415 protein-coding genes, 8 tRNA genes, 5 pseudogenes and 2 riboswitches are annotated in these 456,359 nt (G+C 71.5%); of the genes and pseudogenes, 190 read left to right on the top strand and 238 right to left on the bottom strand.

Annotation, left to right across the window (positions count from 1 at the left end; translation table 11 throughout):
• Positions 1–203: 203 nt before the first annotated feature.
• A complete protein-coding gene (locus tag ACFQGL_RS09115; protein WP_377508407.1) occupies positions 204–1,244 on the bottom strand; it encodes an App1 family protein in 1,041 nt (346 codons plus the stop codon).
• A gap of 117 nt (positions 1,245–1,361) precedes the next feature.
• Between ACFQGL_RS09115 and ACFQGL_RS09110 the strand changes: the two genes are divergently transcribed.
• The 4 genes from ACFQGL_RS09110 to ACFQGL_RS09095 all read left to right on the top strand — a co-directional run bounded on the left by ACFQGL_RS09110 (position 1,362) and on the right by ACFQGL_RS09095 (position 5,646).
• Positions 1,362–2,987 (top strand): ArnT family glycosyltransferase, encoded by a 1,626-nt coding sequence (locus ACFQGL_RS09110; RefSeq protein WP_377508404.1) that lies wholly within the window; start codon positions 1,362–1,364, stop codon positions 2,985–2,987.
• 56 nt (positions 2,988–3,043) lie between these two features.
• On the top strand, positions 3,044–3,841 hold the full coding sequence (gene yaaA / locus ACFQGL_RS09105; RefSeq protein WP_377508304.1) for a peroxide stress protein YaaA: 798 nt from the start codon (positions 3,044–3,046) through the stop codon (positions 3,839–3,841).
• 99 nt (positions 3,842–3,940) lie between these two features.
• Positions 3,941–4,609, top strand: coding sequence for a hypothetical protein (locus tag ACFQGL_RS09100; protein ID WP_377508301.1), 669 nt, complete (start codon positions 3,941–3,943; stop codon positions 4,607–4,609).
• Positions 4,610–4,680: 71 nt separating this feature from the next.
• Positions 4,681–5,646, top strand: coding sequence for a TAXI family TRAP transporter solute-binding subunit (locus ACFQGL_RS09095; RefSeq protein WP_377508299.1), 966 nt, complete (start codon positions 4,681–4,683; stop codon positions 5,644–5,646).
• An 11-nt stretch (positions 5,647–5,657) separates the two neighbouring features.
• Here the strand turns inward: ACFQGL_RS09095 and ACFQGL_RS09090 are convergent, their stop codons facing one another.
• The 3 genes from ACFQGL_RS09090 to ACFQGL_RS09080 form a co-directional block, all read right to left on the bottom strand.
• Entirely contained in the window at positions 5,658–7,109 is a 1,452-nt protein-coding gene (locus ACFQGL_RS09090) for a sensor histidine kinase (RefSeq protein ID WP_377508296.1), read from the bottom strand.
• 9 nt (positions 7,110–7,118) lie between these two features.
• Positions 7,119–7,775 (bottom strand): response regulator transcription factor, encoded by a 657-nt coding sequence (locus tag ACFQGL_RS09085; RefSeq protein WP_377508293.1) that lies wholly within the window; start codon positions 7,773–7,775, stop codon positions 7,119–7,121.
• An 86-nt stretch (positions 7,776–7,861) separates the two neighbouring features.
• Entirely contained in the window at positions 7,862–8,173 is a 312-nt protein-coding gene (locus tag ACFQGL_RS09080; protein WP_377508290.1) for a hypothetical protein, read from the bottom strand.
• A gap of 102 nt (positions 8,174–8,275) precedes the next feature.
• Between ACFQGL_RS09080 and ACFQGL_RS09075 the strand changes: the two genes are divergently transcribed.
• Positions 8,276–8,614 carry a DUF952 domain-containing protein gene (locus ACFQGL_RS09075; protein WP_377508287.1) on the top strand — a complete coding sequence of 113 codons (339 nt, stop codon included), beginning with the start codon at positions 8,276–8,278 and terminating at the stop codon, positions 8,612–8,614.
• Between the two features lie 55 nt (positions 8,615–8,669).
• On the opposite strand, the gene ACFQGL_RS09070 is transcribed toward ACFQGL_RS09075, so the two are convergent.
• The 3 genes from ACFQGL_RS09070 to ACFQGL_RS09060 form a co-directional block, all read right to left on the bottom strand.
• Positions 8,670–10,427: a CDP-glycerol glycerophosphotransferase family protein gene (locus tag ACFQGL_RS09070; RefSeq protein WP_377508284.1), complete on the bottom strand. Its 1,758-nt coding sequence runs from the start codon at positions 10,425–10,427 to the stop codon at positions 8,670–8,672.
• Positions 10,428–10,634: 207 nt separating this feature from the next.
• Positions 10,635–12,647 (bottom strand): DUF6077 domain-containing protein, encoded by a 2,013-nt coding sequence (locus ACFQGL_RS09065; RefSeq protein WP_377508281.1) that lies wholly within the window; start codon positions 12,645–12,647, stop codon positions 10,635–10,637.
• Positions 12,648–12,919: 272 nt separating this feature from the next.
• Complete coding sequence (locus ACFQGL_RS09060; protein WP_377508401.1) at positions 12,920–13,519, bottom strand: TetR/AcrR family transcriptional regulator; 600 nt, start codon at positions 13,517–13,519, stop codon at positions 12,920–12,922.
• A 217-nt stretch (positions 13,520–13,736) separates the two neighbouring features.
• Here ACFQGL_RS09060 and ACFQGL_RS09055 point away from each other — a divergent pair, with 217 nt between their 5' ends.
• The 4 genes from ACFQGL_RS09055 (at position 13,737) to ACFQGL_RS09040 (ending at position 18,801) form a co-directional block, all read left to right on the top strand.
• Complete coding sequence (locus ACFQGL_RS09055; RefSeq protein ID WP_377508278.1) at positions 13,737–14,630, top strand: ABC transporter permease; 894 nt, start codon at positions 13,737–13,739, stop codon at positions 14,628–14,630.
• On the top strand, positions 14,623–15,441 hold the full coding sequence (locus tag ACFQGL_RS09050) for an ABC transporter ATP-binding protein (protein WP_377508275.1): 819 nt from the start codon (positions 14,623–14,625) through the stop codon (positions 15,439–15,441). The genes ACFQGL_RS09055 and ACFQGL_RS09050 overlap by 8 nt, the downstream gene beginning before the upstream one ends.
• Before the next feature lie 146 nt (positions 15,442–15,587).
• The gene (locus ACFQGL_RS09045) at positions 15,588–17,105 is read left to right on the top strand and encodes a D-ribitol-5-phosphate cytidylyltransferase (RefSeq protein WP_377508272.1); all 1,518 of its coding nucleotides are present in this window, start codon (positions 15,588–15,590) and stop codon (positions 17,103–17,105) included.
• Positions 17,106–17,130: 25 nt separating this feature from the next.
• Positions 17,131–18,801 (top strand): CDP-glycerol glycerophosphotransferase family protein, encoded by a 1,671-nt coding sequence (locus ACFQGL_RS09040; protein ID WP_377508269.1) that lies wholly within the window; start codon positions 17,131–17,133, stop codon positions 18,799–18,801.
• A gap of 4 nt (positions 18,802–18,805) precedes the next feature.
• Here the strand turns inward: ACFQGL_RS09040 and ACFQGL_RS09035 are convergent, their stop codons facing one another.
• On the bottom strand, positions 18,806–19,552 hold the full coding sequence (locus ACFQGL_RS09035) for an alpha/beta fold hydrolase (RefSeq protein WP_377508266.1): 747 nt from the start codon (positions 19,550–19,552) through the stop codon (positions 18,806–18,808).
• A 137-nt stretch (positions 19,553–19,689) separates the two neighbouring features.
• On the opposite strand from ACFQGL_RS09035, the gene ACFQGL_RS09030 reads away from it, so the two are divergent.
• Positions 19,690–20,739 (top strand): hypothetical protein, encoded by a 1,050-nt coding sequence (locus tag ACFQGL_RS09030; protein WP_377508264.1) that lies wholly within the window; start codon positions 19,690–19,692, stop codon positions 20,737–20,739.
• Positions 20,740–20,809: 70 nt separating this feature from the next.
• Here the strand turns inward: ACFQGL_RS09030 and ACFQGL_RS09025 are convergent, their stop codons facing one another.
• From ACFQGL_RS09025 to ACFQGL_RS09010, 4 genes are all read right to left on the bottom strand, one after another.
• Positions 20,810–21,658: a C39 family peptidase gene (locus tag ACFQGL_RS09025; protein WP_377508261.1), complete on the bottom strand. Its 849-nt coding sequence runs from the start codon at positions 21,656–21,658 to the stop codon at positions 20,810–20,812.
• 231 nt (positions 21,659–21,889) lie between these two features.
• Positions 21,890–22,033: riboswitch (cyclic di-AMP (ydaO/yuaA leader) on the bottom strand.
• Between the two features lie 285 nt (positions 22,034–22,318).
• Complete coding sequence (locus ACFQGL_RS09020) at positions 22,319–23,098, bottom strand: hypothetical protein (RefSeq protein ID WP_377508258.1); 780 nt, start codon at positions 23,096–23,098, stop codon at positions 22,319–22,321.
• Positions 23,099–23,238: 140 nt separating this feature from the next.
• Positions 23,239–23,718 carry a hypothetical protein gene (locus tag ACFQGL_RS09015; protein ID WP_377508256.1) on the bottom strand — a complete coding sequence of 160 codons (480 nt, stop codon included), beginning with the start codon at positions 23,716–23,718 and terminating at the stop codon, positions 23,239–23,241.
• A gap of 91 nt (positions 23,719–23,809) precedes the next feature.
• A complete protein-coding gene (locus ACFQGL_RS09010; RefSeq protein WP_377508253.1) occupies positions 23,810–25,033 on the bottom strand; it encodes an acyltransferase family protein in 1,224 nt (407 codons plus the stop codon).
• A 254-nt stretch (positions 25,034–25,287) separates the two neighbouring features.
• Between ACFQGL_RS09010 and ACFQGL_RS09005 the strand changes: the two genes are divergently transcribed.
• Both ACFQGL_RS09005 and pseI read left to right on the top strand, forming a co-directional pair.
• A complete protein-coding gene (locus tag ACFQGL_RS09005) occupies positions 25,288–26,490 on the top strand; it encodes a glycosyltransferase family 2 protein (RefSeq protein ID WP_377508250.1) in 1,203 nt (400 codons plus the stop codon).
• A gap of 133 nt (positions 26,491–26,623) precedes the next feature.
• Positions 26,624–27,676, top strand: a complete 1,053-nt coding sequence (pseI, locus tag ACFQGL_RS09000; RefSeq protein WP_377508247.1) for a pseudaminic acid synthase — start codon at positions 26,624–26,626, stop codon at positions 27,674–27,676.
• 80 nt (positions 27,677–27,756) lie between these two features.
• Here pseI and ACFQGL_RS08995 read toward each other — a convergent pair whose 3' ends face one another.
• From ACFQGL_RS08995 to ACFQGL_RS08980, 4 genes are read right to left on the bottom strand one after another with little or no spacing between them, the layout of a single operon-like run.
• Positions 27,757–28,245: a hypothetical protein gene (locus ACFQGL_RS08995; protein WP_377508244.1), complete on the bottom strand. Its 489-nt coding sequence runs from the start codon at positions 28,243–28,245 to the stop codon at positions 27,757–27,759.
• Positions 28,229–28,984, bottom strand: a complete 756-nt coding sequence (locus tag ACFQGL_RS08990; protein WP_377508241.1) for an SDR family NAD(P)-dependent oxidoreductase — start codon at positions 28,982–28,984, stop codon at positions 28,229–28,231. Before ACFQGL_RS08990 ends, ACFQGL_RS08995 begins: the two co-directional genes overlap by 17 nt.
• Positions 28,977–30,260, bottom strand: coding sequence for an AMP-binding protein (locus ACFQGL_RS08985; RefSeq protein ID WP_377508238.1), 1,284 nt, complete (start codon positions 30,258–30,260; stop codon positions 28,977–28,979). The genes ACFQGL_RS08990 and ACFQGL_RS08985 overlap by 8 nt, the downstream gene beginning before the upstream one ends.
• On the bottom strand, positions 30,257–30,508 hold the full coding sequence (locus ACFQGL_RS08980) for an acyl carrier protein (RefSeq protein WP_363752166.1): 252 nt from the start codon (positions 30,506–30,508) through the stop codon (positions 30,257–30,259). The genes ACFQGL_RS08985 and ACFQGL_RS08980 overlap by 4 nt, the downstream gene beginning before the upstream one ends.
• Before the next feature lie 73 nt (positions 30,509–30,581).
• On the opposite strand from ACFQGL_RS08980, the gene ACFQGL_RS08975 reads away from it, so the two are divergent.
• Positions 30,582–31,118 (top strand): GNAT family N-acetyltransferase, encoded by a 537-nt coding sequence (locus ACFQGL_RS08975; protein ID WP_377508234.1) that lies wholly within the window; start codon positions 30,582–30,584, stop codon positions 31,116–31,118.
• A gap of 121 nt (positions 31,119–31,239) precedes the next feature.
• On the opposite strand, the gene ACFQGL_RS08970 is transcribed toward ACFQGL_RS08975, so the two are convergent.
• Positions 31,240–32,973: a hypothetical protein gene (locus tag ACFQGL_RS08970; protein ID WP_377508231.1), complete on the bottom strand. Its 1,734-nt coding sequence runs from the start codon at positions 32,971–32,973 to the stop codon at positions 31,240–31,242.
• Positions 32,974–33,338: 365 nt separating this feature from the next.
• On the opposite strand from ACFQGL_RS08970, the gene pseB reads away from it, so the two are divergent.
• Genes pseB through ACFQGL_RS08935 form a run of 7 tightly spaced genes read left to right on the top strand, consistent with a single transcriptional unit; the run spans position 33,339 to position 40,643 of the window.
• Complete coding sequence (gene pseB / locus ACFQGL_RS08965; RefSeq protein WP_377508228.1) at positions 33,339–34,325, top strand: UDP-N-acetylglucosamine 4,6-dehydratase (inverting); 987 nt, start codon at positions 33,339–33,341, stop codon at positions 34,323–34,325.
• Positions 34,322–35,479 (top strand): DegT/DnrJ/EryC1/StrS family aminotransferase, encoded by a 1,158-nt coding sequence (locus ACFQGL_RS08960; RefSeq protein WP_377508225.1) that lies wholly within the window; start codon positions 34,322–34,324, stop codon positions 35,477–35,479. Before pseB ends, ACFQGL_RS08960 begins: the two co-directional genes overlap by 4 nt.
• A gap of 10 nt (positions 35,480–35,489) precedes the next feature.
• Positions 35,490–36,341, top strand: a complete 852-nt coding sequence (locus ACFQGL_RS08955) for a hypothetical protein (RefSeq protein ID WP_377508222.1) — start codon at positions 35,490–35,492, stop codon at positions 36,339–36,341.
• The gene (locus ACFQGL_RS08950) at positions 36,331–38,151 is read left to right on the top strand and encodes a class I SAM-dependent methyltransferase (protein WP_377508220.1); all 1,821 of its coding nucleotides are present in this window, start codon (positions 36,331–36,333) and stop codon (positions 38,149–38,151) included. Before ACFQGL_RS08955 ends, ACFQGL_RS08950 begins: the two co-directional genes overlap by 11 nt.
• Complete coding sequence (locus tag ACFQGL_RS08945) at positions 38,148–38,906, top strand: cytidylyltransferase domain-containing protein (protein WP_377508217.1); 759 nt, start codon at positions 38,148–38,150, stop codon at positions 38,904–38,906. The genes ACFQGL_RS08950 and ACFQGL_RS08945 overlap by 4 nt, the downstream gene beginning before the upstream one ends.
• Positions 38,903–39,961 carry a PseG/SpsG family protein gene (locus ACFQGL_RS08940; protein WP_377508396.1) on the top strand — a complete coding sequence of 353 codons (1,059 nt, stop codon included), beginning with the start codon at positions 38,903–38,905 and terminating at the stop codon, positions 39,959–39,961. Before ACFQGL_RS08945 ends, ACFQGL_RS08940 begins: the two co-directional genes overlap by 4 nt.
• Positions 39,962–40,007: 46 nt before the next feature.
• The gene (locus tag ACFQGL_RS08935) at positions 40,008–40,643 is read left to right on the top strand and encodes an alpha-ketoglutarate-dependent dioxygenase AlkB (protein ID WP_377508214.1); all 636 of its coding nucleotides are present in this window, start codon (positions 40,008–40,010) and stop codon (positions 40,641–40,643) included.
• 142 nt (positions 40,644–40,785) lie between these two features.
• On the opposite strand, the gene ACFQGL_RS08930 is transcribed toward ACFQGL_RS08935, so the two are convergent.
• Both ACFQGL_RS08930 and ACFQGL_RS08925 read right to left on the bottom strand, forming a co-directional pair.
• A complete protein-coding gene (locus ACFQGL_RS08930; RefSeq protein WP_377508211.1) occupies positions 40,786–43,269 on the bottom strand; it encodes a DNA gyrase/topoisomerase IV subunit A in 2,484 nt (827 codons plus the stop codon).
• A 44-nt stretch (positions 43,270–43,313) separates the two neighbouring features.
• Positions 43,314–45,371 carry a DNA gyrase/topoisomerase IV subunit B gene (locus ACFQGL_RS08925; protein ID WP_377508208.1) on the bottom strand — a complete coding sequence of 686 codons (2,058 nt, stop codon included), beginning with the start codon at positions 45,369–45,371 and terminating at the stop codon, positions 43,314–43,316.
• A 296-nt stretch (positions 45,372–45,667) separates the two neighbouring features.
• Here ACFQGL_RS08925 and ACFQGL_RS08920 point away from each other — a divergent pair, with 296 nt between their 5' ends.
• The 3 genes from ACFQGL_RS08920 to ACFQGL_RS08910 all read left to right on the top strand — a co-directional run bounded on the left by ACFQGL_RS08920 (position 45,668) and on the right by ACFQGL_RS08910 (position 48,752).
• Positions 45,668–46,360: a hypothetical protein gene (locus ACFQGL_RS08920; RefSeq protein ID WP_377508205.1), complete on the top strand. Its 693-nt coding sequence runs from the start codon at positions 45,668–45,670 to the stop codon at positions 46,358–46,360.
• 156 nt (positions 46,361–46,516) lie between these two features.
• Positions 46,517–47,773: an SGNH/GDSL hydrolase family protein gene (locus ACFQGL_RS08915; RefSeq protein WP_377508202.1), complete on the top strand. Its 1,257-nt coding sequence runs from the start codon at positions 46,517–46,519 to the stop codon at positions 47,771–47,773.
• A gap of 175 nt (positions 47,774–47,948) precedes the next feature.
• On the top strand, positions 47,949–48,752 hold the full coding sequence (locus tag ACFQGL_RS08910) for an alpha/beta hydrolase family protein (RefSeq protein WP_377508393.1): 804 nt from the start codon (positions 47,949–47,951) through the stop codon (positions 48,750–48,752).
• A 35-nt stretch (positions 48,753–48,787) separates the two neighbouring features.
• On the opposite strand, the gene ACFQGL_RS08905 is transcribed toward ACFQGL_RS08910, so the two are convergent.
• The gene (locus ACFQGL_RS08905; RefSeq protein WP_377508200.1) at positions 48,788–48,958 is read right to left on the bottom strand and encodes a hypothetical protein; all 171 of its coding nucleotides are present in this window, start codon (positions 48,956–48,958) and stop codon (positions 48,788–48,790) included.
• Between the two features lie 197 nt (positions 48,959–49,155).
• On the opposite strand from ACFQGL_RS08905, the gene ACFQGL_RS08900 reads away from it, so the two are divergent.
• Together ACFQGL_RS08900 and ACFQGL_RS08895 are read left to right on the top strand one after the other, a co-directional pair.
• Complete coding sequence (locus tag ACFQGL_RS08900; RefSeq protein ID WP_377508197.1) at positions 49,156–49,785, top strand: hypothetical protein; 630 nt, start codon at positions 49,156–49,158, stop codon at positions 49,783–49,785.
• A gap of 164 nt (positions 49,786–49,949) precedes the next feature.
• Entirely contained in the window at positions 49,950–50,321 is a 372-nt protein-coding gene (locus ACFQGL_RS08895; protein ID WP_377508194.1) for a hypothetical protein, read from the top strand.
• Positions 50,322–50,373: 52 nt separating this feature from the next.
• Here the strand turns inward: ACFQGL_RS08895 and ACFQGL_RS08890 are convergent, their stop codons facing one another.
• Positions 50,374–51,303 carry a DUF72 domain-containing protein gene (locus tag ACFQGL_RS08890; protein WP_377508191.1) on the bottom strand — a complete coding sequence of 310 codons (930 nt, stop codon included), beginning with the start codon at positions 51,301–51,303 and terminating at the stop codon, positions 50,374–50,376.
• 174 nt (positions 51,304–51,477) lie between these two features.
• Here ACFQGL_RS08890 and ACFQGL_RS08885 point away from each other — a divergent pair, with 174 nt between their 5' ends.
• Positions 51,478–51,981, top strand: a complete 504-nt coding sequence (locus ACFQGL_RS08885; protein ID WP_377508188.1) for a DinB family protein — start codon at positions 51,478–51,480, stop codon at positions 51,979–51,981.
• A gap of 33 nt (positions 51,982–52,014) precedes the next feature.
• Here the strand turns inward: ACFQGL_RS08885 and ACFQGL_RS08880 are convergent, their stop codons facing one another.
• From ACFQGL_RS08880 to ACFQGL_RS08870, 3 genes are all read right to left on the bottom strand, one after another.
• A complete protein-coding gene (locus tag ACFQGL_RS08880) occupies positions 52,015–54,096 on the bottom strand; it encodes an amylo-alpha-1,6-glucosidase (protein WP_377508185.1) in 2,082 nt (693 codons plus the stop codon).
• A complete protein-coding gene (locus tag ACFQGL_RS08875; RefSeq protein ID WP_377508182.1) occupies positions 54,093–54,482 on the bottom strand; it encodes an SCP2 sterol-binding domain-containing protein in 390 nt (129 codons plus the stop codon). The genes ACFQGL_RS08880 and ACFQGL_RS08875 overlap by 4 nt, the downstream gene beginning before the upstream one ends.
• A 435-nt stretch (positions 54,483–54,917) precedes the next feature.
• Positions 54,918–55,427, bottom strand: coding sequence for a mycothiol transferase (locus tag ACFQGL_RS08870; RefSeq protein ID WP_377508179.1), 510 nt, complete (start codon positions 55,425–55,427; stop codon positions 54,918–54,920).
• Between the two features lie 79 nt (positions 55,428–55,506).
• On the opposite strand from ACFQGL_RS08870, the gene ACFQGL_RS08865 reads away from it, so the two are divergent.
• Positions 55,507–56,022, top strand: coding sequence for a 2'-5' RNA ligase family protein (locus ACFQGL_RS08865; protein ID WP_377508176.1), 516 nt, complete (start codon positions 55,507–55,509; stop codon positions 56,020–56,022).
• Between the two features lie 207 nt (positions 56,023–56,229).
• Entirely contained in the window at positions 56,230–56,415 is a 186-nt protein-coding gene (locus ACFQGL_RS08860; protein ID WP_377508173.1) for a hypothetical protein, read from the top strand.
• Positions 56,416–56,430: 15 nt separating this feature from the next.
• On the opposite strand, the gene corA is transcribed toward ACFQGL_RS08860, so the two are convergent.
• Positions 56,431–57,561 carry a magnesium/cobalt transporter CorA gene (gene corA, locus ACFQGL_RS08855; RefSeq protein ID WP_377508171.1) on the bottom strand — a complete coding sequence of 377 codons (1,131 nt, stop codon included), beginning with the start codon at positions 57,559–57,561 and terminating at the stop codon, positions 56,431–56,433.
• Positions 57,562–57,773: 212 nt separating this feature from the next.
• On the opposite strand from corA, the gene ACFQGL_RS08850 reads away from it, so the two are divergent.
• From ACFQGL_RS08850 to ACFQGL_RS08830, 5 genes are all read left to right on the top strand, one after another.
• Positions 57,774–59,729, top strand: coding sequence for an APC family permease (locus tag ACFQGL_RS08850; protein WP_377508168.1), 1,956 nt, complete (start codon positions 57,774–57,776; stop codon positions 59,727–59,729).
• A gap of 85 nt (positions 59,730–59,814) precedes the next feature.
• Positions 59,815–59,926, top strand: a riboswitch (SAM riboswitch).
• A gap of 32 nt (positions 59,927–59,958) precedes the next feature.
• A complete protein-coding gene (locus tag ACFQGL_RS08845) occupies positions 59,959–60,099 on the top strand; it encodes a hypothetical protein (protein ID WP_377508165.1) in 141 nt (46 codons plus the stop codon).
• Between the two features lie 99 nt (positions 60,100–60,198).
• Positions 60,199–61,071 (top strand): ABC transporter substrate-binding protein, encoded by an 873-nt coding sequence (locus tag ACFQGL_RS08840; protein WP_377508162.1) that lies wholly within the window; start codon positions 60,199–60,201, stop codon positions 61,069–61,071.
• Positions 61,072–61,116: 45 nt separating this feature from the next.
• Positions 61,117–61,899: an amino acid ABC transporter permease gene (locus ACFQGL_RS08835; RefSeq protein ID WP_377508158.1), complete on the top strand. Its 783-nt coding sequence runs from the start codon at positions 61,117–61,119 to the stop codon at positions 61,897–61,899.
• Entirely contained in the window at positions 61,896–62,639 is a 744-nt protein-coding gene (locus ACFQGL_RS08830; protein ID WP_377508155.1) for an amino acid ABC transporter ATP-binding protein, read from the top strand. Before ACFQGL_RS08835 ends, ACFQGL_RS08830 begins: the two co-directional genes overlap by 4 nt.
• A 39-nt stretch (positions 62,640–62,678) precedes the next feature.
• Here ACFQGL_RS08830 and ACFQGL_RS08825 read toward each other — a convergent pair whose 3' ends face one another.
• The 3 genes from ACFQGL_RS08825 to ACFQGL_RS08815 form a co-directional block, all read right to left on the bottom strand.
• Entirely contained in the window at positions 62,679–63,986 is a 1,308-nt protein-coding gene (locus ACFQGL_RS08825; RefSeq protein ID WP_377508152.1) for a hypothetical protein, read from the bottom strand.
• An 81-nt stretch (positions 63,987–64,067) separates the two neighbouring features.
• Positions 64,068–65,636, bottom strand: a complete 1,569-nt coding sequence (locus ACFQGL_RS08820) for a Na+/H+ antiporter (protein WP_377508149.1) — start codon at positions 65,634–65,636, stop codon at positions 64,068–64,070.
• A 116-nt stretch (positions 65,637–65,752) separates the two neighbouring features.
• Positions 65,753–69,076 (bottom strand): BTAD domain-containing putative transcriptional regulator, encoded by a 3,324-nt coding sequence (locus ACFQGL_RS08815; RefSeq protein ID WP_377508146.1) that lies wholly within the window; start codon positions 69,074–69,076, stop codon positions 65,753–65,755.
• A 152-nt stretch (positions 69,077–69,228) separates the two neighbouring features.
• On the opposite strand from ACFQGL_RS08815, the gene ACFQGL_RS08810 reads away from it, so the two are divergent.
• Entirely contained in the window at positions 69,229–70,107 is an 879-nt protein-coding gene (locus tag ACFQGL_RS08810) for an alpha/beta fold hydrolase (protein ID WP_377508143.1), read from the top strand.
• Between the two features lie 134 nt (positions 70,108–70,241).
• Here the strand turns inward: ACFQGL_RS08810 and ACFQGL_RS08805 are convergent, their stop codons facing one another.
• From ACFQGL_RS08805 to ACFQGL_RS08785, 5 genes are all read right to left on the bottom strand, one after another.
• Entirely contained in the window at positions 70,242–70,856 is a 615-nt protein-coding gene (locus ACFQGL_RS08805) for a hypothetical protein (protein WP_377508140.1), read from the bottom strand.
• A gap of 82 nt (positions 70,857–70,938) precedes the next feature.
• Positions 70,939–71,706 (bottom strand): TetR/AcrR family transcriptional regulator, encoded by a 768-nt coding sequence (locus tag ACFQGL_RS08800; RefSeq protein WP_377508137.1) that lies wholly within the window; start codon positions 71,704–71,706, stop codon positions 70,939–70,941.
• A 55-nt stretch (positions 71,707–71,761) separates the two neighbouring features.
• Positions 71,762–72,139 (bottom strand): hypothetical protein, encoded by a 378-nt coding sequence (locus ACFQGL_RS08795; RefSeq protein ID WP_377508134.1) that lies wholly within the window; start codon positions 72,137–72,139, stop codon positions 71,762–71,764.
• 153 nt (positions 72,140–72,292) lie between these two features.
• Positions 72,293–73,924, bottom strand: coding sequence for an MFS transporter (locus tag ACFQGL_RS08790; protein WP_377508131.1), 1,632 nt, complete (start codon positions 73,922–73,924; stop codon positions 72,293–72,295).
• Complete coding sequence (locus tag ACFQGL_RS08785; RefSeq protein ID WP_377508128.1) at positions 73,918–74,613, bottom strand: SDR family NAD(P)-dependent oxidoreductase; 696 nt, start codon at positions 74,611–74,613, stop codon at positions 73,918–73,920. The genes ACFQGL_RS08790 and ACFQGL_RS08785 overlap by 7 nt, the downstream gene beginning before the upstream one ends.
• A 183-nt stretch (positions 74,614–74,796) precedes the next feature.
• Here ACFQGL_RS08785 and ACFQGL_RS08780 point away from each other — a divergent pair, with 183 nt between their 5' ends.
• The 3 genes from ACFQGL_RS08780 to ACFQGL_RS08770 all read left to right on the top strand — a co-directional run bounded on the left by ACFQGL_RS08780 (position 74,797) and on the right by ACFQGL_RS08770 (position 77,905).
• Positions 74,797–76,092, top strand: a complete 1,296-nt coding sequence (locus tag ACFQGL_RS08780; protein WP_377508125.1) for a sensor histidine kinase — start codon at positions 74,797–74,799, stop codon at positions 76,090–76,092.
• Positions 76,080–76,745 (top strand): response regulator transcription factor, encoded by a 666-nt coding sequence (locus tag ACFQGL_RS08775; RefSeq protein WP_377508122.1) that lies wholly within the window; start codon positions 76,080–76,082, stop codon positions 76,743–76,745. Before ACFQGL_RS08780 ends, ACFQGL_RS08775 begins: the two co-directional genes overlap by 13 nt.
• 98 nt (positions 76,746–76,843) lie before the next feature.
• Complete coding sequence (locus ACFQGL_RS08770) at positions 76,844–77,905, top strand: Gfo/Idh/MocA family oxidoreductase (RefSeq protein WP_377508119.1); 1,062 nt, start codon at positions 76,844–76,846, stop codon at positions 77,903–77,905.
• Between the two features lie 18 nt (positions 77,906–77,923).
• Here the strand turns inward: ACFQGL_RS08770 and ACFQGL_RS08765 are convergent, their stop codons facing one another.
• The 3 genes from ACFQGL_RS08765 to ACFQGL_RS08755 form a co-directional block, all read right to left on the bottom strand.
• Complete coding sequence (locus tag ACFQGL_RS08765) at positions 77,924–78,130, bottom strand: hypothetical protein (RefSeq protein WP_377508116.1); 207 nt, start codon at positions 78,128–78,130, stop codon at positions 77,924–77,926.
• 187 nt (positions 78,131–78,317) lie between these two features.
• A complete protein-coding gene (locus ACFQGL_RS08760) occupies positions 78,318–78,536 on the bottom strand; it encodes a hypothetical protein (protein ID WP_252419515.1) in 219 nt (72 codons plus the stop codon).
• A gap of 202 nt (positions 78,537–78,738) precedes the next feature.
• On the bottom strand, positions 78,739–79,833 hold the full coding sequence (locus ACFQGL_RS08755) for an NYN domain-containing protein (RefSeq protein ID WP_377508112.1): 1,095 nt from the start codon (positions 79,831–79,833) through the stop codon (positions 78,739–78,741).
• Between the two features lie 219 nt (positions 79,834–80,052).
• Between ACFQGL_RS08755 and ACFQGL_RS08750 the strand changes: the two genes are divergently transcribed.
• Complete coding sequence (locus ACFQGL_RS08750; RefSeq protein ID WP_377508109.1) at positions 80,053–82,089, top strand: glycosyl hydrolase family 28-related protein; 2,037 nt, start codon at positions 80,053–80,055, stop codon at positions 82,087–82,089.
• A 66-nt stretch (positions 82,090–82,155) separates the two neighbouring features.
• On the opposite strand, the gene ACFQGL_RS08745 is transcribed toward ACFQGL_RS08750, so the two are convergent.
• From ACFQGL_RS08745 to ACFQGL_RS08730, 4 genes are all read right to left on the bottom strand, one after another.
• Complete coding sequence (locus tag ACFQGL_RS08745) at positions 82,156–82,791, bottom strand: CG0192-related protein (RefSeq protein WP_377508106.1); 636 nt, start codon at positions 82,789–82,791, stop codon at positions 82,156–82,158.
• A 73-nt stretch (positions 82,792–82,864) separates the two neighbouring features.
• Complete coding sequence (locus tag ACFQGL_RS08740; RefSeq protein ID WP_377508103.1) at positions 82,865–83,944, bottom strand: cellulose binding domain-containing protein; 1,080 nt, start codon at positions 83,942–83,944, stop codon at positions 82,865–82,867.
• 82 nt (positions 83,945–84,026) lie between these two features.
• Positions 84,027–85,076, bottom strand: a complete 1,050-nt coding sequence (locus tag ACFQGL_RS08735) for a nitronate monooxygenase (protein WP_377508100.1) — start codon at positions 85,074–85,076, stop codon at positions 84,027–84,029.
• A gap of 71 nt (positions 85,077–85,147) precedes the next feature.
• Positions 85,148–86,254 carry a hypothetical protein gene (locus tag ACFQGL_RS08730; RefSeq protein WP_377508097.1) on the bottom strand — a complete coding sequence of 369 codons (1,107 nt, stop codon included), beginning with the start codon at positions 86,252–86,254 and terminating at the stop codon, positions 85,148–85,150.
• A gap of 156 nt (positions 86,255–86,410) precedes the next feature.
• Between ACFQGL_RS08730 and ACFQGL_RS08725 the strand changes: the two genes are divergently transcribed.
• Positions 86,411–87,376: a hypothetical protein gene (locus tag ACFQGL_RS08725; protein ID WP_377508094.1), complete on the top strand. Its 966-nt coding sequence runs from the start codon at positions 86,411–86,413 to the stop codon at positions 87,374–87,376.
• A gap of 33 nt (positions 87,377–87,409) precedes the next feature.
• On the opposite strand, the gene ACFQGL_RS08720 is transcribed toward ACFQGL_RS08725, so the two are convergent.
• Positions 87,410–88,519: an RICIN domain-containing protein gene (locus ACFQGL_RS08720; RefSeq protein WP_377508091.1), complete on the bottom strand. Its 1,110-nt coding sequence runs from the start codon at positions 88,517–88,519 to the stop codon at positions 87,410–87,412.
• A gap of 387 nt (positions 88,520–88,906) precedes the next feature.
• Between ACFQGL_RS08720 and ACFQGL_RS08715 the strand changes: the two are divergent.
• Positions 88,907–89,179: pseudogene (locus ACFQGL_RS08715) on the top strand (M64 family metallopeptidase); the annotation flags it as partial.
• Here ACFQGL_RS08715 and ACFQGL_RS08710 read toward each other — a convergent pair.
• Together ACFQGL_RS08710 and ACFQGL_RS08705 are read right to left on the bottom strand one after the other, a co-directional pair.
• Positions 89,128–89,439, bottom strand: coding sequence for a SigE family RNA polymerase sigma factor (locus ACFQGL_RS08710; protein ID WP_377508088.1), 312 nt, complete (start codon positions 89,437–89,439; stop codon positions 89,128–89,130). The pseudogene ACFQGL_RS08715 and the gene ACFQGL_RS08710 overlap by 52 nt on opposite strands.
• 103 nt (positions 89,440–89,542) lie before the next feature.
• Positions 89,543–89,827 carry a flavin reductase gene (locus tag ACFQGL_RS08705; RefSeq protein WP_377508085.1) on the bottom strand — a complete coding sequence of 95 codons (285 nt, stop codon included), beginning with the start codon at positions 89,825–89,827 and terminating at the stop codon, positions 89,543–89,545.
• A gap of 599 nt (positions 89,828–90,426) precedes the next feature.
• Here ACFQGL_RS08705 and ACFQGL_RS08700 point away from each other — a divergent pair.
• Positions 90,427–90,699: a hypothetical protein gene (locus ACFQGL_RS08700; RefSeq protein ID WP_377508083.1), complete on the top strand. Its 273-nt coding sequence runs from the start codon at positions 90,427–90,429 to the stop codon at positions 90,697–90,699.
• A 113-nt stretch (positions 90,700–90,812) separates the two neighbouring features.
• On the opposite strand, the gene ACFQGL_RS08695 is transcribed toward ACFQGL_RS08700, so the two are convergent.
• Positions 90,813–92,081 (bottom strand): Nramp family divalent metal transporter, encoded by a 1,269-nt coding sequence (locus tag ACFQGL_RS08695; protein ID WP_377508080.1) that lies wholly within the window; start codon positions 92,079–92,081, stop codon positions 90,813–90,815.
• A gap of 249 nt (positions 92,082–92,330) precedes the next feature.
• On the opposite strand from ACFQGL_RS08695, the gene ACFQGL_RS08690 reads away from it, so the two are divergent.
• From ACFQGL_RS08690 to ACFQGL_RS08680, 3 genes are read left to right on the top strand one after another with little or no spacing between them, the layout of a single operon-like run.
• The gene (locus tag ACFQGL_RS08690; protein WP_377508077.1) at positions 92,331–92,738 is read left to right on the top strand and encodes a GntR family transcriptional regulator; all 408 of its coding nucleotides are present in this window, start codon (positions 92,331–92,333) and stop codon (positions 92,736–92,738) included.
• 20 nt (positions 92,739–92,758) lie between these two features.
• Positions 92,759–93,649, top strand: a complete 891-nt coding sequence (locus ACFQGL_RS08685) for an ABC transporter ATP-binding protein (protein ID WP_377508074.1) — start codon at positions 92,759–92,761, stop codon at positions 93,647–93,649.
• A complete protein-coding gene (locus ACFQGL_RS08680) occupies positions 93,646–94,635 on the top strand; it encodes an ABC transporter permease (RefSeq protein WP_377508071.1) in 990 nt (329 codons plus the stop codon). Before ACFQGL_RS08685 ends, ACFQGL_RS08680 begins: the two co-directional genes overlap by 4 nt.
• A gap of 46 nt (positions 94,636–94,681) precedes the next feature.
• Here the strand turns inward: ACFQGL_RS08680 and ACFQGL_RS08675 are convergent, their stop codons facing one another.
• Positions 94,682–95,821 (bottom strand): DNA glycosylase AlkZ-like family protein, encoded by a 1,140-nt coding sequence (locus ACFQGL_RS08675; protein WP_377508068.1) that lies wholly within the window; start codon positions 95,819–95,821, stop codon positions 94,682–94,684.
• Between the two features lie 97 nt (positions 95,822–95,918).
• On the opposite strand from ACFQGL_RS08675, the gene ACFQGL_RS08670 reads away from it, so the two are divergent.
• A complete protein-coding gene (locus tag ACFQGL_RS08670) occupies positions 95,919–96,263 on the top strand; it encodes an avidin-fold protein (RefSeq protein WP_377508065.1) in 345 nt (114 codons plus the stop codon).
• Positions 96,264–96,269: 6 nt separating this feature from the next.
• Here the strand turns inward: ACFQGL_RS08670 and ACFQGL_RS08665 are convergent, their stop codons facing one another.
• The 5 genes from ACFQGL_RS08665 to mmsA (ACFQGL_RS08645) form a co-directional block, all read right to left on the bottom strand.
• Positions 96,270–97,718: an aldehyde dehydrogenase gene (locus ACFQGL_RS08665; RefSeq protein WP_377508062.1), complete on the bottom strand. Its 1,449-nt coding sequence runs from the start codon at positions 97,716–97,718 to the stop codon at positions 96,270–96,272.
• A gap of 114 nt (positions 97,719–97,832) precedes the next feature.
• Positions 97,833–99,095: an ROK family transcriptional regulator gene (locus tag ACFQGL_RS08660; RefSeq protein WP_377508059.1), complete on the bottom strand. Its 1,263-nt coding sequence runs from the start codon at positions 99,093–99,095 to the stop codon at positions 97,833–97,835.
• A 112-nt stretch (positions 99,096–99,207) separates the two neighbouring features.
• Entirely contained in the window at positions 99,208–100,308 is a 1,101-nt protein-coding gene (locus ACFQGL_RS08655) for a substrate-binding domain-containing protein (RefSeq protein WP_377508056.1), read from the bottom strand.
• Positions 100,309–100,359: 51 nt separating this feature from the next.
• Positions 100,360–101,658: a multiple monosaccharide ABC transporter permease gene (gene mmsB / locus ACFQGL_RS08650; RefSeq protein WP_377508053.1), complete on the bottom strand. Its 1,299-nt coding sequence runs from the start codon at positions 101,656–101,658 to the stop codon at positions 100,360–100,362.
• Positions 101,655–103,202, bottom strand: a complete 1,548-nt coding sequence (gene mmsA, locus ACFQGL_RS08645) for a multiple monosaccharide ABC transporter ATP-binding protein (protein WP_377508050.1) — start codon at positions 103,200–103,202, stop codon at positions 101,655–101,657. Before mmsA (ACFQGL_RS08645) ends, mmsB (ACFQGL_RS08650) begins: the two co-directional genes overlap by 4 nt.
• A gap of 442 nt (positions 103,203–103,644) precedes the next feature.
• On the opposite strand from mmsA (ACFQGL_RS08645), the gene ACFQGL_RS08640 reads away from it, so the two are divergent.
• Positions 103,645–104,067 carry an acyl-CoA thioesterase gene (locus ACFQGL_RS08640; RefSeq protein ID WP_377508047.1) on the top strand — a complete coding sequence of 141 codons (423 nt, stop codon included), beginning with the start codon at positions 103,645–103,647 and terminating at the stop codon, positions 104,065–104,067.
• A gap of 35 nt (positions 104,068–104,102) precedes the next feature.
• Here ACFQGL_RS08640 and ACFQGL_RS08635 read toward each other — a convergent pair whose 3' ends face one another.
• Positions 104,103–105,278, bottom strand: a complete 1,176-nt coding sequence (locus tag ACFQGL_RS08635; RefSeq protein WP_377508045.1) for a glutathione-independent formaldehyde dehydrogenase — start codon at positions 105,276–105,278, stop codon at positions 104,103–104,105.
• Between the two features lie 123 nt (positions 105,279–105,401).
• Here ACFQGL_RS08635 and ACFQGL_RS08630 point away from each other — a divergent pair, with 123 nt between their 5' ends.
• Complete coding sequence (locus tag ACFQGL_RS08630) at positions 105,402–105,986, top strand: TetR/AcrR family transcriptional regulator (protein WP_377508042.1); 585 nt, start codon at positions 105,402–105,404, stop codon at positions 105,984–105,986.
• On the top strand, positions 105,983–106,879 hold the full coding sequence (locus ACFQGL_RS08625) for an alpha/beta fold hydrolase (RefSeq protein WP_377508039.1): 897 nt from the start codon (positions 105,983–105,985) through the stop codon (positions 106,877–106,879). Before ACFQGL_RS08630 ends, ACFQGL_RS08625 begins: the two co-directional genes overlap by 4 nt.
• Here ACFQGL_RS08625 and ACFQGL_RS08620 read toward each other — a convergent pair.
• The 3 genes from ACFQGL_RS08620 to ACFQGL_RS08610 all read right to left on the bottom strand — a co-directional run bounded on the left by ACFQGL_RS08620 (position 106,842) and on the right by ACFQGL_RS08610 (position 108,362).
• On the bottom strand, positions 106,842–107,234 hold the full coding sequence (locus ACFQGL_RS08620; protein ID WP_377508036.1) for a PPOX class F420-dependent oxidoreductase: 393 nt from the start codon (positions 107,232–107,234) through the stop codon (positions 106,842–106,844). The two genes, ACFQGL_RS08625 and ACFQGL_RS08620, sit on opposite strands and share 38 nt — an antisense overlap.
• A gap of 139 nt (positions 107,235–107,373) precedes the next feature.
• On the bottom strand, positions 107,374–107,613 hold the full coding sequence (locus ACFQGL_RS08615; RefSeq protein ID WP_377508033.1) for a tautomerase family protein: 240 nt from the start codon (positions 107,611–107,613) through the stop codon (positions 107,374–107,376).
• 32 nt (positions 107,614–107,645) lie between these two features.
• Positions 107,646–108,362, bottom strand: coding sequence for an SDR family NAD(P)-dependent oxidoreductase (locus tag ACFQGL_RS08610; RefSeq protein ID WP_377508030.1), 717 nt, complete (start codon positions 108,360–108,362; stop codon positions 107,646–107,648).
• A gap of 117 nt (positions 108,363–108,479) precedes the next feature.
• On the opposite strand from ACFQGL_RS08610, the gene ACFQGL_RS08605 reads away from it, so the two are divergent.
• From ACFQGL_RS08605 to ACFQGL_RS08595, 3 genes are all read left to right on the top strand, one after another.
• Positions 108,480–109,118, top strand: coding sequence for a TetR family transcriptional regulator C-terminal domain-containing protein (locus tag ACFQGL_RS08605; protein ID WP_377508027.1), 639 nt, complete (start codon positions 108,480–108,482; stop codon positions 109,116–109,118).
• A 77-nt stretch (positions 109,119–109,195) separates the two neighbouring features.
• Positions 109,196–110,878 (top strand): ATP-binding cassette domain-containing protein, encoded by a 1,683-nt coding sequence (locus ACFQGL_RS08600; RefSeq protein ID WP_377508024.1) that lies wholly within the window; start codon positions 109,196–109,198, stop codon positions 110,876–110,878.
• Entirely contained in the window at positions 110,868–112,334 is a 1,467-nt protein-coding gene (locus tag ACFQGL_RS08595) for an aminotransferase class V-fold PLP-dependent enzyme (protein ID WP_377508021.1), read from the top strand. The genes ACFQGL_RS08600 and ACFQGL_RS08595 overlap by 11 nt, the downstream gene beginning before the upstream one ends.
• Positions 112,335–112,500: 166 nt before the next feature.
• On the opposite strand, the gene ACFQGL_RS08590 is transcribed toward ACFQGL_RS08595, so the two are convergent.
• Positions 112,501–112,899 carry a hypothetical protein gene (locus ACFQGL_RS08590; protein ID WP_377508018.1) on the bottom strand — a complete coding sequence of 133 codons (399 nt, stop codon included), beginning with the start codon at positions 112,897–112,899 and terminating at the stop codon, positions 112,501–112,503.
• Between the two features lie 150 nt (positions 112,900–113,049).
• Positions 113,050–114,579: an MFS transporter gene (locus ACFQGL_RS08585; protein WP_377508015.1), complete on the bottom strand. Its 1,530-nt coding sequence runs from the start codon at positions 114,577–114,579 to the stop codon at positions 113,050–113,052.
• 258 nt (positions 114,580–114,837) lie between these two features.
• On the opposite strand from ACFQGL_RS08585, the gene ACFQGL_RS08580 reads away from it, so the two are divergent.
• Positions 114,838–116,097 carry a family 16 glycosylhydrolase gene (locus tag ACFQGL_RS08580; RefSeq protein ID WP_377508012.1) on the top strand — a complete coding sequence of 420 codons (1,260 nt, stop codon included), beginning with the start codon at positions 114,838–114,840 and terminating at the stop codon, positions 116,095–116,097.
• Between the two features lie 68 nt (positions 116,098–116,165).
• Here the strand turns inward: ACFQGL_RS08580 and ACFQGL_RS08575 are convergent, their stop codons facing one another.
• Positions 116,166–116,441 (bottom strand): YbiU family protein, encoded by a 276-nt coding sequence (locus ACFQGL_RS08575; RefSeq protein WP_377508009.1) that lies wholly within the window; start codon positions 116,439–116,441, stop codon positions 116,166–116,168.
• Positions 116,442–116,456: 15 nt separating this feature from the next.
• On the opposite strand from ACFQGL_RS08575, the gene ACFQGL_RS08570 reads away from it, so the two are divergent.
• A complete protein-coding gene (locus tag ACFQGL_RS08570) occupies positions 116,457–117,479 on the top strand; it encodes a DUF4331 family protein (protein ID WP_377508006.1) in 1,023 nt (340 codons plus the stop codon).
• A 10-nt stretch (positions 117,480–117,489) separates the two neighbouring features.
• On the opposite strand, the gene ACFQGL_RS08565 is transcribed toward ACFQGL_RS08570, so the two are convergent.
• A complete protein-coding gene (locus ACFQGL_RS08565) occupies positions 117,490–118,443 on the bottom strand; it encodes a GNAT family N-acetyltransferase (RefSeq protein WP_377508003.1) in 954 nt (317 codons plus the stop codon).
• A 184-nt stretch (positions 118,444–118,627) separates the two neighbouring features.
• Here ACFQGL_RS08565 and ACFQGL_RS08560 point away from each other — a divergent pair, with 184 nt between their 5' ends.
• Both ACFQGL_RS08560 and ACFQGL_RS08555 read left to right on the top strand, forming a co-directional pair.
• On the top strand, positions 118,628–119,176 hold the full coding sequence (locus tag ACFQGL_RS08560) for a hypothetical protein (protein WP_377508000.1): 549 nt from the start codon (positions 118,628–118,630) through the stop codon (positions 119,174–119,176).
• A 16-nt stretch (positions 119,177–119,192) separates the two neighbouring features.
• Positions 119,193–120,197: a hypothetical protein gene (locus ACFQGL_RS08555; protein WP_377507998.1), complete on the top strand. Its 1,005-nt coding sequence runs from the start codon at positions 119,193–119,195 to the stop codon at positions 120,195–120,197.
• Positions 120,198–120,274: 77 nt separating this feature from the next.
• On the opposite strand, the gene ACFQGL_RS08550 is transcribed toward ACFQGL_RS08555, so the two are convergent.
• Positions 120,275–120,505, bottom strand: coding sequence for a DUF2188 domain-containing protein (locus tag ACFQGL_RS08550; RefSeq protein WP_377507996.1), 231 nt, complete (start codon positions 120,503–120,505; stop codon positions 120,275–120,277).
• Positions 120,506–120,578: 73 nt separating this feature from the next.
• Positions 120,579–121,229, bottom strand: coding sequence for a M23 family metallopeptidase (locus ACFQGL_RS08545; RefSeq protein ID WP_377507994.1), 651 nt, complete (start codon positions 121,227–121,229; stop codon positions 120,579–120,581).
• Between the two features lie 149 nt (positions 121,230–121,378).
• On the opposite strand from ACFQGL_RS08545, the gene ACFQGL_RS08540 reads away from it, so the two are divergent.
• Both ACFQGL_RS08540 and ACFQGL_RS08535 read left to right on the top strand, forming a co-directional pair.
• Positions 121,379–122,083, top strand: a complete 705-nt coding sequence (locus ACFQGL_RS08540) for a hypothetical protein (RefSeq protein WP_377507992.1) — start codon at positions 121,379–121,381, stop codon at positions 122,081–122,083.
• Positions 122,084–122,096: 13 nt separating this feature from the next.
• Positions 122,097–122,687: a TetR/AcrR family transcriptional regulator gene (locus ACFQGL_RS08535; protein WP_377507990.1), complete on the top strand. Its 591-nt coding sequence runs from the start codon at positions 122,097–122,099 to the stop codon at positions 122,685–122,687.
• Here ACFQGL_RS08535 and ACFQGL_RS08530 read toward each other — a convergent pair.
• The 4 genes from ACFQGL_RS08530 to ACFQGL_RS08515 all read right to left on the bottom strand — a co-directional run bounded on the left by ACFQGL_RS08530 (position 122,660) and on the right by ACFQGL_RS08515 (position 126,022).
• On the bottom strand, positions 122,660–124,027 hold the full coding sequence (locus tag ACFQGL_RS08530) for an N-acetylmuramoyl-L-alanine amidase (protein ID WP_377507988.1): 1,368 nt from the start codon (positions 124,025–124,027) through the stop codon (positions 122,660–122,662). The genes ACFQGL_RS08535 and ACFQGL_RS08530 overlap by 28 nt on opposite strands.
• A 30-nt stretch (positions 124,028–124,057) precedes the next feature.
• A complete protein-coding gene (locus ACFQGL_RS08525) occupies positions 124,058–124,924 on the bottom strand; it encodes a MauE/DoxX family redox-associated membrane protein (protein WP_377507986.1) in 867 nt (288 codons plus the stop codon).
• 72 nt (positions 124,925–124,996) lie between these two features.
• Positions 124,997–125,593 (bottom strand): cell wall protein, encoded by a 597-nt coding sequence (locus ACFQGL_RS08520; RefSeq protein WP_377507983.1) that lies wholly within the window; start codon positions 125,591–125,593, stop codon positions 124,997–124,999.
• A 15-nt stretch (positions 125,594–125,608) separates the two neighbouring features.
• Complete coding sequence (locus tag ACFQGL_RS08515; RefSeq protein ID WP_377507980.1) at positions 125,609–126,022, bottom strand: RlpA-like double-psi beta-barrel domain-containing protein; 414 nt, start codon at positions 126,020–126,022, stop codon at positions 125,609–125,611.
• A 176-nt stretch (positions 126,023–126,198) separates the two neighbouring features.
• On the opposite strand from ACFQGL_RS08515, the gene ACFQGL_RS08510 reads away from it, so the two are divergent.
• Positions 126,199–127,398, top strand: coding sequence for a low temperature requirement protein A (locus tag ACFQGL_RS08510; RefSeq protein ID WP_377507977.1), 1,200 nt, complete (start codon positions 126,199–126,201; stop codon positions 127,396–127,398).
• Between the two features lie 64 nt (positions 127,399–127,462).
• On the opposite strand, the gene ACFQGL_RS08505 is transcribed toward ACFQGL_RS08510, so the two are convergent.
• From ACFQGL_RS08505 to ACFQGL_RS08490, 4 genes are all read right to left on the bottom strand, one after another.
• The gene (locus ACFQGL_RS08505; RefSeq protein WP_377507974.1) at positions 127,463–128,779 is read right to left on the bottom strand and encodes a hypothetical protein; all 1,317 of its coding nucleotides are present in this window, start codon (positions 128,777–128,779) and stop codon (positions 127,463–127,465) included.
• 14 nt (positions 128,780–128,793) lie between these two features.
• Positions 128,794–130,320: an alkaline phosphatase D family protein gene (locus ACFQGL_RS08500; RefSeq protein ID WP_377507971.1), complete on the bottom strand. Its 1,527-nt coding sequence runs from the start codon at positions 130,318–130,320 to the stop codon at positions 128,794–128,796.
• Between the two features lie 118 nt (positions 130,321–130,438).
• A complete protein-coding gene (locus ACFQGL_RS08495; protein ID WP_377507968.1) occupies positions 130,439–131,425 on the bottom strand; it encodes a TolB family protein in 987 nt (328 codons plus the stop codon).
• Positions 131,422–132,705, bottom strand: a complete 1,284-nt coding sequence (locus tag ACFQGL_RS08490) for an MFS transporter (protein ID WP_377507965.1) — start codon at positions 132,703–132,705, stop codon at positions 131,422–131,424. Before ACFQGL_RS08490 ends, ACFQGL_RS08495 begins: the two co-directional genes overlap by 4 nt.
• Before the next feature lie 221 nt (positions 132,706–132,926).
• Between ACFQGL_RS08490 and ACFQGL_RS08485 the strand changes: the two genes are divergently transcribed.
• Positions 132,927–134,303, top strand: coding sequence for a CBM96 family carbohydrate-binding protein (locus ACFQGL_RS08485; protein ID WP_377507962.1), 1,377 nt, complete (start codon positions 132,927–132,929; stop codon positions 134,301–134,303).
• 54 nt (positions 134,304–134,357) lie between these two features.
• Here the strand turns inward: ACFQGL_RS08485 and ACFQGL_RS08480 are convergent, their stop codons facing one another.
• The 17 genes from ACFQGL_RS08480 to ACFQGL_RS08400 form a co-directional block, all read right to left on the bottom strand.
• Positions 134,358–135,347, bottom strand: coding sequence for a zinc-dependent alcohol dehydrogenase family protein (locus tag ACFQGL_RS08480; protein WP_377507959.1), 990 nt, complete (start codon positions 135,345–135,347; stop codon positions 134,358–134,360).
• The gene (locus tag ACFQGL_RS08475) at positions 135,344–136,198 is read right to left on the bottom strand and encodes a carbohydrate ABC transporter permease (RefSeq protein ID WP_377507956.1); all 855 of its coding nucleotides are present in this window, start codon (positions 136,196–136,198) and stop codon (positions 135,344–135,346) included. The genes ACFQGL_RS08480 and ACFQGL_RS08475 overlap by 4 nt, the downstream gene beginning before the upstream one ends.
• Positions 136,195–137,163 carry a carbohydrate ABC transporter permease gene (locus ACFQGL_RS08470; protein WP_377507953.1) on the bottom strand — a complete coding sequence of 323 codons (969 nt, stop codon included), beginning with the start codon at positions 137,161–137,163 and terminating at the stop codon, positions 136,195–136,197. Before ACFQGL_RS08470 ends, ACFQGL_RS08475 begins: the two co-directional genes overlap by 4 nt.
• Before the next feature lie 62 nt (positions 137,164–137,225).
• On the bottom strand, positions 137,226–138,587 hold the full coding sequence (locus ACFQGL_RS08465; protein WP_377507950.1) for an ABC transporter substrate-binding protein: 1,362 nt from the start codon (positions 138,585–138,587) through the stop codon (positions 137,226–137,228).
• A 55-nt stretch (positions 138,588–138,642) separates the two neighbouring features.
• Positions 138,643–139,404 carry a DeoR/GlpR family DNA-binding transcription regulator gene (locus ACFQGL_RS08460; protein ID WP_377507947.1) on the bottom strand — a complete coding sequence of 254 codons (762 nt, stop codon included), beginning with the start codon at positions 139,402–139,404 and terminating at the stop codon, positions 138,643–138,645.
• Positions 139,405–139,612: 208 nt separating this feature from the next.
• Entirely contained in the window at positions 139,613–140,863 is a 1,251-nt protein-coding gene (mmsB, locus tag ACFQGL_RS08455) for a multiple monosaccharide ABC transporter permease (RefSeq protein WP_377507944.1), read from the bottom strand.
• Positions 140,860–142,398 (bottom strand): multiple monosaccharide ABC transporter ATP-binding protein, encoded by a 1,539-nt coding sequence (gene mmsA / locus ACFQGL_RS08450; protein ID WP_377507941.1) that lies wholly within the window; start codon positions 142,396–142,398, stop codon positions 140,860–140,862. The genes mmsB (ACFQGL_RS08455) and mmsA (ACFQGL_RS08450) overlap by 4 nt, the downstream gene beginning before the upstream one ends.
• An 83-nt stretch (positions 142,399–142,481) precedes the next feature.
• Positions 142,482–143,624: a multiple monosaccharide ABC transporter substrate-binding protein gene (chvE, locus tag ACFQGL_RS08445; protein ID WP_377507938.1), complete on the bottom strand. Its 1,143-nt coding sequence runs from the start codon at positions 143,622–143,624 to the stop codon at positions 142,482–142,484.
• 320 nt (positions 143,625–143,944) lie between these two features.
• A complete protein-coding gene (locus ACFQGL_RS08440; RefSeq protein WP_377507935.1) occupies positions 143,945–144,934 on the bottom strand; it encodes a LacI family DNA-binding transcriptional regulator in 990 nt (329 codons plus the stop codon).
• 225 nt (positions 144,935–145,159) lie between these two features.
• On the bottom strand, positions 145,160–146,662 hold the full coding sequence (araA, locus tag ACFQGL_RS08435) for an L-arabinose isomerase (protein WP_377507932.1): 1,503 nt from the start codon (positions 146,660–146,662) through the stop codon (positions 145,160–145,162).
• Positions 146,663–146,688: 26 nt separating this feature from the next.
• On the bottom strand, positions 146,689–147,681 hold the full coding sequence (yjfF, locus tag ACFQGL_RS08430; protein ID WP_377507929.1) for a galactofuranose ABC transporter, permease protein YjfF: 993 nt from the start codon (positions 147,679–147,681) through the stop codon (positions 146,689–146,691).
• Entirely contained in the window at positions 147,678–148,748 is a 1,071-nt protein-coding gene (locus ACFQGL_RS08425) for an ABC transporter permease (protein WP_377507926.1), read from the bottom strand. The genes yjfF and ACFQGL_RS08425 overlap by 4 nt, the downstream gene beginning before the upstream one ends.
• Complete coding sequence (locus ACFQGL_RS08420; protein WP_377507923.1) at positions 148,745–150,286, bottom strand: sugar ABC transporter ATP-binding protein; 1,542 nt, start codon at positions 150,284–150,286, stop codon at positions 148,745–148,747. The genes ACFQGL_RS08425 and ACFQGL_RS08420 overlap by 4 nt, the downstream gene beginning before the upstream one ends.
• A 72-nt stretch (positions 150,287–150,358) precedes the next feature.
• On the bottom strand, positions 150,359–151,360 hold the full coding sequence (locus ACFQGL_RS08415; RefSeq protein ID WP_377507920.1) for an ABC transporter substrate-binding protein: 1,002 nt from the start codon (positions 151,358–151,360) through the stop codon (positions 150,359–150,361).
• Complete coding sequence (locus ACFQGL_RS08410; RefSeq protein WP_377507917.1) at positions 151,357–152,049, bottom strand: L-ribulose-5-phosphate 4-epimerase; 693 nt, start codon at positions 152,047–152,049, stop codon at positions 151,357–151,359. The genes ACFQGL_RS08415 and ACFQGL_RS08410 overlap by 4 nt, the downstream gene beginning before the upstream one ends.
• Complete coding sequence (gene araB, locus ACFQGL_RS08405; RefSeq protein WP_377507914.1) at positions 152,046–153,728, bottom strand: ribulokinase; 1,683 nt, start codon at positions 153,726–153,728, stop codon at positions 152,046–152,048. The genes ACFQGL_RS08410 and araB overlap by 4 nt, the downstream gene beginning before the upstream one ends.
• Before the next feature lie 180 nt (positions 153,729–153,908).
• A complete protein-coding gene (locus ACFQGL_RS08400; RefSeq protein WP_377507912.1) occupies positions 153,909–155,111 on the bottom strand; it encodes an FUSC family protein in 1,203 nt (400 codons plus the stop codon).
• Positions 155,112–155,291: 180 nt separating this feature from the next.
• Here ACFQGL_RS08400 and ACFQGL_RS08395 point away from each other — a divergent pair, with 180 nt between their 5' ends.
• From ACFQGL_RS08395 to ACFQGL_RS08385, 3 genes and pseudogenes are all read left to right on the top strand, one after another.
• Positions 155,292–157,541 (top strand): hypothetical protein, encoded by a 2,250-nt coding sequence (locus tag ACFQGL_RS08395; protein WP_377507910.1) that lies wholly within the window; start codon positions 155,292–155,294, stop codon positions 157,539–157,541.
• Positions 157,542–157,591: 50 nt separating this feature from the next.
• The gene (locus ACFQGL_RS08390; RefSeq protein ID WP_377507908.1) at positions 157,592–158,245 is read left to right on the top strand and encodes a class I SAM-dependent methyltransferase; all 654 of its coding nucleotides are present in this window, start codon (positions 157,592–157,594) and stop codon (positions 158,243–158,245) included.
• A gap of 51 nt (positions 158,246–158,296) precedes the next feature.
• Positions 158,297–159,136, top strand: a pseudogene (locus ACFQGL_RS08385) (ice-binding family protein); the annotation flags it as partial.
• A gap of 55 nt (positions 159,137–159,191) precedes the next feature.
• Here ACFQGL_RS08385 and ACFQGL_RS08380 read toward each other — a convergent pair.
• Entirely contained in the window at positions 159,192–159,668 is a 477-nt protein-coding gene (locus tag ACFQGL_RS08380; RefSeq protein WP_377508416.1) for a hypothetical protein, read from the bottom strand.
• A 343-nt stretch (positions 159,669–160,011) separates the two neighbouring features.
• Between ACFQGL_RS08380 and ACFQGL_RS08375 the strand changes: the two genes are divergently transcribed.
• The 3 genes from ACFQGL_RS08375 to ACFQGL_RS08365 are packed head-to-tail and all read left to right on the top strand — an operon-like array spanning position 160,012 to position 162,573.
• A complete protein-coding gene (locus tag ACFQGL_RS08375; RefSeq protein WP_377507906.1) occupies positions 160,012–161,358 on the top strand; it encodes a hypothetical protein in 1,347 nt (448 codons plus the stop codon).
• Complete coding sequence (locus tag ACFQGL_RS08370; RefSeq protein ID WP_377507903.1) at positions 161,355–161,963, top strand: hypothetical protein; 609 nt, start codon at positions 161,355–161,357, stop codon at positions 161,961–161,963. Before ACFQGL_RS08375 ends, ACFQGL_RS08370 begins: the two co-directional genes overlap by 4 nt.
• A 4-nt stretch (positions 161,964–161,967) precedes the next feature.
• A complete protein-coding gene (locus ACFQGL_RS08365) occupies positions 161,968–162,573 on the top strand; it encodes a hypothetical protein (protein WP_377507900.1) in 606 nt (201 codons plus the stop codon).
• Positions 162,574–162,633: 60 nt separating this feature from the next.
• Here the strand turns inward: ACFQGL_RS08365 and ACFQGL_RS08360 are convergent, their stop codons facing one another.
• From ACFQGL_RS08360 to ACFQGL_RS08350, 3 genes are all read right to left on the bottom strand, one after another.
• Positions 162,634–165,237 carry a LuxR C-terminal-related transcriptional regulator gene (locus ACFQGL_RS08360; protein WP_377507897.1) on the bottom strand — a complete coding sequence of 868 codons (2,604 nt, stop codon included), beginning with the start codon at positions 165,235–165,237 and terminating at the stop codon, positions 162,634–162,636.
• Positions 165,238–165,349: 112 nt separating this feature from the next.
• Positions 165,350–165,796 carry a Cif family virulence factor gene (locus ACFQGL_RS08355; RefSeq protein WP_377507894.1) on the bottom strand — a complete coding sequence of 149 codons (447 nt, stop codon included), beginning with the start codon at positions 165,794–165,796 and terminating at the stop codon, positions 165,350–165,352.
• Between the two features lie 48 nt (positions 165,797–165,844).
• Positions 165,845–166,411: a P-loop NTPase family protein gene (locus ACFQGL_RS08350; RefSeq protein ID WP_377507892.1), complete on the bottom strand. Its 567-nt coding sequence runs from the start codon at positions 166,409–166,411 to the stop codon at positions 165,845–165,847.
• Positions 166,412–166,574: 163 nt separating this feature from the next.
• Between ACFQGL_RS08350 and ACFQGL_RS08345 the strand changes: the two genes are divergently transcribed.
• Positions 166,575–167,738 (top strand): RNA ligase RtcB family protein, encoded by a 1,164-nt coding sequence (locus tag ACFQGL_RS08345; RefSeq protein WP_377507889.1) that lies wholly within the window; start codon positions 166,575–166,577, stop codon positions 167,736–167,738.
• Positions 167,735–168,308: pseudogene (locus tag ACFQGL_RS08340) on the top strand (peptide chain release factor-like protein). Before ACFQGL_RS08345 ends, ACFQGL_RS08340 begins: the two are co-directional and overlap by 4 nt.
• Here ACFQGL_RS08340 and ACFQGL_RS08335 read toward each other — a convergent pair.
• Positions 168,298–169,209, bottom strand: a complete 912-nt coding sequence (locus ACFQGL_RS08335) for an alpha/beta fold hydrolase (protein ID WP_377507886.1) — start codon at positions 169,207–169,209, stop codon at positions 168,298–168,300. The pseudogene ACFQGL_RS08340 and the gene ACFQGL_RS08335 overlap by 11 nt on opposite strands.
• Before the next feature lie 303 nt (positions 169,210–169,512).
• Between ACFQGL_RS08335 and ACFQGL_RS08330 the strand changes: the two genes are divergently transcribed.
• A complete protein-coding gene (locus tag ACFQGL_RS08330) occupies positions 169,513–170,961 on the top strand; it encodes an FG-GAP repeat domain-containing protein (RefSeq protein WP_377507883.1) in 1,449 nt (482 codons plus the stop codon).
• A 149-nt stretch (positions 170,962–171,110) separates the two neighbouring features.
• Here the strand turns inward: ACFQGL_RS08330 and ACFQGL_RS08325 are convergent, their stop codons facing one another.
• Both ACFQGL_RS08325 and ACFQGL_RS08320 read right to left on the bottom strand, forming a co-directional pair.
• Positions 171,111–171,491 carry an effector-associated constant component EACC1 gene (locus ACFQGL_RS08325; protein ID WP_377507880.1) on the bottom strand — a complete coding sequence of 127 codons (381 nt, stop codon included), beginning with the start codon at positions 171,489–171,491 and terminating at the stop codon, positions 171,111–171,113.
• A 245-nt stretch (positions 171,492–171,736) separates the two neighbouring features.
• Entirely contained in the window at positions 171,737–172,333 is a 597-nt protein-coding gene (locus ACFQGL_RS08320) for a hypothetical protein (RefSeq protein ID WP_377507877.1), read from the bottom strand.
• 130 nt (positions 172,334–172,463) lie between these two features.
• On the opposite strand from ACFQGL_RS08320, the gene ACFQGL_RS08315 reads away from it, so the two are divergent.
• From ACFQGL_RS08315 to ACFQGL_RS08305, 3 genes are all read left to right on the top strand, one after another.
• Complete coding sequence (locus tag ACFQGL_RS08315; RefSeq protein WP_377507874.1) at positions 172,464–173,876, top strand: hypothetical protein; 1,413 nt, start codon at positions 172,464–172,466, stop codon at positions 173,874–173,876.
• 20 nt (positions 173,877–173,896) lie between these two features.
• Positions 173,897–173,969, top strand: a tRNA-Lys gene (locus ACFQGL_RS08310).
• 10 nt (positions 173,970–173,979) lie between these two features.
• Positions 173,980–174,051, top strand: a tRNA-Pro gene (locus tag ACFQGL_RS08305).
• A gap of 60 nt (positions 174,052–174,111) precedes the next feature.
• Here ACFQGL_RS08305 and ACFQGL_RS08300 read toward each other — a convergent pair.
• From ACFQGL_RS08300 to ACFQGL_RS08290, 3 genes are all read right to left on the bottom strand, one after another.
• The gene (locus tag ACFQGL_RS08300) at positions 174,112–174,510 is read right to left on the bottom strand and encodes a DUF2267 domain-containing protein (RefSeq protein ID WP_377507871.1); all 399 of its coding nucleotides are present in this window, start codon (positions 174,508–174,510) and stop codon (positions 174,112–174,114) included.
• Positions 174,511–174,649: 139 nt separating this feature from the next.
• Positions 174,650–175,297 carry a GNAT family N-acetyltransferase gene (locus tag ACFQGL_RS08295; RefSeq protein WP_377507868.1) on the bottom strand — a complete coding sequence of 216 codons (648 nt, stop codon included), beginning with the start codon at positions 175,295–175,297 and terminating at the stop codon, positions 174,650–174,652.
• Between the two features lie 17 nt (positions 175,298–175,314).
• Positions 175,315–175,665: a DoxX family protein gene (locus tag ACFQGL_RS08290; RefSeq protein ID WP_377507865.1), complete on the bottom strand. Its 351-nt coding sequence runs from the start codon at positions 175,663–175,665 to the stop codon at positions 175,315–175,317.
• A gap of 173 nt (positions 175,666–175,838) precedes the next feature.
• On the opposite strand from ACFQGL_RS08290, the gene ACFQGL_RS08285 reads away from it, so the two are divergent.
• Both ACFQGL_RS08285 and ACFQGL_RS08280 read left to right on the top strand, forming a co-directional pair.
• Positions 175,839–176,444, top strand: a complete 606-nt coding sequence (locus ACFQGL_RS08285; protein WP_377507862.1) for a D-alanyl-D-alanine carboxypeptidase family protein — start codon at positions 175,839–175,841, stop codon at positions 176,442–176,444.
• Positions 176,441–178,423, top strand: a complete 1,983-nt coding sequence (locus ACFQGL_RS08280) for a sensor histidine kinase (protein ID WP_377507859.1) — start codon at positions 176,441–176,443, stop codon at positions 178,421–178,423. Before ACFQGL_RS08285 ends, ACFQGL_RS08280 begins: the two co-directional genes overlap by 4 nt.
• A 90-nt stretch (positions 178,424–178,513) precedes the next feature.
• On the opposite strand, the gene ACFQGL_RS08275 is transcribed toward ACFQGL_RS08280, so the two are convergent.
• Positions 178,514–181,207, bottom strand: a complete 2,694-nt coding sequence (locus tag ACFQGL_RS08275; protein ID WP_377507856.1) for a fibronectin type III domain-containing protein — start codon at positions 181,205–181,207, stop codon at positions 178,514–178,516.
• A 321-nt stretch (positions 181,208–181,528) separates the two neighbouring features.
• Between ACFQGL_RS08275 and ACFQGL_RS08270 the strand changes: the two genes are divergently transcribed.
• From ACFQGL_RS08270 to ACFQGL_RS08255, 4 genes are all read left to right on the top strand, one after another.
• Entirely contained in the window at positions 181,529–182,149 is a 621-nt protein-coding gene (locus ACFQGL_RS08270) for a GNAT family N-acetyltransferase (RefSeq protein WP_377507853.1), read from the top strand.
• 514 nt (positions 182,150–182,663) lie between these two features.
• Positions 182,664–183,374, top strand: a complete 711-nt coding sequence (locus ACFQGL_RS08265; protein ID WP_377507850.1) for a hypothetical protein — start codon at positions 182,664–182,666, stop codon at positions 183,372–183,374.
• A gap of 86 nt (positions 183,375–183,460) precedes the next feature.
• Entirely contained in the window at positions 183,461–184,396 is a 936-nt protein-coding gene (locus ACFQGL_RS08260; protein ID WP_377507848.1) for a hypothetical protein, read from the top strand.
• Between the two features lie 393 nt (positions 184,397–184,789).
• Positions 184,790–186,121, top strand: a complete 1,332-nt coding sequence (locus ACFQGL_RS08255) for a multicopper oxidase family protein (RefSeq protein ID WP_377507845.1) — start codon at positions 184,790–184,792, stop codon at positions 186,119–186,121.
• A gap of 89 nt (positions 186,122–186,210) precedes the next feature.
• Here ACFQGL_RS08255 and ACFQGL_RS08250 read toward each other — a convergent pair whose 3' ends face one another.
• The 5 genes from ACFQGL_RS08250 to ACFQGL_RS08230 form a co-directional block, all read right to left on the bottom strand.
• Positions 186,211–186,564: a DUF1330 domain-containing protein gene (locus ACFQGL_RS08250; RefSeq protein WP_377507843.1), complete on the bottom strand. Its 354-nt coding sequence runs from the start codon at positions 186,562–186,564 to the stop codon at positions 186,211–186,213.
• Between the two features lie 156 nt (positions 186,565–186,720).
• The gene (locus ACFQGL_RS08245; RefSeq protein ID WP_377507840.1) at positions 186,721–187,002 is read right to left on the bottom strand and encodes a hypothetical protein; all 282 of its coding nucleotides are present in this window, start codon (positions 187,000–187,002) and stop codon (positions 186,721–186,723) included.
• Positions 187,003–187,178: 176 nt separating this feature from the next.
• Complete coding sequence (locus ACFQGL_RS08240; RefSeq protein ID WP_377507837.1) at positions 187,179–188,105, bottom strand: Rossmann-fold NAD(P)-binding domain-containing protein; 927 nt, start codon at positions 188,103–188,105, stop codon at positions 187,179–187,181.
• Positions 188,106–188,281: 176 nt separating this feature from the next.
• Positions 188,282–188,749, bottom strand: coding sequence for a nuclear transport factor 2 family protein (locus ACFQGL_RS08235; protein ID WP_377507834.1), 468 nt, complete (start codon positions 188,747–188,749; stop codon positions 188,282–188,284).
• 29 nt (positions 188,750–188,778) lie between these two features.
• Positions 188,779–190,002: an epoxide hydrolase family protein gene (locus ACFQGL_RS08230; protein WP_377507832.1), complete on the bottom strand. Its 1,224-nt coding sequence runs from the start codon at positions 190,000–190,002 to the stop codon at positions 188,779–188,781.
• A gap of 734 nt (positions 190,003–190,736) precedes the next feature.
• Between ACFQGL_RS08230 and ACFQGL_RS08225 the strand changes: the two genes are divergently transcribed.
• The 4 genes from ACFQGL_RS08225 to ACFQGL_RS08210 all read left to right on the top strand — a co-directional run bounded on the left by ACFQGL_RS08225 (position 190,737) and on the right by ACFQGL_RS08210 (position 194,362).
• Complete coding sequence (locus ACFQGL_RS08225) at positions 190,737–191,195, top strand: nuclear transport factor 2 family protein (RefSeq protein ID WP_377507829.1); 459 nt, start codon at positions 190,737–190,739, stop codon at positions 191,193–191,195.
• Between the two features lie 32 nt (positions 191,196–191,227).
• Positions 191,228–192,463 (top strand): epoxide hydrolase family protein, encoded by a 1,236-nt coding sequence (locus ACFQGL_RS08220; RefSeq protein ID WP_377507826.1) that lies wholly within the window; start codon positions 191,228–191,230, stop codon positions 192,461–192,463.
• A 119-nt stretch (positions 192,464–192,582) separates the two neighbouring features.
• Positions 192,583–194,046, top strand: a complete 1,464-nt coding sequence (locus ACFQGL_RS08215; RefSeq protein WP_377507823.1) for an MFS transporter — start codon at positions 192,583–192,585, stop codon at positions 194,044–194,046.
• 31 nt (positions 194,047–194,077) lie between these two features.
• The gene (locus ACFQGL_RS08210; protein ID WP_377508390.1) at positions 194,078–194,362 is read left to right on the top strand and encodes a nuclear transport factor 2 family protein; all 285 of its coding nucleotides are present in this window, start codon (positions 194,078–194,080) and stop codon (positions 194,360–194,362) included.
• 9 nt (positions 194,363–194,371) lie between these two features.
• On the opposite strand, the gene ACFQGL_RS08205 is transcribed toward ACFQGL_RS08210, so the two are convergent.
• Positions 194,372–194,989, bottom strand: a complete 618-nt coding sequence (locus ACFQGL_RS08205; RefSeq protein WP_377507821.1) for an NAD(P)-dependent oxidoreductase — start codon at positions 194,987–194,989, stop codon at positions 194,372–194,374.
• A 101-nt stretch (positions 194,990–195,090) separates the two neighbouring features.
• On the opposite strand from ACFQGL_RS08205, the gene ACFQGL_RS08200 reads away from it, so the two are divergent.
• Positions 195,091–195,693, top strand: coding sequence for a TetR/AcrR family transcriptional regulator (locus ACFQGL_RS08200; protein ID WP_377507818.1), 603 nt, complete (start codon positions 195,091–195,093; stop codon positions 195,691–195,693).
• 25 nt (positions 195,694–195,718) lie between these two features.
• Here the strand turns inward: ACFQGL_RS08200 and ACFQGL_RS08195 are convergent, their stop codons facing one another.
• The 3 genes from ACFQGL_RS08195 to ACFQGL_RS08185 all read right to left on the bottom strand — a co-directional run bounded on the left by ACFQGL_RS08195 (position 195,719) and on the right by ACFQGL_RS08185 (position 197,566).
• Positions 195,719–195,973, bottom strand: coding sequence for a hypothetical protein (locus ACFQGL_RS08195; protein WP_377507815.1), 255 nt, complete (start codon positions 195,971–195,973; stop codon positions 195,719–195,721).
• A gap of 129 nt (positions 195,974–196,102) precedes the next feature.
• The gene (locus tag ACFQGL_RS08190) at positions 196,103–196,957 is read right to left on the bottom strand and encodes a PhzF family phenazine biosynthesis protein (RefSeq protein WP_377507812.1); all 855 of its coding nucleotides are present in this window, start codon (positions 196,955–196,957) and stop codon (positions 196,103–196,105) included.
• 60 nt (positions 196,958–197,017) lie between these two features.
• A complete protein-coding gene (locus ACFQGL_RS08185) occupies positions 197,018–197,566 on the bottom strand; it encodes an RNA polymerase sigma factor (protein WP_377507809.1) in 549 nt (182 codons plus the stop codon).
• Positions 197,567–197,595: 29 nt separating this feature from the next.
• On the opposite strand from ACFQGL_RS08185, the gene ACFQGL_RS08180 reads away from it, so the two are divergent.
• Positions 197,596–199,059 (top strand): serine/threonine-protein kinase, encoded by a 1,464-nt coding sequence (locus tag ACFQGL_RS08180; RefSeq protein ID WP_377508387.1) that lies wholly within the window; start codon positions 197,596–197,598, stop codon positions 199,057–199,059.
• Here the strand turns inward: ACFQGL_RS08180 and ACFQGL_RS08175 are convergent.
• Positions 199,050–199,421, bottom strand: a complete 372-nt coding sequence (locus tag ACFQGL_RS08175) for a hypothetical protein (RefSeq protein WP_377507806.1) — start codon at positions 199,419–199,421, stop codon at positions 199,050–199,052. The two genes, ACFQGL_RS08180 and ACFQGL_RS08175, sit on opposite strands and share 10 nt — an antisense overlap.
• A 502-nt stretch (positions 199,422–199,923) precedes the next feature.
• Positions 199,924–200,571: a TetR/AcrR family transcriptional regulator gene (locus ACFQGL_RS08170; protein ID WP_377507803.1), complete on the bottom strand. Its 648-nt coding sequence runs from the start codon at positions 200,569–200,571 to the stop codon at positions 199,924–199,926.
• A 50-nt stretch (positions 200,572–200,621) separates the two neighbouring features.
• On the opposite strand from ACFQGL_RS08170, the gene ACFQGL_RS08165 reads away from it, so the two are divergent.
• Positions 200,622–201,551 (top strand): NADP-dependent oxidoreductase, encoded by a 930-nt coding sequence (locus tag ACFQGL_RS08165; RefSeq protein ID WP_377507800.1) that lies wholly within the window; start codon positions 200,622–200,624, stop codon positions 201,549–201,551.
• Between the two features lie 319 nt (positions 201,552–201,870).
• Positions 201,871–202,359 (top strand): hypothetical protein, encoded by a 489-nt coding sequence (locus ACFQGL_RS08160; RefSeq protein WP_377507797.1) that lies wholly within the window; start codon positions 201,871–201,873, stop codon positions 202,357–202,359.
• 234 nt (positions 202,360–202,593) lie between these two features.
• On the opposite strand, the gene ACFQGL_RS08155 is transcribed toward ACFQGL_RS08160, so the two are convergent.
• The 3 genes from ACFQGL_RS08155 to ACFQGL_RS08145 all read right to left on the bottom strand — a co-directional run bounded on the left by ACFQGL_RS08155 (position 202,594) and on the right by ACFQGL_RS08145 (position 203,358).
• Positions 202,594–202,767, bottom strand: a complete 174-nt coding sequence (locus ACFQGL_RS08155; protein WP_377507794.1) for a hypothetical protein — start codon at positions 202,765–202,767, stop codon at positions 202,594–202,596.
• A complete protein-coding gene (locus ACFQGL_RS08150; protein ID WP_377507791.1) occupies positions 202,764–202,982 on the bottom strand; it encodes a hypothetical protein in 219 nt (72 codons plus the stop codon). The genes ACFQGL_RS08155 and ACFQGL_RS08150 overlap by 4 nt, the downstream gene beginning before the upstream one ends.
• 169 nt (positions 202,983–203,151) lie before the next feature.
• Complete coding sequence (locus ACFQGL_RS08145; RefSeq protein ID WP_377507788.1) at positions 203,152–203,358, bottom strand: hypothetical protein; 207 nt, start codon at positions 203,356–203,358, stop codon at positions 203,152–203,154.
• A gap of 202 nt (positions 203,359–203,560) precedes the next feature.
• Here ACFQGL_RS08145 and ACFQGL_RS08140 point away from each other — a divergent pair, with 202 nt between their 5' ends.
• The 4 genes from ACFQGL_RS08140 to ACFQGL_RS08125 all read left to right on the top strand — a co-directional run bounded on the left by ACFQGL_RS08140 (position 203,561) and on the right by ACFQGL_RS08125 (position 206,881).
• Entirely contained in the window at positions 203,561–204,688 is a 1,128-nt protein-coding gene (locus tag ACFQGL_RS08140; RefSeq protein WP_377507785.1) for a helix-turn-helix domain-containing protein, read from the top strand.
• Positions 204,685–205,263 carry an HD domain-containing protein gene (locus ACFQGL_RS08135; protein ID WP_377507782.1) on the top strand — a complete coding sequence of 193 codons (579 nt, stop codon included), beginning with the start codon at positions 204,685–204,687 and terminating at the stop codon, positions 205,261–205,263. Before ACFQGL_RS08140 ends, ACFQGL_RS08135 begins: the two co-directional genes overlap by 4 nt.
• Before the next feature lie 302 nt (positions 205,264–205,565).
• Complete coding sequence (locus ACFQGL_RS08130; protein ID WP_377507778.1) at positions 205,566–205,946, top strand: VOC family protein; 381 nt, start codon at positions 205,566–205,568, stop codon at positions 205,944–205,946.
• Positions 205,947–206,152: 206 nt separating this feature from the next.
• Entirely contained in the window at positions 206,153–206,881 is a 729-nt protein-coding gene (locus ACFQGL_RS08125) for a hypothetical protein (protein ID WP_377507775.1), read from the top strand.
• A gap of 426 nt (positions 206,882–207,307) precedes the next feature.
• Here ACFQGL_RS08125 and ACFQGL_RS08120 read toward each other — a convergent pair whose 3' ends face one another.
• The 3 genes from ACFQGL_RS08120 to ACFQGL_RS08110 form a co-directional block, all read right to left on the bottom strand.
• Positions 207,308–208,159 carry a hypothetical protein gene (locus tag ACFQGL_RS08120; protein ID WP_377507773.1) on the bottom strand — a complete coding sequence of 284 codons (852 nt, stop codon included), beginning with the start codon at positions 208,157–208,159 and terminating at the stop codon, positions 207,308–207,310.
• The gene (locus ACFQGL_RS08115) at positions 208,153–208,734 is read right to left on the bottom strand and encodes an RNA polymerase sigma factor (protein WP_377507770.1); all 582 of its coding nucleotides are present in this window, start codon (positions 208,732–208,734) and stop codon (positions 208,153–208,155) included. The genes ACFQGL_RS08120 and ACFQGL_RS08115 overlap by 7 nt, the downstream gene beginning before the upstream one ends.
• A 2,050-nt stretch (positions 208,735–210,784) precedes the next feature.
• On the bottom strand, positions 210,785–211,822 hold the full coding sequence (locus ACFQGL_RS08110) for an ArsR/SmtB family transcription factor (protein ID WP_377507767.1): 1,038 nt from the start codon (positions 211,820–211,822) through the stop codon (positions 210,785–210,787).
• Positions 211,823–211,890: 68 nt separating this feature from the next.
• On the opposite strand from ACFQGL_RS08110, the gene ACFQGL_RS08105 reads away from it, so the two are divergent.
• Positions 211,891–213,141, top strand: coding sequence for an MFS transporter (locus ACFQGL_RS08105; RefSeq protein ID WP_377507764.1), 1,251 nt, complete (start codon positions 211,891–211,893; stop codon positions 213,139–213,141).
• Positions 213,142–214,346: 1,205 nt separating this feature from the next.
• On the opposite strand, the gene ACFQGL_RS08100 is transcribed toward ACFQGL_RS08105, so the two are convergent.
• Positions 214,347–214,544 (bottom strand): hypothetical protein, encoded by a 198-nt coding sequence (locus ACFQGL_RS08100; RefSeq protein WP_377508413.1) that lies wholly within the window; start codon positions 214,542–214,544, stop codon positions 214,347–214,349.
• Between ACFQGL_RS08100 and ACFQGL_RS08095 the strand changes: the two are divergent.
• A pseudogene (locus tag ACFQGL_RS08095) lies at positions 214,473–214,628 on the top strand (M23 family metallopeptidase); the annotation flags it as partial. The gene ACFQGL_RS08100 and the pseudogene ACFQGL_RS08095 sit on opposite strands and share 72 nt — an antisense overlap.
• A gap of 28 nt (positions 214,629–214,656) precedes the next feature.
• On the opposite strand, the gene ACFQGL_RS08090 reads toward ACFQGL_RS08095, so the two are convergent.
• Together ACFQGL_RS08090 and ACFQGL_RS08085 are read right to left on the bottom strand one after the other, a co-directional pair.
• Positions 214,657–216,852: a GmrSD restriction endonuclease domain-containing protein gene (locus ACFQGL_RS08090; RefSeq protein WP_377507761.1), complete on the bottom strand. Its 2,196-nt coding sequence runs from the start codon at positions 216,850–216,852 to the stop codon at positions 214,657–214,659.
• A gap of 1,272 nt (positions 216,853–218,124) precedes the next feature.
• Positions 218,125–218,514, bottom strand: coding sequence for a VOC family protein (locus ACFQGL_RS08085; RefSeq protein WP_377507759.1), 390 nt, complete (start codon positions 218,512–218,514; stop codon positions 218,125–218,127).
• 89 nt (positions 218,515–218,603) lie between these two features.
• Here ACFQGL_RS08085 and ACFQGL_RS08080 point away from each other — a divergent pair, with 89 nt between their 5' ends.
• On the top strand, positions 218,604–219,374 hold the full coding sequence (locus tag ACFQGL_RS08080; protein ID WP_377507756.1) for a TetR/AcrR family transcriptional regulator: 771 nt from the start codon (positions 218,604–218,606) through the stop codon (positions 219,372–219,374).
• Between the two features lie 581 nt (positions 219,375–219,955).
• Here ACFQGL_RS08080 and ACFQGL_RS08075 read toward each other — a convergent pair.
• Positions 219,956–220,027: transfer RNA gene (locus ACFQGL_RS08075), tRNA-Val, on the bottom strand.
• 50 nt (positions 220,028–220,077) lie between these two features.
• On the bottom strand, positions 220,078–220,671 hold the full coding sequence (locus ACFQGL_RS08070; protein WP_377508384.1) for a TIGR02611 family protein: 594 nt from the start codon (positions 220,669–220,671) through the stop codon (positions 220,078–220,080).
• Positions 220,672–220,965: 294 nt separating this feature from the next.
• Here ACFQGL_RS08070 and ACFQGL_RS08065 point away from each other — a divergent pair, with 294 nt between their 5' ends.
• Positions 220,966–221,397, top strand: coding sequence for an SsgA family sporulation/cell division regulator (locus tag ACFQGL_RS08065; RefSeq protein WP_007457244.1), 432 nt, complete (start codon positions 220,966–220,968; stop codon positions 221,395–221,397).
• 115 nt (positions 221,398–221,512) lie between these two features.
• Here the strand turns inward: ACFQGL_RS08065 and ACFQGL_RS08060 are convergent, their stop codons facing one another.
• Positions 221,513–222,289: a glucose 1-dehydrogenase gene (locus ACFQGL_RS08060; protein WP_377507753.1), complete on the bottom strand. Its 777-nt coding sequence runs from the start codon at positions 222,287–222,289 to the stop codon at positions 221,513–221,515.
• 209 nt (positions 222,290–222,498) lie between these two features.
• Here ACFQGL_RS08060 and ACFQGL_RS08055 point away from each other — a divergent pair, with 209 nt between their 5' ends.
• Together ACFQGL_RS08055 and ACFQGL_RS08050 are read left to right on the top strand one after the other, a co-directional pair.
• Positions 222,499–223,494: a helix-turn-helix transcriptional regulator gene (locus ACFQGL_RS08055; RefSeq protein ID WP_377507750.1), complete on the top strand. Its 996-nt coding sequence runs from the start codon at positions 222,499–222,501 to the stop codon at positions 223,492–223,494.
• 7 nt (positions 223,495–223,501) lie between these two features.
• Positions 223,502–223,957 (top strand): RrF2 family transcriptional regulator, encoded by a 456-nt coding sequence (locus tag ACFQGL_RS08050; protein WP_377507747.1) that lies wholly within the window; start codon positions 223,502–223,504, stop codon positions 223,955–223,957.
• A 12-nt stretch (positions 223,958–223,969) separates the two neighbouring features.
• Here the strand turns inward: ACFQGL_RS08050 and ACFQGL_RS08045 are convergent, their stop codons facing one another.
• The gene (locus tag ACFQGL_RS08045) at positions 223,970–224,581 is read right to left on the bottom strand and encodes a malonic semialdehyde reductase (RefSeq protein WP_377507744.1); all 612 of its coding nucleotides are present in this window, start codon (positions 224,579–224,581) and stop codon (positions 223,970–223,972) included.
• Positions 224,582–224,946: 365 nt separating this feature from the next.
• Between ACFQGL_RS08045 and ACFQGL_RS08040 the strand changes: the two genes are divergently transcribed.
• Positions 224,947–225,126, top strand: coding sequence for a DUF4236 domain-containing protein (locus ACFQGL_RS08040; RefSeq protein WP_007457220.1), 180 nt, complete (start codon positions 224,947–224,949; stop codon positions 225,124–225,126).
• A 74-nt stretch (positions 225,127–225,200) separates the two neighbouring features.
• Here the strand turns inward: ACFQGL_RS08040 and ACFQGL_RS08035 are convergent, their stop codons facing one another.
• Entirely contained in the window at positions 225,201–226,091 is an 891-nt protein-coding gene (locus ACFQGL_RS08035; protein WP_377507741.1) for a hypothetical protein, read from the bottom strand.
• Positions 226,092–226,115: 24 nt separating this feature from the next.
• Positions 226,116–226,637 carry a VOC family protein gene (locus tag ACFQGL_RS08030; protein WP_252416419.1) on the bottom strand — a complete coding sequence of 174 codons (522 nt, stop codon included), beginning with the start codon at positions 226,635–226,637 and terminating at the stop codon, positions 226,116–226,118.
• Positions 226,638–226,686: 49 nt separating this feature from the next.
• Here ACFQGL_RS08030 and ACFQGL_RS08025 point away from each other — a divergent pair, with 49 nt between their 5' ends.
• Positions 226,687–227,148, top strand: coding sequence for a MarR family winged helix-turn-helix transcriptional regulator (locus ACFQGL_RS08025; RefSeq protein ID WP_377508381.1), 462 nt, complete (start codon positions 226,687–226,689; stop codon positions 227,146–227,148).
• Between the two features lie 68 nt (positions 227,149–227,216).
• Positions 227,217–228,833: a tetratricopeptide repeat protein gene (locus tag ACFQGL_RS08020; RefSeq protein ID WP_377507738.1), complete on the top strand. Its 1,617-nt coding sequence runs from the start codon at positions 227,217–227,219 to the stop codon at positions 228,831–228,833.
• Between the two features lie 10 nt (positions 228,834–228,843).
• On the opposite strand, the gene ACFQGL_RS08015 is transcribed toward ACFQGL_RS08020, so the two are convergent.
• Positions 228,844–230,244 (bottom strand): ATP-binding protein, encoded by a 1,401-nt coding sequence (locus ACFQGL_RS08015; RefSeq protein WP_377508378.1) that lies wholly within the window; start codon positions 230,242–230,244, stop codon positions 228,844–228,846.
• A gap of 161 nt (positions 230,245–230,405) precedes the next feature.
• Positions 230,406–231,062: a response regulator transcription factor gene (locus ACFQGL_RS08010; protein WP_377507735.1), complete on the bottom strand. Its 657-nt coding sequence runs from the start codon at positions 231,060–231,062 to the stop codon at positions 230,406–230,408.
• A gap of 99 nt (positions 231,063–231,161) precedes the next feature.
• Here ACFQGL_RS08010 and ACFQGL_RS08005 point away from each other — a divergent pair, with 99 nt between their 5' ends.
• Complete coding sequence (locus tag ACFQGL_RS08005) at positions 231,162–232,274, top strand: LolA family protein (protein WP_377507732.1); 1,113 nt, start codon at positions 231,162–231,164, stop codon at positions 232,272–232,274.
• Between the two features lie 104 nt (positions 232,275–232,378).
• Here the strand turns inward: ACFQGL_RS08005 and ACFQGL_RS08000 are convergent, their stop codons facing one another.
• Positions 232,379–233,014 carry an SGNH/GDSL hydrolase family protein gene (locus ACFQGL_RS08000; RefSeq protein WP_377507729.1) on the bottom strand — a complete coding sequence of 212 codons (636 nt, stop codon included), beginning with the start codon at positions 233,012–233,014 and terminating at the stop codon, positions 232,379–232,381.
• Positions 233,015–233,246: 232 nt separating this feature from the next.
• On the opposite strand from ACFQGL_RS08000, the gene ACFQGL_RS07995 reads away from it, so the two are divergent.
• Positions 233,247–235,466 (top strand): HelD family protein, encoded by a 2,220-nt coding sequence (locus tag ACFQGL_RS07995; RefSeq protein ID WP_377508375.1) that lies wholly within the window; start codon positions 233,247–233,249, stop codon positions 235,464–235,466.
• Between the two features lie 69 nt (positions 235,467–235,535).
• Here the strand turns inward: ACFQGL_RS07995 and ACFQGL_RS07990 are convergent, their stop codons facing one another.
• Positions 235,536–235,958, bottom strand: coding sequence for a hypothetical protein (locus ACFQGL_RS07990; RefSeq protein ID WP_377507727.1), 423 nt, complete (start codon positions 235,956–235,958; stop codon positions 235,536–235,538).
• Between the two features lie 391 nt (positions 235,959–236,349).
• Between ACFQGL_RS07990 and ACFQGL_RS07985 the strand changes: the two genes are divergently transcribed.
• Positions 236,350–236,679 (top strand): hypothetical protein, encoded by a 330-nt coding sequence (locus ACFQGL_RS07985; RefSeq protein WP_377508373.1) that lies wholly within the window; start codon positions 236,350–236,352, stop codon positions 236,677–236,679.
• Positions 236,680–236,749: 70 nt separating this feature from the next.
• Here the strand turns inward: ACFQGL_RS07985 and ACFQGL_RS07980 are convergent, their stop codons facing one another.
• From ACFQGL_RS07980 to ACFQGL_RS07965, 4 genes are all read right to left on the bottom strand, one after another.
• On the bottom strand, positions 236,750–237,709 hold the full coding sequence (locus ACFQGL_RS07980; RefSeq protein WP_377507724.1) for a sporulation protein: 960 nt from the start codon (positions 237,707–237,709) through the stop codon (positions 236,750–236,752).
• 61 nt (positions 237,710–237,770) lie between these two features.
• Positions 237,771–238,850 (bottom strand): HEAT repeat domain-containing protein, encoded by a 1,080-nt coding sequence (locus ACFQGL_RS07975; RefSeq protein WP_377507721.1) that lies wholly within the window; start codon positions 238,848–238,850, stop codon positions 237,771–237,773.
• A gap of 72 nt (positions 238,851–238,922) precedes the next feature.
• Entirely contained in the window at positions 238,923–239,144 is a 222-nt protein-coding gene (locus ACFQGL_RS07970) for a DUF397 domain-containing protein (RefSeq protein ID WP_377507718.1), read from the bottom strand.
• Positions 239,141–240,004: a helix-turn-helix domain-containing protein gene (locus ACFQGL_RS07965; protein WP_377507715.1), complete on the bottom strand. Its 864-nt coding sequence runs from the start codon at positions 240,002–240,004 to the stop codon at positions 239,141–239,143. The genes ACFQGL_RS07970 and ACFQGL_RS07965 overlap by 4 nt, the downstream gene beginning before the upstream one ends.
• A 329-nt stretch (positions 240,005–240,333) precedes the next feature.
• Between ACFQGL_RS07965 and ACFQGL_RS07960 the strand changes: the two genes are divergently transcribed.
• From ACFQGL_RS07960 to ACFQGL_RS07950, 3 genes are all read left to right on the top strand, one after another.
• Entirely contained in the window at positions 240,334–240,582 is a 249-nt protein-coding gene (locus ACFQGL_RS07960; RefSeq protein ID WP_377507712.1) for a DivIVA domain-containing protein, read from the top strand.
• Between the two features lie 98 nt (positions 240,583–240,680).
• Positions 240,681–240,905, top strand: coding sequence for a hypothetical protein (locus ACFQGL_RS07955; RefSeq protein ID WP_377508370.1), 225 nt, complete (start codon positions 240,681–240,683; stop codon positions 240,903–240,905).
• A gap of 22 nt (positions 240,906–240,927) precedes the next feature.
• On the top strand, positions 240,928–241,452 hold the full coding sequence (locus ACFQGL_RS07950; RefSeq protein ID WP_377507708.1) for a hypothetical protein: 525 nt from the start codon (positions 240,928–240,930) through the stop codon (positions 241,450–241,452).
• Here ACFQGL_RS07950 and ACFQGL_RS07945 read toward each other — a convergent pair.
• Both ACFQGL_RS07945 and ACFQGL_RS07940 read right to left on the bottom strand, forming a co-directional pair.
• Positions 241,449–242,225 (bottom strand): DeoR/GlpR family DNA-binding transcription regulator, encoded by a 777-nt coding sequence (locus ACFQGL_RS07945; RefSeq protein WP_377507705.1) that lies wholly within the window; start codon positions 242,223–242,225, stop codon positions 241,449–241,451. The genes ACFQGL_RS07950 and ACFQGL_RS07945 overlap by 4 nt on opposite strands.
• A gap of 37 nt (positions 242,226–242,262) precedes the next feature.
• Positions 242,263–244,266, bottom strand: a complete 2,004-nt coding sequence (locus ACFQGL_RS07940; RefSeq protein ID WP_377507702.1) for a beta-galactosidase — start codon at positions 244,264–244,266, stop codon at positions 242,263–242,265.
• Between the two features lie 282 nt (positions 244,267–244,548).
• Here ACFQGL_RS07940 and ACFQGL_RS07935 point away from each other — a divergent pair, with 282 nt between their 5' ends.
• The 7 genes from ACFQGL_RS07935 to ACFQGL_RS07905 all read left to right on the top strand — a co-directional run bounded on the left by ACFQGL_RS07935 (position 244,549) and on the right by ACFQGL_RS07905 (position 252,001).
• Entirely contained in the window at positions 244,549–245,877 is a 1,329-nt protein-coding gene (locus ACFQGL_RS07935; RefSeq protein ID WP_377507699.1) for an ABC transporter substrate-binding protein, read from the top strand.
• A 21-nt stretch (positions 245,878–245,898) separates the two neighbouring features.
• Positions 245,899–246,855 (top strand): carbohydrate ABC transporter permease, encoded by a 957-nt coding sequence (locus ACFQGL_RS07930; protein WP_377507696.1) that lies wholly within the window; start codon positions 245,899–245,901, stop codon positions 246,853–246,855.
• Complete coding sequence (locus tag ACFQGL_RS07925) at positions 246,852–247,766, top strand: carbohydrate ABC transporter permease (RefSeq protein WP_377507693.1); 915 nt, start codon at positions 246,852–246,854, stop codon at positions 247,764–247,766. Before ACFQGL_RS07930 ends, ACFQGL_RS07925 begins: the two co-directional genes overlap by 4 nt.
• Positions 247,763–249,901 (top strand): alpha-galactosidase, encoded by a 2,139-nt coding sequence (locus ACFQGL_RS07920; RefSeq protein WP_377507690.1) that lies wholly within the window; start codon positions 247,763–247,765, stop codon positions 249,899–249,901. The genes ACFQGL_RS07925 and ACFQGL_RS07920 overlap by 4 nt, the downstream gene beginning before the upstream one ends.
• Positions 249,902–249,996: 95 nt before the next feature.
• On the top strand, positions 249,997–250,398 hold the full coding sequence (locus ACFQGL_RS07915; RefSeq protein ID WP_377507687.1) for a YciI family protein: 402 nt from the start codon (positions 249,997–249,999) through the stop codon (positions 250,396–250,398).
• A gap of 66 nt (positions 250,399–250,464) precedes the next feature.
• Entirely contained in the window at positions 250,465–251,673 is a 1,209-nt protein-coding gene (locus ACFQGL_RS07910; RefSeq protein ID WP_377507685.1) for an RNA polymerase sigma factor, read from the top strand.
• A gap of 7 nt (positions 251,674–251,680) precedes the next feature.
• Complete coding sequence (locus tag ACFQGL_RS07905; protein ID WP_377507682.1) at positions 251,681–252,001, top strand: DMT family transporter; 321 nt, start codon at positions 251,681–251,683, stop codon at positions 251,999–252,001.
• Here the strand turns inward: ACFQGL_RS07905 and ACFQGL_RS07900 are convergent.
• From ACFQGL_RS07900 to ACFQGL_RS07890, 3 genes are all read right to left on the bottom strand, one after another.
• Complete coding sequence (locus ACFQGL_RS07900) at positions 251,973–252,242, bottom strand: hypothetical protein (protein ID WP_377507679.1); 270 nt, start codon at positions 252,240–252,242, stop codon at positions 251,973–251,975. The two genes, ACFQGL_RS07905 and ACFQGL_RS07900, sit on opposite strands and share 29 nt — an antisense overlap.
• Positions 252,243–252,343: 101 nt before the next feature.
• Positions 252,344–254,146, bottom strand: coding sequence for a trypsin-like serine protease (locus tag ACFQGL_RS07895; protein WP_377507676.1), 1,803 nt, complete (start codon positions 254,144–254,146; stop codon positions 252,344–252,346).
• 417 nt (positions 254,147–254,563) lie between these two features.
• Positions 254,564–255,895 (bottom strand): cellulase family glycosylhydrolase, encoded by a 1,332-nt coding sequence (locus ACFQGL_RS07890; RefSeq protein ID WP_377507674.1) that lies wholly within the window; start codon positions 255,893–255,895, stop codon positions 254,564–254,566.
• A 218-nt stretch (positions 255,896–256,113) separates the two neighbouring features.
• Between ACFQGL_RS07890 and ACFQGL_RS07885 the strand changes: the two genes are divergently transcribed.
• A complete protein-coding gene (locus ACFQGL_RS07885) occupies positions 256,114–257,076 on the top strand; it encodes a TIGR03557 family F420-dependent LLM class oxidoreductase (RefSeq protein ID WP_377507671.1) in 963 nt (320 codons plus the stop codon).
• Between the two features lie 182 nt (positions 257,077–257,258).
• Here ACFQGL_RS07885 and ACFQGL_RS07880 read toward each other — a convergent pair whose 3' ends face one another.
• The 8 genes from ACFQGL_RS07880 to ACFQGL_RS07845 all read right to left on the bottom strand — a co-directional run bounded on the left by ACFQGL_RS07880 (position 257,259) and on the right by ACFQGL_RS07845 (position 265,315).
• Positions 257,259–258,230, bottom strand: coding sequence for a hypothetical protein (locus ACFQGL_RS07880; RefSeq protein WP_377507668.1), 972 nt, complete (start codon positions 258,228–258,230; stop codon positions 257,259–257,261).
• A gap of 40 nt (positions 258,231–258,270) precedes the next feature.
• Positions 258,271–259,812 carry a DUF2079 domain-containing protein gene (locus ACFQGL_RS07875; protein WP_377507666.1) on the bottom strand — a complete coding sequence of 514 codons (1,542 nt, stop codon included), beginning with the start codon at positions 259,810–259,812 and terminating at the stop codon, positions 258,271–258,273.
• Positions 259,813–259,982: 170 nt separating this feature from the next.
• The gene (locus ACFQGL_RS07870) at positions 259,983–260,786 is read right to left on the bottom strand and encodes an endonuclease/exonuclease/phosphatase family protein (protein WP_377507663.1); all 804 of its coding nucleotides are present in this window, start codon (positions 260,784–260,786) and stop codon (positions 259,983–259,985) included.
• Positions 260,787–260,794: 8 nt separating this feature from the next.
• Positions 260,795–262,285 carry a phosphatase PAP2 family protein gene (locus ACFQGL_RS07865; protein WP_377507660.1) on the bottom strand — a complete coding sequence of 497 codons (1,491 nt, stop codon included), beginning with the start codon at positions 262,283–262,285 and terminating at the stop codon, positions 260,795–260,797.
• A gap of 82 nt (positions 262,286–262,367) precedes the next feature.
• Positions 262,368–263,369: a YihY/virulence factor BrkB family protein gene (locus tag ACFQGL_RS07860; protein ID WP_377507657.1), complete on the bottom strand. Its 1,002-nt coding sequence runs from the start codon at positions 263,367–263,369 to the stop codon at positions 262,368–262,370.
• A complete protein-coding gene (locus ACFQGL_RS07855) occupies positions 263,362–264,366 on the bottom strand; it encodes a diacylglycerol/lipid kinase family protein (RefSeq protein ID WP_377507654.1) in 1,005 nt (334 codons plus the stop codon). Before ACFQGL_RS07855 ends, ACFQGL_RS07860 begins: the two co-directional genes overlap by 8 nt.
• A gap of 134 nt (positions 264,367–264,500) precedes the next feature.
• Positions 264,501–265,079, bottom strand: coding sequence for a Clp protease N-terminal domain-containing protein (locus tag ACFQGL_RS07850; protein WP_377508367.1), 579 nt, complete (start codon positions 265,077–265,079; stop codon positions 264,501–264,503).
• On the bottom strand, positions 265,079–265,315 hold the full coding sequence (locus ACFQGL_RS07845; RefSeq protein WP_151488855.1) for a helix-turn-helix domain-containing protein: 237 nt from the start codon (positions 265,313–265,315) through the stop codon (positions 265,079–265,081). Before ACFQGL_RS07845 ends, ACFQGL_RS07850 begins: the two co-directional genes overlap by 1 nt.
• Positions 265,316–265,489: 174 nt before the next feature.
• On the opposite strand from ACFQGL_RS07845, the gene ACFQGL_RS07840 reads away from it, so the two are divergent.
• The 5 genes from ACFQGL_RS07840 (at position 265,490) to ACFQGL_RS07820 (ending at position 272,228) form a co-directional block, all read left to right on the top strand.
• Positions 265,490–266,350 carry a universal stress protein gene (locus ACFQGL_RS07840; protein ID WP_377507650.1) on the top strand — a complete coding sequence of 287 codons (861 nt, stop codon included), beginning with the start codon at positions 265,490–265,492 and terminating at the stop codon, positions 266,348–266,350.
• 68 nt (positions 266,351–266,418) lie between these two features.
• Positions 266,419–268,812, top strand: a complete 2,394-nt coding sequence (locus tag ACFQGL_RS07835; protein ID WP_377507647.1) for a phosphoketolase family protein — start codon at positions 266,419–266,421, stop codon at positions 268,810–268,812.
• A 10-nt stretch (positions 268,813–268,822) separates the two neighbouring features.
• Positions 268,823–269,668: a universal stress protein gene (locus ACFQGL_RS07830; protein WP_377507644.1), complete on the top strand. Its 846-nt coding sequence runs from the start codon at positions 268,823–268,825 to the stop codon at positions 269,666–269,668.
• Positions 269,669–269,725: 57 nt separating this feature from the next.
• The gene (locus ACFQGL_RS07825; RefSeq protein ID WP_377507641.1) at positions 269,726–270,454 is read left to right on the top strand and encodes a nitroreductase family protein; all 729 of its coding nucleotides are present in this window, start codon (positions 269,726–269,728) and stop codon (positions 270,452–270,454) included.
• Positions 270,455–270,551: 97 nt separating this feature from the next.
• A complete protein-coding gene (locus ACFQGL_RS07820; RefSeq protein WP_377508364.1) occupies positions 270,552–272,228 on the top strand; it encodes a sensor histidine kinase in 1,677 nt (558 codons plus the stop codon).
• 10 nt (positions 272,229–272,238) lie between these two features.
• On the opposite strand, the gene ACFQGL_RS07815 is transcribed toward ACFQGL_RS07820, so the two are convergent.
• Positions 272,239–272,877 (bottom strand): response regulator, encoded by a 639-nt coding sequence (locus ACFQGL_RS07815; RefSeq protein ID WP_089017008.1) that lies wholly within the window; start codon positions 272,875–272,877, stop codon positions 272,239–272,241.
• Between the two features lie 194 nt (positions 272,878–273,071).
• On the opposite strand from ACFQGL_RS07815, the gene ACFQGL_RS07810 reads away from it, so the two are divergent.
• Complete coding sequence (locus ACFQGL_RS07810) at positions 273,072–274,046, top strand: Acg family FMN-binding oxidoreductase (protein ID WP_377507637.1); 975 nt, start codon at positions 273,072–273,074, stop codon at positions 274,044–274,046.
• A 12-nt stretch (positions 274,047–274,058) separates the two neighbouring features.
• Here the strand turns inward: ACFQGL_RS07810 and ACFQGL_RS07805 are convergent, their stop codons facing one another.
• From ACFQGL_RS07805 to ACFQGL_RS07790, 4 genes are all read right to left on the bottom strand, one after another.
• Positions 274,059–275,069 (bottom strand): NAD-dependent epimerase/dehydratase family protein, encoded by a 1,011-nt coding sequence (locus ACFQGL_RS07805; RefSeq protein ID WP_377507634.1) that lies wholly within the window; start codon positions 275,067–275,069, stop codon positions 274,059–274,061.
• An 86-nt stretch (positions 275,070–275,155) separates the two neighbouring features.
• Positions 275,156–275,806, bottom strand: coding sequence for a TOPRIM nucleotidyl transferase/hydrolase domain-containing protein (locus tag ACFQGL_RS07800; RefSeq protein WP_377507631.1), 651 nt, complete (start codon positions 275,804–275,806; stop codon positions 275,156–275,158).
• A gap of 121 nt (positions 275,807–275,927) precedes the next feature.
• Positions 275,928–276,002, bottom strand: a tRNA-Val gene (locus ACFQGL_RS07795).
• Between the two features lie 47 nt (positions 276,003–276,049).
• Positions 276,050–276,122, bottom strand: a tRNA-Gly gene (locus ACFQGL_RS07790).
• Between the two features lie 151 nt (positions 276,123–276,273).
• Between ACFQGL_RS07790 and ACFQGL_RS07785 the strand changes: the two genes are divergently transcribed.
• Together ACFQGL_RS07785 and ACFQGL_RS07780 are read left to right on the top strand one after the other, a co-directional pair.
• Positions 276,274–276,570: a DUF6458 family protein gene (locus tag ACFQGL_RS07785; protein ID WP_377507628.1), complete on the top strand. Its 297-nt coding sequence runs from the start codon at positions 276,274–276,276 to the stop codon at positions 276,568–276,570.
• Positions 276,571–276,745: 175 nt separating this feature from the next.
• Positions 276,746–277,417: a hypothetical protein gene (locus tag ACFQGL_RS07780; protein ID WP_377507625.1), complete on the top strand. Its 672-nt coding sequence runs from the start codon at positions 276,746–276,748 to the stop codon at positions 277,415–277,417.
• On the opposite strand, the gene ACFQGL_RS07775 is transcribed toward ACFQGL_RS07780, so the two are convergent.
• From ACFQGL_RS07775 to ACFQGL_RS07765, 3 genes are all read right to left on the bottom strand, one after another.
• Positions 277,388–277,462, bottom strand: a tRNA-Val gene (locus ACFQGL_RS07775). The two genes, ACFQGL_RS07780 and ACFQGL_RS07775, sit on opposite strands and share 30 nt — an antisense overlap.
• Before the next feature lie 13 nt (positions 277,463–277,475).
• A tRNA-Cys gene (locus ACFQGL_RS07770) sits at positions 277,476–277,546 on the bottom strand.
• 34 nt (positions 277,547–277,580) lie between these two features.
• Positions 277,581–277,653: transfer RNA gene (locus ACFQGL_RS07765), tRNA-Gly, on the bottom strand.
• A gap of 398 nt (positions 277,654–278,051) precedes the next feature.
• On the opposite strand from ACFQGL_RS07765, the gene ACFQGL_RS07760 reads away from it, so the two are divergent.
• Together ACFQGL_RS07760 and ACFQGL_RS07755 are read left to right on the top strand one after the other, a co-directional pair.
• Positions 278,052–278,654, top strand: coding sequence for a TetR/AcrR family transcriptional regulator (locus ACFQGL_RS07760; RefSeq protein ID WP_377507622.1), 603 nt, complete (start codon positions 278,052–278,054; stop codon positions 278,652–278,654).
• 161 nt (positions 278,655–278,815) lie between these two features.
• Positions 278,816–279,397 (top strand): TIGR03086 family metal-binding protein, encoded by a 582-nt coding sequence (locus ACFQGL_RS07755; protein WP_377507618.1) that lies wholly within the window; start codon positions 278,816–278,818, stop codon positions 279,395–279,397.
• Positions 279,398–279,421: 24 nt separating this feature from the next.
• Here the strand turns inward: ACFQGL_RS07755 and ACFQGL_RS07750 are convergent, their stop codons facing one another.
• Complete coding sequence (locus ACFQGL_RS07750) at positions 279,422–280,561, bottom strand: alkane 1-monooxygenase (protein WP_377507615.1); 1,140 nt, start codon at positions 280,559–280,561, stop codon at positions 279,422–279,424.
• Positions 280,562–280,783: 222 nt separating this feature from the next.
• Here ACFQGL_RS07750 and ACFQGL_RS07745 point away from each other — a divergent pair, with 222 nt between their 5' ends.
• Complete coding sequence (locus ACFQGL_RS07745; protein WP_377507612.1) at positions 280,784–283,714, top strand: M36 family metallopeptidase; 2,931 nt, start codon at positions 280,784–280,786, stop codon at positions 283,712–283,714.
• 45 nt (positions 283,715–283,759) lie between these two features.
• Here the strand turns inward: ACFQGL_RS07745 and ACFQGL_RS07740 are convergent, their stop codons facing one another.
• Positions 283,760–284,644: a hypothetical protein gene (locus tag ACFQGL_RS07740; RefSeq protein ID WP_377507609.1), complete on the bottom strand. Its 885-nt coding sequence runs from the start codon at positions 284,642–284,644 to the stop codon at positions 283,760–283,762.
• 151 nt (positions 284,645–284,795) lie between these two features.
• On the opposite strand from ACFQGL_RS07740, the gene ACFQGL_RS07735 reads away from it, so the two are divergent.
• From ACFQGL_RS07735 to ACFQGL_RS07715, 5 genes are all read left to right on the top strand, one after another.
• Entirely contained in the window at positions 284,796–285,464 is a 669-nt protein-coding gene (locus tag ACFQGL_RS07735; protein WP_377507606.1) for a class I SAM-dependent methyltransferase, read from the top strand.
• Positions 285,465–285,473: 9 nt separating this feature from the next.
• Positions 285,474–286,637, top strand: a complete 1,164-nt coding sequence (locus tag ACFQGL_RS07730; protein WP_377507603.1) for a cytochrome P450 — start codon at positions 285,474–285,476, stop codon at positions 286,635–286,637.
• 41 nt (positions 286,638–286,678) lie between these two features.
• On the top strand, positions 286,679–287,542 hold the full coding sequence (locus tag ACFQGL_RS07725) for a polysaccharide deacetylase family protein (protein ID WP_377507600.1): 864 nt from the start codon (positions 286,679–286,681) through the stop codon (positions 287,540–287,542).
• Positions 287,543–287,611: 69 nt separating this feature from the next.
• Positions 287,612–288,544 (top strand): ABC transporter ATP-binding protein, encoded by a 933-nt coding sequence (locus ACFQGL_RS07720; RefSeq protein ID WP_377507597.1) that lies wholly within the window; start codon positions 287,612–287,614, stop codon positions 288,542–288,544.
• On the top strand, positions 288,541–289,335 hold the full coding sequence (locus ACFQGL_RS07715; protein ID WP_377507594.1) for an ABC transporter permease subunit: 795 nt from the start codon (positions 288,541–288,543) through the stop codon (positions 289,333–289,335). Before ACFQGL_RS07720 ends, ACFQGL_RS07715 begins: the two co-directional genes overlap by 4 nt.
• A gap of 31 nt (positions 289,336–289,366) precedes the next feature.
• On the opposite strand, the gene ACFQGL_RS07710 is transcribed toward ACFQGL_RS07715, so the two are convergent.
• Genes ACFQGL_RS07710 through ACFQGL_RS07695 form a run of 4 tightly spaced genes read right to left on the bottom strand, consistent with a single transcriptional unit; the run spans position 289,367 to position 293,507 of the window.
• A complete protein-coding gene (locus ACFQGL_RS07710; RefSeq protein ID WP_377508361.1) occupies positions 289,367–289,984 on the bottom strand; it encodes a response regulator in 618 nt (205 codons plus the stop codon).
• A 56-nt stretch (positions 289,985–290,040) separates the two neighbouring features.
• Positions 290,041–291,594 carry a sensor histidine kinase gene (locus tag ACFQGL_RS07705; protein WP_377507591.1) on the bottom strand — a complete coding sequence of 518 codons (1,554 nt, stop codon included), beginning with the start codon at positions 291,592–291,594 and terminating at the stop codon, positions 290,041–290,043.
• Between the two features lie 54 nt (positions 291,595–291,648).
• Positions 291,649–292,383 carry a dethiobiotin synthase gene (bioD, locus tag ACFQGL_RS07700; protein ID WP_377507588.1) on the bottom strand — a complete coding sequence of 245 codons (735 nt, stop codon included), beginning with the start codon at positions 292,381–292,383 and terminating at the stop codon, positions 291,649–291,651.
• Entirely contained in the window at positions 292,371–293,507 is a 1,137-nt protein-coding gene (locus ACFQGL_RS07695) for an 8-amino-7-oxononanoate synthase (RefSeq protein ID WP_377508359.1), read from the bottom strand. The genes bioD and ACFQGL_RS07695 overlap by 13 nt, the downstream gene beginning before the upstream one ends.
• Positions 293,508–293,717: 210 nt before the next feature.
• On the opposite strand from ACFQGL_RS07695, the gene bioB reads away from it, so the two are divergent.
• From bioB to ACFQGL_RS07680, 3 genes are read left to right on the top strand one after another with little or no spacing between them, the layout of a single operon-like run.
• Positions 293,718–294,713: a biotin synthase BioB gene (gene bioB / locus ACFQGL_RS07690; protein WP_377507585.1), complete on the top strand. Its 996-nt coding sequence runs from the start codon at positions 293,718–293,720 to the stop codon at positions 294,711–294,713.
• Between the two features lie 5 nt (positions 294,714–294,718).
• The gene (bsaP, locus tag ACFQGL_RS07685) at positions 294,719–294,913 is read left to right on the top strand and encodes a biotin synthase auxiliary protein BsaP (protein WP_377507583.1); all 195 of its coding nucleotides are present in this window, start codon (positions 294,719–294,721) and stop codon (positions 294,911–294,913) included.
• A 19-nt stretch (positions 294,914–294,932) separates the two neighbouring features.
• Positions 294,933–295,424 (top strand): GNAT family N-acetyltransferase, encoded by a 492-nt coding sequence (locus ACFQGL_RS07680; protein ID WP_377507580.1) that lies wholly within the window; start codon positions 294,933–294,935, stop codon positions 295,422–295,424.
• Between the two features lie 79 nt (positions 295,425–295,503).
• Here ACFQGL_RS07680 and ACFQGL_RS07675 read toward each other — a convergent pair whose 3' ends face one another.
• Positions 295,504–298,140, bottom strand: a complete 2,637-nt coding sequence (locus ACFQGL_RS07675; protein ID WP_377507577.1) for a glycoside hydrolase family 9 protein — start codon at positions 298,138–298,140, stop codon at positions 295,504–295,506.
• Positions 298,141–298,360: 220 nt separating this feature from the next.
• On the opposite strand from ACFQGL_RS07675, the gene ACFQGL_RS07670 reads away from it, so the two are divergent.
• Together ACFQGL_RS07670 and ACFQGL_RS07665 are read left to right on the top strand one after the other, a co-directional pair.
• Positions 298,361–298,885 carry an isochorismatase family protein gene (locus ACFQGL_RS07670; protein WP_377507575.1) on the top strand — a complete coding sequence of 175 codons (525 nt, stop codon included), beginning with the start codon at positions 298,361–298,363 and terminating at the stop codon, positions 298,883–298,885.
• Positions 298,886–298,934: 49 nt separating this feature from the next.
• A complete protein-coding gene (locus ACFQGL_RS07665) occupies positions 298,935–299,840 on the top strand; it encodes a quinone oxidoreductase family protein (RefSeq protein WP_377507572.1) in 906 nt (301 codons plus the stop codon).
• Between the two features lie 207 nt (positions 299,841–300,047).
• Here the strand turns inward: ACFQGL_RS07665 and ACFQGL_RS07660 are convergent, their stop codons facing one another.
• A complete protein-coding gene (locus ACFQGL_RS07660; RefSeq protein ID WP_377507569.1) occupies positions 300,048–300,533 on the bottom strand; it encodes a hypothetical protein in 486 nt (161 codons plus the stop codon).
• A 30-nt stretch (positions 300,534–300,563) separates the two neighbouring features.
• Positions 300,564–303,968: an ALF repeat-containing protein gene (locus ACFQGL_RS07655; RefSeq protein WP_377507566.1), complete on the bottom strand. Its 3,405-nt coding sequence runs from the start codon at positions 303,966–303,968 to the stop codon at positions 300,564–300,566.
• A 457-nt stretch (positions 303,969–304,425) separates the two neighbouring features.
• Between ACFQGL_RS07655 and ACFQGL_RS07650 the strand changes: the two genes are divergently transcribed.
• Positions 304,426–305,991: an aldehyde dehydrogenase family protein gene (locus ACFQGL_RS07650; protein WP_377507563.1), complete on the top strand. Its 1,566-nt coding sequence runs from the start codon at positions 304,426–304,428 to the stop codon at positions 305,989–305,991.
• 67 nt (positions 305,992–306,058) lie between these two features.
• Here the strand turns inward: ACFQGL_RS07650 and ACFQGL_RS07645 are convergent, their stop codons facing one another.
• Together ACFQGL_RS07645 and ACFQGL_RS07640 are read right to left on the bottom strand one after the other, a co-directional pair.
• Complete coding sequence (locus ACFQGL_RS07645) at positions 306,059–307,135, bottom strand: GNAT family N-acetyltransferase (protein WP_377507560.1); 1,077 nt, start codon at positions 307,133–307,135, stop codon at positions 306,059–306,061.
• An 88-nt stretch (positions 307,136–307,223) separates the two neighbouring features.
• Positions 307,224–307,931 carry an ACT domain-containing protein gene (locus ACFQGL_RS07640; RefSeq protein WP_377507557.1) on the bottom strand — a complete coding sequence of 236 codons (708 nt, stop codon included), beginning with the start codon at positions 307,929–307,931 and terminating at the stop codon, positions 307,224–307,226.
• Between the two features lie 147 nt (positions 307,932–308,078).
• Here ACFQGL_RS07640 and ACFQGL_RS07635 point away from each other — a divergent pair, with 147 nt between their 5' ends.
• Positions 308,079–309,158 (top strand): phosphotransferase family protein, encoded by a 1,080-nt coding sequence (locus tag ACFQGL_RS07635; RefSeq protein ID WP_377507554.1) that lies wholly within the window; start codon positions 308,079–308,081, stop codon positions 309,156–309,158.
• Complete coding sequence (locus ACFQGL_RS07630) at positions 309,158–310,378, top strand: acyl-CoA dehydrogenase family protein (RefSeq protein WP_377507551.1); 1,221 nt, start codon at positions 309,158–309,160, stop codon at positions 310,376–310,378. The genes ACFQGL_RS07635 and ACFQGL_RS07630 overlap by 1 nt, the downstream gene beginning before the upstream one ends.
• A 323-nt stretch (positions 310,379–310,701) precedes the next feature.
• Here ACFQGL_RS07630 and ACFQGL_RS07625 read toward each other — a convergent pair whose 3' ends face one another.
• The 6 genes from ACFQGL_RS07625 to ACFQGL_RS07600 all read right to left on the bottom strand — a co-directional run bounded on the left by ACFQGL_RS07625 (position 310,702) and on the right by ACFQGL_RS07600 (position 317,268).
• On the bottom strand, positions 310,702–311,748 hold the full coding sequence (locus tag ACFQGL_RS07625; protein WP_377507548.1) for a LacI family DNA-binding transcriptional regulator: 1,047 nt from the start codon (positions 311,746–311,748) through the stop codon (positions 310,702–310,704).
• 82 nt (positions 311,749–311,830) lie between these two features.
• Entirely contained in the window at positions 311,831–313,276 is a 1,446-nt protein-coding gene (locus ACFQGL_RS07620) for a GH1 family beta-glucosidase (protein WP_377507545.1), read from the bottom strand.
• Positions 313,273–314,115 (bottom strand): carbohydrate ABC transporter permease, encoded by an 843-nt coding sequence (locus ACFQGL_RS07615; RefSeq protein ID WP_377507542.1) that lies wholly within the window; start codon positions 314,113–314,115, stop codon positions 313,273–313,275. The genes ACFQGL_RS07620 and ACFQGL_RS07615 overlap by 4 nt, the downstream gene beginning before the upstream one ends.
• 10 nt (positions 314,116–314,125) lie before the next feature.
• The gene (locus tag ACFQGL_RS07610; protein WP_377507539.1) at positions 314,126–315,097 is read right to left on the bottom strand and encodes a carbohydrate ABC transporter permease; all 972 of its coding nucleotides are present in this window, start codon (positions 315,095–315,097) and stop codon (positions 314,126–314,128) included.
• Positions 315,098–315,218: 121 nt separating this feature from the next.
• The gene (locus ACFQGL_RS07605; protein ID WP_377507536.1) at positions 315,219–316,508 is read right to left on the bottom strand and encodes an ABC transporter substrate-binding protein; all 1,290 of its coding nucleotides are present in this window, start codon (positions 316,506–316,508) and stop codon (positions 315,219–315,221) included.
• Between the two features lie 205 nt (positions 316,509–316,713).
• On the bottom strand, positions 316,714–317,268 hold the full coding sequence (locus ACFQGL_RS07600; protein ID WP_377507533.1) for a plasmid pRiA4b ORF-3 family protein: 555 nt from the start codon (positions 317,266–317,268) through the stop codon (positions 316,714–316,716).
• Positions 317,269–317,418: 150 nt separating this feature from the next.
• Between ACFQGL_RS07600 and ACFQGL_RS07595 the strand changes: the two genes are divergently transcribed.
• The 9 genes from ACFQGL_RS07595 (at position 317,419) to ACFQGL_RS07555 (ending at position 328,000) form a co-directional block, all read left to right on the top strand.
• Complete coding sequence (locus tag ACFQGL_RS07595; RefSeq protein ID WP_377507530.1) at positions 317,419–318,165, top strand: pyrimidine reductase family protein; 747 nt, start codon at positions 317,419–317,421, stop codon at positions 318,163–318,165.
• 159 nt (positions 318,166–318,324) lie between these two features.
• Complete coding sequence (locus ACFQGL_RS07590) at positions 318,325–320,076, top strand: ATP-binding protein (protein ID WP_377507527.1); 1,752 nt, start codon at positions 318,325–318,327, stop codon at positions 320,074–320,076.
• Between the two features lie 17 nt (positions 320,077–320,093).
• Positions 320,094–321,242 (top strand): exonuclease SbcCD subunit D, encoded by a 1,149-nt coding sequence (locus ACFQGL_RS07585; protein ID WP_377507524.1) that lies wholly within the window; start codon positions 320,094–320,096, stop codon positions 321,240–321,242.
• Entirely contained in the window at positions 321,242–323,716 is a 2,475-nt protein-coding gene (locus ACFQGL_RS07580) for an AAA family ATPase (RefSeq protein WP_377507521.1), read from the top strand. The genes ACFQGL_RS07585 and ACFQGL_RS07580 overlap by 1 nt, the downstream gene beginning before the upstream one ends.
• On the top strand, positions 323,713–324,672 hold the full coding sequence (locus ACFQGL_RS07575; protein WP_377507518.1) for a hypothetical protein: 960 nt from the start codon (positions 323,713–323,715) through the stop codon (positions 324,670–324,672). The genes ACFQGL_RS07580 and ACFQGL_RS07575 overlap by 4 nt, the downstream gene beginning before the upstream one ends.
• Before the next feature lie 18 nt (positions 324,673–324,690).
• A complete protein-coding gene (locus ACFQGL_RS07570; protein WP_377507516.1) occupies positions 324,691–325,548 on the top strand; it encodes a spermidine synthase in 858 nt (285 codons plus the stop codon).
• 124 nt (positions 325,549–325,672) lie between these two features.
• Positions 325,673–326,365: a sigma-70 family RNA polymerase sigma factor gene (locus tag ACFQGL_RS07565; protein WP_377507514.1), complete on the top strand. Its 693-nt coding sequence runs from the start codon at positions 325,673–325,675 to the stop codon at positions 326,363–326,365.
• Complete coding sequence (locus ACFQGL_RS07560) at positions 326,362–327,144, top strand: anti-sigma factor family protein (RefSeq protein ID WP_377507511.1); 783 nt, start codon at positions 326,362–326,364, stop codon at positions 327,142–327,144. The genes ACFQGL_RS07565 and ACFQGL_RS07560 overlap by 4 nt, the downstream gene beginning before the upstream one ends.
• Positions 327,145–327,349: 205 nt before the next feature.
• Positions 327,350–328,000: a hypothetical protein gene (locus tag ACFQGL_RS07555; protein WP_377507508.1), complete on the top strand. Its 651-nt coding sequence runs from the start codon at positions 327,350–327,352 to the stop codon at positions 327,998–328,000.
• Between the two features lie 166 nt (positions 328,001–328,166).
• Here the strand turns inward: ACFQGL_RS07555 and ACFQGL_RS07550 are convergent, their stop codons facing one another.
• The 5 genes from ACFQGL_RS07550 to ACFQGL_RS07530 are packed head-to-tail and all read right to left on the bottom strand — an operon-like array spanning position 328,167 to position 337,703.
• Complete coding sequence (locus ACFQGL_RS07550) at positions 328,167–329,921, bottom strand: stealth family protein (protein ID WP_377507506.1); 1,755 nt, start codon at positions 329,919–329,921, stop codon at positions 328,167–328,169.
• Positions 329,922–329,946: 25 nt separating this feature from the next.
• A complete protein-coding gene (locus ACFQGL_RS07545; protein WP_377507503.1) occupies positions 329,947–332,190 on the bottom strand; it encodes a glycosyltransferase in 2,244 nt (747 codons plus the stop codon).
• A complete protein-coding gene (locus ACFQGL_RS07540) occupies positions 332,187–333,827 on the bottom strand; it encodes a stealth family protein (RefSeq protein WP_377508356.1) in 1,641 nt (546 codons plus the stop codon). The genes ACFQGL_RS07545 and ACFQGL_RS07540 overlap by 4 nt, the downstream gene beginning before the upstream one ends.
• Before the next feature lie 5 nt (positions 333,828–333,832).
• On the bottom strand, positions 333,833–335,887 hold the full coding sequence (locus tag ACFQGL_RS07535; RefSeq protein ID WP_377507500.1) for a PIG-L family deacetylase: 2,055 nt from the start codon (positions 335,885–335,887) through the stop codon (positions 333,833–333,835).
• A 1-nt stretch (position 335,888) separates the two neighbouring features.
• Complete coding sequence (locus ACFQGL_RS07530) at positions 335,889–337,703, bottom strand: stealth family protein (RefSeq protein WP_377507497.1); 1,815 nt, start codon at positions 337,701–337,703, stop codon at positions 335,889–335,891.
• A 501-nt stretch (positions 337,704–338,204) separates the two neighbouring features.
• Here ACFQGL_RS07530 and ACFQGL_RS07525 point away from each other — a divergent pair.
• Positions 338,205–339,125, top strand: a complete 921-nt coding sequence (locus ACFQGL_RS07525) for a DNA-3-methyladenine glycosylase family protein (protein ID WP_377507494.1) — start codon at positions 338,205–338,207, stop codon at positions 339,123–339,125.
• A 13-nt stretch (positions 339,126–339,138) separates the two neighbouring features.
• Here ACFQGL_RS07525 and ACFQGL_RS07520 read toward each other — a convergent pair whose 3' ends face one another.
• A complete protein-coding gene (locus ACFQGL_RS07520; RefSeq protein WP_377507492.1) occupies positions 339,139–339,642 on the bottom strand; it encodes a DUF1990 family protein in 504 nt (167 codons plus the stop codon).
• 83 nt (positions 339,643–339,725) lie between these two features.
• Between ACFQGL_RS07520 and ACFQGL_RS07515 the strand changes: the two genes are divergently transcribed.
• On the top strand, positions 339,726–340,220 hold the full coding sequence (locus ACFQGL_RS07515; RefSeq protein ID WP_377507489.1) for a GNAT family N-acetyltransferase: 495 nt from the start codon (positions 339,726–339,728) through the stop codon (positions 340,218–340,220).
• Here the strand turns inward: ACFQGL_RS07515 and ACFQGL_RS07510 are convergent.
• Positions 340,195–340,617 (bottom strand): SRPBCC family protein, encoded by a 423-nt coding sequence (locus ACFQGL_RS07510; RefSeq protein ID WP_377507486.1) that lies wholly within the window; start codon positions 340,615–340,617, stop codon positions 340,195–340,197. The genes ACFQGL_RS07515 and ACFQGL_RS07510 overlap by 26 nt on opposite strands.
• A 203-nt stretch (positions 340,618–340,820) precedes the next feature.
• Positions 340,821–341,033, bottom strand: coding sequence for a hypothetical protein (locus ACFQGL_RS07505; RefSeq protein ID WP_377507483.1), 213 nt, complete (start codon positions 341,031–341,033; stop codon positions 340,821–340,823).
• Positions 341,034–341,168: 135 nt separating this feature from the next.
• On the opposite strand from ACFQGL_RS07505, the gene ACFQGL_RS07500 reads away from it, so the two are divergent.
• Positions 341,169–342,284: an ATP-dependent DNA ligase gene (locus ACFQGL_RS07500; RefSeq protein WP_377507480.1), complete on the top strand. Its 1,116-nt coding sequence runs from the start codon at positions 341,169–341,171 to the stop codon at positions 342,282–342,284.
• Between the two features lie 58 nt (positions 342,285–342,342).
• The gene (locus ACFQGL_RS07495) at positions 342,343–343,914 is read left to right on the top strand and encodes an alpha/beta hydrolase (protein ID WP_377508353.1); all 1,572 of its coding nucleotides are present in this window, start codon (positions 342,343–342,345) and stop codon (positions 343,912–343,914) included.
• On the opposite strand, the gene ACFQGL_RS07490 is transcribed toward ACFQGL_RS07495, so the two are convergent.
• Complete coding sequence (locus tag ACFQGL_RS07490) at positions 343,841–344,356, bottom strand: potassium channel family protein (protein WP_377507477.1); 516 nt, start codon at positions 344,354–344,356, stop codon at positions 343,841–343,843. The two genes, ACFQGL_RS07495 and ACFQGL_RS07490, sit on opposite strands and share 74 nt — an antisense overlap.
• Before the next feature lie 88 nt (positions 344,357–344,444).
• On the opposite strand from ACFQGL_RS07490, the gene ACFQGL_RS07485 reads away from it, so the two are divergent.
• Positions 344,445–344,897, top strand: coding sequence for a GNAT family N-acetyltransferase (locus ACFQGL_RS07485; RefSeq protein WP_377507474.1), 453 nt, complete (start codon positions 344,445–344,447; stop codon positions 344,895–344,897).
• Positions 344,898–344,921: 24 nt separating this feature from the next.
• Here ACFQGL_RS07485 and ACFQGL_RS07480 read toward each other — a convergent pair whose 3' ends face one another.
• From ACFQGL_RS07480 to ACFQGL_RS07465, 4 genes are read right to left on the bottom strand one after another with little or no spacing between them, the layout of a single operon-like run.
• Positions 344,922–345,686 carry an ABC transporter ATP-binding protein gene (locus tag ACFQGL_RS07480; protein WP_377507471.1) on the bottom strand — a complete coding sequence of 255 codons (765 nt, stop codon included), beginning with the start codon at positions 345,684–345,686 and terminating at the stop codon, positions 344,922–344,924.
• Positions 345,683–346,678 carry an ATP-binding cassette domain-containing protein gene (locus tag ACFQGL_RS07475; protein ID WP_377507468.1) on the bottom strand — a complete coding sequence of 332 codons (996 nt, stop codon included), beginning with the start codon at positions 346,676–346,678 and terminating at the stop codon, positions 345,683–345,685. Before ACFQGL_RS07475 ends, ACFQGL_RS07480 begins: the two co-directional genes overlap by 4 nt.
• Position 346,679: 1 nt before the next feature.
• On the bottom strand, positions 346,680–349,385 hold the full coding sequence (locus ACFQGL_RS07470) for an FtsX-like permease family protein (RefSeq protein WP_377507465.1): 2,706 nt from the start codon (positions 349,383–349,385) through the stop codon (positions 346,680–346,682).
• The gene (locus ACFQGL_RS07465) at positions 349,382–352,573 is read right to left on the bottom strand and encodes an FtsX-like permease family protein (RefSeq protein WP_377507462.1); all 3,192 of its coding nucleotides are present in this window, start codon (positions 352,571–352,573) and stop codon (positions 349,382–349,384) included. Before ACFQGL_RS07465 ends, ACFQGL_RS07470 begins: the two co-directional genes overlap by 4 nt.
• 169 nt (positions 352,574–352,742) lie before the next feature.
• Between ACFQGL_RS07465 and ACFQGL_RS07460 the strand changes: the two genes are divergently transcribed.
• Together ACFQGL_RS07460 and ACFQGL_RS07455 are read left to right on the top strand one after the other, a co-directional pair.
• Positions 352,743–353,396 (top strand): hypothetical protein, encoded by a 654-nt coding sequence (locus tag ACFQGL_RS07460; RefSeq protein WP_377507459.1) that lies wholly within the window; start codon positions 352,743–352,745, stop codon positions 353,394–353,396.
• Positions 353,393–354,358, top strand: coding sequence for a nucleotidyl transferase AbiEii/AbiGii toxin family protein (locus tag ACFQGL_RS07455; RefSeq protein WP_377507456.1), 966 nt, complete (start codon positions 353,393–353,395; stop codon positions 354,356–354,358). Before ACFQGL_RS07460 ends, ACFQGL_RS07455 begins: the two co-directional genes overlap by 4 nt.
• Before the next feature lie 13 nt (positions 354,359–354,371).
• Here ACFQGL_RS07455 and ACFQGL_RS07450 read toward each other — a convergent pair whose 3' ends face one another.
• The 3 genes from ACFQGL_RS07450 to ACFQGL_RS07440 all read right to left on the bottom strand — a co-directional run bounded on the left by ACFQGL_RS07450 (position 354,372) and on the right by ACFQGL_RS07440 (position 355,628).
• A complete protein-coding gene (locus ACFQGL_RS07450) occupies positions 354,372–354,578 on the bottom strand; it encodes a helix-turn-helix domain-containing protein (protein WP_120783492.1) in 207 nt (68 codons plus the stop codon).
• Positions 354,578–355,057, bottom strand: coding sequence for a DUF2975 domain-containing protein (locus ACFQGL_RS07445; RefSeq protein WP_377507452.1), 480 nt, complete (start codon positions 355,055–355,057; stop codon positions 354,578–354,580). Before ACFQGL_RS07445 ends, ACFQGL_RS07450 begins: the two co-directional genes overlap by 1 nt.
• Positions 355,058–355,127: 70 nt before the next feature.
• The gene (locus tag ACFQGL_RS07440) at positions 355,128–355,628 is read right to left on the bottom strand and encodes a DUF7919 family protein (RefSeq protein ID WP_377507449.1); all 501 of its coding nucleotides are present in this window, start codon (positions 355,626–355,628) and stop codon (positions 355,128–355,130) included.
• A 103-nt stretch (positions 355,629–355,731) separates the two neighbouring features.
• On the opposite strand from ACFQGL_RS07440, the gene ACFQGL_RS07435 reads away from it, so the two are divergent.
• Both ACFQGL_RS07435 and ACFQGL_RS07430 read left to right on the top strand, forming a co-directional pair.
• Complete coding sequence (locus ACFQGL_RS07435; RefSeq protein WP_377507447.1) at positions 355,732–356,298, top strand: RNA polymerase sigma factor; 567 nt, start codon at positions 355,732–355,734, stop codon at positions 356,296–356,298.
• The gene (locus ACFQGL_RS07430) at positions 356,295–357,407 is read left to right on the top strand and encodes a hypothetical protein (RefSeq protein WP_377507445.1); all 1,113 of its coding nucleotides are present in this window, start codon (positions 356,295–356,297) and stop codon (positions 357,405–357,407) included. Before ACFQGL_RS07435 ends, ACFQGL_RS07430 begins: the two co-directional genes overlap by 4 nt.
• Before the next feature lie 24 nt (positions 357,408–357,431).
• On the opposite strand, the gene ACFQGL_RS07425 is transcribed toward ACFQGL_RS07430, so the two are convergent.
• The 3 genes from ACFQGL_RS07425 to ACFQGL_RS07415 form a co-directional block, all read right to left on the bottom strand.
• The gene (locus tag ACFQGL_RS07425; RefSeq protein ID WP_377507442.1) at positions 357,432–358,682 is read right to left on the bottom strand and encodes an HNH endonuclease signature motif containing protein; all 1,251 of its coding nucleotides are present in this window, start codon (positions 358,680–358,682) and stop codon (positions 357,432–357,434) included.
• A gap of 221 nt (positions 358,683–358,903) precedes the next feature.
• Positions 358,904–359,095 (bottom strand): DUF397 domain-containing protein, encoded by a 192-nt coding sequence (locus ACFQGL_RS07420; RefSeq protein ID WP_377507439.1) that lies wholly within the window; start codon positions 359,093–359,095, stop codon positions 358,904–358,906.
• The gene (locus tag ACFQGL_RS07415) at positions 359,088–359,954 is read right to left on the bottom strand and encodes a helix-turn-helix domain-containing protein (protein WP_377507436.1); all 867 of its coding nucleotides are present in this window, start codon (positions 359,952–359,954) and stop codon (positions 359,088–359,090) included. Before ACFQGL_RS07415 ends, ACFQGL_RS07420 begins: the two co-directional genes overlap by 8 nt.
• A gap of 544 nt (positions 359,955–360,498) precedes the next feature.
• Here ACFQGL_RS07415 and ACFQGL_RS07410 point away from each other — a divergent pair.
• Positions 360,499–360,681 (top strand): annotated as a pseudogene (locus ACFQGL_RS07410) (hypothetical protein); the annotation flags it as partial.
• Positions 360,682–360,915: 234 nt separating this feature from the next.
• Here ACFQGL_RS07410 and ligD read toward each other — a convergent pair.
• Complete coding sequence (ligD, locus tag ACFQGL_RS07405; RefSeq protein ID WP_377507433.1) at positions 360,916–361,953, bottom strand: non-homologous end-joining DNA ligase; 1,038 nt, start codon at positions 361,951–361,953, stop codon at positions 360,916–360,918.
• 47 nt (positions 361,954–362,000) lie between these two features.
• Here ligD and msrB point away from each other — a divergent pair, with 47 nt between their 5' ends.
• Positions 362,001–362,405, top strand: coding sequence for a peptide-methionine (R)-S-oxide reductase MsrB (gene msrB, locus ACFQGL_RS07400; RefSeq protein WP_377507430.1), 405 nt, complete (start codon positions 362,001–362,003; stop codon positions 362,403–362,405).
• 48 nt (positions 362,406–362,453) lie between these two features.
• Here msrB and ACFQGL_RS07395 read toward each other — a convergent pair whose 3' ends face one another.
• Positions 362,454–363,095, bottom strand: a complete 642-nt coding sequence (locus tag ACFQGL_RS07395; RefSeq protein ID WP_377507427.1) for a DUF305 domain-containing protein — start codon at positions 363,093–363,095, stop codon at positions 362,454–362,456.
• A gap of 62 nt (positions 363,096–363,157) precedes the next feature.
• Entirely contained in the window at positions 363,158–363,901 is a 744-nt protein-coding gene (locus ACFQGL_RS07390) for a lytic polysaccharide monooxygenase (RefSeq protein WP_377507423.1), read from the bottom strand.
• A 270-nt stretch (positions 363,902–364,171) separates the two neighbouring features.
• On the opposite strand from ACFQGL_RS07390, the gene ACFQGL_RS07385 reads away from it, so the two are divergent.
• From ACFQGL_RS07385 to ACFQGL_RS07375, 3 genes are all read left to right on the top strand, one after another.
• Entirely contained in the window at positions 364,172–364,432 is a 261-nt protein-coding gene (locus ACFQGL_RS07385) for a Prokaryotic metallothionein (RefSeq protein ID WP_377507420.1), read from the top strand.
• Positions 364,433–364,598: 166 nt separating this feature from the next.
• Positions 364,599–365,543, top strand: coding sequence for a DMT family transporter (locus ACFQGL_RS07380; protein ID WP_377507417.1), 945 nt, complete (start codon positions 364,599–364,601; stop codon positions 365,541–365,543).
• A gap of 61 nt (positions 365,544–365,604) precedes the next feature.
• Positions 365,605–366,060, top strand: coding sequence for a GNAT family N-acetyltransferase (locus ACFQGL_RS07375; RefSeq protein ID WP_377507413.1), 456 nt, complete (start codon positions 365,605–365,607; stop codon positions 366,058–366,060).
• 17 nt (positions 366,061–366,077) lie between these two features.
• On the opposite strand, the gene hemQ is transcribed toward ACFQGL_RS07375, so the two are convergent.
• From hemQ to hemE, 3 genes are read right to left on the bottom strand one after another with little or no spacing between them, the layout of a single operon-like run.
• The gene (gene hemQ, locus ACFQGL_RS07370; protein ID WP_377507410.1) at positions 366,078–366,779 is read right to left on the bottom strand and encodes a hydrogen peroxide-dependent heme synthase; all 702 of its coding nucleotides are present in this window, start codon (positions 366,777–366,779) and stop codon (positions 366,078–366,080) included.
• A complete protein-coding gene (gene hemG / locus ACFQGL_RS07365) occupies positions 366,776–368,185 on the bottom strand; it encodes a protoporphyrinogen oxidase (RefSeq protein ID WP_377507407.1) in 1,410 nt (469 codons plus the stop codon). Before hemG ends, hemQ begins: the two co-directional genes overlap by 4 nt.
• Before the next feature lie 6 nt (positions 368,186–368,191).
• Positions 368,192–369,289, bottom strand: coding sequence for a uroporphyrinogen decarboxylase (gene hemE / locus ACFQGL_RS07360; RefSeq protein WP_377507404.1), 1,098 nt, complete (start codon positions 369,287–369,289; stop codon positions 368,192–368,194).
• A gap of 230 nt (positions 369,290–369,519) precedes the next feature.
• Between hemE and ACFQGL_RS07355 the strand changes: the two genes are divergently transcribed.
• Positions 369,520–370,092: a DUF3000 domain-containing protein gene (locus ACFQGL_RS07355; protein WP_377507401.1), complete on the top strand. Its 573-nt coding sequence runs from the start codon at positions 369,520–369,522 to the stop codon at positions 370,090–370,092.
• A gap of 108 nt (positions 370,093–370,200) precedes the next feature.
• On the opposite strand, the gene ACFQGL_RS07350 is transcribed toward ACFQGL_RS07355, so the two are convergent.
• Together ACFQGL_RS07350 and ACFQGL_RS07345 are read right to left on the bottom strand one after the other, a co-directional pair.
• The gene (locus ACFQGL_RS07350; protein WP_377507398.1) at positions 370,201–371,088 is read right to left on the bottom strand and encodes a hypothetical protein; all 888 of its coding nucleotides are present in this window, start codon (positions 371,086–371,088) and stop codon (positions 370,201–370,203) included.
• A gap of 162 nt (positions 371,089–371,250) precedes the next feature.
• A complete protein-coding gene (locus tag ACFQGL_RS07345) occupies positions 371,251–372,612 on the bottom strand; it encodes a S1C family serine protease (protein ID WP_377507396.1) in 1,362 nt (453 codons plus the stop codon).
• Positions 372,613–372,823: 211 nt separating this feature from the next.
• Here ACFQGL_RS07345 and ACFQGL_RS07340 point away from each other — a divergent pair, with 211 nt between their 5' ends.
• From ACFQGL_RS07340 to ACFQGL_RS07325, 4 genes are all read left to right on the top strand, one after another.
• Positions 372,824–374,158: a ribonuclease D gene (locus ACFQGL_RS07340; protein ID WP_377507393.1), complete on the top strand. Its 1,335-nt coding sequence runs from the start codon at positions 372,824–372,826 to the stop codon at positions 374,156–374,158.
• Positions 374,159–374,346: 188 nt separating this feature from the next.
• Positions 374,347–375,570 carry a thiolase family protein gene (locus ACFQGL_RS07335; protein ID WP_377507390.1) on the top strand — a complete coding sequence of 408 codons (1,224 nt, stop codon included), beginning with the start codon at positions 374,347–374,349 and terminating at the stop codon, positions 375,568–375,570.
• Positions 375,567–377,636, top strand: a complete 2,070-nt coding sequence (locus tag ACFQGL_RS07330) for a 3-hydroxyacyl-CoA dehydrogenase NAD-binding domain-containing protein (protein WP_377507387.1) — start codon at positions 375,567–375,569, stop codon at positions 377,634–377,636. The genes ACFQGL_RS07335 and ACFQGL_RS07330 overlap by 4 nt, the downstream gene beginning before the upstream one ends.
• 173 nt (positions 377,637–377,809) lie before the next feature.
• Positions 377,810–378,613 carry a hypothetical protein gene (locus ACFQGL_RS07325; protein ID WP_377507384.1) on the top strand — a complete coding sequence of 268 codons (804 nt, stop codon included), beginning with the start codon at positions 377,810–377,812 and terminating at the stop codon, positions 378,611–378,613.
• An 87-nt stretch (positions 378,614–378,700) separates the two neighbouring features.
• On the opposite strand, the gene ACFQGL_RS07320 is transcribed toward ACFQGL_RS07325, so the two are convergent.
• From ACFQGL_RS07320 to ACFQGL_RS07310, 3 genes are all read right to left on the bottom strand, one after another.
• Positions 378,701–379,204: a levansucrase gene (locus ACFQGL_RS07320; RefSeq protein ID WP_377507381.1), complete on the bottom strand. Its 504-nt coding sequence runs from the start codon at positions 379,202–379,204 to the stop codon at positions 378,701–378,703.
• A 144-nt stretch (positions 379,205–379,348) separates the two neighbouring features.
• Positions 379,349–380,530 carry a sensor histidine kinase gene (locus ACFQGL_RS07315; RefSeq protein ID WP_377507378.1) on the bottom strand — a complete coding sequence of 394 codons (1,182 nt, stop codon included), beginning with the start codon at positions 380,528–380,530 and terminating at the stop codon, positions 379,349–379,351.
• Positions 380,527–381,195 carry a response regulator transcription factor gene (locus ACFQGL_RS07310; protein ID WP_377507375.1) on the bottom strand — a complete coding sequence of 223 codons (669 nt, stop codon included), beginning with the start codon at positions 381,193–381,195 and terminating at the stop codon, positions 380,527–380,529. Before ACFQGL_RS07310 ends, ACFQGL_RS07315 begins: the two co-directional genes overlap by 4 nt.
• A gap of 140 nt (positions 381,196–381,335) precedes the next feature.
• On the opposite strand from ACFQGL_RS07310, the gene ACFQGL_RS07305 reads away from it, so the two are divergent.
• A complete protein-coding gene (locus ACFQGL_RS07305) occupies positions 381,336–382,481 on the top strand; it encodes a peptidase C39 family protein (protein ID WP_377507372.1) in 1,146 nt (381 codons plus the stop codon).
• Here ACFQGL_RS07305 and ACFQGL_RS07300 read toward each other — a convergent pair whose 3' ends face one another.
• Both ACFQGL_RS07300 and ACFQGL_RS07295 read right to left on the bottom strand, forming a co-directional pair.
• Positions 382,482–383,768, bottom strand: coding sequence for an outer membrane protein assembly factor BamB family protein (locus ACFQGL_RS07300; protein ID WP_377507369.1), 1,287 nt, complete (start codon positions 383,766–383,768; stop codon positions 382,482–382,484).
• A complete protein-coding gene (locus tag ACFQGL_RS07295; RefSeq protein WP_377507366.1) occupies positions 383,765–385,042 on the bottom strand; it encodes an outer membrane protein assembly factor BamB family protein in 1,278 nt (425 codons plus the stop codon). Before ACFQGL_RS07295 ends, ACFQGL_RS07300 begins: the two co-directional genes overlap by 4 nt.
• Positions 385,043–385,192: 150 nt before the next feature.
• On the opposite strand from ACFQGL_RS07295, the gene ACFQGL_RS07290 reads away from it, so the two are divergent.
• Complete coding sequence (locus ACFQGL_RS07290) at positions 385,193–386,968, top strand: DUF6311 domain-containing protein (RefSeq protein ID WP_377507363.1); 1,776 nt, start codon at positions 385,193–385,195, stop codon at positions 386,966–386,968.
• Positions 386,969–387,003: 35 nt separating this feature from the next.
• On the opposite strand, the gene ACFQGL_RS07285 is transcribed toward ACFQGL_RS07290, so the two are convergent.
• Positions 387,004–388,818 (bottom strand): DUF6311 domain-containing protein, encoded by a 1,815-nt coding sequence (locus ACFQGL_RS07285; protein WP_377507359.1) that lies wholly within the window; start codon positions 388,816–388,818, stop codon positions 387,004–387,006.
• Positions 388,818–390,533, bottom strand: a complete 1,716-nt coding sequence (locus ACFQGL_RS07280; protein ID WP_377508350.1) for a DUF6311 domain-containing protein — start codon at positions 390,531–390,533, stop codon at positions 388,818–388,820. The genes ACFQGL_RS07285 and ACFQGL_RS07280 overlap by 1 nt, the downstream gene beginning before the upstream one ends.
• A 454-nt stretch (positions 390,534–390,987) precedes the next feature.
• Here ACFQGL_RS07280 and ACFQGL_RS07275 point away from each other — a divergent pair, with 454 nt between their 5' ends.
• Positions 390,988–392,181, top strand: coding sequence for a hypothetical protein (locus ACFQGL_RS07275; RefSeq protein ID WP_377508348.1), 1,194 nt, complete (start codon positions 390,988–390,990; stop codon positions 392,179–392,181).
• Positions 392,182–392,461: 280 nt separating this feature from the next.
• Here ACFQGL_RS07275 and dxs read toward each other — a convergent pair whose 3' ends face one another.
• From dxs to ACFQGL_RS07260, 3 genes are all read right to left on the bottom strand, one after another.
• Positions 392,462–394,414, bottom strand: a complete 1,953-nt coding sequence (gene dxs, locus ACFQGL_RS07270; RefSeq protein WP_377507356.1) for a 1-deoxy-D-xylulose-5-phosphate synthase — start codon at positions 394,412–394,414, stop codon at positions 392,462–392,464.
• Between the two features lie 313 nt (positions 394,415–394,727).
• On the bottom strand, positions 394,728–396,002 hold the full coding sequence (locus ACFQGL_RS07265; protein ID WP_377507353.1) for a class I SAM-dependent RNA methyltransferase: 1,275 nt from the start codon (positions 396,000–396,002) through the stop codon (positions 394,728–394,730).
• Complete coding sequence (locus ACFQGL_RS07260; RefSeq protein WP_377508345.1) at positions 395,995–398,130, bottom strand: APC family permease; 2,136 nt, start codon at positions 398,128–398,130, stop codon at positions 395,995–395,997. The genes ACFQGL_RS07265 and ACFQGL_RS07260 overlap by 8 nt, the downstream gene beginning before the upstream one ends.
• A 163-nt stretch (positions 398,131–398,293) precedes the next feature.
• Between ACFQGL_RS07260 and ACFQGL_RS07255 the strand changes: the two genes are divergently transcribed.
• Entirely contained in the window at positions 398,294–398,959 is a 666-nt protein-coding gene (locus ACFQGL_RS07255) for a potassium channel family protein (protein WP_377507350.1), read from the top strand.
• A gap of 3 nt (positions 398,960–398,962) precedes the next feature.
• Positions 398,963–399,652 carry a potassium channel family protein gene (locus ACFQGL_RS07250; protein ID WP_377507347.1) on the top strand — a complete coding sequence of 230 codons (690 nt, stop codon included), beginning with the start codon at positions 398,963–398,965 and terminating at the stop codon, positions 399,650–399,652.
• A 38-nt stretch (positions 399,653–399,690) separates the two neighbouring features.
• Here the strand turns inward: ACFQGL_RS07250 and ACFQGL_RS07245 are convergent, their stop codons facing one another.
• The 4 genes from ACFQGL_RS07245 to dut all read right to left on the bottom strand — a co-directional run bounded on the left by ACFQGL_RS07245 (position 399,691) and on the right by dut (position 402,132).
• A complete protein-coding gene (locus tag ACFQGL_RS07245) occupies positions 399,691–400,383 on the bottom strand; it encodes a DUF3159 domain-containing protein (protein ID WP_377507344.1) in 693 nt (230 codons plus the stop codon).
• Positions 400,384–400,408: 25 nt separating this feature from the next.
• Complete coding sequence (locus ACFQGL_RS07240) at positions 400,409–400,789, bottom strand: OB-fold nucleic acid binding domain-containing protein (protein ID WP_377507341.1); 381 nt, start codon at positions 400,787–400,789, stop codon at positions 400,409–400,411.
• A 115-nt stretch (positions 400,790–400,904) separates the two neighbouring features.
• Positions 400,905–401,546: a DUF3710 domain-containing protein gene (locus tag ACFQGL_RS07235; protein WP_377507339.1), complete on the bottom strand. Its 642-nt coding sequence runs from the start codon at positions 401,544–401,546 to the stop codon at positions 400,905–400,907.
• Positions 401,547–401,571: 25 nt separating this feature from the next.
• Positions 401,572–402,132 carry a dUTP diphosphatase gene (gene dut, locus ACFQGL_RS07230; RefSeq protein WP_377507336.1) on the bottom strand — a complete coding sequence of 187 codons (561 nt, stop codon included), beginning with the start codon at positions 402,130–402,132 and terminating at the stop codon, positions 401,572–401,574.
• Between the two features lie 60 nt (positions 402,133–402,192).
• Between dut and ACFQGL_RS07225 the strand changes: the two genes are divergently transcribed.
• The gene (locus ACFQGL_RS07225) at positions 402,193–402,726 is read left to right on the top strand and encodes a DUF3093 domain-containing protein (protein WP_377507333.1); all 534 of its coding nucleotides are present in this window, start codon (positions 402,193–402,195) and stop codon (positions 402,724–402,726) included.
• A gap of 102 nt (positions 402,727–402,828) precedes the next feature.
• On the opposite strand, the gene ACFQGL_RS07220 is transcribed toward ACFQGL_RS07225, so the two are convergent.
• On the bottom strand, positions 402,829–403,623 hold the full coding sequence (locus tag ACFQGL_RS07220; protein ID WP_377507330.1) for a hypothetical protein: 795 nt from the start codon (positions 403,621–403,623) through the stop codon (positions 402,829–402,831).
• 122 nt (positions 403,624–403,745) lie between these two features.
• A complete protein-coding gene (locus ACFQGL_RS07215; protein ID WP_007075406.1) occupies positions 403,746–404,042 on the bottom strand; it encodes a DUF4193 domain-containing protein in 297 nt (98 codons plus the stop codon).
• Positions 404,043–404,462: 420 nt separating this feature from the next.
• Between ACFQGL_RS07215 and ACFQGL_RS07210 the strand changes: the two genes are divergently transcribed.
• Positions 404,463–404,972 carry a LytR C-terminal domain-containing protein gene (locus ACFQGL_RS07210; RefSeq protein WP_377508342.1) on the top strand — a complete coding sequence of 170 codons (510 nt, stop codon included), beginning with the start codon at positions 404,463–404,465 and terminating at the stop codon, positions 404,970–404,972.
• Between the two features lie 61 nt (positions 404,973–405,033).
• Here ACFQGL_RS07210 and ACFQGL_RS07205 read toward each other — a convergent pair whose 3' ends face one another.
• On the bottom strand, positions 405,034–405,855 hold the full coding sequence (locus tag ACFQGL_RS07205; RefSeq protein ID WP_377507327.1) for an inositol monophosphatase family protein: 822 nt from the start codon (positions 405,853–405,855) through the stop codon (positions 405,034–405,036).
• Positions 405,856–406,144: 289 nt separating this feature from the next.
• Between ACFQGL_RS07205 and ACFQGL_RS07200 the strand changes: the two genes are divergently transcribed.
• Entirely contained in the window at positions 406,145–407,734 is a 1,590-nt protein-coding gene (locus tag ACFQGL_RS07200) for an RNA polymerase sigma factor (protein WP_377507324.1), read from the top strand.
• A 245-nt stretch (positions 407,735–407,979) separates the two neighbouring features.
• Positions 407,980–408,213 carry a DUF7455 domain-containing protein gene (locus tag ACFQGL_RS07195; protein WP_030337431.1) on the top strand — a complete coding sequence of 78 codons (234 nt, stop codon included), beginning with the start codon at positions 407,980–407,982 and terminating at the stop codon, positions 408,211–408,213.
• A 750-nt stretch (positions 408,214–408,963) separates the two neighbouring features.
• Here ACFQGL_RS07195 and ACFQGL_RS07190 read toward each other — a convergent pair.
• The 3 genes from ACFQGL_RS07190 to ACFQGL_RS07180 form a co-directional block, all read right to left on the bottom strand.
• Positions 408,964–410,697 (bottom strand): DEAD/DEAH box helicase, encoded by a 1,734-nt coding sequence (locus ACFQGL_RS07190; protein WP_377507319.1) that lies wholly within the window; start codon positions 410,695–410,697, stop codon positions 408,964–408,966.
• A gap of 179 nt (positions 410,698–410,876) precedes the next feature.
• Positions 410,877–411,539: a trimeric intracellular cation channel family protein gene (locus ACFQGL_RS07185; RefSeq protein ID WP_377507316.1), complete on the bottom strand. Its 663-nt coding sequence runs from the start codon at positions 411,537–411,539 to the stop codon at positions 410,877–410,879.
• A gap of 40 nt (positions 411,540–411,579) precedes the next feature.
• Entirely contained in the window at positions 411,580–411,798 is a 219-nt protein-coding gene (locus ACFQGL_RS07180) for a DUF3039 domain-containing protein (RefSeq protein ID WP_007456912.1), read from the bottom strand.
• A 90-nt stretch (positions 411,799–411,888) separates the two neighbouring features.
• On the opposite strand from ACFQGL_RS07180, the gene ACFQGL_RS07175 reads away from it, so the two are divergent.
• Entirely contained in the window at positions 411,889–412,824 is a 936-nt protein-coding gene (locus tag ACFQGL_RS07175; RefSeq protein WP_377507312.1) for a pseudouridine-5'-phosphate glycosidase, read from the top strand.
• Complete coding sequence (locus ACFQGL_RS07170) at positions 412,821–413,720, top strand: carbohydrate kinase family protein (protein ID WP_377507309.1); 900 nt, start codon at positions 412,821–412,823, stop codon at positions 413,718–413,720. The genes ACFQGL_RS07175 and ACFQGL_RS07170 overlap by 4 nt, the downstream gene beginning before the upstream one ends.
• 27 nt (positions 413,721–413,747) lie before the next feature.
• Here the strand turns inward: ACFQGL_RS07170 and ACFQGL_RS07165 are convergent, their stop codons facing one another.
• The gene (locus tag ACFQGL_RS07165) at positions 413,748–414,107 is read right to left on the bottom strand and encodes a DUF3099 domain-containing protein (RefSeq protein ID WP_377507306.1); all 360 of its coding nucleotides are present in this window, start codon (positions 414,105–414,107) and stop codon (positions 413,748–413,750) included.
• A gap of 104 nt (positions 414,108–414,211) precedes the next feature.
• Here ACFQGL_RS07165 and ACFQGL_RS07160 point away from each other — a divergent pair, with 104 nt between their 5' ends.
• Entirely contained in the window at positions 414,212–414,499 is a 288-nt protein-coding gene (locus ACFQGL_RS07160) for a hypothetical protein (protein WP_074318059.1), read from the top strand.
• Positions 414,500–414,512: 13 nt separating this feature from the next.
• The gene (locus tag ACFQGL_RS07155; RefSeq protein WP_377508339.1) at positions 414,513–414,824 is read left to right on the top strand and encodes a hypothetical protein; all 312 of its coding nucleotides are present in this window, start codon (positions 414,513–414,515) and stop codon (positions 414,822–414,824) included.
• Positions 414,825–414,837: 13 nt separating this feature from the next.
• On the opposite strand, the gene ACFQGL_RS07150 is transcribed toward ACFQGL_RS07155, so the two are convergent.
• Positions 414,838–415,428 (bottom strand): HhH-GPD-type base excision DNA repair protein, encoded by a 591-nt coding sequence (locus ACFQGL_RS07150; protein WP_377508336.1) that lies wholly within the window; start codon positions 415,426–415,428, stop codon positions 414,838–414,840.
• Positions 415,429–415,523: 95 nt separating this feature from the next.
• Here ACFQGL_RS07150 and ACFQGL_RS07145 point away from each other — a divergent pair, with 95 nt between their 5' ends.
• Positions 415,524–417,008 carry a DUF7782 domain-containing protein gene (locus ACFQGL_RS07145; protein ID WP_377507303.1) on the top strand — a complete coding sequence of 495 codons (1,485 nt, stop codon included), beginning with the start codon at positions 415,524–415,526 and terminating at the stop codon, positions 417,006–417,008.
• Between the two features lie 40 nt (positions 417,009–417,048).
• Complete coding sequence (gene dtd / locus ACFQGL_RS07140; protein WP_377507300.1) at positions 417,049–417,471, top strand: D-aminoacyl-tRNA deacylase; 423 nt, start codon at positions 417,049–417,051, stop codon at positions 417,469–417,471.
• Positions 417,472–417,532: 61 nt separating this feature from the next.
• Here dtd and ACFQGL_RS07135 read toward each other — a convergent pair whose 3' ends face one another.
• Positions 417,533–418,321 carry a sporulation protein gene (locus ACFQGL_RS07135; protein WP_377508333.1) on the bottom strand — a complete coding sequence of 263 codons (789 nt, stop codon included), beginning with the start codon at positions 418,319–418,321 and terminating at the stop codon, positions 417,533–417,535.
• Positions 418,322–418,551: 230 nt separating this feature from the next.
• Between ACFQGL_RS07135 and sigB the strand changes: the two genes are divergently transcribed.
• Positions 418,552–419,568: an RNA polymerase sigma factor SigB gene (sigB, locus tag ACFQGL_RS07130; RefSeq protein WP_377507297.1), complete on the top strand. Its 1,017-nt coding sequence runs from the start codon at positions 418,552–418,554 to the stop codon at positions 419,566–419,568.
• A 66-nt stretch (positions 419,569–419,634) separates the two neighbouring features.
• On the opposite strand, the gene ACFQGL_RS07125 is transcribed toward sigB, so the two are convergent.
• The 3 genes from ACFQGL_RS07125 to ACFQGL_RS07115 are packed head-to-tail and all read right to left on the bottom strand — an operon-like array spanning position 419,635 to position 424,302.
• On the bottom strand, positions 419,635–422,190 hold the full coding sequence (locus ACFQGL_RS07125; RefSeq protein ID WP_377507294.1) for a bifunctional acetate--CoA ligase family protein/GNAT family N-acetyltransferase: 2,556 nt from the start codon (positions 422,188–422,190) through the stop codon (positions 419,635–419,637).
• A 21-nt stretch (positions 422,191–422,211) separates the two neighbouring features.
• Positions 422,212–423,393, bottom strand: a complete 1,182-nt coding sequence (locus ACFQGL_RS07120; RefSeq protein WP_377507291.1) for an acetoin utilization protein AcuC — start codon at positions 423,391–423,393, stop codon at positions 422,212–422,214.
• 48 nt (positions 423,394–423,441) lie between these two features.
• Entirely contained in the window at positions 423,442–424,302 is an 861-nt protein-coding gene (locus ACFQGL_RS07115; RefSeq protein ID WP_377507288.1) for a sulfurtransferase, read from the bottom strand.
• Between the two features lie 100 nt (positions 424,303–424,402).
• On the opposite strand from ACFQGL_RS07115, the gene ACFQGL_RS07110 reads away from it, so the two are divergent.
• Positions 424,403–425,092, top strand: coding sequence for a metal-dependent transcriptional regulator (locus ACFQGL_RS07110; RefSeq protein WP_377507285.1), 690 nt, complete (start codon positions 424,403–424,405; stop codon positions 425,090–425,092).
• A 19-nt stretch (positions 425,093–425,111) separates the two neighbouring features.
• Here the strand turns inward: ACFQGL_RS07110 and ACFQGL_RS07105 are convergent, their stop codons facing one another.
• From ACFQGL_RS07105 to ACFQGL_RS07095, 3 genes are all read right to left on the bottom strand, one after another.
• Positions 425,112–425,660, bottom strand: coding sequence for a hypothetical protein (locus ACFQGL_RS07105; RefSeq protein WP_377507282.1), 549 nt, complete (start codon positions 425,658–425,660; stop codon positions 425,112–425,114).
• Between the two features lie 122 nt (positions 425,661–425,782).
• The gene (locus ACFQGL_RS07100) at positions 425,783–426,037 is read right to left on the bottom strand and encodes a DUF5522 domain-containing protein (protein ID WP_377507279.1); all 255 of its coding nucleotides are present in this window, start codon (positions 426,035–426,037) and stop codon (positions 425,783–425,785) included.
• A 49-nt stretch (positions 426,038–426,086) separates the two neighbouring features.
• Positions 426,087–427,076 (bottom strand): asparaginase, encoded by a 990-nt coding sequence (locus ACFQGL_RS07095; protein WP_377507276.1) that lies wholly within the window; start codon positions 427,074–427,076, stop codon positions 426,087–426,089.
• Between the two features lie 176 nt (positions 427,077–427,252).
• Between ACFQGL_RS07095 and ACFQGL_RS07090 the strand changes: the two genes are divergently transcribed.
• The 4 genes from ACFQGL_RS07090 to ACFQGL_RS07075 are packed head-to-tail and all read left to right on the top strand — an operon-like array spanning position 427,253 to position 430,984.
• Entirely contained in the window at positions 427,253–428,527 is a 1,275-nt protein-coding gene (locus ACFQGL_RS07090) for an MFS transporter (protein WP_377507273.1), read from the top strand.
• Positions 428,528–428,577: 50 nt separating this feature from the next.
• Positions 428,578–429,141 carry a dihydrofolate reductase family protein gene (locus tag ACFQGL_RS07085; protein WP_377507270.1) on the top strand — a complete coding sequence of 188 codons (564 nt, stop codon included), beginning with the start codon at positions 428,578–428,580 and terminating at the stop codon, positions 429,139–429,141.
• A gap of 3 nt (positions 429,142–429,144) precedes the next feature.
• A complete protein-coding gene (locus ACFQGL_RS07080; protein ID WP_377507267.1) occupies positions 429,145–429,987 on the top strand; it encodes an alpha/beta fold hydrolase in 843 nt (280 codons plus the stop codon).
• A gap of 55 nt (positions 429,988–430,042) precedes the next feature.
• Positions 430,043–430,984 (top strand): MerR family transcriptional regulator, encoded by a 942-nt coding sequence (locus ACFQGL_RS07075; RefSeq protein WP_377507264.1) that lies wholly within the window; start codon positions 430,043–430,045, stop codon positions 430,982–430,984.
• Positions 430,985–431,024: 40 nt separating this feature from the next.
• Here ACFQGL_RS07075 and ACFQGL_RS07070 read toward each other — a convergent pair whose 3' ends face one another.
• From ACFQGL_RS07070 to ACFQGL_RS07060, 3 genes are read right to left on the bottom strand one after another with little or no spacing between them, the layout of a single operon-like run.
• On the bottom strand, positions 431,025–431,960 hold the full coding sequence (locus tag ACFQGL_RS07070) for a DUF2332 domain-containing protein (protein ID WP_377507261.1): 936 nt from the start codon (positions 431,958–431,960) through the stop codon (positions 431,025–431,027).
• Between the two features lie 48 nt (positions 431,961–432,008).
• Positions 432,009–433,151 (bottom strand): NADAR family protein, encoded by a 1,143-nt coding sequence (locus ACFQGL_RS07065; protein WP_377507258.1) that lies wholly within the window; start codon positions 433,149–433,151, stop codon positions 432,009–432,011.
• 51 nt (positions 433,152–433,202) lie between these two features.
• Positions 433,203–434,045, bottom strand: a complete 843-nt coding sequence (locus tag ACFQGL_RS07060; protein WP_377507255.1) for an oxidoreductase — start codon at positions 434,043–434,045, stop codon at positions 433,203–433,205.
• Between the two features lie 181 nt (positions 434,046–434,226).
• On the opposite strand from ACFQGL_RS07060, the gene ACFQGL_RS07055 reads away from it, so the two are divergent.
• Positions 434,227–434,775, top strand: a complete 549-nt coding sequence (locus tag ACFQGL_RS07055; protein WP_377507252.1) for a TetR/AcrR family transcriptional regulator — start codon at positions 434,227–434,229, stop codon at positions 434,773–434,775.
• A gap of 273 nt (positions 434,776–435,048) precedes the next feature.
• On the top strand, positions 435,049–436,209 hold the full coding sequence (locus ACFQGL_RS07050) for a Shedu anti-phage system protein SduA domain-containing protein (protein WP_377507249.1): 1,161 nt from the start codon (positions 435,049–435,051) through the stop codon (positions 436,207–436,209).
• 291 nt (positions 436,210–436,500) lie between these two features.
• Here ACFQGL_RS07050 and ACFQGL_RS07045 read toward each other — a convergent pair whose 3' ends face one another.
• The 6 genes from ACFQGL_RS07045 to nrdR all read right to left on the bottom strand — a co-directional run bounded on the left by ACFQGL_RS07045 (position 436,501) and on the right by nrdR (position 445,583).
• On the bottom strand, positions 436,501–438,159 hold the full coding sequence (locus ACFQGL_RS07045; protein ID WP_377507246.1) for an SMP-30/gluconolactonase/LRE family protein: 1,659 nt from the start codon (positions 438,157–438,159) through the stop codon (positions 436,501–436,503).
• 118 nt (positions 438,160–438,277) lie between these two features.
• Positions 438,278–439,537 carry a hypothetical protein gene (locus ACFQGL_RS07040; protein ID WP_377507243.1) on the bottom strand — a complete coding sequence of 420 codons (1,260 nt, stop codon included), beginning with the start codon at positions 439,535–439,537 and terminating at the stop codon, positions 438,278–438,280.
• A gap of 1,001 nt (positions 439,538–440,538) precedes the next feature.
• On the bottom strand, positions 440,539–440,859 hold the full coding sequence (locus ACFQGL_RS07035) for a helix-turn-helix domain-containing protein (protein ID WP_377507240.1): 321 nt from the start codon (positions 440,857–440,859) through the stop codon (positions 440,539–440,541).
• Positions 440,856–441,944 (bottom strand): tyrosine-type recombinase/integrase, encoded by a 1,089-nt coding sequence (locus ACFQGL_RS07030; RefSeq protein WP_377507237.1) that lies wholly within the window; start codon positions 441,942–441,944, stop codon positions 440,856–440,858. The genes ACFQGL_RS07035 and ACFQGL_RS07030 overlap by 4 nt, the downstream gene beginning before the upstream one ends.
• A gap of 201 nt (positions 441,945–442,145) precedes the next feature.
• Positions 442,146–445,019 (bottom strand): vitamin B12-dependent ribonucleotide reductase, encoded by a 2,874-nt coding sequence (locus tag ACFQGL_RS07025; protein WP_377507234.1) that lies wholly within the window; start codon positions 445,017–445,019, stop codon positions 442,146–442,148.
• 60 nt (positions 445,020–445,079) lie between these two features.
• Complete coding sequence (gene nrdR, locus ACFQGL_RS07020) at positions 445,080–445,583, bottom strand: transcriptional regulator NrdR (RefSeq protein WP_109815961.1); 504 nt, start codon at positions 445,581–445,583, stop codon at positions 445,080–445,082.
• Positions 445,584–446,099: 516 nt separating this feature from the next.
• On the opposite strand from nrdR, the gene lexA reads away from it, so the two are divergent.
• A complete protein-coding gene (lexA, locus tag ACFQGL_RS07015; protein WP_377507230.1) occupies positions 446,100–446,888 on the top strand; it encodes a transcriptional repressor LexA in 789 nt (262 codons plus the stop codon).
• 68 nt (positions 446,889–446,956) lie between these two features.
• On the opposite strand, the gene ACFQGL_RS07010 is transcribed toward lexA, so the two are convergent.
• Positions 446,957–448,615 carry a hypothetical protein gene (locus ACFQGL_RS07010; protein ID WP_377507227.1) on the bottom strand — a complete coding sequence of 553 codons (1,659 nt, stop codon included), beginning with the start codon at positions 448,613–448,615 and terminating at the stop codon, positions 446,957–446,959.
• A gap of 50 nt (positions 448,616–448,665) precedes the next feature.
• Positions 448,666–450,120, bottom strand: coding sequence for a GTPase HflX (gene hflX / locus ACFQGL_RS07005; RefSeq protein ID WP_377507224.1), 1,455 nt, complete (start codon positions 450,118–450,120; stop codon positions 448,666–448,668).
• A 184-nt stretch (positions 450,121–450,304) separates the two neighbouring features.
• On the opposite strand from hflX, the gene ACFQGL_RS07000 reads away from it, so the two are divergent.
• On the top strand, positions 450,305–451,771 hold the full coding sequence (locus ACFQGL_RS07000) for an NAD-dependent malic enzyme (RefSeq protein ID WP_377507221.1): 1,467 nt from the start codon (positions 450,305–450,307) through the stop codon (positions 451,769–451,771).
• 194 nt (positions 451,772–451,965) lie between these two features.
• Here the strand turns inward: ACFQGL_RS07000 and dapF are convergent, their stop codons facing one another.
• The 3 genes from dapF to ACFQGL_RS06985 are packed head-to-tail and all read right to left on the bottom strand — an operon-like array spanning position 451,966 to position 454,533.
• Positions 451,966–452,817, bottom strand: coding sequence for a diaminopimelate epimerase (gene dapF, locus ACFQGL_RS06995; RefSeq protein ID WP_377507218.1), 852 nt, complete (start codon positions 452,815–452,817; stop codon positions 451,966–451,968).
• Between the two features lie 7 nt (positions 452,818–452,824).
• Complete coding sequence (gene miaA, locus ACFQGL_RS06990) at positions 452,825–453,769, bottom strand: tRNA (adenosine(37)-N6)-dimethylallyltransferase MiaA (protein WP_377507215.1); 945 nt, start codon at positions 453,767–453,769, stop codon at positions 452,825–452,827.
• Positions 453,766–454,533, bottom strand: coding sequence for a class III extradiol dioxygenase subunit B-like domain-containing protein (locus ACFQGL_RS06985; RefSeq protein WP_377507212.1), 768 nt, complete (start codon positions 454,531–454,533; stop codon positions 453,766–453,768). The genes miaA and ACFQGL_RS06985 overlap by 4 nt, the downstream gene beginning before the upstream one ends.
• 150 nt (positions 454,534–454,683) lie before the next feature.
• Between ACFQGL_RS06985 and ACFQGL_RS06980 the strand changes: the two genes are divergently transcribed.
• The gene (locus ACFQGL_RS06980; RefSeq protein WP_377507209.1) at positions 454,684–455,892 is read left to right on the top strand and encodes a DUF349 domain-containing protein; all 1,209 of its coding nucleotides are present in this window, start codon (positions 454,684–454,686) and stop codon (positions 455,890–455,892) included.
• The last annotated feature ends 467 nt before the right edge of the window (positions 455,893–456,359 follow it).

Genomic DNA, 456,359 nt, shown 5'->3' with positions numbered 1-456,359 from the left:
ACGCGGAGGTCGCGGAGGTCGCGGAGGTCGCGGAGGTCGCGGAGGTCGCGGAGGTCGCGGAGGTCGCGGAGGTCGCGGAGGTCGCGGAGGTCGCGGAGGTCGCGGCGACTACCCCATCCGATCACTCCTTGATCACTTTGTGCTGAGTAGTTGTGGGGAGGCTCGTGGAACTACTCAGCACAAAGTGCTCATGAGAAGCGGGGTCAGACCAGGCCGGCGTCGCGGAGGAGTTGCCACAGGCCGGCGCCGTCGGGTGCGGAGAGCCACTTCTGCCCCACCGGCCCCGAGGACGGGCGGCCGGCCGGGGCGGGCAGGGTGCCGGCCAGCACCGACTGGGTCGGGGAGAGCCGGCGGATCGCCACCCCGGCCACGTTCTCCGGGTGGGCGGCGGCGAACTCCCGGTAGATCTCCTGGTCGTGCTGACCGTCGTCGCCGACCAGTAGCCAGCGCACCTCGGGGAACTCCCGGGCCAGCCGGGCCAGCGTGGACCGCTTGTGCTCCATGCCGCTGCGGAACCAGCGGTCGGCGGTCGGGCCCCAGTCGGTGAGCAGCAGCGGCCCGGCCGGGTACAGGTGCCGGGACAGGAACCGGGTCAGCGTCGGCGCCACGTTCCACGCACCGGTGGAGAGGTAGAAGACCGGTGCGCCGGGATGGGCGGTGACCAACCGCTCGTAGAGCACCGCCATGCCGGGCACGGCGTTGCGGGCGTGTTCGTCGAGCACGAAGGTGTTCCACGCGGCGAGCAGTGGCCGGGGCAGCGCCGTCACCATCACCGTGTCGTCGATGTCGGACAGGATGCCGAACCGGACCTCCGGGTCCAGGATCCGCACCGGCGCGTCGACCGGCTCGGCGTCCGGGACGCTGAGCTGGACCGAGCCCCACCCGGGCGGCAGGTCGGCCTCGACCAGCGTGTCGACGAAGCCGCTGCGGTCGGCCTGTGTCTCGTGTCGTACGCCGCCGGCCTCGATGGTCACCGTGACGTGCTTGGCCGGCAGGGTGGTGAAGCTGCGCCAGCCGCGAACCTTGTCCAGCCGGCCCCGCTGGCGGGTGTCCGGTCGTCCCAGCAGCACCCGGCACATCACGCGTACCCAGCCCGGGGCCCCATAGCCGGTGTACGCGACGATGTTGATCCGCCAGCCGGTACGCCGCAGCCGACGCTCCACGAGCTGGTGCACGGCGTCCTCGATCCGCGCGGCCCGGTGCAGGTTCGGAACGGCCAGTTGGCCGGCGGGTGTGGGTGGCACCCGCCAACCCTGCCACACCTCGACAGCCACGGCCACGCGAGCCGACCCCTCCTGGCCCGAACGAACCCGACCGACGCGCCGTCCGTGAAACACTCCGGTCGGGACGACGACGGGGGCGTGGTCGTGTCGCATCCAGAGCAACACCGTGGGCGATGGCGTCCGCGACTCGACCGGCCGGCGCTCGTCGCGCTGCTGTTCGGGTTGGTCGGCGTCGGGTACCGGCTGGTCCTGACCTTGTCCACGGTGCCGGTGTCGAACAGCGACGAGGCCACCTTCGGGCTCGCCGCGCTGCACATCGGGCAGGGCCGGGAACGCCCGGTCTTCCTCTACGGCCAGCACTACATGGGGATGCTGGAGTCGTACCTGGCCGCGCCGCTGCTCGCGGTGACCGGCCCGAGCTGGCCGGTACTGCGGCTGCCGATGCTCGCGCTCTACGCGGTCTTTCTCTACCTGATCCACCGGCTGACCCGACGGCTCTGCACGCCCTGGTTCGCCGCCTTCGTCGTCGGACTGCTGGCACTCGGGCCGGAGCGGGTGGTCCGGGACCAGCTCACCGTCGTGGGCGGGCGGCCGGAGGTGAAGCCGGCGGTACTGCTGATGCTGCTGATCGTCGTGGGGCTGGCCGCTGGCACGGTCCGTCGCCGGTGGCTCGCCGTCGCGGCGTTCGGCCTGCTCGTCGGGCTCGCCGCCTGGTCGGACTGGCTGATCCTGCCGTACCTGGCGGTGGCCGTTCTGGCCCTGGTGTGGGCGGTACGTCGGGAACTTCTCGGCTGGTCCGGCCTGCTGCTGGTGGCGGGCTTCCTGGTCGGGGTGGCGCCGATGCTCTGGGACAACCTGCGGGCGGCACCGGGCGACGACTCGATGTCGGTGTTCCGGGAGATCAGCACCAAGGCCGGCCCGCTGCCGCCGTGGTCCGACCGGATCCGGGGCGGCCTGCTGCAGGGCGTACCGCTGGCGCACGGGCTCTGCCGGGTGGACGGCTGCGGCCGCTGGCAGCAGTGGTTCGGGCTGCTCTACCCGCTGCTGCTGGTGGCCGCCGCGGTGCTCGCGGTGCTCGCGTATCGCCGGGCCGCCCAGGGGCCGCGCGGGGAGCGGGTCCGGCCGGTCGTGCAGCTCGCGCTGGTCGTCGGCGCCGCGTTGACCCTGCTGTCGTACGTCCGCAGCCCGCTCGCCGCCACCAGCCCGCTGGACAACGCCCGCTACCTGTCGGTGCTGCAACTGTCGCTGCCGGCGGTCCTCTGGCCGCTCTGGCTGGCCGCGGTCGCCTGCTGGCGGGGCACCGTCGGCGCGCTCGGTCGGCTCACCGGAGCGCTGGCCACCGCCGTACTGGCGGCGCTGGCCGCGACCACGCTGGTGATCACCGTGCTCTTCGCGACCACCGGCACCGCGCCGTCGCGGATCGAGGAGCGCCAGGCCCGGGAGCTGGCCGCCGCGCTGCGCACCAGCGGCCCCCACCAGGTGTACGGGGACTACTGGACCTGCAACCGGCTGACCTTCAACACCGACGAGACGGTGGTCTGCGCGGTGCTCGACGGCGACCTCTCCCCGGGGCAGAACCGCTACCAGCCGTACTGGCGACAGGTCGGGCGGGCCGAGCGACCGGGTTACGTGCTGGAGGTCGACTCGCCGATGGATCGACGGCTGCGCCGGCTGCTCGCCGACCGACCGGACGCCGCACCGGTACGCGAGGTCGGCGGGTATCGCGTGTACCACCCCGACACCCCGGTGCGGCCCTGGCGGTAACGACGGGTCGTACGCTGGCCGGGCCGCGCCGCCGTCCCGCCCGTCGAGGAGACCCGATGCTCATCCTGCTGCCGCCCTCGGAGGGCAAGGCCGACGCCGGCACCGGCCGACGGTGGGACCCGGACAAGCTCGCGCTGCCCGAGCTGAACCCGGCCCGGGAGCGGGTGCTCGACGCGCTGGTGGCCCTGAGCGCGGGGCCGGACGAGGCGTCGGCTCTGGCCGCGCTCGGACTCAGCGCGGGCCAGCGCGGCGAGCTGCGCCGCAACGCCCGACTCCGGGTGGCCGCCACCGCACCGGCCGCACAGGTCTACACCGGGGTGCTCTACGAAGCGTTGGAGCTGGCCACGTTGCCGGCAGCCGCGCAGCGGACGGCCCGCCGATCGGTCCTGATCAGCTCCGGGCTGTGGGGGGCGGTCCGGCTCGCCGACCGGATCCCGCCGTACCGCTGCCCGATCGGTGCGCGGATGCCCGGCCTGGGTGCGCTGTCCGCGTACTGGCGTAGGGAGCTGGCGCCGACGCTGGACGCCGCGGCCGGCGCGGGCCCGGTGCTGGACCTGCGCTCCGGCGCGTACGCGGCCACCTGGACGCCGCGCGGGGAGTTGGCCGCCCGCACGGTGACCGTGCGCGTGCTGCACGAGCGGGAGGTGGACGGCGTGCCGGTCCGCTCGGTGGTGAGCCACTTCAACAAGGCCACCAAGGGCCGGCTGGTCCGTGACCTGCTGCTCGCCGGGGCCCGCCCGCGTGGCGCGGCGGAGCTGGTCGGAGTGCTGCGCGAGCTGAAGTACACCGTGCAGGAGCAGGACGCCCCGGCCGGGCGGCCCCGCCAGGTCGACGTGGTGGTCACCGAGCTGTAGCCGCCGCAAGATTTGCTCAAGGCTGCGCGGCACCTGTTCCGCGCGCGGGATGTACCGGTCACGGTAGAGGGACCCGACGCCGACAAGGGAGCGCCTCCGTTGGCCCGTGAACCCGCCCTGCTCGACCGGGCCCGCCGCCCGGCGACGCCACCCCCGCTGGACTGGCTGACCCTGGGCGACGCGTTCGAGGCCGCCTGCCTGCTGCGGTGCACGCCGCCGCCGACCGCCGCGCGGCCGAGCGCGGTGCTCCCGTCGCACTCCTCGGGAGTCGAGTTCAACCGGGAGGACGCCGCGCAGCGGATGCGGCAACTGCTCGCCCGGCTGGGCATCCCGGTCACCCAGGAGGTGGCCGTCGGTGGGCTGCGCCGCCGCTACGAGCTGCACCGGCTCTGGGTGCCCCGGGAGCACCGCGGCGCGTACGCCCGGATGGTGGACGCCGGCTGGCGGCAGGGGCGTCGGGAGCTGCTGGGCGGCCCGGTGCCCGGTGCCTCGCCGGCCCGCCGGCAGTGGATGTCCCGGCTGGCGGCGGCGGCCTGGCGGTCGGCGTTGCTGGCCGGCGGACGGCACGTCCGGCGGCACATCCTCGGCGTACGGCTCACCGACCGGGAGCTGGCCGCGGTGCTGATCCGCAGCGCCGCGGTGCTCGACGTACCGGCCCTGCTCCGCCCGGGCACCGGCTGTTTCCTGGTCAGCGTCGCCGACGGGCCGGACCGGCAGCGGATCCTGCACAGCGCGGCGATGGAGCCGGCACGGCGCCCGGCCTGCTGACCCGGACCCGGCCGCCGCGCCCGGTCCGAACGGGCTTGCGCGCGCCGGCCCGACGGCGCACAGTGCACCGCGTGAGTCGTAGCTCGTCCGGCCGGCCCGGCCACCGCCCGGTGGGGACGTCGGCGCTGCTGGTACTGCTGTTGGCCGCGACGGTGGGCGGCACCGCCGGCTGCCGGGACACCCCCGCCGAGCCGGTACGGATCCGGATCGCCACCGGCAGCCCCACTGCCGTCTACTACGCCTTCGGGCGGTCCCTGGCGGCCATCCTCAACCGGGAACTGCCCAACGTGCACGCCACCGTGGTGGTCACCGCGGCCTCGGCGGAGAACGTCCGGCTGGTCGGCTCGGGGGCGGCCGAGCTGGGCTTCACCCAGGCCGACGTGCTGCCCACCGCCGCGCCGGGAAACGTCGCCGTGGACGCGGTCGCCCGGGTGTACGACGACCAACTGCACCTGGTCACCACGGGCGGCGGGGCGGTCCGCGCGATCTCCGACCTGCGCGGCCGGCGGGTCTCCGTCGGCGCACCCGGATCGGGCACCGAGATCACCGCGACCCGCCTGCTGGACGTGGCCCGGCTCGGCGGCGACGGGGTACACCGGGAGCGGCTCGGTCTGGACGACTCGGTGACCGCGCTGCGGGCCGGGCGGATCGACGCGTTCTTCTTCTCCGGCGGCCTGCCGGTGCGCGGCATCCAGGAGCTGGCCGGGCAGAGCGCCACCCGGATCGTGGATCTCGGCGAGTGGACCGAGCCGCTGCGCGAGCGCTACAGCGAGGTCTACGTCTCCCGGGACATCCCCCGCTCGGTGTACGGCGTGGACCCGGTGACCACGGTGGCCGATCCGAACTACCTGATCGTCCGGGCCGACCTGCCGGAGCAGTTGGTCCGGGAGGTGACCCGGCTGCTCATGGAGCGCCGGGCCGAGCTGGGCGCCGCGCACCCGGCGGCGGGGCGGATGAGCCCCCGCTCGGCGATCGCCACCGCACCGCTGCCGCTGCACCCCGGAGCGGCATCCTGGTACCGGGCCACCAAACCCTGACGCCCGGCCCGTTACCGGACGGAGGCCGGGCCGGCGGGGGCGGGCAGCGGATCGCTGGCCGGATCACCGGCCGCCGGCCCCGTCGCCGGGACGGGTGGGGGCGACGGGAACCACAGCCCGGCGACCAGCCCGCGCTGCTCCCCCGGGCGCATGGTGAGCCGTCCGTCGGAGGCGTCCACCAGCACCGCCGCGATGGTCAGGCCGAGCCCGGCACCGTCGACGTTCTGCGCGTCCGGCGCCCGCCAGAACCGCTCGGTGGCCTGGCCGAGCTGACTCTCGGTCATGCCGGGACCGGTGTCGCGGACCTCCAGGGCCACCCCGTCGTCGCGGCGGGCCACGACGACCGTCACCGCCCCGCCGGCACCACTGAACTTCACCGCGTTGTCGATCAGCGCGTCCAGCGCCTGGTCGACGGCGGTCGGCACGGTCCGGGCGTACGCCGGGGCGTCGGTCGTGCTGAGCCGCAGCGCGACCGACCGGTGCCGGGCCAGCGGTGCCCAGGCGGCCACCCGGGACGCGGCCACCGCCGCCGCGTCCACGGTGATCCGCTCGTTCTCCTCGCGTTCGGCCCGCGCCAGGGTGAGCAGCGCGTCGAGCACCAGCGCCAGCCGGTCGGTCTCCTCCAGCGCCAGCCGGTGTTCGGAGCGCCCGTCCGGGTCGGTGAGGCTGGGGCCCAGCTCCTCCACCCGCAGCCGCAGCGCGGTGAGCGGGTTGCGTAACTGGTGGCTGGCGTGCGCGACGAACGCCCGCTGCCGGTCCATCACGTCGGAGACCACGTCGGCCATGTGGTTGAAGCTGGCCGCGAGCCGGCGCAGCTCCGGCGGCCCGAGCCGGTGCAGCACCCGGGCGCCCCGGTCACCCTCGGCGATCTCGTGGGTGACCGCGTCCAGCTCGGTGACCGGGCGGAGCACCCAGCCGGCCAGCCCGAACGCGGTGAGCACGCAGGCCAGTACGGCGAGCAGACCGGCCAGGGCGAGCAGCACCCACCAGGCGGTGACGGAGCTGCGGATCGGGCCGACCGGCGTCACGATCACCACCGCGCCGAGCACCTCGCCGCCGTCGTTGATCGGCACCGCGACCACCACCGCGCCGGCCGTCCACGGCCACACCGACTCGGGGCCGCTGCTCTGCTGGCCGGACAGCGCGACGTCCAGCGCCGTGCCGGTGCCCACGGCGGCCCGCCAGCCCGGCGAGGCGACCACGGTGTGCCGGTCCCGGTCGACGACCGCCGCGCCGATCGCGTACAGCTCGTCGTAGCTACGGAGCTCCCCCTCGAGCGGCCCCGCCCCGCCGCCGCGCAGGGCCGGACCGGCCAGCGAGGCGAACCGGGTGGCGTCGGCGAGCCGGTCGGCGCGGACCCGCTCGGTCTCGCGACTGGCCAGGGTCGCGGCCAGCGGGGTCTCCAACGCGATGAGGACGAGCACCATCAGCAGCAGGTAACTGATCACCAGTCGACGGCGCACGGCAGCCCCTCACGCCTCGCGCAGGCGGTAGCCGACTCCGCGTACGGTCTCCACCAGGCGGGCATCGCCCAGCTTGCCGCGCAGTGACCCGACGTGCACCTCGACGGTGTGCCGGTCGGCCCAGGTGGTGCCCCAGGCGTCCAGCAGGATGCGGTCGCGGGGCACCGCCACCCCGGGCTGACGGGCCAGCGAGAGCAGCACGTCGAATTCCTTACGGGTCAGCGTGACCTCGCGGCCGTCCACCGTCACCGTCCGGGCCGCCACGTCGATACGTACCGTGCCGGCCTCGATGAGATGCCGCTCCGGCGCCGCGTTCGCGGCCCGGCGCAGCACCGCCTCGATCCGGGCCTGGAGCTCCACCATCGAGAACGGCTTGACCACGTAGTCGTCCGCGCCGAGCCGCAGGCCGAGCACCCGGTCGCGTTCCTCGCCCCGCGCGGTCACCGCGATGATGCCGAGCTGGCTGCTGCGTCGCCGCAGTTCCCGGCACAGGTCGGTGCCGTCCCCATCGGGCAGGGTCAGGTCGAGCAGGACCAGGTCGCACGGGGCAGCGGAGAGCGCTGCGGCGACGGTGGCCGCGTGCTCGACCTCGTATCCGCGTCGGGTGAGCGCGGACGACAGCGCGGCGGCCACCCGACGGTCGTCCTCCACCAGCAGGATCCGCACCCATGCCCCCGTCCATCGCACCGCCGTCCTGCGAATGGTGGCAGAAGCGTGGCGCGAACGGGGGACCCGCCTGGGGTCCGGTTCGGCTAGAGGCCGAAGACGTCGTCGGCGGTGGCGTCCCGGACACCGTCGGTGAAGCCCCGGAAACCCGGGTCCTCGTGGCTGGCCGGCACGCTGGTGACGTTGACGCCGCTGGCCTGGGTGACCGCGTCCACCAGGGGCGGGTAGTCGATCTCGGCGTCGTTGAAGGCGTCGTCGTCCGCCTCGGCCAGGTTGATCACGTGCTGGACGTCATCGGACGGGGTGTCCGGGTCCTGCGCCCACTCGCCGCCGGCTCGGTAGCACTCGTCGTACAGTGCGCGCTGGCTGTCGGTCCAGTCGTCGTCGTAGCTCTCCATCGTCACCCTCCCGCGACCCTGCTCCACCTGAGCATGCCGGGCCGCGACCGACGTCGGCGGCGGTACGGCCGAAACGCCGACCGGCCCACGTAGGCTGCCAGGGTGATCTACAAGCTGCTGCCGACCGTCGAGTGGGACGACGCCCGGGCGACCGGCGAACTGGCCGGCTCGGCGGTGGACCGACAGGACGGCTTCATCCACCTCTCCGCCGCCGACCAGGTGGTGGAGACCGCCCGGCGGCACTTCGCCGGCGCGACCGGGCTGACCCTGCTGACCGTCGTCCCGGAGCGGCTGGGCGACGCGCTGCGCTGGGAGCCGTCGCGGGGTGGGCAACTCTTTCCGCACCTGTACGGCCCGCTGCCGGTGACGGCGGTGGTGGCGGCGCAGCCACTGTCGGCGGACCTCCCGGTCCCCGACGCGGTCGCCGCCCTGCTGGGCTGACACGACCGCGCCCGGCCCGACAGGTGTCGGACCGGGCGCGGATCGGCGAACACGGTCAGCGGCAGAGGCGGCCGATCTCCTCCTGGAACCGGTCCATCGGGTTGGCCTCGGCGGGGCCGAGCAGGTAGGTCTTCAATTCGCGGCGAGCCTCGGTCATCGGGTCGTCGCCGGCCCGGGTCACCGCCACGATCTTCTCCAACTCGCCGCAGTCCCCGGAGAGCAGGTACGCGGCCCGCGCCGTCGGGTAGTCCCGGCGGAACTCGTCCTCGGACAGGCCGGCCGGGTTGGCCACCACGTACGGCCGCTGGCTCTGCACGAAGTCGGAGACCACACTGGACACGTCGCTGACCAGCAGGTCGGTCTGGTTGAAGCAGTCGAACAGCGCGGGCGTACGGCCGGTGACCACCAGGTGGGCGGTCCCGTCCAGGGAGGCCGCGTCCGGGTTGCCGCCGGCGGCCCGGATGAGACCCACCACCCGCTCGTGCACCGCCAGTGCCGCCTTGGACCTCGACCCGGTGAGCGGGTGCGGCTTGTAGATCAGGCGCACCCCGGGGTTGGCGGTCAGCAGCCCCTTGACGATCCGCTCCCCCATCAGCACCAGCGAGGTGTGGTACGGGTCGTCGTCGAGCCAGCCCTCCCAGGTGGGGGCGTAGAGCACGGTGAACGGCCGGTCCACCGACTCGGCGCCGAAGGTGTGCACGCCGGCCAGCTGCGGCCGGCCGATCTCGACGATGTCCGAGTCGAGAACCCCCACCCCGGCTCGGGCGTACCGTTCACGGCCGGCCAGGCCGGCGACCCAGACCTCGTCGTACACCTTGCTGTACGGGTTGACGCTGGCCTGCTTGTCGCTGTCGCCGTGCCCGACGAAGACGTGCTTGGTGCCGGGCTCGCGGAGCATGTGGATGTTGGCGCCGACGTTCGCGGCGTAGAGCGCCGCGCGGATCCCGCCGAGTTCGAGGTTCATGAAGTCCACCCCGGCCGGTACGCAGATCACCGGCAGCCGGGTGTCGGCCAGGTCGATGAACGCCTCCCGGCTGCGCATCAGCACCACCGCGCGCTGTTGCAGGGCCTCGGTCGGCGCGAGCCACATGTTGGCCTGGTAGACGTCCTTGGCCGGGCCGGCGAAATAGAGCGCCACCTCGGGCCGGTAGGTGTCCAGCCAACGCTGCACGGCCGGCAGCAGCGGGCTCTGCCCGGCGCCCCGGCCACGCAGCCAGGTCAACGCGATGATCGCGCCCACCACACCGGTCGCGACCACCGCCACGGCGGCGGCCACGACGAACGGCGTCTCGTCGTGCTGGACCGCGGCGGCCACGGCGGCCGGCACCAGCAACAGGTTGAGCAGCGGCATCCGGTCACCGGCGACGGCGGCCGCCCAGCCCGGCGGCCGAGGGGCCGAGCGCAGCGGGCCCAACTCGATGTTGCGCACCAGGACGGAGAGCGGGTTACGACGATCGATCATGGTGGACAGCGCGCCGGCGAAGACCGAGACGACCCACACCGCGGCCGGCAGGACCAGCAGCAGGGTCAGCGACGCCCCGTCGAGCGCGACCTCCGCGGCGACCAGCAGTACGGCCGCCAGGTCCCGGGTCAGCTGCCGGTACGACAGGTGCAGGCCGACCTTCTCCAACAGCAGCTGCGACTGCGGCGACCAGCGGGCGAGGGCGAACTCGCCGATCACGGCGGCCAGCCCGGCGACGGCGAACAGACCGACCCAGCCGAAACCCCCGGCGACGAGCATGACCAGGTAGGACAGCACCAGCAGCGCGCTGCGGGCGGCAACTCCGATGCGTCCTGTCAACGTGCCGAACAAACGAGTTCGCTCCCTACGAGTTTCCTGACGGGGTGGGCCCGGTCCTGGCGCATGCGACACACCAAGTTTGCGCCCGTGGCGTGCACGCACCACAACACCGCGGCCGGCGGCCAACGTGTGTGACTGCGACCTTAACGCGAGAGGACGTGGAGGCATCGTCCGGGTATCCGAGCACCATTCCGGTCAAAACCCCTCCCCCGACCACGGTCAGAAGCCGCTCGCCAAGGGACCGGGCGGGCCGACGCGGTAGCAGATCATGCCGCCGGGCGACTTGCGGGAGGCGAACTCCACGAGCCCGAGAGCGGGTGCGGCATCGTTGGCGGCCTTGTTGGTCCTCCACAGGCACACCGTTCCCACCTGCACCCGGTGCATGGCGTTGGCGACCTCGGGAAGGTAGACCGACTCCCCGTCCGCGAACCTGGCGAGCAGCAGCCGGTCCAGCGAGAACTGCGTCTGCGGGCCGTAGTCGGTCAGGTAGAGGTCGCGGGGCAGCACCACCCGAACCTTTGTGGTGACCTGCGGGAGCGCCCGCATGACCGTCGACGGGGCGAGCAGCAGACCCTCCGGACGGTCCTGCCTCTCGATCCAGAAAGAGACGTTCTTGCGGGTCTCCAGCATCCGCCAGCTCGGCTTCATCGACTGGACCGAGTCGTCGCCCCACATCGGCTTGCCGAGGGTGAAGAAGGCGAACACCAGGACGGCGGGCAGCGCGACGGCGAGGACCCGGTTGACCCGGGCCAGACCGGGCAGGCGGATGACCGCCAGGAAGCCGACCAGCGCCGGCACCGGCAGGATCCACGGCACCCGCCAGAGCACCGCCGTCAGACCGCTCAGGTCGCCGCCGAACTTCAACAGACCCGGAACCATCAGGGCCGTCACCGCCAGCGCCGCGCCGGCGGCGAGTTGCTGCGGCACACCACGGCGGAGCACCAGGGGCGACCACCAGACGGCGAGCCCACCGATGACACCGAGGATACCGAGCCAGAGGGTGAGTTCGTAGATGGTCCGCAGGGGCAGCAGCGGGGCGTACGTCGCGGCGGCCTCCTCCACGCCGCCACGCAGGACCTGGACGAGTACGCCGGACAGCAGCGGATAGAGCGAGGCTGCCGCGAAGCACAGCACGGCGTCCCGCACCCGCCGGGTGGCGAGCAGCACCACACCGGCCGCCGCGGCGAGCAGGGGCAGGAGGATGACCGCGGTGGTGGTGTAGCCGACGCTGGCGACGGAGAGCAGCGTGAGCAGGACCAGGGCACGCCGCGAGCGGTTCTCCAGGTAGTCCGTGAGGTAGACCCAGGCCAGTGGGATCAGGGCGTGCACGAAGACGCTCTTGCCCTGGGTGAGCCGGGGCAGGTGGTAAGTGTTCAGGGCGTCGGCGTAGTAGGCCACGAGCAGGATGTACGCCACCGCCACGCCGAACGCGACCAGCGGACGCCGCGGCGCCCACCGCTGCACGAGACGCCACAGGGCGAGGATCGCGAAGACGGCCAGCACCGGCAGGACGAGGTACCAGGTCGCCGACGCGGCATGGACGTGCACGACGCGGGCCAGCGCCCCGATGAACACCTCGAAGGAGGGCAGCGGCGGGTTCGCCGAGCCGCCCGGCAGGACGCCCTCGGTGAACAGGAAGTCCCGGAACGGGATGTTGTCGCGCTCGGCCACCCAGACCGACTTGCCCACGTAGAAGACGTCGTCGAGCGACACCCGGCGGATCAGCGTGGCGAAGTACGCGGCGGCCAGGGCGACCGCGATCACGACGTACGCCTGCGCCGGCGTGGTCTTCTCCCGCACGACCGGTGCCGTGGCCGCGCCGGTCGCCGCGCCCCGGCTGGGCAGGGTCAGCCAGACGGAGATCACCGAGACCAGACCGAGCGCGGCCGCCAACCACCAGCTCAGCGAGCCGGTGCCGAAGGCCGCGAACATCGCCGCACCGACCGCGGCACCGACCGGCAGGGCATACCGACGCAGCAGCGTCGCCCGGTCGACCACGGCGGCGGGCGCCTCGGCCGGCGTGGTCGACGCATCGTCGCCGGCGCGCGGCACGGCCGTCTCCCGCCCCCGGAACCTCCAGGCCACGTACGCCGCGACCGGCAGCAGGGCGACCCAGATGAGAAAGACGACGGAGGGACGCAGGTCGAGACCGAGGTTGAGGTGGTACAGCAACGTCCAGATGGCGAAGCCGACCACCGCGGCGTCGGTGAACACGACGGGGACGGCCGCCACCGCGGCGTTGATCCGCCGGGTCAGCCCGGGGCCCCGGTCGGACCGGTCGCCATCGCCTGCCCGAGCACCCGGGCTCGCGGCGCTCCTCTGGTCGGCTGGCGCTGGCGCCACAACAGCGTCTTGGACTCTCGTCACGGGGCGTCCTTGTCGTCCGGCAGCGGATTATGGGAGAAAACTGGGTGTCTGCTCAGTGACAGCCGGGTGTCAAGGGGGCAGCTTAGCGGAGGCGGACGGCACGACCGGTCACCCGGCGGTGCGGTGTCGCCGGCCTGTCAACTGGCGACCGGCGCGGCCCGTGGGTGCGGCACGGCGTCGTCCACGCCGAGCCCAACGGCCACCGATTCGACCATTTTGTCCAGGTAGCTGTCGGTGAGTGGGAGACGGGCGATCGCGAGCCGCCAGTAGAGCGGACCGACGATGAGGTCGACCGCGGCGTCCGGGTCGGTGTCGGCCGGCAGCTCGCCGCGCTGCACGGCACGGGCCACCAGCCGACCGGCGATCTCCTGCTGCCGGGCCTGCAGCACCTGCCGCAGGCTCGCGTCGATGGTGGGATTGCGGGCGGCCTCGGCCAGCAGGTCCGGGATGATCTGCGAGGCCAGCGGGTGGCGCAGCGCGTGCGCCACGGCCTGGAACAGCAGCGCGAGGTCGCCGCGCAGGGTGCCGGTGTCCAGCACCGGCAGCTTGCCGTGCGCCGCGGCGGCGACGAGCTCCAGCACCAGGTCGAGCTTCGAGTTCCAGCGCCGGTAGATCGCCGTCTTGCTGACGCCGGCCCGGCGGGCCACCGCCTCGATGGAGAGCCGGCCGTAGCCGACCGCGGCGAGCTCCTGCATCAGCGCGCGGCGAATGGCCGTGGTGATCTCACCACGGAGCACCGCCGCGCCGGCCGGGGCCCGCCTCTTCTCGATCGTCACCAGGGACTCTTCTCGGGGTTCACGGGGACCAGAGTAGCGCAACGACGATACGGTTGCGTCCCGACGTGTTTCGGACTACTGTCCACGCAGCGACGAGGCGGCGCAGCGCGCACAGATCCCTCTAGGATTCCATCGTCTCGAGCAACCCGTCTGCACGAAAGATCGGAGCGCCATTTCCATGGCCACCACCGCGCTGGTCGACCCCGAAACGGGCCTGACCCAGGCGCAGCTGGCCGCTCGGCACGGACTACGGGTCGCCGGTGAGCGACCCAGTCTCGCCGAGTACAGCCGCCGACTGTGGGCCTACCGGCACTTCATCGCCGCGTACGCCAACGCCAAGCTCGTCGCCTCGTACAGCAATGCCAAGCTGGGTCAGCTCTGGCAGGTGCTCACACCCCTGACCAACGCCGCGGTCTACTACCTGATCTTCGGGGTGGTGCTGTCGCAGAACGACATCCCGAACTACATCGCGTACCTGACCACCGGGCTGTTCATCTTCAACTTCACCCAGAGCGCGGTGCTGGCCGGCACCCAGTCGATCAGCGGCAACCTCGGGCTGATCCGGGCACTGCACTTCCCCCGGGCCAGCCTGCCGCTGTCCACGACGATGACGCAGTTCCAGCAACTGCTGGCGTCGATGGTGGTGCTGATCGGCATCGTGCTCGTCACCGGCGAGCCGATCACCCTGAAGTGGCTGATGCTGGTGCCGGCCCTGCTGCTGCAGGCGGTGTTCAACGCCGGCGTGGTGCTGCTGGTGGCCCGGATGGGCGCCAAGGCCAGCGACCTGAAGCAGGTCATGCCGTTCGTCCTGCGCACCTGGATGTACGGCTCCGGCGTCCTCTACAACGTCAGCCTCTTCGAGAAGCTGCCCGGCTGGGCGACGACGCTGGTCCAGTACAACCCGATGCTGGTCTACATCGAGCTGGCCCGGTACGCCCTGCTGGAGCAGGCACCGCTGCTCAACGAGTCGTTGACCCGACTCTGGCTGGTGGCCGTGGGCTGGGCGCTGGTCGCCGGGATCGGTGGTTACATCTACTTCTGGCGCGGCGAACAGGAGTACGGCCGTGGTTGATTATCTGCAGGCCGCCGACGAGGCGACCGTTCCCCTGCCGGTGGCACCGGAACGGATCCCGACCGTGGTGGTGGACGACGCGCACATCATCTACCGGGTGCACCAGGGCGCCGGCGGCGGCACCACTCCGGTGGCCGCGCTACGTCGGCTGGTCAAGCGCACCTCCGCGCCGAACGTACGGGAGGTGCACGCGATCAAGGGCGTCTCGTTCACCGCGTACCGGGGCGAGGCGATCGGGCTGATCGGCACGAACGGCTCAGGGAAGTCCACCATCCTGCGGGCCATCGCCGGCCTGTTGCCGGTCAACCGGGGCGCGATCCACACCCAGGGGCAGCCCTCGCTGCTGGGCGTGAACGCGGCGCTGCTCAACGATCTCTCGGGCGAGCGCAACGTCACCCTCGGCTGCCTGGCGATGGGGATGCATCCCGACGAGGTGGCCCAGCAGGCCGCCGGGATCATCGACTTCTCCGGGATCAACGAGCGGGGTGACTTCGCCAGCCTGCCGATGCGGACCTACTCCTCCGGGATGGCCGCCCGGCTGCGCTTCTCGATCGCCGCGGCGAAGAAGCACGACGTGCTGCTGATCGACGAGGCGTTGGCGACCGGCGACAAGGGCTTCCGCAAGCGCAGCGAGCAGCGGGTGCGGGAGCTGCGCGAGGGGGCCGGGACGGTGTTCCTGGTCAGCCACCAGCTCTCCTCGGTACGGGACACCTGCGAGCGGACGATCTGGTTGGAATCCGGCGTTCTGCGGATGGACGGCCCCACGGATGAGGTCATCCGGGCATATGAGGCCTACGCGAACAGCAAGTAGAGTGCCGGCGAACCTCCGGCATCGACACGGCGCCATGGACCGCGTCGCCCGCGTTGGGGCGGCGCGGTTCGCGCGTTAAGGTTCATTCCGTCGCCGCTCGGGCGGAACCTTCCGTTCACGTATCCCTGAGAGTGAGGATCCGGCACATGACGCAGGACCAGACCACTGGCCCGGACGCCGCACCGGAGACCCCGGCACCGTGGCGTCCCTCGCGGACGGTGGCCGTGGTGCTGGCCGGCGGCACAGGGACCCGGCTGGGCCTCGGCATCCCGAAGCAGCTGCTGAAGATCGCCGGCAAGCCGATCATCGAGCACACCCTGGCGGTCTTCGAGGCAGCGCCGGAGATCGACGAGATCATCGTGCTGATGGCGACCGGGCACGTCGAGGACGCCCGGCAGATCGTCGAGAAGGCCGGCCTGCGCAAGGTCACCAAGGTGATCGAGGGCGGCGACACGCGTAACGCGACCACCCGGATCGCGCTGGACGCCGTCGGCCCGGCGGACTGCAACATCCTCTTCCACGACGCGGTACGCCCGCTGCTCAGCGGCCGGATCGTGCGCGAGTGCGTGAACGCGCTCTGGACCTACGCCGCGGTGGACGTGGCCATCCCGTCCGCCGACACGATCATCCAGTTGGACGAGAACGACTGCATCACCGACATCCCGGTCCGCTCCCGGCTGCGCCGCGGGCAGACCCCGCAGGCGTTCCGCTCCCCCACGATTCGAGAGGCGTACCGGATCGCCGAGGGTGACCCGGCGTTCGCCGCCACCGACGACTGCGGTGTGGTGCTGCGCTACCTGCCCGGCACCCCGATCAAGGTGATCGACGGCTCGGACGAGAACATCAAGGTCACCCACCCGGTCGACGTGCACCTGGCGGACAAGCTCTTCCAGCTCGCCGCTGCGCAGGCGCCCCGGCTGACCGACCACCGCAGCTACTCCGAGGAGCTGACCGGCCGCACCATCGTGGTGTTCGGCGGCAGCTACGGCATCGGCCACGAGCTGACCGAGCTGGCCCGGCGCTACGGCGCCCAGGTCTTCCCGGTCAGTCGCTCCACCACCGGCACCCACGTCGAGCGCGCCGAGGACGTCGAGGCCGCGCTGAAGGCCGCCTTCGAGGCCACCGGCCGGATCGACCACGTGGTGGTCACCGCCGGGATCCTGGAGAAGGGCGCCCTCGCCGAGATGGACGAGGCGACGATGGACCGGCTGCTCCAGGTCAACTTCGTCGGCCCGGTGACCATCGCCCGGCAGTCCCTGCCGTACCTGCAGCAGACCAAGGGCCAGCTGCTGCTCTACACCTCCAGCTCGTACACCCGGGGGCGGGCCCGCTACGCGCTCTACTCGGCCACCAAGGCCGCCCTGGTCAACCTCACCCAGGCGCTGGCCGACGAGTGGGCCGAGGTCGGCGTACGGGTCAACTGCATCAACCCGGAGCGGACCGCGACCCCGATGCGCACCCGGGCATTCGGCGAGGAGCCGGAGCACACGCTGCTCGCCGCCGAAGCCGTGGCCCAGTCGTCGCTGGACGTGCTGATCTCCGACCTGACCGGCCAGGTGATCGACGTACGCCGGGCACCCGGCGACGGGCCCACGCCGACCGTGCCGACCCAGGCCAGCCCGGGTCTGCTCGAGGCGCCGGCCGGCGCGACCTCCGCGAACTGACGCCAACGGCGGCGAACGGAGCGACATGCGTGGTGACCTGGTCCGAAAGCTGGCCGCCCGGGGCCTGAGCGCCGGCCTGGCCGTGCTGACCTTCGTCGTACTGGCGCTGACCGGTGCCACCGGTTGGGGGCTGGCGCTGGCCATCGCCGCGCTGGCCGCCGCGGCGGCGGAACGCCGGGTCCGGGCCGGCGCGGACACCGTCGCCGAGACCGCGCTGATCGGCGCGGCGATCCTGGTCGGGTACGAACGGCGGCTCGACGCCGGGTTCTCCCTGGCGTTGGCCGGCACCGCGTTGGTCCTGCTCGGGCTGGTGCTGCTGGTGGGGCCGCTGCGCACCGCCGGCAACCTGGAGATGCGGGCCGCCAACCTGCCGGTACGGTCCTGGACTCCGCTGATCGCCGACCAGCTCGGCGCGGCCCTGCTCGGGCTGCTCGCCGTGGTGACCCTGGCCGCGGCGCTGGCCCTGCCGGCCGCGGTGGCACTGGTCGCCAGTCTGCTGGTCGCCGCCGGCGCCGGGGTGGTCGCGGTGGACCTGGCCCGGCGGCGATTCCGGCCGGCCACCGAGGGTTCGGCGGTGGCCCGTGCGCTGCGACGGCAGCAGCCGGAGTTCCTGCTCTACTTCTCCGCGCCGCCCGGCTCTGAATACCAGGTCACCATGTGGCTGCCGTACCTGCGGCGGATCGGCCGGCCGTTCCTGGTCGTGGTGCGCGAGCCGGAGTTCCTGGCGCCGATCGCCGCCGCCACCGACGCCCCGGTGGTCTACTGCCCCACCCTCCGTGCCCTGGACGAGGTGCTGGTGCCGAGCCTGCGGGTGGCGTTCTACGTCAACCACGGGGCGAAGAACAGCCACTGCATCCGGTTCACCCAGCTCACCCACGTGCAGCTGCACCACGGCGACAGCGACAAGGCGCCGAGCGCCAACCCGGTGTCGGGGATCTTCGACCGGATCTTCGTGGCCGGTCCGGCGGCGATCGACCGGTACACCCGAGCCGGGGTGCGGATCCCGGCCGAGAAGTTCGTCGTGGTGGGCCGCCCGCAGGTCGAGTCGATCAAGGTGCGTCCGGAACCGGAGCACGGGTTGGCGCACCCGACGGTGCTCTACACCCCGACCTGGACCGGGCACCACGCCGACGCCGACTACTGCTCGCTGCCGGTGGCCGAGGAGCTGCTGCGGCGGCTGCTGGAGCGCGATGCCACGGTGATCCTGCGGGCGCACCCGTACACCGCGCAGAACCCGGCCTCGGCCCGGCAGCTGGGGCGACTCACCGAGCTGCTGGTCGCCGATCACGCCCGCACCGGCCGGCTGCACGTGTGCGGCACGGCGGCCCGGGAGCTGACGTTGACCGAGTGCGTCAACCGCTCCGACGCGCTGGTCTCCGACGTGTCCGGAGTGATCTCGGATTACCTCTACTCCGGCAAGCCGTACGCGGTCACCGACATGGGCGACGATGGTGCCGAGTTCACGGGGCACTTCCCGCTGGCCGCGTCGGGCTACGTGCTGCGCCGCGACATGTCGAACGTGGACGAGGTGCTGACCGCGCTCCTGGACACCGACCCGCTGGCCGCGGAGCGCTGGGCCACCCGCCGACGTTACCTGGGTGACTTCCCGGCCGACGCGTACGCCGAGGCGTTCCTGACCGCCGCCCGGCGGGAGCTGGAGCCCGCGAAGACGATGGCCGCGTCCGCGTCGGTGTAAGGGCTCAGCGGTACGCGTCCAGCAGTGCCAGCACCGCCGCCGGGTCCTCGACGTGTGCGTTGTGCCCGAGCCCCGGCAGCGTCGCGACCGGTACGCCGAACTCCTTGAGCTGCGCGTCGGTCACCATCGGGTCGTGCTCGCCGCGGGCCAGCACCACCGGCACGTCGGTCGCCGCCAGCAGTGCGGCCAGGTCGGGCTCACCGACGGCGAACGCGTTCGCGTCCATCGCCAGTCGCCACCGGCCGTCGACCTCCCGCAGCCCGGCGTCCACCACCGGATGGTCCGCCGGGATCAGGCCGGTGAGCCCGGCGACCCGCAGGTAGCGGCGGGCGGCCTCGGTACGGCTGGCGAACCAGCTCACCGGGCGGTCGGCGAGCTCGGCGGCACGAGCCAGCTCGGCGGGCGTCCAGACCGCCTTGATTCCCAGCCCGACGACCGCGTCCACCGGTGTCCCGACGGCGCGGGCGGCCAACGCCAGGCCGACCACCCCGCCCAGCGAGTGCCCGAGCACGACGATCCGGTCGTCGGCGGCCAGACCGCTCGCGATCCGCTCGGCGAACCCGCCGAAGGAGTACGACGGCAGCGGGGCCGACCAGCCGTGCCCGGCGAGGTCCGGCGCCAGCCACCGCCCGGGCCAGTGCTGCTCCAACAGTGGCGCCCAGGGCAACCAGATGTCCCCGGTCGCCCCCATCCCGTGCAGCAGCAGCAGGACGGGCCGACGGCCGGTACGGGCATCCGATTCATCCACCACGGCCGCAGTCTCCCACGGTTCGCGGGCCGGTACGAGGATCACCGACGGGGACGACGTACCGACAAAGATCCACTGTAGAGTTCGCCGCCTGGCGGGCCGATCCGGCCCGTCGGTCCCGGAGCGGAGAGGAGCCCGACATGCTCACAAGGCATCGATCAGTACTGGTGGCGGCCCTGGCGGCCGTCGCGGTCGGCACAGCGCCCGGCGCTCCGGCGCTCGCAACGGCGTCGAACGTGCCCACGCCGACCCTCGGCACCGACGCGGTCGTGGCGGCCGACCGGGTCCTGCGGGTCTACAACAACAACATCGAGAACCTGGTGCTGAACAACGCCGACGGGACGTGCACCCGGGTCTCCGGGCCGGACCACCTGACCTCGATGCTGGTGGACGACAACGGCAGCAAGGGCACTGCCGGCGTGGTGGCGCCCGACATCCTGATCGTGCAGCAGGTGCGCGGGACCGGCCAGGCCGAGGCGTACGCCGACCAACTGTCGGCCAAGTTCGGCTACCCGGCGGGCACGTACGGGGCGATCGTGGCGTGGAGTGACCCGGAGCCGTGGGGCGGCACGCACAAGTGCAGCTCCCAGTCGCTCGGTGACCTGAAAAAGAAGCAGACCAACGGGATCATCTGGAACACCAGGACGCTCAACCTCGCCGCTGGCGACGTCTCGAAGTACTGGAGCGCGGGCTGGCTCAAGCCGGGCACGGCGTACGCCAACGGAGCCGGGTGCACGCTCTACAAGCCGCCGAACAGCGACCCGGACAGCACCGACTACTACAAGTGGAAGCGGACCAGCGCCATCGCGGCCCGGTTCACCATCAAGGCGACCGGCACCAGCGTGTTCGCCGCGACCATGCACCTGCCCCAGGAGAACCGGCAGAACGCGTGTGCCGGCGACGGCGACACCGGGATCGCCAACTCCGGCATCCACCTCGGCGCGGACGCCACCAGCCTGCTGAACGCGTCCACGATCCGCATCGTGGGGATCGACGCGAACCGTACGGGCATCGCGCCGAGCACCCTGAGCGGCTACGGCATGACCGGCTACGGTTCCGCCGCCACCAGCGGCTCCAGCAAGATCGATTATCTCTTCGTGAAGGGCGGCGTGCAGCCGTCCAGCATCGGCCACACGATCAGCGGGACGAAGTCGAACCACCTCGCCCTGTACGGCTTCATCAGCTACTGACCGTACCGACACGGACGCCGCGGGCGCCGGCCCCTCGTGGGGGACGGCGCCCGCGGCGGCTACGCCCGGATCAGGCGGAGTATCCCCGAGTGGCGATCCAGTTGGCCAGATCGATCGTGGTGATCCAGTACGCCGGGTCGGCCGGGTTCGCCGAGTCGGCGATCCGCACGGTCCGCCCGTTGTCCTTGTAACCCACCACGGCGATGTAGTGCCCGCCGCCGTACGAGTGCCAGCCGCCGTCGGTGTCGGTGGCGTCGCCGACGACGTTGGCCACCACTCCGCGACCGTCGGTGATCGCCTTGACCACGTCAGCCTGGAGCCGGTCCATCTGGGCCGGGCTCGGCGAACCGGCGAACATCCGGGTCTGGTACGGGTTGCCCTTGACCTCGGCGTTGAGAACCCGGGTGGTGTCCTCGGCCGAGTTGGTGCCCATCTCGGTGGTGCCCAGCTCGGCGCCCAACTCCTCCTGGGTGCGGTCGATGCCGGTGGCGCTCAGCGCGTTGCGGGTGGCCGCCGGGCCGCAGTTGTAGTACGTGTTCTGCGCCTGGTAGTCGTAGTCGAGCACCTTGGTCGCGGGGGGCTTCGGCGGTGCCGGCTTGCGGGTCAGGTCCGGGTTGCTGGTGGCCTTGGCGGCGGGCGACGCGGCGCTGGTGGCCGGAGCGGCGGTGGTCGGCGCGGCGCTGGCCGAGGGGGACGCCACGCGTGCCTCGCTGCGGGACGCGGCGGTGTCGCTGCGCATCTCGGCGACCGTGGTCGCGGTGCGCTGGGCGGCGGGGGCGTCGTCGGTGCCGGCGAGCAGGGCGCCGGTGGTGGTCGCGATCGCGAGGGCCGCGGCGGAGGCGGCGACGATCTGGTACGGGCGCTCGGTGGCGAGGCGGCGGAGCTGACGCTGCAGGGTGTGCTTCACGGGGTCCTCCACGGATCGGGGGGAGAGCGGCGCACCGGGCGGATTCGGTATCCGGGCAGGCGCCAGCGCGCAGACCGTGGTCCGCGCGGGGTGAACCGCTCAGGGGAACGCCCGGCTCGGCCGGGCGGGAAGGGCGGCGACCCGGAGGTCAGCTCACCGTCACCGGGCGAATAAGCGGGGGCACCGCGGTGCCGTGAAGGCGGGGGAACAACCAAGGGGTGGAGAGGTGCTGCACGAGGATGGAACTCCTTCCGACACCGCCTACCGGGTTAGCTGACGGATTCGGGCGGGAAGATCGCCCTACCGCGGGCCGGTGGCTCGCGGATTCACCCCGGACTTAACTGTTGGGTCCCCGGTTCGTGGATCACGATTGAGCGGGTCGGCGCGGCGTCGCCTCTTGCGATCGGTTACCGCACCGGACGCGCCGACACTACTGGCCACTTCGAGCCCTGCCAAGCCCGCTCCACCTGCGTAAACCTGAATTGGTACGACAATTTCTGCGCGTATTGCCGCTGACGCGACTCGATGGGACAACCGGTTACGGCAGCGCCTACGGGCGATAACCGGACAGGCCGTCGACAACACCGACGTATTCGCGGGAACAATCGCGCCGATCGTGCCGCCCGCCCGATTTCCGCCGCGTGTGACCGGGCTCACCCACTGATCGGAGGATCAGCCCACCCGGGCCGGTCGCCAACGCGCCACGGCGGCCGGCCGGAACGCCGCGGTCACCACCCGGCGCACCAGCAGCGGGCTCGGCCGCGACCGCGCCACAGCCGCGTACGCCTCCTCGGCGAGGGTGCGGGCCGACTCGGCGGCCAGTTCCGCGTCCCGCCATGCCATCTGTTCCCGCTCGGCGGCGGCCAGGTAGGCGGCACGCCGGCCGTCCCGGATCGCCCGGCTCAGCAGCGCCTCCTGCTCGACCGGGTGCCGGCGGGCGTCCCAGCCGTGCCGGTGGCCGAACACGTCGCCGAGTTGCCGCATGGACAGCTCGCCGCGCCAGTGCGCCGCCATCGCGGCCTGGTGCAGGTAGCGCTCCCGGGCGGCGTACTCGGCGGGGGTACGCGGGGTACGCGGGGTGGGCAACGCGGCGGCGCCGGCGAACCGGCGGGCGGCGGTGTCCGCCTCGTCGTACTCGGCCCACGCCCGTTCCGCCTGCTCCTGGGCGGTCAGCCACTCGGTACGCCGGCGGTGGGCGGTCTGCACCGCGCCGCCCGCGGCCACGGCCACCTCCTCGGCGTACCGGCGCAGGTCGGCGGCCTCGGCGGCGGCGGACTCGGCCAGGTCCCGGGCGGTTGGCACGGCCGGGGCCGGGTCGGGAGCAGGCCGGTCCCGTTCCGGGCGGGCGACCAGCACGGCGAGCACGGTCAGCGCCAGCAGGAACAGGGCCGACCAGATGGCGGCGGCCTGCGGTACCTCGGTCAGGAACTGGTAGAAGACGACGGTCTCCATGGTCGGCACCTCGGGGAGAGAGCGATGCGATGGGGAGCCGCACCGGCCGCACGAGCCGTGGCGGGCCACGGATGGGCGGGCGGTGGGGTGCGGAGCTGTTGGGTCGACAGGCGCGGCGGCGGGAGACTCGTCCCGGGTGTTCAGCGCCGCCCTGGTGGGGCCCTGGGCGCGCGGCTGGCCGGACCGTCGACGCGGGGTAGTCGGTCGGCCCCGGCCGTACCCATCGGGGTCACGCCGGCCGGGTGGACGGGGACCGCGCTCTCGCCGCCGGGCGACGCCGGCTGCGGGTCGGTCGACCACGCGGGGCCGACCCCCTCGGCGACGCTGTCAACGGCGACCCGGACGGTGTACGTGGCAGCGTCCGCCCAGACGGTCTGCGCGGCGGCGTCAACCCGGACGGCGTGCGCGGCGGCGTCCGCCCGGACGGACCAGGACGACGGCGCGAGCTGCTCGGCGGCGAACGCCGGTGGGACCGCGGCTGGAACCGACGACGCGGTGGCGGTGGCGGGCGACGCGCCGGCACCGAGGGCGAGGGCCGCGACGACGGCGAGGCTGGTCAGCATCCGCGTCGCCCAACGCGCTACCCACCACAGCGGACAGGTGAGCGCGACCGGGAGCATCTCCACACGCTACCGCCGACACCCACCGGACGCATCGGCGCCGGGCGTGTCGGTTCGCGGCACGCCGACCGTGCTGACCAGGGTGGACGGTTCAGCGCGAGTCGGCGTACGTCGATCGCTCGCCGGCCTGGCCGACCCGGGACCCGGCCCCGGCGGCCTCGGGCACGGCGGCCTCGGGCACGGCGGCCTCGGGCACAGCGGCCTCGGGTGCGGTGCGTTGGCGGGGGACGGCCGGGCGGCGTGGGGCGAGTCGGCGCATCAGCGGGGTCTCGACGTAGCGGTGCAGCAGCCCGGCCAGGACCAGGTTCACCACCAGGAAGCCGAGCACCACGACCGGGCCGCGCCAGCCACCGAAGCCGGTACCCCAGTCCCCGGTCCAGCGCAGCACCGAGATCATCACCAGCACGTGCACGAGGTAGAAGGCGAACGAGACCTCGCCGAGCCAGATCAGTGGGCGGGACCGCCACGGCGAGCGCAGCCCCCGCACGTCAGCGTTCGCCGCGGCGGTGATCACCAGGAGGTACGCCACCGCGAGCAGGGTGGTCCACAGCTCGGCGCGAATCCACTGCACGGAGGCCACCCAGGTGGCCACGAAGATGATGCCGGCGCCGGCCAGCCCGGGGCCGCGCCACCGGCCTCGGAGCATCAGCTCGGCCGCCACCGCGCCCAGCCAGAATTCCAGTGACCGCGCCGGTGGGAAGATCTGGGTGAACCACCAGCGGCTGACCTCCGGCACCAGTTGCTGGGCCGGCCAGAGCGCGAGGATCAGCAGCGGCATCGCGACGAGCAGCGCCCAGAGCAGCGCCGGCCGGGCCCGACGGAGCAACGGCAGCACCAGCGGCAGGCAGAGGTAGAAGAAGAACTCGCAGGACAACGACCAGCTCACCGTGTTGATGCTGTAGAACCACCCGGGCCGGGGGTCCCAGGCCTGCAGCAGGAGCAGGTTCTCCAGTGCGGCGGCCGGCAGGACCGGATCGGCGAACCACCAGGCGACCAGCAGCGCCGCCGCCCACAGCACCAGGTGGTTCGGATAGATCTTGGCGACCCGCCGCCGCCAGAAGGTCCGTCGGGAGTCGCCGGGGCGGGCCGACCAGACCAGCACGAAGCCGCTGAGCACGAAGAAGAACTGCACCCCGGACAGGCCGAGGGCGAACATCTGGTCGATCACGGCCTTGTAGTCCGGCTCGGCGATGATCCGCATGGTGGCGGCGTGGAAGCCGAAGACCAGCAACGCGGCGATCCAGCGCAGCCCGGTCAACGAGGGCAGTCGGGGGGCGGCGGGCGCGGGCCGGACGGTCGAAGGGGCGCTGGTCATGCCGGGGTCCCGACGCTCCGCAGGGTCACCAGCACGTGCGTATCCTCCTCGGCGCGGCTGCGGGCTGCGCGGCGGCGAAGCCCACGACGGCCCCGAAGGGCCGCACCGGGGCACCCTACCGGGTCACTAACGGGTGAACCGGACGTGTCCGACGACCGTCGTTAACCTTCCGCTGGGCGGGAGTTCAGAGACTCCACCTTCCTCGGCCACGTCAGGTTCCGGGGCCGGCCACCCGGATCGTTGAAGGTGGCGACGTGGTCAATGAGCCGACGCACGCACCGCTGCTGAGCATCGTCGTGCCCGTGTACGGCGTCGAGGCGTACCTGTACCAGTGCCTCGAGTCGATCCGGGCCGACATTCCGGCCGGCGAGGCGGACGCGGTCGAGCTGATCGCGGTCGACGACGCCTCCCCCGACGGCTGCGGTGCCATGCTGCGCTCGTACGCCGCCGGTCGGGACGGGGTCCGCGTCGTGCACCTGAGCTCGAACGTGGGCCTGGGCCTGGCCCGCAACGCCGGCCTCGACGTGGCCACCGGCCGGTACGTCTGGTTCGTCGACAGCGACGACTGGCTGCCGCCGGGCACCATCGCGGCGGTGCTCGACCGACTGCGTCAGCACCAGCCCGACCTGCTGATGCTGGACCACCTGCGAGTGCACGAGGACGGCCGCCGCGAGATCGACGCGAGCAGCCACCTGCTGCGCGGGATCTCCGGGGTGGCCCGGTTGGCCGACCAGCCACAGCTCCTGCGCGTGCAGCACACCGCGTGGAACAAGGTGGTCCGCCGGGCCTTCCTGGACGAGCTGGAGCTGCGGTTCTACCCGGGCTGGTACGAGGACATCCCGTTCAGCCACCCCCTGTTGATCGGCGCGGAGAAGATCTCGGTGCTGGACCGGGTCTGCTACCTCTACCGGCAGGGCCGGCAGGGCGCGATCACCTCCACCCGCAGCGGCCGGCACTTCGACGCGTTCGACCAGTACGAGCGGCTGATGGACTGGGTCCGCCGGCGGCACCCGGACGAGCGGTTGCAGGCCGAGCTGTTCGAGCTGATGATCAGCCACTACCTGGTGGTGGTCGGCAACGACGACCGGTTGCACCCGCACCTGCGCCGGGCGTTCTTCCACCGGGTCGCCGAGCACTACCGCCGCTACCTGCCCACCGGTGGCTATCCCCTACCGCCGGGCGTGGGCGGGCTCAAGCACCGGCTGGTCGGGCGCGGTGACTACCTGGCGTACTCCGCGCTGCGGCAGGCGCACCGGGTCGCGGGTCGGCTGCGCCGCCCGGGTGCCGGGGGGCCGGCCGACGACGGCGCCCGGTCGGATTCGGCCGACGGGGAAGCCGATCGAGAGGCGGACACCGCCACCGCGGCGTGGAGCGGCATCGGGCCCGCCGTCGACGACGCATCATTGACGGTCTCGGCGGCTCGGCCCGACGCGCTGGCGGGGCGCCGCCTGCCGTGATCTTCCCCATCGCACACCACGCCGGGAGCCGGGTCGGTTCCCGGCGCCCTGGTTTTCCAGGTCGTCCGCCCACCGGGTGGACGACGACAGCACCACCGCACTCCGGTGCGGGCGTACCTGAGCAGAGGTCGGAATGACGGCGACAATCAAGATCGGACCGCACGCGGTCGGTGCCGGGGAGCGACCCTTCGTGGTCGCCGAGATGTCCGGCAACCACAACGGCGACCTGGACCGGGCGCTCGCCATCGTCGACGCGGTGGCCGAGAGCGGGGCGCACGCGCTCAAGCTCCAGACGTACCGGCCGGACACGATCACGATCGACGTCGACACCCCGGCGTTCCGCATCTCCAGTGGGCACGAGCTGTGGGGCGGGGAGAACCTGTACCGGCTCTACGAGCGGGCACACACCCCGTACGAGTGGCACGCCCCGATCTTCGCGCGGGCCCGTGAGCGCGGTCTGACCGTGTTCTCGTCACCGTTCGACGCGACCGCCGTGGAGCTGCTGGAGTCGCTGGACGCGCCGGCGTACAAGATCGCTTCCTCGGAGCTGGTCGACCTGCCGTTGATCCGGTTGGTGGCCAACACCGGCAAGCCCATGGTGATCTCCACCGGGATGGCGACGGCGGCCGAGATCGACGCGGCCGTGCGGACCGCCCGCGACGGTGGTGCGGCGGGCATCGTGCTGCTGGCGTGTACCGCGTCCTACCCGGCGCCGCCGGCCGACAGCAACCTGCGCCGGATCCCGGTGCTGGCCGGGGCGTTCGACGTGCCGGTCGGGCTCTCCGACCACACGCCCGGGATCGGGGTGGCGGTCGCCTCGGTGGCGTTGGGCGCCTGCTTCATCGAGAAGCACGTGACGCTGGACCGGGCCGACGGCGGCGTGGACTCGGACTTCTCACTGAACCCCGCAGAACTGGCCGCGCTGGTGGCCGAGTCGGGCCGGGCGTACGCGGCGCTGGGCGGTACCGCGATCGGCCCGACCCCGGCCGAGCGGGAGGGACTGCGGTTCCGCCGTTCGCTCTTCGTGGTCGAGGACGTGCGGGCCGGCGACCCGGTCACCGCGCAGAACGTCCGGTCCATCCGGCCGGCCGGTGGGCTGGCCCCGGTGGAGATCCACCGGGTGCTCGGCCGGACCTTCGCCACCGACGTCCCCCGTGGCACCCCACTGAGCTGGGACCTGATCTGACGACCCGCGGCCGGGGTGCACAACCGCACCCCGGCCTCCCGGCCCGCCCCGCCGCCGCTGGGGCTGACGGGACCGCGTGATCAAGGGGCGGGCGCTGGGGCGAAGCCGACGGTGACCACCAGGTCGGCCGTACGCAGGGTGCGCCAGAGAGCGGTTCCGTCGGCCGGGGTACCCAGCCCGTGCCAGCGCCACCAGGTCGCGATCGGCACGTCGGCGAGCTTGCAGCAGCACTCGGCCCGGGTCCAGCGAGCCCAGAAGTCACCCGCGCCGAAGCGCCGGGCCAACGCTGGCGGCACCGGGGCCTCGGCGCGCTCCCCGTCGATGGCCACCCGCCAACCGGGCGCCGGCGGCCCGTACCAGCCGACGCAGCGCCCGTCGTCGAGGTGGCTGCGGGTCACCGCGTCGGCCAGCTCGGCGGGCGTACCGATTCGCAGGTGCCGTTCGGCGGCGGCGAGCAGTCCCGGCACCAGACGCGGCCCGCTGGCGCCGCCCCGCGGTGTGGCAACGGCCGGGCCGGCGCCGGTGACCGGCACCGGCGCGATCGGCCGCAGATCAGATGGAGGCTGCACCGTCCACCACGATGACCTGGCCGTTGATGTTGGTCTGTTCCCGCAGCAGCATCCGGACCACCGGCACGACCTCCACCGGCTCGGTCAGGTGGCCGGTCGGGGTGCGGCGGACGATCTGGTCGAGCTGGGTCGGGCCGAGCACCGCGGACATCTCCGAGGCGAAGAAGCCGGGTGCGACCGCGTTGACCAGCATCCGGCCGCCCAGTTCACGGGCGAGCGAACGGGTCGCGGCGTCCATCCCACCCTTGGTCGCCGAGTACGCGACAAGCCCCGGGAAACCGCGCTGCGCGCAGATCGAGGTGATGTTGACGATCCGGCCGCGCAGGCCCTTGCCGAGCATCCGCCGAACCACCAGCCGGGTCAGCTGCAACGGCGCGGTCAGGTTGGTCTCGATGATCCGGGCGATGTCGTCGGTGGCGGTGTGCACGTGCAGGGAATCTTGCCCGACGGCGGCGTTGTTGACGATCCCGTCGATCGGGCCGAGGCGCTGCTCGACCTCGCGGACGAAGGCCTGGGCGGCGCTCAGGTCGGTGACGTCCACCGACCCGACGTGCACCCGGTCGGGGTGCTCGGCGGCGAGCTTCTCCAGCTCCGGGGTGACGGTACGGGCGAACGCGGCCACCCGTACGCCCTGGTCGAGCAGGTCGGTGACGATGGCCAGGCCCAAGCCCCGGGAGCCGCCGGAGACGAGGACCACGGAGCTGGGCGGGACGAGCTGGGTGTCGGCGAGGTCAGACATCGCTCTTCAGGGTCTCCTTGACGGGAATCTCGGACAGCAGGCGGATCCGGCGTGGCACCGCGTGCTCGGGCAGTCGGTCGGCGCACCAGCGGACCAGCGCGGCCTCGTCCGGAAGGCCGCCTTCGGGGCCGTCGGACGAGTCGGCGGGGGCGAGGACCACCTCGGCCACCACCATCCGGCCGAGCACCGGGGCCCGGCGGCCGGTGACCCGGGCCCAGGCGACCGCCGGGTGCCCGGTCAGCACGCCGCGAACCAGGCCGGCGGAGACCTTGCTGCCACCGACGTTGATCTCGTCGGAGTCCAGCCGGCCGGTGATCAGCACCCGGTCGTCGACGACCTGCACCCGGTCTCCGGTGCGGACCGGGCCCGCGAGCCCGGCGCCGTGGTACGGGGAGGTGACGATCAGCTCGTCGTCGCGTACGGAGAGCGTCGGCCGGCCGTCGGTCTGCCGGTCCAGCCAGTCGACCGGGAACCCGGCCCGCCCGTCGTGCACCACAATGGACGCCCCCACCTCGGAGGACGCGTAGATCCAGGAGATCCGGGCGGCGGGGAAGAGCTCCCGGAGCTGGTCCAGGATCGCCTGGTCCACCGGCTCACCGCCGAGGGTGATCTGACGCAGCGGCACCCGGGCCAGCGCGTCGGCGTCCCGGTAGAGGGTGCGACGCCAGAACGTCGGCGTACCGGACGCGGCGTCGACCCCGTGCGCGGCGGCGACCGCCGGCCAGTCGTCCAGCTCGTCCGGCTCGACGACCACCAGGTGCTGACCGGGCTGGGTCAGCGACAGGGTCACCACCTGCCACCAGGCGTACGTGCCGGGGGCGTAGGGGCAGAGCCAGGTCCGGTCGGGCTGGTCGGCCCGCACGGTGGTCAGCGTGTCGAGCGTGTGCCCGACCCGCTTGGGACGACCGGTGGAGCCGGAGGTCAGCAGCCACAGCCGGCCGGGCTCGGCGGCGCGGGGCCGGGACGACGCCTCCGGGTGCACCCCGGCCTCGTCGAGGACGGTCACGGTGAACCCGGCGTCCAGCAGCTCCCCGCGCATCGCCGCGTCGACCCGGCTCGCGCTGCTGAGCAGCAGCTCGGTGCCGTGCACGGCGTGCTGCCGTGCGGCGGCGAGCGCGTCCCCGGCGGAGTGCGCGAGCACCGCGGCGGGGTCGGGCAGAGCCGGCTGGGGCAGCGTCCGCCAGGTCAGCTCGGCACCGCCGACGACGAGCCGGTTGTCGACGCCGGCCGGCTCGGACTGCCCGGCGGCCGGGTGCCGCGGTGTCGCGACGGTCACTGGTGCTGGAGCTCGACGAGGAAGTCGAGGACGTCCCCGACGGTGGCGATGCGGCGCAGGCCGGGGGCGTCGAAGTTGAGCTCCTCCCCCGTCTCGTCCTCCACCCGCAGGGCCAGCTCGGAGAAGTCCAGGGAGCGGAAGCCGATGTCCCGCAGCTGCGCCGCGTCGTCGGCGGGCAGCTCCTTGTCCTGGTTCTTGAGCACCTGAGCCATGAGGTCGCGGATCTGCGCGCGACTCAATTCGTTCATGCGCCGGAGTCTACAACCCAGCGAATGGATATCTGATTTCCCGGTAGGCCCGGGTAAGGTGCCGGGACCGGACGTGAACACATCGGAAAGCGAGAGGCACGTGCTGCGCGAAGCGACGGCGGACGACGTTCACCTGATGTTGTCCTGGCGTAATCAGGAAACCAACCGTCAGGTCAGCAAGACCAGTCACGAAATCACCGCCGACGAGCACGCCCGGTGGTGGTCGGCGGTGCGGAACGACCCGTCCCGGCGGGTGCTGGTGTACGTCCGCGACGACCGGGCCTGCGGTGTGGTCACCTTCTTCGACCTGCGGCTGGACGGTCCCCGTACCGGCGCCTGGGGCTTCTATCTGGACGCCGACGGGCTGGCCGAGCGGGACGAGACGCTGCCCGCCTGGCTGGGGGTCATGCGGGACGCCGTCGAGTACGCCTTCGACGGTCTGCACCTGAACCGACTCGACGGGGAGGTGCTCGCCCACAACACCGTGGTGCGGCAGATGAACCGGCGTTTCCGATTCGTCGAGGGCACGCCGCGACAGGAACTGTCCGACGGTCGGGAAATCACCGTCATCCCGATTTCCCTGGACCGGGCCAACCGCCGCCAGCGCTGATTTTCGCGGCGCATTCGGCAATGGCCAAAATCCATTAACCGCCCGTGCCCCCGGTGGACATCCCCCGTTCATGAAATGTGGATGTCCACCGGGGGCACGGGACGAATCGGCACCCGGCCGGTCAGGCCCGCCGCCAGGCCGCCCAGTGCTGGCGCGCGTTGCCGCCCAGCCGGACGAAGCCGTACCTCGTGCCGTCCCAGTCGTCGGGTTGCCCGGGTGCCCAGCGGGTGAACACGACCTGCGCCGCGGCCGGCGGCTGCTCGCGGAACCACCGCACGTCCGTCCAGGTCACCTGATGGCTGAGGTTGAACCGCAGGATGTAGTGCACGCCGGTGGAAGCCCACACCCGCTCGCCGGGGCGTACCCCGAGGTCGGCCACCCGGGGAGTCGGCGCGGTGCTCGCCGCCATCGGGAGCACCAACCGCTGGTCGATGACCTGCATGGTGAACATGTTGACCACGACCAACGCGCCGAGTATCGGCAGCCGCAGCCGGGGCACCTGGACCACGGCGACGAGCAGCAGAACTGCGCCGATACCGATCAGCGACCCGACCACCGGCCGCATCTCCCGCCAACCGCCGGTGAGCGCCATCAGGTCCGGGGCACCGAAGCCGCCGTAGCGCAGTGTGTGGCCCCGACTGGCCACGTACGCGAGTCGGACGGCGATCAGCGCGCCGCCGGCGACCAGCAGGGCGACCGCGACGGCAGCCCGGCGCAGCAGAACCCGGCGCTCGGCGGTGAGCAGCACCCCGAGCCCGACCAGCAGCCAGAACGGGGCGAGCATCTGCACGTAGCGGCCGTAGATCGCGTCCAGCGGCTTCTCGGTGATGCCGGCCAGGATCACCGACGCCCCGCTGGCCACCCCGACGCTGACCACCAGCGCCACGCCCATCGTCCAGCGGGTGGCGTCGCCGCGCCGGGGGCGCCACAGCTCCTTGACCGCGGCGGCCCAGGCCACCCCGGCCATCCCGAACGTGATCACCACGAGGTACCAGAGCTGGGTGGCGACCGCCGCGCCGACCCGGACCACGCCGGGGCCGGACGCGACCGCGGCGACCGTGCCGCCGCCGGGGGTGCTGCCGAGCAGATAGACCTTGTCGCCGAGGTAGTGGATTCCGGCCTCGTTGACCAATGCCATGGCGAGCACCGGCAGCAGCGCGGCGAGCACCGCGACCGGGGTGATCCGACGGCGGAACAGCAGCAGCAGGACCAGCCCGGCATGCACCGCGACGATCACCAGGCCGCGGGAGTGCAGCAGGTGGAACGCGCCGACCAGCAGACCGGTGGTCGCGGCGGCGAGCGGACCGGGCCGTTCGATCCAGCGGTGCACGGCGAGCAGCCAGGCGACCACCAGCGGCGCCATCACCGTGTCGATCATCGCGACGCTGGAGTAGAAGGCGGTGGCCGGCAGGGTCGCCGCCACCACGGCACCGAGCAGGGCGTACGACCGGCGCAGTCCCAGCAGCCGCCGGCCGAGCAGGTACGCCAGCGGGAGCAGCGCCGAGTTCACCATCGCGTTGATCAGCTGGACCAGCCGGTAGCTGTCGGTGAAATCCCGGTCCCCGAGGAACGCCGGCGAGATCAGCATCGGGTAGCCGACCCGACGCAGCAGGTCGTTCTCGCTGCTGAACCCGCCCGGCCCGCCGGTCAGCGCGCGGGCCGTGTTCAGGTAGCTGTCCTCGTCGGTGTGCGCGATCGGCAGCACGATGTGCCGCGCCAGCCACATTCGCCAGACGACGCTGAGCACCCACCCGACGACCAGCAGCGCCGGCACCAGCCAGCGCCGGGCGGGTGCCGCCGGTGGAGTCTCGGCCGGTACGGCCGGCCGTTCCAGCACGTCACTGCCGGATGCCATCACTGCCTCCTGAACTGCCGGCCGGACCGGGCGTCCGGGGCCGGTGGGCACGCCAGACCGGCCGGTGACGCTCGGGGACGACCCGCTCGCACCGAGGTGGTGCGGCTGTCGGGTGAACGCGGGGACCGGCGGCACGCGAGACGCGGCCGGGTCGCTCGCGCGGCCACTGTAACGGCCCGATCGGGCCTGGTCAGCCCACTGCGCGGGTGAACGGAACTGTTCGCCTGCGCGGTGCCCGCCATTCACGGGAGCACAGCGCGCGGTTAACCCGGGAGCGCCGGCCCGTTAACCCGCCATGGTTAGCGTCTCACCCCGGTCGGCCGGCCGAGGGCCGCCGGTTCATCCACGAACACGGGAGCACCAAATTGAGTGAGTTGAATGGATCGTCCATTCTGATCACCGGGGGAACGGGTTCCTTCGGCAGGACCTTCCTCAAGCACATCCTCACCGAGGCCGACCCCGCCCGGGTGGTGGTGTTCTCCCGCGACGAGCTCAAGCAGTACGAGCTGCGCCAGCAGCTCGGCGACGACCCGCGGCTGCGCTGGTTCATCGGTGACATCCGGGACCGGCACCGCCTCACCCGCGCGATGCACGGCGTGGACCACGTGGTGCACGCCGCCGCGCTCAAGCAGGTGGACACGGCGGAGTACAACCCCTCCGAGTTCATCGCCACCAACATCACCGGCTCGCAGCACGTGGTCGACGCCGCGATCGAGGCCGGCGTCAAGAAGGTCATCGCGCTCTCCACCGACAAGGCGTCGAGCCCGATCAACCTGTACGGCGCGACCAAGCTGGTCGGCGACAAGCTGTTCGTCTCTGCCAACCACTACGCGGCCCACCACCCCACCCGGTTCGCCGTGGTCCGCTACGGCAACGTGGTGGGCAGCCGCGGCTCGGTGGTCCCGCTGTTCCACCGGCTGGCCGCCGAGGGCAAGAGCCTGCCGATCACCGACAAGCGGATGACCCGGTTCTGGATCACGCTGGAGCAGGCCGTCCAGTTCGTCATGGACTCGTTCGACCAGATGCAGGGTGGCGAGCTGTTCGTGCCGCGTATCCCGAGCATGCGCATCCTCGACCTGGTCGAGGCGGTGGCCCCGGCCGCCACCACGCACGAGATCGGGATCCGTCCGGGCGAGAAGCTGCACGAGGAGATGATCGCTCCGGACGACAGCCGGCGGACGCTGCGCGCCAAGGACCGTTTCATCGTCCAGCCGACCATCGCCGGCTGGGGCTACCAGCCGCCGGTCGACTGCGACCCGGTGCCGGACGGCTTCGCCTACCAGTCGGACACCAACGACGAGTGGCTCAGCGTGGAGCAGCTGCGCGAGATGCTCGGCATCACCGGCAAGTGACCGCGATGCTCCCGTACGGGCGGCAGTCCGTCACCGACGAGGACGTCGCCGCGGTGGCCGAGGCGCTGCGCAGCGACTGGCTCACCACCGGTCCGCAGGTGGACGCCTTCGAGGCCGAACTCGCCGAGTGGACCGGCGGGGCCGGCGTCACCACCGTCTCCAACGGCACCGCTGCGCTGCACGTGGCGTACGCGGCGGCCGGGGTGGGCCCGGGTGACGAGGTGGTCGTACCGCCGATGACGTTCGTGGCGACCGCCAGCAGCGCGGTCGCCCTGGGCGCGAAGGTCGTGTTCGCGGATGTCGAGGACGAGACGTTCTGCCTCGACCCGGCCGCGGCCGCCGCCGCGGTCACCTCGCGTACGAAGGTCGTGGCCGCGGTCGACTATGCCGGTCACCCGGCCGACTACGACGCGCTGCGCAAGTCGGTCGAGGGCAGCGACGCGCTGCTGCTGGCCGACGCCGCGCACTCGATCGGCGGCACGTACCACGGCCGGCCGGTCGGCTCGCTGGCCGACCTGACCACCCTCTCGTTCTTTCCCACCAAGAACCTGACCACCGCCGAGGGCGGTGCCGTCGCCGCGCTCGACCCTGCGGTGCTGAAGCGGGCCCGCCGGTTCCGTACCGTCGGCCTGGTCCGCGAGCGCGACGAACTGCGTTTCCCGGACGAGGGTGGCTGGCACCAGGAGGTGCACGAGTTCGGGCTGAACTACCGCCTCCCGGACGTGCTCTGCGCCCTGGGCCGTAGCCAGCTGCGCCGGCTCGGCGAGTTCGTCGCCCGCCGGGCCGCCCTGGTGGCCCGGTACGACGAGGCCCTCGCCGACCTGGACGGTGTGCTGACGCCGAACCGCAAGTCGTGGGCCGACCCGGCCTGGCACCTCTACCCGATCCGGGTGCTCGACGGACGTCGCCGCGAGGTGTACGACCGGATGCGCGCCGCCGGCATCGGCGTCCAGGTCAACTACATCCCGGTGCACTGGCACCCGGCCTTCGCCGACCTGGGTTACCGCCGCGGGTCCTGCCCGGTGGCCGAGTCGTTCTATGCTCAGCAGCTGTCGCTGCCGCTCTACCCGGGTCTCAGCGACACCGACCAGGACCGCGTCATCGACGCGCTGGCCGCGGCCCTGCGGGCCGGCTCGGTGCGTACCGCCGCCTGATGGGAAGCTGATGCACCACGCCAACCACTTCTATGGCCACGCGCACGTCCTGGCCCGCTACGCCGGCCTCGGCGACCGGCACCCACCGCGGATCAACGGGTACGTGCAGCACGGCTGGAACATCGGCGACGGCTTGGCCCCCGGCCACCCGTACGCCGATCGCACCCCGAGCCTGCTCTGGTCCGAGCAGACCCGCCGCCGGGCCTGGTCGGTCGGGCGGCGCAACGTGGTCGTGATCGGCGCCCCGTTCGTCTACCTGCTGGCCATGCGGCCCGAGGAGCCGCCCGTCGAGGAGCGCGAGGGCACCATCTGGTACCCGTTCCACGGCTGGGAGGGCCAGCACGTCAAGGGCGACCACCGGGAGCTGATCGCCCGTATCCGGGACACCGAGCCCGGCCCGGTCACGGTCTGCCTCTACTGGCACGAGTACGGGATGCGCCACGTCCGCCGGCTCTACGAGCGCGCCGGGTTCCGGGTGATCTGCCACGGCTACCGGGGGCACTGGTGGAAGGACACCGACCCGCAGTTCCTCGACAAGCAGCTCACCGAGCTGCGCCGGCACAAGCGGGTAGCATCCAACCGGTTGACCAGCGCGATCTTCTACGGCATCGCCGCCGGCTGTGAGCCCGCGGTCTACGGCGATCCGATGATCCTGTCCAACGAGGACCCGACGTTCGGCGGTACCGCCCGCATCCGGCGGCAGTGGCCGGAACTGCACGGTGCCGCGGTCGACCTGCCCACCGCGGTCGGGATCGCCCGCGCCGAGTTGGGCACCGACCACCGCTGCACGCCGGCCGAGCTCCGGGAGCTGCTCGGTTGGGCGAACCTCCCGGAAGAAGAAGAGGAAGCCAGTGACGACTGAGACGGCACCCGCCGGCCGGATCACCCTGCCGGGCGGCGAGATGCTGGCCTGGTCCGACCTGCCGCAGGAGCGGTTGGCCGACGGCGGCCCTCTCGCCGCGCTGGCCGCCCGGATCGTGCCGGCCGGGGCTCGGGTCCTGCTGGCCGGCCCGCACGACCCCGCGCTGCTCGACCGGCTCGCCCACGCCGAGGTGACCTGCCTGCTGCGCAGCCACCTGGACGCGGTGGCGCTGGCCCAGCGGGCCGCCCGCGTGGTGGTGGGTGGCCCCGCCGGCCTGCCCGACGACGAGACGTACGACGTGGTGATCGCTGGCGCCGGGCTGGACCCGGTGGAGTCGGTGGAGGGCACCCGGCTCGGCTGGGACGGGGTGCTGGCGCGACTGGCCGGCGCCGTACGGCCGGGTGGCGCGCTGCTGCTGCACCTGGGCAACCCCCTCGGGCTGCACCGACTGGTCTCCACCACCCCCTGGTACGCCGGCCGGGACAACTCCGCCTGGGTGATCGGCGGGGTGCTCGACCAGGCTCACCCGGCGAACCGGGACCAGTTGCGCACGCGCCTCGCCGACGCCGGGTTGCGGCCCACCACCTGCTGGGCCGAGTACCCCGCCACCGGAACCGCCACGGCGCTGCTCGACGCCGACCAGCTCGACCGGGGCGCCGGCTCCGGGCTCTTCGACGCGGTGCTGCACGGCGCCTGCGCCGGAGGCTTCACCACCGGCACGGTGCTCCAGGACCCGGCCCGGCTGGCGGTGGACGCGCTGCACGCCGGGCGGGCCGCCGACCTCGCGCCGGGCTGGCTGATGCTCGCCCACCGGCCCGACGGCGGCGAGGCCACGCCGGTCGCCGACGCGGACCTGCCGGTCGCGCTGGTGCAGACCGGGCGTACCGGGATCGGCGTACTGGAGGTGCTCGACGGTCCGTCGGGCTGGCGGTGGGGCCTCGCCGCGCCGACCGGCGCGAACGTGCCGGCCGCCGCGCCGTTCGCCAGCCGGGAGGCGGCGTACCGGGACCCCGGCGCGTTGACCGGGCCGGTGCCGTCCGGCCGGCTGCTGCGCACCCTGCTGCTCGACGCGGCGCTGCGCCGCGACCTGACGACGCTGCGCACGCTGCTGCACGGGTACGCGGGCTGGCTCGCCGACCAGGCCGACGACGACGGCCGGATCGGCGGCGCGGCAGCGCTGGCCAGCACCGACAACGTGGTGGTCGCCGACGGCCGCTACGCGGTGCTGGACCCGAGCTGGCGGGCCACCGCCGCCCTGCCCGGCGACGTGGTGCTGGCCCGCGGGCTGTGGCGCTTCGCCGCGAGCCTGCTCACCGGCGGCTACGCCCACCCCTGGTCGTCCACTCTCGACGTGGCCGGCCTGACCGTGGTGCTCGGCGGCCTCGCGGGGCACGACCTGGCTCGCGAGACCGTCGCCCAGGCGGTCGAGGCCGAGGCCGCGATCGCCGCCGCGCTGCACGGGCTGGACCCCGACGGTCGGCTCAGCCTCGCCACCGAGCTGCACGCCGTCGAACCGACCGACCCGCCGGCGGGTACGCACAGCTACCAGCAACTGCGCGAGGCATGGCTGCGCCAGCGCGAGGAGATCACCCGACTCGCCGCACTGACCAAGTGGACCGACGAGCTGCTCACCTCGCGGGAACGGGCGCTGCGCCGGGCCGAATCGAAGATCAACCTGCTCAGCGGGTCGATCAGCTACCGGGTCGGCCGGCTCGCCATCACCCCAGCCCGACTGGCCAAGCGGGGCGCCCGCGCCGCCAAGCGGCGGGCCCGCTCGGCACTCGCCCCCAAGCAGCAGGAGCAGCAGTGACCAGCCTCGACAGCCCGCCGACCCCGCCACGGATCGTCGGGATCGTGCAGGCCCGGATGGGGTCGTCCCGGCTGCCCGGCAAGGTGCTCCGCCCGCTCGCCGGACGCTCCGTCCTGGGCCGGGTGGTACGCGCGGCCCAGGACAGCGGCGTCCTCGCCGATCTGGTCGTCGCGACCAGCACGGATGCGGTCGACGACGCCGTGGTCGCCGAGTGCGAGCGGCTGGGTGTGCCGTGGCACCGGGGGCCCGTCGACGACGTGCTGGGCCGGTTCACCGGTGCCCTGGAAGCGCACCCGGGTGACGCGATCATGCGATTCACCGCCGACTGCCCGCTGCTCGACCCGGAGATCATCACGCTGGTCGCAGCGGTGTACCGGGCGGTGCCCGGGCTGGACTACGCGAGCACGTCGATCGCCCGTACCCTGCCCCGAGGGCTGGACGTGGAGATCATTCGTGCCGACGCGTTGCGCACCCTGGACCGGCTCGCCACCGGTCACCACCGGGTGCACGTGACCTCGTACGCGTACACCCACCCGGAGCTGTTCCGGGTGCTCGGGGTGACGCTCACCCCGGACCGCTCGGACCTGCGCCTGACCCTCGACACCGACCAGGACTGGGCACTGGTCCGCGCGGTGACCGACCACTTCGGCGACGTCAGCGTGCCGCTGGCCAAGCTCGCCGACTGGCTCGACGGGCAGCCCCAGCTGCGTGCGCTCAACGCCGACGTACGCCAGAAGCGCCTGGAGGAATCCTGAGCACGCTACGGGTGGGACTGCGCTGCGACGCCGGGCCCCGTCGCGGCGTCGGCCACCTGGTCCGCTGCCTCGCGCTGGCCGAGGAGTTCCTGGCCCGCGGCGCCCACGTCGCGGTGTTCGGCACGGTCGAACGGCTCGGCTGGGCCACCGCCGAGCTGGCCGCGCGGGGCATCCCCCTGCACCCGGGGCCGGAGTCACCCGCCGACCTCGTCGACGCGGCCCACCGCCACGAGCTGGACGTGCTGGTCCTGGACTCGTACGAGCTGGACCCGGCCGGCGCGGGCGCGCTGCGCGCGGCCGGGGTGCTCACCCTCGCCGTGATCGACGGGGACAGCCGGGGACAGGACGCCGACCTCTACCTCGACCAGAACTTCGGGGCGCAGACCCCGGCGCTGCCCGGACGACTGCTCGCCGGCAGCACGTACGCCCTGCTGCGGGACTCGGTGGTGACGGCCCGACCGGCGACGCCCCGGCCCGCCACGGCGGTCAGCCGGCCCCGGGTGCTGGCCTTCTTCGGCGGTACCGACGCGGTCGGCGCGGCACCGGTGCTGACCCGGGTGCTGCTCGCCACCGGCCATCCGATGGACCTCACGGTCGTCGTCGGCCGACCGGAGATCGAGGCCGAGCTGGACGAGATCACCCCCGGCCGGGGGCAGCTCGTCCGACCGGTCCCGCCCACCGGCGAGCTGCCGAAGCTGATCACCGAGGCCGACCTGGTGGTCAGCGCCGCCGGCACGTCCACCTGGGAACTCTGCTGCCTCGGCGCACCCGCCGCGCTGGTCTGCGTGGTGGACAACCAGCGCGAGTCGTACGCCCGGGTGGTGCGCCACGGGCTGGCCGTCGGCCTCGGCGAACTGCCCGAACTGACCGGCACCGGCGTCGCCGGGCGGGCCGCCCGCGCGACGGCCGCACGTACCCTGCACGGGCTGCTCAGCTCGCCGGAGCGCCGCGCGGCGCTGTCCGCGCGGGCCTGGTCGACGGTCGACGGGCAGGGCCGGGCGCGGGTCGTCGACGCGGTGCTCGACGCCGCGCGCGCCAGCGCCGTCGCCGGCTGACCCGCCTATTGGTACGGGTGTACGAAGGCGCTGCTAGGGTGGGGGCATGACGCAGGTCGCCTATCAGCCGTCGATGCTCGACCTGGCCGACGCCGGGCCGACCGTGGGGCCCCTGCCCGGCCACGTCCAGCGGCACCAGCTCACCCGTGGCGCCTGGGTCGACCACCTTCCCGGCTGGGTGCACGGCTCCGACACGGTCCTCGAAACCCTGCTCAGCGACGTTCCCTGGCGGGCCGAGCGCCGCACCATGTACGACGCCGAGGTCGACGTGCCCCGCCTGCTCTGCTGGTACGACGGCGACCGGCAACTGCCGCATCCGGTGCTCACCGCGGCACGGGCGGCGCTGACCCGGCACTACGCGCCCGAGCTGGGCGAGCCGTTCGTCACCGCGGGGATGTGCCTCTACCGCTCCGGGCGCGACAGCGTCGCCTGGCACGGCGACACCATCGGCCGCTCCGCACACAGCGACACCATCGTCGCGATCGTCTCCTTCGGCGCACCCCGGCCGCTGCTGCTGCGCCCCCGTGGCGGCGGCGACAGCCTCCGCTTCCCGGTCGGCCACGGCGACCTGATCGTCATGGGCGGCTCCTGCCAGCGCACCTGGGAACACGCCATCCCGAAGACCACCCGCCCGGTGGGACCCCGCGTGAGCGTCCAGTTCCGCCCCATCAACGTTGCCTAACCCCCGGGGACGGCCCGGTCGATCATGAAGCGACCGCTGCTCGATCCGGGATGTAGTGGCATCACGGACGCGGCGACACCACTACATCCACGATCGAGCACGATTCGGCCAGGTGGCCAGGCGGCCACCAGGGCGGGACGGGTCAGTCGCGTTCGATGAGGTGGCCTACCACGGTCGGGCCCAGCATCACGGCGAAGCCGGAGCCGTCGCGGCGTGGGTCGGCCGCCGGCAACTCGACCGGCTCACCGGTGCCGGTCGCGCCGACCGGCCGCGGCCCGACCCAGGCGACCGCCACGTCCGTCTCACCCTTGAGGAAGCGGTGCGCCCGCACGCCCGCGGTCGCCCGCCCCTTCGCCGGGTACGCCTTGAACGGGGTCACCTTGACCGTCGCCCCGGTGGAGGTGACCACCATCGGCTCACCGTGCCCCGGGTCGTCGGTGCGTACCGCGCCGAAGAAGACCACCCGCGCCCCCGCCGGCAGGTTGATGCCGGCCATGCCGCCACCCTTGAGACCCTGCGGACGGACCAGCCCACCGGCGAAGCGCAGCAGCGACGCCTCCGAGGTGACGAAGGTCAGCGTCTCGTCGCCGTCGGTCAGCCAGGTCGCCCCGACCACCTCGTCGCCGTCGCGCAGGCCGATCACCTCGAACTCGTCCGACCGTACCGGCCACTCCGGCGCACAGATCTTCACCACGCCCTGCCGGGTGCCCAGCGCCAAGCCCGGCGACCCCTCGGCCGGCCCGCCGAGCGGCGCGAGACCGACCACGGTCTCCCCCGGCTCCAACGGCACCAGCTCGGCTGCGGACATGCCGCCGCGCAGCGACACCGTGCCGGCCTGCTCGGGCAGCACCGGCAGCGGCAGTACGTCGACCTTGAAGGCCCGACCGGCACTGGTCACCAGCAACACCCGACCACGGGCCGTGGAGTGCACGATCGCGCGTACCGTGTCGTGCTTGACCCGGCCGTTGCGTCGGCGCCCCTCGGCGCTCTCCTCCGACTCGGCCGCGGTCCGGGCGACCAGGCCGGTGGCCGAGAGGATCACCTGGCACGGGTCGTCGGCGACCTCCAGCGGGCCGGCCGGCGCGGACGCGGCCAGCACCTCCTTGAGATCGCCGTCGACCAACGTGGTGCGCCGTTCGGTGGCGAACTGCTTGACCACGGCCGCCAGCTCGTCGGAGACCAGCTTTCGGAGCACCCGCTCGTCGTCGAGGATGGCGGAGAGCTCAGCGATCTCGGTACGCAGCCGGGCCTGCTCGGTCTCCAGCTCGATCCGGTCGAACTTGGTCAACCGGCGCAGTGGCGTGTCCAGGATGTAGGTGGCCTGGATGTCGGAGAGGCCGAACCGGCTCATCAGCCCGGCCTTGGCGACCTGCGCGTCGTCGCTGCCCCGGATCAGCCGGACGACCTCGTCGATGTCCAGCAGTGCGATCAGCAGACCGTCGACCAGGTGCAGCCGCTCCTCGCGCTTACGACGGCGGTACGAGGTCCGCCGGGTGACCACCTCGTACCGGTGGGCGAGGAACACCTCCAGCAGCGCCTTCAGCCCGAGGGTACGCGGCTGGCCGTCGACCAGGACCAGGTTGTTGACGCCGAAGGACTGCTCCAGAGGGGTCAACCGGTAGAGGTCGGCGAGCAGGGCCTGCGGGTTGACCCCGACCTTGCACTCGATGACCAGCCGGGTGCCGCTCTCCCGGTCGGTGAGGTCCTTGACGTCGGCGATGCCGGTCAGGCGCTTGGTCTTGTTGACCTCGTTGGTGATCGCCGCGATGACCTTCTCCGCACCGACGCCGTACGGCAGCTCGACCACGGTGATCGCCTGGCGGCCCCGGCTGCCCTCGATCGGGCCGATCTCGACCTTGCCGCGCATGCGCACCACGCCGCGCCCGGTCTCGTACGCCCGGCGCACCTCGTCCAGGCCCAGCAGCACGCCGCCGGTCGGCAGGTCGGGGCCCGGGACGAACTCCATGAGCTTGTCCAGTGTGGCGTCCGGGTGGTTGATCAGCCAGCGGGCGGCCTGGACGACCTCGCCGAGGTTGTGCGGGATCATGTTGGTGGCCATCCCGACCGCGATCCCGGACGCGCCGTTGACCAGCAGGTTGGGGAAGGCGGCCGGCAGCACGGTCGGCTGGGTCAGCGACCCGTCGTAGTTGGGCTCGACGTCGACGGTCTCCTCGCCCAGCTCACCGACCAGCAGCATGGCCTCGCGGGACATCCGCGCCTCGGTGTAGCGGGCGGCCGCCGGCCCGTCGTCCGGCGAGCCGAAGTTGCCGTGGCCGTCGATCAGCGGGACGTTGAGGGAGAAGTCCTGCGCGAGGCGGACCATCGCGTCGTAGATCGCCGTGTCGCCGTGCGGGTGGTATTTACCCATCACGTCGCCGACGACCCGGGCGGACTTCACGTGCCCGCGGTCGGGCCGGTAGCCCTGCTCGTGCATCGACCAGAGGATGCGCCGGTGCACGGGCTTGAGGCCGTCGCGGGCGTCGGGCAGGGCGCGGGAGTGGATGACCGAGAAGGCGTACTCCAGATAGGAGTCGGAGACCTCGGTGACCAGCGGATTGTCGAAGACCCGCGCGCCGGCCTGGTCGAACGAGGAGAGATCGACCTTGTTTTCCTTGCGGCGTGCCATGACTCAGCTTTCCCCTCGAACGGAACCGGTGCCCATGCCGTCGCTCATGCGTCGATCGCCTCCCGGTCGACCCGGTCGGCGGAGTCGATCAGCCAGTTGCGGCGCGGCTCGACCTTCTCGCCCATCAGCAGTTCGAGGATCCGCTCGGCGGCGTCCACGTCGTCAAGGGTGATGCGGCGGACCGCGCGGGTGGCCGGGTTCATCGTGGTGTCCCACAGCTCGTCGGCGTCCATCTCACCGAGGCCCTTGAAGCGCGGGATGGGCGTGACGATCTGCTTGCCGGCCTTCTCCAGCTTGCGGACCGTCGACTCCATCTCGGCCTGGGTGTAGGTGTAGGTGGTCTGCGGGTTGCGCCCCTTGGTGGTGATCTTGTGGAGGGGCGGCATCGCGGCGTAGAGCCGGCCGGCCTCGATCAGCGGGCGCATGTACCGGGCGAAGAGGGTGATCAGCAGCGTACGGATGTGCGCGCCGTCCACGTCGGCGTCGGCCATGATCAGTACGCGACCGTAGCGCAGCGCGGAGAGGTCGAACGTGCGCCCCGAGCCGGCGCCGAGCACCTGGACGATGGCCGCGCACTCGACATTGTCCAGAACCTGCTGGAGGTTGGCCTTCTGGACGTTGAGGATCTTGCCACGGATCGGCAGCAGCGCCTGATATTCGGAGGAGCGGGCCATTCGGCTCGTGCCGAGAGCGCTGTCACCCTCGACGATGAACAGCTCGCTGCGGTCGATGCCGGTGGCCCGACAGTCGACCAGCTTCGGCGGCATCGACGCGCCCTCCAGGGCGGTCTTGCGCCGGGCCGCGTCCTTCTGCTGCTTCTGGGTGAGCCGCACCCGGGCCGCGTCGACGATCTTCTGCAGGACCGTTCGGGCCTCGGCCTTGGTGCGCTTGTCCTCCAGCCACGCCTTGATGTGCGCCTCGACCAGGGTGTGCAGCACCTTGGTGATGCCGGTGGTGGAGAGCTCGTCCTTGGTCTGCGAGGTGAACTGCGGCTCCGGGATGCGTACGTGCACCACCGCGGTCATCCCCTCCAGGACGTCGTCCAGGGTGGGCGGCTCCTCCTTGGCCTTGAGCAGCCCACGGGTGTTGCGGACCGCGTCGGCGAGGGTGCGGACCAGTGCCCGCTCGAAGCCCTTGCGGTGGGTGCCGCCGTGCGCGTTGCGGATGGTGTTGGTGAAGCACTCGACGGTGCGCTCGTAGCCGGTGCCCCAGCGGAACGCCACCTCGACCTCGGCCCGGCGCTGCACGTTGGACTGCATGACGCCGTTGGCGTCGGCGGCGTTCTCCCGGTAGGTCCCCTCACCGGTGACCAGCAGGGTGCCGGAGACCGGCCGGTCGCCGCCCGGGGCGAGGAACTCCACCATGTCGCTGAGCCCGTTGGGGTAGTGGAACCGCTCCTCGGCGGGTGCCTCGCCGGTCAGGTCACGCAGCAGGTAGGTCACACCGGGGACCAGGAAGGCGGTGTTGCGCAGCTTCATCCGGACCGCGTCGACGTCGAGCGCCGCGCCGGTCTCGAAGTAGCGGGCGTCGTGCCACCAGCGGATCGACGTGCCGGTGCGCTGGTTGCGCTTCATCGCGCCGACCACCTGGAGCCCGGGGCCGGCGGTGAACGACGCGGTGGGCCCGTCACCGTCGAAGATCCCTGGCACGCCGTGCCGGAAGGACATCGAGTGGACCTTGCCGGCTCGGCGGACGGTCACGTCGAACCGACGGGACAGCGCGTTGACCGCGGACGCGCCGACGCCGTGCAGGCCGCCGGAGGTCTTGTAGCCGGAGCCACCGAACTTGCCGCCCGCGTGCAGCCGGGTGAGCACCAGCTCGACGCCGGAGATGCCGGACTTGGCGTGCACGTCGGTCGGGATGCCCCGGCCGTCGTCGTCGACCTGCACCGAGCCGTCGGCGTGCAGGATCACCTCGACGTGTGTGGCGTGACCGGCGACACCCTCGTCGGTGGAGTTGTCGAGGATCTCGTTGACGAGGTGACCCACGCCACGGCTGTCGGTGGAACCGATGTACATGCCGGGCCGCTTGCGGACAGCGTCCAGCCCCTCAAGGTGGGTGAGGTCATCGGCCCCGTACAGGGTGTCAGGCTCTGCGGTCAACTGGTCGTACTCCCCGGTCTCGGCGGTGTGCTGCCGCTCACCGGCGAGATCAGCCGGCGTGGCGCGCCGCAGCGAGCCTAGCCCGAGGCTAGGACAACTCCCGGAGGCCCCACGTGAACCGCCGCGCGTCGAAACCCGGACGTGAGCCAACGAACAGTTCGTCGCGGTCTCCGGGCCGGCGTCCGTCAGTGATCACGGGGTCACGCGCGGCCCGCTTCGCCGGTACGCTGACCGGCGATCGCGCCGGGCGTGGAGCCCGGTCCCGGGGCGGCAGGACCGACCGTGGGGAGGCCATCGTGCTGGGCGGTACGACTCGCGGCGCACGGGGCCTCGGCACGCCGGCTCGGCGGTGGCTGCTCGCGGGCACCCTGCTGGCCGGGCTGCTCGCCGCCGTTGCGCTGACCGCGGCGGCGGCCCCCGACGACCGGACTTTCGCCGCACTCTCGGACACGGTCCAGAGCCTGATGTCGGTCCTGACGCCGCTGTTCGGCGTCCTGCTGGTGCGCGACCTGCGCCGGGCGCCCGACGCCGTCCCGGTCCTTTCCACCGTGCTCGCGGTGGTGCTGCCGGCCGTCGTGATCGGCGTCGTCGGGGTGCTGATCTGCGCGGCGACGCTGGCGCTCACTCCGGCCGACATCGCCGACGAGCCCTGGCGGTACGCCGGGACGGTCGCGGTGGGCAGCGTGCTGGTGCAGATCGTCGCCGGTCTGGTGGGCACCGGGCTGGGCCTGCTGCTGCGCTCGCCGGTGGTCGCGTTCCTCGCCACGATCGTCCTGCCGCTGGCCCTGTTCGCGCTGCTCGGCGGCATGGACGCGCTCCGGGCCGCGCAGCCGTGGCTCACCCCGTACGGCAGTGTGCGCAACCTGCTGTCCGGCGAGATGAGCCTGCTGCGGTGGGTGCAGTGGCTCTGCGTACTGCTGATCTGGGGTGTCGGTCTGAACGCCGCCGGCGCGGCGCTGCGCGAGCGGCGCGACCAGCCCGTCCGCTAGGTTCTCGGCCGCCGCTCCGCCCGCCCGGTCGCCACCAGCGCGGGTGTGTCACTCATTGAACGATTCTGTTACGGGCCATTGACGCCCGTCGCACGTGGGTGATCTGATCGCGCTCTCAGAGAATCTTTCATCTTTCGATGGATGGATGGGGGCCAAATGCCCAGGATCCGGCGTACCGCGCTCGCCGCGGCACTCACGATCGTCACCGCCGCGTTGTCGACAGCCGTCGCGCTGCCCGCACCCGCGACGGCCGCGCTGCCCACCGCCGCGGTGGCGCTCGGCGACAGCTTCATCAGCGGCGAGGGTGCCGGGGCGTACACCCCGGTGGTCGACGTCAACGGCGTCACCCAGGGCTTCCCCGGCTGGACGGCGGCGAACAACAACGCGTACTTCTGCCACCGCTCGGCGAACGCCTCGCTGAACCAGGCCAACCTGCCGGGCATCCAGGCCCGGTTCAACCTGGCCTGCTCCGGCGGTCAGCCACACGACATCGCGACCGCCTCCGTGCAGCGGCCGAACGGCCGTACCGTGGCCTCGCAGATCGACCAGCTGCGCGCGGTCGCGCAGACCAACGACATCGACCTGGTGCTGCTCGGGCTCGGTTCCAACAACAGCTCGTTCACCTTCGGCAGTGTCGCGGAGAAGTGCGCCAACCGGTTCATCGCCGACGCCTGGACGGGCTGGTGGGAGTTCTGGGCGTACCTGAACGGGCCGGTGGAGCAGAAGCCGTGCACCGACGCCGACCTGGCCACCTCGGCGCAGCTCAGCGCCGCGACCGCGGAGACCACCGCGGCGGTACGCCAACTGCTGACCACGTTGGACCAGGTGGACGCGGACGGGCAGCACCGAATCGTGTTCCAGGACTACACCAACCCGCTGCCGCTGGACGTCAACCCGACGTACTACGAGGAGGACGGCCGCGACGACACCCGGGACAAGTTCCGTGACCTGGGCGCCGAGCGGTACGCGGCCGGCTGCCCGATCCACCGGGCCAGCCTCGCGCCGGGACACCGCTTCTCCCAGGGCCTGGGCACGCTGGTCAAGTCCACCCGGGACGCCCTGGCCGCCGAGTTCCCCGCCGCCGACCTGGTCTACCTGAACGTGCAGCAGGCGTTCAACGGCGCCCGGCTCTGCGAGTCGGCCGGCAGCCCGACCGGCGCGTTGGCCACCCCGATCCGGCTCCAGGACGGCGCGACCGGCACCTTCGTCACCAGCCTCGCCGGCAAGGACAAGATCGCCATCCAGCGGATCGCCAACACCTGCGTGAGCTACTTCCAGACCTGCCAGGAGTCGTGGCACCCGAACGCCGTCGGGCACCAGGTGCTCGGTCAGTGCCTGAGTGGCGCGGCGGCGACCGCCGCCCGTGCCGTCTCCTGCGTCCGTGCCGGAAACGGGACGATCACCGTCTCCTGAACGGCATCGTCACCGGAGGCCCCGCCACCTCGGCGGGGCCTCCGCCGTGTCCGGCCACGACGGCGCGCGGCACCGACGGCTACCCGTCGGTAACGTCGGCCCGTAAGCTGAGCCGGTGAACGGGGACCCGGAGTACGCACAGGAGTTCGTCGACGTCGACGGCGGTCGGCTCGGCATGCAGGTGTATCCGGAGCCGGCCGGGCCGGCCGGCGCCCCGGTGGTGGTGATCTGGCCGGCGATGGGGGTACGCGCCCGCTACTACCGGCCGTTCGCCGCCGCGCTGCGATCCGCCGGGCTGGCCGTGGTCGTCGCCGACCTGCGGGGCACCGGGGCGAGCACCCCCGCGCCGAGCCGCGCCGACCGGTATGGCTACTCCGAGCTGGCCAGCGACGTGGGCGACGTGCTGAGCGCGCTCAAGCCGCGGCTGGACGGGCGTACCCGGCTGCTGCTCGGGCACTCACTCGGCGGGCAGGCCGCGCTGCTGCACCTCGCCCTGCACGGCAGCGCCGCGGTGGACGGGTTGGCGCTGATCGCGGTCGGTGTCCCGCACTGGCGAAGCTACCCGGGCGCTCGCGGCCTGGGGGTGCTGCCGTACACCCAGGGGATCGCCGCCACCGCCGCGCTGCTCGGCGTCTGGCCCGGCTGGGGCTTCGGCGGCCGGCAGGCGCGCGGGGTCATCCGGGACTGGGCGTACACCGCGCGGACCGGCCGTTTCCCCCGGCTCGACGGTACGGACACCGAGGCGGCGGTACGCGCGGTGCGGACGCCGGTGCTGGCGGTCAGCGTGGACGACGACCAGTACACGCCGCACCCCACGATGGACCACCTCTGCGGAAAGCTCACCGGAGCGCAGGTGACCCGGCAGCGGTACACGGTGGCGCAGGCGGGTGCCCCGCTGGACCACTTCAGCTGGGTCCGTGCGAGCGCTCCTCTGGCGCGGCGGGTCGCCGGCTTCGCCAGCGACCTGCCGCCCCGCTGAGCCGTACCGACCGGGCGCCGAGTGGCCCGGCCGGGTCAGTCGTCCTGGTCCAGCGGCACCAACTCGTCGTCACGCTCCACCCGGATCTCGCCGTGCTTCTTGCGTGGCGCGACCTCCGCCGTGTTCTTGTGCGGGTCGTTGTCCGGGTGCATGAGCACCGGATCGGTGGTGCCGGTCTTCTCGCGGCTCTCCTCGGGCTGTGACATCCCGTTCCCCCATTCGTCAGCGTCGGTCGGGATCTACCCGCCACCGACCGGACGACTCCTGCCGTCGGCGGTCCGCCGCCATACCGGGCCTGATGTCCGCGTTGTGCCAGGTCAGCCACCGATCGGTCGGCCCGGGGCGGGTTAGCCGCCCGGGCGGCGGGTAAGCCGCAGCGCCCGACACGGCGGAAGGGGATCAGATGTCCGAACGGCATACCGCACTGCGCTCGATGCACGATCTGGGTCTGGCGGCCTGGTTCGGCGGCTCCCTCATGGGAGCGCTCGGCGTCAACAGCGCAGCGGCGAAGATCAGCGATTCGACCCAGCGGCTCCCGGTCGCCTCGGCAGGGTGGTCCCGGTGGACCCCCGTCAACGCGGCCGCGATCGGTGCACACCTGGCCGGGGCGGTCGGCGAACTCGTGACGGAGAGCCCACGGGTGGCCACCCAGTCCGGCGTCGCCAGGGTCAGCACCGTCAAGACGGCGCTGACGATCGGCGCCCTCGCGGTGACCGCCTACAGCCGATTGATCGGCATGCGGTTGCAGAAGGCGGGTGGCCCGTCGGTGAACGGGACCACCGAACCCAACCTGCAGACGCCGGCCAACGTGGCGTCCTCACAGCGGCAGATGAAGCTGCTCCAGTGGGCGATTCCGGCGCTGACCGGGACGCTGGTCGTGGTCACCGCGTACATGGGTGAGCAGCAGAAGCCGGGCCAGGTCTTCCGGGGCATCCTCGGGCGTACCGGTGGGCTCGCCAGCGCACCCAAGGCGATCGTCAAGATGGCCGGCATGAGCAACGGCAAGCGGCCGATGGCGATGGCCGGGCGCTGAGCGCTGAGCCGGCCGGAATCCCGCCGACCCTTTGACGGCGGGGTGCCGGCCGGCCCCGCGCGCCCCGGACGCACGACGGGGGTACGGCACGCGCGGCCCGGGCAGATCCGGCCCGGGGACGGCAACCGTCCGCCAGTAGCGGCGGACCGACGAGCGAGGTGGCCATGACGGCGTACGACGGACGCACTGGTGACGGCGACCGGCTGGAGCCGGAAGCGATCCAGCCGTGGGGCACCGGCGACGGCTTCGACGCCGACGCGCCCTGGGGCGCGGACGACGACTCCCCGATGGACGAGGGCAGCGAGGAGACAGCGGTGCCCGAGGGCCGGCGCGGGGAGCGCCGCGCGGGCGCACCGGCCGGACGGTCCGGCCCGGCCGGTCGACACGGCTTCGGCTCGGTGGAGCCGACCCGTACGACGATGGCCGGCCCGGGCGCACCGCCGGACCCAGCGCCCAGCGGGCGGTCGTTTCCGGACGACGCGGACGTCGGCGAATCCTCGCAGGACGCGCTGCGCACTCGGGGTCGGCGCTCCTAGCAGCACCGCTGTCTGCGCGCCAGGCGAACGGCGGCGACCGGTGCGGGAGCCGTCAGCCGGTCGATCCGGCTCGGGCCGGGACGGCTGGCCGATCGACCTCGGCCCCGATCATGGTCTCGGTGAGCACCTGCGCGAGCCGGGTGGCGTCGCGCTGCGCCTGACCGGCGCAGCAGTTGTTGAACAGCACGTGCAGGTCGTCGGTTGGGCCGGCAAGCTCGGCGAGCCGTCCCGCCCAGTGCCGTAGCTCCTGCTCGGCGTACGCGTAGCGGAACTTGTCCTGCTTGTCGCCCGCACGCCAGGCGGTGCTGTGCCCGTGGAACCGGACGATCGCCGGCTCCGCCGTGGCGGTCAGCAGCGGAGGCACCGACGAGGTGTGCCCCTGCGGCATGTCGACGCAGACCAGTGAGAGGTCGTGCGCGCGCAGCAGGGCGAGGGTGTCGGGCGTGGCCCGGCTGTCGAACCAGGAGCCGTGCCGCAGCTCCACACCGACCCGCCACGGACGGCACCGCTGTGCCAACTCGGTGATCCGGCGCTCGGCGGCGGCAGTGCGCGCCAGCCAGGGCGGGAACTGCAGCAGCACCACACCCAGTTTGCCGGCGGCCGCGATCGGGTCCAGCGCCGCCCGGAACCGGGACCACAGCTCGTCGTACGTCCGCTCCGGCAGGTCCCGGCGACGGACCCGGCTCGGGCCGCCGGCCGGGCGCAGGTCGCGGGGCAGCACCGCGACCGAGGTCGGGTGACCGGTGAAGAGGCTGAACGCCTTGACGTCGAACGTGAAGTCGGCCGGCGTCGCGTCGACCCAACCCGCGGTGACCTCCGGGGCCGGGATGGCGTAGTAGGACGTGTTCACCTCGACCAGTGGGAACCGGCCGGCGTAGAACCCGAGCCGGCCGGCCGGCGTGTTGGCCGAGCGCGGGTACCACCCGGAGCGCAGCAGCGACTGGTCGGCCCACGAGGACGTGCCCACCTTGATCACACCCATGTCGTTCAGTGGACCCCTCAAGACGAGGATCGGCAACCGCTGGCGACGTAAGGAAGGGACCCTTCCTATACCGCAGGCGTTAATAAGGTGCCCTTCCTTGGCTCGTGTCGAGCCGGGAAAGTGTCGGTGCCGCGTCCTACGCTGGCGCCGAGACCTCGACCGAAGGACGGCACCATGACCAGCACCGAGCAGCTCACCGGCGAGCGAGCCGACCTGTTGCAGACCCTGCGCAGGCACCGCGGGTTCCTGCTGCACACCGTCGACGGGCTCACCGACGAGCAGGCGGCCACCCGCACCACCGTCAGCGAGCTCTGCCTCGGCGGCCTGATCAAGCACGTGGCCGGCACCGAGCAGCGGTGGATGCTTTTCGCCGTCGGCGGCGCTGAAGCGATGGAGCGGGAGCCGATCGACTGGGTCGGTCAGTTCCGGATGGCGCCGGGCGAGACCCTGGCCGGGCTGGTCGAGCGGTTCCAGTCGGTGGCCGACGAGACCGACGAGCTGATCGCCGCTCTCGACCTGGACAGCGCGCACCCGCTGCCGGAGGCGCCCTGGTTCGAGCCGGGAGCGAGCTGGACGGTTCGCCGGGTCGTGCTGCACCTGATTGCCGAGACGTCCCAGCACGCCGGGCACGCCGACATCCTGCGCGAGGCGATCGACGGCGCCAAGACCATGGGCTGAGCCCTTCCGCGCCGGCCCGGCGAGCCGCCCGAGTCAGCGCAGACGGCTCCGGTGGCCACGGCCGGCCGATCGGTCCCGGCCGTACGCGTCGGAGTGGCCCCAGCGGCCCGGGATGTCGAGCAGTTCGATCCGCCCGAAGCCCTCGGGCAGGGCCGGGTTCACCAGCAGGTTGTCGCCGGTGGGCCGCAACCCGAGCAGGGTGCCCAGCAGCATCAGCAACGCGCCCGACGACCACGACTGCGGTCGGCCGGCCGAGGGCAGTTGGACGGGATACTTCGTCAGGCTGCGGTCGTAGCCGGCGATCAGCTCGGGCACCGCCCCGCCGAGCGTCTGCGCCATGTCGAAGATGCCGTCCGCGATCCGGGCCGCCTGCGCGTCGAAGCGGTAGTGCCGCAGGCCGGCGGCGATCAGCGCGTTGTCCGACGGCCACACCGCCCCCAGGTGCGAGCCGACCGGGTTGTACGGGCGCTGCCCGGCCGCGAAGGTGCGTACCCCCCACCCGCTGAACAGCCGCGGCCCCACCAGGTGCTCGGCGACCGCCTCGGCGTGGTCGTCGGCGACGATCCCGCTCCACAGCAGGTGCCCGATGCTGGAAGACAACGCGTCGACCGGCTCGCCGTGCGGCCCGAGCGCCACCGCGTAGTACTCCCGGTGCGGCAACCAGAAGTCCCGGTTGAACCGTTCCTTCAGCTCGGCCGCCTCGCGCTCCAGTCGGTCGGCGTACGCGGGGTCGCCCCAGAACTCCCGGGCCAGCCGGGCTCCACGCCGCTTCGCGTCGTACGCGTAGCCCTGCAACTCACAGGTGGCCCGGGGAAACTCGGGCTGCCACCCGTCGACGTCGGTGATCGCGTCCCCGGAATCCCTCCAGCTCTGGTTCACCGCGCCGCGGCGCTCGTTGCGGCGCTGGTAGCGCACGTATCCGTCGCCGGTGAGGTCGCCGAACTCGTCGATCCAGTCCAGCGCCATCCGGGCCGGGTGGCGTAGCTCGTGGACCAGGTCCGCGTCACCGGACCAGCGCTCGTACTCGTCGAGCAGCACGACGAACAGCGGGGTGGTGTCCGCCGCCCCGTAGTATAATGCGCTCGGCCGCTCACCGAACGCGGCCGACTCGCCGTAGCGGAGCTGGGCCAGGATCTTGCCGGGCTCCTCGTCGTGCTCGTCGTCGAGCTGGCCGCCCTGCAACAGCGCCAGCATCCGCAGCGTCGCGGGGGTCAGCTCCGGGGTGAACGCCAGGGTCTGCAGGCAGGTGATGATGCTGTCCCGTCCGCAGAACGCCATTGCCCACGGCAGGCCGCCGACCGGCACCCGGGCGCTGTACGCCAGCGGCACGTACCGCAGCGCCGCCAGGTCCGCGAGGCTGCCCTGGTAGGTCTCCTCCAGGCCGTCCCGTTCGGCCACCAGCTGTGGGGCCCGGTCCAGCCAGTCCGCCAAATCCTCGCGCATGTCCCGGCGTACGTGCTGCCGGTGCGACTCCAGGTCGCTGCGCAGGTCCCGGCCGCCCTCACCACGGATGGTCATGGCGACGTGCAGGTCGGTCTCCCACGTGCCCTCGGGCGCGATCCGGATCCGGAACGTCATTCCCCGCTCGTCCACGTCGGCCGGGGCGGTGCTGCGCACGGTCGTCTCGCGGACGAACCGCTCCCGCTCGTAGCGCAGCAGGAGCTGGCGACGCGCGGAGTCGGCGGTTACCTCGACGACCCGGTGTCGCGGGTTCTGGACGTCGACGGCGCTGGCGAGGTCCGCGACGTCGGCGAAGTCGTTGCCCATCTCCATCCGCACGGTGAACTCGACCGGCTGCGCCGAGTGGTTGAGCACCGTGATCCGCTCGTTGAAGCTGTCGTCGAGCGAGCGGTGCCGGATCACCGACACGTCAGCGTCGACGTAGTGGCTCGCCGTGCCAGGGACCAGGAAGAACCGGGTCTCGAAGTACGTCATGTTGTCGCGCGAGAGCGCGTTGAGCCGCTCCCCGTCCACGCTGAGCAGCCAACGGGACAGGAAGCGGGTGTCGAACGAGAAGAGGCCGACCGGATCGTCCGGGTTGACCTCCACGTCGCCCTGCGCGTCGCTGATCGCGAAGGCGTTGCCGGCGATCACGTGCACCAGTTCCTGCCTCACCGGCGCCCGTCCCGCCCGGCCAGCGCGGCCTGACCCAGCTCGCGCGGGTGGCGGGCTCCCGCCGGCCCCGGGAAGATCCGCCGCAGCAGCATCAACAGCCGCATGTTGCCCTGGACGGTCAACTCGTTGCGCAGCAGCGCCTCAGCCAGGTGTGTCTGGCCACTCGCCAACCGGTCGAAGACCTCCCGATCGGCACGAACCACCAGCTCGGCGTCGTCGGACGACCGGGTCACCTGGACGTGCTGGTCGGCGATGGTCAGATACCAGTGCTCGGTCCAGCCGTCATGGTGCGCGTCCAGCCGCATCGACCCGCTGGTCGTCTCCGGCAGGTCGGTACGCCGGCCGCCGCCGAGCCGGTCCAGGTATTCCCCCACCGTGCTGCCCATCGACCCTCCCCTGCTCCCGGGAAGGATCACCCGCGCCAGGGTGAGGCCGGCTCACCCCGACCGGGTGACGCCGACCGCACGGTGGCGAGTCGAGGCGGTGCCGGCCGGCGGCACGCGCACCGGAGAGCCACATACCTCAGAGTCATATTTATGCCTCAGAGTCATAAGGCTCAACACGAACCTGCCCGCCGACCGGGCAGCGGGTGTTGATTCCGATATGCCCGTGTCGATACGTGGTGCGCGGTGCGCCCGATGGCCAAGATCCGCGCAACTACAGGGAAAGTGCTGGCTGCGGCGAGCGGGAGGCAGCACTTTCGCTTAGCCAGCAAAACGTCACGGCCCCGGCCGTCAACCAATGGCTCGACGCCTCGGTGTTCGTCGACCAAGTGAGACCGCCGTGCCCCGACTGCCGGCCGACGCCGAAGCACCCGGTAGTCAGCGCGCCGCGAGCAGGCCTCGGACGTACGCGGCCTGGCCCGCGTGCTGCACGTCGTCGTCGACGATGCTGACCAGGCGCACCCCCAGGGTGACCGGCGGGTCCCAGGACTCGTCGACGATCTGGTCCAGATCCGCCGGCTTCAGGCCGGCCAGGAATGGCCCGGTACGCGCGGCGACCGCCTCGTAGTAGTCGAGCAGCGCCTGCGCGCTCTCCGGGAGCACCGCCGCGACCTGCTCGGGCGAATGCCCGTAACCGGTGTTGTCCGGGTCGGCGGCGAGCCCGAAGCGGTCCGCCCAGTTCCCGCTCACCCAGATCTGCTCGGCGTCGAGCAGGTCGGCGATGTGGTGGTCCTGGACGCGGGTCAGGTGCCAGACCAGCCAGCCGATCGAGTTGGCCTCCCGGCCCGGTGCCCAGCGCAGCTGCTCCGGGGTGAGCCCGTCGACCGCCGCGCGGACGAGGTCAGGCAGCCGGTCGTACGCCTCGGTCAACAGGTCACTCACGTCCACGGGGTGCGCCTCTCGGGTAGGTCTGTCAGCAGGTACCGCCGAGTCAGGGCGGTCAAACCTCGGCCGCTACCGTGATCATGTGGTCGCGGCGTTGGAGCTGTATCTGGACCCGGACGCTACCCGGCGGATCCGGGTGCTCTGGGACGCGCTGGAGGCCGAGGGCGTGCAGAGCATGCGTTCGCTGCTGGAGCAGCGACACCGCCCGCACGTGTCGCTCGCGGTCGCGCCCCGCTTCGACCCCGAGCAGGTCGCCGAGGCGCTGCGCGGGACGCTCGTGGCAGCCCCACTGCGACTCGACTTCCAACACGCCGGCCAGTTCGTCGGCCGGGTGCTGTGGCTCGGCCCGACGCCCACCCCGGAGCTGCTGGCCCACCACCGGCTGGTGCACGACCGGCTCGCCGCCGCCGGTATCGGCCTGGTCGAGCACTACCAGCCGGGGCGCTGGGTGCCGCACTGCACGCTCTCGATGCGGGTGCCGAACGTGCTGATGGCCGCCGCGGTACGCCGCTGCCTGGAGGTGTTGCCGATCTCCGCGACCGTGGTCGGCGCGGCACTCACCGACCACGCCCGGGGCATCGCCCACCCGCTGCCCTGACCGGCCGTCCCCTCGCCGGGCAGCGCGACTGGCCCGGCAACAGTCGGGAAACCGAAAACATGCGGTGCGGACGCGGCCGGCCGTGGGATGGTTCGGGGTGGATGCCGTTCCGGTAGCCGCCTACCCGCGCGCGTGGGCGGCCCGGCAGGTGGCGCGAGTGCACGCCCGCGCGCTGCCCGGGACGGCTTCGACGAGGAGGCAGTGCCCATGCAGGCTCAACGCAGACCCCCGCGGACGGAGCGGAGCCAGGCCCGGGACGACCGGACCGGTGGCGGGATGACCGGGGCGGCCACGCCGCTGACCATCTGGGCCGCGGCGGTGCTGCTCGGCCGGATCGGTGCCGACGAGGACGACGTCGAGGACGAGCGGCACATCCTGCGCGGCATCGAGTGACGTACGGCCGTACGGTCACAGCCAGCCGCGCCGCTTGAAGACCAGATAGAGGGTGCCGCAGACCAGCGCCATCAACAGCAGCGCGAACAGGTATCCGTAGCGCCAGTTCAGCTCCGGCATGTGGACGAAGTTCATGCCGTACACGGTGCCGATCAGCGTGGGCGCGAACAGGATCGCCGCCCAGGACGAGACCTTCTTCAGCTCCTCGTTCTGCGCGTAGCTGGCCGCGGTGAGACTGCGCATCTCCTCGTTCTGCTGCTGCGACACGAGGGTGGCGTTCACGGTGAGGATGTTCTGCAACAGGTGCCGGAAGCCGTCCACCCGTTCCACGACCTGGGTGAGGTGGTCGGTCACGTCGCGCAGGTAGCGGCGCAGTTCCTCGTCGGTACCGTAGCCGCCCGCGCCGGCGGCGAGCGCATCGAGGACGTTGAGCAGCGGGCGAGCGGCCCGCTGGAACTGGATCACCTCGCGGCTGAGCCCGTAGATGCGCCGGCTGGCGTTCGGGTCGCCGCCGAAGACCTCGGTCTCGATCTCGTCGATGTCGTTCTCCAGGCCGGCCACCACCGGCGCGTACCCGTCGACAACCTGATCCAGGATCGCGTACAGGACCGCCTCCGGGCCCTGCCCGAGCATCTGCGCGTCGGCCTCCATCCGCCGCCGCACCGCCGCCAGGTCCGGTGCCTCACCGTGCCGGACGGTGACCACGAAGCCGGGCCCGATGAACAGGTGCAGCTCGGAGAACTCGACCTCCTCCCGCAGGTCGTCGTAGCGGGCCGCGCGCAGCACGACGAAGAGCGTGTGGCCGTACCGTTCCAGCTTGGGCCGCTGGTGGGCGTTGATCGCGTCCTCCACCGCGAGGTCGTGCAGGCGGAACTCGCGGGCCAGCGAGGTGATCTGCTCGATGTCCGGGCGGTACAACCCGATCCACGCCATCGCGCCGTCCTGCTCCTGCAGGCAGCGGTACGTCTCGGCGAGTCCCGCCGGCGAGGCGAAGCGGTGCCCCCGGATGTAGACGGCGCTGTCCACCAGGCCGTCGGTGGGCGGGGCGGTCGGCTGCGCCGGTTCCCGCTCGTCGGCCCGGGGTTCGTGCTCGTCGAGCTGGCGGCCGAAACCGCCACCCGGGCGGAAGCGACGGCCGCCGACCATGACCCGCTCCCTCCCCCGCCGAACGTCCGCCCCGGCCGTCCCGGCCCGTCCGGACCGGTCCGGGCGGGCTCGCCGGGAGGCGCTGCTTCCCCCCTGCCTCCGGCCCGAAACCCTCCGACGCGCCGCGCGGCGGGGCCCGCAGCCGGCGGGTTCCGCGCACCGGCGGACGGACGGGCCCCGGCGGGCGGATACTCGCGGTGACCATGGGCGGGATGACGGGGGAAGCGCCGATGGAGGTCGGGGGGCGTGCCGGCCGGCTGCGGCGTTGGCTGCTCGCCGGCGATTCGGAGCAGCCGCGCGAGCAGGGCCCGGGCGGTCGGCCGCCCGAGCACCGGCACCATCCGTGGTGGAAGGTGATGTGCCTGACCGGCGTCGACTACTTCTCGACGCTGGGCTACCAGCCGGGCATCGCGGCGCTGGCCGCCGGTGCGCTCTCCCCGGTGGCCACCCTCGTGCTCGTACTGGTGACGTTGCTGGGCGCGCTGCCGGTCTATCGGCGGGTGGCGGTGGAGAGCCCGCACGGCGAGGGCTCCATCGCGATGCTGGTACGCCTGCTCAACTACTGGCAGGGCAAGCTGTTCGTGCTGGTGCTGCTCGGTTTCGCGGCCACCGACTTCATCATCACCATCACCCTCAGCGCGGCCGACGCGACCGCGCACATCGACGAGAATCCGTTCCTGCCCGGCTTGTTCAAGGGCCACGAGGTCCTGATCACGCTGCTGCTGCTGGCGCTGCTCGGCTCGGTGTTCCTCAAGGGATTCGGCGAAGCCATCGGCATCGCCGTCGTCCTGGTCGCCGTCTACCTGTCGCTGAACACGGTGGTGATCGCCGTCGCGCTGTGGCGGGTGGCGACGCATCCGAGCGCGGTCGGCGACTGGAGCACCGCGTTGACCACCGGGCACGGCAATCCGCTGCTGGTGGTCGGGCTCTCCCTGTTGGTCTTCCCGAAGCTGGCGCTGGGCCTGTCCGGCTTCGAGACCGGCGTGGCGGTGATGCCGAGCGTGCGCGGCGACCCGCAGGACTCCGAGGACCGACCGCTGGGCCGGATCCGCGGCGCCCGCCGGCTGCTCACCACCGCTGCCGTGATCATGAGCGTCTTCCTGCTGACCAGCAGCGTGACCACCACCGTGCTGATCCCGGCCGACGCGTTCGAACCGGGTGGGCCGGCGAACGGCCGGGCCCTGGCGTTCCTGGCACACGAGCACCTGGGCGGCGTGTTCGGCACGATCTACGACCTGTCGACCATCGGGATCCTCTGGTTCGCGGGGGCCTCGGCGATGGCCGGGCTGCTCAACCTCGTACCCCGTTATCTGCCTCGTTACGGGATGGCGCCGACCTGGGCGCGGGCCGTCCGGCCGCTGGTGCTGGTCTTCACCGCGGTGGCGTTCCTGATCACGGTTCTCTTCAAGGCCAGCGTGGACGCGCAGGGCGGTGCGTACGCCACCGGGGTTCTGGTGTTGATCACCTCGGCGGCGACCGCCGTGACCCTCGCGGCGCGTCGGCGGCATCAACGCGGCCGCTTCGTCGCGTTCGGGATCATCGCGGTGGTCTTCGCCTACACCACCGCCGCGAACGTGGTGGAACGTCCCGACGGTGTGAAGATCGCGGTCTGCTTCATCGCCGGGATCATCCTGGTGTCGCTGCTGTCCCGGCTGCTGCGCACCTTCGAGCTGCGGGTCGACCGGGTGCAGTTGGATCCCGAGGCGACCCGGCTGATCGACGAGCGCGCGGGCCGACGGATCCGCCTCATCGCGCACGATCCGGCCACCCGGGGGGCAGCGGAGTACCGCGACAAGCTCGCCCAGACCGTCGCGGACAACGACTTCCCGGGCGACAGCGACGTGATCTTCGTCGAGGTGACCGTCAGCGACCCGTCGGACTTCGAGACCGAACTGCTGGTACACGGCGCCGTGGCGCACGGCCGGTACCCGGTGCTCAGCCTGGCCAGTTCCTCGGTGCCGAACGCGCTGGCCGCGCTGCTGCTGGAGATCCGCGACCGGAGCCGACGCCGCCCGCACATCTACTTCGAGTGGACCGAGGGGCCCCCGGGCCGCAGCATCCTGCGCTACCTCGCGTTCGGGCAGGGCGAGAACGCCCCGGTGACCCGGGAGATCCTGCGCCGCCAGGAGCCCGATCCGGCCCGCCGCCCGCACGTGCACGCCAGCTGACTGCCGGCTGGTCGCCCGTGGCGGACGGTGAGCGTGGTCATAACGACTGGACGATCCGCCGGCCCCGGCTGCTAACCTCGGCGCAGGTCATGAGTGCCAGCGCGAAGCCCCGGCTCGCTGGCCGGCAACCCTCCTCCGCGGTGGGGTGCCCCGGGTGAAGACCAGGCACCGGCACGACGTCGGTGCAAGCGTGGCCTGGCACCCAGGTCAGCACAGACCCGGGAGACCCATGCGTATCCTCAGCACCGCCCCACCCGCCGACGCCGCGACTCTGCGCGCCGATCGGCTCCCGCCGGCACTGATCCGGCGGCGGCACGTGGACATGATGCGGGTGTGCAGCGCCGTCTGTCGCCGCCGCACCGCGCACTAGCGCACCCCTTTTCCCGAACCATTCCAGCGGTACGCCCACCGGGCGCACCGTCGGCGGCGCACGTCCGTGCCCGCCGCTGCGCAACCTTCGGAGACACCTGTGCGATTCCTTCCTGCCCTGACCCGCGCCGCTGCCCTCGGCGCGGCCACGATCCTGGCCGCCACCGCGCTCACCGGCTGCGGCGACGACAGCTCCACCGACACCGCCGGCAACCCGTACGGCCTGGCGCAGGCGGGCGTGCTGCGCGCCGGCACGCTGAGCGACGCCCCACCGAACGTGTACCTCAAGGACGGCAAGTTCACCGGCTTCGACAACGACCTGCTCGCCGCGGTGGCCGGCAAGATCGGCCTCAAGGTCGAGTTCGTCGGAACCGACTTCTCCGCGCTGCTCTCCCAGGTCAACAACCACAAGTTCGACGTCGGCAGCTCCTCGATCACCATCACCGAGGCGCGGAAGAAGACCGTCGACTTCGGCAACGGCTACGACTTCGGCTACTTCGGCCTGGACGTCCCGGCCGGCTCGCCGATCACCGGCTTCGACCAGCTCACCGGCAAGCGGGTCGTCGTGGTGCAGGGCACCGTCCAGGACGACTACGCCACCGGCAAGCAGCTCAACCCGGTCCGGGTGCCGGATTACAACGGTGCGATCAACCAGCTCAAGGCGGGTACCGCCGACGCCTGGATCGCACCGGCGGAGATCGGTGAGAAGTCGGCCGCGGACAGCGGCGGCAAGATCACCGTGGCGGCCAAGCAGCTCAGCCCGGCACCGACCGCGTACGCCGTGGCCAAGGGCAGCGACAAGCTGCGCGAGGCGCTCAACAAGGGCCTCGACGAGGTGATCGCGGACGGCACCTGGAGCAAGCTCCAGGCGCAGTACTACCCCGGCCGGCCGATCCCGGCGGACTTCAAGCCCGGCAGCGGCGCGGTGGCGCCGTCGGCCGCGCCGTCGGCGTCCGCGTCGGCCGCTTCCTGAGGCACGACCGGTGACGAGCGAGCGGGGCGGTAGGAGAGGCGACCGATGGATCCGTTGAGCACCCTGTGGGAGACCTTCTTCGACTGGGACGCGATGCGCGCGGCGCTGCCCGAGATGCTGACCGTCGGGTTGCCCAACACGCTGATCCTGGCGGTCTCCGCCGCCCTGCTCGGCTCGGTTCTGGGGCTGCTGCTGGCCGTCGCCGGCATCTCCCGCAGCCGGTGGTTGCGCTGGCCGGCGCGGGTCTACACGGACGTGTTCCGGGGGCTACCGGCCGCGGCGACGATCCTGCTGATCGGCGTCGGGCTGGCGCCGCTGGGCATGCAGGTCTGGGGACCGGACCCCTACCCGCTGGGCATCCTGGCGCTGTCGCTGATCGCGGCGGCGTACATCGGGGAGATCTTCCGCTCCGGCATCCAGTCGGTGGAGGCCGCCCAGTTGGAGGGCGCGCGGGCGCTCGGCTTCTCGTGGGCCGAGGCGATGCGGCTGGTGATCGTTCCGCAGGGCATCCGACGGGTGCTACCGGCCTGGGTGAACCAGCTCATCGCGTTGATCAAAGACTCCAGCCTGGTCTACTTCCTCGGGCTGGTGGCCAGCCAACGGGAGCTGTTCCGGATCGGGCAGGACTACGCGGCCACCACCGGCAACGAGTCCGCGCTGCTGCTGGCCGGGCTCTGCTACCTGGTGCTGACCGTGCCGCTGACGCACGCGGTCAACTGGATCGACCGACGGCTGCGGCACGGTCGGCCGGCGACCGCGCCGGCCGACGACGACGGCGACGACACCGAGTTGGCGTGGTCCGGCGCGACGGAAGGGCAACCGCGATGAGTACCGGCACGAGCACCTCGGTCAGCCTCGACGTACACGACGTGCACCTGGCCTTCGGGCCGAACCGGGTGCTGCGCGGCGTCGACCTGGCGGTCCCGCGCGGCGCGACGGCCTGCGTGATCGGGCCGTCCGGGTCGGGCAAGTCCACCCTGCTGCGCACCATCAACCGGCTGATCGAGCCAGACCGCGGCGACGTGCTGCTGGACGGGCACAGCGTGCTGCGCGACGACCCGGACGCGCTACGCCAACGCGTTGGCATGGTCTTTCAGCAGTTCAACCTCTTTCCGCACATGACCGTGCTGCGCAACGTCACCCTGGCGCTGCGCCGGCTGCGCAAGCTCGGTGAGGACGAGGCGGTGGCGATCGCCCGGGCCCAACTGGAGCTGGTCGGACTGGCCGCTAAGGCCGACGCGCGGCCGGCGCAGCTCTCCGGCGGTCAGCAACAGCGGGTGGCGATCGCCCGGGCGCTGGCGTTGCGGCCCGAGGTGATGCTCTTCGACGAGGCCACCTCGGCGCTGGACCCGGAGCTGGTCAAGGGGGTGCTCGGGGTGATGGCCGACCTGTCCTCGGCGGGTATGACCATGGTGGTGGTCACCCACGAGATGGGCTTCGCCCGGCAGGTCGCCGACACCGTCGCCTTCATGGACCGGGGTGTGGTGCTGGAGGCCGGGCCCCCGGAGGCGATCTTCGAACAGGCCACGCACCCCCGGCTGCGCCGATTTCTCGCCCAGGTGCTCTGAGTCGCACCGACGGTGCTCGACCGGCAGGCTGGCGGGTGCTCAGCCGGCCTGCCGGCGCAGGTGCTCGGCGAACGCCTTCAGATTGCCGAGCAGCAGCAGGATGGCGTTGCGGTAGGCGACCGACGCCCACAGGTGTAGTTCCTCGTCGTCGAGCCCACCGAACGCCAGCGACAGGGCCTTGCGTCGACGCCGGTCGAGCACCTTGTGCGGGCGGGCGAGGAGGTCACCCTCGCGGCGCAGGGCCTGTAGGTAGGCGGCCACGGCGTCCTCGTAGTGCCGACCGGCGACCCGCTCCAGCAGGGTGAACTCGAAGACGTTCAACGCGGCCTCGGCGTCCCAGTAGGCACTGTCGCGCACCGGCGCGCCGACCTGGTGCCGGCCCATCGCATGCCGAGCCTCGAAGAGCAGCAGCACACCCCGACCGGTGGTGCTCAACGGCCGGCGGGGCGCCGGCAGCCGCAGCGTACGCACCGGCGCCGCGCGGGTCAGGTCCACCGCGCCGCCGTACGTCGGCATCCGCTGCGCCCCCGCCGTCGGGTCCGGCACCAGACAGGCCCGCTCCTGGTAGGCCAACGGCCCGTCGCCGGTGAGCCCACGCATCGCCGCATCGTGCAGCTCGGCCAACGGCCGGTCGTCCGCGGCGTCGTCCGGCGCGAGGGTCAGGACGAGACCGTTGGCACCGGGCACCGGCACGCCCAGGGTGCAGGAGGTGCGCAGGAACGCCCACGCCGCCGCCACCTCGCGGACCCCGCTCGCCACGGCCTGGGCGTCCGCCCGCCAGTCCCGCGCGATCCGCAGCCGCTGCTGCAGGTCCGCCGTCGCGGCCCCGTCGTGCGGGTACAGCTCCCGCACCGCCCGGGGCAGCGCACCGAGGCGTACGTCCAGCAGGTCGCCGCTGGGGGCGGGCATGGCGTGCGTCGAGCAGTCGGCGTCGGTGTGCGGGTCGCCGTTGACCGCGTGGCAGTCACCGAGCCAGCTCGCTCCGCGCTGGCCGCCCGGTCGGGCGAACGCCAGGTGCGGCAGCCGACCGGTACGCAGCACCGTCTCGTACTGCGGTCGGCTGCGCATGGTCCGCAGCACGTCCAGTGGCAGCACCGGAGCCAGCGCCACCACCGCGGCCAGGATCGCGCAGTGCGGGCAGGCCGGCCCGTCGACGTCGTGGATCCGGTAGCGACGCAGATGGTCGAGGCCGGGCTGTTCCCACTGCACGCCGATGACGCCGTCGTCCTGCGCCATCAGGTAGAGGAACTCGGTCACACCGCGTTCCCGGGTGACCGCGATCAGCTCGTCGAGGAACTCCCGCACGGTGACCACCCGCGGGCCGGCATCCGTCGCCCCGGCGGTCATCGGCATCCCCCTCGCGGACCTGGCGCATCGACCGGCACCACCGTACCCGGCGGCGAGGTGCCCGACCGACCCGTGCCGCGCTCAGTCGTTGGGCCCGCGGCCCAGCAGCCGGATCTCCTCGTTGTCCAGCGCGGCCTGCAGGTCCTGCAGCACGATGTCGTCGATCTCCCGGTTGTCGCGCAGGCGGGTGACCTCCCGACGTTTGTGGGCCAGTACGCCGAGGCGTAGCTGCCGTTCGAGGCGGCGCTCCTCGGCGGTGCTCCCGCCGCCCTCGTTGACGTCCTCCAGGTGACGTTCATACTCGGCGCGCAGCCGCCGTATCGCGTCCTCCCCGGCGCCGACCTCGGCGGCGACCTGGGGCAGCATGTCCAGCCCCACCTCGGTGGCCCGCCGTCGGGCCTGCCGCAACTCGCTGGCGCGCCCGGGGTCGCCGGTCATCCCCGCCCAGCGCACCACCAGCGGCAGGGTGGTGCCCTGAATAAGCATGATCAGCACGATCACCAGCGCGGTGACGAAGACGATCAGGTCACGTTCGGCCACCGGCCTGCCCGCAGCCGCCGTCGTCGGCACCGCCAGCGCGGCGGCGAGCGAGACGGCGCCTCGGAAGCCGGACCAGCCGGCGACGGTGCCCACCCGCCAGCCGTTCGGCTGCCGGCCCAGCACCCGGCTGTGCAGCAGCTTCGCCGATTCGATGAAGAGGTAGATGAAGGCCAGCCGAGTGCCGACGACGACCACGGTGACCACCACGACGATCATCAACGCCCGGCCCGGCGAGGTGCTGGTGATGCCCCGCACGGCGCGGGGGATCTGCGAGCCGAGCAGCACGAACAGCCCGCCGTTGATCAGGAACGTGGACAGGTCCCAGAACGCGTACGCCAGCACCCGGGACCGGGCGCGGATCACCCGGGGGCCGGCGTACGCCAGCACGAGACCGGCGACCACCACCGCCAGTACGCCGCTGGCGTGCACGACCTCGGCGAGCAGGAACGCGCCGAACGGCGTCAGTACGCTCAACGCGCCCTCACGCAACGGATCATCGAGCCGCTTGCGGATCAGCACCACGATGGCGCCGACGACCAGACCGGCGAGCACACCGCCGGCGGAGGCCCCGACGAACTCCTCGCCGATGCCGAGCGGACCCGCCGATGCGTGCTCGGTGAGCAGGCCCACGGTCACCGCGAAGAGCACCAGGGCGGTGCCGTCGTTGATCAGGCTCTCCGCGTGCAGGGTGGTCAGCAGGCGCCGGGGCAGCCGTTTCGCCAGGCCGGTGACCGCGGCGGCGTCGGTCGGCGCGAGGACCGCGCCGAGCACCCAGGCGGCGGCGGGATTCACCCCGAACGCCTGCGCGGTCATCGACACGGTGACCGTGGTGAGCACCACCAGCACCACCGCGAGCAGCCCGATCGACGGCAGGTTGGCGCGGATCTCGCGCAGGCTGATGGTGAGGCTCTCCCGATAGAGGATCGCCGGCAGGAAGATCACCAGCACCAGGTCCGGCTCCAGGGTCAGCTCGGACAGCGGCGGCGCCAGCCCGAGCAGCACCCCGAACGAGATGAGCAGGACCGGCGGCGCGACCCGGTACCGGCCGCCGAGTGTGGTGCCGATCAGGACGGTGCCGCCCAGCGCCACGATCAGGACGAGCACCTCCACGGCGTACCCCCTCGATCGACGGCCGACGGTGAGCGCGCCGGTGGTTCCATCTGACCGCACCCTGCCGCCCGCGTCGCGGGGATCCGGTAAGTCGCCCCGGCCGGAAGCGCCGCCGCTCAGACCGGGGAGGCGGCGATGCGGGCGGTGACGATCCCGGCGGTACGGCGGTAGACGGCCGCCTCCTCGGCACGGCCGAGGGCGGCGGCCAGATCGGCGAGGTGCCCGGCCACCGGGCCGACGGTGAGCACCCCGCTGCCGGCGGCCAACTCGTCGGCGGCCGGCCGGAGGTCGGCGGCGACGCGTTCCATCGCAGGCCGGTCGCCCAGGACGACCGCCGCCCGCGCGGTGAGGCAGAGCCGCGCCTCCCGCAGCAGGTCGTGCGGGCCGTCCGGAAGGCTCCGCAGGGCCGCGCCGGCGGCGTCGCGCCGCCCGGCCGCGAGCAGCAGCAGCGGTCGGACCCAGGGCTCGTGCGGACCCCAGTCCAGGCTCCCCCACTCCTCGCCGGCCGGCCCGGGGATCGGGCGGTCGTCACCGTCGGCGTCGGCCAGCCGAAGGCCGAGCAGGGCGAGCGGGAGCAGCCCGTTGGCCAGGCCCGGCATCCCGTCGACGGGCAGCCGCTCGGCAGCCGCCCGGTACGCGTCCGCCGCCGCGCCGGGCTCGCCGTCGAGTGCCAGGCGCAGCGCGGCGTACCACCGGGTGAAGACGCCGACCAGCGGTAGCTCGTACCGCTGGGCGAGGCGGTCGGCGGCGCGGGCGTGGTCGTCGGCGCTGGCCCGGTCGGCCAGCGCGCAGCTGGCCTGCACCAGGACGAGGTGACCCAGCACCTCGAAGGTCACCAGTTGGTGCCGGGCGGCAAGGTCGACCAGTTCGGCCCCGAGCCGGGCCCGCTCACCGGCCAGACCGACGCGCTCGAAGGCGTGCATGAAGCGGGCGTTGAGCGCGAAGGCCAGCAGCCCGGGGTCTCCGCTCACCCGGGCGATCGTCTCGGCCTCGACCGCTGCACGACGACCGCGGTCGGTGGTGGTGCCGCGCAACTCCAGCGCGATGGTGCTCAGCAGCCGGCCACGCTGCACCGAGCCGTGCTCGTCGAGTGCGGCCAGGGCCTGCTCGGCGGCCCGGACGATCCGCCCGGACAGCTGGTCGTCGTCGTTGCGGGTCCAGATGGCGGGCACGTCGAAGCCGGCCAGCACCTCCCCGATCAGCCGGGGGTCGCCGGCGGATTCAGCCTCGGCGATCGCCTCGGTCCGACGCTGACGCGCCTCGGACAGCCGGCCCGTCACGGCCAACGCGCGGCCCAGCCCGAGCACCGCGCTCAGCCGCGCCCCTCGCTCGGTCCCGCCGGCCCGGTCGTACGCGTCGACCGCCTGCCCCCACAGACGGGCCGCCTCGTACGGATTACCGCCCCGTTCGGCCCGCTCAGCGGCGGTACGCGCGTAGGCCGCGGCCTGCCCGGCGGCGACCGGTCCGCCGGCGCGCAGCAGGTGGTACGCGAGCGCGGCGGGATCGTCGGGTCGGCGTTCCCGCAGCGCGTCGGCCACGGCGGCGTGCCAGGCCGCGCGACGCGGCGCGGACAGCTCGGCGTAGAGCGTGTCGCGGACCAGGATGTGGGTGAACCGCAACTGCCCGTCGGGCTCGGTCTGCGTGAGGAAGCCGGCCTGCAACGCGCGGTCCACGGCGTCCAGCACGGCCGTCGGGTCCCCCGCCAACGCGCCGAGCACCTCCGGGTCGAGGTCGCGGCCCAGCACGGCCGCCTGCCGCAGCACCGTCCGGGTCGACTCGGGTAGCTGCGCCAACCGGTGCCGGATGACGTCACGCACACCGGGCGGCACCGCGGCCAACGCCGCACCACCATCGCCCGCGTACAGCTGGGCCAGCTCGCGGACGAAGAACGGGTTGCCGCCGCTGCGCTGGTGGATCAGCCGCACGGTGGGTGCGGCCAGCTCGGCCCCGGCGACGGCGTACGCCAGCTCGCCGGTCGCCGACTCGGACAGGCCGGCCACGTACTCCCGGACCGGCTCCAGCCCGGCGGCCCGCGCGAGGGTCGCGGTCAGCTCGGGGCTGATCTCGGTGGCCCGGTAGGTGCCGAGCAGCAGCACCGGCCCGGTGGCCGGCTGCGGACCGGTGAGCAGGGCGATCAGCAGGTCCAGGGTGTCGCCGTCGGCGCGGTGCAGATCGTCGAGGACGAGCAGCACCGGAACCCGGTCGGCGACCGCCGTGACGAGCGATGCCACCGCGCGATGCCGACGGAACCGGGCCACCGCCGGATCGCCAGCGGCCCCGGTCTCCCCGAGCGCATCGTCGCTCCCGTCGGCCGATGCGAGCTCGGCCGGCCCGGCGAGCGCGTCGGTGATCTGCGTCCACGGCCAGGCGGCCGGTGCGCCCTCGTACTCCGGGCTGCGACCCCACGCCGTGCTCCAGCCCTCCGCGGCGAGCCGTCGGGTCAGCGCCTCGGCCAGCGCGGTCTTGCCGGCACCCGGGTCGCCGCTGAGCAGGGCGAGAGTGGGTCGGCCGTGCCGCAGTGCTGCTTCGGCGGCCCGCCGCAGCCGGTTCAGCTCCGGCTCGCGGCCGACGAACGGACGCTCCGGCGCCGGTCCCGGCCCGTCCGCTCGAACCGGGCCGGTCAGATCCGGGGCGGCGGGTTCGACCGGCCGGTTGAGGTGCGGCGCCTGGGCCAGGATGTCGGCCTCCAGCTGCCGCAGCGCGGGGCCCGGGTCCACGCCGAGCTCGGTCACCAGGACATCTCGGGCCTGGCGCAACGCGGCCAGCGCCTCACCCTGCCGGCCGGAGCGGTACCGGGCGAGCGCGAGCAGCCGCCAGGCGTCCTCCCGCAGCGGATGGCGGGCGAGTTGGGCCGGTAGGTCGGCGGCGGCCTCGTCCGGCCGCCCCAGGGCCAGCAGCGCCTCCGCCCGCCGCTCGACGGCGAGCATCCGCAGCTCGTCCAGCCGGTTGATCTCCGCGACCGCCCAGACCTCGGCGGCGCAGTCGGCGTACGCGGGCCCGCGCCAGAGCCCGAGCGCCGTGTCCAGCGCGTTCAGGGCGGGTGTGGGACGTCCCGCCGCCAGCAGCCGGCCCGCCTCGCCGACCGCCGCCTCGAACCGGCCGGCGTCCAGCGCGTCCGGGGCGACCCGCAGCACGTACCCCGGTGGCTCGGTGACCAGGAGCCCGGACGGCTGCCGGGGCGGTCGGTCGGGCTCCAGGGCCCGACGCAGGTCGGCGACGAAGGTCCGGATCGCGCCCACCGCGCCATCCGGCGGCGTTTCCCACAGGTCGTCGACGAGTCGGTCCACCGGCACCACCCGGCCCCGGGCGATCAGCAGCCGGGCCAGCACCGTGCGCTGACGGGGGCCCCCGAGTGGGACGGGCCCGCGCCCGGTCCCGGCGGTCACCGGCCCGAGTACGCCGAACGTCACCGCCACGGGTGCCGTCGGCTGCCTGGTCATGGCACCAATCTAGGCGGCCACACGGTGACGCCCCCGGTCCGCCGGCACTGATCCGACGCTGATCGCCCGCTGATCACGCAAGGGCAGGCTCGACGACGTACGACGGCCACGGGCCACCGCCCCCAGCCGACCGCTCACCAGAAAGGTTCCTCGTGGAGCCCAGGATCACCGGATTCGACTACCGGCGCGTCACCGTCGCCGACGGCGTCACGCTCAACGCCGCGGTGGCTGGTTCCGGCCGCCCGATCGTGCTGCTGCACGGCTTCCCGCAGACCCACCTCATGTGGCGGCACGTCGCGGCCGACCTGGCCGCCGACCACACGGTCATCTGCCCCGACCTGCGCGGGTACGGCGACAGCGACAAGCCCGTCGACACCGACGGCACCGGGTACGCCAAGCGCACGATGGCCGCCGACATCGTGGCGCTGGCCGGTGCGCTCGGCCACGAGCGCTTCGCGCTGGCCGGGCACGACCGGGGCGCCCTGGTCGCGTTCCGGGCCGGGCTCGACCATCCGGAGGCGATCAGTCACCTCGCCCTGCTCGACGTGCTGCCCACCCTGGACATGTGGGGCGTGCTGCACGGCAGCGCCGCCGCGGTCGCGTTCCACCTGTACCTGATGGCGCAGCCGCCCGGCCTGCCCGAGGCGCTGATCGGTGCCGACCCGGACGCCTTCTTCAGCCACTTCCTGGACGCGTGGGCCCGTGATCCGGACGCGCTGCCCACCGACGTACGGGCCGCCTACCTGCGTGCCTCCCGGGCCGCGGTCACCTCGATCGTCGCCGACTACCGGGCTTCGGCGGGGATCGACGTCGACCACGACACCGCCGACCGTTCGGCCGGTCGCCACCTGCGCATGCCGGTCAGCGTGCTCCAGCAGGACTGGGGAGCGGCGCTCGGTTACGACGCCGCCGGGCTGTGGCGGGCCTGGGCACCGGATCTGGCGCACCAGACCGTCACCTGCGGGCACTACATGGCGGAGGAGGCGCCGGCCGAGGTGGTCCGGGCGCTTCGCACCCTGCTCACCCGGTAAACGAACGGCCGCCCGTGGCCCGCGCGTCGGCAGCGGCCGGCGGGTCGGTCGGATCGGGGTGGGTCAGCGCCGGATCGGTCGCGCGGCGTCGGTCGCGCCGGGATCGTCGCGCGGGGTTGGTGGTGCCGGGGTGGTCAGCGCCGGGGGGAGCCGACGAAGGTGGCGAGGCCGGCCGCCACGAAGCCGGCCCGCTGCGCCTCCCGCAACTGCTCGTCCGGCGTACGCCGAGGCGACGACGGGAGGCCGGCGAGGCGGGTCGGCCGGACGCCATAGACGGCCAGCACCTGCGGGGCCGAGCGGGCCGCCGACGTCCACCCCTCGGGGACCTCGCCGACGCCGACCGCGAACACCTGGCCGGTCGGGTCGCTCAGGCACAGGCCGACGTCGACCGGCCGCACCGACCAACCCCGGGTGTTGCTCGGCAATGCGCTGTCGGTCCAGCGGGGCAGGCCGAGCAGCACCGCGGCCTCGACGTGCACCTCCCGGAGTCGACCGTCCGCGCCGGGCTGCACCGACTGGCCGTCCGGCTCGAACCAGGCCACCGGAGGGCCACCCGGCCGGGCGGCGGCGTCGGCGAGCCGGGGCAGACCGGGGTGGCCATCCAGGTAAACCCGCAGGTGGGCGGGCCGATCGGCACCGCCGTCGTCGGCCAGCACCAGCGTCCAGGCTTCCTCGATCAGGTCCTCGGTGGACCGTGCCGAAGCGCGTCGGCGCGGACGAGACTCGGCATTGCCTACTGACCACATCACGACAAGTAAAATATCCGACACCATGCGTGATGGTCTACCGGACGCGCCGGACCCGCTGGGCGCGCTACCACCGGCCGACGGGTCAGCCGGCCGCCGCCCGCTCGGCGATCACCACCGAGATGCCGTCGAGGACACGTTGCAGGCCGAACTCGAAGGCGTACTCCGGCCCGTACGCGGCACCGTGCTGCTGGCCGGCCGCGGTGCCGACCCGGGCGGCGGTCGGGTAGCTGTCGGCATCCATGAACCTCTCCAGCCAGGGAGCGTGCGACTGCCACCACTGGCCGTCGGTCATGCCGGTCTCCCGCTCCAGGTCGACCACCTCGGACGCGGCGCGCGCGGCGCTCTTCACGTGCCCGAGGACGAGGGTGAGCACCGCGTCCATCTCCACGTCGGTGAGCCCGATGTCGGCGACCGCGGACAGCTCGTGGTCGTACTTGGCCAGCAGATGGGGGCCGAGCACCGGACGGGTCGTCTCGGCCCGCAGCATCCACGGATGCCGCTGGTAGAGCGCGAGATTGTCCCGGGCGATCCGCTCCAGCCGGGCCCGCCAGTCTCCCGCGACGGCGGGGCGTGGCATCTCGCCGTACACCGTGTCGATCATGACGTCGACCAGCTCGGCCTTGCCCGGCACGTAGGTGTAGACCGACATGGTGCCGACGCCCAGCGCCGTACCAACCCGGCGCATGGTCAGCGCGTCCAGACCCTCGGCGTCGGCGATGGCGACGGCGGCCCGCACGATCCGGTCGACGCTGAGACCCGGCCCCGCGCTGCGGCTGGTCGGCTCCCGGGTACGCCAGAGAATGGCCAGGCTGCGAGCCGGGTCTGCGGTCGCCTTGCGCTCACTCGCCATGGTCCGGCCAGCGTAGCAACGCGGCCGTACGCCGCACCCCGCGCGCCGTGGGCGGTCAGTCGGCCACCGCGGCGATCGACCGCAGCCAGCGGTAGCCCGCGCCGAGCGTGGCCGCGAAGGCGATCACCACGGCGTACGACCAGGCGTCCCCGCCTCCGGTCAGGTCGCCGAAGCGGTGTGCCAGGAAGCCGACGAACGTGGCCATCGCCAACCCGGTCACCGCGACGACCGCGCGCAGATCGGCCACCACCGCCGCGTACGCCCCGGCGGCGACACACATCACGAGCGTCCGGGCCGGCAGTTCCGCCGGGGTGAACAGCGCTGCCGCGATCAACGCCGCGACGATCACCACCACCCAACCGAACGCCACGCTCACCCCGGTCGGCGTCGACCTGCCGACCGCCACGGTCTCCTGCCCCTGATCGACAGCCACAGCACGCCTCCGGCGAGGGCGGTGGCCCGTACCTCGGGCTCGCCACCGACCATCGCACCGCACCGGCAGGGGCTCCGGCGCGGCCTTTCACGCGTCCGCTACGCCGACGGGCGCGATTGTGACGCCGCGTTCACGCGGGCGGCCCGGACCGCATCACACGGCCTCGCGATCGTCGTTCAGCGCCGGGCCGGCGGCCGCCGGCACCAGGTGACGTATCTGGGGTTCGCCGTCGGTCAGCTGTCGGGCCCGCTCCTCGGCCTGCCAGTCCTCGCCCGTCAACCGGCCGCCGTGCTGCCGCAGGTGCTCGTCCCAGGACGGCACCAGGTACACCTCGATGAACCGGTCCGTCGTCTCGGCCGGCCGGAACAGCCCCCAGCGCATCGCGCCGGTCCGCTGGCGGGCTCCGCGCACCAGGTCCATCGCCGACAGGAACTGCTGCGCCCGCTCCGGCCGGACGGTGTACTGCACCGTGACCAGCACCGGCCCCACCCCCGGATCCGGCTCGTGCGCCAGGTGCAGCTCCGAGTAGGTGACCGGCTCCCGGTTCACCACCGCCAGCTCCGGCAGCGGCCAGATCCGACTGGTCAGGGTGCCGACCAGCATCAACGCCGCCGCCGCGAGAAACGCGGGGACCAGCCCGGCCAGGTCGGCCACCAGACCCCAGGCGAACGCGCCGACCGCCTGCCCGCCGGCGAAGAACACCTGGTAGACCGCCAGCCCCCGGGCGCGTACCCAGGCGGGCAGGTAGAGCTGCATCTCGGCGTTGACGTTGGCCAGCACGGTCACCCAGGCCAGCCCGGCAGGCAGCAGGGCGAGGAGCACCAGCGGCACCACCCGTACCGTGGCGACCACGGTCAGCGCGACGGTGAACAGCACCCCGGAGATGAACAGGAGCTGGTTGGCCGACAGCCGGTTGCGGATCACGGCCAGCAGCAGCCCGCCCGCGACGGCACCCACCCCGAGGGCGGCCAGCAGCAGCCCGTACCCACCGGAGCCGAGCCCGAGCCGCCGGTTGGCCACCAGCGGCAGCAACGCCCAGAGCGCGCTGGCCGGGATCACGAAGACCAGCGCACGGCGCAACAGCCGGCGGACGGTCGGTGAGTGCCGTACGTAGCGGCTGCCGGCACGGAGCGCGGCGGTGAACCGCTCGGGCACCTCGACCGCGCGGGCGTTGCTGGGCCGCCAACGCACCAACGCGTACGTGAAGATCAGGAACGCCACCGCGTTGAACGCGAAAACCGGGGCCACCCCGATCCGGGCGATCAGCACACCGGCCACCGCGGGCCCGACCGCCCGCGCCACGTTCACGCTGATCGAGCCGAGCGCGGACGCGGCCCGCAGTTGGTCCTGCGGCACCAGCTCCGGGATCACCGCCGCCCAGGCCGGCAGGGTCAACGCCTGCCCGACCCCGAACGCGAAGGTGAGCGTGAGCAGCAGCGCCGGCGGCATCCGGTTGGTCAGGGTGAGCAGGGTCAGCGCCAGGGCCACCGCGACCAGGAACAGCTGCACCGAGATCAGCAGGTGCCGACGGTCGAAACTGTCCGCCAGCACCCCGGCGGGCAGAGCCAGCAGCAGCACCGGCAGCAGGCTGGCGGTCTGAACCAGGGCGACCAGGGTGGAGGCGTTGGAGTGGTGGATCAGCAGCCACTGCGCGCCGACGGTCTGCATCCAGGTGCCGACGTTGGCGGCGAGCAGGGCCAGCCAGAGGTTGCGGTAGACGGCGGTACGCAGCGGCGCCCATGCCGAGGCCGGACGGTTGGCGGGTCCGGCTGCCGCCGTCACCACCGCCCGTCCGCGCGGAGCACGCGCTCGCCGGAGACGTAGAGATCGTCGGGTTCGAGCAGCAGCAGTCGGACGACCTCGGTGGCGACCTGCTCGGGCATGGCGAACACCTTGTCCAGGAACTCGGCCCCGACCCGTTCCTGCAGGCGGGTCGGCATCGGCCCCGGATGCAGCTGCATCACCTTGATCCGGTTGCTGTGCTGAGCCTCCGCCAGTGACTCGACGAGGCTGCTGCCGTAGCTCTTGGTCGCCCGGTACACCGGGATGCCGGGCCGGGGGGCCGCCAGCGCCAGCGCTCCGATGTACACCACGTTCCCGTGGCCCTGCCGGCGCAGATGCTCCAGCGCCTCGCGGAGCAGGTACGTGGTGCCCAGCACGTTGATCTCGATGGCCCGCCGGATGTGCTCCACGGCGAGGTCCGCCAGGTCTCCGCCCGCCCACATCGACGCGCAGTCGGTCACTCCGTCAATCGTCCCGTAGCGCTGCACCACCTCGGCGAACGCGTCGCGGACCTGCTCGTAGGAGGAGACATCACAGAGCGCCCCGGCGCAGCCCAGCTGGTCGGTCGTGGCGGCGACCTCGGCCGCCACGTTGCCGAACACCACGACCTGGTGCTCGTTGACCAGGAGCCGGGCCACCGCGAGGCCGAGCCCGCTGGTACCGCCGACCACCACGAAGGTTTTGGCACCCATGTTTCTCCAGCCGCCGACAGCGCAGGTCACGGCGTTTCGCGTGACGGCGCGTTCTTCCCGTTTCCGGCCGCTCCACACCCGATCCGCGCGAGCACCCACGGCGCGGGGTAGGGCTGGGCATACCCCGGGAAGTGGATCTGAACGGCTGGGTCGGCCCACACGTCGGCGATTAGCGTCTGCGGTATGAAGCCGGAACACCCCCGTCACCTCGCCGAGGCGCTGCGCCGCCGCGGCTGGCTGCTCTCCTTCTGGCCCTGGCGCGCGCTGGTCTACCTGGTCAGTACCGTGCCGATCGCCGGGGTGCTCTCCGTCGGGCTGCTCATCGTCGGCGCGCCCCTGCTGGCGGCCGTCAACGCGATGACCCTGCACGGCCGGCGGCCGGAGCTCCCTCTCGTGCTGTTCCTGGCCGTCGGCAGCCTCACCATGTTGGCGCTCGCGCCGATCGTCACGGTCCCGCTGGCGGCCGTCGAGCGCTGGCGACTCGGCCTGGTGGACAACCGTCCGCTGCCACCCCCGCCGCCGTGGCCGGGACTGGTCGCCCGCTACCGCTCCGGATCCGCCTGGCGCGAGGTGGCGTACGCCTTCTGGCTGGGCGGGTTCGTGCCGATCGCGTACTGGGTGCTGCTGCTGCTGGTGCTGCTCGACCTCGGGATGGTCACCAGCCCCTGGCTGGCCGGAGCCGCCGACCAACCCGTCGTGATCTGGCGAACGGTGCACGGCCCCGGCGAGGCCATCCCGTACGCGATCGTGGGGGTGCTGCTCATCCCGGTGCTCTGTTACGCGGCCGGGCTGCTGGCCGCCCTCCAGGGCGCCGTGGCCCGGTGGCTGCTGACCCGTCCGGCCGACGCGGCGGCGCTGCGCGAGGTCGCCCGGTCCCGGACCCGGCTGGTGAGCGCGTACGAGGCGGAACGACGGCGGATCGAACGCGACGTGCACGACGGCGCGCAGCCCCGACTGACCAGCCTCACCCTCCAGCTCGGCCTGGCCCGGCTGGACGTACCCGAGGACTCCCCCGCGGCCCGTCCCCTGGCCGTCGCCCACGACCAGGCCCGGGGCCTGATGGTGATGCTCCGGCAACTGGTGCACGGGATCCGGCCGCAGAGTCTCACCGATCTCGGCCTGGCCGGCGCGGTACGCGAGCTGGCCGACGCGGCGACCGTCCCGGTGACCGTCCGTGCCGAGATCGACGGGGAGCTGCCGGAGATCGTGGAGACCACGGCCTACTTCGTGGTGTCCGAGGCGCTCGGCAACGTGGCCCGGCACGCCGGGGCGACCCGGGCCGAGGTGCGTCTCTCCCGGTCCGGCGGGACTCTCGTGGTGGAGGTGTCCGACGACGGGCAGGGCGGCGCCGACCCGGCCCGGGGCACCGGCCTGACCGGCCTCGCCGACCGGGTCGCCGCCGTGGACGGCCGACTGCTGCTGGCCAGCCCACCCGGCGGGCCCACCCGGGTCCGGGTGGAGCTACCGTGCCGTCCGTGACCCGTGTGGTGCTCGCCGAGGACGAGGTGCTGCTGCGTGAGGGACTGGTCGCGCTGCTGACCCGCTTCGACTTCGCGGTGTGCGCCGCCGTCGGCTCCGCGCCGGAGCTGCTGGACGCGGCCCGGACGCACCAGCCGGACCTGGTGCTGACCGACATCCGGATGCCACTCGGCCGGCGGGACGACGGCCTCCGCGCCGCCGTCGCGTTGCGCGCCGAGCGGCCCCACCTCCCGGTGGTGGTACTCAGCCAGTACGTGCAGACCGGGTACGCGGCGGCGCTGCTGGACAGCGGCGACGGCCAGCGGGTGGGTTACCTGCTCAAGGACCGGGTCGCCGAGGTCACCGAGTTCGTCGACACGCTGCGCCGGGTCACCGCTGGCGGCACCGCCATCGACCCGGACGTGGTCCGGCAACTCCTGCACCGCCCACGCGACCCGCTCGCCGCCCTCTCCGTCCGGGAACGCGAGGTCCTGGCGCTGCTGGCCGAGGGCCGGTCGAACGCGTCGATCGCCGCCCGCCTGTACGTCACCGAGGCGGCGGTCGGCAAGCACGTCGGCAACATCCTGTTGAAGCTCGACCTGCCGCCCAGCGACGACACCAACCGCAGGGTGCTCGCGGTGCTCACCTATCTGCGTGCCGAACCGGCCAGCTGACCAGCACCGGGCCCGACTCGGGCGGCACCGGCCGGGGCGTAGATTCGATCAACGGGACCTTCGCCACCAGGGCACGGGCCGACAGACGGAGGTACGGCATGGCGGAGGCGCTGCGGATCGGTCTGCTGGGCTACGGGCTGGCCGGTCGGGTGTTCCACGCACCGCTGATCGCCGCGACGCCCGGCCTACGGCTGGACACCGTCCTGACCCGTGATCCGCAGCGGCGCGAGCAGGCCCGGCAGCAGTTCCCGGACGTCCGCCTGGTCGACGACGCCGACGAGCTGTGGCGTACGCCCGATGCGCTGGACCTGGTCGTGGTAGCGACGCCGAACCGGCAGCACGTGCCGATGGCCCGGGCGGCGCTTGCCGCCGGCCTGCCGGTCGTCGTGGACAAGCCGCTGGCCGTGACCTCGGCCGAGGGCCGCGCGCTGATCGACGAGGCGACCGAGCGTGGGGTGCCGCTCACGGTGTTCCAGAACCGGCGCTGGGACGGTGACTTCCGGACGGTCCGTCGGCTCGTCGACGAGGGCGAACTGGGCCGGGTGCTCCGCTTCGAGTCCCGGTTCGAGCGGTGGCGTCCGCAGATCAAGGCGGGTTGGCGGGAGAGCGACCGACCGGGCGAGGCCGGCGGCGCCCTGTACGACCTGGGTGCCCACCTCATCGACCAGGCGGTGCAGCTGTTCGGGCCGGTCGAGCGGATCTACGCGGAGGTGGACCGCCGCCGGCCGGACGCCCTGGTCGACGACGACGCGTTCGTGGCGTTGACGCATGCCAACGGGGTCCACTCGCATCTGTGGATGAGCGCGCTGACCGCGCAGCTCGGGCCGCGACTGCGGGTGCTGGGCGACCGGGCCGCCTACACCAGCTACGGGCTGGACGTGCAGGAGGCGGCACTGCACGACGGCGGCCGGCCGGATCAGCCGGGCTGGGGCGAGGTCCCACCGGAGCGGTACGGCCACCTCGGCGTCGACGGTGACCTGCGGCCGGTACGCACCGAGCCCGGCTCGTACCAGAGCTTCTACGCGCAGGTGGCGGCGGCGCTGCGGAACGGCGGGCCGATGCCGGTGGATCCGCGGGACTCGGTCGCCACCGTCGAGTTGATCGAGCTGGCGCACCGTTCGGCGGTCGAGGGCGTGGTGCTGCCGGTAACGACCGCCTGAGCGGCGTCGACGCCGCCCCTAATCGGGGTCCTGCTCGGTGGGGGCGTCGTCCGGCTCGCGGGCCTTCTGGTCGGTGTCCTGCTCGCTGGGGGCGTCGTCCGGTGCCCGGGCGTCCTCGTCGGTCAACGCGTCGTCGGGCCGGCCGGTGAGCGTACCGAGCTGGCGCTGAGCCTCCCGCACCTCTTCGTCGAGCTTACGGCGCTGCTCGTCGGGACCCTGCGACATCGGCGACCTCCATCGGGCACGAACCTGCCCGATCTGGGTACCCCGCCTGACGCGTGGGACACGGACGCCACGGAACCGCCACTTGATCAAGGAGTCGGTCGCGCCGCGGGTGGAGCTGAGCGCCGGGCCGGCCGGTTACCGCGCCGGGCTGTGCCCAGGAGCGTCGCCGGCCCGGCCCGGTGCCGGATCAGCGCTTCAGTTCGCGCCAGGAAGGGTGGGTACCGCGCCAGGCGTCGGCGAGGATGGCCGCCGAGGCCCTGCTGGGGCACTGCTGCACCCGCTCACGGCCCGACGCCCCACCAATCTGGGCGCGAACCTCCCACCCCTGCCCGTCAGTACGGATGTACACGTCCCGACGCCCGCGCGGGGTCGTGTCACCGTTCCACCAGTGCTCCTCCACCATCATTCGCCGACCGTATAGCAATTTCCCGACAAGGGGTACGGCGCAGCTGGGCCTCAACCGGGGTGATAATCGCAAATCAGACACACTTCGGACCGGCCGGTTGAGAAGGAGGAACCTCCGGGGCGATTCCTCCCCGTCCTGAGCGACCGGTCAGCGACGGATCGCCTCGGACCGCCGGCCCCGCCCGGACGCCGGAGCCCGGCGCTCACCCCTGCGCGGCGAGCAGGTAGTCGTCGGCTTCCGGGCTCCACCGCAGGTCGACCACGCCAGCGGTGGCGGCGGCCTTGCAGAACTGGAGGAAGCTGCGGTAGCCGAGCTTCTTCTCGCTGAAGTCGGGCCGGGCCCGGCGCAACTGGTTCTTCAGCCCGGACAGCGCCACCGGGTTGCCACCGCTGCCGAGATCCGCCACGACGCCACGGAGCAGACCGAAGGCCACCTCCCGGTCGCCGTGCTCGGGCAGCGAGACCTCGGGGTCGCCCTTCGCGGGCCCCTCGGCCAACTCGATCACGTTGTGCCCGGCGAGGTGGCGCAGCAGCTCGCCGAAGGTGCGGAACCCGTAGTCGGACTCGCTGAAGGTCGGGTCCTTGCGCAGCAGGGTGCGCTTGAGCCGGGAGGCGGTCACCTCGCCGCTCGCGCTGCCCTGCAACCCGGCGACCGTCTGCGCCACCTGCACGGCCAGGGCGTCCACGTCCCGGCCGGGCTCCTCGCCGGCCGGCCGCCCCTCCTCCGGCTCGGGCTCCTGCTCCCGCTCCGGCTCGGGCGGACGCTGGTCCGGCCCGGGCTGTCGCACCGGACGGCCCCGCCGTGCGCGGGTCGGCGGGATGTCCACGCCCTCCAGCCGGTCGTAGTAGAGGAACTCGTCACACGCCGGCGGAAGCAGCCCCGAGGTGGACCCCTCGACCCCGACACCGATGACCCGCTTGTTGAGCTCGCGGAGCTTGTGCACCAGCGGGGTGAAGTCGCTGTCACCGCTACAGATCACGAAGGTGGAGATGTAGTCGCGTTCGAAGGCCAGCTCGATGGCGTCCACGGCCATCTTGATGTCGGCCGCGTTCTTGCGCGAGGCGCCCATCCGCTGCGGGATCTCGATCAGCTCGACGTGCGAGCGGGTGAGCATCCGGCGGTCCTCGTCGAAGTAGGACCAGTCGGCGTACGCACGGCGCACCACCACCCGCCCCCGCTCGGCCAACGCGTCCGCGATGGGCCGGAAGTCGAAGGCCGCTCCGCCGCGGTGGTCTCGGGCCCCCAGCGCGAGGTTCTCGTAGTCCAGGAACAGGGCGATCCGGTCTTCTTGATCCACGCGGATCAGCCTACGCCCGGCTCGGACCAGGCACGGGTAGGCGACACACGCCATCTCGACACGACAGCCGTTCAGTTCTTGCGGACTGTTTGTCGTTTCTTTTCGTTGTTCGATTGGTGTCTTGCAGCTCGGTGTTCGGTGCTGCATCATGCAGATCAATGTCAGGCGTCGGGGAGCGCCCGGCGGACCTCCCACCACCACCACCGAGGAGTGTCACCGATGTTTCGGAGCATCATGCCGGCGCGGGGGCGTCCAGGCCGGACGGTCGCCATCGCAGTCACCTTCACGACCGCCCTCACCACATTGGTCTCCGGGCCCGCAATGGCCGCCGCAGGCCCACCCGCACCCGCCGGAGCGGCCCCGGTGGTGACCCGGGCCGCCCTCGACCCGGCGCTGGTCGCCGGGCGTGGCGCCGACGTCGACTTCGTCGAACAGGAGGCGGAGAACGCCCGTACCACCGGCGAGATCATCGGCCCCGACCGGTCCGCGTACACGCTGCCCGCGGAGGCCTCCGGCCGACGGGCGGTCCGACTCACCCCCGGGCAGTACGTGGAGTTCGTCCTGCCCAGCGCGGCGAACGCGATCACCGTGCGGTACAGCATCCCGGACGCGCCGCAGGGCGGCGGGATCACCGCCCCGCTGCAGGTCGGGGTCAACGGCAAGCACCTGCGCAGCATGACGCTGACCTCGCAGTACTCGTGGCTCTACAACCAGTACCCGTTCTCCAACGACCCCCAGGCCGGGCTGCTGCACCCGGACTGGTGGATCACCGAGTGCGCGTGCGTACCGTCGGCCACCACCCCGTACCCGACCATCAGTACCCCGTTCCGGCCCACCCACTTCTACGACGAGCAGCGGCTCCTGCTCGGGCGCACCTACCGGGCCGGTGACCGCGTCCGGCTGACCGCGCCGCCCGGCAGCGCCGCCGCCTGGACCGTCATCGACCTGCTCGACTCCGAGTTGGTCGCGCCGCCGCACGTCCGGCTGCTCGCGGCGAACGTGCTGGCCTTCGGCGCCGACCCCACCGGCCGGCGGGACTCCGCCGCCGCGCTGGACAAGGCCATCGCCTTCGCCAAGCGCGCCCACCTGAAGGTCTACATCCCGCCGGGCACCTACCAGGTGAACCGGCACATCATCGTCGACGACGTCACCATCGAGGGCGCCGGCAGCTGGTACACCATCATCAAGGGTCGCGAGGTCACCCTCCCGACGCCGGCACCGGACGGCTCGGTGCACACCGGCGTCGGCTTCTACGGCAAGGACGCCGCCGACGGTGGCAGCAGCAACGTGCACCTGTCCGGCTTCGCCATCGAGGGCGACGTGCGCGAGCGTATCGACACCGACCAGGTAAACGGGATCGGCGGGGCGCTGAGCAACTCGACCATCGACGGGCTCCACCTGCGGCACACCAAGGTGGGCCTCTGGTTCGACGGGCCGATGACGAACCTGCGCGTCACCAACAACATCATCGTCGACCAGATCGCGGACGCGCTGAACTTCCACATCGGTGTCACCGACTCGGTCGTCGCGCACAACTTCGTCCGCAACACCGGTGACGACGGCCTGGCGATGTGGTCGGAGACGACGGCGAACGCGCGCAACACGTTCGACCACAACACCGTTCAGTCGCCGACGCTGGCCAATGGCATCGCCATCTACGGCGGTACGGACAACACCGTCTCCAACAACCTCATCGCCGACCCGGTACGCGAGGGCAGCGGCATCCACGCCGGCTCACGCTTCGGCGCGGAGCCGTTCGCCGGGCACCTGTGGATCACCAACAACACCACCGCCCGCGCCGGCACGTACGAGCTGAACTGGAACATCGGGCTGGGAGCGATCTGGCTCTTCGCCCTGGACCGGAGCATCGACGCGCGCATCGAGGTGACCGGCGACGCGTACCTGGACAGCACCTACAACGCGATCATGCTGGTCAGCGACTGGCCGGTGAAGGATCTCTACTCGATCACCAACGTGCACTTCAAGGACATCCGGGTCGACGGCACCGGCACCTCGGTGGTCAGCGCCCGCGCGGCCGGGTCCGCCACGTTCGCCAACGTGGACGCCCGCAACGTGGGGGCCGTCGGCGTCAACAACTGCGGCTCGTTCCACTTCACTCCGGCCGGCTCGGAGTTCGCGTTGACCGACCTCGGCGGCAACGACGGCGGCTGGCTGGCGCCGTGGCTGCTGCCGAACACGATCACCTGCGACGACCGGCCGCCGGTGTCGCCGCCCCCGCCACCGGCACAGTGGTGAGTTGAGCACGGCGGGCGGCCCGACCAGTCGGGCCGCCCGCCGCCGCTTGTCGCACGAACCCGCAGGTCAGATCACTCGGGCGTACGCCAGCGGCACGGTCGTCGGCTGGCCGTCCCAGGTGCCGCCCAGGGTGGCCCCGGCGGACCCGGCAACTTCTCCGCCCGGCCGGCGCAGAACGACCAGCTCGACGGAGTCGGTGACGATGAGCGTCGGGTCCTCGTCGGACACCCGCCGCACGGCCCCGATCGCGGGCACCTCGGCATCCGCCGAGCCGGTGCCGGTGATCGTCATCGACGGCGCACGCCGTTCGTGGCGGCCGTCGACCTCGAAGTACTGCTCGGCCTGGCCGGCGTCGGCGAGGATCGCGTGGGCCAGCGCCGCCGCGTACACCGGGTCGGCGCAGCCGTCGTACACCCAGCGCGGGCCGAGCACCGAATGCTCGGTGGTGCCGACCAGCCAGTCGTCGGCGCCGTCGAGGGGCGCGGCGCGGTAGGTGAGCGGGACCTGGTGGACCGGCCCGTCGGCGACGCCGACCAGGATCGTCTCGATGCCGACCTCGCCGGCCGGATCGTCGAAGCGGTAGGCGCCCCGGCTCACCACCTCGACGCCGGCCGGCCCCTCGTACCACCCTCGGCTGGGGAGCCAGGCCGCCAGCAGCTCAAGTTTCGTGGGGCGCAGCGTCGCCCGGTGCAGCAGTGCCATGCCGGCAGCCTAGGGACGGACAACCGGCGGTCTGCCCTCGGGTCACCCGTGCCCGGTCAGGCTGTCCCGCTGGTCACAGGCCGGCGCACGGGCTGCCACCCACCGTGCAACCCTCCGGCTCCCTGGCCTTCGGCCGACTGTCGCGCACGTCGAAGCGGAACGTCTGCGACTTGCCCGCCGGCACGGCGGACCCGGTGAAGGTGATCTGCTGCCCGTCCTGCCGCCACTCGGCGTCGTCGACGTCGTCGATGCTGCTGCCCTCGGCGAGGGTAACCACCACGGTCCACGCCGCGGGTGCGGTGCCCGGGTTGTCGACCACCACCTCGCCGGTGTAGCCGAACAGTCGGGTGGAGTCGGTGTCGTAGCGGGCGACCAGGGGCGTCGGCGGTGGCGGAGCCGAGGTGGGGGTACGCGACGGCTTCGCCGACGGGGTCCGGCTGGGGCGGGCGCTCGCCGACGCGGCGGTCCGCGAGGGACGCGCCGAGGGCGTCGCCTTCGGGGTGCCGGTGGGTCCGGCGGACGTCCCGGTCCGCAGTGGCTGTGCCGCCGGGGCCGGCGGGGCGGCGTGCTTCGGCTCGCTCGACAGGGTGGCCCAGGCAACCAGCCCGCCCGCCAGCACGGCCACGGCCAGCAATCCGACCAGCACGCGGCGACGGCGGCGGGCCCGGGCCGGGCCGAAGGCGCTGATCACCGGCAGTTCGGCCGTCAGGCTGCCCTCCCCGCGACGCAGGTCGACCTGCTGGAAGGCGAGCCAGTCGAGGATGGCCGGCAACCGCACGGTCAGCGCCTGGCGGAGCTGCTGCTCGCGCAGGTCGCGCTGCTCGGCCGACCAGTAGCCGTGCGTGGTGACCTCCCGTACGACCAGCCGGCAACCCTGCTGGGTGGCGGTGATGGCACAGGTCAGCTCGGTCAGCCGGCCGGCCTCGTCGCAGCGCAGCTCGATCAGTTCCGGCACCCGCCGCTCGGTCACCTCGACCTCGACGGCGGCGTCGAAGCCGGGCAGCTCCGCCGTCTTCAGCACCAGCCGGTCCGGTACGCCCGCCACCATCTCGGCCTCGGCGAACCACCGCCCGAGCAGCTCACGATCCGTCAAAGCCAGCCAGACCCGGTCGGCCGGGTGGGACAGGTCGACCTGTGCGCCGATCTCGATCACGGCGAGACTCTAACGGGTTCGGCGTTCGCCCCGTCCCGCACGGGTTTCCCCGTCCCGGCGGGCCTGCCACCGGCGAACCCGGTCAGGCCCAGCGGGTCGAACGCTCGGCCACCGCCGCCAACGCGTTGCGCGCATCCGCGCTCAACTCGGCGACCAGCTGAACCGCCGGCAGCTCCCGGGCGAGGTGATGCGCCTGCCCGGCCCACAGGTTGGCCACCGAATCGTCCCCGTCGCGCCGGGCGGCGGCGAGCAGCGGACGGGTCAGGTGCAGCACCTGCGGGTAGCCGACCGGCGCCGCCGCGTCATGCCGACGCAGAAAGTCGTTGGCCACACCGCGCGCCCGCTTGCCGGTGTACGCCCGGGTCAGCGCGGTCGGCGCGGCGCTGGCCACCGCCGCCCGGTGCATCGGCGAGCTGCCCGCCTCCGGGCAGCGCAGAAACGCCGTGCCGAGCTGCGCGGCGGTCGCGCCGGCGGCCAGCACCGCGGCCAGCCCGGGGCCGTCGGCGATGCCGCCAGCGGCCACCAGCGGCCGGTCACAGCCGGCGGCGGCCAGCCGCAGCAGTGGCAGCAGCGCGTAGTCGTCGTCGTCCGGCATCCCGCCGCGGTGCCCACCGGCCTCGGTGCCCTGCACCACCACGGCATCCACGCCCAGCTCGGCGGCGGCCGTGGCGGCTGCCGGCCGGGTGACGGTGGCCCACACCTCGGTGCCGCGCTCGCGTAGGGCGGCCACCACGGCCGGATCGGGCAGACCGAACACGAAGGACACCACCGGCACCGGGTCCGCGAGCAGCGCGGCCAGCTTCTGCGGGTACGCGTCGTCGCCGCCGGACGGTTCGCCCAGGGTGACGCCCTGCCGCCGCGCGTGGGGGGCGAGCCGATCGGCGTACGCCCGGATGGCGGCCTCGTCGACGGCGCCGGTGCCGGGCAGGAAGACGTTGACGCCGAACGGGCGGTCGGTGCGTGCGCGGACCTCGGCGACGTCGGCTGCCAGCCGCTCGGCGTCGATCATCCCGGCGGCCAGGAAGCCCAGCCCTCCGGCGGCGGAGACGGCCGCCGCGAGCGCCGGCGTGGACGGGCCGCCGGCCATCGGGGCGGCGACGATCGGATGACGCAGCGAGGACAGCACGGACATCCGCCCATCCTGCCGCACGGCCGGAGCGCCGGTCGGCGGGTGGCGGGCCGGCGTCCACCCGGGCCGCTCGGTCACCGTCGCGCCGGACGCCGCCGACGCAGCACACCGGCCAGCCCGACCAACGCCAGCAGTAGCACTCCGCCCACGGCCGCCACCGGCCACATCCGGTCGCGCGCGGCGTCCGTGTCACCGGCCGCCGGCCGGAGCGCGGTCGACGGCGTCGGTGCCGTGGTGGTGGGCTCCGCCGGACGCGAGGTGGCGACCGTCGCTGTCGCGACGGGATAGCTCAGGATCGTTGGACGGGTACCCGGTGGCTGGTCGGCGGTCTCGGACACGGTGAGCAGCGACCGCCCGTCCCGGCTGTACGTGATCGACTCGCCCTGGGGCTCGTCCGGCAACGGGGTGACCCGCGCGGTGCCCCTGGTCAGCGCGGCGACCACGTCACCGTCGGGCACGTCGTACTCGAAGGCGTCGGCGTAGCTGCGCAGCGCCACCCGGTGCCCGTCCGGAGCGGTCGCCGCGCCGGTCACCACGCCCCGGCCGAGGAAGAAGAACGGGTTGCTGGTGTTGGTGGTCGGCAGGACCACCTCGCCGACCGGGGCCAGTGGCGTCGTCGTGGCCGGACGCAGCGCGGTGGTCGACGCGTACAGGGTGACGGTGCCGCTGCCGCCCTTGGTCACGATCAGCGGACGGCCGTCCCGGTCGAGCAGCAACGCCTCCGCGTCGTGCGGGCCGTCCGGGTACGCCAGCCGGTGCAGCACCGGCTTGTCCGCTCCCGGCGCGAGACGCCACACGGCGACCGTTCGCCGGGTGCGGTCGTTGTCGCCGGTGTCGGCGACCCAGATGGTGCCGTCCGCGCCGATCGCCAGGTCCTCGGTGTCCCGGGGTTGGGAGGGGTAGGCGACCGTCCGCACCACCGCGCAGCGTTGGTCGAGGAAGAAGATCCGGCGGCGGGACTCGTCGTCGGCACCGTCGTTGACCACCACGTACCCGGTGTCCGTGACGACCATCCCGGAGAGCTCGACGAGCCGGTCGTCGCGCACCTGGCAGACCGGCGTCCCGGCTCCCGGCGCGCCGGCCACCGCGGCACCCGGTGCCGCCGCGACAGCGAGCAGGGCGGTGAGCGCCACTCCGACGCGGAGGCACCATCCTCGGCTCATCCGCTCGCGTACCCCCATCGCCCGCCTTCCTCGTCGCAGCCGTGGTCCGGCCGCCTCGCCCATCCTGGCCGATCCGGGCCACCGGATGGTGGACATCGGCGGGGAACCGACCGCATCCTTGTCCAGATATCGTCACCCGCATCCCTGCCTGCCCCACGAACGAAAAGGACGGCAATGCCGCCGACCGACTCCTCGCTGGCCCGCCGCTGCTGGAAGCCGGTGCGCCGCCGCCTGGGCCGCCCGACCAGTTACAGCGTGGTGGCCTGGGCCGCTCTCGCGGCGGTCATCTGCGGCCTCTTCACCGGCGCGCTGGCCAGCCGTGCCGCCTGGGAGACGTCCCGGGAGCAGCCCGATCGGACCGAGGCCGAGGCGATCCTGACCGAGGTGTTCCCCGGGCACGACCTCGGTGACATCGACGTTCCACCCGCGCTCTTCGTCGTCTACGCGCACCCGCTGACCCTGCGTACCGTCAAGACGCTGCTGCTCGGCGACGGCGGCGAGTACCAGGAGAGCGCCACCGGCGCCGCCGCCTTCGGCGCGCCGCCGGTGCCCGCCGAGCAGATCGTCGCGGTCGCGCGGCAACGCCTGACCGACACCGGCTGGCGGGTGTACGACCCGCAGGTGACCGGCGGCACGACCTGCGCGGACAAGCTCTGTGCCACCCCGCTCGCGTTCACCGAGACCGCCCTGGTCGCCCGCCGCGGCGACACCATCCTCGATGCCTCGGTCTCCTCGCAGACCGCCGCCGAGGGCAGCTACCTGTCGGTCGAGCTGCACCGCGCGCCGCCGTGGGCGGTGGTCCCCGCCGGGGTGCTCGGCGTCCTGCTGGGCGCGGTGGCCGGTTGGCTGGTCTTCGGCTGGGCCAGCCGGCGCACCGAGGAGCGCCGGGTGAGCGGTACGACGAACGTCCTGTTCGGTACGACCCTGGTGCTGTGGTGGCTGCCGGTGCTGCTGGCCGCGCCACAACTGCTGAGCCACCACCTCGGTGAGCCGCACCCGGCGTGGCACCCGTTCTGGGAGTGGCTGGGCCAGCCGGCCGCGTCGCTGCTCTTCGTGGTCGGCGCGGTGTGCGCGCTGCTGGCTCTCGGGCTGGCCGCCGGGACCCGGCAGGCCCGGCCCCCGGTGGCGCTGGTCGGTTGACCCGCGCCACCGGAGACCACGGTGGACCTGTCGTTACCGCACCGACCAGCGCTGGGCGCCGGTGCCGTTGCAGGTCCAGAGCTGGACCTTGGTGCCGTTGGCGGTGCCGGAGGCCGCCACGTCCACACACTTGCCGACGCTGGTGAGCACGATCGCCCCGTCGGAGCGGAAGGTGAAGCGCTGGGCACCGGTGCCGTTGCAGGTGTAGATCTGCACCTTGGTGCCGTCGGCGCTCGCGCCACCGGCCACGTCGAGGCAGCGGTCGCCATAGACCCGCAGCTCGCCGGCGGCGGTACGGGTCCACTGCTGGTTGGCGCCACCGTGGCAGTCCCAGATGATGGTCTGGGTGCCGGCGGTGGTGCTGGCACCGTAGACGTCCAGACAGCGCCCGGAGTTCGGGTTGACCAGGCCGACCGGGGTGCCCACCGGCGGTCCGCCCAACGGGATCAGGCTGGCGGGCACCGACGTCAACGCGGCGTACCAGCGGGCCGCCATCTTGTCGTAGCCGGCGGCGTTGGGGTGCACGCCGTCGGCGAGGTCGGCGGTGGTGAGCGCCGCGTGCATGTCGACCAGGTGCACCCGGCTGCCCTTCTGCGCCACGATGCCGGGGATCGTCGCGTTGTACGCCTGCACCCGCGCCTCCCGGGTCGCGTCGGTCTCCGGGGTGATGGTGGCGACGAAGAGCTCGACCTCCGGACCGGTCGCCCTGATCTTGTCGATCAGCGCGGAGAGTCGGGCCGGCGCGTTGGCCAGGTCGTAGTTCTGGTTCACGTCGTTCGTGCCGATGTGCAGCAGCACGGTACGCGGGTTGGTGGCCTGCATCCAGGCCACGATGTTGGCGTCCAACTGGTCGATTCGCCAGCCCGAGTGACCTTCGTGGTCGTGGTCACCGAGGCTCGCCGGCCCGTTGAACCCCGAGCCGACGAAGTCGACGGTGTAGTTGCCCCCGGCCAACCGCTGCCACAGGTTGATCCGGTACCCGCCCGGCACGTTGTACCCGTCGGTGATCGAGTCGCCGAGCGGCATCACCCGTACCCCGCCGTTCGATTCGGCCTGCGCGGGTGCGACCTGGGCCAGCGCCAGCACGGCACCGAGGACGAGCCCGAAGCCGCCGGCGGCGGCTCGTCGTACGTTCCATCGCATGGTTGATCCCTCTCCTCGCGGGTGGTCCAGGGACTTCGATGGCGGTGCCGCCCGCCGACAACGGTCACCACACCTGGACCCTTCATTGATGCTTGGCGATGGAATGCGTGGTCCGGGTCGGCCGGGCACCGGTGCGAGCCGAACGCCGCGCTGGCTGCGCCGAACGGTCGCCCGGACGCCACCGGCGGTCACGGTCGTCTATCCAGGACGAGCACCGGCTGGCGAAGGGTTATGTGTCGGCCGACGCCCGGGTACGGTCCCAGATGATCGCGGTCACGGCCCGGACGACGGCGGCCCCGAGCGGGTCGGCGTCCGGTCAGCGACCGGTCAGCCGACACACCGAGGGGGCGCACGGTGCGGATCAGAGCGGGATTGTGCGTCGCGGCGATGGTCGTGGCGGGTCTGGTGGTCGGCACGCCGGCCACCGCCGCACCGGCGGAAAGCGCCACGGTGGTGCCGATCCAGGTGACCGGCGACCCGGCGACACGGTTCAACCTGGTGCTGCTCGGTGACGGCTACACCGAGGCCGACCTGCCCACGTTCCGGTCGCACGTGGACCGCCACCTCAACACCCTCTGGACGATCGAGCCGTTCAAGTCCTACCGCAGCTACTTCAACGTGTACGCCGTCGAGATCGTGTCCGCCGAATCCGGAGTGGACTGTGATCCGGGACTGTCCGCGCCGCAGCGGGACACCGCGTTGGACATGGGCTTCTGGGGCGGCTGCAACCCGGCCAGCGTGCAGCGACTGCTGTCGCCGTGCACCCGGTGCCAGTGCCGCATCAGCCGTTCCAGCGCCCCCTGCACGAGGTCCTCGCCGGCAGCACGGCTACCGGTCAGCAGCACCGCCGTCGCGAGCAGGGAACTGCCGCGTTCGGCGACGAGGGCGTCCAGACCCTCGAAGCGTCTCTTCCACCGCACGGGCTCTCCTTCCGTCGCAACCAAGGACGACGGCTCCGAGCAACAGGTTGACTGCCGCCGAGGATTTTCCGCGCGCCGGCCGTTCCACCGCCGCACCGCTTCGCTAGAACGGAAATCGTCCAGCGTTCCGGGAGCGATTGATGGCGAGGTGGCGGACCCAACCGAGGAAGCGGCCGTACATTTCGACCGGGTTGGGAGGCTGCGGGTACAGACGGCAGAGGTCGCAGGTCGCCTCAGCGAGGCAGTCAGCCACGTCGACGGCGAGCAGCTTGGGTTCGTCGGCGTACTCGGCGGCCAACTCGATCCGCGCCCGGCCGCACGGCCAGGGCTGGGCGTCCGCCGCGCAGAACCAGAATGGGCGGACCGGCGCGTGTCGCTGGCAGCTCATCGGACCTCCCGGATGTCGTCGCTTGTGCGGCACCCGACCCTGCCGAGACTTCTGCAGCCAGGACCGTGTCCGTAGGACCTACCTCACACCACACGTCATGGGCTTGTCGATCTGTAAGTGACAACAGTAAACACTTTGCCATGCCTACGTTCAGCTTGTGAAGCGACCGCGCTTGTACGGGCCTGGCGAACTGGCCGCCCTGTTCAACGTGTCGCGGCAGCGGGTTCTCCAGATCACTCGCAGGCCGGGCTTCCCCGAACCCCTCGCCCGACTAATCGGGATGAACGTCTGGGACGCGGACGAGGTAGACGAGTGGGCCCGTCATAACCGCCCGCCCCGCCCAACCGACGGTGACGAGCAGGGCTGACGAGGCAAGACTCCCTCGGTGATCGACAAATGCCGGGCGCCCTCAGCCAGTCAAGATCTGTACAACAACACGGAAAGGGTCGTCTCCGGCGCCGTGGAGGCCACTACTTCCTTGTTGTTGCGTCGGATCTTGGCAGGCCCGCCACGGGCCGGGCGCGGGGTGCGAGGCGTGTGCGGGGCGGCGGTGGGTAGGCAGTGGCCGGGCGGTGTCGTCCGCCGGGTAGGAGACTGCGATGAGCACGTATCGGGACGAGCAGAGTGATCCGCTGCCTCCGCCGGAGGCGGACGCCCTTGAGCAACGGCAGGACGCGTTCGACGTGGGGCCGCCGGACCGGGTGTCGGGTGACGTCGACCCGGAAGCCGCCGAGGCCGACCTGGCCGAGCAGGGTGCACTGCCGGCGGGCACGCTCGAAGAGGTGACGTCGGTGCCAGACGATGCCAACCCTGCCGACGCCCTCGAACAGCGCCAGGAGATCCCCGCCCGCGACGAGGGCCGCCGAACGTGACCGCGACGCCCCCGTCCGACTGAGCCGCGTCCGGCGACGGCTCAGCCAACCAAGCCGGCTCAGCCGGCCCAGCCAACCGAGCCGGCTCAGCCGGCCCAGCCAACCGAGCCGGCTCAGCCGGCGACGACCTGCCAGAGTAGGAATCCGTTCAGCATGACGACCAGGACGGCCACCAGGGATGCGGCGGCCGTGGTGAGCGGGTGGTTGACCAGGTTGCCCATCAGGTCACGGCGGCGGGTGAAGGCGACCACCGGAATCAGCGCGAACGGGATGCCGAAGCTGAGGATCACCTGCGACAGCACCAGGGCCCGGGTCGGGTCGAGGCCGATGGCGAGCACGGCCAGCGCGGGCAGCAGGGTGACCAGCCGGCGCAGCAGCAGCGGGACGCGGCGGCGGAGGAAGCCCTGCATGATGACCTCGCCGGCGTAGGTGCCGACACTGGTGGAGGCCAGCCCGGAGACCAGCAGGGCGATCGCGAAGCCGAACGCCGCCGCGGTGCCGATCGTCTGGCCGAGGCCGGCGTGCACTCCCTCCAGGCTGTCCGCGCCGACCGGACCGCCGCCGCGGAAGCTGGCCGCGGCGATGAGCAGCATGGCGAGGTTGACCGCGCCGGCCGCCGTCAGGGCCAGCAACACGTCGGTGCGCTGACCACGAAAGAGGGTACGGCGCTCGGCGTCGTTGACGGCGGGGATGCGGTCGCGGGTCAGCGCGGAGTGTACGTAGATGACGTGCGGCATGACGGTGGCGCCGAGGATGCCGGCGGCCAGCAGCACGCTGTCGGTGCCCTGGAGTCGGGGCACCAGACCGGCCACGGCCGAGCCCGGGTCCGAGCCGGCGGCGAGCAGGTTGGCGGCGAAGGCCAGCACGATGACGCCGAGCCCCACGGCGATGGCGATCTCGAAGGCGCGGAAGCCACGTGAGCGCAGGGCGAGCACGAGGAACGCGGCGGCACCGATGATGATCCCGCCGGGCAACAGCGGGATGCCGAAGAGCAGGTAGAGGGCGACGGCGCCACCGATCACCTCGGCCAGGTCGGTGGCCATCGCGACCATCTCGGCCTGCACCCACATCAGCCGGTTCACCGGCCGGGGCAGGCGCTCCCGGCACAACTCCGGCAGGCTGCGGCCGGTGGCCAGGCCCAACTTGGCGGTCAGCGTCTGCACCAGCATGGCCATCAGGTTGGCCACCACCACGACCCAGACCAGCAGGTATCCGTAGCGGGCACCGGCGGCGGAGTTGGTGGCGAAGTTGCCGGGGTCGACGTACGCGACGGCGGCGACGAAGGCCGGGCCGAGCAGGATCAGCCGGCCGCGTACCCGACCTCGGGCGCGGGCGATCTGCAACGGTGACGCCGTCGACGCCGCCAGTTCGTTGGTGACCATCGAACACCTCCCGGTCCGCACGGATCGCGTGCCCGTTCCCTTCCCCGCCGCCTGACCCGTCGGTGCCAACGTGTGGCCTGCGGGTGCCAGCACCGCGTACCGCCGAACCGGGCCTCGGCGGAAGAACCGCCACGCCGGACGCGACCGGATTTCCGGCGAATCTCCGGGTCGCGCTTGACAGCGAACGGGCTCGCGGTGAAGCTGTCTATTAGTCCTACTGTCGTAGGACAACAGGAAGGATCGTCTCGAGTGATCGAGTTTGTGCTGGACAGCCGGTCGAAGGTGAACACCTACATGCAGCTCGTGCAGCAGGTGAAACAGGCGCTGCGGGTCGGTCTGCTGGCGCCGGGCGACCAGTTGCCGAAGGTCCGGGACGTCGCGCAGTCGCTGGCGATCAACCCGAACACGGTGCTGAAGGCGTACCGGGAGCTGGAGATCGAGGGTCTGGTCGGTGGCCGACCCGGGGTGGGCACCTTCGTGCAGCGCACCCTGGCCGGCGCTTCGCTGCCCAACCAGGCCGAGCTGCGCGAGGACCTGGTCGCGTGGCTGGACCGGGCGCGGGCCGCCGGCCTCACGGCCGAGGACGTCATCGCCCTGGTGGAGACCACCTTGCGGGCCACCCTCCCGGACGACGCCCCGCAGAGAGAGCACGCATGAGCGGAACGAGAGGACAGAGGATGGACATGGTCTTGGAGGCCGACCAACTGGGCAAGCGGTACGGCAGAACCTGGGCGTTACGGGACTGTTCGCTGCACCTGCCGGCCGGCCGGATCGCGGCGCTGGTCGGGCCGAACGGTGCGGGCAAGAGCACGCTTCTGCACCTGGCCGTCGGGCTGCTCAAGCCCGACGCGGGCACGGTACGGGTGTTCGGCCGAACCCCGTACGGCGACACGGAGGGCCTGGCCGACACCGGGTTCGTCGCCCAGGACACCCCTTTGTACCGCGACTTCACCGCCGCCGAGTTGGTCATCGCCGGCGGCAAGCTGAACCGGCGGTGGGACGGAGCGCTGGCTCGCACTCGGCTGGCCCAGCTCGGCATACCGCCGGACCGGCCGGTCGGCAAACTCTCCGGCGGTCAACGGGCCCAGGTGGCGCTCGCACTGGCGCTGGCCAAGCAGCCCCGCCTGCTGCTGCTCGACGAGCCGGTCGCCAGCCTCGATCCGCTGGCCCGGCGGGAGTTCCTCCAGTCGCTGATGGGCAGCGTCGCGGACTCCGGGACCACCGTCCTGCTCTCCTCGCACCTGCTGGCCGACCTGGAGCGGGTCTGCGACTACCTGATCGTGCTCAACGCCGCCCAGGTGCAGCTCACCGGCACGGTCGAGGACCTGGTGGCCGGGCACCGGCAGCTGGTCGGCCCCCGACACGACGGCGGCCCGATCGGCGGCGTCGCCACGATCGTCCGGGCCAGCCACACCGACCGGCAGTCCACGATGCTGGTCCGCACCGACGGCCCGGTCACCGATCCCGCCTGGACGGTGCGCGAGGTCGGCCTGGAGGACGTCATCCTGGCCTACCTGGCCGAAGGCGACGCGCAGACCAGTCACAGCGAGTGGGGAGTGCCGGCATGATCTGGCTGACCTGGCGGCAACACCGCAAGCAGGCGTTCATCACCCTGCTGGGGTTCGCGGCGCTCGCCGCCCTGATGGTGCCGATCGGTCTGTCGATGCGGCACTCCTTCTCCGACCTGGGATTGACGGACTGCGCACGGCAGCTCGCCGACACCAACGCCGCCGCGACCGTCCGGGAATCCTGCGACGCGGGCTACCGCCGCTTCAGCAACCGGTACGGGAGCCTGAACCTGGTGGCCGTACTGCTGCTCACCCTGCCGGTGCTGGTCGGCCTGTTCTGGGGCGCCCCGCTGGTCGCTCGCGAGGTGGAGCACGGCACGCACCGGTTCGTCTGGACCCAGGGCATCGGCCGGACGCGCTGGGCGCTGGTGAAGTTCGGGCTGGTCGGCACGGCCACCGTGCTCGCGGCGGTTGCGTACGGGCTGGGCATGTCCTGGTGGGTCGCGCCACTGACCGACGCCGGCCAGGACGGCCGGCTCGGCCTGATCGTCTTCGATCTGCAGGGCATCGTCCCGATCGGCTACACCCTCTTCGCCGTGGCGCTCGGCATCTTCGCCGGCACCGTCTGGAAGCGGATGCTGCCGGCCATGGGCATCACCCTGGTCGGGTTCATCGGTGTGCGGGCGGCGGTGGAGGCTCTGGTTCGACCGCACTACCAGCCCGCCCGCACCAAGACCTTCCCGATCGAGGCGGCCGAGAGGCCGGAGTCGAGCCAGGGTGACTGGATCCTCTCCCAGGGCGTCCGGAATGCCGACGGCACGATGATGGCACCGAACACCCGGATCCAGTGCCCGCCGGGTGGCAAGGGGCCGAACGGCCAGGTGTGCGGCGCCGAGCTGGGCCTCCAGCCGGGCGCGTACAACTGGCAGCAGTATCAGCCCGCGGACCGGTTCTGGCTGTTCCAGAGCATCGAGACTGGCCTCTTCGTCGCCCTCGCCCTGCTCCTGCTCTATCTGGCCGTCCGGCGGGTCCGTCGGATCGCGTAGTGCCGTGACGGGTGATCGCCGGGCCGGAGGGCTCGGCGATCACCCGTCAGCGCAGGCCCTCGGCGGTCAACTTCAGCCAGGCCGCGAGGTCGTGCAGCTCGTCGTGCACGGCCCGGGTCAGCTCCGGGGTGAAGGGCACGTCCTCGTGGACGGTGTGCACCACGAGCGTGCCGCGCCGGCGGTCCGCCGTGGCGTCCACCTTGCCGACCAGCCGGTCCCCGTGCAGGATCGGCAACGCGAAGTAGCCCCACCGTCGGCTGGCCTTCGGCTTGTACATCTCCAGCACGTACTCGTACTCGAAGAGCTCCGCCAGGCGGACGCGGTCGTGCACCAGCCGGTCGAAGGGTGACAACACCGCGGTACGCCCGGTGAAGGGTTGCCCGAGCGCGGCCGGATCGACCCGCCAGACCCCCGGTACGCCCTCGACGACCGCCGGCTCACCGGCGTCGCCGACCTCGGCCGGCTCACCGGGGGTGACGATCGTCTTCGCCCGCGCGATGCCCAGCGCCCGCAGCCGTCGCTCGTTACGGGCCCTGCGCGCCTGCTCCAGGTCGACGACGGCCGTGCCGACCGGGTAGACCCGCTCGGCCACGTCCCACAGGCGCTGGCGGCCCTGGCGGCCGGCGATCGCCACCTCACCGCGCAGGACCAGGAACTCCAGCATCTGGGTGACGTTGCGGTTGTTGGTCCAGCCAGAGGACGGCCAGGGCACCGCGCAGGTGTCCGGGATGTCGCGGGAGAGCAGCGGCCCGGAACGGCCGAGCAGGTCGAGCACATCCCGACGGAACGAGTCGTTGCGGCGCAGCCACTCGCGCTGGCGCTCATGGCTGGGCCAGCCGGCCATGGCGGCGAGGTAGAGCCCCAGGTCGGCCATCGGCCGGACCATCGCCTGGTGCTCGAAGAGGGTCCGGTCCCGCTCCAGCGCCCGCTGCAACTGCGCCGGCTGGTACAACGAGCCGAGCCTGCTCCAGGCGACCAGGTCGGCGCTCGGTGCGACGGCAGCCGTCGGGTCGATCTGCAGCAGCGTCAGCTGCCGCACCACGGTCAGCAGATCGGTCGGCCGAGGGGCGGCCAGCAGCTGGGCCCGGACGGCGATCCGTCGTGCCTGCGCGCGATCGAGCTGGTGCACACCCACGCCGTCGACCATATCGGCGACCCCCGACAGGGAGTCGGTGACCGTCCGCACGAGCGTCACCATCTGCCCGGCTCGCGCCGGGAGGAGGCCCCCTTCGGTGCGGGGCACCGCCGTTCACGGGTACCGCGGCGCCGGTAGGTTCGGTGGCATGACGATCTCGTTGGACGGGCGCCGTTTCGCCGCGGTGACCGATGTGGTCGCAGGCGAGGTGGGCACGGAGACCGTGTTCGCGTACCACGAGCGGGCCGGCGAGGTCTGGGCCGAGTACGCCGGCGGGTCGATCCGGCGCGGTCGTCTCGTCGGCACCCGCGACGGCGACCGGTTGGACTTCCGGTACGTCCAGCTCAACCTCGACGGGCAGACCTCCTCCGGGCACTGCGTCTCGGAGGTGTCCGTGCTGGCCGACGGCCGGGTCCGACTGCGCGAAACCTGGTCGTGGGAGTCCCGGCCGGGCAGCGGCAGCAGCGTCGTGGAGGAGTTGCCGCTGCCCTGACCGGGCTCACCGCCGACGGGTGACGGTCTTGTACTCGAGGTACCCGCTGAGCCCGACCATGCCGTACTCCCGCCCGATACCGCTGGCCTTGTAGCCGCCGAACGGCCCGTCGAAGCTCACCGGCGAGCCGTTGATGGTCACCGTGCCGGTACGGATGCGCCGGGCCACCGCCAGCGCTCGCTCGGTGCTGGCGGACCAGACGCCACCGGACAGGCCGTACTCCGAGTCGTTGGCGATCCGGACGGCGTCGTCCTCGTCGTCGTAGCCGATGACGGTCAGGACCGGCCCGAAGATCTCCTCCTGGGCGATCCGCATGCCGTTGTCCACGTCGACGAAGAGCGTGGGCGTGACGTAGTTCCCGCGCTCCAGGCCCGCCGGAACAACCGGGCCGCCGGTGACCAGGCGGGCGCCCTCCGCGATGCCCAGCTCGATATAGGAGATCACCCGCTGCTGCTGGTCGGGGCGGATCATCGGGCCGATGAACGTGTCCGGGTCGGACGGGTCACCGACCTTCAGCGACTCCACCAGGGCGGTCAGCGCCTCGACCACCTCCTGGTAACGGCTGCGCGGAGCGAGGATGCGGGTCTGCAGGATGCAGGCCTCGCCGTTGTTGCCCAGCGCGCCGAACCGGAGCCCCTGCACCACGGCCGGCAGGTCCGCGTCGTCCAGGATCACCGCTGCGGACTTTCCGCCCAGCTCCAGGCTGACCCGCTTGAGCTGCTCACCGGCGATCGAGGCGATCCGACGGCCGGCCCGGGTGGAACCGGTGAACGCGACCTTGTCGACGTCCGGGTGCGCGACGAGATGCTCGCTTGTCTCCCGGTCGGCCGGCAGGATGCTCAGGACACCCGCGGGCAGCCCGGCCTCGGCGAACAGGTCCGCCAGCAGCATCATGCTGATCGAATTCTCCGGCGACACCTTCAGCACGACGGTGTTGCCGGCCAGCAGCGCCGGAGTGAGCTTGGCGGTGGCCGCCGAGAACGGGCTGTTCCACGGAATGACGGCGGCGACCACACCGATCGCCTCCCGCCGGACGATGGTGTCGTAGGGCACGGCCGGGTCGCTCGGCTCGACGATCTCCTCCCAGCCCAGCTCGCTGGCGGCCTTCAGATACGACGCGACCTGCCGGGTCAGGAAGGGCTGCCCCAGCTGGGTGAACCAGAGGGCGGAGCCGTTCTCCGCCGAGATCGCCGCAGCGATTTCGTCGGCCCGGGCCTCGCGCCGGGCGTTCACCCGCCGGATGATCTCCTGCCGCTGCTCGGGAGTGGTGTGCGGCCAGGGACCCTGGTCGAACGCCTCGCGGGCAGCGGCGACCGCCCGGTCGATGTCCGTGGTGGTGGCCTGGGCGACCCGGCCCAGCAGGGACTGGTCGTGGGGCGAACGGATGTCGAGCAGGTGGGGATCGGTGGGTTCGACCCAGGCTCCCCCGATGTACAGCTGGTCGCGCACGATCATCTGGTCACTTCTTCCGGTCGGGTGCCCGGGGTACGCACGCAGGCGCACCCGGAGTAACTGCTACACAAATGTAGCACTTACTCTCACCCTCGCCACGGGAGTGATACTGTCCGGCTACGCCCGGTCGGTGCCCCCGGCCCGGGCCACGACGCCGACGTTCAGCGGGTCGGCCAGCAGCTTGTCGAAGGCCAGCTCGGCGGCGCCGATCAGGACGGCGTCGCGGCCGAGCGCCGCCGCCCGCAGGCGTAGATGCGAACGGGAGTTCGGCAGCGGCATGGCGTCCAGCCGTCGGCGGACCGTGTCCGCCCCGGCGGTGAAGATGTCGCGCAGCGAGCCGCCGAACACCACGGCGTCCGGGTTGACCACATTGACCAGATTGGCCACGCCGAAGCCGAGCCAGTCGGCGACCCGCTCGACCGCTTCGCGGGCGGTCCGGTCGCCGTCCGCCGCGGCGCGCAGCACCTCGGCCACCGCCTCGCGGTCGGCGGGGTCCCGGCCGGCGTGCCGTAGCAGAGCGGCCTCGCTGATCTCGGTCTCCCAGCAGCCACGCGACCCGCACCCACATGGCAGGCCGTTCGGGTTGACCACCATGTGGCCGACCTTGCCGCTGTGCCCGCGGTGGCCGATCACCAGCCGTCCGCCGACGATGATCCCGGCGCTGATGCCGAGGTCACCGTGCAGGTAGATGAGGTCGTCGACGCCGGCGGCCACGCCTCGGACGTGCTCGGCCAGGCCCGCGATGTCGGCTAGGTCGCCGGCCACGAAACCCGGACAGGCGGTGAACTCGGCCTCCAGCGCCGCCCCGAGTGCCTCGTCGACGCTGGCGACCCGAATCGCGCCGTCCCGGCCACGGGTGGTGTCGGTGACCGCGACCGCACCACCGACCAGCAGGGTGTCGGTGGCGACGGAGCGTTCCATGTCCCGGACGAGCTCGGCGAGCGGCTTGACGGCGTCGACCGCCGACATGCCACCGGGACGGGCGACCTCACGAAGGTCGAGGATGCGCCCGCCGATGCCGACCCGGGCGGCGCGCAGCCGGTCCGCGTCGATACTCAGGGCGTGTGCGTAGACCCGGTCGGAGCGGGGGCTGACCACCAGCGAGGGGCGACCCGCGCGGCGCGCGGTGGTCGGTGCCTCCTCGGTGACCAGGCCGCTGGCGACCAGGTCGGCCGCGAGGGCGCCGATGGTGCTGCGGTTGAGGCCGAGCCGGCTGGTCAGCTGGGCTCGGGACGTTGGCCCGTGCAGGTGGACATAGCGCAGCACGGCGCCGAGGTTCTGCCGCCGGATCTCCTCCTGGCTGGCGCCAGGTAGTGCGGGCAGCGGGGATTCGGGGTCGCGGCCGACGCCGGGTGGCCTGGACCGGACGGGTGTCTTCACGGTCAGACCTCCTTCCGGATCGGTGCCGGGTGATGCAGGGGTGCCAGGACGACGATGGGTCCCGGAAGAGGAGATCCGGGACCCATCGGCGTTACCGCCTGACGCTCGGTGCTTACTTGGTGAGCGGCGCGAGCTTCGGGTCGTTGGCGTACGCCTCAGCCGCGTTCGCCTTGGTGACGGCGACCGGCGGGAGCAGGTACGTGTCGACGACCTTGCTGCCGTTGTTGTAGGACTTGGTGTCGTTCACCTGCGGGGTGTTACCGGCCTGGAGAGCCTTGACCATGTTGATGGTCTCCTTCACCAGGTTGCGGGTGTCCTTGTTGATCGTCATGTACTGCTCGCCAGCGACGATCGACTTGACCGACTCAACCTCGGAGTCCTGGCCGGTGACGATCGGGGTCGGCTTGCCAGCACCCTTGACCGAGGTCAGGATCGCGCGGGCCAGCGTGTCGTTCGGGGAGAGGACGCCGTCCAGCTCCTTGCTGCCGTAGGTCGAGGTCAGCAGCTGGTCCATACGGGCCTGCGCACCCTCGGCCTTCCAGCCCTGGATGGCGGTCTGCTTGACGTCCTTCTGGCCCGAGGCGACGACGACGGTGCCCTTGTCGATCTCCGGCTGGAGAACGCTCATGGCGCCGTTGAAGAAGACACCGGCGTTGTTGTCGTCCGGCGAGCCGGAGAACAGCTCGATGTTGTACGGACCGTTCGGCTTCTTGGCCTTCATGCCGTCCAGCAGGGCCTGGCCCTGGAGCTGGCCGACCTTGAAGTTGTCGAACGCGACGTAGTAGTCGAGGTCCGGCGTGTTGGTGATGAGCCGGTCGTACGCGATGACCTTCACGCCCTGCGCGTGGGCAGCGGCGACCTGGGTCGACAGCTGCGCGGCGTCGGTCGCGCCGATGACGATGACCTTGGCACCCGAGGTGACCATGGCGGTGATCTGGTTCTGCTGGTCGGCGACCGTGGTCGAGGCGCCCGCGTACTGCACCTGGCTCTGGAAGCCGGCCTCCTTCAGGCCGTTGCTGAACAGGTCACCGGCGAGGACCCAGTTCTCCGAGGTCTTGGCCGGCAGGGCGACACCGATCAGGGAGTTCGCCGCGAAGCCCTTGGCGTCCTTGGAGCCACCGGACTCCTCGTCGCGGCCGGAGCCGCAGCCGGCGAGGGCCAGCATGGCAGCGGCGCTGATAGCCACCACCGACGTGCCGAAGAATTTACGCATGTCAGGACTTACCTTTCTGGGGATTGAGACGGGGTGGAGAGTCGGTGGCCGTCAGCCGGACACCGCTGCCTTGGCGGGCTCGCGCTCCGCGTCCGGCGGTGGAGCGGGTGGACCGGAGTCGGCGCGGCGGAAGGGTCGCGTCAGGCTTCCGATGATGGAGAAGCGGCCCTGGCTCTTGTTGTAGACGTCGAGTGCGACGGCCAGCAGGAGGACCAGGCCCTTGATGATCTGGACCTTGTCGGTGCCCACGCCCTGGAGCTGGAGGCCGTTGTTGAGCACGGCCATGACGAGACCACCGACGATCGAGCCGCTGATGGTGCCGATGCCGCCGGAGACAGCCGCGCCGCCGATGAAGACCGCGGCGATCGCGTCCAGTTCCCAGCCGTTGCCGTCCTGCGGTCCGGAGGCCGCCGAACGGGCCACGAAGATCATGCCGGCCAGGCTGGCCAGGACGGACATGTTCATCATGACGAAGAAGTTGACCCGCTTGAGCTTCACACCGGACAGCTCGGCCGCCCGGGCGTTGCCACCCACCGCGTAGATGTGCCGGCCACCAGCCGTGTTGCGGGTGTAGAAGGAGTACGCGATGACCAGCGCCACCAGGATGAGCCCGGAGATCGGGAAGCTGGTGCCGACGCGACCACTGGCGAAGCGCAGCGCCGCGAAGGCGATCACGCCGACCATGACGGCCATCCGCAGGATCGAGATCCACATCGGGGCTGGATCGGCGTCCATCGCCCGACGGGTCTTGCGGGCCTGAAGCTCGCGCCACACCACGGCCACCGCGGCGGCCAGACCCAGCAGCAACGTCGCGTTGTTGTAGCCGGTGTCCGGCCCGAACTCGGGCAGGAACCCGGAGCCGATCTTACGGAAGCCCTCCGGCACCGGGATCGTGCTCGCGTTACCGATGAACTGGTTGCCGCCGCGGAAGAGCAGCATGCCGGCCAGGGTGACGATGAACGCCGGCACCCCGATGTAGGCCACCCAGAAGCCCTGCCAGGCGCCGATGACGGCACCGATCGCGAGGCCGAACAGGATGGCGACCGGCCAGGGCAGGTCCCACTCGGTCATCGCCTTGGCCACCAGGATGCCTGAGAAGGCAGCGATGGAGCCGACCGAGAGATCGATGTGCCCGGCGACGATCACCATGAGCATGCCGATCGCCAGGATCAGGATGTACGAGTTCTGCTGGAACAGCGCGATCAGGTTGTCCGACCGCAGCGTCAGCCCATTGGTCCAGATCTGGAAGATCAGGACGATCGCCACCAGGGTGAAGATCATCCCGAACTGGCGAGCGTTGGAGGTGGTGCCTCCGAACAGGTTCTTCTGAAGGTCCTTCAATCGGCTCATCGTGTCAGCATCTTCTTCGTCGAGGTCATCTGCTTCATGAGGGTTTCCGGGGTGGCGTCGGCCCGGGCGATCTCGCCCGTGATGGCGCCTTCGAACACGGTGTAGATGCGGTCGCAGAGCCCGATCAGCTCAGGCAGCTCCGAGGAGATGACGACGACGCCCTTCCCCTGGTCGGCGAGCCGCTGGATGATGCCGTAGATCTCGTACTTGGCACCCACGTCGATGCCGCGCGTCGGCTCGTCGAGGATCAGCAGGTCCGGGTCGGTGAACATCCACTTCGCCAGGACCACCTTCTGCTGGTTACCGCCGGAGAGCTTCGAGACGCCCTCGTCGACCGTCGGAGCCTTGGTGCGCAGCTCCTTGCGGTACGCCTCGGCCGCCTGGTACTCCTCGACCTCGCTGAGGACGCCGTGGTGCGAGATCTTGGACAGCTTGGCGGCCACCGTCGACGACTTGATGTCGTCGAGCAGGTTGAGGCCGATCGCCTTGCGGTCCTCGCTGACGTACGCCAACCCGTGGTGGATCGCGTCCGCCACGGACTTCAGCACGATCTCCTTGCCGTCCTTGATGATCGTGCCCGACTCGAACACCCCGTAGGAGCGGCCGAACACGCTCATCGCCAGCTCGGTACGGCCCGCGCCCATCAGGCCGGCGAAGCCGACGATCTCGCCGCGGCGCACCGTGAAGCTCTCGTTCTTGCAGACCTGCCGGTCGGCAGAGATCGGGTGCCGCACGTTCCAGTTCCGGACCTCGAAGAAGACGTCACCGATCTTCGGGGTGTGGTCCGGGAACCGGCTGCTCAGCTCGCGGCCGACCATGCCCCGCACGATCCGGTCCTCGTCGACACCGTCCGCCTTGACGTCCAGGGTCTCGACCGTCTTGCCGTCGCGCAGGATGGTGATCTGGTCGGCGATCGCCTCGATCTCGTTCAGCTTGTGCGAGATCATGATCGAGGTGATGCCGCGGGAGCGGAAGCCACGCAGCAGGTCCAGCAGGTGCCGGGAGTCGGCCTCGTTCAGCGCCGCGGTCGGCTCGTCCAGGATGAGCAGCTTCACGTCCTTGGCGAACGCCTTGGCGATCTCCACGAGCTGCTGCTTGCCGACCCCGATGTCCTTGATCAGGGTGTCCGGGTCCTCCTGCAGACCGACCCGGGCCATCAGGTCCAGCGCCATCCGGTTGGCGGCCTTCCAGTCGATCGCGCCCCGCTTGCGCGGCTCGTTGCCGAGGAAGATGTTCTCGGCGATCGACATGCCCGGGATCAGCGCGAGCTCCTGGTGGATGATCACGATCCCGGCGTTCTCGCTGGCGCGGATGTCGGAGAACCGACTCTCCGCGCCCTGGTAGACGATCTGACCGTCGTACGTGCCGTGTGGGTAGACCCCGCTGAGAACCTTCATCAGCGTGGACTTGCCCGCACCGTTCTCGCCGCAGATGGCATGGATCTCGCCGGCGCGAACCACCAGGTTGACGTCGGAGAGGGCCTTGACTCCGGGGAACTCCTTGGTGATGGAGCGCATCTCAAGGAGGATGGGCACGTTGCTCATCGCTCGTACCACCTCGCCAACGTCATCGTTGCCTCCGGAAGGTTTGACCTTCACTCGGTTTTGTTGTTGACGGCAACGTATTGCGGCGGGTGGGCCATCCGCAAGGCGAGGGCCTGTTGAAAATGTAACAATCCGGCAATATAGATGTAGCGCAGTGTTCGCCTGTCACGGCGGCCCCCGCGGTCACTCCCGGTCGCCGACGACCGCTCCCCCGGCCCTGGCCAGCGCGTCCAGCCGCCGGGATCGATCCCTGGCCGCTGTCGCCGAAGCCACAACCAGGCACGACCCGCTTGCCGGCCGGTGGCAGGGTAGCCGCACCGGCCGCTCGCCGCAATCGAACAGATTGATCGAGAAACCCCACGTCAGCCGTACGCGGCGACAACGCGACGGTCCGGCGCCGGCGATGTGATCCACGCCTCGGACCCCTCGCTACCCTCGGCCCATGGCAGATCCGTTCCGGGTACGCATCACCGTCCGCGGCTATGAGTTGGACACCCAGGGCCACCTGAACCAGGCCGTCTACCTCCAGTACGGCGAGCACGCCCGGTGGGAGTGCCTGCGCGCCGCCGGCATCGCCCAGAATCGGCTCCTCGCCGCCGGCGTGGGGCCGGTCGCCCTGGAGGTGACCCTGAGGTACCTGCGGGAGCTGCGCGGCGGGGACGAGGTCGACGTGTCGTGCCAGTTCGTGTGGGGCACGGGCCGGACGTTCCAGATCGAGCAGGACTACACCCGGGCGGACGGCACGCCGGTGGCACGACTGACCGGGGTGGGCGGGCTACTCGACCTGTCGGCCCGCCGGTTGGTGACCGGACCACGCGAGCGGTTCCCCGAGCTGGCCACCGACCCGGTCCCGCTCAACCTCTGAGGGACCGACCACGCGGCCAGGATCGGCTCGGCCGCCTACGGGTGCAGCACCGCCTTGATCACCCCGTCTTCGCGGCGGTCGAAGCTGCGGTACAGCTCCGGAGCGTCGGCGAGGGTGCCGTGGTGGGTGACGATCATGCTCGGTCGAGCCCGACCGGCGACGACCAGGTCACGCAGCAGCACCGTGTAGCGGCGGTCGTGGGTACGGCCGAACCGCACGGCCACGCCCTTGCTGAACAGGGCCCCCCACGGCGCGACCAGGTCCTCGTGGGCGCTCGCACCGGGGCGCGGATGCAGGTCCCTGTCCGGGTACACACCGGCGACCCCGATCGCCCCCGCGGGGTTGACCAGCCGGGCCGCGTCGGTGATGACCTGGTTGGGACGTTCCCGATCGGGGTGCTCCCGGTCCCGGGCCTGGAACCCGACCGCGTCGATGACCTTGTCGATCCCACCCAACTTCTCCTCGCCGAGCGGTAACCCGGCCCGGGCGCGGTCCGCGCGGATCTGCTCGACCGGGTCGCCGTGGCGGAAGTCGACCGGTACCGCGCCGATCTCGCCGGCCTTGTCGAGCCGGGCGTCCACGCCGTCCACGCAGTAGACCACCCGGGCGCCCCGGAGCACCGCCGAGTAGGCGCTGAGCAGGCCGATGGTGCCGGCGCCGAACACGGCCACCGTGTCACCGGCCTGCACCTGGGCGAGGGTGGCGGCGGCGTGCCAACCGGTGACGAACGCGTCGGCGAGCAGCACGAAGTCGTCCTCGTACGCGTCGCCCGGCTCGCCCGGCACGGGTACGCAGTTCGCGTCGGCCCACGGCACGCGCAGCAGATCCGCCTGGGCACCCCGGTACGGGCCCATCCCGGCGTAGCCGTACGCCGCGCCCGGCCCTTCGGCCCGAGCCCGCAGGCAGGCCGCGGAGAGCCCTCGGGCGCACATCACGCAGGTCCCGCAGAACAGGTGCGTGGGGATCACCACCCGGGTGCCGGGTCGGACGGTCTGCACCGCGCTGCCCACCTGCTGCACGACGCCCAACGGTTCGTGGCCGAGCACCAGGCCGGGGTCGGCTCCGGTCCGGCCGTCGTACATGTGCAGGTCGGTGCCGCACAGTGCGGTGGAGGTGATCCGCACGAGCGCGTCGGTCTCCGCCTCCAGCGTCGCGTCCGGCACCTCCCGGACCGCGACGGTCCGAACGTCCGCGTAGACGACGGCTCGCATCCCGACTCCCCTCCTGCGGCGGAGCAGCCGTTCTTCCCCCGCCCGGGTCGTTCATGTCAGCGGCCGACCGACGGTGCTATCTTAGGGCACCTAAGTTGTTTCCTAGTTATCCAAAGGATGGCCATGCCACGGCAGGGTCTGACCAGCGCGCGAGTCTCGGCCGCCGCGGCCGAGCTGGCGGACACCGTCGGGTTGCCGCGATTGACCGTCGCGGCGGTCGCCCGGCACTTCGGGGTCTCGGACGCCGCCCTCTACGTGCACGTGCGCAGCCGCGCCGCGTTGATCGAGCAGGTCGCGGTTCGGGCGGCGGCCGCGTTCGCCGACGAGTTGGCGCTCGCCGTGGCCGGCCGGTCCGGCAGGCAGGCCCTCGTCGGGTTCGCCGACGCCTGGCGCGCGTTCGCCGTCGCGCATCCGGGGCAGTACGCCGCGACCCAGCTGCCGCTGCCGCCCGAGATCGGCACGAGCTCGGCGGGCCATCTGCGCCTGATCGAGCTCAGCTACGCGATGCTGCGCGGCTACGGGCTCGACGAACCGGGCCTGACCGACGCGATGCGTTTCGTCCGCAGCACCCTGCACGGTTTCGCGAGCCTGGAGACCGTCGACGGGTTCGGGCACCCCCGTGACGTCGACGCGTCGTGGCACACCATCCGCGACGCGCTGCACACCACCTTGAGCAACTGGTCCACCGGCATCCTGGAGCGACGATGAGCAGCCACGATCAACACGTCACCTCGGCCGACGGCACCCGCCTGGTGGTCCGCCGGACGGGTGCCGGTGACCCGGTCGTCCTCGTACACGGCTCGGGCGGTGGGCTGCACTCCTGGGCCACCGTCGCGGAACGGCTCGCCCACGACCACGAGGTGTGGATGCCGGCCAGGCGTGGCTACGGCCCCAGCGACGTCCCACCCGGCGACAATTCGTTCACCGCCGAGACCGCCGACCTGATCGCTGTCATCGAGGCGGCGCAACGATTCTCGGGTCGGCCCGTCCATCTCGTCGGTGCCTCCTACGGAGCGACCCTGGCGCTGCACACCGCCTCGACGGATCCGCGCGCGGTGCGCTCGCTGGCCATCTTCGAGCCCCCGCTCTTCGCGGCCGGGGCCGAGATCGCACCGCTGCTCGACCGCTACCGTTCCGCCTTCGAGCGGGACGACGCTCCCGCGATGGCAGCGGCGTTGAACGACGTGACCCGGGTTCCGGCCGAGATCGTCGCGGCATTCGCGGCCGCGGCCGGCGACCGTGAGCCCGACCCGGTCGAGGCGCGGCGCTCGGCGATCGGCTGGCTGCACGATCTCGAGGCGCTCGCCGGGGACAGCACCGACCTCACCCGGTGGTCCTCGATCACCGTGCCGACCCTCCTGCTGGCCGGTGCCGACACGTGGGAGCCGATGCCGACCACGATGAACGCGCTCGCGCGAGCGATTCCCGGCGTACGGCACGTCGTCTGGCCGGGCCAGTCGCACTTCGCGACCATGACGGCACCCACCCTGGTCGCCGACACCCTGCGGCAGTTCTTCACCGAGGTCGCGGCGTCGTCGAAGGCGGATGCCGACGGCCGGCCGCTCAGCCCATCGAATGCACCCGGTCGGCCTCGATGGTGAGGATGATCCGCACCTGGTCGCGGCCACCGAACCACGGGTACGGCCCACCGAGGTAGCGCTGCGACAACTGGTCGATGTGCTCGGCGGCGCCCTCGGTGCTGACGCGCACCACCCGTCCGCGCACCTCGTGGTACGCGCCGGGCTTCTGCGGGTCCGAGATCGCCACCGCAACCCGCGGGTCCCGCCGGACGTTGCGCGTCTTCTGGTGGGTCTCCACCGTGTTGATCAAGATGTTCGTGCCGTCGGTGTCCACCCAGGTCTGGGTGAGCTGCGGCGAGCCGTCCGGCATCAGCGTCGTCACGTAGCAGGTGCTCGGCTCGCGCAGCAACGCGAGCAGGTTGTCAGGCAGATCCACGAAACAGTCCTCCTCATGGTGACCAACCCCGTGTTGATCACCGGTCAACAGTCGCACGAGTTGATCGACAGCGCTGGCCGAGCCGCCCCTCGGCGTTCGCCGGTGCGGCGGCCCGGCCGCACCGGCCGACGACCTGGGCCTACTCCGGCGCCTGGGCGCTCTGCTGTAGACGGAACTGCTCGACCGGGAGACCGCCACGGCCCCAGTTCTCGGTCTCCACCTCGTCGATCACCACGAAGGTCGACGTGAGCGGCTTGTTCAGGACGTCACGCAGCAGTTCGCTGACACCCTTGATGAGGGCCGCCTTCTCCTGCGCCGTCGCTGCGGACGCGTCGGGCGTGCTGCCCTCGCGGGTGATCTGGATGGTGACGATCGGCATCGTCTGCTCCTTCGGTACGAATTGGGCTGGGGTCAGCGACCGGCGTTCTGACCGCCGTCGACGTGCAGGATCTCGCCAGTGACGAAGGGCGCGGATTCGAGGTAGACGACCGCGTTGACCACGTCGCTGGTCTCGCCGATCCGGCCGACCGGGTGCAGGCCCGCGAGCGCCGCGTGCGTCTCGACCGGGTGCATCGGGGTCTTGATGATGCCGGGCGCCACGGCGTTCACCCGGACGCCCCGGCCCGCGTACTCGATGGCGAGGGACTTGGTCGCGGAGCTGAGGCCGCCCTTGGTCAGCGAGGCGAGTACGGACGGGACGTGCGAGCTGGGCTGGTCCACGAGGCTGGTCGTGATGGTGACGATGTGGCCCCCGCCGACGGCCAGCAGGTGTGGCAGCACACGCTGGGTGAGCTGGAAGAACCCGTTGAGGTTGACCGCGGTGAGCAGGGCGAAGTCCTCGTCGGTGTAGTCGGTGAACGGCTTGGCGACGAAGACGCCCGCGTTGTTCACCAGGCTGTCGATACGCCCGAAACGGTCAAGGGCCGCACGAACCACCCGTTCCGCCGTGTCGGCGTCGGAGATGTCGCCCCGGACGGTGACGATCTCCGGGTCGTCGGCCGCGCCGATCGAGCGCGAGGTGGCCACGACGCCGTAACCGAGCTTGCGGTACGCCTCCACGAGGTCGCCGCCGATACCCTGCGAGGCACCGGTGATCACGGCGACCTTCTGTCCCTGGCTGGTGCCCATGAGAACCACTTCCTGACTGGCCGAAGCCCTGGTGGTCGAGCCTGGACGGCTCGGCCGGAGAACCAGTAGACGACTGGTCGACAAAAAGCTAGCCGACCGGTCGTGTATCGTCAAAGCATGGGACGGACGAGTGACGCGCGGAACAAGATCCTCGACGCGGCCGCCGCACTGCTCGAGCAGCGCGGCTACTCGGCGCTGGGAGTGGCCGAGATCTGCGCGACGGCGGGCGTGCCGAAGGGCAGCTTCTACTACTTCTTCGAGTCCAAGCAGGCACTCGCCCGCACGGTGATCGACGAGCACTGGGTGACTCAGCGCCGCCAGTGGGAGCAGGTGCTCGGCAGTACGCACGACCCGTTGCGGCGGCTACGGGACCTGTTCGAGGCCACCACCGAGGTTCAGCGCGCCGGCCAGCAGCAGGCCGGTCTGGTCGTCGGCTGCCTCTTCGGCAACCTCGCCCTCGAACTCAGCAACCAGGTCGAGGAGATCCGCCGTCGGCTCCAGGAGATCTTCGAGGAGCAGATCGACCTCATCGAGCGGGTGGTCATCGAGGCGAAGGAGAGCGGCCTGGCCGGCCCGTCGGTCGACACCCGGGAGGCCGCCCGGTCCATCGTCGCCCAGATCGAGGGGCGGGTCCTGCTCGCGAAGCTGCTCAACGACCCGGCCCAACTGGAGACGCTGTGGCGCAACAGCCTGGACCTCCTCCAGGTGCCGGCGCAGGCGCGCGGCACGACACCGGCCACACCGGTCGATCGGTAGCCACCCCCCGGGAGACGTGGCATCGCCGATGCACGATATTCAGGTGGACCACCCACCGACCGGATCGGGCACCCGACATGACGACCGAGCAGACCACCTCTCCCCCGCGTACCGGCGTCGGCATCGTGGCCAGCGGCCTGAGCCGCACCATCCACAATGGTCGCCGGATCCTGGACGACATCTCGCTGACCATCCGGCCGGGCGAGGTGGTCGCCATCATCGGGGCGAGCGGCGCCGGCAAGACGACCCTGCTGGAGACGCTGGCCGGGGTACGCCGACCGGCGACGGGAACGGTGGCGTACGACGGCACCGCCGAGGTCGGAGTGATCGGTCTCGTCCCGCAGGACGACATCATCCATCGTGAGCTGCCGCTGGAACGCACGCTGCGGTACGCCGCCCAGCTCCGCCTGCCCCCGGGGACCGGGCCGGCCGACGTCACCCGGAGGGTGGCCGAGGTGCTCGCCGAACTGCGGCTGACCGAGCGGGCCGCCGTGCCGGTGGGTCGACTCAGTGGCGGTGAGCGCAAGCGCGCCAGCATCGCCGTCGAACTGCTCACCCGCCCGGGGGTGTTCTTCCTGGACGAGCCGACCTCCGGGCTGGACCCGGCGATCGCCGTCGACCTGCTCCGGGTGCTGCGCACGCTCGCCGAAGCGGGGACCACAGTGGTGCTCACCACTCACCAGATCACCGACGTGGACCGCTGCGACCGGGTCGTCGTGCTGACCCGCGAGGGCCGGTTGGCGTTCGCCGGTACGCCGACCGACGCCCGAGAGTTCTTCGGCCTTCGGTCCCTGGCGGAGGTGCACCTGCGCCTCGACGAGGAGACGGACCAGGCCGTCTGGCCCGACCGCTTCGCGGCGTACCGCGATGTTGAACCGCCGCCCCGCGCCGGCGCACCGGACGCCCCGACGCCGGAGCACCGGCCGGTCGGCCGACTGCGCCAGTGGACGGTCCTCACCGCACGCAACGCGGAGATCGTCGCCCGGAACCGGTTGACCCTGGCCATCCTGCTCGGCTCACCGCTGATGGTGCTCGGCATGTTCGCACTGCTGTTCCGCCCCGGCGCGTTCGACCCGACACGACCGAGCCCGAACGTGACCGTGATGATCCTGTTCTGGATCGCGTTCGGCGGCTTCTTCTTCGGGCTCACCTACGGCCTGCTCCAGATCTGCACCGAGCTGCCGATCCTGCACCGGGAGCGGCTGGCGGGTGTCCGGCTGGTGCCGTACCTGTTGGCGAAGGTCGCGGTGCTGCTGCCGCTGCTGGCCCTGGTGGACCTGGCCCTGCTCGGGGTGCTGCGCGGGATCGACCGCCTACCGGCGGTTGGCGGCGATGATTTCGCCGCCCTCTACGCGACGCTGCTGCTCTCCTCGGCTGCCGCGCTCGCCCTCGGCCTGCTCTGCTCGGCGGCCGTCTCGGACGCGGCCCAGGCGACCCTGATGCTGCCGATGCTCTGCTTCCCGCAGGTGCTGTTCGTCGGCGCGATCCTGCCGGTGCCGGCCATGGCGGTCGGCGGCCAGTGGCTCAGTTACGCGATGTCGAACCGGTGGGCGTTCGAGGGACTGGGGCACACCGCCGGGGTGGAACGGCTCTGGCGCGACGGTGGATCACCGCTCGGTCCGCCGCTGCTGGCCACGTACGGCGACAGTTTCTCCCGGCCGGTGTGGGTGAACTGGTTGGTGCTCGGCGGTTTCGTGCTGCTCTTCCTCGGTGCGACCTGGGCGGTGCTGGTGCGTCGGGAGTCGCGCCGTGCGGCCTGAGCCGGGCCCCGGCACCGCCCTGGCGGCGCTGCCGGGGTACGCCGACACCGCCCGGATCGACGAACTGCGCGCCACCGAGTACCGGCACCTCGACCAGGACGGCCAGGTCTACCTCGACTACGCCGGAGCCGGCGTGGCCGCGCGGGCCCAGGTGACCGCCCACCACGATCGGCTGCTCGCCGGCCTCTACAGCAACCCGCACTCGGAGAACCCGACCTCTCTGGCGGCCGGTTCGCTGGTGGAGTCGGCCCGACGCACGGTGCTCGACTTCTTCCGTGCGGACCCGGCCGAGTACGCGGTCATCTTCACCCCGAACGCGAGCGGCGCCTGCCGGGTGGTCGGCGAGGCGTACGACTTCGGCCGTGCCGCGCCCTTCGTGTTGACCTGGGACAACCACAACTCGGTCAACGGCATCCGTGAGTACGCACGGGCCGGCGGCGCACGCGTGCGTTACGTGCCGCTGACCGGGCCGGAACTGCGGGTCGCCGAGTCGGACCTGGTGACCGTGCTGGCAGCCGGCCGGGCCGGGTTGGCCGGGCGGTGGGGTCGGTCCGGCGGGCGGGGGCTGTTCGCGTACCCGGCGCAGAGCAACTTCTCCGGCGTACAGCACCCGTTGAGCTGGGTGGAGTTGGCCCACCGACACGGGTACGACGTGCTGCTCGACGCCGCTGCGTTCACTCCGACTAACCGGCTGGACCTCAGTGTCGTACGACCCGAATTCGTCTGTCTGAGCTGGTACAAGCTCTTCGGCTACCCCACCGGCGTCGGCGCGCTGCTGGCACGCCGGGACGCGATGGCCCGACTGCGCCGGCCGTGGTTCTCCGGCGGCACGATCCGCGCGGTCAGCGTTCAGGGCGACTGGCACCGGCCGATGGACGACGAGTCGGCGTTCGAGGACGGCACGCTCAACTTCCTGAGCATCCCGGACGTCGAGTTCGGGCTGCGCTGGCTCGACGCGATCGGCGTGGACCTCGTGCACACCCGGGTCGGCCTGCTCACCGAGTGGCTGCTCGGCCGGCTGACCACGCTGCGGCACCGCACCGGCCAACCCCTGGTCGAGGTGTACGGGCCGGCGACGGGCGAGGGGCGGGGCGGCACGGTCACGTTCAACCTCCGCCATCCCGACGGCGCCCTGGTCGACGAGCGGCTCGTCGCGCGGGAGTCCGCGGCGGCCGGTTTCTCCCTGCGGACCGGCTGCTTCTGCAACCCGGGCGCGGGCGAGGGCGCGTTCGGGATCACCCGGGGCCTGCTGCGCCGACGACTGCTGAGCGGGGTGGACACGATCGACCAGTACCTCAATGCGCTGCGACTGCCGACCGGCGGCGCGGTCCGCGTCTCGTTCGGTCTCGCCTCCAACGCGGCCGACGCGGAACGCTTTCTCGCCTTCACCGAGGCGACCTACCTGAACCGCGACGCCGGCACCGAATCACCGCTGCCACCCCGGCTGCGCTGCTGACGGCGCGCGGGCCGCGCCACGCGCTCCGCCGCGCGCGGGCCGCGCGCCGCCGCGCTATTTCCTGGATTTAGTGGCCTTCTGCGGTCCGAACACCACTACATCCAGGATCGAGCACGATCTTGCGACGCTCGCGGCGGGCAGCGGGCGGCGGGCGGCGGGCGGCGGGCTATCCGAGCTGGGCGACCGGTGCCGGGCGGTGCTTGATCTCCTCCATGAACGAGAACCGGGCGGTCAGCTCGGCGATCGTCAGCCCGGCCCGCCAAGCGGCGGCCAGTTGGGCCACCTGAAGAAGATCCATCGCGTCGCCCCGCGCCTGGACCTCGTCCGAGACCCGCAGGTCGATCATGAAGTAGCGGGCCTGGGAGCCCAGCCCGACGCAGACGACGCCGCGGTCGGAGTGCAGCTCGGCGCAGGTGAACCGGGCGCGTCCCTGCTCGGGGGCGGTCACCCGGCCGAGGTCGAGCTGATGCCGGGCCGCGGTCTCGATGAGCGCGGGAGCCAGACCACCCCGCTCGACCAGGTCCGGGTAGAGGCGCACACCCAGCGCCGTCGACACGTCGCTCATGACTGACTCCCACTTCCTTGTGACAGAGACCAGCAGCGCGCAGGTTACGGGGACGTTTCCGGCGAGCCTCGTCATCCTGTCCCCCGTGGACGCCCCACGGCAATAGGAAGGATCGATTCGACCTCCATCGGAGTACGAGCGCGGCCCGGCTCAGGCACCCGGTGCGGAAACCGCGACGGGTCGCCCGCTCCGCTCCGGTTCGGGGCGGGCCGGCGCGCGTACCAGCAGCAGCACGGCCGCGCCAGCGGCCAGCGCGACGATCCCGCTGAAGAGGAAGATCCGGTCCAACCCGCTGGCGTACGCGGCGCGCAGGGCGTGCTGCACGGCCGCCCGTACCGGCTCCGGGGCCTGCGCGAGCAGGCCTTGCGCGGAGCCGCCGGTGAGCCCGATGGCCGCCCTGCCCGGATCGTCGAACAGTCCGCTGTCGGCGAGCACCGAGCGGGCCCGCCCGGCGGCCACGCTGGCGAAGACCGGTACGGCGACGGCGAACCCGAGCTGGCGGAAGGTGTTCATCGCACCGTTGGCCATGCCGGCGCGCTCGGCCGGCGCGGCGGTCAACGCCGCCGAGGCGAGCACCGGGGAGGCCAGCCCCACCCCGATACCGGTGACGCTGAGTCCCGGGATCAGCGCGGTCCAGGTGGAACCCGGGCCGACCAGCATGCAGAGCAGCGTCCCGACCCCGACCAGCAGCAGCCCGACGCCGATCGAGTACTGCGGCGCGACCCGGTGCAGCAGCCGCCCACCGACGCCGGCGACGACGAACGAGACAGCGGCCAGCGGGGTCAGCACGAGTCCGGCGGCCACCGGCTCCAGGCCGAGCACGGACTGCGCCCACAACGAGACGAACATCAGATTCGCGAACGCGGACGCGGTGAGTACCGCCCCGCCCACCATCAGGGCGGTGAACGACGGCCGCCGGAACAACCTCAGGTCGATCATCGGGTCAACCCGGCGCGACTCCACCAGCAGGAAGAACGCCAGTGCCACGGCGCTGACGACGAAGGCGGCGACCGTACCCCGGTCCGTCCAGCCGTGTTCCCCGGTCCGGATGAGGCCGTAGACGAGCAGCGACACGGCGAGGGTGAAGAGGCCGGCACCGGGCAGGTCCACCCGGCCGCCGCCCGGGTTGCGGGACTCCACGATCGACCGTACGGCGATCAGTACGGCGAGTACGGCGAACGGGATGTTGACCAGGAAGATCGCCCGCCAGCCGACGTGCTCGGTGAGCACGCCGCCGAGGATCGGCCCGGCCGCGGCGGCGGCGCCGTTGACCGCGCCCCAGACGCCGAACGCCAGGGCCCGGTCCCGACCGGTGTACGTGATGCCGAGCAGGGCCGCGTTGGTGGCGTACATGGCGGCGGCGCCGACGCCCTGAACCCCCCGGGCGGCGATCAGCACGCCGGGGTCGGTCGCCAACCCGCAGCCCAGCGAGGCGATGGCGAAGAGGACCAGGCCGGCGAGGAACACCCGGCGGCGGCCGAGCAGGTCCGACACCGATCCGGCCGCCAGCAGGAGGGCTGCCAGGACCAGCACGTAGATGTCGATCGTCCACTGCAGCGCGGCGAACGAGGAGTGCAGACCGCTGGCCAGTGCCGGCATCGCGACGGTGACGATGGTCAGGTCGACCAGCAGCATGAAGGTACTGAGCGAGATCGCCACCAGGGGCAACCACTTACGCATGGACTACCGCCTCAGGACGTGTGGGTGTACCGGGAGTGAGCCTGCCCGAGGACGGCGGAGGGTAGCGGGAGGCTCGCTGAATGGCGTACGCACTGGTCAGTGCCGCGACGATCCGACGAGATCAGGCGCTGACGGCGTGTCGTCGCATTGGAAACACTCTTGACAGAAACGTCAAATATCGACATCCTTCGTTTAAGAGAGCGCTCTCCTTGATCTCCGGCGCACAGCCTCCGCCACCCCACCGCTGAGGAGCCTCCCGTGTTCACAGCCCGCCCCGCACCCCGCATCCGACCACTCGTCCTCGCGGCGGTCACGCTCATCGCCACCGCCGCGGCACTCGTCCTCCCCACGCAGCCCGACCGGGCCGAGGCCGCCATCGGGCCGATCAGCTGGCAGGACGAGTTCAACGCCCCCGCTGGCGCGGCCGTCGACCAGAGCAAGTGGCGGTTCGACATCGGCGGTGGCGGCTGGGGCAACAACGAGCGGCAGTACTACACCAACAGCACGAGCAACGCCGTGCACGACGGTCAGGGCAACCTGGTCATCACCGCGCGCCGGGACAACCCCGCCAACTACCAGTGCCACTACGGGCGCTGCGAGTACACCTCGGCGCGGTTGCTGACGGCCGCCACCTTCAGCCAGACGTACGGCCGGTTCGAGTCCCGCATCAAGATCCCGCGCGGGCAGGGCATCTGGCCGGCGTTCTGGATGCTCGGCACCGGCGGCGGATGGCCCGACGCCGGCGAGATCGACATCATGGAGAACATCGGCCGCGAGCCCAACACCGTCTACGGCACGGTGCACGGTCCCGGCTACTCCGGCTCCGGCGGCATCACCGGCAGTCGCAGCCTGGGCGGGCCGCTCGCCGACGGCTTCCACACCTACCGGGTGGACTGGGAGCCGAACGTGATCACCTGGTACCTGGACGGGGTGCAGTACCACCGGGTCGACCCGGCTCGGCTCGGCGGCAACCGGTGGGTGTTCGACCACCCCTTCTTCATGATTCTCAACGTGGCGGTCGGCGGTAACTGGCCCGGCTACCCGGACGGCTCCACCCAGTTCCCGCAGCAGATGCTCGTCGACTACGTCCGGGTGTCCAGCTACACCTCCGGCGGGGGTGGCGAGCCGCCGGCCGGCACGAGCCGGATCAGGGGAGCGCAGAGCGGACGCTGCATCGACATCCCCGGAGCCAACCCGGTCGAGGGCGCCAAGCTGCAGATCTGGGACTGCAACACCAGCGCCGCGCAGGCCTGGACCTTCGCCTCGGACGGGACCGTCCGCGCGATGGGCAAGTGCATGGACCCGGCCTGGGCCGGCACCGCCAACGGCACCGAGGTCAACCTGGTCTCCTGCAACGGCAATCCGGCCCAGCGGTTCACCCTCAACGGCGCCGGCGACCTGGTCAACCTCAGCTCGAACCGGTGCGTCGACGTACGGGACGTCAACCCCAACAACGGCGGCAAGCTGCACCTGTGGGACTGCAACGGTGCGGCCAACCAGAAGTGGTCCCGCATCTGAGCGAACCACGACCACCCGGTGGGCCGCCCGAACACTTCTCGGGCGGCCCACCGGCTGGTGCCGGGAGGTCAGTCGAGGCCGAGCCCGCGCCGTCCCGTCGGGTTCAACTCGTCGGGCTGAAAACGGTTGGGCCAGTCGCTCTCGTAGTGCTCCGCCGGGAAGTCGGTCGGGCTGGTCCCGGCCTGGAACGCCTCCCGGACGGCGACCGCGTACCGCTCGTTGCGCGGACACCACGGTGCGGCGGGGATGTACCTGACGTTGCCCCAACCCTGCTGATCCTCGGCCGATGGCGTGAGAGGTGGACAGATTGTCGCTATGTTCGGACTGACCCACAAGTCCGGCATTTCGGGAGCAAACGCATGTCGCACCACCTCGACACCCCCCTCGCCGCCCAGGGCGGCCAGCTCTACATCGACGATCTTTACGTCTTCAGCGGCGACCGCGCCACCGTCTTCGTCATGGACGTCAACAGCTCGGTGACGAAGGCCGACATCAAGCGTGGTTTCCACGCCGAGGCGCGTTACGAGTTCAAGATTCACTTCAACGGCGCGGATCAGGAGGAACTGGTCTACCGGGTGGCGTTCGGCGAGCCGGACGGCGCGGCGAAGCAGACGCTGGAGCTGTACGAGCTGACCGGAGCCGATGCCCGCGACGACAGCGCGATGGGCACCCCCGTGCTCCAAGGTCGGACCGGCGAGGTGTCCAGCGGTGGTCACGCCCGGCTCTGGGCCGGGCGGATCACCGACCCGTTCTACATCGACCTCGACCAGCTCGCGACCATCAACGGCGCGGTCAAGAACGGTTCGAAGGTGGACCACTCCGCGTGGCGGGCCGACAAGGCCAAGAACAGCTTCGCCGGCACCACCGTCGAGTCGATCGTCCTCGAGGTGTCGCACGACGAGCCGCTGCTGCGCGACGGCACCGAGATCGGCGTCTGGTGCCGCACCATGCTCGCCACCGACGCCGGGGGGTGGCGACAGATCAACCGCGCCGGGCACCCGATGATGTGGCCGATCTTCTGGCCCCACGACACCGACTTCACCGACCCGGCCAACTTCCGGCACCCCAGCAAGGACCTCCCGGAGGACGGCGAGGAGATCGCCTCGGCGGTCGCCGGGGTCGTCAAGGCGAACGGCACCGCGCCGGACCCGCAGGCGTACGGCCGGAGCGTCGCCCGGGCGATCTACCCGGACGTGCTGTCGTACCAGGTCGGAACGGCGGCCAACTACGGCTTCGCGATCCGGAACGGGCGCACCATGGCCGACAACGCGCCCGAGGTGATGTTCGCCCTGGTGCTGAACACCGCGATGACCTCCGGGCTCACCCCGGACGTGACCAGGGCGGCCCGCGCCGACACGTTCCCGTACGTCGTCCCGGCCTGACCCAGCGCCGTCAGCCGACGGGGCGGGTCAGGCTCCAGTAGCCCACGCTCGGCTGCATCCCGAAGGCCCGGTTCGCCCGCAGGATCGGTTCGTTGCCATCGTCGTTGTGGGTGGTCACGGCCCCGGCACCGGCGTCGTGCGCCGCCTTCAGGGCAGCGGCCTTCAACGCGACCGCCACGCCCCGTCCGCGCTGCTCGACGGCGACCCCGGTGTAGACGGTGTACCAGTCGCCGCTGCCCGCCTGCGGGGTGATCACGGTCAGCCCACACGGCGTCGCCTCGGGCGCGTCACGCAGTTCGGCCAGCAGCACGGTGGCGTGGTCCGGGAACATCCGGCGGGTCTGCGCGAGGTCGACCTCCTGGCCCTCGGCCCCGGGCAGCGGCAGGCCCTGCACCGTACGGCCGATGCATTCGAAGATCACCGGCTCCTCGGCCTGCATCTCGGTGAGGCGGATCCGCACGCCGGCGGCGTCGGCGGTCTGCGTGGCACGCGTGGCGAGGTCGTCGCCATGCCCGGCGAGGTCGAATCGCCAGCCGACGCTGTGCCGCGTGACCACCAGGCCGTACCGCTGCGCGAAGCGCCTCCCACCGTCGAGATCATCGCGGATCGCGCTGGTCAGCACGTGCTGCGGGCCGAGATGACGCTCGGCCCAGCCGGCCAGCTCGGCGGCGAGCGCGGTGCCGATCCCCTGCCCCCGGTCGCCCTGGGCGACGGCCACCAGCGCGGAGATCGTGCCAGGGAAGGCCGGCTCCGCGGTGAGTTTGCCCGCGCCGACGATCACGCCGGACCGCTCGGCGACGACGGCGTGGTGCAGATCGCCGGGTTCCGTGTGGGCCAACTGGTCGAGCAGTCGGTGCCGTTTGTCGCCACCCGCGGCGAGCACGAGCAGGTCGACAGCGGCGAGGACGTCGGCCGGTCGCAGTGCGCGGATGGTGGCGTTCACCGGAGCTGTGTGTGCGGTCACGTGCTCGGAAGCTACCCGGCGCAACCTCCTCACCAGCAATGATCTTCGCCACGCCCGGCTCCCGCAGCCCGGGAGTAGACCCCTCGACGGTGGTGCAATAGGGCATTTCTCCGTTCCTGCGCCTTTTGCGTGCATAGTCTCTGAACCGGAGCCCATGGGGGATTTCAATGACGAAGGAGACTTGATGCGAAGGAAACTTCTCGCCGCCGGCCTGGCCGGCGTCGCCGCAGCCGCCGCGCTCGCCGGCCCGGCCGCAGCGGACACCACGGGTGAAACGATCGTGACCCTCACCGTCAACGCCGCCGGTGGTCTCTCGATCACGGTGCCCGCCACGGCGAACATCGGAAACGGCGTCGAGGGCACGACGATCTCCGGACAACTGGGCCCGGTCACCGTCCTGGACCAGCGCGGGTCGCTGACTCCGAACTGGACCACGAGCGTCGTCTCCACCGACTTCGTCACCGGCGGCGGCACCTCCGGGGAGACGATCCCGGCCATCAACGTCCTGTACTGGTCCGGCCCCGCGACCGGGACGGCCGGCAGCGGCACCTTCACGCCGGGCCAGCCGACCGCGGCCCAGCAGACGATCATCAACGTCCCGAAGACGGCGTTCAGTCACACGGGTGGCACCGGCAACAACTTCGCGAGCTGGAACCCCACGCTGGTGGTGAACGTGCCGGACGGGACCGTCGAGGGTGTCTACACCGGGACGGTGACACATTCGGTGGTCTGAGCCGCTCGGCCGGCTGGTGCTGCTGGCCTCGGTCGCTCTCGTAGCGCTCGGGCTGTCAGCGGCACCAGCCGTTGCCGCGCGGGAGCAGCGCTACGAGCCAGGGGACGAGGCGGCCGCGATCAGCATCCGCCTGCTGGACATCCCCGCCAAGCGGGCCGAAGATCCGCGCGCCCGCGTCTATGTCATCGACCACCTCAAGCCTGGCACGACGATCAGCCGCCGGGCCGAGGTGCGCAACGACTCCCCGGAGACGCAGAAGATCGAGCTGTACGCCGGGGCCGCGTCGGTCGAGAACAACACCTTCACCGTCGCCGATGGCCGTACGGGCAACGAGCTCAGCGGTTGGACACGGCTGAAGACCGCCGCTCTGGAACTCGAGCCGGGCGAGCGGAAACCGGTCGAGGTCGAGATCGCCGTCCCGAAGAACGCGTCCAAGGGTGAGCGGTACGGTGCCATCTGGGCGCAGGTGAGCAGCGCGACGAAGCAGAGTGGCAACGTCGTGCAGGTTCACCGGGTGGGCATCCGGGTCTACCTCGACATCGGTCCCGGCGGCGACCCACCGACGGACTTCCGCATCGACGGCCTGGCCGCCGAGCGTGGCACCGGCGTGTTCCCGGTGGTGACCGCGAAGGTCACCAACACCGGCGAGCGGGCGCTGGACATGACCGGGCGCCTGTCCTTGAACAAGGGGGCGGTCCGAGCCGGGCCGTTCAAGGTCACCAACGGCGTGACGATCCTGCCAGGCCAGAGCGGTCAGGTCCGTATCGAGGTCAACCAGACCCTGCCCGCAGGAGTCTGGGACGTGCAGGTGGTGCTCGCCAGCGGCATCGTGGAACGGTCGGCGGACGGCCGCATCACCCTGCCGGTCGCGGCGCCCATGACGGTCGGGAAGTCCCCGAAGGCGGTGTGGCTGGCCTACTCGGCCGGCATCGGGGCCCTGCTGGTGCTGGTCGTCCTGGTGGGCTGGTATCTCGCCCGTCGACAGCGGACGCGCGGCACGCCGGCTCGCCGGCAGGTCTGAAGCCGTACCCGGTCAGGATTCCCGAGGGCTGCCCGGCCGCTCGCATCGAGACGGCCGGGCAGCATCGCCAACTGCCGTCAGCCCTTGATGTCCCGTGGGTCGCGGCTGCGCGGGTACGTGTCCTTGTCCCCGATCGTGCCGTCCTGCTTCTTGATCACGTGCTCGACACCACGGTCAGCCGCCATCTCGCGGCCCTGCGCCTGCGCGTCGGCCTTGGCGTCGTGCGTGCTGCTCGCCCGCTCGTTGCCTTCCGGACGCACCTTCCACTGCCCGTCCTCGTGGTAGGTGTCAATGTCGCCCTTGACCATCGTCGACTCCTCCCTGCGTCTGAACTCTGCACAGAGACTTGCCCCGAGTCGTCCCGGGCAAACACCGGTGTCCTCAGCGGACGCCCGGAGCGCAGTTGTTGCTCGCACGCCGCACGATGTGCTCGCGCTCGTCGGTGGTGATGCCCGACGGTGTTCCGTCGAACCAGGTCTCGACCTTGTCGAAGCCCCGGCGCTGCTCGTAGTGCAGGTGTGGCGCACCGGAGTTGCCGGTGCTGCCGAGCCGGCCGATCTGCTCACCCTGCGCGACCCGCTGACCGACCCGGACCAGCGGCGGTTCGAGCATGTGCAGGTACTGGGTCTCCCACTTGCCGCCGTGATCGATCTTCACCCAGTAACCGCCGCCGCGGCCGCGAGGGCCTTCCGGGTTCTCCGGCGTACGCCCGCCCAGCGACCCGTTGATGCCCGCCACGGTGACCGTGCCGGCGTACGACGCGAGCACCGGGCGCCCCCACGCCTCACCCTCGATGGGGAACAGATCGACGTCGTAGTCGTCGTGCCCGGGGTAGGTGCTGAGCTGCCACGTCTCGCCACACGCGACGGGGAGCTGGAAGAGCGGACGCGGGCCCGCCGGTCGCAGCAGCGGCACGGCGACCGAGGCGACGGCGACGACGGCCGCGACCGCGACCAGCACGAGGAGGATGCGGACGGTGCGGCTGCGGGCACGCCGGTGGGTGCGGACTCTGGTGGGGCGGCCGGTCGTCATCGCCCCGAGCATGGCAGACACCGACAACGCCTTCGCCCACCCCTCGGACACATTGCGGTCGTATTGCCAAACAGGCTAGGGTGAGGTGCAATGCAGTCGTATTGCATCCGAGTGCGGGGCGCCGCCGCGTACGAGCCTGAGGACGGACGATGACCGACACGAAGGCCCCGCCCCGGGCGAAGGTCGGCCCACTGCTGCGCCGGGCCGCCGCCGCCGAGGGTGCGATGTGGCGCAGCCTGTACGTGTGGGCACGACGCCGGCCGCTGTCGTTGGCCCCGGGCGACGACCCGTTCGGCTACCTCGGTGTGGTCAGGCCGATCCTCGGCATCTTCATCGCCCTGTCCGCCGTCGAAATCCCGATCTTCGACCTCATCGTCAGCAACGTGGTGCCGTGGCGGCCGGCCCGCTGGATCGTGCTCGTGCTCGGCGTGTGGGGCCTGCTCTGGATGCTCGGGCTCTACGCGAGCATGACGATCCACCCGCACGTGGTGGGTGACACCGGCCTGCGGGTGCGCCAGAGCGCGGGCATCGACCTCTGGATCCCGTGGACGGACGTCGAGGCGCTGCACAAGCGCTACCGCTCGCTGCCCTCCAGCAGATCCGTGCAGATCGAGCAGGAGGGGGACCGACGGGTGCTGCACATCGCGGTCGGCAGCCAGACCAGCGTCGACGTCCGGCTGCGCCGTCCGATGGTCTTCGACCTGCCGAGGGGACGGACCGAGCCGGTCGACGAGGTGCGCATCTACGCCGACGACCCGATCGGCCTCCTGCGCAGCGCACAGGGCTCCCCCGCGACCGAGACCGTCCGCCGCCCGCCGCCCTCGCCAGCGAGGTCTCCGGGTCACCCACTGTGAAACGATCGAGGCCATGCCCAAGAAGGTCGATCACCAGGAGCGACGCACGCTCATCGCGGACGCGTTGATGCGAGTCGCCGCGGATCAGGGCCTGGAGGCCGTCAGCCTCCGTCACGTGGCTGCCCAGGCCGGTGTGTCCGCCGGGATGGTTCAGCACTACTTTCGTACCAAGGACGAGATGATGGCGTTCGCGTTGAGCGTGGTCCGCGAGCGCAATCAGGTCCGGGTCACCGAGGCGGTGACGCGACTGGGCACCGACCCGGCTCCCCGACTCCTGCTACGCACGATGATCGCGGCGCTGTTGCCGCTCGACCAACGCACCCGCGACGACGGTCGGGTGGCGCTGGCGTTCCTGGCCTACACCGCGGTACGACCGGCCGCCGCGCCCAGCCTGCGCACGGGTACCGAGCAGCTGACCGGGTTCATCGCCAGTCTCCTTCCCGCACCGGACCCGGACGCCGCCGCGGCCGGCCTGCTGGCGCTCATGGAGGGGTTGGGCGTCTACCTGCTCGGCGGTCAGTACACCGCCGAGCAGGCGTTGGACGCGCTGGACGCCCACCTCGATCTGCTCTTCGGTCAGCAGCGCGGCACGCCCGGAATGTAGCCGTCGTAGCCGGTCAGCAGGAACGCGTCGGAGACGTAGCGGTTGGTGCCGATCCGGTCCCAGATGGCGCTCGTGCCGTACGGGCCGGTGACCGTGCTGCCGATGGCCTGGCAGTAGACGCCGACGGTGGCACCGTCGGCGACCGAACCGACGACCGCGTAGCCGGTGCCGGGGCCGGAGCGCACGTTCAGGCTGGACGCCTCGGTGTTCACCGTGCCGGAACCGATGCCGGTGCTGCCGTTGACCAGTTGCAGGTAGTAGGTCCAGTTCCAGTTCGGGCCCGGGTCGGTGTGGGTGGCGCCGGGCACCTCCACGTGCCCGATGATGTGCGCCCGGTCCTTGGGAATGCCGTACTTGGTGGCGAGGCTGCGGGTGAGCGCGGCGGACGCGCGGTACATCGCGTCGGTGAACCAGGCCGGATTGTCGACGTACCCCTCGTGCTCGATGCCGATCGACTCGGTGTTGTAGGTCCAGTTGCCGGCGTGCCAGGCGATGTCCTTCTCGCGGACCGACTGGGTGACGGCTCCGTCGGAGGATCGGAAGGTGTAGTGCGCGCTCACCTTGGCCGTCGGGTTCTGGAACCAGCTGATCGAGCCGGCGTACGAGCCCTGCGTCATGTGGATGACGATGCGGGTGATCGGGTGGCTACCCGGCCGGCTGGCCACGGTGTAGTTGCTCGTACTGGCCGGTGCCCAGGCGGCCGGCCCGTAGTCGGTGCTGAGCGTGCCCATCCCGCCGGGCGGGGCGACCCGTTCCAGGTCGCCTCGGCGCGGCGCGACCGGTCGGGCGGTGACCGCCGCACCGCTTCCCGCGTCGAATCCGGCGCGCAGCAGGTCGTAGACGGTGTCCCCGTAGAGCCGCGCGACCGACGGGTCGCTGGCGCCGCCGTACCGCACGACCGGCAGATACCAGCCGTTCACGTCGTCCCGCGCCGCGCCGACGAGGCCGGCCTGATCGGCGTACGAGCGCAGCACGGCGGCCGCCCCGAGGACGTTCGCGGCCGGTTCGGTACGCAGCGCGAGCGGGTTGAGCCGGGTGAGTTCGGCCGCCTCGTCCAGGGTCCGCACCTGCGGGTTGTGCGCCAGGTGCATGAGTCCGTACCCGCCTGCGGCACTCGGCGCACCACCGTGCATGTCCAGCCGGGACTCGGCGTACCCCAGCGCCACCAGTAGGTCGCGGGGTACGTCGTACCGTTCGGCGGCGCTGTCGAACGCGGCGGCCAGCGTCCCGGCCGGCGCTGCGGCGGCCGGTGTTGTGCCCACACCCTGGCCGGCGAGCGCGGCGGTCACGGCGAGCACGCCGCCGAGCAGGAGCCGACCCCGGTGGAAGGTTCGTAGCATCTGCACCACTCCTCATGACTGGACGTGCGTTCAGGCCGGGACGATGGAGAGTTGGGGACCGGTCGCCGGTGGCGTGCCGGCGAGACTCAGCAGGGTGTGACCGGTGGCGTCGTCGACCACGGCGACCCGCACCGCATCGGGTTCGCGGTCGACCAGCGGCACGGCGAACACCGCCGTCACCAACCGGCCCTGAAAACGCGCGGCGTGTCCGACGAAGCGCCAGTCGCCGTCGTCCCAGTGCTCCCGCACGTCGGAGCGCAGCAGCGGCGCCACCCGCCGGTAGGCGTCGCTGAGCTGGAGTTGCTGCACGGTGGCGAGCAGTGGCACGCCGGAGCCGCCGCGCAACGGATGGGTCAGCCGGGCTCGCAACCGGCGCAGTGGCAGCAGCCAGGAGTGGTCGAGCTCCGGGGAGAGTGCCACCACCACGGCCAGTTCGGCGAGCAGCACGGCCCCGCCGGCGACCGGGTGCCCGAGCAGGGCGGGCAGCCAGCCACCGGTGGTGAGCAGGGCCAGCCCGCTCGCCGCCGCCAGGAACCCGGCCCGGGCGAGGCTGCGGCCGGACACCGGGGTCGCGCGAGCGCTCAGGCAGCCGCAGGAGGAGGTCGGGGCGGCCCGGCGGGCGTAGCCGAGGTAGCCGAGGAAGGCGACGGCAAGCGCGGTCGCGGCCAGCGCCTCCGCGCGCAGGACGGGTGGCAGCAGGAGCAGCGCGCCGATGGTCACCTCGACGCCGCCCAGCAGCCGGTACGCGGGCAGCGCCCGCCGCTGCCCGACCAGTCCGGCGAGCGCGGACCGGTTGGCGGCCTGGGCGGCGTGCGGGCTGACGAGCTTGACGCGGGCCGACCAGATCAGCACCGCGCCCACGACCAGCGGTTGCAGCGCGGCAATCAGATTGATCACGGATTCTCCCCTCGGATGTCGTGGCGGTGACCCTCCGGACGGCGTGGCGTCGCGCCGCCCGGAGGGCTCCCGTCAGGCGGCGGCGTAGACGGTGGCGATGTCGATCTCGTTGGTGTCCGGATGCCAGGCGCCGAGCACCTGGACGTGCCGGCCGACCCGCAGCAGCGACAGGTCACTCACGGCCGGGGTGCCGTTGTAGACCGCGGCCGACCGGTCCGGTACGACGTGCGCGACGATCCGCCGGCCCTGGTGGTCGAGGTGCAGCACGTTGCGACCGACGGCGGCGATGTGCGCGTGCAGGTTGACGATGTTGACCCAGACGGAGTCCGCGGCGAGCGTGCCGTCGGGCAGGCGGACGCCGCGGGCGTAGAGCCCGTCGCCGACGGCCACCTTGTCGAACGTGGTGGGGTGCAGCTTCCAGAGGCTCGTGCCGTCGGTGATCCGGATCGAGTGCAGCACGGTGTCCGATCCGGTGACCAGCAGCATGTTGCCGGAGATCTTGCTGATCCGGCCCTCCGCGAAGTTCGGATCCGGCGCGCCCGGATCGATGATCGTGGGTTCGGCGGCGAAGGCTGCCTCCGGAGCGAGCGAGCCGAGGCCGGTGGCTCCGACAACACCGCCGAGCGCCGCGGTGGCGAGCAGTCGTCGGCGATCGATGGTCTGGTTCATCTGGCACTCTCCGTTTCAGACCGTGTCGACGGAGCAGGGCCGCAGCCCCGCGGAGAGACTGGCGATCGCGCTGTACGCGGCGGGCGTCAGATCGATGATCCGATTGCTGCCACAGGCCGAGCCGCAGCAGGTGCTCTCGCCACAGAACAGGTCGGTCTGTGGGCCGCAGTCGGCGATCGTGGTGCCAACCCGGGCCCCGTTGCACAGGTTCGTGGTGTAGTGCCGGAAGCCGCAGCCGCGTCGGCTCATCCCGGTCACTCCGCACCGGTCCGGACGGGTGATGGCCAGGCACGCGTCCGAGGTGTTCGGCCAGGCGTGCTGGTAGTTGCCCGACCGGCAGGTGCCACAGGCGCCGCCTCCGGCCGTACCGCAGGGACCCCAGGCGCTGCCGCAGCAGAACCACGACACCTCGCCTCGCAGAGCCGCCATGGGTGCCTCCTCTCTGACAGGAAGATGAAAGAGATGAATATAAATATTGACGGTGATTGTTGTGTCACAATCCATCGAAGTCAACCACCGCATCGAAAGTTTTCTACGTACACCCGCGACCGCCGGGTTGGCGCGTTGGCCGGCCCCCCCGGCGCTGACCAGGCGAAGATGAGCCGATGAGCCGCGTCCTTCGGTCCCGGCCGGTGCTGGTGCAGGAGGCGCACCGGGCGACGACCTTCGAGATCTTCTTCGACCTGGTCCTGGTCTTCGCGCTGACCCGGCTCATCGGATTCATGGCCGAATCACTCCGGCCCCTCACGCTCTACCAGGGTCTGCTGCTCCTGCTCTGGTTCTGGTACGCGTGGAGCTGCTACACCTGGCTGGGCAGCCTGGTCCGGGCGGACGTCGGTCTGGTCCGGGCCGGGATGACCGTGGCGATGGCCGCCATCTTCGTGGCCGCCCTGGTGATCCCGGACGCCTGGCAACGCGAGGGTGCGGTGGTGAACCCGGCGCTCACCCTGGCCGTCGCCTACGCCGTGGTACGGGCGTTGCACCTCGCCCTCATGCTGCACTCGTCGGTCGGCAACCCCCGGTACCGCAGGCAGGTGTGGCGCTTCGCGGTGACGACCACCCTCGCCTGGGTACCACTGCTCGTCGGTGCCGTGCTCGGCGGGACCGCGCAGACCGCGCTGTGGACCGTGGCGTTCCTCGTCGACTACGGCGGCGGCCGGATCGTCACCGCCGCCAGCTTCGGAGAGGTACGCAGCGGCACGCACTTCGCCGAACGCCACGGTCTGGTGCTGATCATCGTGCTCGGCGAGTCGCTGCTCTCCGCGGGCGCGGGTGCCACGTCGGCGACCCTCAGGTGGCCGGTGCTGATGGCGGCGGTCTTCGGCTTCGCCGCCACGACGTGTCTGTGGTGGCTCTACTTCGTGGGCGTCGCGCCGGCCGCCACCGAGGCACTGATCGCGGCACCTCGACACACGCGGCGTCGCCAGCAGTTGGCCTCGGACGCGTACACGCTGGCACACCTGCCGCTGATCGCCGGCGTGGTCTACTTCGCGCTCGGCATCCACCTGGTCCTCGCCCGGGTGTCCGGCCAGCCAGGGCCGGAACACGGCGGCGGGTCGGCGCTGGGGTGGACCGCGACGCTCGTGCTCTTCGGCGGGGTGGCCCTCTATCTCATCGGGCGGTTCCTGTTCCTACGGCTGACCGTGCACGCCTCGGCGGGTCAGCTCGTCGCGATCGGCGCGATACTCCTGCTGGTGCCCGGCGCCCGCACCCTGCCCGCGATGGCCGCGGTCGGGCTGCTCACCGCGTTCCTCGCCATGCTCGTCCTCCACGAGCGGCTGACCTGGTCCGCACGGGTGGAATGACGCGCCGAGCAAGGGCCACGCCCCGAGACCGGGACGTGGCCCTTGGACCACAGGTCCGGCGTACTCAGCCCGCCGCGGCGGCGGCCCGCGCCTTACGCTGGCGCAACTCCTCGGCGGTCATCAGCCAGCTGGAGTTCGACGCCCCGAGGCCGAGGACCACCTGGTCGAAGGTGTTTCCGTCGTTGTCGTCGGTGTAGCAGAGGCTCACCTCGCCCCAGGGCGACGAGGCGATGGCCAACTGCTCCTGCCGACCCGTCGTGGTCTGGCTGAGCGCCTGGGCCGCCAGCCGACCGGTGAACGTTCCGTCCGGGTTGAGACCCCGCGCCCAGACGTCCGGGTTGGTGCCCGTCACGGTCCACCCCACCACCACGTTGCCCTGGTCGTCGATGCCGACGCCGGGCGCGGTGGCCCCCGTACCGCCGGAGACCTGGACCTCGTCGTGCCGGGGCGTACCGGCGGCGGTGAACGAGCGCGTCCAGACGCCCCGGGTGCCGGTGTGGTCGGACTCCCAGCCGACCGTGAAGTCACCGGCGAAGGTCGCCGCCACCGAGGCGCGTTGCTGTTGGCCGCCGCTCTGCGCGTTGGCCGTCCGCCGGGACAGCACCACCGCCCCGTTCGACCGGGTCAGGCGGGTCAGCCCGATGTTGTACGAACCGTTCGCGTCGGCGTCCTCGTCCCAGACCACCAGCGCCTCGCCGGTGGCGGACACCGCCACGTCGGGGCGGTGGTGCTGGCCCGTCGTCTGCGAGGCGGTCACCTCGTACCCCTTGGTGGTGGGGGCGGTGAAACCGGCGGCCTTGACGGTCGCCGGGGCGGTGCCCTGCACGTCCTCCCAGACCACCGTGAAGCCGACCGCGGCGGTGGTGGGTGCGCCGTCCGGATCGACGGCGACCCTCGGGACGATCTGCTGCCCGGCGTCGCTGGCGTTGGCCTGCCCCGAGCCGAGCACCGCGCCGGTGGGTGACACCACGCGGTACTGGATGTTGTAGACGCCGTTGCCGTCGCCGTCGGCGGCCCAGACCACCACGGCGTTGCCCTTGTCGTCGAGCCCCACGTCCGGGCTGATGTGCCGCCAGGCGGCCCCGCTGGTGCCGCCGGTCGAAAGCTTGAGCTCGTAGGCGGACGCGCCGTCGCGGAACAGGCGCAGCCAGATCTCACTGTGCAGGTCGTCCTCGGGCGCGGTGCTGTCCCGGTCGTCCTCCCACGTGACGGCGACCTGACCGTTGCGGTTCATGGCGATCGCGGGCCGGTCCTGGTCACCGGTGGCGACGCTGTTCGCGGTGGTCCAGGTGACCGCCTCGGCGGTCATGGCCCTCGGCGCGGCGACGGCCACACCCGGAACCAGCATGGACGCGGCGAGCAGTGCGGTGAATGCAGTCATGGGTGGTTCTCCTTCTACCCGGCCTGCAGGCCGGGCTGGCCGTCGAGGATGACGAACGAGCGCACCGTGGACGCCGCGGCGCCGTGCTCGGTCACCGAGTCGACCGCGCGGAAGTCCGCGCGGACCTGGCTGCGGCCGATCGTGGTACGGACGTAGCCACGCCGGTCCGAGTAGAACTTCAGGTGCGGGTTGGTCGCCACGTTCGGGATCGTGGTGCTGCCGCTGCCGTTACCGGTCGAGCTGATCGAGGTGCACACCAGCTCGGTGCCGATGGTGGCCGAGGACGGGTTCGCGTAGTCGGCCTTGAGGTCGTTGGCCCAGGCCCGGTGCACGTCCCCGGTGAGGACCAGCGGGTTACGCACCGCACGCTGCTGCCAGCCGTTCTGGATCCGGCTGCGCGAGGCCCGGTAGCCGTCCCAGGCGTCCATGCTCGCGGCACCGGTCGAGTCGAACTGCCGGGCGAAGAAGACCTGCTGGCCGAGGATGTCCCAGGTGCCGTAGTGCTGCGCCAGCCCGTCGAGCAACCAGGATTCCTGCGCCGCACCGGTCAGTGAGCGGGAGGCCAGATCGGCGTCCCCGCAGACCTTCCAGCCGTCGCCGCACGCCTGGTCGTCGCGGAACTGTCGGGTGTCGAGCATGTGGAAGGTGGCGAGTTGTCCCCACCGGACGCGGCGGTACAGCGGGATGCTGTTGCCGCTCGGCGCGGCGGTCGGCCGCAGCGGCATGTTCTCGTAGTACGCCCGGTACGCGGCGGTGCGACGGGCGGTCCACTGCGCGGCGGTCAGCGTCGGGCTGCTGTCGGCGCGGACCATGTTGGCGTAGTTGTTCTCCACCTCGTGGTCGTCGGGGACCACCAGCCAGGGTGCCGCCGCGTGTGCGGCCTGCAGGTCCGGGTCCGACTTGTAGAGCGCGTACCGGCGGCGGTAGTCGGCCAACGACACGATCTCGGCGCCGACGTGCTGCCGTACCCCGGACGAACCGACGCCGCCCTCGTAGATGTAGTCGCCGAGGTGCAGGATCAGACCGGGGTTGTCCTCGGCCATCCGCCGGTAGGCGGTGTAGTAGCCGGCCTCGTAGTGGGCGCAGGAGGCGAAGGCCATCACCAGGTCGCGACCGAAGGTGCCCGGTGCCGGGGCGGTCCGGGTCCGCCCGACCGGGGAGATGTGGCCCTGGGCCCGGAACCGGTAGTAGTAGTCGGAGTCGGCGTTCAGGCCGCCCGCGATCACGTGCACCGAGTGCGCGTCGGCGTACCGGGCGGCAACCGAGCCGGATGCGACCAGCGAGGTGAACTGCTCGGTGGTCGACACCTGCCACTCGACGGTCACATCGGCGTTGGCCATTCCGCCCTGCCCGTCCGCGTTGAGCGGCGAGGGCGCCAGCCGGGTCCACAGAACGACGCTGTCGGGTGCCGGATCACCCGACGCGATTCCGAGTTTGAAGGGGTAGGGCACCGCGGCCCGGGCACTCTGCCAGGGTGTCACCGCGGCACCGGCGGCGGCGATTCCACTGAGGACGAATACGCGACGGCTCAGCCTTGTCATGAGCCATACCTTCGTGATCTTCAATGAACGGCGATGGGTGCGGCGTGGAATCAGACATGACGGGATGCTGTCCGCGCCAAGGCGGGCAGGTGACCTGACCCGGCGGCGGGTCGGGCGGTCAGCGCAGCGGTGCCGGGGACTCGGCGCCGGGCATCAGCAGCCGCGGCGCGGCGGGGCCGTCCGCCCGCACCGTCCACACATCGGGCTGACCATCACTCTTGCGCAGCGTGTAGGCCAGGGTCGCGTCGTCCAACCAGGCCGCCTGGTCGTCGACGCTGGCGGTCTCGGCCGTCGCGGTCACCCGCATGGTGGCCAGGTCGAGGACCGACAGGCGCCAACCCTTCGTCGGGTCGGCCCCGACGGCCTCCTTGAAGGCGATCCGGGTGCCGTCCGGCGACAGCGACGGGCACTCGACGTTCTCCTTCATCGTCTCGACGGTCCGGGCGGCGACGTCGCCCCGGACGAGGTACCGCTTGCCTCCCGTCGACATGGTCGCGTAGAAGCGGTTGTCGTCGGCCGCGAAGGTGACGCCCCAGAAGTTGACGTCGGCGTTGCGGTAGGCCCGACCGTCCCGCCGGACGGCGAACTCTTCGAGCGAGGTCACCGTGGCGCCACTGACGGTGTCGAGGATCCCGGTGCGGGTGGAGAAGCCGCTGCTCGTGTAGGAGTCGCCACCGACGAAGGTCGTCCAGGCGACCATCCGACCGGAGGCCGAGACCCGGGCCCGGTTGGGCAGGCCGGGAATAGTCAGCGAGCGCGTCGGGCGCAGCTCGGCGTCGAGCACGACCACCTGGTAGGTCCAGGGGGTGTCCGGCTTCAGGCACACACCGGTGCCGCCTGCGGCGTACACCCGGAGGCACTCCAGGCCGGACACCGTGCGCGGCCCGGCGGGGTCCGCGGTGGCGACGGAGGAGACGTACCGGTCGGTGAGGGCCAGCAGGCGTGGCCCGGCCGTCAGGGTCACCGGCTGGTCGCCTGCGGCGGTGGACGACGGGGTCCGGGTGGGCTCCGCCGCCGTGGCCGCGTAGCCGACCGCCACGGCGGCCAGCACCACGGCCGAGGCGGCCACCACGCCGAGCTTCGCTCGGGTCGACATCGCGGTCATCGGGGCACCTTCCGGGTGACGAGACGAGACGGGGAGGCCAGCAGCGGCACCGTGCCGAGGAGGACGACGGCCACGGCCACCGCGGCGGCCCGGACCGCGTTCTCCGGACCCCACAGCTGCCAGGCGAGGCCGAACAGGACCGAGGAGACGAGGTACGCCATCGCCTGCCCGCTCTGCACGAGGGCGATGCCGGTGGTCCGCACCCGAGCGGGCAGCACCGGACCGGCGAGCGCGATGAGCACACCGTCGGTGGCCGCGTAGAACCCGCCGTACAGCGCCAGCGTCAGCGCGAGCACCGGCCAGCCGTGCACCGGGCCGGACAGCAGCAGGTAGGTCGCGCCGAGGGCCAGGTAGCCGCCGATCACCACCGGCAGCCGGCCGACCCGGTCGGCGAGCACACCGAGCGGGGCGGCCAGGACCAGGTAGGCGAGGCTGGTCCCCACCGCGAGCAGCGGGAACCAGCGCAGCCCGAGGTCCTCCCGGCGCTGGAGCAGCAGATAGACGAAGCCGTCGCCGATCGTGGCCAGTCCGAGCAACGCCGCGGCCAGCACCAGCCGGCGCGCCGGGCGGTCGCGCAGCAGACCGAGCGCCTCGCGTACGGAGACCTTCGGTCCGTCCGGAGTGTCCGGCGGCCCGCCCTCGGGGCGCTCACGCACGAAGAGTACGAGGATGACGACGGCCAGGGCGGCGATGCAGAAGCTGGTGACGAAGACCGCGTCGTAGGACTGCCCGACGGCCAGCAGCACCGCCAACGCCGCCAGCGGCCCGAGGAACGCGCCGAAACTGTCCATGGCCCGGTGTACGCCGAACGCTCGCCCCAACGATTCGGGTGGGGTGGAGAGCGTGATCAGCGCGTCGCGCGGCGCGGTGCGTACGCCCTTGCCGAGCCGGTCGACGGCGATGACGGCCCCGATCACCGGCACCGATCGCCCGGCGAGCAGCAGACCGAGCTTGGCGACCGCCGAGAGCGCGTACCCGACGCCGGCGACCAGCTTGCGTCGCCGGAACCGGTCGGCGACGAAACCGCCGACGACCCGCAGCAGCGCGGTGGCGCCCGCGTGGACGCCGTCCAGCACGCCGAAGGCCACCGGGCTGAGCTGTAGGCCCAGCACCAGGTAGAGCGGCAGGACCGCGGCCACCATCTCGGCCGACACGTCGGTGATCAGACTGACCGTGCCGAGGGCGACGACGTTCCCGCTGACCAGGGCGAAGCGTCGACCGGGCCGACCGGGCGTCGGCGGGTCGGCCGAGGCCGGTCGGGAGACGCTCGACAGGTACACGCGCATCTCCTCGTGTCGGCGGCTGACGGTCAGCCATCGTCCGGACTAGTCGAGTGGGACACAACGGACTGCGGGTTGCAGTCGGGCATGCGACGCATGAACGCGGTGAAAACGTCGAGATGTTTCACTGTCAACGCGTACCGTTCATTCAGCCGTAGTCCGTCGGTTCATCGACCTTCCTACATTCCACGCGCCATACCCGCGTAGAGAAGAGGTCCTGGATGGACATTCGATTTCCCCGCCCGCCGGTGACGCTGGGAGCGGTCGCGGTGTTGGTCGCCGCCACCGCCGGCGTCGTGCTGACCGGCTCGGTCGCGGCCTCGGCGGCGAGCGTGACGTTCACGCCGGTCGCCGACACCTACGTCCAGAACGACACGGCTTCCACCAACTACGGCACGTCGACGCAGGTCGTGGTCGACAACTCCCCGGTGCGGCGCACGTTCCTGCGCTTCACGGTGAGCGGCGTCAGCGGCACGGTCTCCAGCGCGAAGCTGCGGCTGCGCACGATCAGCGGCAACAGCGGCAGCGACGCCGGCGGCACCTTCCGACGGATGTCCAACACGACCTGGTCGGAGACCGGCACCACCTGGAACAACCAGCCGACCATCGACGGGGCCACGCTCGGCACGATCGGCGCGGTCAGCGGCAACACCTGGTACGAGCTCGACGTGACGTCCGCCGTCACCGGTAACGGCACGTACAGCTTCGGCGCGACCTCCGCCAGCGGCGACGGGGCCTACTACGACACGCGCGAGAGCGGCGCGGACGCCCCGCAACTGGTGATCACGACCGACAGCACGCCGCCGCCGTCCGGGGACCCGGTCCTCGTCGGTGTCGGCGACATCGCCAACTCGGCCTCCGGTGACACCGCCACCGCCGCGCTGCTCGACGGCATCTCCGGCACGGTCTTCACCACCGGCGACAACGTCTATCCCAACGGCACCGCGTCCGAGTTCGCCAGCTACTACGCCCCGACCTGGGGCCGGCACCTGGCGCGTACCCGCCCGTCGCCGGGCAACCACGACTACAACACGTCCGGCGCCACCGGCTACTACAACTACTTCGGTACGCAGGCCGGCCCGAGCGGTCGCGGCTACTACTCGTACGACCTGGGCAACTGGCACGTCGTATCGCTGAACTCGAACATCAGCATGTCGGCCGGCTCGACCCAGGAGCAGTGGCTGCGCGCGGACCTGGCGGCCAGCAGCAAGCCGTGCACGCTGGCCTACTGGCACCACCCGCTCTACACGTCCAGCTCCAACCACGCGCCGTCGACGTCGACCCGCCCGCTCTACCAGGCGCTCTACGACTACAACGCCGACGTCGTGGTCTGGGGCCACAACCACGTGTACGAGCGGTTCGGGCCGATGAACCCGGCCGGCGCGTCCGACTCCAGCCGGGGCATGCGCAGCTTCGTCGCCGGGATGGGCGGCGCCGACCACTACAACTTCGGCACCATCCAGCCGAACAGCGAGGCGCGCAACAACTCGGCGTTCGGGGTCCTGAAGTTCACCCTGCACGCCAACACCTACGACTGGCAGTTCGTGCCGGTCGCCGGCCAGACCTACAACGACAGCGGCACCGGCAACTGCCACTGATCCACTGCGCCGCGGACGGTCCGCCTCCCCTGCCCTCGGGGAGGCGGACCGTCCCTACGGGCGGACCTGGATCTTGCGTCCGGAGCCGGCGGCGAAGCGGTCCAGCGCCTCGGGATAGCGATCCAGGCTCAGCCGGTCACTGATGAAGACCTCCGGGTCGAGCACGCCCTGCGCGAACAGATCCGCCGCGCGCTCGAAGCTGTGCAGGACGGCCATCGAGCCGGTGATGGTGATCTCCTGGTTGTAGATCCGGTACGGCTCGATGACCGCGCGGGCGGCATAGTCGGCGACACCGAACTGCAGGAACGTGCCACCCTTGCCGACCCGGCCGAGGCCGTCCTGGATCGCGACGGCGTTCCCGGTCGCGTCGACCACGAGATCCCAGCCGCGCGGCTCGTCCAGCTCGTCCGCGCTGGCTGCGGTACGGGAGACACCGAGGGTACGGGCGGTCGTCAGGCGCTCCGGGTTGATGTCCAGCACGTCGACGCTGGCCGCACCGGTGCGCTTGGCGAGTTGGAGCATCATCAGCCCCATCGTGCCGGAGCCGTAGATGAGCACGTGTGCGCCGAGCTGGGAGCGCAGCACGTCGTAGCCACGCACCGCGCAGGACAGCGGCTCGATCAGGGCGGCGTCCTCGGTGCGGACGTGCTCGGGCAGCCGTACACAGTTGGCGACCGGCGCGACCGCGTACTCGGCGGCACCGCCCGCGACCGTCACCCCGATGGCGGCCCAGCGCTCGCAGAGGTTGCTGCGGCCGAGTCGGCAGTAGTGGCACTCGTGGCAGTACAGCGAGGGGTCGACCGCGACCCGGTCCCCCACCGCCAGCTCGGTGACGTCGGTGCCGACCGCCGCCACCTCGCCGGCGAACTCGTGCCCGGGCACGACCGGCAGGGTGGGCGCGAACTCACCCTGCAGGATGTGCAGGTCGGTGCCGCAGAGTCCGCACGCGGCGACACGTACCACCACCTCACGGCGACCCGGGGTGGGATCCTCGACGGTGGTGACCTCGACCTTGCCCGGCGCGGTGATCACTGCAGCTCTCACTTGACGGCTCCCAACGACAGTCCCTGCACGAGTTTGTCCTGAGCGGCGAACCCCGCCGCGAGCACCGGCAGTGAGATGGCGGTCGCGGCGGCGCACACCTGGGCGAGGAAGAGGCCCTGGCTGGTGACGAAGCTGGTGAGGAAGACCGGTGCGGTGCCGGCCACGACGCCGGTCAGTACCCGGGCGAACAGCATCTCGTTCCAGCTGAAGATGAAGCAGATCAGCGCCGTCGCGGCGATCCCGGGGGCGGTGACCGGCAGGATGACCCGCCGCAGGATGGCGGGCAGCCGGGCGCCGTCGAGCGCGGCGGCCTCCAGGATCTCGACCGGCACCTCGGCCAGGAACGACCGCATCATCCAGACCGCGATCGGCAGGTTCATCGAGGTGTACAGGATGACCAGCAACCAGATGTTGTCCAGCAGGCCGGCCGTCTGGGCAATCAGGTAGATCGGCAGCAGCGCGGCGACCACCGGCAGCATCTTGGTGGACAGGAAGAAGAACAGCACATCCGTCCACTTGCGGACCGGCTTCACCGCGAGCGCGTACGCCGCCGGAATGGCCAGTGCGAGCACGATCAGCGTCGACACGACGCTGGCGGTGACCGAGTTGAGCATCGGCGGCCAGGGGCTGGCGCCGCTGGAGGCGCCGAAGAAGTTTCGGTACCCGTCGAGCGTCAGCGACGCGGTGAACGCGGGCGGGTTACGGGCCGCGTCCGTCTCGCTGTGCAGCGAGGTCAGCACCATCCAGCCGACCGGTGCGAAGAACAGCAGGCCGAGCAGCCAGGCGAGCAGGCCGAGCAGCGCTCCACCGCGGCTGCGTGGTCGTCGGACGGCGACAGCGGGGGCAGTCATCGCTTCGTCTCCTCCCGGAACAGGGACAGCACCACCCGCAACGCGAACGTGGCGATGATGATCGAGCCGAGCACCACGACCACCCCTGCCGCCGAGGCGCGGCCGTAGTCGTGTGCCTGGTAGAAGGTGGTGTAGATGGTGTACGGCAGGTTGGCGGTGCCGAGACCACCCGAGGTGATCGTGAAGACGGCGTCGAAGTTCTGCACGATGTAGATCGAGCCGAGCAGCGCGCCCAGTTCGAGGTAGCGGCGCAGGTGCGGCAGAGTCACGTAGCGGAAGACCTGCCAGGCCCCGGCACCGTCGACCCGCGCCGCCTCCAGCGCGTCCAGCGGTCGGCTCTGCAACCCGGCCAGCAGGATCAGCATCATGAACGGCGTCCACTGCCAGACCAGCGCGGCGACCACCGCCGGCAGCGGGAAGTTCGAGATCCAGTCCGGCTGCGGCGCGGTCACCCCGAACCAGTTCGCGACGACCGCGAGCATCCCGTTGAACAGGCCGTACTCCGGGTTGTAGAGCGCGTGTTTCCACAGCAGCGCCGCGGCGACCGGCACCACCAGGAACGGGGCGATCATCAGGGTCCGGACGACGCCACGCCCCGGGAAGGAGCGGTCCAGCAGCAGGGCCAGCCCCAGCCCGATCACCAGGCTGATGATCACAACCAGGACGGTGAGCAGGATGGTGGTCACCACCGAGCCGCGCAGCACCCGGTCCGAGGCGACCGCCGCGTAGTTGTCCAGGCCGGTGAACCGCCGCTCGTCGGGATAGAGCGAGTTCCAGTTCAGAAACGAGATGACCAGCGTCGCCACGAACGGCAACTGGGTCACCACGATCGTGAAGATCAGGGCCGGCATCAGCGGTGCCCGGCGGATCCACTGCTGCCGCTGCCACTGCCGCCGCCCGTCGGACGGGCCGCGGGCCGGTGCGGTCCCGGTCGCGGCCGCGGCACGTAGGTCAACAGCGCTCATCGCTGCCTCCACTTCTGCGGTGGTGCCGGCTCCGCCCGGCGGGACCGGCACCACCGACGGGGTCACTTGCCGCGGTACTTCTCGGCGACCTGCTCGGCCAGCCGCTGCCCGTCGGCGAGCGCCTGGTTGACCGAGGTACGGCCGGCGATGGCCGAACTGACGCCCTGCGAGACCTGCGTGCCGAGGTCGGTGAACTCCGGTATGCCGACGAACTGGATGCCGGGCGCCGGTCGGGCCTGCACGCCGGGATTGCCCGGGTCGGCGGTGGTGATGGCCTGCTCGGTCACCCGGTAGAACGCGGCCGCCGCCTGCTGGTACTGGGGGTTGGCGTACAACGACGCGCGCTTGCCGTCCGGCACCTTGGCCCAGCCGAGCTGGCTGCCGACCAACTTCTCGTACTCGGAGCTGGACGCCCAGGAGATGAACTTCCACGCGTTGTCCGCGTTCTTACTGGCCTTCTGGATGCCCCAGGCCCAGGTGTAGAGCCAACCGGAGCTGGGCGTCCTGTCGACCGGAGCCAGGGCGTAGCCGGCCTTGCCGGCGACCGGTGAGCCACTGGCCTCGATGGAGCCGGCCGCGGAGGTCGCGTCGTACCACATGGCGACCTTGCCCTGGACGAAGTTGTTCAGGCACTCGGTGAAGCCGGCCTGCGGCGCGCCGGCCTCGCCGTGCTTGCGGACGAGGTCCACATAGAAGTTGGTGGCCCGGGTGAACTCCGGCGAGTTCACCTGTGCCTGCCAGTCCTTGGTGAACCAGGTGCCACCGAAGGTGTTCACCACCGTGGTCAGCGGCGCGAAGAGCTGGCCCCAGCCGGGTTGCCCGCGCAGGCAGATGCCCTTCATGCCGGGCTGCGCCCCGTCGGCCTTGGCGGCCAGGTCGGCGACCTGCTGCCAGGTCGGCTTCTCCGGCATGGTCAGGCCCTTGGCGGCGAAGACGTCCTTGCGGTACATGAGGAACGAGGACTCGCCATAGAACGGCTCCGCGTACAGCTTGCCGTCGGCCGCCGTCAGGGAGGTGGTCATCGGCTTCAGGATGTCGGCCTGGTTGAACGCGCTGTCCTTGGCGACGTGCTCGTCCAACGGGGTCAACCAGCCGTTCTTGGCATAGAACGGCACCTCGAAGTTGCTGATGGTGGCGACGTCGTACTGGCCGGCCTGGCTGGAGAACTCCTGACTGATCTTGTCGCGGACGTCGTTCTCCGGCAGCACCGTGTAGTTGACCGTGATGCCGGTCTGCTTGGTGAAGTTGTCCGCCGTCAGCTTCTGGATGTCCAGCATCTGCGGGTTGTTGACCATGAGCACGTTGATCGTCTTTCCGCCGCCGGACCCGCCACCACCGCCGGCCCCGCTGCAGCCGGCGGCTGCCAGGACGGTGGACGTGGCCGCCAGGACGGCGATGGCGACGCGATGGGCACGATGAGGCACAACGAACCTCCCAGATGGCAGTCGGGTGATGGTGGTGTGGCGGTGGGTGCCGGAGTCAGACCCGGATGACCTGCGGCCCCAGCACGGAGTAGCGGTGCGCCTCGGCGGCACCGAGGTGCGCGTCGGTGACGATGGCTTCCAGGTCGGCGATGTCCGCGAAGCGGCAGAAACTGTTCGCGCCGAACTTGGTGTGCAGGCCCACGAAGACCCTGCGCCGGGCGGCCCGCATGGCCCGGGACTTGACGTGGGCCACGGCGGGATCGGGTGTGGTCAGGCCGTGGTCGCGACTGATCCCGTTCGCGCCGACGAAGGCCAGATCGATGACGAAGCCGGCCAGCATGTCGCCGGCCCAGTGGTCCACCGTGGCGAGCGTCCGGCCACGAACCCTGCCGCCGAGCACCAGGACGGTCATCATCGGGGCGGTGGCCAGGCCGGCGGCAGTGATCAGCGACGCGGTGATCACGGTCAACCGACGGTCCCGGGGAAGCGCCTCGGCGATCAACTGCGGGGTGAAGCCCTCGTCGATGAACACCGTCTCGGCGTCCTGAAGCAGAGCGACGGCGGCACCGGCGATCCGACGTTTGTCGTGCACCCGCCGGGTCGTACGGGCCGCCAGGCTGCTCTCGAAGCCCGCGCTCTCCACCGGGTACGCACCGCCGTGGGTACGCCGCACGAGCCCGTGTTCCTCAAGGACGCGCAGGTCCCGGCGAATGGTCTCCGGGGCCGCCGCCAACTCGACGGCCAGCTTCGCGACCAGCACCTGGCCCTCGGCGCGGACCAGCTCCAGGATTCGATGCCGGCGCTGCTGAGCCTGCATCCCGCACCTCCTCGGCTGGCACCGTTGCGTCTGCCTCCTGTCTAGCACCGGCACATCGATGTGGCGAGACTCACAGTCGCCGCACCACTGCCCGGGTTGTGCCCGGATCGGGCACGCGTTCTGGCGTTACGACCTGACATTGAGCGATTCGACGACGCGGGCAGGTGACCGAATTGGCCCGGTCACCTGCCCGCCTGCTGACCGATCTTCAGCGGCTCGTGCCGGCACGTCGCTTGTTGTAGACGTCGAAGGCCACGGCGACGAGCAGGACGAGCCCCTTCACCACCGACTGCATCGACTGGTCGACGCCCATCAACTGCATGCCGTTGCTCATGACCGCCATGATCAGGCCGCCGACCATCGCGCCCACCACGGTGCCCACCCCGCCGGTGACCGCCGCGCCACCGATGAAGGCCGCGGCGATCGCGTCCAGCTCGAACATGTTGCCGGCGGCGGGCTGGGCCCCGTTGGACCGCGACGAGTAGATGACGCCGGCCACGGCCGCCAGCAGGCCCATGTTGACGAACATCCAGAAGTTGACGGTGCGGACCTTCACCCCGGACAGCGCCGCCGCCGAGAGGTTGCCACCGATCGCGTAGACCTGGCGACCGAAGACGGTACGCCGGGTGAGCAGGCCGTAGACCAGGACGAGGACCGCGAGCACGATCAGCACGATCGGGAGCCCCCGGGCGTGCGCCAACTGCCAGGCGAAGTACATGATGACCGCGCCGACCATGACGACCCGCGCGACGAACAGCGGGAACGACTCGACGGGCTGCTGGTACCGGATACGCGCGACGCGGGTGCGGAAGACGCTCACCGCGTACCCGGCCACGGCGACCGCGCCGATGAGCAGCGTGAAGGCGTCGAAGCCCTGCCCGCCCAGCAGCCCGTTGAGGAACCCCGCGGCGACACGCTGGTATTCGGCCGGGAACGGCGACAGCGAGATGTTGTCCAGCACCCGCAGGGTGAGGCCCCGGAACAGCAGCATCCCGGCCAGCGTCACGATGAAGGCCGGAATCCCGGCGTACGCCACCCAGAAGCCGTGCCAGGCGCCCACCGCCACGCCGACGGCGAGCGCGGCCAGGATGCCGACCCACCACGGGTAGCCCTGCTGGATCACCAGGACCGCGGAGACCGCCCCGGTCAGCGCGACCACCGAGCCCACCGACAGGTCGATGTGCCCACCGATGATCAGGACGACCATGCCGATCGCGAGCACCAGGATGTACGAGTACTGCAGGACGATGTTGGTGATGTTTCCAGGGCTCAGCGACACCCCGTCGGTCAGGATCGCGAAGAGCGCCACGATGACGACCAGGGCGACGTAGATGCCGCTCTGCCGCAGATTGTTCAACACCAGGGCCCGCAGATCGCTCGTCCCGGTGTGCAGGGCGGCGGCCGGCGCGCTGTCCGGGGGCGTCCGGCGCTCCGTCGAGGGGGTCTTGATGCTGGTCATCCGACGAGCTCCTTGTCCTTGGTCATCAGCGCCATGAGGCTCTCCTGGGTCGCCTCGCCCACCGCCACGTCACCGGTGATCCGGCCGGCGGCGAGGGTGTAGATGCGGTCGCACATCCCGAGCAGCTCCGGCAGCTCGGAGGAGATGACGATCACCGCCTTACCGTCCGCCACCAGCCGATTGATGATCGTGTAGATCTCGTACTTCGCGCCGACGTCGATCCCGCGCGTCGGTTCGTCCAGGATCAGCACGTCCGGGTCGGTGTACAGCCACTTCGACAGCACGACCTTCTGCTGGTTGCCGCCGGAGAGCTTGCCGACCACCGCCATGACGCTGGGCGCCTTGATGTTCAGCTCCCGTCGGCTCGCCTCGGCGACCTTGATCTCCTCGTTGCCGTTCACCCAGCCCAGTCGGGACAACCGGTCCAGCGCGGCGGCCGAGACGTTCCGGCGGACGTCGTCGATGAGGTTCAGCCCGTACCGCTTGCGGTCCTCGGTGACGTACGCGATGCCGTTGTCGATCGCCTCGGCCACCGTGCGTGCGTTCACCTCCCGACCGTGCACGAGCAACCGGCCGGTGATGTCCCGGCCGTACGACCGGCCGAACACACTCATCGCCAGCTCGGTCCGACCCGCACCCATGAGCCCCGCGATGCCGACGACCTCACCGGCCCGTACCGACAGGCCGACGCCCTCGACCACCATCCGGTCCTGGATCGGGTGCCGGACCGTCCAGTCCTCGATCCGGAGGACCTCCTCGCCGGGGGACGACACCCGGTCCGGATAGAAGCTGTCCAGGTCCCGCCCGACCATGCCCCGGATGATCCGCTGCTGGGTCGCGTCGTCCGAGCTCATGTCGAGGGTCTCCACCGTACGGCCGTCCCGAAGGACCGTGGTCGAGTCGGCGATCGCGGTGATCTCGTTGAGTTTGTGGGAGATCATGATGCAGGTGATGCCCCGGCTCTTGAGCTGACGCAGCAGGTCGAGCAGGTGAGCCGAGTCGACGTCGTTGAGTGCGGCGGTCGGCTCGTCCAGGATGAGCAGGCGCACCTTCTTGGACAGCGCCTTGGCGATCTCCACCAGCTGCTGCTTGCCCACGCCGAGCTGGATGACCGGGGTGACCGGGTTCTCGGCCAGCCCGACCGAGGCGAGCAGCTCCGCCGCGTCGGCGTTGGCCCGGTTCCAGTCGATCAGCCCGCTGCGGCCCCGGCGTTCGTTGCCGAGGAAGATGTTCTCGGCGATCGACAGGTACGGCACCAGCGCGAGTTCCTGGTGGATGATGACGATGCCGTTGGCCTCGCTGTCACGGATGCCACGGAACTGCATCGGCTCGCCGTCGAACAGGATCTCACCGTGGTACGAGCCGGAGGGGTGTACGCCGGAGAGCACCTTCATCAGGGTGGACTTGCCGGCGCCGTTCTCGCCGCAGATGGCGTGGATCTCACCCCGGCGCACCGCGAGGGTGACATCCTCCAGCGCGGTCACCCCGGGGAAGGTCTTGGTGATGCGACGCATCTCGAGGATGGTGTCGTCCATGGTCACAGTCCTCATCGTCAGGTCCGGACGCGGGTACGCCAGGGTGCCGGGCTCGGCGGCGACCGCCGAGCCCGGCAGGCGGGTCAGTTCTTGGCCTGACCGGCGGCGACCTCTTCGGCCGTCCAGTAACCGGAGTCGATCAGGGCGGTCTTGATGTCGTCCTTGTAGACCGTCACGATCGGCAGCAGGTACGCCGGGACGACCTTCACCCCGTTGTTGTACGTCTGCGTGTCGTTGGCCTGTGGCTGCTTGTCCTGCAGGAACGCCTCGGACGCGTTCACGGCCTGCTCGGCCAGCAGGCGGGTGTCCTTGAAGACGGTGCAGGTCTGCACGCCATCGTTGATCAGTTTGACCGAGGCGATCTCGGCGTCCTGGCCGGTCACCGCCGGGAGCTTCTTACCCGCCTTGCCGTAGCCGGCGTTCTGCAGCGCGGTGATGATGCCCCGGGAGATGCCGTCGTACGGCGACAGGACCCCGTCGACCTTCGAGCCGTCGTTGTAGCTGGAGGTGAGCAGGTCCTCCATCCGCTTCTGCGCGGTCTCCTGCTGCCACCGCAGGGTCGCCACCTGCTCGATGTTGGTCTGCCGCGACTTCACCTTCAGGGTGCCGGCGTCGATGAAGGGCTTCAGCGTGTCCATGGCACCGCCGAAGAAGTACTGGGTGTTGTTGTCGTCCAACGACCCGGCGAAGAGCTCGACGTTGAACGGACCCTTCGCGGTGCCCTTCGAGCCGTCCTTGTTCAGCAGGCCGAGGCCGACCAGCAGGCCGGTGCCCTGGGCGACGCCGACCTTGTAGTTGTCGAAGCTGACATAGAAGTCGACGTTCTTGCTGCCGCGGATCAGCCGGTCGTACGCGATGACCGGGATCTTCGCGTCCGCGGCGGCCTGCAACTGACCACTGAGCGCCGTGCCGTCGATCGCCGCGATGATCAGGACGTCCGCGCCCTGGGTGATCATCTGGTCGACCTGCTGCGACTGGGTGGGGATGTCGTCGCCCGCGTACTGCAGGTCGACCTTGTAGCCCTTGGCTTCCAGCTTCTCCTTGACGGCCTTGCCGTCGGCGATCCACCGCTCCGAGGTCTGGGTCGGCATCGCGACGCCGATGGTCAGGTCGCCGGGCTTCTTGTCACTCGTGTCACCACCGCCGCCCGCACCCTCGCCACTGCACGCCGCCAGGCTCAGCGCCAACACCGCGCCGCCGAGAGCAACCAGAAATCTCCTGCCCACAGGCTTCTCCTCTCCGGACTCCCCCGCCGACCGCCGGGGCCAACTGTCACCGTTCGGGTAGTGTTAGCGCTCACATAGCCACCCGTCAACACTCTTCCGGAAATACCGGTGTCACGGTCTCGTAACGGAAGCGCTCCCAATCCGTCCGCTCAGGACGGACGCGGTGGTGATCGTGCTCGATCCAGGATGCAGTGGCCTCAAGGCCGCCGCAGGCCACTACATCCTGGATCGAGCGCGATCCGCGAAGGCGGGAGACGCGCGCGCTCTGCGAAGGCGTGCGGCGGCGCGCGCTCTGCGAAGGCGTGCGGCGGTGCGCGGGCTCAGTGCTGGGGCGGTGCGGCGACGCTGTCACGGGAGACCAGGGTCGGTGCGATGGTCTGGCGCAACGCCTCACCGGTGCCCGACTCGATCTGCGTCAGGAGCAGTTGGAGGCTGGCTCGCGCCACCGCGTCGAAGTCCGGCCGGACGGTGGTCAACGGCGGGATGAAGTATGCCGCCTCCGGCACGTCGTCGAAGCCGACCACGCTGATGTCGGCCGGCACGCGCCGACCGAACTCGTGCAACGCCCGCAGCACGCCGAGCGCGAGATGGTCGTTGGCGGTGAAGATCGCGGTCACCTCGGGCATCCGCGCGAGCATCTGCCCACACCGGTATCCCGAGGCCGCGGACCAGTCCCCCGGCATCAGCGGTGGGATCTCCGCCCCCGCGGCCACCAGCGCGTCCCGCCAGCCCTCGATCCGACCGGCGCTGTCGAACCAGTCCGACGGCCCCGACACGTGCCACACCGTGCGGTGCCCCGCGTCGAGAAGGTGCTGCGTCGCCGCCCGCGCGCCGGCCACCTGATCGACCGTCACCAGCGGCACCGGACGGCGCGGATCACCGTCGACGGTGACCAGCGGGACGTCCTTCGGCAGGTGCTCCAGCGCCTCACCGGCGGACTCGACCGGCGCGATGACGACGATGCCGGCGACCCGGTGCGACAGGTGCCGCTCGACCGCGGCCGAGATCGACCGGTGGTCGAGGTCCCGCACGCTGCCGACGCTGACCGCGAAACCCTCCGCGGCGGCGGTCTGCTCCAACGCGGCCAGCAGGGACGCCGGACCGTACAGCGTCGTGTTCTGCGCGACCACTCCGATGACCTGCGATCGGCCGGTCACCAGCGCGCGCGCCGCTCCGTTGGGCCGGTAGCCGAGCTCCGCGATCGCCGCGCGCACCCGCAACCGGGTCTGCTCACGGACGTTGGGGTGCCCGTTGAGCACCCGCGACACCGTCTGGTGGGAGACACCGGCCAGACGGGCGACATCCGTCATCGCAGGGCCGTGCACGGCCATGTCACTCCCCCCGCCCACGTACCCGAAGCCGCGGTCCGTCGACGCCGGCTGGAGCGGCCGGCCGCTCTCCCCGCTCCACCACCGCGCCGGTGCTGACCCGCCGCTGACCAGCGCTGGATGGCCGACAGTCTACGCCAGCCGATGCCCGGGACCGGCGCGCGGCCGGGCCGGCACGACGCGTGGCCACACCGCCACCGGGCATGCTCAGAAGCCGCGGGCGAGCCGGTAGTAGGCCTGGTTCCAACGGATCTCGTTGGCGAAGCGGCGGGGCTCGGTTTCGGCGTCGATGACGACGAGTTCGGTACGGCTCATCTCGGCGAGGTCGTGCAACTCCTCTACCCCCACCGCCTGCGAAAGGACGGTGTGGTGCGGCGCCCCCGCGGTGATCCACGCCTCGGCCGAGCCGGGCAGGTGCGGGCGCGGACGCCAGACCGCGCGGGCCACCGGCAGCCGGCGCAGCGGTTGCGGTGGGGACACCACCTCGACCTCGTTGGCCACCAGCCGGAACCGCTCGCCCATGTCCGCCAGCCCGAGCACCACCGCCGGACCGGGTGCGGCGTCGAACACGAGCCGCACCGGATCCTCCCGTCCACCGATGCTCAACGGGTGGATCTCCGCGGTCGGCACGTCCGCCGCGATCGTCGGGCAGACCTCGAGCATGTGGGCCCCGAGCACCACCTCCTCGCCCGGAGTGAGGTCGTAGGTGTAGTCCTCCATGAAGGACGTGCCGCCGTCGACACCGACGGCCATCGCCTTCAGCGTCCGGACCAGGACGGAGGTCTTCCAGTCGCCCTCGCCGCCGAAGCCGTAGCCGTCCGCCATCAGGCGCTGCACGGCGATGCCGGGGAGCTGCCGCAGGCCACCGAGATCCTCGAAGTTCGTGGTGAAAGCGCGGAACCCGCCGGCGTCCAGGAAGGCGCGTAGGCCGACCTCCAGGCGGGCCGCGTACCGCAGCGAGTCGTGCCGCGCACCCCCCGGCCGCAGCTCGGCGACGATCCGGTAGGTGTCGTCGTACTCCTTGACCAGGTCGTCCACCTGCGCGTCGGTGACCTCACCGACCACCTGGACCAGGTCGTTGACGCCGTAGGTGTTGACCGAGACGCCGAAGCGCAGCTCGGCCTCGACCTTGTCGCCCTCGGTCACGGCGACGTCGCGCATGTTGTCGCCGAAGCGGGCCAGGCGCAGCGACCGCATCGCCGACCAGCCGCGTGCCGCGCGAGCCCACGCACCGACGCGGGCGGTCACCCTGGGGTCGCTGACGTGCCCGGCGACGGTCTTGCGGGCCACGTTGAGCCGGGTCTGGATGAACCCGAACTCGCGGTCGCCGTGGGCGGCCTGGTTGAGGTTCATGAAGTCCATGTCGATCTCGTCCCACGGCAGCAGCACGTTGGCCTGGGTGTGCAGGTGCAGCAGCGGCGTGCGCAGAGCGTCCAGGCCGGCGATCCACATCTTCGCCGGGGAGAAGGTGTGCATCCACGCGATGACCCCGATGGCGCCCTGCGCGGCGGCGTCCCGGCAGACCTGGAGGATCTCGCCGCTGCTGGTCAGGACCGGCTTCCAGACCACCCGCGCGGGGATCTGCGGCGCGTCGTCGAGCGCGGCCGCGATCAGCCGGGACTGCTCGGCGACCTGCCGGAGAGTCTCCTCGCCGTACATGCCCTGGCTGCCGGTGAGGAACCAGATCTCGGGTTCGGTGCGTGGTGCCATGGAGTTGCCTTCCGCGAGAGGGGCGGTCACTTGTAGCGGATTCCGATGAGGCGCTGCAGGAGGATGAACGCGAAGAGCAGGCCGCCGATAACGATCTTGGTCCACCAGGAGTTGAGGCTCCCGTCGAAGGTGATGAGGGTCTGGATCACACCCAGGACCAGCACGCCGAGCACCGTGCCGAAGACGTAGCCCGAGCCGCCGGTGAGCACCGTGCCGCCGATGACGACGGCCGCGATGACGTCCAACTCCATGCCGACGCCGATCAGTGGCGCACCGGAGAGGGTGTAGAAGGACAACAGGATTCCGCCGATCGCGGAGCACAGGCCACTGATCGTGTAGACGGCGATCCGGGTACGCCCCACCGGCAGGCCCATCAGCAGCGCCGACTGCGAGTTGCCGCCGATGGCGTACACGTTGCGCCCGAGTCGGGTGTAGGCGAGCGTGTACGCCGCGACGACGACCACGACGAAGGCGATGAGCACGCTGATCGAGACGAAGTTGCCCCGGGGGTCGCCGATCCGCTCCTGCGACATGCGCGTCCAGAACCCGTCGGTGATCGGGATGGACGAGCCGGAGATGAACGTGCACATGCCGCGGGCGAAGAACATCCCGGCGAGCGTGACGATGAACGGTTGGATCTCGAAGAAGTGGATGGCGCAGCCCATCAGCAGGCCGAGTGTCGGGCCGATGGCCAGGGCGATGACCAGCACCAGCGCCGCCGGGAGGCCCTGCTGCAACAGGGCCGCCGACACCATCGCCGTCATGGCGACGACGGATCCGACCGACAGGTCGATGCCGCCGGTGAGGATCACGAAGGTCATCCCCACCGCGACGACGAGCAGGAAGCCGTTGTCGATGAAGACGTTGAAGATGACCTGCACGTTGGAGAACGCCCGGTACTGCGAGACGCCGATGCCGTACATGACCAGCAACAGGGCGAGCGTGGCCAGGACCGGCACCTGCCGCCTCGGCAGCCGGGCCGTCCACCGACGACCGGCGGTGAGCGATCCAGTGGTCATGCCGGCACCTGCTCCTTCGGCTGGTCGGGGACGGTGGTGGGCGGCGGGGCACCGGTCCGGCGGCGGCTGAACCGGGCGCGGAAGGCGGGCGCCTGGACGAGGCAGACGGCGATGACGACGACCGCTTTGAACAGCAGCGAGGTCTGCGGCGAGATGTTCATGGCGTACACCGTGGTGGTGAGGGTCTGGATGATCAGCGCGCCGAGGACGGTGCCGCTGAGGAAGAACCGACCGCCCGCGAGGGACGTGCCGCCGATGACGACCGCGAGGATGGCGTCGAGTTCCACCCAGAGACCCGCGGCGTTGCCGTCGGCACTGGAGACGTTGGCCGTCATCATGAAGCCGGCGATCGCGGCGCAGCCGGCGCTGAGCACGTACGCGAGGAAGATGACCCGGCCGGAGCGGATGCCGGCCAACCGGCTGGCCTCGGCGTTGCCACCGACCGACTCGATGATCATTCCGAGCGCGGTACGGCGGGTGAACGCGGCGACGAGCAACGCCGCCACCAGCGCGATGAGGATGGCCAGTGGCAGGGTCAGGATGTGGCCCAGCCCGATCGCCCGGTACGGCCCGGAGTTGATCGTGATGATCTGCCCCTCGGTGATGAGCTGCGCGAGCCCGCGCCCGGCCACCATCAGGATCAGCGTGGCGATGATCGGCTGGATGCCGATGACCGCGACCAGCACCCCGTTCCAGGCACCGAGCACGAGCGCGACCCCGAGCGCCATGGCCAGCGCGGTCAGCACCACGGAGAGGCTGTTCTGGTCGGGCTGTTGGCTGATGTAGAGGCAGGCCGTCGCGCCGCTGATCGCGCAGACCGAGCCGACCGACAGGTCGATGCCCCCGGTCGAGATGACGACCGTCATGCCCAGCGCCACCAGGATCAGCGGAGCGCTCAGCCGCAGGATGTCGATCGGGGTGCCGTACAGGTGCCCGTCCTTGACCTCGACGGACAGGAACCCCGGTCGGTAGATCGTGTTCGCGGCGAACATGATCACGAGGACGGCGACGGGCCAGAACAGTCGGTGACCGGTCATCGCCCGGTAACGGCCCAGCGTGGCGTTCATCGGTCTGCCTCCTCCCGGTGGGATCCGCTCGCGATGGTCTGCATGACGCGATCGGCGTCGAAGCCGTCGTCGTTGGCGAGTTGCGCGACCATCTGCCGGTCCCGCATCACGGCCACCTTGTGGCTGAGCCGGAGCACCTCCTCCAGCTCGGCGGAGATGAACAACACGGCCGTGCCGCCGTCGGACAGTTGCGTCACGAGCCTCTGGATCTCGGTCTTCGCGCCGATGTCGATGCCCCGGGTGGGTTCGTCGAGGATCAGCAGCCGTGGCTCGGTGATCAGCCACCGGGCCAGGAGCACCTTCTGTTGGTTGCCACCGGAGAGGTTGCGGACCGGCACGTCCGGGTCGGCGGGCCGGATGCTCAGGGCCTTGACGTACCTCTCGACCAGCTCGTCCTGGCGGCGGCGCGGAATGGGTCGAAGCCAGCCCCGGGCGGCCTGCATGGCGAGGATCATGTTCTCGCGGACCGACAGGTCGGCGACGATGCCCTCGGCACGGCGGTCCTCCGAGCAGAAGCCGATGCCGTGGTCGATGGCCTGCGCGGGGGTACGCAGGCCACTCGACTCGCCGTCCACCGCGACCTGCCCGCGGTCCGCCCGGTCCGCACCGAACAGGAGCCGGGCCACCTCGGTACGCCCGGAGCCCAGCAGACCGGCCAGGCCGACCACCTCCCCGGCGTGGATGGTGAGGCTGAACGGCTCGACGGCTCCCGTTCGGCCGAGGCCGGACGCCGCCACGAGCGGTGTCCCCTCCTCCCGTGCGGCCACGTCCCGCCGGGAGTGCTCCTCGATGCCCTCGAGCACGTCGAGTTCCTTGCCGATCATCTTCTCGACGAGGGTGAGCTGGGGCAGTTCGACGGTCGGGTACTCGCCGACCAGCCGGCCGTTGCGCAGCACGGTGATCCGGTCGGCGATGCCGTACGCCTGGTCCAGGAAGTGGGTCACGAACAGGATCGCGATGCCCTCGTCGCGCAGGTTGCCCATGATCCGGAACAGCTGCGCGACCTCGCCGGCGTCGAGGCTGGAGGTCGGCTCGTCCAGGATCAGCACCTGGGCCCGGATGTCGATCGCGCGGGCGATGGCGACCATCTGCTGAACGGCCAGGGAGTACGTCCCGAGCGGCGCGCTGACGTCGAGGTCGAGGTCGAGGCGGGACAGCAGCGCGCGGGCGCGGCGGCGGACCTCGCCCCAGCGGACGGCGCCGAGTCGACGGGGCTCACGCCCGATGAAGATGTTCTCCGCCACCGAGAGGTTGGCGCAGAGGTTGACCTCCTGGTAGACGGTGCTCACCCCGGCCGCGGTCGCCTGCATCGGCCCGCTGAAGGCCACCTGCGCACCATCGAGGGTGACCGCGCCCTCGTCGGTGTCGTAGACGCCGGTCAACACCTTGATCAGGGTCGACTTGCCGGCGCCGTTCTCGCCCATCAGGGCGTGCACCTCGCCGGGGAAGAGCCGGAAGTCGACGTTGTCGAGTGCCCGCACCCCGGGGAAGGACTTGCTGATCCCGGTCATCGTCAGGACCGGACGACTATCCGTCATCCCACCAGACCTCTTCTGGATTATCGGCGGCGCGACGGGGCCGCCACGCGAGCGCGGCGACCCCGGCGTCGGTCAGTACTTGCGGTTGGGCAGTGCCTCCTTGGCCTGCGCCTGCGTGAAGGTGGTCTCCTCGGTCTCGATCCGGGCCGGCACCTCCTGGCCGGCGTCGACCTTCTTGGCCAGGTCCATCAGCTGTGGGCCGAGCAGCGGGCTGCACTCGGCGATGAAGTTGAACTTGCCGTCGGCGAGGGCCTGCATGCCGTCCTTGACGGCGTCGACCGTGATGATGGTGATGTCCTTGCCGGGCACCTTGCCGGCGGCGGTGATCGCCTCGAGGGCGCCCAGGCCCATGTCGTCGTTGTGCGCGAACAGGACGTCGATCTTCGTGTTGGCCTTGAGGAACTGCTCCATGACCTGCTTACCGCCGGCCCGGGTGAAGTCGCCCGACTGGGAGGCGACGATCTTCAGGTTGGGGTTGGCGGCGATCGCCTCGGCGAAGCCCTTCTTGCGGTCGTTGGCCGGAGCCGAACCGGTGGTGCCCTGCAACTCGACGATGTTCACCGGCCCGGAGGTGGTCTTGGCGTTCGCGATCAGCCACTCCCCGGACAGGCGGCCCTCCTTCACGAAGTCCGAGCCGAGGAAGGTCTTGTAGAGCGACTTGTCGGCCGAGTCGACCGAGCGGTCGGTCAGGATGACCGGAATGCCGGCGTCCTTGGCCTCCTTGAGCACGGTGTCCCATCCGGACTCCACCACCGGCGAGAAGGCGATCACGTCGACCTTCTGCTGGATGAAGTTGCGGATCGCCTTGATCTGGTTCTCCTGCTTCTGCTGTGCGTCGTCGAACTTCAACTCGATGCCCGCGGCGGCGGCGGAATCCTTGATCGAGATGGTGTTCGCGGTACGCCAGCCGCTCTCCGCACCGACCTGGGAGAAGCCGAGCGTGAGCTTGCCGTCGTCGGCGGCGGACCCGCCGGTGTCGCTGTTGCCGCAGGCCGTCGCGCTGCTGACGAGCAGCACGGTGGCGAGGAGCGCGGCGGCGCGCCACGGAGCGGAGGGCGATCGCATCTTTCTCATCGGGTCTCCTTGGCTGGGTGTGGTTGGCCGTAGACGTTCTGGTAGCGGTGGTAGAGCGCATCGATGTCGGCCTGCGCGATCGGCGCCGGCGCGCCGAGTGCACGAGCCAGGTGCGCGGTACGGGCGACGTCCTCGCACATGACCGCGGCCTTGACGGCCGCGCGGGCGTCGCGGCCGATGGTGAACACGCCGTGGTTGCGCATCAGCACCGCGGGTGAGCGGTGCCCGGCGAGCGTGGTGACGATGCCCTTGCCGATGTCGTCGCCACCGATCAGCGCGAACGGGCCCACCGGGATCTCCCCGCCGAACTCGTCGGCCTGCGCCGTCAACTGGCAGGGGATCGGCTCCCCACGGGCCGCCCAGGCGGTGGCGTACGAGCTGTGGGTGTGCACCACCCCGCCGACCTCCGGCATGGCCCGGTAGACGTAGGCGTGGGCGGCCGTGTCGCTGGACGGCGCGAGGTCGCCCTCGACCAGGACCCCGTCGAGATCGCAGACCACCATGGTCTCGGCCGAGAGGTCGTCGTAGCCGACGCCGCTGGGCTTGATCACCATCAGCTTCTGACCGGGGACCCGCGCGGAGATGTTGCCGGCCGTCCAGGCCACCAGGCCGTAGCGGGTCAACTCGGCGTGCAGGCGGGCGACCGTCTCGCGCAGCTCGCGCACCTGTCGGGTCAGCTCGACGTTCATCCGACCGTCTCCAGCGTGGTCTCGTGGGCGGCAGCGGCGGACTCGACCGCCGCGTTCCGGATCGCGCGCAGGCGGAGCATGACGTCGTTGTCCCCGCGGCCGAAGTGGTCGTGCAGCGTCCGGTACTCGGCGTAGAGGGCGTCGTACGCGCGCGCCCGGTCGGGATCCGGTCGGTACACGGCCTCGTCGACCCGGCCCATCGCCTGCGACGCCTCGTCAATCGAGGGGTACGCGCCGGCGGCGACGGCGGCGTGGATCGCCGAGCCGAGTGCCGGCCCCTGCGCCGAGCCGATGATGCCCAGCGGCCGGTTGGTCACGTCGGCGTAGATCTGCATGAGGAACTCGTTGGAGGTGAGACCGCCGGCGACCACCAGGTCGTCCACCGCGACCCCGGCGTCGACGAACGCCTCGATGATCATCCGCGTGCCGTACGCCGTCGACTCCAGCAGTGCGCGGTAGACGTCCTGCGCACGGGTGGCCAGGGTCATTCCGACGATCAGCCCGCTGAGGTCGTGGTTGACCAGCAGCGAGCGGTTGCCGTTCCACCAGTCCAGGGCGACCAGGCCGTGCGCGCCGACGGGCTGACCCGCGGCCAACTCGGTGAGGCGTTCGTGCGAGGCGACCCCGGCCGGGGCCGCGTGCTCGACGAACCAGCCGAAGATGTCGCCCACCCCGCTCTGCCCGGCCTCGTAGCCCCAGGCGCCGGGGCTGATGCCCCCGTCGACGACGCCACACATCCCGGCCACCTCGGCGAGACTGCTGCCGTTGACCACGTGGCAGGTGGAGGTGCCCATGATCGCCACCAGCCGACCGGGTCGTACGGCCTGCGCGGCGGCCGCCGTGACGTGTGCGTCGACGTTGCCGACGGCCACCGCGATCCCCTCCGGCAGGCCGGTCCACGAAGCGGCCCGGGCGCTGAGCGTGCCGGCGCGGGCGCCGAGCGGCAGCAGCGGGCCGTCCAGCTTGCCCACGAAGTCACCGAACGCCGGGTTGAGCGCGGTCAGGAAGCTCTCCGACGGGTACCGGCCGTCCTGCCGGATGCCCTTGTAGCCGGCGGTGCACACGTTGCGCGTCTCGACGCCGCACAACTGCCAGACGATCCAGTCCGCGGCCTCGATGAAGCGCTCGGCCCGGTGGTAGACCTCGGGGTCCTCCTCAAGGATCTGCAGGCCCTTGGCGAACTGCCACTCGGCGGAGATCTTGCCCCCGTACCGACCGATCCACGGCTCGGCCCGGTCGTGGGCCAGAGCGTTGATCCGGTCGGCGTGCGGCTGGGCGGCGTGATGTTTCCACAACTTGACCCAGGAGTGTGGACGGTCGCGCAGCTCGGGCACCTCGCAGAGCGGAGTGCCGTCGGCGGACGCCGGCAGGACGGTGCAGGCGGTGAAGTCGATGCCGATGCCGACGATCGCGGCGGGGTCCACCCCGGAGGCGGACACGGCTGCCGGGACCGCATGTCGGAGCACGTCCCGGTAGTCGTCCGGATTCTGCAGGGCCCAGTCCGGTGGCAACGGGCGGCCGGTGGGAAGGGCCGAGCTGAGCACTCCGTCGTGGTACTCGTGCACCGCGGTCCCCAGTTCGACGCCATCACCGACCCGGACCACCAGGGCTCGGCCGGACAGGGTGCCGAAGTCGACACCGACGACGTAGCGGTCGCCGGCTCCGTCCACATGAGTCATGTCCACCTCCACCGTTGACGGGCTCAGTGTTAACGCTCACATCCAAGGGCGTCAAGACATCAGGGCGCAACAGATCCGTAACGTCCCGTGCGGGTGCGCGGGCGGAGCCTCGCCGCTGTCGCCGGGTCGAGGGGGTGGACACCACGACGGCGGGGATGCGGAGTGGATCAACCGAGTCGATCACCCGGAAGGAGGCTTCAACTCGCCGAAGGAGCGCCGCACCAGGCGGTTGGCGTCCTCCTGGGTCAGCCCGGCGGCCACCAACAGGTCGCTGGCCGTGGTACGGACCTGGGCGACCACGACGGCACCGGAGAAGCCCACCCCCGCCCGGTAGGCGTCGCCGGCCGCGCTGACCGCCCGCAGGGCCTGCGCCCGCGCCCGGTCCGGTTCGTCGCCGTCGGCGAACTCCCTCTTGAGCAGCCGGACGGCCTCGGCCAGGGCCGACACCGCCCTCGGCAGCTGTGCCGGAATCGGCTCACCGTCCTCGATCAGAGTCACCGCCCGGCGAATCAACGTTCCGCTGTTACGCATCGCACGCTCGATCGGCTCCGCCGCATGCGCGTACCGGCCCACCGGCCCGTGCCGCTCGTGCCAGTGCACCGGCGACAGGGTGCTGGCCTCCCGGGCACCCTGGGTCGCCTCGATGAAAGCCTTCACCTCGTCCTGGTTCTGCCGCAGTTCGTCGCGGGCGGTACGCGCTCGGCCGGCGTCACCCGCCGTCAACGCGCTGGACGTGGCGTCGAGCTGGGCGATGAGCAGGGCCAGTGCCGGCTTCGCGGCCCGGTTGAGCACTCGCAGCGGATTCAGCGGCAGCAGCACGGCGGTGACGATCAGGGCCACCGCTCCCCCCACCAGGGCATCCACGAACCGGGGGATCTCCAGGTCCCGAACGGACGGGCTGAGCGTGGCGATGAGCACCGCGGTCGCGCCGGCCTGGATCACCACCGGCGCGCTGCCGACGAGGAACAACGCCACGGCGATCGCCAGGATGACGATCAGGGAGAGCTGCCACCAGCCGGTGCCGATCAGCGTGAGCAGCAGGTCACCGATCACCACTCCGACGGTGACGCCGATGATCAGCTCGATGGTGCGGCGCAGGCGTTGGCCGACCGACGCCGCGAGGGTCGAGACCGCGGAGATCGGCGCGAACACCGGCTGCGACACGTGCAACACCTCGTGCACCACCAGCCAGGACAGCGCCGCGGCCAGGCCGGCCTGCGCGGCGAGGCCCAGGCCACCGCGTACCCGAAGCAGGCGGTCCCGCAGCGTGGCCACCGCACGATCGCGGAGCCGGGCGGCGGTTGCCGCCCGGCCGGCATGCTCACGGTCGTCCGCGCGGGTCGGCGCGCGCCCGTCCGCCTCGTGCCGACCGGCAGCGACCATGGCGACGCCTACCCAGCCCCGACCGGATCAGTCCTGCGTCCCGAAAGTCGACCCGCGTCCGGCGCGGCACCGACCGCCACGCGCGCCTACCGCAGGCAGGCGGCGGGACGGTTGGGCCTGCCCGTGCGGGGTAGACCCGGGTCTGCCATGCGGGGGGCGATGTGGGATGGATCAGCGCGGTTGAGCGGGCCGGGGACGCCCGACGACGTGGTGGAGCTCCGGGTGCACGGCATCTCCGGCGCGAGCGCCGGCCAGGTGTTGGACGTACAGCAGATCGCGCAGGTCGCGGGCGACCGCAGCGGGGGGTTCTACCGGCCCCGCCCCCGGCACTCGGACGGCCGCGACGTCACGGGCGTGACGCTGGAGGCGTACCGCTGGGGTGATCTGCCCGCCGGATCGGTGGTGCGGACGCTGTCGCTGGTGTTCCTGCTGCCGTTCATGCTGGTCAACGTGGCGATCTGGATGCGCCCGGTGAATCGTGGCTCCGAAACCGTGATCCGGTGCCTGTGCCGGGTGCTGGCCCTCACCCTCACCGCGCTGTACGTGCTCGCGGTCTGCGGCGTCGCGCTGGACCTGGTTGCCTGGAAGTGCCTGGCCTCGTCGCGCTGCCTGGCCGGACGCAGTTGGTTGTCCTGGCTGGGTGGGCAACCGCCCGGGCTGCGGATGGCGGTGCTCGCGCTGATACCGGTGGCGGCCATCGGCCTGATCTGGCGGCTCAGCACGCGCCCGGGCAGGGCGTTCAACGCGTTTCGCGCCCCCGAGGCAGGTGTCTCCGGCCATCGGCTCAGCGCGGTCGGCCAGTGGGACGCCGAGCCGCTGGTGGGTCGGCTGCGCTCCGTCCACGTCGCGGCGGCGTTCGCGACGCTGGACGTCACCCTGCTCGCCGCTCGGGCCTCGACCGGCGCCTCGGCCGGCACGATCGCGTTGGCCGTCATCGGCGGGACGCTCCTGGCCACCTGTGTGGTCCTGCTCTGTACGCCCCCACTGATCGACCGGGTCGCCACCGACCGACGGTTGGACCGGATCCCCAGCACGCTGCGGACGATCGCCATCGTCCTGACCATCGCGGTCCTGGCCCACGTCCTGACCAGCGGGCCATCCTGGGACCGGGGGGCCGCCCTGCCCGGCTACGACGCGATCCTCGCCTGGCTGTTCGTCACGCAGACGATGCTGCTGGCCGCCCTTGGGGCGACGCTGCTCTGGCGCCGGGACCGGCAGCCGGACGGTACGCCGCTCTTCGGCCTGGGAGCGCTGGTGATCGCGGCCACGGCGATCAGTCTGGCCGTCGCGTTCTCCGCCGAGCTGGTCTTCCGGGTGGCGGATTTCCTGGACCGCGACACGCCGACCGGGGAGGGCATCGCCACCGGCCCGGCGCGGGCGTACATCTGGGCGATCTTCGGCTTCTTCCGGGCCGTACTGATCACGTTGATCGTCGCGGGGCTGGCGACCCTGTTCTCCCGCCGCCGCCGGTACCGCGCCGCGGCAGCCATCGTCGCGCGCGACTACCCGGACCCCCCGGCGGAGGCCGAACCTCGGCTACGGCAGATACGGCAGGCGATCGCCCGCGCCCGGTTCACCGAGATGCTGGTACCGCTCGCCGTGGTCTACGGCTGTCTGGCGGGTGCCGCCACCGCCGGCACCACCCTCGGCCTGCTGGACCTGTTCCCGGGTGACGTGCTCGAACGGAATCTCGGGGTGCCGGCCGGCCTGGTCACCTTCGGGATCGCGTTCGGCAGCTGGGTGATCGCGGCGATCATCCTGGGCCTGATCATCGGCGGGGTGTTCGCCTACCGCACGGTCGGGTTCCGGCGGCACGTCGGGGTGCTGTGGGACCTGGGCACCTTCTGGCCCCGGGCCGCCCACCCGTTCGCACCGCCCTGCTATGCCGAACGGGCCGTGCCGGAGCTGACCCGACGTATCACCTATCTGGTCAAGAGTGGCAACGCGGTGCTGCTCACCGGGCACAGCCACGGTTCGGTCCTGCTCGCCGCCACGGTGCTCCAATTGCCGCCCCAGGTCAGCGGCCGGGTCGCGCTGCTCACCTACGGATCGCCGCTGCGCCGGCTCTACGCCCGCCTCTTCCCCGCCTACATCGACGACGAGGTGCTGCACGAGGTCGGGCGCAGGGTCGGCTGGCGCTGGGTGAACCTGTGGCGCGACACCGACGCGATCGGCGGCTGGATCTTCTCTGCCCACCGGGCAGCCGTGCCGACCACGACGGGCGGACCGGCCGCGACGGTGGACCGCCGCCTGCGAGATCCCCCGAACGTGGTGGCGCCGCCCGGCGACAGCGTCCCGGCACCGATTCAGGGACACTGGCCGTGCGAGGCCGACCAGCAGTTCACCGCGGCGGTACGCGAACTGGTGGCCCGCCTCCGCGGGCCGACGGCTCCGGCCTCCGCGCCGTGGCTGCCGGCGGGGCGGTCGTAACGGCCGGGCCGGTCGCCGCGGCGGACATCCGATCGCATCTGGAGGTCGACGTGGCTGCGGCATCCCACCCAGTCTTCGCCCGGTTCTATGAGCGACTCAGCGTCGCCATGGACCGCGCCGGCGTCGCGGAGCATCGCCGGGACCTGGTCGTCGGACTCTCCGGCCGGGTGATCGAGATCGGCGCCGGCAACGGACTCATGTTCGGACACTACCCGGCCACGGTCACCGAGGTCGTCGCGGTCGAGCCGGAACCACGCCTGCGCGCCGCCGCCGTCCGGGCGGCGCGGACCGCGCCGGTGCCGGTCACCGTCGTCGACGGCCTGGCCGAGGCACTGCCCGCCGGCGACGGCGAGTTCGACGCGGCCGTGGTCGCGCTGGTGTTGTGCACCGTGCCGGACCAACCAGGTGCCCTCACCGAGATCCACCGGGTGCTGCGCGCCGGCGGTGACCTGCGCTTCTTCGAGCACGTCGCCGCCGAGCAGCCCGGCGGCCTGCGTCGACTCCAGCGGGTGGTCGACGCGACACTGTGGCCGAAACTCTTCGCCGGCTGCCACACCGGCCGGGACACCGCCGCCGCCATCGGCGCGGCCGGGTTCGTCGTGGACGAGTTGCATCGGTTCCGGTTCCCGGCCACCAGCAACAGCCCGTCCGCACCGTGCGTCCGCGGTCGTGCGACCAGACCGGCCAGTGGACACATTCGGTAAGTCGAACTTCTTTCGCAGTACGCCGGCCGGCCGGGGCGACCCAGTGGACAGATGACCGGCGCCGACGTCGCGAAGGTTGACATACTCGCGCCGACCGTACCGCATTTGTCCCGTTTTGAACACTTAGGCCATGCCGACGTGATGTGGTGGTCTGCGCCAAGTTGGTGCTCCATCTTGGCCGTTCCAGGCAGGGCGCGACCACCAGACGCCCCTGCGAGCAGTACTCACGGAGGGTGTTCTGTGACAGCTACAGCCAAACATCGCTATCGACGGGTGGTCCTGCCAGCGCTGGGAGCCTCCGCAGCTGTCGCAGTGGCCGCCAGCTTGCTTCTCACCTCGTCCGCGGCCAGCGCGGCCGACGCGCCGGTGGGCCTGGGCACGGCAGAGACGTTCTCCGTCCTGGCCGGGGCCCAGCCCACCAACACCGGGCCGAGCTTCCTGGGCCAGAGTCTCGGGCGGTTCCCCGGAACCACCGCGACCGGCTTCGGAACGGCAACCATCGGTGGTGAGATCCACCTCGGCGACGCGGCCGCCCTCCAGGCCCAGAACGACCTGACCACCGCCTACAACGACGCCGCCGGTCGAACCCCGTTCACCGTCATCCCCTCGGAGCTGGGCGGTAACACGCTCAACCCCGGGGTGTACCGGGTGGGCGCCGCGCAGCTGACCGGGGTGTTGACGCTCAACGGCCAGGGCGACCCAGCGGCCGTCTTCATCTTCCAGATCGATTCCGCGTTGACGACAGCGTCGAGCAGCAGCGTGGTTCTGATCAACGGCGCTTCGGCCTGCAACGTCTTCTGGAAGATCGGCAGCTCGGCGACGATCGGCACCGGCACCACCATGGTGGGCACCGCCATGGCTCAGGCGTCGATCACGATGGCCACGGGTGCGACTCTCCAGGGCCGCGCGCTTGCTCGAACCGCCGCCATCACGCTCGACACCAACGTCATCTCCGCACCCTTCTGCGCGGCTCCGCCCGGTCCGCCTGGCCCAACTGGCCCGCCCGGCCCATCCGGCCCACCCGGCCCGTCCGGCCCTCCTGGCACCCCAGGTGCGCCCGGGACCCCCGGCGCACCCGGGACCCCCGGCGCACCCGGCAGCCCCGGCGCACCCGGCAGCCCCGGCGCACCCGGCAGCCCCGGCGCACCCGGCAGCCCCGGTGCCCCTGGTAGCCCCGGTGCCCCTGGTAGCCCCGGTGCCCCTGGTAGCCCCGGCGCGCCAGGCGCACCCGGCGCACCCGGCAGTCCAGGTGCGTCAGGCAGCCCCGGTGCACCAGGCGCTCCCGGCGCACCCGGCGCTCCCGGCGCACCCGGTAGTCCCGGCGCACCCGGCAGCCCCGGCGCACCAGGCGCTCCAGGCGCCCCCGGCGCTCCAGGCGCCCCTGGCGTTCCCGGCCCGCCCGGGCCGCCCGGCCCTCCCGCACCACCTGGACCGCCCGGTCCGCCCGACCACGGAAGGGACCACGAGAGCGACCAGCCAGGAACTCTGCCGGTGACCGGCAGCGGACTGGTCCCCGCCCTGACGGGTACGGGAAGTGCTCTGGTCGCCCTGGGCGTGCTCGCGTTCTTCCTCGCCCGCCGTCGAACACGTACCTCCTGAACTGAGGGCCCGGCCGGGACCTGCCGGCCGGGCCCCACAGCTCGGCCAATCGTTCTACCCTGACCGGGTCGGACGGTTCGTGCACACGGGCCACTGCGTAGTCGGGTCGAGCAACCTACGTAGTGACTACGGACGATCTGCGGCCGGCTGGCCGGTGCAATGGACGCATGACCAGCAACGAGGCCGCGAAGGCCAGCAACCCGGACAGCGCCGAGGCGATCGCCCGGCCCACCACCACCGCACCGACCACGCCGCCGCAGCGGACCACCCAGGACGACGCGCCGGCACGGGCGGACACCGCCGCGCCGATGCCGCCGCCGGTCAAGGCGCCGGACCAGAGCCGCCAGACGGAGCAGGCGCAGCGCGCCGAGGGACCACCGGCCACGGCCACTCCGGCCGCCAAGGGGGACGCCCAGGCTGCGCCGACCACCCCGACTCCCGCGCCACCGACCACGATCACGGCCGACACCGTCGCCGCCCGGGCCGTCGTGCTCGACGGCGCCCAGAACGGCCTGGTGCTCACCAACTTCAAGACCCGCGCGTACACGATCGGGATGAACGGCGACACCAGCTCGATCAGCCTGGCAAACGACAAGCGCGCCTACACCACGATCCTGGACGGGCAGAACGGCAACCTGTGGGCGGCCAACAACGTCAACAGCCGCAGCCTCAGCGCCAACCAGGTCGACCTGGACGGCCCGAACAACCACATCAAGTTCTGCCACAGCAAGACCCGCACGTACACGGTCGGCATCGACGGCGAGCACAGCTCGATGTCCTTCGCCCACCCGGACACCCGGCAGTACAAGCTGCTGCTCAACGGCACCACCGGCGACCTGTGGGCGGCCAACAACCTGAACAGCCCCAGCGTCACCGCGACCAACATGTCCGCCGCCAACACGGTCAGCTCCAAGATCGTCGCGGCGAACCAGGTGGACCTGGACGGCACCAACAACCACATCAAGTTCTGCCACAGCAAGACCCGCACGTACACGGTCGGGATCAGCGGCGACCAGAGCTCGATGTCCTTCGCCAATCCCGACACCCGGGCGTACACCGTGGTCATCGATGGTGTGCACGGTGACATCTCGCTCAGCAACGCGGATCTGGCCGAGGAGTTCGACGTCGCCGACGGTCACCTGCACGCGGCGATCCCCGGCGCGGTCCTGGTGATCGGCGAGACCGGCGCGCTGGAGCTGGCCGACAAGCCGTACGACTCGGCGGTGGCCGGTGTGGTCTCCGGAGCCGGCAGCTTCGCCCCGGCGATGGTGCTGGACCGGCGGCCGGACAGCGACCAGCGTCGGCCGCTGGCCCTGGCCGGCAAGGTGTACTGCCTGGTCGACGCGGCCCACGGCGCGGTGCGCCCCGGCGACCTGTTGACCACCTCCCCCACCCGGGGGCACGCCATGCGGGTCGCTGACCCACTCAAGGCGGTCGGGGCGATCCTGGGCAAGGCGCTGGGCCCGCTGCCGACCGGTCGCGCGCTGGTGCCGATCCTGGTGACCACGTCATGACCAGCCTGCGCCAGGCGGCCGGCAAGTACCTGCGGTTCGAGGCCCCGACGACGGTACGGACGGTCGGTGCCGAGCTGGGTCACCCCAGCGGATCGACCCGACGGCTGCTCGTCCAGCTGGACCAGACGTCGAGCGAGTGGTTCTCCGGCAGCCTGTTGCCCTCGAGCGTGAAGGGCAGCGCATGGCTGCGGCTGTTCAGCGACGGTTTCTACATGTTCGAGGGGCACGTGCACGAGAACGGCGCCGTCTCGCACAGCTGGTCGATGGTCGCCACGCCGAGCTTCGTGGACGGCGAGGGCAACGCCTTCGTCTTCTCCGCCAACGGCAAGGTGTCCGACAACCACAGCAGCGACGACTTCGCCGAGCACGGGCACGATCCGCGGATCGCGCAGTACTGGGATCAGCTCAACAACGCCAGCGTGAACTTCCGGCTGAGCGTGACGATGAACGTGGCCGAGCTGATCGGCAACATCCTGAAGTGGATCCCGCTGGTCATCGTCGGTGCGGTGGTCGCCGGGTGGGTCGCGTTCTTCGGCCAGCCGGGCAAGGTCCACGCCTACAAGGACGAGAACGGGACCGTGCACATGTGGAAGTCGAGGGAGTGACGGCATGACGAGCGTGCGGACCGCCGCCGCCCAGTACCTCGACATTCAGGCGCCGCTGACGCTGCGGCACGTCGGGGCGCAGGTCGGGCAGCCGGCCGGGTCGACCAGGGTGACGATGGAGCGGCTGGACCAGACCTTCAGTCAGACGTTCTCCGGCAGCCTGCTGCCGTCCAGCGTCAAGGGCACGGCCTGGCTGCGGATGGCCAGCGACGGTCACTACTGGTTCCAGGGCCACGTGCACGAGAACGGTTTCCTCAGCCACAGCTGGAGTTTCGCCGCCGGGCCGAACGTGGTGGACCAGAACAGGAACGTCTTCGTGGCCGTCGCGACCGGGCGGGTGACCGACGAGCACAGCAGCGACGACTTCAGCATCACCGGCCACGATCCGCGTATCGCCGCCCTGTGGGAACAGATCCGGTACGCGCCGGTCACGTTCCGGCTGGACGTCACCGCCAACTTCGAGGAGCTGGCCAAGACGGTGGGGAAGGGAATCCTGACCGGCCTGGGAATCACCTTCCTGGTCGGCGCGATCAACATCCTCGGCGCCAAGGGGGCGAGCTGCCAGGAGGATTCCAACGGCAAGATCACCTGCTACACGAAGAACACCTGACGTGTCCGCGGTCGGGGACGGCCGTGACGCCCGAAGGCGTCACGGCCGCCCCTACGTCACTCAGGCCGCCAGCCGCAAGGCGTCGGACAGCTCCCGCCGCGAGGTCACCGCGAGCTTGCGGTAGGCCCGACCCAGATGTGTCTGCACGGTACGCACCGACAGCACCAACTGCTCGGCGATCTCCCGGTCGGACAGCCCACGGGCGGCGAACCCGGCGATCTGCGCCTCCCGCACGGTCAGACCCGCCACCCTCGCCGGATCGCCGGGCACCGCCGCCCGCAGGCGGGTACGCAGGTCGACGGCGAGCCGGGCACTGTCGGCCGTCCCGGCGCGCCGGCCGACCTCGTCGGCCACCTTCAACGCCTCGCCGGTCATGTTCATGTCCATCAGGCGGTGGGCGTGCTCCAGCATCACCGTCGGGTTGCGTCCGGCCAACGCGATCACCGCCCGGCCCGCGGTGACCAGCCGCTCGGCGTCCACGTGGCCAATGGCCTCGGCGATGCGGTCCGCGTACCGGGCCGGGCCGGCGACCGGGTCCAGGTGTGCGGCGTAGATGAGATAGCCCAGCTCCACGAGCCAGCAACCGGAGGCGTGGGCCACGACGATCGCCTCGTCCATCAACTCCCCCGCACGTGCTCGCCGGCCGGACGCCACCGCCACCGCGGCCCGAGCCCACGGCCCCAGACCCGGCACCAGGGCGACCTCGTCGACGGGATGTTCGCGCAACACCGTCTCGGCCTCGTCCGGGCGGCCGTCCTCGGCCAGGGTGACCGCGAGCCAGCCGCTCGCCTCGGAGCGGAACAGCCCCTCACCGCCGGCCTGCTGCGCTACGGCGTCCCGGAGCCGGCTGATCGCGCCGGCCCGGTCACCGCTGACCCGCTGGGCGTACCCGTCGAAGACCGGCCACGCCGTATGGGACAGACCCGAGACGAGCGGATCCGGGGGCAGCGGCCACCGCCCGGCCGCCGGGTCCGTGACCGGGCCGGTCGGGGTGGGCTGGCGCCACAACTCGGCCAGCGCGAGCGCCGCCCCGGCCATGCCACGGGCGTACGGCAACGCCGACGAGCCGGCCCTCTCGACCGCCTCGACGACGGCGCGGCCCACCCGTACCGCCTCCTCGGTGCGCCCGGTCAGCACCAGCGCGGCCACCGACGCCAACGTGACCCGCAGTTGCGCGCCGGGCGGAGGTGCTTGCTCAAGCAGGTCCCGAGCACCCGCCAACGCCCGCGCGGCCTGACCGCCGAACAGCTGGACCAGCACGGCGACCGCCGCGGCTTCGGCCCGTCCGGCCAGGTCACCGGCCGCCTCGGCGTCCGCGCGCAACCGGCGCAGGTCGTCGTACGCCCGTCGCGGCTCACGCCCGACCCAGGCCCGATGCCCGGCCAGGGCCACCCCCACCGTCACCTGGGCGGCAGGGTCACCGGTCGCCTCGGCGTGCCGTCCGGCCGCGACCAGCGCCTCGTACGCCTCCGCGGTGCGGCCCTGCTCGACCAGGGCCGAGCCGAGCGCGATCGCCGCCCGCGCTCCACCGCCGCGCTCCCAGGCCCGCCTGGCCAGCTGCTCCGAGGCGGCCGGATCGGCGTACAGGCAGAGGCTCGCCGACCGGATCAGTTCCTGCGGCCCGACCGGCTGCCCGGCGTGCACCGCCCACAGCGCACTGGCCATCGCGTACGGCCCTCGGGTCGACGGTGCGCGCCGGGAGTTGGCCAGCAGCGCGGCGGACACCCGCCGACGCCGTGCGGGAGACATCCGGCGACGCACCGCGGCGCCGAGCATCGGATGGCGTAGCCGCACCAGGACCTGCTCGTCGCTCTGCTCGCTGCGTACCATGCCGAGCTGTTCGAGATCGGCCACCAACTCGGGCGACGCGGCCTCCTCCACCACGGACAGCGGCAGGGGCCCGCCGAGGGCCAGGGCCGCCAGGGCGTCCTCACCGGAACGGCCGACCCGGTCCAGCTCCCGGTCGAGCAGGTCAGCCACCTGTACGGGTACCGCCAGACCGGCCCGCCACCGCCACTGGTCGGTGTCGCGCACCAGCGCACCGACGTCCCGTCCGTGGTCGATCAACGCGGCGGCCAGCTGCGGCAGCCCGCCGGTCCACTGCCACAGCAGCTCGGTGGTGGATCGGCTGACCGGGCCGGCCAACCGCTCCCGCGCCAACGCGCCGACCGCATCCTCGGTCAGGGGTGGCACCAGCAGCCGGGACAACCCCGCGTCCTTCCACAGCGCGACGACCGCGTCCGGAGCCGGAACGCCGGACCGGGCGGTGACCAACGCACGGACCGCGCGGGCCTGGACGAGACCGAGCAGCACTCCGGCGGAGGGCCCGTCGAGCAGGTGGGCGTCGTCGACGACCAGGACCGGGGTACGGCCGGAGCCGCACCGCTCCGCCAGGGCGGCCAGGACGGTGCTGTGCACCAGGGCCGGGTGCAGGGCCGGGTGACCGCCGGTGAGGAGCCGGCCGAGTGCGCCGAACGGCACCTCCTTGCTCGCCTCGGTGGCGGTGATCCACACCTCGGCGAACAGCCGGGGCGGCAGGTCGGCGACGACCGCCCGGGCCAGGGCGGTACGCCCGACGCCGGGCGGACCGAGCAGCACGGCGCCGTCGGCCCGCACCAGCGCGGTACGGGCCTCCGCAAGCAGGCCGTCACGCCCGGTCAGCATGACCGGATCATCACGTACCCACTGACCAGCGGCGATCAGCCATCCGACAGCTGTCGCGCTACCGTCAGTCGCCGCCTGACCAGGGCTTAGTGGTCGGGAGTGCCTGGTCGGCTCAGCCGGTGAGGCCCAGCTTCCGCATGACGTCCTCCTCCTGCTCGTGCGAGAGATAGAGCAGGATCTGCGGCTGCCCGTCACCCAGGCGTACGACGTAGGTCTGGGCGAACTGCGCGCTGACCGCCTCACCCTCGGGTGGCTCGAAGTCCAGCGTCCACTGGGTGGGCACGAGCACGTATCCGGGCGCGAGATCGAGGACGTCCGAAACGGTCACGCGGGCGGCGGCCAGACCGAACTGCTCGGTCATCGCCTTCTGCCGTTGGTCGAGCGCCACCCGGTACTGCGCGTCGTTCGTGATCGCGGTGGCCGCGCTCGGGTCACCCTCGATGTAGGTGTCGGCGTAACTCGCGGCGATGACCGCGTTGTCGCCGGTTTCGACGGCCCGCGCGTAGTCGCGCAGGAAGGCGGTCACCGACTCGCGTACGTGTGCCTCCACAGGCTTCATGTGCGGTCCTCTCGGATGCCCAAGGCCGCCATTATGGCAGGTGATGCCCTACTCGCCCGACGCTCGACGGCCATCGGCCCGCGCCGGCCACGGGGGCAGGTCGGTCAGCCAGGCGTCCAGGGCGGCCGGGGAGCTGAACAACAGCACCGGCGGCGCGGACGGGTCGCTCTGCCAGGCGCGCATCCGCCGCCGCGCTCGACCGAACGCGCCCACGTGCCACACCAGGATCGAGTCCGCAGAGAACACGCTGCCCAATGACTCGCGGTTGCCGTTGCAGATCTCCTCGCCCGTCACCAGCCGCCGCGCAGTCCGACGCAGCAGCCGCCAGAACGAACACCACCGTGGGTAGTCCAGGCCGACCACCAGGTCGGCACGGGCCAGCGGTACGTCCCGCCAGCCGTGGTACGCCCCGTCGAGGATCCAGCGATCCCGTCGGCAGATCTCCTCGATCCGGCTGCGCTGCTGCGCGACCGGCACCTCCACCCAGCCCGGCTGCCAGAGCAGATCGTCCACCGGATACCACGGCAGCCCGAGGTGCCCGGCCAGCCGCTGCGCGAGGGTGGACTTGCCGGCGCCGTACACCCCGTAGACCAGGATGCGACGTGGTGCGCTCATCGCGGCAGCGTACGACGCCGCCGAAAGTCGGTTGCCGTGCGCAGTGGGCTTCGCCAGAGTGGTGCCCATGACGTACTGACGGACACCTCCCTGCATCGCGGCCCCGTGGCACAGCCCGGCGGCCCTGTCGTCCGTTCCTGCGTCCGTTCAGAAGTGAGCATCGTTGTCTCAGCACCACTCCACCCCTGCCACCGTGTCCGTGTTCGCCTCACCGGCGAGTTGGGTCGAGTCCGCGGCCCTCGCGCAGTGCCAACAGGTCGCCGCCCTCGACGGCATGATCCACGTGGCCGCCATGCCGGACCTGCACCCGGGTAAGGGCGCACCCATCGGCGCCGCCATGGCGTCGACCGTGTTGTACCCGTTCCTGGTGGGCTCCGACATCGGCTGCGGCATCGCCGTGTTCCCCATCCGGCTCAAGCGCGCCGTACCCGAACGGCTCGCCGCCCGTTTCCCCGACCTCGACCGCGCACTGGACCCCGAGCAGGACGCCGACGACCCGGCGTGGGCCGTCGTACCGGACGACGTTCCCGCCGGCCACCTGGAGGGCCTCGGTACGGTCGGCCGGGGTAACCACTTCGTCGAGCTCGCCCGCGTCGAGACGGTGTTCGAGGCGGAGCACGCGACTCGTCTCGGGCTCACCGACGGCGATCTCGTGCTCATCGTCCACAGTGGCTCCCGTGGCCTGGGGGAACGGATCCTGCGGGCACACACCGAGGTCCACGGCGCGGGGCCGGCCCCCGACCCGGCGGCCTACCTGGCGATGCACGACGCGGCCGTGCGCTGGGGTTCGCTCAACCGGCGGTTGATGGCCGCCCGGGTCGCGCACGCCCTCGGCGCCGAGCCCACCGAGCCGATCGTCGACCAGTGCCACAACCTGGTCGAGGTCCGGGACGGCGTCTACCTGCACCGCAAGGGCGCGGCGCCGGGTGACGACCGGGACGTGCTCATCGCCGGGACGCGAGGCACCGCCTCCTATCTCGTGGCCGCGCACGCCGGGTCGGACGCCAACCACTCGGTCGCGCACGGTGCGGGGCGCAAGATGTCGCGCGCCGATGCCCTGCGCCGGGGTCGGGCCAAGCACACCGTCGAGGAACTGCGCCGCACCTCCGTGGGGTCGCTGGTGGTGTGCGGCGACCGCCAGTTGCTCTTCGAGGAGGCACCCGGGGCGTACAAGCGGATCGAGCAGGTGATCGCCGATCTCGTCCAGCACGGCCTCGCCACCCCGGTCGCCACCACGACCCCGCTGGTGACCTACAAGACGCCCGACCGGGGGTCCACGCCCGGCCCCGCCCGCCGGGACCAGCGTCGCAAGCGGGGCAGGGCATGAGCGTCCACCTGCTGCTGTCCGCGGGGCGTGGCCCGCAGGAGTGTGCCTGGGCGCTGGCGCAACTGCTGCGCCGTCTGGAGGACGACGCCCTTCGACGGTCCGTGCGTACCCTCCGGGTCCGGGCCGTGCCCGGAGACCGACCCGGCACCTACCGGTCGGTCCTGGTCGAGATCTCCGGCGCCGAGGCCGAGGGTTTCGCCGCCTCGTGGACCGGGACCCTGTGCTGGCAGGCGCCCAGCCCGTACCGCCGGGGCATCGGCGGACGTCGACGTCGTCGCCTGCCGTACCGGCGGCCCCGGCGGCCAGCACCGCAACAAGGCCAGCACGGCGGTACGGGCGACCCACCGCCCCTCGGGCATCGTGGTGGTGGTCGACGAGGAGCGGCAGTTCAGTCTGAACCGCCGCATCGCCCTTCGGCTGCTGCGTCAGCGCCTTGAGGACGGCGACGAGGATGCCCAGCGTGCCGTCACCACCGCCCGTTGGCGCGTCCACGACGACCTCGTACGCGGCGATCCGACCCGGATCGAGCGCCCAGCCCCGCCGGGCCGGAACACCGAGGCTAGGGGCTGACCTGTAGCACCGCGTCGGCGAAGGCCCGGGGTGCCTCCTGTGGCAGGTTGTGCCCGACGCCGCCGCCGATGGTCCGGTGCTCGTACGGACCGGAGAACTGCTTGGCGTAGACGCCGGGATCCAGGTGCGGTGCGCCGTTGGCGTCCCCTTCGAGGGTGATGGTGGGCACCGTGATCTTCGGTTTGCCGGCCAGCCGTTTCTCCAGCTCGTCGTACTGCGGCTCGCCGACGGCGAGGCCGAGCCGCCACCGGTAGTTGTGGATCACGATGCGGACGTGGTCCGGGTTGTCGAGCGAGGCCGCGCTGCGCTCGAACGTCGCGTCGTCGAACCGCCATTTCGGGGAGGCCGTCTGCCAGATCAGCTTGGCGAAGTCGCGGCGGTTCCTGTCGTACCCTTCCCGGCCGCGTTCGGTGGCGAAGTAGTACTGGTACCACCAGGAAAACTCGGCCTTCGGCGGCAGCGGCTTCTTGCCGGACTCCTGGCTGTCGATCAGGTAGCCGCTCACCGCGACCAGAGCACGGCAGCGCTCCGGCCAGAGCGCGGCCACGATGTCGGCCGTACGGGCGCCCCAGTCGAACCCGGCCAGCGTCGCCTGCTCGATCTTGAGGGCGTCCATGAGTGCCACGAGGTCCACGGCCAGGACGGACGCCTGCCCGTTGCGCACCGCGTCGTCGGCCCGGAACCGCGTCGTGCCGTAGCCGCGCAGGTGCGGGACGACGACCCGGTGACCCGCCCCGGTCAGCAGGGGTACGACCTCGACGAAACTGTGGATGTCGTACGGCCAGCCGTGCAGAAGGAGCACGGCTGGACCGTCCGGCGGGCCCGCGTCCACGTACCCGATGTTCAGGGCACCGGCGTCGACCTGTCGTACGTCATCGAACAACGCCATTGATCCGGCCATCGCGGTGGCCTCCCTCCGTCGGCTGATCCCTGGGTGCGATCTCCGGCTCGGGGGGGGGTGCACCGGACAGCGTACGAATGCTAAAGCCCTGTGCCGTACGCCGACGGCGGGTTGCGCAAGCACCTGCTGGCCGATCACGACGTGGGTAGGATGCGCCGTTTCCGACTTGTCGCGGGCCACCCCACGCATTGGGACTTGTGTATGCCAGCCACATGTACACAGCGACCCGCCGCCGGTACTTTTCCTAAGTCATTGACGGATCCAAATTGATTCGCCGGCACGTCGCAGAAAGGACGTCAGCCGATGACGACGATCAGTGCAGCACGGTCCACCCACGGCGCGAGGTGGACGATCGCCCTCGCTGTCGCCACGGCCGTCGCCGGGGTGCTGGGGGCACCGCCGGCACCGGTCTTCGCCGCGGTGTCGGTGGGTGTGGGTGACGTGTTCGCGGTGGACACCCACGGTGGATCGGGGATGACCGAGGTCCACGCCCTGAGCCGCAGCGGCAACTACCAGTCGTTCACCGTCCACGCCGCCACCAGCCTCGGCCCCACCGACGTCAACCAGTGGACCTTCGGATTCGGCGACTACGACGCCGACGGCCTACCCGACCTGTTCGCCGTCAACACCGCCGACACCAACGGCCAGAAGACCGCCGCACACGTCCTCAGCGGCGCCTCCAACTTCCAGAACGCCCTGCTGCACGTCCAACTACCCGCCATGGGCGGCGCCAACCTCGACGTCTGGCAGTTCGCCGTCGGCGACTACAACGCCGACGGCCGAGCCGACCTCTACGGCATCAACACCCGCGACAACAACGGCCAGAACACCGCCGCCCACGTGTGGGATGGCGCCAACAACCTCAACAGCTTCCTTCTGCACGCACAACTAACCGCCATGGGCGGCTCAGACCTGGCCGTCTGGCAGTTCGCCGTCGGCGACCACAATGCCGACGGCCGAGCCGACCTCTACGGCATCAACACCCGCGATGGAGGCAACACCGCGGCCCACATCTGGAACGCCGCCGACAACCTGCACGGCTTCCTTCTGCACAGCCTCACCCCACTGCCCGCCAGCGACCTGGCCGTCTGGCAATACACCACCACCGACTACGACGGCGACGGCCGTGCCGATCTCGCCGCCATCAACACCCGCGACGCCGGGAGCAACAGCACGGCCATCCACGTCCTCTCGGCCAGCAGCAACCTGCGGACCTTCGCCATGCAGACCGGCACCGCCCTCAACCAGTCCCAGCTCAGCAAGTGGCAGTTCCACGGCTGGTCCGGACGACGCGGCGGCGGGACGGTGAGCCCGAACCCGTACGGGCCGTCGGAGGTTACGATCGGCTGGACCCCGCGCATGCAGTACGTGGTCAACCAGCTCAACGCCGCCCACGATCCACGCTTCTGCGGCGGCCAGGCCGACGGCTCCGGCAGCGGGCACATCAACGGCAGTGATCACTACAGCGGCAACGCGGCGGACTGTTTCGCGGCCGGGGTCGGCGCGATCGCGACCGGAGGCGACAAGGCCCTGGGTGACGCCATGGCGGACTGGGCCGTCCGCAACGCCGCCGCCCTGCGGGTCAAGTACGTCATCTGGTACGCGCGCATCTACAACGTCCAGTCGTCGAACCCACGCTGGGAGTACTACTGCAACTCGGCGTTGACCGCCGCGCAGTGCGCCAACCCCAGCCCCGGCGATCCGGCGACCCTGCAGCACATGGATCACGTACACATCTCGGTCATCCACTGACGCCGACGCGGCGCCGCGTCACCTCGACAGGGGCAGCGATGACCGGGAGGGGGTGTACGAGCTGAGGCTGACCGACGGCAACCTCAACCGACACCTGCGGGTCCTGGAGCAGGCGGACCTGACCGACGCGCCGGGTTCGCCTGGTACGGCTATTCCGCCGAGCCACGCAGCGCGGCCTCGATGAGCGCGGTCACCTGGCCCATGTCACGAGCGCCGCGTACGTCCAACTCCGCCGACCACCCGTCGGCGCGGGCGAGCCGCACCGTCACGTCGTCGCGGCGGTGGGTCAACCAGCCGGCGACGGCCTGCACCAGAACCATGACGTCGCCGCCACCGTCGGTGGCGACCAGCAGCCCGTCGGCGACGTCCGCGGCCTGCTGGTCGGGTGGCGCGGTCGGCCCATTGGCCGCGGCGACCTTCTCGCGAAGCCGGTCCTCGGACCGCAGCCAGGACGCCAGCGAGCGCCGGGCATCGGCCGACGGAAGATCCGGGTGGACCCAGAGCGTGATCGTCTCCAGAGACTCCGGCACCACATCTCCCTTCCTGGAGCGGACAACCGACGCAGGCAGGACAACCAATCTTGATCCATCTACGACCCGGATCCCAGCGGTGCGTCCGTTTCGTGGCAACAGCGGCTTCTTCACATCCCGCATCTCGCGCACGAGTCAGGGCTGTACCGCCTCCCGGAGGGGCGGCGGGCTGAGGAGGATCGTCTCGCGGCGTTACTGCCGGAGAAGTTGCTCGGCGGGCAGGGCACGGGCCGGCCGTCGACAGCTCAGGTGAGACTTGTGGCCACGGCCTCGGCTGCCGTACGCGTGGAATCCCACTCCGGCGTCGGTGCCTGGGCGGTCACCAACAGGGTCCGCCCGTTGCTGACCGGGACGAGCCAGTGCGCCTGCCACCACGTCTGGCCGTCGTGCTGGTAGGTCAGCTCCACGACCTCGACGTCCCCGACCTGACGTCGCCCGCCGATGGCCTGCCCCGGCCCCACGAGAGCGTCCGGAGCGGCGAACCGCTCGGCTGGCACCGGCCCCTGCGGGAAGATCAGGCCGTCACCCGGCCCGAAGAGATAGAAGGGCGTACGGTCCGCGGGATCCTGTGGCGACTCCAGAGTGAACCCCCGTGGCCAGCAGGAGGTGAACACCGAGGTCTCGATCTGCCAGTCATCGTGGCCCGGACCGTCGCTGATCTCGACCACATCCGTGCCCGCGATGCCGTCCCCCGGGCGGACGACCGTCGCACGCGGCCCGTCCGCCATCCACCTGGTCACCTCGACCGCGCTCGGATCGTCGGGTACGCGCACGAAGCGGTAGGGCCAATACGGCACCAGCGTCAGGTGATGACCGCTCAACCGGGCAAGCACGTGACTCACATGACCTCCTGTTGTCTGCTCGGGCGGCAGGTGAACCTACCCGCCGGGCTGGCCAGTGCCGTCGCCGGGTGGCCAGCCGAGGGTCGAATGCGATTGCCGCGCGGGTGCGGCCGCTGCCAGGATCTCGGTCATGTCTGCCGCCGAGCTGTCCGTTGACGATGCGCTGACCGCGTTGCACGCGTCGCTGGACGAGCGACGCCGCCCGGAGGTCGTGGCACACCTGGTGTGGCGGGCCGTCGGCGGCCAGCTCAGGCTGCGTGAGCGCAGGGTCCTGGGCCGGGTGGCCCGGACCGCGTCGCGGTGGAACGGCTGGAGCTCGATGTCCGGGGACTTCAGCCGGCCGGTTGGTGGCGGGCGTCAGGTGCAAGCGGCGGTACGGCTCTTCGAGCTGCCCCCGGTCGACGTCGACACGGACGATCCCGCCTCGCTGCTGGACTTCAGCGCCCAGCTCAGTGAGTCGCTGGGTGCGATCGACGCACGACGGTTGGACTTCCTGCGGGACCGGTTGAACCGGGAGGCCCGTACCGCCGCAGGGATCGAACTGTCGAAGCGGCAGTACAACCGGCGGTTCCGGGTGACGCAGCGCGTGGCGGCGAAGGCGGACCGGTTGGAGACGGAGCGCACCAAGCGCGAGCTGACGTTGGTCGCGCGGGCCGGTTTCGCCGCGGGCATCGAGCGGGACGCGTTCGTCGCCGATCCCTGGGCGGGTTGCTTCGTCGCCTACCTGTCGGCGAAGCGCAAGCTGCGGCGCGAGTTCACCCTGTCCGGTCGGGAGAACCCGTACGACGAGATCGCCGATCTGCTGTTCCGTCGCTGCGTGGACAACCCGCACACCGACTGGTGGATGATCGCGCAGGTGTGGCCGAGTCCGCAGGTGCTCTCCGAGCTGTCCGAGGCGCGGCGTGGTGAGCTGCTGGGCCGGTGGTGGGCGACGATGCGCCAGGTCGCGGGTCTGCTGAAGCGGGTCTGGTCGGCCAGCGAGTTCGACCGCGCCACCATGATCGTGCGGCGGGGCAACGACTCGTCGACGTGGAACCTGCTGTGTGGTGCCTTCAACACCGCCCGGGCGGCCTGGATCAACACCCTGGAGGCGTCCGGCAGCACCGGCCTGCTGGAGGCGTCCTGCCCCGGCAAGGCGATGACGCTGATCGCCGCGGATCTCGCCGCGTGGCATCGCTCCACCGGCGGTGGACTGCACCCCGACATGGGAGTCTGGGCGCGGCTTCCGCTGCCCTGGGACGTACTCGACGGGGTGGCAGCCTGCACCCGCGCGGACGTCGCGGCGGCCTGCGTCGAGGCCGGTGTCGACCCGGTCAGCTCGGGCTGGGTGCGGGCCCGGCCGGCGGGCGCGGTCGGCGCGTTCCGGCCGACACCGGAGTTGGTGCACGGTGTGTCGATCGCCGACCCGGTGTGGGCGTCCGTGCTGCGCGCCGACGGGGTGTTCTCCGGCAAGCCGGCCAAGGACGGTCGGGAACACCACCGGCTCCCCGCCGGAATCGTGATCAGCGAGCTGCCGGAACGCGGTGGACAAGCCCCGAAGTGATCCGGCAGCATCGTCGGCAGCCCGTCGTAGCTCAGCGGTAGAGCTCCCGGCTCTTATCCGGGCGGACGCTGGTTCGAGCCCAGCCGATCGGGACGTGCGGGGATCCGTTGTAGCTCAGTGGTAGAGCAGCCGGCTAGGGACCGGCAGGACGCCGGTTCGAGCCCGGTCAACGGAACCCCGCTCCGACCACTGGCGATCCTGCAGGACTGGGGGCGGCGGTCGCCTCGTTCATCCGTCAGGTCTGCCGGCGGATGAACGGGGCGCTCTGGTCTGCGACGTCTGCGTACTCCGCCGGGAGTTGGGTGACCACCTGCTCGTAGCCGGACGGGTCCAGGACGTCCCGGAGGACGTCGAAGACCGCCGTCACACCGTCCCTCGCCCCGTCCACGTCAACATCCGCACGACCGCTCACCCGCTCGACGAACACGTCGAGCCCGAACCGCTCGGCGGCCTCGCTGCCGCCGAAGGCGTACCCCTGCAACCCCGCCGGCAGCTGGCTGGCCAGGTCGCGCGCCTCGCCACCGTCGATCCGCTCGGCCAGGGTGGTCAACGTGGCCTGTGTGACGGCGGTCGCCTGCTGGGACGACATCCCGGACCGTGTCGCCACCAGGGCGAGGAACTCGTTGTCGTTCACCGTCAGGCCTTCCTCTCGCCGTTGGGGCCAGTCGTGTTCCCAGGCTCCAGGGCAGCAAACGAGGTCGCACCTGGGCGCGAGCGCCAAACCTGCCGCCAACGTCAGATCTGGTCCGCCCCGGAGTCGGGCAGTTTCTCCGTCACGGCCTCCGGCGTAGCAGCAGCGCTTCGGCGCCGACCGGTCGGAAGCCTGCGGCCTGGAATGCGCGGACACTGCGCGCGTTACCCGCGGCCTGCTGTGACCAGACCGGTTCTCCCGCTGGTGTGAGGTGGCGGGCGGCAGTAGCCAACGCGCGGCCCAGGCCCTGGTGGCGAGACTCAGGGTCGACCTCGATCGCGGTCTCCCAACGGCCCGCCACCCCGCGACCGAGGATGACGATCCCGGTATCGGCCGCCCAGACGCGTACGTCATCCCGACGCTGACGTGCTCTGACCACCCGGGGATGGTCTGGGTCGGTGATCTCGCGCAGTCGTATCGGTGGTTCTCCGGGCAGCGCTGTCGCCACCGTCAACAGGTCGATCGTGTCGGTGGATCGGTTGGTGCGGTCGAGCATCGCCGTGAGGAAACGAGGGTTCATCGTGGCGGCCAGCTCATCGCACTGGAGGGCGGCCAGGGTCGTACGCACCCAGTCCGGGTCCTCATCGGTGAACACCACCGAGTGTGCGGTGAAGGCGATCACCCCGGCATCGCGACGGTTCGGCTGCGGCACCACCGTCGTGCCGCCGTCCGCTGGTGGGAACTGCCCGTCAGCCGCCGCGTCCAGAATCCTCGCCAGGGTGCGGTCCAAGGTCGTGCCTCCACGGATCACCAGTGGTAGCTCAGGTTCACGAACAATGCGGCCACCGCGGTGGCCAAGAACACCGCCCCTCCCACGAGCTTGCGGGATCCCACCCGCAGGTGAGCGATGAGCGCGCCGACGAAGTACAGCACGAGGCCGGCGGCGGCAAGTGCCCCCACCAGTGGTACGACGAATCCGGCCAGCAGCCCCAGCGAGCCTGCCGCCAGCAGCATGCCCAACCTCGGCACCCACGACCGCGGCAGGCGCTTCATGTCGGCCTGGGCCTTCGGGTAGTCGTGGCCGATCAGGTAGGTGACCGCGGCGATGCCGTTGAAGACCGAGGCGACAATGGTGACCGTGACGTAAGCGGCGAACATGAACACTCCTTGGTGGGTTGCTTGCCGCATGGACGAGACAGGTCCGCGAGATGTGACCGCCAACGGGGCGGGTCGCCCTCCACAGTGGTCGGTACGGATACTCACCGCCGTACCGTCTGGTGGTAGGTACCTGGACTCATGCTCGTGGCCGTCGGTATCGAAATCGTGGTGGCATGTCTCTGAACACCACCCAGCGGGCCGCCGCCGTCCGGACCGAATCCACCAGGGACCGGGTGTACCACGTCGTCACCATGCTGCTGGCCGTCCTGCTGGCACCGGTGGCCTACCTGGTCGCTCGCGGGGCGGCTCGGCACACCGCCTGCCAGTGGGCGCTGGGGCTGCGCTTCCCGGCGGAGGACCTGACCGGCCTGACTCCGCCAGCCCGGGCAGCCTTCGAGGCGGCCCGTACGGAGGCCATGTGGGGATACGGGACGCTGATCGGGCTGACCTCCGGATACCGCGACGCCGCCACCCAGGCGGCCTTGTACACCGCGGAGATCTGGCGCAGCGGATCCGTGGCGGCCGCCCGGCAGTGGACCCTGCCGCCCGAGGAGTCCCGCCACGTGGCGGGCGTCGCCCTTGACGTACGACCCACCGAAGGCGCCCGCTGGCTGGAGCGGTACGGCGCGCGGTACGGCCTGTACCGCAGATACGACAACGAATGGTGGCATTTCGAGTACTGCCCCGAAGGTCGGCCCGACCGCCTGCCGCATCCGGGCGCTGCTGCGGCGGTCGCCGGTCCGCTGGCGGGCTGCGCGGTCGCGACGGGCCGTTCATGATCGACACCGTGATCGAGGAGCCGCGGTGGTGGCAGGAAGCTCTGGCCGGCCTGGGTGGTTGCCTGTTGCTCACGGTGGCGACCTCTCCCGAGTACACCCAGGGGCTGGCACCGTTCATCGAAACGCCCGGCCGGTCGGAGCTCCACGGCACGGGGTGGGTGCTCGCGCTGATCCCCATCGTGGCGACCGTGGCGGGCCTGTGCCTGCTGCGCTGGTGGCCTTATCTGCTGGCAGCCGCCGGCCTGCTGAGTGCGCCCTCCGTGTGGGGGCAGCTGACGACCGTGTCGCACCCGGCGCTGGGGACCTTCGCGCAGTCCGCGGCGTATCCGCTCGCCGTGCTGGGTGTGCTCGCCTGTGCCCAGAGTCTGCTGAGCAGAGGCTCACCTCGGGCGGGCGCGGCCCTGGTGGGGCTGGCCACCGGGTCCCGTCTGTTCGGCTCGGCGATGGTGGGGCCCGGTTGGTGGTCATCGGACCCCTCCCGGCCCGCCTGGCACGCCGGCATGATCGCGGTTGCCCTCGCCGTGGTCGTCCCCGCCGTTTGGCGGATCCGACGTGGCGACCGCGCCGCTGCCGGCCCGCCGGACACCAGCGGGTGGGCGTGGCAGCGACTGCGGCTGGTCATCGCCGCCGGGCTGGCGGTCTGCCTGGTGCTTCCGCTGTCCCTGTTGACCACCGAGCGGCTCGCCGCACTGCTGAACGTCGACTGGTCGGCGCTGTACCGGCACCAGACAGCGGCGATCGCGGTGACCGGTGTGATCACGCTGGTGCTGGCGATCGGTCTGGCGGCCGTCGCGGGACTGTGGCCGCTGGCCGCCGCGCTCACCGTCGCCACCGTCCAGGTGGCGGTCGCCGCACCGCTGATCCTGGCGTTCACCGCACTCGGTGCGACGGACCCGGTCCGCTGGCTCGGTGCGATCGCGGGTGCGGCACTCGGCGCGGTGGCGGCCAGCAGCCGGTGGCGGGTCGCGGCCGCCGCGACGCTGGCTCTCGGTGCGGCAACGGCGGTCTTCATCGCGTACGCCGCCACCACCGGCCATCCGGAGAAGCTGGCTGAGCAGCAGCGTGTCGTGCCGGCGGTGCTCCTCCTCGTCCTGGTGACCGCGGCAGGCACCGCGGTCGCCGGTGCGACCGGGCCGATACTCGCGCGCCGTGGTGCGGTTCCGGCCGCGCTCGGTCCGCTCGTCGGCGTGCTCGCCGCCAGCGGGCTTCAGATCGTCGAGGTGACGTATCTGCGGGACGGCCTGCCGGTGTCGTCGTACCTCAATCCGGTCTTCCACCTCACCACCTCGGCCGTGCTGTTGCTCGTGGCGGGCGCGGGGCTCAGCGGACTCGGCCTCGCCCACCACATCGCCGAACGGTGGGCGGAACGGAAACGGGCCGAGCTGATCCGACAGGAGGCCGCCGCCGCCGAGCGCGACCGGCTGGCCCGACCGATCCACGACGGCGTCCTGCAGGTGCTGGCGCTGGTGCAGCGGCAGGGCTCGCAGCTGGGCGAAGGCGGCTCGCAGTTGGCGAGGTTGGCCGGCGAGCAGGAAGTCGCGCTGCGGCACCTCCTCAGCGGAGGCGTCGGAATGGCTCGTCCCGGCGGTGATGCGGACCTGTGTACGTCGCTCAGCGCCCTGGGCTCCCCCATGATCGAGGTCTCTACGCCCGCGCAGCCGGTCGTGCTGCCATCGGGCCCCGCCGCCGAACTCACCGCGGCAGTCCAGGCCGCCCTCGACAACGTCCGCCGACATGCTGGTCCGGGCTCGCGGGCATGGGTGCTGCTGGAGGACGAGGACAACGGGGTACGAGTGACCGTCCGCGACGACGGCGTCGGGTTCGAGCCGCAGCGGCTGACCGAGGCGGCCCGAGCCGGACGACTGGGGGTCGCGCAGTCGATGCGGGGCCGGATCGCGGATCTCGGCGGTACGACCACGATCCACAGCCAGCCCGAGGAGGGCACCGAGGTGGAGTTCTGGGTGCCACGGCCGCGGTGAGGCCTCGGCCGTTCAAGGTGGTCCCCTCACACGTCACGGCGCGGGTGGCGTCCGTGTTGGCACGCCACCCGCACCGTCAGCCGCTGCGGGTCAGCGGAGGGTGCCGCTGACAACGCTGTTCTTGCGGGATTCGGTCAGTCGGCGGGTCTCCAGGGCCCGCTGCTCGGCTGTGGTGGCGGCGCGCGTCGCGACGGGTAACGGGCTGCCGCCGAGGGCGTCGATGTCGTAGGCGATCCAGAAGGGTCCGAGTGTGTCGACGGCGAAGGTCAGGGCGATGTTCACGGCCGCGCCGGGGGCCAGGCCGCCCAGTTCGAGGGGAATGGTCAAGGTGGTGGCCAGTCCACCGCCGGGTGGAGTGGTGGCCGGCAGGTCCATGGACAGGTTCCGGACCAGCACGGTCCGTCCGTCACTGACCGTTATCGAGGTGGTCGGGTTGGCCGGGTTGATCAGCCGTAGGTTTGAGTGCACCGCCGGCGAGGAGCCGCCGCCCAGCGGTGCCCCGTTTTGCTGGCTGAGGCTGGTGATGCGGACTCGGGCCTGGGTGATCGGGGTGCTCGATCGGTTGGTGATCGTTCGCCTGAGCACCAAGGTGCCGGGGGTTCGGACCCGGTTTGGCGCGACCGAGCGGGACACGTTGGGGTCGAGGAGGGTCGACTGCATGGCAGCGTTCTGCTGGTAGGTGCCGAGGCTGTTCTGCGGCGACGGTGAGCCGAGCGCGGAGGGCACTCCGTTGATGGGACCGCGGACGGTGGAGACCAGCCGGAAGTCCGCCGCGTTGTTCGCGGTGTCTTGCGGCCTGCCGGCGACCTTGAGCCGGTTCCAGGCGTGGTGCACGAACGGCGGGCTGGTGAAGGCCGGGAGCGGGGTGCCCTCAGCGAAGTCGGGCGTGGAGCTGGCGGCGTCGGTGACGGTGTGTGCGCTGTCCGGGGCGACCAGTCGCAGACCACCTTGCCCCAGGCTGGGCACGATGAAATCGGGTTGGATGTTGGTCAGCGAGTACTCGGCGGCGGCGACCAGGAAGCCGCGACGTGGTGGCACCGGGCGCTCGGTGCCGGGGATCAGCAGGGAGAGTCCCCCGGGAGCCTCGATCCGGAACCCGGCGACCGGCAGATTGAGCTCGGTGGTGTTGACCAGTGAGACGTACTGGTCGGTGAGGCCGTCGACCCCGGATTGGGAGAACTGCTCGATCAACAGTTGCCGGGGTGCGGCGCGGACCTCGACAGCGACGGTGTTCGACACCGCCTCGGCGCGCGGGTTGACGCCGTCGTACTGGATGCGGAACCGGTTGAGTCCGAACGCGGGCATCTGCAGGTCGAAGGAGGCGAAGTTGAGCTCCAGCGGGAAGGTGCCGAGCGGGGTCTCCACACCGTTGGGCAACTCGTCGACGAGCGACACGGTGCCCTCGGCGGTGCCTGGACCGACAGCGACGTCAAAGTGGACCGATGTTCCGAAGGTGGTCGCCGAGGCGGAGGCTGTCAGGGTGACCACACTGGCTGGCTGGATCACCATCCGGATCGGCTTGGTGGCGCTGAACCCATTCGCGTCAGTCACCTTGACGGTGGAGAAGTAGGCACCGGCCGTGGTGGGGCGGCCGGAGATCAGACCGCTGGCCGGGGTGAGCGCAAGGCCCGGGGGCAATGCCCCAGCGGCGACGGACCAGGTGAACGGTGCTGTACCGCCGATGACACTGAGCTGTTCGGCGTAGGAGCCGTTGACCTCACCCAGCGCCGGCGGCGGGAAGTTCAGGACCGGGGCCAGGTTGACGGTCAGGATGATCAGCCGGGTGCCGGACTGACCCTCGGAGTCGGCCACCCGGATCACCACCGGATAGACACCCGCCGTGGTCGGTACGCCGGAGATCCCGTTGGTCTGCGGGTTCAGGGCCAGACCTGGCGGAAGCGTTCCGGAGGCCAGTGACCAGACGAAGGGTGGCGCCCCGTGGGTGATGTTCAGGGTCGCCGAGTAGGAGATGCCGACGGTGGCCGACGTCGGCGCGTTCCACAGCAGCGTCGGTGACACATTAGCGGTGACCTCCTGCGATAGAGCCGACTCGGGCCCGGTTCCCTCGGCGGTGCGGGCGGCCACTGAGAACCGGTAGGTGACCGTCGAGATCAGCCCGGTGACGGTCTGCGTGCTGGCCCGGCCGAAGGTCTGACTGGCCTGACGCACACCCCCTACGTACGGGGTGACCTCGTAGCCGAGGATCGGTGAGCCGCCGTCCGCGCCGGGTGCCCAGCTCAACACCGCGGTGACGGTGTCGGCGGTGACCGCGACGATGGTCGGGGCCGCCGGCAGCGCCATGATCTTTGCGCCCTTCGAGCGCGGGCTGGCCGGGCCGGTGCCGACCGCGTTCTTCGCGGCGACGGTGAAGGTGTAGGTCCCCTTGCCGGCCAGGCCTGAGATCTTCTGGCTGGTCTCCGGCGAGTCAAAGGTGACCGGCTTCGCCTTCTTGCCGTTGAGGTGCGGGGTGACCACGTAGCCGGTGAGGGCAGCGCCATGGTCGGCGGGTGCCTTCCAGGTGACCGTGGCGGTGCCGCCCCGCCGGGACACGGTGGGGGCGGCCGGGGCGGCAGGTGGACCGCTGGGTTTCGGCGCGGCATCGGCCGGTTGGGTGGAGGCGAGTACCGCCGCCGTCCGGGCCTCCGATGGGGGTACCGACATCGCCGACGTCCGGGGGTTGCCGGCCGAAGCGGTGGTCGGCGTCGAGAGCAGGCTGACGACGATGGCGAGTGCGGCTGCGGCGGCGAGAGCCGCGCGCCTCTGAGCGCGTTGTGCTGTGGGCATGGAGGTTCTTTCTCGTGAAAGAGCGGGAACCGGCCACGGGAGGGAACGGGGTAGACGGCCATCCCTCTTGGCCGCGCACGGACCCGGTACTCCAACCGCAGTGGCGACGGACGACATGCGACAAACTCTCATGTCATAGAAATCCGTCAATCAATGTCTAGCAGTTTCCCCAGCTCAAAGGCCATATGGAGATGCTTGTCACGCGACATCCAAGCGCGACGAGTCAGAAACCCGACTGGACCGCCTGACCGGCGCGACCCTGGTCGGCCTCGGCATCCGTGCGGCAACGACCTGAGCGGAACCATCATGGATCATCGGTGGATGCCCCAACCGATCCTGCGCACCGCCCGCCTGCTGCTGGTTCCGCTCGACGACCGGCACATCGAACTGGAAGTCGAACTCGATTCCGATCCGGAGGTCCTTCGCTACCTCGCCGGCCGGGCCCGCTCCAGGGACGAGGTGATCGAGTCCCACGCGCAGCGGATGGCCCTGTCCAGCAAGGTGGACGGCCTGGGCTACTGGATGGCGTTCGGCCCCGACAGCGACGCTGGGCATGGCGTATCGGCGCCGGATCGTGAGAGCGACGGCGACTTCGTCGGGCTCATGATGCTGCCGCCAGCACACGGCCCCGACCAACCGGACGATCCGACCGTTGCGGAGCTCGGTTATCGACTCATCCGCCGCTACTGGCGCAGGGGTCTGGCAAGCGAGGCGTCGGCTGCTCTGCTGCGGCATGCCTTCGACACCGTCGGGCAGGCCAGGGTCATCGCACAGACGATGGCGGTGAACGCCGGGTCTCGTGGCGTGATGGAGGCTGTCGGCATGCGGTACGTGCGGACGTTCTCTGCCACCTGGGACGACCCGCTGCCCGGCACGGAGTCGGGTGAGGTGGAGTACGAGATCACCCGCGAGTTGTGGGAGGCGCGTCGCGACGTGCACTGAGATCTGCGCCTGCCGCGCTCCGGTCGAAGCCGAAGCCCTGGCGCGATTTCCGCTACCGCCACGCCGGGGTGGCTGTCTACCCTCGCGCCATGGCAAGGATCCGCAGACGGGCGATTCGCGTGGACAACATCGACTACCGATGGACGGTCCGCCGAGACGACCCGGGTCACGTCGTGATCAGGGTCTGGCCGATCGAGCCCGGGCGGGGCGTTAGCTTGGAGGCGCGGGTCGCCTTCGACGACCCGTGGCTCAACTACGGGCCAATCATCACCGCGCCACCGGACCGGCTGGCGAACTTCGCCCTGACCCCGGTCACGCCGGAGCAGGTCGCGGGGCTCATCCGCGCGGCTGCGCCAGCGACTGACTCCGAGGTGGTCCGCTCGTCCCCTCGTCGTGTGGGCGCCCGTGCACCTGATCAGGTCAAAGATCGCCCGGCCACCCCATCGCCAGTCGAGGGAGGACCGACGCACTAGCATTGCCGCGGTCCGGGACGGCTCTGCTGAAACGAGGCGTAATGCGTTGGCTGCGGCGGTTGCTGGGTGGCGGGCGGGTCCAGCTTGACCCGGGACGGCAGCAGGCACTGCTACGGGACGTCCACCGGTACGGCGCCGGCGCGCAGAGCCGGTTTCCCGAGCAGGTCGAAGCGGTCGCCGGGATGCTGGACAGCGACGACGGCCTGGTGGTGGCGGCTCGAATCGTGAGTCAGGTCGCCGACGAGGCGTACGCGGACCTCCAGGCTCAGGCGCACGAGGTACACCGACGGACGGGCCGACGGCTCCTGGTGCACCGCCGGAACTACCGGCCGCTGTGGATGGAGGCCGGTCCCTCGCTGCGGTGGCCACTGTTCGCGCTGCCGTGCGGCTTTCACCCGTACGCACAGGTTGCCGCCGCCGTCACGGTGGTCGGCAGCAGGGCGTCCCGCCTCGACCGGGTGACCGACCCTGGCCCGCTCGTGACCCGTGTGTTCGAGGTGCTCGACCTCACCACCGCCGGTTGGGAGTACGGCCGGGTGCGGGTGGACACCGACGCCGCCACCCTGGCCGATCGACTGATCTCAAGCGCCGCGCAGGTGCTCGCCGCCATGGACGACCCGCCCCGGCTGCCACCTGCGGTCCGTGAGCTGATGCGCCGCAACAACACCCTCGCCGTGCATGATCCGACCGGCCCTCGGGCCGTGGGTGGGATCAATCTGGGCGCGACCATGCGGGAACGTCTCCTGGCCTGAGGCCACCGCGCCGGTCCCTCCTGCGAGGGAGCGCCCTCCCCGGTCGGCGGGGACCGCCCGCGCCCGGGTGGCGGAAGGATCGGTGCATGACGACAACGGCATCGACCGCTCGCAGGAACGGCCGTGCCCTGACGTACGCAGTGCTCGGCTGGGCCGTGGCATACGGGGGCGTGCGTCTGGCGTGGACCGTCGGTGAGGCTCCGGATTTCCGGCAGTTCGGGTCGGATCTCCTCGGTTTCACCGGCTGGCGGTCGGTGGCGTTGTGCGTGGCCGTGGGTGTCCTGGCTGTCACCCTGGACCGAGTGGCGACGTGGCGGCCGATACTCGCGGGAGTTGCCTGGACGGTCGCCGGGGCGCTGATCGCGGCGGCCGCGATCCTACTGCCGGAGTTGGTGGGCTTCCTGCTGTTCACGGTCGGCCCGTATTTCGACCCGGTAGCGTTCGCCAGCCGGCTCGCTTGCGCCATCGGAGCGGTCCTGCTCGGGTTGGCCACCGCCCGCTATCAGCGGCGCACCCGGGGCGAGTGTCCGGACTGCTCCCGGACAGTCGCCCCGGGATGGCGGCGGTCAACACCCGCGCGGTGGGCGCGCTGGGCCGCGTACGCCGCGGTAGCCGGGCTCATCACCCGCTTCGCGGCCCAGGTCGTGGTCGGATTCGACGGCCTTACGCAGGACGCCTCCATAATCGGGCTGGAGATCGGCCTGGTGCTGGCTGGAGTGCTGCTACCGCTGGCGCTGGTACACGGCTGGGGCGAGATCTGGCCGGGATGGGTGCCGCTGCTCGCCGGCCGCACGATCCCCCGTCCGCTGTTGCTGGTGCCCGGATTCGGGCTCGGGGTGGGCATCGTGGCCTACTTCGGCATGGGGATGGTGCAGTTGATGTCGGGATCGATCAGCGAGTTCTCCGACACGTTCCTCTGGGTGGCGCTGTCGGCGTACTGCCTCCTGGGGATCGGCCTCATCACGGCCTCAAGCGATTACCACCTGCGAACCCGCAGCGCGTGCAGGGCCTGCGGTCGATGAGTTACCAATTCCTCGACGATCTGTCGGAAATGCAGCACTCCACGAAATGTTCACCCTGTCTCCTTCCGAAGTTCTGCCGTTGAACATCGTGCCAACGGCGTCCACGTCGGTACGACCAAACCGACACATCTCCATCGATTTGACAGTTGGGCCCGTCGCCCGGAAGCGTGGCCGCGTCCGTTCGATAAATCGTCCCGGAGAAGGCCGCGAATGCGTGTCAGGAAACTACTGGCAGTCACAGCCGTAACCTCGCTACTTCTCTGTACCGCAGGAGCTGCGGCTGGGATATGGGCATGGAACGCCCAGGCGATCTCGACCGCTGGCCAGGTCGTCTTCACGCGTCCGCTGGCGATACCTCCGTTGGCACCGTCGACGATGGAGTCCGGCCGTCGGGTGTTCAACCTGACGGCTCAAGCTGGTACGCAGGACTTCGGCCACGGCGCGACCTCCACCTGGGGCTTCAACGGCGCGGTCCTCGGGCCCACGCTGCGCGCGACCCGCGGCGAGCAGGTGGCGGTCAGTGTCACCAACGCCCTGGACCAGAGCACCACCGTGCACTGGCACGGCATGCATCTGCCGGCGTCCGCCGACGGTGGCCCGCACCAGCCAATCATGCCTGGACAGACCTGGTCGTCGACCTGGAAGATCGATCAACCCGCGTCGACGCTCTGGTACCACCCGCACCCGCACGGCGAGACTGCGCGCCAGGTTTACCGAGGGTTGGCGGGCATGTTCATTCTCGACGACCCAGCGACATCGGTGGCCACGCTGCCCCATGACTACGGCGTCGACGACATCCCGCTGATCGTTCAGGACAAGAAATTCGACGATGCCGGCCAACTCGACGCCAGTCCGAGCGGCGTCACCGGAATGGGCATCCTCGGCGACACCATCGCGGTCAACGGCACTGTCGGCCCGCACCTGGACGTCACCACCGAACGGGTACGGCTGCGGCTGCTGAACGCCTCCAACGCGCGCTCCTACAACTTCGGGTTCGCCGATGGCCGCGGGTTCGCGCTCGTCGGCACCGACGGCGGACTGCTTGACACGGCGTACGAGACCGATCGGCTACAGCTCTCGCCGGGCGAGCGAGCCGAAATCGTGGTGACGGTGCGGCCAGGCGAGAACGCGGTGCTGCGCAGCTTTCCCCAGGATCTGGGGATGGGCAGATTCGATCGGTTCGCGGGCGGCGATGACACCTTCGACGTATTACAGCTGCGCGACGCGAGCGCTCTGGCACCTCGTCCGGCCGTGCCGTCGCACCTGGTCGGCCTCCCACGCCTGCCGCGTACGGAGGCTGTGCAGCAGCGACGCTTCGAGCTGACCGACGACGCGATCAACGGCCAGAAGATGGACATGAACCGGGTCGACGCCGCGCCGGTACAGGACAGCGTGGAGATCTGGAAGCTGGTCAACACCGATGGCGTTCCCCACAACTTTCACGTCCATGATGTTCAATTCCAGGTACTCAGCCAGGACGGCGCAGCACCACCCCCGCCGCTGACGGGCTGGAAGGACACCATTTTTCTACCGCCGAACGTCCCGATCGAGCTGATCATGCGATTCAGTGACTACGCGGATGCGCAGACGCCCTACATGTTCCACTGCCACATGCTTTACCACGAGGACTCCGGGATGATGGGCCAGTTCGTGGTGGTGCCGCCAGGTGGCAGCCCCAGCGGCACCGGCCACCTCGCCGACCCGACACACGCCGGCCACCATTGACAGCGTTCTTCACCACGGCTTCGCGGCGAGTGGGCGGGTGCGAAGGCGCCGTTGTCGGCCGGGACATGGTGTCGTTGACTTTCGGCAAATCACTTCGAGCCCGCTATGGATTCCCGTATCGACCGGGCGGAAGCGGCAACACTGAAGCCAGCAGGCAGGCTGTCGATCAGTACGAGGTCATTGATGGTGCTGTTGAGGCGCAGCGGCAGAATCTTCCGGTATTCCGGTGAGTTGTACCAACGCTCGACTGCCTCGTGGTCCGGAAACTCCATCAGGACGACTGTGCCGGGCCACGCACCCTCAAGCACCTGAACCTCACCCTGCGCAAGCCACTTGCCGCCAAAGGGGGCAACGGTGGCTTCGACCTGCTCCAGGTAGGTCAGCCCAGCATCGCTGGGGACGCCCCCAGGAATCCGTAGGTGGTTGATCAGATAGGTAGCCATGCGCCCTCCCCCTGTCGATGCCCCCATCATGCCCAGGAGAAGTGGCTCCGACGCTGGTATGGAGGATTTTCAGGCGAGCGGACGACCGGCAGGTCCACCAAGGAGGGCCGTGGCGTGATCATGCGCGCCGGCACGGACTGCGCCGCCTGGCCATGCTCAGGCGTCGGCGATAATCTCGCGGAGCTCAGGCGAGCGCACCTCGAAGATATCGAACACGCCCACGGCGGTAAGCGCGGGCGTGAGAGCCCGCAACTGTGCGACCACCTCGTCGTACGCGGGCGTGCCCGATTCAAGCTCCGACAGGTTCTTGGCATTGGAAATGAAGGCGCCGATCGTGCCCTTACGAACTGGAACACCGCCATTCATGACAGTTACATCGGCGTTGTCCGGCAGTACGTCTTCCGGGCGTACAACCTTGCTCTTTTCGCTGTTGCTCATTGTATTGGGCTCTCCGGATGTCGCTGGTTTACGCGGCGGACTACGTAAACCAGGCTAACCTCCAGCCGCCGCGCGTCCCGCATGATCCGCACCACTCGCTCGCCCCGCTGGACGAGCATGAATACCCACAGGTCTCGATATTGCCGAAACTCTGGCACCGGCTCGGGCCGGGCCTCTCAATCGCGATGGGTCGCGAGGGCCCGGTCCAGTAGCGCCTCAGATTCCGCCAGGAAGCGCTGCGCGTACTTCAGGTCGAATCCCCGAGACGGCCGGATCGGGGTGCCTTTCCTGCCGAACAGGTCACCGCTGCGGCCCTGAAGGCTCGGAGTGAACAGTAGCGGCACCATGTGGCGGGCATAGGATCGCGCGGACGGCGCGAGGAGACCAATGAGGGCTTCCACAACCCTGTGCGTCGCGCTGCCCTCGCCCAACACGTTGGCTCGGATTCCAGTCCTGATAACCCCTGGAGCAAGCCCGAAGAACGCCAGTCCCGGGAAGCGGCCCTGCCCCGCGATCACCAGTGCCTCGTTGCCGGCGAGCGTGTTGCCGTGTGCCCGCATGGCGCCGTAGTGGCGTTCAGAGTTCAGATCATCGACCGTGCCGACCTCACCCCAACCGGGCGAGCCCATAACGAACACCCGCGGCTGGATTGAGTCGTCGGCTCTGGCGGACCCGAGCCGGCCCGAGAGTTCCCGCAGCATGGCCAGGCGGCTGAGGTAGCTGACGGCCAGGTCCCGCTCAACGCCCTCGGCGGTCACCTCGCGCTGCTTGGCGGCGAAGATTCCGTTGGTGAACAACAGGATTTCGCAGTCCTCCACCGGAAGTTTCTGCCCGACCGCAACGGCCCCTCGCATGGTGGTGAGGTCCGCCTGGACGAACGACAGTCGATCGCTGGGGGCGTCTCGAAAGGTCCGACCGACCACCGTGACGCTCGCGCCACGGCCCAGCGCCTCTGCGGCGATGGCACGGCCCAGCCCATTCGTGCCCCCGACCACCACAACCCGGCGCCCGGTCAGGTCGAGTCGCTCGACCGGCTCGCACTGCACCTGGACGTCGCGGTTACGTCTGGGTGGCCGCATCGCGCCCGATCGGGGCGCAGGCACCGAACCCTCGCTGGACTTGTTGATGACGACTCCTCCCCAAGGCATTGGCTCGGCCGCCGAGGCGACCGAGCCACAACCTTACTGAGGCGGTTTGACGACGCGGTTTCGGATGCGCGGCTCGACGTGGGCTGGCAGATGGCAGCACGGGTCGTCGTCGGACCATCGCGGCAGGCGAGTTAGTACGTGAAATCGAGGCGCAGGCGAGTCTGCGTGAGCTCACTGATGTACCACGAGCCGTCGACCTTCACGAACTTCGCGTGGTAGTGGCCGAACCCGTGCATGCCCTTGGGCAGCGGTCCGTCCGGTCCGTCCGCCATGCCCTCGCGCTCGACGCGGCTGACCAGGTCCTCCATCGCCCAGGTGCCACGCGCGGTGGTCTCCGACTCCACATCGATCTCGTCGGAGAAGATGTGGTGGATCAGCACGTCGCCGGGCATGTTGCGGCCGCCGATGGACTTGGCGATTCCCTCGCGGCCCTCCATGCGCATCCACATCGACCCGTCGGGCTTGTACGGAGTGAACGTGCCGTCTGGGGTGAAGAGCGCGCCCAGGTCCTCGAAGCGGTGGTGATCGGCGCTGTAGACGTAGCGCGCCATCACCCGACGAAGATCCTCGATGATGGTCAGGCGTTCAAGGTCGTTCATGGGGGTCTTCCTCCTGGTGGCGATAGGGGTCAGCGAAGCTTGCGGAACGAGGCGCGCAGGTCGTGGATCCAGAAGTCGGGGTTCTCGTACGGGCCGAAGTGGCCGCCCTCCTTGTGGACGTAGAAGTCACGCACGTCGGCATAGAACCTCCCGCCGCCGGCCTTGAAGATGTCGATGCGCTCCTCGGCCGTGTCGACGCCGGGGAAGGCGTCGCCCAACTGCATGGTGAAGCTGGCCGGGGCCTGGACGTAGGTCTTGTCGTTGACCGGCGTCGGCGGGTAGAGGCTGGCGTTCTTGTAGGCGCGGATCGAGGACCCGATGGACTGGGTGACCCAGTAGATGGTGGCGAAGGTGAGGATGTCGTCGACGGGCCAGTTGGCGACGAAGTCGCCGTTGCGGTCGCTCCACTTCTTCCACCGCCGCAGGATCCAGGCCAACATGCCGATCGGCGAGTCGTTCAGGCCGTGCGTGATGGTCTGGCCGTCGAGCAGGTGCGCGGCCACGTGCGAGACGTAGGTCTCGTGGAACTTCAGGGTCCGGGCCCGCACGTCGTCGGGAAGCTCCTCGGTCCTTTGCCCACCGGTCAGGTCCCAGTAGCGGTCCCCCTGGAACATCGCCGGCGGCATGTCCTTGGCGAGGTGGATGCCGTAGAGGGAGTCGACGTACTTGTGGCCGAGACGCGCGGCGACGAGGGCGCCGTAGTCGGCGGCGCCGACGCCGTACTTCTGGTAACCGAGCACGTCGGTCATCAGCGTCTGCATACGGTCGGCCATGCTCGCGTAGTTCTCCCTGGGGTTGGTCAGGGGCGTCGAGAAGCCGAAACCAGGCAGGGAGGGCACGATCACGTCGAAGGCGTCGGCCGGATCCCCGCCGTAGGCGGCCGGATCGGTGAGCGGGCCGATGACTTTGAACCAGTGGTAGTAGGTCCACGGCCAGCCGTGCATCAGCAGCAGCGGAATCGGAGCGGGGCCCTTACCGCGCTCGTGGATGAAGTGCACGGGACTGCCGTCGACGTCCAGACGGTGCTGGTTGTAGACGTTGAGCTTCGCCTCGGCGGCACGCCAGTCGAACCCGTCGGCCCAGTACTCCACGATGGGCTTCAGGTAGGCGGTGCTCAGGCCGTAGGTCTCGTCCTCGTTCTCGGGGTCGGCCGCGAAACGGGTCGCCTTCAGTCGGGCATGCAGGTCGTTCAGGACGTCCTGCTCCACGTTGACGTGAAACGGTGCGAGTGCATCGCGAAATTCGGTACTCACAGTCTTCTTCCTTCGAAGAGCCGTCTTGGCCGCCGGGTGCGGTGACGGACTGGTCGTGAGGTCAGAGCCGCGTCGTCCAAGCTGGCTTCTGGACCTGCCGGTCCACCCATTGTGAGCCGGCTTTTTTGGACCGACAAGTCCAAAGCAATTGCCCGCGAGGGGCCCTGGCCGGGTCGCCGAACGACACCGAGCGAGTTGTACGCGAGGCCACGGGCCCATCCGCCTCCGTACAGCCGGGAGCCGTCCCGCAAGGGCCCATGATGCGGCCAGATCGCCTCCCGGCGACACCACCGGCCTACCCGGGCCGGCAGCCTGAACACGCCCAGACCTCCTCGGGTGCGACCTCAGTCCACCTGACGCCGCAGCACCGCTTCTCACACGAGCTTACGGGGATAAGCGGCCTGATTCGTGGCATATCAACACGGTGGCTTGCCGCCGAGAACGGCTCCGGCGTCAGCTCGCCGGCAGGAGTGAACTAGGGGTTCGGCGGTGATCGGCGACACCGTCCTCTGGACTTGCCGGTCCAATTATCGGGACGCACGATGGGTGGACCAGACAGTCCAGGAGAACGGGCCGGACCCAAATTCGCGACGACTGTTGACGTATTTGATCGATCGGCCGAATCGATCTGAACAGCTGACAGCCCAGCACCTGCCGGCCCGGCCTGACACTGCCGGCCGCGCCGCCCACCGCGGCGGACGGATTCCACATTCACACACAGGGGATGGCAAATCATGGATGCCGTTGAGCGTCTGAGCATTACCGAGGAATTGCGTCGTGTGATGGCCCGCTACGTCTACAGCGCGGATCATCACCGTTGGCAGGATCTGGCCGGCCTGTTCACGCCGGACGGCACTTTCACCCCGCACAAGCCGGATGGTTCGGTCTGGCTGCGGATGGAGGGCCGCAAGGAGATCGCGCGGATCATCGGGTCCAGCGGTGGGCCCGACGACGTCCTGATCCACCACCTCTTCTCGGACGAGATCGACGTCGAGTCGGAGACCACCGCGCGTGGCACCTGGGCGATGGAGGACATCGTCACCCGGCCCGAGGACGCCGAGGTGAACGACGAATTCCCCTTCAAGAGCATGCACGGCTTCGGCCATTACCACGCACGGTTCGTCAAGGTCGACGGCTCCTGGTACATCGCGGAGCTGAAGCAGACCCGGCTGCGCCTGGACTTTACCTACTAATCCTCAACTACCACCAGAAAGGCAATCCTGTCATGGCTGGAAACAGCAAGGCCGATTCGCTGGCACCCTACAAGATCAACGTCCCGCAGGACGTTCTGGACGACCTCAAGAGTCGCCTGAAGAACACGCGCTTCTTCGATGACCTGGACAACGAGACCGAGTACTACGGGGTGAGCACCGCCTACCTCAAGCCCCTCGTCGAGTACTGGGCTGACGGTTTCGACTGGCGTGCACAGGAGAAGCGGCTCAACTCGTACAACCAGCACAAGGTGGAGATCGACAACGCGCCGGTGCACTTCGTCTACGAGCACGGCAAGGGCCCGAACCCGATCCCGATCATCGTCCTGCACGGCTGGCCGTGGCCGGGCGAGTTCAGCCTCCCGGTCGTCGGCCCGCTGACCGACCCCGCGAAGTACGGCGGCGACGCGGCCGACTCGTTCGACGTCGTCGTGCCGAACCTGCCCGGTTTCGCCTGGTCCACCCCCCTGGCCCGGGGCGACCTGAACTATTGGAAGATCGCTGACATCCTGCACAAGCTCATGACCGAGACACTCGGTTACGAGAAGTACGCCGTGGCGGGCTCCGACTACGGCGCGCTGATCGCGAGCGCGCTCGGCCACAAGTACGCCGACAGCATCATCGCCATGCAGTACGGCCAGGACCTGCCCCCGGGCATGTTCTCCAACGAGCGATTCTGGGATGTAACCGACGGGTGGCATATTCCGGAGGATGCCTCGCCGAAGCTGCGGGCGGGCATGGAGAACTTCGTCACGACCTACGTCTCCCACGTCACCGCCCACATGCTGGACGGCTCGACCATCACCCACGGCCTGAACGACTCGCCGATCGGCATGCTCGCCTGGCTGCTGCAGCGGTGGCGGAAGTGGAGCGACAAGAACGCCAACTTCGACGAGAACTTCTCCCGCGACTTCATCCTCACCCAGGCCACCACCTTCTGGGTGACGCAGTCCATCGGCACCTCGATCCGGATGTACCGCAACGCGGTGCGCTACCCGTGGGTGCCCTCGCACGACCGTCAGCCGACGGTCGAGCCGCCGGCCGGCTTCACGTTCCTGCTCGGCGACGCCTACCCGCCCGGCGCCACCACCCCCGAAGAGCGCATCGCCGCCTTCGAGAACGGCCCCACCTACGACACGTTCAACGTGGACAACGTCAACGTCCACCAGAAGGGCGGGCACTTCGTCCACTACGAGAACCCCGAGGGGTTCGCGAGCGACGTCCGCAACACCTTCCGCAAGTTCCGCTGACCCCGGGCGCAGGCCCTGCTCCGGCTCCGAGCCGAGCAGGGCCCCTGCCCGCGACTCCGTCCGCATCCCTGCCAATTCATGGACTCCGCATGTGCATGTGGGGCCCGTTTGGACTCCTCATGTCATCTGCCACCACCCGAACCCACAACCGTCAACTCGCCCTGGCCTTCATCTCGACCGCCCAACTGGTCGTGATCTTCAACGCCGCGGTCCTGAACGTCGCCCTACCCTCCGCGCAAGCCGATCTGCACATCAGCGATGGCAACCGGCAATGGGTGATCACGTCGTACACCCTGGTCTTTGGGGGTTTGTTGCTGTTGGGTGGTCGCCTGGGCGACCTACTGGGCCGCAAACGGGTCTTCATCATCGGTCTCGTCGGCTTCGTGGTGGCGTCGGCCCTGGGCGGCCTCGCACCCACGACCGGGATTCTGCTCGCGGCCCGAGCCCTGCAGGGTGTCTTCGGTGCGCTGCTCGCCCCCGCGGTCCTGTCGCTGATCTCGCTGTCTTTCCCCGACGGCAAGGAACGCGCCAAAGCCTTCGGGGTGTACGCCGCCATCGTCACCTCCGGCAGCGCGATCGGCCTGCTGGCGGGCGGCCTGCTGACCGAATACCTCAACTGGCGCTGGGCGCTGCTCGTCAGCATCCCCCTCGGCATCATCCCCATTATCGGGGCGGTGCTGTTCGTGCGGGACGAGAGCGAGCCCGACCGCACCAAACGCCTGGACATCCCGGGCGCCATCCTGGCCACGCTCGGTCTCGGCTCGCTCGTCTACGGCTTCACTCTTGCCCAGAGCCACGGCTGGAGCAACCGCACCACGCTGGGGTCGTTCGTCCTGGCCGTGGTGCTCCTGACCGCCTTCATCATGCTGCAGGCCCGGGTCCGCGACCCCCTGCTGCCCCTACGAATCCTCAAGGAACGCAACCGGGCGGGCGCCTACCTCTCCGCCGCTCTGGGACTGCTCGCCCTCTTCGGCGTCTCCCTGTTCCTGACCTTCTACCTGCAGACCGTCAAGGACTACTCGCCAGCACGCACCGGTGTCGCCTTCCTGCCGCTGGCCATCGCACAGGTCATCGGCTCGTCCCAGGTCGGGGCGCGGCTCCTGACCCGCCTGCGCCCCGGGACGATCATGGCTGGTGGATACCTCGGCGCCGCTGTCTCCGTCCTGCTGCTGCTCCTGCTCGACGTCGACACGTCGTTCAGCCCGGTGCTGCTCATCGCCGAGATCGGCATCGGCCTGTTCCTGGGCACCGCGCTGATGCCGGCCACCAGCCTGGCCGCCTACCGCGTCGGCGCGGAGGACGCCGGCGTGGCCTCAGCGATGATCAATATCTCGACCCAGGTGGGCGGCTCCATCGGCACCGCCCTGCTCAACACCCTCGCCACCAGCGCCACCGTCGCCTACCTCGCCACCCACCAGGACGCCCAGCGCAACGCCGCACTCGTGCACGGCTACCACACCGCGTACCTGTGGGCCGCGGGTTCGCTCCTCCTGGCCGTCGTGGTCACCCTGGCACTGGTGAACGCTCCACGCCCCAACATGAACGTCAGTTCCCCGCCTCCCGAGGGAAAGGCCGTCCTCTGACGGCCCGACGAGGCCATGGGCCCCCGAGGACATCGTCTTTCAGAACTACGGCGACCCGGAACTGCACGGCCACGCCAACCTCGTCACCATGTGGTCGAACGTCTTCGGGCACTTCGCGCAGGTCAAGTTCGAGACGCTCAACCAGGCCGTCAACAGCGACCTGGTCATCGCCGAGCAGATCCACGGGCTCGGGCTGGCCGGCGGAAAGCTCGCTCCGATCAAGAACCTCGCGGTGTACGAGATCCGGGACGGCAAGATGGCCGCTTGGCGCGACTACACCAACCCGGAGTACGCCCGCCAGCTGCTCGGCGCCTGACCGCGGGGTTCATACCGCGATCCTCGGGGCTTGGTGGGTGTGGGCCGGCGCCGTGGCTTCGCGGAGCAGGAAATCGGCCAGGTCGGCGCGCGATATTTTGGAGGTGAGCCGAATCTTCAGGTCCGTTCCTGCATGGTACCGGCCGGTGTGCGGCTTCTTCGTCAACGCGGGCGGACGGACGATGGTCCAATCCACGTCGGAGGAGCGGATGAGTTTCTCCATCTCGTCCTTGTCACGCATCTTGTCGCCGAGCATCGCCCGCAGAGAGCGCGCGTAGAACGAGCCGTCGTTGCTCTCGGCCGCGCCGTGGGCGCTCACCACGACCAGCCGTCGCACCCCGGTCCGGTTCATCGCCAGGAGGATCGAGCGGACGCCGTCGGTGCACACGGTCACCGGCCCTCGAGCGTTGGTGCCCAGCGTGCTGACGACCGCGTCGCAGCCGTCCATCGCCTCTTGGACCAGCCTGACGTCGTTGAGGTCCGGCACGACGGCGATCTGTAGGTCGGATTGGGCCTGCAGCGCGTCCGTTCGGCGTACCACCGCGGTGACGTGGTGTCCCGCGGCGAGCCCCTGCCGGACGGTTTCCCGCCCAGTTCCGCCACTGGCTCCGAAGACAACTATTTTCACGGTTACTCTCCACCTACATCTTCGAGACAACTTGCCTCAGAAGGTGAGGGTGGCATCGCCGCCCCTCTGAGTCAAGTTGTCTCAAAGAGTAGAATGCTGTGATGAGCAACTCGACCGACCCCCGCGTCGCACGCAGTCGAGACGCGATTTTGATCGCCGCCCGGTCGCTGCTGCTCAATGAAGGCCCCACCGCGGTCACCCACCAACGCGTCGCCCAACAGGCGGGCGTCGGCCGTGCCACGGTCTACCGACACTGGCCGCAAGCCGAGCAGTTGGTTCTGGATGTCATGGGTGAGGTCGACCTGCCGTACTTCAACGAACCGGAGACTCCGGTCCGCCCATGGCTGCATGGCCAACTCCGCGAACTCGCCAACCAACTGACCATCCCCCAGGTCGCCGCCTTCACCCTCAATCTGATCCTCGGCGCCGTGTGGGACCCAAACGTCGCGCAACGGCGCGACCACTGCCTCAACACCCTCAACGACAGGCTCGCGGTGGCACTGACCCTTGCCGTGGAAAACGGCGAACTCGAGATGTCAGCCGATCCGTCCGTGCTCTCGGCGGTGCTGGTCGGGCCAATCATCTACCGCACCGCCCTGCAAAACCGGGACGCTTCTGACCACCTCATCAGCCAGCTTCTCGAGACCGTGGGAGAGTGGCACGGCAACCCTGATGGGATCACCCACCTCAATCAATCCCAATAGCTTCGGCGGCAATGAGGCGAGCGAGTTATCCCTCCGCAGCGGGTCGGTTGTGCACCACCAACTCGTCGATCTCCAACCGGCCGACGCGCAACTCCCGCACGACCGCCCGGCGGATAGCCAGCCGCCCGATGACCAACGCCCCGACAGCCACAGCCCCGACAGCGAGCGCCCCCACAGCGAGGGCGCCCAGCGACGCCGCCCCCACAGCCCGCGCGCCTGTAGCCACCGCGCCATCGGCGCGCGTCCCGGTCAACCGCATCAGGCGCACCTCTCGCTTCATCCCCCCATTGTCCGCGTACTGCCGGCCGCCCGCTTCCCAGAGCTCCGGATATGCTCCCCCAATGCCGGGCCCGCGACCCTGGCGTCGCGCCGGACGCGGACGCCCACGACCGAGGCGTGCAGGACCTGGTCAACGGACAGTGGCCATTCCGCCGACCCTGGCGGAGATGCCGTCCGCGGTGGGGGTGGCGGTGGCGAAGACCAAGGAGGGGCGGCCTGCGGTGTGCCCTTGCTCGACTTCGATGCCGCTGTGGCCATGGGTCGCGAACAGGTGTGCGGCGAGGCATCCTGTGCTGTTGGCGTTGACGACGTCCTCGCCGACTCCGATCGCCGGTGCGAACATCCGTGCGGTCGCCGCGTTGCGGGTCGGGGAGAGCGTGTAGACGAAGCAGCCGAGATAGCCGAGACGGCGGCATTCGGCTGCGAGTCGACGTGGGTCAGGCCGTATCGAGAGCAGGGTCGGCACCGTTCTGACCGGTACGAGCAGGCGCGGTGTTCCCGGTGAGGCGACACACGGGACGTCGTCGGTGGCCATGTCGTTCGATCTGATGTTCAGGGCGGCGAGGATGCTGTCGAGTCCCGCGGCAGGGCAGCCCTGAAGCTCCACCGGGCCCTGGTCGAACCAGACCTCGATGCCGTCGTCGCGCTGGATAGCGGTTGTGTCGAAGGTGCGGCCACCGGTCCGCTGACGTAAGCGATGTTCCTTGATCCGGCGACGGTGTAACAGGACCGCCTGGGCGGCGATCGTGCCGTGCCCGCAGTTGGTGAGCTCACCGTGTGCGGTGAAGAACCGCACCGTGGGCGTGGTTCCCACGTCGGCGTCGACGAACGCCGCGTGCGAGGTGCCGACCCGCTGGACGATCGCGCGCCGAGCGCTGTCGCTGAGCGTGCCGTCATCGATCAGTACGGCGGTAGGACTGCCACCTTCCCGGCGGCGGGTGCAGGCGTCGACGATCGTCACGTCGTGGCCGTCGTTGCCGGTCATGTCGGGGTTTCCGCTGCCCGGCAACCGGTGCACAGGCGAGTAGGCGCGGATCGCGGCAGGTCAGGCGGCCTGTAGCGAGGCGCGTACGTGTCGGCGGGCGTCGTGGATGCGCGACTTCAGGGTGCCCACCGGAATGGCGAGGTGATCGGCGACCTCGTCGTAGGTCAACTGGCACAGGTCACGCAGTACCAGCGGAGCGACCAGGTCGGGGCGGTGTGCCTCCAGTCGCTCCAGCGCGTCCAGCAGGTCGAGCCGGGAACCCGCGATCACGCTCGTGGTGCGCGGGTCGGCGGCATCGAGCGGGAGCAGCGGGGTGGGCTGCTCGTCGGCCCGGCGCTTGAGGCTGCGGTACGTCTGCCGGGCGCAGTTGGCCGTGACGACGTACAACCAGGTGGAGAACCTCGACCGGCCGGCGAAGCTGCCGATGTTGCGGGCGACCTGCAGCAGGGCGTCCTGGCACGCCTCTTCGGCGTCCTGCCGGCACGGGAGGAAGCGCAGGCACTGCCGCAGGACCTGGGGGCTGATCCTGCTCAGCAACGCATCGAGAGCGGCAGCGTCGCCCGTGGCGGCGCGACCGGCGAGCTCCTCGGTGTCGAGATCGTCTGACATGCTCAGGCCCCCCGGGTCCCTTGTATCTGGTGGCTCATAATACGGCCGTGTCAGTACCAGACAAGATCGGCCGGTATCGCGTACTGCGGCGTATCGGGTCCGGAGCGTTCGCCACGGTGTGGCTCGGCGCCGACGATGATCTCGACGCGTCCGTCGCGATCAAGGTGCTGGCGGACAACTGGTCGTACCACCCGGATCTGCGGGAGCGGTTCGAGCAGGAGGCACGGATCATGCGGCGGGCCGATTCCAGTCTGCTCGTCCGTGTCCTCGACGTCGGTGAGCTGCCCGACGGGCGGCCATATCTGGTGATGCCGTACGCCGCCGGTGGCACCCTCGCGGATCGCCTCACCTCGGGCCCGATGCCGGTACGCGAGGCCCTGCTCGTCGCGGCCGACATCGCCGGCGCCGTCGCGGTGCTGCACGAGGCGGGCGTGCTGCACCGTGACCTCAAGCCGTCCAACGTGCTGTTTCAACCGACCCCGGGCCGTGATCGGGTGCTCGTCGCGGATCTCGGCCTGGCCAAGGCTCTCGCGAACGCGTCTGGCTTCACGATCGCCGCTGGCACACCCGGCTACATGCCGCCCGAGCAGACCACACCCGGCGGCGGCCTGGACATCCGCGCCGACGTGTACGCGATCGGCGCGACCATGTACCACATGTTGACCGGTCACCCGCCGGAGCAGGCAAGGCCGGTTGCCAGCCGTTCCGGCAGGGCCGCGCGGTCGGCACCTCGGCCGTCCCAGGTGCGGCCCGGCATTCTGCCCGCTGTGGATGACGTGGTGCGACGTGCGTTGCATCCTGAACCGCGGCAACGCTGGGCGTCCGCCGAGGCCATGATCGAGGAACTGCACCGGGTCATCGCCTTGATGGAACGGGACACGAGCCGTGGCCGCGTCGTGCAGTGGCTGGGACGGGTCGTCGGCGTCGGGGTCGCATTGACCGCTGTCTTGGCGACGACGGGTTCCAGTCCCACCTCGCCGGCCCGATCGGGCTGGGTACGCGTACAGGATGCCTTTGGCGTTCTTTCGATCGCGGTGCCGCCGAGCTGGGCCGGCCAGCTGAAGGACGCCGGCTGGAACCCTTCGGCGGTGCGGCTGCCCGCTGGCCACGCGCCGGGTCTCGTGGTCGCCCCCGACCTTGCGGTCTGGTCGGATCCGGCGACCGCGGTTCCCGGTGTGTTCGTCGGTGCGAGCAAGGCATTGCTTGCCAGCGGGCCGGCGCCCGCGTTGCCCGGCCACACCTCGTGCGTCCAGCAGCCCGACCGCACCGTGGACGTGGGCGGCAACTTGGCGCGGGTACGGCGGTGGACATCGTGTGGCGCCTCGGTCTCGTTCAGCGAGGTGGTGCTCGCCGTGCCGCAGCGCAGCTACGGCGTCTACGTGCAGATCAAGCAGGTCGGCGACGCCGACCTGACCGACGAGATCCTGGCCGGCCTGCGGATGTCCAGCTCACTGGCACCGCAGGCCGGCCGTATCGGGTTCGCCTACTCGTAACAGTCCTGGTTCGCGTACTGAAGGGTCAGTGCCTCGACGGTGCCGTTAGCGGTCTCGATGCGGTAGACGGCCTTGTTGTTGCCGGGTGCCTTGACGAAGCCACGACCGTTGGTCGCGTCGCCGTCGGCTGCCTGCCAGGTCGGGTAGATCCGGAGCATGTCGGCGCTGGACATGCCGAGCCGCACGCCCTCGGGCGTCTTGATGCTGCCGTAGGCGTCGATGGTGGCGATTCCCAGAGTCGGGGAGTGCAGGACGACACCCTTGTCGGTCGGGGCGGCGCGCAGGTGTGCCGGCGCGCAGCCCGGCGAGTTGGCATCGAACGCGCCCAGCGCTCCCGTCGCGGTGGCCTGCCGACGAGTCATGCCGAGCTTCAGCGAGCCGAAGCCATTCGGGCCCAGGACGAGCGATGCGGTGGTGGGGGCGCTGGACGACCGGGTGGACGGAGTGGCAGACGCAGACGGCGTGGAAGACGCGGAGGGCGCGGGCGCTCCGGTCGTCTGCGCCGGCGAACCGGCCGGTGCCGCCTCGCCGCTCTGGTGCGCGGGCGACGCGCACGCCGCTACGAGCAGGAGGCAGGAGAAGGAGAGGGTTCCGGCCAAGGGCATTACACGCATCATCGGCTCCGGCGTAACTCGATCGGGTTGCTGTCGTAGGGTTCGATGCGCCCACACGGGATTTTGTTCGCCGTCCTGAGTCGTGAATCTGTCACAGCAGCGCGGAGTCAGGTTATCGGGCGCCACCCGTCGCCTCGACGTGCGCTCGTAGTCCTGGAGTCGGGCCTTCGCGATGGCTGATCGTGACCAGCAGTGCGGCTGTGGCGCCTTGGCCGCCGCCGGCCTGCTCCTGTCACTCGGCCGCCACCGGCTAGCCCACCTGGCTGCGTCCGGATACCGATGCCGGGGGTGCCAGCCGCGCCACGGGCGGGAGCGGCGAGACATCCAGGGAGGCTTGGAATGCCGAGATGGCGAGCGCGGCGAAGCGCCGGGAAGCGGTGACCTGGGTAGTCGGCGAGGTCGCGTGGATACCGCTGTTGGCCATGAGCACGAGGATGACGTCGTCCAGGACAAAGTCGGGGCGTAGGCGGCCCGCTTCCTTGGCGCGACGGGCCAACTCGTCGATAGCTCTGAGCGCGTATTCACGGCGCGCGTCGAAATCAACTGCATTGGGAAAGGTGGAAGTGAGAGCTGCGGTAAAGCCTCGGTCGCGTGCGTGCAGTTCACACATTTTCTCGATCACGAGACAGAAACCGTGCCATGGATCCGGATCCGCAAGGCCCTCGTCGACGACGGCGCGACACGCGTACATCTGTTCTGTGAATGCCTCGGTGACCAGCATCTCCTTGGTCGGAAACCGGCGGTACAGGGTGGCGGGTGCAACCCCGGCGCGTCGGGCGACCTCCCGCATCGGCACGTCCAGACCGTCGACGGCGAAGACCGCGCGGGCGGCCTCGAGGATGCGCTCACGGTTGTCCAGGGCGTCGGAGCGGAGAGTGTGAGACAAACGATCGGTCACGGGTCTCACTTTAGCGAGGCGGACAGCGGCGTGCGTTAGCGTCCGTGTGCATGAGGGCTTTGCAATTTTCGAAGTACGGTCCAGCGAGTGTCCTTGAAGTCTCGGAGGCACCGGAACCCCACGCCGGACCCGGCCAGATCCGGGTGGCGGTCCGGGCCTCGGGCGTCAATCCGGCCGACACGTACGTCCGCGCCGGCCGATTCCAGGACTGGATGCCGCTCCCCCTGCCGCACGTGCCCGGTGTCGACGCTGCCGGCGTGGTGGATGAGGTCGGTGACGGGGTGACCACGGCTCGGGTAGGCGATGAGGTCTTCGGGATCACGGACTACGCCCAGATGGGCGGGGCGAACGCCGAATACGCCGTCCTGGCCGCGTGGGCACCCAAGCCGGCCGCTCTGACCTGGGAAGAGGCCGGCGGCGCGGCGGGCAACATCGAGACGGCCACCCGAGTGCTCGACCGGCTGGGCGTCAAGGACGGCACCACGCTGTTGATCGAGGGCGCGGCCGGCGGCGTCGGTACGACCGCGATCCAGCTCGCGGTCGCTCGCGGCGCGGCCGTCATCGGCACGGCCAGCGAACGCAACCACGAGTTCGTCGCCTCGCTCGGGGCGATCCCGACCACCTACGGCCCCAGCCTGGCCGAGCGGGTCCACGCTCTGGTGCCCGGCGGGGTGGATGTCGTCCTCGACTGTGCCGGCTCTGGTTCTCTACCCGACCTGGTCGGGCTGGTCGCGAGCCCGGACAGGGTGGTGAGCATCGCCGACATCAACGCCACGGCCTACGGCGTGCACCTGTCGCGCGGCTCTGGCCCCGGCGCGGACACACCGGCTCTCGAAGGACTCGCCGCCGCCGGCGAACTCGCCGAGCGGAGTCGTTTCACAGTGCCGGTCGCCGCCGTGTTCTCCCTGCAAGAGGCAGCCGCCGCCCACGAGTTGAGTGAGTCCCGCCACGCGCGAGGCAAGATCGTGCTGAAGCCGTAGGGTGCCCCGCCGAGCCGCTGTCCACCGGACCCGAACACGGGCGCGGCCTAGATCATCCCGCGTCTGTTCCGCAGCGCCTGCGGGCGGGCGACCGGCGTTATGAACTTCGGTGTGGATTCCAGGACCGCGCTGACAGTATGGCTGACCTGCCGGAACAGTCCACCGTTGTACGGACTCGCCCCAGCAGCGTTGCATCTCGGACAATTCGTCCGACAATCCGGCACGATTTGCCAACAGCCTGGCATCAAGCCTCAACCAATTTCTTGCCTCGGCGGTGATCATAGACTACGTCCGTCCGGATGAGCAGGAAGAGTGCGACATGAGATTTGCATTGAGGCGTCGACTACGCCGTATTGCTGCTGGACTGCTGGCTAGCATCGCAGCGGCTGGCGCCCTAGCGGTTTCGTCCGCCGCACCGGCTAGCGCCGACACCTATACGCCATGGGGGTATTTGGTCAACTGGGCAACGAAGCAGTGCCTGGCCACCGACTTCAGCACCAGCGTCTACACCTTTACCGGCTGCAATGGGCCGCAAAAGTGGCGACAGCAGTTTCTCGATGCCTACCCGGGAGACTATATGCTGCAGAACGAGGCGACCGGACGCTGCCTGAAGCAAGTGGACTACTACCGGGTAGTCAGCGCCTCCTGCAATGGAGCCGTAGTCGAGTTCCGGTGGTATTCGTACGACGGCTTCATCCGGAGCGCCAACACCCAGGGCCTCCTGGTCACGGACTTCACCCGCAAGGTGTCTCTATATAATGGGAACACCTGGCCCGATAATCAGTGGTGGGGCTTTCGCTATTCCTGAAAGTTCCACTGGTTCAGCTTCCGTCTCGCCGATCATGAGTCCCGTTCGTTAGACCTGTGTGGCACGAAGAGATTTGACGAACCACCAGTGGGCTGTGCTGGCGCCGCCGCTGCCGGCACAGCCTGTTCGGGGTAACCAGTGGCGGGATCACTGGCAGGTCATCAACGCGGACGGCTGCTACGCCTTGTGCCGCCGCAGCGACTCGTTCGCCCCCACGAAGCTGTACTGCTGGCATCAGACGAGGCGCTGTATCCGGACCTTGGGGCGCTCGTTTTTCAGGTGGCCGTGCTTGTGCTGGCGGACCTGCTCGTTCCAGACCTCCTGGTCGTAGTCCGTGTCCGGTGGGATCCACTTGTGCGAGCCGTCGTTGTAGTGGAACTTCTCGTCACCCGGCCGCAGGATGCTCACCGAAGCCAGCCGAGGAAGCGTCTGTGCAGCGCACCCGCCGGCACCCAGGTCAGGTCCTCGGTGACCCGTACCAGCTGGGCACCTAGGTCGAGAGCCAGGGGGATCGGAGCGTCGTCGAACTCGGCGCGTAGCTCGCGCTGCCGCGTGCGGCAGGGCCAGGGCGCATCGCAGCCGCCGCAGCTCCAGATCGGCAGCACCGGGCCGCGCGTGGTCATGCGCGGCCTCCGAGCAGCGCCGCCGGCACCGACCCGGCCTGCCGGCTGGTCGCCCAGTCCACCTGCCGGGGGTACGGCGTGAGCCGCGACCACCACGCCCGACAGCCAACGCATTGGCCGTCTTCCCCGGGCCGATGTACGACCAGGGTTTGCCGCTCGGCCTCGTTGCTCACTGCTCCGCCTCGGCTGGCCAGTGCCCCCGGTTGATGGGGATGCGGTGTCGGCTGCGACAGGGCAGCTCGGCCCCACAGCGGCAGATCCAGCTCCACTTCCGCCACAACCACGCCGGGCGGTGTCGCCGTGCCAGGGTCATCGCGACGGCGATCAGGTACTGGTCGTAGGTCACCCGTCGCCATGGTGGTGTCCTGTCCCGCATCAGCGGCTCCCTCCACCGGGCAGCACTCCGTGGCCGACCCCGAAACGACGGGACCGGATCTGGAACGTTCGGTAACTGCGACGCTACGATCACGACGACGGCGGTTGGACTCACCCGCAGTACGAGTGAGCAGGCCAGATGAGCTACCGCAGCACTGGTTGCACGGCGGAACGTCGACCACGGGTCAACGTAGGGATGACGCATGAGAGGTCCCGGACGATCAGCACCACATCGCGGCGGGGTGAGCGGCTACCTGTTCAAGCTGATCCGGGAGTCCATCCCGCTCACCCAGGAGCAGCTCGCCGTCGACCTGGACGTCGATCGCGTGACCGTGCAGAGCTGGGAATCCGCGCGCCGGCCATTCACCGCGGTGCCGCTCGGGCAGGCGATCGCCGTCCGACGCCGGCTCGGACGGCTCGGCGCGAACACGCTCCTGCTCGCAGCACTTGACGACGCCGCCGAGGCGGACCTCATCCTCGCCGCCGTCCTCAACGAACATGTGGGCCGCTGCGACCTCGGCGAACAGCCGCTGGGCTGGTCCGTACTCACCCACCGTCTGACCGACTTGATCCTCTGGGCCGTCCTCGGGCAGACGCCGACCTTCGCCAGAGGGCTACCCATTGCGCATCCCCGACGGGGTCCAGTCGCGTCCGGCCCGACCCTGCCCGTCGACGAGCAACGTGCGTTCTTTACTCATCTACACGTGCTCGCCGAGCGTGCCGCAGCCGGACGGCATCGGAACGTGCTGCTGCACCGGCAAGCGTGCTTCCTCGCCGGCATGGACCCCACCAAGACAGCAGCAGGTTGGCTCGCCCAGACCACCGCCCGAGCACGCCGCATGACCACCTTCCGCACCTGGTCACCGCTGTGGCCCGACGCCCGCTCCGTCGTCACGTCCCTCGCTAACCAGGGTGACCTGGAACCGTTACGAGACTTCATCGCTCGCGCGCATCCCGACGACGCCTGCGAGCGAGCGGCTCTCAACTACTCGGCCTACTGGGTGGGCGAGATCCCGTACCGCCACCGCGATGACTGCTTCATGCCCGGAGCGCTCGCTGACTGGCATGGCTCAGTCCTCCTTCGGCACCTGGTCCATCGCCTCGATCCAGGGCATCCCTTCGTCGACCTCAACATCCACAACGTCTGGGCGTTGCTGGCCGCGCGACGCGGCCTCGCTCCCGACAACCCCGCCGCGACTCGGGCACTCCTCGACCGCAGTGTTCCGCTCCTGGACAGTGACCGGATCTCCGCGCAGTCGCGGCAGGAACTAACCTCTATCGTCTACAGCCTGCGGACGGACGGGCTCACCGGCACAGGGACGGGCAGATGACCGACGATCACGACGCCGCCGGAGCGATGAATTTCATCTTCGAGGCCGGCGTCCTCAAACGCGCCTCCCGGACCGGCTGGTGGTTCGCCGGCGTCAAGCAACCCGAGTCCATCGCCGAGCACTCCTTCCGAACGGCGCTCATCGGAATGATGCTCGCCGTCATGGAGGGCGCAGACCCGGCCCGGGTGTCGATGCTCTGCACCCTGCACGACACTCAGGAAACCCGAATCACCGACATCCCACACATCGCCAAGCGCTATCTCACCGCCGTACCCAACATCGCCGTCACCACCGACCAGGTCGCCGCCTGCCCACCGGCCGTCGCCGACGTCATCACCGCCGCAGTCGCCGAATACGAAGCCGGCGAGACACTAGAAGCTGTCGTCGCTCGTGACGCTGACAAGCTGGAGTGCCTCGTCCAAGCCGTCGAGTACCGCCACCAAGGCATCGACAACGTGCAGCGCTGGATCGACAGCTCACGATCCGCGCTCAAGACCGCCAGTGCCCACTGCCTTGCCGACGCCGCCCTCAGCGGACAACCCCTGGCCTGGCTCACTCCCCCGCTGCAGGAGTAAGCGTCTTGGGTCTGCCGATGCCGGACCACAGACATGCCCCAGGCGGCATCAGACGCACACTGGGCTTGACGGATCAACCTCCGTAATTCCCGGGGTCTCGGTCGGGGCTTGAGAGTCATCGCCTACCTCGAACGCACCCGACTCGGGAGCCAGGCCGTGTCTGATGCACTGCGGACCTGGTTGTCGTCCAGCCCCGCTCGCCTCGCCCGGTAGGCTCGCGAGCTTGTTCGCCCTGCAGGGAGCCCCATGATGTCCGCGTGCGGCCGCCCCGGCAGGTCCCATGCTGAGAGTAGGTTTCGTCAGTGGCATGCCGTATCGGTGAGCACGTGCTCACGTGCCGCGGCCCCGAGGTGCTGGCGCGGTTCTGGTGCGAGGTCCTGGACTTCGTACTGCTCGATCGCGAAGAGGGGGTCTACATCGAGATAGGCCCGCGCGAAGGGTTCGGCGGCCCGCAGCCGACGATCTTCCTCATCCGCAACGACGAGCCGAAGAACGGGCATGCCCGGCTGCACATCGACGTCAACCCCACCGACCGCGATCAGGAAGCCGAGCTCGAGCGCCTCCTGGCCGCCGGGGCCAAACTCGTCGACATCGGTCAGCCTGCGGATGCGTCCTGGCACGTCCTCGCCGATCCAGAAGGCAACGAGTTCTGCCTGCTCAAGCGCCGCCTCGACCCACTCTGACGGCCCTTGTCCAAACGATCGACGCAGCCGCCATCCCGCAGCCGCCGCCAAGATGTGGCGACCCCACCAATTGACCCAGCCAGCGGAACCTCGCCGTCCCGTCGCCGTCGACCCGCCCTTGTGGATACGCGGGTATCAAGGCACGCGGAAGCCTCAACGCCGTTGGTCGCGGGGGCGCGTTGCTGACCATGGTTAGGGTCGGAGGCGTGGAGGCCGGTCGGAGAGTTCTTGCCAACGCTGCCGTCGGCATTCCGGCCGCCCTCGTCGTCTTCGGCGGGTCGGCGGTCGGCCTCTTGGTGCTTGCCGAGCATTTTCGCGACAGGTGGCTTGTCGGCCGGTTGTTGGCCATGATCGGGTTCTATCTCGCGTCTGGCGGCGCGCTGCTCGTCACGCTGCTCCTACTCATGGCCGTCTTGCGGCCGAACCTGGCCGCGAAGCTGTTCTTCGTGCCCAACAAAGCGCTCACCCCGAACGTTGTTCGCGACCTGATTGCTAAAAGGGCTGCGCCTGTCACGGTTCCGATCGCGTCGGAGCACGGCGTACTACGGGTCGTTCCGGTCAAGCCCGAGTGGTGGCTCGACCAAGACGCCTATGCCGACGACGCCGCGCCGGTCATCGCCGTCGAGGACATCGAATATCGGTTGCCCGGGTGGGATCCGTACGACGTCGCGGTCCCAGCCGGCACCGTCGACGTCGTGGCCTGGGTGCCTCGTCGCAACGGAAACCCGGGACGACGAGTCCGCAACTCCATCCCAGTACGTGAGGGTCGGGTCGGCGCGTTGGTATTCCGACCTTCATCGATACCGGAACTCCCCGGCACCGTGGAGTCGCTGAACAGCGAGTTGACGGGAACTCTCTCGTTGTTCCGGCTCGTCCTAGCGGCCGCGCTGCTCATCGGGTTTACCTACGCAGCATGGCGGCTAGCCACCGGGTAGGCACAGCCAGCCCCCGGAGGCGCAGTGCGTGCACAATGGCTTCCACCATTTCCATCCGATGCTCCATGGATATCAGGTTCGCATCCGCGACGCCCGCCCCGCCGGGCCTCCACCACAAGCCCGCGTCCCAACCGCTACGGATCGAACGCCGAGTCAGCAGCCGCGCAGCCCTGGTGCCCGCAAGCCGGAAGGGACCCAAGGCAAGCCAGCCCGGAACGCCGGACATGTCCCCGCCATGACCGCTCAAGTGGACCACGACACCACTCTTCGTTGAGCGCGGTCAGGAGCTTGCGCCACGGCTTATCGGCGTCGCACCCTTGGTCGCGGGCATGATCGGCAAACCTTTCGCTGCCACGGTGCGCCAGCGGCACATTGTCTTGACACTGGGGCTCCTCGTGGCGTAATGAACGCTGCCGCTTCGATGCGTCACCGCTTCCACTGCTCGACAGGCAGGCAATGGTCTGTCGGTTTGCCGTAGATCCGCGTGCCGTCCGGGGTGGCATAGCATTGAGCGAGTTGGTCCTCGGCTTGGAACAGTGGGCGTCGGTCGATCTCGGCTCCCCCGGCGTCGTAGCTGACCAGCTCGGGGGCGTCATCGGCCTTGAGTCGGCCCCCGGTCGTCATCAGTCCGAATGCTCCACCGGCGAGGCGCGCTTCCGTCTTGTGACCGTCCCCGTGATCGAGTACCAGTCGCTCGACGCGTTCGCTGACTCGACCGCTGACGTTGACGTCCCCGCCGTCGGCTTCGGTGGAGGTCAGCAGAAGCCTCTGCACCGGACCTGGCAGCCACTCACCGTGTGGCCACCGATCGGTCGCACTCCCCCCGGACGGCTCCCCGTCGCCTGCATCAAACTGCAGGTCACACGTCGAGAAACCAACATCGTTCATGAACAACACAAGCGCACGATCATCACGCTCGATCGCCACCGCGAGGTCAGCCAGCGACAGTGACACGTGCGGGAAACCCTCCTCCAGCCCCGACCCCCGACCCGGCGTGTTCCAGCGCAGGCACTGCTCCGCCGCGTCGCTCAACGTCGGCGACAACTCAGCGGAGCCCATAGCCAGCACCTGGACGCCCGAGCCGTCCGGCCTGTCCCCGAGCACGGCCGCGACGCCCGATACGACGACCAACAACACGGCCGCGACCAGGGCGGTCCTGACCGCTGGCACGCGGGCCGGGCGACGACCCACCACGCGAAGCAGGTGCGCCCGCATCGCGCCCGCGGTCCCCGACGGCAAATCACGCTCCGCAGGCGGATCAAGGAACTCGTTTACCACGTCCCCTCCCGGATCTCCTCAGGCATCAACCCGACCAGGCGACTGCGAGCACGACTCACCCGCGACCGCACCGCCACCTCACTGATCCCCCACACAGCCGCCGCGTCCGAATACGAGACGCCCGACCACAAGCACAACGCCACCGCCTCACGCTCGGCCGGCGACAGCCGCCGCACCACCGCAAGAAGCTCAGTCATCTGCCGCTCGTCGTCCAACCGCCCGGCCACCTCGTCGGCGAAATCGCCGTCAGCGTGTCGCTCCGTCGGCAACCGCCGCAGCAACGCCAGCCACCGGCGCGCCGATCGCCACTCCGAACGCACCGCGTTCGTCGCGACAACCAGCAACCACGGCAACGCCGAACCCTCCACCAGACGGGCCTCACCCCGACGCCTCCAAGCGACAAGGAACGTCGCCTGGGTGACGTCCTCCGCGGTCGACCACGCGCCGCACAGCCGGAACGCGTGGTTGTAGACCACCCGGGAATACCGGTCGAACAACGCGCCGAACGCGAGTTCGTCACCAGCGGTGATCGAAGACCACAACTCCTCGTCCGACGGCCGTTCCTGATGGCTCACACCACACTATGGCCACCACGGGCACCCCTGTTGCAGACAGCGGGGACGGTTCACTGGCAACCGCGGCGTATCCGCGTTCCGACCTCATGTCTGAACGTCCAGCACCAGCGAGGAGGTGACGAGGCAGACACGTTGTGGGCACCCCCGGAAGGGCTCGCCTCCATTCGGCCGAGCCCGTCTCGGAACCTTGACCGGCCCACCCAGGTGCCACAGGGCGGCCAAGACAGCGCCGACCACCTGACTGATCGGGACCTCGTGCGAGGCCAGGCCTCTTCGGAGCCCTCATGACCCTGCCGGCGCTGGCGTGCCGAACAGCGACGTCGGACTCTCGAATCATCGAACTGTCATGTGGCCGCCCTGGACCACCCGCCCGCGGTCGCTGCTCCCAATCTGCTCCCATTTCAAGCAGCACAAACGGCGAAGCCCGTTACCGGCTACTCCGGTAACGGGCTTCTGACCTGCACGGACTAAAGGTGGGCGATGCTGTTATCGAACCTGCGACCTCTTCGGTCTGAAGGAATGATCACGAGGCCATGAGCTGCGCGAGCAGCCGGACTGAACTGGCCGACCGCCGCCGGTTGCCCTCATCCTGGCTGACGCCGTCGGCGCTGCTGCCGCACCGGTTCAGGAAGTGTGCAGCGCCATCAGGACACCCTTGGCGTGTCAGGGCATACGCTGACGACCACTCAGCATGACATTTGATCATTCCGTTCATGTTCCGGATCTTGCTCTGCAGGCCCCCGCGCCGTATAGGACACAGAGGTGCAAGATGTAGCTGAGGAAAGACCGAGGCTAATCGAAAGAAGCCGCCGTAGTCGCCACGGCGGCACGGCGGCACCTTTCGGGCCGGCTCATGCAGCGGCAACGACAGCTCGCCGCATGCAGTTCCCTACTGCACGCTGTATCCGTAATTCATCCGGTACGGGTAAGTGCTATTGCAGTACTTCGTTGACCAAGTGCTACCGTCGCTGGCCCGATCCCTGATGGGCCCCGTCAGGGTCGTCACCCTGCCGTTGTCGTTCCCGCACTTGATCCATACCCAGTACTGACCGTATCCAGCAGTGCACGTCGCATAAGCCCCATTCCCACCGTTCGTGCCGGCGTGGCAGCCGCTCGGCACGGCGAAAGCCGGTACCGGCGAGAGCCCCACCGCAGCGATGGCCGTGGCTAGCCCGAGGGCAATCTTCCCCGTTAATTTGATCATGCCTGCGAGGGTAGCGCAGGAGACCAATCACCACAATAGACAACCGTTGTTGGGGAAACGCCGTGTTCAGCGGCAATACCGTTGCATCCTCTCCGAATAGGTCCACGACTACATCCGCGAACAGGTCAAACGCCAAGAGGCCGCCCGATGCCCGCACGTGCGGCGCTCCACCCCATCCCGTGTGCCATCGACCCGCCCTCTTCGGGAGCGGGCCGCCGCCCGACCCGCCACGTCAAGACGGCCTTGACGCACGGTCGGTCGCTGGCGGGTCGGGCGGTGGTCTGCCCGGCTTGCCGGGTCAATGGCACACGGCAGGGCCTACCGCACCCACCCACGACCGCGACCCGCCAGCGCAGGCCCGTTCATCCTGGAGCCGGAGCGCCCGCGCCGGAGGCGCGCCCTAACCGCAGCCCCGCGCACGCCGCCAGCTCGCCGACGCGACCGGCGTGCGCTCGCCTACGCCGCGCGGCATGCCGGCCGCGCGGCCCGGCCGGCTGCCGGCCCCATACATCACGAGGCAAATAGTCTGTCGTGCGGCGGCGGTTCATCGGGCTTTCTGCTCTCCTCAACGTTAGCCATCTATTAGTTCGATCAGCAAGGTCCCACCTCCAGCACCGCTTAATGATGGGGTGGAGCAACACTTAACAGGTTGGCCAGTTCAAACACAGCGTTAGGTCGCCGCGAACGGAGGCCGGGTGAAAAGGACCCACGGGGAGCGGGTTGCGCGAACGTGTGCGCCTCGGGCGACCTCGGCGAACCCGGATCGACCCGCACCGTCGTACGTGGATCAAACCGGATCCACCGTACCCAGTTGCTCACCGCGAGTGATCTATTGGTCGGGCGGCGTCAGTCACGAACCTCGGTCAGCAGCATGTCGCTCGCGTCGGTCCTGAAGTACAGCACCAGCCGGCCGCTGCGCGACGCGTCCACCAGGCCGGCCGACCGCAGCAGGCCCAGGTGTTGCGAGACGGCTCCCGGCGTCAGTCCGGTGCGGTAGGCCAGTTCCGTGGTGGAGGCTGGTGCGTCCAGTTCCAGCAGCAGCCGGGTGCGCGAGCGCCCGATCACCCGTTCCAGCGCTGGGGCGGCCGCGGTGGTCGGCTTCTCCCACAGTGTCGCCACGCCGCGGGCGGGGTAGGTCAGGGTCGGTTGCCAGGGTGGCATCGTGCTGGAGAAGACGGTCGGCCAGACGAACGCCGACGGGACGAGCAGCAGGCCCTCGCCGTCCAGTTGGCGGTGACCGACGAAGCGTGGATGGACGATCGTGAGCTGGTCGTCCTGCCAGCTCACGGATGGCGCCAGGTCGGCGAAGAGGCTCGTGGGTCCGCCGTCGGCCAGGCGGCGGGCGCGGTGCACCACGTCAGCTTCCAGAAGGCTACGCAGCCGCGGCCAGTACTCGCTGACGGCCAGCCTCCAGTAGTCGTTCATCTGCCGGGCGAGGCGATCCAGCCCCGCCGCCGGGTCGGTCCACATGGCGTGCAGCTCAGCATCGTCAATGCGCGCCTGGGCGTCGTCCCACCCGGCGGGTGCGCTCCGCCGCGCCGGGTCCCGCAGTGTCGCCAACCGGTCCAGGTCCGTGCGCACCCGTTGCAGTGCGATGCGGCGGAGATCCGCCAGCTCGGTCTGCAGATCGGGTACCGGCGTCGTCGGGGGTGGTGTGACGAAGTCGGGGATGTACCAGCTCGGCACCGGCACCAGGGCGAACAGCAGGTCGAAGGCGCCCGCTGCCGCGGCCACCCGGGGTGCCACCTGTTTGACCCACGGCACGTGCAGGGCGTGCGCCGCTGGATCCTTGAGCACACGGACGCTGGCGACGATCTCCTGCATCGGTGAGAACGCGAACCGCATCACCGCGAGGTCGTACGTCGAGAACCCGATGGTGAGCATCGCCCTCCTGGGATTTAGCCTGGTCTAAATCTATCGAGCTGGTCGCGCTGTCGCACCATGCTCTCCGCATGGCGAATCGAGACTTCGAACTGCTCTTCGCGAGCACGGCGGTGAGTCGAGTCGGCAGTGAGATCAGCTACATCGCCTTCCCCTTGGCGGCGATCGTGGCCCTGCAGGCCGGCCCGGAGCAGGTGGGCCTGCTGAACGCCGCCACCACGGCGGCGTTCCTGTTGATCGGCCTGCCGGCCGGTGTGTGGGTCGACCGGCTGCGTCGGCGTCCCGTTCTGCTCGCCGCCGACCTCGTTCGGTTCCTGCTTCTGGCCTGGGTGCCGCTGGCGTGCTGGTGGGGAGTCCTCACGATGACCCAACTGCTCGTTGTCGCCTTCCTGGTGGGCACGGGCCGGGTCTTCTCGGACGTGGCGGCGCAGAGTTATCTGCCGGCGGTAGTCGGACGCGAGCACCTGGTGGCCGGTAACGCCCGCCTCGCCGGCACCGAGGCGGTCTCCCGGATCGTCGGTCGAGGGGCCGGCGGCGCGCTCGTCCAGGCACTGACGGCGCCGGTGGCTATTGCCGTCGACGCGGTCACGTACCTGTGGTCGTTTCTCTGCCTGTGCCTGATCCGCCGCCCGGAGCCGGCACCTGCCGTACCCGACGGGGCCCGGCATTTGTGGCGGGAAATCGATGAGGGCCTGCGTTACGTCGCCGGACAGCCCGCCCTGCGTGCCGTCGCCGCATCGGGGGCTCTGGTGAACCTGGCCTCCACGGTCATCGTCGTCATCGTCCCGCTGCTGATCGTCCGGGAGCTGCGGTTGCCGGAGGGACTGGTCGGTGTCTTTTTCGCCATGGGCGGGGTGGGCGCGGTCCTGGGCACGATGGCCGCCCGGCGGCTCGCGCTGCGCTTCGGCTACGGGCGGACCCTGATAGCCGCCGCGACGAGCGTGGCGCCCATCTATCTGCTGCTGCCCTTCGCCGACCAGGGCGTCTGGCTGTGGGCCGCCGCCGTGGCCTACCTGTTGATGATGGCGAAGGCGTCGATCGACAACGTACTGCTGGTCAGCTTCCGGCAGACCATCACCCCGGACCGAATGCTGAGCCGGATGAACGCCACCATGCGTTTCGTGCTTTCCGGGGCGCTGCCGATCGGTTCGGTGCTGGCCGGTTTCGTCGGGGAGTACGTGTCGCTGCGCGCCGCGCTCTGGTGCGGCACCGTCGGCATGGCCGTCGCCTGGGTTCCGATCTTTCTATCGCCGCTGCGCACGATGGTGGTGCTGGCGGTCGACCCGGCAGAGCCGGCACCGGTTGCTGCCGCGCCACGGTGAAGCGGCCCCGCATGGCGGCTTCAACCAGGTGATCGCGGCCGGAGACCGCCGTACGAACCTGCCGAGCAGGTTAGCCCCGGGGCTGGTTGTCGTCGTCTGAGAAAGACTGACGCGGTCGGCCGGGGGCTCAACTACGCTGCGGCTTGGAAAGAAGCACGGTTCAGGAAACCGATGCCTTGGCCCTGAGCGCAGGAAGATCATCATTCGCGAGCACAGGCCGACCAATCAGAGTGCACGCACTACCAACCCCGGCTGCGGACCCACGACTCGGCTTGGAATGCCAGCGGGTCATTCGATATTGGGCCAACGCCGGAGCAAACGACCAGCTTTGTGCCCGAATTGAGGTGCGGTGTCGCTGGGCCAGCGGGTGCTCCGCTCGTTAGCGGCCGAAACGCAAGCGGTGCGCGCTGCAGTCGATCTCAGCGCGCACCGTGGGGCAATAGTTTGTGTCCGAGGGGCGACACGACCCATTGCCCCACCGCCGATGACGCTCAGCGCAACTCTGAAGCTCACGCAAATCTAGCTGCGCTGGTGACCTCTTCGGCGGAGCCGAAGAGGTCACCGTTCAGGAAGCTCTGCTCAGAGGTTCGCCAGCGGGATCTGGGTCTCAGCTCGCGGGATCCGTACCGACACCACCGCGACGACAGCCAGAGCGGTGCATCGATGCGGGCTGGCCTCGTGATTGGCGCCGGCAGGCCCCAGTTCAACAGCCGGCACCAGCCAATCGGGAGGCTGGAGGCTTGACGTCTTCGGTATCCACTGGGAGGTCACACCGCACCGATCGACCGCATCACTGCAGGTCAAAGCCCTCGTCTCTGTCCGGCGTCGGTGAGCACTTCGGACGCGGTGACCACTTCGCCAACCTGCACCCCAATCTGCTCCCAGTTGCAAGGCCAGGCCAGCCAACGACTCCTTACCGCCTTGACCTGCGCACACCCCCTGCCAGGCAACATAGAGCGTTATCGACCGATACGCAGAACCGCGGAGCACTCCGCGGTGAAACAGGACGCCGCACCGACTCTGACCTGCGGAAATGGAAACCTGCTGGTAGGGGTGGGTGCAGTTGAGTGTTGTTCGGCGCGGTTGGGTGCCGTTCGGAGCCGTTCAGGGCACGCTGCTGCTCCCAATCTGCTCCCCCGACCGGAGCTGGCACGGGGCTGCTGGCGGTCGGCCACGGCCATCCTCGTCCAGCACGGCCGTGGATCCTACAGCAGGCCCGGAACCTGCTCGTGGACCTGGGCGGCCGGGCTGACCGGTTCAAGGTGTTGATCCGCGACCGGACCGGACAGTTCACCACCCCCTTCGACGCGGACGCCGAGATTCTCCTCATCCGCCCGCTCGTGAACGTCGGCCAGCAGGTCGTTGCCGGGCAGGTCATCGGCTGCGTGGGGTCTTCCGGCCACAGCAGCGGACCGCATCTGCACTTCGAGGTGGACCTCGACGGAGACCGCAGCGAAGGCGGAGCCGTCGACCCGGTGCTGTACCTCGCCGTACGCGAATTGATCTTGCCTGACGTCAGATCGGGTGGCTACCCGCCAATGCAGCGTCCCGAAGCTCGCGAAGAGACACTCGCGCACCGTCGGGCCGACTCACCTGCCAAAACTTCATGCCTTCGCAGCGGCGTCCCTTGACCGCTCGGCCTGCGTCATCGGCCTTGCGGAAGACCTCACCGGTAGAGAGGCGGATCGCTCCGTCGGCCTCGATGGTCGCCGTGACCTCGGCGTTCCCAACGACGGCGGTGAGAACCGTGCCTGCGGACAGAACGCCGTCTCGCAGCATGCGTTGCACGTCCGTCAGCCGTCCGGCGGGCTTCCTCGGCGCTGGGACGACCGCCGCCGGGGTGACCGTGTCGGGAGCGGCATCGGCTGCCGGTGCCTCGACGGAGAAGCCAAGCCGATCAAGTCTCCAGACGGCCGCGCAGAGGCGTCGGTAGAGCTCTTCGCGGACGGTGACGGCGGCGCGCAGCCCGCCCGAGCCCAACGGGCGCAGGTGACCCTGCAGGTCGTGCAGCTGGATGAAGGTCCGCATTGGCTTGTTGTTCTGCTGGAACATCGGGTGCAGGCAGCGAAGGAGAAGGTTTTCACTGCGGTACACCTCGATCTTGCGTTCGATCGGGGTGTCCTGGAGGCTCGCGTTGACGCTGGCTTTGAGCAGGCCCAGGACGCCGATGCGATTGCGCAAGAGGCGAAATTCGATCGGGTCGGGTACCTCGGGATGCCGTTCGGGTCGATTCGGGAAGATGTGTTCGATCTGCCACCGCCGGTCCGACGCCAGGTAGTCGTCGGTGAGGTCGCGCTCCCCCCAGCCGGTCTGGGCGAAGGCGGTAAGGCGCGCGAGCAGGTACTTGACCTGTGCGGAGTTGTTGCCCCGCAGCCCGAACGACGTGACGGGGTGAAAACTCTGGTCGTCGGGCAGTTCGTGGACGAGGAACGACGCCACGTCGGCCGGCCGCTCGCACTTGCGAAGCTGCGGGATGAGCCTGGGCATGAGTTCGTCGAGGTCCCGGTCGAGGGCCGACTCGTCCGTGAGTACCCGGACGACATACCAGCGGTCGATGAAGTTGGCGACGAGGCGCGCCTTTTCCTTGGCGACGGTCAGCGTGTCGCCGGGGCGTATCGCGGCCAGGACGAACGCCATCTGGTTCGACAGTCCGTTGATGCTGTTGAAGTAGAGCGCTTCGAGACCGTGGTCGCGGTCGAGCTGGTGGGTGGCGGACTGGAAGGTGCGGTAGGTGCTGGCCAGGCGGATGAGGCGTTCGACGAATCCGAAGAACTGGTGTGGACCTCGCAGGGCCAGGTGGTCCTCGGCGTTGCGTTTAACCCACAAGTGCAGTGACGAGTTGATGTCCTCGACGTCGGTGAAGCCTTCGTCCAGGCGGCCGTGATGGGCCACCAGTGCGGCCTTCAGGAAGCGGCTCGGCGCACCCGGGTCGTCGCGAGCGGGGGTCAGCTCGGCGAGCATCTTGCGCCACTGGAGGTTCAGTTCCTCCTCGTCGTGGCCGACCCGAGAGAGCAGATAGCTCTTGAGGAGGTCGACCGGGGTGAGCCGGGCGCCGCGGTCGTTCATCGACTCGAAGATCTTGAAGCCGCTGTCCCGGCTCGGCGCCTCGATGCCGACCAGGAGGACCCGGTTCAGGATCCAGTCGACGAAGCTGGGAACGTCCTCGGCCTCAATCCGCGCTTCGAGCAGCTCACGCAACTCCTCGCTGCGGGTGCACAGATTGCGTAGTGAGAGCGACGAAGCCAGCGGCGGCTCGTAATCGCGTCCGTCATAGAGCGCCTGCAGTGCGTCGCGGCGCTCGGCGATGTTGATGCGGAAGCGCCAGCCGCCGACGTGCGGTTCGCGGATGACACGGACCAGCTTGTCGACCGCGTTGCGGTTCCCGAGTGCGAGTGCCTGCCGGTAGAGGTGCATGAAGATCAGGTGCAGTGTGGTGAAGCGCTGCTGACCGTCGACAAGAAACCGAAGCCCGCGGCGCTGTTCGTAATAGACGAACGGGCCCAGGAAGTAGGGGTCGGCGCGATGTATGCCGCGCCTTGTCCGGGGGTCCGCTTTGGCCTCTTCGAACTGCGCACATAGGTCGTTGACCAGCGTGCGAATGTCTTCGTGGGTCCAGGCGTACTCACGCTGGTAGTAGTCGATGTCGTAGGTCGCACGATCGAACAAGTCCTGCAACGTGAAGGTCTGTCCGTTGATCGTCGCCCCAGACATCGATCACGTCCCCTCTGTGCGCCTCACGGGAAGACAGGGTACACGTGAACCGCACTCACTGTTACGTATCACGTGCTGTCCGCCTTGGCGGACCCCGGCGAGCGGCTTTGCGCGCGCCACACGATCAGGGATATTCGATGACCTCCGCGCCACTCGCGAGCCGCAAAAGCCACTGATGCTGACGCCTTCGGGATCGCCGAAGAAATCGCCGAGCAGAAAGCCCTGGTGAGGAGGTTGCCCGTGGGATTCGAGTCTCAGCTGCCGGAATCCCGACCGATCCCGCCACGGCGGAGTTAGAGCCGCACGTCGATTGAGGACGGCCCCGGTGGCTGGCGTCACCGGCCCAGGGCGACACGCTGCGGCAGACAGGCGGGGAGCGCGGCCAACGCTGACCACTTCGGTTTTCCCTGGGAGGTCACGCCGGGCCGACGCCTGTAACGCCGCAGGTCAGCCTTCTCCGTTCCGTCCAGTCCCGGTGAGCTCTTCGGTCGCGGTGACCTCTTCGCCAACCTGCACCCAATCTGCTCCCAGCTGCAAGGCCAGGCCAACCAAAGGCTCCTTACCGCCTTGGCCTGCGCACACTCCCCCACCAGGCGACATAAAGCGTGGTCGATGGTGTCGCAAAACCGCAGAGCAGTCCGGTGTGAAACAGGACGCTGCACCGACTCTGACCTGCGGAGATGAGAAACCGTAGGCAGGGGTGGGTGCAGTTGCGGGCCGTCGGGTGCAGTTCAGTGCAGTTGAAGGCCGTTTAGTACACCCTATTGCTCCCCACCTGCTCCCTGATCCTCGGCTCGTAACTGGGCTGCGGCGGTCGACCGTCGGTGGATAGCCCCACAGGTCGTTCCTCGCCAGATCACGGACGCTGGCCTGAGGTATGGCCATCGGAGCGGCCACCTCCCCGCAGCTTCGGCCATGGCTGACGGCAGCGCCCCACCGGAATGGGAGCAGGAACAACCGGGCGAGGTATACGAACTTCCCCTACCAGGGCTTGGACGCACTAACCTCGGAGGCCGGCCTGCCCAACGTGCGGCGCCGGTACCGCACGTCACTGATCCAGGGATGGCAGCACCGTTCGAGCCGGGCCAGGCTCCGGGGAGCCCGCTCATCGTGAGCGGGCTCCCGAACGGCTCAACCAAAGCCCACCAGTTCAGCCGCAGTCGCACGGATCGCGGCATGAGCGTGCATTCCAGGGGCGGCGAAACCATTCCGGCGAGAGTTTCTCTGGTGGGGCGGCTGGTGCGGCTGGGCTGCCGCCGCACCAGCAATCAGTCAGTCGCCGGTAGGGGCGTTCCAGTCGACGAGTTGGATGATGACGCCGTTGGGGTCTCTTACCTGGAAGGCGCGCTCTCCCCACTCCTCGACGGTCAGCGGCATGGTGATGGGGACGCCCTCGGCCTGCAGACGGGCCAGCTCACCTTCGAGGTCGTCGACGACGAAGGCGAGGATCAGTCCGGTGGCGTGGTCGTTGCGCTGGTCCTCCGGCAGCGACTTCAAGCCCCGCCGTAGGAAGATGACGTTCATCCCGGCGTCGTCACGGGCAAGGGAGGCGAAGCCGTCAGCAGCCATCTCCTCTCGGAACCCGAAGTGGGTGGTCAGGAACTTGCTGGACGCGGCGGCGTCTTCGACGTTGAGCGACACGGCCGATGAGGTGATCTTCACGAGGCCTCCGGGTCGAGGTTGGCGCTAGCGTTAAACTTCGTACACCGTACAGTGTACGTCGTACGAAACGATGCCGGAGGGACGGTCCTATGGGGAACGACGGGAGCAGCAGCGGTGGTCCGGCACGGACTCTGGAGCTTCTGTGGCGCGATCCCAGCACGAGGGGCCACCAGCGAGGCCCCCGTCAGGGCCTCACCGTGGATCGGGTTGTCGCGGCGGCCATCGAGGTGGCAGACGCGGAAGGTGTGCAGGCTGTGACGATGCGCCGGGTCGCCCAAGCGCTCGGTGTCGCGCCAATGTCGCTTTACACCTACGTTCCAGGCAAGGCCGAGTTACTCGACCTGATGCTCGACACGGTCTACGCCCAGATGGCGCGTACGGACCTGTCCAACAAGCCGTGGCGGATACGGGTCGAAGCGGTCGCTCAAGAAAACCGCGACTTGTACGAGCGGCACCCTTGGGCGGCGACGATCTCCACCAGCCGCCCGCCGCTGGGACCTGGCCTCATGGCCAAGTACGAGCACGAACTGACGGCCTTCGCGGGTCTCGGGCTCGACGACGTCGAAATGGACGCGGCCTTGACATACCTGCTGAGCTTCGTCCAAGCCTCCGCACGCTCGGCCGCGGAAGCCGCCGCCATCCAGCGAGACAGCGCCATGAGTGATGAGCAGTGGTGGGCCGTGAACGCACCCTTCCTGGCGCACGTCTTCGACGAGACCAAGTACCCGACCGCCACGCGAGTCGGCGCCGCCGCAGGCGCGGCTCACCGTGGCGCCTACAGCCCTACCCATGCCTACGAATTCGGACTTCAACGCGTCCTCGATGGCCTCGGCGTCCTCATTGAAGGCGGCAGCAAGTAGCCCCAGCCCGCGGCGTTCCGCCGTCCGTTCGGGGACTGAACGGGAAACTCCGATGCACGCTCATCGACATGTGCGGACACCCTCCTGCTGCCGCCGAGAGGCGCCTGGCTTAATCTCGCCCACAACGCCGCCGGCGACCTCGATCTCGCAATCAGCACGGCCCAGATCGCTCTCAGCCGTCTACCCGCCGTCAGCTCCGTCCGCAGCGTCGCACTTCTACGCCGGCTTCACGATGACCTCGCCCCCGTCGGCGCGCGCTCTCCTGAGGTGCGTGACCTCCTCAGCGAGCTACGCACACTGCCAGAGCCGCTACGGCGAGGGTCGAGTTGAGCGGCTGGGGAATGCCTGCGGCGCCGGCCAATGGAAAGCAGAACGACATGGCGTCAATCGCCCGCATCGGCGTCCTCATTGGGTGGTTCTACCTGTTGATCCATGGACGGTGCAAGGCGACGGTCGTTGATTGGCAGCTGATCATGACCGTTGCCGCTGCTCCCAATCTGCTCCCAATGTAAGCCGCACATGCAGCGAAGCCCGTTACCGGCTACTCCGGTAACGGGCTTCTGACCTGCGCAAACCAAGGGTGGGCGATGCTGGTATCGAACCAGCGACCTCTTCGGTGTGAACGAAGCGCTCTCCCACTGAGCTAATCGCCCTCAGCGCCGGTAACTCTACCCGACCCTGGAGCCAGACCGGAAATCCGGGGTCAGTGCGTCGCGAGGTACTGCATCACCTTGGCGACCAGGTCGATGCCGAGGCTGTATTTGAGTGACAGCCAGACCACCACGGCCACGAACACCAGGCCAACGGACCCGAGCACGACTCGCACCGCTAGTGACCGACGTCTCACCCACTGTGTCCAGCCGTGGACGTGGCGGCGGGTGAAGGCGAGCAGCCTGCGCGCCCAGTGGAACTCGACGGCCCAGATGCCGAGCCCGGCGATCACCAGCAGCCAACCCGGGCCCGGCAGCGGAATGAGGGCGATGCCGATGGTCACCACCAGAGCCCCGGCGATGGCAATGAAGATCTTCAGTGCGATCCGGCCGGTGGGGTTGGCCCGGATCAGATCGAGGGTGGTGGAGATCCGCTCTCGCCAACGGGGTCGCCGCGGCGGCTCCGCCACCGCTACCGGGCCACCGGCCCGGCCCGTGCCACCACCCGTCGGCGCAGCACCGGAGCGGCCGGCGTCGGACGCCGGCCGGCCAAGCCGCTCGGGCTGCTCCATCGGCACCTCGTACCCCCGCTGTTCGGCTGCTCGGGCCCCGATATTCGGCGGTCCGGACGCGGCCACCGGATCCACTGAGGATCGGTTCGTGACCATTTCACCCCCCAGTGTCGCCCGGGCCCGTCACTGCAACGGCCGACTGGACGTTACCGGAGTAAGTCGACGACTGAACCACCCGATGCCGGGCGGGATCACGCACTGGGCAGAACCGGAAATCCTACATGAATCCTCAGATTCACGCGGCCTTTCCGACCCCCTTCCCACCACTGGGTGAAGTCAGCGTATGGCGGAGCGTAGCCAGGAGTAGCACCTGAGTATGGGAAAAGCGGGACACGCGCGTTCCGCAGCGGTGCCGGGGGGAGAACGTCCATGAGTGTCATTCGACCGACGACCGTAGAGGTCGAGACGTCGCTAAGGCTCGTCGCACCTGACGCCACCGCCTTGCCGGTGCGTGCCAGTCTGCGTTACGACCCTGCTGATCCGTATGCGGTCCATGTCCTGTTCCATGCCGAATCGGCCGGTGGCGAGGCGGTGAGCTGGTCCTTTGCCCGCGAACTGCTGGTGACCGGCCTGGACGAGCCGGCCGGCATCGGAGACGTGCGGGTCTGGCCCTGGGCCACCCCGCGCGGCGACTTCGTCGCGCTGGCCCTCTCGTCACCGGACGGCAACGCCCTCTTCGAGGTGCCGCGCAGCGTTCTGGTGCGTTTCCTTCGACGGACCTACGTCGTCGTCCCGCGCGGCCGGGAGGCCGAGCACCTGGACGTCGACACGGCGGTGAACCGGCTGCTCGCCGGTCGCTGACCACCGCCCGATCGGGCAACACCGGCCATCCCCGGGCCGCGCGGATCTGCCGAGTCCGCGCGGCCCTGGCACACCTGGGGGTACGCGGACCCGCCCGACCCCGGGCGGCCGGTGCTCAGCCGTGCGTGGTGATGCCGCCGTCGACCGGGATGACCGCGCCGGTGAGGTAGGCGCCGGCCCGCGAGGAGAGATAGATGGCCGTGCCGGCCATGTCCTCGGGACGCCCGATCCGGCCCAGCGGGACCTGCTGCTCGATGGTGGCCCGGCTCGTCGGGTCGTCCAGCGCGAACGCCATCATCTTGCTCTCGAACGGCCCGGGCGCGATCGCGTTGACAGTGGTGTTCTCGCCGGCCAGTTGGTGGGCGAGACTGCGGGTGAGCATGTGCACGGCCGCCTTGGTGGCCGAGTACGCGTACACCTCCATCCACGGCACGCGGACGCCGTCGATCGACCCGATGTTGATCACGCGGGCCGGGTCCTCCGCGGTGGCGGCGGCGCGCAGCGCCGGCAGCAGCGCGGTGGTCAGCCGGAAGACGGCCTTGACGTTGACCGCCCAGAGCTTGTCGAACGCGGCCTCCGGGTAGTTCTCCAGCGGCGCTCCCCAGGTCGCGCCGGCGTTGTTGACCAGCACGTCGAGGCGGGGGAAACGCTCCCGGACGGCGGTGGCCAGCTCCTCGGCGCCGGCGTCGGTGCCCAGGTCGGCCGGGATGGCCTCGCAGCGGCCCTCGGCGGAGAGTTCCTTGGCGACGGCCTCGCAGACATCCGCCTTGCGGGACGAGATGATCACGCGTGCGCCGGCCCGGACGAAGCCCTGGGCGATCATCAGACCGATCCCCCGCGACCCGCCGGTGACCAGGACCGTCTTGCCTTCGACCGAGAACAGCTGCGTCATGCCCATCCCATCGCGAGTCGGCAGGGTCCCGCCGGTTCGGCGGGCGGCCGGCGAGGCCCGGGCGGACCACGGCCCGGACGGCGCAACCGATCGGTAACTTAGCCCGGCCGCCGGGATCCCGACAACCCGTGGCGTCCCACGGGACACGGCCCGACGGACACCGTCGATCGGGATGCGGTGACCTGCGGTTCGGGCTACCGTCGCAGGCGATGGTCTCCACCGGCCCCCTCCCCGCGGCAACGATCGGCACGGCGCCACCCGTACCCGACGAGATTGCCACGTTCGCGCTGGCCGACCTGGCCCACGACCCGGGCTGGCACCGACCGGTGTTCGTCGAGCGGGAGCTGCTGATCCTCACCACGCGCGGGCACGGCGACGCCGAGTTGGACTTCCACCTGCTGCCCTGTCGCCCCGGCACGTTGCTGCGGGTGCGCGCCGGTCAGGTGTTGCGCTGCTTCGGTCCACAGTTCGACGCCACCGTGGTCGGCTGGGCCCCCGAGGCGACGAACGGCCTCGACGTCGACCCGGACGCGACGCCGACCTGGCGGCAGTTGGCCGGCGAGGACGAGGACGCCGTGATCAGCGAGGTGAGCCAGTTGGCGGTGGACTGCCACCGGCATGGCGGCGAACCGGCGGCCCGGCCCCTGCTCCGCCACCAGCTCGCGGTGCTGCTGCTGCGGCTGGCCCTGCCCGGCCCCACGGACCAGCCGGCGTTCCGGCCCGAGGTGGAGACGTTCCAGCGGTACCTGCGCGAGGTGGAGCACGGCTACCAGCACACCCGCCGCGTGGAGGACTACGCCGCCGGGCTCGCCTGTTCGGTACGGACCCTGACCCGGGCCTGTCTGGCCGTCACCGGGCGCAGCGCCAAGCAGATCATCGACGAGCGGGTCGCGTTGCAGGCCGGTCGGCTGCTCGCCGCGACCGACGAGCCGATCGCGCGGATCGGCCGGGGGCTCGGCTTCTCCGAGCCCACCAACTTCGGCCGGTTCTTCACCCGGGAGGTCGGGGTCAGCCCCGGGGCCTTCCGCGCCGCCCGGGACCAGCCGGCGGCCGGTCGGGTGGTCCGGCCCCGGACGCCGGCCGAGCCGGCGAGCGCCAACGTCGGGCGTTTCCGCACGGGCAGCCCGGGCGAACCGGGCAACGGCGGTCATGCCGCTCGCCCCGGCACGCCCACCGGACCGGGCGGCGGCACCGGCCGGGCATGATGACGGGGTGCAGATCTCCGCGCGCGGCGACTACGCGGTACGAGCGGCGCTGAGCCTCGCGGCCGCGTACCCCTCGCTGCTGTCCACTCAGGCCATCGCCGTGGAACAGGACATGCCCCGCAAGTTCCTGGAGGCCGTCCTCGCCGATCTGCGCCGGGCCGGCATCGTCCGGGCCCAGCGCGGAGCCGAGGGTGGGTACACGCTGGCCCGCCCGCCGCGCGAGGTGACGATCGGCGCGGTGCTGCGCGCGGTGGAGGGCCCCTTGGCCGGTGTACGCGGCCAGCGCCCGGAGGAGACCCGGTACGAGGGCGCGGCGGAGAACCTGCCCGGCCTCTGGGTGGCGGTGCGTGCCGCACTGCGGCGGGTGGTCGACGAGGTGAGCCTCGCCGAGATCATCAGCGGCCGACTGCCGGCGCACGTCCGCAAGCTCACCGCTCTCCCCGACGCCTGGGAGCCGCGCTGAGCCGACGACGGGTCAGAGGGTGTGCACCACCTCGGCGGTGCTGAGCCGGGGAAGCCGGTCCTCCCAGGCGTCCGGGCCGGGGTGACCCATGATCATCAGTAGCAGCGCCTCGTGCCGCCCGTCGGGGAAGTACTCCCGGGTCACGCCGGCGGCGTCGAACCCGGCCATCGGGCCGGCGGCCAGCCCGGCGGCCCGTACGCCCACCACCAGGTAGCCGATCTGCAGGGCCGCGTTGAACCGGGCCTGCTCGACCCGTACCGCCCGGTCGGCCAGCCATTCCCGGGCCCGAGGTCGGGGCGGGTACAGCTCGGGTAGCCGCTCGTGGAAATCGACGTCGGCCGCGAGCACCGCCACCAGGGGCGCGCTGGCCGTCTTCGCCCGGTTGCCGGACGACACGTACGGCAGGAGCCGGGCCCGGGCCGCCGCCGAGCGGAGCAGCAGCACCCGCAGCGGCTGGCCGTTGTACGCGGTCGGCCCGTACCGGATGAGGTCGTGGATCGCCGCGACCTGGGCGTCGGTGACCGGCTCGTCGGTGAACGTGTTGGCCGTGCGGGCCGCCCGGAACAGCAGGTCCTGGGCAGCTCGGTCGAGCACGAGCAGGTCCGGCGTGGGCGGCGCGGTCACGCTCGCACCGACGGGGCGGCGGTGGTGTTGTAGCCGTCCCGGTGGCGCGGCAGCGACACGGCGTCGGTCGACGGATGCTCCACGGTGGTCACGCCGGCTCTCCCCGCTGCGACATGACCTCATGCTGCCGGCGGAGGGATAGACGGTCAACGACCTTCCAGGAGATGAGACTTGATCCCGTGGACCACGCTGATAGCCGCCACGAGCAGCGTTTACGCCGGTGCAACACCTATCTGTTGAATAGGGATTACCTGGGGCGAGATGCCCGACCGTCCAGCCCGGACACCGAAGGTGTTTCGGAATTCGCCCGTTCGGGCATGTTGGATCTCGACACGGCAGGGAACGGTGAGGAAGGGAGTCCTCCGATGGGCCTCATGTTTCGCAAGCGCAAGAAGATCGGTCCGCTGATCCTGAACTTCACCGAGAACGGCTTCTCGTCCTGGAGCATCAAGATCGGGCGTTGGTCGTGGAACTCCAAGGCCAGGGCGCACCGGGTCGACCTGCCGGGTCCGCTGTCCTGGAAGCAGGACAAGTCCCGGTCGTAGCGTCCCGGGAGTCGAGCGGGGTGCCGGTGATTCACCGGCACCCCGCTCGGCATCTGACGGCCCGGGCACCACGTTCAGCGCGTCACGGTGATGATCTCGTCGCCGGCCAGCCGGCCGGATTCGCGGTCACGCCGCACGTCGCCCGCGTCGAGCAGACCGGTGAGCGCGCGGGTGGCGTCGGCGGCCCGGTAGACGGTCGCGGTGAGGGTGTGCCGACGCAGCTCGGTGACCGGCCGTGGCCCGCCGCGGCGCAGCTCGACCAGCAGCTCCCGGGCCAGCGGATCGAGGTCGGGGTCGCCGGCCACGTCGACCGGAGCGCCCGCCGGGTCGACCGGGTCGCGATAGCGCACGCCGAGATCCGCGCCGACCGCCCAGAGCGCGTCCCGGACGGCCTCCAGGCTGCGGTCCGAGCGGCTGCCGAACGCGATCACGCCGGCCGCCGTGCCGTCCGGCAGCACCGGCACCACCTCGGCCACCAGCGGGAAGCCGGCGGCGACCAACGCGTCCCGGGCACCGGCAGGGGCGTGTAGCAGCACCTCCCCGGTACGGCCGTTGGAGGCGGCGGCGAGCAGCTCCGGGGTCACGGCGCCGGGTACGTCCACGAAACAGAACAGCGGAGCGCCGGCCGCGCCGGCCGCCTTCACCGCGACCGGCAGGCGGTCCGGAGTACCGGGCAGCACGTGCACCGTGACCTCGGCAGGCAGATCCGCCTCGATCGGGCCGAGCCGGGCCGGCAGGTCCGTGGCGCCGTCGGCCAGCACCAGCACGGTCACGCGCCGGCCGCGCAACCGGTCGGCGTGCTCGGCCACCACCCCTAGCGCGGCCGCCGCGCCACCGGCGTCGTCGCCGGCCCAGCCCAGGGCGATGGTGGCCCGGCGGGAGCGGTGCAGGGCCGCGGGCAGCCAGGTCGTCAACTGGCGGACCAGCAGCTCGCGGAGGATGTCGGTGGTCCGGTCGGTCGGCATCGGTCCGTTCTACCGTACGACTGGTCAGGCCGGGACGGAGATCCCCACCCCGCCCCGGGTCTGCCCGCCGTAGCGCTGCCGCTCGGCGGCCAGGTCGAGCCGGCCGATCCGCTTGCGGGCCGCCAGGGCGGCATCGTCGAGCCGGTCGGCCGGTACCAGCCAGACGATCTCGAACTCCAGGCCGTCCGGGTCCTGCCCGTAGAGGCTCTTGGTGGTGCCGTGGTCGGAGGTGCCGACCAGCGCCCCGGCGGCGGTGAGCCGCTCCGCGGTGGCGGCCAACTCGTCGAGGGTGTCAACCTCCCAGGCCAGGTGGTAGAGCCCGACGGTGGCCCGGCCGGCGGTCGACCGCCCCGCGCCGGCGCCGATCTCGAACAGGCCGAGGTCGTGGTCGTTGGTGGAGTCGGGGGCCTGGAGGAAGGTGGCGCCCCGGAAGCCGTCCGGGGTCATCGCCACCGGGCGGAAGCCGAGCACGTCGCGGTAGAAGGCGACGCTGCGGGCGAGGTCGCTGACGTAGAGGACCGCGTGGTTGAGCCGGTGGATTCCCATGACCCCAGGCTAGCGTCAGTTAGTTGAGCGTTCAACCATTCCGCGTATGATGGTCGTCATGACCCGCTGGCTGGACTCCGACGAGCAGCGCACCTGGCGAGCGTTCCTGTCCGCCTCCCGGGCGCTGATGGACACGCTGGACCGCGAGTTGCAACGCGACGCCGGGATGCCGCACGCCTACTACGAGATCCTGGTCCGGCTCTCCGAGTCCACCGGGCGCCAACTGCGGATGAGCGACCTGGCGGAGGCGACCGGCTCGTCGCGCAGCCGGCTGTCGCACGCCGTGGCCCGGCTGGAGGCCGCCGGCTGGGTACGCCGCGAGGAGTGTCCAACCGACCGGCGGGGACAGGTCGCGCTGCTCACCGACGACGGCTTCGCCACCCTCGCCGCCGCCGCACCCGGCCACGTCGAGGGCGTACGCCGGCACCTGTTCGACGCGTTGAGCCCCGCTCAGGTGGATCAGCTACGCCGGATCAGCGAGACCCTGGCCGAGCACCTGACCAGATCCTGACCGGTTCCTGACGGATCGACACCGGCGCGGGTCTTGTACTTACCGTCGTCGGATGAGCACGATGGGGCGTGTCCTCCGGCTTCGGCGAACTGACTGATCAGGCGCACCACCTGGTGTCCGCTGGCGACCTGGCCGGTGCGCAGCGACTGCTCTCCGACGCGCTCACCGACGCCGACCCCCGTCCGGCCAACGCCACCCCCGAGCTTGCCGAGGCGGCCAGCCTCCAGGCGCGGGTGCTGGTCGCCCTCGGCGAGCCGCACTCGGCGCGGGGCTGGGCCGCCTTCGCGTACGCGGCCACCACCCGACTGCACGGCCGCTCCGACCCGCGTACGGTCGCCGCCGCGGCGACCCTGGCCGCGGTGCTGCACCGGGTCGGCAGCCACTCCCGGGCCGCTCGGCTCTACCAGGAAGTCATCATCGAGCTCACCGCGCAGGACGGCCCCGAGTCGCTGCGGGTGCTCGCCGCGCACGCCGACCTGGCCACCGTCGAGTACGCCCGCGGCCAGTGCACGGTGGCCCGCGACCGGCTCCAGGACGCCTGGGAGCTGCACCGCGAGGTGTACGGCGACGGGCACCCCAGCGGCATCAAGATGCTGGCCCGGCTCGGCGCGATGCAGCGCGACTGCGGGCAGTTCGCCGAGGCGCACGACAACCTGGCGCTGGCCCGCGAGCTGTGCCGACAGCACCTGCCCGCCGACGACCCGCTGGCCGCGCAGGTGGCCTCGCTGGCTCGGGCGGCGGCCAATCCCGACCATGTCTGTGCCGACGATCCGCCCGCCGCTCGGGAGACCCCGGTGGTGCCGGCCGCCCGCACTCCCGGGCACGGGGACGAGGCGGTCGAGGCCGGCTACCTACCGCCGGAGCCCGCGCCACCACACCACGTCGACCCGATGACGACCGGCGCCGCCATGGCCGGCGGTGGGGCGGTGGGCGGTGGGCCCGTGCCGAATCCCCGAGCGCCGGCCGACGAACCGGGTGGGTCGGCCGGCTTCAGGTGGCCACCCACCCCGGCGGACGAGCCCACGCCGCACGCCACCGAAGCGCCGGTGCCCCCGTCCGTGGTCGGGCTCACCGGCAGCGCTGAGGAGGCGTCCGGTGTATACCGGTTGCACCGACCCGGTGCGCCCGCCGAGCCGTACGCGCCGCTCGAGCCGTACCGACCGTCCCGGCTGCTGCCGGTGCCCGTGCACCGGGCGCCGCCGCCGCAACGTAACCGGCTGGTGCCGGTGCTGGTGGCGGGCGTGGTCGTGGTGCTGCTGGGCACCGCCGCGGTGATCGCCGGGGTTGCCCGGGTCGGCGACCGTGACGACCAGCCGCCGCCGGCCACCGGCTCCCCCGGCCCCGGCCCGACCGGCACGGGCGCGCCGGCCACCAGCACCGCCTCGCCCAGCGCGGCACCGCCCGCGGCGGCACCCGGCACGCCGCCGGCGGCAGTGGACCTACGCGACACCAGGGACAGCATCACGGTGCGCTGGACGTACCCGACCGGCGGCGAGGGGCCGGTGATCGTCGCAGCCGGACGGGCCGGCCAGGACAAGAGCACCATCGCCACGCTGCCGGCCGGCACCACCAGCTACATCGTCTACGCGCTGAGCCGCACCAACGACTACTGCTTCACGGTGGCCGTCGTCTGGTCCACGGACACGGTCGCCAGCGCCGACGAGGTCTGTACCCGCCGACGCTGAGCGTGCCGCCTCACGGCGCGTCGGTGGGCGGTTCCTGACTCTCGTCGGTCGGCAACACCGGGAGCAGCAGACACACCCGCAGCCCGGACCCGGCCGGCGTGTCGGTCAGGGTGATGACGCCGCCGGCCCGGCGGACCAGTTCCCGCACGATGGCCAGGCCCAGGCCGGCCCCGCCGTCGTCGCGGGCCCGCCCGTCGTCCAGCCGGGTGAACCGGCCAAAGACCCGGTCCCGGTCGGCCACCGGAATCCCCGGGCCGTCGTCGGTCACCGTCACCAGGTGGTACGCCGCCAGCCCGGAGCCGACGTCGGCCGCATTCTGCACGGCTGCCAGCGGCGGCGTCTCGGCGGCGAGCAGGACGGCGCCGTGCGCGTGCCGGACCGCGTTGTCGACCAGGTTGGCCAGCACCCGACGCAGTTCGTCGGCGTTCCCGGCCGTCCAGAGCGGGCCGGACGGCGGCACCACCCGCACCGGCGGCGACGGATACCGGGCGGCGACCTCGGTCAGCAGCGCGCCCAACTCCACCGGGCCGGTGCCGCGGGCCGGCGGCGCCTCGTCGAGGCGGGCCAGCAGCAGCAGGTCGTCGACCAACCCGCTCAGCCGATCGGCGTCGGCGAGCAGGTTGGCGGTCACCGCCGTCCAGTCCGTACGCCCGGCCAGCCGCTGGGCCACCTCCAACTCGGTCCGGATGTTCGTCAACGGGCTGCGCAGCTCGTGTGCCGCGTCGGAGACGAACGCGCGCTGCCGGACCCGGGCGGACTCCAACCGGTCCAGCATCCCGTTGAGCGTGACCGCCAGTCGATGGATCTCGTCGGCCGAAGCGGGCACCGGCAGCCGGCCGGTCCCGGCCCGCCCGGTGATCTCCTCGGCACCCCGGCGCAGCGCCTCCACCGGCCGCAGAGTCGCGCCCACCACCCGCCAGGCCACCCCGGCCAGCCCGGCCACCAGCAGTGGGAACGCCACCAACAGGATGCTCCGGACCACGTGCGTGCTGTGCCGCACGTCGGCCATCGAGCGGGCGACCAGCACGGTCAGCGGGTCGGCGGCGGTGCCGGCGGGTACGGCGACCACCCGAACCGGTCCGACGAGCCCGACCCGCTCCGCCGGCACCTCCAGCCGCTGCCGACCGTCCCGGGTCAGCCGCTCCGGACGAACCATCGGCACCAGCCGGTCCGCGTCGATCGAGGCGGCCCGGATCCGGCCCTGCGCGTCGACCACCTGGACGCGGACCTGCCCGCCGGCCACCGGCAGCGGGTCCGGCAGCGCGTCCTCGGCGGCGAGCAGCGCGACGGCGTCCGCGGTCCGGAACGCCTCGGTGTCCACGGTGCGCTGGAGCACGAAGCCGAGCGCACCGAGCAGCACCACTCCGCCGAGGGCCAGCCCGATCGTGAGGCCGAACACGCCGATCGCCATCAGCCGGCCGCGCAGACCGAGCACCGGCAACCGGGCAAGCCAGGGCCGACCAGCGGGCTGGGCGCCCACGGCGGCCGGCGCGGCGGGCACAGCGGCGGCCGGCGCGGCGGGCACAGCGGCAGCCGGCGCGGCGGTGCTCGGTTCGGCCGGCGCGTCGGTGGTCATGTCGCCAGCCGGTAGCCGGCGCCCCGGACGGTCTCCAGCCGGTCCCGGCCGAGTTTGCGGCGCAGGTAGCCGACGTACACCTCGACGGCGTTCGGCGCGGTCTGGACACTGGCGTCCCAGACGTGGTCCAGCAGCTCGATCTTGGAAACGACCTGCCCGGGCCGGCGCATCAGGTAGTCCAGCAGGGCGAACTCCCGCGCGGTCAGCGCCACCTCCGAGTCGGCCCGGGTGACCCGCCGCCGTGCCGGGTCCAGCCGCAGGTCCCCGACGGCGAGCACCGTCGGGCGTTCCGGCGTGCCCCGGCGCAGCAGCGCGCGCAGGCGGGCCAGCAGCACCACGTACGAGAAGGGCTTGGTGAGGTAGTCATCGGCGCCGCAGTCCAGGCCGTCGGCCTGGTCGTACTCGCCGTCCTTGGCGGAGAGCATCAGCACCGGCAGCCAGTGCTGCTCGGCGCGCAGTCGCCGGACCAGCTCGTAGCCGGACAGGCCGGGCAGCATCACGTCGAGGATCATCGCGTCGTACCCACCGTGCCGGGCAGCATCCAACCCGGCCGGGCCGGTCGCCGCCACGTCCACCACGAACCCCTCGGCCTGCAACCCCCGTTGCAGGGCAGCCGCCAACCGGGCCTCGTCCTCCACCACCAGCAACCGCACGGTTCAAGGGTGCCACCCCGGTCAATCGCGCTGACGGTTCGGCGTCCTCAGCACGTTCACAGCACCGAGCGGGCAGGATGTCCGCAGGAGGTGCCCACCATGTCCGTCCTGAGAAGCCGTCCCGTCCTGCGTTGGCTGGTCCCCGCGACCGCCGCTGTCGCCGTCATCGGTGGCGGCGCCGCGATCGGCACGTTCGCCGCCGAGGCCGAACCGAGTCTGCCGCCGCGCACCGCCGCCCAACTCCTGGTCGATCTGCAGACCTCCCGGCTGGAGGGGCTGTCCGGCACCGTCGTGCAGCGCGCCGACCTGGGCCTGCCGCCGCTGGTCGGCCTGGTCCCCGGCAACGACCTGACCACCCTGCTGACCGGTACGCACACCCTGCGGGTCTGGTACTCCGGGCCGGAGCGGCAGCGGGTCGCGCTGCTGGACACGCTCGGCGAGCGGGACATCATCCGCAACGGTCGGGACCTGTGGACCTGGCAGAGCCGCGGCAACACCGCCAGCCACACCACCCTCGGCGACGCGGTGGCCGGGAAGCCGGCACCGGAGGCGGGACCGAGCCTGCCGGCCACCCCGCAGGAAGCCGCCAACCTCGCGTTGGCCGCGGTCGATCCGAGCACCGAGGTCAGCGTCGGCCGGTCGGCCACCGTGGCCGGGCGGGACGCGTACGAGCTGGTGCTCCAGCCGCGCGACGGCGACTCGCTGGTGCACCAGTTGCGGATCGCGATCGACGCGAAGCAACACGTGCCACTGCGCTTCGAGGTGCTCGCCACCGGCAGCGACCAGCCGGCGTTCGAGGTGGCCTTCACGCAGGTCGACTACCGGCGGCCCGACGCCGACCAGTTCACGTTCAACCCGCCGCCCGGCGTGAAGGTCACCGAGGGGAAGGCCGAGAGGCCCGCCACTGGTGGGCCGGGGCACTCCGAGCCGGCCGGCGAGCCGCAGGTGCGTACGGTCGGCAAGGGCTGGACCACCGTGCTGGTCGCTCGCGTCGACGGCGCCGACGGGAACAAGCCGGCGGCCGGTGCGGCGGACGCCAAGCCGGATGCCGACCTGTCGAAGCTGCTCGGTGGGCTGACGGCGGTCAAGGGCGACTGGGGCAGCGGCCGGCTGCTCACCGGCAAGCTGTTCAGCGTGCTGCTCACCGACGACGGCCGGGTGCTCGCCGGTGCGGTCACCCCGGAACGGCTCTACCAGGCCGCCCGCGGCTGACACCCCGCTGTTCGCGCCGGGTCGACCCACGGGTCGGCCCGGCGCGTCGTCGTCGGTCGGGCGTGCGTCCCGGCTCGTCGGGCGGCGTCGGTGGTGGGACCGGGTCAGTCGGCGGCGGTCGCGCCGAGGGCGGTGAGGAACGCCTCGGCGAGCACCGCGTGGCCGGGCAGGTGCGGGTGCACCCGGTCGTCGGCCCAACGCTTGGCCGGGCTGACCGTCAGCACCCGGTCGAACGCCGCCTGGCTGGGCACGTGCACCGCGCCGAACTCGGCGGCCAGCGCGGCCACCACGGCGGCGTACCGGTCGGTGTCGGCGCGCTGCGGGTCGCCGCGGTCCGGCTCGATCAGGAACGGGTCGGCGAGGATCAGCCGGCACCCGGTGGCGTCCACGGCCTGCCGGAGAAGGTCGCGCAGGGTGCGCTCGTATTCGTCGGTCGGGACGGCCTCGTGCGGCCGGTCGCCGTAGCGCCGCCACATGTCGTTGATGCCGATCATCACCGACAGCCAGTCGGGACGCTCGGCCACGGCGTCGGACGCCCAGCGGGCGGCCAGGTCGCGGACGGTGTCCCCGCTCACACCCCGGTTGACCCACTCCAGCTCCAGCTCGGGATGGCGGGCACCGACCAGCGCGCGGACCAGACTCAGGTAGCCGCTGCCGTAGGGCGCGGCGGCGTCGCGCCGGCCGCAGTCGGTGATGCTGTCACCGATGAAGACCACCCGTTGCCCGGTCCGCAGGATCATTTCGCTGCCACCTCGCGATCACCGGGCGCGTCGGCCCTTCCAGCTTGGAAAGGGCCGGTGGGACGCGCTATCTTCAACAGTTCGGGGGTTCGAAGACACAAAAAAGAACGGCTCAAAAGCCGTTCCTGCAACAGATTCTAATCTTTAGGGAGACGGCTTGTCAAGGCACTCCGGCGATTCCGGCGAATTGCCGCTCGACGACGAGATCGGCCGCGAGCAGGAGTACGTCTCGATGCTCTACGACCGGCTGGACGGCCTGCGTGCGCAGGCCCCCGACCGGCTCACCGTCGAGCTGCGCAGCACCGGCGGCACCCTTCAGGACCGCTCGCAGCGCGACAGCTCGGTACGGATGTACGCCGACCAGGTCGAGCAGTTCTCGGCTGTGGAGAACGGACTCTGCTTCGGCCGCCTCGACGGCGACGACGATGCCCGCCACTACATCGGCCGGATCGGCATCTTCGACACCACCGGCGACTACGACCCGCTGCTGATGGACTGGCGGGCTCCCGCCGCCCGCCCGTTCTATCTCGCCACCGCCGCCAACCCGCAGGGCGTACGCCGCCGCCGGCACCTGCGTACCCGCCAGCGCAAGGTGACCGGGTTCAACGACGAGGTCCTCGACATCGACACCGCCGCCCCGGACGCGCACGAGGAACTGACCGGCGAGGCGTCGCTGCTCGCCGCGCTCAACGCCGGGCGGACCGGCCGGATGCGCGACATCGTCGAGACCATCCAGGCCGAGCAGGACCGGATCATCCGGGCCGAACTGCCCGGGGTCATGGTGGTCCAGGGCGGTCCCGGCACCGGCAAGACCGCGGTGGCGCTGCACCGGGCCGCGTACCTGCTCTATACGCACCGGCGGGAACTCTCCAGCCGGGGCGTGCTGCTGGTCGGCCCGAACGCGACCTTCCTGCGCTACATCTCCCAGGTGCTGCCGACGCTGGCCGAGACCGGCGTGCTGCTGCGTACCCAGGGCGATCTCTTTCCGGGCGTGAGCGCCCGGCGGACCGAGCCCGCCGAGACGGCCGCGCTCAAGGGCCGCGCGGTGCTGGCCGAGGTGCTGGCGCTGGCCGTACGGGACCGGCAGTGGGTGCCGGACGAGCCGCTGGAGATCGAGGTGGAGCGCGAGGCGCTGTCCCTCGACCCGGAGACCGTGCGGACCGCCCGGGATCGGGTGCGCCGCACCGACCGGCCGCACAACCTGGCCCGGACGCTGTTCGACGTGGAGATCGTGCACGCCCTGGCCGACCAGATCGCCGAACGGATCGGCGCCGACCCGCTGGGCGGGGACAACCTGCTCGACGAGGCCGACCGGGCCGAGATCCGCCGGGAGCTGCGCGACGAACCAGAGGTACGGGCGACCCTGGACCAGCTCTGGCCGGTGCTCACCCCGCAGCGGCTGCTCGCCGACCTGTACGCCGACCCGGACCGGATCGCCGCCGCCGCGCCGATGTTCACCGACGAGGAGCGGGCCCTGCTGCGCCGCGAGCCGGGTGGCTGGACGCCGGCCGACGTGCCGCTACTGGACGAGGCCGCCGAGCTGCTCGGCGAGGACGAGCGGGCCGCCGCGGCCCGCCGGGAGCGGATCCGCTCACTGGAACGGGAGTACGCCGAGGGCGTGCTGGAGATCGCCCGGGGATCCCGCTCGATCGACGTCGAGGACGAGGCCGAGGGCGGTGAGATCCTCGGCGTGACCGACCTGATCGACGCGGACCGGCTGCTGGAACGGCAGGAGGAGGCCGACCGGCTGACCACCGCGCAGCGGGCCGCCGCCGACCGGACCTGGGCGTTCGGCCACGTGATCGTGGACGAGGCCCAGGAGTTGTCGCCGATGGCCTGGCGGCTGCTGATGCGTCGCTGCCCGAGCCGGTCGATGACGATCGTCGGGGACGTGGCGCAGACCGGGGCGCTCACCGGCACGCCATCCTGGGCCGATGCCCTCGCCCCGTACGTGGCGCAGCGGTGGCGGTTGACCGAGCTGACCGTCAGCTACCGCACCCCGGCCGAGATCATGGCCGTCGCCGCCGACGTACTGGCTGAGATCGACCCGGCGCTGCGGCCACCGCGCTCGGTACGCGAGAGCGGCGTACCGCCGTGGGACCGTGCGGTGCCCGACGCGGAGTTGGCGGCGGAGCTGGTGGCGGCGGCCACCCGGGAGGCGGCCGGGCTGGCCGAGGGCCGGCTCGGCGTGATCGTGCCGGCCGGCCGGGTGGACGCGCTGGGCGCGGCGCTGACCGCCGCCCTGCCCGAGGCCGCGGTGGGCGATCATCCGGAGCTGGAGAGCCGGGTGGTGGTGCTGACCGTCGCCCAGGCCAAGGGGCTGGAGTTCGACTCGGTGCTGGTGGTCGACCCGGAGCGGATGGTGGCCGAGTCGCCGCGCGGCCGCAGCGACCTCTACGTCGCCCTCACCCGCGCCACCCAGCGCCTGGGCATCCTGCGCCCGCTCGGCTGACCTGCCGAGCCGAGCCGCCCCCGCCGATCGGTCGACCGGCGGGGGCGGCAGGCGTACCTGCTCGGTCGGTCAGTCGCTGACGGACCGGTCCCGGACCGTCTTGCCCGGGCCGGTCGCCGAGGTGGACTGGTCGCTGGTGCCGCCACTCATCGGCGTACTCAGGCCGCCGGTGGTGGCGTCGCCGGTCGTGGTCGGGGCGACGGTGCCCCGGTGCCGCTCCGGCTGTCGGGCCACCCGACGCACGCTGGCCGGGCCGGCGGTGCCACCGGTCGTGGTCACCGCGCCCTGCCCGCGGGTGGGGCCACCGTCCCGCAGCACCTGCGGGTCGATGTCCTCCTTCGCCGGATCAAACGGGTCGTCCTGCTGGATCATCCGTTCCACGTCGGTGCGGGGCAGCGTCACCTCGTCGATGGCGCCCTTGCCGTACACGCCGCCGGCGATCCGATCGTCGGCCCGGCGGGCGGCGTCCTGCCGCATGTCGTCCTCACGCACGTCCATCACCTCGCAGAAGCTGTGGAACTGACTGCGTGCCCGACCACCGGCCGACCAAACCCGGCGTCCACCGGATCGGACACACTCGCCTCCGGTACGCGCGGCGGCCTAAAGGTGACGCCGTACCCCGGCCTTCGGACCTGCCGGTGTCCGCAGCGTTCGCCCAGCGTGCGGTGACCTCCGACGGCCGGGCGCGGATCTTTTTCGGCCGGCGGCGGGTGTTACCTGCTCCGGGGCCTCGGGTAGTCGGGGGGTGTCCCCGCCGTGAGTACGAACCGTGCCGTGGCCGAAACGCGGTAGCGGGGCGAGGGAATGCAGGTACGACTCATCGCATCCTGAGGAGGACCAGATGAGCACGCAGGCTGCTTCCACCCGGCCGATGAACAGGCCGATGTCGGACGTGCAGAATCCCGCGTCGATGCGGGACACGCAAACCCAACAGATGCCGATGATGCATGACGGGCATCGGGATCAGATGCCGTCGCCGGGTACGGAGACCAAGCAAGCGTTCCTGACGACGGAATTCTGGATCTACGCTGCCGCGGTCGCGCTCGTGGTGATCGCCGCGTTCTGGCGAGGCAGCGCCACCAACGGGTTGAACATCAACAACCCCACGCAGGCATGGTGGTTCCTGACCGTCCTGACCGGCGGTTACCTGGTCAGCCGAGGACTCTCGAAGGCTGGCTCGGCACGCCGCTCGGGTCGGGAGCGTAAGCGCTGACGCTGACGCGTCGTCCGTAAACGGTGGCCTCCGGGAGAATCTCCCGGAGGCCACCGTCGTCTGTGGAGGACTACTCGTCGAAGCCGCCGAAATCCCCGCCGAAGTCACCCTCGAAGGCGTCCTCGATCATCTCGCCGGCGATCATGCCGCCGGCGACGCCGAGCGCCGCACCGGCCACCATGCCGCCCATCCCGTGCCCCCGGCCGTGGCCACCATGCCCGTGGCCCGGCCCGAAGCCCTGGGGACGCAGGCTGCCGTAGCGGGAGGTGGTCTCGCGCAGCCAGCCATCCACGACCTGCGCCCAGTCCACCCGGTCGGCATCGGCGTGCGACACCTGGTAGCGACCGAACGCGTCGTGGCCGGCGCTCAGGAAGCCGCCCCGCTTGTCGCACTCCAGGATCACGTCCACCCCGCGCTGGCTGGTCACGAAGGTCAGCTCGACCTCCCGAACCGTGCTGGCGTACTGCGGCGAGGCGAAGAACTCGATCTCCTGGTAGAACGGCAGCGTCTGCTGGACGCCCCGGATGTGACCCCGCTCCAGGTCGGCGTGCTTGAACCCGAAGCCGAGCCGCTGGAACGCCTCCAGGATCCGCTCGTGCACCGGCAGCGGGTGCACCGCCACCAGGTCCAGGTCGCCCTTGTCGACCGCGCGGGCCACCGACAGCTCGGTACGCAGGCCCATCGTCATGCCGTGCAGGCGCTGGCCGTACACGTCGGTGATCGGGGTCTCCCACGGGACCGGCAGCTGGAACGGGATCGAGAGCTGCTGCTTCGGGTCGAGCTGGAACGCGCCGCTCACCGCCATGCGGTGGAATTCCAACGTGCCCGCGTACTCGGTGTCGTGCCCCTCGACCTCGACGCGGGTGACCAGGCCGACCACCACCTGCTCGATGGCCGCCGGGGCGTCGCCGCCGACGAGGTTGACCTGCCCGTCGAGGGTCAGGCCGGGCCGGGTGTTGGGGTTGCTCAGGACGGTGTCCACGCTCGGACCACCGACGCCGAACGCGCTCAACATCTTCTTGAAGACCATCGGAACTCCTGTGCGACGCCGACCGCTCCAGGATGGAGCCGGACGTTGACTCGACGGCACCCTATCCAGTAGCCCTGTGAGGTGGCTGTGAAGCCCGAGGCCGCGTACCGGCCAGGTCGTCGATGACGAGGCGGGCCGCCAGCTCCGGATCGCCGCCCGCACGCGCCAGCAGCCCGTCCACCCACCACGAGTGGGACGGTTCGGCACCCGGCCGCACGCTGACCTCGAGGTTCAGGCCGAGGTCGAAACGCTCGCTGAACAAGGCGATCCCGAGGTCGGGGCGTTGCAGGTGGACGAGTTCCAGGATCCGCGTGGCCGCATCGTCACGCTGGGTACGCCGCGCCGGGTCACACTCCAACAGCGCCTCGGCGACACCGGGTGCGTCGGGATCGAATTCGTTCAGCAACGGCAGCAACGACGGATCGGCGAGGTACGCGGCGGCCTGGAAGGTGAACCTGTGGACCTCATCCTCGGCGAGCAGTTCGCGGAGCAGCGGTAGCGCCCGAGGGTCCCGCCGCCGGGCCAGACCTCGGACACCTTCCGCGCGTACCTCCGGATCGGTGTCCTGGGTGCGGTCCCACAGCGCCTGCCGGACGGTCACGCCATCGGCGCTGCTCGTCCAACCGAGACCGAAGGTGGCCCACTCGCGCACCTTCGGGACAGAGTCCGTGCACAGCTCGATCAACACCGCCTCGCCTGCTTCGGCCGGTGGGTCGTCGAGCACCGCTGGCAGCGAGACGGCGACCCGGAACCGTACGTCGGTGTCGGGGCTGCCCGCGAGGTCCGCCAGGGTCGGCAAGGCTCGGGGATCACCTGTGGCGCCCAGCGCGCGGGCGATCGACCACTGCACCTCGGGGTCGGTTTCGTTCGCGGCCAGCGAGATCAGGGCCACGGCGGCCTCCGCGCGCAGGTCGTCCCCGTGCACGTCGCCCGCGAGGCCGAGCAGGTCGCAGGCTGCGGCCCGCACCACGCCGTCCGGATCGGCGAGGTGCCCGACAGCCAGCCGGACCGCCGAGTGTCCCGAGTCGGCGGCCCGGCAAAGCAGTTCCCACCCTTCGTCGGGGGCCTCGTCCAGCTCGGTGGCGCGACGAAGATCCCGCACCGCTTGGTCGAACAGCTCCGCCACCTCATGCGACTCCACCGCGAGATGGTGTCATGCGGGTCGGTGGTTGGCGCTACCGGTTTCGCGCGGGCTCGGTCCCGCTCGCGCCGATCACGGATTGATGGGTGCGAAATCGCCGCCCTTGACCCCGTCGACGAACGCGGTCCACCCGTCGGCGGGGTAGACGAGGGTCGCTGCCGCGCGGTCCTTGCTGTCCCGTACCGCCACCCGGGCCGATCCGTCGAGGACCGGCCCCGCCTCGACACAGCTCCCACCGTTGCTGTCGCTCTTGCTGCTGATGTGCCATGCCACGTCGAACAGGCTCCCGCTCATGACAACTCCTCCGCGATGCTCGTGATCAACTTGGTTGACTCGTTCTCGCTGAGCGCCGAATCCAAGAGGCGACCATAGGTCCGGACGAAACGCTCCGCCTTTGGCGACTCCAGGTAGAGCCGACCACCCAGGGACTCCACGTAGGCAACCGCAGGATACGGCTCTGGCAGGCGGAATATCCAGAACGTGCCGTCGAGACCTTGGTGGAGAGCTGCGTCGAACGGCATGACTCTGATCTTCACGTTGGCCAGCCGCTGTGCCTCTAAGAGGTGCTGTAGTTGCCGGCGCAGCACGGCGGGCCCGCCGACCTGCCGACGTAGCGCTGCTTCGTCAACGACCGTGGAGATCGTGAGCGGGCGCTTTCGCCGTAGCACCTCTTGGCGGGTCATTCGAAGCTCGACCCAGCGGTTGATCATCGCCTCGGTTGACCCCGGTTCCGCTGCGTTTCGAATGACGGCCTCGGCGTACTCACTCGTCTGGAGCAACCCCGGCACCAGGGTCAGATGGAAGCAGCACACCTGCTCGGCACGACTTTCCAACCAGGGGTATTCAATGAAGGACGCATCGACAACGTCGCCATAGTCCTCATCCCACCGGTCGGTGCGCCAGACCTCCTCGGCAAGCGCCAGCAGACGGGCTCGCTCGGCCGCATGGTGAAATCCGTAGAGGTCCAGCAACGCGATCACATCGCCCTTGCGAATCGGCCAGTCCGCGCGTTCGTAGCGGCCGAGCGCGGACATGTCGCGTTGTAGATGCTCAGCCACCAACTTCAGCGTCATTCCCCGCTCCTCCCGCAGGGTTCGCAACTGGTGTCCGAGCCATTGCGCCCGCAGGGTCCTGATGAACGGCTTGTGCGGCATGATCCACCTCTCGAATTGGCCGGCAAGGCCCGCGTAGGAACCATTGCTCCAGTTCCGAGCCACTGGAAACGTGGCCTTGGGGTGAGGGTGATCGCCGGCCCCCGGGGACGCCCGGTGCAAACACGACAACCGCGGCTGTGCCAACAGCCGAGAAGGTGACGAGAGACGGCGTCGCGAGTGGCAGTCGCATACCGGCTCTCGTCGGGTCTCAACTAGAGCGTCGGGATGTGCGAATCCCGGCTCCGAACCGACTTGACGAATACCTATCACGGGATTGGGCGCCCTCGCGACCATGACCCGCCCATCCACGACGACGAGAGAGATGACCGATGACCCGAGGCACGCTCCACGGCGCTGCCCGCCTGCATCCGCGCCAGGTTCGCGACCGTCAGTTCAGCACCGTCGGCTTCGGCCGGCGGGGCCTCAACCCCACGGAGGTACGCCGGTTCCTGCACCATGTCGCACTCGACCTGACCACGCTGCACCACGATCTCGCGCTGCTCAGCGAGGAGAATGCCCGGGTGAAGCGGGCGCTGCGCGCCTGGCGGGCCGCCTGGTCTTCGGGGCGTGAGCGGTGATTCGGCGCTGGGAGCACCAGTACAGCGGGGTCTTTCTGCCGGTGCCGCGAATCGCCGTCGAGGCGTTCACCGATCCGCCGGAGCCACCGGCCCGGCACGTGATTCACCTGCCGGTGGCGGTCGCCGACCTGGCCGAGGCGCTGGACCTGGCCCGTACGCTCGTCCAGTCGCTGGCCGCGACGCCGCTCGTCGAGGCCGCCGGCACCACCGTGTCAGCGGAGGACGCGCAGCACGTACGACATTGGGTGTTCTGTGACCGGATCCTGGAGGATCGCCGCCGGTGCGCGCGGACGGCCGACCACGGCGGCCCCTGCGACCCCTGAATCCACAACTAAGCTCTGGCCCGTGACAACGGGGAGGCGGCTGGCAGTGCTCGCCGCGGTGGTCGGGCTGCTGATGGTCGTCGGTTGCGCTGCCGCGTCCGTCGGCGAGGCCGCCAGTTGCCGACGATCGGTGCACGACGCGGAGGCGAAGGTCCGGGTGGACCGCTGGGATCCGCCCGAGGAGCTGCCGGGGCTGGGCGACTACCCGGGCATCCACTGGCAGGAGCGGGCGCGGGGCAATCCGTGTTCCTGGCTTCCCGGCCCGACCGACTGGGCCCACCAGGGTGTGGCCGTGCTGCATCCGCAGGACGTACGGCGGCTGGTGGAGCAGTACGAGTTCGTGCCGTTCGCTGACAGCGACCCGGCCAACCTCGGACACTCGACGACTCCTGCGGACGTGTGGCCCGACCTCGTGCCGTACCTCCCGACCGGCGCGCGGTGGTTGCACAGCCAGTCCTACGACGACGCGTCGCCCACCGCTCGGGATCGGGTGGCGTTCCTCGACGTGGAGCACCGGACGTTGCTCTTCATGCTGAACGACCACTAGCCGGCCTCGACGACCACCAACTCGCCGACCTGCTCACCGATCGCGGTACGCGCCTCGACCGGCAACCCGCGGTCGGTGATCAGCACGTCCGCCGCCTCCAGTGGAGCGATGGTGGCGATGCCGATGGTCTCCCACTTGGTGTGGTCGGCGAGCACCACCAGCCGCCGGGCGGCACCGATGAGACACCGGTTGACCCCGGCCTCCAGCAGGTTGGGCGTGGTGAAGCCGGTCCGCGGGCTGAGCCCGTGCACGCCCAGGAACAGCAGGTCGACGTTGAGCGCGCTGATCGCCGCCTCGGCCACCGGCCCGGTCAGCGCGTCCGACGGGGTACGGATGCCGCCGGTGAGCACGACGGTCTGATCGGCGCGCGGGTTCTGGTAGAGCGCGTCCGCCACCGGGATCGAGTTGGTCACCACGGTCAGCCCTCGTACGTCGGAGAGCAGGGTGGCCAGCGCGGCGGTGGTCGTGCCGGCGGACAGCGCGATGGCCATCCCCGGCTCGACCATGGTCGCCGCCCGTTGCGCGATGGCCCGCTTCTCCGCCTGCTGGCGGATCGACTTCGCGGCGAAGCCGGGCTCCTCGGCCGAACCCGGCCCGGCCAGCGTCGCGCCACCGTGCACCTTGTCCACCAGCCCGCGTTCGGCCAGCACCTCCAGGTCCCGCCGGATCGTCATGTCGGACACGCCGAACCGGCTGACCAGGTGACTCACCCGCACACCGCCACGCTGGCGGATCAGATCGAGGATGGCGGTCTGCCGTTGCTGGGCGAGCATCTGGGGTACCTCCTTCGGGCCGTCGCTGTCGCCGGGCTCACGCCGCGCCGTCGGCCCGGTCCTCCCGGACCACGGCCACCTCGCCGGCGGGCACGGTCAGCTCACCGGCAGACCGCGCCCCGGTCAACAACTCCGTGCCGGTCACCGCGAGCCGGACCTCGGCCTCGGTGTGGTTGATCGCGAACAGCCAGCTCCGCTCGCCGTCGCGCCGTCGGACCACCTCCACCCCGGCCGGCACCTGCGCCGCCGGCCGTACGCCGGCCTCGGCGACCAGCCGGGCGACCAGCCGGTCGGTGGCCGGCTCGTCGAACCGGGTGCCGACGTACCAGGCCGCGCCCGCGCCGAGCGGATGCCGGGTCAGCGCCGGCACGCCCGGCAAGGGCCCATCGGTGTACGCGGCCAGCACCTCGGCACCCTCCGGGTGCAGCCGCTCGGTCCACACGTCGGCGGTGCTCCCGTCGTCCAGGCGCACCTGCTCGCCCTCGCGCAGCGGGAAGAACTCCTCGGTGCGTACGCCGAGCAGCTCCCGGAACGCACCCGGGTAACCGCCCAGTCGAACGTGGTCGTTCTCGTCCACGATGCCGCTGAAGTAGGTGACGGCGGCGGTGCCGCCGGCCTCGACGAACCGGCGCAGCGCGCCGGCGTCGGCGTCGCGTACCAGGTAGAGGGTGGGTGCCAGGACCAGCCGGTAGCCGGTGAGATCGGCCGACGGGTGGACGATGTCGGCGGTCACCCCGGCCCGCCACAGGGCGTCGTAGAGGGCGGACAGCCGATCGGTGTACCGGACGTCGGTGCTGGGGTGCGAATCCAACTCGACGCCCCACCATGCCTCCCAGTCGAACAGGATGGCCACCTCGGCGTCGACCCGGCTGCCGCGTACCTCGGCCAACGCCTTGAGGTCGGCGCCGAGCTGGCAGACCTCGCGGAACACCTTGGTGTCCGGCCCGGCGTGCGGCACCAGCGCGGAGTGGAACTTCTCGGCACCGGCTCGGGAGGCCCGCCACTGGAAGAAGAGCACCCCGTCGGCACCCCGGGCGACGTGCGCCAGGGTGTTGCGGCGCATCTGCCCGGGCAGTTTGGCCACGTTGCGCGGCTGCCAGTTCACCGCGCTGGTGGAGTGCTCCATCAGCAGCCACGGTTCACCGCCGGCGACGCCCCGGGTGTGGTCCGCGGCGAGCGCCAGCCCGAGGTGGGCCTGCGGGTCGGCGGCGGTCAGGTAGTGGTCGTTGGAGACCAGGTCCACGTCGTCGGCCCAGGAGTGGTAGTCCATGTGCTTGATCCCGGTGCCGATCATGAAGTTGGTGGTCACCGGCTGGTGGACCAGCGTCTTCAACAGCTCGCGCTCGGCGCGCAGCTGGGCCCGCTGCTCGTCCGAGGAGAAGCGCAGGAAGTCCAGTTGCTGCGTGGGGTTGGCGAAGGTCGGCGCCGTACGCGGCGGGTTGATCTCGGCCCAGTCGCCGTAGCGCTGGCTCCAGAAGGCGGTGCCCCACGCGTCGTTGAGTCGGTCCAGGTCGCCGTACCGCGCGCGCAGCCAGTCGCGGAACGCCTCCGCGCTGACATCGCAGTAGCAGTGCACGTTGTGGCAGCCCAACTCGTTGGAGACGTGCCACATCACCACCGCCGGGTGCTCGGCGTACCGCTCGGCGACCGCGCGTACCAGCTCCAACGACCGGGCACGGAACACCGGGGAGCTGGGGCAGTACGCCTGCCGACCGCCCGGCCAGAGGATCGCGCCGTCGGCCCGGCGGGGCAACGTCTCCGGGTACGCGCGGGCCAGCCAGGGTGGCGGGCTGGCGGTGGCGGTGGCCAGGTCGACCTGGATGCCGCCGTCGTGCAGCAGGTCCAACACGCGGTCCAGCCAGCCGAACTCGAACTGGCCCGGGGTGGGCTCCAGAAGGGCCCAGGAGAAGATGCCGACGGAGACCAGGTTGACCCCGGCCCGACGCATCAGCTCGACGTCCTCCGACCAGGTCTGCTCGGGCCACTGCTCCGGGTTGTAGTCGCCGCCGAAAAAGATGCCGTCACCCTGCCATCGCCGCATGAGAGCTGAGGGTGCACCGGACAACCACCGGAAGTCAACAGGTTCCAACATCGAGTTCTTTTACAACGTTTACCTCGTAACAGCCATGTCACGACTGCGTTCCGGGAGGCGAACTGCCCTCTTGACAGAGTGGCGCGGAAGGGTAGCTTGAGGCCCCAATGGCCATTCGTGTTTGCCAATGTGGATTCTCGGTGGATCCCGATGTGTATTCACGGCGGCGGACCTGACAACACCACCCGACGGCCCTTGGGCGTAGCACCTCTTCATCCGCAGGAGGCACAGATGTCCCGTCCCCGATCCCAAGCCGAGTACCTGGCCCGGCTCGTACCGCCCTCCGTCGCCGGCATCAACCGACGCTCGCTGCTGGCCGGCGCGGCCGGCACGGGCGCGCTGCTCGGCACCGGCCTGCTCGCCGGCTGCGGCGACGACTCCGGCTCCGACTCCGACTCGAAGAACGTGTCGGTCGGCTCGAACCAGTCCGACCCGAAGCCCAAGGATGTCATCGCCAAGGTGATGGACGGGTTCAAGACCTCGTCCGGCGTCGAGCCCGCGATCAACACGGTCGACCACAACACCTACCAGGAGAACATCAACAACTACCTGCAGGGCAAGCCGGACGACGTGTTCATGTGGTTCGCCGGCTACCGGATGCGCTTCTTCGCCGCCAAGGGCCTGGCCGGCGACCTCAGCGACGTGTGGGGCAAGCTCTCCGGCTTCTCCGACGCCTTCAAGAAGGCGTCCACGGGGGACGACGGCAAGCAGTACTTCGTCCCCTCGTCGTACTACCCGTGGGCGGTGTTCTACCGCAAGTCGGTCTGGCAGCAGCACGGCTACCAGGTGCCCACGACCCTGGACCAGCTGACCACGCTCAGCGCCCAGATGAAGAAGGACGGCCTCACCCCGATCGCCTTCGCCGACAAGGACGGCTGGCCGGCGATGGGCACCTTCGACATCCTCAACCTGCGGATCAACGGCTACCAGTTCCACATCGACCTGATGGCCGGCAAGGAGGCCTGGACCTCCGACAAGGTCAAGAAGGTGTTCGACACCTGGGCCGGCCTGCTCCCCCTGCACCAGCCGGACAGCCTCGGCCGCACCTGGCAGGAGGCCGCGCAGTCGGTGCAGCAGAAGAAGAGCGGCATGTACCTGCTCGGCCTCTTCGTCGCCCAGCAGTTCAGCAACGAGGAGCAGAGCGACCTCGACTTCTTCACCTTCCCGGAGATCGACTCGACGATCGGCGCCAAGGCGCTGGACGCCCCGATCGACGGTTACATGATGGCCCGCAAGCCCAAGAACAAGGCCAACGCCCAGAAGCTGCTGGAGTACGTGGGCGGCAAGGCCGCCGCGGACATCACGGTCAAGAACGACCCGAGCACCCTGGTCGCCAACACCGGTGCCGACACCAGCGGCTACACCGCGCTGCAGAAGAAGGCCGCCGAGCTGGTCGGCTCGGCCACCGAGATCGCCCAGTTCCTCGACCGGGACACCCGGCCGGACTTCGCGTCGACGGTGATCATCCCAGCGCTCCAGCAGTTCATCAAGGACCCCAAGGACATCAACGGGCTCACCTCGTCCATCGAGAACCAGAAGAAGTCGATCTTCACCGACTGACGGCGGAAAGGGGAGGACATCATGTCCGACCTACCCCTGATCCAAGCGGATCGCGCCGTACCGCCGCCGCCGGCGACCACCTCCACGGGTGGTCGTCGCCGGCGGCTACGGCTCCTGTCCCGCACCGACCGCGTGGTCATCACGCTGATGGTGCTCGTCCCGCTGCTGCTCGTCACCGGGTTCGTCTGGCTGCCGGCGGTGGCCACTGTGCTGCTCTCCGGCACCGACTGGGACGGCATCGGCCCACTGAACGAGATCGACTTCGTCGGCGCCCGTAACTACAGCGACGTGGTGAACATCTACCCGCCGTTCGTGCCGGCGGTCCAGCACAACCTGCTCTGGCTGGCGGTTCTGTTCGTGGTCGCCACCCCGTTCGGCATGTTCCTGGCCGTCCTGCTGGACAAGGAGATCCGCGGCAGCCGCTTCTACCAGACCGCGCTCTATCTGCCGGTGGTGCTCTCGCTGGCACTGATCGGCTTCGTCTGGCAGCTGCTGTACTCCCGCGACCAGGGTCTGATCAACGCGGTGTTCGGCAGCAACGTCGACTGGTACGGCGACTCGAGCGTCAACATCTGGGCGGTCATGATCGCCTCCGGATGGCGGCACGTCGGCTACATCATGCTGCTCTACCTGGCCGGGCTGAAGGGCGTCGACCCGTCGCTGCGGGAGGCCGCCGCGGTCGACGGCGCCTCGGAGAGCCGGACGTTCTTCCGGGTCGTGTTCCCGGTGCTGCGACCGATCAACATCATCGTGCTGGTGGTGACGGTGATCGAGTCGCTGCGCGCGTTCGACCTGGTCTGGGTGGTCAACAAGGGCCGCAACGGCCTGGAGCTGATCTCCGCGCTGGTCACCCAGAACGTGGTGGGTGAGGCGAGCCGGATCGGCTTCGGCTCGGCGTTGGCAACCATCATGCTGGTCGTCTCGCTGGTCTTCATCGCCATCTACCTGGCGACCGTGATAAGGGAGAACCGGCAATGAGCACCGCGACCCTGACCCGGCGTACCAAGGACGGCCCGGACGCGCCGGGCAGCCGCCGCAAACTGACCCCGGCGCGGATGCTGCTGCACGGCTTCCTCATCGTCGTCGCACTGGCCTGGCTCTTCCCGATCCTCTGGGCGGTGCTGACCTCGCTGCGCTCCTACGAGTACACGGCCACCAACGGCTACGTCTCGTTCGGCGGCTGGACGTTCAGCAACTACGTCACCGCCTGGCAGACGGCGGAGTTCGGCAAGCACTTCCTCAACTCGGTGTACATCACCGTGCCGGCGGTGCTGTTGACGCTCTTCCTCGCGTCCTGCGTGGCGTTCGTCATCGCGCGATTCAGTTGGAAGCTCAACATCGTGCTGCTCGGGGTGTTCACGGCGGCCAATCTGCTTCCCCAGCAGGCGCTGCTCATCCCACTGTTCCGGCTGTTCACCGAGGTGCCGCTGCCGGAGTTCATGAGTGACTCGGAGCTGCTCTACGACAGCTACTGGGGGCTGATCCTGATCAATGTCGCCTTCCAGTGCGGGTTCTGCGTCTTCGTGCTCAGCAACTACATGAAGGCGCTGCCCCGCGACCTGTACGAGGCGGCGATGGTCGACGGTGCGAGCATCTGGCGGCAGTACTGGCAGGTCACCATGCCGCTGTGCCGGCCGGCCCTGGCCGCGCTGGCGACCCTTGAGGTGACCTGGATCTACAACGAGTTCTTCTGGGCCACCGTGCTGATGCGTACCGGTGACAAGTTCCCGGTGACCAGCTCGCTGAACAACCTGCGCGGCGAGTTCTTCACCGACAACAACCTGGTCTCGGCGGGCAGTGTGCTCGTCGCGATCCCCACTCTGGTGATCTTCTTTATGCTCCAGCGGCACTTCGTCCGGGGCCTGACCTTGGGAGCCTCCAAAGGATGACGATCCTGCACCTGCGCCGCGCGCGGACCAGCCTGGTGCTCGACGCGCGCGGCCCGGGGCTGCCCCGGGTCGTGCACTGGGGCGGCGACATCGGCGAGCTCGACGACGACGGCCTGCGCCAGCTCGCCGACGCGACCGTACCGCCGGTGGTACCGAGCAGCTTCGACGAGCCGACCGTGCTGTCGCTGCTGCCGGAGGCGAGCGCCGGCTGGAGCGGCCGACCCGGGCTGGCCGGGCACCGGGACGGCACCGGCTGGTCCACCGCGTTCCGGCTGGACGCCCTCGACGTGCACGAATCCGCGGACGGGGATTCGGCGCGAGCGACCGTTCGGGCCAGTGACCCCGCCGCGGAGTTGTCGCTGGCCATCGAGATCGAGGTGGACCCGACCGGGTTGCTGCTCCTTTGGCACAGCCTGCGCAACGACGGCGACAGCACGTACGAGCTGCGGGAGCTGACTCCGGTGCTGCCGGTACCCGCGGTCGCCACCGAACTGCTCGACCTGACCGGCCGGTGGTGCCGGGAACGGTCCCCGCAGCGACACCGGTGGCAGCAGGGCAGCTGGGTCCGCGAGGGCCGGCACGGGCGTACCGGGCACGACGCCACCCTGCTGCTGGTGGCCGGCACCGCCGGATTCGGCTTCGGCCACGGCGAGGTCTGGGCCGTGCACACCGCGTGGAGCGGTGACCACGTGACCTTCGCCGAGCGCCGGCCCACCGGCGAGTCCACCCTCGGCGGCGGCGAGTTGCTGGCGCCCGGTGAGATCCGGCTCGGCCCCGGCGAGTCGTACGCCACTCCCCTGCTCTACGCGGTCTGGTCCGACACCGGGCTGGACGGGCTCAGCGACGTGCTGCACACCCACCTGCGGGCCCGACCGAGCCACCCGCGCTCGCCCCGCCCGGTGACCCTCAACGTCTGGGAGGCGGTCTACTTCGACCACGACCTGGACCGGCTGCGGGCGCTCGCCGACCGGGCCGCGCAGATCGGCGTGGAGCGGTTCGTGCTGGACGACGGCTGGTTCCGCGGCCGACGCGACGACACCGCCGGGCTCGGCGACTGGTTCGTCGACGAGGGCGTCTGGCCGAACGGCCTGCGACCGCTGATCGACCACGTGACCGGCCGGGGCCTGCAGTTCGGGCTCTGGGTCGAGCCGGAGATGGTCAACCCCGACTCGGACCTGTTCCGCGCGCACCCCGACTGGCTGCTGGCCGTACCGGGACGGCTGCCGCCGTCCTGGCGGAATCAGCAGGTGCTCGACCTGGGCCGCCCCGAGGCGTACGACTATGTGTTGGAACGGCTCGACGTGCTGCTCACCGAGCACCCGGGCATCAGCTACCTGAAGTGGGACCAGAACCGGGACCTCACCGAGGCCGGGCACCTGGGCCGTCCGGGGGTGCACGGGCAGACGCTGTCGGTCTACCGGCTCTTCGACGAGCTGCGCCGCCGCCACCCCGGCGTCGAGATCGAGAGCTGCTCGTCCGGTGGCGCCCGGGTGGACCTGGCCATCCTGGCCCGGACCGACCGGGTCTGGGCCAGCGACTGCAACGACGCCCTGGAGCGGCTCAGCATCCAGCGCTGGACCGGCCTGCTGCTGCCGCCGGAACTGGTCGGCACGCACGTCGGCCCGGAACGCTCGCACACCACCAACCGCGTGCACGACCTCGGCTTCCGGGCGGCGACCGCGCTCTTCGGCCACCACGGCATCGAGTGGGACATCGCCTCGATCAGCGCGGCCGAGCAGACCGAGCTGGCCGCCTGGGTGGCGCTGCACAAGCGGCTCCGCCCGCTGCTGCACGCCGGCCGGGTGGTCCGGGTCGACCACCCGGACGAGGCCGTCTGGGCGCACGGCGTGGTCGCCCACGATCACACCCAGGCGGTGTACGCGGTGGCACGGCTGACCACCTCGGCGACGCAGGCCCCGGGTGCCGTCCGGCTTCCCGGCCTGGACCCGAGCCGCCGTTACCTGGTGCGGCCGGCGACGGACGTACCGGCCCCGGCGACCATCGACCGGACCGGACCGGGCTGGCTGCCCGGCGGCGTCACGCTGAGCGGGGCCGCGCTGGCCCGGGTGGGGGTGCAACTGCCCGCGTTGCACCCGGAGCAGAGCCTGGTGCTGGAGGTCACCGCGGTCGGCTGAAAATTATCTTGGCCGGGGTGTCGAGAACCGTGTCGCCAGCTTCTACCTCAGGGTGAGAGCACCGAAGATGGTGCGCAGGCGTGAGGAGCGAGACCATGAAGTACATGTTGCTGATGCAGTTCAGCGCCGCCGGTACGGACTTCCCGAGCATCGACACCTGGACCCCGGAGGAGATTCGGGCGCACATCGCGTTCATGGGCGAGGTCAACGGCAAGCTCACCGCCGCCGGGGAGTGGGTCGACGGGCAGGGCCTCGGTGGCCCGCAGCAGGCCCGGATCGTCCGCGCCGGCGAGGGCGGTACGCCGGTGGTCACCGAGGGGCCGTTCGCGGAGACGAAGGAGTTCCTCGCCGGGTTCTGGGTCGTCGACTGCGACAGCCCGCAGCGGGCGGTGGAGTTGGCCGCGTACATCTCCACCGCGCCCGGCCCGGGTGGCCGGCCGCTGAACATGCCGATCGAGGTGCACCCGGTGATGTCCGCCCCATCTGTGGAGCTGTGAAGGCTGACCACCACCGATCCCCGCATCGAGGACCTGCTGCGCGAGCTGGCGCCGCAGGTCCTCGGCGTGCTCGCCCGCCGGTTCGGTGACTTCGCCACGGCCGAGGACGCCGTGCAGGAGGCGCTGCTGGCCGCCGCCACGCAGTGGCCGACCGAAGGACTGCCGACGAACCCTCGCGGCTGGCTGATCCAGGTCGCCTACCGCCGGATGATCGAACTGGTCCGGGGCGAGCAGGCCCGACGACGCCGGGAGGACCTGGTCGCCAACCGGGAGCCGGACGACCGACTGCACGCCCCGGCGGCGGACGAGGAGCTGACCGCCGAGCGGGACGACACCCTGGTGCTGCTCCTGCTCTGCTGCCACCCGGCGCTCGCCCCGACGTCGGCCGTCGCGCTGACCCTGCGCGCGGTGGGCGGGCTGAGCACCGCCGAGATCGCCCGCGCCTTCCTGGTGCCCGAGGCGACCATGGCGCAGCGGATCAGCCGGGCCAAGCAGCGGATCCGTACGTCCGGACTGCCGTTCCGGATGCCCGAGGCAGCCGAGCGCGCCGACCGCCTCGACGCCGTACGGCAGGTGCTGTATCTGATCTTCACCGAGGGGCACACCAGCACCGCGGGTCCGGACCTGCGCCGGGTCGATCTGGCGCAGGAGGCGATCCGGTTGACCCGCGCCCTGCACGAGCTGCTGCCCACCGACAGCGAGTCGGCCGGGCTGCTGGCGTTGATGCTGCTCACCGACGCGCGCAGCCCCGCCCGGACCGGGCCCTCGGGTGAACTGATCTCGCTCGCCGACCAGGACCGCACCCGCTGGGACGCCACGGCGATCGCCGAGGGCATCGCGCTGGTCACCCGGGCCCTGCCGCGTGGCCCGGTCGGCCCGTACCAGGTACAGGCCGCCATCGCCGCGCTGCACGACGAGGCATCGAGCACTTCGGACACCGACTGGCCACAGATCCTGGCGCTCTACGGGGTGCTGGAGCGTTTGGCCGACAGCCCGGTGGTGGCGCTCAATCGAGCCGTGGCGACCGCCATGGTGCACGGGCCGGCAGCCGGCCTGGCTGCCCTCGACGCGTTGGCCGACGATCCACGGTTGGCCGGGCACCACCGGTTGCCCGCCGCCCGCGCGCACCTGCACGAGATGGTGGGCGACCGGGCCCGGGCCATTGCCAACTATCGGGCCGCCGCCGGGCGGACGAGCAGCCTGCCCGAGCAGCGCTACCTGACCATGCGTGCCGCCCGGCTCGCCGCCGAGCTTCCGTCGACCACCCAGGACTGAGGACCGCATGGCGTACGTGCTGCTCGGGATCGCCATCGCCGCCGAGGTGCTGGCGACCAGCCTGCTCAAGTCCACCGCCGGATTCACCCGCCTCTGGCCGACGCTGGTCTGCGTCGGTGGTTACCTGCTGGCGTTCGTGCTGCTGGCGCAGGCGGTCAAGGAGATCCCGGTCGGCGTCGCGTACGCCCTCTGGTCGGGCGTGGGCACCGCGACCATCGTGGCGATCGGGGTGGTGTTCCTGCACGAGTCGGTCGGGCTGGCCAAGCTCGCCGGCATCGCTCTGATCATCGCCGGGGTGGTCATCGTGAACCTGACCGGGGAGCACTGACCGCACCCGTCACGGTGCGGCTCACGGACTGTGCCGCCTGGGTGGCGAAGACCGCCGCCGCGGCCGCGAGGTCATTGGCCTGGGTCGCGTAGTTGGTCGCTTCGAGGATGTACCGCTTCACGGTCGCGCCGTGCAGGGCCGTATCGTAGTCGCGCTGGGCAGCCCTGAACCGCGCCGAGATCAGGAACTTCCGCTGGTAGCTGCGCGGACCGGCCAGCGCGACCTGACCGGCTGCGTTCACCTCCGGGCCACCCTCGTATACCAAATTTGGATCCGATGTAGAGCCACGGCGTCCCCGCCTCCCGGTGGGGAAGCGGGGACACCACCAGCACTCGGCGTTGGTTACTCGCCGTCCATCCGCATGTTCGACCACCAGCCGAAGGCTCGCGGCCGGTCCAACCACGATCCGAACGGGACGTTGAAGCCCCCGCTCTCGGTCGAGGTGAAGGTGTGCAACCCCTGGCTCTCGTCGCCGTACCGGTAGAGGAAGGCCAGATCGTCGCGCTTGTCGCCGTTGTAGTCGCCGGAGACGATCTTGATGCTGGCGAACTGGCCGAACGAGGTCGACTTCCAGGACGCGACGGGCGCGTTGAAGTTCCCGTCCGCCTTGGCCGTCCAGGTGTGCAGGCCGGTCGACGTCCCGCCGTAGTTGTAGAGGACCGCCACGTCATCGCGACCATCACCGTTGAAGTCGCCGTCCGCCAGCTTCATCGAGGCCAGCGAGCCGAACGGCTTGTCCGCCGGAGTGGACCAGGAGGTGTATCCCGTGGGGAACTTACCGTCGGCCTGGCCGGGCCAGGTGATCAGCGCCATCGCCCCGGTGGCGTACGCGTAGAACAGGCTGACGTCGTCCCGGCCATCCCCGTTCACGTCCCCGGAGAAGACCGAGACGCTGTTCCAGTTGCCGAAGGTGCTGGCCCGCCACGCCTCGATCGGAGAGTCGAATCCGCCATCCGGTCGGGCGATCCAGTTGATCCACGCCTCGTCGCCGTTACCGGAGTTGTAACCGTAGAAGGCGCTCAGGTCGGCCCGACCGTCACCGTTGAAATCACCGGAGGTCATCTTCATGCTGCTGAGATGCCCCCAACCGGCCGGGGCCGTCCAGGAACGCAGCGGCGCACCGTACTTGCCGTCCGCACCGGTGATGAACGTGTCGATGGCGAAGCTGCCATCGGTACGGGTCGACAACACCACGAGGTCCTTGACGCCGTCACCGTCGAAGTCGTCGTTGAACACCTTGACCCGGTCACGGTTGTAGTACGCCGAACCGCCGCCCTTCCACGAACCGATCGGGCCGGGGAACCCGCCCGTCGAGTTCGCCGGGAAGGTCGTCGGAGCGGCATCGCCCGAGTCGTACGTGTACAGGAAGTTGATGTCTTCCTTCGTGTCCATCGCCGGGCCCTGCGGCATGCTGGCCGCGAACCAGGCCCCCAGGTCGTCGACCCGGGTGTCCACCGCGTCGCGGCGAGTCTCGGTCTCGGCGAAGCACCCACCCTGCCACGAGCTGTAGTGCACGCCGACCAGCTGCGGCTTGCCGGCCACCACCCGAACGGTGGGGCCACCGAGGTCGCCGCGGCAGATTCCGGTCTGCCCGCTGCCCAAAATATTCACGGTGGACGATCCGACCGACTGCACGGCGAACGAGCCGCCGTGCAACTGGTCGGGCACCCAGGCGGTGGCGGTACGACCGAAGCCGGCGCCGGTGAGCTGCTCGCCGACCGCCGGCGCGGCGCCCAGCGCCACCGGGGTCACGTCGACCCGGCTGGACAACCGCAGGAGCACGAGGTCACGATCGGCGTGCGGCACGATCCGGAAGACCGGAACGACCGCGCCCGTCGACGTGGTGAGGTCCAAGCGCCCGACGGTGACGGTCGTCGGCTTGGCCGGCTTGCCCGCGACCACGGGCTGACCGTCGAAGCTGAAGCAGCTCTTGGCGGTGAGCACCCACCAGGGGTCGACCAGCGACCCGCTGCACGAGCGCTCCAACGAGCCGACGTCGACCTTGGCGACGAAGGCGTACGACGCATCGGTGACGGCGGCCCCGCCGGTCACCGCCTGGACGGACGAGGCGTTGAGGAGCCCCGCCACCAGGGTTGCCGCGAGCAGACCGGCCTGGACTGCTCGCCGTCTAAAAGACGATGACACTGACGATCCTTTCTGGATCAGGTGGCAGGGACGCTGTGCGACGCGTACCGGTGTCGGTATCGACGTGCGTCGGAGCGCGGCGAAGGCACGCCGGGCCGCGATCACGCGGCTCTCACGCGTGGCGTGCTGGCGCTGGGCGTGGCGAAGCGAGTCGCGCCCATCGATCGCGGGCACGACTGTGCACAGTCGTACATGAAGGACCCCCGTGGCCCCTGCGGGCTGAACGGTTGCCGGAAAGCAACCGCAGGGTCACCATATGGATCATCGAGATCACCCACTGCCCCCTCAGGAGTGGGGAATCCCACAGCACGACACCTTGCGGCAACTATTGATCATCGGCTATGGGGAGTGCAATGCCCGTACGCGAAACGAGTGGCCGGGTCCGCACGGACCCGGCCACCGTTGTTGATGCGTCGGTCAGCTCGCGGTGCAGCTCACCTCCGGTCTGGCGTTGCTGCCGGTCCAGCCGCCGATGAAACCGAAGCTGGTGCTTGCGCCGGCGGCCAGTCGGCCGTTGTAGTCCACGTTGCGGGCGGTAACCGTGGCCCCGCTGCTGGTCAGCACCGCATTCCAGGCCTGGCTGACGCTCTGACCGTTGCCGAGGGTCCACCGGGTGCTCCAGCCGGTGATCGCGGCCGGGCCCGCGGTCACCCGCACCTCACCCTGAAAGCCGCCCTGCCACTGGTTGACCACCGTGTAGGTCGCGGTGCAGCCACCGGTCGGCGGGGGCGTGGTCGGTGGCGGGGTGGTCGGCGGCGGTGTACCTCCGAAGACGGTCGCCTCCCGTGCGGTCTGCCGGATGCCGTTGGCGCCGTTGAAGATCCGCTGGCCCCAACTGGTCAGGCTGGCCGGGTTGAAGGCGGTGGCCATGTCGAGGTATTCCACGCCGCCCCCATTGCCGCTCCACGACCAGCCCAGCCAGCCGATCCCGTTCGCCTGGCTGTGGGAGAGGATGGTGTCCTCGTCCGGGTCGCCGTCGGAGTGGTTGAAGCCGAACTCGCCGACCACGATGGGCAGCCCGACGGCACGGAAGCGGCCCAGATAGTCGGTGATCTCCGCAGCGGTGTCGAAGACCCCGTACATGTGGATGGAGAAGACGGTGTTGCGGGCCGGGTCGGCGGCGAAGACCGAGGCGGCGTTGTCGCGCATCGTGAACGACCAGTCCTGTCCCCAGTTCGGCGCGTCCACCATGATCGTGTGGGTCAGCCCAGCGGCACGCAGCCGCTTGATCGCGTTGGCACTGTCGGTGGCCCAGGATGCGTAGTTCTGGTTGCCGTACGGCTCGTTGCCGATGTTGACCAGGACGTACCTCTCCTGGCCGGTCAGGACGTCGGCGATACTCAGCCAGTAGTCGACGGCCCGATCGAGGGTGATCGCGCCGCTCTGCTCGCCGTACCCGGTGGTGTCGTGCACCTCCAGCACACAGATCAGCCGATTGGCCTTGCAGAGCGCGATGACGTTGGCGACGTCGGCGTTGCTGTTGCGGGTCCACCGGTCGCCGCTGGAGAGCACCACCCGCACGGTGTTGGCGCCGAGTGCCTTGACGTCGGCGAACGAGCTGGTCTGCTGCGGGTACCAGGTGTGCGCGTGGTTGACCCCACGCATGATGAATTCGGTGCCGTTGGCGTCGTACAGCTTGCCGCCCGCGACGGAGAAGCCGGCCGCGGCGTGCGCGGGCTGCCCGAACGCCAACACGGCGACGAGCACCGCGAGCAGGGCCGCGCCGGCGGCGGAGAGTCGAGTCTTCATGGCCTTCCTCAGGGAGGACCCCCGATGCCCGGCAGGGGTGGGGACGTGACAGGGGAAGGCGGCTGCAGCCCGACAGCCGCCACCCGACTCCCGGCGGCGTACCCATCAGCGTAGGCCGATGCTCCGGTGGCCGCAGCCCCAGCGAAACGGACGGGAGGGTTGGCCGCTGGCGACCTGGGTATCCGGGGACGATCCGTCGGCGGAGAGGAGATACCAGGATGGTCAGCGTCGGCTACACCCTGATGTGCGAGCAGGCCGGTCCGAAGCAACTCATCGACCACGCGGTACGGGCCGAGGCAGTCGGCTTCGATCAACTGGTGATGTCCGACCACTACTACCCCTGGTTGGACTCCCAGGGCCATTCCCCGTACGCCTGGTCGGTGCTCGGCGCGGTCGCCCACGCGACCTCCCGGGCGGAGCTGATGTCGTTCGTCACCTGCCCGATCCGCCGCTACCACCCGGCCGTGGTCGCCCAGAAGGCCAGCACCATCGGAGCGCTCTCGGACGGCCGGTTCACCCTCGGCCTGGGCGCTGGGGAGAACCTCAACGAGCACGTGGTGGGCGGCTGGCCGCACGTGGAGCAGCGACACGAGATGTTCGAGGAGGCGCTGCAGATCATCCGCCCGCTGCTCAACGGCGAGACGTTGACCTTCTCCGGCAATCACTTCGACGTACCCGACGCCTACGTCTGGGACCGGCCGGAGCAGCCGGTCCCGATGGCCATCGCCGCCTCCGGTCGACAGTCCGCCACCCTCGCCGCCGAGTACGGCAACGGCATCGTCGCCACCGAGCCCGACCCGCACATCATCGAGATGTACGACGACGCCGGTGGCGCCGGCCAGCCCCGCTACGGGCAGGTGGCGATCTGCTACGGCCCCGACGAGGCCGAGTGTCGCAAGATCGTGCATGACCAGTTCCGCTGGTTCGGGATGGGCTGGAAGGTCAACGCCAACCTGCCCGATCCGGAGGCCTTCGCCGCCGCCACCCAGTTCGTCCGGGAGGAGGACGTCGCCGAGGGCATCTCCTGCGGACCGGACGTGAACGTGCACGTGGAGGCGTTCCGCAAGTTCGTCGACGCCGGCTTCACGCACGTGGCGCTGGTCCAGATCGGGGGCGAGAGCCAGCCGATGTTCCTGGACTGGGCGCAGGAGCAGCTGCTACCCCGGCTGCGTGAGCTGTGAAGCCCACTTCCACTTCCACTCGCACTCCCACGGACAGGTGAACCGATGCGTGTTGGCAACACGGAGATCCGCCCACTCGGCGGCGGCCTCGGCTGCCTGCTGATGATCCTCCTGTCGATCCTCGCCTCGGTGCTGCTGACCGTGCTGGTCAACGTGCTGCTCTAGCCGCTCCAGCAGCACGGTCAGCGGCGCAGCCCGAGCGCGGTGAGCACCTCCCGGGAGGCGAGCCGAGCCGGATCGAACACCGAGCGGCGGGTCCAGGTGGCCATAGGCGGGACGGTCGCCCGCCACGCCGCTCGGAGGCCGCGCGCCACCGGCACGACCGTGACCGACCAGGCCCACCGGACGGCCCGCAGCAGCGGACGGACGGTGTGCCGCCACAGCCAGCGCAGCCCGTGCCCGAGCGGTCGCAGCAGCAGCCGGTAGCCCAGCCGCAGCAGCCACCCGGCCACCCGCCATGCGCCGACCACGGCGGCGACGATCAGCCGGGCGAAGCCCACGACGACCCACCAGATCGCGCGCACCAGCCCGACCAGCGCGGCGGCCAGAGCCCCCGCGAGCAGGCCGACGCCGCGCCACAGCAGCCGACCGGCGGGTGTGAGGACCGTGGCCAGCCAGCGGATCGGCAATACCACCAGGTGCTCGACGAGCCAGCTCAGCGCGCCGCCGAGCCAGACCAGCGGTGGGCGGAGCACCACGCGGGCCAACCAGACCAACGGTGCCCACACCAGGGTGCGCGCCAGCCAGGCGACGGCCTGCCCCAACCACACCAGCGGAACCCACACCAGCGTGCGGGCCACCCAGACCAGCGGGATCCAGAGCAGGGTGTGGGCCGCCCAGAGCAGCGGAATCCACACCAGCCGGTGCAGTACCCAGGCCAACGGTGCCAGCAGCCAGCGACGCAGGAACCGGCCGGTCGGGTTGAGCAGGTAGCGGTTCAGCAGCCGGCCGGTGGCCGCGATCAGCTCCCAGAGCAGGCGTACCGGAAGCACCACGACCAGCGCCACACCGCGCGCGACGGCCGCGACGAGCGGGAGCTCGGCGGCGGCCGGCTCCCCCGGGTACACGGCCGGCGGGCCGGGAGCCGGGCGCACCTGCGCAGGCGCGGCCGGCGGGCCGGGCAGCGGCGGGCGCAGCGTGGGATGGTCGGTCACGTGGGCACGGTAACGGGTCCACGCCACGGCCCTGCTCAGCTCAACTGCCGATGCTCTGGATGGGTGCGATCGGTGGGGCGGTGCGGTGCAGGACAACGAATCGGCCTGCCGAGTACACGGAACGAAACCCCATACCGTCCAACTGCCGCATCACCCTCGGCACGTCGTCAGGGCCGAGCGGGCAGCCGGGGTCCGCGGTGTCGACGACGGCCCAGTCACCGTGATCGGTGTTCGAGCCGATCAGCGTCACCTTGTTGGTCGCGAGCAAGGGGACCACAAGGACGTTGGTGGCGCGGACGGTCACACCGGGTGGAACGTGCGTCAGCGCGCGGCGGGCCTCGGCCGCGATCTCGGTGCGACCCGGTTCGCTGGCGGCCGCGGCATCCAGGTGCCACCGTACGATGGGATCGCTGCGGAGGTCCCACACGGCGGCGCCGCTGAGCACGATGGCCGCACTCGCTGCCAGGACCGTTGAGGCCCTGATCCGCTTGAATGACCGGCGTGATGTCCCGTCGGTGCTCACCTCCGGTGAGGTTCCCACGTTCGTGCTCGGCTGTGGTGGGCTTTCGGCGGCGGTGTTCGTCGGGTCGGGTGCCGGCGGTAGCCCCCGGAGCCGGTCCAGCAGGTTACCGATGCGCCGGATGCCGTCGGCTGCGGCGGCGAACATGATCGGCATCAGCGGCATGTTGTAGTACAGCGACGATGACCACTGCGTTTCGCGTGACGACAGCATTCGGGCCAGCATCAGCGGGGCGGCGAGCAGGGCCAGCGGCGAGGCGAGCGCCACGAACCCGATCGGGATCAGCAGCTGCTGCCAGGTCGTCACCTTGGCCGGCTGGTCCACCATGAGGTGCAGGACTTCCAACGGGTGGCCCAGCATGTATGGGATACCCGCGAAGATCCCGTCGGCGTGCAGATTCTGCTGGTAGTCCCCTTCGTAGGTATAAGACCCGCTCGGGTGCAGCGCAGGGATGATCACCTTCAGGGTCAGCGCGAACCAGCCGACGCCCCAGATCATCAGGAAAGCGCCGTGCCGCCAGCGTCGGTGCAGCAGGGCGTACAGGCCGACGAGCGCGCAGAGCAAGCCGCCGTCCTCCTTGACCGTGACGAGCGCGGCGATCAGCACGCTGGCCTGCGTCCATCTGCCGGCGAGCATGCGTTCCAGGCCCCAGGACAGAAACAGCGCGCCGAACATCACCTCGTGCACCGGAAACCTGATCGTCCCCAGAACGGCATGACTGCCGAGGTAGGCGACAAGCATTCCGCTCGCCACCCAGACGCCGTAGTGGCGCCGGAAGAGGTGGTAGATCGGAATGCCAGACAAGCAGATCAGCAGTACCTGCGCGTATACCAGGACAATCGGCGAGTCGTACACCCACAGGATCGGTGCCAAGAGCGCGAAGATCGGCGAGAAGTGATCGCCCAACTGCGCAAAGCCCTTGATCGGCACGTCCGGCCAGCCATCGAACGCCCAGCCCTGCACCGCCTGATGGAAGATGCCCAGGTCACATGCGCCGACGGCTTGATGCATCTCCAGGACCTGTGCACGCGACCACCGCCCGAGAACGTAGATCGCGAGCACGACAAGCCACGTACAAGGCGATCGGAGCAACCTGATCGAAAGCTCTCGAACTGTCGACACGATCGCGCAGCGTAGGTGATTTCTCTTCGGATCAACTCCCCACGGTGACGCAGATCTCCCCGGCGACCACGTGGGCGACGGCGGCCGGGCGAGCCGCCGAGACGAGGCGATCAGCCGGCGGTCAGGTCCAGATCGGCCAACACCGGATAGTGGTCGGACGCGATGTCCGCCGCCGCACCACGAACTACCCGGCAGTCCCGGAGCCGTTCGGCCAGTGCCGGAGTGCCGAGCAGGTAGTCCAGCCGCATTCCGGAGAACTCCTGGCCGCCGTCGAGCCGGGTCGGCGCGGTCAACCCCTCGTCCGCCCCGCCAACGAGCGGGTGCAGGTCGACCAGACCCGCCGCGAGCAGCCGGGCCACCGCCCGGCTGTCCACCGTCCGCCCGTCGCAGCGCAGGTGCCGACGGCGGTACGCGGGCGCCAGCCGACCGAGCCGTTCGGTGTGGTCGCCGCCGGGGGCGAGGGTGTTCAGGTCGCCGCCGAGCAGCGCCAGCCGACCGGGTGCCCGCCGTAACGCGCCGGCCAGCCAACCCGCCTCGACGCGTCGCCAACCACCGGCGTACGGCTGGAGGTGGGTGCAGAGCACGGTCAGCGGCCCGGCGTCGGTGGCCAGCACCACCCGCGCCGCCGCGTGGTGGAACGGCCGACGGACCGGGCTCGCGGCGAGCGTGCGCAGCGGCGGCCGGACCAGCACCGCCACGGGCTGGCCGAGGCGACTGCGGGCCAGGTACGGGCGCATACCGAGCTGGGCCGCGAAGTCGTCGAGCACGCCGGGGCGGTCGAAGCCGCGCAGTTCCTGCGCCAACAGCACGTCCGGCCGCTGCGCGGTGATCACCTCGACCAGCAGGTGCCACCGGTCCCGACCGCCCCGGTCCCGACCGCCGGTGCGGATGTTCCAGGTCATCACCCGCAGCACGGCGACGCTCAGTCGGCCCGGCCGGCCCGGGCCAGCTCGTCGTCGAGGGTGTCCACGTCCTCCGACTCGATGCTCGGCTGGTTGCCCTCGCGCACGTCGGCGTTGGGTCGGATGACCAGGTAGAGCAGCCCGATCCAGAGCGCCGAGAGCACGATCGCGCCCATGAAGTCGGTCGGGTGGTGCATGCCCCGGTACATCCGGGAGGTGGCCACCCCGACCGGCATGATCACCGCCAGGGCCACGAAGATCCAGCGCCACCAGCGGTCGGTACGCGGCAGCACGATGATGGTGATCGCCACCCAGATGCAGATGGTCGCGGCGATGTGCCCGGACGGGAAGGACGAGGTGGGCATCTGCCCGTCCAGGTTCTCCACCGGCGGGCGCGGCCGGTCGACCGCTCGGGCCGAGGCGAGGAAGAGGGTCAGCTCACCGACCATCGCCAGCGCCACGAACAGCACTGGCCGCCAGCGCCGCCAGACCGCCAGCACCAGCGGACAGAACACCAGCGAGATGATCAGGATCGCGTGGGTGTCACCGAACTTGCTCCACCACCAGCTCGCCTCGGTGAGCACGTCGGTGTGCCGGTCGGCGAGCCAGCGCGGCACCTCGGTGTCCAGGGTGTCGAAGAAGGTGCCCTTGGCGTGGTAGCTGACGTACGTGCCGAAGGCGTAGAGCGCCCCGAACACCAGCACCCAGCCGACCAGCAGCTCGGCCACCGCCGAGCGGGGGTGGGCCAGCACGTGCTCCTCGGCCGGGGCGGGGGCGATGTCGTGCCCCGCCTCGGGCTCCAGTCCCTCGGTCAGGGGCGGCACCGGCCGGCCGCGCTCACGTCGCCAGAGCCGGAAGGCGTACGCGGTGACGCCCAGCCAGGCCGCGCCGAGCAACCAGCCGGCCAGCACGTCGGAGACGAAGTGCACGCCCAGCGCGATCCGGGTCAGCCCGATCAGTGCCACCAGCGCGGCGACCCCGACGATCGCGGGCTTGCGCCAGCGGGGCGCCATCGCCGGCAGGAACACCAGCAGCAACGCCCCGTACGCGACGAACGAGCCGAGCGCGTGCCCGCTCGGGAAGCTGTTGCCCGGCGCGCTGGCCACCGGGATGTCCACCACCGGGCGGAGCCGGCCGACCAACGTCTTGAGCGACGGGTCGAGGATCAGGCCGCCGACGCCGGTGATGATCAGGTAGACGGCCAGCCGTGGCTGTCGCCGGATCAGCAGCCCGACCACGGCGATGGTGACCAGCCAGATCAGGATCGGTCGGCCGCCCAGGTCGGTCACCGCCTGGAGCACCGTGACCAGCGCGTGGTGCGGGGCGACGAGTCCGTTGAACCACTCGGCGACCGCGTGGTCGGCGGTCTGCAACGGACTCCAGCGCACCCGCACGAGCAGCAACAGCAGCCCGAAGGCCACCCCGGCGCCGGTGACCGCCACCAGACCGGCGATGCTCCGCTCGGTGAAATGCCCGATCGGACGCCGCACCACCTCTTTGACCGCGGTCACCCCGCACCTCCTTCGTCGCACCTGGCGAGGCGCAATACCCGATCCTCGCCGCGGCTACACGCGGACACCGGGCGGCGCAGGGCTACAACGCGCTCATGTCCCCGGTGTCGTAGAGCCCTTCGCGGTCGGCCTCGGGCTCCCACAGGTCCGGTTGGGCCGGCTCCCGTACGCCGATGCGCAGCGCCTCCAGCTGGGCGGCGAAGGCCAGCCCACCGAAGAGGGCCACACCGGTGAGGTTGGCCCAGAGCAGCAGCGCCATCATCCCGGTCAACGCGCCGTAGGTCTGCCCGAAGCCCTCGCTGAACCGCACGTACGCGGCGAGTAGCAGGCTGGCCAGCCACCAGAGCGCGGTGGCGATGCCGGCGCCGAAGAACAGCCAGGACAGGCCCGGCTGTCTGCGGCGCGGCGCGTGCCGGAACAGCACCGCCACGGCGAGCACGGTCAGACCGAGGCTCAGCGGGAAGCGGACCACGGTCCAGATGCCGTTGGCGATCGCACCCCACTCGTAGTGCTGCCGTACCGAGTCGCCCATCGCGCCGCCGCCGACCAGGATCAGGAAGCCGGCCAGCGCGGGCAGGCCGGCGGTGACGGCCAGCACGGCGGCGCGCAGGTATTTCCATAAGGCCGGGCGGTCCCGCTCCACGCCGTAGATCCGGTTGGCGCCGCGCTCGATCTGGGCCATCGTGGTGGTCAGCGCGACAAGCCCGGTGAGCAGACCGAGGGTGAGTGCCAACTCGCCGGCGTCCTCGACGCGGTCGCCCTCGCCGAGCAGTTCGGCCACCATCTGCTCGCTCTGGCCCGGAGTGAGCGCCAGTACGGTGTCGGCGACCACCCGGCCGCCCTCCTCGACGCCCAGCTCGCTGATCAGACCGGTGAGGGCGATCAGGAACGGCACCACGGCGAGGCAGAGTTGCAGCGCGAAGGCCCGGGCGTGGCTGAACCCGTCGCCGTAACGGAACCGGATGAAGGCGTCCCGCAGCAGGTGCCAGCCCCACTGGCGGCGCAGGGTGTGCCAGGCGTCGTCGGCGGAGAGCTCCTCGTCGGTCATCAGCCGGGTCTCCGGCACCATCCGGGTGCTACTCACGGCGCGCCTCCTCGACCAGCCGCTCGCCCCGCTCTCCGGCGCTTTGGGCATCGACGGACAGGTCGGGGGCGTCCTCGGGCTGTGGCACGCAGAGCCAGAGCGCCTTGGGCCGGACCACCGCCCGCAGGTGCCGGGCCGGGGAGATCAGGTCGCCGTCCAGCTCCCGGGGCTGGGCCCGGTTGCTGGTGACCACGACGCGTCGGCCCCGGAACACCTCCATCTGCGGCACCTGGCCGTTGCGGCGGATCACCGCCCAACCGAGCGCGAGCCAGTGCCGCAGGTTACGCGGGGTGAGCACGGCGACGTCGAGCCAGCCGTCGTCCGGCTCGGCCTCGGTGAGCAGGCGCATCCCGCCTTGGAGTCGGCCCACGTTGGCGACGAGGACCGTACGGGCCCGGCGGCGGATCGGTGGGCGGTCGTCGACGCGGATCTGCACCCGCATCGGCCGGTCCCGCAGGTGTCGGGCGGCCCCCACGACGTACGCCGGCCAGCCGATCCGGGCCTTGGTGGTCTCGGAGGTGGCGGCGAGCATCTGGGCGTCGAAGCCCATGCCGGCCATCACGGTGAAGTACCGGTCCTCCACGGCGCCGACGTCCAGCAGCCGCCGCCCCCGCTCGACGGCGACCTGCAGCCCCGCGGCCAGGTCGGTGGAGAGACCCAGGTTGGCGGCGAGCAGGTTGCCGGTGCCCTGGGGCAGCACCGCCAGCGCAACGTCGGTGCCGACCAGGGCGCTGACGCAGGACATCACGGTGCCGTCGCCGCCACAGGCGAAGACCAGGTCGACGCCGGCCTTGACGGCCCGCTCGGTCTGGCCGCGGCCCGGGTCGTCGACGGTGGTCTCGAACCACTGCGGCTCGGGCCAACCGGCGACGGCCAGGGCGTCGTTGACGGTGCGGCGCAGCTCGTCGAGATCGGCGACCTTCACCGGGTTGACCACCACGGCGGAGCGCAGCCCGCCGTCGCCGCCCGAGGGCCGCCTGTCCTGTCCAGCATCCACGGCGTCAGTGTGCAGCACCGGGGCGGCTTCAGCGAGCCCACGACGGGCCGGCGTCGGAAGTGCCACAGACAGGTTTCAACACGACAACCGCCGATGAGCCGGGAGCACCGCCCGGCGGCGCTCCCGGCCCAACCTCAGGCTGCCGCCCGCAGCGCGGTCTCCACCCGGCGGCGCAGATCGTCGAGATCGACGCCGGCCTCGGTGAGCACCAGCGCGCCCAGCCCCTGGCCCTCCCGGAGCACCCCGAGCAGGATGTGCTCGGTGCCGATGTGCCGGTGGTGCAGTCGCAGCGCCTCCCGCAGCGACAACTCCAGCGCCTTCTTCGACCGGGGCGAGAACGGCCCACCCAGGATCCGTCGGCGTCCCCAGCGGCGGCGCGGCGCCGGCACGGCCTCCCGCAGCGCGTCCGGGCCGAAGGACTCCTCGATCCGGGCGACGATCGCGGCCAGGTCGATGCCGATCTCCCGCAGCGCCGCCGCGTCCGCGTCGCCGAGGCCGACGCCGCCGCTGGCGGTGTGGCGTCGGACCCGCTCCCGCAGGTCGTCGGCTCGTACCCCGGCGTCGGCCAGCACCCGGCTGGCCAGACCCGCCTCGTCGGCCGTCAGCGCGAGCAGCAGGTGCTCGGTGCCGACCGGTCGCTGGCCCTCGGATCGCGCCTCCTCGACCGCCCGCCGGACGACGCCCCGGGCCCGGTCGGTGAATCGTTCGAACATCACGCCTCCCAGGATGAATTGACCGCCGGCCGCCCGGCGTGCTTCTTGTGCACCGCCTGCCGACTGACTTCGAGCACGTCGGCGATCTCCTGCCAGGACCAGCCCTGTCGACGGGCGTTGTCCACCTGGACCACCTCGAGCCGCTCGAGCAGCCGGCGCAGGGCGCGGACGGCGCGCAGCCCGACCCGGGGGTCGGTGCTGCCGGCTGCCGCCGCGAGTTCCGTTGCCTGACTCATGCCGTCAACATACGTTGACAGCGCAACTCCTGTCAACCTTCGTTGACGAGCGAATCGGCGGCGACGACCAGCTCACGGTGCTGGCCGATCCGACCCGCCGCCGCAACCACCCGACTACCCTCGGTCAGGGACAGCGCGGTCGTGCCGGGCGCGACGCCCGGGAGGTGATGTCGGATGGCCGCATCCACCGATGCAGCGGTGCTGGTCGCCCTCGGCTCGGACGGCGACCTCACGGTTCTCCGGCTGGCCGCACAGGAAGCCGCCGGCCACGGCCGGCCACTGCACGTGCTGCACACCTTCGACTGGCACGCGGCCTTCACCGCGGAGACCGTCGCCGCGCCGCGCGACCAGGCCGAGAACCTGATCACCCGGGCCGCCCAACTGGCCCACGAGATCGAGTCGGGGCTGACCATACGCGGCGAGATCGTCGAGAGCGCCACGCTGCCCACCCTGATCCGCCGTTCCGAGACGGCCTTCCTGCTCGCGGTCGGCGACAGTGGGATGGCCGGCAGCGGCGAGTGCGTCCCGGCCGAGACGATCGCCGTGCAGCTCGCCGGTCGGGCCGGCTGCCCACTGCTGGTGGTCCGCCGTGAGCCGCCGCCGAGCGGCCCGGTGCTCGTCGGGGTGGACTGCTCGCCCAGCTCGGAGCTCGCCCTGGAGTGGGCCTTCGAGTGCGCCGCCCGGCGCTGCGCCCCGCTGCTGGCGCTGCGGGTGGCCGAACCCGACGAGGACACCGACGTGGTCACCGACCAGCTCGCCGAGATGCTGGCCCGGCACACCGCCCGCCGGACGGACGTGCCCACCGAGCGCCGCGTCCTGCGCGGCGACCCCGGCGAGATGCTGGTCGACGCGTCCCGCTCGGCACAGGTGGCGCTGGTCGCCGCCCGTGGCGACGAACCGGGGCGCGGAATGCTGGGCTCGGTCGCCCAGTCCATGCTCTACCACTCCCCGGCCCCGGTGATCGTCGTCCGTGGGCTCGCCGAGGCGCCGCTGACCGGGCCGGACGCCCGCCCGAGGCGGGACCAACGGCCCTGACCCGGGGGCGTCGACGCGACGAGGCTGGACACCGGACGCCCCATCCAACCCGCGAGAGGCTGAGCATCATGGACACCGCGCTCGACCCGCGCCGCGCCCTCACCGACGACGAGCTGCGCCGGCTGGACGCCTACTGGCGAGCCGCAAACTATCTCACCGTCGGGCAGATCTACCTGATGGGCAACCCGCTGCTGCGCGAGCCGCTGACCCCGGACGACATCAAGCCCCGGCTGCTCGGCCACTGGGGCACCAGCCCCGGGCTCAACCTGATCTACGCCCACCTCAACCGGACGATCGTCGCCCGTGACCTGAACGCCATGCTGATCACCGGTCCGGGGCACGGCGGGCCGGCCATCGTGGCCAACACCTGGCTGGAGGGCAGCTGGGAGGAGCGCTATCACAACGTGTCCCGCGACGAGGCCGGCATGGCACGGCTGTTCCGGCAGTTCTCCTTCCCCGGCGGCATCCCCAGCCACGTCGCGGCGGAGGTGCCGGGTTCGATCCACGAGGGCGGCGAACTGGGGTACGCGTTGAGCCACGCCTACGGCGCGGCCTTCGACCACCCGGACCTCCTGGTTGCCTGCGTGATCGGCGACGGCGAGGCGGAGACCGGGCCGCTGGCCGGCAGCTGGCTCTCCAACGTCTTTCTCAACCCGGCCCGCGACGGCGCGGTGCTGCCCATCCTGCACCTCAACGGCTACAAGATCGCCAACCCGACGGTGTTGGCCCGGATCCCCGAGACGGACCTGCTCGAAATCCTGCACGGCTCGGGCTACCAGCCGTACGTGGTGGCCGGCGACGACCCGGCCCAGGTGCACCGGACGCTCGCCGCGACGCTGGACCGGGCCCTGGACGAGATCGCCGCGATCCAGCGCCGCGCCCGCTCCGGCGGCACCATCGAGCGTCCCCGCTGGCCGATGATCGTTCTGCGTACGCCGAAGGGCTGGACCGGCCCGCGCGAGGTCGACGGCACGCCGGTGGAGGGCACCTACCGGGCCCACCAGGTGCCGCTGTCGCAGGTACGCGACAACCCGGCGCACCTGGCCGAGTTGGAGCGCTGGCTGCGCAGCTACCGGCCGGAGGAGTTGTTCGACGCGACCGGCGCGCCGGTCGAGGAGTTGCGGACGTTGCCGCCACGCGGCGACCGACGGATGAGCGCCAACCCGGTCACCAACGGCGGATTGGTGCTACGCGACCTGAACCTGCCCGACTTCCGGACGTACGGCGTGGCGGTCCCCTCGCCCGGCGAGCCGATGGCCGGTGCGACCGGGGTGCTCGGGCCGTGGATCCGGGACGTGATCGCCGCCAACCCGGAGACGTTCCGGCTGTTCGGCCCGGACGAGGTCGCCTCCAACCGGCTCGGCGCCGCCTTCGAGGTGACCGACCGGGCGTGGGTTGCCGCCACGGTGCCCGGCGACGACCACCTCTCCCCGGACGGGCGGGTGCTGGAGGTGCTCTCCGAGCACCTGTGCCAGGGCTGGTTGGAGGGCTACCTGCTGACCGGTCGGCACGGGGTGTTCACCAGCTACGAGGCCTTCATCCACATCGTCGACTCGATGGTCAACCAGCACGCCAAGTGGCTGAAGGTGACCCGGGCCATCCCCTGGCGACAGCCGCTCGCCTCGCTGAACTACCTGCTCTCCAGCCACGTCTGGCGGCAGGACCACAACGGCTTCTCCCACCAGGACCCGGGCTTCATCGACCACGTGGTCAACAAGAAGGCCGAGGTGGTCCGGGTCTATCTGCCGCCGGACGCCAACACCCTGCTCGCCACGATGGACCACTGCCTGCGCAGCCGGCACTACATCAACGTGGTGGTGGCCGGGAAGCAGGCGGCACCGAACTGGCTGACGATGACCGAGGCGATCCAGCACACCCGACGTGGCCTGGGCATCTGGGAGTGGGCCAGCAGCGACGGCGGCAGCGAGCCGGACGTGGTCCTGGCCTGCTGCGGGGACGTGCCCACGCTGGAGACGCTGGCCGCCGCCGACCTGCTGCGCCAGCACCTGCCGGAGTTGAGGGTGCGGCTGGTCAACGTGGTGGACCTGATGCGGCTCCAGCCCGCCACCGAGCATCCGCACGGTCTGCCGGACAACGAGTTCGACACCATCTTCACCGCGGATCGGCCGGTCGTGTTCGCGTACCACGGCTACCCGTGGCTGATCCACCGACTCACCTACCGCCGCGCCAACCACGACAACCTGCACGTGCGCGGCTACAAGGAGGAGGGCACCACCACCACACCGTTCGACATGGTGATGCTCAACGACCTGGACCGCTTCCACCTGGTCATCGACGTCATCGACCGGGTTCCCGGGTTGGCCGCGCGCGCCGCGCACCTGCGCCAGCAGATGGTCGACGCCCGGCAGTCGGCCCGGGACTACACCCGCCGGTACGGCGAGGACGACCCGCAGGTGGCCGAGTGGCGCTGGGTCCGCGAGACCGCCCCGACGAACCCCTGAGGAGGACGACGTGCGTGACGCGGAAATCCTGGTCGGCTACGACGGCTCCACCGACGCCAGCGTGGCACTGAACTGGGCGTTGGACGAGGCCGGGCACAGCGGCCAGCCGGTACGGCTGTCGTACGTCTTCGAATGGCTGACCGTGGCCGGCTGGGTCGGTCCGGGCCTGGCGCCCGGCGTCTGGCCGGACGACACCGCCCGCCGGCAGGTGGACGACCTGGTCCGCCAGGCTGCGGCGGACGCCGCCGCCGCGCATCCCGGGGTGACCGTCACCGGAGAGGTGTACGACGGCCCACCCGCCCTGGTGCTGCAGGAACGCTCGGCCGAGGCCGGGCTGCTGGTGCTCGGCAGCCGGGGTCACGGCGGATTCGGCGGGCTGCTGGCCGGGTCGACGGCGGTGGCGGTCGCCGCGCACGCGCACTGCCCCGTCGTGGTGGTCCGGGACGGTTCCGGCAGCGCGCCGACCGGACCGGTCGCGGTCGGTGTGGACGGCTCGGAGCCGTCGCTGGTGGCGCTCGGCTTCGCGGCCGAACGGGCGGCCCAGCGGCGGGTGCCGCTACGCGTCCTGCGGGCCTGGACCGCCGGCCCGGGCGGGGCGGCCGGGGTGCCGGACGAGCGGGCGGCGGTGGAGCAGACGTTGGAGCCGTGGCGACGCACTTACCCCGAGCTGGCCATCACCGTGGACCTGGTCCCGGGCAGCCCGGCGGCCATGCTGATCGAGGCGAGCCGCGACGCGCAGCTGGTGGTGGCCGGCAGCCGGGGCCGGGGCGGGCTGGCCGGGATGCTGCTCGGCTCGGTCAGCCAGCAGCTCATCCAGCACGCCCACTGCCCGGCCGCGGTGGTCCGGGAACGCTGACCCGCGCGGAGCAGGACGACCGTGCGACACGATGGCAGAGACGGAGAGGTCGTGACCATGAGTCAGCAGAGCCAGCTGACCACCGCGCTGGCGGAGGCCGCCGTGACCGCCGGCCACGCCCCGTCGGTGCACAACACCCAGCAGGTTCGGCACACCGACCGGCGACCGGTCAGCGACGAGCCGGTGCCGCCGAGCGCGATCGAGGAGATCACCCGGGCGGTCACCACCGAGGGCGGTCGGCTGCAGATCCTCGACCGTGACCAGGTGCTGGAGCTGGCCGCCACGGCCGGGCACGCCGACACGGTCGAGGCCGAGGATCCGGAGCTGCGCGCCGAGCTGGCGTACTGGACCAGCCGGGCCGGCGAGGGCACCGGCCTACCGGCCGAGGTACTGCCCGCGCAGCCCGCACAGACCACCGTGCCGGGCCGCGACTTCGGCCGCCCCGGAAGCCTGCCGGTGGGCCCCGGCCACGACCGCATGGCGGTGTACGCGATGCTGCACGGCGACGAGGACGAACGGGACAGCTGGCTGCGCGCCGGCGAAGCGCTCTCCGCCGGTTGGCTGACCGCCACCCGACTCGGCGTGTCGGTGGTGCCGCTCAGCGCGGTGGTGGAGGTGGAGGGCACCCGGCAGACCCTGCGTCAGCTGCTCGCCGGGCTCGGCTTCCCGTACCTCGTGCTGCGGTTGGGGATCGCGGACCCGGCGCACGCCGGTCCGCCGCACACCCCACGGTTGTCCGCCGCCCAGGTGGTCGACACCTCCGCGGTCGGCGGCCGGCAGGGTTGAGCGGTCGGGTGCCGAGGCGCACCGGCGTTACCATCGCGCGGTGACCAGCAGCGTCCCGCAGCCCCGCCAGGAATCACCGGTGACCCCGTCGCTCGGGTTGAGCCCGCTGTCCCGGGTCCGCCTCGACGAACTGCTCCAGGAGATGCTGGTCCGGGTCGGCGAGGTGGTCACCAACCGGGAGCGGCTGCGCGCGCTGCTCGACGCGGTGGTCGGCATCGGCACCAACCTGGATCTGCGCAGCACCCTGCAACGCATCGTGCAGTCGGCCTGCGAGCTGGTCGGCGCCCAGTACGGCGCGTTGGGCGTGGTCGGCCCGGACCGGCTGCTGCACGACTTCATCGTGCACGGCATCTCCCCCGAGCTGCACGCCCAGATCGGCGACCTGCCGCACGGGCGGGGCGTGCTCGGCCTGCTCATCGACGACCCCGAGCCGCTGCGGATGCCGGACATCACCCAGCACCCCCGCTCGTACGGCTTCCCGGCCAACCATCCGCCGATGCACAGCTTCCTCGGCGTGCCGGTACGGATCCGGGAGCAGGTGTTCGGCAACCTCTACCTGGCCGAGAAGCAGGGTGGCGCGCAGTTCACCGAGGACGACGAGGAGATCGTCGTGGCGCTCGCCGCCGCCGCCGGCGTGGCCATCGAGAACGCCCGCCTGTACGCCCTGGCGCACCGCCGGGAACGCTGGCTGGCCGCGACCGCGGAGATCACCACGGTGCTGCTCGGCGAGGTACGCCGCACCGACGCGCTGGCGTTGGTCGCCCGCCGAGCCCGGGAGGTCGCCGAGGCCGAACTGGCGCTGGTGCTGCTCTACGACGCCGACACCGCACAGTTCACCGTGGAGGTGGTCGACGGCGCCGACGAGCAGGCCCGGGCACTGGTCGGCACGGTCCTGCCGGCCGCCGAGACCAGCTTCGGCGCGGCGGTGGGCAAGGGCCGGCACGACCAGGTGGACAACCTGGCGCACGCCGCGCCGTGGCCGGCACTGCTGCACACCGGGCCGGCGGTGATCTCGCCACTGGCCACCGCCGAGACGCTGCACGGCGTCCTGGTCGTGGCACACCGTCCGGAGCGCGGCGGTGGCACCAGCGACGAGGACGTGGCACTGCTCGGCAGCTTCGCCGGGCAGGCCGCACTGGCCATGGAGCGGGCCCGCGGCCAGGAGGAGCGGGAACTGCTGGTCGTCCTGGAGGACCGTGAGCGGATCGCCCGCGACCTGCACGACGTGGTGATCCAGCGGCTCTTCGCCACCGGCCTGCAACTACAGAGCGCCGCGCCGATGATGACCCGTCCCGAGGTGGCCAAGCGGATCAACGCGGCCGTGGACGACCTGGACGCCACCATCCGGGACATCCGACGGACCATCTTCGAGCTGCGTACGCCGATGACCGCGGCGCTGCGTACCGAGATCCGTGAGGCGATCGAGGTGGCCGCCGGGTCGCTGGGCCATCGGCCGAGCCTGGAGCTGCACGGGCCGGTGGACAGCGCCGTCCCGGACGCGGTCCGCCCGGACCTCACCGCCGTGCTGCGCGAGGCGCTGTCCAACGCGGTACGCCACGCGCAGGCCACCCACGTCGACGTCACCGTGCGCGTGGACGCCGGTCAGGTCACCGTCACGGTCACCGACGACGGCGTCGGCTGCGACCCGGCCGACGCCCGGGGCGGCCTGGTCAACCTGCGTGAACGCGCCGAACGGCACGGCGGGACGTTCGCGATCCGCCCGGTCGAGCCGCACGGCACCGAGCTGTCCTGGTCCGTGCCGCTACGGGACTGACCGGCGCGGCTCAGGAGGTCTTGCCGAGCAGCCGGGTCGCCAGGACGGCGGCCTGGGTACGCCGTTCCAGGCCGAGCTTGGCCAGCACGCTGGAGACGTAGTTCTTCACGGTCTTCTCGGCCAGGAACATCTTTCCGGCGATCTCCCGGTTGGTCAGCCCCTCCGCCACGTACTCCAGGATCCGCCGCTCCTGCTCGGTCAGGGACTTCAACTCGCGTGGCTGCTCGACGCCGTTGCGGATGCGTTCCAGCACCCGGGTCGTGATCGCGGGGTCGAGAAGCGACTGCCCGGCGGCCACCCGGCGGACCGCGTCGACCAGGTCGGTGCCGCGAATCTGCTTGAGCACGTACCCGGCGGCACCCGCCATGATCGCCGCGAACAGCGCCTCGTCGTCCTCGTACGAGGTGAGGATCAGGCCCTTGATGGACGAGTCGACGGCGCGTACGTCGCGGCACACGTCGATGCCGTTGCCGTCGGGCAGCCGCGCGTCGAGGATCGCCACGTCGGGCCGCAACGCCGGAATGCGGCGGGCCGCCTCCAGCGCCGAGCCGGACTCGCCGACCACCTCGATGTCGCCGCTGCTCTGCAACAGGTCGGCCAGGCCACGGCGGACGACCTCATGGTCGTCGAGGAGGAACACCCGGATCATTCCTCGTTTCTACCCGGTCCCCCCGCACCACGCACGGGCCGAAGGTCCCGACCCGCCAGCGGCGCGGCCGGAGGCGGGTGGGGGGCGGTCGGACCCGCCGAGACGGGACATAAGGCCCTGCCCGGCACCCACCCGGCGGGCGGACGGTAGCGGTACGGCGGCCGTCGCCGGCCACCCGGGAAGGGGCGTTCACCATGGACATCGGCTACACCGCGACCGACCTGCGAGCTGCCGCCGTCGACGCGGTCCGGGCGCCCTCCCTGCACAACACCCAGCCGTGGCGGTTCCGGCTGCGCGACGGCGGGATCGAGGTGCTGGCCGATCCGGACCGCCGACTGCCGGCGACCGATCCGAGCGGGTGGGGCGTCCGGATGGCGTGCGGGGCGGCACTGTTCAACCTGCGGACCGCGCTGGCCGTGGCCGGACGACCGGCCTCCGTGCGGCTACGCCCCGACCCGGCCGAGCCGGACCTGCTGGCCCGGCTGCTGCCGGACGTCCAGCGCCGGCCCTCCCCCGCCGAGCAGAGCCTGTACGCCGCCATCCCCCGCCGGTTCAGCAACCGGATGCCGTTCTGGCCGGACCCGGTGCCGGCCGACGCCCGGTGGCGGCTCGGCGAGGCGGCCCGCGCCGAGCAGTGCTGGCTGGAGCTGATGATCGGCGTGAGTGCGGTCGCCGCACTCGGCGAGATCGCGCGCAGCGCGCACCGGGTGCTGGAGCGGGATCCCGCCTACCGGTCGGAACGTGAGCGGTGGCTGCGCCAGGAGTCCGCTCCGGACGGCGTACCCGCCTCGGCCGGCGGCCCGCGGAGCGAGCCGCAGGACGTGCTGCCGACCCGCGGGTTCGGCGGACGCGACCGGGCGCCGGGGCGGGACTTCGAGCCCGAGCCGCTGGTGGCGGTGCTCGGGTCGGTGGGCAACACGGCCGTGGACCAGGTGGTCGCCGGACAGGCCCTGCAACGGGTGCTGCTCACCGCCACCGACGCGGGGCTCGCCGCGTCGCTGCTCTCCCAACCGATCGAGGTGCCCAGCGCGCGGCAGCAGCTCCGGCTGTCGCTGGGCCGGTTCGGCACACCGCAGATGGTGCTCCGGATCGGGCACGGCCAGCCGGGCCGACCGACCCCGCGCCGCACCGTCGACGACGTGCTGGACCTGCCGGTGCCCCGCCCCTGAGCGCGCGAGAGTTCAGCTCGCCGCCGACGGGGTGGCCGCGAGCACCGCCGCCTCCCGATCCGGGTCCAGCCCGAACGGCCCGCGGTGCACCCGCCCGGCGCGCGGCGGTACGGTGCCGACCTCGCGCAGCCACCGCCAGGTGTCCTCGACCGTCTCGGCCATCGGCCGGCAGGTCAGCCCCGCGGCGAAGGCGCGCGTCACGTCCCGCTCCAGCAACCCCCGGTACGGGTGGCCGAGCGGCAGCCAGATCGGCAGGTCGTTCCACGGTTCCACACCGGCGTCGAGAATCGCCGCCGGCTCGGTCCAGCGCAGCCGGGCATCGGCGCCGGTGGTGGCCACGCACGCGCTGAGCAGCGCACCCATCGTGGTCGCACCGGGCCGACCGACCGTGTTGAACGTGCCGCCCAACCCCCGTGCGCCCGCGTCCAGCATCCAGATCGCCAGGTCCCGGGCGTCGATGTACTGCAACGGCAGGTCGGTCGGGGCGGGGGCGAGCACGTCGCCGCCGCGCTCGATCCGCCGCAGCCACCAGGGCAGCCGGCCGACGTCCTCGCCCGGGCCGAGGATCAGGCCGGCGCGGGCGATCAGCGCCCGGTCACCGAACACCTCCCGTACGGCACGCTCTGCCCCGGCCTTGAGCTGCGGGTAGTCGCCGTCGACGGCGTCCGGGTCGGCGTCCGCGACCGGGGAGTCCTCGTCGAGGTTGGGATCGGCCTGATTGGTGTAGACCGACCCGCTGGACACGTAGACGTAGTGCCCGACGGTGTCGACCAGGGCGCGGGCGGCGTCCCGGGCGGCGCGTGGCGCGGCGTCCCAGGTGTCGACCACCACGTCCCACTCGCCGCCGGCCAGCTCGGCCAGGCCGCCGGGCGCGGTGCGATCACCCCGCAACCGGTGTACGCCGGGCGGCGTCGCCCCGTGCAGCCCGCGGTTGAACACGGTCACCGACCAGCCCCGGTGGACCGCCTCGGCGACCGCCGCCCCGCCCACGAAACCCGTCCCGCCCAGCACCAGCAGTCTCATGCACGCCAGCGTGCCGGGTCGCGACGGCGAGCGGCACCCATGTTCACCGGTAGCGGATCTGCCCACGGCAGAACCGCGGGCCGACCTCAGGCCAGGAGCTTTTCCAACGGTCGTGGGACGCGGGCCGGGTCGAGGGCGCGGACGAGCGCACCGGCGTACCGGATCTTGCGGCCCTTGATCGTGCCCAGGAAGCGGCGCAGTTGCCGATCGACGGGCCGCTCGCGCTGGGCCGGCTGGTTCTGAAAGACCCGGAACCTGGCCAGGTCCTGTTCGGACGCGAGAACCCGCTCGACGCCCGCGGTGCCGAGTGCGCGGATCAGCTCGTCCTCCAGATCAGCGACGCACACGTGGAAGCCGAGCGCCTCCATCGTGGACCGGTTCAGCCCAGCACCGAAGCCGGCCTGCTCCAACCCGCGCCGGAACCAGCCCTCCTCGGCCTCGTCGCAGAGCCCCCGTACGGTCAAATCGAGCCCCTGCACGCCGAAGAGCCGCAGAAACCGACCAACGCTCATCGCCCCGCCCATCGGCAGGACACACATGCCCTCGCCGGCCAGATCACGGTTACGCCGCGCGGCCAGTGCCTCCACCGCGCGCCGGTCGCTGACCCCCTCGACGAGTACGACCGTCGTCAGTCCCCCGCCGGCCAGCTCGCGGGCCACCACGGCGGCGGCCGGAGCGTCGGGGCCACCGGCCGCCCAGGTGCCGACGGCGGCTCGGAAGCGGTCCAGGTCTGGCACGGGTCAGAGTTTCGCAATGCTCGACCGGGATCGCCATCGGATTGTCGGCGCCACCGCGTCCACTACGGAAAACGGCTCGTCACCGAAGGTCCGGTAACGAGCCGTGCACTGCGTACAGAGCTGGTGGGCGATACTGGGTTTGAACCAGTGACCTCTTCCGTGTCAAGGAAGCGCGCTCCCACTGCGCCAATCGCCCGTGGTGACCGCCCGCGAGGGCGGCCAGGCCCCGAGGGGCGGATCGCGAGCGGACGACGGGATTCGAACCCGCGACCCTCACCTTGGCAAGGTGATGCGCTACCAGCTGCGCTACGTCCGCACGTCGCCGGCGTGCGCCGGCAACGGGGGAAACTGTACCCGACGCCAAGATCGCCTGGCGCGGCACCCTCGGACCGGTGGCGGTTGCGCTGCTGGACGACGGGGTAATGAAGGACCTCGACAGCGCACCACATCCCCCTAAGGAGGCTGTCGTGGGTATCGGCACCAGCATCTTCCTGATCGCGCTCGGCGCGATCCTGACCTTCGCGCTGGACGTGAGCGTCGGCGGCCTCAACCTCGACGTGGTCGGCTGGATCCTGATGGCGGCCGGCGTCCTCGGCCTGATCATGACCACGCTGATCTGGGGTCGTCGCCGCGAGGTGGTCACCACGACCGAGCAGCCGGTCGAGTACCGCCGGGTCGAGGAGCCGGTCGAGTACCGCCGGGTCGAGGAGCCGGTCGAGTACCGGCGCGTCGAGGAGCGGCGGGACGCCGCCCCGCCGCTCTGACACCGAAGAGTCACGCGCCCCGGGCCGGCGGCCTCGATCGAGGTGGCCGGCCCGGGCCGTGCTCAGCGCCCGCACCGACCTCGCCCGAGGCGCTGCTCTCCGCCGCCGGGTAGCCGATACCGGCGCGTTGTCGCTGGTCAACCGGCGTTCACGGCCCCGAGCTACGATCCGCCGCGTGGAATCACTCGACGCGGTACTCGCCGCGAACCGGGCGTACCTGCTGGGCTGGAACATCGGCGCGGCCGGGGAACCCAATCTGCTGAGCTACCGCAGCGACGTGCCGCACCCGCCCCTCAACGGGGTGGTACGCGTGGCCGGGCGCGCACCACGGGAGGCGCTCGACGAGGCCCGCCGACGCCTCGACGGCGTACCCCGGATCTGGTGGGTCGGGCCGGACAGCGACGCCGGCACGGGCGACGAGCTGGTGTCGCTCGGCGCCGTCGAGGTTGGCCGGATGCCGATCATGACGGTGGCGGTCGACCAGGCGGCGGCCGCGCCCACCCCCGTCGGGCTGCACATCAGCGCGACCACCGACCTGGAGGAGTTCGTCCCCGCCTATGCCCGGGTTTCCGGGATCCCGACGGAGGGCGTGGCCGCGGCGATCGACCGGGAGAAGGCGTTCTCCGGCGACGGCACGGTGCTCCGGCTGGTCGGTCGTCTCGACGACGGCCGGATCGCCGGGACGACCGTCGCCTGGTTCAGCCACGGCCTGGTCACGCTGTACTTCGTCGGCACCCAGCCGCGGGCTTGTGCCGCAGATGCAGAAAAGCTCGTCACCGGGGTTCCGGTAACGAGCCATCCGAACTGCTCATCTAGCTGGTGGGCGATACTGGGTTTGAACCAGTGACCTCTTCCGTGTCAAGGAAGCGCGCTCCCACTGCGCCAATCGCCCGTGCTTGTTGCCGAGGTGGGGACGGGATTTGAACCCGCGTACACGGCTTTGCAGGCCGTTGCCTCGCCTCTCGGCCACCCCACCGAGGTTGCCCCCGTCATGCGTGGCGGCAGCTCCGAGCGGACGACGGGATTCGAACCCGCGACCCTCACCTTGGCAAGGTGATGCGCTACCAGCTGCGCTACGTCCGCACGCCCCCGGTTTTCCCGGGTGACGGATGAGAACTTTAGCCGAGCCGGTGAACGACTGCCAACTCGGGGTCCGCCTCGGCGCGTCCGGCTCGGCTCGCGCTCGACCGGGAGGCGAGCCGGACGGCAACCTGCGAGCTTCCTAGGGGGCTGCCCTGGCGTCTCCGGCGCTCGCCGACCGTCACCCTCCGGCGTCGCCGGGGCGCGACGCCGGCCACCCGGCCGGATCGCCGCCGACGGATCTTCCGGTACGCCGACCAGGGCCGACGGACCTCGGCGAACACTCTCTGAAGAACGACGCAGGACACTCCCCGGAAGTGTCCGGCTTCCGACTGTCGCATCGCGGATCGAGCGGTGGCGGTAACTGTTCGTGTTCACTCGGATGGGCTACGGTAACGGTCGTGACGAGACGTGCGGCCGAGATCCGCCTGGATGCCCTGCTGCGCACGGCCTGTGACGTGATCGTGGAGCGCGGTCTGGCCAACACCCGTACGGCGGACGTGGCGCAGGCCGCCGGCGTGAGCCAGGCGCTGGTTTTCTACCACTTCGCCACGAAGGAGCGGTTGCTCGCGCAGGCCTTCGCGTACGCGGTCGAGCAGGATCTGGCCCGGCTGGACGTGGTGACCCGTTCCTCGGCCCCGCCGCTGACCAAGCTCCGCCGGATCCTCAAGCTCTATACCCCGGCCGGACGGCCGACCTCCTGGTCGATGTGGATCGACGGCTGGTCGGAGTCGTTGCGCACCCCCGAGTTGGAGAAGGTCTCCCGCCGGCTCGACCTGCGCTGGCGACAGGACCTTGCCGCGGTCATCTCCGCGGGCGTCGACGAGGGCACCTTCAAGTGCGCCGACCCGGACGGGGCCGCCTGGCGGATCAGCGCGGTGATGGACGGCCTGGCCGTGCAGCTCGCGGTGCACGACCGGGTGATCTCCCGCCGGCAGTTCGTCGAGTGGGTTCGGCTGGTCACCGCCCGGGAGCTCGGCCTGGACCCGACCGACCTGGACTGAACGGCTGAAGTTGCCGCGTTGGTCCCGCGGTGCCGACGGCGTTGCGCGGCCCGTCGGCCAGCGCCCGCGCCGGCCCACCTCGACCGGCGGACGAGGCCGGTCATTCACCCGTGCCGGGCAAAACGGCTCGCCCCGCCGTGCTGAACGGAACAATCGGCAGCATGGATCTGCTGGACGCGTACCGCCGGAGCCTGGCCGAGTTCGTCGACCGGGTGGACCAGGTCGGGTCCGGCCAATGGGCCGACCCGACACCCTGCCCGGACTGGGACGTACGCACCCTGGTCAACCACGTGGTGGGCGAGGACCGGTGGAGCGTGCCGCTGCTCGCCGGTAAAACCCTCGACGAGGTCGGCGGCCGGTTCGACGGCGACGTGCTGGGTGCCGACCCGGCCGCGACGGCGCGGGAGGCGGCCGCGCAGGCCGAGATCGCCGCCACCCACCCCGGCGCGGTCGACCGAACGGTGCACCTCTCGGCCGGTGAGACGCCGGCCGAGGAGTACCTGCACCAACTCCTCGCCGAGCACCTGGTGCACGGCTGGGACGTGGCGGTGGCGATCGGGGCGGAGCCGCAGATGGACCCGGACGTGGTGCACGTGTGCGCCCAGTGGTTCACCGGCCGGGTCGACGACTACCGGCGCGGCAACCTCGTCCAGACCGGGGCGCGGATTCCCGACGACCCTGATGAGCAGGACCTGTTGCTGGTCGCCTTCGGCCGCGACCCGGACTGGGCGCCGGGCCACTGAGCCCACCGAGCGCGGCTCGAACACTCAGCGCCGGGCCGCAGGACGGACGTTGGCGCGGGTCCGGTCTCCGCCGTAGTGCGCGAGCACCCGATGATCCATCATTCGCCGCCAGAGCGGCGGGACCAGCGCCACGACGATCATGGTGGCGTAGCCGGCCGGCAACTGCGGTGACGTGTCGAAGCTGCGCAGCGTCTGATAGCGGCGCAACGGGTTGGCGTGGTGGTCGCTGTGCCGCTGGAGCTGGAAGAGGAAGACGTTGGTGACCGTACGGTCGCTGTTCCAGCTGTGCCGCGGGTCGACCTTCTCGTAGCGACCGGCGGCGGTGCGCTGCCGGGCCAGGCCGTAGTGCTCAAGGTAGTTGACCACCTCCAGCAGGGAGAAGCCGACCACCGCCTGGAGCACCAGGAAGGGCAGCGCCACCGGCCCGAAGGCCAGGGTCAGCGCCGCGTACAGCGTCAGGGTCATGACCCAGGCGTTGAGCACGTCGTTGCGGTGGGTCCAGGGCGACCGGCCGCGGATGCGGAACCGGCCGGTCTCCAACCGCCAGGCCGAGCGCAGGCTGCCCCAGACGGTACGCGGCCAGAACGCCCAGAAACTCTCTCCCAGCCGCGAGCTGGCCGGGTCCTCCGGGGTGGCGACCCGCACGTGGTGGCCCCGGTTGTGCTCGACGTAGAAGTGCCCGTAGCCGGCCGGCGCGAGGGCCACCTTGGACAGCCAGCGCTCCACCCGCTCGCGCTTGTGGCCCAGCTCGTGCGCGGTGTTGATGGCGATGCCGTTGACCACCCCGACGGTGGCGACCAGGCCCGCGGCGCTGGCCACGGTCAGCTCGTCGCGGGCCCACACCGCGCAGCAGAGCACCAGCGCCGCGTACTGGGCCGGCAGGTAGAGGTAGGTGAGCCACCGGTAGTAGCCGTCGGCGGACAGTCGGGGCACCGCCTCGTCCGGCGGGTTCTGCCGGTCGTCGCCGAGCAGCACGTCGATGACCGGGATCAGGCCGAAGACGATGGCCGGGGTGAGCCACCACGCCCAGGCGCCGCCGCCGGCCCGCCAGACCGCGAACCCGAGGAAGGGCAGCGCCGGCACCAGCAGTGCCAGCGGCCAGAGCGGCTTGCGCCGGTCCCGCCAGGCGGCGGGTGGGACGGTCACATCGGCATCGACGGCCATGGCCAACCTCCGGGTCCTCCGGTCCTGCTCCGACTGTGGCAGCCGGCACGTCCATTTACAAGGGTGCTCCTTTTGTAAAGTCGAATTACTTCGATCTTTTGGCCCATCGACGCGCATGGACCTTGCCGCCGCCTCGATCGACTGATATCCACGTATGCGCATGCGTCACCACGCATCGTCGGTCGGCGTCCGCCGGCCATCCCGCTCCCACGAGGAGGTCCCGTGCCACAACCGGAGTGGTCACCCCCGATGAGCCGGCGCCGACGCCGGCTCATCGCCGTCCTGGCGACGACCGCGACGGTCGCCGCGCTGCTCCCCACCGGCGCGAGCACCGCAGCGCCCGCCGACGGCACGCCGTCCGCCGAGCGCCGGTCCGGGCCGTTCGCCGAGGGTCACCAGCCCGCCGACCTCGACAACCGCGCCGGTACGGCGGCACCGGACGCCCGCCAGCGTGGGCTGGCCCGCGCCGTCGACCCCGACGTGCGGTGGAACCGGCTCGGCACCCCGCAGGCGCTCGGCCCCGGCCGCACCCCGCTCGCCACCGGGCTCCCCGCCGACCCGGAGGCCGCCGCCCGCGCCTACCTGACCGGCAACCGCGAGCTGTTCGGACTGGACGGCGCAGCGGTGGCCGGCCTGGAACGGGTCCTGGTCCGGGCGATCGGCAGCGGCGCCGTGGTCACCCTGCGGCAGCGCTTCGGCGACCTGCCGGCCGGACCGGACGGTCTGGTCACCGTCGCGGTGACCGGCGGCTCGGTGCTCTCGGTCAGCTCCTCACTGGCCCGCGACAGCGCCGCTCCCGCGCCGGCCACCCGCACCGCCGAGCAGGCGTACGCGGCCGCGCTCGCCGACGCCAGGCTGGACGCCAGCGCGGTGGCCAGCCACACCGTGCGCCCGGTGGCCGTGCCCACCCCACTGGACGGGCCCCGGGCCGCCTACGAGGTGACCCTGATCGGCGCGGACACCGAGCACCCGGCGGCGTTCACCAGCTACGTGGACGGGATCACCGGGCAGGTGCTGGTCCGCGAGGATCTGGTCGACTTCGACTCGGACAATCCGAGCTGGGCGGTCTTCCCCGCCACCCCGCCGCGTGACCTCGGCCCCGGTCAGGACCCCCGGGTGCGCTGGTGCGGCGACCCGGCGCCGGGCTGCCAGGCCGCCTTCCGCGATCCGGCCACCGGTCAACCGTGGGACATCGACGCGGCCACCGGCACGCCGACCTTCACCTCGCGCGGCAACTCGGCCAACACGGTGCTCTCCTGGGGTGCGGGCACCCCGGTCGTCCCGGCCCCCACCAGCCCGGAACGCCGCTACGAGTACCCGTTCACCGACCAGTGGCACCAGGCCCGCTGCAACCCGGAGGTGTTCACCTCCGCCCAGCGCAACGACGCGGACGCGTCGATCGCCAACCTCTTCGCCATGCACAACCGGATGCACGACTGGGCGTACCAGTTGGGCTTCACCGAGTCCGCGTGGAACCTCCAGGCGGTCAACCTCACCCCGGCCGGGCTGGGCGGCGACGCCGAGCAGGGCCGGGCCCAGCAGGGCGCGCTGACCGGCAACCGGAACAACGCCAACCAGGGCACGCCGCGCGACGGCCTGCCGCCGACCACCAACATGTACCTGTGGCAGCCGCAGGCCGGCGGGCCGTACCCGCCGTGCGTGGACGGCGACTACGACATGACCGTGATCGGCCACGAGTACACCCACGCGATCACGAACCGGATGATCGCCGGCCCGGACAGCGGGATCGGCGGTCACCAGGGCGGCGCGATGGGCGAGTCGTGGGGTGACCTGCTCGCCGGCGAGTACCTCTACCAGAACGGCCTGCGCGCGCCCGGCGAGACGCCGTTCGTCACCGGCGGCTACGTCACCGGCAACCTGGTCAGCGGCATCCGCAACTACGACCTGAGCCGCAGCCCGCTCAACTACTCCGACATCGGCTACAACACCGGTGGCCCGGCCGTGCACGCCGACGGCGAGATCTGGGGCGCCACCAACTCCCGGGTCCGGTCCGCGCTGGTCAAGCGGTACGGCCTCGGCACACCGCAGCGGCAGTCGGAGTGCGCGCAGGGCACGGTCGCCGCCGACAGGTGCCCGGGCAACCGGCGTTGGTCGCAGCTGGTCTTCGACTCGTTCCTGCTCCAGGCGGCGAGCCAGGTCAGCATGCTCGACATGCGGGACAACATGCTCACCGCCGACCTGCTCCGCTTCGGCGGGGCGAACCAGGACCTGATCTGGGCCGAGTTCGCCCGCTCCGGGATGGGTCGGGACGCCGTCACCAACGGCGCCGGGGACACCGATCCCACGCCGAGCTTCGCCTCACCGCTCGGCGGCAACGCGACGCTCACCCTGCGGCCACGCGGGGACAGCGTCGACGCGCCGATCCGGGTGTACGTCGGGGCGTACGAGGCGCGGGCGACGCCGGTGGCGGACACCGACCCGGCGACGCCGATCCCGGACACCGTGCAGTTGGTGGCCGGCACGTACGACCTGCTCGCGGTGGCGCCGGGCTTCGGGCACCAGCGGCTCAGCGTGACCGCCAAGGCCGATCAGGACGGGTACGTGGACCTGCGGATGAGCCGCAACCTCGCGTCCACGGCGTCCGGCGCCACGATCACCGGCGACGGGGTCAACCTGGACCGGATCGCCGACGACACCGAGGCCACGAACTGGGCCTCGCTGGACGGGGTGGCCGGCCGGCAGGTCACCGTGGCCCTGCCCGGGGGCGCTCCGCAGACGGTCAAGCGGGTGAACGTCAGCGCCATGCTGCGCCCGGCGATCACCGGCGACGCCGACACCGGCAGTCAGAACGCGCTCAGCGCGCTGCGCTCGTTCGCGGTGTCCGCCTGCAACGCGCGGACCACCGACTGCGCGGATCCGGCGCGCTGGACGCGGATCTACACCAGCGCGGGCGACGCGTTCCCCGGCGGGGCCTACCGGGCGTACACCCGGGACATCAACCTGCGGACGTTCGCGGTGCCCACCACCCTCGCCACCCACCTGCGGCTGGACGTCCTGGCCAGCCAGTGCACCGGCGGCCCGCAGTACGCGGGTGAGCAGGACGACGACCCGGCCACGACGACGGACTGCGGCACCGCCAGCCCGGCCCGCGACCAGGTGCGGATCGCCGAGTTCCAGGCGTTCGCCAGGTGACACCCGCCGGGGCCGGCGGAACCTCGTCGGCCCCGGCGACCCCGGTCAACGGCGGGCCGTCCGCCAGCGATCCACCGGGGCAGGTCGCTCCCAGCGCTGGTCCACCGGCGGGCCGTCCTCCTCGGCGGCCGCAGCCCGGGTCAGGTGGCGCAGCCGCAGCAGCAGTCCCAACCCGAGCGAGAGCAGCAGTCCGCCGAGCACGAAGGCCGCCGGCACCACGCCGAACCCACCGGACTGCCCGACCGGGCGGCGGGCCGGCGGCGGCGCGGCATCGACCGGCTGGTCGCCGATCGGCTCGTCGGCCGACGTGCTCTCCTCCTGCGCCGGCTCGGTCGCCGGCGCACTGGGCTCCGCCGGTGTCTCGGTCGGCTTCGCCGACCTGCTCGGGGTGACGGCCGTCCCGACCACCGAACGGGTCGCCGCCTGTCGGGCCAGCAGGCGCAGGTTGGCGTCGTACGCCTCCGCGGCGAGGGTGACCCGTCCCTTGGTGACGTCCTCGGCGAAGGCCACCCGGTAGCGGGCGGTGACCGTGCGGCCCGGGCAGAGCTCGCCCGGGTCGAGCTGCCGGTCGGTCAGCCGGGCCACGTCGCCCTCGGTACGGATGTCCAGGGGGAACGAGCCGGTCTCCTCCACCCGGTCCATCTTCACCTGGTCGAGCCGGATGCCCTGTACGGAGAGCACCATCGACCAGCGCACCTTGACGCATCCACCGCGCCGGTCGGTCCGGGAGACCACCGCGGAGACCGTCCGCAGCTGATCACCGCCGGCGGTGAACTGGGCCGGCAGCCCACTCAGCTCGGTGGTGAACGCCGCCTGCGCCGGCGCGACCAGCGCCAGCTCCACCCCGCTCAGACAGGCCAGCACCACCCCTACCCGCAGCGCGTTCCGCCACACCGTCACCACCGCCGTCCTCCGTTCGGTCGCCTCCACCCCGCAACGCTAGGAGCGGGGTGCCGACCGGACCAGACGGGCGTGTTCGCACCCGTCGGCAAGGACGGGCCGGGTTTTCACCGAGGGTGGTGAACCGGTCACCGGTCCCCCGCGACACGCCGCACGGCGAGCCGCTGGGAGAATCGCCTGCGTGTCCGAGCTCTCCAGCACCTTCGTCCGGCTGCACGCCCGACTCGCACCGGTGGCCTTCGTCCCCGAGGTGCGGCTGCACCAGGCGGACGAACCGATCGGGCTCTGGGAGCTGACCGAGGGTGAGTTCTCCACCGACCGGCCGCCACCGTTCTGGGCGTTCGCGTGGGCGGGCGGTCAGGCGCTCGCCCGCTACGTCACCGACCACCCCGAGCTGGTCGCCGGCCGCCGGGTGCTCGACCTGGCCTCCGGCTCCGGCCTGGTGGCCATCGCCGCCGCCCGCGCCGGCGCGGCGTCGGTCCGGGCCGTCGAGGTGGACGAGCTGGCGGTCGCGGCGGTCGCGCTCAACGCGCAGGCCAACGGGGTACGCGTCGACGCCGAGTTCGGCGACATCCTCGACGGCGACGCCGGGGACGCCGAGGTGGTGCTCGCCGGGGACGTCTTCTACAGCGAGGCGATGGCCCGTCGGGTGCTGCGGTTCCTGCTCCGGGCCGCCCGGGCCGGCGCACCGGCGCTGGTCGGCGATCCCGGCCGGGCGTTCCTGCCCCGGGACCGCTTCGACGAGCTGGCGGTCTACGACGTGCCGGTGCCGGAGGCCCTGGAGAGCGTACGGGTGAAGCGCACCACCGTCTGGCAGTTGCGAGCCGGGCTGCCGGGGGCCGCCAGCTAGCGTGTCGGCGTGCTGTTCCGGAGCTGGTCATCGGCCGTCGAGGCACCCTGGCCGGACGTGGCCGCGGTGGTCGACCAGGTCGGCGTACGCCATCTGGTCGTCACCCGGCACGCGCTGGTCCGGCAGGTCCTCGCCGATCCGGTCACCTTCCGGCCGGACAACGCGCTGGACGCGGTGACCCCGATGCCGGTGACGGCGCTGCGGGTGCTCGCCGGGCACCGGTTCCGGCTGCCGCCGACCCTGGCGAACAACTCCGGCGCCAGCCATCCCCAGATCCGGGCGATCGTCGCCGACGCGCTGCATCCCACCCGGGTCGCCGCTCAGCGCGACTGGCTCACCGCACTGGTCCGGGAACGGGTCACCGGACTGGCCGCCAGGCTGGACGCCGGCGGGCCGGTCGACCTCTACGCGGACCTCGCCGCCGACCTGCCGTTGCTGGTGCTGGCCCGGCTGGTCGAGCTGCCGGACGCCCCGGTCGGCGCGGTCAAGGACTTCGCCCGGGCCGCGTTGGAGCTGTTCTGGGCGCCACTGGACGTCGACCGTCAGCTCACCCTGGCCACCGAGGTGGGTCGGTTCCACCGGGTGCTGCGCGACTTCGCGGCGACCGGCGGCGGGCTGGCCGCCGAGTTGCGGGCGGCCGGTCAGTCCCCGGACGTGGTGGTGGGCGCGCTGTTCTTCCTGCTGGTCGCCGGACAGGAGACGACCTCGCAGTTCCTCACCCTGCTGCTGCACCGGTTGGCCGGCGAACCCGCGGTACGGGCCGGGCTGCGCGCCGGCGAGGTCGCCGTGGCCGACGTGGTGGAGGAGGGACTGCGGCTGGAGCCGCCGATCGTCACCTGGCGGCGGGTCGCGGCGGTGGACACCACGCTCGGCGGGACGGCGGTGCCGGCCGGGACCAGCATCGTGCTGTGGCTGGCCCGGGCCGGACGCGACCCGGCGGTGGTCGAGGCGCCCGACGAGTTCCGACCGGGCCAGCGTGGATCACGCCGGCACCTGGCGTTCGGGGCGGGCGCGCACCGCTGCGTCGGCGACGTACTGGCCCGGATGGAGGCGGCCGTGGTGATCGCCGAGGCCGCCCCGCTGCTGGACGACGTCACCGTGGTCCGTGCCCCGTGGTGCCCGGACAACCTCACCTTCCGGATGCCGGACGCGTTCGTGATCCGCCGCCGGTAGCCCTGACAGGATCCTGACATCAGCTCGGTAGATTGCCGGGCGTGTCAGCAACCCCCCTCCGTCGGATCCTCGTGGTGCCAACGATTCTGGCCGCTGTGGTGCTGAGTGCCTGCACAGCCGACACCGGCACCGGGTTCCACGCCTCGCGGATCAGCGCGGACCAGCCGAGCCCGTCCGCCGCGCCCTCGGCCAGCGCGTCCGGAACGCCGTCGACCCCGCTGTCGCCGACGGTCGCGCCCGCCTACAAGAGCCTGGCCTGGTACGTGGCCCAGGCACCGACCTTCCCCCCGGCGCCGCCACCGCAACCGGTGCCGCTGCCCACGGACGGTTCGGCGCCGTTCTGGCACCGGTTGCCGACCGAGCAGAAGGTCGCCTTCATCACCATCGACGACGGTGGGCTGGCCCGCCCGTCCGCGGTGCCCGACTTCATCCGGGAGGCGCACATCCCGGTCACCATGTTCCTCAACTCGCCGGCCGCGACCGAGTACACCGACTACTTCCGGCAGATCGAGGCCGCCGGCGGAGTCGTGGAGAACCACACCATCAACCACAACTCGCTCAAGGGCCGGTCGTACAGCTATCAGAAGCACGAGATCTGCGGGTCGGCGGACAAGCTGGAGTCGTTGTTCGGCAAGCGCTCCACGCTGTTCCGACCCCCGTTCGGCGAGCGCGACTCGACCACGACGAAGGCCGCACACGACTGCGGGATGAAGGCGGTCTTCCACTGGACCGAGACCGTGCACGAGGGGAAGGTCCGCTACCAGACCCCGGAGAAGGTGGTGCGGCCCGGCGACGTACTGCTGATGCACTTCCGGCCGGCGCTGATGGACGACCTCCTCGCGGCGCTGAAGGCGATCCATCGGGCCGGGCTCACCCCGGCGCTGCTGGAGGACTACGTGACCTGACGAAAGTCAGGGTGCGATGGTGCCGTTCGGGCGCGGTGGGGCACCGGCCCGCACGCCTAGCGTCAACGCATGATCACATTACGTGGGTTGACGAAACGGTTCGGGGAGACGACCGCGGTCGACGGCCTGACCGTCGACATCACGCCCGGCCGGGTCACCGGCTTCCTCGGCCCCAACGGCGCCGGCAAGTCCACCACCATGCGGATGATCCTGGGCCTGGACCGGCCCACGGCGGGTCGGGCGTTGGTGGGTGGCCAGCCGTACCGGGAGCTGCGCCGGCCGCTGCACGAGGTGGGCGCACTGCTCGACGCCCGGGCGGTGCACCCGGCCCGGTCCGGTCGGGCACACCTGCTGGCCATGGCCCGCAGCAACGGCATACCCGGCCGCCGGGTCGATGAGGTGCTCGACGCCGTCGGGCTGGACGGGCGGGCCGCCGCCAAGCCGGGCCGGACCCTCTCGCTCGGTATGGGCCAACGGCTCGGCATCGCCGGCGCGCTGCTCGGCGACCCGCCGGTGCTGATGTTCGACGAACCGGTGAACGGCCTCGACCCGGACGGGGTGCGCTGGGTACGACAACTGACGCGCTCGCTCGCCGACCAGGGGCGGACGGTCTTCGTCTCCAGCCACCTGATGAGCGAGATGCAGCTCACCGCCGACCAGCTCGTGGTGATCGGCCGTGGACGGCTGCTCGCCGACGCGCCGATCGACGACGTGATCGCGGGCAGCGCGGTCGCCGTCCGGGTCCGCAGCCCGCACCCGGACGGGCTGGCCGCCCTCGCCGCGCGACTCACCGCCGGCGGCGCCACCGTCGAGCCGGCCGGGCCGGACGAGCTGACCGTCACCGGCAGCACCGTCGATCAGGTTGGCGACCTGGCGTACGAGCTGGGGGTGCGACTGCACGAGCTGAGCCCGCACGGCGCATCGCTGGAGCAGGCGTTCATGGCACTGACCGCCGACAGCGTCGAGTACGCCGGCGGCCCGACCGGAAGTGGGGCACGATGAGCGCGAGCACCGTCCCGGGCACCCGTCCCGCCTCGCTCCGGGGCGCACTGGCCGCCGAGTGGACCAAGCTGTTCTCGGTCCGTACCACCTGGTGGACGGCGCTGGCCGGGCTGCTGCTGATGGCCGCGAGCGCCGGTCAGCTCGCCATCTACGCGGCCAACGACAACACCAACGACGACCCGCTCGACGACCGGGGCATCGTCACCGTCGGCAGCGTGATGATCGACTCGATCGAGCTGACCCAGTACGCGGTGCTGGCGCTGGGCCTGTTGGCGATCACCGCCGAGTTCACCAGCGGCACCATCCGGACCACCCTGCAGTGCAACCCGTCCCGGGGTCGGGTGCTGCTGGCCAAGGCTCTTGTCGCCGGCGCGGTCACCGCCGCCCTCGGGTTGCTGCTCGGTGGTGTCGGTGCCCTGGTGGCCTGGCCGGTGCTCGGCGAGTGGGGCAGTGCGCCGGCCGCCGGCACGATCGGTGACGTCGTGGCGGTGGCGATCTATCTGGCGCTGATCGGCGTGCTCGCGCTGGGACTCGGCGCTGCGCTGCGCAGTGCGGTGCTCACCCTCGTCGTCCTCTTCGCCACCCTGATGATCGTGCCGCTGTCGCTTCAGGAGCCGGACATCACGGTGCTGAACCGGATCGCCGACGCCTTTCCCGGGGTAGCCGGTGGGCACTTCCTGGCTGGCGACACCGAGCCGTACCCGCCCGCGGTCGGGCTGCTGCTGCTCGCCGCGTGGGCCGGTGCGGCACTGCTGCTGGGCCGGGCCGCGCTGCGTCGTCGCGACGCCTGACGCCGGTGAGCGGGGGCTCCCGGGCCCCCGCTCACCCCTCGACCAGCCCCGCCTCGTAAGCGAGGATCGCCGCCTGCACCCGGTTCCGCACGTCGAGTCGGGTGAAGATGCTGGTCAGGTAGCTCTTCACGGTGCCCTCCACCAGGTGCAGCCGACGGGCGATCTCCGCGTTGGACAGCCCCGCACCGACCAGGGCCAGCACCTCCCGTTCCCGCTCGGTCAGCCCGGCCGTCCGCTCCCGCGCGGCGGGCCGCCGGGCCAGCCGCCCGGCACCCAGCTCGATCACCCGCCGAGCCACCCGGGGCGACAGGTACGCCCCGCCGTCGGCGACCGCGTGCACCCCGGCGATCAACTCACGCGGGTCGCCCGACTTGAGCAGGAAGCCGTTGGCGCCGTGCCCGAGTGCCCGCGCCACGTGGTCGTCCTCGCCGAAGGTGGTCAGCATGACCGTCGCCGTACCCGGTGCCACCCGGCGGATCTCGGCGGCGGCGGCCAGCCCGTCCAGCCGTGGCATCCGGATGTCCAGCAACGCCACCCGAGGTCGGTGCGCACGGACCAGTTCCACCGCCGCCCGCCCGTCGCCCGCCTCGGCGACCACCTCGATGCCCGGGTCGGCGGCGAGGATGGCCCGGACGCCGGCCCGGACCATCGCCTCGTCGTCGGCGAGGACCACCCGGACCGGTACGTCTCCGACCGTTTCGGTGTTCACTGCCCGAGCCGCTCCTTGCTGACCAACCGGCCGTCGACGAAGCAGAGCCGCCAGGTCGGCTCGGCCATGGGGAAGTTGCCGTCGGTGTAGAACTCGCAGCCGGGCTCCTCGGCGCCGCTCGGCGGAGTGAGCTGCCGGCGGGGCAACCCGGCCAGGTCGGCCCGGGCCGCGCCGACCCGCAGCTCCCCGAAGGTGGCCTGGTTCAGCACCGTCCCGGCGGTCGCCACCGGGTAGTAGACGAGCGAGAGCGCCAGGGCGAAGCCGGCCGGTACCCCGATGGCCGCGAGCAGGCTGCGCCGAACCCGCCGCCGGGCGTCGTGCAGCCGCCGCTCCGCGTCGGCCGGCCGTTCCGCCGGACCGGGCCGCACGGTGTCGTCCACGGGCTCGATCGGCAGGTCGGTCGCCGGCAGCGCGGCCCGCACGGCGAAGCCGCCGTCGGCCCGCGGGCCGGCGTCGAGCGTCCCGCCCGCGAGGCGTACCCGCTCGGCGAGGGCGAGCAGCCCACTGCCCTGCGAGGACGGGGCGGGCAGCGGCCCAGCGGGCGCGGCGTCGTTGACCACGGTCACCTCGACCCGGTCACCGGTACGGACGAGGCGCACGTCGACCGGGGCATTCGGTGCGTACCGGGCCGCGTTGGTCAGCGCCTCGCGGACGATCCGGTGCGCCGCGTGACCGGTCATCGCGGGTAGCTCCGCGGTCCCCGGTGCGGCGTCCACCCGTACCGCCATGCCGGCGTCCCGAGCACCCTCGACCAGGTCGGCGATGGTCTCCCCGGCCGGGCGTACGGACGCGACACCCTCCTCGCGGAGCACCCCGATGATCTCGTGCAGCCGTTCGGTGGCGGCGGCGACGCTGGCCCGCAACTCCCCCGCGGCCGTCCGGTGCCGGTCGTCGAGGTCGGCGGCAACCTCCAGCGCGGCGGCACGCAGCGCGATCAGGCTGAGGTCGTGACCGAGCGAATCATGCATCTCCCCGGCGATCCGGGCCCGTTCCCGCAGCCGGATCCGCTCGGCGGCACCGCGCTCCTCACGGCGCAGCGCGTCCACGTGTCGGCGACCGGCGTCGATCAGCTCGTGCTGCTGCCGGCGGTAGCGACCGACCAGCCACGGAAACACCCCGGCGAAGAGCAGCACCGAGGCGAGCAGGAACCACGTCGCCGCACCGGTGCCGAGCAGCACCAGGTTCAGCACCGTGCCGCCGACCGCGATCACGGCGAACAGCACGGCGGCCGGGCCGGCCCCCGCGCTGCGCCGCCCGGTCAGGTAACTGAAGACCGGGATGGCGAAGACGAAGTTGCCGTCGACCAGCGAACCGAGCACCACCAGCAACAGACCGACCAGCGGCTGGCGCCGGCCCGACGCCACCGCGACGGCCAGTAGGGCAAGTGCGCCGAGCAGCAGCACCAGATCGTGCGGCGGGTACGGCGGAGTCAGCCGGGCACCCGCGATCGGGGCGGCGACCACCGCCCAGAGCAGGACGTCCAGCAGCGGACGTCGCCACCGGCCCGCCCGGTCCGCGGAGCCGGGCACCGACCGGTACGGGATCCTCACGGCGGTCAGGCTACCCACGCCCGAGGGGTGCGGACACCGACGAAAGTCAGGTGTTCAGCCGATCTCCTCGGCCCAGGCCCGCCAGTCGTCGAGCACCCCGTGCAGCGACGGGGTGAGCCAACCGGGCGCGGAGCGCCGGAAGACGCCCGGGTCCATCGCGCCGGCGCCGTCCGGTAGCGCGCCGAGCAGGTTCGGCACCAGGTCGGTGAGGTTGGTCCAGTGCACCAGCTCCGGCGTGGCCGGCCAGGCGCCGATCACCACACCGGCCGGCACCGCCCGCCGGTCCAGCGCCTCCAGGGTCAGCGCGGTGTGGTTGAGCGTGCCCAGCCCGGCGCGGGCCACCACCACCGCGGGTGCGCCGAGCGACACCGCCAGGTCGGCCATCGTCCACGGCTCGCCGGACGGGCGCAGCCCCATCGGGACCAGCAGACCACCGGCACCCTCGACGAGCACCAGGTCATGCTTGTCGACCTCGTCGCGGACGGCGTCCACGGCCGTGTACAACTCCAGCGGCGGCAACTCGGCGACCCGGGCGGCGGCCAGCGGGGCGAGCGGGTCCGGATAGCTGGCCAGCGTACGACCGGTGAGCGGGGCGGCCAGCCGGTTGATCGCGTCCACGTCGCCGGGTTCGCCACCGGCCGTACCCGTCTGACCGGGCTTGACCACCGCCACCCGCAGGCCGGCAGCCTGCGCGGCGGCGGCGATCGCCGCGGTGACCACGGTCTTGCCCACCTCGGTGTCGGTGCCGGTCACCAGTACCGGCCCGCTCCACGCGCTCACGGTGCACACTCCACGATGACGTCCAGGGCGCGCTCGAAATCCGCCCGGGGAACTCCGGCGCTCACCGTCAGCCGCAACCGGGAGCGGCTGTCCGGGGTGGACGGCGGCCGGAAGCAGCCGACCGCGACACCCCGGTCCCGGCAGTCGGCGGCCCACGCGGTCGCCGCCTCCGGCCCGGGAGCGGTCACCGACACCACCGCCGCGTCCGGCGCGGAGACGGTCAGCCCGGCCGCGCGGAGCCGGTCGACCGCCAGCGCCACCCGGTCGGCCAGCTCGGCGCGCAGGTCGTCGCCAGCCCGGGCCAACCGCAGCGCGGCGTGCACCCCGGCGGCGACCGCCGGCGGCAGCGCGGTGTCGAAGATGAACGTACGACCGGTCTCGACCAGGTGCCGGACGAACTCGGCCGGGCCGGCCACCACTCCGCCAGCGCCGCCGAGCGCCTTGGACAGGGTGGCGGTGACCACCACGTCCGGCTCGCCGGCCAGCCCGGTGGCGGCCACCGCACCAGCGCCGGCCGGACCGGTGACGCCGAGCGCGTGCGCGTCGTCGACCAGCAGCAACGCACCGTGCCGGCGGGCCACCGCGTGCAGCTTGGCCAGCGGGGCCAGGTCGCCGTCGACCGAGAAGACCGACTCGGTGACCACCACCGCCGGGCGACCCGGGGCCGCCGCCAGGGCAGCGGCCACCGCGCCCACGTCGGCGTGCGGAGTGACGACGGTCTCCGCGCCGGAGATCCGGCAGCCGTCGATCAGCGACGCGTGGTTGTGCGCGTCGGAGACGAGCAACGTACGAGGCTGGACGAGGGCACGCAGCGCACCCAGGTTGGCCAGGTAACCCGAGGAGAAGACGAGGGACCGGTCGGTGCCCAGCCACTGCGCCAGCTCGTCCTCCAGCGCCTGGTGCGCGTCGGTGGAGCCGCGCACCAGCCGTGACCCGGTCGCCCCCAGCCCGTACGCCGACAGCGCCGCGACGGCCGCGGCCGTGACCTCCGGGTGGGTGGCCAGACCGAGGTAGTCGTTGCCGGCCAGGTCGGTCATACCGTCCGCGGCCGGACGCGGGTGCAGCCGCCGGGTCAGCCCGGCCTTCGCCCGCAGGTCCGCGCGGCGGTCGAGTGCCGCCAGCCAGTCCGCCACGTCACCCCTTCGCCGCCGTTCGCGCCCGGTCACCCCGACCGCCCGCCGGGCGAAATTACCACCTGCCGCCATCGGCCCAGCGGATCCACTCGGTTCGACGAGTGGATCGTCACCGAACGTCAACTCCGCGGCTGAGCTCGCTGCTCGTCGAGGGATCGACGGACCGGCGGGTCGTTCCCGCTGCGCCGGGGGGCTTGTAGGGTACGAGCCATGCCAGAGATCCTCGACCAGGCCCGGACCCAGGTCCTGGGTGACGGTGTCGGCCTCGACGAGGCCGGTGTCCTCGCCGTGCTGAACCTGCCCGACGAGCACCTGCCCGCCGCGCTCCAGCTTGCCCACGACGTTCGGATGCGCTGGTGCGGGCCCGAGGTCGAGGTCGAGGGCATCGTCTCGCTCAAGACCGGCGGCTGCCCGGAGGACTGCCACTTCTGCTCCCAGTCCGGCCTGTTCACCTCGCCGGTCCGCTCGGTGTGGCTGGACATCCCGTCGCTGGTCGAGGCGGCGAAGCAGACCGCGAAGACCGGGGCGACCGAGTTCTGCATCGTGGCCGCGGTGCGCGGCCCGGACGCCCGACTGATGAAGCAGATGCGCGAGGGCGTCGCCGCCATCAGGGCCGAGGTCGACATCCAGGTCGCCGCGTCGCTCGGCATGCTCTCCCAGGAGCAGGTCGACGACCTGGTCGACATGGGCGTGCACCGCTACAACCACAACCTGGAGACCTGCCGGTCGTACTTCCCCAACGTGGTCACCACGCACTCCTGGGAGGAGCGCTGGGAGACCCTGCGGATGGTCCGCGACTCCGGCATGGAGGTCTGCTGCGGCGGCATCCTGGGCCTCGGCGAGACCGTCGAGCAGCGGGCCGAGTTCGCGGCGCAGCTCGCCGAGCTGAACCCGCACGAGGTGCCCCTGAACTTCCTCAACCCCCGGCCCGGCACGCCGCTCGGCGACCGCCCGGTGGTGGAGGGCAAGGACGCGCTGCGGGCCATCGCCGCGTTCCGGCTGGCCATGCCGCGCACCATCCTGCGGTACGCCGGTGGCCGCGAGATCACCCTCGGTGACCTGGGCACCCGGGACGGTCTGCTCGGCGGCATCAACGCGGTGATCGTCGGCAACTACCTGACCACGCTGGGGCGACCGGCGACCGCCGATCTGGACCTGCTCGACGAGTTGAAGATGCCGGTCAAGGCCCTCTCCGCCACGCTGTGACGGCCATGACGACGACCGAGGTGTGGTGCGACCGGTGCGGTGAACCGGCGACGGCCGGCGCGGCCCATCCGGGCTGCACGTCGGCCCGCCGGTTGGAGCCGCCCCGGTACTGCCAGCACTGCCGGCGGCGGATGAAGGTGCAGGTGCTGCCGGTCGGCTGGTCGGCGGTCTGCGTCGAGCACGGCGAGATCCGGGGCTGAGCCGGTGTTGAGCGGCCGGATGGTGACCCTGCGACCGGCGACGGTCGCGGACGTACCGGTGCTCGCGGCGATCCGGGCCGACCCGGAGGTACGCCGGTGGTGGCGCGGCGGCGACGACCTGGCCGAGTCCATCCGCGCCGACCTGGACGACGCCGACCTCGCTCTCTACGCCATCGAGCACGACGACCGGGTGATCGGCGCGATCCAGTGGCACGCCGAACCGGACCCGGACTACCGCCACGCGAGCATGGACATCTTCCTCGACCCGGCGGTACGCGGCGCCGGGCTCGGCGTGGACGCCATCCGCACGATGGCCCGGTACCTCATCGACGAGTACGGCCACCACCGGTTCACCATCGACCCGGCGGCGGCGAACAGCGCCGCCATCCGGGCGTACGCGAAGGTCGGTTTCCGCCCGGTGGGCGTGCTGCGGCGCTACGAGCGCGGCGAGGACGGCCGCTGGCACGACGGCCTGCTGATGGACCTCCTGGCCGACGACCTGACCGACTGACCCGCCGCGAACTCCGAGATCTTGGACAGTTGTCGCTCGGCGAGAACGCCAACTGTCCAAGATCTCCGAGCAGCGTGGGTCAGGCCGCGGTGCAGGGGGTGCCGTTGAGGGTGAAGGCGGTCGGTTTCGGGTTGCTGCCGGTGTGGGTGCCGTTGAAGCCGAAGCTCACCGACGCGCCCGGCGCCACGGTGCCGTTGTAGGAGAGGTTGGTGGCGGTCACCGCCGCACCGGACTGGCTCACCGTCGCCGACCAGCCCTGGCTGACGCTCTGCCCAGCCGGGAAGCTGAACCGCAACGCCCAGCCGTTGATCGCGGTGGTGCCGGTGTTCGTGATCGTCACGGTGGCGGTGAAGCCGGTGTTCCAGTCGCTGGTGACGTACCCCACCGCGCAGGTGCCGCCGGCCGGCGGAGCGGCGGGCGGGGTGGTGACGCTGAGCACCGGCGAGGCGGCCGACGTGTTGCCCGCGCCGTCGCGCGCCACCACCGTGAACTGGTACGTCCGCTCGGGCAGCAGCGGCGAGACGGCCAGCGAGGTGCCGGTGACCGGTCGGATCACCACGACGTCGTTGCCGACCAACTGCTCGCGGACCTCGTAGCCGGCCAGCCCGCTACCGCCGCTGTCGGTGGACGCGGCCCAGGTCAGGGTCACCGACCTCGGCGTCAACTCGGACGCGACCGGCCTACCCGGAACGGTCGGCGCGGTGGTGTCCGGCACGGCCGGACCGGGCTCGTCGCCCCAGATCCGGGTGCTCCCGGAATACAGCGGCACGCGCGCGTTCGGTCCGGCGGCGGCCTGGTACGACGGGTCGTTGGTCGGGTCCCAGGTGCCGCCCTCGGGTACCCCGATCTTGAACTGGACCTCCATGCGGTGCTGCGACTGGCCGGCCGGGGCGATGGTGTACCCGGTGCAGTCCACCTCGACGTACCAGATGTCGCCGCTGAACTGGCGGGCCGTGGACGGGGACGGGCAGCCCTGGGTGTAGCCGGGGGTGACCTGCACCGGCCCGGTGCCGTCGGGGCGGAAGTAGTACCGGAACCGACCGTTGGTCAGTGCGCGGGCCGGGAACGCCGACTTGTTGTAGATGATCGCCTTGAGCCCGGTGGCCCGGGGCTCGGCCTGCATCACCGTGGTCTCCACGGTCAACTCGTCGAGATCCGGCGTCTCGGCGACCGGGAAGCCGGCGAGCGGGCTGCCGCCGTACTCGTTGACCAGCCGGACCAGCGCGGAGGTGAAGCCGGCGTTGTAGTCGGTGGCCACCTCGTTCATCACGTAGTCGGACCGGCTGTCGGTGTACGCGTCGTTGGCCGCGGACGGCCCACCGACCAGCGCGCCGAAGAGGGTGTGCCGGGTCTCGACCGGCACGCTCTGGCTGTCCCACCAGGAACCGTGGGCGGTTCGGTGGTGCGGGTTCCGCGGCGCGTTGGCGCCGAACCCGATGACGTAGCTGGAGGCGCGCGGGTTGTCGCCGAGCGCGTAGTTGATCTGCCGGACCGCGAAGTCGTGGTAGCGCGCCTTGCGGGTGGCGTCGGTGGTGCTGTCGCTGTAGACCAGCGCGGCGAACGAGGTGTTGGCGGCGTACCGCAGCGCGCCCCAGGAGTCGAGCACCGCCATCCCGCCCGGCGAGTAGGGCACCCGCTGCCCGTTCACGCCCACGGTCCAGTAGTCCAGCCAGCGGTTGGCGTCGTCGACGTACTTCTGCCTGCCGGTCAGCTTGGCCAGCAGCACATACGCGCCGAACTGCTTGTTGTCCCAGGCGATGGTCCACTTGTAGGAGCGCAGGGTGGACTGGTTCTCGGTGCCGAGTTTGTCGTACTCGCTCTCCGCCTTGGCCAGGTAGCTGGCCTCGCCGGTGGCCCGGTGCAGCCAGATCGCGCCCCAGACCAGCTCGTCCTGCCAGCCGCTCCAGGAGCGGTAGAAGCTGGTCGCGTCGGTGATGCACTCGTGGTAGGACTTCCGCACCGTGTCGGCGAAGGTGTAGAGCTGCCGGGCGTGCCCGAGCAGCCGGTCGGCGTAGGTCGCGTCGGTGGGCCGGAACACCATCGAGGAGGCGGCCATCGCGGCCGCCGTCTCCCCCGCCAGGTCCGCGCCACCACAGCTCGCATCGATTTTGTACGCGGGCCGCGCCATAGGCAGCACCTCGGCCGGTCCCCACCACTTGTGGTCGTCGTCGCCCTTGCCGACCTGGCCGTAGAGGACGTTGGGCGCGGGGTGCGCCTTGATGAAGTAGTCGTTGACGTAGCGCAGGTTGTTCAACAGGTGCGGCAGTTGCCCGGAGGCGGTGTAGCCGGCCCGGTACTCCACCGCGCCCCAGGCGAGCATGGTGGCGCTGAACGCCATCGGGAAGCCGAACTTGACGTGGTCGCCGGCGTCGTACCAGCCACCGGTGAGGTCCTGCCCCACGTCGGCGCCGTCGGTGAGCGCGCTGTCGCCGCGCCAGGAGACCCGGTTCCAGTCGGGCAGTTGGCCGGACTGCTGCGCCTCGTAGAAGAACAGCGACTTCTGCAACGCCTCGGCGTAGTTGAAGGCCGGCGCGGCGGACGCTGGCGCGGCGGACGCTGGCTTGGCGGACGCTGGCGCGGCGGTTGGCGCGGTGACCGCGAGGGACAGTCCGGTGAGCAGGGCGGTGCCGGCGGCCAGCAGTCGCCGCGGCCAGGGCTGGTCGGCGGCCGGAGGGCGGCCGGGGCGGCCGGAGGTCGGCCGGGTGGGGTGGCGCATGGCGGGGCTCCTGTCGGTGGCACCGCCGGCGGCAGCGCCGACGCGGGACGGCGTCGGGCGGCACGGCCACCGGCGGCGTGGGGGTGGCGGGGTGACCCAGAAGCATCCATGGAAGCGCTCCCATGGATAATCGACAATGTAATACGAGCGCCGTCGGTTGGGAAGCGCGCACCCGACCCCGCCCGAGAAGTCGGTCTCCCACCGTTGTTACGGTCACGCCGTGGATGCCTTGGACCCCGCCCGCACCGCCGTCGTCCTGATCGACCTGCAACGGCGACTCGTCGACCAGCCCCTCGCCCCACACTCCGGCGCCGACGTGGTGGCCCGGTGCGTCACGCTGGCCGACGCCGCACGCGCGGCCGGAGCGCTGGTCGTGGTGGTCCGCGTCGAGCGGCCGGGCGAGGACCCGCAGCCGACCGGCAGCGAGCTGGTGCCGGAGGCCGCGCCGCGCCCCGGTGACCTGGAGATCGTCAAGCACACCTGGGGCGCCTTCCAGGACACCGGCCTGGACGCGGCGCTGCGCGAGCGCGGCGTCGACACGCTGGTGGTGGCCGGCCTGGCCACCAACTTCGGGGTGGAACAGACCGCCCGGATCGGCGACGAGCTCGGCTACCGGATCGTGCTGCCGCAGGACGCCATGAGCGGCATCCACGAGCACGCGCACGAGTTCGCGGTGAGCTACATCTTCCGGGCCGTGGGTACGGTCTGCACCACCGCCGAGGCGGTCGCCGCGCTGGGCGGCTGACCCGCGCAATCGCCACAACTCACATCGTGGGCCGACTAGCGTCGCTTCTGTGAGCAGCACAGCCCAGAGATGGGTCCCCGGGGGTGGCCGTGACGGCGAACTCGCACTCCACCGACTGCCACTTGCGGACCCGGGGGCCGGCGAGATCACGATCGCGGTTCGCGCCGTCGGCATGAACGCGGTCGACGCGCTCAACGCGTCGAGCGGAGCGTCCGAGATCGGCTACGAGGTGTCCGGCACGATCGAGGCCCTCGGGCCGGACGTGACCGGGCATGACCTCGGCGAGGACGTGCTGTCGTTCCGGGTGCACGGCGGTTACACGACCGCGATCACGGTGCCGGCTCGGGACGTCTTCACGAAACCAACGGCCCTCGGCTGGGCCGAGGCGGCGAATCTGCTACTCGTCGGCTCCGCCGCGGCCGAGATGCTCCACCGGACCGAGCTCGCCGATGGCGACGTGGTGCTCGTGCACGGTGCGTCCGGCGCTGTCGGGATCAGCGCCGTCCAGCAGGCGAAGCTGCGGGGAGCGCGGGTGATCGGGACGGCGAGCCCGAGGAACTGGGACCTGCTCCGACGGTTCGGCGCCGAGCCGGTCGCCTACGGAGCGGGCCTCGAACAGCGCGTACGCGACCTGACCGAGCACGTCGACGTCGCCTTCGACGCGGTCGGGACGGACGAGGCTGTCGACGTCTCCCTCGCCCTGGTCGCCGACCGTCGGCGTATCGCATCGAGTGCCGCGTTCGATCGGGCCGGGCCGGAGGGCTTCTGGATCGTCGGCCACGAGACCGGCAGCGTCACCTACCGGGACCAGGTCCGTGAACACCTCATCGAGCTTGCCGGCACGGGACGCCTGACCGTGCCGATGGCCAGGACCTTTCCCTTCGCGGAGGCGCTCGCCGCGTTGGACCTGGTGGCCTCGGGACATCCCGGCGGCAAGGTCGCACTGCTCGTGTGAGACCGCCGGGTGGGTCAGAACGACTCGTACGTCTCCGCTGTCACGCGGCCACCCGCGCGACGGCGGGTTCCCGCCCGAGGCCGCGGCCCTCGGCCAGCGCAAGGCGCGACGGGCGCGTGTGCACCGACAGTGCTGCCTCCCCGTGCGGGGAGGCAGCACTGTCCGCGCTGGCGCACGTGTCGGGTCGAGCACCCGGCTCAGACCCGGCTAGAACTCCACTCCACGAACGTAGATCCGCCGCTGACCGCCACCGGGCGTCGCCTCGACCGTGAGTTCGGTACCGGTCTTCGGCCTCGTTCGGAAACGCAGGTAGGAGGGGGTGTCGTCCTCGTACCAACCCCACTGGGCAGTCCTGTCGTCCCGGAAGGGGAAGACGACGTCCCGACTGACGGTCGTGCCGCCCGCGAGCCCGTTGTCCCGAAGGAAGTTGTCCACGCAGGCGGAGTCGGCCTCGAAGGTCAGGTAGAGGTTGTCGTCGATGTAGTCACCCGACCAGTACCGCAGGTCGGCGAGAGCGCAGTCCGGCACCTGCACCTGGAACTGGTCGAAGATGTCGGCCATCGACTTGTCCCACCTGCTCGACGGGTAGGCCCTCTCGTCGAAGGGTCCCTTACCCCAGAGCGCGACGCCGAAGGCGACGACGAGCACGGCCAGGACCACGCCCGCCGCCACCAACCGCCGCTTCCAGGTCATCGAACGCAACCCTACGAGACTAGCCAACCCTCAGCCCACGCTCTGGGTGCTGCTCGTGCCCTTGACGGCGAACTCCTGCGCCACCCCGTACGTGTGCATGGCGGCGTAGTCACTGAACGAGATGCCCCAGATCTCCTCGTCGGCGTCGAAGTTCCAGTCCTTGTAGACATCGACCTTGTAGCTACCAGACGACCTGGGCACCCCGTTGACCATCGAGACGGTGATGGAACCCTTGATCCGGTACTGGACGCCCCGCACACCCAACCGGTAGTCGAGGTTTTCGGTCATGCTCACACCCCGCCACATGCTGTCGATGTTGTAGGTGCAGGACGATCTCCCGCTGCCGGCGCATCGGCTGCCGGCCGTGCCGAGCAGCTCCGCGAGGTCACCGTTGACCGCGGACTTGAACTGGTTGTCCCGCAGGTAATCGTCCACATTGACCGGGAAGTCGTCACCCGAGGCGTTGTAGTAGTGCTTCCACAACGCGCACGCCTGGGTGGTCAGCACACAGACGCCCTGCATCGTGGTCCAGAGCTGAGCCCGCATCTCAAGCAGAGCGGTGGGCTCGGTCCACGGCGGGGACTTGGAGTCGAAGCTGCCGTTGTCCGACGGCGTGGTGGGGTCGTAGGGGTCCTTGTCCGGGTCCGGCTCCACGACGACGAGTTCCTGTGCGAGCCGGGCCTGCTCCTCCTCCCGCTGCCGCTGCACCGCGATCTGCATGGCCTCGAGGGCCGCCTGGGCCGCGAGTACCGCGTCCTTTCCGGCATCGATCGCCGAGTTGCGGGCCTGCACGGCCGACGCCTGAGCCGCAGCGGCATAGTTGCCGGCCTGCGTCGCCGATGCCTTCGCGTCACTTGCCGATCGCGCGGCGGACTGGGCCGCCTGCTGTGCCGAGACGGCGGCCTCCCGAGCCCGCTGTGCTGCGGCCGCGGCCTGGTCGGCCGAGGCCTTCGCCTGCACCGCGGACGCCTGAGCGTCGGCCGCGTATCCGGCGGCCAACGCCGCGGAGTGGTTGGCCTGCTGGGCGTACGCCTCGGCCTCGGCCTGTGCCTTACGGGCCACCGCCGCCGCATAACCGGCGTCGGCCGCGTCCTTCTGGGCGTTGGCGGCGTACTGGGCCGCCTCGGCGACATACCGACTGACGGTGGCAGCGTGAGTCGCCGCCTCCTGGTCACGTTGGCGAGCCTTGAACTGCTCCGTCTCGATGAAATGCCGGACGTAGCCCCGAGGGCCTTCGAGAGCGATGCTGCCCGCCGCCTTGACCTCGGGACCACCGGTATTGATGATCTGCGCGGTGGTGATCCGGTCGTCGACTTCGGCCGCCTCGTACCGTCCGACCCGGAGGAACTGGACCACGGCCGCCGCGTTGGCGTTCAGCGCAGCCTGCCCCGCAGCCCTGGTGGTGGGCCCGCCGGCGGTCATGACCTGGCCGACCCTGATCCGGTCGTCCTGCTCCTTGCCCGGGTAGTCCCGGCTGTCGAGGAAGGTACGAACGTCCTCGTGGTCGCCACCGAGGGCCGATGCCGCGGCCTGCTTGAAGGCCGGGACACCCCACCCCTCGGCCAGGTGCAGCACCCGCCCCCGGTCATCCTGCTCGGCGGCCAGCAGACGGCCACTGCCGAGGAACTGCCGTAGGTCCGCTTCCGACCCGGTCAGGGCGTCCTCCGCGGCGGCCCTGGTCCACGGACCCGCGACGTCCAGCAGCCGCAGCGCGGCCTTGCGGCCACTGCTCAGGACCGTTGCGGTGGGCGCTCCCGGGGCGGACGCCTCCGCCAGTAGCTGTGCGGTCTCGTCGTCGACCCGGTCCAACTCCGGACGGTCGAACGGGATCGACACCGGCCGGTCGACATCGGCGGTACGGGCCTTCTGCGCAGCCTGGACAGCCTGCTCGGTCTCCAGTTCGAGACGCAGCGCGTCGGCCTGCCGTGCGGTGGCCTCGACCTGCTCGGCCTGTTCCGCCGCCAGTGTCGCCACATCGGCCGCCACCTTCGCCGAGGCGGCATGTCGGGTCGCCTCGCCTGCCGCGTCCGCAGCCTCACCCGCGTGCTCGGCCGCGTCGTCGGCGGCGGCAGCAGCCGCCCGGGCGTGCCGCGCCGAGTCCGTCGCGAACTGGTACGCCTGCCGGGCGGCACGCCCAGACTCCCGCGCCAGTGACTCGGCGGCGTCCGCCGCGCGGTCGGCGTTGGTGGCCTGGCGCCGCGCCTCGGCAGCCGCCCGCTTGGCCCGCTCCGCCTCAGCGCCCGCGGCGTGGGCGTAGTTGCCCGCCTGCTCCGCTGCCGCAGCGGCAGCCAGGGCGTTCGTCACGGCGTTTCGCGCCGCCGCCGCCGCGGCACCCGAGGCGTCGGCCGCGTCGGCCGCCTTCAACGTGGCCGCCGCGGCCGTCTCCGCGGCAGCCGCGGCAGCTCGTGCCTGCTGCGCCGCAGCCCGTGCACCGGCTGCCTTACTCGCGTCACCGGCAGCAGCGCCAGCGGCGGAGAACGCCTTCGACGCCGCCTTCCCCGCCATCGCCGCGGCGGAAGCGGCCCTGGACGCCGCGTTCGCGGCCACCCGGGCCGCACGGTTGGCCGCGCTGGCGGCACCTATCGCGTCCTGAGCGGCATCCGCGGCCCGTCGGGCGGCGTCCGCGGCCCGGCCGGCCGCCGCCGCTGCCTTCTCCGCCGAATCCTGCGCCGCAGCCGTCTCCGCTGCGGCCCGCTGTGCCGCCTCCTTGGCGAGCTGGGCGGCTATCACCGCCCGCTTCGAGGCGTCCTCGGCTGCCACCGTCTCCTCGGCGGCTGTCTGACTCGCCTGCCGAGCCAGGTCAGCTAGCTTGGACACGGACAGGACCTCCTGGTCACGCGCCCGCGCGACCTCCTGCCCCCGTTCGAGGAAGTACCGGATGTCCTCCTCGGTGCCGGCGAGCGCGGCCTGCGCCGCGGCCTGGACCGCCGGGCCGCCCGCCGACATGATCTGCGCTACCAGAATCCGATCATCCTGCGCCTTGGCCTGCTTCTGAACGACGAGCAGGAAGTTGGCGACCGCCTCGTCGCCGCCGTTGAGCGCCTGTTGCCCTGCGGCCTTCGTCGTCGTCCCGCCGGCAGACATGATCCGGCCCACCTGAATCCGCAGATCCTGCTTCATCGGAACCTGGTAGCCGGTGTCCAGGAAGGTACGCACGTCCTGCTCGGTCTTGCCCAGGACGACCTGGCCAGCGGCGTTGGTCGTCGGGCCGCTCAGAGTCATCATCTGTGCGAGACGGACCCGGTCGTCGTACCCCCGCGCCTGGTATTGGCCCGTCGCCAGGAACGCGCGAACGTCCTCGTCGGAGCCCACCAGACACGCGCGGGCGAGCGTGCTCACCGCCGGGCCGCCCGACTTGAGCAACGCGAGCACCTGCGCCCGGTCCGAGATAACTGGTTCCGCCGCGTGCGCGGGACCGACGTCGACCCCCGCCACCAGTGTCAGCGTCAACGCGCCGAGCAACGATCCCCGAGCGAGTTCACCAACTCGTCCGCGATATCGCCATCTGGACACAGCAATACGCCTGCCGAACATCGAACCCCCATGCATCTTCGATGGTCCTCGGGGCAGTAGCCCCGGGCAGCGGTCAGGCTATCGAAGATCGCCACCGTCGGTGGTCCCGTGTGTGCAGTGTGGAGCGTGATCAACACCGATGGGTAGCCCTGCTCGGTCGCCGGGCGAACTGAATCACATCATCGACGTCCATCAACTGATGTCTGAGGCCGTGGCAGGTCAGGGCGACCGCCGACGGCACAACCGCACGCCGAACAGGCGGCTCGCGTCCTGCCATACGAACGTACGGTTGCCGGCCCGTCACACGGCGCGGGACAGTACGCCACACCAGCGGTGCCGTCGACGCCGCCGCTCCCCGGTCAACCCTGAGGAGAACGCGATGGCACTACGACTCGCCGAGGGCACCGCCTGGTCCGACGTCCTGGCCCGCGCGGTGGCCGCCACCCCGGAGGCGTTCGGCGCCGAGGTCGACGGCGTCACCGTCCTGCACAACCTGGTCGAGGGCGAGTGGCGCGTGGTCGGCCGCCCCGCCCCGGTCCGTACCCCGGTGGACAACACCGTCGCCATCAACCTGGCCCGGCTCGACGCCGACGCCGCCCGCTCAGCCGTCGCGCACGCTGCCGCCGCGCACCGGGCCTGGGCGCAGACCCCGCTCGCGGACCGCAAGGCGCGGGTCATCGACGCGCTGGACGCGCTCACCGCCCACCGTGACCTCCTGGCGCTGCTGCTGGTCTGGGAGATCGGCAAGCCGTGGCGGCTGGCCTGCGCCGACGTCGACCGGGCGCTGGACGGCGTCCGCTGGTACGCCGACGAGATCGACCGGATGCTGGCCGACGGACGCGAACCGCTGGCCGGCCCGGTCAGCAACATCGCCTCGTGGAACTACCCGATGAGCGTCCTGGTGCACGCCGAGCTGGTCCAGTTGCTCGCCGGCAACGCGGTCATCGCCAAGACCCCGTCCCAGGGCGGCGCGGTCTGCCTGACCGTCGCGCACGCGCTGATGCACCGGGCCGGCCTGCCCGCCACGCTGGTCTCCGGCGGCGGCGAGGAACTGTCCGAAGTGCTGGTCCGGGCACCCGAGATCGGCGCGGTGGCGTTCGTCGGCGGCCGCTCCAACGGCGGCAAGGTGGCCGCCGCGCTCCTGGACACCGACAAGCGGCACTTCATCGAGCAGGAGGGCCTCAACGCCTGGGGCATCTGGAACTTCTCCCAGTGGGACCTGCTCGCCGCGCACCTCAGGAAGGGCTTCGAGTACGGCAAGCAGCGCTGCACCGCGTACCCCCGGTTCGTGGTCCAGCGCGACCTGGTCGACGAGTTCCTCGACATGTACCTGCCGGTGGTCTCCTCGATCCGATTCGGGCACCCGCTCGCCGTGGACGAGACCTGGCGGGCGGGCGACCCACTGCCCGAGCTGGACTTCGGGCCGTTGATCAGCGCAACCAAGGCTGACGAGTTGCGCCGCAAGGTCGAGGAGGCGGTCCGCGGCGGCGCGGTGCCGCTGCACCGGGGCAAGCTGACCAATGCGCCGTTCCTGCCCGGCCAGGACACCTCGGCGTACGTGGCGCCGTCGGTGCTGCTCGCCCCGCCCGGGCGGTCCCGGTTGATGCACGCCGAACCGTTCGGGCCGGTCGACACGATCGTCGTGGTGGACACCACCGACGAACTGCTGGCCGCGATGAACGCCTCCAACGGCGCACTGGTGGCGTCGCTGGCCTGCGACGACACCGACGAGGCCGGCAAGCTCGCGGTGGACCTGCAGGCGTTCAAGGTGGGCATCAACAAGCCGCGCTCCCGAGGCGACCGGGACGAGCCGTTCGGCGGCCGTGGCGCCTCCTGGAAGGGCGCGTTCGTCGGCGGTGACCTGCTGGTGCAGGCGGTCACCGTCGGCGGCGACAACCGGCTCTATGGCAACTTCCCGGACTACAGCAGCTACCCCGCCACCTGACCGGCGGTCCGGGTCGGTCCCCGTCGCCGTACCCGACGGCGGGGACCGACCGCGCGCTGAGCCTGGGCTACCCGCCCGGCGTCAGGGCGGGGCCCTCCCGAAGCACCGGGGCCGGTACGGCGAGCGGAACGGTGAGGGTCAGCAGAGCACCGTCGCGCTCGGTCGAGCTGGGTCGGGCCAGCCGGCGCAGGGTCCGCAGCATCGGAGTGTTCTCGGCCTGTACGTGCAGCACCAGCGCCGCGTACCCGGCCCGGTCGGCGTGCTGTGCCAGCCGACGCAGCAGGGCCGAGCCGAGCCCGCGTCGCTGCCAGTCGTCGCGGACCAGCAGCGCCACCTCGGCCTCGTCACCCTCACCGAGCAGGTTCGCCATGGCGACCACCGACTCGGCCGTGCCGTCGGAGGCGGTGCTCGTGGCGATCAGCGTCAGCCCCCGGGTCGGCTCCAACAGCCGGCGCAGCCGGGCCGACCGCGGGACCCCCGCCCCGCCCAGATAGCGCCGGTGCCGGCTACGCGGCGAGCACGCCTCGTGCAGCTCCAGCACTCCCGCCAGGTCATCACCGCCGGCCGGTCGAACAGCCAGCTCACCGCCGTCAGGCAGCACCAGGGTGACCTGTTCGGTGGCCCGGCGTGCCACGGTGGCGGCCAGCTCGACCAGGGCCTGAGCCCGGGCGTACTCCGCCGGGGTGAAGGCGGGTGCCGCCCGCCGCAGCGCGTACGAGCCGCCCGCCGGGTCGGCCAGCACCATGCTGGTGCCGATGATGCCGCGCTCGACACCGGTCGACGCGGGTCGCCAGCTCACCGAGTCGGCGCCGAGCAGGGCGCGCAGCGCCTCGCCCGTCGCGTCCGGGTCACGCACCAGCCGGTTGGCCAGCCCGAGCACCCGGGTGGGCTGGTCGGCCAGACCGCGCGCCTCGCTGCGCGCCACCCAGCAGTCCCGGCCCCTACCGCGCTCGACGGCGGCCAGCAGCTCGGCCTCGTCGAGCGCGTCCGGCGCGTCGACCAGGAAATCGTCCACCGCGCCCTGCTCGGTGGGCTGCACCTGCAGCGAGAGGATGTTGACCCCGCGCAGCGCGAGGCTCGCCGTGAGCACCGACAGGTAGCCCGGTCGGTCGTCCACGGTGGCTCGAATCCGCCACAACGTCATGGTTGGCTCCCTTCCCCGGTACGAGCCTCGTCCCGCGCTGTTGCCGCCCGATTGCTCGCCGGTGACTTTCGGGAACTGCTCGGCCCGCTCAAGGGCCGGCGACCACCGGTGGCGCGCCGACCAGGTCCAGCCGGTCACCCAGGATCACCGCGCTGGCCTTGACGAGCTGGGTGAGCCGGTCCACCTCGGTGCTGTGGAACGCGGCGGCGCTGAGGGTCTCGTCGCCGTGCTCGCGGGCGACGACCAGCACCAGGCCGGCCCGCCCGAACGGCGTGACCGCGTAGTGGGTGCCGTCGGGCGTGGTCATCGACCGGCCGCGCAGCGGGGTCACCTCGGGCAACCGCGGCGGTACGGGGGCACGCCAGCTGGCGTGCCCGACCGTCGCCCCGCCGGTGCCCCCGCTGCGTGCGGCCCAGTCCACCGGCACCACCGCGGCGACGGCCCAGTCGGCCGCCAACAGCCCGGGTACCGCGTCGACCAGGGTGGCCAGCCCGTCCGCCGGGTTGGCCGCGACCTGGGCCAGCAGCTCCGCGTCCTGGCCGGTGGTGGTGGGCGCGCCGATCGCCCGCCACACACCGTCCACCCGCACGCCCGGAATCGCCGCGAGACCGGCCAACAGCCGCTCCACCCGTGCCGCGCCCGGCCAGACCACCGTGAAGTCGTCCACCGCGCGCCCGCCGAGCCGTTCCAGGACCACCACCTGGACGATGTCCGCGCCGGACACGCCCAGCGTGCGGGCGACCTGGCCGAGCGTGCCCGGACGGTCCGGCAGGGTGACCCGAACTCGCAGCAACATGTCTGTCCCTCCGCTCGGCGGGCCGGCAAGGCGGCCGGCAGGCTGCCCCCAGCCTGCTCGTTGACCATTTCGTCCCTGTTGCAGGGGCATGACCCGAGGGCAAAATCTGACCTTGACAACGTGAGCGACCTGCCATCAACTAGTCGGATGACCGATCCGGCCGTCGATGCGCTCCGGCCGGAGGCCGATCCGGCCTCCCCCGCCGGGCTGGCCCTGGACCGGCTCGCCAGCTATCTGGCCGAGCACCGGCCCGAGCTGGCGGCCGGGCCGCTGCGTGCCCAGTTGATCGCGGGCGGCAAGTCCAACCTCACCTATCTGCTACAGCTCGGCGACCGGGAGGTCGTGCTGCGCCGGCCACCCCTGGGGCACGTGCTGGCCACCGCGCACGACATGACGCGCGAGTTCCGGGTCATCTCGGCGCTGGCCCCGACCGAGGTGCCGGTGCCCGGCGCGCTGCTGCTCTGCGCCGACCCGGAGGTGATCGGCGCGCCGTTCTATCTGATGGAACGGATGCCCGGCGAGGTGTTCCGCAGCCGCCGGCAGACCGACCCGCTGGGCGACGAGCGACGTCGGGCGCTGGCCATGGCGATGATGGACACGCTCGCCGCGCTGCACACCGTCGAGCCGACCGCGGTCGGGCTGGGCGACTTCGGCCGTCCCGAGGGCTACCTGGCGCGACAGGTCCGCCGCTGGGCCGGGCAGCTCGACCGGTCGCGCAGTCGTCCACTGCCCGGCATCGACGAACTGCGGGACCTGCTCGCCGCGACCGCGCCGGAGGGCGCGAACGCCGGCCGGATCGTGCACGGCGACTACCGGCTGGACAACCTCCTCGCCTCGGCCGACCCGGTGGCCGTGCACGCGGTGCTCGACTGGGAGATGGCCACCCTCGGCGATCCGCTGGCCGACCTGGGGCTGCTGCTGACGTACTGGGACGTACTGGGCGGCAGCGAGACGGCCGACGGCAACCCGGTCGCGGACGGGCTGGGCCCACGCGCCGGCTTTCCCACCGGGGCCGAGCTGATCGACCGATACTCCGGGCGCAGTGACGTCGACGTCGGCCCGCTGCACTGGCACGTGGCGCTCGGCTGTTTCAAGCTCGCGGTCATCTGTGAGGGCATCCACTACCGCCACACGCTCGGGCAGACGCTCGGCGAGGGCTTCGACCGGATCGGCGAGATGGTGGCACCGCTGGTCGCGCACGGACTGACCGCCGCCAGGGAGCGGTGATGGACTTCTCGTACGACGCACGGACCGAGGAGCTGCGCGACGAGCTGACCCGGTTCCTGACCGAGCACGTCTACCCGGCCGAGGCGGTGCACGCCGAGCAGTTCGCCGCCGGTGACCCGTGGTCGCGTACCCCCGTGCTGGCCGAGCTGAAGTCCCAGGCCCGCAAGCGCGGCCTGTGGAACCTCTTCCTGCCCGACCCGCGCTACGGCGCCGGCCTAACCAACCTCCAGTACGCCCCGCTCGCCGAGCTGACCGGGCGCAGCCCGCACCTGGCGCCGGAGGCGGTCAACTGCGCCGCTCCGGACACCGGCAACATGGAGTTGCTGGCCGAGTTCGGCTCGGACGCGCAGCGGGAGCGCTGGCTGATGCCGCTGCTGGAGGGTGAGATCCGCTCGGCGTTCTGCATGACCGAGCCCGACGTGGCCTCCTCCGACGCCACCAACATCGCCACCCGGATCACCCGGGACGGCGACGAGTACGTGATCAACGGGCGCAAGTGGTGGTCATCCGGGGCGATGGACCCGCGCTGCGAGATCTTCATCGTGATGGGCAAGACCGACCCGGGCGCCGACCGGCACCGCCAGCAGAGCATGGTGCTGGTCCCCCGGGACACCCCCGGGGTGACCGTGCGCCGGGGCATGACCGTCTTCGGCTACAGCGACGGCTCGCACGGCGGGCACGCCGAGATCGACTTCACCGACGTCCGGGTGCCGGCGGACAACCTGATCGGCGCCGAGGGCACCGGTTTCGCCATCGCCCAGGCCCGGCTGGGTCCGGGCCGGATCCACCACTGCATGCGGCTGATCGGGATGGCCGAGCGGGCACTGGAGCTGCTCTGCCGGCGGGTCAGCGAGCGGGTCGCCTTCGGCCGGCCGCTGGCCGAGCAGGGTGTGGTCCGCGAGTGGATCGCCGAGTCGCGGGTCCGCATCGAGCAGTCCCGACTCCTGGTGCTCAAGACGGCCTGGCTGATGGACACCGTGGGCAACAAGGGTGCGCACACCGAGATCCAGGCCATCAAGATCGGCACCCCGGCGATGGCGGAGTGGGTGATCGACAAGGCCATCCAGGGGTACGGCGGCGCCGGCGTCAGCCAGGACACCCCGCTGGCCGCCCTCTGGGCACAGACCCGCACCCTGCGCCTCGCTGACGGCCCCGACGAGGTCCACCGCTCGTCCCTGGCCAAACGCGAACTCCGCCGCTGGACCCCCACCCCCGCCTAACCCCTCGCGCCCAAGCACGATCGCGCCCCAAGCACGATCGCGCCCCAAGATCGCGCCCGATCCTGGATGTAGTGGCCTCCCGCGCGCACAACACCACTATTTCCACGATCGAGTGCAACCCACCCCGGGATTGCGCGTCGATCATGAGGTTGTCGGGTCGAAACGCGCGGTTTGTCCCCGCCAACCTTCTGATCGACGCGGCGTTGGGGGCGGGCGCGGTGAGAGGCGGGCGCGGTGAGAGGCGGGCGCGGTGAGAGGCGGGCGCGGTGAGAGGCGGGCGCGGTGGGGGGGGGCGCGCGGCGTGGGAAAGGCGGGGGTGGGGTTTAGGCGCTGGCGCGGTGGACCAGTTGGGTTTCCAGGAGGATGTGCGGGGCGGGGAGGTCGTCGCCGCGGATCCGAGCGACCAGCAGCCGGGCCATCTGCCGGCCCATCTCCTCCACCGGCTGGAACACCGTGGTCAGTGGCGGGTCCGCCTGCCGGGCGATCGGCGCGTCGTCGAAGCCGACCACCGCGACGTCCTCGGGCACCCGCCGGCCGGCCTCGCGCAGGGTACGCAGCGCGCCGAACGCCATCAGGTCGGACGCGACGAAGACCGCGTCCAGGTCGGGGCAGGCATCCAGCAGCCGGCGCATCCCGGCCGCGCCGCTGCCCTCGCTGAAGTCGCCGTACGCGATCAGGTCGGGGTCGACGCCGGCCCCGGTGGCCTTGACGGCCTCGGTGTAGCCGGCCAGCCGGGCCAGGCCGGCGCCCATGTCCTGCGGCCCGGCGATGGTGGCGATGCGCCGCCGCCCCCGACCGGCCAGGTACTCCACCGCCTGCCGGGCTCCGCCCACGTTGTCCACGTCGACGAACCAGGCTGGCTGGGCGCCGGGTTGCAGCATCCGTGCCGGCCGACCACCGAGCACGGCCGGCAGGCCACGCTCCTCCAGCAGGGTCGGCAGCGGGTCGGAGTCGTGCAACGACAGCAGGAGTACGCCGTCGACGTGCTGGTTGGTCAGGTGGTGCTCGACGCGCTCCCGCTCCACCGGCGACTGGGCCATGGCCAGCCAGAGCTGCATCGGCGTCTCCAGCAGCCCGGAGCTGATGCCCCGCACGATGGCGGCGAAGAACGGCTCGGTGAAGACCCGTTCGCCGGATTCGGAGACGACCAGCGCGACGGAGTCGGTCCGCTGGGTGACCAGCGCGCGGGCCGCCCGGTTCGGCACGTACCCCAGCTCGGCGATGGCCTGTTGGACCGCGGCCCGGGCCTCCGGGCTGACCTGGGGCGAGCCGTTGACCACGCGGGAGACCGTGCCCCTTCCGACGCCGGCGCGCGCGGCGACCGCGTCGAGGGTCGGGCGCCCGAGCGACCGGGTGCGCTGCGTTGTCATCGTCTGCTCCTCCGACGGCGGGCGGACCCGGTGCCACCTGCCAGAGGTGGGCGCCGGGACCGCCCTGATGGCTGGCCCGAGCCTATTGTGCGGCCAGACCGTTGCGTCGGATCACCGAGGCGTACCACCTGGCGCTGGACTTGGGGATGCGGGCCTGACTGTCGTAGTCGACATGGATCATGCCGAACCGCTTGGTGTAACCCCAGGCCCATTCGAAATTATCCATCAGCGACCAGGCGAAGTATCCGCGCAGGGGTACCCCCGCGGTGATCGTCTCGTGCGCGGCGCGCAGGTGGGCGTCGAAGTAGGCCAGCCGGTCGGTGTCGTCGACCTGACCGTCGACCACGGTGTCCACGAACGCGGCACCGTTCTCGGTGACGTAGAGCGGCAGGTCGGTGTACTCGTCGTGCACCCGGCGCAGCGTCTCGGCCAGCCCGGGGGCGTCGATCTCCCAGTTCATGTCCGTGACCGGGACGCCCCGCGAGACGAACCGGACGTCCTCGCTGCCCGGCCAGCAGGAGGGTGCCGGCTCCGCCGGCTCCACCGCTTCCGCCGGCTCCACCGGCGACTCGGCGGCGGCGACCACGTGCCGGCTGTAGTAGTTGATCCCCACCAGGTCCAGCGGGATGGAGATGGTGGCCAGGTCACCGTCGCGTACGTGGTCGAAGTCGGTCACCGTGCTCAGGTCGGCCACCAGGTCCGCCGGGTACGACCCGCGCAGCAGCGGGTCGAGGAAGAACCGGTTGGCCAGTGCGTCGATCCGGCGGGCGGCGTCCACGTCGGCGGGGGCGTCGGTGGCCGGGTCGACCGGGTAGAGGTTGACCGTCACGCCCACCTCGGCACTCGGCCGGGCGGCCCGCAGCGCCTGCACGGCGAGCCCGTGACCGAGCATCAGGTGGTGCCCGGCGCGGACCGCGGCCGACCCGTCGGACCGACCGGGAGCGTGCACGCCGGAGCCGTAGCCGAGGAACGCCGAGCACCACGGCTCGTTCAGCGTGGTCCAGTAGCGCACCCGATCGCCGAGCGCGTCGGCGACCAGCGTCGTGTAGTCGGCGAACCGGGCGGCCGTGTCCCTGCTCGGCCAGCCGCCGGCGTCCTCCAGCGGCTGCGGCAGGTCCCAGTGGTAGAGGGTGAGCCACGGCTCGATGCCGTTCGCCAGCAGCTCGTCGACGAGCCGACGGTAGAAGTCGAGACCACGCGGGTTGGCCGGGCCGACGCCGCCGGGTTGGACCCGGGGCCAGGAGACCGAGAAACGGTACGACGCGAGGCCCAGCTCGGCCATCAGCGCGACGTCGTCGCCGAGCCGGTGGTAGTGGTCGCAGGCCACGTCGCCGGTGTGCCCGGCGAGCACCCGGCCGTCAGTATGGCTGAAGGTGTCCCAGATCGACGGGGTACGGCCGTCCTCGGCCGCGGCCCCCTCGATCTGGTACGCCGCGGTCGCGGCTCCCCACAGGAAGCCGGGCGGGAAGGTCAACCCGGGGCGCTCGTCGAGGACGCCGACGGCGGGCGTGCTGGCGGGGTCGCTCACGACTTGACGGCACCTTCCATGATCCCGCCGATGATCTGGCGGCCGAACACGATGAACACGATGACCAGCGGTACGGTGCCGATGGCCGTGGCGGCGAACACCTGCGAGTAGTCCGTGTAGTAGGCGTACGACAGGAACGCCAGGGACACCTGCAGGGTGGGGTTCTCCGGGGTGAGCACGGCGTACGGCCAGAGGTAGGAGTTCCACGTCTCCATGAAGGTCAGCAGGCCGAGTACGGCCGCGGCCGGGCGCAGTGCCGGCAGCACGATGTTCCAGTAGATGCGGAACGTGTTGGCCCCGTCGACCCGGCCGGCCTCGATGAGTTCGTCGGAGACGGCCTGGCTGGCGTACTGCCGCATCATGAACACGCCGAAGGCGCTGACCAGGAACGGCACGGTCACCGCGTAGAGGGTGTCGTACCAGTCGAAGTCCTGGATCATGCCCCAGAGCGGGATGAGCCCGAGCTGGGTGGGGATCATCATGGTCACGATGATCGACAGCAGCAGCACGTTGCGGCCCCGGAAGCGCAGCTTGGCGAACGCGAAGCCGGCCAGCGACCCGGTGATCACCACGGAGAGGGTGACCACCGAGGAGACGATCAACGAGTTGAGCAGGCCGGTGACGAAGTTCGCCGCGTCGTTGTCGAGCACCCGGCCGACGTTGTCCCCGAACGAACCGCCGGGTGTCATCGGCGGCGGGACGTCGTTGATCGCGTCCAGGCTGCGGGTGGCGATGACGATCATGTAATAGAAGGGGTAGATGGAGAAGAGGACCGCCAGCACGAGTGCGCAGTAGGTCAGCGGGCTGGTGCGCCAGAGGCGCCGGGAGGCGGAGTTCACGGCTGGCTCCTCACTTGACCGTGCGGCGGACGAGCAGGAAGTTGAGCAGCGAGACCAGCGCGATCATGATGAACATCGCCCAGGCGACGGCTGCGCCGTACCCCGCGGTGTTCAGGTTCTCGATGCCCAGCTCGTACATGTACATGGCCAGCGTCTGGAACTCCCGCTGGTCGCCGCCGGTGATGTTGCCGTTGGCGAAGACCAGCGGCTCGGTGAAGAGCTGCAGGCCGCCGATGGTGGACAGGATCACCACGAAGACGAAGGTGGGGGTGAGCATCGGCAGGGTGATCCGCCAGAACTGCTTCCACTGGCTCGCCCCGTCGATCGCCGCCGCCTCGTAGAGGTCGCGCGGGATGGCCTGCATGCCGGCCAGCAGGATCAGCGTGTTGTAGCCGGTCCACCGCCAGTTGACCATCGAGGCGACGGCGGTCCAGGAGCTCCAGCGTTGGGCGTCCCAGTCCACCGGGTCGACGCCGACCATGCCGAGCAGCCAGTTGAACACGCCGAAGTCACGCTGGAACAGCATCCCGAAGACGATCGCCACCGCCGCGACCGAGACCACGTTCGGCATGAAGATCGCCATCCGGAACAGCGTCCGGGCGCGCAGGAACGTGCGGTTGAGCAGGTTCGCCAGGAACAGGGCGAGCAGCAGCTGCGGGACGGTGGAGAGCAGGAAGATGCCGAACGTGTTGAGGGTGGCGTTCCAGAAGTAGTCGTCCCGGACCAGCGCGACGTAGTTGTCGAACCCGATGAAGGTGTGTGCGCCGACCAGGTTCCAGTCGTGCAGCGACATCCACGCGGTCCGCAGCATCGGATAGAACCCGAAGATGCCGAAGATCACGAAGAACGGCGCGATGTAGAGGTACGGCGAGAGCTTGAGGTCCAGGCGGGTCAACGAGTGCGCTCGGGACCGACGCGGCGTGGGCGGATGAGGCGGGGGCGCCGCGGGTGGCGGCGGCGCCGTCGTGGCCGACAGGCTCATGGGGATTCCTTTCCCGGCGCCGGCCTGACCGGCGCTGCGGGGGTGGTACGCGGAACGGGGACGCGACCGGTGGCGTCCGGACGGCTGCCCGGACGCCACCGCTGCGGAGTTGGGTCAGAGGTCAGAAGGCGCCCTGGGTCTTGGCGTCCTTGGCGAACTGCTCCCAGGCCTTGCCCTGCTGGGCCTGCCCGCTCTCGTACGACCGCAGTGCCGGCTCGAAGGCGTTCTCCTTGATCCCCTGGTGCTTCGGGCCGAGGTGCAGCGGCTGGATCTTCGCCACGCTCTCACCGAAGACCTTGCCGGTCGGGGCACCGTTGAAGTACTCGTTGGTGTAGCTGAGGAACTCCGGGTTCTTCAGCGCCTCCAGGTTGGTCGGCAGCGGGCCCTTGAGCTTGAACGCCGCGACCTGGCTCTGCGCGTTGGTCAGGTACTCGGCGAGCTTGGCCGCCTCCTTCGGGTACTTGCTCTGCGCCGGAACGCTGAGCCAGGAGCCACCCCAGTTACCGGCACCGCCGGGGACCGGCGCGACGTCCCACTTGCCCTTGTTCTCCGGCCCGGAGTTGTCCGCGACGATGCCGAGCATCCAGGACGGGCAGAAGGTGGCCGCGAAGGTGCCCTGCTTGAAGCCGGCCGACCACTCCGGTGACCAGGTGGCGGTCTTGGCGGTGATGTTCGCGTCGGCCATCGCGATGGCGGTGTCCCACGCGGTCTTGACGGCCGGGCTGGTCTCGGCGACGACGTTGTCGTCCTTGTCGTAGAACAGGTCGCCGCCCTGCTGGAACATCACCGCGCTGGCCGCGGTGGTGACCGAGTCGAGCATGCCCTTGCCGGTGGCCGTGCGGTACTTCTTGCCGGTCTCGATGAACCCGTTCCAGTCCGGCCAGAGCGCCGCGACCTGGTCCCGCTCGGTGGGCAGCTTGGCGGCCTGGAACAGGTCGCGGCGGTAGCAGACCGCGAGGCTGCCGACGTCGGTGGGCAGGCCGATCAGCCGGCCGTCCGGCGCCTTGCCCAGCTCGTACTTCCAGGGCAGGTAGTCCTTGCTGTGGTCGGCCACCAGCGGGGCGAGGTCGGCCCAGTTGGCCGGGTTGGCCTTGAACTCGTTGAGGATGCCCTCTTCGAGCGCGATCACGTCGGAGGCGCCCTTGCCGGTGGCCAGGGCCCGGACGATCTTCGGCCGGTACTCGTTGAGCTGGGCGGTCTTGCGCAGCTCGACCTTGATGCCGGTGTCCTTTTCGTACTGCTTGATGATCTCGTCGTAGCCGAACTCGCCGAAGGTGTCGACGACCAGCTTGGCCGGCTTCTCGCCGGCCGCCGGCTCGTCGTCCTTGCCGCAGGCCGTGAGACCGCCGATGGCGGTGATCGCGGCCAGGGCAGCGGCCGCCAGGCGGGTACGCCGCGTGGTGACGCTCATTCGGGACCCCTCTTTCCGGTGGTGAGGCTGGGTGGGTGTGGTGGGGGGTGCGTGTCGCGCGCCGGGTCGGCAGGACGTGAGTGACCCGCGCCACTCCGGGAGCGCTCCCATGAGATTGCCGGCGGGTAACGGGAGTGTCAATAGGACGATGGGAGCGTTCCCAGATCGTTACCGCTCGGCCCCGGGGATCAGGTGAGGCGACGGATCAGGTGAGGCGACGAAGGAGCGTGCTGGTACGGGGAGCGTCGAACCAGGACGGGTCGAAGGTGGGGCCGGCCCAGTCCCGCAGCGCGGCGTACCCCGGATCGGCGAAGGCGGTCGGGTCGGCCAGCGCGACCAGCAGCGCCCGGTAGGCCGACGGCCCACCGACGCTCTCCGGTGGACAGGCCCGCTCGCCGTCCAGGCAGACCGGGTACCGCTCGTCGGGGTCGGCGGTCAGCGCGTCCTCGACCACCAGGTCGTGCTCCCACCAGTCGCCGAAGTCGTAGAGGTAGGAGAACCGGCTGCCCTTACCGAGCACCGCGTCCAACCGGACGTCCAGCTCGTCCTCGAACGCCAACTCGCCGTCCGGGTCGGGCTCGCCGTACTGCACCGCGTCGATATCGAACGAGTGCAGGTGGCAGTCCCGCCAACCCATCGCGTACTGCACCACCCGGTGCAGCCGGTCCAGCGTGTAACCGGCCGGAACGAGCACCCGACGCCAGACCGTCGGGCGTACGCCGACGAGGGTCATCTTCAGCTGGAAGATCTGACGCGGCATGCTGTCCCGTCCTTCCACGGCTTAGGCTGCCAGCATGATCTGCCGAGCGTGCCGGGCCCGGCGACACGACGACTGCCCGGGCCGGAACTGGTGCGACTGCCAGCACCGTACCGCCCGACCGACCCCTCCGGTCAGCGGTCCGGCCAGCGAATGAACGCCGGAATCCCGATCCGGCGACTCTGGCCCGACCCGTCGGCGCTGCCGCTCGACGACGCCGAGTTGACCGCCCTCTACGGCCGCGCCGAGCGCCCCCGGCTGCGGGTCAACTTCGTGGCCAGCCTGGACGGCGCCGTCACTCTGGACGGCTACTCCGCCGGGCTCTCGGGCGAGCCGGACAAGCGGGTCTTCAGCCTGCTGCGGATGCTCTGCGACGCGCTCGTGGTGGCCGCCGGCACACTGCGCCACGAGGGCTACCGGGCGGTCCGGCTGGACGAACGCCGCCGCGCCTGGCGCCGGGAGCGGGGGCTGGCCGAGTGCCCGACGCTGGTGGTCGTCTCCGGCTCGCTCGACCTGGACCCGGCGCACGCCGCCTTCGCCGACGCGCCGGTCCGGCCGATCGTGCTCACGCACGACGCCGCCCACGCACCGCCCGGTCTGACCGACGTCGCCGACGTGCTGCGGTACGGCACCGACCGGGTCGACCTGGCCGCCGGCATCGCCGAGCTGCACCGACGCGGGCTGGCCCAGCTGCTCTGCGAGGGCGGGCCACACCTGTTCGGCGCGCTCACCGCCGCCGACCTTATCGACGAGCTGTGCCTCACCGTCGCCCCGCTGCTCGCCGGGCCGGGGCCGGGCCGGATCACCGCCGGCGACACCGCCCCGCCCCGGCAACTGCCGCTGCGGCACGTGCTGGCCGCCGACGACGGCGTGCTCATGCTCCGCCACGCGCGCCCGTGACCCGACCGGCGACAGGTTGTCGTCGGCCGGGCACCCAGCGTCCCGAGCGCGAAGGACCAGGGTGTCGTCCGCCGCGTCGCGTGGCGGCGTGTCGTACTCCTCGGGCAGGATGCACGTCATGCGCGCCGACCGTGATGCCCGACCGACCCGAGTCGCCCGATGACCGACGCCGGCCACGACAGCCCGGGCGAGGCGGTCGGCCGGGTGCTGGGCACCGCCGACGCCACTCCGCTGCAGTTCTGGACGGCCGTGGCGCCCGGCAGCTACCTCCAACTCGACGACGTGGTGGTCACCCATCGTGAGCTGCCCGACCGGGAGCCGGTGACGATCGCCGGGGTGGTCACCCAGGTCCGCGCCCGACACGAGGGCGCGCAGTTCGAGTCGGACGTGTTCGCCATCGCCGACGGCACGCTTCCCGCGCAGGTGCAGGAGGCGGCCGAGATCACCACCACCCGGGTCGACCCGGAGCTCTACGTGCCGCCGACCCCCGGGGCGATCGTGCACCGCGCCGAGGGCGACGCCCGGGCGCGGGCGCTGCACTTCGACCGGATGGAGCGGCGGATCCCGATGGGGATGGGCCGCGACGGGGTGCCGGTCTATCTCAACGCCGACTTCCTCGACGGCAGCCGGGGCGCGCACGTCTCGATCTCCGGCATCTCCGGCGTCGCCACCAAGACCAGCTTCGCCACGTTCCTGCTCTACTCGGTCTTCCGCTCCGGGGTGCTGGGTGGCGACGCGGTCAACGCCAAGGCGTTGATCTTCAACGTCAAGGGCGAGGACCTGCTCTTCCTCGACCACCCCAACACCCGCCTCGACGACGCCACCCGGGCGGCGTACGCGAAGCTCGGGCTCAGCGCCGGGGCCTTCCCCGACGTGCGGGTGTACGCCCCACCCCGGGTCGGCGACTCGGCCGGCACACCGGACGTGAGCAGCCGCCTGACCGGGGTGGACGCCTTCTACTGGACGCTCAGCGAGTTCTGCGCCGACCGGCTGCTGCCGTACGTCTTCGCGGACGCCGACGACGAGCGCCAGCAGTACACGATGGTGGTCCACTCGGTCGCCGCGCACCTGGCCCGGTACGCCCAGCCGGCCGACGGCGGGGTGAGCATCGACGGCGTCCGACTCGGCTCCTACGCCGACCTGGTCGACCACATCGTCGACCAACTCAACGACGACGAGACCCGGTCCGACTGGGCCGGCAGCGCGGTCGGCCTGGGCACCGTCAACGCGTTCGCCCGTCGGTTGATCGGCAGTAAGAAGGACCTCGGCCGGCTGATCCGGGGCGACCTGGCCACCCGCCGCCCGCACTCGATCAACACCAGCGAGTCCGCCCAGGTCACCGTCGTCGACCTGCACAACCTTCCGGACCGCGCCCAGCGGTTCGTGGTCGGTGTGACGCTCAAGAGCGAGTTCGAGCGCAAGGAGAAGTCCGGCACCGCCAAGCCGCTGCTCTTCGTCGTCCTCGACGAGCTCAACAAGTACGCCCCCCGGGAGGGCTCCTCGCCGATCAAGGAGGTGCTGCTGGACATCGCCGAGCGGGGCCGCTCACTCGGCGTGATCCTGGTCGGCGCGCAGCAGACGGCGAGCGAGGTGGAGCGACGGATCGTGACCAACTCGGCGATCCGGGTGGTCGGCCGGCTCGACCCGGCCGAGGCGTCCCGCCCGGAATACGGGTTCCTGCCGCCGGCGCAGCGGCAGCGGGCGTTGCTGGCCAAGCCGGGCACCATGTTCGTCAACCAGCCGGACATCCCGGTGCCGCTCTGCCTGGAGTTCCCGTTCCCGGCCTGGGCCACCCGGGTCTCCGAGGCGGGTCGGGCACCATCGGAGACGCTGCGCTCGATCACCCAGTCCGCCGACCCGTTCGCCGTGGTGGGTTCCGGCGGCGGCACCGACGACGACATCCCGTTCTAGGGAAGGCCGGCACAGCCATGAAGATCCTGCACACCTCGGACTGGCACGTCGGCAAGGTGCTCAAGGGCCAGTCCCGGGCGGAGGAGCACAAGGCCGTACTCGCCGGGGTGATCGACATCGCCCGCGCCGAACAGCCGGATCTGGTGATCGTCGCCGGTGACCTCTACGACACCGCCGCGCCCACCTCGGAGGCGACCCGGCTGGTCACCCGGGCGCTGACCGCGTTGCGCCGCACCGGCGCGGACGTGGTCGCGATCGGCGGCAACCACGACAACGGCGCGGCGCTGGACGCGCTGCGGCCGTGGGCGGACGCGGCCGGCATCACGCTGCGCGGCGCGGTTCGGGAAAACCCGGACGAGCACGTGATCGACGGCGTCACCGCGAGCGGGGAACGGTGGCAGCTGGCCGCGTTGCCGTTCCTGTCCCAGCGGTACGCGATCCGCGCGCTGGAGATGTACGAGCTGACCGCCGCGGAGACCAACCAGACCTACGCCGACCACCTGGGCCGGGTGCTGGGCCGGCTCACCGAGGGCTTCACCGAACCGGACCGGGTGCACCTGGTCACCGCGCACCTGACGGTGACCGGCGCGGCCACCGGCGGCGGCGAGCGGGACGCGCACACCGTGCTGGGCTACGCCGTGCCGGCCACCGTCTTCCCGGCCACCGCGCACTACGTGGCGCTGGGTCACCTGCACCGGGCGCAGCGGGTCGCGGGCCCCTGCCCGGTGCGCTACAGCGGCAGCCCGCTCGCGGTCGACTTCGGCGAACAGGAGAACGTCCCCTCGGTGACGATGGTCGAGGTGACGGCCAGCACCGCCGCCCGGGTCCGGGAGGTTCCGGTGACCGCGGCGAGCGCACTGCGTACCGTGCGGGGCACCCTGGCCCAGCTCGCCGAGATCGAGGCGCCGGACGCCTGGCTGCGGGTGTACGTCCGGGAGCAACCCCGCGCCGGCCTGCGCGAGGAGATCCAGGAGCTGCTCCCCCGGGCACTGGAGATCCGGATCGACCCGGAGCTGCTCGCCGCGCCGGGCAGCGGAGCCCGGATCGCGCAGCGCTCGGGGCGCTCGCCCCGGGAGTTGTTCGCCGACTACCTGGACAGCCGGGGGCACGCCGACGAGGGCGTCCAGGAACTCTTCGACGAGCTCTTCGAGGAGGTCGATCACTGATGCGGCCGATGCGCTTGGACATGGCCGGGTTCACGGTCTTCCGGGACGACACCACCGTCGACTTCACCGACGCCGACTTCTTCGCCCTGATCGGCCCCACCGGCTCGGGCAAGTCCACCGTGCTGGACGCCATCTGTTTCGCCCTCTACGGCACGGTGCCCCGCTGGGGTGGCACCCGGGGGCTGGCCAACGCGCTCGCGCCGTCGGCGACGGAGGCCCGGGTGCGGCTGGTCTTCGAGTCCGGTGGTGCCCGGTACGTGGCGACCCGGGTGGTCCGTCGGGACGGCCGGGGCAACGTCAAGACCGCGAACGCCGGGTTGCAGCTGATGCCGGCCGGCTTCGACGTGACCAAACTGGACACCGGGCTGAGCCCGGACGACCTCGGCGAGGTGGTGGCCGGCACCCCCGCCGAGATGGAGCAGGCGGTGCTGGAGGCGGTGGGGCTGCCGTACGAGCAGTTCACCAGCTGTGTGGTGCTACCGCAGGGGCAGTTCGCCGACTTCCTGCACGCCAAGCCGGCGACCCGGCAGCAGATCCTGGTCAACCTGCTCGGCCTGGGCGTCTACGAGGACGTGCAGAAGCGGGCGACGGCACGCGCGGCGCAGGCGGAGGCCCGGCTGGACGCGGTCGACCAGGTGCTCGCCGGGCTCACCGGCGTGGACGACGAGTCGTTGGCCGAGGCCGACGCCCGGGTCGACCGGATGGGCGAGTTGGCCGCGGCGGTGACCGCCGCCGTGCCGGAGTTGGCCGCGGCCCGGGCCAGCGCGCGGGAGGCCTCCACGGCGCTGACCGCCCTGGACGACGAGCTGACCGTGCTGACCGGGGTGCGTGCGCCGGGCGGGGTGGCCGAGGTGGCGCTCGCGGTGACCGCGGCGCGGGCCGAGGCCGAGGCGGCGTCCGCCGCGGTCTCGCTGGCCGAGGACCGGGAGGAGAAGCTCCGCGGCGAGCTGGCCGGCGCCGGGGACGAGAGCGCCGTACGACTGCTGCTGCGGGCGTACGACGATCGGGACCGGCTGACCGGCGAGGCCGAGACGGTCCGCGCGGCGGTGAGCGCGGCGGGCGCCGAACACGCCACGGCGGTGGCCGCGCTGGCCGCCGCCCGCGTCGACGCCGAGCGGGCCGAGGCCGAGCTGGAGGCGGCTTTCCGGGCGCACGAGGAGGCCAAGGCCACCGACCTGGCGGTCAGCCTGCGGGTGCACCTGCATGCCGGCGCTCCCTGCCCGGTCTGTACGCGACCGGTGGCCGAGGTGCCGGCGGTGCCGGCCGACTCGGCGGTGGCCGCCGCCTCGGCGGCCGGCAAGGCGGCGCGGGCCGCCACCAAGGCCGCGCAGGCGACCGTGCAGCAGCGCGACGCGGCGGCACGCGACCTGGAACGGGTGCTGGTGCAGGCCCGGGCCCGGCAGGAGCAGTTGGACGCCCGGCTGGCCGAGCTGGCCGGGCAGCTCTCCGGCACGGCCGAGCCGGCGGTGCTGCGGCGGGAACTGGCCGAGCACGCCCGGCTGCGGCGTGCGCTGGAGGAGGCGGCGACGGCCGTGCGGGCCGGCCGGGACACCGCCCGCCGGACCCGCTCCGGGGTGGACGCGGCCGAGGAGCGGCTGCGGGCGGCCTGGCGGGGGTTCGACACCGCTCGCGACGGGCTGGCCCGGTTCGGCCCGCCCGCGACCGATCGGGACGACGTCGCCGCCGCGTGGGCGGCGCTGACCGACTGGGCGACGGCCGAGGCGGATCGCCGTCGCGCGGACCGGGCCGGCCGGGCCGCGGTCGTCGCGGAGGCCGAGGCGGCGGCCGACGGGGTGCAGCGGAGCATCGCGGCCATCTTCGCGGCCGTGGACGTGCCGGTGGGCGACGATCCGGTGCACGCCGCGACGGTGGCGGTGGAGCGGGCCGAGGCCGACCGACGTCGGCTGCGGGAGCGCCGGGAGCAGGCGGGCACGTTGCGCGAGCAGCGCGCGGGGCACGAGTTCCAGGCGCAGGTCGCCCGCGCGCTCGCGGGGCACCTGCGGGCCAACAACTTCGAGCGGTGGCTGCTGGCCGAGGCCCTGGACCTGCTGGTCGACGGCGCGTCGGGGATCCTGCGGGAGCTGTCCGGCGGGCAGTACGAGCTGGTGCACGACAAGGGCGAGTTCTTCGTGGTCGATCACCACGACGCGGGACTGCGCCGGGGCGTACGCACCCTCTCCGGCGGCGAGACGTTCCAGGCGTCGTTGGCGTTGGCGTTGGCGCTCTCCGAGCAGTTGGCCGGGATGTCGACCACGGCCGCGAGCCTGGAGTCGATCGTCCTGGACGAGGGCTTCGGCACACTGGACGCGGCCACCCTGGACACGGTGGCGGCCACCCTGGAGAACCTGGCCGCCCGGGGGGACCGGATGGTCGGTGTGGTCACGCACGTGCCGGCGCTGGCCGAACGGATCCCGGTGCGCTTCGAGGTTCGCAAGGACGCCCGCTCGGCGCGTGTGGAACGGACCGGCCGGTGAGCGAGGCCGCGTTCTTCGTCGACACGTGGGATCCGGCGTACGGGGCGTCGTTCGAGGCGTCCGCGTCCGGGCCGGCCACGCCGAGCAGCGCGCAGGTCGACGCGGACGTGGAGCTGCCGGCCGTGGACTGGCGGGCGATCGGGGTACGCCCCGGAGTGCGGGCGCCCGACGTGGTGCTGCTGGTCGACGGGGTCCGCCGGATCGACGCGAGCATCTGGACGGCCGAGGAGGACGGCGGGTCGTTTCCCGGGCTGGCCGCCTCGTACGCGGCCGGGGTGGTCCGCTGTGACCTGGGCCGGGGTGCGGCGCAGTTGGCCGGCACCCGGGTGGGCCGGGGCCTGTTCACGGCGAGCCCGTCGGCGCAGGACGTGGCGGCCGGGGCGATCCGTTATCCGGTGCACCGGGTGGGCGGCACCGGCGAGTTGGCCAAGCTGCCGGCCGCCGTGCAGGGGCCGTTGACCGCGTTGGAGGTGGCGGTCTCCGACGCCGCCCGGGTCGACGGTGACCTGCTGGTGGTGGACGGTCCGTTGCGCAGTCGCCGGCAGTTGCCGCGCACGCTCGGATACATCAAGACCCAGCACAGCCAATACCTCGACGCGCGGCTGACCGCGGTGGTGACCGGTATGGCGTCCGGTGAGCGCTCGCCGGTGTTCCAGCTCGGCACGGCCTGGGGCGGCTGGTCGTGGTACCTGCGGCTACCGGTGGCGATCGGTGCGCCGTGGGCCGGCATCGTCCGGGTGGAGTGCTCCGCCGACCTGCCCGTCGAGGCGGCGATCGAGCTGGCCGACCTGTCGCTGGTCACCCTGCCCCGGTTCGCGTCGACCCCGTACAAGGACCCACGGGCCCCGCAGAACCTGATTCCGATCGCCGGTCTGGAGCGCCGGCTGCGGGCGCTGCTCGGCGACTCCCGACTGCTGCACCGCGCGCTGACCGCCGCGGCCCGCGCGGCCCGCTGACCGCGGCGGCTGGTCGCGATGGGACGCAAACGGGCGAGTGACCGGGTGGTCGAGCAGGTGGACACCGGCCAGGCCGAGCTGGTGCCGGCGCCGGACCGGCCGGGCTCGTGGACGTTGCTGCTGGACGGCGCTCCGCAGTCGCACGTCGACCTGACCGACCCGACCTACCTGGAGTTCGAGTACGTTCGGCGGCTGGCCGCCGCGTTGGACCTGATCGCGCCGGCCGGCGAGCCGCTGCGGGTGCTGCATCTCGGCGGCGGCGCGCTGACCCTGCCCCGGTACGTCTCGGCCACCCGGCCGGGCTCGACCCAACGGGTGTCCGAGGTGGACGGCGCACTGGTGGATCTGGTCCGCCGGGCGCTGCCCTGGCCGGCCGATCCTCGACTGCGGGTCCGGGTCGGCGACGCTCGGGCGGCGCTTGCCTCCACCCGGGACGCCAGTTACGACGTGGTGGTCGCCGACGTCTTCGCCGGTGCCCGCACCCCGGCCCATCTGACCTCGGTGGAGTACGCCGCCGAGGTGGCCCGGGTGCTGCGCCCGGCGGGCTGGTACCTGGCGAACCTCGCCGACGGTCCGCCGCTGCGGCACGCCCGGGGTCAGGTCGCGACGGTCCGCTCGGTGCTGCCCGAGGCGTGTCTGGTCGGGGACGCGGCCGTGCTGCGCGGTCGGCGGTACGGCAACCTGGTGCTGGTCGCCGGGCGTACCGCGCCGCCGGTGCCCGAGCTGTCCCGGCGGGCGGCCGGCGACTGGTTTCCGGGTCGGGTGGTGGCCGGCGACGAGTTGGACCGCTTCGCCGGCGGGGCCCCGGTGGTCGCCGACGCCGACGCCACCGGCTCGGACCCACCGCCGCCGGGTCTGTTCTCCGTCCGCCGCTGACCAGTCGACCGGCCGGGCGCGGAACTTTTTTCGCCGTTTGTTGATCCGTTCGGGGCGGCGCTGCGTACCACCGAGCGGCCCGACCCGTGGGCCGGCGTTGGTGACGGAAACCCCGGAGGTCTGCATGCATGCGGTGGCGGCCGGCTGGCATGGCGACGCGGTTCGCGCTGACTGGTTGTCCGCGCGGTCGTCGTCGCGGCCGACCAGTTCTCCCCGAGGGGTCGACGCCCGAGCGACGTCTCGCCAGAATGGTCCGGTGACGCCGCGATCGACGCCCGGTCGCCACCAGGCAACGTCAACCGAGGCAAGCCATTCCGACCAGTTGATCCGGCTGCTCTACGCCGAGCACGCCGGTCCGTTGCTGATGTTCGTCATGCGGCTCACCGGGGGGGACCGGCAGCGCGCGGAGGACATCGTCCAGGAGACACTGCTGCGTGCCTGGCGTAATGCGCACCGCCTCGGTGTGCACGGCCAGGGTTCGCTGCGGCCGTGGCTGGTCACGGTGGCCCGCCGCATCGCCATCGACGAGCACCGCAGCCAGGAGGCCCGGCCGCCGGAGACGTACGACCGGGACCTGACCGCGTTCGCCGAGGCGGACAGCACCGACCGGGTGCTGCGCACGATGACGGTGGCGGACGCGCTGCGTACGCTGAGCCAGTCGCACCGGGAGATCCTGGTCGCGACGTACTTCCGGGGGCGGACGGTGCCGGAAGCTGCCGAGGAGTTGGGGCTGCCACTCGGCACCGCCAAGTCGCGGGTCTACTACGCGCTGCGCGCGCTTCGCACGGCTCTGCAGGAGCGGGGGGTGACAGAATGAGCCGGCCGGACCACATGGACGTCGCCGCGTACGCGCTCGGTGTGCTCGACGAGCAGGACACCGAGCGGTTCGAGGAGCATCTCGCCGCCTGCTGGGCGTGCGCGGCCGAGTTGGAGACGATGGTGCCGGTCGTCGGGCTGCTCTCCGGCATCGACGGCGAGACGATGATGGCGCTGGAGCAGACCGCCACCGATCCGGCACTGCTGGATCGGACGCTGGTCGCGGTCCGTGCCGATCGACGGCGTACCCGATTCCGCCAGCTGCTCGCGACCGCCGCGGCGGTGGTGGTCTTCGGTGGGCTGACCGGGTTCGCTTTCGTCAGCGTCACCGATGACGCGCCGCCGGGAGTGCTCGCCGATCCGACGCAGAGCACGTCGGTGAACGATCCGCCGACCAGCGTGCCGTCGACGGCGCCGACCGGCCCGGGCATCGGCGGCACCGAGGAGGAGGGCGACCAGGTGGAGGCCACCGACCCCACCACCGGCGTGCAGACGACCATGTTCCTGGTCACCCGGGAATACGGCACGCGGGTCAACTTCAGCCTGCGGAAGCTGCCTGGCCCGCGTACGTGTCGGCTGGTCGTGGTGCGCAAGAACTCCACCACCGAGGTCATCTCGACGTGGTCGGTTCCGGAGGGTGGTTACGGCACCAGCTCGCGCCCGCAGGGTCTCGAGTTGAGCGCGTCGACGTCGGCCCCGGTGGGCGACATCAAGCAGTTCCTGGTGCAGTCGGTGGACGGTAACGGGGTGGCCAGCCCGCTGGTCACGGTGCCCATGTAAGGTTCCGCACCACATCGGCGCCGGTCATTGTCACAATGGCCGGCGCCGATCTGTCGTGCGGCGGGAACGATCCCGTGCAGTGCCGTACGTATTGCCGGGCGAATCGGTTCAATCGATTCCAGTGAAATTGACCACTGTTACTTCTTCAACCTTGACAGCCATCCCGCCGTACCTATGGGGGAACTGCCAAGAATGAGGAGGGCACGTGGCACAGATGAAGCGGACCGTCATCGTCGCGAGCGCGATGGTCGCACTAACGGCTTGCGCTCCCGCAGGCTACGACGCGGCGAACTCGAGCGCGGCCGAGCCGGTCGCCGTCGCCGCGGCCGAGCCCACCGCGACGGCTGAACCCGAGGCGTCGGCATCCGCGGAGGCTCCGGCCGCCGACGCGCCGCCCCCAGCGGACGTCGACCTGACCGAGAAGCTGATCGGCAAGAAGGTCGCCCGGATGGGCAACGTGGTCACCGACCAGGACGGCTGGATCCTGTACCGCTTCGACAAGGACACCGCCGACCCGAGCTCGTCGAACTGTGTCGACAAGTGCGCCCAGGTGTGGCCCCCGGCGTTGACCGACGGCAACCCGGAGGTCACCGGCGTCTCCGACGACAAGGTCGGCAGTGTCACCCGCCAGGACGGCACCCGTCAGCTCACCGTCGGCGGCTGGCCGGTGTACCGCTACATCGGCGACAAAAAGCCCGGCCAGTGGAAGGGTCAGGCCGTCGGCGGCACCTGGTTCGTGGTCGCGCCGGACGGCAAGAAGAACCTCACCTGCCTGCCCACGTCGACGCCGAAGGCGGTCGCCCCGCCGGCGGACAGCGAGTCGAACGACGCCGGCAGCTCGGGGTACTCCTACTGATCCCGTACGCCACGAGGGCACGGTGGTCGGTCGCAGCCGGGGAGGGCGCGGCCGACCACCGTCGTACGCGGGACGTCGGCATACCGGTGGTGCCGGCGTCCCGCCCGGCGTAGGAGCCGGTGTCCCGGTCGCGCCGACCGCGACCGGGACACCGGCCGGTGTCACCTCAGGTCCGCTCCCACGGGCTGGGCACCGGGAAGTACGTGTCCAGGAACGGGGTGAGCAGGGCCAGTTGGCCGACGAGGTCCTGCTCGACGGAGAACGCGTCGTTGAGGCAGAAAACCTGTCGGTCCCGGCGGGCCAGCAGGTGGGCCAGCCGGGCCGGCGTGTCCGGATGGGACAGTTCGGCGATCGTGTAGAGCAGGTCCCCCGGCACCGCACGGCCGGTGTGGAACGCGTAGTAGTGGTGCAGCGACGAGGCGACCGACAGGTCACCCATGCTGCGGAACTGGCTGCCCGCGGTCCGGCGGTACGGCTCCGGGAACGTCTGCTCGATCTCCTGGAGAACGCTGCGGCGCAGCGCGTGCGGCATGTGCTTCATCTTCTGGGTCAGCACGGTGCCGAACCGTTCGGCGATCAACGCCCGGTTGTTCTTTCCGGCCGCGGACGACGGGATGTCCTCGGCCGACGGTGGGCCGGGCGGCACCAGCGCCGGTGAGGGGAAGAACCGGGAGATGCCGTTGGCCAGGAAGAAGTCCTGCGGCAGCACCTCGGTGCCGAGGAAGACGTCGTCGTTGAAGTACAGGAAGTGCTCGGCCAGCCCGTCGATGTGGTGCAGCTGGCTCTCGATGGCGTGCGAGTTGTAGGTGGGCAGCGCCGACGGGTCGGTGAAGATCTCCCGGTGGCTGACCACCCGCAGCCCCGGTGCGGACTCGTCCAACCAGGCCGGCACCTGGTCGTCGGTCACCAGGTAGACGTGCCGCACCCAGGGCGCGAACAGGTGCAGTGACCGCAGCGAGTAGCGCAGCTCGTCCCGACTGAGGAACCGGGCCGCGCTGGCCGCTTCGGCGTGGTACGGCACACCGGCCACCTCGGCCCGACGGCGCAGCCAGGCCGGGTCGGCGCCGTCGACCCAGGTGTAGACCACGTCGATCGGGAACGCGACGTCGCCGGGGCGGGGCGCCGCGAACTCCGGGCAGGTCCAGGCGGTCGCCGTGGCGGTGGCGGGCTCCAGGCCGGTGAACCGCGACTCCGGTACGAGGACCGCCGGCGCCGATGCCAGCACCTGCTCGGCCACCGGGTTGGGACGCGGCGCGACGAGTGTGCCGCCGGACCGGGTCCAGAACTCGACGTCGCAGCCGTACGCCTGCCCCAGCACCAGCCGACGCCGGGGATCGGTCCAGTACCAGGTCAGCCGGAGCACCGGGGCGTCCGCAAGGCGGTCCCAGGTCTTCGGCTCGAACCCGGCTGCCGGCTGCCCGTTCGGCACCGAGACGTAGCCGGGGACCCGACCGCAGGCGGCGGCGAGTGCGGCGTACGCCCGCGTGCGGTGGGCGGTGTCGACGGCGACCACCGAGGAACGCTGGGACTCGCCGCGGACCCGGAAATGGGGTACGCCGGCCTCGTCGAGCGCCGCCGTCACGGCGCTGAGGTTCTCCAGCCGCGCCCGCAACGGCGTGACCGCCGCGGCGGTCCGGGCCACCCGGGGCCCCCGGTCGGCCGTGACGACCACCCGGTCCCCGCCGGCGACCAACTCCGGCTGACGGCGGGCCAGCCGCTCGCCCCGACGCTCGGACAGCTGACCGTCGCGTGCCGCCCGGGCGACCCACTGCTTCAACTGGTGCCGGGCCCGCGGGCTCACCTTGGTGGCGATGGCGCGGCGGGTCTGCGGGCTCAGGACCCTCCGGTAGACCTCGACCAGCCCGGAGGGTTCGGCCAAGGCCCGGGGCGGGTCCGCCGGTGTGGGCTTCGAATCGGTCACCGCATGTCCTTCCCTGCGTCCGCGCTCACGGACGGTCGACGACGACGATCGACAGCTCGCTGTCGCGGGTGTAGTACGGGCGGACTCGCAGCACCGGCGCCGGGTCCTCCTCGACAAGGTCCAGTCCCGGCTCGTCCACCAGATAGATCTCGGGATAGTTGTAGACGAGCTTCTTGTCGATCACGTCATCGACCAGCAGACCCAACCGGACCTCGCGGTCCGTGCCGGCCTGGCACAGCCACAGATCCCAGTCCTCGTAACGGCCCAGCCGATGTGCGGCCAGTTCGTCGACGGCCACGTCGATCCGCAGGTGGCCGTTGCGCTTTCGCACCACCGGCATGCGGACCGCGCCCTCGCGATGGCCGCGGCGGCGCAGTACGGCCTGCTCCGGAACGCCGGGGCCACACCAGGCGACGTCGATCGACACCCGCTCACCGCTGAGTGCGATCCGCCGTACCTCGGCATGCTCCTCCCGCACCCAACTGCGCACCGCGAGGAACCCGTCCACCGTGCGGTACGGCAGGTGTGACAGGACCCCGTGGGCGCGGGCCAGGTCGTCCACCGGTCGATAACCGCCAGCGAGCACCCGGGTGTCGATCTGGTTCGGCCGCAGCCGTACGCGTGCCCCCGTGAGCGGCTGGAGGTACGCGTTCCAGCGGCCCTCCGGCAACGCGTCCGCGGGCAGGACCCCCACCTGGTACGCCAGATCGTCCCGCGCGTCCAGGGGAACCCGAACCTTGTGCCCGGTGTCCCGGTCACGCAGCAGCAGATGCGCCCCGGCGGCGAGCCCCGGCACGTCGAGCCGCCAGCTGAGGCCGTGATCCGGCAACACCAGGCAGTCCACCGCCGGCCCGCCGGCCGGGGCCGCGATCCGTCGTCGGATCGCCTTCTGCAAGCGGGCCGAGGTGGCCCGTGCCTGCCGGATGCGGGCCAGGCGGGTCAGCGCCCCCATGCTCGCCCGGCGGGCCAGATCGTTGCCGGCGATCCCGCGCAGAACCGGGTCACCCAGTAGCCGGGCCAGATCGGGCTCCCGGATCAGCTCACCGCCACGGGTCAACACCGACCGGGCGAACTGCGGCCCCTGAACCGACCGCTTGGACCGCACGGACTCGGCGGGTGCCGGGCCCCGCTCGGCCAGCACAGCGGCGCACTGGCGGGCGAAGTCGTCGGCGAGCGTCTCCGGATCGAACCGCGCCGCGTTCGCCAGTGCCGATTGGGCCAGCCGGGCCCGGAGGCCCTCATCGCGCATCAACGACCGCAGCGCCGCCGCGTACGCGTCGATGTCGTCCATCGGGACCAGCAGACCGTCGACTCCATGCTGGATGATCTCGCGGGGCCCGACCGGACAGTCGGTGCTGACGACCGGGAGACCGAGGCGCATCGCCTCCACGATGGTCATGCCGAACGACTCACGCTCGGAGGAGACCGCCGCGATCGATCCCTTGACCCACTCGGTCGCCATGTCCTCGCGCCGGCCCATCAACTGGACCTGGTCGGCCATCCCCAACTCGCGGATCTGTGCGGCCAGCGCGGGGCGCTGTGGGCCGTCACCGTAGATCCGCAGCTTCCAGTCCGGGTGGTCGCCGGCGACCCGCGCGAAGGCGGCGATGAGCCGGTCGTACCGCTTGATCGGGTCGAGCCGCCCGGCCGTGACCACGATCCGGTTGTCCCGGCCGGAGGGCGCCACGGTAGGCAGGGGAACGCTGTTCGGCAGCGCCAGGACGCGGGTGTGCGGCACCGGATTGCCGGTTCGGAAGGCGGCGGCGTCCGCCTCGGTCACCGTGAAGGCCAGGTCGATCCGATCGTACGAGAGCCGGATGTGGTCCTTCAGCGCGTCGTCGATCAGGTCCTGCGTCATGTGCTCCTGCGCCACCCGGACCGCGTGGTCGGGGCCGTGCCGGGCCACCACGAGGTTGATCCCCGGACGGGTACCGACGACCACGTCGGCTCCGGTCGAACGCAGATACCCGATCATCCGCTCGTCGGTGAGTCGGCTGTACTGGGTGTGGAACTCCTCGCTCTCGGGCACCAGCAGGGACGGTTCGCGGTGCTGGGGATCGGCGCGGTCGGGGCGCCGCGGTCGGGTGTCGACGAGCGGCACGAGCGCGATGCGATCGTCGATCGCGAACATCGGCCGATCGACCCGACGGAACACGGAGGCGATCTCCACCCCGTGCCCCTGGCCGACCAGGGCGGTCGCCAGGTTCAGCACGGCCCGGTTGGTACCGCCGACGCCGTACATGTTGTGGATCAGGAAGGCGAACTTCACCCGGAGGTCCTCAGCTCGTACGGACTCGGGACCGGGAAGTACGCCTCCATGAACGGTTCGAGGATGCTCATCTGGTGTTGCAGCTGGGCGAACGTCGAGAATGCGTCGTTGATGCAGAACGTGTCCCAGTCCCGCCGTGCCTCCGCCCGCCGCAGCCGCGCCTCGAGGTCGGGCACCGCGAGCTGGACGTAGCCGTAGTTGACGTGGCCAGGCAGGGCGCGGCCGGTCAGGAACGCGTAGTAGTGGTGCAGCGAGTACGTGATGGTCAGGTCGTCGGCGCTGCGGAAACGGCTGCGCATGGTGGCATCGTGCTCGATCGGGAACTCCCGCTCGATCTCGGCCAGGATGCTGCGGCGCAGCGGATAGGGCACGTGCTGGCTGCCCTGGGTGAGGGTCCGACCGAACCGCTTCTCGATCAGCGCCCGGTTGTTTTTGATCATCGCGTCCACCGGGCTGTCCAGCTCGGTCTTCTCGCCGAGCGCGATCCGGTTCTGCGACAGGAAGAACTTGGTGTTGCCGTTGGCGAGGAAGAACGTCTGCGGCGCCAGCGGACGACCGAAGAACATGTCGTCGTTGAGGTAGAGGAAGTGCTCGGCCAGCCCGTCGATGCGGTGCAGCTGGCTCTCGATGGAGCACGAGTTGAAGGTGGGCAGAGCGTCCGGGGCCGCGAAGATCTCCTCGTGATTGACCAGGAAGATGTTGCCGGCGCTCAGGTCGAGCCAGGCTGGCCGCTGGTGGTCGGTCACGATGTAGATGTTGCGGACCCACGGGACGTTCAGGTGCAGCGACCGCAGCGAATACTTGAGCTCGTCGCGGTTGATGTACCGCGACTCGCTGGCCGCCTCGGCGTGCAGTGACTCGCCGCGGATTCCCGCGCGGCGTTGCTGCCACTGCGGATCCGCGCCGTCCACCCAGGTGTAGACCACGTCGATCGGAAAGTCGATGTCGTCCGGGAGCAGCCGGTCGAACTCCGGGCGGCTACGCCGGGTCGGATAGCGCTTCGCCGGAGACGCGAGCCGGGTCAGCCGGTGCTCGCCCACCTGCACCGGCGTACCGTTCAGCGCCACCGCACCCATCATCCGGTTCCGCCGGGGGGCGCGCAGCACGCCGGCGGCCCGGTCCGGCTTCCAGAACTCGATCTCGCAGCCGTACGTCGGGCCCAGGATCAGCTTGAGGCTCGGGTCGACGCGGAACCAGGTCAGCTTGATCGCCTGCGCGACGTACAGCTCGGTCCAGGCCGGCGCCTCCGACGCGTCCCTCAGCCCCCCGACGATCGGGGGCCGGGGCAGCACCTGACTCACGTAGCAGGTCTCGAGCCCGCCGAGCTTCTCCAGAGCGCTCAGCGCGGCAACCCGATCGACCTCACTGACGCCGATCACCGGAGTCCGGTCGTCCATGCCGCGGACCAGGAAGTAGTCCACCCCGTGCTCGTCGAGCGCCCGGCTCACCGCGTCGACGTTGAGCTGACGACCCAACAGCGGGGTGAGGTCGGCATGCACGTACGCGCTGCGACGTCCGCCGTCGACCAGAACCTCGCGCAGGTCGGGCACGTCGCCCGGGATACGACTCGGCGGCACGGACCGGGCCGCGTCGATGGCCCCGGATGGCGCGACCGGCTGTTGCGGTACCGCCGGCATGTGGTTCACGGCACTTCCTTCATCGAGGTCAGGGACGTTCGGGACCGGTCCGGTCGCAGGGCGAGGAGGCCGCCTGCCGTCGACACCGCCAGCACGGTTGCCTTGCCGGCGTCGTTCACCGGGACGGCATGGCCACCGACGATCGGCGTCGACTCGCGCAGCCATTGGCAGGGCGTCGACTGGTCCGGGTCCAGCCAGGTGACGCTGGAGCCGGACGAGTCGTCCCGGACCGCCAACAGGACCGCGCCCGCGCCCGGCACGAACTGGGCGGTCAGCGGGCCGGGACCGCCGTGACCGCCGAGGTCGGCGGCCGTCGACAGGTCCCAGTCCCGTCCGGCGCCCCGGGTGCGGTACGACACCACCGAGGCGGAGTTGGGCCGTCGGAACAGGAGCAGCCGAGCACCGTCGGGCAGCCGCACCACGGCCGGCGGGCCCGCCGGCGGCACCGTTTCCAGCAGCGCGTACTCGGCGGTGAGCTCCGGCACGGAGACCAACCAACGGGCGATCCCGGTGCGCCCCGCGGCGAGCACCTCGACGGTGTGGTCGTCGAGCGCGACCGCGGTCAGCCCGTCCTGCGTGTCCCGACCGCCCAGGTCCTGCCACGGCCTCCAGGACGTCCCGTCGTACAGCCGGCCGCTGAGTCCCTTGCCGGCGTTCCTGGCGAGCAGCAGGATGCGGCCGCCCGCCAGGGCGACAGCCTGTGGCATGCCGATGTGCCGCCGCTTCGCCGGGGCGCTCCGCTGGTTGGGGTTGCCGAGCGACTGCCAGCACACGTCCGTGTACTCGCCCTGGGGTGGCAGCACGATCGTCCATACGTCCCGGACGTGCCGATCGGGCTCCGCGGTGAGGCCCTGCCGCACCGCGAACAGCCGCCAGCCGCCGTCCGGCACGGCCAACGCGCTGACGTGCGGCAGGAGCCGGGTGCCGGGGGCCGCCCGACCCGGGGCGAACTCGCCGGACCTGGTCTCCCGCCAGTGGACCACCCGGCCGCCCAGTACCGCGAACGCCGACAACCGACCGTTCGCACCCGGCGCCGCCCAGGCCCGCGAACCGGGATAGCGCAACGTGGTGCCGGACGCGTTCCCGCTACCGATCGGGTCGCCACCGACCTTGCGGTCGCCGTGGCCGACGGGACCGTCGGCGGGACGGCCGTCAGCCCAACCGTAGGTGTCCTTGTACCGCTGTTTGAGTGCCCGTCCCTCGGGGCTGAGGTTGGACGGCCACCGGCGGACGTAGTAGCCGCGGAACGCCTCGACGGAGGTGGCCCTGCCGCCGCCCTCCGCGAACCACCAACGGGCCGCCTCCTGGGCGAACAGACCGGTGACGGTGTGGAAGATGTGATCGGAGGCGTCGCCGGTGTCGGCGTACTGCGGGTTCGCCTTGTCGTGCAGCAGCAGGTCGGGATCCGGGTCCATCGTCCACAACAACGTCGGCTTGAAGCTGCGCAGCAGGTGCAGCAACGCCTCGATCACGTTCTCCCGGGAATAGTCGAACGTCCCGGAGACCGGGGAGCCGAGCGGGACCATGGTGGGTGTGTGGGCGGCCTCGCCGGTCCACAGCAGCGGCAGCGTACCGGCGTCGGCCGGAGAGCCCGCGGGCGGCAGGCACCAGAGGTTGAGCGCGACGAGCTGGATCTGTGGCGCGTCGACCAGCGTCGAGAGTTCCGCCTCCAGGCCCGGGCCTACGGTGATCGCTTCGCGGTACCACTGGGCGTCCCGGTCACCGACGACCATGTCCCCGTACGCCGAGCGGAGCCCGTTGAACCGAGCGGCGGCGAAGCCCTCGAAATCCACCGGCAGCGCGGCGTGCGCCGCGGAGCCGTTCCGGGCGTTACGCCCGTCCGACTCGCCGGTGGTCAGGCAGACGCTCAGGTGCGCCTCGCTGTGTCGCAACTGGCTGGCGAGCAACGGATTCAGGAAGTACAGGTCGTCGTCCTGGTGCGCCAGCACCGCCATGGACCGGGGCCCGCCCGCGGGCTGCCGGACGTGTCGGCGCAGCACCGCTACTCGGCGACCAATTGCCCGCCGCAGCGTGTCCCAACCACCGTGCTCGGACGTCACGTCACTTCCCCCGGCGGGTCTGCGGGGGCCACGTTGCACGCCTCGCCGTCGGCGGAATCTCCAGGATGACCGTGGTGCCCGGGGCCGGCTGCTGGATGCGCCGTCGTTCACCCCCGCTCTCCCGCCACAGCGCGCTGGCCCCTCGCCCCCTGCGCGCGGCCACCTGATCCGCCGGCAGCTCGAACGGTGCCGGGAAGGGCAGGTAACGCGGCAGGAAGTCGGCCAGCATCTGCTCCTGGGTGGCGAGCGTGGCCGGATCGGAGTCGGTGTCGTTGAGGCAGAACACGTCGCGGTCACGACGACGGAGCAGCTCGGCCAATCGGGCCGGCGTGGACGGATGACCGAGGTCGGCGTACTCGTAGTCGATCTCCGCAGGCACCGCCTGCCCGGTCAGGTACGCCCAGTACTGGTGCAGCGACGACGGGATGGACAGGTCACCGTGGTGGCGGAACCGGTGCCCGGCCGTCTTGGCCACCTCCTCCGGCAGCACCTCCTCGATGTGCTGCATGATGCTGCGGCGCAACGCGAACGGGGTGTGCTTCATCTTCTGGGTGATGGTGACGCCGAACTTGCGCTGAATGTGCCGGCGGTTGTTCTTTCCGGCGGCGTTCACCGGCGCGTCGGTGGGCAACGGATCGCCGAGCGCGAACTGCGCCGGCGACGGGAAGAACTTGGCCACGCCGTTGGCGTGGAAGAAGTGCGTCGGCAGCAGCGGCCGGCCGAGGAAAACGTCGTCGTTCAGATAGAGGAACTGCTCCGCCAGCCCGTCGATCCGGTGCAGCCTCGATTCGATGGCATGCGAGTTGAACGACGACACCCCACCCAGGTCGGCGAACAGCTCCCGGTGCGGGACGACCGTGACCAGCGGGTGGTCCGGGTCGAGCCAGCTCGGCAGCTGACTGTCGGTGACCAGGAAGATCCGGCGTACCCACGGCGCGTAGCTGTACAGCGAACGCATCGAGAACCGCAGCTCGTCGCGGTTGTGGTAGCGGGAGGTGTTCGCCGCGATGGCGTGCAGCGGCCCGTCCGGCGTGCCGAGCGCCGCCATCTTGCGCCGCAGCCACTCCGGGTCGGCGCCGTCCACCCAGGTGTAGACGGCGTCGATCGGGAAGCCCACCCGGTCCGGGGAGCGGACGGCGAGGTCTCGACGGGTGCGGTAGGCGCGTTCGTCCGCCTCCGGCACGAAGTGGCTGATCAGTGCCGCCGCGACGCGGACCGGCGCCGCCTCGGCGGGGGCCTCGTCGACCACGGGATTGTGCCGGGGCGCGCGCACGACGTCGCCATGCCGCGTCCAGAACTCGATCTCACAGGCGAAGGCGGCACCCAGCACCGCGGTCGCCCGCGGGTCGGTCACCGAGAACCACACCTGGAGGATCTCGGCCGGAACGGCCTTCGCGTCGTGCCGGGCGGGCGGGAGCTCGACCGCACGGGTCTGTGCACCGGACAGGGCCGGCGCCGTACGCAGCAGCCGTTGGACGGCAGCCCGCTGGTCCGCGAGGACGGCGACCGAACTGCGCAGCGGGTTGTCGTTGCGCAGGCAGTGGTAGTCGACGCCGGCCGACTCCAACGCGGTCGTCACTGCGGTCAGGTTGCGGTGCCACATCTGCAACGGCGTCGCCGCGATCACCACTTCGGCCTGCTGGCGTACGCCGCCGTCGGTCACCGACACCAGCGAGCCAGGTGCCCGGACGGTGTCGCCGCCACCGGTCTTGACCAGTGCCTGCACCATGCTGATCCGGCGGTTCGCCGGTAGCAGGTCGATCAGCCGTCGGCGTACGGGCTTCGGCAGGAGTCGGTAGATCTTCAGGGCGATCATGCGCCGGGCCGTTCGATCGGAACGACCACCTGATCGGCGGCCACCGTCAACTCTGTCGGGTCGTAGCCGCGCGGAACTCGGGTCGCACCAACTCGACACACACTTGTGCAGCCATCACTGCATGCCTTTCCACAGATCCCCGTTGGCACTGCAAGACGATCTGGCGCCGGCCGGGTGCCGCGCTGTCGCGGGGTGTCGGCGGGCACCGATCTCCGGGCCGGCTCGCGCTCTCCCGTACCGGCGAGAACGGTGGCCGCCGCAGGCGGCCCGGACTAGCACGTTCACCTGCGGGACATCAAACAACCACACGATGGATACCTGAACCACCAGACATCGTCACATAAGGATGTTGTGCCCCGATTCGCCGGAAGATTCCTGGCCGATCAGGCAATGCGACAGCACCGTACGGCCGACTGAACGTGTCCTCACGTTTCTCCCCAAGCGGCTGCCCACCCGGTACTGCAGTCCTCGGGGCCCAGCGCGACCTGGCAGAGTGGTGGGGTGACCGAGACCGAGCCCGCCGCGACCCGGGTGCTGCACCCGCCGACCGGCTACCGGCTGGCCGCGTCGGTTCGCGGGCTCACGTTCAGTCCATACGATCCGTGCGCGCGCATCGCCGCCGGCACCTTCTGGTGGGCCACCCGCACCCCGGACGGGCCGGCCACGCTGGCCCTGCGGCCGGCTGGCGGGGAGCTGATCGCCGAGGGCTACGGGCCGGGCGCCGAGCACGTGCTGGCCCGGGCGGACGCGATCGCGGGGCTGCGCGACGACCTGGGCGGCTTCGCCGAGCTGGCCGCGACCCACCCGCTGGTCGCCCGGCTGGCGCGGGAGCACCACGGGCTGCGGATGCCGAGCACCGGCCAGGTCTTCCCCCGGCTGCTGCGCGCGATCTTCGAGCAGAAGGTCACCGGCAAGGAGGCGTACCGGGCGTACGCGGCGACCGTGCGGCACTTCCGCGAGCCGGCGCCCGGTCCGCTGCAACCGCTGCTGCTGCCTCCCGAGGCCGCCGCGATCGCCGCGACCCCGTACTGGGTGTTCCACCCGTTCGGGGTCGAGCAGCGCCGGGCCGACACGTTGCGCCGCGCCGCCGCACTCGCCGACCGGCTGGAGCGCTGCGCCGACGCCACCGAGGCCACCCGCCGGCTGGTCGCCGTACCCGGCATCGGGCCGTGGACCGCCGCCGAGGTGGTCCGGATCGCGTACGGCGACCCGGACGCGGTCAGTGTCGGCGACTTCCACGTGCCGAACACGGTGGCCTGGGCGCTCGCCGGCGAGCCGAGAGGCGACGACGCCCGGATGCTGGCCCTGCTGGAGCCGTTCCGGGGCCACCGCGGCCGGGTGTGTCTGTTGCTGGAGGCCGCCGGCATCCAGGCGCCGAAGTACGGCCCGCGCGCCCCGATCCGCTCGTTCGCCCGGTTCTGAGCAGCGCCGACGATCAGCCGTCGGCGCAGAGCCGGCGCAGCGTGCGACCCAGCCACCAGGCGTACGCGTGCTGCACGCCCCGGGCGGCCGGGCCGGCGGCGCGGGTGAACCAGCGGACCGGGCGGCTGAACGCGCGTACCTCGAACCAGACCGCGTCGGCGTCGTCGCGGCCGACCACGAACGCCTCCTCCCCCCGCTCGGGGTGCCCGGGCAGGGTGCCGTAGCCGAAGCCGGCGAGCCGTGGGGAGTCCTCGCTCCAGATCACCTGGCAGGCCCCCGAGATGCGGGCCGGGCCGACGCCCAGGCCGACGGTCACCCGGGCCCCCTCGGTGGCCCGTGCGGCGTCGGTGCGCATCCGCACACCGGCCGCGCGGTGCAGCCGCCAGCTCAGCACCGCCTCGGCCGCGGTGTCGAAGCTGCCGGCCGGGAGGGGGTAACGGTGGCGCAGGTGGTGGTATCCGCCGGGCAGCGGCCCGTGTCGGGTCCGTCCCACCTCCGGGTACGTCACGTCCGCCACGGCTCTCCCTCGTCCCGGTCCAGTGGTCAGCGTACGGCCGGCCCGCCGGGCGGTGCCGGCGCCCGCTGTGGTGTGCTGCCTGGATGAACGTCGAGGCGACCATCGTCCCGGCCGGTGTCGCGGACGCTGGCGAGATCCTCACCGTGCAGCGGGCCGCGTACCTGACCGAGGCGCAGCACTACGCCGATCCGTTCCTGCCGCCGTTGACCGAGACGCTGGACGAGGTCCGCGCGGTACTGAGCGGGCCGACCATCGTGCTCGCCGCCCGGCTGGGGCACCGGCTGGTCGGCTCGGTACGGGCCCACCTGGACGGGGACACCGCGCACGTCGGGCGGCTGTCGGTCGCTCCGGATCAGCAGGGACGAGGGCTCGGCGGACGGCTGCTCACCGCCATCGAAGCGGCCTGCACCGGTCGGGTGGCCCGGTTCACCCTGTTCACCGGCGCGGCCAGCGCCCGCAACCTGCGGCTGTACGAGGGGCACGGCTACCGGATCGTGGCGCACCGGCCGGACCCGAACGGCATCCAATTGGCCGTGCTGGAGAAGCCGGCCGTCAGCCCTGCTCGCACCGACGCTTGAGCCCGTCGGCCTCCAGCCGTACGTAGCGGCGCAGCAGTCCGCCGTACAGCCAGCCGATCGGCACGGCCAGCGGCCCGGACTGGACGATGGCCAGCTCGACCCGGGTGCGACCGTCGGGCAGCGGCAGCAGCCGATGCTCGCCTCGGGTACGCACCCCCGGGGTGTCCGAGACCCAGGCGAACTCCCGTGCCTCGGTCAGGTCGGTGACCCGCCACACCGCCGGCCGCAGCTTCGGCTGGGTCAACCGGGCGGTCGCGCCGACGGCGAGCGGCCCCGGCTCAGCCCGCTCAGCCCGACTCACCGAGGCCGTCCACTCCGGCCAGCGCTGCACGTCGACCAGCACCGCCCAGACCTGTTCGGCGTCGGCGGCGATCTCCGTATCGGCTTCGAACCGCATTGCGTCCCCTCCCCGGCATGCCGCTCGGCACCCCACGGGTGCGGACGACGCCGCCGCGAGCAGTGTGACACCAGCGTTCAACGCCGCCGTTTGATCAGCAGGTTCGAGGTCAACAGGTCGGCCATCAACCCTCCTCAGTGGATGGTTTCAGGCTGGTACCCGGTGGCGCACGTCCGTACACCACCCGTACCCGCCGCGCCGGGTCAGGCGGCCTCGCGCAGGTCGGCCAGGCTGAGCGGGGTACGCCGGCGCAGCAGCTCCTCCAACTCCGGCACCGACCCGACCTCACCGAGCACGTTCCGGCCGCCTCCGAACCGCTGCGGGTAGCGGCGGGTCAGCCGATAGCGGTAGCGGCCCCGGATCAGCTCGATGCTCACCCGCCACCGCCCGCAGCAGTCACAGACCCACTCGGACACCTCGCGAAAATAGCTCTGACCTGGGGTTATTTGATTCGCCCGGTCGGGACGAGCAGCGCGTAGGAGGACACGCCGCCGCCGCGCCCACGGTGATCTGCCTCACGACTGTCGGTGCCGTCTGATTGACTGGTCGCCGTGGACCTGCCGATCAATCCTCCGGTCGAGCCGATGCTGGCCAAGAGCGTCCCCAAGCTGCCCACCACGCCCGGGGTGACCTACGAGCCCAAGTGGGACGGGTTCCGGTGCATCGTGTTCCGCGACGGCGACGAGGTGGAGCTGTCCAGCCGGGGCGGCAAGTCGATGACCCGCTACTTCCCGGAGGTCGTCGAGCAGGCCCGCCGGCAGCTACCCGAGCGGTGCGCGGTCGACGGCGAGTTGATCGTGATCCGGCGGGACGGCCCGGACGGGCAGCCGCGGCTGGATTTCGAGCTGCTGGCCCAGCGCATCCATCCGGCCGCGTCCCGGGTGAAGCTGCTGGCCGAGACCACCCCGGCCGACTTCGTCGCCTTCGACCTGCTGGCCATCGGCGACGAGGCTCTGCTCGACGAGCCCTACCCGCGCCGCCGCGAGCGGTTGGTCGAGGCGTTGGCCGGGGTCCGCCCGCCGATGCACGTCACCCAGGTCACCACCGATCCGGAGACCGCGCGCCGCTGGTTCGAGGTCTTCGAGGGCGCCGGGCTGGACGGCCTGATCGTCAAGCCGGCCGACCTGCCGTACGAGCCGGGCAAGCGGCTGATGTTCAAGGTCAAGCACGCCCGCACGGCGGACGCGGTGGTCGCCGGCTTCCGGTGGCACAAGTCCGGCCCGGTGGTCGGCTCGCTGCTGCTCGGCCTCTACGACGACGCGGGGCTGCTGCACCACGTGGGGGTGAGCGCCTCGTTCAGCATGGCCCGCCGCGCCGAGCTGTTGGACGAGCTGGCGCCCTACCGGGACACCGGCGGCGAGCACCCGTGGGTGCACGGCGACCACGAGCGCGGCCAACGCATTCCCGGCGGAGTGAGCCGGTGGACCGGCACCAAGAACCTGGAGTGGGAGCCGCTGCGCCCGGAACTGGTGGTCGAGGTCGGCTACGACGCGATGGAGGGTGAGCGCTTCCGGCACACCGCCCAGTTCGTCCGATGGCGGCCGGATCGCGATCCCCGCTCCTGCCGCTACGACCAGCTCGACCGCCCGGTGCGCTTCGACGTGGACCAAGTGCTGCGCGGCGACCCGACGGTCACCGTCGGCGGCACCGCCACCGGCCCGGCGTAGCCTGGCCGTCCACACCACTTCGGAGGACCACGTGACCCGCTCCGCCGACCAACCTCGGATGGCGATCAGTCGCCGGTTGCGCCGTAGTCTCGTCGGCTTCGCCGTCGCGGCACTGCTCACCGCCGGCTGCACCCTGCCGGCGTTCGCGCCGCGTACCGAGGTGCAGGGCGAGGCGGCGCCGGTCGGCAGCTCGCCGACCTGGCGGGCCTGCCCGGAGGTGGCCGAGGACCTGGTCGGGCGGAGTGCGCCGGACATGCGTTACGAGTGCACCCGGATCGCGGTGCCACGGGACTGGGGCACCGGCGGCGGCGCGACCGCCGGCCCGGGCGTCGGGCAGACCTTCGAGATCGCCCTGTTGCGGGCCCGGTCCACGAAGCAGCGGGACCGGGTCGGCTCACTGGTGGTCAACCCGGGCGGCCCGGGCGGGTCCGGCGTCGACACGGCCGTCTACCTGTCCTTCGGCCCCCAGTTCGGCGGGCTGCCCGCCGCGATCACCGACCGCTTCGACATCGTCGGCTTCGATCCGCGCGGGGTGTCCCGGTCCAGCCCGGTCAAGTGCATCTCGGACGGCGATCTGGACGCCAGCTTCGGCTACGACCCGGACCCAGCCAGCCAGTCGGCGTTCGACGGCTTCGTCGGGCTCAGCCAGCGGATCGGGCGCGGCTGCGGCGACCGGTACGGCGACCAACTGCCGCTCTACGGCACCGAGCAGGCCGCCCGGGACATGGACGCGGTCCGCGCCGCCGTCGGCGACGACAAGCTCACCTACCTGGGCTACTCCTACGGCACGCTGCTCGGCGCGACCTACGCCCAGCTCTACCCGCAGCGGGTGCGGGCGCTGGTGCTCGACGGCGCGGTCGACCCGCAGCAACGCCTGGTGGCCGGCTCGGAGAGCCAGGCGCGGGGCTTCGAGCGGGCCTTCGACAACTTCGCCAGCTGGTGCACGGCGAACGCCGCCCGCTGCCCGATCGCCCCCGACGCACGCGCCGCGGTCACCACGGCGATCGACAAGGCCAAGGTCTCTCCGGTACGCGGCGACGACGGCCGCGAGGCCACCGCCGGTTGGGTCTTCTACGCGGTCATCTCCTCGCTCTACACCGAGGCCGGCTGGCAGGAGCTGGCCCGGGCGATCGACCGGCTGGCCGAGGGCGACCCGAAGGACGTGTTCCGGCTCGCCGACGCGTACGCCGGCCGGGAGGACGACGGGCACTACTCGAACCTCTTCGACGCCAACCTGGCGATCAACTGCGCCGACGAGACTGAGAAGCCCAGCCGGGAGCAGATCCGCCAGTTGCAGTCGCAGTGGCGCACGAAATACCCGTTGTTCGGTCCGGCGCTCGCGGTCGGCATGCTGAGCTGCGTCGAGTGGCCGGGCAGCCGCGACCCGTACCCGACCGGTCGGGCGGCCGGCGCCCCGCCGATCGTGGTGGTCGGCACCACCGGCGACCCGGCGACGCCCTACGAACAGACCGGCCGGCTCGCCTCGATGCTGGGCGTCGGTCGGGTGCTCACCTGGGAGGGCGAGGGGCACACCGCCTACCCGCAGACCTCCTGCATCACTGCTGCCGTCGACGCCTACCTGCTCGACCTGACCGTTCCCAGGGAGGGGCTGCGCTGCCCGGCCCGCTGACCGCGCGGTCCGCCGGTGGCAGCGGCGGAAGCTCGATCCCCTGCCGGGTGGCCAACTCCTCCAGCAGTGCCCGCATCCGGCGCACGTCGGCCTTGAGCTGCTCCTGCTCCTCATGTTCGAAGGCGTTGTCGTCGACGATGAGCCGGCTGGCGAAGTGCGCGGTGATCAGCGGGATGACCAGCAGCACCATGGTCGAGATGAGGAGCGCGGCGAGCGTACGGCCCGCCCAGGTGGTCGGTGAGATGTCGCCGTACCCGACGGTCGAGGCGGTGACCACCGCCCACCAGACGGCATCGGCCGGGCTACGCGCCTCGACCTCGCCGTAGATGATCCCCGCCACCACGATCATCAGCAGGTACGAGGTGATCAGCGTGCGGGGTGAGTTCGCGAACCACACCAACGCCCGGTAGATCCACCGGAATGGCAGCAGCAGAACCTCCATGCCGACCCATGCTGCCCGCTGCCGTCAACCACCGCCGATCAACTCGCCGGCCTCCATCGGCCGACGTCGCTGTGCCAGGCTCACCGGCATGACCGACGTGATCTACCGGGAGGCGGTCCGGTCGGACCTGCCCGACGTCATCGCCCTGCTCGCCGACGACGTCCTGGGCAAGGCCCGCGACTTCACCGAGGTCGACGAGGCGTACGAGCGGGCGTTCGCGGCCATCACCGCGGACCCCCGCAACCAGCTGATCGTCGCCGAGCAGGCCGGTGAGCTGGTCGGCTGCCTCCAGATCACCTACATCCCCGGGCTCGGCCGGCACGGCGCCGAGCGGTCCCTGATCGAGTCGGTCCGGGTCCGCTCCGACCGACGCGGCCAGGGGCTCGGCCGGGAGCTGATGACCTGGGCCATCGACCAGGCCCGCGCCCGGGGCTGCGCCCTGGTGCAGCTCACCACGGACAAGACCCGCGCCGACGCACACCGCTTCTATCTGGGCCTCGGCTTCGTCGCGAGCCACGAGGGGATGAAGCTCCCGCTCTGACCGCCCGCCCCTACACCCGCGCTGTCAGGCGTCGACCAGGCGACCGTCCCGAAGGCTGAGCACCCGGTCGGCGAGGTCGATCAGGGCGGGATCGTGCGTCGCCACCAGGGCCGTCATGCCACGGGCGTGCACCACCGCGCGCAGCAGGTCCATGATCGACCTACCCGTCTCGGAGTCGAGCTGGCCGGTGGGTTCGTCGGCGATGAGCAGATCCGGCTCGTTGGCCAGCGCACGGGCCACCGCGACCCGCTGCTGCTGCCCGCCGGAGAGCTCGTACGGGCGCTGGCTCGCGTGCCCACCCAGGCCGACCAGCTCCAGCAGAACCGCGACCCGCTGCTCCCGCTCCGCGGCCGGCACCTGGGCCAGCCGCAGCGGCACCCCCACGTTCTCGGCGGCGGAGAGGATCGGCACCAGCCCGAAGGTCTGGAACACGAAGCCGACGGTGCCCCGGCGCAGGCGCAACAGCTCCGCCTCACCGGCCGCCGTCACCTCGTGCCCGGCCACCACCACCTGTCCGCTGTCCGGCCGGTCCAGGCCGCCGATCAGGTTCAGCAGCGTGGTCTTGCCGGCGCCCGAGCGGCCCCGGATGGCGACCAGCTCGCCGCGCCGGGCGCTGAACGAGACGTCCTGCACCGCGTGCACGGCATGCTCGCCGCGACCGAAGGTCCGGCTCACACCGCTGACCCGGACCACCTCGTCGCGGGCCGGCCCGGCCTGGGCGAGCCCGTCGGCCCCGGCGACACCCACGAAGCTGGTCGCTCCCGTCGCCACCATGTCCCGCTGGCTCATGCCCGCGCCTCCTGCCCGTCCGAGGCCCGGTCACCGGGCCGTACCTGCACATGGTCCGGCTCCAGATCGAGCCGTACCCGGTCCTTCAGCGACAGCGCGTCGACGAAGGCGGCCGGGAGCTGCATCCGGCCGTTCCGGTCGAGCACCGCGTACTCCTCGCTGACCAGCTCGGTGTTGCCGTCCGCGCCGATCCGAGCGGTCCGGCGTACCTCGGAGGCGGTTCGGCCGTCGCGGATCGCGACGGTCCGGCGGACCTGCGTGGCCACGGCCTGGTCGTGGGTGACGACCACGATGGTCACGCCCAGCTCGGCGTTGATGGTGCGCAGCGCACCGAAGACGTCGGCGCCGGTCGCCTCGTCCAGCTCACCGGTCGGCTCATCCGCGAAGAGCACCTCCGGGTCGTTGGCCACGGCCACCGCCACCGCGCACCGCTGCTGCTCGCCGCCGCTGAGCTGCCCCGGCCGGCGATCCGCGCAGTAGCCCACCCCGACCATGTCGAGCAGCTCCCGGGCCCGCTCGCGCCGGGCCCGCCGGGAGCGCTTGCCGGCGAGCTGCATCGGCAGCTCGACGTTCTCCAGAGCCGTCAGGTACGGCAGCAGGTTGCGGCCGGTCTGCTGCCAGACGAACCCGACCAGCTCCCGCCGGTAGCTCAGCCGCCGCCGGGCCGACAACGAGAGCAGGTCGTAGTCGGCCACCCGGGCGATCCCCGCGGTCGGGGTGTCCAGTCCGGACAGGATGTTGAGCAGCGTCGACTTGCCCGAGCCGGAGGCGCCCACGATCGCCACCAGCTCGCCCCGGTCGATGACCAGGTCGAGCCCCTGCAGGGCGACCACCTCCACCCCCTCGGTCTTGAAGATGCGCACCAGGCCGTCACAGACGATGTGCCCACGCAGCCGGTCCTGACCGCCGGCCCGTTCGGCGGCGCGTTGCGCGGCCCGCCGTTGCAGGGCGGCCAGGTCGGGCACCACGGAAGTCTCCGCAGTAGCGGTCATCTCAGCTCTCCTCTCCGAGCCGGAGCACCTCACCGAGGCGCAGCCGGCGGTTGTTCAGTGCCTCGACGGTGACCGCGAAGCCGAGGGCGACCGCCCCGAGCGCGAGCACCGCGACGACCAGACCGGGCTCGAAGGCCACCCGGACCGGAATGCCGCTGGTGAACGCGGACAGGCCGAGCACCGGGTTGAGCAGCAGGGGCAGCACCGCCCCGACCAACGCGCCGGTCAGCACCGACACCCCGACCAGCGGGGTCAACTCGACCAGCAGCAGTCCACGCCACTGCCTGCGGGACAGGCCGAGGGTGCGCAGCCGGGACAGCACCTGGCCCCGGGCCCGCGCGCCGGCCAGCACGGTGAACGCGATGGCCAGCAGCCCGAGTACGGTGCCGCCGACGGCGCCGGCCACGAACCCGAAGGCCAGCACCCCGTTCGCGCCGCCGTCACCCAGTGCCTGTCGAACGTCGGCTCGGGTGTCGACCGTCGCGCCGATCGGCCGTTCCTTGCCGGTCACCGCCCCGGTCTTCTGGTAGCGCAGTTGACCCTGGTCCCCGGCCTCGCGCAGCGCCTCGGCGTTCAACCGGTCCCCGGCGACGAGCAGGCTGGTCGGAACCGGAACGGTGGTCCGGGTGGGCAGCGCCTGCCAGGGCAGGATGACGAATCGGCTGGTGTTCCCGGGCAGCAGCGGGAAACTCTCCGCGGTGTCGGCCACCCGGAACTCGTACCGCTGGCCCTGTACGGCGATGAACGCCGAGCCCTCCAGCCCGGCACGGGCCAGGTCGGCGGCGACCGCCGGGGAGACGATCGCGGGCAGCGGCCCCGACTCGGCCCGGGCGGTACGCAGCACCGGCGGTATCGCCAGGTCCACGCCGGCTTCCCGGGTGACCCCGGCCAGCCCCGGGCCGTCGATCAGCAGTACCTCGGCCTGACCGATCCGCGCGTCGGTGCCGAGGTCGTCGGTGGCCAGCCGGTCGGCCGGCCCGTTCAGCACCCGGGTGGCGGCCCGCACCCCGGGCACGCGGAGCAGCTCGTCGACGGTGTCCGGAGCGAAGCGCTCGCCCCGGATCAGCGCGTCGGCCGGCACCGCCTGCTCGGCGGCCCGGTCCCGGCTCGCGTCGACACCGGCGGCGACCACCCCGCAGAACGCGGCGGTCCCGATCGCCAGCACCACGACGACGAGTGGCGCGGCGACGGCGGACCGGCCGGCCCGTGCGGTGCCGAGGAAGGTCACGCTCCCCCGGGTCCGCGCGGCCAGCCGGCTGACCAGCAGCAACGGCCAGGGGTACGCGCGCAGCGCGAGCACCGCCGCGCCGATCGCGAACAGCACCGGCACCGCCACCAGCAGCGGGTCCACCTCGCCGAGGGTGAGGCCGCGTCGACGCAGCAGCACCACGGCGAGCCCGGCCAGCAGCAGCAGGGAGACCTCGACGGTGAGCCGGCGGGCGGACGGGCGTACCCGGACCAGGTCGCGGCGGGACGAGCCGCCGACCGGCACCGCCAGCGTGGCCAGCGGTAGTGCCAGGGTGACCAGCACGGCCGCCCCGACGGCGTACAGCGCCGTCGGGTCCGGGGCACCCGGGAAGAGGGTGCCCAGCCACCAGCCCAGCACGGCGGCGATCGGCACCACCAGCAGCGATTCGGCGAGGCTGCGCCGGGCACCGGCGGTGGCCGCGCCGCCCCGGGCGCGCAGCAGGATGAACTCGGCGCGGCGCCGCCGGGCGGCGAGGATGGCCGCGAGCACGACGAGCCCGGCCAGGGTGGCCAGCACACCGGCCGAGATCACCGCCAACAGCGTCCGGGCGGCGTGCACCTGGGCGGCGAAGGCGCGCAGCGGAACATCGACGCCCAGGGTCACCGCTAGCTCGTTCCTGGGGTCGCGTTGCATCTGTTGCAGGCCGTCGATCATTTGATCGAGGTCACGGGCGTCGATCCGGTCGCCGCTGATCCGGTAACGCCAGTCGGAGCGCACCTCCCAGCCCGCCGCGGCCCGCTTGTCGAGGGTCACCGGGGCGGCGATCGCCTGGATGACGTACGGCTGACCGTCCCCGACCGGTTCTTCGATCCGCAGCAGCGAGGGCAGCCCGTCCCAGATGCCGTTCGCGCGGTCGACGGGGCGGAACAGCCCGGAGACCAGCACCGGCGATGCCTTCGTCAGCACGCCGTTGCGATCGGCGACGCCGATCCGCAGTTGGCTGCCGGCGCGCAGGTTGAGCTTGCCGGCCACGTCGGCATCGAGCGCCACCTCGATCGGCCGGCCGGGAACGAACGTCTCGTTCGGCCACGCCCCGTCGACCAGGGTGCTCGCCTCCTGGACGCCGGGCAGGGCTCGCAGACCCAGGTCGACCAGCAGGTTGCGGGCCGCCAGGTCGGGACCGACCAGGCGGTTCGGCGCGGCGTCCACGTTGTACCACCGCTCGGCCACCGCCGAACGCACCTGCGGCGGCATCTGCCCGGCCAGGTCGTCGAACTGCCGGCGGGCGTTGGGCATGACCGGCGCCGCCTCGGTGACGATGTCCCCGGTGGTGTAGGTGAGGTCCCGGCGGGCGGGCTGCTCGCTGCTCAACTGCTGCTGCAGGCCCTGCTGGATGAGCCGGTTGACCAACCGGGGAACCCCGCTGACCAGCAGCGTGACGACCAGCGTCAGCACCGCCAGGAGCAGGAACTGCCCGCCGTACGTCCGGACCCGCCGGACGGCCGCTCCGATGCTCATCGCTCTCCCCCGATCCGCAACTGCACCGCCGCCACCCGCTGCCGGATGCCGGTGGCGATGAACGCGCTGAAGGCGAGCGCCGCCAGCAGCAGTCCGACCGCGGTCACGCCGATCGGCAACCACGGCAACACGAACGTCGGTGGGGGCACCGGCCGGCCGGCGGCCGGAGTGAGGATGACCAGCGGGGCCATGGTGGCCCCCACCGCGGCACCGAGCAGCAGCCCGACGCCCACCCCGATGCCGGCGAGGAAGCTCTGCTCGGCCAGCAGCGCCCGGGCCAGCAGCCGGGGCGTGGCGCCGAGGGTGTTCAGCACCGCGAACTCGGTGAGCCGGTGCCGGGCGGTGGCCCACACGTCCACCACGAGGCCGACCAGGGCGAGCAGCACCGCACCGAGCGCGGCGGCGAGCATTCCGGTACGCGACCCCCGCCAGTACGGGTCCTCGGCGGCCGACTCGATCACCTTGCTCCGGTCCAGGACGGTGACCCCGGTCAACTCGGCGGCGGCTCCGGCGGCGGTCGCGCCGTCGTCGACACCGACCCACCATTCCGGTACCGGGCGCAGCGTGCCACTGGAACGGACCAGCCAGTCCACGGCGGCGGGCAGGTCCAGCAGGATGCCGTCGCCGGTGGTGGCGGGCACCGAGTCCAACTCGCCGACCAGCTTGATCGGCAGCGACGCGCCGGAGAGCGCGACGGTGACGGTGTCGCCGGTACGCAGGCTGAGCGCCTTACGAGCCGCGGGGGTCATCAGCACCGGTACGGGCGCGTTCTCCCCGCCGGGGACGATGGTCAGCCGCGTCGGCGGCTGGTATCCCCACGGCACGTCGAAGCTCTGGTCGATGGAGTGCGTCGCGGACAGGCCGGTCGGGGTGGCGAGCGCCGGCTTGCCCTCGGCCGGGTCCTCGCTCGGCAGCGCCAACCAGCTTCCGGTGAGGTCGACAGGCTGGCGAGCGCCGACCGCGCCGACGACGCTCAGCCCGCTCACCTGGAACTGATATGTCGGGCTTCCTCCCGGACCGCCGCCGGCCTCGAGGCCGGCCAGCCGCAGCCGCGCGCCGCCGACGTCGGGCAGCTTGACGGTGAACGGTGTCGCTCGGCCGTCACTGGGGGCGTTCACGGCGGGCAGCCGGTAGCTGACGCCGTTGGCGCTGGTGACCAGCAGGGTCACCCCGATCCGGTAGGCAGGGTCGACCCCGGTCATCGGGGTGCGGGCCGTACCGGTGATCGCCGTGCTGCCGGCGGGCAGCTCGATCCCGGCGGGAGCGCCCCGGGCCTGGACCAGCCGTTGATAGAGCTGGGACATCGGCTCGTCGGCCAGGCGGTCGCTGAACCGGGCGACGCCGGCCGCGCTGGCCGGGTCGAGGCCGATCACGGTCACCGGAAGTTCCTCCCGACCGACCCGCGCCTCGTCGCGCCACACCGGTAGCGCCCGGTCGACGCCCGGCAGCGCGGCGAGCTGGGCCGCCCGGGTCGGCGGGGCGGAGCCGGAACGCTCGGTGACTCGCAGGTCGGCGCCGACCGTGTGGCCCGCCTGCTCGACCTGCGACCGCTCCCCGGTGCTGATCAGGGACCAGGCCAGGGTGCTGCCACCGACGGCGAGAGCGAGCAGCAGCACCGGGCCGGCGTGCGGACGTCGACCGGCCTGCCACATGCCGAACATGGTGGCCGTCCAGGGCCGTCGGTCGACGAACCGCTCGGCGAACCGGGTGATCGGCGGGAGAATCCGCAACGCCAGGACGGCTCCGGCCAGCACACCGAGCGTCGGGGCGGCGACCAGCAGCGGGTCCAGGCCGAGTTGACCGCCCGAGCCGGCCAGCGGTGAGGCGTACCGGCGTAGCTGCACCCAGGCGAGCACGGCGAGCGCCACCAGGACCAGGTCGACGCTGGCCCGCTGGACGCTCGCGGACCGGTTCGGTCGGGAGCGGGCGGCCATGTCGGCCACGTACGTGCCGGAGCCGCGCAGTGTCGGGGCGACCATGGCCACCAGGCAGCCGACCGCGGTGGCCACGGCAGCGGCCCAGAGCAGAGTGACGTTGCCGCCGGAGGCGGAGAGTTCCACCGCTCCACCGGGTCGGATGTACCGCAGCGCCTCGGTGGCGATCAGCGGCCCGAGCAGGACGGCCGGGGCGACCACCAGCGTCGCCTCGCGGGCGGCCAGGCCGGCCAACTGCCCACGGGCGGCGCCGCGGGCGCGCAGCAGTGCGGTCTGCGGGCGGCGGTCCTCGTGCAGCAGGGCCGCGACCAGCACCAGCGTGTAACCACCGAGCACCAGGATGAGCAGCAGCGGGGTGGCCAGGGCGGAGCGACCCACCAGGTCAGCGCGACCGATCCGGTCCAGCAGCCGCTCCATCTTGGTCGCCGTCTGCCCCGACGTGCCCAGGTCGGCGGCCTCGGGCACCGCCGTGGCGGCGCCCGTCAGCGCGGCCCGTACGGCGGGCAGGTCGGCCGCGTCGACGCTGGCGAGGTCGGGTTCGACCAGCCAGGACGCGGACACCGCGCCCGGGAAGGTGGCCGCGAAGTCGGCCGGGTCCAGCACGAACGGCCCGTACGAGGTGGTCGAGGCGACGCTGCCGGTGCCCACGCCGGGGGCCAGCAGCCAGTACGCGTCGGCCGCGTCGCGGGGCCGCCAGGTGCCGGCGAGCACCACCTGGCTGGACCGCTCGGTGGACCGGTCGCGCAGCGGGATCCGTTCGCCGGCGCTCAGGCCCAGTGCGGTGGCGACGCGCTCCGGCAGGCTCACCTGGATCGGGTTCGCACCGGGGTGGGGCCATGCCCCGCTGGTCAGCTCGGCGTGCTCGGCCAGGTCGTCGAGGTTGGCCATGTTCGCGAACACCGGCTCGTCGCCGCTGCGCGGCACCGACCCGAGGTCACCGGTCAACTCCCGGCCGGTGCCGTACCGGGCCGCGGCGACCGCGACCGGGACGCCGGCGAGCCCGTCGGTGAACTCGGCGCGGACCGCCTTGTCCCGGGTGGCGAATTCGGCGGCGTCGCGCCCACCGGCGCCACTGACCAACAGCCCGCGTTCCTCGGCCGGCGAGGCGGCCACCAACGCCCGCTGCCCGGCGTCGACCGCGCGCCGGTTGTAATCGGACAAACCGGTGACCAACGCGACGGCGACCAAGGCGGCGATCACCGCGGCTACCAGCAGACCCCGCGCCTCGCGGGCCCGCCTCCACACCAGCTTCATCCGACGCCTCCCCTGGCCCTGGCGGGCCGACGCCCATCAAGACTGGTCACCCACCCGGAAAGGTTCGCGCCCGTTACTTGATCGTTATTCCGCCCGACGCACCCTCGCAGGGCCCGTGAGCCGGTGAATCGGGTATCCGTCGATTCCGCCGCGCACTAGCATCGCCGCCGTGCTCAACGATCCGGTCACCGAGCCGCGCGGCGACTTCGACATCCACCTCACCGTGCGTCCCGTGCCCGACGGCCTTGTCCCCGATGCGGCCGACCGGTTGGCCGAGCTGGCAGCCCGGCACGGGTGCAAGTTCACCGACATCGAGCTGGCCCGGGGCGCGGTGCGCACGCAACCGATGGTCACCGGCACCGGCTCGGGCACTCTGGCCGCCCAACGCGCGCTGGCGGCCGGTTGGGCACGGACACTACGCGCCGAGGGGTACGAGGTGATCCGGACGAAGATCGAGGCCGCCCCGTGGAACGACGGCGTACCGGCCGACGACCAGGCGGCGGCCCGGGAACCGGCGGGACGCTACTTCGAGCACCACGTCAAGCTGCTGCTCGACGCCGCCGAACTGGACGGGCTGGCGGCGGCCGTCGAGCCGTACGGTGCGCACCTGTCCCGCAATGCCCGCCGGGAACGGCAGGACGGCCGGCACGAGCGGTTCGTCACCCAGCGCTGCCACGCGGTCGGGCAGGCCGCCGCGCGCCGTCGGCTGGCCACTCTGGTCGACGCGGTACGCGCCCGAGGTCATCGCATCGTCAGCGTGGAGGAGGAGTACGTGATGGTCGACGACAACACGGCGATCGACGCGGGTTGGATCGCGGCGTGACCCGGTACCCGTACCGGGGGCCGGTCGACGCGTACCAGCGGACGATGCGCGCCAAGCCGGCCGGCGCGGAGGGCTTTCCGCGCACCTACCAGCCGGTGACCCGGGCACCCGGGGTCTGGCAGAGCGGCGTCTTCGAGCCGGCGCTGAAGCAGTATCCGCACGCGTACGCGATGGGTGAGCCGGTCTTCGAGGACCCGGCCGCCGGCGTGCGGTGGCGGGCGGCCCGGGCGACAGCGATGTACTCGGTGCTCGCCGCCCTGGCCGCAGCGCCCTGCGGAGAGCACCTGGTGCTGCGCGGCAGCGTGCTGGTACGGGCCTGGCTCGGCGAGCAGGCCCGCGAACCCGGCGACCTGGACTTCGTGGTCACCCCACCGACGCTGACCCTGACCGACGCCGCCGGACTGTTCGACGGCATGGTGGACGCGGTCCGCCGATTCCCGCCGGACCCGACCGGGGTGCTGGTCGACGCCGACGAGGTGGCGGTCGAGGACATCTGGACCTACGAGCGGGCTCCCGGGCGACGGTTGGTGTTCCCGTGGCTCTCGCCGGACCTGCCGGCCGGCACCGTGCAGGTCGACGTGGTTCTGGGCGAGGAGTTGCCCGAGCGCCCCGAGGTGGTCGACGTACCGGTCGGCGAGCACCTGGTGCCGGTCCGGGCGGTCAGCCCGCAACTCTCGCTGGCGTGGAAGCTGCTCTGGTTGGAGACCGACCGGTATCCGCAGGGCAAGGACCTCTACGACGCCACGCTGCTCGCCGAGCACGCCACGGTGCCGTGGGATCTGGTCGTCTCGGTCCTCGCCAAGGAGTTGGGTGACGAGGCGGCCGGCTTCACCCCGGAGCGGGTACGGAGGTGGGCCGTGGACTGGGACAACCTGCGTGACCTGGCGCCGGGGGTGCCGGGCACCGGCCCGCAGTGGCGGGACCGGCTGGTGGCGGCACTGCGGCGGTCGTACCCCGGTTAGGCCCCGTGGCGGGTCACTCGTCGACCCACTCGAGCAGGTCGCCGGGCTGGCACTCGAGTACCCGGCACATGGCCTCCAGGGTGCTGAAGCGCACGGCCTTGGCACGGCCGTTCTTGAGCACGGCCACGTTCGCCGGGGTGAGCCCGACCCGCTCGGCGAACTCGCCGACGCTCATCTTGCGTTTGGCCAGCTCGACGTCGATGCGGACGACGATGGGCATCAGATCACCGCTTCCATGTCGGCGCGCAGCGTGGTGGCCTGGCGCAGCAGCGCACGCAGCACCACCATCAGGAGCCCCAGCACCGTGACGCCGATCGTCAACAGGAACAGCAGGAGCGGCAGCCCCGGGTCGTCCGCGTTGAACCCGACGTAGAGGAACACGCCCACGAGCACCACCCATGCTGCGGCGATGGCCCAGACGATCGCGTCCACCCACTTCAGCGACGCCTCGGTGAAGATGCGGTCGTTGCGGACCAGGCCGAGCAGCTTCCAGGTGGCCACGATCACCACCTGTACGCACAGCACCCAGAACACCGCCACGGCCGTCAGCGGCCACCGCAGGTACGCGTCGTTCGGCGACTCCTTGGCCATGTGCGCGAACTGCCCGGGCAGCGAGAGGGTCTGGAACACGACCAGGACCCCGAACAGCAGCACGAGAAAGACCTTGAGCGGGGCTACCGCTCGATGCTCGCTAGTCATGCATCGAGTTTCGCTCGGTACCTATCGAAAGTCAATCGGTCTCGGCTTGGCGATCGGTGGCCGTGGTCGTTCAGTCGAAGGTCGTGCGCTCGGCGTCCGGTGGCACCCATGGGCTCGGCTCGTCGGCCCAGCGAGGTTCGTAGGCCTGCACCGCCGCGATGAACTCGGCGGGCGGCAGGTAGGCGTGCACGGTGACGTAGTGCCAGATCAGCGACGGCGCGGCGAACACCACGCCCGGCCGCGCCGGCACCCTGATCTCGGTGTGCCCCAGGGCCACCGCGCCGCTGGGAAGCTCCACGGAGAGCATGGCTGCGTCCGCATCCGACGAGGGCGGGCAGTGCGAACAGTCGTGCCAGCCGCGCATCGAGTTGACCGGTGGTCCCGCGACGATGTCGAGCAGCCTGGCGGCGAACCCCGCGGGAACCGGACCCTTCTCGAACGCGTACGGGGCGTCGAGCCAGCCGACGGCGATCCTGCGGTATTCGGGCCGAAACTGGAGCCATCCCCAACTGCGCTCGAAGGTGTCCAGGTCGCGGTAGTCGTAGGTGCTGAGATCCTCGAAGTACGTCACCCGCCGTTTCTACTCCACACCACGGAACCGGTCCGCCCCGCCGGCGGCACAATTTCGGGATCGGGCCTGTCACGATGGGCGCTCGACCGGACATGGAACAGACGTGAGCCCCGGGCAGGAGCACGAGGACCGCTTCCGACGCGTCTACGCGGCCAACTTCGAGCCGCTGCTGGCGTACGCCCTGCGACGGGTCGAACAGCCCGAGGACGCGGCCGACGTGGTCGCCGAGACCTTCCTCATCGCCTGGCGGCGCAGCCGCGAGATGCCACCCGAGGCCGAGGTCCGACTGTGGCTGCACGGCGTGGCCCGGCGGGTGCTGGCCAACCACCATCGCGGCGGAGCACGCCGGGGACGACTGGGCGATCGGTTGCGGCAACGACTCCGGGTCGGCAGCGCCGTCGACCCGGGTAGTGAGGTGCCCGAACGACTCACCGTGCGGGCCGCGCTGGCCCGGCTGAGCGAGGCGGACCGGGAGGTGCTGATGCTGACCTTCTGGGAGGGCCTGGAGCCGCGCGAGGTCGCCACGATCCTCCAGGTGAGCCCGACCGCAGTCCGAACCCGGCTGTCCCGTGCCCGGGCGCGGCTACGCAATCTCGTCGGTGACGACCTCGGCCCAGCCGGACATGTACTCGACGTCATGGCCGTACGAGCCCCGGAGGAGGGCAGATGACCGACGAACACTTCGACCGGAGAGTCCGCGACGCCGATCCATACCGGCCCGAGGTCATCGCGCACCTCGGCGGGGCTGCTCAGGACCTCTTGGAGGAGATCTTGTCCGCACCGACCCTCGAACCCATCGCCGACCCGCCGGGTAAGCGCGTCCGGGCCCGTCGTCACCTGATGAGCGGCCTCGCCACGGCAAGCGTCGCGGCCGCCATCCTCGCTGTCGTCTTCACCGTCTCGATCGCGAAGCCCGATCAGCCGGGAGACCGCGAGGTGTCCCCGAGCATCGATTCCAGCTCGGCGGCACCGGGAACGGTCTCCTACTCGGCGATGGTGCTCAAGGCGGCCGAGGAGAACCCACGGCTGCTGATCAACCAGCCCGGCTGGAAGGCGACCACCGTCTACGGGTTCGCCGAGAAGGAGGGCACCATCGCGTTCACCAACGGTAAGCGGCAACTCAGCATGAACTGGTACCCGGCCGACCAGTACGGTAGCTATCACGACGATCGGCTCAACGGCAGCAAGGGCGATCAGCCCAACGGCAGCAAGCCGGAGTCGGTGAAGGTCGACCGCTGGCCGGGTGATCTGTTCCGGTACGGCGCGAGCGACTTCGCGGTCATGCTCCGGCCCCGCGACGGTTCCTTCGTCGAACTGCGTACCGGAGGCGCCTGGACGCGGAGCGAGTTCGACCGGGTCCTCGCCACCGTGATCCGCGTCGACGCCCGTACCTGGCTGGCCGCGCTGCCGGCCGAGATCGTCACGCCCGAGCGAGCACAGGAGCAGGCGGCCAAGGTGCTCGTCGGCGTGCCGCTCCCCCCGGGCTTCGACGCGGCCACGCTGGCCGACCAGGGCGTCAACGACGCCTACCAGTTCGGTGCCGCGGTGACCAGCAAGGTGGGCTGCGGGTGGATCGCCGAATGGCTGCGCGCGAAGCAGGCCGGCGACGAAGCCGCCCGCAAGAGGGCCGCCGACGCGTTGCGCAGCAGCCACCAGTGGAAGGTGCTGCATGACATGAACGCCGAGGGTGACTGGCCTGAGGTGTTCTGGAAGATCGCCGACCAGGTGGCCGCCGGTGACGTACCCAAGGACTACAAGGGCGCGATCGCCTGCGAATAGCTCGATCGGCTCCCGGCCGTCCGTTCACGTTCGTGGGTGGTACCGGTTGCGACGGGGTAGCTGTTCCGGGTCGAGCCAGGCCGGCGGAACGAACTCCGGGTGACCGTCGCCCCCGAGGTGGACGGCCCAGTCGCCCTGGTGGATGTGTCGGTGGTGGTGGCCACAGAGCAGCACGGCATTGTCGAGGCTGGTGGCCCCACCGTCGGCCCAGTGGCGGATGTGGTGGGCGGCGCACCAACGGGGTGGCCGGTCGCAGCCGGGAAAGGCGCAACCACGGTCGCGCAGCACCAGGGCGCGACGGAGTGGGCCGGTGATCAGGCGGCGTTGCCGGCCCACGTCGAGGACCTGGCCGGCGCCACCGAGCACGGCGGGCAGGATCGCGGCGTCGCAGGCGAGCCGGCGCACCGTCTCGGGGGTGAGTTGCAGGCCGACGTCGAGAGCGCCGGCCCGCGGGTGCCGCGTCAGCCCGTCGTAGCTGGTCGTGACGACGACCTGGGCGGCGTCACCGCCGTGCTCGGGCAGCTCACCGGTGCGCAGCGCGAGTCGGCACACGTCGGCGAGAGCGTCGTGCCGACGCTGACCCGCGGTGCGGTTGTCGTCCGGCCCGCAGGGCGCGGTGAGCGGGTCGAGGACCGCGCGGAGCAGGGCGGCGGCCTCCACATCGAGGGCCCCGGTCAGCCGCAGCCGGCCGCCGGGCTGCTCGGAGATCGTGACGTGCCGGTCCCGGGCAGCCCGGCGGGCCTCTGCCTCCAGGGCGGCCAGGGCCGCCGCGTCGGCGACATCGGGGGCGACGTGGTCGAGGATCCGGGTGGCCATGGTGCGCAGCAGCGCGGGATCGAACTGCTCGGCCCAGTCGATGAGCACACCGACGGCCCGGTCGGCGGCCTCGGTGCCGGCCGAGGCCGCCACGGTGGCGACCGTTTCGGCGATGACCCGGACCTGCTCGACGTTGACCGTCCCACCCGCCAGGGCCTCGCGCACGCCGGGCGGGGCATCGTCGACCGCGGCGGCGAGCTCGACCAGCCGGCGGGCAGTCGAGACGCCGACCCGCAACCGGTGGCGCAGCCACACCGCCGTCGAGGACGCCCCCTGCGTCACGGCGGTGCCCCGACCGTCCAACTCCCGTACGGCGGCCAACTGCACCGACGCCAGACGCTGCTGGAGGCGGTGCGTGGCGTCGATGACCGCGATCAGCTCGTGCTCGGAAACCGCCCAGGCCGCGACGTCGGTGCAGGCCGCCACGGCACTCTCCGCCCGCACCAACTCATCGATCACTCACAAATCTTAGAACAGGTGTACGACACTTCCGGATCGCTGCACGCCCCAAAGGTGCCGGCCGACCATTGAACCCGTCGCCGAGCTGCGGCCATGCTGCCGGGACCTACACGCAGGTCGACGGGGACGCGGACGACCGAACCCTCTGAGCCAGAAACCCCCGACCTGCCCGTAAGGGATGGCCGGGGGTTTCGTCGTTGTCATGCGCCCGTTAGCGCGGTCTAGCTACCCACCTTGGTCGACGTAACGAACGCGACCCAAGCGGTCGGACTGAAGGCAAGAGTCGGCCCTTGCTTGTCCTTGCTGTCCCGAACGGCAACGACACCCTGGAGGTTGTCGGCAACCTCCACACAGTTGCCCTGTGCTCCGCTCCGGGTGCTTTTGCGCCAGGCAGCGCCGGTCAGATCAATCATCTTGCCTCTCCTTGATTCCCTGCATCAGCTTCCGGGATTCCTCAACGCTCAACGCCTGAGCGGTGAGGGCGTTCCAAACTTCCGCGTACGTCTTGACCTCTTCGAGCCGGTCAAGGTAGAGCGCACCCGAAAGACCCTCGTTGTAGACCGTTGTGGGCTCGGCAGACCTCGCCCCGTTCGTGGGAAAGTCGAGGATCACGAAGCCACCTGACACCACTACTTGAGTGATCGTGGCGTTGAGTGGAATCACCCTGACGGACACGTTGGGCGCGTCGCTCGCCATCACCAACTTGTCAATCTGCCCCGACATACCGGCCACGTTCTTGTGCAACAGGGCTTCCTCAATGATCACGTCCAGTACGGGAGCGGCTGGCCGCTTCCGAGTAAGCAACCGCTGGCGCTCTATCCGCAGCTCAACATGCTTGGCAGCTTCCTCGTCAGGCACGTTCGGGCGCGTACGGACAACCTGTGCGGCGTACTCCGGTGTCTGGAGGAGCCCTGGGGCTACCGCGTGTTCATAACTTCGAATTCGACTCGCGGCCGACTCAAGGCCAACGTACAGCTCAAACCAGCGAGGGATCACCTCCCCGTAGGCGTGATACCACCCCTTGCTTTTGGATTCCTTGGCGAGACTGACGAGGACTTCCGTCATGTCAGCAGGGGCGCCATAGAGCCGGCACATCTGGTCCACGTCCAAGGCGCGAATGGGAGTCTGCCCGGACTCGATCCGGTACATCTTGGCTCGGGACCACTCAAGGTCAGAGGCGGCAGCCTCAAGCCCGATACCCGCCTGCTCGCGGGTCTGCCGGAGCAGGCGGCCAAGCTCGCGTCTCGGCACCGTCGAGCCCACCTCAGTCATCGGCACCATCCCCCTGTCTCATCCTGAGCCGTCATCCGACGTGCCGTGAGACGGCTCTTGCATCAACAGCCCTTAGGCACTTCTCTGCGTGAAAGTCTCGTGTGGAGAGTTGCACGTCCCATCGACGCTCCCGGATCGTAGCTGCTAGAGGGGCTGATTGGTGACCGTGGGAGGTTGGACGTGGCACGGTGGAAGTGGTTTCAGCGCGGAATTGAGCCGGTCGACGTGGTGCAGCGACCCGGCGAACCGCGCCCCGACGGTGCGCCAGGCCGGGAGGGCCCCACCGCCCCGATTCGCTGGGGCCCGATGCTGTTCACGCGAGGGGCCCTGGCCAGGTCCCCCCACCCAGCGGAAGCCAACAAGCGGGGCGAGACGTGATGGTGGAGGAATGGCGGCCTGAACCGCCATTCCCGGTGATCATGGCTGGCTACGTCATTGACTTCCACCACCGGAACACCTGCACCAAGTGCGACAGCCCGAAGGGCTGCCCTCGGTTGAAGGAAGCCGGGGAAACACTCAAGACGTGGCGCGACAGAAAGAAACGATGAACCTCCGGAGTGGTGACTTGCTCCACGTCACCTCCACCGCATCCGTTCAGTTCTCCCGCCCCATCTTCTTCCGAGTCATCCGAGTTCTTGACTGGGTCACTTATGACGGCTGGATCTGGCTTGAGGGCTACGAGATGGGCCCGAAGGGCAACGCTGTCAACCGTCGCTCCATCTTTGTCTAGACAGAGGGGCTGCGGCGGCTGACGTCTACGGGCCTGCCCGGAGCGTCAGGGCAGCCAAACGCGGTTCAGCACCGAGACCGCGAGCAACGCAGGACGGGCGAAATGTCGGCGCGCTAGACAGCAGAGCTTCAACGTCCACATTCAGGTGCGACGGAGGCGGTCGACCACTTCGGGTCCGCGGAACCGAGAAGCCGGGCAAGTTGCGGCTCAACGCTATCGCCACAAGCCGCCTCAGGCGGTGTCTTCGCTGGTAGGACGCTTGGCGCGGCTGGGTTGGACCCGCTTGGGCTCGCCGGGCATCTTGGGGTGGTCCGGCGGGTACGGCAGGTCGCCCTGGCCGGCGGCGGCGTCCCGTTCGGCCCACTCCAGCAGCGGAGTGATGTCCCACGGGGTGTCGTCGATGTCGGCGTGCGGGTCGCCTCGCTCGCTGAGCCGGGCCGGGACGCTGCGCAGGTCGAAGTCGTCCGGCTCGACGTCGGGCAGCTCGTCCCAGGTGACCGGGGTGGAGACGGTGGCCCGCGCGTTGGCGCGCAGCGAGTACGCGCAGGCGATGGTGCGGTCCCGGGCCATCTGGTTGAAGTCGACGAAGACGCGGCTGCCGCGCTCCTCCTTCCACCAGGCGGTGGTGACCAGCTCGGGGCGACGGCGCTCCAGCTCCCGGGCCAGCGCGATGGTGGCCCGGCGCACCTCGGTGAACGTCCAGCGGGGCTGGATGCGCAGGTAGACGTGCACGCCCCGACCGCCGGAGGTCTTCGGCCAGCCGGCAACGCCCAGCTCGTCGAGGAGGCCGCGCAGCTCACCGGCGGCCTGGGCGGCGTGGGCGAAGTCAGTGCCCGGCTGCGGGTCCAGATCGATGCGCAGTTCGTCGGGGTGGTCCACGTCGGCGGCGCGCACCGGCCAGGGGTGGAACACGATGGTGCCCATCTGCGCTGCCCAGGCCACGTGCGCCAGATCGGCCGGGCAGAGCTCCGCCGCGCTCCGGCCGCTCGGGAAGGTGATCTCCGCGGTGGTCACCCAGGGCGGCACCCCGCGAGTGGGTACCCGCTTCTGGAAGAACATCTCGCCCTCGACGCCCTCGGGGAAGCGTTGCAGCGTGGTGGGCCGGTCCCGCAGGGCACGCATGATCCCGTCGCCGACCGCGAGGTAGTAGTGGAAGACGTCCGCCTTGGTGAAGCCCCGCTGCGGGAAGATCACCCGGTCCGGACTGCTCAGCCGTACGGTGTGCCCGGCCACCTCGACCTCGGCGACCGCTGCCTTGGTGCCACCCATCCCGCGACCTTATGCCACGCCCCCGACGTTCGACGTACCGTTGACGGGTGAGTCTTGACGACAATGAGCTGCCCCAGACCGAGGACGAGTGGCGGGTCCGCCTGACCCCCGAGGAGTTCCACGTCCTACGGGAGGCCGGCACCGAACGCCCCTGGACCGGCGAGTACGTGGACACCAAGACGCAGGGTGTCTACCACTGCCGCGCCTGCGGGCTGGAACTCTTCTCCAGCGACACCAAGTTCGACTCGAACTGTGGCTGGCCGAGCTTCGACGACGCCATCCCGGGCCGGGTCAAGGAGATCGAGGACCGCAGCCTCGGCATGGCCCGTACGGAGATCCGCTGCGCCCGCTGCAACAGTCACCTCGGGCACGTCTTCCACGGCGAGGGCTTCACGCCGAAGGACACCCGGCACTGCGTCAACTCGGTCTCCATCAAGCTGGAGCCACGCTGATCTGAGCAGCCGCCGCGCGGCGGGAGGCACGCCAGCGGCGTACCCCTTTCACCGTCGCGCGGCCGGCGGCCCGGTCAGCAGCCCGACCTCGGCGGTGCGGGACTGCTCGATCCGCCGGGCCAGCTCGCGTACCTGCGCGCTGCGGCCGACGTCGACCTGGGCCCGAGCCAGGTCGGCCGCGGCACGCTGATGGTCCGCGAGCACCTCGCGCAGCACCCGGTCGACGTCGGCGGCCGACGCGGCCCGCAGCCGGTCGAGCGCCGCGTTGTCGCCGTGCCCGGCGTGGTCGTGCCCGGCCACACCGGTGCCCGGCCCGGCCGTCGGCAGCCAGCCGCGCATGGTGGCCAGTTCGTCGGCCTCGGTCGCCTCGATGGCGGCGGCAAGGGTACGCAGCGCGTCGTCACTCAGCCGGCCCCGCGCCAGCCGGACGATCTGCAGGGTGCGTTCGCTGTGCCCGACCATGGTGCTCAGGAACACCACGTCGATGCCGCTCATCGCGTCCCCGGGCGCCCCAGAGACGGCCGACGCCGCCCCACCGGCCGGCGCGGACCCGGCCGCCGGCGGCCCGGCCGGGGCCGCGGGGGCCGGTTGGGGCGCGACCGACGGGGTCTGCGTGGGTGGCCCGCCGCAGGCCGCGGTGAGCAGCAGCGCGACGAGCAGGGGTACGGCGAGCAGGGTTCGTCGGGTCATGCCGGATGCTCCGATCGTGCGAGGACGGCGACACGGGTGCGGCCGGAGCCGCACCCGTGCGGTCAGACCTGAAGCCAGAGCGCCGGTACGTTCGGCGGCTCCCATCCGGGAATCGCGGTGTGCGCCTGGCGGCAGCGGTACGTCGCTCCGCCGTAGGTGACCTGGTCCCCGACCTGGTATGCCCGGCCGGCCGTCCAGCTGCCGCCGGCGGGCGGGTTGGTCGGCGTCGGCGTGGGGGTCGGAGTGGGGGTCGGCGTCGGGGTCGGCGTCGGAGTCGGCGTCGGGCCGCCACCGCCGCCACCGATCTGCACGTCGATGCAGGAGTAGAAGGCGTTGGCGGTGTCGGAGATGTTCCACACCGCGAGGATCTTCTGCCGGCCGGAGAAGCCACCGAGGTTGACGTTGTGCGAGACGGTGGCGCCCGGCTGCTGGCCGTTGCCGTTGACCACGCCGACCCGGGTGTTCCCGATCCAGTACTCCCAGTTGAGGGTGGCGTGCCGGGCGGTGTTCACCCAGGTGAAGGTCAGCGAGGTGCCGACCGAGGTGGCCGGCCACCCCCGCCCGTCGTCGTTGAGGACGGCGAACTGGGCGATTCCGGCGTTGCAGCTCTTCAGGCCCTTCGGCCCCTCGACGCTCTGCGGCTCGTACTTGATCTGCCCGCAGTCCGGCACCCGGCCCTGCGCGCAGAGCGCCTGGCGGCTCGGCGGGGCGGAGACGTAGCCGTGCGCCTGGGCGGGGGCGGCGACGGTGAGGGTGGCGGCGACGGCACCCGCCGCCACCAGCGGGACGGTGATTCTTCGACGCATGGGGGCAGCTCCTTCTCCAGGTCCGGTGGGTGCCCCTCAACGTAATTTAAACTTTATTAACAGTAAAGACCAACGTCGATAAATTCATCGATGATGACGAGTCCGTTGACGAGGGGCGGACGAAGGGGCGTGCGAGGGGGCGAACGAGGGGCGGACGACACGCCGGAGCCGACACGCCGCCAGATCGGGCCGAGTGGCGCGCATTTCGCCCGCCGGCCCGGCGCACTCGGGCACTCTGGTGGCACATGTCCTGATACGGGGGGTTTTCTCATGGCAACGTGCGAGGTCTGCGGCAACGACTACTGGATGGCGTTCGAGGTACGGACGGTCAGCGGCGACGTGCACACCTTCGACTCGTTCGAGTGCGCGATCCACCGGCTGGCGCCGATCTGCGAACACTGCCAGATCAAGATCTCCGGGCACGGCGTCGAGGTGAACGGCCGGTTCTTCTGCTGCGGTCACTGCGCCCGCGCCGTCGAGGGCACCCAGGGTGCCGAGATCCGGGACGCCGTCGGCGCACGACCCGCCTGACCGGTACGGTCGTCCGATGCGGCCGTTCCTGGGCGTCCTGCCCCCGCCGCGCTCCTGACCGGAGCGCCGCGCCTCCCGCCGACCGGGTGACCCGGCTCGGCCATCTCGCCGTACGCGCTCCGTCGACGTCGTCCCCGTCAACGGCTCACCCCATCGGAGCGCACCCGTGTCCACCTCCCGTACCGCACCACCGGCCGCCCCGGCACCGACCCGCACCCCGGCCCGTACTGGCCTGATCCAGATCACCGTCACCGGAGTCCTGTGGGGCACCACCGGGGTGGCGGTGCAACTCCTGCGCGAGAGCACCGGGCTCAGTCCCGTGAGCATCGGCTTTCACCGCCTGGCGATCGCCGCGCTCGTCCTGCTGGCGTGCACCGCCGGCCGACTGCGCCAGATCCTGGCCGCCCTGCGCGCGGCACCGGTGCCGCTACTGCTCACCGGCGTCGGGCTCGGCCTCTACCAGGCGCTCTACTTCGCGGCCGTGGCGCTGGCCGGGGTCGGCGTGGCCACCGTGGTGAGCCTCGGCCTGGCTCCGGTGCTCGCCGCCGCCTGGGAGTCGGTACGAGCGCGGCGGATCCCCGGCCCGCTGCGGCTCGGCACACTGGTGGCCGCCGTGGCCGGTCTCGCCCTGATCACCGGTGCCACGGCGGAACCCACCGCGGCGGCACCCGCGCCGCTGCTCGGCCTGCTCGCGGCGGCCGGCTCCGGTCTCGGCTACGCGGTGACCACCCTGATCAGCCGACAGGTGTCGCAGCACACCGCCCCGATGACGCTGACCACCATCTCCACCGTCGTCGGCGCGCTGACCCTGGCGCCCCTCGCACTGGTCGCCGGCGTCGGCGTACCGGTACGCGTCGACACCGTGGCGCTGCTCCTGCACCTCGGCGTGGTCACCACCGCGGTGGCGTACGCGCTGTTCTACGCGGGGCTGCGGACCACCCCGGGCAGCGTCGCCGCCGTCCTGACCCTGCTCGAACCGCTGACCGCAGCGGCGCTGGCCGTGGTGCTGCTGGACGAACCGCTGCCGCTGCCGGTGGTCGTCGGCGGTGCGTTGCTCCTCACCGCCGTGGCCGCCACCTATCTGGCTCCCGCGAAGCAGGACACGCCGTGACCGGTCCCGGCCGGGTGGGACGCACCGGGGCCCACCCGGCCGGGCGGCCTACCATCGGTGGGTGCCCCAGCAGACCACCGAACTCCGGACGGCCTCGTTCGCCGACCTGAACGCCCGCACCTTCCACGACCTGCTCAAGCTGCGCATCGACGTGTTCGTGGTTGAGCAGGACTGCCCGTACCCGGAGCTCGACGGTCGGGACGTGGAACCGGGCACCCGGCACCTCTGGTTGACCGACGGCGACGTGCCGCTGGCGTACCTGCGGATCCTGGCCGACCCGGACGGCGTCGCCCGGATCGGTCGGGTGGTGGTGGCCCCGGCGGCGCGCGGCGGCGGGCACGCCGGCCGGTTGATGACCGCGGCGCTGGAGGTGGTCGGCAACCGGCCCTGCGTGCTGGACGCGCAGTCGCACCTGGTCGCCTTCTACGGCCGGCACGGCTTCGCGGTCAGCGGCCCGGAGTACGTCGAGAACGGCATCCCGCACACCCCGATGCGCCGCGAGGCTCGCGACAACTGACGGTGCCGAGGCGCGGGTCAGACCAGGCAGTTGACGATGTCGCCGATGGAGCGGCGGCGGCCCGTGTAGAACGGGACCTCCTCCCGCACGTGCCGGCGGGCGCCGGAGGCGCGCAGGTCACGCATCAGGTCGACGATCCGGTGCAGTTCGTCGGCCTCGAAGGCGAGCATCCACTCGTAGTCGCCCAGCGCGAACGAGGCGACCGTGTTGGCCCGGACGTCCGGGTAGCCGCGGGCCATCTTCCCGTGCTCGGCCAGCATCTCGCGCCGCTCGGCGTCCGGCAGCAGGTACCACTCGTAGGAGCGGACGAACGGGTAGACGCAGAGGTAGGGCCGCGCCTCCTCGCCCGCCAGGAACGCCGGGATGTGGCTCTTGTTGAACTCGGCCGGCCGGTGCAGCGCCATCTGCGACCACACCGGGGTCATCGCCCGGCCCAGCGTGGTGCGGCGGAACCGCAGGTACGCGTCCTGCAGCGCGTCGCTGGAGGCGGAGTGCCACCAGATCATCAGGTCCGCGTCGGCGCGCAGCCCGGACACGTCGTACACGCCCCGGATCACGACGTCCTTGCCGGCCAACTCGGCGAAGAGCGACTCGACCTCGTGGGTGACGTTGTCCCGCATCGACGGCAGCGGGGCGCTGGCCCGGAACACCGACCACATCGTGTAGCGGATGCTGTCGTTCAGTTCCCGCAACCGGGCCGCGTTGGTCTGCTCGCTCATCTCGCCGATCCTCCCAGTGCTGTGATGATCTCTTCGGCCGCCGTCTCGCCGGAGCGGACGCAGACCGGGATGCCGACACCGTCGTAGCCGGCGCCGGCGAGGACCAGAGTGGGGTACGCGGCCCGCAACGCCGACCGTGCGGCGGCGACCCGGTCCGCGTGCCCCGGCGTGTACTGCGGCAGCGCCCCGCCCCACCGCTGCACGTGCCCGTCGACCGGGGCGGGCAGCACGGTGCCGAGCACGGCCGACAGCTCCCGGTGCACGGTCGCCGCCAGGTCCGCGTCCGGGCGTTGGAGGTGCGCCTCCTCGCCGTACCGGCCCACCGAGGCGCGCACCAGCGCCAGCCCGTCCGGCCGGCGCAGGTGCCCCCACTTGGTGGTGAAGAACGTGGCCGCCTTGATCAGCAGCCCCTCGGTGCTGGGCACCAGGAACCCGGACAGCTCGGGCAGTTCGGGCTGCGGCAGCGCCAGGGTGACCAGCGCGACGCTGGCGTAGTCCAACTCGCCGACGCCCGCGGCGACCGTCGGCGCCGGGTCGGCGAGCAGCCGGGCCGCCGGTCGGGCCGGCACCGCCAGCACCACGGCGTCCACGTCGACCAGCTCCGGGTCCCGGGTGGGGCCGACCGTGAGCCGCCAACCGGTGCCGGTCGGGGTCAGCTCGCGGACCGCGGCGTCCCGCCGTACCGTCGCGCCGCTGGCCGTCACCGCGGCCTCGATCATGGTGCCCAACCCGCCGGCCAGGGTGCCGAAGACCGGGGCGCCGGGCGCGCGCGGCGCGGCGGCCTGCGCCGCCCGGACCGCACCGACCAGGGTGTGCTCGACCCGGGCCGCGCGGGCCAGCGCCGGCATCGTGGTGACCAGGGAGAGGTCGTCGGCGCGGCCCGCGTACACGCCGCCGAGCATCGGGTCGACCAGCCGGTCCACCACCTCGTCGCCGAAGCGGGACCGGACCAGAGCGCCCACCGCGACGTCCGCATCGGGCGCGACCAACGGCCGACCCTCGTCGGTGTCGGCGTCCGCGACCGGGCGGGCCACCGCCGCCACCCGATCCAGATCCCCGGGTACGCCCACCAGCGTGCCGCCCGGGATCGGGCGCAGTCCCCCGTCGACGACCAGCGCGGCCTGCCCCACCGTGGGGTGCACGATCTCGTCGGCCAGCCCGAGCCGACGGGCCAGCACCAGCGCCGCCGAGTCACCCCCGGCGGGGTCGCGCAGCAGGAACGACTCGGCCCCGAACTCGACCGGCTGGCCGGCCAGCACCCCGGTGCGCACCTTGCCGCCCAGCGTGCCGGACTGCTCGTACACCGTGATCTCGGTGCCCTCCGGCGCGCGGTCGCGCAACCGGACCGCGGCGGCCAACCCGGCGATTCCGCCGCCGACCACCGCCACCCGCCAGGGCTGCCGCATCGCGCGTCAGCCCTGGTAGGCCCGGCGGCTGGAGACCTCGTGCACCAGCGCGACCACCCGGGTCAGCACCTCTGGGTCGGTCTCCGGCAGCACCCCGTGCCCGAGGTTGAACACGTGCCCGGGGGCCGCCGCGCCCTGCGCCAGGATCCGGCGCACCTCGGCCTCCACCACCGGCCAGGGCGCGAGCAGAACGCAGGGGTCCAGGTTGCCCTGCACCGCCTTGTCCGAGCCGATCCGGCCGGTGGCCACGTTCAGCGGCGTACGCCAGTCGACACCGACCACGTCCGCGCCGGCCTCACCCATCGCGCCGAGCAGTTCGGCGGTACCCACCCCGAAGTGGATCCGCGGCACCCCGGCGGCGGCCAGCCCACTGAGCACGGCCGTCGAGTGCGGCAGCACGTAGCGGCGGTAGTCGGCCTCGGAGAGCGCGCCGGCCCACGAGTCGAACAGTTGCACGGCGGAGACCCCGGCCTCGACCTGCACCTGCAGGAAGGCCAGCGTCACCTCGGCCAGCCGGCCGCAGAGCGCGTGCCACAGCTCCGGGTCGCCGTACATCAGCGCCTTGGTCTTCGCGTGGGTCCGCGACGGGCCCCCCTCGACCAGGTAGCTGGCCAGGGTGAACGGCGCACCGGCGAAGCCGATCAGCGGCGTGTCGCCCAGCTCGACCACCAACTGCCGGACCGCCTCGTCCACGTACGAGACGTCGTCACGGGTGATCGGCCGGATCCGCTCCACGTCGGCGGCGGTGCGGACCGGCTCGGCGACCACCGGGCCGGTGCCCGGCACGATGTCCAGGTCCACCCCGGCCGCGGCGACCGGCACCACGATGTCGCTGAACAGGATCGCCGCGTCCACGCCGTGTCGGCGGACCGGCTGGAGGGTGATCTCGGTGACCAGGTCCGGGCGGCGGCAGGACTCCAGCATCGGCACGTTCGCCCTGATCTCCCGGTATTCCGGAAGCGAGCGGCCGGCCTGGCGCATGAACCAGACCGGGGTGTGCGGGCCGGGCCGGCGCCGGCAGGCCCGGATGAAGGGCGAGTCGGCCGGTCCGCCGGGGCGCGGTTCTCCGTCTCGGGCTGCAGTGCCCGTGGTGTCGGTGGTCATCGCCGCAATCGTGCCACGCGCCCGACCCCCTCCCCGCCTGGGGTGAAAGGAAGGGCACCTTGTTAACGCCTGCGGTAGAGCAAGGGCCCCTTCCTAACATCCGGCGGCGGGGGCGGGGACGGCACCGGGACACCGACACCGCGCCCGGCCCGAGAGCCGCTCGGGACGGTCGGAGCGGGTGTCGGCGCGCCGTCGAAGCGGGTGGGCCGACGGCGGCATAGGCTGCCGGCATGGCCCCCCCGATCGCGCTTCCGGAGACCTTCGCCCGCGCGGTCGCCGGCCTGCGGTCGCCGGCGCCCCGGCCGGAGATCACGCTTGAGGAGATCGGCGCCCCCCAGCGGCTCGCCCCGTACACCTTCGCGCTCTCCGCGACGGTGCTGCGCGACGACGACGAGGTGGCCAACGGGCGGCTGATCCTGCTGCACGACCCGGTCGGGCACGAGGCGTGGCAGGGCACCCTGCGGCTGGTCACCTACGTGACCGCCGAATTGGAAGTCGACCTGGCCGCCGACCCGCTGCTGCCCGGGGTCGGCTGGACGTGGCTGACCGACGCGCTGGACGCCCAGGAAGCCGACCACCGGGCGATCGGCGGGACGGTCACGCAGACCATGTCGACCCGGTTCGGCGACCTAGCCGGCCCACCGACCGCCGGCGACATCGAGATCCGCGCCTCCTGGACGCCGGTCGACGACGACCTGGCCCCCCACCTGCTCGGCTGGTGCGCGCTACTCGCCTCCACGGCGGGCCTCCCCCCACCGGGAGTGACGGCCCTGTCCGACCGCCGCCCCGCCGCCACCGCCTAACCCGCCCGCCCCTCCGGCCGGTCGATCATGGAGTTGCGGTGACGGAAGGCCCCTCACCGTGGCATTCGTCGGGCACCACAACTCCATGATCGAGCGAAGGCGCGCCCGTTACAGGTAGTTCTCGGCCTCGTCGCAGACCTTGTCCAGGCCCTTCATCGCCGTGTCGTAGGCACCCTTGTTGCCGGCCGCCGCCGCACCGAGCGCGGTGGTCAGCTTGTCCAGGCAGCTGGCGATGACCTTCTTCTGCCGGGCCTGCTCGTCGCGGTCGTTACGGGTACCGGTGAGGTCCTGCTCGGTGTTGTCGAGCTTGTCCTGCATCGTCTGCAGGTCCGTCTTGAGCTTCGCGATCTCCGTGGTGTTGGCCGCGATGGTGCCGTCGCGCTGGCTGACCTGACCGCTGAGCCGCTTCTCGGTACGGTTCAGCTCGTTGCTCTTGGTCACGAACAGCCCGGTCATCACCCCGCTGATCACGAAGAGCAGCGCGGCCACCAGCGCCAACACGAGCACGGCGCGGCCACGACCGGCCGGAGGCACCGCGGGCGGTCCGTACGGCGGTGCCATTCCGGGCGGACCGGACATCGGCTGGCCGTACGCCGGGCCGGAGACCGGAGGCGCGGACATCGGCTGGCCGTAGCCGGGGCCGGACACGGGCGGCGCGGAGACCTGTCCGGCGTACGGCGGCGCGCTGGCCGGGTGGCCGGGCTGAGCGGCACCGTACTGCTGCGGCGCCGGCTGACCCGGCGCGTACTGCGGCGGGGTGGCCTGGCCCGGCGCGTACTGCTGCGGCGGCGTGGCCTGGCCCGGCGCGTACTGCTGCGGCGGGGTGGGCTGACCCGGCGCGTACTGCGGCGAGGTGGGCTGGCCGGCCGGGTACTGCACGGTCGGATCGGCGGACGGGCCGGCCGGTTGGCCGGGGGCGTACTGCACGGTCCGGTCGGCGTCGGACGGATCGGCAGCGGACGGCGGCTGACCCGGGCCGGTCGGGGGCTGGGACATGTCTATTCCTCCAGGTGAGCTGGTCCCACGCCGGTAGGCGCGACGGACCGGAGAACGCGGCGAGCGGTGACCAGGTCCGGGGACCCGGCCGAGTTCGGGAACGGCCGACGGCGGCCGTGCGTGGAACGAACGGGGGCGGCTCAGTTGCCGAGCCGCCCCGGGTCAGCAGATCTTGAAACCGTCGCAGGCGACCTTGATCGGTACGGCCAGCCCGATGCCCTCGGCGTCGCGGGCCTTGGCGGTGGCGATCCCGACGACCTGCTTGCTGCCGTTGATCACCGGCCCGCCGGAGTTGCCCGGGTTGATCGGGGCGTCGAACTGGATGGCCGGCCCGGAACTGCCCTGCGCGTCGCGCAGCGCGCTCACCACACCGGTGGTGACGCTGTCCTCCAGGCCGAGCGGTGCGCCGACGACGACGATCTGCTGGCCGGACTTCACCGCGGCGGGCGCGGTGACCAGGCCGGTGAACTTGCCGGTGGTACGCAACTGCGCCACGTCGTTGGTCTTGTCGACCTTGACGATGGTGGCCGGGAAACGCTGATCGGTGCGTTCCAGGAAGACCTGGCGTCCGCCGCCGTCCCAGACCGCCTCGACGACGTGGAAGTTGGTGAACAGGTTGGTCCCGCCACCGGTGGCCGGCTTGCCCACCGCGAACGCCGTGCCGGTGAACTGGCCGGCCCGGACCCGGAACACACTGGGCAGCACCGCACTGGCCACGGCCTCCGGGTTGAACGCGGCGCCGGCCTGCTTCTCCAACGCCTCCGCACGCTTGTCCAGGCCCTCGATGCGGGTCCCGTCGGCGGCCTGGGCCTGCGCCAACCGCCGGTCGGTGTCACCGAGCCGGTCGCTGAGCCGATTGAGCTGGTACGCCTGCACTCCGGCGACCGCGGCCAGCACCACGACGGCCAGCGTGGCGAGCACGGCTGGCCAGCGGCGGCGGGCGGGCCGCGCCGCCGGCAGCGGGGCGGCACCGGGCCAGCCCGGCTGGCCGGGGACGATCGGGTCACCTGCCGTGACGAACGGTGGGGCACTCGGCGGTGGCACCGTGCCCGCCGGCGGGTAGCCACCAGGGCCCGGGTAGCTCGGGCCAGGAGCGCCGCCGCCATACGGCGCGGCGCTGGCCGGGCCAGGAGCGGTGCCGTACGGCGCGGCACCGGTCGAGCCCGGGGCTGCGCCATACGGCGCGGCGCTGGCCGGGCCAGGAGCGGTGCCGTACGGCGCGGCACCGGTCGAGCTGGGAGCACTGCCGTAGGGCGCGGCCGGGGCGGCGCCGTGGGCGGCCTGCGGGCCACTCCATTGACCAGGGCTGGGCGGGGCGGACCAGTCGGCGCGGGGAGCCGGGACGGCTCGCGTCGGCTCGGTGCCGCCGGTCGGGGCCGTCGACCAGGTCGCACCGACGCCGGGGTGCGGCTCGATGCGCGGTGGCCGAGGCCCTGGCCGTTCGGCCACCGGGCCTACCCGGTCACCGTCGTCAGGCTCGGTGCCCGCCGGTCGTCCGTCCCCCGAACCGAAGCCAGCCGTCATGATCGCCTTGCCTTTCGCGTGGTCTCCCCGTGCCGCCAGCACCCCGCGTGTCAGACCGACCGGGGGCGACGGCTCGATGGACCGTACCTGCGCGAAAGGGCTTTGTCTCCCCCGATGTCCGGCATCCGTTTCGACACCTTCTGGACACCTGACCGACACGCGCCGGGACCGGCTGCACCCGCCAGATCACCGCGCGCACTAGGGTTGGCAGGTGACCGACGAACCACCCCTGCGCCGTCGGCCCGCCGAAGACCTTCCGGGAGACACACCCCAGCACCCGCCGTCGGCCCAGCCGCAGCCGGCGGGCCAGGGGACCGACCCGACCGACGGTGGGCCCGTGCCGCTGATCGCCCCGCGCGACGGCACCCCCGATCCGGTGGCCGCACCGGCCGAGCTTGCCGAGGTCGTGGCCCGCTTCGCCGCGGGCACCGGCCCGGTCGCTCTGGACGCCGAACGCGCCTCCGGCTACCGCTACAGCCAGCGCGCCTACCTTGTGCAACTCCGTCGCGCCGGTGCGGGCACAGCGCTGATCGACCCGTTGCCGCTGCCCGACCTCAGTGCCCTGGACGCGGTGATCGGCGAGGCCGAGTGGGTGCTCCACGCGGCCAGCCAGGATCTGCCGTGCCTCGCCGAGGTGGGGCTGCGCCCCCGCCGACTGTTCGACACGGAACTGGCCGCTCGGCTGGCTGGATTCGAGCGGGTCGGCCTGGCCGCGCTGACCGAGCAGTTGCTCGGATTCACCCTGGAGAAGCACCACTCGGCGGCCGACTGGTCGAGTCGGCCACTGCCCGAGTCGTGGCTGACCTACGCCGCCCTGGACGTCGAGCTGCTCACCGACCTACGCGACGCGCTCGACGCCGAGTTGGCCCGGCAGGGCAAGTCGGCCTGGGCCGCGGAGGAGTTCGCCGCGCTGGTCCGTACCGGCGCCCGTCCACCGCGGGTCCGCGCGGAGCCGTGGCGTCGTACCTCCGGAATCCATCGGGTACGCGGAGCGCGCGCCCAGGCCCGGGTCCGCTCGATGTGGTACGCCCGGGACCAGATCGCGGCCCGACGCGACGCCGCACCTGGTCGGGTGCTGCCCGACTCGGCGATCATCGCCGCCGCCGAGTTGGACCCGAAGGACGAGAAGACCCTGCTCACGCTGCCCGGTTTCGGCGGCCGCTCGGTCCGTCGGCTGGCCCGTACCTGGCTGGCCGCGCTCGATGACGCCCGGGTGCTGCCCGAGGACTCGCTGCCGGTCACCCCAGTCGTGGAGGGTCCACCTCCGCCGCACCGGTGGGCGGAGCGGGACCCGGTGGCGGCCGGACGGCTGGCCCGCTGCCGGGAGGTGGTGGTCCGCATCTCCGGTGAGCACAACCTGCCCCCGGAGAACCTGATCACCCCGGATTCGGTCCGTCGACTGGCCTGGACCCCGCCCGAGGACATCACCGAGGCGACCGTGGCCGAGACCCTGCGCGGCCTCAACGCCCGCGAGTGGCAGATCGCCCTTCTGACCCCCGACCTGACCGACGCTCTGACCGCCCCACCCCCCACGACCCCGTCCTGACCCACCCCCACCCGGGGAGGGCGGGCGGCGGCGGGGTGGTGTGGGGTGGGCCACAGTGGGGGACGGGGACGGGGTTGGTTACTGGCGAGTAGCATCCGGGGGAACGTGCCCGTGTCGGCGCCCCTCATTCAATCCCGAGTGCCGCCCGCCGGCGCGAAGGCCGAATGACGGTCGAAAAGGAGGCTCAAGTGCCCCGTGAAGTTCGGGATGTCGTCTTCGTCGACGGCGTCCGTACCCCGTTCGGCAAGGCGGGCGGCATGTACGCCAACACCCGCGCCGACGACCTGGTGATCCGTTGCATCCGTGAGCTGCTGCGCCGCAACCCGCAGCTGCCGCCGGAGCGGGTCGAGGAGGTCGCCATCGCGGCCACCACCCAGATCGGCGACCAGGGCCTCACCATCGGGCGGACCGCCGCCCTGCTGGCCGGTCTGCCCAAGACCGTGCCCGGCTTCGCCATCGACCGGATGTGCGCCGGCGCGATGACCGCGGTGACCACCGTGGCCAGCGGCATCGCCATGGGCGCGTACGACATCGCCATCGCCGGCGGCGTCGAGCACATGGGCCGCCACCCGATGGGTGAGGGCGTCGACCCCAACCCGCGCATCATCGCGGAGAAGCTGGTCGACCCGTCCGCGCTGGTCATGGGCGCGACCGCGGAGAACCTGCACGACCGGGTCCCGCACATCACCAAGGCCCGCACCGACGCGTTCGCGCTCGCCTCGCAGCAGAAGACCGCCAAGGCGTACGCGAACGGCAAGCTCCAGGACGACCTGGTCTCGATGAGCATCCGGGACGCCGAGGGCGGCTGGGGTCTGGCCACGGTGGACGAGGCACCCCGGGACACGTCCCTGGAGAAGCTCGCGACCCTGAAGACCCCGTTCCGCCCGCACGGCAAGGTCACCGCGGGCAACGCGGCCGGCCTGAACGACGGCGCCACCGCGAGCCTGCTCGCCTCCGAGGACGTCGCCCGCGAGCTGGGCCTGCCGGTCGCCATGCGGCTGGTGTCGTTCGGCTTCGTGGGCGTCGAGCCGGAGGTGATGGGCGTCGGCCCGATCCCGTCGACGGAGAAGGCGCTGCGCATCGCCGGGCTCGGCATCGAGGACATCGGCCTGTTCGAGCTGAACGAGGCGTTCGCCGTGCAGGTGCTCGCCTTCCTCGACCACTTCGGCATCGCCGACGACGACCCGCGGGTCAACCCGTGGGGTGGCGCGATCGCCATCGGTCACCCGCTGGCCTCCTCCGGCGTACGGCTGATGACCCAGCTGGCCCGCCAGTTCGCCGAGCACCCCGAGGTGCGTTACGGCGTCACCGCGATGTGCATCGGCATCGGCATGGGCGGCACGGTCATCTGGGAGAACCCGCACTGGACGGAGTCCAGCAAGCCTGCTGAGCGGACGGAGGGCAACAGGTGAGCGCGCTCGCCGCACCGAACGAGGTAGTGACCAAGGCGCTGCTCCGGCAGGTGAACGTACCGGGGCTGGACCGGCCGGCCGCCCTCATCACGCTGGACAACGGCTTCGACCACACCAAGCCGAACACCTTCGGTCCGGCAGGGCTGACCAGCCTGGACGAGGCGATCACCGCCGCGCTCGCCGCCGACCCGGCGTTCATCGCGATCACCGGTAAGCCGTACATCTTCTGCGTGGGCGCGGACATCGTCGGCCTGCCGCAGCTCGCCGACCGGGCGCAGGCCCTGGAGATCGGCCGGCTCGGTCACCGGGTCTTCGCCCGGCTGAAGGACAGCACCGTGCCCACGTTCGCGTTCGTGAACGGCGCGGCGATGGGCGGCGGCCTGGAGCTGGCGCTGCACTGCCACTACCGGACGCTCTCCGGTGGTGCGGCGGCGCTCGCCCTGCCCGAGGTGTCGCTGGGGCTGGTCCCCGGGTGGGGTGGCACCCAGCTGCTGCCGAACCTGATCGGCATCCCCGCCGCGACCCAGGTGATCATCCAGAACCCGCTGATGCAGAACAAGATGCTCAAGCCGAAGCAGGCTGCCGAGCTGGGCATCGCGGACGTGCTGCTGGAGCCGGCCGACTTCCTGGAGCGGTCCCTGGAGTGGGCCGCCGGGGTGGTACGCGGCCAGGTCACGGTGACCCGTCCCGAGGTCGACAAGGACATGTGGGCGGGCGTGCTCTACTTCGCCCGGGAGACGCTGAACCAGCGGCTGCACGGCGCGGTTCCGGCCGCGTACAAGGCGCTGGACCTGCTGGAGACGGCCAAGGACGCCGACTTCGCCGCCGGCACCGCCGCCGAGGACGAGGCCCTCGCGGACCTGGTCTTCTCCCAGGAGCTGCGCAGCGGCCTGTACGCCTTCGACCTGGTGCAGCGGCGGGCCAAGCGGCCGGCCGGCGCACCGGACAAGGGCCTGGCCCGCCCGGTCACCAAGGTCGGCATCGTCGGTGCCGGCCTGATGGCCAGCCAGTTGGCGCTGCTGTTCGCCCGCCGCCTCCAGGTGCCGGTCGTGCTGACCGACCTGGACCAGTCCCGTGTGGACAAGGGCGTCGGCTACGTGCACACCCAGATCGAGAAGGCCGTCACCAAGGGCCGGATGGACAAGAACACCGCCGCCAAGCTGTACGGCCTGGTCAGCGGCTCGGTCGACAAGAGCGTCTTCGCCGACGCCGACTTCGTCATCGAGGCGGTCTTCGAGGACCTGGGCGTCAAGAAGCAGGTCTGGGCCGAGCTGGAGAAGATCGTCTCCCCGGAGGCGGTGCTCGCCACCAACACCAGCTCACTCTCGATCACCGAGATGGCCGCGGAGCTGGAGCACCCGGAGCGGGTGGTCGGCTTCCACTTCTTCAACCCGGTGGCGGTGCTGCCGCTGCTGGAGATCGTCCGGGGCGACCGGACCGACGACGCGACCCTGGCCACCGCGTTCGCGGTCAGCAAGCAGCTCAAGAAGTCGAGCGTGCTGGTCAAGGACGCCCCGGCGTTCGTGGTGAACCGGCTGCTCACCCGCTTCCTGGGCACCGTCTTCGCCGCCGTCGACGCCGGGACCCCGTTGGACGTGGCGAACAGCGCGCTGGACCCGCTGGGTCTGCCGATGCGCCCGCTCGCCCTGCTCCAGCTCGTCGGGCCGGCCGTCGCGTACCACGTGGGCGGCACCCTGCACGGGGCGTACCCGGACCGGTTCGGCGTCAGCGAGAACCTCAAGCGGATCGCCGACTCGGGCCAGCCGATCGTGGTCGACGACCAGGTCAACGAGGAGGTCGCCAAGCTGCTCGTGGTCGGTGACCAGCCGCTGACCGGCGAGCAGGTACGACAGAACGCGCTCGACGCGATGGCGCAGGAGATCCGGCTGATGCTGGACGAGGGCGTGGTCGCCGAGGCGCAGGACATCGACCTGTGCATGATCCTCGGCGCCGGCTGGCCGTTCCACCTGGGCGGCGTCACGCCGTACCTGGACCGGACCGGCACCAGCGAGCGGGTCACCGGCAAGCGGTTCCTGCCGCGCGGGGTGGCCAGCCTCACCGCCTGACCGAACGCGACACGACCACGCGGTGGTCGGCCCGTCCCTCGTGGACCGGGCCGACCACCGCGGTCGTTGTGATCCGTCGGACAGTGCCGTGAGACCTGCGGAAAGGGGGCGACGGCGGGGTCCGTGGCCGGGTTAGGATCACCCGCTTTGCCACCCGACCTTGGAGCTGACTGATGTCGCAGCCGCCGGCCTCCCCCTACGGCCCGCCGCACGATTCCCCAACCCCGCCGCAACAGCCGGGTTATCCGCAGCAGCCGGGTGGTTGGCCGCCGCCGCAGCAGCAGGGCTTCCCGCCGGCGCAGCCCGGCCAGCCGTACGCACAGCAGGGCTTCCCGCCCCCGCAGCCCGGCCAGCCGTACGGCGACCCGAGCCTGTACGCGGGACCGCCGGCGCCCAAGAAGTCGAACGTCGGCAAGATCGTGCTGATCGTGCTGTCGGTGGTGCTGGTGCTGTGTCTCGGCGGCGTGGCGATCACCTGGTTCGCGATCAAGGGCGAGGTGGGCGACGTCGTCGACGCCACCAAGACCCGCGTGGTCGCGCCGGCCACCCTCGCCGGCAAGCCGAAGATCACTGACCCGCAGTTGCAGACGGCCGCCGACGAGATGGTCGCCGAGATGAAGTCGACGGTGCAGAACGAGACCAGCGCGGTCGGTGCCTTCTACGGCGACCAGACCAAGCAGGACCTCGTCATGATCGCCGCCGTGTCCGGCGTGCTCGCGGACCCGAAGAAGGAGATGGACGACGCGGTCAGCGGGCTCTCCGGCACGCTCGGCGTGACCGACATGGCGGCGGTCGCGCCCGGTCCGCTCGGTGGCGACGCGCGCTGCGGCAACGGCAAGGCGAAGCAGGTGCCGCTGGGCGTCTGCGTCTGGGCCGACCGGGGCAGCATGGGTGTCGTGGTGGTGTACTTCAAGTCCGTCGACGAGGTACGGGCCGAGTTCGCCAGCATCCGGGGTGAGATCGAGCAGCGCTCCTGATCCGTGGTGACCGAGGCCCCGGCCACCTGCGGGTGGCCGGGGCCTCGTGCCGTGTGTCGCACCGATCCGGCGGGGACGCGGTCGACGTCAGGCGACCGGGAAGTACGCGTCGAGCTTGCTCCGCAGGTGGGCCGCGTAGATGAAGCCGAGCGCCGGCTTACCGCGGAAGGCGGCTGCCGTGCCGGTAACCGCGTCCACCGCCACCGGCCGGGCCAGCGCGGCGAACTTCACCTGCTGCTTCTCCTGCGCCCACGCCGCGGCGGCCGGCTCGATCTGGGTGCTGACCAGGGCCGGGAACACCGCCACCCCGTTCTGCATGCCACGCAGCTGCCCCTTGCGGGCCAGTACGTAGTCCATCGCCGAGCTGCTGAACCGTTCCAGGGCTGCGGCCGTGACCAGCGTCGCCGGTGCGGCGATCGTGAACAGGTGCAGCTTGGTCGCCATCCACCGCAGCTTGAAGTCGCCCCGGTGACCGACCAGCACCGGTACTCCGCCCCAGTCCTCGATCTTCACCTCGCAGCCGTCGGCCCGCAGCCGATCCCCGGTCGCGCTGAGGTAAGCCTGCACCGGCTCCGTCGCCGTCACGTCCATCCGTCCACATCCTTCACGCGGTTGCCTGGCCGCTCATCCAACAGCACTGCCGGGCGCCCCGCCACCCCAGTCGATCAAGGGGTAGCGCCAGGAGAATCCTCCGGCCGGGTCGCGCCACGTGCAACCCCGTTCGCGGCGGCGGCGTCAGCCGGCGGTGGGTACCGGGCCGGGCACCGCCGGGGCGTCCGCCGACGGCAGGGTGACCGTCACCTCCAGCCCACCGCCGGGCTGCGCGATCACCCGTACAGTGCCGCCGTGCGCGTTGCAGACCGCCCGGACGATGGAGAGCCCCAGGCCGGAGCCGCGCGCCCCGGTTCGTTCCCGGCCGCCGCGCCGGAACGGCTCGAACAGCCCCGGGACGTCGGCCTGGTCCACCTCGAACCCGGTGTTGCCCACCACCAGCCAGGAGCGCTCGCCGTCGGTGCCGGTCCGCACCCAGAGCTTGCCGTGCAGATGGTTGTAGCGGACCGCGTTCTCGATCAGATTGCCGGCCAATCGGTCCAGCAGCCCCGGATCGCCGACCACCGGAGCGGACTCCAGCGAGGTCTGCACCCGCAGCCCGATCCGCTCCACCTCCCGGCGCATCGCCGACAGCGCGTTGACCGTGCCGGCGGCGAGGTCGCACTCGGTACGCCGACCCAACTGGCGCCCGGTCTGCGCCTCGCTGCGGGCCAGCACCAGCAGCGCGTCCACCAGGCCGTTGGCCCGCTCGGAGGCGTCCCGGACCACGGTGGCCATCCGGCGGTACTCGGCGGCGTCCGCATCGCCGTCGCTGAGGGTCACGTCGATCTCGGTCCGCATCACCGCGAGCGGGGTACGCAGCTCGTGCGAGGCGTTCGCGACGAAGCGCTTCTGCGCCTCGAACGCGGACGCGATCCGGTCCAGCATGGCGTCGAAGGTCTTGGCCAGCTCGGCCACCTCGTCGTCGGCGCCCGAGTAGCCGATCCGCTGGTCGAGGGTCGCCTCGCCGAGCCGCTGCGCGGTCGCGGTGACCTGGTGCAGTGGCCGCAGCGCCCGGCCGGCGACCGCGTACGCGCCGGCGACCCCGACCACGCTGATCGCGAGCAGCGCGACCAGGCCCTTGGCCAGCAGCTCCCCGGAGGCGGTGTCGACCAACTGGCTCTGCCACTGGCCGGCGTCCATCGACCGGCCGTCGGAGAGCAGGACCGTCGTGCCGGGCGCCAGCTCGTCGGTGGGCCGCAGCGCGTCGCGGACCAGCAACCAGGCCAGCAGCACCAGGATCGCGCCGGCACCGACCAGCAGTACGCCGTTGAGCAGGGTCAGCCGCAGCCGCAGGGTGGGCCGCAACCGTGCCCGCCCGGTCATGACGTGACCTCGGCGGTGCGGTAGCCCGCGCCGACGACCGTCTCGATCAGCGGCGGATCGCCGAGCTTCTTGCGCAACGTCATCACGGTGACCCGGACGATGGTGGTGAACGGGTCGGTGTTGGCGTCCCAGACCCGTTCCAGCAGCTCCTCACTGGAGACCACCGCGCCGCGCGCCTTGAGCAGCTCGCTGAGCACACCGAACTCCTTGTTGGTCAGGTCGACCGGCACCCCGGCCCGGGTGGCGACCCGACGGGCCGGGTCGAGCACCAGGTCGGCCAGTTCGAGCACCGGCGGCGCGGCCGGGGTGGCCCGCCGGCCCAACGCCTGCACCCGGGCGACCAGCTCGTCGAAGGCGAACGGCTTGGGCAGGTAGTCGTCCGCGCCGAGTTGCAGCCCCTCCACCCGGTCGGCCACGGTGCCGCTCGCGGTGAGCATCAGCACCCGGGTCAGCGCGCCGGAGGCGGCCAGGTCGGCACAGATCTGGTCGCCGTGCACGCCGGGCAGGTCGCGGTCCAGCACGACCACGTCGTACCGGGTGACGAACGCCGCCTCGTGGCCGGCGTCCCCGTCGTACGCCACGTCGACCGCCATCCCCCGCTTGCGCAACCCGCGCGCGATCGCGTCGGCGAGGTTGCGCTCGTCCTCCACCACCAGTACCCGCATCCCCGGCCTCCTCGCTGCTGACCACCGACAACCTAGTGCCGGCCGGCAAACCATCGTCCCTCGCCGCCCGCGTCGGCCGGCGTTGCGGACCCTTGCGGCGTACGCGATGCTTCCGGGACCGAGCGACGGACGGACCTGACATGACCATCGCGGCACCAGCCACCCGGCGGGACATCGCCTACCGGGGCTTCCACCTCCCGGCGGACCAGGCGGCCGGGACCGCCGACGGCCTGCACGCCACCGAGCGGGGGCTGGCTCTCAAGGGCGACGACCAGCGGGGCAGTTGGACGTCGCCGCCGGTACCGGTCGGCTTCGGAGTCGCCGAGGTGGTGCCCTCCTGGACCGCGGACAGCCCGGACGGCTGCTGGGTGGAGGTCGAGCTGCGCGGCTGGCACGGCGACGCGCCCAGCACCGACTGGTACCTGCTGGCCCGCTGGGCGGCCGACGACCGCGCGGTCCGGCGTACCTCGGTGCCCGGACAACGCGACGACGACGCCCGGGTGGACACCGACACGCTGATCGTGACCGGAGCGACGGTCACCGGCTGGCAGGCCCGGGTGACCCTGTGCCGACCAGCCGGTAGCCCCGCCAGCCCGGTGCTGCGCAGCGTCGGCGCGGTCGCCACCGGCGGCGGCGAGCACGCTCCGACCGACGAGCCGGGGTACGCGGCCGGGCGCGGGCGGGTGCTCGACGTGCCCCGCTACTCGCAGCGGCTGTACGCCGGCCAGCACCCGCAGTGGGGTGGCGGCGGCGACTCCTGGTGCAGCCCCACCTGCACCTCGATGGTGCTCGCCTACTGGGGAGCCGAGCCGACGCCCGAGCACTACGCCTGGGTGGACCCACCCGGCCCGCGCCCGGTGGTCGTGCACGCCGCCCGGCACTGCTACGACCACGCGTACGCCGGCGCCGGCAACTGGCCGTTCAACACCGCCTACGCCGGCCTGCACGGGGTGGACGCGTTCGTCACCCGGCTGCGGTCGCTGGCCGAGGCGGAGGCGTTCATCGCCGCCGGCATCCCGCTGATCGTCTCTGCCGCGTTCCGGGCCGACGAGGTGCCGGGCCTGTCCTACGACACGAAGGGGCACCTCATGGTGCTGGTCGGCTTCACCGCCGACGGGGACCCGGTGCTCAACGACCCGTACGCGCCGGACGACGACGGGGTACGCCGGACCGTGCCCCGGGAGCGGTTCGAGGCGGTCTGGCAGCGGGGCAGCGGCGGGGTGGCGTACGTGCTGCGGCCCTCGTCGGTGTCGCTGCCCCCGCCGCCCGCCCAGGCCAACTGGTGATCAGTCGGGCAGTTGCCACAGCCCGTACGAGCCGTCGAACCGTCGACACAGCAGCCGACCCGGGCTCGACTGGCACTCCCCGGTCGCGTCCGGCAGCACGTCCAGCAGCCGCGCCGTCCCCGCGTGGACGTCCAGCTCGGCGATGAGCAGCCCACCGTTGGGGTGCCGGCGCAGGCCGACCACCGTGCCGTCCACCCGGAACGACGCCAGCTCCCACCGGCCCAGCTCGGCCAGCACCCGGCCGGTCGGCGGGTCGAGCACGACGAGTTCTTCCGCTCCGGGGCCGGCGCTGCTCAGCGTGGTGGCCAGCAGCCGATCGGCGTACGGCCACACCCACCCCCAGCGTTCACTGCTCCACAGTTCCCGGCCGGCGTCGAGGTCGATCGCCCGCACGCCACCGGAGCGGGTCTGCAGGCAGATGACGGGGGTGCACTCCGTCGAGTACAGCGAGCCCTCGGCGATCGTGCTCCAGCGCCGATCCAGCCGATCCAGCCCGTACGCGGTGACCGTGGCCGGCACCCCGCCGACGGTGAGCAGCAGGTCGTCCACCACCTGGACGGACGCGTAGGCGCCACCACCCGGCGTACGCAGGTCGGTGCGGGCCAGCACGGTGCCGGTGAGCGCGTCGCGGACCTCGGTCGGCCCGTTCGCACTGCTGAACACCACCCGGTCCACCAGACCGTCGACAGCCCGGTAGGTGACGTCGGCGGGCGGGGTGCTCAGCTGCCAACGCACGGTGCCGCAGCAGGGGTCGACCGCGCGCATGGTGCCGCTCCCGCCAGCGTCGGTGGACTGCAGGAGCAGGTTGCCGTCGGCCAGCAGGACCGGGCTGCCCGGCTGCTGCCAGCGGTACGCCCCGGTCGCCCGGTCCAGCGCCACGGTCACCGTGGACTCGCCGTCCGGGTTGCTCCGGTGCCCGGTGGCCAGCAGCGTCCCGTCCAACGGCGTGACCCACCAGGACTGGCCGTCCGCCGGCAGTGGTGTCTGCCAGGCCGGTTCGCCGCCGGGCAACCGGAATGCGGCCAGCCGCCGCTGCCCCGTCTGGGTCGTGATCGGGTCGATGACCAGGAACAGGTCCCCGGCGACCAGCGCCTCGGAGCCGACCTGGGCCGGCAGCGTCTGCACTGCCCGCCGGGGCAGGGGCCCGGCCGCGACGAGGGTGACCAGTACGAACAGCAACACCAGGGCGCAGCGCAGCGGCCGGCCGCTGGCGCGGGGCGGGCGGGGCAGCGTGTCAGGCTCCGGCTGGTGCCGCAGGTCGCCGAGGTCGATGACCGGGCCGGTCACGGTCGCAACCTGAACAGCGCGGTGGAGCCGTCGAGTCGCGCACAGAGCAGGTCCCAGGACGACGCCTGACAGTTGTTGGTGCCGCGGGGCAGCATGTCGATGATCCGCGACCGGCCGGCCGCCAGGTCCAGCTCGGCGACGACCAGCCGGCCGTCGCTGCCCGGCCGCACACCGATCAGCGGATCGTCGGGGCGCACCCTCGGCAGCACGTCCCACCGGCCCAGCTCTGCCACCACCCGCCCGGTCGCCAACTCCCGCACGATCTGCCGCCGATCGAGCCCGCTGGTCAGCAGCCGGTCGGCCCGAACGACGCCGATCCCCTGCTCCCCCGTCGCTGCCCACCGCACCGCGCCGGTAGCTGGATCAAGGACCGCGATGCCACCGGTCTCCTTGAACGCGCAGAGCAGGTCGCCACAGCGGGCGGCAAAGGCCAGCCCTGGCAGCTCGGCCGTCCAGCGCCGATCCAGCTCGGACAACCCGTAGGCCTCCAGCCGGGTCCGGTCGGCCCCGAGGAGCAACACCAACTCGCCCGCGACGTGCTGCTGCTGCGACTCCGACCGGTCACCGGGCAGGGTGTCGACGCTGCGCAGCAGCCGGCCGCTGGTGGCGTCGTGCACCTGAACCTCACCGTTCTGCCGGAAGAGCACGAACCGGTCGACCACGTCGTCACCGTGGTAACTGACGTACCCGCCCGTCGGCACGGGCACCGACCAGAGCACCAGGCCGGTGTCGGGCGCCACCCGGCTCACCGCACCCGACCCTTCGCCGAAGGCGTTCAACAGCAGGCCACCGTCGGCCGTCCAAGAGGGAAAGCCCGCGAGGCGCCAGCGTTGTCCACCCGTCGACGCGTCGAAGGCGACGGTCTCCCACACGCCATCGTCCGTGTTCATCTCAGTCAGCAGCACCAGCCCCCGCTCGACCCGGGCGCCCACGAAGCCACTGGAGTTACCGGCGCCGGGTAACGGCATCTGCCATCGACGCCGCACGTCACCGTTGGCGGCCGGCAGGGCGTACGCGGTCAGGTGCCGGTCCTCGGTGGGCGTCGACGGGTCGACCACGAAAACGCCGCCCGCGCTGAGGTAGGCCGTGGCGCGCGGGGCGGCCGGCACCGGGATCACCGTCCGCCGGGCCAGCGGTGTCGCACCGGCCAGCACGATCAGGGCCAGCAGCAGCACCGCCGCGCAGCGCAGCGGGCGGCCGACCGCGGGTGGCCGGCGGCCCGACGGCTCCGGCACCGTCCCGTCCCGGACCTCGCCCAGCTCGATGATCGACAACGCCCGTCCTTCCTGTCGCCGGGTACGGCTCGCCGGGGGTCACCTCCGGCAAACCGACCGTGGGAGTACCGGCCCGGCAAATGCGACGCATTCTCGCCTGTACGATGGCGCGTCGTGGCTGTGCCGGTGGTAGACCCTTCGCTGAATCCCGTGACCGACGCCGACCCGGCCGAGGTCGATCCGACACGACGGCCCGGTCGCGGCCCGGCCCGCGCCGACCTGTTGGCACTCGGAGCCTATGTGCTTCTGGGCGTGTTCGTCTGCCTCAACTACTGGGGCGACGTGCAGGGCCGGGTCTCCTCGCACCTGCCCACCGACCACAGCTGGTTCGAGTGGCTGTTCGCACATGGCGCGTACTCGGTGCGGCACCTGGAGAACCCGCTGTTCACGGCCCAGCAGAACGCCCCGCTCGGGGTGAACATGATGGCCAACACCTCGCTGCTCGGGGTGACCCTGCCGCTGGCCCCGCTGACCATGCTGCTCGGCCCGCAGGTGATGTACGCGCTCTACCTGGGCTTGGCGTTGGCGGCCACCGCGGGCACCGGGTACTGGATGCTCTCCCGGCACCTGGTGCGCTCCCGGGCGGCGGCGTTCGTTGGCGGCGCGTTCCTCGGCTTCGCGCCGGGGATCATCCACCACGCCAACGGCCAGCCCAACTTCGTCTCCAACTTCCTGCTGCCACTGATCGTGGTGCGGGTGCTGCGGCTCGGCGAGCCGGGCCGGTGGCGGCGCAACGGCCTGGTGCTCGGGGCACTGGTGACGTACCAGATCTTCATCAACGAGGAGATGCTGCTGCTCACCGCGCTGGCGTGCCTCGTCGTCGTGCTGGCGTACGCCGTGCAACGGCCGGCGGCGACGCGGGCCGCGGCCGGTCCGTTCGTGGCCGGGCTCGGTGTCGCCGGCGGACTCGCCCTGGTGCTCGCGGCGTACCCGATCTGGTTCCAGTTCAACGGCCCGCAGTCCTACCGCGGCCTGCAGGGCGGCGTCTTTCACAACTGGGGCGAGGACCTGGCCGCCTTCGTCACCTTCGCCCGGGACACCTGGGCCGGTGACCCGGCGGTGGAGAAGACGATCGGAATGACCGAGCAGAACACCTGGTTCGGTTGGCCGCTGGTGCTGCTCTCGGTGGTGGCGCTGGTGCTGCTCGTACGCCGGTCGTTGGCCGCCCGGATCGTCGCGGTGCTGATCGTGGTCTTCACGGTGGCCGCGATCGGGCCCCGGGTGCGCTTCAACGGCGTGGAGACCGGGGTGGACGGCCCGTGGTCGTACGTGCCGGACGACCTGCCGCTGGTCGAGATGATGATGCCGACCCGGTTGACCCTGGTGGTGGCCGCCGCGGTGGGCGTACTGCTCGCGCTGGCCTGGGACGCGGCGTCCCGCGCCCAGAAGGCGCCGCGCCGACGGTGGCTGCGCCCGGTGGGGTACGCGGCGATCACCCTCGCCGTGCTGCCGCTCTTCCCCCGGCCGCTGCCCGCCCAGCAGATCGACCCGCCGCCGCACTTCATCACCGCCGGCGGCTGGCGGTCGTACGTGCCGGCGGGTCGGACGCTGGTGCCGGTACCGATCCCGAGCAACGTGCACGGCCTGCCGACGCTGCGCTGGAGCGCGCTGACCGGGCAGGAGTTCCGCATCCCCGGCGGTTACTTCATCGGCCCGAACGAGGTGGGCGAGGGGGTCTTCGGCGCGCCGAACCGACCGACCAGCAGCCTCATCTACTCCACGATGGACACTGGCACGGTGCCGGTGCTCACCGACGAGAACCGCCGCCAGGCCGTCGAGGACCTGCGGTTCTGGCGAGCGTCGGTGGTGGTGCTCGGGGCGCACCCGCGCGAGGCGGTGCTGCGCGAACTGGTCACCGCACTGCTCGGGCCGCCGCAGCGGGTCGACGACGTCTGGGTGTGGGACGTCCGCGCGGTGGTGGGCTAGTCAGCCGCTGCCGCCCGGTCGGCTGGTCGGCCGGTCTACTCCCGGACGTCCCACACCCAACCGCCGTCCACCGGCCGGCCTGGGCCGAGCAGTTCCTCGACGGTCCGGCGCACCGGTTCGCCGTGCGCCAACCGACCGAGCACCACCAGCGCCGCCCGCCAGTGCCGCAGATCCTCGGCGGCCTGGCGACGATCGGCGTCGGTGAGCACCGGCACCGTGCCGGTCTCGGCGGCCCGCCGCAGCAGAGCGGCGGTGGGACGATCCGGCGCGCCCCACCGCGCGGTCGGGTCGTCCGGGCCGCTCGGGCCGATGAAGTACCCACCCGCCGCGCGGAACGCCAGCCCGGTACGGGCGGACCACAGCATCACCGGGCTCAGGCCGGCACCGGTGACCGGGGGTATCGCCACCACGGTCCGGCCGGGCGGCACCAGAGGACGCCATCCACCGTCGGCCACGAACGGCGGCACCGGTGCGACCGGCACCGCCCGGATCGGCGTCGGGACCAGTGGCAGCAGCGCGGCGGCCACCGCGCCGGTCCACAGCAGCCGTACCGGCAACCCCGGCGCCGCCGCCGGCCCGCGCGCGGTCCGGACCCGATCCAGGGAGAGCGCCACCAACACACCCAGCACCGGTACGCAGACCAGCGCGAACCGGGCCGGCACCGCGAGGTCGAGCAGCGGCAGCCCGGCGACCAGGCGGTACGGCCCGGGGATGCTCGTGCCCGAGCCGTCCACCCGCAGGTAGGTGCCGAGCGACAGGACCGCGAAGAGCAGACCGCAGGCGGCCAGCGCGTGGACCAGTGGTCGCCCCCACAGCCAGATGACGATCACCACGGCGAGCACCAGCAGCCCGGGACCGAAGAACGAGTTCTCCTCGGTCGGATTCGGCGAGAGCAGCCCCGGCAGGTAGTCGTCGCCCAGCACGGTCTGCCGCGCCGACGCGGTGAACGAGGCCACGTCCAACTGGAAGCTCTGCGCCGCGAACGCCATGCCGACGTAGCGCTGCGGGCCGTGGAACTGGAACCACAGCGGGTACGCCAGTGGCACTCCCGCCACCACCGCCGCCACCGCGAGCCGGCCCAACAGTGCCGGCGCGAGTCGCCGGGCCGCGGCTCGATCGGCGAGCGCGTAGCCCACCGCGAACACCCCGCCGGCGAGCGCCAGGAAGACCAGCACCTCCTCGCCGATGAAAACCTGCCAGACGAGCAGCAGCCCGAGACCGACGCCGGGTCGCCACACCTCGCCGCGCTGGCGTACCTCGTCGGGGGCCGGCCCGGGTCGGAACACCAGGGCGAGGATCGGCGGCACCAGGAACTGGGCCGCCACGTGCAGGTGCGCGCCCGCCTGGGCGATCATGCCGGGGGCGAAGCCGCAGATCAGCCCACCGACCACCGCGGCGGACCGGGCGGTGGCCAGCCGGCGGCGCAGCAGTGCGTACCAGGCCGTCGCGGTGCCGGCGAGGCAGCAGACGACCGCCACGCAGAACGCCGCCTGCGAGCCGAAGAGCAGGGTGACCGGTGTCAGCGGCACACCCAGGCCGAGCACCGAGGTGTTCGCCATCAGGTTGACCCCGTCCGGCGCGTTCAACGCGGTGCTGTAGAGCGGGTTCTCCCCGTGCACGACGGCGTGCGCCGCGTGGGCCAGCATCCACTCGAAGAGGACCTGGTCGCCCGCCTGGTGGAACAGCCGCCCGGGGTGTAGCCACTGCGCGCTGGTCAGCAGCACGGCCAGACCCAGATAGCCGGCCACCACCAGGGCATTCGGTAGCCAGGCCGGCAGGGACCGGTCCGGCGGCGTCGGGGCGGCCGTCGCCGGGGCTGCCGTCGTCGAGGACGCCGTCCCGGTGGTCATCAGGCCGAGCGGGCGGTCAGCGTCCGGACATCCCACACCCAGACGTCCAGTTCCTGGCGACCGGGGCCGACCAACTGCTCGACGGTACGCCGCAGCGGCTCGGAGTTCTGCTGGCGGACCGGCAGCACCAGGATCGCCGCGCGCCAGTGCCGTAGCTCGTCCATGCAGCGGCGGCGCTGCCGGTCGTCCAGCTTGGGCGTACGGCCGGTGGTCGCCACCTCCTCCAGCACCTGGGTCACGCCGCTGGGCCGACCGCCGAACCGGCCCCGGTCGCCGGTGTTGCCGTTGCGGGGGGCCAGGAAGTAGCCGCCGGGAATCTTGAAGTCGAGGTTGATGGCCGCCGCCCAGCGCATGCCGTGCGTGTTGCCCATGCTGGGCACCGGGATCGGCACGAGCGTCTGGTCCGGCCCGACGTACGCCCGCCAACGGTCGGCGGTGATGAACTGCGGCACCGGCGGTCGGGAGACCATCCGCAGCGGCATCGGAGCGATCGGCAGCAGCGCGAACGCCAGGCCGGCGGCGGTGAGCGTACGCACGGTACGCCGGTCGGCCGGGCGCAGCGCCCAGGCCCGTTCGACGGCGAGCGCGAGCAGCAGGCCGACCACGACACTGGTGATCAGACCGAACCGGGTCGGCACCACGGCGTCCAGCAACGGCAGGTGCACCAGCATCTGCCAGGGCCCGGTGAACAGCTCCCGATCCCACCAGGACACCCGCTCACCGAGGGAGAGCACGGCAAAGAAGCCGCCGGTCACCGCGAGCGCCCGGACGACCATCTCACGCCGCAGCCACACCACGATGCCGACGGCGAGCAGCGACAGGCTCCAACCGAAGAAGGCGTTCTCCTCGGAGTAGTTCGGCGCCAGGTTGACGTTGGCCCGCTGGTTGCCGCCGAGGGTGGGTGAGCCGGGTGCGAAGAAGGCAGCGACGTCGTTGCCGTAGTCCTGCACCGCGTCGCTCAGCCCGTGGTACGCCATCGGCCCGGCGAACTGGACGTACAGCGGGTACGCCAACAGCGCCCCGGCCAGCAGCGCGCAGGCCGCCAGGCCGACGGCCAGCGGTCGCCACGCCGCGGACCAGCGCGCCGGCTCCTGGGCGAGCACCGCGAGCAGGAAGACCCCGCAGGCCAGCGCCGTGAAGAGCAGGATCTCCTCGTTGATGAACGCCTGCGCGCTGACCAGCAGGGCCAGCAGCGCCCCGTCCCGGACCGGCCGCTGGGACCGGGTGAGCGCCAGCACCCGCCAGACGATGAACGGCAGCAGGAACTGGTTGATGATGTTCGGGTGCCAACTGGCGTGCGAGAGCATCGCCGGGGAGAACCCGCAGAACCAACCGCCGGCCGCCGCTGCGAGCGGGGTGCGCACCAGTTGCCGGGAGAGCATGGCGTACCAGGCCATGGCCGTTCCGGCGAGGCCCAGCGTCACCAGCACCACGAAGGACACCGCCGGCCCGAACAGCAGGGTCACCGGCACCATCGGAATGCCCAGCGCCAGCACCGCCGTGTTGGCCATCAGGTTGACGCCGTCGGGGTAGTTGAACTGTTCCGTGTAGAACGGGTACTCACCGTGCAGCACCACGCGTACCGAGTGGGCGAGGAAGAACTGCACCTGGGCCGGGTCGCCGGTGTAGAGCGAGGCCGCCCGGCCGGAGGGGTCCAGCCAGAGCCGGCTGGTCACCCAGAGCGCGGCGAGCAGGAACAGCCCGCCAACCGCCAGGTCCTGCCGCCGCCGCGTCCACCGACGCCGCCGCGTCGCCCCCGGTGCCGTCGCCTCGGCGTCCGCACCAGCGTCCGCTGCGGGCTCGCTCGGCGCTTCCGGATCGGTCGGCGTCTCCGGCTCAGTCGGCGCTGCGGGCTTGGTCGGCGTCTCCGGCTCGGCGACCTCGGGTTCGGCGGCGGGAGTCCTGGCCGGCGCGATGAGCGCGGCGGCAGTGCGGTGGCTCACTGTCTCGTCGGGGCTGACCGTCGTGTCCGGGCGCGGCGCGGACAGGGCGCGGGACTCGGCAGGCGTCACAGTCGGCGGAGTCTACCCGAGCGGCGAAAAGGCACTAAAACCCCGGTGGCGTCCATTGTGGTGGGATGATCGACGGCCAGCTAGGGTGCCGCGTCGGACATCTCGTACTATGGCGCTTTCCGGCAGCGACGGCGAGGCGATCGGGGGGCGGATCCAGGTGACTCCAGGCCGCCGACTCGGCGGGACGCTCACCGTCCTGCTGAGCGCACTGTTGACCGCCACGGCGTGCGGTCCGGTCGCCGACCGCAAACCCCAGGACCTGCGAGTTGGGTACGACAGCCTGGACGGCTCGCTGACGGTGTGGCCGCCCCGGGGTGACCTCGCTGGCGACGCCACGGTGACGGCAGCGGTTACCGTCGCGGTGCGCGACTGGCGGTCACCGGCCGACGACCGGGCGCATCTGCCCTCGTCCGGCATTCTCTGGTCCGGCCGGGTCGACGGCACGCCGGTGGCGCTGGTCGCCGCCGACGTCCCCGGCGAGAGCTCCTCCTGGCTCCTGCAGCTCACCCGGAACGGCGACCGTTACGCGGTCAGCCGCGCCACCGAGTACACCGACCCGGGCTACCTCGTCTACTCCGACGTGCTGCCGGTGCAGACCGCCAACGGCCGGCGTTACCTGGTCTCCGCCCGGGTGCAGCAACTACTCGGGCCGGAGGGCAGGGCGCTGAACGTCGCCGACGGCCTCACTGTGCCGGTCGCCGTGCCGGCGTGCACGGCGGTCGGGGTCACCGCGACCCTGCGGGCCACCGAGTCACTGCCCCGGGGGCGTGCCGCCGACCGACTGCTCGACCTGGGCACCGGCACAGCCGATCCGCGCTATCCGCTGGTACGCGACGAGTCCGGCGCGGGCCGGCGGGCACTCACCGGCCTGGACACCTGCGTGCTGGCCGGCGAGCGGGGCCCGTTCGGCAGCATCCCGCGTCGAATCGGCGACCGGGACGCGCCACGCTCGGTGCCCACGTCCTGGCCGATGGCGAAACTCGCCGTCCGGTCGCTCGGCGAGGTGGCCCTCGGTGGCGGCGAGCCGGCCGAGCTGCAACAACTGAGCTGGGACACCGACGCCGGCACGATGACCTCGGTGGTCTACCGCCCGGCGGACGGCAGCGCGCCGGTGGTCTCACCGGCCGACCGGGCCACCCCGCTGCAGACGTACCAACTGCCGGTGCCCGGCCAGCCGCTGCTGGTGCTGAGCTGGCGGGCCACCCGGGACAGCTCGCTGTCCGTACCGCCGGGCACTCCCCTGCTGGTCGAACGCCCCGGCCTGGTGGTCGTCCCGGCACCCCCGCGCACCCAGACCTTCAGCCTGGCAAACACCGACAAGACCCACTACCGCTCCGTAACCCCCCGCTAACCTCCCCCAGCCCGCTCTCTTCCTCCCCCAACCCCACCTCTCCCGCCGCGCCCTCACCCCCGCCGCGCCCTCACCCCCCGCCGCCACCCCGACTCCCCCGCCGATCTAGGGAAAATCGTGGTGAGTTGACCTCTGTCAACAACGATTCGCCCTAGATCGACGCGGGGCCGGTGTGGCACGCGGGGCTCGCGGGGGCACGCGGGGGGTCGTGGGGGCACGCGGGGCACGCGGCGGCACCCGGGGCCGGTGGGCGACGGCCCACCGGGACTCGGGTGGGCCGTTAGTTTTGGGCGGCGGTGGCGTCGGTGGTGGAGGTTAGGCGGACTGGGGTGTTGTCCAGGCCTGAGATCCAGCCCGTCACGTTGCGGGCCACGTCCTGCGCGGTCAGGCCCAGGTCGGCGAGGATCTGCGCGCGGGTGCCGTGCGGGTGCCAGTCGGCCGGTACGCCCAGGTCCTTGAGCGGCACCCGGACGTCGGCGTCGCGCATCGCCTGGGCGAGCGCGTCGCCCACCCCGCCGACCCGGACCCCGTCCTCGACGGTGACCACGAGCCGGTGGCTCGCGGCCAGCTCGACCAGCTCCGCCGGGACCGGACGGACCCAGCGGGGGTCGACCACGGTGACTCCGTAGCCCTGCTCGGCGACCCGGGAGGCGACCTCCATGCCCAGGTGGCCGAAGGAGCCGACGGCGACCAGCAGCACGTCGGTACGGGCGGACTCGGCCAGTACGTCGACCGGGCCGACCCGGCGCAGCGCCGGCAGGTCCGCGGCGACCGCGCCGGTCGGGAAGCGCACCACGGTCGGGCCGTTGTCGATGGCCACCGCCTCGCGCAGCTCCTCACGCAGCGTGGCGGCGTCCCGAGGGGCGGCGATCCGCAGGCCGGGCACCACGCCGAAGACCGACATGTCCCAGATGCCGTAGTGGCTGGGGCCGTCCGGGCCGGTGATGCCCGCCCGGTCCAGCACGAAGGTCACCGGCAGCTTGTGCATCGCCACGTCCAGCAGGACCTGGTCGAAGGCGCGGTTGAGGAAGGTGGCGTAGACCGCGACCACCGGGTGCAGACCGCCCAGCGCCAGCCCGGCGGCCGAGGTGGCCGCGTGCTGCTCGGCGATGCCCACGTCATAGACGCGCTCGGGGTACTTGCGGGCCAGCTTGGCGATGCCGGTCGGCTCGGCCATCGCGGCGGTGATGCCCACCACGTCCGGACGCTCGTCGGCGACGGCCAGCAGCTCGTCGGCGAAGACGTGCGTCCACTTCACCGAGGGGGCGGCCAGCAGCGCGCCGGTCTCCACGTCGAAGGCACTGCTGGGGCCGTGCAGGCAGTCCGCCTCGTCCTCCTCGGCCGGGCGGTAGCCGTAGCCCTTGCGGGTGACCGCGTGCACGATCACCGGGCCGCCGAAGTTCTTCGCCGCGCGCAGCGCCGACTCGACCGCCGCCACGTCGTGCCCGTCCACCGGGCCGACGTACTTGATTCCGAGGTCCTCGAACATGGCCTGCGGCGCGACCGCGTCCTTGATGCCCTTCTTGACCGCGTGCAGCACCTCGTACATCGGCCGGCCGACCAGCGGGGTGGAGCCGAGGGCGTCCTTCACCGTGTCGAGGACCCTCTCGTAGCCGGGGTTGAGCCGCAGCGAGGACAGGTGGTCGGCCAGCCCGCCGATGGTCGGGGCGTACGACCGGCCGTTGTCGTTGACGACGATGACCAGCGGGTTGCCGGCGGTGGCGATGTTGTTCAGCGCCTCCCAGCACATGCCGCCGGTGAGCGCGCCGTCGCCGACCACGGCGACCACGCTGCGCGCCTCGCCCCGCAGGGCGTACGCCTTGGCCAGGCCGTCGGCGTAGGAGAGCGCGGTGGAGGCGTGCGAGTTCTCGACCAGGTCGTGCTCGCTCTCCGCCTGGCTCGGGTAGCCGGAGAGGCCACCGCGCTGGCGCAGCTTGTCGAAGCCGGCCTGCCGCCCGGTGAGGATCTTGTGTACGTAGGCCTGGTGGCCGGTGTCGAACAGGAGCCGGTCGCGCGGGGAGTCGAAGACCCGGTGCATGGCCAGCGTCAGCTCGACCACACCGAGGTTGGGCCCGACGTGCCCGCCGGTACGGGAGACCTTGGCGATCAGGAAGTCGCGGATCTCCGCGGCGAGGACGTCCAGCTCCTCGCCGGACATCCGCTTGACGTCCTGCGGACTGCGCACCGTCCCGAGCAGTCGACCGTGATTGGCCGTGTCCTCTTCAACACTCATGACCGGAGAGTCTATCGGCCGCCCGGTACTCCGCAGCCTGGCCCGAGCACGGCCGCACCCGAGCTTGATCCGTCCGTGCCGGCTGACCACCCGGTCGGGCGCACGCCGACCGGGTGGTCGGCGACCGGCCGCGTCCCTGGTCAGGCCCGGATTCGCGGTCGGCGTGGCGGGTCGGCCGGGTTCCGGGGGGTACGGCGGCGCGGCCGGCTCTTGGAGCCGAGTACCGCGCCCGGGTGGCACCCGTCACTGCCGCGATCGCCAGACCGAAGGAACGGCCCCCTATTAACGCCTGGCGTATAGGAAGGGTCCCCTGCTAACGACCAGCGGGCGGCAGCAGCAGCCCGACCAGCTCGACGTGCTGCGTCATCGGGAACAGGTCGAAGCCCCGCAACGCGGCCAGCCGCCAGCCGAGCTGGGCGAAGGTGCGCACGTCCCGGGCGAAGGCGGCCGGGTCGCAGGCCACGTACGCCACCGCGCGCGGTCCGGCGGCGGCCAGCGCGCGGACCACCGGGGCACCCGCTCCGGCGCGCGGCGGGTCGAGCACCACCACGTCGACCGGGCCGGTGATCCGTCGGCGCGCCAGCGCGGTCTCCACCCGGGCCGCCACCACCTCGACGCGGGGCAGGTCGGCCAGGTTCTCCCGGGCGGCGGCGACGCCCTGCGCGGCGGCCTCCACGAGAGTCACCCGGCCGGTCGGACCGACCCGGGTGGCCAAGCCGGCGGCGAACAGCCCGGCACCGCCGTACAGGTCCCAGGCCGACTCGCCCGGTTGCGGGTCGAGCAGCTCCAGCACGGCCGTGGACAGGGCGTCCGGCGCCGCCGGGTGCACCTGCCAGAAGGCGGACGCGGGCAGCGTCCAGTCCCGCCCGGCGGCGACCTCACGGACCACGGTCGGCCCGCTCACCGGGGTGGCCACGCCCTCGTGGACCTGCGCGACGGTGACGTCCCCGCCGCTGCTGGCGACGGTCTCCACCGCCTCGGCGGCCGGCCACCGGGCACCCGTGGGCGTGAGCACCGGCAGTTGCTGGATGGCCGGGTGGGCGATCCGGCACCGGTCGATCGGCACCACCTCGTGCGAACGGTGCTTGAGCAGGCCGGCCCGGTCCGCGGCGTCCACCGCGTAGCGGACCCGGGAGCGCCAGCCCAGCAGCCCGCCGGGCAGCGCCTGCACCCGGATGCCGAGCCGCTCCAGCTCGGCGTCGGTCAGGCCACCGAGGCGGACCAGTTGCTCGCGCACCACGGCGGCCTTCCAGGCGAGCTGCGCGTCCGGCGCGACATGTTGCAGGTCGCAGCCGCCGCAGAGACCCGGCTTGGCGTACGGGCAGGGTGGTTCGACCCGGTCCGGCGAGGGCTCCAGCACGGTCACCGCGTCGGCTCGGACGAACCCGCGGTGCACCTCGGTGACCTCGGCGATCACCCGCTCTCCGGGCAGCGCGTGCCGGACGAAGACCACCTGCCCGTCCACCCGGGCGACGCAGTGCCCACCGGGAGCGACCGCGTCGACGGTCAGCTCGACCCGCTCCGCCTCGGCCAGCCCCCGCTCCGGTGGCGTCGCCGTCCCGGCCCGCGGGCCGCCCGGCTCAGTCACGGCCGGTCCCGACCGGGCCGCTCTCGACCGGGCCGCTCTCGACCGGACCGCTCTCGACCGGACCGCTCTCGACCGGACCGCTGTCGGCGGACGGTGCGGACACCACCGGCGGGACCTCCGGCGGCAGTGTGCCGCGCGTCGTCATCCGCGGCCCACGCGCCGGGGTACGGGACAACGTGGCGTCCAGCCGGTCCAGGTTCTTGCTCGCGGTCGAGGCGAGCTGCCAGGGCACGCTGACCACCATCACCCCCGGTTCGAACAGCAGGCGGCCCTTGAGGCGCAGCGCGCTCTGGTTGTGCAGCAGGTTCTCCCACCAGCGCCCGACCACGTACTCGGGGATGAAGACGGTGACCACGTCGCGGGGTGACTTGCGGCGGGTGGACGCCACGAAGTCCAGGATCGGCCGGGTGATCTCCCGGTACGGGGAGTCGATCACGGTGAGCGGTATCGCCATCTCCCGCCGCTCCCAGTCGGCCTGCAGATCACGGGTGTCCTTGTCGTCCACGTTCACGGTCACCGCGGTCAGCGTGTCCGGCCGGGTTGCCCGGGCGTACGCGATGGCCCGCAGGGTCGGCTGGTGCAGCTTGCTGACCAGCACGATCGCGTGGTTGCGGGCGGGCAGCACGGCCCGGCCCTCGTCCGGCGGGGTCAACTCGGCGGCGACCCGGTCGTAGTGCCGCCGGATGGCGAGCATCAACACGTAGATCACCGCCATCGCCGCGATCGCGATCCAGGCCCCGAGCAGGAACTTGGTGATCAGGACGATCACCAGCACCGTACCGGTCAGACCCATGCCGAAGGTGTTGATTGCCCGGGAGCGGTGCATCCGGCGCCGCGCCTCCGGATCCCGCTCGGTCCTCAGGTGCCGGTTCCAGTGCCGGATCATGCCGGCCTGGGAGAGGGTGAACGAGACGAAGACCCCGACGATGTAGAGCTGGATGAGTCGGGTCACCTCGGCCTGGAAGCCGACGATCAGCACGATCGCGAAGACGGCGAGGAAGACGATGCCGTTGGAGAAGGCCAGCCGGTCGCCCCGGGTGTGGAACTGGCGGGGGAGGTAGCGGTCCTGGGCGAGGATCGAGCCGAGCACCGGGAAGCCGTTGAACGCGGTGTTCGCCGCCAGGAACAGGATGAGCGCGGTCATCCCGGCCACCACGTAGAGCAGGAACGAGCCGGAGCCGAAGACCGTCTCGCCGAGCTGGGTGGTGACCGTCTTCTGCACGTACCCGTCCGGCCCCGAGACGATCTGCAGGGCCGGGTCCTCGACGAACTGCAGGTGGGTCAGCCGGGCCAGCCAGATGATCCCGACGAGCAGGCTGACCGCGATCGCGCCCAGCAGCAGCAGCGTGGTGGCGGCGTTGCGGCTCTTCGGTGCCTTGAACGCCGGCACACCGTTGGAGATCGCCTCGACACCGGTGAGCGCGGCGGCGCCCGAGCTGAACGTCCGCAGCAGCAGGAAGACCAGGGCGAAACCGGTCACGCTGTGCTCGGCCTGGATGACCAGGTCGGCGCTGGGCGCACGGAGGTCGTCACCCAGCACGAAGACCCGGAACAACCCGGTGAGCAGCATCCCGCCGATCACGATGACGAAGCCGTAGGTGGGGATGGCGAACGCCGTGCCCGACTCGCGCAGCCCGCGCAGGTTGACCGCGGTCAGCAGGACCACCGCGATCACCGCGATCATGACCTTGTGGGTGGCCACGAACGGCAGCACCGAGCCGAGGTTGGCCACGCCCGAGGAGACCGACACCGCCACCGTGAGCACGTAGTCGACCAGCAGGGCACTCGCCACCCCGACACCGAACTTCGGGCCCAGGTTGACCGTGGCCACCTCGTAGTCGCCACCCCCGGACGGGTAGGCGTGCACGTTCTGCCGGTAGCTGGCCACCACGGTGAGCATCACCACGACGACGGCCAGCGCGATCCACGGGGAGAACAGGAACGCCGAGGCGCCGGCGATGGAGAGGGTCAGCAGGATCTCGTCAGGCGCGTACGCGACGCTGGACAACGCGTCGGAGGCGAAAACGGGCAGCGCGATGCGCTTCGACAGGAGGGTGTGCTCCAGCCGGTCGGACCGGAACGGTCGACCGAGGAGGAGTCGCTTCAGCAGCGAGGTGGGACTGGCCACGAACGCCAAGAGTACGACCACCACGGCGAGGACGCCGGGGTGGGCGATCACGGCGGGCCGACCGGACACGGTACCGTCGGTCCCCGCTCCCGACCCGGACGTGGCAGGCTCGCACTCGACGGATCACCGGCAGCCGGAGCGGTACGGGATTGGGGAGGGCAGCGTGCACGTCGTGATCATGGGCTGTGGCCGGGTCGGGTCGACCCTCGCCCACAGCCTGGAGTCCCGGGGACACTCGGTGGCGGTGATCGACCAGGACGCCGACGCCTTCCGCCGGCTCGGCCCCGACTTCGCCGGCATCACGGTGACCGGGGCGGGCTTCGACGGCGACGTGCTGCGGCAGGCCGGCATCGAGCGGGCGGACGCCTTCGCGGCCGTCTCCAGCGGCGACAACTCCAACATCATCTCGGCCCGGTTGGCGCGCGAGACGTTCGGCGTGTCCCGGGTCGCGGCACGGATCTACGACCAGCGCCGGGCGCAGGTCTACGAGCGGCTGGGCATCCCCACCGTGGCGACCGTCCGGTGGACGGCCGACCGGATGCTGCGGCACCTGGTGCCCGAGGGCAACGTGGAGATCTTCCGCGACCCCACGAGCACCGTGTCGATCGTCGAGGTGCCCGTGCACAAGGACTGGGTCGGCCGGCCGGTACGCGCGCTGGAGGAGTCGACCGGGGCCCGGGTGGCCTACCTGATCCGGTTCGGCATCGGCACACTGCCCACCGCCTCCGCCGTCGTGCAGGAGGGTGACCAGGTCTTCATGCTGGTCAGCGACGACATCGTGGCGACGGTCACGTCGGTGGCGGCGACGCCGCCGGAAGGGGGGCACTGAGCCATGCGGATCGCCATCGCGGGCGCCGGCAACGTGGGCCGCTCGATCGCCCAGGAGCTGATCGACAACGGCCACCAGGTGATGCTGATCGAGCGCCAGCCGAAGATGCTGCGCCCGGACCGGGTACCGGCCGCCGAGTGGGTGCTGGCCGACGCCTGCGAGCTGGCCAGCCTGGAGGAGGCCGACGTCGCCGGCTGCGACGTGGTGGTCGCGGCGACCGGCGACGACAAGGTCAACCTGGTGGTGTCGCTGCTGGCCAAGACCGAGTTCGCGGTGCCCCGCGTGGTCGCCCGGGTCAACCGGGCCGAGAACGAGTGGCTGTTCACCGAGCAGTGGGGCGTGGACGTCGCGGTGAGCAAGCCCCGGGTCATGGCCGCGTTGGTCGAGGAGGCGGTCACCGTCGGCGACCTGGTCCGGCTGATGACCTTCCGGCAGGGCGAGGCGAACCTGGTCGAGATCACGCTGCCGCCGACCGCGCCGTACGTCGGTCAGCCGATCCACGCGGTGCCGCTGCCCCGGGACTCCGCGCTGGTGGCGATCCTGCGCGGCAAGCGGGTCCTGGTGCCCAGTCCGGACGACCCGATCGAGGCCGGCGACGAGTTGGTCTTCGTCTGCACCGCCGAGGTGGAGGACGACGTCCGTGCGGTCATCCTCGGCCCGGACAGCGTCGAGCGGACCCGCGGCTCGCGCTGAGCCGCCCCCCGGGGGGGCCGTCGGCGGGAAGTCGCCGCTCAGGCGCCGGGCAGCGGGGCCGGTTGCGGCTCCCGGGTGACCCGGCGCACCGTCCAGACCGTGATCAGCAGCAGCAGCGCGTACGGCGGGTAGCCCAGCGCCAGCCGGGCAATGCCCAGCGCGGTGTCCTGGTGGGCCAGGTAGAGCCCCGCCTGCACGCCGACCTTGGCCAGCCAGACCACGCCCCAGAGCACGGTCAGCTGGGTGAAGGTGCGCACCAGCTTCGGGTCGTCCCGCCACTCCGAGCGGCCCTTGGCCATCAGCACCGACCAGATCCAACCCACCAGCGGCTGCCGGATCACCGCCGAGAGCAGCAGGGCGACGCCGTAGCCGATGCCGTAGAGGATGCCCGGCAGATAGAAGTCGCGCTCGTCGCCCGTACGCCAGGCGATGGCCGCGCCGACGCCGACGCCGAACAGCCCGTTGACCGCGTGCCGGATCGGACGCCGCTGGGCCAGCCGCAGCCCGGCGATCAGCAGCGCGACGGCCACCGAGGCGATCACGGCGGGACGCAGTTCGCCGATGATGTTGGCGACGACGAAGACCACCACCGGGATGCTGGATTCGACCAGCCCCCGCCAGCCGCCGAGCTGATCGGCCATCTGCTCGGCGATCGTCGGCAGTCGCTCGTCGTCCTGTGGACCCGTCGGACCCGTTTCCGGCTCCGCCGCCCGGTGCTGTCCCGTCGTCATCGCCGGCCTTCCGTCCGCAGCGCCGTCACTTCGGCGAGTCCAGCTCGTAGTACGGGTTGTAGATGACCTTGCGGTCGTCGCGCATCGCCACCCGGCCGCGGGCGGTCAGGTGCCGCCCCGGCTCGATGCCGGCGATGTGCCGCCGGCCCAGCCAGACCAGGGTCACCACGTCGCTGCCGTCGTACAGGTCGGCCTCGAGGGTGGGCAGGTTGGTACGCGGGGTGTAGACCACGGTGCGCAGCCGACCGGCCACCGAGACCACCTGGCCCCGGGAGCACTGCTGGGCTGGAATGCCACCGCACTCGGCGCTTTCCCGGCGCAGCTCCTGCGCGTCGATCTCGGCTTCGCTGGCGGTGAACCGTTGCAGGATCCGCCGCAGCGACACCCGGCTCTCGTCGGTCGTCATGACCTCCGCGTCACCCTCTCCACGCTCACCGGCACCGGCCTGGCCCCGGCGACGCCGGAACCGTGCCGCCAGCGTACGCCGACGGGGCCGGTTCCGGCGGGCCGGTGCGTGTCGGTCAGGCCTGGCCAGGCTCGGCGGCGGCCTGGTCGGCGATCTCCCGGGGCAGCCGCAGCGGCAGCGGCTCGCGGACCGGCTTCGCCTCCTGACCCCGGTCGACCACCAGGCCGTCCAGGCACTCGGCGAGGGGCCCGGCGATGACCGGGTCGAGGGCCACCGGGCCCTGGAAGACGCCGCGGACCATCCAGCGCGGCCCGTCGATGCCGACGAACCGCAGGTTGGTCGGGCCGTCCTGGGTGTTCACCTCGGCGTACAGCTCGGTGCCGTACTCGCCCTCGACCGCGCGGGTGGTGGCACCGTCGCGGACCAGCGACTGGCGGATCTCCTCGCGCACCTCGTCCCAGATCCCCTCGGAGCGGGGCGCGGCGAAGACGCCGAGTTGCAGCGCGTTCTCCCCGTGCACCAGCACCACCTGCTGGACCACGCCCTGCGGGTCGGCCTGCACCCGCACCTCCACCTCGGCGATCGCCGGGATGTGCAGGCTGCCCAGATCGAGCCGCTGCACCTCGTCGTCGACCTCGGAGATGTCGTACGGGCCGCGCACCAGCGCTGGCGTCGCAGAGCCCTCGTCGAGGACCTCGGCGGCCCGCTCGTCACGGGTTTGCCGCCCGGCACCGTCCCGCTTTCGGGAGAAGATCACTGCGCCCGCCCTCCGCTGTTCGTACTCACCCTGCCACCTCTTCCGTCCGCCCGCGGCCCGGCTCGTCCCGCTGCGGCCCGATCCGGTCCTGCCCCGCCGGGGACGGCACCAGGCCGGCGTGCCCGCCGGTGGAGCCGTGCCCGCCGGTCCCACGCTGGGATTCGGGCAGCTCGGCCACCGGCTCGAACCGTGCCCGCGCGACCCTCTGGACCACGAGCTGCGCGATCCGATCGCCGCGGGAGATCTTCGCTGGCGTCTCCCGATCATGGTTGATCAGGTTGACCAGGATCTCACCCCGGTAGCCGGCGTCGACCGTACCGGGCGCGTTGAGCACCGTCACGCCGAGCCTGGCCGCCAGGCCGGAACGGGGATGGACCAGGCCCACGTACCCCTGGGGCAACGCGATGGCGACGCCGGTGGGCACCAGGGCACGGCCGCCCGGTGGCAGCTCCACGTCCGCGGCCGCCACCAGGTCGGCCCCGGCGTCGCCGGGATGGGCGTACGCGGGCAGCGGCAGCTCGGTGTCGAGCAGCCGCACGGGCACGGGTACGACGTCGGTCACGGGTTCCTCTTCCGTCCGGTTCATCGGGGTGACCCTGCCATCCTGCCGGTTGGCCGGGCCGCCGTGCGCCGTACCCTCGCAGGAGTGAGCATGTCGCCCTCCCCGTCCGCCGGTCAGCCGCCCGTCGCGGCCCGCACGGCGTACGCCGAACGGCTGAGTCTGCCCTGGTGGCTGTGGCTGGCCGGGCTGGTGGCCGCCGCACTGCTGGCCGTCGAGGTCTGGATGGGTGCGGACGGCGTACGCGCCTGGCTGCCGTTCGCGGTGTTGTTGCCGCTCACCGCGGTCGGGCTGTGGTGGCTGGGCCGGATCCGGGTGGCGGTCGCCGACTCCGAGCTACGGGTGGACGACGCCCGACTGCCGGTGCGCTTCGTGGCCGACGTGGTGCCACTGGACGCCGCCGGCCGCCGGGAGGTCCTCGGGGTGGGCGCCGACCCGCTCGCCTTCGTGGTGCAGCGGCCGTGGGTCGGCGGCGCCGTGCAGGTGGTGCTCGACGACCCGGCCGATCCGACCCCGTTCTGGGTGGTGAGCACCCGGCATCCGGTCGAGCTGGCCGAGGCGGTGCTGACCGCACGGGACGCCCGACCCCGCGTCGACCGTACGGCCGGCGGGCCGGGCTGACGTACGGGCCCGACCCGTCGGGTCGGCCTGTGCCGCGCCGACGAGCACGGGACCGCTCAGGTGCCGGTGGGCGGGCCGCTCAGGTGCCGGTGGGCGGGCCGCTCAGGTGCCGGTGGGCGGGCCGGGCAGGGCCGGCGGAGGCGCCGGCCGGGCGATGCCGCGCCGACGCAGGTCCACCTGGAGCTGATCGGCCATCGACCGGGTGGCCCGGCGGTTGAGGTAGCTGGCCACCGCCGCGCCGGTGAGGAACGGCCCGAGCGTGGTGAGGTTGCGCCCGAAACGCCGCAGCATGGTGTCCCGCAGTTCCTTGCGAGCGGCGGTGCCGAGCACCGCGCCCACCCCCACGCCGGGAACCATCGGGTTGATTCCGCGCTGGGTGGCCCAGGAGTGGATCAGGGCGACCGCCCGCTGGCTGCCGCCCGCTGGCAGGTCCACACCGTGCACCTCGTGCAGCTCGCCGATCAGCTTCAGCTCCACCGCCACCACGGCGACCGTCTCGGCGGCGAGCAGCACCGGCGCGGAGAGCAGGGTTGGTGTGACCGCCCACTCGACGGCGGCGACTCCCCCGCCGGCCGCGCCGATCCCGGCGGTGGTCCGGGCCGCGTTGCGGATCAACCGCTCGGCCAGGGCGTCGTCATCCAGCCCTGGAAAGTGGCGGCGCAGAGTGGCCAGGTCCCGCACCGGTACGTGCGGGGCGATCTCGGTCACGGTGTCGACCATCCAGCGCACGGCGGCGCGGGGCTTGAACAGGTCGGCGAGCCCACGGGCCCGGGCCTGACCGACCACCCGGGTGAGCAGTTGGCGACGACGGGCCGGCGCGAGGTCGTCGGCGGTCAACTCCGCGACGGTGGCGCCGAGGTCGTCCGCGCCGCCGGTGGTGTCGCCTCGTTCGCTCATGGGTCGGAACCTCCCGGTGCTGTGGCTACCCGATACGAGTCAAGCAGGTACCCACACGTGCCGCACGGCTACACCGGCAGCGGCGGCCCCGTTCAGGGAGGCCGCCGCTGGTGTCGTGAGTGTCAGACGCACTCGCGGCAGATCAGCTCGCCGTTCCGCTCGACCGCCAGCTGGCTACGGTGGTGTACCAGGAAGCAGCGGGCGCACCGGAACTCGTCCTGCTGCATGGGTAGCACCTTGACCGTGAGCTCCTCATCGGCCAGATCGGCGCCGGGCAGCTCGAAGCTCTCGGCCACCTCGGCCTCGTCGACATCCACCGCGCCCGACTGTGAGTCGACGCGCCGGGCCTTGAGCTCTTCCAGGCTGTCCTCGCCGAGGTCGACCTCGTCGCGACGCGGGGCGTCGTAGTCGGTGGCCATCGGTTTTCACTCTCCCATATCGATGTTGTCGCTTCCGGTTGTAACGCCGGACGACGCTGTTTCGGTTCCGTTGGCCGGCCACCACTTGTGTCGGGCACCCGACCCGGGGACCGACGGGCCGAGACCGCTGGGGCGACTCCCCTGCGAGCGCGGAACCTTACCCCCCGTTGGGCGAGGCATGTATACCGCCCTCGCGGCTGAGATGTACGCCCCAGCACGCGAAGTTGTTCCCAATGTGACTCAGGCGACACGAAGATAGGGGTAGTAGTACCCGGTTCGCGGTCGGCGCGCCGGCATGTCGGACTGTTTCCACGCGACGGCCGGACAACCGTTAACCTCAGCGGCGTATTCGACGGCCGGCGGTCCGCGCGACCGCTACCACCCACCTCAGGTCCGGGAGCGCAGATGAGTTTTGCGCGAGTGCGAGCACTCGTCGTGGTTGGTCTGCTGGCAGTGCTGGCCCTGACCTTCGTCATCATCGCGATGGTCCGTGACACCCAGGGCAACGCGGGCACAGCCAAGGGTTGCCCGGCCGGCTGGCCGCTGGCGGACGTCGCGCTGCACGAGCCCAAGGATGTCAAGATCAACGTGCTGAACGCGACGGACGAGCCCGGCCGGGCCGCCGCCGTGGCGGACGATTTCCGCAATCGGAAGTTCCAGGTCATCAAGGTCGGCAACGCCAAGGCGATCCCCAACGTGGCGACGCTGATGTACGGCCCCAAGGGCGTCGGCTCCGCGCACCTGCTCAAGGCGTACTTCCTGGGCAACGCCAAGCCGGTGTACGACGCCAAGCGCACCGACGACACCGTGGACGTGGTGCTGGGCAGTTCCTTCCAGCAGCTGGCCACCACGACCGAGGTCAACCAGTCCCTCGGTGACCTCGGCGCCCCGGAGGCGCCACCGGAGAGCTGCCCCGCTCCGATCAAGTGACTCCGTACCCCGGCGGGCGTCGACACCAGTCACCACCGCCCGCCGGGGCCGACGGAGCCGTTCAGGGACCGCCGGAGGCATCCAGGGCGGCGAGCCGGTCGTGCAGCGGCTCGAAGAGCGCGGGCGGGGCCGCGAGCACCAGGTCCGCACCGGGCGGGCGTCCGGCCAGGCCGGCGACCCGTACACCCGCCTCGGCCGCGACCAGGCCGCCAGCCGCCAGGTCCCAGGCGGCCAGGCCCTTCTCGAAGTACGCGTCCAGCCGCCCCTCGGCGACCAGGCAGAGGTCCAGCGCGGCGGCGCCGAGACGGCGGATGTCCCGCACGTGGGCGATCATTCCGGCCACCACCTGAGCCTGGTGCGCCCGCCGGCCGGCGTCGTAGCCGAAGCCGGTGCCGACCAGCGCCTGCCCCAGGTCGGTCTCGGCCGAACAGCGCAACCGGATCCCGTCGCGCCAGGCCCCGCCACCGATCGTGGCGGTCCACTCCTCGCCGGTGTTCACGTTGCGCACCACGCCGGCGACCACCACCCCGTCCACCTCGGCGGCCAGCGACACCGCGCTGTACGGCAGCCCGTAGAGGTAGTTGACCGTGCCGTCGATCGGATCGATGATCCACCGCACGCCGCCGGGTCGTACCGGCCCGGTGTCGCCCGTGCCGTACTCCTCGCCGAGCACCGCGTCGTCCGGCCGCAGCCGGTGCAGCGCGTCGACCACCTGCCGCTCTACAGCGCGGTCCGCCGCGGTGACCACATCGGTTACCGTGCTCTTGGTGGCCGCCACGGACACACCCTCGGTCCGCATCCGGTACGCGGTGGCCGCGGCGTCCCGCGCCACGTCGAGCGCGATCGCCAAGAGTTCCCGTGGCGGCGGGGCCGAACGGTCCATCCCAGGTCCCCTTCCCGCACGAGCGGGGCGTTCCGGCTCATGCGCGAGTATCATCCTTACAAAGTCCACATCTGCGCCGAATCGGCGGTCCCCACCGCCGGTACGCCGTGCGGCGCAGGATGATCGCCGCAGACGGCGTTACAATTCACCCCTGCCCACGCGCCACGGACCGCCGACCACCGGCCGGCCCGCGACACGGGGGCCCCTCAACCACATCGTCCGGCCTGGTCGCCCCACGCTGCGCCGGACGACCCGGCCGTGCCCGCTCTTCGCCTCCGGAAGGTCATTCGTGACAGAACCCCGCCAGACCGGCGCCGACGTTCGCTCGCTCACCGACACCCTGATCGCCCACGCGCAGAGCGCCGGTGGTCAGCTCACGTCGGCCCAGCTCGCGCGCACCGTCGAGTCCGCCGAGGTGACTCCGGCCCAGGCCAAGAAGATTCTGCGGGCACTCTCCGAGGCGGGAGTGACCGTGGTGGTGGACGGGTCGGCGAGCACCCGCCGCCGCGTCGCCGCGGCCCGCTCCACCACGCCGGCGTCCCGGGCCACCACCGCCAAGACCACCAAGAAGGCCGCCGCGCCAGCCCCGAAGCAGGCCCCCGCCGCCGACGACGCGCCGTCGACGCCGGCCCCGCGCAAGGTGGCCGCGCGCAAGGCCACCGGCGAGGCCGGTGCCGCCACGCCGGCGAAGGCGACCAAGTCGACCCGGGCCACCAAGGCGACGGTCGCCGCGGCCGGTGCCAAGGCCGGCACCAAGGCCAAGGGCGAGGGCGCCGAGGGTGAGATCGACCCCGAGGAGCTGGCCGCCACGATCGAGGACGTGGTGGTCGAGGAGCCGGCCGAGCTGACCCAGGCCGCCGAGGCGGACGCGGCGAGCTCCGCGACCGACAACGACTTCGAGTGGGACGACGAGGAGTCCGAGGCGCTCAAGCAGGCCCGGCGGGACGCCGAGCTGACCGCCTCCGCCGACTCGGTGCGCGCGTACCTCAAGCAGATCGGCAAGGTTCCGCTGCTCAACGCCGAGCAGGAGGTGGAGCTGGCCAAGCGGATCGAGGCCGGGCTCTACGCCGCGGAGCAACTGCGCGCGGCCGACGAGGGCGAAGAGAAGCTCAGCCGGGAGATGTTCCGGGACCTGGGCTGGATCTCCCGTGACGGCGAGCGCGCCAAGAACCACCTGCTGGAGGCGAACCTCCGTCTGGTGGTGTCGCTGGCCAAGCGGTACACGGGACGCGGCATGGCCTTCCTCGACCTGATCCAGGAGGGCAACCTCGGACTGATCCGCGCGGTGGAGAAGTTCGACTACACCAAGGGCTACAAGTTCTCCACGTACGCCACCTGGTGGATCCGGCAGGCGATCACCCGCGCGATGGCCGACCAGGCCCGCACCATCCGCATCCCGGTGCACATGGTCGAGGTCATCAACAAGCTCGGTCGCATCCAGCGCGAGCTGCTCCAGGATCTGGGCCGTGAGCCCACGCCGGAGGAGCTGGCCAAGGAGATGGATATCACACCCGAGAAGGTGCTGGAGATCCAGCAGTACGCCCGGGAGCCCATCTCACTGGACCAGACCATCGGCGACGAGGGCGACAGCCAGCTCGGCGACTTCATCGAAGATTCCGAGGCCGTGGTCGCGGTCGACGCGGTGTCGTTCTCGCTGCTGCAGGACCAGCTCCAGCAGGTCCTGCAGACGCTCTCCGAGCGTGAGGCGGGTGTGGTACGCCTGCGCTTCGGCCTGACCGACGGCCAGCCGCGGACGCTGGACGAGATCGGCCAGGTCTACGGGGTGACCCGGGAGCGGATCCGGCAGATCGAGTCCAAGACGATGTCCAAGCTGCGTCACCCGTCCCGGTCACAGGTTCTCCGGGATTACCTGGACTGAGCAGGTTTCGTCAACCGAACGTGTCGTTTTGACCACCTGGCGTGCAACGCCAGATGGTGATCGTCCGGATGCGCGAATGTGATCGTTGACGTGGCACCCTGGGTGCACGGCACACTGTCCCTGCCATGTGTGACCTCGGTCCCCCGCGGGCACACAGGGAAGTCCAGGCCCGACGAGGATGTTGCACGATAGGTGAGCAACGACCGAGGAGATTGTTCATCGGTGACGACCAGAGGAGGAAGGCGATGACCCCGACCCTCACGCCGCCGCCCGAGACGGTGGCTCCCCCAGCCGCCGATGAACGGTGCGACCGCTGCAATGCTGCCGGTAAGCTCCGGATCACTCTGGCGGGTGGGAGCGAGCTGGTGTTCTGCGGGCATCACGCGAACAAGTACGCGGAGGATCTCGTGAAGATCACCGAGCGGTTCGCAACGGAGCCCGACTTCAGCTGGCGAGGCGCCGATCTGATGGCGAACTGAATCCGTAAACCGACATAGCCGGCCGGAGACACCGAAAGGGTGTCTCCGGCCGGCTTTTCCCTACCATCAGCCCGCGCCCGTGCCGCGCCGTCGCGCCTGTACCGCGCCCCGGATGCGGCGCATCGCGCCCCGCGCGCCACATGCGCCGCACCGCGCCCCGCGCGCCACATGCGCCGCGCCGATACCACGTGATCGTGCTCGATCCTGGATGTAGTGGCCGCGTCCCTGCCGGGATGCCACTACATCCAGGAGCTTGTCTCATCCTGTTTGGGCTGGTGGGGTGGTGTTGACAGGGTGGGGTGCTGGAGTCGCGGTGCTGGTCAGGGTGTGGTGATCTTCGTTGATGATCGACTGCCCTGGCGGATGTTCGATCGTGTCCGGCGTTGCGCGTGGCTCATAGCAGGGCCCTCGGTGAGGGTTGCAGGTCGTGACACACGACAACACGCCCACCGAGGGCCACGCTCTGGTCTACCAGGTCCATCTACCCTTGTCGACGAAATCGCTAGCCTTGATCACCCAAGCGATCCGTCAGTATCGCCGTGGTGTGCGCTCACGCCCAACCGCCCAACCGCTCCCAAGATCCGCACAACTTCCGGGAAAGTGCTGACTCGACGCCACGTGAGGCAGCAACTTCCCTGAACTTGCGCGGATTCTGCCGGCCGGGCAAGCGCCGAGGGCAGGGCAATCCGCAGCGCGGGGCGGATCGGGTGGGGCGGATCGGGTGGGGCGGATCGGGTGGGGCGGATCGGTCTAGAGGGTCTGGACGGTGGCGATGCGTTCCTCTAGCTGCTCGATGGTGGCCTGGGCGCTCGGCGGGCCGCCGCAGAGTCGGCGTAGCTCGGCATGGATCTTGCCGTGCGGCTGGCCGGTGCGGTGGTGTCGGGCGGCCACCAGGGCGTTCAGTTGGCGCCGGAGGGCCACACGGCGCTGGGCGGCACTCATGGGTGCCGGCGGCGCTGCGGTGGGCGCAGCGGCCGGCTGAGCGGCCCGCTCGGCGCTGCGGCGGCGCTGGGCGGCGAGCTGATCGGCCTGCCGCTTGGTGAGCAGGAGGGAGACCTGGTCGGCGGTGAGTAGGCCGGGCAGGCCGAGGTACTCCTCCTCCTCGGGGGTGCCGGCCTGGGCCGCGGTGCCGAAGGACGCACCGTCGAAGATCACCTGGTCCAGTTCGGCGGTGGCCGAGAGCGCGGCGAAGCGCTTCTCCAGCTCGCCGCTGGCCTGGTCGTCGCGCTGGGCCCGTTCGAGCAGATCGTCGTCGAAACCGTCGTCTTCCTTGGGTTTGCCGAGCACGTGGTCCCGCTCGGTCTCCATCTCGCTGGCCAGCCCGAGCAGGTGCGGCACGCTGGGCAGGAAGACCGAGGCAGTCTCCCCGGGCCGACGGGCCCGCACGAACCGGCCGATGGCCTGGGCGAAATAGAGCGGGGTGCTGGCGCTGGTGGCATAGACCCCGACCGCCAGTCGCGGGATGTCCACCCCCTCGGACACCATCCGCACCGCGACCAGCCACCGCTGGTCGGACGCCGCGAACGTCGCGATCCGCGCGGACGCGCCCAGGTCGTCGGAGAGCACCACGGCGGCCTTCTCGCCGGTCACCTGCTCGATCAGCTTGGCGTACGAGCGGGCGGTCTGCTGGTCGGTGGCGATGATCAGACCGCCGGCGTCGGGCATCCCGGCATTTCGCAGCACGGTGAGCCGGGCGTCGGCGGCCCGCAGCACCTGCGGCATCCAGTCCCCGGCCGGGTCCAGCGCGGTACGCCACGCCTGCGCCACCAGGTCCTGGGTCATCGGCTCGCCGAGCCGGGCGGCCAGTTCGTCGCCCGCGTTGGTCCGCCAGCGGGTCTCCCCGGAGTACGCCAGGAAGAGCACCGGGCGGACGACCCCGTCGCGCAGCGCGTCGGCGTAGCCGTACACCGAGTCGGCGCGGGAGCGCAGCAGCCCGTCACCGCCCCGCTCGTAGCTGACGAACGGGATCGGGTTGTCGTCGGAGCGGAACGGCGTACCGGTGAGCATCAGTCGGCGTACGGCGGGGTCGAAGGCGGCCTTCACCCCGTCACCCCAGGACCGGGAGTCACCGGCGTGGTGGATCTCGTCGAGGATGACCAGGGTGCGCCGGGTCATGGTGCGCCGCCGGTGCACCTGCGGGGCCATCCCCACCTGGGCGTAGGTGACCACCGCGCCGTGGAAGTCGGCCGCGGAGTGCAGATCGGCGTTGCGGAAGGCAGCGTCGAGCTGGATGCCGACGCGGGCGGCGGCGTCCGCCCACTGGTTCTTCAGGTGCTCGGTCGGTGCGACCACGGTGACCGCCTCGACGGTGCCGTCACCGAGCAGTTCGGCCGCGATCCGCAGGGCGAAGGTGGTCTTACCGGCACCCGGTGTGGCGACCGCGGTGAAGTCGTCGGTACGCCGGCGCAGGTACTCCACCAGGGCCTTGCGCTGCCAGGCGCGTAGTGCCGGGAACGTCTCGAGCACCGGCGTCCGGGCTGCCACGCGAAGCTCCTCTCCGCCCGCACGATGGCGGATTCCGGTCGAAGGCCACGATTACCGCCGCCCATGAAAACGCCCTCGCGCAGAAGCTGCCGCGAAGGCCGACTCAGCATAACCAGCGCGGGCCGTCCGGCCCAGGCGACGCCACGCTGGTCACATCCGCCACCGCGGTCCGCGCCGGCTCACCACTCCCGGTCGGTACGCGGATCAGCCCCGCCGGTACGCGGTGGGCGCAGCGTCGCCACCGGGGCGGACCAGCGCCGGCGTAGCGCGACCAGGCGCAGTCCGAAGACCAGTACGGCGGCTGCGGTGAGCGGTGCCGGCCCGGTCTGCCCGGTGACGTAGAGCAGTGTCACGGCCACCGATCCGGCCAGCGCGGCCACCGCGTAGATCTCCCGGCGGAGCACCACGGGGATCTCGGCGGTCAGCAGGTCCCGGCCGAGGCCGCCGCCGATCGCGGTCAGCATGCCGATCAAACAGGCCCCGACCGCCGGCACCCGGGCGTCGAGTGCCTTGAGCGTGCCGGTCACGGTGAACAGCCCCAGGCCCGCCGCGTCCAGCACCAGCACCGTGGTGCGCAACCGGGCCAGCTGTGGGTGCAGCCAGAAGACGGCGAGCGCGGTGACCGCGGCGGTGCCGGCGTACCGCCAGTCGGCGAAGGCGAGCGGCGGCACCTCGTCGATGACCAGGTCCCGGAAGATCCCGCCGCCGAGGGCGGCCACGAAGCCGACGAACGCGACACCGAACAGGTCGAGCCGTTTGGCCACCGCCGCCGAGGCACCGGAGGCGGCGAACACCGCCACACCGGTCAGATCGGCGAGGAGCAGGGCGGTGGAGGTGGTCACCGCCGCAGGCTACGTCGCGGGCCGGCGTGCCGGCCCGCGTTCACTCGCGGTACGAGTCGTAGATCTCCTTGCACTTGGGGCAGACCGGCGAGCCCGGCTTGGCCGCCTTGGTGACCGGGAAGGTCTCCCCGCAGAGCGCGACGACGAAGGTGCCCATGACGGCACTCTCGGCGATCTTCTCCTTGCGGACGTAGTGGAACATCTCGGGACCGGTGTCGGCGTCCTTCAACTCCGGACGCTCGAGAACCTCTGTGCTCACGTCTGCACCTCCAGCCGTCAAGTTTGGCAGGTCATCACGGCCGGGTCCACTTGAGGCCGGCGAGGGCCGGACCCCGTACGGTGGGCCATCGTGACCGATTTTCACATCAGCTACGGCACGCACGTTGCCGACGCCCTGCGCGACGGCCGGCCCGTCGTCGCACTGGAGAGCACCATTGTCTCGCACGGTCTTCCCCGGCCAGAGAACCTGCGGGTGGCCCGGGAGATCGAGCAGGCGGTCCGGGACGCCGGTGCCGTACCGGCGACGATCGGCATGATCGGCGGCGAGCTGGTGGTCGGCCTGGACGACGCGCAGCTGACCCGGCTGGCGACCGTCGACGGAGTGACCAAGCTCTCCGTACGCGACCTGGCGGTGGCGGCGGCGACCGGCGCGGACGGCGCCACCACCGTGGCCGCGACCAGCGCGGTGGCCGCCGCGGCCGGGATCGGGGTGTTCGCCACCGGCGGGCTGGGCGGGGTGCACCGGGAGGCCGCGCACACCTTCGACGAGTCGGCGGACCTGATCACCCTGGCCCGGACCCCGATCGCGGTGGTCTGTGCCGGGGTCAAGTCGATCCTCGACGTGGGCGCGACGCTGGAGCGGCTGGAGACCCTCGGTGTCTCGGTGGTCGGTTACCGCACCCGCCGGTTCCCCGGCTTCTACCTGACCGACGGCGGCTTCGACCTGGACTGGTCGGTGGACTCGCCGGAGCAGATCGCCGCCGTGCTCGCCGCCCGCGACGGGCAGGCCGTGCACGCGGGTGGCCTGATCGTGGCCAACCCGCTGCCCGTCGACGAGCAGCTCGACCCGGAGCTGCACGACCGGACCCTCGCCGACGGCCTGGCCCGGCTGGACCGCGACGGAGTGACCGGCAAGGCCGTCACCCCGTACCTGCTGGCGCACTTCCACTCGGCCACCGAGGGCGCGAGCCTGACGGTGAACGTCCGGATCATCCTGCGCAACGCCGACCTGGCCGCGCGGATCGCGGTCGCCGCGGTCGCCCGCACCACCGCCGCACCGGCATGACCCACCCGCCCCGGGTGATCGTCGTCGGGGATGTGCTCACCGACGTGGTCGCGGTGCTGTCCGGGCCACTCGCCGTCGGCTCGGACACCGCGGCGGAGGTCCGTCTCGGCGGAGGCGGACAGGCGGCCAACACCGCCGCGTGGATCGCCGCGCAGGGGGTGGACGTCACGATCGTCGGCGCGGTCGGCGAGGACGAGGCCGGTCGGGACCGCGTCGCCGAACTCGACCGGGCGGGCGTGCACTGCGCGGTCGACCGGGTCGAGGGCGCTCCGACCGGCACGGTGATCGTGCTGGCCACCGACGGCGAACGCACCATGGTCAGCCAGCGGGGCGCGAACCTGCGGCTCAGCGCCGAGCACGTCGAGCGGGCCCTCGCGGCGGTGCCCGACGCTGGGCATCTGCACCTGTCCGCGTACACCCTGTTGGACGCCGGGTCGCGCGGCGCCGGGCTGCGGGCGCTGGCCGCCGCCCGCGAGCGCGGGCTCACCACCAGCGTCGATGCGGCCTCCGCGGCGCCGCTGCGGCGGGTCGGCGCGGCGGCGTTCCTGAGTTGGGTACGCGATGTCGACCTGCTGCTGGTCAACGCCGACGAGGCGACGGTGCTGGCCGGCGGGCTGGACCCGGCGGCGCAGGGGCGGGCGTTGTCAGCGACGGCCCGGCGGGTGGTGGTCAAGCGCGGGGCGGCCGGCGCGGTCTGGGTGGACCGGACGGCCCCGGTCAGCGTGGCCCCGGCCCGGCGGGTGGCGGTGGTGGACGTCACCGGGGCCGGTGACGCCTTCGCCGCGGGTCTGCTCACCGCCTGGCTCGCCGGTGCCACCCCGGCGGCGGCGCTGAACCGCGCCACCGAACTGGGCGCCCTGGCCGTCTCGACCATCGGCGCCCGGCCCCGGCCGTGACCCGTTGGACCCTGGCCCGTACGCGGGTCAGGGTTCGACGTCGATGACCTTGTGCGGACGCTCGTCGGCGGTGAGGCTCATCGGTGGGGTGTCGGCCTGCTGGCGGGGGTGGAACCGGTTGGCCAACCGGTGCTGCTCCTTCGGCGGCCGGTCGTTGGCCAGCAGCACGGCCAGCCACGGGATGAGCACCATGCCCAGGGCGCACAACGGTAGCCAGAGCCACAGCAGCGGTGCGTTCGCGCCGACCAGGATCGCGCCAACGACGATGCAGGCCACCCGGATGCCCATCATCAGGACATAGCGGCGCTGACGGCTGGTGAGCTGATCGTTCTGGCTGCGCGAGGCGTCGGTGATCAGAATCGGCTGGTACGCCTGACGCTTCACCATGAACCTCCTCGAGGGGATTACGCCCCATCCTGTCACCGCGACGCCGTGATCAGCGAAATTCGACGCATCCCGTTACGTGTTACGTACGTGGTACGCTCCGCGACGTGGGCAGCAGGTTCAGCTTCACCGACGAGGCGTTGGCCAACCTGAGGGTCTACGACGTCACGCCCGGGGAAGTCTGGGAGGCGCTGCACAGCGCCCGACGGGTCATCCGCCACCTGGGCGACGACGTGATGGTGGTCTACGCCGCCGCTCGGCGGGGCCGCCGGCTGGCGGTGCTGCTCGCCGAGGCCGATGGCACCGACAACGACTGGGACATCCTCTCCGCCCGCGAGCTGAGCGACGTCGAGTCCAAGCGCTACGACGAGGCCGTGCGGAGATCTCGCCGATGAGGAGGCCGTGACGATGCACCGTAACGACGCGACCAAGCAGTTCCACAGCGGTGACGACCGGCTCGCCGAGCTGATCGACGAGAGCCCGCCGGTGGAGCTGCCCACCCCCGACACCGACGTGCCGATGGTGAGCCGGTCGGTCCGGCTGCCGCTGGAGACCTACGACCGGGTGCGGGCCGCCGCCGACGCCCGGGGCATCGGGGTCACCACACTGATGCGTCAGTGGATCGAGGCGGGCCTGGCCGACCTGGACGACTCCGCGACCGTCTCACTCGCCGACGTCCGGCGCGCACTGGCCTCGCTGGCCCACCCGACCGCCGCCTGAGACGGTCGGCCGGTCAGGCGCCGGCCGCCTTCGCCTTGGCTGCGGCCTTCATCTGCTGCTTGTACTCCCGCACCTGGCGCAGCGAGTCGACGTCGGTGACGTCCGCCACCGACCGGTACGCGCCGGGGTCGCCGTACCCGCCGGCGGCCTGCCGCCAGTCCTGCGGGGTCACCCCGAACCGCTTGCCGAGCAGGGCGACGAAGATCTGCGCCTTCTGCTTGCCGAAACCGGGCAGCTCGGCTACCCGACGCAGCAGCTCCGGCCCGTCGGTGGCGTCGTTCCAGAGCCGGGCGGCGTCACCGTCGTAGCGGTCCACCAGCACCTGGCAGACCTCCTGCACCCGGGCCGCCATCGCCTTCGGGAACCGGTGCAGCGCCGGCGGGGTGGCGAAGAGCGCGAGCAGGGCCTCCGGGTCGTACCCGGCCAGCTCCGCCGCGTCCAGGTCGTGGCCGAGCCGCTGCACCAGCACGTACGGCGAGGAGAACGCCTTCTCCATCGGCACCTGCTGGTCGAGGACCATGCCGAGGAGCAGGGCCAGCGGGCTGCGCTCCAGCAGCCGGTTGGCCTCCGGGTCGATGGGAAGCACGAGCGTCATGGCCACCATCCTGCCTCGGCCGCCGAGCAGGACGAACACCGACGCTCCGGGTCGATCCGGCGGGTGGCGCGTACCCGGGACATCGCGAGGGGCAGGATGGCGACGTGGACGAACACGACATGCTGCTCTCCCCCGCCGGCGTCGACGCACTGCGCACCGCGCTGACCCGGGCCGGGTTCACCAGCAACGGCATCGCGGATCGGCTCGGCGCGCAGACCACCAGCGCGGTCGCACGCAACGACTACCGGGCCGCGCTACGGGCCACCGAGGACCGCGACCCGCTCGGCATCATGATCCGGGTGTTCATCTGCGACCAGACCGAGTCGGAGGCGGCGGTGGCTGCCGCGCTGGCACCGTTGACCGTCGACGAGGCGGTGGCCGGCGGGCTCGTCGAGCGACACGGCGACGGGCTCCGCGCCGGCGTCGACCTCGAACCGTACGGCGACGACTGGTGGGTGCTCGCCGACGTACCGGCCAGCGCCCGACCGGGCCGGCCACTGCACGCCGAGCACGTGCTCGGCATCGGCGGCGCCACCCAGACCCTGATCGGCGCGACCGTCCGCCGTCCGGTCGACACCGCACTGGACCTGGGCACCGGTTCCGGCGTCCAGGCCCTGCACCTGGCCACCCATGCCAGGTCGGTGACCGCCACCGACCTGTCGGAGCGGGCGCTGCGCTTCGCGGCGACCACCGCCGCCCTCAACGGCCAGGACTGGGAGCTGCTGCGCGGCGACATGGTCGCGCCGGTGGCCGGCCGGCGCTTCGATCTGGTGGTGAGCAATCCGCCGTTCGTGGTCGGCCCGGGCACCACCACGCACGTCTACCGCGACTCCGGGCGGGTGGGTGACGCGATCGGCGCCGAGCTGGCCGCCGCCGCACCCGGCCTGCTCACCGAGGGCGGCACGATGCAGTACCTGGCGAACTGGGTGCACATCGCCGGCGAGGAGTGGGACGAGCGGGTGGCCGGCTGGTTCGCCGGCACCGGCCTGGACGCCTGGGTGATCCAGCGCGAGGTGGCCGACCCGATGGCGTACGTCGACCTGTGGCTCACCGACGTCGGCGAGAGCGCCGACCCGCAGCGGATGGCCGCCTGGCTGGACTGGTTCGACGCGCACAAGGTCGAGGCGATCGGCTTCGGCATCGTGTCGCTGCGTCGGGGCGGGCACGCCGATCCGGTGGTCCGCGTGGAGGACCTGCGCCAGCGGGTGCAGCCGCCGCTGGGCGACCAGGTCGCCGCCTGGTTCGACCGCCAGGACTTTCTCCGGGTACGCGACACCGAGGCGCTGCTCGCCGAGCGCTACCGGGCCGCCGAGGGTCTCCAGCTGCGGCAGGAGGCCACCATGGGCGACGAGGGCTGGGCGGTGGACCGGCAGGTCCTCGCGATGCCGCACGGTCTGCGCTGGACCGAGGAGATCGACCCACTGGTACTGGCGCTGGTCGGCGGCGCCGACGGCCGGCTGCCGCTACGCGACCAGCTCGCCCTGCTGGCGGCGGCGCACGACGTCGAGCCCGCCGAGCTGGCCGAGGCGGCCGGGCCCATCGTCGCGCACCTGGTGGAGCGGGGCATCATCGAGCCGGTGACCACCTGATGCGGGTGGCTCGAAAGACCGGCACGCGGGTGCTGCGCTGATGCGGGCGGTGGTGCAGACCGTCGGACGGGCCAGCGTGACGGTGGACGACGAGGTGGTCGGCGCCATCGAGAGCGGCCTGCTGGTGCTGCTCGGGGTGACCCACACCGACACCGCCGAGACCGCCCGGACGATGGCCCGCAAGGTGCACGAGCTGCGCATCCTGGACGACGAGCGGTCCGCCGCGGACGCCGGAGCGCCGATCCTGGTGGTCAGCCAGTTCACCCTCTACGGCGACGCCCGCAAGGGCCGCCGCCCGACCTGGACAGCGGCGGCACCCGCCGAGGTCGCCGAACCCCTGGTCGACGCGGTGGTGGCCGCCCTACGCGACCGCGGCGCCCACGTGGAGACCGGCCGCTTCCGCACCCACATGCTGGTCGAGAGCATCAACATCGGCCCCCGAACCCTCCTCCTAGACCTCTAACCCCCACCCCACCCCTCTCTCAGCCTGTTGATCAAGAGGGGGGAGGGGAAGGGGTTGGGGGTTAGGAGAAGAGGCCGCGGCGGGTTAGGGACTGGCGTAGCCAGTTGTCCAGTTCGGCGGTCCAGTCGGTGCGGTCGGCCGTGGCGTGGTCGACCGTGAACCGGCCGAAGGCGTCCCGGCCCTCGGTGAAGACGCCGCCGCGCTTGTCGACCTCCAATACGACCTGCATCTGCTGCGGGTCGGCGATGAAGGTGACCTCCAACTGGTTGACCGAGCGGGCGTACTGCGGCGCCGGGCTGAACTCGATCTCCTGGTAGAACGGCAGAGTCTGTCGTACGCCATAGATGTGACCACGCTCCACATCGGCGCGGGCGAACCGGAAACCCAGCCGCAGCAGGCCGTCCAGCAGCCGCTCCTGTGCCGGCAGCGGGTGCACCGACACCGCGTCCAGATCGCCCTTGTCGACCGCGCGGGCGATCTCCAACTCGGTCCGCAGCCCCATCGTCATGCCGTGCAGGTGCTGCCCGTACAGCTCGGTGACCGGCGTCTCCCACGGCACGTCGAACCGGAACGGGATGTCGTAGCGCTGCCCCGGCTCCAGCCGGAACGCGCCGGTGATCTGCTGGCGGTGGAACTCCTGGTTGCTGTCGTACTCGCTGTCCCCGCTCTCCACCTCGACCCGGGTGACCAGCCCGAGCGCCACGTGGTCGACGTCGACCTGGTGGTCACCGCCGACCACCTGGATGCGGCCTTCCAACTGGCCGCCGGGGCGGCAGTTCGGGTTCGCCAGCACCGTCTCCACCGACGGGCCGCCGACCCCCATCGCCTGCATGAGCCGTTTGAAGACCACGCCGTCCTCCATCTCCTGACCTCGTCGGCCCGCACTTGCCGACCGTCGGCACGGTAACCGTGGCGGGCAAGGACACACCGGGGCGACACTCCGCACCCGCTTTCCGACCCGATTGCTGTCGGGTGCCCGATCGCCTCACTCCCGTTTCACGCCCCGCCCGCCAAGCTGTGTCTCACACCGGCACCACTGGGCCGGAGACACGGCACAGACGTGGAAACGGGGAGACAGAGATGGTCCTGCAGATGACGGAACACCGGATGCGCCCGGCCACCAGCACCGACACCGACGGGGCCGTCGAAGCCCTCGCCGACCTGGACGCCACCGACGAGCGCGGCATCTCCACCGACCTGGTCCGGGCGTACCTCAACGGGATCGGCCGGACCAAGCTGCTGACCGCGGCGCAAGAGGTCGACCTGGCCCGCCGGATCGAGGCCGGCCTGTTCGCCGACGAGAAGCTGGCGACCTGCACCCCGGTCTCGCCGGAGCTGCGGGCCGATCTGGAGCTGATCATCGCGGAGGGTCGGGCGGCCAAGGACCACCTGCTCGAGGCGAACCTGCGGCTGGTGGTCAGCATCGCCAAGCGCTACACCGGACGTGGGATGGCCTTCCTCGACCTGATCCAGGAGGGCAACCTCGGACTGATCCGCGCGGTGGAGAAGTTCGACTACGCCAAGGGCTACAAGTTCTCCACGTACGCCACCTGGTGGATCCGGCAGGCGATCACCCGCGCGATGGCCGACCAGGCCCGCACCATCCGCATCCCCGTACACATGGTCGAGCAGGTCAACCGGATGGTCCGGGCCCGCCGCGAGCTGGCGGTCACGCTGGGCCGTGAACCCACCGTCGCCGAGGTCGCCGGCGCGCTGAACATCCCCGAGTTCCAGGTCATCGAGCTGATCTCGTACGACCGGGAGCCGGTCAGCCTGGACCAGGCCGTCGGCGACGACGGTGAGAGCGCCCTCGGCGACTTCGTGGCCGCGGTGGACCCGCGCGCCGAGCCGGGTGACGTGGCCGCACACGGCGAGCTGCGCAACGAGGTGCACATCGTGCTGTCCACCCTGTCCCAGCGGGAGCAGGCGGTCATCCGGCTCCGCTTCGGTCTGGACGACGGTCGGCAGCGCACCCTGGACGAGGTGGGCCGGGAGTTCGGCCTGTCCCGGGAGCGGATCCGGCAGATCGAGAAGGTCACGCTGCTGAAGCTGCGCGCGCCGGAGCGGGCCCAGCGGCTGGAGGCTTACGCCTGTTGACGCACTGATTCCCACGAGAGGCCCTGGCGGTTCGCCGGGGCCTCTCGTGCGTTCGCGCTCGGTAGGTCAGAGGCGGCGGGGGCCGGTGTCCGGGCGGGCCGCCGCGCCACCCACCCGTACCGCGGCGTGCAGGACCGAGATGCCGTCCGGGCGGGCGAGCACCGGATTGAGGGTCAGCGAGCGCACCCGGGGCTGCTCGTCGGCGAGCCGGCCGATCCGCAGCAGCAGGTCGGCCAGGGCCGCCCGGTCGACCGGGGCCGCGCCCCGGTGCCCGCGCAGCAGCGGGGCGGCCCGCGGCTCGTCGACCAACTCGGCGGCGTCCCGGTCGGTCAACGGCACCGCCCGCCAGGCCCGGTCACCGAGCAGCTCGGTGGCGACCCCGCCGAGACCGAACCCCACCACCGGCCCGAACGCCGGATCCTCCATCAGCTCCACCACGCAGGCCACTCCCGGCGGGACCATCGGCTGGACCAGCACGTCCGCGCCGAAGACCGCCGCCAGTTCGGCGTACGCCCGGCGGACGGTCGACTCGTCGGGCAGGTCGAGCCGGACCGCTCCGAGGTCCAGGCGGTGGCGCAGCCCCGGGGCGGCGGCCTTCAACGCCACCGGGAAGCCCAGCCGTACCGCCGCGTCCGCCGCCGCGTCGACCGAGTCGACCGACGTCGACGCCACCACGTCGATGCCGTACGCGGCCAGCAGCGGAACCGGGTCGGCGGTGTCGGCGCGCAGCGCGGCCTGCCCGGCGATCCGGTCGATCCGGGGCAGCTCGGATGCCACGCCGGGCGGGCGGCGCAGCCACTCGGCGTACCGGTGCACCCGGGCGAGCGCCCGGACCGCCTCCTCCACGCCGCCGTACGCCGGCACCCCGGCCGGCAGCCGACCGACCAGGAACGTGGCCACGGTCGGCTTGCCCAGCGCGAGCGCGGCCGGCAGCGCGGCGGTGACGTCGGCGTCCACCTCGGTGCGTTGACCGGGCAGCGGTGGGGCGAAGACCACCACCAGCGCGTCCACCCGGTCGTCGGCGGCGGTCTCGGCCAGCGCGGCGGCGAACTCGGCGGCACCGGCGCTCGGCCCGACGTCCCGGGGATATCCGTCGACGACGGTGAGGCCCTGCCCGGCGCAGGCGGTCGCGGCCAGGCCGGTGAGGGCCGAGGAGTTGCCGACCACGCCGACCCGGCCGCCGGCCGGCAGCGGCTGGTTGGCCAGCAGCACCCCCACGTCGAGCAGCTCCGGCACGGTGTCCACCCGGATCACGCCGGACTGGGCGAAGAGCGCGGCAACCGCCACCGTGTCCGGCCCGGTGCTGTCGCCCAACCCGACCGGGCGGGCCGGTGAGGCGAGCGCGACGACCGGTTTGGACCGGCCGATCCGCCGGGCCAGCCGGGCGAACTTGCGCGGGTTGCCGAAGGTCTCCAGGTACAACATGATCACGTCGGTGCCGGGGTCGTCCTGCCAGTACTGAAGCAGATCGTTGCCGGAGACGTCGGCCCGGTTGCCGGCCGAGACGAAGCTGGACAGCCCGAGGCCGCGCCGGTCGGCCTCGGCGAGCAGCGCCACCCCGAACGCGCCGGACTGGCTGAAGATGCCGACCCGACCGGCCGGTGGTAGTGCCGGGGCGAGGGTGGCGTTGAGGCGTACCGCCGGATCGGTGTTGGCCACGCCGAGACAGTTCGGGCCGACGACCCGCATGCCCGCGGCGTGCGCCGCGCGGACCAGGGCCCGCTGCGTCGCCGCGCCCTCGGCGCCGGCCTCGGCGAAGCCCGCCGAGATCACCACCAGGCCGTGCGCCCCGGCGGCGGCCGCGTCGGCGACCACCGCGGTCGCCGCCTCCGGCGGCACCGCCACCACCGCCAGGTCCAGCGGAACCCCGGCGTCAACCCCCGAGGTGTACGCGGGCAGCCCGGCCACCGTCGACGCATTCGGATGCACCGGCACCACCGCGCCGGTGAAGCCGCCGTCGCGCAGGTGCCCCAGCACCGCCGCGCCGATGCCCTGGCCGGACGCGCTGGCACCGTAGACGGCGATGCCCCGGGGAGCGAGCAGGCGGGCGATCGAGCGGGCCTCGGTACGGTGCTCCCGGCCGCGCTGGACCTCCAGGGTGGCCTCGGTGGGGGCGATCGGGAAGCTCAGGTGCACCACGCCGTCGGCGTACTCGCGCTGGACCTGGTAGCCGAAGTCGGCGAAGACCCGCAGCATCGTCCCGTTGGCCGGCAGGACCTCGGCGACGAAGCTCATGATGCCGTTGCGTCGGGCCGCGTCGGCCAGGTGCTCCATCAACACCGAGCCGATGCCCCGGCCCTGGTGGGCGTCCTCCACGACGAAGGCCACCTCCGCCTCCGGCGCCTGTGGGCCAAGTCGCTCGTAGCGGCCGACCGCGACGATCCGGTCGGCGGCCAGCACCACGTACGCCTCCCGGTCGTGGTGGTCGACGGTGACGAACCGGATCAGGTCACGCTCGGGAATGCGCGGGTACGGCGAGAAGTAGCGCAGGTAGCGGGTGCGCTCGGAGAACCGGCCGTGCATGGCCACGATGTCCGGCGCGTCGTCCGGACTGATCGGTCGCAACTGGACGGTGCTGCCGTCGCTGAGCAGCACATCCACCGGCTGGTCCGTGGTCGTCACCGGCGCGGTCTCCGGCCCGGCTCAGTCGCGCGGGTCGTGTGGGTCGAGCCCGAGCAGCGGGAAGACGGTCTTGCGGGTGGCCGCGATCGCCCGGTCCACCGCGTTGGGCTCGCCGGTCGGCTGCCACGGCGTGTACGACGGGTCCGCGTCGTCGGTCATCCGCAGCGGGACCTCCCGACCCGGACGACGGGCGGCGGCCAGTTCCCGCCACGCCGACGGGGTGAGCGTGGCCGGGTCGATCGGGTCGCCGGTGGCCACGGCCAGCAGGTGGCTCCAGGCCCGGGGCACCACCTCGACCAGCGCGTACCCGCCGCCGCCGGTGGCCACCCAACGGCCGTCGCACAGCTCGTCGGCGAGCGCCCGCAGCGCCAGGTAGGTGGCCCGCTGCCCGTCCACCGTCAGGTTCAGGTCGGCCAGCGGGTCCAGTCGGTGCCCGTCGGCACCGCACTGGCTCACCAGCACCTGGGGCCGGAACGCGCGCAGCACCGACGGCACGATCGCGTGGAACGCCCGCTGCCAACCGGTGTCGTCGACGCCCGGCGGCAGCGGCATGTTCACCGCGCTGCCCTGCGCGCCCGGCCCACCGGTCTCGTCCGGGAAACCGGTGCCCGGGAAGAGCGCGAGCGGGGTCTCGTGCAGGCTGACCGTGAGCACCCGTGGGTCGTCCCAGAAGACCTGCTGGACGCCGTCGCCGTGGTGCACGTCGACATCCACGTACGCGATCCGCTCGGCGCCCAGGTCGAGCAGGCGGGCGATGGCCACCGCCGGGTCGTTGTAGACGCAGAAGCCGGAGGCCCGCGCGGGCATGGCGTGATGCAGGCCACCGGCCACGTTCACCGCCCGCCGGGCGTCACCGCGCCAGACCGCCTCGGCGGCGGCCACGGTGGCACCCACGATCAGGGCGCTGGACTCGTGCATCCCGTCGAAGATCGGGTTGTCCGACGTGCCCAGCCCGTACCCGGCGAACAGCGGGTCACGCGGCGCGGCGCGCACCGCGGCCAGGTAGGCCGGGTCGTGCACCCGGGTGAGCAGCGCGTCGTCGGCCGGCTCCGGCTTGACCAGGCGGACGCCCGGACGGTCCAGGATGCCCAGTTCGCGGGCGAGCGCGACGGTCAGCTCCACCCGGACCGGGTCGAGCGGATGGTCGCCCATGTCGTAGGCGAGCAACGACTCGTCCCACACCACCACCGTGTCGTCGGACATCTGCCCATCGTCGCACGAGGACCGTCACCGGCCCACCGCACGCGCTGGTCAGCTGCCGGGTGTCGGCCCGGAGGCCACCGGTCGGGCCGGATCGGCCACCCAGTTGCTCCACGATCCGACGTAGAGCGCCGCGTCCGGCCGGCCGGCGAGGTGCAGCGCGAGCACCGCCTGCGCGGCGGTCACGCCAGAGCCGCAGTACGCCCCGACGGCGCGCGCCCCGGTCACCCCGACCGCGGCGAACCGCTCCCGCAGCACCTCGGCGGCGAGGAAACGGCCGTCCGGGCCGACGTACTCGGGGGCGGGCAGGTTCGCCGCGCCCGGCACGTGCCCGGCGATCGGGTCGATCGGCTCGACCTCGCCCCGGTAGCGGGGCGCGGCCCGCACGTCGAGCAGTACGGCGTCGTCGGCCGCGGCCAGGGCCGCGGCCTGCCCGGCGTCGAGCACCGGGAGGTCACCCGGGCGTACCTCGACATCGCCGAGGGCCGGGGCGGGCGCAGTGGTGGAGACGGCTAGACCGGCGGCGGCCCAGGCCGGGTAGCCCCCGTGCAGCAGGCGAACCGGGTGGTGCCCGGCCCAGCGCAGCGTCCACCAGGCCCGCGAGGCGGCCAGCCCGTCGCCGCCGTCGTACACCACCACGGGGTGACCGGCCCGGACGCCGGCGGCCCGCAGCACGGCCTGCAACGCGCCGGGGTCGGGCAGCGGGTGCCGGCCACCGACACCGGGCGGCCCACAGAGCGCGGTGTCCAGATCCACGAAGACGGCCCCCGGGAGGTGGCCGGCCAGGTAGTCGGAGTGCCCGGGCGGGCCGGTGAGCCGCCAGCGGACGTCGAGCAGGGTGGGCGGATCGGCGCTGTCGAGCTCGGCGGTGAGCCGGTCGACCTCGATCAACAGCTCCTGGGTACCGGACATGGCGACCATCCAACACCATCCGGGTCGTCACCCCGCGGTTCGGCGGCGGTCGCTTGTCGGTTGCCGGGGTAGCATCGTGCACCGGAGGGCCGCTGACGTCATGAAGTCTCACGACCTGGTCGACACGACCGAAATGTACCTACGCACCATCCTCGAACTGGAAGAGGAGGGTGTGCCGCCGCTACGCGCGCGGATCGCCGAACGGCTGCACCAGAGCGGCCCCACGGTGAGCCAGACCGTCGCCCGGATGGAGCGCGACGGGCTGCTCACCGTCGAGGGCGACCGGCACCTGACACTCACCGAGCAGGGCCGCGGCAGCGCCGTGTCCGTGATGCGCAAGCACCGCCTCGCCGAACTGCTGCTGGTCAACGTCATCGGGATGCCCTACGAGGAGGCCCACGAGGAGGCCTGCCGCTGGGAGCACGTGATGAGCGACGCGGTGGAGAAGCGGGTGTACGACCTGTTGAACCGGCCGACCCGGTCCCCGTACGGCAACCCGATCCCGGGTCTGCAGGAGCTGGGCTCACCGGCGGCCGAGGCCACCGAGGCGGGCGAGGGCGAGCGCAATCTGGCGTTCCCCGGCCTCTCCGGGCCGGTCGTGGTGCGCCGGATCTGCGAGAGCGTGCAGAAGGACGCCGACGTGCTGCGCCAACTGCACGCCGCCGGTGTCGACCCGGGTGCCACGGTGACCGTGGCCCAGGAGCGCGACGGCGTGTCGATCGACCGCTCCGGCGACCGGGTCCGACTGCCCCGCGAGGTCGCCTCCCGGGTCTTCGTCGCCGCCAACTGACCACCACGGGCCCCGGGCGTCACAGCGCCCGGGTGTCCACCTTCTTGGCCAGTGCGGCCAGATCGCCGGCCAGCTTGTCGACGGCCGACCGTTCGGTGCCGCGGGCGCTGGTCCAGCTCAACGAGGCCAACCGCCCGTCGGTCGCCAGCCAGCCCACCTCGGCCACCGGCCCGTGCCCGCCCGCCGCGGCGATGGTCCGCCGGTATGCCTGCTGGCCCAGCCCGGTGACCTTCGCCGCCTTGTCCGGCGTCACATCGGAGGCGAAGGTGGCCTTGTCGATCGTGGTCTCGGTCACCGTCAACGCCAGCTCCGGCAGCGTCGCGTGCTCGGCCCGTACGACACAGGTGTGCGTGTCGTCCCGTTCGCTGGCCGCCGCCACGTCGAAGCGCACCTTGAGCTGCTCTTCGATCAGCGTGAAATCCAACAGCCGGCAGGCGCCACCCGAGGAGGCCGCCGCCACGTCCACCGCGATCGGTGCCGGGGGCGGCACCGCCACCGGCTCGGCCTCGGCGGCACAGCCGCTCACCAGCAGCCCCGCCAGCCCGGCGACCACGATCCGCGCGCGCACGTTCCATCCTCCCGCCGACCGACGGTCCAAGGCGCCCGCCGGATGTCCGTCGGACACCGTACGGGGTGTCCGGTCCGGGCGGAAGCCCACGTTCGGTGGGTCCGCCCCGAGCCGGCCCGCGCTCATCCGAACGGCGCGTCGTCGACGTACGGGCAGTGCCGGCACCCGCGTCCACAGCAGGTGCCGCGGCGGGCCAGGAATGCGGCGCTGAGCACGAACAGCCCGGTCGCCGGGTCCAGGTAGCCGGCCTCCCCGGCGGCCAGCGCGGCGGCGTGCACGGCGAGGATCCGGGCCCGGTCGGGATGCTCGGGCGGCAGCCGGGACGGGTGCGGCTCGGTGAGCGGCCGGTCCGCCAACGGTCGTCGCTCTCCGGTCACCCGCAGCAGTCTAGGGACGTCCTCCGGCCGACCCGCGTGGGAGCGGCGCTCAGCCGTGCCGGGCCAGCGCGGCGGCCACCTCGTCCCGCCCGGCGCCGACGGCCAGCAGCAGCCGCAGCAGCACCCGCGCCTTGTACGGGTCGAGCAGCCCGCCGTTGAGCAGACCCCGCCGTTGCAGGTCGGCCTCCGAGCCGACCGCCCCGTACGTGTGCCGCAGCACCGAACCGGCCCCGGACCGGGAGGTGAGCACGACCGGCATCCGGCCGGCGAGGTCCTCGAGTACCGGGGCCAGGGCGGCGGGCACGTGCCCCACCCCGAAGCCGGCGACCACCAGGCCCTGGTGGGTGTCGGCCAGGCCGTGCAGCGGCAGCCCGTCGTCGTCCATCGTCACCACGTACAGGGCCACCCGGGTGGCGTCGAGCCGGTCCGGTTCGACCGGCGGCAGCGGCTCGTGCCGCTGCGGCCGGGTGAGCACCCGTACCTCTCCCTCGATCACCTGCCCGAGGGGGCCGGCGTTGGGGGCGGCGAAGGTGGCGGTGCTGGTGCTGTGCGTCTTACGCAGCCAGCGGGCGGCGTACACCTCGTCGTTCACGGCGACCAGCACGCCCAGGTCGCGGGCCGCCGGCGAGGCCGCGACCCGCAGCGCCGCGAGCAGGTTCGCCGGCCCGTCGGCACCGGCCAGGGTCGGATTGCGCATCGCTCCGGTGAACACCAGCGGGGCGGCGTGCGGCCAGACCAGGTCGGCCAGGAACGCCGTCTCCTCCAGCGTGTCGGTGCCCTGGGTGACCACCACGCCGGTCGCGCCACCGGTCACCGCCTGGGACGCCTGCGCGACCACGTCGAGCAGGTGCCGACCGGTGAGGTTCGCGCTGGGCACCGCGCGGGCGTCCCGCACGTCCACGGGTACGCCCAGCTCGGCGAGACCGGGTACGGCGGCGGTGAGGTCCGCGCCGGTGAGTCGGGTGACCACGCCCGGTCGGCCGGCGTCGAGGCCGCCCATCGCGATCGTGCCACCGAGGGTGATCAGGGCGATGGACACCGGTCCGGCCTCCGTTCCGCCACCCGGTTGCCGGGGGCCCTGGGACGGTACCCGTCCTGCCGACCAGGTGAACGACCCGGTCGGCGCGGCGAAATGCGATGTCCCGGGGGGTCGCGTCCTCGGTAGAGTCCTCGGGCCGCCGGCCGGCGGCGCGACCGCAGAGACGGGCAGCGACCGTGACCCAGCAGGTGACCCAGGCCCCGACACTCGCGGCGGGGCACGGCCCGTCGCTCTGGCGCAGCAGGACCTTCCTCCTGCTCTGGGGCGGTCAGACCGTCAGCGAGCTGGGCACCCGGATCGCCAACGTCGCGGTGCCGCTGCTCGCCGCCGACACGCTGCACGCCACCGTCTTCGAGATCTCCCTGCTGACCGTGCTGGCCTGGCTGCCGTACCTGCTCATCTCACTGCCGGCGGGCGTCGTAGCCGACCGGGTCGACCAGCGGCGGTTGATGATCGCCTGCGACCTGGGTCGGGCCGCGCTCATGCTGTCGCTGCCGGTGGCCGCCCTGGTCGGCACGCTCACCCTCCCCTTCCTGTACGCGGTGGTCGGCGTCGGTGGGGTGCTCACCGTGCTGTTCACCGTGGCGTACAAGAGCCTGCTGCCCCGGCTGGTGCCGGGGGACCTGCTGGTCGACGGCAACGCCAAGCTCACCATCAGCCAGGACGCCGCCGAACTTGTCGGCCCGACGGTCAGCGGCGCGTTGATCGGTCTGGTCGGGGCGGCCCGGACGTTCCTGACGAACGGCTTCGCCTTCCTGGTCAGCGCGCTGACGCTGATCCTGATCCGGGAGGCGCCGGCGCACCGCGAGCGGGCCCCCCGCGTATCGCTGCGGGTGGAGCTGACCGACGGTCTGGGCTTCATCCGGCGGCAACCGATCCTGGTCAGCATCCTGGCGTGCACCACCTGGTCGAACTTCTTCGTCATGGCGTCCGGCTCGATCGAGGTGACCTTCCTGGTCCGCGAACTGCACGCCACCCCGGTGCAGGTGGGGCTCGTCTTCTCGGTCAGCGCCGTCGGTGGCCTGGTGGTGGGGGTGCTTGCCGCGCGGCTGTCGGCCTGGCTCGGCTCCGCTCGGGTGATCTGGGTGGCGATGACCGTGCCCGGTCCGTTCTACCTGCTCCTGCCGCTGGCCCGGCCCGGGTGGGGGCTGCTGCTCTACGGGCTCGGACTGGCCGCGTTCTCGGCCAACGCGGTGCTGTTCAACGTCGGGGCGATGTCGTACCGGCAGCGGATCACCCCGGCGCCGATCCTCGGCCGGGTCAACGCGGCGTTCCTCTGGATCTGTTTCGGCGTGATCCCGCTCGGCGCGCTGGCCGGCGGGACGCTGGGCACCGCGCTCGGACTACGCGACGCGCTCTGGGTCTGTGTGCTGGGCACCTGGGCCGCGTGCCTGTTCGTGGTCTGCTCCCCGCTGCGCCGAATGCGGGACATCCCGTCGGTTTCGTCGTAGGGTCCGACGATGCTCGGGGTCGACCACGTCGATGAGCACGGAGGGACGCCATGCGGAAGATCGTTGTGCACATGAGCCTGTCGCTGGACGGGTTCTTCGAAGGCCCGGGCGGAGACATCGGCTGGCACCAGGTCGACGTCGAGCTGCACGAGCACTTCAACGAGGTGATCGGCGCGATGGGTGGTTTCCTCAACGGGCGGGTCAGCTACCAGTTGATGGCCGATTTCTGGCCGACCGCCGATCAGGACCCGACCGCCAGCGCACCGATGCGCGAGTACGCCGGCATCTGGCGGGACATGCCGAAGATCGTCTACTCCCGCACGCTCGACCACGCCGACTGGAACGCCACCATCGTCCGCGAGGTCGACGTCGAACAGGTCCGCAAGCTCACCGCCGAGCCCGGCGGCGACCTGGCGCTCGGCGGAGCCGACCTGGCCGCCACCTTCGCCCGGCACGACCTGATCGACGAGTACCGCATCTACGTTCATCCGGTGCTGGTCGGCCGTGGCCGCCGGCTCTTCCCCGAGGCCGACGCCCCGACCGGCCTGCGGCTGGTCGAGAGCCGGACGTTCGGCAACGGTGTCGTCCTGCTGCACCACGAGCGGGCCCGCTGACCGATGCTCAGCACCTTCGCGGCACCCGACGGGACCACGCTCGCCTACCGGGCGCTCGGCGGCGGCACCCCGCTGGTCTGCCTGCCCGGCGGCCCGATGCGCGACTCGGCGTACCTCGGCGATCTTGGCGGTCTGGGCGCGCACCGGACGCTGGTCATCCCCGACCAGCGGGGCACCGGCCGGTCGGGCATGCCGACGGACACCTCGTCGTACCGCTGCGATCGGCTGGTCTCCGACGTGGAGGCACTTCGCGAGCACCTGGAGCTGGACCGGCTGGACCTGCTCGGGCACTCCGCCGGCGCGAACGTGGCACTGCAGTACGCGACCCGGCACCCCGAGCGGGTGGGCCGGCTCGCGCTGGTCACGCCGAGCACCCGGGCGGTCGGGCTGGCCGCGACCGCAACGCTGCGCCAGGAGGTCACCCGGGTCCGGGCCGGTGAGCCGTGGTTCCCCGCGGCGGCCGCGGCGCTCGACTCCCTGGTGGCGGGTCGGTCCACGGCGGACACCTGGCGGGATATCGCGCCGTTCTTCTACGGCCGGTGGGACGCGGCGGCTCGGGCGCACCAGGCCGCCGAGACCGGCCAGCGTAACCAGGAGGCGGCGCAGATCTTCGGCGCCGATGGCGCGTTCGATCCGCCGGCCGCCCGCACCGCGCTCGCGGAACACTCCGGGCCGGTGCTCCTGCTCGCCGGCGAGCTCGACCTCGGTGCGCCGCCCGGCCTGGTGGCCCAGCTCGGCGGACTGGTGCCCGGCAGCCAGTTGGTCGTTCAGCCGGGCGCGGGGCACTACCCATGGCTCGACGACGCCGAGGCGTTCCGCACGACGCTCGCGGCGTTCCTCGGCTGACCATCGCGTAACGGCCGCTTGAGTCTCCGGCAGGGGGAGACACCAGGGTGGGGGCATGGACGGCGACACGCGCTACACGATCGGCGAGCTGGCCCGGCGGACCGGGCTGACCGTCAAGGCGATCCGGTTCTACTCCGACCGCGGCATCGCACCGCCCACCGACCGCAGCCCGGCCGGCTACCGCCGCTACGACGCCGAAGCGGTCACCCGCCTGGAACTCGTCCGGACGCTGCGCGAGCTGGGCGTCGACCTGGCCACCATCCGGCGGGTGGTGGAGCACGAGGTGCCGTTGGCGGAGGTGGCCGCCACGCATGCCGAGGCGCTGGCGGTGCAGATCCGGGTGCTGCGGCTGCGGCGGGCGGTGCTCAGCGTGGCGGCGCGGCGTCGATCGGGCGCGGCGGAGGTGGACGACCTGCACCGGCTGGCCCAGCTCAGCGCGGAGCAACGGGAGCACCTGGTCGGCGACTTCCTGGACACCGTCTTCGCCGGCCTACGCGACCAGCCGACGTACCCGGGGATCGTCGTCTCGATGACACCCGAGCTGCCCGACGAGCCCACCGCCGAGCAGGTCGAGGCGTGGCTGGAGCTGGCCGAGCTGTGCCGGGACCCCGGCTTCCGGGCCAGCATGCGACGGTTGGCGCAGCAGCACGCCGCCGACCACGACGTCCCGGGGCTACCCCGCCCGGACGCCGTCGCGGTCGTCCGGGACGAGGTGGCCCCTGCCCTGGCCGCCGGTCTCGATCCGTCCGCTCCCGAGGCGGACCCGGTGGTCGCTGCCGTCACCAGCCGGTACGCCCAGCTCAGCGGCCTGCCCGACGACGCCGCCCTGCGCCGACGGCTGCTGGATCGGCTCACCGTGGCGAACGACCCGCGCCGGGACCGTTATCTCGACCTGCTCTCGGTGCTCAACGGCTGGTCGACCGGCGGCGGGGTGACGCCGGCACTGGACTGGTTCAGCCGAGCCCTGCACGCCCGGACGCCGCAGCCAGCCGGTTGAGCCGGCCCGCTGATTCGGTCGCTGGCTGGCGGGCTTGGTTTCAGGCGAACCAGGTCATCGCCTGGCCGTGGCCCCGGGTCCAGGCCAGCGGTTTGCCGTCCAGCGCCAGCACGTTGTGCAGCGCCCCGCCCGGCGGGTCGGGCAGCGCGTCGTGTCGGAGCACGTCCGGGGCCTCGTTCGCGATCCAGTGCCCGGGCAGCCCGCCGACCAGCCGGACGAACGCGTCCCGGCGCGGCGCGGGCACCTGGTAGAGCACGGAGGTGTGGAACACCACCAGCGTCGCGTCGGCCGGCGCCCGCGCGGCCAGCGCCGGAAGGTCGTCCACCAGGTCGCCCCGGACCAGCAGGGGCGGGTCGGCCGCGGCGATCGAGGCCGCCGCCCGCAGCCGGGCCCGCCGGTGCTCGTGCTCCGGCCAGATCAGCGCGTCCAGCCAGGACACGTCGTCGGGGTTGGTCACGTCGAGCGGGTTGAGGTCCAGGCCAGCCCGCCACACCACCTGAGGTACGCGCGCAGGTGGCACCAACCCGCTGGCTGCGCACTCGATCAGCGGCTCCCCCGAGCCGACGCGCTGATCTCCGTAGCGGTAGGCGTACCGGTCGGGATAGAGGCAGAGCCCGGCCGACGCGCCCACCTCCAGCAGGGCGAGCGGCTGCGGCAGCGCGGCCAGCACCGGCAGCAGGACCGCACAGCGGCCGGCCTCGTTCGTCTGGGTGGCCCGGCGGCGGATCTGCGCCTGGACGGCGGGCCAGTGCGCCAGCGCGTAGTCGTGGAACGCGCGCGGGTCGTCGACCGGGCCACCGAGCCACCGGACCACGCCGAACAGCAGGTTCGGCTGCCGCTTGGCCGGCGGGAGCGTGTCGAGCAGGGCGAGCAGTTCCTCGTCGACGGCGACGGCCTGCGACAGCCGCTCGTACGCGGGTGAGACGCCGTACGCCTCACGGGTGGCGAACTCGACGTACGCCTCGGCCGTCGTCATGCCCTCATGATCGCACCCCGTGGAGTGCCGCCGCGCCCCGAGCTTCGCTCAGCCCTGACCTGCGGCGAGGCCCAGTTCTGCGGCGGCGAGCTCGGACCGTACGACCTCGAGCAGTCGCCCGACCCAGTTCGTCCCGCGCCCTCGACCCGCAGCCGCCCAGTAGGCCGAGTCGGCCGAGGCGTAGACGAGCCGGGCGTCACCGGTGGCTTTCAGCTTGTCACCCGCGAACCCGTTCTGGGTGTACTTGGCTCTGAGCAGCTCCGCCATGACCGCGAGCCGGGCGGCCGGCCACCCCTCGTGCCGCGGAGCGTCCTCGGCGAGCTTCATGGCGTCATAGGCACGCTCGGCTGCGACGATCCGCTCCTGCCAGGTCGGGTCACCGGTCGACAGTGCCCAGTACGCGTGTGTAACGGTCGGATAGCTCCGCCCACGGACCTTGATGGGGGCCGGATAGTTGTTCTGCAGGACCTCGATCCCACGCTCCTCCGGCCACCCTCGGGGATAGACCGCGTACGGAATGGTCACCGGAGCGGCCAGCGAGCCTTCCGGCCCGTCAGCCGGCACCTGAGCTTCCCACCGCGCGATGTCCACGTCGCGCTCCCGGAAGTATTCGATCGCTGCCGCGTGCGTCTCGGCCTTGACGATCCGGCCATCCGGGTCGCCGTGCAGCGGAGCGCCGATGTCGCTGATCAAGGCCCGCAGCGGGAAGTCCTTGCGATCCATGTCGCCGAGGGCGTAGACGCGGAGGTGCTGTGGGATGGCGAGGTAACGCTCGCGAATCAGGAGCCGGTTCGCTTCCGACCTGTCCGCGAGGTAGTCGTCGACCGCCTGCAGGCATCGTCCGACGGAGTCCGGCCGGCCATTGAGCCGGTCGATCTCGTCGGCGGCCTCACCCATCAGCATCTCCGCGTCGACCCACGTCTGCGGCTCCGCGAAGCGCCAGCTCGCGAGGTGGTGCGCCCCCGCCCGAGCCCCCTCAGGCAGATTCGTCGCCAGGCAACCGCAACTCAGCTTCTCGCGGAGTCCGTCCAGGTCGGTGAGCTCGCCACCACCGCAGTCGATGGCACCGTCCGCATAGACCTTCAGGTCGGTGAGGAGGTACGTGTCCATACTGCGGGTGAAGACGGGCCGCCACGTGCCCTCGACCCGTTCACCGTCCACGTTGCGGTACGTCCGCTGTCCCCTCGTCATCGGTGCACACTAGCCAAGAAGAAAGGGCCGGGCAGGGGCAGCGACCGACGGTCAGGACCCGGTCGGGTGGTCGGTGGACCGGCTGACCTCGGCCCACTTCCTGGCCTCTTCGAGCCGCCCTTCCTCGGATTTCACGGCGATCTCCAGGGCGTCACTGCCGAGCAGCAGCCGCAGCGGCGGTTCCTGCGCGTCGACGACGTCGACGATCGCCTTCGCCATGCGAGCCGGGTCGCCGGGCTCGTTGCCGCTGTACGCGGCGAACCGGTCCAACCACTCTCCGACGGTCTGCTGGTAGTCGGCACCGAACTCGCCGGACGCGGTCGCGGCGCCGGCGGCCCAGCCGGTGCGGATGCCACCGGGCTCCACAATGGTCACCTTGATCCCCAGCGGGGCCACCTCGTTCGCCAGGACCACGGAGAAGCCTTCGACGCCGAACTTCGCGGTCTGGTAGGCGCCAAGTCCGGGCGTACCCCCGACACGACCGCCGATGGACGAGATCTGCACGAAGTGCCCCGAGCGCTGCCGACGCAGGACGGGCAGCGCGGCCCTCGTCACGTTGATCACCCCGAACAGGTTCGTCTCGATCTGCGCCCGGAGTTCGTCCTCCGGGAAGTCTTCCAGCGAGTTGCTGGTGGCGTAGCCGGCGTTGTTGACCACCACGTCGATGGAGCCGAAGCGGGCGACCACCGCCTCGACCGCCTCTCGGGCCGATGCTGGCGACGTGACGTCCAGCGCCAGGGTCTGCAGCCGCTCAGAGTGCACGTCGGCCAGGTCGGCGAGGGCGTCCGGTCGGCGCGAGGTCACCGCCACCTGATCGCCCGCCGCCAGTGCCGCCAGCGTCAGTTCCTTCCCGAGGCCCTGGGAACCACCAGTGATCAACCACGTGCGTGCCATGACATATCCCCCATGTCTCGTAACGGAGCGTCTCCAGACTTCCAGTCCGGCAGGCGCCCACTCCCACAAATGTGGAAGATTGGCCAGTAACTGCTACGCAAGCGTAGCACTACAAAAGTGGGTCACAACGCCAGCGACGAGAGTCACAGCCTAAGTGCCACCACTGGTACGATGGGGTCCCATGAGAGCTGACGCGGCACGTAACCTCGCTGCGGTACTGCGCACCGGGGCCCGGCTGCTGGCCGAGGACCCGAGCACCTCGCTGTCAGCGATCGCCAGCGCGGCAGGCGTGGACCGGACCACCGTGCACCGCCGCTTCGCCACCCGCGAGGCCCTGCTCAGCGCCGTGTTCCAGGCGAAACTCGACTCCGCCGAACGGGTCCTCGACGAGGCGCGGCTCACCGAGGCACCGGTGGCGATCGCCCTGCACCGCTACGCCGAAGGGATCATTCCGGTCACTCGGGCCTGGCCGGTCGACACCCGTCGAATGATGCGGGACGACCCCACCGCCGACAGCCGGCGCGCGGAGCAGAGCCGACGACTCGACACCTTCGTGCAGCGTGCACGCGACGAGGGATATCTGCGCGCCGATGTCCCGCTGGCCTGGGCGCGGGCAGTCCTCGACCAACTGGTGGACGGCATCGCCCACCGCTTTCCCGACCTGGACGCCCCACAGGCCGCCGACCTGGTGGTCGACACGTTCCTTCGGGGCGTGGGCGCGGCGCAGTAACGCGTCAAGATCCGCACAGACAGCGCTGCCCCGACCTCCGAAGGAGACCGGGGCAGCGCTGGTGTCGTACGTACTGGTGGAGGACACATATTCGATACGTGTTGTATTCCCTTTCGGGCAGTTGACGCTGTCCGGGCAAGTTCTCCATAGCGTCCACCCGCCGGGTCGGTCTTGCGATTCAGCTACGGCGAACGACCCCGCTTCCTAGGCGCACCCGGGCACGGCCTCCTGCCCCAGACGGTCCTGTCATACCCTCGAGCGACGCTCTCCGACATGCCTGGACCTCGCTCGCGCGTCCGATCCGACTTTGCCCTGCGCCTGCTGCTCGAGAAGATCGTCGAGTACGGCCTTTCCGACCACATCCGCAACCTCGTTGAGGACGCGCAGCGGCACATGGGATACCGCAGTCCCTATCGCGGCGGCAGGACGCTTACCGATCTGCTGCGTCAGGCTCACGCCGGAGCCCGCTCCGAAGACGACCAGGACGCCGCCGAGCGGTTGGAGGACGCCCTCTCGTACGCGACCAACGTGATGCTCGCCCCGGATTTAGAGATCAAGTATGGACTGCTTGGCGGCGCCCGGGGCCGGCACGCGAACGCGTTGACTACCTTCATGTCGATTTCCGCGACATTCGTCGCGGACAAGGTTCGCACGTTCTGCGACGAACACCCGCAGGCAACCCGCGACGAGCTAATGGCATATCTCGACGAGATGAAGCATCTAGTCATCACGGACGTGGCCGGGGCAGCCGGGGTCTTCGAGGTCAGCCGCAGCATGAACGAGCAGGCGACCTGGATGACGGAGGTGCTGCTAGACCGCTTACATACTGGCGATTCGGGCGTCGGTGTCACGCCAACCGCTGAGGCTACGGCAGAAGAAATCGCCGACGTGGTGTTGCTGCGAGCACGGCGCCGGGCGCTTCGGGACCTCGATGCCGTCGTCCTCAACCGGCACAGCAGCGAGCGCGACCTGCAGCGAGCGCTGGAGAAGAATCTCTGGATATTCGGTGGGACGCAGCTGGCGGACAGGCTCGGGCCACGGCGGATCAGTCGAGGCATCGAGTTGGACCTGACGCTGCTCCGGCCGGACGGCACCGTGCACGTGGTCGAGTTGAAGCGGGCCGCCGTTCCGCTGCTCACCCATCAGCGGGGCCGGTGGGTACCGACCAACGAGGTACATCGGGCGGTAGCGCAGGCGATGAACTACCTCGTGGTCCTGGACGAGGACCGGGCACGGCTCGCCGAGCACGGCATCGACGTACGGCGGGCCTCAGCGGCGGTGATTATTGGGCACCCCGAGTTCGAGGAGGAGGCGAGCGAGAACGAGGTGGACGCGGCGCTGCGCGTCTACAACAGCCATCTGTCCCGGGTCGAGGTGATCACCTATCAACAGGTGGTTAATCGGGCCGATCGGGTTTTGCGGTTGGTGGAATGAGTGGCAGGTCCGCGCGGATACTGCCCGGCTTCGGCTCGGACGGCGGTGGCCGGAGTCGTCATCGGGGTTCTTGGTCGCGATCGACGGGGCGCGGCTAGACGACGTTCACCGGCATGTCTGCCCTTCCCCGTACGCCCAGGCAGGTGCCTCCCAACCGAATTCGGATGGGAGGCACCTGTTGTGGAGAATCACTAGGGCGATGTCATCCAGTGATTCCTCTTAGCTACTGGAAACAGGAGACACGCCAACCACCCCGGTTTACTGGCGCAGTGCCAATATCCGGGGTGTGCACTATTCCTGGTCGCTGGCCAGGTCCGGTGAGGCAGCGAGGGAGCAGATGAGTACACGACCGTCCAGGGTGCCGATCGCGAGGCGGTCTGGACTGAGTCGGACGAGGGAGAGCGGGACGACGCGGTGGCCGTTGACCCGTAGCTCCTGCCGAGCCTGCACCGCGCCGTCCTCCGCGCGCAGGAGCACCAGTTCCCCTGAGTTGAACGTGACGTAGATAAAGTCGCCGTCGGCGTCGAGCGCAGTGACCTCGTGGTCGGCCGTGAAAACCCATTGCAGCTCACCGGTCGGGTATGCACGGCGAACCACGAAGGCGTTCCCCGGCAGCAGGCCGGCACCATCGTGGACTGCTCCGGCGTACACGAGCGCCGGTCCGGACCGGTCGTCGAGGTACGCACCGCAGCCGCCGAACAGATGGCCGCCTCGCGACTCGTCCCATTCGAGTGGGAACAGGCGTCGCATCGAGCCCTCGGGTACGTCGACGGCGACCACCCACTTGTCTTGCCAGGGCTTGTCTGCCCGGCCCTGGAGGAACAACAGGTCCGGCGTATACCGGATGTCGAAGAAGTGGTTAAACAGGTCATACCGGCCGAGACTGACGGTTGCTGCAGGCGCACCGTCCGGCGATCGAAGCGTGATCTCCTCGGTCGTCGCCTGGCCGGTGTGCTCGGTGCCGCGCAGCGCCCACCAGCCGTCGGCCCGGGACACCACGATCGCAGGCCAGGCGGGCTCGTGGATCGTCTCGACCGCACCGGTATCCAGATCGACCTGCGCCACGACGCTCGGATCGATCGTCCACCGCCGGTCCTCGAATCGGCGCGCCGTCTGTGTCACCGCCAACGCCGTCCGACCATCTGGCAGCACGTTCGCCTGGCAGCCCGCCCCATCGGTCGGCAGTCGCCACAGCGGTTCCTCCGATGCCGGAGACCAGCATTCAAGGCGGACTCCCTCAAGCGCGGCGATGATCCGACCATCGGGTAGCGAATCCACCGCCCACACCGCACGTCGGGCCACCCACCTCAGTCCACGCTGATGGCAGAGCCGCTCGATGATGGTGGCGGCGAGCGCCAGGTCGGTCCGCGGTCCATCCGGAACCGGCGTCTCCCCATAGGGCATCCGGAGCATGGCGGTGGTTGCGCGATCCCAATCGTCGCGCTGAATCGAACACGCGAGGGACGTCGTCCCAAAGCGCTGCTCGTCTTCGTCGCAGGGAATGGCCAGCACCAGGTCAAGCGTCTGCGGATCGCCCCACGCGACCTGTCGGACCTCACGGGGATAGGCGAGCACTGACACCGTGGTGCCAGTGCTCAAGTTCAGCAGGAGCAGTTCACCCTCGTAGGCCCATCCGCCGTCATACGCGCCGGTGCCGATGGCCACCAATGGCAGCGTCGGGTGGAAGGCGATCGTGTTCGCGGGCCAGCGAGTCGTGAAGTGGGCCATACAGGCCAGGTCGCCGGACCGGTACACCGCCGCCGGATACCAGCCTGAATGTGGTCGGGACCGGCCCGAGACGTCACGTCCGTGCCACTGGGGCCGGATGAGCGCGCCAGCGACCACAATGACTTCGCCGTCAGGGTGAGTGGCGACGACGCGTGGTTGGCCGATCTCACGGAACGGACCAGCGCCCAAGACTCGATCCGTCCGGATCTCGAAGGCGCTCACCGGACAGAGGCGGGTTCGATTCTTTCGATCATGGCTGGAATGATGCCGTCCCTACCCGCGAACGGCAAGGCCGCTCCGGGTCGGCAGCCAAGTCGTCCGACGTGGTGACCATCGGCCGCTACGTCGGCGTCTCCGTTCGAGCCTGGAGATAGTCAGCCCAGTCCCGGCGCGCGAGCTTGGCCCAGCGTTCGGCGGTATTGACGTGCATGCCCAGGAGGTCGGCGAGGACGGCAGCGGGCAGGTCCTCCGCGAGCGCGAAGAGGGCGGCATTGCGGGTTGGTCTGACCCGGATCTTGGCTGCGATCAGCTTCGTGTTGAGGTAGTCGGCGGTGATGTGCCGCCCGGGTGCCCGGCCGGGAAACAGCCAATCCGTTCCCGGGATCGCGCGTCCGACGGCCGAACTCGACCGCGCTGTGCCGGCCAAGCCGATCAGGAGGTCAGCCAGGCGTGGGGGGAGGATGACGGGGCTCTTGTCGATGATCAGGCGGACACCCTTGTCCTGGCGCACCAGGTGGTCAACGGTAAAGCGGGTGATCGCCGAGAGGGTGAGGCCGAAGAGGGAGACCAGCGCCCCGGCTGCGCGGACATCCTGCGGAAGGGCGTGGTCATCGAGACACCGCTTGAGTTGGCGCCATCGGTCGTCCTCATCCAGGATGGAGCCGCCGGCGCCGACTGGTCGCCGCGGGACGGTCAGGCCGGCGCAGAGACCATGGTCGGCTGCCCAGAGCAGGAAGTAGCGGATCTCATACCGATCTGCGGAGCCGGTGCACAGCCATTGATCGACGTCGGTCTGGACGATGGTGTCCAAGGTCTCGCCGCGATCGGCCAGCCAGGCCAGAAACGTCAGGGCGTTACGGATCAGGCTCCGAGCGACGGCGCCTGAACCCGCTGTGAACGGTCTTGTCCTGGCCCGGCGTCGGGCCCGGCGCAGGACGTACCAGTTCGCGAACGGCCGGACCAGGCGAACGTGGTCGCTGGGCCGCCCGACGAGCACGTCATCCAGCCACGGGCCGACCCTTTCCAGGTATTCGTTGCGCTGTTCAAGGACGCCGGTGTGGACCAGCACGTCGCGGATGTAGTAGAGGGTCCGGCTCGGTGGAAGTTCGTCGAGCAGGCTGTGGGTGATCGGTTCTTCCATCCGCGCCAAGCGGGCAAGGAGGCGGGCCGCCTCGCTTCGGCGTAGCCAGCCGATGACGCTGATCGGGTGGTCGACGCCGCCGAGAGCATGCCGTACCGGCATCATCTCAGCGGGGATGTCTCCGTGTTCGCCAGCGAGGAGATCGTCGAGCCGTTGGGCGAGCACGCAGCGCACGCACTCGCCGTCTGCGTACTGACGGCCGCCTTCGCCGCAGCGACGGCAGAAGTAGTCCACTGCCACGCCAGCGCACGGGCCGCAGATCCGTCGACCACGATCGTCGATCGCGATGAGTGGCTGGGCGACCTGACACCGGGCGCAGATCTGCGGGTTGTTCCGAGTCGACTCGTAGCACGTCGTGCAGACCGGGCCGATCGGCCAATCAGCGTTGACCGGACGCGAACGGCCGCACCGGCAGCAGACCCGGCGAGGGCGCGGCAAGCAGCTCTTGCAGGTGGGTTGGCCGGTCCGGGTTCTGGTGCACGGTCGGAGCCGTCCGCAGAGCCGGCAGACCAGCAGCGGCCCTTGATAGCAGCTATCGCAGAGATCCGGACTCTGGTCGTCACCGCGACGCGCAACGGGCCTGTCTCGGCCACAGCGTCCGCACTGCCTCGCTGGAGACCGATAGCAGCGTTCGCATACTGGACCGTCTGGTTCATGCGCCTTGACTCGACCGAGTTGGCCGCACCGGGCGCACCTCCGCTGCGGTCGCTCATGGCAGGTGTCGCACAGGCCAGTACCGTCGGCAAGCCGCCGAACTGGGCGGCGTCGCCGGCCGCATGCGGCGCACTCCTCGACTACCTCGGAATCCCTTTGATAACAGGAGTAGCAGATGACGCCGTCAACGCGGCGTGCGGCAGGACGTCCCACGCGGCCGCAGCGTTCACAGGTGCGACGGGTGGTCCGCGCCGCGCACCGATAGCAGAGCCGTCCGTCTGGCGCGTTGCGTAGGTGCCGCGCCGTCCGACCACAGCTGGCACACGTCGGCGCAGTCACGGCGTAGCCGGCGTCGATCAGATTGTTGATCACGCGTAGGAGACCGATCGGGCAGTCGGAGACCCCGGCCAGCAGGGCGTCCGGTCGCGCATCGAGGTAGGCGCCGATCTGCCGGATGGTCTTGCCGTGTAGGGCATCCGCAGCCACCAGAATCGAGCGCGCCGCCTCTGTATCAAGATCGGCGACGTCCCTGGCGAGCCGGGCAACGACACGTTCCAGCACGGCTGCTGCCGGCTCCGGCTTGCCGCTCATTGATCCGGGCGGCGAATGACCGTGCGCCGGGCCTGCGGCACGGGTGGGGCGCCGGCCTCCGCCGTTTTACGAAGCTGTTCGTTGACCACCTCGACCTCAATGAGGTCGTTAGGAGTGCAGTGCAGAATGTCGCACAGGGCGGCGAGGGTATCCATCGACAACCGCTGCGGCGGCTGGGTGACCAACCGGAAGACCTGTTCGCGAGAGAGGTGGACACCGCGCTCGGCCAACAAAGGCACCAGCTCGGTGGTCTGGAACATGTCGCAATCGGCCATCACTCGGCGCAGATGCCAGACATAACCCATCTTCCTGATCACGGTGAGTCCTCCCACAGATCCGGATCCCGCTTGGCCAGGCTGCGTTGCAGCACTCGGTTGCGGTACTCGTCCGACACCCCCGTGTAGATCGCGGTCGTGGACTCGTACTCATGACCGACCTGATCGCGGACAAACTTCGCCGGATAGTCGAACTCGACCAGGTGCGTGACGTAACTGTGGCGTAGGCAGTGCAGGTCAAGCTCGGAAGGCAGGCCGGCGGCGCCACGGGCGGCCTCGAACGCCGCGTTGATCCTCCGCCGCGCCAATCGACTGCAGCGCTCCGTAACCCACATGGCGGGATGGGCGCCGGGTGAAAAGGCCGGCCGAACTTCACCCAGCCAGTGCTCCAGCACAGGAACGATCCAGTCCATCTCCGGAATGGTCAACACGGTCCGGCGCTTCGGCGGGCTGCCGTTCGAAGACTTCCCGTACCGGACGAACACCGCTCCGTACCGCCCGAATGCCGGTGCCTTCGGGTTGTGCCGGAGGTCAGCCAGATCCAGGCCCCACGCCTCTCGACGACGAAGGCCGAACGCGTAGATCGTCTTCAACAGCGCGGCGTCCCGCAGCGCGGCCAGCGCACCCTTGCGGCCCCGCGAACGGATCGCTCCCACCCGCGCATCGGCGGCGTCGAAGAGTGCCTGCACCTCGTCATAGGTCAAGGGACGGCGGTGCGGCTGCCCCTCGTACTCGGTGACATGCGCGATCGTGTTGGCCTCATGGAAGATCTGCGACGGTGCCTGGCCAAAACGCTGGTGGCAAACCCTCGGCCAGGAGTACCGCGCATCCGTGACGTACTCCATGAACAGCCGCAGCGTGGTCTGATAACCGCGCGCGGTGGACACCACGATCGGCCGCGGCCCGGAGCGCAGATGATCGAAGAACGCCTCGACCTCCGCTGGGCGCCACTGCCACGGGTACTGGTTGGAAAACTCGACAAGCCGGCGCACCAACGCCACCCGCGCCGCGATGGTGTCCGTCTTCAAAAACCGAGAACGCTGCTGCGTCTCCCAGCCCTCCACCATCGCGACGAACACCGCCGCCGCCGGATCAAGATGGACAAGCCCATCAGGCAGCAGCGCCATTGCAGAACCCGGCAAGTGAGCACTACCCCGCACGTTGCACTCAACGCAACATCGTTGAATCAGTTACGCGGGCCTACAGCGGATCCCTTGCTCCATCACGGAAGGGGAGCCGGGACGATACCCGACTCCCCTTCCCTTCCACGACTCTCACACTCGATCAGCAAGTGCCGAATGTTGCGTCAGACGCAATTCGGCCCGGTTTCAGCTGCAGCCGCTGGTGGAGCCGCAGCCCTCGCAGACGTAGCAGCTACCGGCCGGGCGCATCTTCGTACCGCAGGTGAAGCAGAGCGGTGCGTCCGCGGCCTTGCCGATCACGGCCTCCAGCAGTTCGGTGCTGGAACCCACGGACGGAGCCGGCTTGGCGGCGGCCACGTCGGTGAGCTCCTGGGCCGGCTGAGCGACGGCTTCCGGCTTGGCCGGAACCTCGACCGGCGCCGAGGACGCCATCGCGGTCAGCTCCGCACCGGTGACCGCCGCAGCCTCCGCGTCGGCCTCGGCCCGCAGCTGGGCGGCCCGCTCGCTGGCCGTGAAGATGCCCAACTCGGCGCGGCGCTCGTAGGGCAGGAAGTCCAGCGCCAGGCGACGGAAGATGTAGTCCATCACCGAGGCCGCCATCCGCACGTCCGGGTCGTCGGTCATGCCGGCCGGCTCGAAGCGCATGTTGGTGAACTTGCTGACGAACGTCTCCAGCGGCACCCCGTACTGCAGGCCGATGGAGATGGCGACCGAGAAGGCGTCCATCACGCCGGCCAGGGTGGAGCCCTGCTTGGACATCTTGAGGAAGACCTCGCCGAGGCCGTCGTCCGGGTAGGACGACGCGGTGAGGTAGCCCTCGGCACCACCGACGGAGAAGGAGACCGTCTCGGACGGGCGCTTCTTCGGCAGGCGCTTACGCACCGGGCGGTACTCGATGACCTTCTCCACCGCGGCCGGCGCGGCAGACACGGTCTCGACGGCGGCCGGCTCGGTGGCCTTGTTGGACTTGGCCACCGAGAGCGGCTGGCCGACCTTGCAGTTGTCCCGGTAGATCGCCAGCGCCTTGAGGCCGAGCTTCCAGCCCTCGAAGTAGATCTTCTCGACGTCCTCGACGGTGGCCGCCTCCGGCATGTTGACCGTCTTGGAGATGGCGCCGGAGACGAACGGCTGGATGGCCGCCATCATCCGCACGTGGCCCATCGGAGCGATGGTCCGCTCGCCCATCGCACAGTCGAAGACCGCGTAGTGCTCCGGCTTGAGGCCGGGAGCGTCCACCACGTGACCGTGGTCGGAGATGTGCTCGACGATCGCCTCGACCTGCTCCTCGGGGTAACCGAGGCTACGCAGGGCGCGCGGCACGGTCTGGTTGACGATCTGCATCGAGCCGCCGCCGACCAGCTTCTTGAACTTGACCAGCGCCAGGTCCGGCTCCACGCCGGTCGTGTCGCAGTCCATCATGAAGCCGATGGTGCCGGTCGGGGCGAGGACGCTCGCCTGCGCGTTACGCCAGCCGTTCTTGTCGCCGATCTTGTTGCCCTGGGTCCACTGCTTGGTCGCCTCGCGGACGATCGCGGTGGCCACCGGGCTGGTGGGCTTGATCTCGTCGTTGGCCGCCGCGTGCTTGCGCATGACCCGCTTGTGCGGCTCGGCGTTGCGGGCGTAGCCGTCGTACGCGCCGACGACCCCGGCCAGCTCGGCCGAGCGGCGGTAGGCGGTGCCGGTCATCAGCGACGTGATCGCCGCGGCCACCGAGCGGCCCTGCTCCGAGTCGTACGGCAGGCCGGTGGCCATCAGCAGGGCGCCGAGGTTGGCGTAGCCGATGCCGAGCTGCCGGTAGGCACGGGAGGTCTCACCGATCTTCTCGGTCGGGAAGTCGGCGAAGCAGATCGAGATGTCCATCGCGGTGATGACGAACTCGACGGACTTGACGAACTTCTCCACCTCGAAGCCACCGTCGGCGCGGAGGAACTTCATCAGGTTGAGCGAGGCCAGGTTGCACGAGGAGTTGTCCAGGTGCAGGTACTCCGAACACGGGTTCGACGCGGTGATCCGCCCGGTCTCCGGGCAGGTGTGCCAGTCGTTGATCGTGTCGTCGTACTGCAGGCCCGGGTCGGCGCACTCCCAGGCGGCCTGGGAGATGGCACGGAAGAGGTTCTTGGCATCGACGGTCTCGATCGTCGCGCCGTCCAGCCGGCCGCGCAGGTCGAAACCCTTGCCGTTCTCCACCGCCGACATGAACTCGTCCGAGACCCGGACCGAGTTGTTGGCGTTCTGGTACTGCACGCTCACGATGTCGGAGCCGCCGAGGTCCATGTCGAACCCGGCGTCCCGCAGCGCACGGATCTTGTCTTCCTCGCGCGCCTTCGTGACCACGAACTCCTGGATGTCCGGGTGGTCCACGTCGAGGATGACCATCTTGGCCGCGCGCCGCGTGGCGCCGCCGGACTTGATGGTGCCGGCCGAGGCGTCCGCGCCGCGCATGAAGCTGACCGGGCCGGAGGCGTTGCCGCCGGAGGAGAGCAGCTCCCGGGACGAACGGATCCGGGACAGGTTGACGCCGGAGCCGGAGCCGCCCTTGAAGATCAGCCCCTCCTCCTTGTACCAGTCGAGGATCGAGTCCATCGAGTCGTCGACCGCCAGGATGAAGCAGGCGCTGACCTGCTGCGGCGACGGCGTACCGACGTTGAACCAGACCGGCGAGTTGAAGCTGAACACCTGGTGCAGCAGCATCCAGGTCAGCTCGTGCGCGAAGATCTCGGCGTCCGCCGGGCTGGCGAAGTAGCCGTACTCCTCACCGGCGGTCCGGTAGGTGCCGACCACCCGGTCGATCAGCTGCTTGAGCGACCACTCCCGCTCCGCGGTCCCCACCGCGCCCCGGAAGTACTTGGTGGTGACGATGTTGGCGGCGTTGACGCTCCACGACTCCGGGAACTCCACCCCCCGCTGCTCGAAGTTGATCGAGCCATCCCGCCAGTTCGTCATCACGACGTCGCGGCGCTCCCAGCTGACCTCGTCGTACGGGTGGACCCCCTCGGTCGTCCACACCCGCTCGATCTTCAACCCCGCGCCTGCCTTGCTTCGTGAACGGCTAGTTGTCACGCCGTCGCCCCCTCGTCTGCGCGGTCACCCACCGCGCGTCCACCTGTAAGAACACAAAACTCAATTGGTACGGCCGGCGGTCCCCGCCGCCCCGGCCTCCGCCGCGCCCTCGCGGGCACGGGCGGCAGCCCGCAATGTCTCGATCTCCTGCTCGAAGTCGGCGAGCGAGTCGAAGGACCGGTAGACGCTGGCGAACCGCAGGTACGCCACCTCGTCCAGGTCCCGCAGCGGGCCCAGGATCGCCAGCCCCACATCGTGGCTGGGGATCTCGGCCGCGCCCTTGGCCCGCACGGTCTCCTCGACCTTCTGGGCCAGCAGCGCGATCGAGTCCTCATCCACCGGCCGACCCTGGCACGCCTTGCGCACCCCGCCGATGATTTTCGTCCGGCTGAACGGCTCGGTCACCCCGCTGCGCTTGACGACCGCGAGGACCGCCTCCTCGACGGTGGTGAACCGCTTGCCGCACTCCGGGCAGGACCGTCGCCGCCGGATGAGTTGGCCGTCGTCGGCCTCGCGTGAGTCGACCACCCGGGAGTCGGCGTGCCGGCAGTACGGACACCGCATCGCCAAACCTCCTAATCATGATCAACCACGGCCGTACCGGACACTCCTGGGCACGGCTCACCGCGACGGTGCCATCCCCCGATGGCGCCCGCCGTGATCAACGTTACGGGAGTGCGGTCGGTAGTCGGACCCAACCTGTAGGCGACTTACGCCCGTGTCACTACTACATCTAGGGGTCGACCGTATGTCGCCAGCGAACCCGGGTCAAGTTGGTCGGCGTGTCCGGCGCGTCACGGACCCGGGGCCCACAAAACCGGTCGGCGATCGAACGCGTGTGCTATCCGACGTACCATTTATCAGAACATGCGTACGACCGGAGCGGTTTTTCACCCCGACACGCCGGTGAGAGGTCGTACAGATGTTTGAAAATGACCGATCTCACCTATACGGTCAGGAACAACCGGGCGCGTTGGATCTTCACCGCCCCGGGCGCGCACCACCCTCAGCACCGTCGTGGCACCACACGCACGCACCACGAGCCGACGAGGCACCCAGCGCCGACCAGGGAGGACGGACGTGACCGAGGACCGGGCCAGCCGGCCGAAGAGCCAGCAGATCACCGATGCGGGCCCGCCAGCCACCCGACGTCGAGGCGCCGCGCGCAGCCGGGCAGGCGCAGGCCAGCCCGCCGTGCGCCCGGTCACCCCGGTCGTCAGCGCGTTCCCCGACCCGGCGACGGTCGACCTGACCGCCCGTCAGCGTCGGATCCTGGAGTTCATCCGCACCTGGGTGGAGCGGCACGGCTACCCGCCGAGCGTCCGCGAGATCGGCGAGGCGGTCGGCCTGGTGTCGCCGTCCAGCGTCGCCTACCAGCTCAAGGAGCTGGAGAAGAAGGGCTTCCTGCGCCGCGACCCCAACCGCCCCCGCGCGGTGGACGTCCGCGCTCCCAGCGAGGCGATCGACGACGAGCTGACCCGCTCGCAGCGGCCGACACCGGCGTACGTGCCGATGCTCGGCCGGATCGCCGCCGGTGGGCCCATCCTCGCCGAGCAGGCCGTGGAGGACATCTTCCCGCTGCCCCGCGAGCTGGTGGGTGAGGGCGAGGTCTTCATGCTCCAGGTCAAGGGCGACTCGATGCTCGACGCGGCGATCTGCGACGGCGACTGGGTGGTGGTCCGGCAGCAGCCGACCGCCGACTCGGGCGAGATCGTGGCCGCCATGCTCGACGGCGAGGCGACCGTCAAGACCTACCGACGGCGCGACGGGCACGTCTGGCTGATGCCGCAGAACCCGGCCTTCGACCCGATCCCCGGCGACGACGCCACCATCATGGGTCGGGTCGTCGCGGTGCTACGCCGGATCTGACCGGTTGGCGGGTGAGCGCGGACGGCGCTCACCCGCACCCACCTTTCAGGGCACAGACCTGAGGGCCTTCAGTAACGATCGCCTCGGGGGCCGCGACCGCCCCCGGGATACTGCCCGTACGGGTCGGCGGGCGCGTCCTCGTCACGCCGTCGGCCGGGCCGCTGGCCCCGGTAGTCGGGTTCCGGTCCACCGCGTCGGGGCGGCTCCGCACGACCGGAGCCGGGCTGGCCACCGCCGCCGTACACCCCGCCGCCGGGGCGACCGCCACCGCCCGGGGGACGACCTCCGCCACCGCCCGGCCGGCCACCGCCACCCGCCGGGGGACGACCTCCGCCGTAGACACCAGCACCGGCTGCCCCGCCACCGGCCGGGCGGCCGGCACCGTAGCCGTGCTGCTCGTCAGCCGGACGGCCACCACCGTAGACCGCGCCACCCGCCGGAGCCGGAGCACCACGGCCCCCGCCGTAGACCGCCCCACCCGCTGGCGCGCCGCCACCGTAGACACCGCCGGAGCGGTCGCCGGAGGTTGGGAAACCGTCCTCGGCACGGCCACCGCGCGGGTCGACGGGCTCGCCGCCCGGGCCGGACCGGTCGGACGCGTCGGCGGCCGGTGGCCGGCGGCGGGCCCGGACGATGCCGACGATGCCGGCGCCGACCAGTAGCAGGCCGAGGACCCCGATCGCGCCGACCAGGTAGGTGATGTCGTCGAAGCTCAAGCCGTCCATCCAGGATTTCGAGGCAGCCGGCTTTGTGGCGCCGTCTTCCGCCAACGGTGCCGCCGTCGAACTGGACGGCGTGTAGCCGAGGATGTCGACCGGGTCGTCCTCGCTGAACTGGCCGCCGTCGGAGACCGTCAGGAAGCTCTTCCCGTCCGAGGTGTAGCTGATGGCCTCGCCGAACGGGTCGGCGAGGGGCGTGACCCGGGGCTTGCCGGTGGTGAGGGCACCGACGATGTCGCCGCCTGTCACGTCGTACTCGAAGGCGTCCGCGTAGGTGCGCAGGACCACCCGCGCGCCGTCCGGCGAGCGTGCCGCGCCGGTGATCGCGACCCGACCGAACGTGTTCAGCGGGTTCTCGGTCTGCGTCTGCGGCAGCGCGATGTCGCCGACCTTGCGCATCGGCACCGGGTCGGTGTCGCCGTTCTTCATCGCCGCCGACGGCGTGTAGATCTCGGCCTTGCCGCTGGTCACCTTGGTGATGATCAGTGGCTTGCCGTCGTCGCCCATGAGCAGCGCCTCGGCGTCGTGCGGCTTGGTCTCGGGGTACGAGAGCCGGTGCAGCACCGGCTGCTTGGCGCCGGTGAGCGGCATCGACCAGAGTGCGACCCGGCTGCGGCGGTCCTTGGAGGTGACGTTGTCACCGATGTCGGCGATCCAGAGGGTCTTGCCGTCCTTGGACAGGGCCAGGTCCTCGGTGTCGAACGGGCCCTGCCCCGAGTAGCGGACCGGCTCCTTCGAGATCTTGCACTTGCTGTCCAGGAAGAAGACCCGCTTGCGTGCCTCGATCTCGGTGCCGTCGTTGATGACGACGAAGCCACTCTTGGTCGCTACCAGCCCGGAGAGCTCCCGAAGCCGCTCGTCGGTGACCGTGCACTGCTTCTTACCGGGCGTGACGGCGGGCGGCTCGGACGAGGTGGGGGCAGGAGCGGCGGCAGCGACTCCGGCGAGCGCCACGGTTGCCCCGAACAGGCCGAGGGCAACCGTGACCGAGGAAACAACGCGGCGCATTCGGCCAGTGTCGCATGCCACGCGTTTCCGTTGGATGACGCCGTGGCCCCTCAGGGCCGGCTACCGGCCGCCTGACTCTGCCGCTCGACGTCGAACGGCGCCAGCTCAGCGGCGAGCGCCGCACCGACCCGCACGTGCAGCAGAGTGCCCTCGGGCAGGTGCGACGTGCTGAGCACCTCGCCGGTGCGGTGCACCCGGGCCACCAGGTCACCCCGGTCGTACGGCAGCACGGCCCGGACCTCCACGGCGGGCCGCGGCAGCCGGTCCTCGATCGCCTCGCGCAGCCCCTCGACGCCCCACCCTGTGTGCGCCGAAACGAAGATCGCCTCCGGCCAGAGCCGCTTGAGCCGCAGCAGGGTCTCCTCGTCGGCGGCGTCGGACTTGTTGACCACCAGCAGCTCGGGGAGCCGGTCCGCGCCGACCTCGGCGAGCACCTCGTGGACCGCTCGGACCTGCTCCTCCGGATCCGGGTGGGTGCCGTCGACGACGTGCACCACCAGATCCGCCTCGGCGACCTCTTCGAGCGTCGAGCGGAACGCCTCGACGATCTGGTGCGGCAGGTGCCGGACGAAACCGACCGTGTCGGAGAGCGTGTAGAGCCGGCCGTCCGAGGCGGTCGCCTTGCGGGTGGTCGGGTCCAGCGTGGCGAACAGCGCGTTCTCGACCAGCACGCCCGCGCCGGTGAGCCGGTTGAGCAGGCTCGACTTGCCGGCGTTGGTGTAGCCGGCGATGGCCACCGCGGGCACCGCGTTGCGGGAGCGGCGGGCACGCTTGGTCACGCGTACCGTCTTCATGCTCTTGATTTCCCGGCGCAGCCGGGAGATGCGGTGCCGGATGCGCCGCCGATCGGTCTCCAGCTTGGTCTCACCGGGGCCACGAACACCCACGCCGCCGCCGGCGCCGCCGCCGCGACCGGAACCACCGGTCTGCCGCGACAGCGTCTCGCCCCAACCGCGCAGTCGCGGCAGCAGGTATTCGAGCTGGGCCAGCTCGACCTGCGCCTTGCCTTCCTTGCTCTTGGCGTGCTGAGCGAAGATGTCGAGGATCAGCGCCGTCCGGTCGACCACCTTGACCTTGGTGCGCTGCTCCAGGTTGCGCAGCTGGGACGGGGACAACTCACCGTCGCAGATGACCGTGTCGGCGCCGGTGGAGAGCACCACCGCGCCGAGGTCGTCGACCTTGCCGCGGCCGATGTAGGTGGCCGGGTCTGGTCGGGTACGGCGCTGAATGAGCCCTTCGAGCACCTGCGAGCCCGCGGTCTCCGCGAGCGCGGCCAGCTCGGTCAGGGAATTCTCCGCGTCGGTCACCGTGCCCTCGGTCCAGACGCCCACCAGGACGACCCGCTCCAGCCGCAGCTGCCGGTATTCCACCTCGGTGACATCGGTGAGCTCGGTGGAGAGACCGGGTACGCGTCGTAGCGACTGCCGTTCCGACAGCTCCATCTCGCCGGTGGTGACGTCGTCGAACTCGTCCTCGACGGCGACGAAGCTCTCCTGGTCTCGCAAGCGGGTCTCCTGTCCGATTTGATAAGTAGAAAGTAATCCTGACATGACGCAACGCCCAGCGCACCTGCTATATGCCCGCGTCGAAGGTCATCAAAAGCGGGGGCGAATACCGGGCGACCTCGACAACCCGGTAGAAAGGCGGGGCGGCGGCCGACCGGCCGCACAGCCGTGACGGAGGGATCCCGTGGCCACCACCCGACTGCCGAGCGCCGGATTTTCGATCACCATCCGGATCGCCGTGACCGCTGACGCCTCCTCGATCGGCCGGCTCACCACCTCGGTGGGCGAGGCCGGGGCGATCGTCACGGCGCTGGACGTGGTGGACTCGGACCCGACCCACGTGATCGTCGACCTGACCTGCGACACCGCCGACTCCAACCACGCCGACCAGGTGGTCGACGCGTTGACCGCGCTGGACGGCGTGGACGTGCGCAAGGTGTCCGACCGGACGTTCCTGCTGCACCTGGGCGGCAAGATCGAGGTGACCTCGAAGGTCGCGCTGCGCAACCGCGACGAGCTGTCCCGTGCGTACACCCCGGGGGTGGCCCGGGTCTGCATGGCGATCGCCGAGAACCCGGCGGACGCCCGGCGGCTGACCATCAAGCGCAACACCGTCGCGGTGGTCAGCGACGGCTCGGCGGTGCTCGGCCTGGGCAACCTCGGCCCGGCCGCGTCGCTGCCCGTGATGGAGGGCAAGGCGGCGCTGTTCAAGCGCTTCGGTGCGGTGGACGCCTGGCCGGTGGTGCTGGACACCCAGGACACCGACGAGATCGTGGCCATCGTCAAGGCGATCGCGCCGGCGTACGGCGGGATCAACCTGGAGGACATCGCCGCGCCCCGCTGCTTCGAGATCGAGGCCCGGCTGCGGGAGCTGCTGGACATTCCGGTCTTCCACGACGACCAGCACGGCACCGCGATCTGCGTGCTGGCCGCGCTGACCAACGCGCTGCGGGTGGTGGGCAAGCAGCTCGCGGACGTCCGGGTGGTGGTCTCCGGAGCGGGCGCGGCCGGCACCGCGATCATGAAGCTGCTGCTGCGCCAGGGCGTCGGCGACATCATCGCGTACGACCGGCAGGGTGCCCTGCACCGCGGCCTGACCGGGCTCAACTCGGCCTGGCAGTGGCTGGCGGAGAACACCAACAAGGAGAACTACGCCGGCGACCTGCCCGGGGCGATCCGGGGCGCGGACGTGTTCATCGGTGTCAGCGCGCCGAACCTGCTCACCGGCGACGACATCGCCGGCATGGCGAAGGACGCGATCGTCTTCGCGCTGGCGAACCCGGACCCGGAGGTCGACCCCCGGGAGGCGCGCAAGCACGCCGCCGTGGTCGCCACCGGCCGCTCGGACCAGCCGAACCAGATCAACAACGTGCTCGCCTTCCCGGGTGTCTTCCGCGGCATGCTGGACGCGCACGCTGAGGAGTTCACCGAGGAGATGGCGATCGCGGCGGCCCAGGCCATCGCCGACGTGGTCGGCGAGGACAAGATCAACCCGACGGTGATCGTGCCGAGCGTCTTCGACTCCCGGGTCGCACCGGCGGTCGCCGCCGCCGTCCGCGCCGCCGCGCACAACCCCAGCCCGCTGCCGGCCGCCGACCCCGGCCCCGCCGACCTCCCAGAGATCGCCGCCGCCGCCAGCGCCAACCCCTGACGGTCGCATCAGCCGCTCTGCTCTGCGTCAACCACCGCAACAGCCGGTGTCCGTTTACCGGACACCGGCCTGTTGCGTGTGGTGAAGCAGAGCAGAGGGCCCGCACCGACCCCGCACACCCGCGGCTAGCCAGCTCGGTCACAGCCGGCTCGGTCGCAGGCGGCTCGGTCGCAGCCGGCTCGGTCGCAGGCGGCTCAGCGCCGCTTTGACAGCGCGGCGGGGTCGACCGCTCCGGCGGCCACCAGGACGGCGGGGCCGGAGAGCCAGCAGGAGTCCTCGGTCACCGTGACCGTGACCCGGCCACCAGGCACGTCGACGGCGACCGTGCCGGTCTCCCGGGCGATGTCGCGCAGGGCCACGGCGGCCACCGCGCAGGCCCCCGTGCCGCAGGACAGGGTCTCCGCGCTGCCCCGCTCGTACACCCGCATCAGGGTGTGCTCATCGGCGCCGTCGACCGGCTCGCCCGCCACGATGAACTCCACGTTCACGCCGCTCGGGAAGACCGCCGGGTCGAACTCGGGCGCGGTGGTGAGGTCCAGCGCGGACAACTCCACCCCGGCCGGCAGGACACAGACCAGGTGCGGGTTGCCGACGTCCACGGCGGTGCCCGGCAGGGTCAGCCCGCCGAGGACGGCGGTGGAGCCGTCGTACAGCTGGGGGCGGCGCATCTCGACGGACACCGTGTCGCCGTCGACCAGCGCGCGCACCAGCCCGGCCCGGGTGGCCACCGGCAGCGCCGTGCCGACCGGCGTGGCCAGCCCGGTGTCGACCAGGTAGCGGACGAAGACCCGGGCGCCGTTGCCGCACATCTCGGCGAACGAGCCGTCGGCGTTCCAGTAGTCCATGAACCACTCGGCCTCGCCGGCCAGCCCGGCCCCGTCCGGGTGCTTGGCCGCGCGGACCACCCGCAGCACCCCGTCCGCGCCGATGCCCCGCCGCCGGTCGCAGAGCGCCGCGACCAGCTCCGGGGTCAGGTCGAGCTGACCGTCCGGGTCGGGAAGGAGGACGAAGTCGTTGCCGGTGCCGTGGCCCTTGGTGAACTCCACGCCTCCATCATCGCGCAGTGGCGGGCACCAGGCGCAGGGCGGCCTCGATCAGGTCCGGTGCCGCCGAGTCCAGCCAGCGGATCCGCGGGTCGCGCCGGAACCAGGAGCGCTGCCGACGGACGAACCGTCGGGTGGCCCGGACCGTCTCGTCGTGCGCCTGCCCCTCGGTCAGCTCACCGTCGAGCAAGCGCAGCACCTGCTGGTAGCCGAGTGCGCGACTGGCCGTCCGCCCCTCGGGAAGCCCACGCCCGACCAGCTCGCGTACCTCGGTCACCAGGCCGTCGGCCCACATCCGGTCGACCCGCAGCGCGATCCGCTCGTCGAGCAGGCCGGTGTCCAGGTCGACGCCGAGCTGTACGGACGGGTAGTACGGCGTCGGCTCGGGCAGTGCCGCGGTGAACGGGGCGCCGGTGAGTTCGATCACCTCCAGTGCCCGGACGATCCGTCGGCCGTTGCCGGGCAGGATGCCCTCGGCGGCGGTCGGGTCGGCGGCGCGCAGCCGCGCGTGCAGGGGCGCGGGGCCGACCTCGGCCAGCTCCCGTTCCAGCCGCTCGCGCAGCGCCGGGTCGGTGCCCGGGAACTCGAAGCGCTCCAGCACCGCCCGCACGTACAGCCCCGAGCCGCCCACCAGCAGCGGTACCCGGCCTCGGGACAGGATGTCGTCCACCGCCGCGCGGGCCAGCCGCTGGTACTCCGCGACGCTGGCCGGCTCGGTGACGTCCCAGATGTCCAGCAGGTGGTGCGGCACCCCCTCCCGCTCGGCACAGGTCAGCTTGGCGGTGCCGACGTCCATGCCCCGGTAGAGCTGCATCGAGTCGGCGTTGACGACCTCCCCGTCCAGGGCGTGCGCCAGCGCGATGCTCAGTGCCGACTTGCCCGCTGCGGTCGGGCCGACCACCGCGACGACCGTGCCGACCGGATGCGCCCCGTCACCGCTTCGCTCCGGGCTCACGCGGGTGTCCAGGACGCCACGAAGTAGGCGACGCCGTAGGGGGCCGCGTCGTGCAGCAGCTCGCCGCGCCACCCGCCGCCGGTCGTCCGGGCCACGCCGGCCAGCACCTGCCACGGCGCCCGGCCGGCGGCCTTCAGCTCCGCGGACAACGCCGGGTCGAGGTCGAGCAGGGCGTCCAGGTCCGCCCCGGCCAGGGCCGCGGCTACCCGCTGGTCGTACGGGCGTGCGCGCTGGTCGTCGTACCCCGGGGCCTTCTCCCCTCGGCAGGCGGACCCGTCCCCCAGCACGAGCAGCGCCACCCGGGCGTCCGGGGACGAGATCTCCTCGGCGAGCGCGGCCAGCTCGGCCGGGCCGGCGTCGGCGGCCACCTGCACGGCCGTCACCGGCGGACGCACGCCGTGCCGGGTCAGCAGCCACGCGCCGATGGTCAGGCTCAACGGCAGCACCGCGCCCCGGTCCGGCTGGCCGGGGATCAGGGGTACGTCCAGGTCGACGCCCCAGGGCTGCAGGGAGCCGGTCGCCGGTGGCCGGATCGGGCCGGTCGTCGGGCCGGCGCCGAGCAGCACCACGGAGTCCGGTGCGGCGGCCAACAGCCGGTCGACGGCGGTGTCGCAGGCCGCCCGGAGGTCGTCCAGCTCCGGCGCGGCGGCACCGGCCACCTCGGGTACGAGCAGGGGCGGATGGGGGCAGACGGCAGCGGCGACCAGTGGCACACCTTCACCGTAGCGGGAATCCCCGGTGCGTCTCCGCGCTGATCCAGTCATTCGGGCCGTAGGACACCGTATGGTCACGGTCGGCGATAGGCGCTCGACGCGGACGGGGTTGGACCTGTGACAATGCCGGAAGCAACTTAGCTGCGCCGTGGCGGCGACGGGGGTCGGTTCCCTCGACGCCGGGAGAACGAGGATGGGCACATGAGCGACTGGACTGCCTTCGGACGGGTGGACGCGGACGGCACCGTGTACGTCAAGACCACCGAGGGCGAGCGGGTGGTCGGATCCTGGCAGGCGGGAGCACCGGAGGAGGGCCTGGCGCACTTCGCGCGGCGTTTCGCCGACCTGGTGACCGAGGTGGACCTGACCGAAGCGCGGCTCAACTCGGGCGCTGCGGACGCCGGGCACTCGCTGAGCACGATCAAGCGGATCCGCGCCACGCTCCCCGAGGCCCACGTGGTGGGTGACATCGACGCGCTGGCGGCACGACTGGACAAGCTGGCCACCCTCGCCGAGGAGAAGGCCGGCGAGGCGCGGGCTGCCCGGGACGCCGCTCGCGTCGAGGCCCTGGCCCGCAAGACCGCGCTGGTCGAGGAGGCCGAGAAGCTGGCCGCCGAGTCCACCGGCTGGAAGACCGCCGGGGACCGGCTCAAGGAGATCCTCGACGAGTGGAAGACCATCCGCGGCGTCGACAAGAAGACCGACGGCGAGTTGTGGAAGCGGTTCGCCGCTGCCCGGGACGGCTTCACCCGGCGCCGGGGCGCTCACTTCGCCTCCCTGGACGCGCAGCGCAAGCAGGCGCAGACGGCCAAAGAGGACCTGGTCGCCGAGGCCGAGAAGCTCAAGGAGTCCACCGACTGGGCGGCCACGGCCAACCAGCTCAAGGACCTGATGACCCAGTGGAAGGCCGCGCCGCGCGCCTCCAAGGAGGCCGAGCAGAAGCTCTGGGAACGATTCCGGGCCGCGCAGGACGCCTTCTTCAGCCGCCGTAGTGAGGTCTTCTCCGCTCGGGACAACGAGCAGCGCGGCAACCTGGAGCGTAAGCAGGCGCTGCTGGCCGAGGCCGAGGCACTGGACATCGACGCGGACCCGAAGGGCGCTCAGGCCAAGCTGCGCGATATCCAGGCCCAGTGGCACGAGGCCGGCCGGGTGCCCCGCGAGGCCGCCGCCGGGTTGGAGCGCCGGCTGCGCGTCATCGACGACAAGGTCCGCGAGGTAATGGACTCGGCGTGGCGTCGTACCACCAAGGAAGACAACCCGCTGCTCGCCCAGATGCGGGCGCAGGTGGCGGAGGCCGAGGATCGACTGGCCCGGGCTCAGAGCGCCGGAGACGCCCGCCGGATCAAGGAGGCCGAGCAGGCCCTCGCCTCCAAGCGGCAGTTCCTCCAGCTCGCCGAGCAAGCCGGCTGAGCTAAAGCGTGCCGGGAGCCCCCGGTCCCCACACGGGACCGGGGGCTCCTGCATACCCGCACCCCTGTCCCGCCGTGCCCCGTCGCGCCGCCCCGTCGCGCCGTGCCCCGTCGCGCCGCCCCGTCGCGCCGTGCGCCGTCGCGCCGTGCCCCGTCGCGCCGTGCGCCGTCGCGCCGTGCCCCGTCGCGCCCCGCCGATCTAGGGCAAATCACTGCGAGTGGATCTCGCCTCACAACGATTTGCCCTAGATCGACGCGGGCTGGCACGGCCCCCCGCGCCCCGCCCCGCCGCGCCCCGCCGATCTAGGGCAAATCACTGCGAGTGGATCTCACTTCACAACGATTTGCCCTAGATCGACGCGGGCTGGCACGGATCGGCGCGCGCTGGCACGGCCCGGAAGGGGCGGCACGGGCCGGGGGGGGGGGGGGGGGGGGGGGGGGGTTAGTTTGAGGCGGAGCCGGCGGTGG

The sequence above is a fragment of the Micromonospora vulcania genome, from assembly GCF_042658605.1.
GTDB lineage: Bacteria > Actinomycetota > Actinomycetes > Mycobacteriales > Micromonosporaceae > Micromonospora > Micromonospora vulcania.
This window is presented reverse-complemented; position numbering and strand designations above follow the sequence as displayed.

Bases quoted from the DNA above. Each gene is read 5' to 3' on its own strand.
- hemQ (WP_377507410.1), bottom strand. From the start codon at position 366,779: ATGAGCGAGCAGACCAACGCGGCCCGGTTGCGGGAACTGAACGACAGC.
- ACFQGL_RS07155 (WP_377508339.1), top strand. From the start codon at position 414,513: ATGCACCGTAACGACGCGACCAAGCAGTTCCACAGCGGTGACGACCGG.
- mmsB (WP_377508053.1), bottom strand. From the start codon at position 101,658: ATGAGCCGATTGAAGGACCTTCAGAAGAACCTGTTCGGAGGCACCACC.
- ACFQGL_RS07675 (WP_377507577.1), bottom strand. From the start codon at position 298,140: ATGCGCCACCCCACCCGGCCGACCTCCGGCCGCCCCGGCCGCCCTCCG.
- ACFQGL_RS07825 (WP_377507641.1), top strand. From the start codon at position 269,726: ATGAGTCAGCAGAGCCAGCTGACCACCGCGCTGGCGGAGGCCGCCGTG.
- ACFQGL_RS07935 (WP_377507699.1), top strand. From the start codon at position 244,549: ATGTCCCGTCCCCGATCCCAAGCCGAGTACCTGGCCCGGCTCGTACCG.
- ACFQGL_RS08225 (WP_377507829.1), top strand. From the start codon at position 190,737: ATGGATGCCGTTGAGCGTCTGAGCATTACCGAGGAATTGCGTCGTGTG.
- ACFQGL_RS07985 (WP_377508373.1), top strand. From the start codon at position 236,350: ATGTCGGACGTGCAGAATCCCGCGTCGATGCGGGACACGCAAACCCAA.
- ACFQGL_RS07420 (WP_377507439.1), bottom strand. From the start codon at position 359,095: ATGATTGATCTGACCGGCGCTGCCTGGCGCAAAAGCACCCGGAGCGGA.
- dut (WP_377507336.1), bottom strand. From the start codon at position 402,132: ATGAACCGGACGGAAGAGGAACCCGTGACCGACGTCGTACCCGTGCCC.
- ACFQGL_RS08850 (WP_377508168.1), top strand. From the start codon at position 57,774: ATGACGGGGGAAGCGCCGATGGAGGTCGGGGGGCGTGCCGGCCGGCTG.
- dtd (WP_377507300.1), top strand. From the start codon at position 417,049: ATGCGGGCGGTGGTGCAGACCGTCGGACGGGCCAGCGTGACGGTGGAC.
- ACFQGL_RS07030 (WP_377507237.1), bottom strand. From the start codon at position 441,944: ATGGCGCTGCTGCCTGATGGGCTTGTCCATCTTGATCCGGCGGCGGCG.
- ACFQGL_RS08040 (WP_007457220.1), top strand. From the start codon at position 224,947: ATGGGCCTCATGTTTCGCAAGCGCAAGAAGATCGGTCCGCTGATCCTG.
- ACFQGL_RS08625 (WP_377508039.1), top strand. From the start codon at position 105,983: ATGAGCAGCCACGATCAACACGTCACCTCGGCCGACGGCACCCGCCTG.
- ACFQGL_RS08470 (WP_377507953.1), bottom strand. From the start codon at position 137,163: ATGAGCGCTGTTGACCTACGTGCCGCGGCCGCGACCGGGACCGCACCG.
- ACFQGL_RS08955 (WP_377508222.1), top strand. From the start codon at position 35,490: ATGCACCACGCCAACCACTTCTATGGCCACGCGCACGTCCTGGCCCGC.
- ACFQGL_RS08250 (WP_377507843.1), bottom strand. From the start codon at position 186,564: ATGGCTACCTATCTGATCAACCACCTACGGATTCCTGGGGGCGTCCCC.
- ACFQGL_RS08175 (WP_377507806.1), bottom strand. From the start codon at position 199,421: ATGACTCGTCGGCAGGCCACCGCGACGGGAGCGCTGGGCGCGTTCGAT.
- ACFQGL_RS08670 (WP_377508065.1), top strand. From the start codon at position 95,919: ATGACGATCTCGTTGGACGGGCGCCGTTTCGCCGCGGTGACCGATGTG.
- ACFQGL_RS08025 (WP_377508381.1), top strand. From the start codon at position 226,687: ATGGTCGTCATGACCCGCTGGCTGGACTCCGACGAGCAGCGCACCTGG.
- ACFQGL_RS08905 (WP_377508200.1), bottom strand. From the start codon at position 48,958: ATGTCACAGCCCGAGGAGAGCCGCGAGAAGACCGGCACCACCGATCCG.
- ACFQGL_RS09080 (WP_377508290.1), bottom strand. From the start codon at position 8,173: ATGGAGAGCTACGACGACGACTGGACCGACAGCCAGCGCGCACTGTAC.
- ACFQGL_RS08680 (WP_377508071.1), top strand. From the start codon at position 93,646: ATGATCTGGCTGACCTGGCGGCAACACCGCAAGCAGGCGTTCATCACC.
- ACFQGL_RS08910 (WP_377508393.1), top strand. From the start codon at position 47,949: ATGCAGGTGTATCCGGAGCCGGCCGGGCCGGCCGGCGCCCCGGTGGTG.
- yjfF (WP_377507929.1), bottom strand. From the start codon at position 147,681: ATGACCACTGGATCGCTCACCGCCGGTCGTCGGTGGACGGCCCGGCTG.
- ACFQGL_RS07350 (WP_377507398.1), bottom strand. From the start codon at position 371,088: ATGTCCCAGCCCCCGACCGGCCCGGGTCAGCCGCCGTCCGCTGCCGAT.
- ACFQGL_RS08140 (WP_377507785.1), top strand. From the start codon at position 203,561: ATGAGAGGTCCCGGACGATCAGCACCACATCGCGGCGGGGTGAGCGGC.
- ACFQGL_RS08900 (WP_377508197.1), top strand. From the start codon at position 49,156: ATGTCCGAACGGCATACCGCACTGCGCTCGATGCACGATCTGGGTCTG.
- ACFQGL_RS07980 (WP_377507724.1), bottom strand. From the start codon at position 237,709: ATGGTCTTCAAGAAGATGTTGAGCGCGTTCGGCGTCGGTGGTCCGAGC.
- ACFQGL_RS08770 (WP_377508119.1), top strand. From the start codon at position 76,844: ATGGCGGAGGCGCTGCGGATCGGTCTGCTGGGCTACGGGCTGGCCGGT.
- ACFQGL_RS07720 (WP_377507597.1), top strand. From the start codon at position 287,612: ATGATCACATTACGTGGGTTGACGAAACGGTTCGGGGAGACGACCGCG.
- ACFQGL_RS08215 (WP_377507823.1), top strand. From the start codon at position 192,583: ATGTCATCTGCCACCACCCGAACCCACAACCGTCAACTCGCCCTGGCC.
- ACFQGL_RS07355 (WP_377507401.1), top strand. From the start codon at position 369,520: ATGGCCCCCCCGATCGCGCTTCCGGAGACCTTCGCCCGCGCGGTCGCC.
- ACFQGL_RS08150 (WP_377507791.1), bottom strand. From the start codon at position 202,982: ATGACCACGCGCGGCCCGGTGCTGCCGATCTGGAGCTGCGGCGGCTGC.
- ACFQGL_RS07920 (WP_377507690.1), top strand. From the start codon at position 247,763: ATGACGATCCTGCACCTGCGCCGCGCGCGGACCAGCCTGGTGCTCGAC.
- ACFQGL_RS07310 (WP_377507375.1), bottom strand. From the start codon at position 381,195: ATGCGGGTACTGGTGGTGGAGGACGAGCGCAACCTCGCCGACGCGATC.
- ACFQGL_RS07110 (WP_377507285.1), top strand. From the start codon at position 424,403: ATGAAGTCTCACGACCTGGTCGACACGACCGAAATGTACCTACGCACC.
- ACFQGL_RS08700 (WP_377508083.1), top strand. From the start codon at position 90,427: ATGAGCACGTATCGGGACGAGCAGAGTGATCCGCTGCCTCCGCCGGAG.
- ACFQGL_RS08535 (WP_377507990.1), top strand. From the start codon at position 122,097: ATGCCCAAGAAGGTCGATCACCAGGAGCGACGCACGCTCATCGCGGAC.
- ACFQGL_RS08220 (WP_377507826.1), top strand. From the start codon at position 191,228: ATGGCTGGAAACAGCAAGGCCGATTCGCTGGCACCCTACAAGATCAAC.
- ACFQGL_RS08060 (WP_377507753.1), bottom strand. From the start codon at position 222,289: ATGACGCAGCTGTTCTCGGTCGAAGGCAAGACGGTCCTGGTCACCGGC.
- ACFQGL_RS08640 (WP_377508047.1), top strand. From the start codon at position 103,645: ATGGCAGATCCGTTCCGGGTACGCATCACCGTCCGCGGCTATGAGTTG.
- ACFQGL_RS07805 (WP_377507634.1), bottom strand. From the start codon at position 275,069: ATGAGACTGCTGGTGCTGGGCGGGACGGGTTTCGTGGGCGGGGCGGCG.
- ACFQGL_RS08890 (WP_377508191.1), bottom strand. From the start codon at position 51,303: ATGGGTGTGATCAAGGTGGGCACGTCCTCGTGGGCCGACCAGTCGCTG.
- ACFQGL_RS07930 (WP_377507696.1), top strand. From the start codon at position 245,899: ATGTCCGACCTACCCCTGATCCAAGCGGATCGCGCCGTACCGCCGCCG.
- ACFQGL_RS08485 (WP_377507962.1), top strand. From the start codon at position 132,927: ATGGACATTCGATTTCCCCGCCCGCCGGTGACGCTGGGAGCGGTCGCG.
- ACFQGL_RS07475 (WP_377507468.1), bottom strand. From the start codon at position 346,678: ATGACCGCTACTGCGGAGACTTCCGTGGTGCCCGACCTGGCCGCCCTG.
- ACFQGL_RS07205 (WP_377507327.1), bottom strand. From the start codon at position 405,855: ATGGACCGTTCGGCCCCGCCGCCACGGGAACTCTTGGCGATCGCGCTC.
- ACFQGL_RS07325 (WP_377507384.1), top strand. From the start codon at position 377,810: ATGTCGCAGCCGCCGGCCTCCCCCTACGGCCCGCCGCACGATTCCCCA.
- ACFQGL_RS09045 (WP_377508272.1), top strand. From the start codon at position 15,588: ATGACGCAGGACCAGACCACTGGCCCGGACGCCGCACCGGAGACCCCG.
- ACFQGL_RS07465 (WP_377507462.1), bottom strand. From the start codon at position 352,573: ATGAAGCTGGTGTGGAGGCGGGCCCGCGAGGCGCGGGGTCTGCTGGTA.
- ACFQGL_RS07480 (WP_377507471.1), bottom strand. From the start codon at position 345,686: ATGAGCCAGCGGGACATGGTGGCGACGGGAGCGACCAGCTTCGTGGGT.
- ACFQGL_RS07995 (WP_377508375.1), top strand. From the start codon at position 233,247: ATGCTCTACGACCGGCTGGACGGCCTGCGTGCGCAGGCCCCCGACCGG.
- ACFQGL_RS08235 (WP_377507834.1), bottom strand. From the start codon at position 188,749: ATGAACGACCTTGAACGCCTGACCATCATCGAGGATCTTCGTCGGGTG.
- ACFQGL_RS07560 (WP_377507511.1), top strand. From the start codon at position 326,362: ATGAGCCGGCCGGACCACATGGACGTCGCCGCGTACGCGCTCGGTGTG.
- ACFQGL_RS08730 (WP_377508097.1), bottom strand. From the start codon at position 86,254: ATGGGGGTACGCGAGCGGATGAGCCGAGGATGGTGCCTCCGCGTCGGA.
- ACFQGL_RS07120 (WP_377507291.1), bottom strand. From the start codon at position 423,393: ATGTCCGACGACACGGTGGTGGTGTGGGACGAGTCGTTGCTCGCCTAC.
- ACFQGL_RS07750 (WP_377507615.1), bottom strand. From the start codon at position 280,561: ATGGCCGTCGATGCCGATGTGACCGTCCCACCCGCCGCCTGGCGGGAC.
- ACFQGL_RS08280 (WP_377507859.1), top strand. From the start codon at position 176,441: ATGATCGACACCGTGATCGAGGAGCCGCGGTGGTGGCAGGAAGCTCTG.
- ACFQGL_RS07585 (WP_377507524.1), top strand. From the start codon at position 320,094: ATGAAGATCCTGCACACCTCGGACTGGCACGTCGGCAAGGTGCTCAAG.
- ACFQGL_RS08030 (WP_252416419.1), bottom strand. From the start codon at position 226,637: ATGGGAATCCACCGGCTCAACCACGCGGTCCTCTACGTCAGCGACCTC.
- ACFQGL_RS07905 (WP_377507682.1), top strand. From the start codon at position 251,681: ATGGCGTACGTGCTGCTCGGGATCGCCATCGCCGCCGAGGTGCTGGCG.
- ACFQGL_RS08570 (WP_377508006.1), top strand. From the start codon at position 116,457: ATGTCGCACCACCTCGACACCCCCCTCGCCGCCCAGGGCGGCCAGCTC.
- ACFQGL_RS08835 (WP_377508158.1), top strand. From the start codon at position 61,117: ATGGATCCGTTGAGCACCCTGTGGGAGACCTTCTTCGACTGGGACGCG.
- ACFQGL_RS07220 (WP_377507330.1), bottom strand. From the start codon at position 403,623: ATGAGCGAACGAGGCGACACCACCGGCGGCGCGGACGACCTCGGCGCC.
- ACFQGL_RS07010 (WP_377507227.1), bottom strand. From the start codon at position 448,615: ATGCGCCGCGTTGTTTCCTCGGTCACGGTTGCCCTCGGCCTGTTCGGG.
- ACFQGL_RS08720 (WP_377508091.1), bottom strand. From the start codon at position 88,519: ATGCGATGGAACGTACGACGAGCCGCCGCCGGCGGCTTCGGGCTCGTC.
- ACFQGL_RS07315 (WP_377507378.1), bottom strand. From the start codon at position 380,530: ATGACCGGGCGGGCACGGTTGCGGCCCACCCTGCGGCTGCGGCTGACC.
- ACFQGL_RS07625 (WP_377507548.1), bottom strand. From the start codon at position 311,748: ATGACAACGCAGCGCACCCGGTCGCTCGGGCGCCCGACCCTCGACGCG.
- ACFQGL_RS07845 (WP_151488855.1), bottom strand. From the start codon at position 265,315: ATGAGTCAGGCAACGGAACTCGCGGCGGCAGCCGGCAGCACCGACCCC.
- ACFQGL_RS08585 (WP_377508015.1), bottom strand. From the start codon at position 114,579: ATGCGTAAGTGGTTGCCCCTGGTGGCGATCTCGCTCAGTACCTTCATG.
- ACFQGL_RS08745 (WP_377508106.1), bottom strand. From the start codon at position 82,791: ATGGCACTGCTGCACCGGGCGACGCTGCGCCCCACGAAACTTGAGCTG.
- ACFQGL_RS07970 (WP_377507718.1), bottom strand. From the start codon at position 239,144: ATGAGCGGGAGCCTGTTCGACGTGGCATGGCACATCAGCAGCAAGAGC.
- bsaP (WP_377507583.1), top strand. From the start codon at position 294,719: ATGACGACGACCGAGGTGTGGTGCGACCGGTGCGGTGAACCGGCGACG.
- ACFQGL_RS08895 (WP_377508194.1), top strand. From the start codon at position 49,950: ATGACGGCGTACGACGGACGCACTGGTGACGGCGACCGGCTGGAGCCG.
- ACFQGL_RS08200 (WP_377507818.1), top strand. From the start codon at position 195,091: ATGAGCAACTCGACCGACCCCCGCGTCGCACGCAGTCGAGACGCGATT.
- ACFQGL_RS07510 (WP_377507486.1), bottom strand. From the start codon at position 340,617: ATGCGGTTCGAAGCCGATACGGAGATCGCCGCCGACGCCGAACAGGTC.
- ACFQGL_RS08545 (WP_377507994.1), bottom strand. From the start codon at position 121,229: ATGACGACCGGCCGCCCCACCAGAGTCCGCACCCACCGGCGTGCCCGC.
- ACFQGL_RS08370 (WP_377507903.1), top strand. From the start codon at position 161,355: ATGACCAGCCTGCGCCAGGCGGCCGGCAAGTACCTGCGGTTCGAGGCC.
- ACFQGL_RS08335 (WP_377507886.1), bottom strand. From the start codon at position 169,209: ATGGCCGGATCAATGGCGTTGTTCGATGACGTACGACAGGTCGACGCC.
- ACFQGL_RS07245 (WP_377507344.1), bottom strand. From the start codon at position 400,383: ATGACGACGGGACAGCACCGGGCGGCGGAGCCGGAAACGGGTCCGACG.
- ACFQGL_RS07060 (WP_377507255.1), bottom strand. From the start codon at position 434,045: ATGGCACGCACGTGGTTGATCACTGGTGGTTCCCAGGGCCTCGGGAAG.
- ACFQGL_RS08705 (WP_377508085.1), bottom strand. From the start codon at position 89,827: ATGAGCTGCCAGCGACACGCGCCGGTCCGCCCATTCTGGTTCTGCGCG.
- ACFQGL_RS07075 (WP_377507264.1), top strand. From the start codon at position 430,043: ATGGACGGCGACACGCGCTACACGATCGGCGAGCTGGCCCGGCGGACC.
- ACFQGL_RS08055 (WP_377507750.1), top strand. From the start codon at position 222,499: ATGGTCTCCACCGGCCCCCTCCCCGCGGCAACGATCGGCACGGCGCCA.
- ACFQGL_RS07595 (WP_377507530.1), top strand. From the start codon at position 317,419: ATGAACGCCGGAATCCCGATCCGGCGACTCTGGCCCGACCCGTCGGCG.
- ACFQGL_RS08185 (WP_377507809.1), bottom strand. From the start codon at position 197,566: ATGTCAGACGATCTCGACACCGAGGAGCTCGCCGGTCGCGCCGCCACG.
- hemE (WP_377507404.1), bottom strand. From the start codon at position 369,289: ATGACCACCGACACCACGGGCACTGCAGCCCGAGACGGAGAACCGCGC.
- ACFQGL_RS07565 (WP_377507514.1), top strand. From the start codon at position 325,673: ATGCATGCGGTGGCGGCCGGCTGGCATGGCGACGCGGTTCGCGCTGAC.
- ACFQGL_RS07485 (WP_377507474.1), top strand. From the start codon at position 344,445: ATGACCGACGTGATCTACCGGGAGGCGGTCCGGTCGGACCTGCCCGAC.
- ACFQGL_RS07050 (WP_377507249.1), top strand. From the start codon at position 435,049: ATGCCTGGACCTCGCTCGCGCGTCCGATCCGACTTTGCCCTGCGCCTG.
- ACFQGL_RS09055 (WP_377508278.1), top strand. From the start codon at position 13,737: ATGGCCACCACCGCGCTGGTCGACCCCGAAACGGGCCTGACCCAGGCG.
- araB (WP_377507914.1), bottom strand. From the start codon at position 153,728: ATGACTCATGTGGACGGAGCCGGCGACCGCTACGTCGTCGGTGTCGAC.
- ACFQGL_RS07390 (WP_377507423.1), bottom strand. From the start codon at position 363,901: ATGCGTCGAAGAATCACCGTCCCGCTGGTGGCGGCGGGTGCCGTCGCC.
- ACFQGL_RS08930 (WP_377508211.1), bottom strand. From the start codon at position 43,269: ATGGCACGCCGCAAGGAAAACAAGGTCGATCTCTCCTCGTTCGACCAG.
- ACFQGL_RS08265 (WP_377507850.1), top strand. From the start codon at position 182,664: ATGCGTTGGCTGCGGCGGTTGCTGGGTGGCGGGCGGGTCCAGCTTGAC.
- ACFQGL_RS08685 (WP_377508074.1), top strand. From the start codon at position 92,759: ATGGACATGGTCTTGGAGGCCGACCAACTGGGCAAGCGGTACGGCAGA.
- ACFQGL_RS08000 (WP_377507729.1), bottom strand. From the start codon at position 233,014: ATGATCCTGCGGACCGGGCAACGGGTGGTCTTCATCGGTGACAGCATC.
- ACFQGL_RS08270 (WP_377507853.1), top strand. From the start codon at position 181,529: ATGCCCCAACCGATCCTGCGCACCGCCCGCCTGCTGCTGGTTCCGCTC.
- ACFQGL_RS08190 (WP_377507812.1), bottom strand. From the start codon at position 196,957: ATGACCGGCAACGACGGCCACGACGTGACGATCGTCGACGCCTGCACC.
- ACFQGL_RS07470 (WP_377507465.1), bottom strand. From the start codon at position 349,385: ATGAGCATCGGAGCGGCCGTCCGGCGGGTCCGGACGTACGGCGGGCAG.
- ACFQGL_RS06985 (WP_377507212.1), bottom strand. From the start codon at position 454,533: ATGACTGGATCAGCGCGGAGACGCACCGGGGATTCCCGCTACGGTGAA.
- ACFQGL_RS08505 (WP_377507974.1), bottom strand. From the start codon at position 128,779: ATGACTGCATTCACCGCACTGCTCGCCGCGTCCATGCTGGTTCCGGGT.
- yaaA (WP_377508304.1), top strand. From the start codon at position 3,044: ATGCTCATCCTGCTGCCGCCCTCGGAGGGCAAGGCCGACGCCGGCACC.
- ACFQGL_RS08105 (WP_377507764.1), top strand. From the start codon at position 211,891: ATGGCGAATCGAGACTTCGAACTGCTCTTCGCGAGCACGGCGGTGAGT.
- ACFQGL_RS07940 (WP_377507702.1), bottom strand. From the start codon at position 244,266: ATGCGGCGATGGCAGGGTGACGGCATCTTTTTCGGCGGCGACTACAAC.
- ACFQGL_RS07195 (WP_030337431.1), top strand. From the start codon at position 407,980: ATGACCCCGACCCTCACGCCGCCGCCCGAGACGGTGGCTCCCCCAGCC.
- ACFQGL_RS07680 (WP_377507580.1), top strand. From the start codon at position 294,933: ATGGTGACCCTGCGACCGGCGACGGTCGCGGACGTACCGGTGCTCGCG.
- ACFQGL_RS07490 (WP_377507477.1), bottom strand. From the start codon at position 344,356: ATGGAGGTTCTGCTGCTGCCATTCCGGTGGATCTACCGGGCGTTGGTG.
- ACFQGL_RS07710 (WP_377508361.1), bottom strand. From the start codon at position 289,984: ATGGTCCGGGCCGGCGTCCGGGCCATCCTCGCCGCCGACCCGGGCATC.
- ACFQGL_RS07250 (WP_377507347.1), top strand. From the start codon at position 398,963: ATGCGGATCGCCATCGCGGGCGCCGGCAACGTGGGCCGCTCGATCGCC.
- ACFQGL_RS07305 (WP_377507372.1), top strand. From the start codon at position 381,336: ATGACCATCGCGGCACCAGCCACCCGGCGGGACATCGCCTACCGGGGC.
- ACFQGL_RS09015 (WP_377508256.1), bottom strand. From the start codon at position 23,718: ATGCTCCCGGTCGCGCTCACCTGTCCGCTGTGGTGGGTAGCGCGTTGG.
- ACFQGL_RS08935 (WP_377508214.1), top strand. From the start codon at position 40,008: ATGACGCAGGTCGCCTATCAGCCGTCGATGCTCGACCTGGCCGACGCC.
- ACFQGL_RS07890 (WP_377507674.1), bottom strand. From the start codon at position 255,895: ATGAAGACTCGACTCTCCGCCGCCGGCGCGGCCCTGCTCGCGGTGCTC.
- ACFQGL_RS08160 (WP_377507797.1), top strand. From the start codon at position 201,871: ATGAGATTTGCATTGAGGCGTCGACTACGCCGTATTGCTGCTGGACTG.
- ACFQGL_RS07445 (WP_377507452.1), bottom strand. From the start codon at position 355,057: ATGACTAGCGAGCATCGAGCGGTAGCCCCGCTCAAGGTCTTTCTCGTG.
- ACFQGL_RS08785 (WP_377508128.1), bottom strand. From the start codon at position 74,613: ATGGGTGCCAAAACCTTCGTGGTGGTCGGCGGTACCAGCGGGCTCGGC.
- ACFQGL_RS07115 (WP_377507288.1), bottom strand. From the start codon at position 424,302: ATGTCCGGTACCCAGGAGCTGTTGATCGAGGTCGACCGGCTCACCGCC.
- ACFQGL_RS08665 (WP_377508062.1), bottom strand. From the start codon at position 97,718: ATGATCGTGCGCGACCAGCTGTACATCGGGGGAGCCTGGGTCGAACCC.
- ACFQGL_RS07815 (WP_089017008.1), bottom strand. From the start codon at position 272,877: ATGATCCGGGTGTTCCTCCTCGACGACCATGAGGTCGTCCGCCGTGGC.
- ACFQGL_RS07530 (WP_377507497.1), bottom strand. From the start codon at position 337,703: ATGATCGCCCTGAAGATCTACCGACTCCTGCCGAAGCCCGTACGCCGA.
- ACFQGL_RS08635 (WP_377508045.1), bottom strand. From the start codon at position 105,278: ATGCGAGCCGTCGTCTACGCGGACGTTCGGACCGTCGCGGTCCGGGAG.
- ACFQGL_RS07450 (WP_120783492.1), bottom strand. From the start codon at position 354,578: ATGCCCATCGTCGTCCGCATCGACGTCGAGCTGGCCAAACGCAAGATG.
- ACFQGL_RS07285 (WP_377507359.1), bottom strand. From the start codon at position 388,818: ATGACCACCGGGACGGCGTCCTCGACGACGGCAGCCCCGGCGACGGCC.
- ACFQGL_RS07385 (WP_377507420.1), top strand. From the start codon at position 364,172: ATGGCAACGTGCGAGGTCTGCGGCAACGACTACTGGATGGCGTTCGAG.
- ACFQGL_RS08875 (WP_377508182.1), bottom strand. From the start codon at position 54,482: ATGGGCAGCACGGTGGGGGAATACCTGGACCGGCTCGGCGGCGGCCGG.
- ACFQGL_RS07965 (WP_377507715.1), bottom strand. From the start codon at position 240,004: ATGCCGCACAAGCCGTTCATCAGGACCCTGCGGGCGCAATGGCTCGGA.
- ACFQGL_RS08610 (WP_377508030.1), bottom strand. From the start codon at position 108,362: ATGGGCACCAGCCAGGGACAGAAGGTCGCCGTGATCACCGGTGCCTCG.
- bioB (WP_377507585.1), top strand. From the start codon at position 293,718: ATGCCAGAGATCCTCGACCAGGCCCGGACCCAGGTCCTGGGTGACGGT.
- ACFQGL_RS08515 (WP_377507980.1), bottom strand. From the start codon at position 126,022: ATGGCGGCTCTGCGAGGCGAGGTGTCGTGGTTCTGCTGCGGCAGCGCC.
- ACFQGL_RS08440 (WP_377507935.1), bottom strand. From the start codon at position 144,934: ATGACGGATGTCGCCCGTCTGGCCGGTGTCTCCCACCAGACGGTGTCG.
- ACFQGL_RS08615 (WP_377508033.1), bottom strand. From the start codon at position 107,613: ATGCCGATCGTCACCATCCAGATCACCCGCGAGGGCAGCACGCCCGAC.
- ACFQGL_RS07960 (WP_377507712.1), top strand. From the start codon at position 240,334: ATGACCCGAGGCACGCTCCACGGCGCTGCCCGCCTGCATCCGCGCCAG.
- ACFQGL_RS07755 (WP_377507618.1), top strand. From the start codon at position 278,816: ATGGATCTGCTGGACGCGTACCGCCGGAGCCTGGCCGAGTTCGTCGAC.
- corA (WP_377508171.1), bottom strand. From the start codon at position 57,561: ATGGTCGGCGGCCGTCGCTTCCGCCCGGGTGGCGGTTTCGGCCGCCAG.
- ACFQGL_RS08605 (WP_377508027.1), top strand. From the start codon at position 108,480: ATGGGACGGACGAGTGACGCGCGGAACAAGATCCTCGACGCGGCCGCC.
- nrdR (WP_109815961.1), bottom strand. From the start codon at position 445,583: ATGCGGTGTCCGTACTGCCGGCACGCCGACTCCCGGGTGGTCGACTCA.
- ACFQGL_RS08760 (WP_252419515.1), bottom strand. From the start codon at position 78,536: ATGATGGTGGAGGAGCACTGGTGGAACGGTGACACGACCCCGCGCGGG.
- ACFQGL_RS08110 (WP_377507767.1), bottom strand. From the start codon at position 211,822: ATGCTCACCATCGGGTTCTCGACGTACGACCTCGCGGTGATGCGGTTC.
- ACFQGL_RS08420 (WP_377507923.1), bottom strand. From the start codon at position 150,286: ATGACGGATAGTCGTCCGGTCCTGACGATGACCGGGATCAGCAAGTCC.
- ACFQGL_RS08065 (WP_007457244.1), top strand. From the start codon at position 220,966: ATGAGTGTCATTCGACCGACGACCGTAGAGGTCGAGACGTCGCTAAGG.
- ACFQGL_RS08290 (WP_377507865.1), bottom strand. From the start codon at position 175,665: ATGTTCGCCGCTTACGTCACGGTCACCATTGTCGCCTCGGTCTTCAAC.
- ACFQGL_RS08375 (WP_377507906.1), top strand. From the start codon at position 160,012: ATGACCAGCAACGAGGCCGCGAAGGCCAGCAACCCGGACAGCGCCGAG.
- ACFQGL_RS07840 (WP_377507650.1), top strand. From the start codon at position 265,490: ATGGCCGCATCCACCGATGCAGCGGTGCTGGTCGCCCTCGGCTCGGAC.
- ACFQGL_RS08315 (WP_377507874.1), top strand. From the start codon at position 172,464: ATGTCTGCCGCCGAGCTGTCCGTTGACGATGCGCTGACCGCGTTGCAC.
- ACFQGL_RS08655 (WP_377508056.1), bottom strand. From the start codon at position 100,308: ATGCGTAAATTCTTCGGCACGTCGGTGGTGGCTATCAGCGCCGCTGCC.
- ACFQGL_RS08195 (WP_377507815.1), bottom strand. From the start codon at position 195,973: ATGAAGCGAGAGGTGCGCCTGATGCGGTTGACCGGGACGCGCGCCGAT.
- ACFQGL_RS08885 (WP_377508188.1), top strand. From the start codon at position 51,478: ATGACCAGCACCGAGCAGCTCACCGGCGAGCGAGCCGACCTGTTGCAG.
- ACFQGL_RS08500 (WP_377507971.1), bottom strand. From the start codon at position 130,320: ATGACAAGGCTGAGCCGTCGCGTATTCGTCCTCAGTGGAATCGCCGCC.
- ACFQGL_RS07395 (WP_377507427.1), bottom strand. From the start codon at position 363,095: ATGACCCGACGAACCCTGCTCGCCGTACCCCTGCTCGTCGCGCTGCTG.
- ACFQGL_RS08575 (WP_377508009.1), bottom strand. From the start codon at position 116,441: ATGCCGGACTTGTGGGTCAGTCCGAACATAGCGACAATCTGTCCACCT.
- ligD (WP_377507433.1), bottom strand. From the start codon at position 361,953: ATGGGTGGCACCAAGGCAGCGGTCGCCGAGGTCGAGGTGGCCGGGCAC.
- ACFQGL_RS08365 (WP_377507900.1), top strand. From the start codon at position 161,968: ATGACGAGCGTGCGGACCGCCGCCGCCCAGTACCTCGACATTCAGGCG.
- ACFQGL_RS08765 (WP_377508116.1), bottom strand. From the start codon at position 78,130: ATGTCGCAGGGTCCCGACGAGCAGCGCCGTAAGCTCGACGAAGAGGTG.
- ACFQGL_RS08815 (WP_377508146.1), bottom strand. From the start codon at position 69,076: ATGACCAGGCAGCCGACGGCACCCGTGGCGGTGACGTTCGGCGTACTC.
- ACFQGL_RS07240 (WP_377507341.1), bottom strand. From the start codon at position 400,789: ATGACGACCGACGAGAGCCGGGTGTCGCTGCGGCGGATCCTGCAACGG.
- ACFQGL_RS07600 (WP_377507533.1), bottom strand. From the start codon at position 317,268: ATGCCGCGTCAGATCTTCCAGCTGAAGATGACCCTCGTCGGCGTACGC.
- pseI (WP_377508247.1), top strand. From the start codon at position 26,624: ATGACGGCGACAATCAAGATCGGACCGCACGCGGTCGGTGCCGGGGAG.
- ACFQGL_RS07215 (WP_007075406.1), bottom strand. From the start codon at position 404,042: ATGGCCACCGACTACGACGCCCCGCGTCGCGACGAGGTCGACCTCGGC.
- ACFQGL_RS08735 (WP_377508100.1), bottom strand. From the start codon at position 85,076: ATGTCCGTGCTGTCCTCGCTGCGTCATCCGATCGTCGCCGCCCCGATG.
- ACFQGL_RS08245 (WP_377507840.1), bottom strand. From the start codon at position 187,002: ATGAGCAACAGCGAAAAGAGCAAGGTTGTACGCCCGGAAGACGTACTG.
- ACFQGL_RS09040 (WP_377508269.1), top strand. From the start codon at position 17,131: ATGCGTGGTGACCTGGTCCGAAAGCTGGCCGCCCGGGGCCTGAGCGCC.
- ACFQGL_RS07660 (WP_377507569.1), bottom strand. From the start codon at position 300,533: ATGACCTGGAAGCGGCGGTTGGTGGCGGCGGGCGTGGTCCTGGCCGTG.
- ACFQGL_RS06980 (WP_377507209.1), top strand. From the start codon at position 454,684: ATGAGCGACTGGACTGCCTTCGGACGGGTGGACGCGGACGGCACCGTG.
- mmsA (WP_377508050.1), bottom strand. From the start codon at position 103,202: ATGAGCAACGTGCCCATCCTCCTTGAGATGCGCTCCATCACCAAGGAG.
- ACFQGL_RS08550 (WP_377507996.1), bottom strand. From the start codon at position 120,505: ATGGTCAAGGGCGACATTGACACCTACCACGAGGACGGGCAGTGGAAG.
- ACFQGL_RS08780 (WP_377508125.1), top strand. From the start codon at position 74,797: ATGAAGCCGGAACACCCCCGTCACCTCGCCGAGGCGCTGCGCCGCCGC.
- araA (WP_377507932.1), bottom strand. From the start codon at position 146,662: ATGGCACCACGCACCGAACCCGAGATCTGGTTCCTCACCGGCAGCCAG.
- ACFQGL_RS07055 (WP_377507252.1), top strand. From the start codon at position 434,227: ATGAGAGCTGACGCGGCACGTAACCTCGCTGCGGTACTGCGCACCGGG.
- ACFQGL_RS07610 (WP_377507539.1), bottom strand. From the start codon at position 315,097: ATGAGCCTGTCGGCCACGACGGCGCCGCCGCCACCCGCGGCGCCCCCG.
- ACFQGL_RS08830 (WP_377508155.1), top strand. From the start codon at position 61,896: ATGAGTACCGGCACGAGCACCTCGGTCAGCCTCGACGTACACGACGTG.
- ACFQGL_RS08600 (WP_377508024.1), top strand. From the start codon at position 109,196: ATGACGACCGAGCAGACCACCTCTCCCCCGCGTACCGGCGTCGGCATC.
- ACFQGL_RS08415 (WP_377507920.1), bottom strand. From the start codon at position 151,360: ATGAGAAAGATGCGATCGCCCTCCGCTCCGTGGCGCGCCGCCGCGCTC.
- ACFQGL_RS07850 (WP_377508367.1), bottom strand. From the start codon at position 265,079: ATGTTCGAACGATTCACCGACCGGGCCCGGGGCGTCGTCCGGCGGGCG.
- hemG (WP_377507407.1), bottom strand. From the start codon at position 368,185: ATGCGGCAGCCCTGGCGGGTGGCGGTGGTCGGCGGCGGAATCGCCGGG.
- ACFQGL_RS08495 (WP_377507968.1), bottom strand. From the start codon at position 131,425: ATGACCGCGATGTCGACCCGAGCGAAGCTCGGCGTGGTGGCCGCCTCG.
- ACFQGL_RS08750 (WP_377508109.1), top strand. From the start codon at position 80,053: ATGTTTCGGAGCATCATGCCGGCGCGGGGGCGTCCAGGCCGGACGGTC.
- ACFQGL_RS08970 (WP_377508231.1), bottom strand. From the start codon at position 32,973: ATGGCATCCGGCAGTGACGTGCTGGAACGGCCGGCCGTACCGGCCGAG.
- ACFQGL_RS08630 (WP_377508042.1), top strand. From the start codon at position 105,402: ATGCCACGGCAGGGTCTGACCAGCGCGCGAGTCTCGGCCGCCGCGGCC.
- ACFQGL_RS08260 (WP_377507848.1), top strand. From the start codon at position 183,461: ATGACGACAACGGCATCGACCGCTCGCAGGAACGGCCGTGCCCTGACG.
- ACFQGL_RS07150 (WP_377508336.1), bottom strand. From the start codon at position 415,428: ATGGTGGCCATGACGCTCGTGCTTCCCATCGACCCGGAGGCCAACCGG.
- mmsA (WP_377507941.1), bottom strand. From the start codon at position 142,398: ATGGACGACACCATCCTCGAGATGCGTCGCATCACCAAGACCTTCCCC.
- mmsB (WP_377507944.1), bottom strand. From the start codon at position 140,863: ATGACCAGCATCAAGACCCCCTCGACGGAGCGCCGGACGCCCCCGGAC.
- ACFQGL_RS08725 (WP_377508094.1), top strand. From the start codon at position 86,411: ATGCCGCCGACCGACTCCTCGCTGGCCCGCCGCTGCTGGAAGCCGGTG.
- ACFQGL_RS07835 (WP_377507647.1), top strand. From the start codon at position 266,419: ATGGACACCGCGCTCGACCCGCGCCGCGCCCTCACCGACGACGAGCTG.
- ACFQGL_RS07165 (WP_377507306.1), bottom strand. From the start codon at position 414,107: ATGGTGAAGCGTCAGGCGTACCAGCCGATTCTGATCACCGACGCCTCG.
- ACFQGL_RS08860 (WP_377508173.1), top strand. From the start codon at position 56,230: ATGCAGGCTCAACGCAGACCCCCGCGGACGGAGCGGAGCCAGGCCCGG.
- ACFQGL_RS08590 (WP_377508018.1), bottom strand. From the start codon at position 112,899: ATGAGCGACGTGTCGACGGCGCTGGGTGTGCGCCTCTACCCGGACCTG.
- ACFQGL_RS07415 (WP_377507436.1), bottom strand. From the start codon at position 359,954: ATGACTGAGGTGGGCTCGACGGTGCCGAGACGCGAGCTTGGCCGCCTG.
- ACFQGL_RS08360 (WP_377507897.1), bottom strand. From the start codon at position 165,237: ATGCTGACCGGGCGTGACGGCCTGCTTGCGGAGGCCCGTACCGCGCTG.
- ACFQGL_RS08355 (WP_377507894.1), bottom strand. From the start codon at position 165,796: ATGAAGCCTGTGGAGGCACACGTACGCGAGTCGGTGACCGCCTTCCTG.
- ACFQGL_RS08425 (WP_377507926.1), bottom strand. From the start codon at position 148,748: ATGAACGCCACGCTGGGCCGTTACCGGGCGATGACCGGTCACCGACTG.
- ACFQGL_RS07885 (WP_377507671.1), top strand. From the start codon at position 256,114: ATGGTCAGCGTCGGCTACACCCTGATGTGCGAGCAGGCCGGTCCGAAG.
- ACFQGL_RS08520 (WP_377507983.1), bottom strand. From the start codon at position 125,593: ATGAACCAGACCATCGATCGCCGACGACTGCTCGCCACCGCGGCGCTC.
- ACFQGL_RS07170 (WP_377507309.1), top strand. From the start codon at position 412,821: ATGACCCACCCGCCCCGGGTGATCGTCGTCGGGGATGTGCTCACCGAC.
- ACFQGL_RS07590 (WP_377507527.1), top strand. From the start codon at position 318,325: ATGACCGACGCCGGCCACGACAGCCCGGGCGAGGCGGTCGGCCGGGTG.
- ACFQGL_RS08035 (WP_377507741.1), bottom strand. From the start codon at position 226,091: ATGCCGACCGACCGGACCACCGACATCCTCCGCGAGCTGCTGGTCCGC.
- ACFQGL_RS07915 (WP_377507687.1), top strand. From the start codon at position 249,997: ATGAAGTACATGTTGCTGATGCAGTTCAGCGCCGCCGGTACGGACTTC.
- ACFQGL_RS08915 (WP_377508202.1), top strand. From the start codon at position 46,517: ATGCCCAGGATCCGGCGTACCGCGCTCGCCGCGGCACTCACGATCGTC.
- ACFQGL_RS08080 (WP_377507756.1), top strand. From the start codon at position 218,604: ATGGGGAACGACGGGAGCAGCAGCGGTGGTCCGGCACGGACTCTGGAG.
- ACFQGL_RS07640 (WP_377507557.1), bottom strand. From the start codon at position 307,931: ATGTTGCTGCGAGTTCGGGTCACCCTGCCGGACCGTCCGGGCACGCTC.
- ACFQGL_RS07320 (WP_377507381.1), bottom strand. From the start codon at position 379,204: ATGGACGTGACGGCGACGGAGCCGGTGCAGGCTTACCTCAGCGCGACC.
- ACFQGL_RS08285 (WP_377507862.1), top strand. From the start codon at position 175,839: ATGTCTCTGAACACCACCCAGCGGGCCGCCGCCGTCCGGACCGAATCC.
- ACFQGL_RS08695 (WP_377508080.1), bottom strand. From the start codon at position 92,081: ATGGTCACCAACGAACTGGCGGCGTCGACGGCGTCACCGTTGCAGATC.
- ACFQGL_RS07540 (WP_377508356.1), bottom strand. From the start codon at position 333,827: ATGCCGGCGGTACCGCAACAGCCGGTCGCGCCATCCGGGGCCATCGAC.
- ACFQGL_RS07715 (WP_377507594.1), top strand. From the start codon at position 288,541: ATGAGCGCGAGCACCGTCCCGGGCACCCGTCCCGCCTCGCTCCGGGGC.
- ACFQGL_RS08530 (WP_377507988.1), bottom strand. From the start codon at position 124,027: ATGCTACGAACCTTCCACCGGGGTCGGCTCCTGCTCGGCGGCGTGCTC.
- ACFQGL_RS08090 (WP_377507761.1), bottom strand. From the start codon at position 216,852: ATGTCTGGGGCGACGATCAACGGACAGACCTTCACGTTGCAGGACTTG.
- ACFQGL_RS09020 (WP_377508258.1), bottom strand. From the start codon at position 23,098: ATGGAGACCGTCGTCTTCTACCAGTTCCTGACCGAGGTACCGCAGGCC.
- ACFQGL_RS07650 (WP_377507563.1), top strand. From the start codon at position 304,426: ATGGCACTACGACTCGCCGAGGGCACCGCCTGGTCCGACGTCCTGGCC.
- ACFQGL_RS08005 (WP_377507732.1), top strand. From the start codon at position 231,162: ATGTCCGTCCTGAGAAGCCGTCCCGTCCTGCGTTGGCTGGTCCCCGCG.
- ACFQGL_RS08165 (WP_377507800.1), top strand. From the start codon at position 200,622: ATGAGGGCTTTGCAATTTTCGAAGTACGGTCCAGCGAGTGTCCTTGAA.
- ACFQGL_RS07085 (WP_377507270.1), top strand. From the start codon at position 428,578: ATGCGGAAGATCGTTGTGCACATGAGCCTGTCGCTGGACGGGTTCTTC.
- ACFQGL_RS07925 (WP_377507693.1), top strand. From the start codon at position 246,852: ATGAGCACCGCGACCCTGACCCGGCGTACCAAGGACGGCCCGGACGCG.
- sigB (WP_377507297.1), top strand. From the start codon at position 418,552: ATGGTCCTGCAGATGACGGAACACCGGATGCGCCCGGCCACCAGCACC.
- ACFQGL_RS07070 (WP_377507261.1), bottom strand. From the start codon at position 431,960: ATGACGACGGCCGAGGCGTACGTCGAGTTCGCCACCCGTGAGGCGTAC.
- ACFQGL_RS07065 (WP_377507258.1), bottom strand. From the start codon at position 433,151: ATGACGAGGGGACAGCGGACGTACCGCAACGTGGACGGTGAACGGGTC.
- ACFQGL_RS08410 (WP_377507917.1), bottom strand. From the start codon at position 152,049: ATGAACGTCGAGCTGACCCGACAGGTGCGCGAGCTGCGCGAGACGGTC.
- ACFQGL_RS08460 (WP_377507947.1), bottom strand. From the start codon at position 139,404: ATGCAGGCTCAGCAGCGCCGGCATCGAATCCTGGAGCTGGTCCGCGCC.
- ACFQGL_RS08015 (WP_377508378.1), bottom strand. From the start codon at position 230,244: ATGGCGATCGGCGTGTTCGGCCTCACGATCGGGCTGGCCCTCGGCGGA.
- ACFQGL_RS08980 (WP_363752166.1), bottom strand. From the start codon at position 30,508: ATGAACGAATTGAGTCGCGCGCAGATCCGCGACCTCATGGCTCAGGTG.
- ACFQGL_RS08475 (WP_377507956.1), bottom strand. From the start codon at position 136,198: ATGACTGCCCCCGCTGTCGCCGTCCGACGACCACGCAGCCGCGGTGGA.
- ACFQGL_RS07810 (WP_377507637.1), top strand. From the start codon at position 273,072: ATGGACATCGGCTACACCGCGACCGACCTGCGAGCTGCCGCCGTCGAC.
- ACFQGL_RS08540 (WP_377507992.1), top strand. From the start codon at position 121,379: ATGACCGACACGAAGGCCCCGCCCCGGGCGAAGGTCGGCCCACTGCTG.
- ACFQGL_RS07515 (WP_377507489.1), top strand. From the start codon at position 339,726: ATGAACGTCGAGGCGACCATCGTCCCGGCCGGTGTCGCGGACGCTGGC.
- ACFQGL_RS07605 (WP_377507536.1), bottom strand. From the start codon at position 316,508: ATGAGCGTCACCACGCGGCGTACCCGCCTGGCGGCCGCTGCCCTGGCC.
- ACFQGL_RS07945 (WP_377507705.1), bottom strand. From the start codon at position 242,225: ATGCTCGCCCAGCAACGGCAGACCGCCATCCTCGATCTGATCCGCCAG.
- ACFQGL_RS07345 (WP_377507396.1), bottom strand. From the start codon at position 372,612: ATGACGGCTGGCTTCGGTTCGGGGGACGGACGACCGGCGGGCACCGAG.
- ACFQGL_RS08145 (WP_377507788.1), bottom strand. From the start codon at position 203,358: ATGCGGGACAGGACACCACCATGGCGACGGGTGACCTACGACCAGTAC.
- ACFQGL_RS07570 (WP_377507516.1), top strand. From the start codon at position 324,691: ATGGGACGCAAACGGGCGAGTGACCGGGTGGTCGAGCAGGTGGACACC.
- dxs (WP_377507356.1), bottom strand. From the start codon at position 394,414: ATGAGTGTTGAAGAGGACACGGCCAATCACGGTCGACTGCTCGGGACG.
- ACFQGL_RS08825 (WP_377508152.1), bottom strand. From the start codon at position 63,986: ATGACCGCCGGGGCGACGGATGCCGGCCCGCGGGTGGTCACCGTGCGG.
- ACFQGL_RS07635 (WP_377507554.1), top strand. From the start codon at position 308,079: ATGACCGATCCGGCCGTCGATGCGCTCCGGCCGGAGGCCGATCCGGCC.
- ACFQGL_RS08560 (WP_377508000.1), top strand. From the start codon at position 118,628: ATGCGAAGGAAACTTCTCGCCGCCGGCCTGGCCGGCGTCGCCGCAGCC.
- ACFQGL_RS08330 (WP_377507883.1), top strand. From the start codon at position 169,513: ATGACGACGATCAGTGCAGCACGGTCCACCCACGGCGCGAGGTGGACG.
- ACFQGL_RS08400 (WP_377507912.1), bottom strand. From the start codon at position 155,111: ATGGTCGCTGCCGGTCGGCACGAGGCGGACGGGCGCGCGCCGACCCGC.
- ACFQGL_RS09030 (WP_377508264.1), top strand. From the start codon at position 19,690: ATGCTCACAAGGCATCGATCAGTACTGGTGGCGGCCCTGGCGGCCGTC.
- ACFQGL_RS07645 (WP_377507560.1), bottom strand. From the start codon at position 307,135: ATGACGTTGTGGCGGATTCGAGCCACCGTGGACGACCGACCGGGCTAC.
- ACFQGL_RS07080 (WP_377507267.1), top strand. From the start codon at position 429,145: ATGCTCAGCACCTTCGCGGCACCCGACGGGACCACGCTCGCCTACCGG.
- ACFQGL_RS08350 (WP_377507892.1), bottom strand. From the start codon at position 166,411: ATGAGCGCACCACGTCGCATCCTGGTCTACGGGGTGTACGGCGCCGGC.
- ACFQGL_RS08135 (WP_377507782.1), top strand. From the start codon at position 204,685: ATGACCGACGATCACGACGCCGCCGGAGCGATGAATTTCATCTTCGAG.
- ACFQGL_RS07430 (WP_377507445.1), top strand. From the start codon at position 356,295: ATGACCGACGAACACTTCGACCGGAGAGTCCGCGACGCCGATCCATAC.
- ACFQGL_RS08845 (WP_377508165.1), top strand. From the start codon at position 59,959: ATGCGTATCCTCAGCACCGCCCCACCCGCCGACGCCGCGACTCTGCGC.
- ACFQGL_RS08510 (WP_377507977.1), top strand. From the start codon at position 126,199: ATGAGCCGCGTCCTTCGGTCCCGGCCGGTGCTGGTGCAGGAGGCGCAC.
- ACFQGL_RS07580 (WP_377507521.1), top strand. From the start codon at position 321,242: ATGCGGCCGATGCGCTTGGACATGGCCGGGTTCACGGTCTTCCGGGAC.
- ACFQGL_RS07495 (WP_377508353.1), top strand. From the start codon at position 342,343: ATGGCGATCAGTCGCCGGTTGCGCCGTAGTCTCGTCGGCTTCGCCGTC.
- ACFQGL_RS07630 (WP_377507551.1), top strand. From the start codon at position 309,158: ATGGACTTCTCGTACGACGCACGGACCGAGGAGCTGCGCGACGAGCTG.
- ACFQGL_RS08800 (WP_377508137.1), bottom strand. From the start codon at position 71,706: ATGGCGAGTGAGCGCAAGGCGACCGCAGACCCGGCTCGCAGCCTGGCC.
- ACFQGL_RS08275 (WP_377507856.1), bottom strand. From the start codon at position 181,207: ATGCCCACAGCACAACGCGCTCAGAGGCGCGCGGCTCTCGCCGCCGCA.
- ACFQGL_RS08990 (WP_377508241.1), bottom strand. From the start codon at position 28,984: ATGTCTGACCTCGCCGACACCCAGCTCGTCCCGCCCAGCTCCGTGGTC.
- ACFQGL_RS09010 (WP_377508253.1), bottom strand. From the start codon at position 25,033: ATGACCAGCGCCCCTTCGACCGTCCGGCCCGCGCCCGCCGCCCCCCGA.